A 457,260-nucleotide genomic window follows, 5' to 3' on the forward strand; every position below is an offset into this window, starting at 1 on the left:
TGTGCAGCACCACGTCCTTGTTGAGGAACTCCACCTTCTGCCCGGCGACGATGGGCAGCACGCCCGGCATGAACGTCTTCTGGGCCTGGCTCATCACGGCCACCTCGGCGGGAGGCTCCTCCGTGTAGCCGGTGAGGTAGACGACGACGCCGGAGCGGTCCGCCTTCGGCTGCTCCTTCCCGTCCGCGCCCACGACGAAAATCTCCACCTCGCCCTGGACGCTGCCCGTCTGGGCCCAGGCGAGCGGCGCGGCCAGCAGGAGCGCCACGAGGAACGTCTTCACAGAGCGACTGCCCATATGAGCCTCGGCATGAAGCGCGGGGTTTCGGGTGCCACGGCGGTGACGCCGACCAGGGTGCCGACCGTCACCCACGTGCGGCCGAACGTCCAGGCCACGCTCGGGCCGACGAACAGGTGCGGCTCCTGCCCCGCGTCCTTCAGGTCGAGCTCGCCGAAGGACTCGAGCGACAGCCGCAGCTCGTCCGGGATGACGGGATAGGACACGCCGGCGGAGTACGTCCCGAGGATGCGGACCGGCGCCTCGCCCCCGCGCAGCGCGGGGATGCCCACCTGCGCGCCCAGGTCGAGCGCCAGGCGCAGGCCGCTCTCCAGCTCGTACGAGCCGACGAGGTCCACGTCCACGCGCGACGGGTTGGCCGAGCGGATGGCCTGGTGCCACGCCACGCGCACGAGCGGCTGGAAGGCGCGGTCATCGCCCCGGGGGAAGAGCCGGTAGCGGAAGTCGGCCTCGAAGGACTCCAGCTCCGTGACGGTGCGGTTGGCGCGCACCTGGAAGGGAAGCGCGAGCTCCAGGTGCTGGCTCAGGCCGATGACGGGGCCCCACCATATCCAGTACACGGAGGGCCGCTCGGGGAACGCGGGCGCGCGGCTGCGGGCCCACAGCCACTGCTCCAGCTCGACGTCCCCCTTGGGAACGATGTCGGTGTCGTACGTCCAGATGAAGGGGCGGCGTCCGGCCTGCGCGGGCGCGGCCCACGCCAGCGCCACCACACATGTCACCACCGCCGCCCAGCGGGCTGCTCGCATTCTGCCTCCCACCCCCCGGCTCCAGGGGCGCCTGCGCGAGTGACTATCACAGAGCCCGGGAGGCAGGCGGTCCCAGGCCACGCCACCGGACGGGTGGTTGTCCCGCCCCGGAGTGATGCCAAGCCTTCGCGGGGACAGCCTGCATCCGGGCGCGTGGGGGGAGGCTCGTGTCGCAGTCACTCCAGGAAGTGCTGTCGTGGCTCCACGGCCTGAGGATGCCGGCCTGGGGGCCTGAAGCGCTCGTCTGGGTGCTCGGAGTCGGCTTCCTGCTCTGGGGCGCGTGGCACCTGCTGGTGGCGGCGTTTCCCCGGCTGGGCAGCGGCCTCTATCCCCACGCGCTGGTGGGGCTCGTGTTGCTGTTCCTGCTGGTGACGGGCTTCACCGCCCTCGTCCTGGGCATCGACTGGCTCTGGAGCCACCACGACGCGCTCTGGAAGGAGCTGACCCGAGGGAGCCTCGGAGCGGTGCTCGGGCCGCTCGACTGGCTGTGGCCCTGGTTCCCCACGCTCCTGGTCCTCGGCGCGCTGCTGACCCTCGCGGCCCACCACTTCTCGCGCCGCAACTTCCACCTCCTGTCGGCGGGGCTGCTGCTCGGCACCTTCCTGGGGGTCGCACTCCACGGCGAGCCGGCCCCGTCAGGGCAGGTGGCTGGCTGGGGCGTCCCGGAGCGCCAGAGCGCGGGGGGAGCCCTCGTTCCGCCGATGCTCCGCATCCCCCAGCCAGCGATGGTGGCCTGCATCGCCACGGATGCGTCGGTTCCCTTCGCGCCGTACGTCCCCGCCGCGCTCGCCGCGTCGTGTGTGCCAGGGACGGCCACGGGTGACGTGTTCGCCCTGAATCCCAGCCCGCTGGAGCGGAGCGTGGACGCCGTCGTCCTCCAGCGCGGCGCGGAGCGGTTCTTCGAGCCCGTGCTGCACCGGGAGGGCGCCCATCCGGACCTCGTCACCCTCATCCTCCTGGGGGTGGGGCTGCTGCTGGGCTACGGCTGGCTGGACCGCATCAACCTGCGCCAGGCCCTGCTCCCCATCAAGGTCCAGGGCATCGAGGACGCCGGAGGCAAGCGCCGGCCCGACCTCGAGCTGCTCATGCGCGAGTGCCTCCACCGCAACACGCCCCACACGCCCGCGCCGCTCCCCGGAGGCAGCCTCATCTACTGGCAGGACTTCGTGGAGCAGCAGTCCATCAAGGACCAGCACTGGCTCACCCGGGTGGCCGCCCTCGTGATGCGCGTCGTCCATCCCCCCGCGGGGATGGAGATCTCCGGCACCATCATCGACAGCGCCGAGGGCCAGCAGGGGCCTCCCGTGAAGTTCGGCATCCGGGTCCACATGGTGGACGTGTACTCGCGGCAGACGCTGCTGGCGCGCACCTTCTGGAGCAACACCCAGGTGGAGCACGCCGTGGAGGATGCGGCGTACTTCGCGGTGGAGCGGGCCATGGAGGAGTGCGGCAAGCTCCCGGAGTGGGCGTACTGGCGGGAGGAGGATGCGCTCGTGGGGGTGAACTCCGGCACGGCGCTGCGCGAGTACCACGAAGGCGTCCTTCGCATGCGCGAGGACGCGGGCAAGGCAGCGGTGGCGGAGCAGGCGGTGAGCCACCTGAAGCAGGCCGCGCAGCTCAGCCCGGGAACGGCCCTCACCTGGCTCCAGCTCGCCGAGGCGCTGGAGGCGGCGAACGACTACGTCGGTGCCATCGAAATCTACCTGGAGCTCATCACCCGGCACCGGCACCTGCTGGTGGCGAAGTACCGGCTGGCCTCGGTCTGCCGCTCGGTGCGGGAGTGGGGCCCGGGGCTGGACGACTGGAAGCCGTCCCAAGCCGGTGAGCTGAATCCCTGGGCGCGCCTGGGGGTGGCGCTCTCGGGAGTGAAGGCGCGGCGCCTGCGCAGGCCCACCCTGCAATGCCGGGGACGGCGGTGGCGCGCCATGGCCGGCCATGGCTGGCCGCGCGCGCTGAAGGCCACCCTCTCCCGCGAGCCGGACCCGCTCATCGAGGGGAGCCTGGGCGCGCTGCAGGACGTGCTGCTCGACATGGCGCTGCGCTGTACGAAGCAGTTGGAGCGCGCGGCGCGCTGGTGGCTTCCGCTCTGGTGCCTCAAGAATACGTCGGAGCGCCGGCTGTTCTGGAAGACGGTGCTGTGGCCGCCCCGCCGGCTCCGAGGCCTCTATCTCTCCATCAAGGCCGCGCGGCTGAATGTCGAACTGCAGCGGCTGCAGCGGCTCCGGGACGCCTACCTGCCGAGGCCTCCACCCTTCGGGTGGAACGTGCGCCGCGGCGGGTGCCGCTTCCGGGCGTGGCGGGTGGACTTCGAGGCCAGGCACGCCATGCGCATCCGGGGCCACTGGATGGGGAACACGCACTTCAACCTCGCCTGCTTCCACGCGCTGCGCATGAGGGACGAGGACTCGGACCGGGTGCGTGAGGCGCGGCGCGCCACCTTCCACCTCACGTGCGCGCTCGGAGACCCCGAGGGCCCCTTCTCCGCGAGCACGTGGAGGTGGCTGCTTCGCTACCCGGAGCTGGAGCCGTTGCGCAGGTCTGACGCCTTGAAGGCCTGGGGCCACGTCAGCCTGCGCGTGCCGGACGTCCGCGCGGAGCTCTTCCCGGGGAAGGCGTGAGGCCCGCTGCCTACTCGAGGCGCGGCACCCGGTCGGAGTCCATCTGCCGCACCGGGGCCACCGCCTCGAAGCGGTCCGTGCGCGAGTCCAGCGCGGCCGCCTTGCGGATGAGCGCGCCCAGCTCCACCACCTCGGGCTGGCTGCCGAGCGGCGCGCCCACCCCCTCATGGAGCGCACCGAGCTGCGCCCAGGAGAGCGGGCGCAGCCAGTACGACGCGCGCAGCTTCTCCGCGAAGGCGGCGGCCACGTAGGACAGGCGCGTGGGCGACGAGGCGCTGGCCCAGGACGGGCGCAGGACGTGCGCGGGCAGGCCCTTCACCACCTCGCGGGAGCTGCCACCCTCCGGCGCCTTGTAGCGCAGGCGCAGGGTGGCGAACGGGTCCACCGGGGCGCCGCGCAGCTTCACCTCGTAGATGGCGGTGACGGTGTGGCCGGAGCCCACCTCACCCGCGTCCACCGCGTCATCCCGGAACTGCTCCTTGCCGAGGATGCGGTTCTCGTAGCCCACCAGCCGGTAGCGGGCGACGGCGCGCGGGTCGAACTCCAGCTGCACCTTCACGTCCTTGGCGACGACCTGCAGCGTGCCGGTGAGGTTCTGCACGAAGATGCGGTGCGCCTCGGCCAGCCGGTCCACGTAGGCGTAGTTGCCCTCGCCCACGTGGGACAGCCGCTCCATCAGCACGTCGTTGTAGTGGCCCATGCCGAAGCCCACGGTGGACAGGGTGATGCCCCGGGCCGCGTGACTCTTCACACGCGCCCAGATGCCATCCGCGTCGGTGATGCCGTTGTTGGCCACGCCATCCGAGCAGAGGATGACGCGGTTGATGCCGCCCTCCAGCAGGTGGGCCGAGGCGAGCGCGTAGGCGAGGTCCAGCCCCGCCTGGGCGTTGGTGGCGCCATCCACCTGGAGCCCGTCGATGGCGCCCAGCAGCACGTCGCGCTGGAGCACGCTCGTGGGCCCCAGCACCTGCCGGGCCGAGCTGCCATAGGCGACGATGGACACGCGGTCCCGTGCGTCGAGTGCCTCCACCAGCAGCCGCAGGGCCTGCTTCACCATGTCGAGCTTGCCGGCGTCGCGCATGGAGCCGGAGATGTCGATGGTGAAGACGAGGTGCGCCGGCTTGCGCTGGGCGGCGGGAATCTCACGGGCCTTCAGGCCCACGTGGAGCACCTGGTAGCCGGGGCGGCTGGGGGACGGGAAGCCCTCCACGTGGACGGCGAAGGGCACGTCCGGGCCGCTCTCGTAGCCGTAGTCGAACGTGTTGATGAACTCCTCCACGCGCACCGCGCGCTCGTCCGGGAGCGCGCCGCGCTCCAGGTAGCCGCGCGCCAGCGAGTAGGACGCCGTGTCCACGTCCACCGAGAAGGTGGAGAAGCGCTCCTCCTCCGTCTCCACGGTGGGATTCACGCCGTAGCCCTGGAAGTACATCTCCAGGAAGGCCTTGTCGGTGGAGCCCGACGCGGGCGGCGCCACCGTCCTGCCGCTCCCGGCGTGGGTGTTCATCTCGGAGAGCGGGTACGGGCTCGGCGGCGGAGTCGGGGTGTAGCTGGAGTTCCTGGAGCTGTCGGGGCGCCGCCGGGGTCTCAGGGGTATGCTCTCGGAGCCGCCCACGATTTCGACGACCTGCCCCAGACTCTCCGGGAGCAGCGCCACGTTCATCCGGTAGGTCTGGTTGAGCCTCACGACGATGGTCGGAAACACATAGGGCTTGTACCCCTCCTTCTCGAAGCGGAGGGTGTAGATGCCCGGAGGGAGCTGCGGCAGCCAGTAGAAGCCGTCGGCGTCGGTGACGACGGTCGACTCGCCCATGAGGCTGGGCGAGGTGGCGGTGACGACGACGTCCTCGACGACGTACCGGTCCTGGGCGTCCATCACCACGCCCATGAGGACGCCGAAGCCGTCATCCGCCAGGGCGGGCGAAGAGAGCAGGAAGAGGAACCACAGCAGCGCGCTGCGAAGCGTGGGCTTCATCGGCAAGGGCCTCCGTCGTCGGAATGGGCCCATGCTCCCGAAGTCACGCCGTCCCAGCCGCACGGCGGGCTCCGCGCTTCATCATCGTTTCAGCACGGAGCGGCGCTACCCGAACTTCTCCGACAGGCGCGGGAAGCGCTCCGGCAGGTCCTCCTCCTCCCACTCCTCGCCGGTGGGCTCGTCGGACAGGTCCACCGTCACCGACGGAAGCTCGTCGCCGGTCTGCTCCTCGTAGGCCCGGCCCGCGGCGTACAGCAGGTCCTCGCCCTCGACCTCGTCCTCCACGTAGTCCACCAGCGAGTCCGGGGCCGCGAGCACGGCCTCGAACACCGCCTTGCCCTGGCCGATGAGCCAGGCGCGGAAGTAGTCGAAGCCGTCGTCGCTGCACCCGCCGTTGAGCACGTACGCCGCGCCCCAGAGGCCCCAGTCGTAGGAGCGGGCCATCCGCTCGGCGAACATCCGCTCGAAGTCGATGAGGTCGGCGGGCGTCTCGCGTGTGAGCAGCTCCTCCAGGTGCTCCGCCTGCTCCTGTGCGGAGGCCATGTCGCGCGCGCCCCCCGCGGCCACGCGCGACGCATCGATGAGCTGCCAGAACCGCTGCTCGTTCACGCGAGCCTCCTCTCCCTGCGCCTACAGGAACATCCCCGGGTCGAACTCGTCCACGTTGACGGGCAGCATGCGCGGCAGGGGCCGGTTGAACACGCGGGCGTTCAGCTCCAGGTCCAGAATCTTCAGCCCCGAGGGCACCAGCTCACGGAAGCGCTGGCTGACGTACTCGCGCAGGCCGAGCACGGCCACCTGGCGCTTCTCCGCCAGCATCGGCTTGAGGGCCTCGGCGAAGTCCGCCCCGTCGTGGCTGGCGAGCACCACCGCCGCGCCGGGCCGCTGGGTGCGGATGTTCTCCAGCAGCTTGAGGATGCCCAGGTCCACCACCTTCTGCTCCGGCCGCCCGTACAGGAGCGCCACCTCGCAGCCGGCGGACTTCAGCGCCCTCACGAAGCCAATCATCACGTCCGGCAGCTGCTCGCCGCGCGCGTTGAGCACCACCACGCAGCGCACGGGGGCCGGGAAGTTCGTCTCGCAGAAGGACACCAGCCGGTCGAACTGCACGCGGTCCTGGGACTCGGGCTTGCGTCCCACCACGTTGGACACGGCCCAGTCGATGTTCTCGGCGTCGATGAGTACGTAGGAGGCTGCGGGGGGGCGTCCGGAGAGCATGGGCGGAACATATGCGGCACCGGGGTGTCCGGGGAGACTCCGTGAAATTCCCCGCTTGAAAGCCCGACTTCCCTGTCGCCGGGAAGAAATCTCCATGCGCGGATTCAGGTTTTCGTGCCGCCCACGTATTGCTTTTGCGGCACCTGGCGCCCTGGTGATGTTCCTCCCCGATTTCCAGCGCGGCGCCTGGCGTCACTCCTCGTCGCTCGACTCCGACATCCCAGCTCGCGGATACGACGAGGCAACGATGCGGCACCCCTGATGACCGGGCAGGCCGGGCCCGGTCACATCGCAAGTCGTTCTCCAACTCCGCGGTGCTCAGGAGCCCCCTGCTTTGACCCCACGGCCTCTCTGCCTGCTGTCCCTCGCCGCGCTCACCCTGCTCGCGCTTCCCCCTGGGAGAGACGGCTGTCACCGTGACGGCCACCGACGCGTCCGGCAACACGACGACGTGTGGCTTCACCGTAGCAGTGCGCCCGTCCACGTCGCCGACGGACGCCGGGACGGATGCCGGCACGGCCGAGGACGCGGGCACGCCGGAAGATGCGGGCACCACCGACGCGGGAACGACGGACGCCGGCACCTCGGAGGACGCCGGGACGATGGACGCCGGGACGATGGACGCCGGCACGCAGGCCGACGCCGGCACGGGACGTCCTGACGAGCCGGACACCAGCGGCTGCGGCTGTGGCGCCACCAGCGTGGGCGCCCCGTGGCTGCCGCTGGTGCTCGGTGCCTGGCTCGCCGCGCGGCGCAGGCGGGCCGCGCCCCAGGCCTGACGCCCGAGCGCACGGACGTGGAAGGAACGTTCCTTCCACGCTCCGCCCGCGTCAGAACCGGTCCTGCCCCGGGGGCGACTCCGGCATGGGCGGCGGCGCGGTGAGCAGCCCGTGGTCCGGCATGGGCGGGTGCAGCGGCAGCACCACCGTGAAGCGCGAGCCCCGGCCGAACTCGCTCTCCACGGACACGCGGCCGCCGTGGCCCTCCACCAGGCTCTTTACAATCGCCAGCCCCAGCCCCGCGCCGCCGTGCTCGCGGGTGGAGCTGCCGTCCACCTGGTAGAAGCTCTGGAAGATGCGCTCGAACTGGTCCCTGCGGATGCCCACGCCGGTGTCCTCCACGCTGATGCGGTAGCCCTGCGCGCTCACCTCCGTCTGCGCGCCCGCCTCCGACATCACCACGGACACCCGGCCTCCGGACTGGGTGAACTTCACCGCGTTGGCCAGCAGGTTGACCACCACCTGCCGCAGCTTGTCCGCGTCTCCCGTCAGCCGGGGCTGCGGCGGGGGCGGCAGCCGCACCTCCAGCTCCACGCCCTTGCGGTGGGCCTGCGGCGCCACGCTGGAGACGGCCGTCTGGATGACGCCGCCCAGGTCCACCGGGGCCACCACCAGCCGCAGCCGGCCGGCCTCAATCTGGCTCAGGTCCAGGATGGACGAGATGAGGTTGAGCAGCGACTCGCCCTTCTCCACAATCGTGCGGACGTAGAGCAGCTGCTCCGGGTTGAGCGCCCCGGCCAGGCCCTCGGCCAGCATCTCCGAGTAGCCGATGATGGACGCCAGCGGCGTGCGCAGCTCGTGGCTCACCGTGCCCAGGAAGGTGGACTTCAGCCGGTCCAGCTCCTTCAGCCGGATGTTGGCCTGGGCCAGCCGGGTGTTGTGCGCCTCCAAATCCCGGTGCGTCTCCAGCATCGCCTCGATGTGGAGCTGCGTGGCCAGGTACGCGCGCTGCCCGCTGGCCACCAGCGCGGCCAGCACCTGGCCGAAGTGCACCAGCACCTGCGCCGCCGTGCGCTCGGGCGCGCGCCGCACCCGGCTCACCAGTTCGTGCGCCCGCTCCAGGTCCACGCCGGAGATGTCCGTCAGCGAGGCCGGGAAGTCCTTCAGCTCCTCGGGCGTGAAGGGCCCCAGGATGACCCGGCCCAGCAGGTCTCCCTCCCAGCGCACCGGCATCACCAGGTAGCGCAGGCCGGTGAAGCACGGCAGCGCGATGAGCCCCGCCTCGTCCGCGCCGTCGCCCTGCGCGGGGCGCGCGCCGTGCACCGGCGCCACCGGGCCGTCCTTCACCCGGGCCACCGTGGCCGTGCAGCGCGAGCGCCCGTCCGGGAAGTTGAAGACGTAGGCGCAGAACTCGCCGTGCCCCACCTTCACGTCCGCCAGCTTCGCGCCGCGCGCGTCCAGCACCCGGATGCCCACCCGGTACAGCTCGCTGAAGCTCCTCACCACCTCCGTGAAGGAGGGTAAATCCAGCATGTCCGCGAGCATCAGCCGCCGCTGGAGCACCGACTCGCGCCGGGAAAGGTCCGCGGGCCCGCTCATCTCACGCCCCCACTGCCACTGCGCTCGCCACCGCCGGCCGCCGGTCCGTACCGGGCCTCCAGCGCCGTGCCGGTGACGTCCATCCGCCGGAATATCTGTCCCAGGAACTCCTCCTCCGTCAGCCCCAGGTTGCGCGCCAGGTGGGCACGCGCGTCCAGCCGCCGGTAGGCCGCCTGCGCCACCGCGTGGAAGGTCTCCAGCACCCCCTCGCCCTTGAGCGCCACCGCCCCCACCACCGCCTCGCCGCCCCGCCGCCGGGCCGCTTCAATCTCCGCGTCCGTCCGGGCGTCCGGCAAATCCCGCTTGTTGAACTGGATGACCACGGGCACCTGGTCCACATCCAGGCCGTTCTCCTTCATGTTCTCCTGGAGGTTGCGCCAGTAGGCGTTGTTGTCCGCGGTGGCGCCCCGCCGGCTGTCGGCGATGAAGGCCACCGCGTCGGCGCCCTGGAGCACGATGCGGCGCGTTGCATTGTGGATGACCTGGCCGGGGACGGTGAAGAGCTTCACCTTCACCTTGAAGCCCGTCGACGTGGAGAAGAACACGGGCAGCAGGTCGAAGAAGAGGGTGCGGTCATCGTGGGTCTCCACGGTGAGCAGGCGACCGCGCACTTCCGCGGAGGCCCGGGCGTGGAGATGGCGCAGGTTCGTCGTCTTCCCGCTCAGCCCGGGCCCGTAGTAGACGATCTTGAGCGTGAGCTCGCGCTGGGCGTGGTTGAGTTGCAAGGAGGGGACTCGGGCTGGCCGGTTCGAGGCGCGAAGTATGGCGCCTCGCGCACGACTCCGGTTTTTATAGTGGGAAGAGGCCCGGCGCGGAAGGCCGGTCGGCTTCCGGGCGTGGAAGCGGGGCTCATCCGTGGAATGGGCTGGGAGCATGGGGGGTTTGGTCGGGTCCGGCCCTCACAAGCGGGGAAGGCAGTCTCCTCACTTGAGAGGACAATGTGCGCGGAATCACCGCGTGCACGGGTGCCGGGGGAGCGGTTAGGATCGCAGCGCGACGGAGGAGCAAGGCGATGACGATGAAGCAGGTGGACCCGGGTATGGACAAGGCCCCAGCGCCGGTGCTGGATGTGGCGGGCCTGCCCAACGACCTGATGACGGCGGTGAAGTTCACCCTGCCCACCGACGAGGACATGACGTCGGTGGCGGCCCTGCGCGCCGGCTCCGAGCCCTGGAAGAGCCGGGGAGAGACGCAGGAGGACAGCCTCAAGGCCCTCACGCAGCTCAAGCCCTACGTGCATGTGGCGAAGCTGCAGAGCCAGCTGGTGGGCTATGTGACGGTGGAGCGGGACGGCCCGGTGCCGGGCGCGGCGTACCTGCGCAACATCGTGGTGAAGCCCGAGCTGCGCCGCAAGGGCCTGGGCAAGGTCCTGCTGGAGCAGGCGCTCAAGGCGGCCCGGGACATGTACCGGAAGACCATTGCCCTCCGGGTGGACCCGTCCAACTCGGCGGCGGTGAGTTTCTACCGCAAGGAAGGCTTCACCACCGTGGCCACGGTGGTCTCCAAGAAGTCCGGCAAGCTCCGGCTCCTGATGTCCCGCGAGCTGTAGCCGCCCCGCTGTACTCCCGGGCGGGAGGTCGCTCCTCCCGCCCCCCGCTCCGAGCGGGCCCGCCTGCCGGCCCCGGAGCGCGCTTCACTTCCCCACGAAGCCGAGCCATCCCCGCTTCGGGCCTCCAGGCCCTGGCGGGACAGGGTGCCGTGCGTCCGGCCCCCGGAAGCCGGCAGCCACCGCCAGGACGGGCCCCTGCCCGGACGCTGCGTGCGGGCGCCTTGGCGCTGGGTCCGGGCCTGCCATGTCCCTCCCATTGTCGACTATCCTGCGGTCCCCCAGCGCCCCGCGCGCATCGCGGTCTGGACCGACCCCGCATGAAACCCCTCGCAGAGCTGTTGCGGCACCTGTCGCGCCCCGGAGTCACGGAGCTGACCCTGGCGACGGGCCGCCCACCGATGATCCGCGGGAGCAACGGCTACGAGCCGGTGGACCCCGCCGCCGTGACGACGGACGACGTCACCCGGGCGCTCCAGGCCATGGTGGGCCTGGCCCGGGCCTCCACCGTCACGGACACCCCGGTGCAGTGGTCCGTCAACGCCAACGGCCTGGGGGCGCTCTCCATCGCCGCCATGCGCCGCGGAGACCTGCTCCACCTGCGGCTCACCCGCGCCGATGCCGCGCAGCCCGCCCAGGCGCCGGCTCCCGCCGCACCGCAGGCCGCCGCGCCGGCTCCCTCGCCCGCCGCGCGAGCCCCCGCGCCTCCAGCACCCGCGCCCGCCGCGCCCGTCGCCCGCCCTGCTCCGGCACCGGCGGCTCCTGCTCCTGCTCCGGCACCGGCGCGTGCGCCCGAGCCCGCGCCCCAGGCCCGTGCTTCCGCCGCGCAGCGGTCGTCGGGTTCCGCGTCGCACGTGCTGGCCGCGCTGCTCGAGGAGGCCCGGAGCATGCGGGCCAGCGACGTGCACATCATCTCGGAGCGCCCCGTCCTCTTCCGCCTCGCGGGGGACCTGGTGCCCCAGGGCTCGGTGCTGGACGCGGCCCGGGTGGAGCAGCTGCTGCTGCCGGTGGTGCCCGAGCGGCTGCGCGCGGTGCTGGACAAGGACGGCAGCTGCGACTTCTCGCTGGACTCGCCGGAGATGGGGCGCTTCCGCGTCAACGTGGGCCGGCAGCGCACGGGCTACAAGGGCACCTTCCGCGTGATTTCCCGCGAGGTGCCCACGCTGGAGTCGCTGGGCCTGCCCGCGGACATCGCCAAGGCGGTGCACCACCACCAGGGCCTCATCGTCATCACCGGCCCGTCCGGCCACGGCAAGACGAGCACGCTGGCGGCGCTGGTGGACATCATCAACCGCGAGACGACGCACCACGTGCTCACGGTGGAGGACCCGGTGGAGTTCGTCCACCCGCGCAAGAAGGCCCTCATCAGCCAGCGCGAGGTGGGCTCGCACACGAAGACGTTCGCCAGCGCGCTCAAGGGCAGCCTCCGCGAGGACCCGGACGTCATCGTCGTGGGTGAGCTGCGCGACACGGAGACGGTGCGCATGGCGCTGGCGGCCAGCGAGACGGGCCACCTGCTCATCAGCACCATGAACACGCCGAGCGCGGCGAAGACCATCGACCGGCTCATCGACCTCTTCCCGCCCGCGGACCAGCAGCAGGTGCGCCTGTCCCTGTCCAGCGGCCTGCGCCTCATCGTCAGCCAGCGGCTGATGGCGAGCGCGGACGGCAAGGGCATGGTGGCCGCGGCGGAGGTGCTCCCCGGCTCGGTGGCCCTGGGCAACCTCATCCGCGACAACAAGACGTACCAGATTCCCTCCCTCCAGCAGCGCGGCAAGAGCCTGGGCATCGTCCGCTTCGAGGACTCGCTCGCGGACCTGGTGCGCGCGGGCAAGGTGAAGCTGGAGGTGGCCAAGGCCTTCGTGGACAACCCGGACGAGCTGGAGGCCGTGGTGACGGGCAAGCGGGCCGGCAACACGGTGGCGGCCCCGGAGACGTCGCAAGACAGCGCGCGGCTCTTGAGCAAGATGGGCTCGCTGATGGGCAGGAAGGGCTCCTGAGATGAACACCTCCCCTCGTATCGCCACCCTCTTCGACGCGCTGCTGGAGCAGAAGGGCAGCGACCTGCACCTGGGCGTGGGCTACCCGCCCCTGGGCCGCATCCGCGGCGAGCTGAAGCCCCTGCGCGAGGAGCTCCTCACCCAGCAGGAGATGGAGGCGCTGCTCTTCGAGCTCATCAACCCCGAGCAGCAGCGGCAGATTGTCGAGGAGCTGGACCTGGACTTCGCCTACGGCTACGGCACCAAGGCCCGCTTCCGCGCCAACTACTTCAACAAGCTGACGGGCCTGGCGGCCGTCTTCCGCACCATCCCCAGCAAGGTGCTGTCGCTGGAGGATTTGAAGACGCCCGAAGTCGTGCGCAAGCTGGCGGACCGGCGCAGCGGGCTGGTGCTGGTGACGGGCCCCACCGGCAGCGGCAAGTCCACCACGCTGGCGGGGATGATCAACTACATCAACCAGACGCGCCCCGCGCACGTGCTGACGATTGAAGACCCGGTGGAGTTCGTCCACGAGTCCCAGAAGGCGCAGGTGACGCACCGCGAGGTGGGGCCGCACGCGTCCAGCTTCGCCACGGCCATCCGCTCGGCGGGCCGCGAGGACCCGAACGTCATCCTCATCGGCGAGCTTCGCACCAACGAGACGATGAAGCTGGCGCTGCAACTGGCCAGCTTCGGCGTGCTGGTGTTCGCCACGGTGCACACCAACAGCGCGCCGGCCACCATCGACCGCATCATCAACGCCTTCCCCGCGGACGAGCAGGCGCAGGTGCGAGGCATGCTGGCGGAGAGCCTCGCGGGCATCGTCGCCCAGCAGCTCATCAAGACGGCGGACGGCAAGGGCCGCGTGGCGGCGCTGGAAATCCTGGTGGGCAGCAGCGCCATTGCGTCCATGATTCGCGAGGGCAAGGTCTTCCAGATTGCGTCCAAGATGCAGGCCGGCCAGGGCCAGGGCATGCAGACGCTGGACATGCACCTGGAGCGGCTGGTGAAGGACGGGGTGATTACGCCCGAGGCCGCGCTGGAGAAGGCGCAGGACAAGGAGAACCTGGCCAAGGTCATCTCCCGCCTCAAGCCCGAGTGGGAAGTCCCGGAGTCGCTGAAGTCGCTCTGAGGGCCCGCGCGGCTAGAGTGCGCCGCCGAAAGGGGCGAGCGCATGAGCGAGCAGTCGAAGCCGGCAGTGGGCACCGTGGGCTGGATGGACCTCACGGTGAAGGACGCCGTGGCGGTGAAGGACTTCTACCGGGACGTGGTGGGCTGGAAGGGCGTGGGCCTGGACATGGGCGGGTACGAGGACTTCCTGATGATTCCGCCCGGCAGTGAAGCGCCCGCGGCGGGCGTGTGCCACGCGCGGGGCCCCAACGCGGACCTGCCGGCCGCGTGGCTGGTGTACATCACCGTGGAGGACCTGGACCGCAGCCTGGAGCGCGTCACCGCGATGGGCGGCAAGGTGCGCGGCCAGATTCGCGACGGAGGCATGGGCCGCTACTGCGTCATCGAGGACCCGTCCGGCGCGGTGTCCGCCCTGTTCGAGTCGAAGAAGGCCTGAGCTCAGAGCCGCCAGTTGAGGCGGATGTCGCTCAGGTTCTCCGCGAGGATGCGCTCCTTGCAGCCCTCGCAGAACGTGTAGACCTTGGCGCTGTTCGCCGCCCCTGCGCCGAACATGACGCAGGTGTGCTCCAGCTCGACCTCGGGATACGTGGCGGCGTCGTAGCTCAGCGAAGCCTTCTTCGTGAGCCCGTTCGCGCAGTGCAGCCCCTGGTGTGACTTCTCCGTGTAGACGTCTCCGTCCGGCACCCCCTTCGGGAAGGGGATGCCCGGAATGGGCGCCGTGCGCCCCAGGGTCGCGTCCAGCGTCTTTCCGCCATAGGCCTGCCCCATGTTGTGTCCCAGCTCGTGCGTGAGGGCCCGCGCCAGGGCGTTCGCATGGGTCGCGCCCAGGACCGTGCTGAGCCCCGTGTCCCCCCGCAGCGCCGAGCCCCGCGCGGGCTGCAGGCAGACCCCCTGGAGCTGGAAGCTGAGCTGGAACTCACGAGCCCCGGACCTGAAGCACCCGTCGACCACGGGCAGGCGGACCCCCAGGTAGGACGGGTCCCCGGTGGGCGCCTTGAACCGGAGCTTCTGGTAGTGGACCAGCTCCACGTGCGCGCGGATGGCCGCCTCCGTCGTGTACTCGGCCCCCGTCCTCAACACGCCGCCGGGGTCCTCCGCGTCGGTGATGTCCTCCCAGAAGCCCGGGAAGCCGTCATCGCCATCGTCAGCCAGGGTCCTGCACTGGGTGGCCTTCCACGCGAGCCTCTGGATGCAGAACACCCCGGCGCCCACGCCGCCCACGCTGTCGTCGAGCGTGAGCTCGAGCGCGACCCGCGTCGCCATGACGGCATGCTCCCCCGGCGCTTCCACCGCCAGGAAGCTCTGGTCCCACTGCCTGGGAATGACGAGGTAGTCACTCAACAGGATGCTCATCGTGCGGCCGTCACGGTGCTGCATCAGCGCGTTCAGCAGCGTCGCCTGCTGGCCCGTGCTCAGCACGAAGACCTTCGTGCCAGCGGTCTTCTCGAACACCGCCCCGTCCAGGACGTTGGCGGCCCCGCCATGGCTCAGGTCCGTCTTGCGCACGAACTCCTCGCGCCGCTTGACGAGCTTGATGAACACGTCGTCCAGACACGTGGTGGTGGCCAGGAGTGTCTCGTCCTTCAGGCCCAGGACGGTCTTCGACTTGAGGACGGTGAAGTCGGTGAGCCGGTCGTCTCCGTCCGCCGTCGGCTGCAGCAGCTCGTACTCCACCTCCCGCCACGTCTCGAAGTCCAGCGTGTCCGTCACCGTCCCCTTCCGCGCGCCCACCTCCACCTTGCACGTCTCGCCCCCGGCGATGCCCAGGTCCACCTGGAAGCTCGCCTCCTTGTCGGCACCGACGGTGACGCGCCCCGTCTGCACCTTGCCTCCATCCGTGCTCACCAGGTCCTGTACGCCCTTCAGCTCGGGCAGCTCGTCGGAGCGCTTCGACTTCCGGGAGAAGGTACAGGTGATGAAGATGTCCGCGCCTTCGAGGGCAATCTTGTTGAGCGGCGCCCGGGCCCCATCCCCCTTGCCGCCCACCACGAAGGTGATGACCCGGCCCTTGCCGTCCCGGCCCTTGGCGCCGCTGGCGCGGTTGATGACCTGCTGAATCTTCGCGTCGGCCAGCGGCCCGAGGAAGCCCGCGGTGAAGGTCGTCTGGATGCGCGCCTTGCGGACGCTGCCCACCGTCGCGGTGCCCGTGTCCCACTGCTTGAAGACGTAGGGCTTCGCGAAGCGGAGCTCCACCGGCTTCGCCTGGGTGAGCGCGACCTGCCGCTTGTTGTCGACGGCGCTCGTCTTCTGGCTCAGCACGCCCCCGTCCGCCGTGAGGCCGTCCGGAGGCTTCTTCCACACCACCTCGAACGGAATCTCCTCGTTGGCCACGACCTGGTTGTTCTCGTCGTAGGGAACCAGCTCCACGTCGAGGCGTGCGGGCCAGACGCGGTACTCGACGTCCGACACGATGAACTGCTGCTTGAAGGTGACGGCGAAGTACATCACGTAGTACGGCAGCCCCAGCGGGACGGCGGGACAGCGAGGGCCGGCGCAGGTCACGACGCTTCCGCTGAACGTCCCCGCCTGGTCCGGCAGGCTCAGCCCCGCCACGGTGGCGCCCAGGGCGCCCGGAGGAGGACGGAAGACATAGGTGAAGGTCGCCTCGCGCGTGTCCCAGTACCCCAGCTCGAGGACGGCCCGCGGGGCCAGGAGGGAGCCCTCGAGGATGTCCACGTAGCTCATGGCTGTCCCTCTCCGGGGGGAGGCGCGGGAGGAAGCACCTCCGACGTCAGCACCAGGACGGGCGGCGGCTCGGCCTCCACCTCCACCCGGAAGCGGAGCCCGGCCTCGCAGGGCAGCACCGCGCCCCCTACCTCCCGGTCCGAGAACCCCGTCTGCGCCGCGGCGCTGGAGGCCGCCAGCGCCTGCGACTCCTCCTGCCGGGTGGCCCCGCTGTCGTTGCCCGTGCTCATGGCGCCCCTCCGGACGGGGCGGCCCGCAGCCACTCCTGGGTTTCTCGGGTCAGCACGTCGAGCCGGAGGGCCGGCGCCAGGTGCTCCAGCTCCAGCAGCTCGCGGGCCCACTCCAGGCCCGGCGCCGTGTCGAAGTCGCGCCCGAGCACGCACATCAGCCCGGCGTACCGGCAGACCTCCCGCTCGGACCTCAGCCCATGGTGCCGCGCCCGCGCCACGCCGTGGGCGATGAAGCCCGGCAGCGCCTCGCCGAGCGCGTCGCAGCGGTCCGGGAAGAACCGGCGCAGGTGGACGGCGAGCCGCGAGCTGAACGTGTCCACGGTGGACTGGCCGAGCGTCCGGAGCTGGGCCTCTCGAATCATCATCACGGGCCGCGAGTCGCTCACGTCCCCTCCCCGTCCACGAAGGCGACCACCGCGGGGCCGGCCATCCACTCGCCGGAGAAGGCGTAGCAGAACCAGGTCTGCGGCCGGGACGCGAGCGCGGCAATCCCCAGCAGGTCCACCTCGGCGAACCCCACGCCCTCGGGCCCTTCCGCGGGCTCGAAGCTGGGCACGTGGAGCGGCAGCACCACGGGCCCGGGCGTCTGGCTGCCCAGCAGCACGAGCCACACGGGCGCGAAGGCCCGCGCCGTCCGGTCCAGCCCGGCAACCTCCAGCCCGCCCCGGGGAATGCCCTCGCGGGACACCGGCAGCCGGAAGGCCACCCGCAGCGGCGCGGTGGCCCCCGGGCGCAGCGGCACCACGCGCTCGGCGGCGCGCAGCTCCAGGCCCGGCGCCTCGGGGACGGGGGGCGAGCCCTCCGTGGGGCCGAGGCGGGCCCACGGGGCGCCCGGCAGCGGCAGGGGCGACAGCGCCTTCCAGGGCAGGCGCTGCAGGGCCTGGTACCGCTCCACCTCCGGGTCCACGAAGGCGCGCTCGTCGCGCTCCAGCCGCACCGTCACGAGGTTGGAGCAGCGCTCCCTCAGCAGCACCACCACCCGCCACGTCCCCGGCGCCCAGTGCAGCCCGAGCGTCGTGCGCAGGTCGATGAGGTGCTCCATGCCCGCGAAGCCCGGCTGCGGCTCGCCCTCACTCGGCGGGCCCGCGGACTCGTCCGGCTCCGCCAGCGCGGCCCGCAGCAGCCCGTGCTCCAGCTCCACGCCCACTACGACGGCGTGGTCGAACGGCGCGCGCTTCAGCTCCTTCAGGGAGTCGCTGTGGTAGGCCAGCAGGGGCAGCTCCCCCTGCGTGCCCAGCTGCACCTGCCGGGGACAGCCGATGGCGATGCCACGCACCTGGTCGCCAATCCGCTTCCAGGCGAAGTCGCGCAGCGTCCGGTAGGGGTTCTCACGGTAGTCCACATCCGTGAGCCCGAAGATGTCCTGCGTCATGCGCTGTCCCTCTTCCATGCGTGCTCAGCGGCGCCAGTCGCGGCGGATGTCGTCCAGGTCCTCCGCGAGGAGGTGCTCCCGGCAGCCCGCGCAGAACATGTAGACCTTGTCGGACGTATGAACCGCCGTGCCGAACATGACGCACGTGTGCTCCTCGCCTGCCAGCGGATACGTACTGAAATCGTAGTTCTCCGCCCCTTTGTTGGTGAGGCCGCTGGCGCAGTGGAGTCCCTGGTGCGTCTTCCCTGTGTAGATGTCTCCCTCCGGCACCACCTTCGGAAAGGGAAGGCCCGGAATGGGGGACGTGCGCCCGAAGGCCGGGTCGAGCGTCTTGCCTCCATAGGCCTGGCCCATGTTGTGGCCCAGCTCGTGCGTGAGCGTCCGTGCCAGGGCGTTCACATGCATCTGTCCCAGGGCCATGCTGAGCACCGCGTCCCCCGCCAGCGCCATGCCCCCGACGAGGTGCACGCACACGCCCTGGACCTGGAGGGTTATCTGGAACTCGTGCCCTCCGGACCTGAAGGTTCCGCCGACCACGGGCAGACGGACTCCCAGGTAGGACGGGTCCTCGGTGGGCGCCTTGAGCCGGACCTTCCTGGCCAGGAGCAGCTCGACGTGCGCGCGGATGGCCACCTCCGTCGTGTACTCGACCCCCGCCCTCAGCGCGCCGCCAGGGTCCTGCGCGTCGGTGATGTCCTCCCAGAAACCCGGGAAGCCGTCATCGCCATCGGCAGCCAGGGTCCTGCACTTGCTGGCCTTCCAAGCGAGCTTCTGGATGCAGAACACCCCGGCCCCCACGCCGCCCACGCTGTCGTCGAGCGTGTGCTCGAAGGCGAACCGCTTCTCGGCGACGTCCCGCTCGACGGGGCCCTCGACCTCCGCGAAGCTCTGGTCCCACTGCCTCGGGAGCGCGGCGAAGTCGCACAGCAGGAGGCTCATCGTGCGCTTGTCCCGGTGCTGCATCATCCGGCCCAGCAGCTCGTCCTTCCGGCGCTCGGTCAGCACGAAGAACTGGGTGCCGGCGTCCTTCCCCAGGAGGGCTCCGTCGAAGACGTTGTACCGGCCGCCATCCACCAGGTCGCTCTTGCGCAGGAAGTCGGCGCGCCGCTCCACGAGCTTGACGAACACGTCGTCCAGGCACGTGGTGATGGCCGCGACAGTCTCATCCTTCAGGCCCAGCACGGTCTTCGACTTGAGGACGGTGAAGTCGGTGAGCCGGTCGTCTCCGTCCGCCACTGGCTGCAGCAGCTCGTACTCCACCTCCCGCCACGTCTCGAAGTCGAGCGTGTCCGTCACCGTCCCCTTCCGGGCGCCAATCTCCACCTTGCACGTCTCGCCTCCGGCGATGCCCAGGTCCACCTGGAAGCTCGCCTCCTTGTCGGCACCGACGACGACGCGCCCTGTCTGCACCTTGCCCCCCTGCGTCTTCGCCAGGTCCAGCACGCCCTTCAGCTCGGGCAGCTCGTTGGAGCGCTTCGACTTCCGGGAGAAGGTGCAGGTGATGAAGATGTCCGCGCCTTCGAGGGCAATCTTGTTGAGCGGCGCCCGGGCCCCATCCCCCTTGCCGCCCACCACGAAGGTGATGACCCGGCCCTTGCCATCCCGGCCCTCGGCGCCGCTGTCGCGGTTGATGACCTGCTGGACCTTCGCGTTGGCCAGCGGCCCGAGGAAGCCCGCGGTGAAGGTCGTCTGGACGCGCGCCCTGCGGACGCGGCCCACCGTCGCGCTGCCCGTGTCCCACTGCTTGACGACGTAGGGCTTCGGGACGATGACCTCCGTCGGCCCCAGATAGGCCGGTTGCTGGAACTGGACACGGCATGCCCCCGTCTGGGCGTTCGTCACCTTGCGCAGGACCGCCCGCCATGGCGTGCCGTCCGCCGGCTTCTTCTCCTGCACGTGGAAGGCAATGGCCTCGTTCGCCAGCAGCTGGCCGTTCTCGTCGACGGAGACGAGCTCGACGTCGATGTAGGCGGGCCAGACGCGGTACTCCACGTCCGACACGAGCGTCTGCCCGTTGCGGATGGCCGCCGCGCAGGACACGACGTAGTACGGGAGCGCCGCCGGAACGAGCGGACAGCCGGGGCTGACACAGCTCACGTTGGAGCCGTTGAACGTCCCCGCCTGCGTCGCGAGCGTCAGCCCCGCCACGGTGGCACTCAGCGCCCCCGTGGGAGGAAGGAAGACGTAGGAGAAGCGCGCTTCCTTCGTGTCCCAGAACCCCAGCACCGCGGTGACTCGGGGCGTCAGCGCGCTGTTTTCGAGAATGTCCTGGTAGCTCATGGGTGTCTTCCAGGAAGCACTGGAGCAAGCCCCGAGCCACGAAAATCATGAACAAGAGCAACACGGTGGCGGGCCCCTCCCCCTGGCGCCGGCCCTTCCTGCGTGCCGGTGGGACGCGCGCAGCGTCCTGGCGGGACGCGAGCCTCGGGTGTAAGAGAGCCGGGCTCCCCCGGAATTCCCCGCTGGCCCGGGCTGGAGCGCGCGGCACACCGGCTGCACCTGTCTCCACTCGCCGCCCCCCCCGTGCGAGGAGCTCTTCACGTGTCGTTCTCCCGATTCGGTCGTCCCGGCCCCTGGCGACTCCGGGGGCGCCCCCAGCACTACGAGGTCGTCCTCGGGAGCGACGCCGCCGCGGCTGACACCGGCCTCCAGGTGCCCTCCGCCTTCATCTGCTGGCACCTGGACCACTGGCTGACGTACGCGCGCAGCACCCTGCTGGAGATGTACGAGGCGCTCGGCGGCCACGCGCCCCGGGGCCTCTCCTCGCTGGAGCGGAGCCGGAACGACCAGCGCATCCGCGAGCGGCTGGTCCGGGCCTTCGAGCAGGGCGAGCTGGTGGCCGTGCGCGTCGACGAGCCCGCGGGCGCGTGGTTCTGGCCGGAGCCTCCCGAGCCCATCCGGCCGGAGCCCCCCGCGCCTCGGCCGGTGGCCGTCATCGAAGAAGAGCTCTTCCCGGACGCGGCCCGGCAGGCGGAGACGCTCCGGCGCGCGGCCGAGCAGGGCGTGCCCTTCTGCGAGGAGTGCGAGCGTCGCCGGAAGCAGCGGGCCGCCGCATGAGCGCTCCTTACCTCCCCGCGCTGCTGCGCGTGCTCGAGGCCGAGAAGGCACGGACGCCGGGCACGCACCTGTACGCCATCCTCGACGGCGCCAGGGACCGGCGCGTCCACCGGCGGGTGCTGGACGGCCGCTTCCCGCACAGCTGCCTCTACGCGGGGAAGCTTCCGCTGGAGCTCATCGAGGTGGCCCCCTACCTCGTCAGGCTGGACGTCGCGCACCCGCTGACGGTGAGCTTGCTGACCGAGGCCTGGGGCCACAGCTGGGGCATCTTCTTCACCTCGTCCCAGGGGCTGGAGCCGCTGCGGCGGCACTTCCGGAAGTTCCTCAAGGTCCGCGACGAGCGGGGCAAGACGCTGGTCTTCCGCTACTACGACCCCCGGGTGCTCCGCGTCTGGCTGCCCACCTGCACCGCGTCGGAGCTGCACCATTTCTTCGGGGACGTCCAGCGCTTCCACACCGAGTCGCCAGGCGCCGATGCGCTGCTCGCCTTCTCACGAGACGGCGACGCGCTGGCGAGCGAGACGCTGGCGCTCACGGACATGGAGCAGGCCGCCGTCCAGCCCCTCCCTTCCAGGTAACGCCCGGGCTTCTGGGTGTCAGACCCGGGTGGTAGACCCGGCGCCATGGACGAGTCGCGGGAAGGACAAGACAGGAAGCCGCCGCGTCAGGCCAAGCCGCCCCGGAAGGTCTCTCCGACGTACCTGGAGAACGCGGCGCTGCACTACCTGAAGCGGTACGCGGCCACGCAGAGCCAGCTCAAACGCGTGCTGATGCGCCGGGTGACCAAGTCCCTCAAGTTCCACGGAGGAGACAAGGCCCAGGCGCTCGGCTGGCTGGACGAGCTCGTCGCGAAGCTCGTGCGCAACGGGCTGCTCAACGACGAGGCCTACGCCCGGATGAAGGCGCACTCGCTGCGCGCTTCGGGGCGCAGCACGCGGGTGATTGCCCAGAAGCTGCGGATGAAGGGCGTCTCGGCGGACGTCGTCACCCAGAAGCTGGCCGACGCGACGGCGGAGGTCTCCGATGAGGACGCCGCACGCATCTGGGCGCGGAAGAAGCGGCTGGGCCCCTTCCGGAAGGTTGCCAGCACCCGCGAGGAGAACCGCCAGCGGGACCTCGCCTCCCTGGCACGGGCGGGCTATCCCTTCAGCATCGCCAAGAAAATCATCGACTCGGACCCGGAGTAGCAGCCGCGCACGCTCCACGGGCACCGGGGCACCCGCGCAGCCAGTCCCCCGGGCTGAGTCCGTATCTCTCGTGGAGCCCCGCCCGCCCATCCAGGCCACGTGGGGCACCGCCGCCGCGTCAGGCCTGGTCGCGGCGCCACCCTCCTGGAGACGCCGTTGCAGACGTATGACCTCTTCGCCCCCGCCACCGAGTCCGAGCGCCACGCCCTGTATGCCCGCATGCGCGCGGAGCCCGGCCTCTGTCGCATCGCTCCCTTCGGGGCCTACGCCGCTTCCCGCTACGAAGATGTGCGCGCGCTCCAGAAGGACGCGCAGCGCTTCTCGTCCGAAGCGCTCGCCATCACCGCGGAGCCGCCCTGGCTCGGCCCGAATCCGGTGGCTGCGTCCCTGGTGACGATGGACCCGCCGCGCCACACCCAGCTGCGTGCGCTGGTCACCCGCGCCTTCGGCCCCACGGGCATGGCGCGGCTGGAGGCGCAGGTGCGCCACGAGGCGCAGACCTTGGCCGAGGCCGCCGTCCACCGGCGCGAGGTGGACCTGGTGGACGCCTTCTCCTTCGTGCTGCCCCGCAACGTCATCGGCCGGATGCTCGGCCTGGAGCCGTCCACCTTCACCGAGTTCAAGCGCTGGTCGATGAACATGGGCCTCATCAGCTCCGCCGTGCCCGCGCAGCACCAGGGCATCCGCGACACCGTGAAGGAGATGGAGACGTACCTGGGGGACGTCATCGCCGCGCGCCGCCGCCAGCCGGGGGAGGACCTGGTGAGCGACCTGCTCCGCGCGGAGGTGGAGGGGCAGCAGCTCACCGACGCAGAGGTGCTCTCCTTCCTCTTCCTGCTGCTGCCCGCGGGCATGGAGACGACGGCGCAGCTCATCGGCAACGCGGCCATCCTCCTCGCTCGCTTCCCCGAGCAGCTGGAGCAGGCCCGCGCGGACCGCGCGCACATCCCCCGCTTCCTCGAGGAGGTGCTGCGCTACGAGCCTCCCGCGCAGTTCGCCTTCCGCGTCGCCACCTCGGACGTGGAGCTGTCCGGAACGCGCATTCCGGCGGGCAGCCTCGTCATGGGGCTGGTGGGCAGCGCCAACCGCGACGAGCGCGTCTTCGAGCAGCCGGACGCCTTCCTTCCCGGCCGGGACAAGGCCACCCAGCACCTCTCCTTCGGCCACGGCATCCACTTCTGCCTGGGCGCGCAGCTCGCGCGCATGGAGGCCCGGCTCGCGCTGGAGGCGCTCGTCCCGCGCGTGCGCTCGGTGCGGCTGCGCGCCCCGGACATCGACTGGCTCCCCGGGCTCACCATCCACGGGCCCAGGACGCTGCCGGTGGAGCTCGTCCCCGCCTGAGGCCCGGCGCGCCCGGCCGCTACAGGATGGCCCGGACGAAGAGGTACGCCACGTACGCGGCCCAGGGCAGGAAGACGGCGAGCAGCGCGATGGCGACGGGGCGCACCCACGTGGGGGACTTGTCGCGCCAGGGCAGCAGCATCAGGTAGCCGCCCGCGAGCGTGGGGATGGGCAGCAGGTTCAGGGCCGCCATCCTCGCGCTCATGATGCCCCAGGCACGCAGCAGCTCGCCGTCACGCAGCAGGCCCACGAAGCGCTCCACGCGCTCCGGCAGCGCGGCCAGGTTGAACACCGCGGGGAACCCTTCCGTGAACTGGTGGAAGCCCTCGGCGGGGCCCAGGCATGCCATGGCCACGCCAATCTGCACGTACCAGGGGATGGCCAGGGACAGGGCGTGCAGCGGCGGAGGCAGCTTGTTGAGCCGGCTCTTCAGGGTCGGCGCCTGGGCGGCCTCCTCCTCGCCGGGCGCGAAGGACGCGGAGCTGCCCAGGACGATGGGGTGCAGGCTCCAGCCGATGCCCCCCATGCGCCACGCCAGCAGCTTCGGCCCGTAGCCCACCTGCACCGCCAGGGGCCGGGCGCCGAACGCGCTCGCCACCACGGCCTGGGCCAGCGCCCACATGACGTTGACCGCGACGAACAGCAGGCCCAGCCAGAAGAAGAGCGCGACTCTGTCCATGCGCTGAAGTCTATCACCGTGAAACAGGCCCCCGTAGGGCCCGGGTCAGGACAGACTTCCAGGTGTCTGTCCATTCTCCCGGAGGGCGGGGCACATCCGCTCACCTGCCACTCCCGCCACTCATCTGCAGTCCCAGAAGCCGATGGAGAAGGTGACCTCGGCGGAGGTGCGCGAGTTGAGGCCCTGGCGCATGTCGTCCCAGCCCGCGCGCGTCGCGAGCATGAGGTGGAAGACGCACAGCTTCGCCTGCACGCCCAGGCTGGCGCGCAGCGGCACCTCCAGCCGGCTGCTGGAGGGGGAGAACACGGCGGCGCCCTGCACACCGGCGAAGCCCTCGATGAAGCCGGTGTCCCTTCCGAACAGCGTGGCCCGCCGCGCCATGGAGAGGCCCAGGGCCGGCCCCAGTCCGGCCTGGTTGGTGTACGGCGCGGCGGTGCGCAGGTGGAACCCCACCTGGGCGCCCACGTTGAAGTCCTTTGGCCAGTAGAAGAGGTCCTCGCACCAGTTACACGACGAACCGCTCCGCGCGGGCGTGAGCTGCCGGTGGTACGCCAGGTCGAGGCCATGGTTCTTGTTCTGGTTGCCCTGCCGGACCTCGAGGGCCAGCCCGTCCACCTCGTTGTACGGGCGTATCGGCACGTACACGCCCACCCCATCCGCCTGGTTCCCCACGTGCAGGTCCAGTTGCAGGCCGCGCAGTCCGCTGGCGGGCAGCGTCAGCCAGGGGAGCTCCGCCGCCGCGCGCGCCGGCCCCAGGCACAGCAGCAGCATGAAGAATGCCCTCGTCCACGTGTGCCTCGGCTCCATCGTCTCGCGCTCCCGGCGGGGTGATGGCAGTCACCCTACGGGCAGCGGTGCGAGGCAATCCTCACGGGCGCCTCATGGTTTCATCATGGGCGCGGAGCGTGGCGCAGGGGCAGGCGCACCTCGAAGCAGGCGCCGCGCCCCGGCTCGCTGGTGACGTGGATGGTGCCACCGTGGCCGTCGACAATCTGGCGGGTGATGAAGAGGCCCAGCCCCAGGCCGCCGTGGTGGCGGGCGGAGTGGGCGCGCTCGAACTTGTCGAAGATGCGCGGCAGGGCCTCCGCCTCGATTCCCAGGCCCTCGTCGCGGACCACGAGCCGGGCGGAGTCGGCGGAGCCGGACACCTCGACGGACACCGGCTTGCCCTGCCCGTACTTGAGGGCATTGCCGAGCAGGTTCTCCACCACCTGCTCCAGGCGGGCCACGTCCCAGTGGCCGGTGACGTCGCCGTCCACCGTCAGGTGAAGGGGGCTGCCCACGCGCTGGGCCTCGGGCGCGAAGCGCTCCACCACCGCCCGCACCAGGGCCGGCAGCGAAGCCTCCGAGGGCGTGAGCTTCAGCCGGCCGTGCGACAGGCGCGTCACGTCGAGCAAATCCCGGATGAGCCCCGTCAGCCGCTTCATCTGCCGCTTCGCGACGTCCACGTGCCGCTGCACCGCGTCGCCGGTCAGCGGGCCGCGCTCGGCCAGGCGCTGCAGGCTCTCCAGCTTGAGCGCCAGCGGGGTGAGCGGTGTGTTGAGCTCGTGGCTGGCAATCTGGAGGAACTCGTCGCGGACGCGGACGGCCTCGCGCAGCTCGGCCTCCACCGTCTTGAGCCGGGTGACGTCGCTGAGGGTGCCGCGCACGAGCGTCGCGCGGCCGGAGGCGTCCCGCGCGAAGATGTGGCCGATGCACGCCAGCCAGTGGGTGGAGCCGTCCGCGTGGATGACGCGGAAGTCGACGGCGTAGTCATCCGGCCCGCCCGGGGCGCAGGACTCCTGGATGGCGCGGTCCGCGGGCGCCACGTCGTCCGGGTGGGTGGCGCTGGTGAAGCACTCGTAGGTCCACACCTGCTGGGGCGGCAGGCCGTAGAGGCCGTCGTGGTTCTCCGTGCGGGTCATCTGCCCGGCGACGAAGTCGTACTCCCAGACGGCGACCTTCGCGGCCTGGGTGGCCAGGCGCAGGCGCTCCTCGTTGCGGCGCACCGACTCGTCCAGCCAGACCTCGTCGAGCGTCGCCACCCACTCGCCCACGGCGCCCGCGGCGTCGAGGACGGGCACGGCGTGGACGCGGGCGCGCGTGTAGCGCAGGTTGGGACGGCGGATGCGCAGCTCGACGTCGTACGGCGTCGCCGGGGCCTGGGCGGCGGCCCAGGCGCGCCGGGAAGCGTCACGGTCCTCGGGGTGGATGGCGTCACCCCAGCCGGGGCCGCGTGCCTCGTCCACGGACTGCCCCGTGTGCGCGCGCCAGCTCGGGCTGTCGTCGGCGAGGGCTCCGCCGGGAGTGAGTACCCACACCACCTTTCCGGTGGCCGCTGCGAGGGCGCGCACCGTGTCGTGCTTCAGCGGCTCACTGGTGTCCTCACGTCGCAAGGCACGACCCTCATGACCCGCTGGGCTGTCCAGGATGCGGGCTGGCCGCGCCCAGGCCTCGTCACGGGAGCGTCACCCGTAACAGGCGGCGACGGCGCATTCCAAGCACGGCGAGTCACAGCCGCGGGAGTTTGCACAGATGTGCCTTTGCCCTCGGATGGCTTGGGGCGCCAGCGAGCTGCCCACGCCAGCGACTCCTCCCTGCCCCGCCTCCCCCTCGCGTCCGTCAGGAATCCAGGGCCGCCGCGTCCCTCGCCCGAAAACGGAGGGGCCCATGCTCCACGGCGACGACAAGGCCCGCGAGATGGCCCGCAGCCTGCTCCCAGCGAAGAACCGGCACACTGCCCGCAAGGCGCGAGCGGAATTGAGCCGGCGCACCCGACGCTCCGTGCGCACCCGCATGGCCCTGCTCGAATACGACGTGGACGCCGCGGACGACCGCGCCGACCTGCACGAGGACTCCACGCGTGAGATGCGCAGGCTCGTGACCTGGCGACGGGACAGCGACAAGGTGAACCCCTTCCGCCGCTGGGCCCGCACCGTCACCCGGGAGGTGCCGCGTGACGAGCGGCTGGAGCACGTGCGCGGCGTCCTGCCCGAGGGTCTCATCGGCGAACACGCCCTGTCCCACCTGCGCTGGGACGCCCACTTCGAGACCACCGCGGACCGCGAGCAGCGCGAGGCCCGGCGCTGGAGGGGGCAGCTCCGCGACGCACCGCTGGAGCGCGGACTCTCCGCGCAGCTGCTGCGCCGCCTGCTGCAGCTGCCCGATGGCCAGCGGGCCTTCAACGAACACCTCAAGCGCGCCTGCGCGCGGCAATGGTCCTACGTGCGCGGGCATGACGGGCGGCGCCATGTGGTGTGGCAGGGGCTGGAGCCCATCCGGCTGCTCCTGGGCGAGCATGACGTGCTCCCCTTCCTCGACACCTTCCTGCGCCGCTGGCAGCTGGGCCCGTCCCGGAAGGACGTGACGCCCGCGCCCCCGGAGGCCGTCAGCGCGGCCCAGGAGTTCCTGCGCGTGTTCCATGCGCAGCGCGGCGACCTCCCCGCCACGCTCGCAGCGCTTCCCTCTCCTCCGGGAGCGGAGAAGCGAAAGGGCCCGGTGAGGCCATAGCCTCCACCGGGCCCTCCTCGACTCAACCGCGCGCGCCGCTCAGGGCTGCTCTTCCGAGGGCACCTCGCCCGTGAGCACGCAGATGAGCGCCACCGGGTCGCACTTCACGGGGAACACGGGGTTGATGCCCGAGCCGCGCAGCCGGCCCGCGTCGAAGTCCGCGTACGGGTCACACGCCGCCTCGTTGGGCTGGCCGTTGCTGCCCCGGCACGTCACCACCGGCCAGATGCCCCGGGCGACGTACTCGGCGGTGCAGCCGTTCTCCGTGTAGCGCAGGTCCGCGACGAACTGCGTGCCCGGCGTCCCCGGCGTGTTGTAGATGCGCAGGTTGGACCACTCGTACGCGTAGCTCTGTGCAACCCGCGCGGGCGGGCCGCCGTCCGGGAGCGTGCCGCCGTCCAGCAGGCCCACCGGGACGGCGGGCAGCTCCAGCCGGGCGGGCGTCAGCGTGGGGACGTCGCAGAAGTTGTCGGGCCCCGGCGCCTCGGTGGCGAAGGGCCCCACCGAGAACGTCTGGTGCGAGGGGTCCGGGTCCGGCCGCAGCGCGTGGTCATCCACCAGCTTGCCCAGCCGCGCGCTGCGCACGGCGACGGAGTCCGTCGCCCCGGGGTCCTGGTTGAAGAACTTCTGCAGGCCCACCGGCTCCGCCGCGAGCCGCGCGCAGGCGCGGTCCGGGTTCTCCCCCGGCTTCAGCGTGTACGTCGTCGCGAACGAGCCGGTGGAGCCGTCGATGCGCGCGCGGGCCACCACGCACTGCGGCTCCGGCTCCTCGCCGCTGCAGGCTCCGATGGCGACGGCGGCCGCCGCCACGCCCACACTCAGTCCCAGGATGCTTGGCTTCATTTGGAAGATGTCCTCTCTCGGGAAGCGCGGGCTAGAAGCTGACGCGGGCGCCCAGGCGGATGGAGCGCGGGGCCTGGTACGCCGTGGGGCGCTTGAAGTTGGGGTTGATGTCGGCCGTGGAGATGCGCTGGTTCGTCGTGGTCGAGATGATCTTGCAGCCCGGGTTGTTCGGGTCGAGGCACGCGGACAGGTCCGCCGGCGTCCCACCCTGCTCGATGGCATACACGCGCGTGAAGGTCAGCGTCTGGTCCACGCTGGTGTGCTGCTGGAAGTTGAAGAGGTTGAACACGTCCAGCGACGCGCTCAGCGTGTACTTCCCCAGCTTCTGGTTGAGGCCCACGTGCGAGTCGATGTTGTGCACCCAGGGCAGGCGGCCGGCGCTGCCACGCGCGAGGATGAACGTCTCCGAGCCGCTGCGGCGCGGGTGCGCGCCCAGGTAGTTGAGCGGCGTGCCGGAGCGGCTGCGGTAGCTGGCGCCCACGTTGAAGCTGGTGCTCCGCGTCAGCTGGAACTCGCGCGCGCCGAAGGCCTTCAGCGAGTGCGTCCTGTCCCCGGGCAGCGGGCCGTCGCGGTTGGTGGTGAGCGACAGCAGGTCGAAGTCGCGCGTCAGGTTGGGGGACAGCTGCCCGGTGTCCGCGCGGAACAGGCCGGAGTAGTTGCCGCGCAGCTTCGCCCACGTGTAGCTCGCCTGCGCCAGCCAGCCGCCGGAGAAGGCCTTGGTGTAGTACACGTTGACGGCGTCGTACTCGCGGCGGGCCAGCGGGAAGTCCCCCGAGAAGCCCTTGCCCGGGTTGCCCAGGAAGAAGGTGTTGCCGTCATCGCGGCTCATGTCCTCGATGACGTCGTTGAGCCGGCGCCGGGTGTACGCGACACCGAAGCGGCCCAGCAGCACCTCGTACTCGCCGCCCAGCATGATTTCGTCTGCGGACTGCGCGCGGATGTCCGGGTCCACCGGCACGCGGTCTCCACCCTGCGCGTCCCACGTCCGGTTGGGCCCTTCCGTGGTGCTGCCCAGGCGCTGGCGGTTGCGGGGGCCGGTGCACTCCGTCAGCAGCGACTCGCGGTTGGACGGGTTGCACGCGGGCGCGGTGTACGTGGCGGACAAGAGCTGCTGCTGCGGGAAGGACAGGTCCGCCAGGTCCAGGGGGACGTTCTCGTAGAAGCGCGCGTAGTTGACGAACAGCTTGGAGCGGCCCTGCTGGGTGAAGTCGTAGATGGCGCCGATGCGGGGCGACCACTGGTTGGGCAGGTGCAGGCCCACCTGGTCATCCAGGCCCCAGATGGTCTGCACGTCGTAGCGCAGGCCCACGTTGAGGGTGACCTTGTCCATGACGGACCAGCTGTCCTGCACGAAGCCGCCCATCGTCAGCGACGTGGAGGTGCCCTCCTTGCTCGGCAGGAACACCGGCGAGTCGGGCCCCTCCAGGTAGCCGTACTGGTTGAGCGTGAAGAAGCAGGTGCCGTTGCCGCACTCCTGCCAGGGCGTGCCGCCGGTGCGCGCGCGGTTGTTGTAGAAGCTCATCCGCTCCGCGTCGAAGCCGGCCTTGATGATGTGGTGGCCCAGCGCCTGGAACAGGTAGGTGCCCATCACCTTGCCCTGCACCCGGTCCAGCTCCTGGACGCTGATGGTGCCGGGGCCGCCGGTGGAGTACGCCGTCACCGGGCAGTTGCGGGACTGCTCGGCGGGCGTGCTGCCGCAGGCGCCCGCGGGCACCGGCTCGAACTCGACGATGGAGTGCGGGCCCGGGTTGCTCGTGCGGCGCCAGGCGATGTTGGACTGCGCGGACAGGCCCTGGCCGGACAGGAGCCCCGAGCCGTCCGACGGCAGCGTGTCGTCCGTCTGGTGGTGCCAGCCGAGCGTCGCGTCCACCAGGAGCTTCTTGTCGAAGAAGGACGACGACTGCTTGGCGACGATGTCCAGCACGCCGTTGCTGCGCCGCGTGGCGATGGACTCGTACGCGCCCTGGACGAAGCCGGTGCAGGACAGGCCGACGCACACCTCCGGGTCCCCGTCGTCGCTGAAGGCGTAGCGGCTCGGGCCGCCGGAGGAGCGCGGGGTGCCGAAGACGGACACGGACAGGTTGTGGTCCGGGTTGAAGAGGTACGTCAGCTTGCCGATGTACTGCACGCTGCGCTCGTCCGCGAAGCGGCTCGTCTGCGTGCCCTCAATCGGATTCACCTGGCCGAAGCCCGTGGTCGGGTCCCTGCGCCGGGCGCCCACGGCCGTGCAGCCAATGGCCGGGTTCACCTCGTCGCAGAACTCCAGCGCGCTGAGCTGCCGGTCCACCTTGATGCGGTTGAACGACGGCGCCACGCCCACGTAGAACCAGAGCTTGTCCTTGAGGATGGGGCCGCCCAGGTCGAAGCCGAAGTCGCCCTGAATCCACGGGCTGCCCTTCGCGGAGATGACGCTGCCCTCCTGGCGGATTTCCGTGCCCGAGCGCTGCAGGAAGCCCGGCGCCAGGTTGGTGAACACCGAGCCGTGGAACTCGTTGGAGCCGGACTTGGTGACGACGTTGAGCACGCCGCCGGTGGAGCGGCCGTACTCCGGCATGTAGCCGCCGGTGATGACGTTGACCTCCTGCACGAACTCGACGGACAAGGGCGTGCCCAGCGTGCCCACGCTGGGGTCATTCACCGACAGGCCGTCCACCACGTACTGGCTCTCCGGCGAGCTGCTGCCGCTGACACTCACGCCGTACCGGTCCTCCGTGGCGCCCGGGGCCAGCTCGGCCAGCGACTCGAAGGAGCGCGACGCGGAGCCCTTGGTGCCCGGGCGGATGACGGCGATGTTGCGGATGAAGTCCGCGTCCACGCTCAGGCCCGCGGTGCTCGAGCCCACGTCCAGCGTGGGCGCCTGCGCGACGATGGAGATCTCCTCGCCCAGCGCCGTGGGCAGCAGCTGGATGTTGACGCGCACCGTGCGGTCCAGCCGCAGGACGATGTCCGAGCGCACGAAGGGCTCATAGCCCTCGCGCTCCACCCGCAGCGTGTACGTGCCCGGCGGCAGCTGCGGAAGACGGTACAGGCCGCTCGCATCCGAGACGACCGTCTGCTCACCCTGGAGCCGCGGCGACGTGGCCGTCACCACTGCGTCCGCCAGCGCCTTCTTGTCGTCCGCGCTGGTGATGGTTCCGGTGATGACCGAGGTGCCCTGGGCCAAGGCCCCCGCACCACTCCAAAGCAGCAGCGCGAGACACAGCCCGCGAGCGAGACCTACGCGTGTGGACAAAGCTGACTCCCCTCCAGGTAACTGGAGGGGCACTTTGTCTCAAATCACGAGAAAGCAACAATACTGAAAATAACCGGTGAGGCCCCTCGCGCGGCCCGCTCGCGGCCCTCAGGCGGGAGGTGCCTCCCGGGTCGCGGATGCCTCGGCGTCACGGCGGGTGCGGCCGGGGGAGGTGCGGCGGGGAAGCCCCGCGAGGAGGTCGTCGGCGAAGCGGTCCGCGAGCGCGGCGATGGTGAGGCTGGGGTTGGGGCCGGTGGGGCCGGGCATGACGGAGCCGTCCGCCACGTAGAGGCCGGGGTAGTTGAAGGCCTCGCCCTCCGCGGACACCACGCCCTCGGTGGGGGCGCGGCCCATGGGGCAGCCGCCGAGCGGGTGCACCGTCACCACCCGGCTCAGGTAGCTGAGCGGGTTGTGCACCATCTTCCCCTCCAGCGCCTTCGCGATGTCCTCCATCGACTTGCGCACCCGCGTGAAGTACTCGCGCGAGCCGTGGGTGCGCCAGTCGATGTCCAGCATCCCCTCCTTCGTCAGGCGCATGTTGCCGTCGGGCGTGTCGCGGCCCATGGCGAGCAGCGGCAGGGACGTGGACGACACCTCGCAGCGTCCCAGCATCTCACTGATTTCGCTGCCCACGTCCGAGTCGTGGATGAAGCCAAGCCAGCCCTTCGTGAGGCGGCTCGCCAGGCGCACGCCGCGCTTGAGGAGCGCGAGCTGCTGGGAGCCCTCGTACAGCCAGTTGAAGAACTCCGGGTAGCCCGCGTCCTCCACGTAGTAGCCGCGCCCGGTGCCGCCCTCCTCCTTCCCCCGGAAGTGGATGGCGCTGGTGATGACGGGCCCATGGCCGCCGTCCAGCACGCGGGGCAGCAGCTTGCCCGTGCTGCTGTCCATGCACTTGAGCAGGAAGCCCAGCAGGTCTCCGTTGCCGCAGAAGCGCGTGCCCAGCTGCCCGCTGAGCGCCGGGAAGTGGCGCCGGTTCTTCAGCAGCAGGTACGTGGTGCCGAAGGTGCCCGCGGACAGGATGAGCCGGTCCGCGGTGAGTGTCACCCGGGGCAGCAGCGACGTGGGAATCTCCAGCGGCTCGCCCTCGCGCGCCTGCGAGTGGTCCACGTACTGCACCACGAAGCCGCCGCCGTCCGCGGGCCAGAACTCCTTCACCTCCGCCCGGGTGTACAGCCGGGCCCCGGCGCGCTCGGCGGCGGACAGGTATGTGTAGTCGAGCGTGTTCTTGCTGCCGTAGTTGCAGCCGATGTCGCACTCCCCGCACAGCCGGCAGGTGGTGCGCGTGCGGCCGTGCGTGTTGCCGAGGGGCTCGTGGATGGGCTCACCCGGCACGGGTGTCTCGCCGGGGTTGCCGAAGGTGACGGCCAGCGGAGGAACCTGCCAGTCAGCGTCCCGGCCCATGCGCTGTGCGGCGAGCTGCATGGCCTTCGTCTTGGCGGTGGACTTGTAGGGCTCGTGCGCTATCGGATAGCGCTGGGCACCCATCATCCGCTCCACCGTGTCGTAGTGGGGGTCCAGCTGCTCGCGGTTGACGGGCCAGTACTCGTAGCCACCGTTGTTCAGGTCCTCCTGGACGAAGGTCTTCTCGTCCTTGCGCAGCAGCACGTTGGCGTAGATGAGCGAGCCGCCCCCCAGCCCCGCGGACACCACGCCCCCCAGGCCCTTGAAGGACCACAGGTTGAACAGGCCGTGCTTGCCCTGGGCGGGGTCCCAGAAGTTCCGGCTCATGTCGTACGGGCTGCGTGGGAAGGAGCCGGGGGGATACTTCTTGCCCCGCTCCAGCACGCAGACCCGCAGCCCCGCCTCCGCCAGCCGGTACGCCATCACCGAGCCGCCGAAGCCCGACCCCACGATGATTGCGTCGTAGTGCTCATTGCCTGCTTCCATGACGTCCTCCCGTCCTCGCCGTCCTCACGCCCGCGCCTCGCCACCCTGCTCCTCGACGTCCCTCGGTGGAGCCTCCTCCTCGCGCGTCCGGGCCCGCGGCGCGTAGATGTCCCACAGCGTGCCCATGAACAGCTTGCCGAACTGGCCGATGACACCCACGCCGGCGGTGCCCTCGCGGCCCGAGCGCATGCTGGCGATGATTTTGAGGACCTGCTCCACGCCGAGCTTCAGCACGCCCGCGGCCACCACGGGGCCCCGCTCGTCCGTCCCCTCGTGGAGGCGCGAGTACAGCCGCGTGGTGTCCTTCCACAGGTCGGGCCCCGCGTCGTCGCGGATGGTCTTCGTGCCGGACAGGTAGTACTCCTTGCCCTTCGCCGCGAAGCGCAGGCCATAGGCCATGATGCGGGTGTTCGGGGTGTCGCCGGGACGGAAGAGGTTGAAGGTGCCCTGCTTCACGGGCAGGTCCTCGCCCAGAGGGGCGTAGTGGACCTGGGCCACCAGCCGGGCGGTGTGATTCTCGTCGCGCACGAACGCGTCCATGTCATCCACGCTGATGGTGCAGTGCATGGTGAAGGGCGTGTCCTTGCCCTGGTGGGCGCCCGTCGTCGGGTCGGTGGTGCCCATGGCCAGGGGGCCGGACATCGTCTCGCGGAAGGTCAGGTCGGGAGTGGGTTCGGTCATCTGCGTCATCTCCGGGGTGAGGGGGAGGCCCTCGGCGCTGGCCACCGCGAGGTAGCGCCAGGCATCCGAGTAGCCCATGTCGATGAGCGAGGCGGCGGTGATGTGCCCCGCGTAGAAGTCCGGGTCCAACGGCAGCGGGCGCTCGGGCTTGATGAGGTGGACGGCGATGGGCTCGCGGTGCCCCATCACCACCTCGCCCGCGCGGATGCGGTCGTTGAGGTCCTGGATTTGCTGCAGCTGCGAGAAGAGGGCCCCGTTGGCGCTCATCTCAATCATGTGGACGTACTGCTGGAAGATGCCGCGCGCGTACGTGGGCGTGTTGCCGATGCACCACAGCACCCACAGCTCGCTGGCGCCCCGGCGCACGGCCTCCAGGAGGTTCGCATCCTGAATCCAGACGGAGTCCGTGTACGTGGTGGCGCCCTTCCTCACGGGCGGCATGAAGATGGGCAGGGAGATGCCCGCCACGAGCACGTCGAGGTCCACGCGCGTGTGGTCGAAGACCTCGTTCGTCTTGCGGGTGAAGTCGCAGACGTTGAAGGTGCCCTCCAGGCCCTGGTGGGCGTGGATGGCGTCCACGTCGATGCCCAGGTGCGGGAAGACGTGGCCGATGATTCCGTCCGCGTCGCCCATGGCCTCCATCTTCCAGGCGCGCAGGTACTTCTCCGGGGAGACGAAGGACACGAAGTCCCGCACGCGGAGCGTCCGCCACCGGGCGCACATCTCCTGCGGAGACAGGCCGGACAGCATCATGGCCAGGTTGATGATGCCGCCCGAGGTGCCGTCCGCGTGCTGGAACGTGAGCCCGGCATCCGTGAGCGCGCGCAGGACGCCGGCCTGCCACGCCACGCGCATGCCTCCGCCCGCGAGGATGAGCGAGCGCTTGCGCCCGTCCGCCGCCACCACCGGCGGCCGGGCCACGGACGCTCCGGAGGAGGTGCCCGCCGTCACGGGCGGACGCGCCGGAACTTCCGACATGGGGCCCTCTGCCAGGGGCGGACGCGCGGAGGCACCCTGCGTGGGGGTCCCGGTCACAGGCCGGTGCGCGGAGTCCTCCGACATGGAGCCTCCCGTCACGACCGGCCGCGCGAAGGCCTCCAACATGGAGCCTTCCGCCGTGGGCGGGCTCGCGGCAGCCTCCGACGGGGAGCCCACCGTCACGAGAGGACGCGCGGCAGCTTCCGAGCCGGAGCCCATCGTCACGAGCGGGCGCGCGGGCACTTCCGGCCTTCCGGCCACGGTGAGCCGCGCCGCGTTGCGCAGGAAGCCGAGGTAGCCCAGCACCACCGCGGCGGACAGCATGTCGAAGACAGCCACGAGGAGCGCCACCGGAGACAGCAGCCCTTGCACCACGGCGAGGCCCACCATCAACGACGCGCCCAGCTTCTGAAGTCCCGCCCAGAGGAAGGCAGCGGGATTCTCCCGAGGCGCATGCACCCCATGCAGCAGCAGGCCGCCGAACAGCACCATGAACATGCCGACGATGCGGAAGAAGTGCGCGGGCGTGGGGCTCGCATCCGCGTCGAGCACGCGAAGCTCCCACGCGGGCGCCGCGAGCTGCACGGCGCCGCTCACCACGGTGACCCACCCGATGGCGGCGAGCACCTTCCGCCACACGCGCTCGTGCCGGTCCTGCCAGAGCGCCCTCATGTCCGGGCCTCCACCAGCGGTCCGCGTGTCCCGCGCCGGGAGTCCCTGGCGACGGGCTGGGATCCGGCATGGGCGGCGCGCTCCAGCCGCACCAGCTTGTGGGCGAAGTAGCCCACCATCGCCAGCCACTGGAGCGTCCACAGGCTGACGCGAATCACGTTCGTCCGCATCCACCCGGCCAGCACGCGAGACAGCTCCGCCGGGTCGGTGATGCCGGCGGCCATCGCGTCGTTGTACGGGAAGATGAGGAAGCGGGTGAGCAGCGTGGCCACCACCACGAGCCCGAAGACCGCGGCCGGGTACCACTTGTACGCGGTGCGGCGCTCTCCCCACCACAGCACTGCGGCGGAGACCAGCATGACCCCGGTCATCCACGTGAAGAACCGCGTGGCGGCCTGCACCTGCGGCACGAACTGGAGGTAGTAGTTGTCCACCGTCAGCTCGGGCGCGATGGGGAACGTGAACAGGATGAGCGACCAGCCCGTGCCCAGGTACATGGACACGCACAGCAGCAGCAGGCACGCGTTCACCAGCCGGAACACCTCGCGGCGGCTCATGGGTGCGCCCCCTGCTCGTGCTCCCTGGAGCGCTCGTCACGGTGGAGCTCGGCCTCCTCGTGCTCGACCTCCTCCACCAGCTCCTGCTCCATCGTGAGCAGCTCGCCCTCCGGCGCGACGCTCCGGTCGGCGACGAGCGCGGGCGCCTCACCCGGCGGCGGCATGGGATTCTGGCCCTGGCCCAGGTTGACGACGCTCTCCAGCCCCTCGGGGTACGTCTCGGCGGGCAGCGTGGGCTGGCTGAGGAACCACGCCTCGAAGTGGTCGTCGAGCACGCCGCTCGTCTGGGGGAAGAAGCCGGTGAAGAGGGCGCCCTGGGAGACGCCCAGCTCCTTCAGCGGCTGCACGCGCGGGTGGTCGCCGAGCTCCAGCTTCGCCTTCGCGCGCCGTCCCAGCCGGAAGCCGAGCTTCCCCCGGAAGTAGATGTAGCTCTTCATCAGCATGCCGCGGAAGGCGCAGTAGTTGGCGCCCGCGGCGCGCAGGGGCAGCCAGGCGCGCTTCGGCCGCTCGATTTCGATGCGCACCGCCTCCCGGCCGCCTTCGGCGTAGCGGCTGCTCACCGTGCCGTCCGTGATTCGGAAGTCCAGGTTGCCCAGGTGCTTGGGCATGCCCCAGATGCCCTTGCCGCCCTTGACGGAGACCTCGGTGTTGACGGGCAAATCGTAGACGTACTGGCCCAGGCCGTACTTCTTCTGGAACAGGAGCGGCAGCAGCGGCGGCGCGCGCCGGGGGCCGTGCGTGCAGGCGATGGCGACGCTGAACTCGATGTACGCGCCGATGTCGGTGACGCGGTAGTCGATGACGGTGACGAGCAGCACGCCCTTCTTCCGCGTGAGGCGGAACGGGTGCAGCTCGTTGCCGGGCATCAGCTTCGCGGCCTTGTCCGCGTCCAGGGTGAAGCCCGCCATGAGGGCCGGAGAGGACTCGGAGTGGATGGGCAGCTCATAGGGGATGCCGTCGACGCGTGAGAAGCGGCCGGTCTGGGACTGGATGCGTCGGGGAAGACGGAACATGGCGGGGCTCCTTCACACCGGCTTGTCGAGCTCGGCGAGGATGAGGGGGAAGACGTCCCGGGACGCGTCCTGGCCCATGAACATGTCCAGGTGGCCGTAGCCCGGGACGACGTGCAGCGCGTGGTAGCCGGGGCGGAAGCGCTCCAGGTGCTCGAAGCTGCGGCGCTGGCTCTCGGGGAGGAAGCAGCGGTTCTCCGCTCCGGCCAGGAAGACCCAGCGGGCGTCCGTCTGGGGCTCACGCTCGGCCAGGTCGTCGGGCAGGGCCGGGAAGTCGTCCACGGGCAGCATGTGGCCGGCGCGCACGCACTCGGTCATCTGCTGGAAGAACGTGAGGGGGACCTTGGCGAATTCGTGCTGGAGCCACTCGTGCGTCTCGGCGTTGAGGTTCTCGTGGCGCCAGAGCGTGGGGAAGCCGACGCCGTAGGTGAAGCTGACCCAGCGGCACACGGGGTTGTCGCACTCGTGGTGGAAGGCCCGGACCAGCAGGTTGAGTGCCTTGGCGGTGCGCGTGGGCGCGCCATGGCCCCACTGCGGGTCCAGGTAGGGGGTGAGGCGGGCCACGGGAGGAATGGCGAGCGTCAGCTTCAGCTTCGCCGCGCGGGAGACGACGGGGTGCAGCGAGACGGCATTGGAGACGATGACCTTCACCTCGGGCAGCAGCCCGGAGGCCGCGGCCATGGCGAAGCTGGTGGAGCCCTGGCAGTGGATGATGGCCTTGACGGTGTCGTGGCCCGTCCTGTCCACGACGGTGCGCACGGCGGCGGGGTGGTCCCAGACGGCCGCCTGGTCGAGCGTCCACTCGCTCGGCTCCACGTCGATGCTCGCGCGCCAGTTCTCGAGCCACACGTCGTAGCCGTCGGCCACGAGCGCATCCACGAGCGTCTCGTGCACGGGAGCGCGGAAGATGTTGGCCCGCACGCCCGCGCCGTGCACGAGGACCACCGGCCCCCTGGCGGCCTCCTCGTCGCCGTGGACGTGGATGAGGTTGAGCGCCCGCCCGTCGCCAGCGAGGAAGGGGACCACCTCCTCATGGTGCGGCGGCGTGCTGGACGCTTCGGCTGGCATGGCGCATCCCTCCCACTCCGTTCGAGTGGGACGGGCGCGGATGTGATTTTCGGGGCCAAGCTACTCTGGCAACTGGCAGAGGGACCAGCTGAGCAACCCACTGGACGAAAGCGTATGCCTGGGAACGCCCGATTCATGAGGCTAATCGCCAAATAGCGCACGCACAATTCATCACAAAACAGAGCAGACAGACAAACGGGCATTCGGCCGCAGGCCTACAGCTTTTGAGCGACGCCTCATCCCTGCGGGCACTTCACATTCCCATCATGAAGGTTTCGCAGCAGCGCCTCAAGCGCAAGCCTGGCCCAGAGGCTCTTCTGGTTGATCCGGAACGCAAGCAACTACCGCGATGGTTTCCGCGAGAAGTCAGCTGGCATTGGACGAGACGCGCCAGAGTAGATGCCGCGATATTGCAAGTCGCTAGGCTCCCGATGCCAGGACAGGAAAACGTGGCACCACCGCACTCCAGGGTAGATACGAATCCTCTGACGCGAAACATTGGCAATCTCAAAGGTAATCGTTCCCGGAGCGTCACTCCCGAAAGTTGCACAGATCAGATTTGACGACAACCCCGCAAGACCACATCGTGCAAGACTTGAGAGCAAACTCAATTGTCCCGACAGGCGTGGCGAGAGTCTCAGCGCCTCAACTGAACTTGCTAAGTAGAATTGCCCCGGTTCCACCACGAAGCCGGACTCGTCCATTTCCCTCTCCTCAAACATGACAGATGCATCAGTAACCCTTGTGTCGATAACTCCCCCCACAGCCCGCTCAACCAGAATACGTCTGCCGATTTTAAGAAGATAGCTCGAAGGGCGTAGCGAATCTGGATCAAACCCGTCAATAACAAGCTCACCAACTCGGCGCGCCTCCTGAATTTCCGCACTGGACAATGTCATCCGAGTATCACCCTTGAATGAGGAACTGAAGACTTTCGCGCAAACACTTCAGCAAGACATCTCAACGCAGAAGAATCCACCAAACTGACCTCAACTTGCCCCTGCTCCACAATCTCCAAACACTGCGCATCAAGAATCGAATTGGCGCCAGGCCGTTCTCCAAACGCCTTTGCCCGTTCCTTCAATTCCGTGATTTTCCACTCAAGCACTTCCGTCGGCCTCTCAAAGCCTACGTGGTAGACGGGCACACCTTTCTTAAAAATCAGCAATTCAGAACCAGGCAGCGACACTGCAGCAGCGGCAGCCAACGCATCTGTAGAGAGATACCCCTTACACGCCTTGACCACTACCACTTGCGAAACTTCAAGAGCAGCGGCCAGCATCTCACCAGGCTCAACAAGCTCAGGAAAAACAGAGATTCCATTCTCAGCGAACGCTGAACGAGCTAGCAACCCATTCAGATTCACGACATCGATGCCTATCCTGTCCAACGCCTCCCCACGCACCCCAGCACTCTCTGCCAAGTCGAGGAATAAAAAAGCCCCCATGCCTCCAGGAACAAATGCGACCTTCGCGCTGGACGCCACCCCGCGAAGTCCTTCAATCAGACCTTCGAGGTACGACGGGTCGAAGCGCAATCGTCGATACGCCAGCCATTCTATCTTATGTACGGCTTCAGTCTCGACGAGATTGCCGCTCCCACCGGCCTTTACGACATATGTCTTCACAGGAGTCCCAAGCCTTTCAATAGAAACCTAGTCGCAAACGTAAAAACCCCATCAGCATCCAGACTTGCCAGATTCCCGAACGGCATCCACTCAAGTTCACTGATTTCATCCGATGACAGCTTCAGGCTTTCCATCCTGAGCACTTGGCTACTCACGAAAACGTACCACTCGTGACAGTCCGCACCATGCCTACAGATATCCCCATCAACAATAGGGAATCGTCTTAAGAACTCCGCTTCGAGCAGCGGAACTCCCAGCTCCTCCAACACCTCTCGTTCGATTGCTTGTCGCGCTGTCTCCCCCTCCTCGACATGTCCGGCAATCAAACTCCATTTCCCCTCATATGGCTTCTGCTTCTTCCGTATCATCAATACGCGACTATCGGCCACAAACAATACACCCACCGAAAGATGCTTGACTGACCGCCCACCGTATTTTTTAACTACAATAGATCCCACTGCCATCTTTGAGTCGGAGTTATGAATCATGTTTGGGGTCGGGGCCTCCTTCGGCACAGCGATGAAATCGTGATTTTCCACCGCAGCCTTTGCAGCCCTGTCCAAAACAAGCAGCGAATCGACATATTGACGCGTGCTCGGATTCTTCAACACCAGACCGAACTGATGAATTAAAGACTCCAGCGCCCCCACATCCTCCCCTCTTCCAACAACGTACCAATACACCTCGCGAAGAGCATCCGCCTTCAACTTCTCTACATGCACTCTATCCAATAAAACCTGAGTAATCAGCCTCTGATTGGACTGCATCTCCTGTACGGCACGATCCATTCGTTCGATCACCTCTTTATCTGTAAACTCCAGCCCAAATCGATAGAGGTTATTTGCATATCGCAAACTCCCCGGAAGAACTTGCATGTAGTTCCTCTCCTTAAGCAATCTAACCTTCAAGTTGGGATATCGTCTCCGAAACACAAACAGCCGAACGTCGATACCTGTCTGCTGCTTCAATTGTAGAGCAGCCTCAATGGCCATCAACACCCGAAATACACGCCGAACTATATCAAACGTTCTGTTTTCCAGAAATTGAACCTGCGGAATAGCGCAGGCAGGCACATCATACTCTTCAGATAGCAGCCCCAGCGCTTCGTCCGTTCGGACAAGCGGTGAAACCAAATACAAATCCAACCTCTCTATCCGACTTGAAAATTGAGACAACACTCCAATGGATGCACTTGATATCTGAGAGGTTGTGCTAAAAACAGTGAGCCTTTCTTTCGACGCACCACTCAGGCGACCAAAGAACTTTTCGTCTTCGTCCTCTGAGCGGAGCCTGACATCCAGCATTCCCGAATGCTTTGCCAGTAGAGTCCGAGTGAACTTACTTGCCTCTACGGCCTCTGGTATAAGTGTCGTCCCCAATGCAAGTTCCAACAGAATGATTCTATACGTCTCATTTTGCGCCGCTCTCTCGGCGCACAACACAAACTCGCTCGTACCAACGTCAGGGGCTATTTTCAATTTGGAATAGTAAAATTGCAACCCAAGCACAAAACAAGCCGCATCTTCGGGCTTCATCTCCTCTATGAAGGAGCGATCAATCTGCCTATTTCCGTACAGTCTAAGAAAGCGCTGTTGGTGTTCAGCGGACTCAAGGCTCCGACGCTCGCGAGCAAGTTCCTCTAAAACTTTCAGCAGTCGGGCCAGAAAAGTCCCCCGCTGAATGTAGGGAAGCAACTCTTTCGCCGCAGGGATGAATAACCCTGAGATGGCGATTGTGGTCAGGGCACGACCAATAGGAGAGTTATTGAAACGTCCAACGACTCCCCAGGATTCACCAGCAAAGTGCTGCAGGACGATCACCACGAAACCGAAGATAAGGCCGCCCAGCAATTTTTTGACTACCGGCTTCATAGCCTTCTCCCACACCAAGATGTCTGACTCGTGCCTTCCACATCGAACCCATCAGATAGAGAGCAAACACACTCATGAATGCAGCAGCAAAAACGATTAACGGCAAACAAGTCACGAAAAAACTTTCAAGGACTCCCAGCCTTCCGCCAGCCCTCGGCTCCGCCGACCAGAGCAGAACTTACTTGGACCTCCGCTGCTCGCGCAGCCCGGCGCGGGACACCGTGAACACCGCCTGCCCGCAGCGGCCGGAGGACTCCGCCCGGGCACGCGCCACGCGCACCTCATGGCGGACACCTCCCAGCAGGAGGTGCCGGGTCTCCCCGACGCTGACGGACACCGGCGCGGCGGAAGTGCCCCGGGCTCCCGCGTCCGCGAAGCGCAGCCGCACGCTCTTCGAGCGGGAGGCAGGCTCCACCGCGCAGCCCGCGTCCTCCCAGTGGACCCGCAGCTCGGGGACGAGCCCCGGGGGCAGCAGCACCTCTCCCTCCGGGGTGGTGGGCGCGCTCGGCACGGTGAGCAGCAGCAACCCTCCCTGCTCGTCGCGCAGGGTGTCTCCCGCGAGCAGCATCGGCTGCTCGCCCTCGTCCGAGGCACAGCCCACGGGCTCGCGGTGGGTCGTCCAGGTCACCGTGCGGCCCGACAGGTCCGCGAGCACGGCCGGCACCGCAAGGCTGTAGCTCACGCCGCCGCGGACCGCGCCTGCCTCGTACTCCAGCACCGAGGCCCACTGGTCGCCGTGGCGGTAGGCTCCCTGGAGCTGCCGCGCCACCTTGAAGCGCCGCTCCAGCCGGGGGCCCGTGCGCTGCGCGGCCGAGGCCTCCGGCTCCTCCTTGAAGGCCACGTCCACCTGCGCTTCCCGCCAGACCTCGTCACAGGGGCCCGCATCGCGCGCCGGGGCAGGCGGCGAGAGCGCCGCCGCGGACGGCGCAGTGCCCGCGTCCGGAGCGGCCGGGGTGGAAGAAGACCGGCAGCCGATGAAGCACAGGGCCACCAGGATGCCCCTGGCGCTCACAGGCACTCGGCGTACAGCAGGGTGCCATCCGCCGACACGTGGAAGTCCCGGCCCTCCACCTGGCCTCGCGCGAGCAGCCGCTCCCGCTTGCGGCGCACCTCCTCGCGCCGGGCCGCCTCCGGCCGCTCCTGGTGGGGCACGTGCGGCCGGAAGCGCACCGGCCCGCCCTTGTCGTCGGGCTCGTACCTCGCCAGGAGCGCGCGGCCCGTGCCGTCGCTGGCGTCCCCGTCGTCGGAGAAGTCCAGCTCCAGCATGCCCCACTCGTTCAAATCGCAGTCGCACGTGGAGCAGCCGGGAAAGCCGCAGCCCATGAAGCCGTCGCGGCACTCGATGCACTCACTCTTCGGAGACGCGGCGCACGCCGCGCAGGCGTTGTCCCCGTTCGAGTACGAGTGCCAGCCCGAGTGCCCCACCCCCGAGAGCTGATAGCGGTAGTTCATCACGCTGTCGTGCACCACGCTGTACTGGTCCGGCACGTCGTTGCCGTTGTGGTCCAGCGCGAGGTTGTGCCCCAGCTCGTGGATGAAGGTGCCGCGCTGCTCCTGGGCGCTCGGGCTGGCCCAGCACCCCATGCTGATGATGACGTCGTTGCCCAGCAGCTCCGCCTTGCCCGACGAGCACGACGTGCTGCTGGAGTGCTTGTACGCCCACACGACGTAGTGGAAGTACGCCCTCTTCTCGGGGTTGCCCGGAGAGAACGACGCCTGCTTCAGCGAGTAGAAGTCCACGCCACCGCTACAACCGCCGAAGCAGACCACCTCGTACCAGGGCAGCGTCCCGTCGATGAAGGCATGCAGCCGGATGCCCGAGTCCCGGGCGAACACCGCCGTCGCGTCCGCCACCAGCGCGGGGTAGGGCTGCCGCGTGAGGTACGGATTCGAGGGGTGCTGCATCCAGTCCACCTCCAAGTAGAGGTCCTTCACCGTGGGGCTGCTCCACTCGGAGAAGGAGAACCCGTCATTGCCGAACAGCTCCAGCGGGTCCGGCACCATGTCCCCGTCCGAGTCCTCCGCCTCCGGGTTCATCCCCAGCAGCGGCTCCAGGGCGTCGGAGATTCCGTCCTCGTCCCCGTCGTTGTCGTCGAAGATGGTGGACCACAGCTCGTCGTCATGGGTGAAGGCCGCCGTGCCCGAGCTGCCCGGGTAGCGCCCCACCACCACGCGCTGGCCGGTGTTGTTCTGCGTGCTCGCGGCGACGACGCGCGGGTAGTACTTCGGGCCGCTGTCGTCGTCATGCTGCAGGTACTCCGTGTTGGAGCGCAGCAGGACGACGAGGTGGTCTCCGGCGCCCGGCGTCGTGGAGGTGGCGCGGAAGGTGTCCTTCTGCTTCCACGTGAAGGACAGCGGCACGCCGCCGAAGGGCTGATTGGACAGGAGCAGCGACCCGTTGCGGTACACGCTCGCGGTGCCGCCGCGCCCGTCCGCGTACGCCCGCACCCAGACGCGGTAGTAGCCCGAGTCCGGCGCGGTGAACGTCACACACGAGCGCGTCGTGCCCGCGCAGTCGTCATTCACCGCCACCTGGCTCCACACGCCGCCCCTGTCCCGCAGCACGTGCAGCACCGTGTCCGGCGCGGTGCCCGCCAGGTCTCGTGTCTCGAATGTGTAGGACTGACCGGCGTCCAGGAACAGGCTCAGCCAGACGAAGCTGCCCCAGTCTCGCGAGGCCACGTGGTGCGGCACGGCCAGGGCCACCGAAGGTGCCAGCAGCACCAGCGCACGCAGCACTGCCATCATCGCCTTCATCGTGTCTCCTCCCCCCGGAAGAACCACTCCTTGAATGCCTCCTGCTGGCGGGCCTGCTCCTCGGGAGGCAACTGCTTCCACTTCACCCGCTCCGCCGCGAGCGCCCGCTGGTAGCGCACGTCCGTCTCCTGGGCCCGCGCTTCCTGGGCGGAGGGCTCCGGCGGCGCCTGCGCCAGCTTCGCGGCCAGGTTCAGCGCGGCCAGGTAGCGGCGCTCCTTCTGGGCACGGGTGTCCGGCGTCGCGTCGAGGTAGGCGCGCTCGGTGCGCGTCACCAGCGCCGCCACGTCCTCCACCGGCTCCTCGCGCAGCAGCGCCTCCTCGTCCGGCGTCAGCGGCACCAACGCCCGCTCCGCGAACCGGGCCAGCGTGGACGGCGCACCTCCCGCACGCACCACGTCCACCGTCAGGCCACCGCTCCCCTTCACCTGCTCCACCTGGGGGCGCGCTCCTGGTGCCTCCTTGCGCTCGGGCACGGTGGTAGCTGCCTCACCGCGCGCCGCGACAGGGACCGCACCGCGAGGGGCCGGCTCGGGCGTGCCGTGCGTTGGCGCGTCCTCCAGCACCCACCTGGGCACCAGCAGTGGAAAGCCCGCGGCAAGCAGCACGATGCCCAGCACCACGCTCCCCACCCCCGCCATGTCCCTGCGTGCGCGCATGCCTTCCCCCGCTTGCTGCCCTGCAGCTCTAGCGCCATTTCACGCCCACATCAAACCCATGGGAGGGCATGCGGCGCGGCGCAGGACACCGGAGGCAGCGACTGTCCGCCGGAAGCGAGGCGGGCGGCCCATGAGGGCCTTCCTTCGTCGGAGCCGAGCGCTCCAGCGCTTCGAAGCCCCTGACACCGAGCAGTTGGGGCAGGCGACTCCGTGCAGGCACTCGGGCTGTCGCACGGATGACGCTCCCAGGGACGAAGGTCGTGAGCTCCGGTGCGCCTGACGCACATCGCTTGACCTGGCGCGCCTCCCTTTCGATGGTTGCCCCATGTCGGGTGCAACGCCGCGAGCCATCCTCTTCCAGCACGATGAACCCGTGAGCGCGGGTGCCCTCGCAGGCGCGCTCACGCGGGCGGGGTTCGCCCTGGAGACCCGCTTCCGCGAGGTACGTCCGGCCGATGCCGAAGCGGACCTCGTGGTCGTCCTTGGGGGCTTCATGGGCGTCTACGAGGCCGACCAGCATCCCTATCTCCGCGAGGAGCTCGCCCTGTTGGAGCGGCGCCTCCACCAGCGTCGTCCGAGCCTGGGCGTCTGCCTGGGGGCACAGATGCTCGCCGCGGTCTCCGGCGCGCGTGTCTTTCGGGACCCGAAGGGCATGGTCGTCGGAGCCCAGGCCATCCACGTCGCGCCGGCTGGACGTCAGCACGCTGTCTTCGCGGGTGGCCCCGCCTCGCTCCTCGTCACGCAATGGCACGGCGACACCTTCGACACCGTGCGCGGCGCGGAGACGCTCGCGTCCTCGGAGCGGCAACCGCAGGAGGTCTTCAGCCTGTCCAACTCGGTGGGCTTCCTGTTCCACCCCGAGGTGGAGCCCCCGACGCTGGAGTCCTGGGCACGTGCCTTCCCGCAGGCACTGGAGCGCGCGGGCCGCCGGCTCGATGACGTGCTCGCCAGGGACCTGCCCTCTCTGCGCGAGGCACGCGCCGACAGCGAGGGGCTGCTCCATCGGGTGGCCGGATACTTCGCCCGGGAAGTGACGGCACGCTGAACCAGGCCCACGCAGAGCTTGTCGAGGCCAGTCGGTTTGCCGGCTTCACCCGCGGTCCCGCAGAAGCGCGGCGCCGCATGAGCCTCCGCATCGTCAGGAGCCGCGACGCCGCCTCCCGCTCCGATGCACGGTGGGCCCTGCCTGGGCGTTTGCATCGCAGGAACCGAACGTAGTCTCCCGAGCCAATGAACGATGGGCCCTGCCTGGGCGGTTGCATCGCAGGAACCGAAACGCTGCCTCTCGCCGCGATGCACGAAGGGCCCTTCCTGAGCCTGCGCATCCTCACGAGCCGCGCCACCTCATGACTTCGTGCGGTGAGGGCCCTTCGCACTGCGGCGGCGCACGGATGAAGAGCCCCGACCTCTCGCAAGTGCCGCATGCGGGCCGCTCTTGCAACGCGCCCGGAGGCGGCACGCACGACCGCCGTCAGGCCCCAGGTCGAGGCGACAGGTCTTCCCGGGCAACGTCCCCGGTTGGGCGCCGCCCCATGTCAGCCCCACCCTGTAGGAAGGATGAAGCGGAATGAACGTTCATTCCGGCGGCCAGCCGGCCGGAGGGAGGGGTGGGGCATGTGGATTCGGGAGCACTTCCACGGCACGACGATGATGGCGGCGGCGGGGCTGCTGGCGCGGCGGGGCTACGAGAATGTCCGGGCCGAGGAGCTGGCGCGGATTGCCCGTGTGTCGGTGGGCACCCTGTACCGCCACTATGGCAACAAGCGCGGCTTCGCCCTGTCGGTGCGCGACTTCGCCGAGCGCGAGATATGCCGTCTCGCGAGCTTCGAATTCGAGCTCGGGAATCGCCGCTCCGGAGGTTTCCGGGAGGGCTTCTTCGCCTTCTGGCACCTGCTGGCCCAGGCTGCGCTGCGCCAGCCGGAGCTCTTCTGCTTCACCTTCCTGCACTGGCACCCCGAGGACGCCCCCGAAGAGGAGCGCGGCTGGCAGGTACGGCAACTGGTGAGAACCGTCCTCTCCCGAGGAGAGAGCCAGGGCGCGCTGGTGTCGGGCTCGGCCGCGGCGAGAGCATGTCTCGTCTGGGGTTCGCTGGCCGAGCTGGCGCGCGTCGCGACGTGGAGGGCCGACGAGATTTCCGAGGAGGACGTCTTCGCCTCGGCGGAAGCCCTCTGGCGGGCACTGGGCCCCTCCGAGGGCTCGGAGCCCAGAGGGCCCGGTGGCGGTCTCCCCTCGGACGAAGAGGGTGCTCAGGGAGCAACGTCTCAGGGTGACCTGACCAGCTCGGCCGATGCCTCCAGCAGTGACTCGGAGACGTCCCCAGGTGAGGCCAATACGGCCGACAGAGATTCGGCAGTGCTCACGCATGAGGCCAGTGCTTCCAGCAGTCACCTGACGACGCTGCCCCATGAGCCCGAGGCACCCGACAGTGCCCTGGTGACGCTACCCCATGAGCCCAAGGCAGCCGACAGTGCCCTGGCGACGCCGCCCCATGAGCCCGAGGCACCCGACAGTGCCCTGCCGACGCTACCCCATGAGCCCAAGGCGCCCGACAGTGCACTGGCAGTGCCCGCTCGTGAGGCCGACGCATCCAGCAGTGCCGCCGCAGCGCCCTCGCCTGACGACCCGGGGGCTCGGCGGGGCGGAGGAAGCCTCCACCCGGGTGCGTCAGGTGTCGCGCTTGAGGGCCTCGTTGGGAGCAACCCGCATGGCGGAGGCCGCCGGGAGCCAGCTCGCGACGAGCGCGATGAACACCAGCACCGAGGGCGCGCCCAGGAAGACGAGCGGGTCGTACGCGGAGACGCCATAGAGCATCGCCGAGAGGGCGCGCGCCATCAGCACCGCTCCCACCAGCCCCACCACGAGCCCGACGCCCGTCAGCCGCAGCCCCTGCCCGATGACCATCCGCAGCAGGCTGGAAGGTGTTGCTCCCAGGGCGCTCCGGATGCCCAGCTCCCGGGTGCGCTGGGCGACCCAGAACGCGAGGATGCCGTAGAGCCCCACGGAGGCCAGCACCATCGCCAGCACGGCGAAGGCGCCGAGCAGCCCGCTGACCACGCGTGCGTGGGCATAGCTGTCCTCGACGAGGCCCTCCATCGGGCGCACCTTGAGCATCCGCAAGTAGGGGTCCGCCGCGCGCAGCTCCTGGTACAGCAGCGGCGTGAGCTGCCCGGTGGGAAGCTCGGACCTCACCACGAGGCTCAACGTGTGCGCAGGCTCCTGGCTCAGCGGCACGTAGACGTCTCCCGAGGGCACCACCGTCAGTCGCTCCATCGGCACGTCTCCGACGACGCCTACGACCTCGTGTGCTCCGGGCGACTTCCAGGGCAGGTCCAGCTGGAGACGGGCTCCCACGGCGCTCCGGCCCGGCAGATGGCGGCGTGCGAAGGCCTCGGTGACGACGACCACGCGCGGGCTGTCGGCCGTGTCCAGCGCCCCCGGGTAGCGGCCCTCCTTCAGCGGAATGCCGAGCGCCTTGAAGTAGCCGTCGGTGACGGACACGTACCCCGCCTGCGCCTTCGACTCCGTGGCGTCCGGGCGGCCCACCACGTGGAAGCCCGTGGTCTGCCGGTAGTTGCTCCCCGAGAACGGAAGCGCGGTCGTCAGGCCCGCGGCGCTCACTCCGGAAAGCGCCTCCAGCCGGGCGATGAGGCTGCGGGTGACGGCGGCGGAGGCCTCTTCTCCCGCGTACTTCTCCAGCGGAACGAACACCTCTGCGACGGTGACACCGCGCGGCTCGAAGCCCAGCGGGACATGCTGGAGCCGCCACACCGTCCGGAGCATCAGCCCCGCGCCCACCAGGGGCACCATCGCCAGCGAGAGCTGGACGATGACGAGCATGGACCGGGTGAGGCCCATCGACGTGGCCCGCGTGCCGCGCGCCATGGGGGCGAGCGCCGCCTGTCCCCGGCCCCGTGAAGCATGGAGCGCGGGCAGCACGCCCACCAGCGCCGCCGTGGCCACCGAGGTCAGCGTGGCCGTCACCAGGACGAAGGGCTCGACGCCGGGGCCGGACATCAGCTGCGGCGGGACGAGCGTGCTCAGCCACTCGCGCCCCCAGAGCGCGACGAGCAGGCCGAGCGCGCCCCCGAGCAGCGCCCGGACCAGGCTCTCCACGAGCACCAGCCGGACCAGTTGGGCCCGGCTCGCGCCGAGCGCGATGCGCACCGCCATCTCGTGCGCACGCGCGCTCCCCCGTGCGAGCAGGAGGTTGGTGAGGTTGGCGCACCCGAGCAGCAGCAGGAGGGCGGCCACCCCCGTCACCACCTGGAGCTGCGTGCGGGACTGCTCCACCCAGAGTCCATGCAGGGACTCCAGCGTGGCCCCGGTGCGCTTCTCGCCCGCGACGGGCTCCGCGCCCAGGGCGAGTTGGGTCAGCTCCGCGCGTGCCTGCTCGGGAGGGAAACCCGGCTGGAGTCGTCCGACGACGCGCAGCGCGCTCTGCTGCTCGGTGGCGGCGTCCAACGACAGCGGCTTCCAGACCTCCACCTCCGGCTCGAACTGGAAGTCCGCGGGAAGCACGCCCACCACGGTGTGCACCTGGTCATTGAGCACGAGGCTCCGCCCGAGGACGCCGGGAGCCGCCCCGAACTGCCGCTGCCACAGGGACTGGGAGATGACGGCCTCGCGGTCCCTGCCGGGGACCTCGAGGTCCGCCGCCCACAGACGCCCCAGCATGGGCCGCACCCCGAGCATGGGCAGCAGCCCGGTGGAGGCCCGTCCCACCATCAGCCGCTCATCGGACTCCGTCCCGGTGAGCAGCTGCTTCCCACCGTGGAAGCCCTCGATGCGGGAGAAGCTCCGCGCGCCCTCGCGCCAGGCATTCCACACCGGCAGGCTCACCCGGGCCCATTCCTTGTGGGGGCCCGCGCCCGCGCCGGGGGTGGTGGTCTGGAAGAGGCGGTAGAGCTGGGAGGCCTCCGGGTACGGCAGGGGCCGCCACAGCACCTGGTAGACGGTGCTGAACACCGCGGTGGTCGCGCCAATCGACAGCGCCAGCGTCGTCACGATGACGGCGGTGAACGCCTTCTCGCGAAACAGGGAGCGGACAGCGAGCCGGAGCTCCTGGAAGAGGAAGGCCATTCGAGATGGGGGCGGGCTTGCGGGGGTGCGGAACCGAGAGCGGACCTGAGGCCGTGAGCAACAAGGATGCCACGGCCGTCCGCGCCCAGATGCAGTCCCGCCAGCCCGGTCCGCCTCGGACGTGCCGCCCTGGATGCCCGGGGAGCGTGCTCGGAAGTGGGAACCCCTGTCCCATTCCCGAGCACCCTCGCAACACCATCAGGCCTGGGGGACGGGCCGTCCCAGTACGTGGGCCGAGCCGAGCGGCAGTTGCAGCGTGTCGTCCTCGCTGGAGCGGAGGCCCTCGGCGCCGGGGGCCAGCGGCCGCTCACCGGAGACGAGCTCGCGCGCCCGCGTCACCAGCCACTTCACGCCCCGGAGCGCGTCCTTCACCAGCGCCGCGGGTGCGGCGCGTGACAGCACCGGCGGCCCCTTCAGCGTCCCCTGCGGCGCGTCGTCGGGCATGGGATTCACGCCCACGCCCAGCTCGTAGACCATCTTCCCGCCGAGCGTCGCCGTGTAGAGCGCCAGCCCGCACGCGGCCAGCCCCACCACCGCGCTGGTGAGGGTGGGCTCGCGCTTCAGGCGGAAGGCCGTCACGCCGGTGGCACCCAGCAGGATGACCGCGTTGCCCAGCCCGTGGAGGAAGGTCATGTCCCGGGCGCGCGGCGAATCCAGCCGCACCTCCTGGCTGGCCGCCAGTCCGGCGACACCCGCGAACAGCCCGCTCAGCGTGCCCGCCACCCACACGCGCCGGGCCACCTTCCCCCAGGCCCCATCGCCCGTGACGACCGAGATGAGGTCCGCCACCGCCGCCGTGGGCAGCAGCGCCAGCGGCGCGTGAACCACTGACGGGTGCAGCTCGTGCAGCAACATCTCCCTCTTCATCGCCTGGCCTCCTGCCTTTGACGATGAAGGGTAGGTACCTCGCCGGGGCACGGCAGGGCCCGGCCGCCTGCCCGCCCTGCTCCCGCGGTGCATGCTCCTCTCAGGCCGGAGCGCGTTGGGGGTTGCCTGGAGGACCGGTCTCCGAGCCGGTGGCAGGCGCCCGCCTCCAGGCGGCGTGGCGAGGCCTTGCCCCAGGACAGGGGAACGTCTTCGGCGGACTCAGCGTGGGGTGGCCCGCTCCCCCGCCTCCCCCGGGAGCGGGGGAGTGGAAGGAACGTTCATTCCGCCCGGCAGCGAAGCGACCCGGCTGGGAGACACGGGGATGGACAGCGGCAGCTCCTGGCGGGTGAGCACCTCGCAGCCCTCGCGGGTGACGAGGAGGGTGTGCTCGAACTGGGCGGAGAGGCTCCCGTCCTCCGTCACCACCGTCCAGCCGTCGGGGAGCAGGCGGATGCCCTTGCGCCCCAGGTTCACCATGGGCTCGATGGTGATGACCATGCCCGAGCGCAGCTTCAGGCCCGTGCCGCGCCGGCCCACGTGGGACACGACGGGAGGCGCATGCATCTGGTGGCCGATGCCATGGCCCCCGAACTCCTCCACCACGCTGCAGCCCTCCTTGTGGGCCAGCTCCTCGATGGCCGCGCCGATGTCGCCCAGCCTCGCGCCATGGCGCACCACAGCGATTCCCGCGTCCCGGCACCGGCGCGCCACGTCCGCGACGTGCCGCGCCTCCGCCGACACCTCACCGATGAGGAACGTGGCCGAGGTGTCCCCATGGAAGCCATCCAGGAACGTCGTCACGTCCACGTTGATGATGTCTCCGGGGGCCAGGTGCTCGTCCGGGCGGGGGATGCCGTGGCACACGACGTGGTTGCGGCTGGTGCACACCGTCGCCGGGAAGCCGTGGAAGCCGAGCTGGCTGGGCCTGCCGCCCCGGCGGGCCGTGTCCTCGCGCACCCACGCATCGATGTCGGCGGTGGAGATGCCAGGAGCCAGGCGGGACGCGACGTAGGCCAGCGTGCCCGCCGCGGCCTGACTCGCGCGGCGCAGGCGCTCCACCTCCGCGCCCTTGAACAGTGGAATCGACATGCCGCCAAGGTGGCGTCCAACCGGGCACACCGTCCAATGCTGTTTCGGTATGGCCGGGGTGCGCCACGTGTACCGGCCCCGGCCCGCACGCTAGGATGGGGGCGTGAGCCTCACGCACCTCCAGTCCTTCGTCGCCGTGGCCGAGGAGTGCCACGTGGGCCGCGCCGCGAAGCGGCTCCACCTCACCCAGCCGCCGCTCAGCCGCCACATCCTCTGCCTGGAGGACGAGCTGGGCACCCGCCTGTTCGAGCGGACGCGCCAGGGCATGCGCCTGCTACCGGCGGGTGAGGCCTTCCTCCTCCACGCGCGTCGCATCCTCGCGGAGGTCGACGCTGCCGTGCACACCGTGAAGGGCCTCACCGCCAGTCGCCCGGGCGGCTGAGGCGGGCCGTGCTCAGGTCTGCGCGAGCTGGATGAGGTTGCCGCACGTGTCCTCGAACACGGCGATGGTGACGGGCCCCATCTGCGTCGGCTTCGTGCGGAACACCACGCCCCGCTGGCTCAGCCGCTCGTACTCCGCATGGATGTCCGTGGAGCCAAAGGACGTCGCGGGAATCCCGTCGTCGAAGAGGGCCTTCTGGAACACCTTCGCGGCCCGGTGCGCATTGGGCTCGAGCAGCAGCTCCACGCCGTGCGCGCCCTCGGGGGCGACGACCGTCAGCCAGCGGTACTCCCCCACCGGCACGTCCGTCTTCTTCTCGAAGCCGAGCACCTCCGTATAGAACTTCAGGGCCTTCGCCTGGTCGTCCACCATCACACTGCACACGACAATCTTCATCCTCGCCTCCCGGGGACCACGGATGGGTTCGCTGTTCAGGACCCCGCGCGCCCGGCTCGGCACACCGGCGAATCCTCAACCATGTAGTTGAGAATAGAGACGGCCTTCGGAACGGTCAACCTTCTGGTTGAAGGATTGAGCTTCGTCCACTGGATGCCGTGGCGGCTTCAGACGCCGCCGCGCCGCGAGACTGCCTGCTAGAGCGGGCCCATGGCCGCGCTTCCCGATGAGCACCGTTCAGCATGTGGACGTCCCGAGGCTCCTCGCGGGCTGCTGGCAGGGCTGCTGATTGCGTGCCTGATGCTTCCCGCACCATCGCGGGCGGAAGCGCCGAAGGCTGGCGCCGACATGGCAGCGAGGCCTGGCCCCACGGAGGTCGCGCCCACGCGGCCCGGAGCGGAGCGCGACGTGGGAGCGCTCCTGGCTGAGCGCGGCGCTGCGCTTCCTCCGGACGAAGCAGGGGCTCCCGTGGAAAACCACCAGGACGAGCGTGGCACTCCGCCCTCTCCAGCGGGAGAGGAAGCTCACGCGGGAACCGACCAGGACGAGCGTGGCACTCCGCCCTCTCCAGCGGGAGAGGAAGCTCACGCGGGAACCGACCAGGACGAGCGTGGCATTCCGCCCGCTCCAATCGGAGAGGAGGCCCAGGCGGGCGCGTCCTCGGAGGCAGCCAGTGCCCCGGCCGCCGACGATTCCGCGGGTGCCGGCACGGTCGTCACGGGGACGCGGCTGCCGCGCCCCATCCGCGACGTGCCCGCCACCACCGTGGTGATTCCCCGAGCGGAAATCGAGCGCAGCCCCACGCTGACGCAGGACGCCCTCGTGCGCACCCTGCCCTCCGCCGCCACCTTCCGCCGCACGCCCAGCCTCGTGTCGGACCCCACCGCGCAGGGGCTCAACCTGCGCGGCCTGGCGCCGTCGGGCGTGGCGCGCAGCCTCGTGCTCCTCGACGGCATCCCCGTCAATGACCCGTTCGGGGGCTGGGTCTTCTGGCGCTCGCTGCCCCGGCTCGGCATCGACCGCATCGAGGTCGTCCCCAGCGGCGGCTCCGCGCTCTATGGCAGCGCCGCGCTCGGCGGCGTCGTGCAGCTGCTCTCCCGCCCCGTCTCCGGCGCGAGCCTCGAGGCCGACGTGGCCTACGGCAACCTGGACACCGGCCACTTCGCCGCGCGGGGCGCGGACCGCTGGGGCCCCGTGCGTGCCTCGGTGGAGACGGAGCTGCTCACCAGCGACGGCTACCGCATCGTCGCCCCGTCGCAGCGAGGGCCCGCCGACACCGTCACCCCCAGCAACCACGCCGTGCTCAACGGCCGCGTGGACGTGGACGCATCCGACACACTGTCGCTCTCCGCTCGCGCCGGCCTCTTCCGGGAGAACCAGAATGGCGGCACGCGCTCCACCACCGCGCGCGTGGAGCTGGCGCAGTTCGGCGCGGGTGCGCGGCTGCTCACGGAAGACAGCGGCACCTTCACCCTGGACCTCTTCGGCCGCGTGCAGCGCTTCGAGCAGAGCCGGGCGCGCTTGGCGGAGGGGCGCACCAGCGAGACACGCGCCGCCTACCAGGACGTGCCCGCGGATGACCAGGGCGTCTCGCTGCTGTGGACGGGCCCCGCCTGGACGTGGGGCGGCACGCACGTCATCACCGCCGGGCTCGACGCGCGGCGCATGGCCGGCACGTCCGAGGAGCGCCTCTTCCCTCCGGAGCCCACGCCCACCTCCACCTTCGTGCGCGCCGCCGGGGGCACCCAGGCCTCCGGCGGCCTCTTCCTCCAGGACCTCTACACCGTGTCCCCCGCGCTGGAGCTGTCCGCCGCGCTCCGCCTGGACGCGTGGCGCAACACCGGCGGCGAGCAGCGCGTGGAGCGCGCCAGCGGCGCCGTGGAGACGACAGGGTTCGAAGACGGCGCCGAGCAGCAGCTCAGCCCGCGCCTGGGCCTGCGGCTGCGCCCGGTGGAGTGGCTCACGCTGCGCGCCTCCGGCTACCGCGCCTTCCGCGCCCCCACGCTCAACGAGCTGTACCGCCCCTTCCAGGTGGGCACCGTGCTCACCGCCGCCAACGCGGCCCTGCGCGCCGAGCGCCTGTGGGGCGCCGAGGCCGGCGTGGAGGCCGAGGCCACACGAAGCCTCACCGCGCGCGTCACCGGCTTCTGGAACGTGCTCGACGCGCCCATCACCAACGTCACGCTCGCCGAGCCCCTGCCGGACGGCGCCACCCGCCAGCGGATGAACCTGGGACAGGCGCGCGTGCGAGGCGTGGAGGCGGGCCTGGACTGGCGCCTGTCACGCCAGTGGACGGCCCTCTTCGCCTACACCTTCGTGGACCCCACCGTCACCCGCGCGCCCGGCCAGCCGGAGCTGGTGGGAAAGCAGCTCGCGCAGGACCCGCGACACCGGGGCACCGCCCTCGTCAGCTTCGACGAGCCGTCCCTCTTCACCGCCACCGTGCAGCTGCGCGTCACCGGGCCCCAGTACGAGGACGACCTCAACGAGCGCGGCATGGGCGGCTACGCGGTGGTGGACGTGGCCGCCAGCCGCCACCTCTTCTGGAAGGTGGACGGCTTCGCCGCGGTGGAGAACCTCTTCGACCGCGAGTACCTCGCGGGCCGCGCCGGCGTGGACACCCTGGGCCCGCCGCTGACGGCCCGCGTGGGCCTGCGGCTGCGCGGCATCCCCTGAAGGGCCCTTCAGCGAATCGTGCGCACCGGCCGCACCGGGCCGTTGAACCAGCGGCTCAGCTCCACCACGTCGTCCACGCGGCGCGCGGGCGGCAGGCTGGAGAGGAAGACCTGGCCGTACGCCTTCGTCACGATGCGCCGGTCCAACATGGCGACGATTCCACGGTCGGCCTGCGTGCGGATGAGCCGCCCGAAGCCCTGACGCAGCGCCAGCGCCGCCTGCGGCAGCTGGTACGCGTCGAAGGGCTCCTCGCCCCGCTGCTGGAGCTGGTTGATGCGCGCGGCCACCAGCGGGTCCCCCGGTGACGCGAAGGGCAGCCGGTCGATGATGACCAGGCTCAGCGCGTCACCCGGCACGTCCACGCCCTCCCAGAAGCTGTGCGCCGCGAACAGCACGCTCGGCGTCTCGCGGAAGGCCTCCAGCAGCTGCTGCTTGGGCCGCTCGCCCTGGAGCAGCGCCTGGTAGGGCAGCTGCCCCGCCGTCAGCTCGTACGCGCGCACCATGTTGCGCAGCGAGGTGAAGAGCACGAAGGCGCGCCCTCCCGTCACCTCGCAGAGCTTGAGGATCTCCTCCGCCGCCGCCTCGATGAAGCCGGGGGCCGACGGGTCCGGCAGGTGCGTGGGCGTGTACAGCGCCGCCTGCGTCGGGAAGTCGAAGGGGCTGGCCACCGCCAGCGTGCGCACCTGCGTCACCGGCTGCCCGTCCTCGCCGTACAGCCCCATGCGCCGGGCGAAGAAGTCGAAGCGGCTGTCCGCCGCCAGCGTGGCCGACGTGTACACCACCGTGTCCAGCGCGCCGTACATCCGGTCGCGCAGCTCCTTCGCCACGTCGATGGGGCTGGCGCGAAGGAACAGGCCCTTGCCCCGGGCTTCCGCCCAGTACACGTGGTCCGCCGACTCCGCCTTCGCCAGGAAGCCGAGCTGCTCCTCCAGCTCGTCGGCCCGGCGAGTCATGGCCGCCAGCTCCGGCTCCCGCTCTCCCACGGTGAAGGCGGACAGCGCCGCCAGCGCGTCGCGCACGCCCTCCAGCGAGGTGGACAGCTTCGCCATCGTCTCGGGCTTGAGCGCCACCGAGGACTCGAGCCCCGTCAGCCCCAGCGCACGGGGCGCCTGCGCGAAGAGGGACTCGGTGCTGGAGCGCAGCCGCGCCGCCAGCGCGCGCAGCATGGCGTGGCGCGAGTCCTCCTCCTTCAGCGCCGCCACCGTGTCGCGCGCCAGCTCCTCCAGCCGGTAGTTGGAGACGCTGCACCCGAAGTGGCCGCTGGCCGCGTCCTCCAGCGCATGCGCCTCGTCGAAGATGACCGCGTCGTACCAGGGCAGCACGCCCTCGGTGCGCTTGCCGGAGCTGCGAAGCGCCAGGTCCGCGAAGAAGAGGTGGTGGTTCACCACCAGGAGGTCCGCGCCCTCCGCGCGCTTGCGCATGCGCGTGACGTGGCAGTTCTCGTACAGCGGGCACTTCGTGCCCATGCACGTCTCGGACGTGGTGGACAGGCGGGACCAGGCGCTGAAGGACTCGGGGAGGTCCAACTCGGCGCGGTCGCCCGTGTCCGTCGCCTCCGCCCACTTCTTCAGCTTCGGCCAGTAGCGCGACTCCTCACGCGAGGAGAACTGCGGGTCCTTCGAGAAGGCGTCGTAGCGGTGCAGGCAGAGGTAGTTGCTGCGCCCCTTGAGGTACGCGGCCTCGAAGCGCAGCCCCATCTTCTCCCGCATCAAGGGCAGGTCCTTGAAGAAGACCTGGTCCTGCAGCGTCTTGGTGGCCGTGGACACCACCACCCGCCGCCCGGAGAGAATCGCCGGCACCAGGTAGGCGAGCGTCTTGCCCGTGCCCGTCCCGGCCTCCGCCAGCAGGTAGCTGCGCTCGGTGAAGGCCCGCTCCACGGCGCGCGCCATCTGCAGCTGCTCCGGGCGGTGCTCGTAGCCGGGCAGGGCGGCCTCGAGCGCGCCTCCGGGACCGAGGAGGGAGTCGACGGAGAAGGACGTGGAGGAAGGAAGCGACATCGTTTCCGGGAGGGGAGCGGGAGCAGCCGGACAAGATAGCAGCGGGCGCCGCGCGAGGCGCGTTTCCGTCCATCGCCGGCTCGGTTCTCCTGGATGGCCGGCTGCTCCACGGGGGAGCGCCAGCCCGGGGGTGTCACGGCCCCGCCATCAGCGACCGCAGGTTCTGGAAGACGAACACGGCCAGCACCAGCACCACGAGGAAGAGCACCGCCACGCCGGCCATCTTCAGGCGCTGCTGGTTGAGGGAGGGCCCGGCGGGCTCGGCCGTGGCCGGCACCACCAGGGTGGCCCGGCGCACCACCTCGTCCCGCCCGCGCTTCGCCATGGCGTCTTCGGGAGCCCAGGCCAGCCGCAGGCGGTACAGGCGGCCCACCATGGCCAGCTCGCCGCGCCCCATGGCCAGCGTCATCAGCCGGTCGTGCGCCTCCCCGTCGTCCCAGTGCTCCGCCAGCGCCCGCCACGCGCCTGCCAGTGCCTCCGAGGGCTGGTGCTCGTCCGCCACGAAGTTGACGTAGACGAGCCCGCACTGCGCGCAGGACTCCGTGCCCTCGCGCCGGGGGGCCACGCACTTGGGGCAGAAGCCGGGGGGCGGCTCGAAGAGCGACGCACCGGAAGGAAGCGTCATTCCAGGCGCTTCCGCGTCCGTCCGCACCACGCGCAGGGCCGGCGAGCTGGGGCGCGCGGCAAGCGGCACCGACGTGGCGACAGGCACCGGCGTGCTGGCGCGCGCGGAAGCCGGCATTGGCGTGGCGGAGGAGACCGACGATGAAGCGGCGGCACCAGCGCCCGCCCCCGTGCCTTCCCGCTGAGGGTACGGCATGGCCCCCGGCGTCAGCTCCCGCTGCACGTGGGGCATGGAGCCCAGACCCGAGCCTTCCCGCTGCACGGAGGGCACGGAGCCCGGACCCGCGGCTTCCCGCTGCACGGAGGACGCGGAGCCCGCCGTGGCGGAGGCCGGGGACGACGGGGGCCGCGCGCGGTTCTCCGCGCCGCACCGGTCACACGTCACCACGAGCACCCCCGCCTCCACCCGGAACGCCTCCAGGGGAACGAGCCGCTCACATGCCTCGCACTGGAATCTCATGACAACACCTGACGCAGGGGAATGGGCATGGCGCAGCCGATGAGGGCCAGCAGACACAGCGCGCAGATGAGCTTGCGCGAGGGGCTGAGCGGCTCTTGCGGCTCCACCACCTCCGGGTGTCCGAAGCCCACCAGCTTGCTCGTCACCAGCAGCCACAGGCCCCAGGACGCGGTGACGAAGACGGTGAGGAACAGCAGCACCAGCGCCACGCCCCGCCCCACCCAGTGCGCCCGGCGTCCCCACATCGCATAGGCCAGGTGCCCGCCGTCCAGCTGCCCCACCGGCATCAGGTTGAGCAGCGTCACCAGCAGCCCGAACCAGCCGGCAATCACCACCGGGTGCACCAGCACGTCCTTGCCCTCGGGGATGGGCCCCAGCGCCAGCCAGGTGAGCCCCTGCATCAGCAGGCTGTCACCGAACACCGTCTGCACGCTGCTGATGGCCTCCTCCGGCACGGGCGGCGCGTTCGTCACCTTCGCCATCACCCAGGCGAACAGGTCCTTCCCGTACACCCACAGCGAGTCCTCGCCGGGGAACACCGTGGGCAGGCGCGGCGCGTCCACCACCGTGGAGTGGGCCAGCCCCCAGAAGAGGATGGGCAGCGCCACCACCAGCCCCGCCAGCGGCCCCGCCGCGCCAATGTCCACCAGGGCATTGCGGTGGGGGATGCGGTCTCGGATGCGGATGACGGCGCCCAGCGTGCCCACGCCCAGCACCGGCAGCGGGATGAAGTACGGCAGCGACGTGTCCACGCGGTGGAGGCGCGCCAGCAGGTAGTGCCCCATCTCGTGCGTGCCGAGGATGGCCAGCAAGGACAGGCTGAAGGCCAGCGCGCGCAGGGCCGCGTCGGCGGACACCTCGCCCGGCGTGTAGGGCCGCTGGAAGTGGAAGTAGAGCAGGTACGACGTGAAGGTGGTCACCACCGTCAGCAGCAGCAGCAGCAGGTGTACCCAGTACCGGGGAGCGGGACGGGCAACGGGGACGGTGTCCATGAGGGAGGGCCTCTGGGTTGGCTAGCAAGGGGAGGTGTGCATTGCAACGAGGCCCTGCCCAGTCCTGCGGCAACAGTCTGTGGCCTACGGACCTTGACACGGAGTTGACATCTGGTACGACCCCGCCCGCTTGAGGTCCCATTCGAACGGCCGGGCGCACTCCAAGGTGCTCAGCCACCGCACAAGCGTCCTTTAAGAAGAGGGGAAGACCATGAAGAAGTTCGTCCTGTCCGCCGTTGCCGCCAGCAGCCTGGTTGCCTGCACCAGCGTTGAGAGCGCCGTTGTCTCGGGTTCCGAGATCGCCTCCAACGGAGAGGCCGTCGCCGTCGTCCAGGCCAGCGCGCTGGGCCTGACCGCCATCTTCCACATCATCGACATCGTCCAGAGCGACCTGGACACCGTGGTGAACAAGCTCCTCATCGCCGAGGCCAAGGCCATGGGCGCCTCCAAGGTGGAGCTGCTCACCGCCGGCACCACCCCCCGTCACGGCATCTACGCGCTGACCGGCTTCATCATCGGCGTGACGTCCTCCGGCGCCACGGGCGTGGCGGTCAAGTAGTCCACACCCCAGCACACGCTGGCGGTACCGGGAGGCCCCCTGGCGACAGGCGGGCCTCCTTGCTTTTGTAGACTGTCCCCTTCCCCACCTCCGGCCCTCCCATGCGCGACCGCCTCCTGTTGACCTGTGCCCTGCTGGCCCTCGCCGGCTGCTCCCGGAAGGGCGCGGACGAAGCCGCCGCGCTGATTCCGGAGGTGAAGACGCGGCTGGCCGAGCGCGACGCGAAGCTCGCCAGCTACCGCATCGCCGGCACGGTGAAGGACGAGGGCCAGGAGGCGGTGAGCTTCACCTTCGACTACCGCGCGCCGCAGCGCATGCGCGGCACGCTGGGCCCGCCCGCCTCGCGCACCTTCGCGTGGGACGGCGCGCACCTGTTCCAGCAGCTGGACGGGGAGAAGCAGTTCAGCACCTTCAAGTCGGAGCTCCCGCCCGCGAAGCTGGCCGGCTTCCTCACCGAGACGTTCAGCCCCTTCACCCCGGAGGGCTTCCGCACGCCGCTGCTGCTGCGCAGCGCCACCGCCCGCAAGGCGAAGCACCCGCGCGGCCCGGAGGCGGTGGAGCTGGTGCAGAAGCTCGAGGGCGAGGCCGCGGGCGTGGAGATGGTCTACGTGCTGCGCTGGCCGAAGCTGGACTTCCTCGCGCAGCGCACCCGCTTCCCGGACGGCACGGAGGGCGAGGAGCGCGTGGAGGAGGAGCACTGCGACGCGGCGCTGGGGCTGTGCGTCCCGAAGCGCCTCACCCGGTGGCTGGCCGGCAGGCAGGTAGGTGAGACGGTGCTCGGGCGGGTGGAGCTGAACGCGACGCTGCCCAACGACGCCTTCACCCTGTCCGCGCCGGACGGCTACGCGGTGCAGTCGCGGACACTCGTGGAGTCCGCGCCCGCGGCGACGCCTTCGGGCGGTTGACCGGCACCTCCATCGTCCCCACCTTCGGTGCCGGGGGCTACGGCACTTATGGTGGAGAACGTCATCTTCGACGTGGATGGAACCCTGGTGGACTCGGTGGACGAGCACGCCGAGGCGTGGCGACGCGCGTTCCTGCACTTCGGGCGCGACATCCCGTTCGCGCACGTGCGCAGCCAGATTGGCAAGGGCGCCGACCAGCTCATCCCCGTCTTCTTCAACGACGAGGAAGTGGAGCGCTTCGGCAAGGAGCTGGAGGACTACCGCAGCCAGCTCTTCCTCAAGGAGTTCCTGCCCAAGGTGCGGACCTTCCCGAAGGTGCGCGAGCTGTTCCAACGCCTGCGCGCCGGCGGCGTCCGCATCGCCCTGGCGTCCAGCGCCAAGGACGAGGAGCTGAAGCACTACGTGAAGCTGTGCGGCATCGACGGCCTCTTCGAGACGAAGACGAGCAAGGACGAGGTCGACAAGAGCAAGCCCCACCCCGACATCTTCATCGCGGCGCTGGAGCAGCTGGGCAAGCCGGACCCGCGCGTCACGGTGGTGGTGGGCGACACGCCGTATGACGTGCTCGCCGCCAACAAGACGGGCCTGGCCACGGTGGGCGTGCTGGCCGGCGGCTTCCCTCCGGACGACCTGCGCTCGGCCGGGTGCCGCACCCTGGTGAAGGACGCCGCGGAGCTGCTCGTGCGCTACGAGGCCTCGCGGCGCGACTGGCCCTGGAACGAGTCAGGGGCGACGCAGTCCGCCAAGGAGTAGGCCCGGGCCCCAGCCCCATCCCTCGCAGCGGGGGATGGGGGCAGGGCACCCGCGCTCCACCGGCTACTTGCGCGTGCTGCTCCGGCCGCGGGTGCTCTTGCGGGCGCCGCCGCGCTTCGCCGTGCTCCGGGAGCGGCCAGCGGTGGACGTGCGCTTCTTCGCCGTCGCCCGCTTCGCCGCGGTGCGCTTCACGGCCGCCTTGCTGCCCGAGGCGCGCGTGGAGCGCTTGGGCGACTTGCGCGCGGAGGTGGACTTGCGCGCCGCGCGAGCCTTGCCCCCCTTGGCCCCGGCCTTCTTCGCATTCTTGCGGGCGACGGGGCGCTGACGCGCGGCCTTGGCCTTGCTGCCGGAGCCTCCCTTCATCCCACCACCGGTGAGCTTGTTGACGGTGGCCCAGGCGCGAGACTCCGCCGTCCCCTCGGAGAGGCCGCGCTTCTCGTAGCCCTCTTCGATGTGCTCGGCCATCCGCTTCTGCTTCTCCGTGTACTTCGCCTTGCTTCCACGTGGCATGCGTTGCCCTCCTGGCAAGTCGGCGCCGGCATGGAGCCAGCGTCGCCTGAAAGGTGGGCAGCCACCCGCCCTGACGGAAGGGGCAGTCCGGACACCTCTGTCCACCCCGGGACGTCGGGCCCACCTGCCACCACCCCTGAAGCGCGCGGAAATCCTCCCCGCAACTTCCACGCGGTGCCCGGGTTCGAGAGGAGCGAGGCCGGAACACACAGCACCTGAAACCTGGAGGAACCCTCTCATGAACCGCAAGTCGACCCACCGCCGTCTCCTCACCGCCGCGCTCTGCTTCACCCTGCCCCTGGGGCTCGTCGCCTGTGGCACCACGCCGGAGGAGGAGGCGCTCTACGTCGGCGAGGCCGCCGCCTTCCTGGCGTCCTCCGAGGAGGGCGGAGACATTGGCGCGGACGCGGTGGCGGACGCGGACGACACGACGGTGCAGGCCATCGCCGCCGAGGAGACGGACGGCGTGGACGTGGAGCCCACGGACGACGGGGGCCTGTGCGACTTCCGCGCCCGCCGGCAGGCGGTGATGGAGCGGTATGACGACGATGGCGACGGCTCGCTGAGCAACGCGGAGCTGCGCGAGCTGCGGGCGGACCTGGGCGAGCGGCGCGACACCATCCGCCCACGCCTGGCGCAGCTGGGCCGGCGCGCGCGCCACTGGGCCTTCTGGCGGGTGCGCTGGGCCTTCGACGAGGACGGCAGCGGCACGCTGTCCACCGAGGAGCGCACCGCGATGGTGGATGCCATGGAGGCCCGCTGCGAGCGGCTGCGCGCGGAGCGGCTGGAGCGGCACGACGCCAACGGGGACGGCAAGCTGGACGAGGCGGAGCGGCAGGCCGCGCGCGACGCGGTGCGCGCCCGCTGGGAGGCGAAGCGCCAGGAGCTGCTGGCGGAGTACGACACCAACGGCAACGGTCGGCTGGATGACGGTGAGCGCGTGGCGCTGCGCCAGGACCGCGTCGCCGCCGCCCAGGAGCGCCGGGCGACGCTGATGGCCACGTACGACACCAACGGCGACGGCCGCCTGAGCACGGAGGAGGCCCTGCCGCTGCGGAAGGAAATCCAGCGCCGCATCATCGAGGGCCGCGACGCCGGGAACTGACACCTCGCCCGAAGCGAGGCCCAGGAAGCATGACGCCCCGCGTGGACTTCCCGTCGTGCCCCCGCCCCCCAGGTCGCTCCTCCAGCGGCCTGGGGGGTTTCTCTTTCGTACAGTTCCCTCCGGACACATTCCCCCCAGGCCCGCTGGCCCGCCTGCTCCGGCGTGCACACCTTGGAGGCGACACGAAACAGGAGGTCGTCCCTGGAACCCGCGCTCATCGAGCCGCCGCGTCGTCGTGCCCTGGACGAGGGGCCCGCGGTGCTGGTGGTGAACACCCGCTCCCGCTCCGGCCGGGAGGCCTTCGAGACGGCCCGCGCCACGCTGACGGAGCGGGGCGTGCCCCTGGTGGAGAGCTACGCCCTGGCCAGGACGGAGCGGCTGGAGCACGTGCTGGAGCGGATGACGGCGCTGGGCGCGCGCCGCATCCTGGTGGGCGGAGGCGACGGCACGCTCAGCTGCGTGGTGGCGAAGCTGCTGGGCCGCGACGTGACGCTGGGGGTGCTGCCGCTGGGCACCGGCAATGACTTCGCGCGCTCGCTGGGGATTCCGCCCGACATCGAGGCCGCGTGTGACGTCATCGCCCAGGGCTATACGGCCCGCGTGGACGTGGGCCTGGCCAACGGGCGCCCCTTCCTCAACGCGGCCAGCCTGGGCATCGCCACCGGCATCGCGAAGCGGCTGACCAAGCGCCTCAAGCAGCGCGCGGGGAGGCTGGCCTACCCGGTGGCCGCCGCGGCGGAGATGAAGGACCTCCAGACCTTCCACCTGCGCCTCAAGCTGGACGACCAGGAGCTGGAGCTGGACGCGCTGCAGCTGGTGGTGGGCAACGGCCGCTACCATGGCGCGGGCAACATGGTGTCCCCGGATGCGCAGCTGGATGACCGGCGCCTGCACGTCTACGCCATCTCCGCGCCCTCGGCCGCGAATGGCCGCGAGGGCACCGGCCTGGGCCACCTCCAGGACGTGGCCACGCTGGCCCGCGTGGCGCTGTCGCTGCGCAGCGGTGAGCACGAGGACCACCCGGCCGTCACGGCGCTGCTCGCCGCGCGCGTGTACGTGGAGGCCGACCCCGTCCAGGAGGTGAACGCGGACGGAGAGCTGGTGGGCCGCACGCCCATGCGCTTCGAGGTGGCCCCGTCGGCCCTGCGCGTCTACGCCCCCGCGCCTTCCTGAATTTCCAGGCAGCCCGGGGCCGGGAGTTCGAAATGACCCCCAGGCTGACCTACGCTGGGGCCTGTTCCGTGGCGGGTGGGCTTCCGCCGCGGGGAGGCCGAGCCCGTGCGCCAGCGTTCCCGACTTCCCATCCTCATCGCCGCCACCCTGGGCGTCGCGGCGGTGCTGCTCCTCTGGTTCCGCATGCCCGCGCCGGGGAGCGCCCCGCCCGTGCGCCCGGGAGCGCCAGGCACTCCCGTCGCCGCCGCACCGGCCGTCGCCTCCGACGTCCCGGCCGACAGCGCGCCACCGACGCCGTCGCTGGAGGCGGCCGCCACGCCGGAGGACGGCGCCTTCGTGGTGCGCGTGCTGGGCGCGGGAGGCCCGGTGGCGGGGGCGAGCGTGCGGGCCTGGCGGCGCCGGGTGGAGGACGGCACCGGGGCCCCGCCCTGGCGCCGCGCGGGCGAGGGCACCACCGGCCCGGATGGCACGCTGCGGCTGCCAGCGGGCCCGGGCGACTACCTGCTGACGGCCAAGGCCCCGGGCCAGGGCCCCGCCCGGCGCGAGGCGACGCGCCCCCTGGGTGAGGCGGAGACGGCGGTGGAGCTGACGCTGCCCGCGGGCGTGTCCCTGGAGGGGCGCACCGTGGTGGAGGGCCGCGAGGAGCCGGTGCCCTTCGCGGAGGTGACGCTGCGGCCCTACACGGGCACCGCCTCGGCGAGGGAGGACCCCGCGCACCTGCCGGAGGAGGCCTCGGTGGCGCGCAGCGGCGCGGACGGCCGCTTCACCCTCTCCGGCCTGGCCCCGGGCCACTACGGCCTCACCGCGGAGGCCCCGGGCTTCAGCCGCCGCACGCTGCGCCTGGTGCAGGTGCCCCAGCCGGGCCCGCTGGTGGTGGGGCTGTGGGGCGCGGGCACGCTGGAGGGCTTCGTCGTGGACGCGCGCGGCCAGCCCGTCGCGGGCGCGGAGGTGCTGGCGGCCGGTGGCTCCGCCCCGGTGCGCGCCACCACGGGCGACAGCGGCGGCTTCGCGCTGGAGGTGGAGGCGGGCACCTGGCGCGTGTCCGCGCGCAAGGGCGAGGCGATGGGCCATATCGCCGGGCAGGTGGCCGTGGCGCCCGGCGAGACGCTGCGGGGCCTCACGGTGACGCTGGGAGCCGCCAGCGGCCTCGAGGGCACGGTGGCGACGGCGGACGGCGCACCCACGCGGGGCGCCGTGCTGCTGGCCCTGCCCGCGGGTGGCACGGGGGAGCTGGGCCGAGCCACCTCGGCGGACGATGGGACGTGGCGGATGGACCTACCGCCGGGCGAGTACGACGTGGCCGCGCGCGCGCCGGGGATGACGGACCTGGTGACGGAGGCCGTGGTGGTGATGCCGGAGCGCTACACCCCGCTGGACGTGAGGCTGGAGCCCGCGTCGGCGGTGGTGGAGGGCACGGTGGTGGATGGAGAGGGCCGGCCCGTCGCGGGAGCCCAGGTGTCCGTGGGGCGCTACCAGCGCGCGGGCTCGACGCGCACCACGATGACGGATGCGCGGGGCCAGTACCGGCTGGAGGGCCTGGAGGCCGGGCTGTCCGCGGTGAAGGCCCGCCGAGAGGGCGCCTCCCGGTGGCTCTCCCGGACGGAGACGCTCAAGGCCGCCGCCACCACGCGCGTGGACTTCACGCTGCCCGAGTCGGGCATCGTCTTCGGCCAGGTGACGCGGCCGTCCGGTGCGCCGCTGGAGTCGAGCGCGCTGGTGCATGCGATTGCCCGGGGCGGCTCCGGAGGCGCCACCACGGCGACGGACGCCCAGGGCAGCTACCAGCTGGAGCTGCCCGAGGGCGTGTACCAGCTCGTCGCGCAGGCCCGCGAGGAGCCCACCCTCTACTTCCATGTGGAGGAGGACGCGGCGGTGACGGTGCCCCCGGGGAGCAGCGTGCGGCAGGACCTCACGCTGAGGGAGCAGGGCGTGCTCTCCGGCACCGTGCTGGAGCCCTCCGGCGCGCCCAGCCCGCTGGCGGTGGTGGTGGCCCAGCAGTCCGGGGAGTACGCCATCAACCCCATGGTGCGCGCGGACGAGTCGGGGCGCTTCCGGCTGCCCCCGCGGCCCCCGAGCGCCGCGCCCCTGACGCTGGTGGCGCACAACGCCGGCCGCGTGGGCCGGGTGACGGGCGCGAAGGAGGACCAGGGGCCCCGGCAAGTGCGGCTCCAGCCCGCGGCCACGCTGCGCGGGCGCGTGGTGTCCGCCCGGGGCGCCCCGCCGGACGGCTTCGTCCTGGAGCTGCGCGAGGCGGATGGCGGCGAGCTTCCCTGGGCGCGCGCGGTGCCCGCCACCCGGCGCTTCCCCGGCGACACCTTCTTCCTGGCGGACGCGCCCGGCCAGCGCCTCCAGGTGTCCGTGCGCACCGCCGACGGGCGCACGGGCGAGGCGCAGGTGTCGCTGGCACCGGGGGCTTCCTCGGAGGTCGAGGTGCCCCTCACCGGCGGCGCGTCCTCCATCGCCGGGCGCGCGGTGTGGAGCCGGGGCGGGACGCCGGCCGCGGGGGTGGCGGTGTTCCTGGACCGGGCGGTGACGTCGCTGCCGGACGCGCGCACCGGGCCGGACGGCCGCTTCCGCCTGGAGGACGTGCGCCCCGGCGCGCACACCGTGCGGCTGATGCCGCCGGAGGGCCGCCCGGAGACGCGCACCGTGAAGGTGGTGGAGGCGGAGGCCACGGAGCTGGGCGACGTCACGGTGTCCCCGCGCCGCGCGCCGCCGGGCACCCTGGGCGCGGGCTTCAGCGAGGACCGCGGCTACGTCACCTTCGCGTGGCTCCTGCCGGACGGCCCCGCCGCGCGCGCGGGCGTCACGGTGGGAGACCGGCTGCTCGCGGTGGACGGGCTGGTGGTGCGCGACAGGACGGAGGCCGAGTCCCGGGCGCACGGCACGCCGGGCACGCCCGTGCGGCTTCAGGTCAGGCGCGGGGGCGGCGAGCAGGAGGTGCTCGTCACCCGCGCCGAGTGAGAAGACTGGCGCGCTACACCTTCTCCAGCACGCGCGAGAGCACCTGCGCGGTGAAGTTCACCAGGGGAATCACGCGCCGGTAGTCCATGCGCGTGGGGCCGATGACGCCCACCGTGCCCAGCACCTGGTCCTGGTTCTTGTACGGCGTGGCGATGACGGTGACGTCGCCCGCGGCGGAGAAGTCGCTCTCCGCGCCGATGAAGATCTGCATCTCCTTGGCGCGCTGCACGCGGTCCAGCAGCGACAGCAGCTTGTTCTTCTCGTCCAGCGCCTTGAAGAGCGCGCGCATGCGCTCCACGTCCGCGAACTCCGGCGCCTCCAGGAACGAGTTGGTGCCCTGGATGAGCACGCGCTCGGTGGTGGGCAGGTCCGTGGCCGCCGCGCCCAGCTTCAGCGCCTTGGACGTCAGCGCGTTGTAGAGCGCCTGGTCCTGGTCCATCTCCAGGCGGATGCGCTCGCGCGCCTCCTCCAGCGGCACCTCCCGCAGCAGCTCCGACAGGTAGTTGCTCGCCTTGAGCAGCTCGTCCGAGGTGATGGGGAAGTCGACGGTAATCGCCTTGTTGTGCACCTGGCCGCTCTGCCCCACCAGGATGGCGAGCACCCGGTCCTCGCGCAGGCGGACGAACTCGATGCGGTGGAACACCGCCGAGTCCGGCCGCGGCGTCACCACCACGCCCGCATGCCGGGTCAGCGAGTGGAGGATGCGGCTGGCCTCTCCCAGCACCTCTTCCAGGTTGGCCTCGTGCACCAGGCCCGCGTGGATGAGCTCCCGGTCGCGCGGCGTCGGGTCCTTCAGCTTGACGAGCGTGTCGACGTAGAAGCGGTAGCCCTGGTCCGTGGGCACCCGGCCCGCCGAGGTGTGCGGCTTCTCGAGGAAGCCGAGCTCCTCCAGGTCCGCCAGCACGTTGCGCATCGTCGCGGAGGAGACCTCGAATCCCTGCCTCCGGGTGAGCTGTTGACTGCCTACCGGCCCACCCGTGGAGATGTACTCCTGCACGACGGCACGCAGGACTTCCTTCTCACGCTCTCCCAGCTCGTCCGACATCCCGCGTTCACACTCCGGAGCTGGCGGCCCGGCACTCCATCCGCCCACGCTCCTCGACAAGTCTAAGAAAGAGCGCCCGGCCATTCAATCCGCGCCGCCCCTGTCCGCACGTCCAGGGGCCAGCGCGATTCCCGATGCTGGTGCACCAGGAGGGCAGGCAGGCGCCCTCGTGCCCGGGAGCGTCTTCCCGCACTGTACCGCACGTCGCCCACGTCCACTGTGGGGTACGGGAATGCGCACATGGCCACGCCTGGGAGCGGACGCTACAAGCGGCAATACCGTGTCTGCTTCGTCCGCCCAGTCCCTCCCTGCGCCGCAGTCTCCTCCCGCCGTCCTGCCTGCCAGCGTTACCGCTGAATCCGCGGGTCCGCAGCGCGGGTGGCTCATCACCAGCCTGGTGTCGCTGTACCTCATCTGGGGTTCCACCTACCTGGCCATCCGCTTCGCGCTGGAAGGCGGGCTGCCGCCGTTCCTGATGTCGGGCACCCGCTTCGTGCTGGCGGGCGGCGTGCTGTTCGGGGCGCTATGGCTGCGCGGCGCGCCGGTGCCCAACCCGAGGCAGTGGGGCTCCAGCGCGGTGGTGGGGCTGCTGCTGCTGGGTGTGGGCAACGGAGGGCTCGTCTTCGCGCAGCAGTGGGGCGTGCCCTCCGGCGTGGCGGCGCTGGTGGTGGGCAGCCTGCCCATGTGGACGGCGCTGTTCGGCGGGCTCTTCGGCCAGTGGCCGGGGAAGCTGGAGCGCTGGGGCCTGGCGGTGGGCTTTGGCGGCATCGTGCTGCTCAACCTGGGTGGCGCGACGGGCGGCAAGCTGCTGCCGACGGTGGCGGCGCTGGTGGCGCCGATGAGCTGGGCGTTCGGCTCCATGTGGAGCCGCCGGCTGCCGATGCCGCAGGGGCTGATGTCCGCCGCGGCGCAGATGCTGTGTGGCGGCGTGTTCATGCTGGGCGTGGGCCTGGTGCTGGGCGAGCAGCTGCCCACGGTGATGCCCGGGGCTCGCGCGGTGGGCGCGTGGTTCTACCTGGTCGTCTTCGGCTCGCTGGTGGGATACAGCGCGTACGGCTACCTGCTGCGCCACGCGCGCCCGGCGCTGGCCACCAGCTACGCGTACGTGAATCCCGTGGTCGCGGTGTTCCTGGGCAGCGTGCTCGCCGGTGAGACGATGCGCCCCAGCGCGTGGGTGGCCATGGGCGCGATTCTCGGCGCCGTGGTGCTGCTGACGCGCAAGCGCTGAAACAGGCAATTTACGCAATTCAAGAAATACGCCATCATCCTGAGGGATGACGGCGAAACCGAGTTGCATCTGGGCGCTGCTCGCCAGCGCGGTGCTGGTGGCGTGCGGCACCCCTCGTGTCGGGCGGCACGGCGGGCCTCGCGCCTATGCGCAGTCGGTGGACTCGGCGACGAGCGCCTGCATGCGAACTCCCGCCTGCTACGCGGCCACGGGCGAGGACGCCATCCTCCCGTGGCTGTCACGCGCGGCGAGCGCGGCGCGGACCACTGCGGCGGTGATGCGGCTGCTGGAGGCGGCGGACATCGAGCGCGTCGAAGCCATCCTGATGGAGTGCGCTTCGGAGGCGAACGGGCAGATCAACGAGCAACGCTACGGGAAGGGCAGGTGGCCCACCGCCGAGCAGTGCAGGGAGAAGGTGACAACGCCCCAGGGAAAGACGGAGACGCGCGCAGAAGAACTGGGCCGGGTGAAACACGAAGTGGCGCTGGAGTGCGCGCGGCAGAAGCTGGAAGACGCGTTTCCGGGCAACTACAGCATCGAGCCGCGCTACTTCCCCGAGCCAGGGAAGGGTCTGCGCTTGATATCACCGGCCCAGGTGGCTGAATGGTTACAGGATGGGCTCTTCCACCTGCTGGTCGGAACGTTGGTTCCGGACGTCGTCATTCACGCGACGAACGAGCCCCTCAAGGTACAGGCCGTCTATGACTTCAAGTTCCCGTGCCCGCTAAGCAACCCTCCTGAATGGAGTTCCTATCGCCGCAGTCATCCCTATTACCCAAAGCACCAGGGCAACATGTACAAGGGAGCGCTGGGAGGCGCAGAACCAGCCATGGTGGCGCCTCAGCACGGAATCCATCGGCCATGAGCACGTTCACCCCCAAGGTCCGTGTCTACAAGACCTTTGAGCCATATCCGCCTGAAATTCCCGAGCCCGTGCGCGACCTCATCGTACGGGACAGCCTGAACATCACCTTCTTCATGCGTCGGCCGCACAGCGAAGTGCGACACGCCGTGACACATGCACTGGAAACATACCTCCGAGCAGTGGGACACGAGCGACTGTCCGCCTATCTGGCTGAATCCGGATACTGGTGGGAGCTTGATGACGAGGGCTGGGCATCCGTCCGGGAGGAACTTCTCGATCCGCAAGGTGGCCGCGCCGTATTGAGCCAATGGACAACGGTAAGACCGGGGCACGAGTTCGACTATCTCAGCCGGCTTTTCGACTTCCCTGGCTACATGGCCTTTCCCGATGAGGCCACCACCGTCTCCTTCTGGCTGCCCACCGAATACCTGGAGGAACGGGGTCCCGGGTGGGTGCGAGACCTGGCACTGGAACTGAGCGCCCGGCTCCCCTTCAACTCTGGTCATGCCGGCCTGTTCTTCCAGAGCCACTACGACTCAACGATGTACATCAAGGACATCCATGCGGACTGCTTCGCCTACCCGGGCATGGACATCATGAAGGTGAGCGAGCTGGCCAACCACATCGGCACCCGGGTGAAGGGCGCGCACTGGATGACCTTCCTCGGCCAGCCGGTGCTCGGCGAGCTCGGCGGCGCCGCGGGCCTCCGCTCCCGGCTGCACTCGCCCGGCACCACCGTGCAGGACCTGGGGCAGGAGCGCGTCGTGGTGACGCTCGGCAAGCAGCCCGAGTTCGGCGACGTGGACCCCCAGCGCACCCTCGCCCCATACCGCGAGCTGGCCCGCGTGCTGGAGCCCTGGCTCTACCGCGAGCGCCGCCCGTGGACCGGCTTCAGCGACGACGATATGCGCCGCTGGGAGCGCCGCCTCCTCGACTAGCTCCCCTACCGGGGCAGCCGCACACAGAAGGTCGTCCCCTCCTCCGCCGTGGAGCTCACGGAGACGCTGCCCCCGTGCGCGTGGACGATGCGGTCCACGATGTAGAGCCCCAACCCCAGCCCGGGGCTCGTCGCCTCGGTCTCCCCCGCGCCCCGCTTCATCGGCTGGAAGAGGATGGGCAGCGCCTCGGGGCGGATGGGCTCCCCCGCGTTGTGCACCCGCAGCTCCACCACGCCGTCCTCCGCGCGCGTCTCCACCCGCACGGGCGCGTCCTCCGCGCCGTAGCGCAGCGCATTGTTCAAGAGGTTGGTCAGCACCTGGGCCAGCCGGTCCGTGTCCCACGTGCCCTCGCCGCCCCCCTGCGTCGTCACCTCGATGCGCCGGCCCGGTGACGCCAGCCGCACCTCCTCCACCACCGCGCGCACCAGCTCGTTCAGGTCTGCCGGCTCGCGGTGCACGGGGATGGCGCCGCCCAGCCGCGCCTGCGTGAAGTCGAGCAGGTCGCGAATCATCCGGTTCGCCCGCTCGGTGGCGCTGCGGATGCGCTCGATGACACGCCTGGCGCCGTCATCCAGGTCCGCGCGGCGCAGCAGCAGCGTGGTGGAGTAGCCCACCGCGTTGAGCGGGTTGCGCAAGTCGTGGCTCACGATGCCGATGAGCTTCTCCTCCAGGTCCGCCCTGCGCTGCAGCTCCTCCTCGCGCCGCAGCAGCTGCTCGTCCAGGCGCTTGCGCTCGGTGATGTCCAGCACCGTGCCGATGAAGCGCACCGCGCGCCGGTGCACGTCGAAGAAGGCCTGCCCGTGCGCGGACACCCAGCGCTCCACCCCGTCCGCCAGGCCGACGGTGCGGTAGTCCAGGTTGAACGCGCCCCCGTCCTCTCCGGCCAGGGTCCGCTGCACGACGAGCGCCGTGCGCTCCCGGTCCTCCGGGTGGACTCCCGCGATGAACGTGTCCCACGACACCTCGGCCTCCGGAGGCAGGCCGAAGAGCGCCCGGGTCCGCGTGTCCCAGCGCAGCACGCCCGTCACCGGGTCGAAGTCCCAGGTGCCCAGGCGCCCCGCCGTCAGCGCCAGGCGCAGCCGGTCCTCGCTCTCGCGCCGCGCCGCGTCCGCGTGCGTGCGCGCGGTGATGTCCTGCATCGCCCCCACCATGCGCACGCCCCGGCCCCGCGCGTCCCGCGCGATGACGCCATGGTCGGTGACGTGCACGTAGTGGCCGTCCCGGTGGCGGAAGCGGTACTCCGCCCGCCAGCGCTCCCGCCCCCCGTCGATGGCCGCGTGGATGTCCCGCAGCACGGCCTCCCGGTCCTCGGGGTGGATGTGCTCGGCCCACCAGTGGGCATCGGCCCCCGCCTCGCTGGGGGGATAGCCCACCAGCGTCTCCAGCCCCTCGTTCCATGCGAGGGCATTCGTGGCCAGGTCCCAGTCCCAGATGGCATCGGTGATGGCGGTGCTGGCCAGCCGGTACCGCTCCTCCGAGGCGCCCAGCCGCGCGTGGGCGTCCCGGAGCTGCCCGAAGAGGAAGGCCCGGTCGAGGATGCCGGAGAGGTACTCCACCAGCGTCTCCAGGTACCGCTTCGCCTGGGGCTGGAAGGGCCGGGCGCGCGCGAGTCCGACGTAGAGCACGCCCATCAGCTCGCCGTGCGGCCACAGCCGCAGCCCCATCAGCGTGGACAGCCCGGTGCCGCACAGCCCCTCGCGCCACGCGGCCGAGGCCTCGGGCAGCCCCGCCAGGATGAGCGGCTCCTCGGAGCGGGCCAGCCGGGCCAGGAACGAGTCGCCCGCGACCGGCACCCGGGCCGCCTCCGCCTCCACCACGCACCGGCCCGAGGCCGCCGCGCGCCGCAGCACCTCCCGCCCCTCCAGCACGAAGAGCTCCGCCCCGTCCGCCTCCATGGCATGCTGGATGACCTCCAGCAGCGGAGCCAGGTGGACGTCCAGCGCCTCGTCGCGTCCCAGGGCCTTGGGGGCGAGCGTCTCCAGGTGCCGCAGGGTCCGCTTCTCGCGCTGCCGGTCCTCCAGCGAGTAGCCGGTGAAGACAGCCACCGTGTAGTCCATGGCCGAGTCCAGCTCGGTGAACAGCAGCTGCGAGTCCTCGGGCGTGGGCTGCTCCCGCGGCGGGAGCGCCTCCCACAGCTCCGCGATGAGCCGCCCCATGAGGACGTACTCGCTCGTCACCTCGTCCTGGTTGTAGCCCAGCCGCAGGCGCGCCCCGATGTGCGTGTCCTCCAGCCGCTGCTTCGTGCTCGCGGCATCCCCCCGGTGGCCCTGGCGGGAGACGCTGGCGAGCGTGGTCAGGTACTCGGGCAGCGTGTCGATGACCTCATGCGGCTTGAGCCCCCGGGCACTCTCGAGCCTGCTGGCTTCGGCGAGGAAGCGCTGCGTGAGCTGCTCCCGGTGGCGTTCGATGAGGTCGGCGATGCTCGGCATACGAAGAAGGTGCGCCCGGACGCGTGACGACCTGGAGGATTGGCCCTCTGCCGTCCGGGCGAGAGTCCTTCCCTCCGGAAATCCCCGAGGGTGTCGATGAGCCGACAGGGATGGAGCGCTGGATGAAAAGCCGCGAGCGCTGGAAAACTTACCGGGACTCGCGTCCGAGGCCCGGCAGTCCTTACAGCCCGACGCATGGCTGCTCGCTCCAAGCGTCTGATTCCTGGCACCTTCAGGGTGGTGTGGAGGTTGCTTTGGCGCCACCAACGATGGCATCCCCGAACAGCCTTCCATCCTCGTATGCAGTCGAAGTCGATCCTTCCGCCTGGCGGCAGCTGGGCCACCTCTCCAACGGAGACTACGGTGTCCTCCAGGAGCGGCTCACCGCGCTGGCGACGCTTGCCTCGGAGGGGCGGCTGCCCGACCCGCGCGCGCTCCAGCAGGCGGGCGTGGAGAGCATGCTGTCCTTCACCGTGGGGGACTTCGTCCTCCTCTACCAGGTGGACCCGGCCCGCACGGCCATCCGCCTGCTGGAGGTCACCCTCCGGCTGTCCGGCATTCCGCCCCAGGCCTCCGTCCGCTAGGCCTCGGGCAGGCCGCGCCGGGGTGGGAACATCCGCATACCCGCACCCCGAGGATGTGCACGGTCCTCCTCTCGGGCGTCGCCCGATGAACAGCGCTTCGTCCTTCGGGCAACGAACCGTGGCCAGGGACTTGAGGACCGGGTCATTAGTGACAGACTCTCGCCCGTACTCGCGTCTCCACCATGCCCCGCACCCTTCCCAGAGCCGTGGGTCCCTACCGTGTCGTCTTCACGGCACAGGCATGGAAGGAGGTCGGGCTGATGTCCACCGCCCGCTTCGACGCGTTCCAGCAGGCGGTGGACGCGCTGGCCGCGAGGCTGGGCAAGCAGGGCGCGTCCGCGGCCGACGCGCCGGTGCCGGTGCCGGTGCCGCTCCAGGTGGACGGGCTGGTGGTCGTCTACGCGCAGGATGACGCGGCGCGGACCCTCACCCTGGTGGACATCTCCCGGGAGTCGGCCACGTCGCGCTGAAAATCAGCGCGACGCCGTCTCCCAAGTCGCGCTGAAGCCAGCGCGACGCCGTCTCCCACGTCGCGCTGAAAATCAGCGCGACGCCGTCTGCCAAGTCGCGCTGACCTCAGCTCGCGGTGCGGGTGCCGGGCGCCTGGTGCACGGTGCCCAGCTGCCCCACCGTCTCGCGCGGCAGCCACACGTGGAACGTGGAGCCCTCGCCCGGCGCGCCCACCGACTCCACCCAGATGCGGCCGCCGTGCTGCTCGACGATGCCCTGGCTGATGGTGAGCCCCAGGCCCAGGCCGCCGTACTTGCTGCCGTGCGCGCGGCCGAAGCGCTCGAAGATGAGCCCCTGCTTGTCCTTGGGGATGCCCACGCCGCGGTCCTTCACCGCCAGGTGCACGCCCTCCTCGCCCTCGCCGGACAGCCGCACCAGCACCGGCCCGCCCTCCGGCGAGTACCGGATGGCGTTGGACAGGAGGTTGGTCAGCACCTGGTCCAGGCGCCCCCGGTCCCACGTGCCCTCGAGCTGCTCCGGGGCCTCCACCTGGATTTCGTGCCCCTGCGACAGCACCGCCATGCGGTCCCGCGTCTCGTGCACCAGGTGCGACAGGTCGAAGCGCTCCAGCTCCAGCGACAGGCGCCCGGCCTGGAGGCGGCTGATGTCCAGCAGGTCCTCCACCAGCTTGGCCATGCGGTCTATCTGCCGGTTGATGATCTTCAGCGACTTGCCCGGCCCGGCCTCCGTCTCGCCGCCCAGCTTGAGCAGCGCCAGGTGCGCGTGGCCCTTGGCCGCCGCCAGCGGGGTGCGCAGCTCGTGGCTGGCCGCGGCGAGGAAGGCGTCCTTGGCCTCGCTGGCCAGCCGCAGCGCCGTCTCCGCGCGCTGGCGCTCGGTGATGTCGCGGGCCACGGAGATGAAGCGGCCCGGGCCCTCGTCGGCGGACACGAACTGGAGCACCACCTCCACCGGCACCTCGGTGCCGTCCCGGCGGCGGTGGGTGGTGGAGTACGTCTGGCTCGGCAGCGTGCCGCTGACGAGCGGGGCCAGCAGCTTGCGGAAGCCCGCCTCGTCGAAGGCGCTCTCCACTTCCAGCACGGACAGCCCCACCAGCTCGTCCACGGCGCCGGCCAGCTGCTTGGCCGCGCCCGCGTTGGCGTAGGTGAGCGTCAGCGAGTCCGGGGAGAACATGAGGACGCAGTCCAGCGTGGCGTCCAGCGTCGTCTTGAAGCGCCCCAGGGCCTCCTCGGCCCGGCGCTTGTCGTCGATGTCCGTGGCCACGGCAATCCAGCCCGCCAGCCCCGAGGCCTCGTCCTTCTCCGGCACCGCGCGCGCCAGGTGCCAGCGGTACACGCCGTCGAAGCGCCGCAGGCGGAACTCGCGCTCCACGCGGTGGCCCCCGCGGATGGCCTGCTCCCACGCGCTGCGCATGGCCTCGCGGTCCGCCGGGTGGACGAACTCCAGGAAGGTGCCGAGCGACAGCGGCTGCTCCTCCTGGATGCCGGTGTAGTCGCGCGCCGCGCGGTTGGCGTAGGTGAAGCTGCCGTCCGCCCGCGCCGCCCACATCACCTCGGGCAGCGACTCGGTGAGCCGCCGGTAGCGCAGCTCGCTCTGCCGCTCCAGCGCCTCGCGGTCCCTCTGGCGCAGCAGGGACGCCTGCCGCTGAATCTGCTGCTCCTTGAGGAACAGGTCCACGAAGACGCTGACCTTGGAGCGGAGGATTTCCGGGTCGAACGGCTTGAGCAGGTAGTCCACCGCGCCGTGCGCGTAGCCCTTGAAGACGTGGGCCGCGTCGCGGCTGAGCGCGGTGAGGAAGATGATGGGGATGGTGCGGGTGCGCTCGCGCTGCTTGATGAGGGTGGCCGTCTGGAAGCCATCCAGCCCGGGCATCTGCACGTCCATCAGGATGACGGCGAAGTCGCGCTGCAGCAGGAACTTGAGCGCCTCTTCACCGCTGGTGGCCTTCACCAGCTCCTGCCCCAGCGGCTCGAGGATGGCCTCCAGCGCCAGCAGGTTGGACGGGTGGTCATCCACCATCAGGATGCTCGCCCGGGGACGTGCCTGTCCCTCCTGGGGGCGTTCGGCGGGGATGTGTTCGCTAGGCGTCATGGAGGTGGGATGAAAGGGTGCCCCGGGCGCATCATTGACTGGTCGCAGAGGCTAGGCGCAGGCCCCGCCGGGCCCAAGCCCGGCGGAGCGCTGTCGTGTGCTAGCCATCACTCAAGCCGTCAGGTCGTCACCCAGAGGCGGATGAGCTCCAGCAGCTTGTCGGTGTCCACCGGCTTGGGCAGGTAGTCGCTCGCCCCGGCGGCCATGCACTTCTCGCGGTCGTCCTTCAGCGCCTTGGCGGTGACGGCGATGATGGGGAGGCTGGCGTACTTGAGGTCCTTGCGAATCGCACGCATGGTCTCATAGCCGTCCATCTCCGGCATCATGACGTCCATCAGGACGATGTCCACGTCACGGTGCTGCTCCAGCATCTCGATGGCCGCGCGGCCGTTCTCCGCGAAGACCACCTGCATGCCGTGGTTCTCCAGCACGCTGGTGAGGGCGAAGATGTTGCGCATGTCGTCGTCGACGACGAGCACCTTCCTGGACGCCAGCTCGTTGTCCTTCTCGTTGCGCTGGGCCAGGGCGGCCCGGGCGCGCGGAGGCAGGTTCTGGTCCAGCCGGTGGAGGAACAGGGCCGTGTCGCTCAGGAGCAGCTCCGGACTCTTCGTCCCGCTCTTGAGGATGACGCTGCCGGTGTAGCGCCGCAGCCGCGCCTCGTCCTTCGCCGTGAGCTCCTTGCCCGTGTAGACGACGATGGGCAAATCCCGGAAGCGCTGCTGCGTCTTGACCTCCTCCACCAGCTTGATGCCGTCGGTGTCGGGCAGCAGCAGGTCGATGACGAGGCAGTCGTACTCGTTCGTCTCCAGCTTCTTGAGGACATCTTCACCGGTGGCCACGGCCGTGACGGCCACGTCGCCGCCGTCGGCGAGCAGCTTCACCAGGCTCTCGCGCTGGACGTCGTCGTCCTCCACCAGCAGCAGCCGGCGCTCCTTGCGCTCCAGGAAGCTGGCCAGCTGGTTGAAGACGCGCTCCAGGCCCTCCTTGCTGACGGGCTTGGTGAGGTAGCCGAACGCGCCCTGCGAGTTGCCCTGGTGCTTGTCCATGACGCTGATGACGTGCACCGGGATGTGGCGGGTGCGCGGGTTGCGCTTGAGGCGGTCCAGCACGCTCCAGCCGTCCACGACGGGCAGCTGGATGTCCAACGTAATGGCGTGCGGCTGGTACTCGTTGGCCATGGACAGGCCGGTGTCACCGCGGGTGGCCACCAGGGCCTTGAAGCCCTTCTCCCGCGCCATCTGCACCATGATGCGGGCGAACTTCACGTCGTCCTCGATGATGAGCAGGACGCGGTCCCCCTCGCGGATATGCTCGCGGTCGTCCTCCACCGAGACGGGGCCGAGCATCGACTCCACGGGCGGAGGCAGTGCCGCGTCCAGCACGTGGCTGCTCTCCGCCCCGACGGGCGTGAGCGGCGCCGGGACGGCGGCCGTCAGGTCCGGCACGGGAGGCGGGCGGGGCATCGGCTCGCTGGGCCCCGACAGGGGCGGCAGGCCGTCGTCCTCCGGCCCCACGTACTCGGGCGGCAGGTACAGCGTGAAGGTGCTGCCCTTCTTGGGCTCGGACTGCACGTGGATTTCGCCGCCCAGCAGCTTGGCGATTTCGCGGCTGATGGACAGGCCCAGGCCGGTGCCGCCGTACTTGCGCGCGGTGGAGCCGTCCGCCTGCTGGAACGCCTCGAAGATGAGGCGCTGCTTGTCCTTGGCGATGCCGATGCCCGTGTCCGTGACGGAGAAGGCCAGCACGTGCCGCGAGCGCTTGAGCACCTCGTGGTCGAAGCGCACCGCGCGGTCCGCCAGCGCCACCTTCATCCGGACGCTGCCCTCGTCGGTGAACTTGAAGGCGTTGGACAGGAGGTTCTTCAGCACCTGCTGCAGGCGCTGCGGGTCCGTGCGGATGTGGCGCGGTGAGCCCGGCGCCACCTCCACCGTGAAGGCCAGCCCCTTCTGGTCCGCCACCGGACGGAAGCTGCGGTCGATGAACTGGTTGAGCTCCGACAGGACGATGTCCCGCGGCTCCACCTGCATCTTCCCGGCCTCCACCTTGGACAGGTCGAGGATTTCGTTGATGAGGCTGAGCAGGTCTCCGCCGGACGCGTAGATGGTGTTGGCGTACTCGACCTGCTTGTTGCTGAGGTTGCCGTCCTTGTTGTCCGCCAGGAGCTTGGCGAGGATGAGCAGCGAGTTGAGCGGCGTGCGCAGCTCGTGGCTCATGTTGGCCAGGAACTCGCTCTTGTACTTGGAGATGACGGTGAGCTGCTCCGCCTTCTCCTCCAGGCTGACCCGGGCGCGCTCCACCTCGTTGTTCTTCTCCTCGACGCGGCGGTTCTGCTCCTCGAGCAGCTTCGCCTTCTCCTCCAGCTCGATGTTGGAGCGCTTGAGCGCGTCCTGCTGCTGGGTGAGCTCCTTGGACTGGCTCTGGAGCTCCTGCGTCAGGCCCTGCGACTGGAGCAGCAGCTGCTCCGTGCGCATGTTGGCGATGATCATGTTCAGCACGACGCCGATGCTCTCGGTGAGCTGGTCCAGGAAGATCTGGTGGATGGCGCTGAACGGGTGGAAGGACGCCAGCTCGATGACCGCCTTGACCTCGCCCTCGAAGAGGACGGGCAGGACGATGATGTTGAGCGGCGCGGACTCACCCAGGCCCGAGGAGATGGTGATGTAGTCCGAGGGCACCTTGGTGAGCAGGATGGTCTTCCGCTCCAGCGCGGCCTGACCGACGAGCCCCTCGCCCAGCCGGAACCGGTTGGCGATGTGCTTGCGCTCCCGGTACGCGTAGGTGCTGGTGAGCTTGAGCAGCGGCGTGCCGGACTCGGTGTCCACGAGGAAGAAGGCGCCGTGGTGCGCGGAGACCAGCGGCGTCAGCTCGCTCATGATGAGGCGGCTGACGGCGTCCAGGCTCTTCTGGCCCTGCATCATGCCGGAGAACTTCGCCAGGTTCGTCTTGAGCCAGTCCTGCTCCTGGTTCTTCTGCGTGGTCTCACGCAGGTTGACGATCATCTGGTTGATGTTGTCCTTCAGCGCCGCCACTTCGCCCTCGGCGACGACGGTGATGCTGCGGGTCAAATCGCCCTTCGTCACCGCGGTGGCGACGTCGGAGATGGCGCGCAGCTGGCTCGTCAGGGTGCCGGCGAGCTGGTTCACGTTGTCGGTCAGCTGCCGCCACGTGCCGCGCGCACCGGGCACGCGGGCCTGGCCGCCCAGCTTTCCTTCGATACCCACCTCGCGGGCCACGGTGGACACCTGCTCGGCGAAGGTGCCCAGCGTGTCCGTCATGTTGTTGATGGTCTCCGCCAGTGCGGCGACCTCGCCCTTCGCGTCGACGATGAGCTTCTGGGTGAGGTCACCGTTGGCGACCGCCGTCACCACGCGCACGATGCCGCGCACCTGCGTGGTGAGGTTGGACGCCATGAAGTTCACGTTGTCCGTCAGGTCCTTCCACGTGCCGGCGACACCGGGCACACGGGCCTGCCCCCCCAGCTTCCCTTCGACACCGACTTCACGGGCCACCGTGGACACCTGCTCGGCGAAGGTGCCCAGCGTGTCCGTCATGTTGTTGATGGTCTCCGCCAGCGCGGCCACCTCGCCCTTCGCCTCCACGACGAGCTTCTGCTTCAGGTCGCCGTTGGCGACGGCCGTCACGACCTTGACGATGCCGCGCACCTGCGTGGTGAGGTTGCGGGCCATGAAGTTCACGTTGTCCGTCAGGTCCTTCCAGACGCCGGACACGCCGCGCACTTCCGCCTGACCGCCCAGCTTTCCTTCCGTACCGACCTCGCGAGCGACGCGAGTCACCTCGGAGGCGAACGAGTTCAGCTGGTCCACCATGATGTTGATGGTGTCCTTCAGCTCGAGAATCTCGCCCTTCGCGTCGACCGTAATCTTCTTGGACAGGTCACCATTGGCGACCGCCGTCGTCACCAGCGCGATGTTTCGCACCTGCGCGGTGAGGTTGGACGCCATGCTGTTCACGTTGTCCGTGAGGTCCTTCCACGTGCCGGCGACACCCGGCACCGCGGCCTGCCCCCCCAGCTTGCCGTCCGTACCCACTTCCTTCGCGACGCGCGTCACCTCGGCGGCGAAGGCGCGGAGCTGGTCCACCATCGTGTTGATGGTGCTCTTCAGCTCGAGGATTTCGCCGCGAGCCTCGACGGAGATCTTCTGCGACAGGTCGCCGTTGGCGACGGCCGTCGTGACCTTGGCGATGTTTCGCACCTGGTCCGTCAGGTTGCCGGCGAGGACGTTCACGTTGTCGGTGAGGTCCTTCCAGACGCCTGCGACTCCGGGCACCGCAGCCTGGCCGCCCAGCTTGCCCTCGGTACCGACCTCCTTCGCGACGCGCGTCACTTCCGAAGCGAAGCCCCGCAGCTGGTCCACCATCGTGTTGATGGTGTTCTTCAGCTCGAGCACCTCGCCCTTCACGGACACGGTGATCTTCTGCGACAGGTCGCCGTTGGCGACCGCCGTCGTGACCTTGGCGATGTTACGCACCTGGTCCGTCAGGTTGCCGGCGAGGACGTTCACGTTGTCGGTGAGGTCCTTCCAGACGCCGGACACGCCCTTCACGTCGGCCTGGCCACCCAGGCGGCCCTCGGTACCGACCTCCTTGGCGACGCGAGTCACCTCGGCGGCGAAGGCGCGGAGCTGGTCCACCATCGTGTTGATGGTGCTCTTGAGCTCCAGCACCTCGCCCTTGGCGTCGACCGTGATCTTCTTCGACAGGTCACCATTGGCGACGGCCGTGGTGACTTCCGCGATGTTTCGCACCTGCGCGGTGAGGTTGTTCGCGAGCAGGTTCACGTTGTTCGTGAGGTCCTTCCACGTGCCCGCGACGCCCGGCACCTCGGCCTGGGCGCCCAGCTTGCCCTCGACACCCACCGTGCGGGCGACGTCCGTCACCTGCTGGGCGAAGATGGACAGCGTCTGCGTCATGGCGTTGATGGTGTCCGCGAGGGCGGCAATCTCGCCCTTCGCCTCCATCGTCAGCTTCTGGCTCAGGTCACCGTTGGCGACCGCCGTCACCACGCGCACGATGCCGCGCACCTGGCTGGTGAGGTTGGACGCCATGAAGTTCACGTTGTCCGTGAGGTCCTTCCAGACGCCGGACACGCCCTTCACGTCGGCCTGACCCCCGAGCTTCCCTTCCGTACCGACTTCCTTCGCGACGCGCGTCACTTCCGAAGCGAACGCGCGGAGCTGGTCCACCATCGTGTTGATGGTGTTCTTCAGCTCGAGCACCTCGCCCTTCGCGTCGACGGTAATCTTGCGCGACAGGTCGCCCTTCGCGACGGCCGTCGTCACCTCGGCGATGTTACGGACCTGGTCGGTCAGGTTGTTCGCGAGCAGGTTCACGTTGTTCGTGAGGTCCTTCCACGTACCGGCCACTCCGGGCACCACCGCCTGGGCGCCCAGCTTGCCTTCCACGCCCACCGTGCGGGCGACGTCCGTCACCTGCTGGGCGAAGATGGACAGCGTCTGCGTCATGGCGTTGATGGTGTCGGCCAGCTCGGCCACCTCGCCCTTGGCCTCCATCTTCAGGCGCTGGGTCAGGTCACCATTCGCGACGGCCGTCACCACCTTGGCGATGCCGCGCACCTGGGTGGTGAGGTTGACGGCCATCACGTTCACGTTGTCCGTCAGGTCCTTCCACGTGCCGGACACGCCCTTCACCTCGGCCTGTCCGCCCAGCTTGCCGTGCGTACCGACCTCGCGCGCGACGCGCGTCACTTCCGAGGCGAACGAGTTCAGCTGGTCCACCATCGTGTTGATGGTGTTCTTCAGCTCCAGAATCTCGCCGCGAGCGTCGACGGTGATCTTCTTGGACAGGTCACCGTTGGCCACCGAGGTCGTCACCAGCGCGATGTTTCGCACCTGCGTGGTGAGGTTGGAGGCCATGCTGTTCACGTTGTCGGTGAGGTCCTTCCAGACGCCGGCGACGCCCTTCACGTCGGCCTGACCGCCCAGCTTGCCCTCGGTGCCCACCTCGCGGGCCATACGCGTGACTTCCGAGGCGAAGGCGCGCAGCTGGTCCACCATCGTGTTGATGGTGTCCTTCAGCTCGAGCACCTCGCCCTTCACGTCCACGGTGATCTTCTTGGACAGGTCACCCTTGGCGACGGCGGTGGTGACTTCCGCGATGTTTCGCACCTGGGCCGTGAGGTTGTTGGCCATCAGGTTCACGTTGTCGGTGAGGTCCTTCCACGTGCCGGCGGCGCCGGGCACCTGGGCCTGGGCGCCCAGCTTGCCCTCGACACCCACCGTGCGCGCGACGCTGGTCACCTGCTGCGCGAACACGTTGAGCGTGTCCGTCATGTTGTTCAGCGTGGCGCCCAGGGCGGCAATCTCGCCCTGCGACGGGACCATCAGCTTCTGGGTGAGGTCTCCGTTGGCGACCGCCGTCACCACCTTCACGATGCCGCGCACCTGGGTGGTCAGGTTGGACGCCATGAAGTTCACGTTGTCGGTGAGGTCCTTCCACGTGCCGGACACACCGGGCACCGCGGCCTGACCGCCCAGCTTTCCTTCGGTGCCCACCTCGCGGGCCACGCGGGTCACTTCCGAGGCGAAGCCGTTGAGCTGGTCCACCATCGTGTTGATGGTGCTCTTCAGCTCGAGCATCTCGCCGCGGGCGTCGACCGTAATCTTCTTCGACAGGTCGCCATTGGCGACGGCCGTGGACACCTCGGCGATGTTACGCACCTGGGCCGTGAGGTTGTTGGCCATCAGGTTCACGTTGTCCGTGAGGTCCTTCCAGACGCCGGACACGCCCTTCACGTCGGCCTGACCGCCCAGCTTGCCGTCGCTGCCGACCTCCTTCGCGACGCGCGTCACTTCGGCGGCGAACGAGTTGAGCTGATCCACCATCGCGTTCACGGTGGTGCCGATGCGGAGGAACTCGCCCTTGACCGGCTGGCCGTCGATTTCGAGGGCCATCTTCTGGGTGAGGTCGCCCTCGGCCACCGCCACCAGCACGCGCGCGACTTCCGTGGTGGGCTGCACCAGGTCGCCGATGAGGGCGTTGATGGAGTTGAGGCTGGTGGCCCAGTCGCCCTTCACGTCGCCCAGCGACACGCGCTCGCCCATGCGGCCCTCGCGGCCGACGACGCGCTCCACGCGGACCATCTCCTGCGTCATCGCGGAGTTGAGCGTCACCACCGCGTTGAAAGCGCGGGCAATCTCCTCCATCACCACGTCGGAGGTGCCACCCGGCAGCCGGACGGAGAAGTCACCGCCCTGCACCGCCTTGAGCGCGGAGAGCAGCGGCTGCATCGGATGGCCGCCGCGCACGCGAGCCCCCGTCACCGGCGCGCGCGAGCCACCGCCCCGGCCATTCTCCACGGGGGGAGGAGGGGCCTCTTCCGACGCACGGGCGCGCCCCCGCTCGCCGCGCAGGCGGTTGGCCGCCACATTCTCTCGCGCCGGGCTGGCGCTGGAGGGCGCTTCCGTGCGGGAGGCACCGTCCTCGGCCGTCTTCCGAGGGGTGCGCTTGCGGCCATTGCCGTTGGGGTTGGGAACCTTGGTGTCGTCCACGCGTGAAAACCTCTGATCGGGATGAACGCTTCAGCAGTGCTCTGAGCGGCGCCCGGGCGGTGCGAATCTCCAGGGAGTTCGCGGACTTGTCGATTCCAAGCCGGCAGCCACGGGGCCTGTTCGTCTACTAGTGAACCGTGTGGTTCACGCGCTCGGACGGCCCGTGAAAACGTGGGGTGCCGAGCCCATTACCAACATCTCAGGGCGCCGGAGCCGTGCACGGAAAACCATCGCAGCCCTGGACATAGAGGGCCCGACCGAGGAGCCGGCGGGCAGGCGTCGCCGGACGGCTTCCCGCGGGCGCCTGGGTGCCTGCACGCACGTCCAGGGTGTAGGCAGGACCGCTGGGGGCACAGCCGATCAACAGCCGCTCCGGCACGTCGAGCCACCACACGCTCTCCACGGCACACGGCGCCTGGGTCTCCATGGGGGCGAGCGTGCGGGCGTCGTAGAGGCGCAGGGCGCCTTCGGAGAGCACGGCGGCGAAGGCACCCGCCGCCCCCACCGACAGCCTCCCCCCCGGCCAGGGGAGCGACACCTGCCCCAGCACCCCGCCCTCCGGGGAGACGGAGACGAGCTGCCCGGCCTCGTCCAGCGCCAGGACTCCGCTCGCGTGCCCGGCCAGGGACACGGGCGCGAAGTCGCCGACCGGACGCAGGGCCCCCTGCTCCTCTCGCAGCAGCCGGCCCCCCGCGGAGACCCACAGGCGGTTGTCTCCTCCGAAGGTGGCCGCCAGGGTGCCGACCACGTCCAGGCGCCGCGAGCCCCCGCCGCGCTCGCAGAGCGCCACGGCCTGGGGGCCATACACGGCCACCCGGGAGGCATCCGGGGAGACGGCCCAGCCCAACCTGGGGGCCGGCAGCGCGCGGGTGAGGCAGTCGTTGAGGGCGCCGAAGTGCGGGTCCGCGGTGGGCGAGGAGATGAGGTAGGGCAGGCTGGTGGTCGTCACGTAGACGAGCAGGCCGAGCGCGACGGCGATGGCGATGGTGAGCGGCCAGGGACGGGCGCCGAGGGCGCGCACCTGCCTCGCGGCCGCGCGTGCCCCCTTCCTGCCTCCGGTCACCGGGCTCTCCCGTCCACTCACGGCGGCTCCTCGCTGCGGCCTTCCCAGGACAGCACAGAACGGGCGCGAAGGCTCCTGCGAGCCGGGCATGGCCTACGGGCCGAGCACGCTCGGCTGGTTGCTTCCAGCGGGAGTCGTTGCAGGCAGCAAGCACCGGGATGGAAGGGAGCGGAGGCGTGCCATGCTCCTTGCCAGATGGAAGGAGCTGTCTACGTGCGGATGAGCGGGGTGCGCCCCTTCGTCGGAGTCGTCCTGGCCGTGGTGCTGGCTGCTGGAGCCGAGGCCCGGGCCGGCAGCTTCATCACCGGGACGGTGAGGGATGCACAGCGCCAGCAGCCCCTTCCCGGTGTCGTCGTGTCGGCGTGGCAGGACCCGCCCTCGCTCCAGGGCGAGCTGACGGTGGTGACGGACGACCAGGGGGTGTACCTCCTCCCGCGGCCCATCCTGGGGACCTACACGCTCCGCTTCGAGAAGGAGGGCTACAGGCCCTACGCACGGTCCGACGTCGTCCTGAGGAAGGGGCACTCCCTGCGCGTCGACGTCCGGCTCGCGGTCGATACCGGGGCGGAATGGATTCCTCTCTGTGGCGGTGGAGGGCCGCCGGTCGACACCAGCAGCACCTCCACGGTGCTGCGGCCCGACTGGCAGCTCCCCCACAGCCTCCCGCTGAGCCGGCCGCTGGGGAGGACGGGCGCGGTGCGCGCGGCGGACGGCTTCGCGGAGCTGGGCCCGCGCATCATGGGCGACGAGCGGGGACTCTCCATCCACGGCGCGAGCGTCTTCGAGAACCGGTACACGCTGAACGGGCTCTCCACCACGGATGCCGCGACCGGACTCGACGCCCTTCCCCTGAGCGCCGAGCTCTTCCAGGACGTCACCTTCCATTCCGGTGGCGCCATGCCGGAGTCCGGCCGTGCCACCGGGGGCGTCATCGACACGCTGATGCGCGAGGGCTCCAATGAGCTCCACGGCTCCGTCTTCGCGACCTGGGCCCCGGGCCGGCTGGAGGGGGGCCGCGCTTCCCTGCCGGAGGGCGCGGGCACCCGTGCGCTCGGAAACCTGGGGGACTTCGGCGCCACCCTGGGCGGACGGCTCAAGATGGACCGGCTCTGGTTCTTCGCGGGCGTCGTTCCGACGTTGAGTCGCGTGAAGTTCACGGAGGCAGGGAGCTCGCGAACCGTCTTCGCCGACCAGCGCGGTGTGCAGGCCCTGGGCCGGCTGACGTACCTCCCGCACCAGGACCACAACGTGACGCTGTCGCTGCTCGCCATGCCCACGACGTCGCGAGGAGTCGACCTGGGCCTGGGGCCTCGGACGCTCGACAGTGACAGCGTGATGACGGGCCTCCAGTATCGCGGTGCGTTCCTGGACAAGCGGCTGCTGGTGGACGTCAACGCCGGCTGGCTGCGGCGGCGCGACTCGCTCGTCCCCGTGGAGGGTGGCGAGGCAGAGACACCCTTTCGCGAGGTGGGGCGCCAGCAGGCCAGCGTCCGGGCCACCGTCCTGACGAAAGGCCTGGGAACCCACGTCCTCGCGGCGGGTGTGGACACGGAGCTGCTCTCCTACGAGCGGCGGCGGGTGGAGCCCGGGGCGGGTGTGCTGACGTCGCGGACGACCAGTCCGGTCATCGGGAGCTTCGTGCAGGACTCGTGGCAGCTCTCGCCATGGCTCACGGTGAATGCCGGTGTCCGGCATGACGTGCAGCTCCTGGCGGGTGGCGCGAGAGGGGCGTCGAACGTCGCGGTGCACCAGCTCTCTCCGCGCGTGGGCGTGGTCGTGATGCCCTGGCGACTTGCGCGGGTGTTCGCGAACTACGCGAAGTCCTCGGGCCTGGTGCCGCTGGGGCTGAAGGAACGCTCCTTCCAGGCGGGCGAGGTGGCGGTGGACCCGGACCTGGCGCCGACGACGTCCAGTGAGTTCGTCGCGGGCCTCGAGTCCGAGGTCCTCCGGCACTACCTCGTCGCGAGCGCGACCTATACGCACCGCGAGCTGGACTCCGCGGCCGTGCTGCTGCGAAACGCGGACGGGAGCGGGACGCTGCTGGGCAACCCGGGCTCGGGGCTCGCGGCGGGGCTGGCGCGGCCGGAGCGCGACTACGACGCGGTGACCGTGTCGCTGAGGCAGACCTACTGGGAGCAGTGGATGGCGGAGGTCAGCTACACGCGCTCGCGGCTGCGGGGCAACTTCGACGGGCCGTTCTCCACGGTGGCGGGGCCGGTGGTGCCGGGTCTCCTGGAGGATGCGGTTCCTGTCGAGGACCTGGGCGGGCGGAGGCGGCTCGCGCAGGACCGGACGCATGTCATCAAGGCGTTTGGCGCACGGGAGTTCTACTTCCTCCACGCGTACTCGGCCCGGGTGGGCGTGGCGTACGTGGGGGCTTCGGGCCTGCCCGTGGCGGGGACGGAGGCTCGCACGCCGTGGGTGCACCTGGTCGATGCCCGGGTGGGCGTGGACTACCGGCTCACCCGGGAGGCGCGGATGTCCTTCGACCTGGAGGTCTTCAACGTGCTGGGCTCGCAGGCGGCGACGCGCGTGGAGGAGCGGGCTACCGCCGAGGGCACGGAGCTCCTGCCCGTGCAGTACCAGGCGCCGAGGGAGGTGCGGCTCGGCGTGCGGTACGTGTTCTGAGGAATCGCCGGGCTGGAGCGATGCTGGCGCGGAGTCTGCAGAGCGCCTGGGGCCATGCGCTGGAGACGGCTCCTGAAGTGGTGGGTGTGTCTGCTGGGCCTCGGCTTCGTGGGCGTCCTGGCCACGCTGGAGGGTTTCTACCGCGTCATGCTCGCACGGGTGCCGGAGCTGCCTCGTCCTCCTGAAACCCGCGTCATGCCCGCGTTGTATGGGCGCATGCGGTGGGCCTCGAGTGAGCGCACGGCGACGCCTCGCGTGGAGCCCGTCTGGCCCTGGAACGTCGCCTTCGTGTTGGTGAGAGTCGGGCTGCTCGGACAAAAGCCGTCTCAGGTCGTGATGCCCGCGGGGCTCGGCATTGCCCAGGAGGTCGCGAGCGAGTGGTCCTCTCAACTGCGTGAGGCGGGTGGCAGGTTCCCGAGAACATTCGAGCGCCTGGCCCTGACCCTCTGGCTCACCCGCCATTGGAGCGCGGAGGAGCTGCTTGCATTCGAGGCCGAGCACAGGTCTCTCGGCCATGGCCTCTTCGGCATGAGAGCGGGTGCGCGGGTGCTGCTCGGAAGAGAGTGGGCGGAGCTCGATGCGGGGGGCATGGCCGTGCTCCTCGCGGTGGGTGATGCCCCCGGCCGTTGGAGGGACCCGTGGTGCTTTCCGGAGCGCATCCGCGCGAGGCGAGACGTGTTGCTGAAGCGCCTGCGGGAAGCGGGGGGACTCTCCCTGGGGGAGACGGAAGCGGCACTCCAGGCTCCGCTCGGCCTCATTGTTCGGCCCGCGCACTGGGCCCCCTGCCCGGAACGGAATGGGAGCGGCATGAAGGCCGCGCCGGAAGGCTGAGGCCTGGGCCGGCCGCCGCTTCAACTCCCCTGCCTCGGGGACCTGCCGGGCTGCCGTCCTTCCGCCTGTCATCGTGTTCTCGCGCTTGTCGCCCTGCCCCTGCACCTCACCTTTGCGGTGGGAAGGGAAAGGAACTCTCACCATGCGACGCGCGCTTACTGCTGCAGCCCTGACCTTCAGCTTCTTGCTGTCCTCCGCGGGACTCGCTCAATCAGCAGGCGGCGGTTCAGGCGGAGGCGCGGCCGCGGGAGGAGCCACGAGCGGCGGTGCCACTGGCCCCCAGGGCGGCACGGGTGGAGCGGGGACGGCGGGCGCTGGCGGGGCCGGAACGTCTCAGGCCCCCGGTACCTTCTCTCCCGGGAGCGTGTCTCCCGCGCCTCAGGGAACGACGGGCACCACGGGAGGCTCGACGACGGGGACCAACTCGGGGGCCGCGACGGGAACCCAGGGTGGCACAGGCACGCAGTCGGGTACGACCATCGGCGGCACGGGTGACGGTGCACAGGGAACCGGCACGGGTGGCGGCGGACAGGGCGGAGGCACTGCCGGCGGTACCGGTGGAGCTGGAAGCGGCACGGGAACGACAGGCGCTGGCACGGGCGGCTCTGATGTCGGCGGCACCGGCACGGGTGGCGGTGGAACGACGGGCACCGGCACCACGGACGCCGCGGACACCGGCACGGGTGGAACGGGCGGCTCGGGTACGACGGGCACCACCGGCACGGGCGGCGCGGGCGCGACTGGCACGGGCGGTGGCACCACCGGTGGCGGGGGGACGGGCGGAGGGAGCGCGAACGCCGCCGGCTCGGGAACGGCGGGTGGAATGAACGTTCCTTCCGGCGACGTCTCCCAGGAGGTGGTCCAGCTCCGCGCCCAGGTCCAGCGGCTCCAGCAGGAAGTGGACACGCTGAGGCGCGGCGGCACCGCCACCGGCGGCTCGGGCACGGGCGGCTCCGGCGCGGCGGCGTCCACCCCCACGGTGGACCCGGAGAACACCGTGGTCGCGAGCGTCCAGATGCAGGGCCAGGTGGCCGCCGTCTCGAAGGACCGCATCCAGGTCCGCGACGCGGAGACCGGTGACCTCTACACGCTGCTCGTCGGCAAGCGGACGCGCGCCCTCGTCGGCGACAAGCCCATCTCCGTGCAGAAGATTCCCGAGGGCACTCCCGTCCGCGTGGCCTTCAACTACGCGGCCGACGGCGACACCTACGCGACCCGCCTCCAGGTGTACCCGCGCCCTCGCTGATTCCGAACCGAAGCTGAAGCGCGCCCCACGCGCACCGCACTCCGGGCCGCCGGGAAGGAGCTGGAACCTTCCTGGTCGTCCGGAGGCTTTCTTTCTTCCACCCGCCCTACTCCGCCCCACGCTCCCGGACGAAGCGCTCGATACGGGCAATGGCCTGCTCCATCTTCAGCCGCGCGGAGCTGTTCGCCGAGTGCACCCGCACCCGGGGCGGCACGAAGCCCCGCGTCGCCACCGCCTCCTCCAACCAGAGCAGCACGTCGTAGCCGGTGCCGTGCTCATCGTCCCCGAGGTCGTGGTCCAGGCTCAGCTCCGTCACCTGCCCGCCCTCGAGCAGCCCGATGGCCTCCTCGGGCCACCGCACCGGCACCCAGCCCTCGGGCGTGGCGCGCTCGTCATCCAGGTAGACCTTCATCGCCTCCGCTCCCTCCGGCACCGCCACGTCGCGGCCCCGCCGTGCCCCAAAGACGTCCTCCCGGAAGCCCGGCTGACGGGACGGCCGCGTCGCACCCGGCAGCGTACGCGACGCGCTACGCGGGCCCATCCAGGCTGGCCATCGCCTTGCCGAGATAGACGAACAGCCTCGGGTCCAGGCCATGCCTCGCGGCCACCCCCGGCGCCTGCTGGTGGCTCGCCCGCAGCCACAGCTCGACGCAGGGCTCATTGCCGGTGAGGACCCCCACCAGCTCGCGCCAGCGCGCGGCCAGGGCCCGGACGCGCTCACACGTCGGCTCGGTGCCCCTGTCCAGCTCCGCGCGAAGCCGCGCGATGAGCTGCGACCACTCGACCAGTACCTGGAACAGCGGCCCCTCCTCCGGCACCTCGCCGCGAGCCTCCGACTCCTGCCGCGTCCCGGCAGCACGGTCCTTCTCGAACATGCCCATCACCTCGTCCCCCCACGGAAGTGCGGAGGGACAGGCTACGTACCGCCTCACGTCGCGTGAGGCTCAAGGGGCAAGACGTCGGGAGTGCCGCTACTCGTCCTTCGGCTTCGTCCCACCCGCCAGCTCGCGCAGCCTCGCGGCGAAGGGGCTCTCTCCGTCCGTCCGGGCAGACCCACCGGCCAGCCGCTGACGGCGGGTCATCGCGAGCGCCCCCTCGGCGGGACCTTCCAGGGCTTCCTTCTCGTAGCGGTCCTGCCCCCCCAGCGCACGGCCCACGGGGCGGGCGGAGCTGACGCGTCGGTTGGTATCCACGGGCATGAACGGTACCTCCAGGAGCAACGAGCCCCTTTCTACCCCACTACCGCCCCGTCCGGCGAGCCGGGCCCGGGCGGAGGCCCCCACGTCCCCTCCGGGTCCTCCAGCGCCGCGCCGATGTGACGCAGCACCCGGGCAACACCGTCCACGTCGATGACGCGCGCATCCCACGTGCAGGTGAGCGCCATCTGCCGGCCCGGCACCAGCTCGCCCGCCTCCACCACCGGCACCTGCCGCACCGCCCCCGGAGCCAGCAGCAGCGGCACCCGCGTGTACGGCACCAGCGCCACGTAGCCCCGCTCCAGCCCCAGCGAGCCCAGGCTCGTCACCGCCACCGAGCCGAACGGGTCCCTCGGCATGCCCACCCACCGCAGGTCGATATTCAGCGTGTACCAGACGAACGACAGCAGCCGCAGCGCCAGCCCCATCAGCAGTCCGGGGATGCGGTAGGAGCGGCGCTTGCCGCGCTCGATGACGGCGTCCCGGCGCGCGCGCACGTCGGCGATGCGCGACTCCATCGTCTCCACGAAGGTGCCCAGCGACAGCTCGTCCGCGCGGTGGAGGGTGGCCGTGGTCAGGTCCGCCCGCCCCGTCTCCCCGGGCTGCACCACCAGCACGCAGACGCCCACGTCCCTGCGCTGCCACGGCCGGTTCCACCGCAGCAGCACGTTCATCTCCGGGTAGCGGCGCAGCGCGTCCGCGGCCGCCTTCGCAACCAGGTGCGTCACCGTGAGGCGCCGCCCCGTGCGCGCGCGGTACGCGTCGAGGTACGCGAGCGCCCGCTCCATGCGCACCTCCAGCGCCGCGTAGGCGCTCGGGTCCCTCGGCGAGCGCCACGTCCCCAGCGCGAGCTTGCGGAAGGCCCCGGGCGGAGGCGCTGGCTTCAGGTCGAGGTCCACGCGGGCCCGGCTTCGCACGGCGCGTACGGCCCTGCAACCCTGGCCGCCCCCGGGCACCTGCGCCCGGCCCGCCGGCCTGTTAGACAGGGGCCACCGGAGCCGGACCCGCGGCTCCCACTTCCGAGGCACCCGACATGACGCCCCTCGCACTGGCCCTGTCTCTCGCCCTCCACGCCACTCCGGCCGCGAAGCCGCCCCCCACGAAGATGCCCACTGCCCAGAAGCCCGCCGCCGCCGAAGACGTCCACGCCTCCACTCGCGCATGGCATGAGCAGCGCCTGAAGAGCCTCGAGTCCGAGAACGGGTGGCTCACCCTGGTGGGCCTGTTCTGGCTCAATGAGGGCGCGCAGACCGCCGGCTCCGCGCCGGAGAGCGACCTCGACTTCCCCCAGGGCACGCCCGCGAAGCTGGGCACCTTCACGCGCAAGGGGAACACCGCGAGCTTCCAGCCCGCCCCGGGCGTCGCCTTCACCCTCGCCGGCAAGCCCTTCACCGGGGGCGTGCTCCAGTCGGACGAGAAGGGCGCGCCGGACGTGCTGAAGCTCGGCAGCCTCACCCTCCAGCTCATCCTCCGGGGAGACAAGCTGGGCGTGCGCGTGAAGGACACGGAGGCGCCCGCGCGCAAGCAGTTCCACGGCATCGCCACCTATGAGCCGAGCGCCGCGTGGCGCGTCGAGGCGCGCTTCGAGCCCTCTGAGACGCCGCGCACGATTCAGGTGCCCAACGTGCTGGGGACGGAGGAGGCCATGAAGGTTCCGGGCACGCTCGTCTTCACGGTGAATGGCAAGGAGCACCGGCTGACGCCCGTGGAGGACGGCTCGCAGCAGCTGTTCATCATCTTCGCGGACGAGACGAACCGGGATGCCACCTACCCCGCGGGCCGCTTCCTCTACGCCGACATGCCGAAGGACGGGCGCGTGGTGCTGGACTTCAACCGCGCCTACAACCCGCCCTGCGCCTTCACCCGCTTCGCCACCTGCCCGCTGCCTCCGCGCGGCAACCGCCTGGCCCTGCGCGTGGAGGCCGGCGAGAAGGCCTACGGCGGCCACTGAGGCACGTGCACGCCGAAGCGCCCACTCCGCCTGGAGTCCCGCCTCTCCGAGCGAGACCTCCAGGGCACAGGCCCGGGATGTGCCCGGCGCGGCGACTCAAGGACCGAGCCGGAGGAGGAAGCCGTCGTAGCCTCCCTCCGGCCGTACCGGACCGCCTCCGAAGTCCGTGGGCCCGCCGAAGGCGCCCACGATGACGCCCTCACCCTCGCGCGTCACGGACACGTCGAGCGACAGCGCCGCCGCCGAAGGCAGCCCCCGCACCCACCGCAGCGCCCCGTCGATGCGGTCCAGCTTCGCGACGAAGATGTTGTCGATGGAGCCGCCAGCTCCGGGCAGCACGTGGTCACCCAGCCGGTCCCCACTCTCGTAGTGCCCGGTGACGAGCACCCCGTCCCGCTGGTCCATCGCCACACCGGTGCCCAGCCGCGCGAAGTTGCGCGCCCAGCGCTCCTCGCCCAGCAGCGTGTACGCCACCACGAAGGCATCCGAGTCCACCACCCCCGGCGTGTCCGACGCGCGATACGTCTTCCCCCCGAAGGTGAACGCGCCGAGGAAGCTCCCCGTCATCACCACGCGGTTGCCGTGCACCGCCACGCCCGCGCAGCTCCCGTCCCCCAGCGAGCGCGTCCACAGCACGCCGCCCCCGGCCGAGCCCAGCCGCCGCAGCCCCGTCACCGGCCCCGGCGCTCCTGAAGCGTCATCCTGCGCGGTGCCGCAGAAGTACGCATCGCCCAGCTCGTCCAGCGCCACGCCGCCGCCCTGGGTGTCCTCCCCCTCCGCGTGCAGCCACCGCAGCGTCCCATCCGGCGCGTACTTCGCCACGAAGGCCCGCGGCCCCGCCGCGCTCAGCACCCGCCCGCCGAAGTCCAGGCTCCCGTCGTAGACGGTGCCCGCCACGACTGCGTTGCCCTCGCGGTCCGTCACCAGACTGTTCGCCAGGAGCGTGCCATCCCCGGCCAGCGTCTTCTTCCACAGCAGCCGCCCGTCCCGGTCCAGCTTCACCAGGAACGCGCCCGCCAGCTCCGAGCCCCCCTCGCTCCAGCCGGCGAACAGCACGTTCCGCTCGCGGTCCGTGCCCAGCGCATCCACCGACAGCAGCCCGCCCGCGCCGCCTCGAAACACCTTCGTCCACAGGAGCCGCCCGCCCGGCGAGTACTTCGCCACCACCACGCCCGGCACCTCCGGCTCGCCCGAGCCCAGCGGCCCCGTGCCCAGGTCGACGCCGCCGGTGAAGAGCACCGTGGTGAGGACATTCCCGTCCCGGTCCTGCGCGACGGCCGAGCCCAGCTGCGGCCCCGCGCCGCGAGCCAGCCGCGTCCAGGCCCCCGGGCCCTCCACCTCCGCCTGCTTCAGGGTGCCCAGCTCCTCCTGGCCCACTGACGCCGCGTCCTCTTCGCCCCCACACCCGGCGAGCCCCACGGCCGCCACCAGCCACCACGCCTTCGACCCCATCCCACGACCTCCACCCGCACGAGACGACGCTGCCGGCCACCCGGAAGTCCCGGGTGCCGGCAGTGCGAATGGGTGTACATGGCCAGGGCCGCCTGCCCCCCGTTCACCAGGACAGGTGCGCAGTCGCTCAACAACGGCTGAGAGCCCGGCGCCTCACCCTCTCACGGAGGAAGAGGCGCTGCGCGGCGTCAGTGCACCGTGGGCGGCTGGTCCGACACGGCCTCGGGCGCGAGCGGCGACTCCAGGCGCGGGGCCACGCCCCCGGACACCTGGCGCAGCAGCGCCTCACAGAAGGCCGGCAGGTCGCCGGGGTTGCGGGAGGTGATGAGGTTGCCGTCCTCCACCACCTCGCGGTCCACCCAGCGCGCGCCCGCGTTGAGCAGGTCCGTCTTGATGGAGGGCCACGACGTGAGGGTGCGCCCGTCGGCGATGTCCGTCTCCACCAGCATCCACCCCGCGTGGCAGATGGCGGCGATGGGCTTGTCCGCACGGAAGAAGTCCCGCACGAAGCCCACCATGCCGATGTCCATCCGCAGGTGGTCCGGCGAGTACCCGCCCGGAATCACCACCGCGTCGAAGTCCTTGGAGGAGACCTGCTTCACGGCCTTCTCGGCGGTGATGGTCTCCTTGCCCTTCTTGCCCTTCAGCTGCTTGCCGGCCTCGATGCCGATGATGACCGCCTCGTGCCCGGCCTGCCTCACGCGGTCGTATGGCACCCGGAACTCCGAGTCCTCGAAGTCATTGGCCACGATGAACGCGATGCGCGCCATTGAGTCTTCTCCCTGCGGATGGAATGAGTGGGTGATCTGCCCGTGGGGACAAGGTGCCCACGGGGTCCGCGCGGACCAATGCGGCAAGGAGCGGGGCGGCCTCGGACGGGTTGTCCGCCTGCCCGCCCTCCCGGCCGGGGACCGGACCCCGAGGGACTGCGTCAGCCCCCCGACGCGAACCCGAAGCCGCGCTGGCGCGAGCGCCAGCCACCCGACATTAATCGCCCCATGCGCGCCTCCCACCTACTGCTCTCCTCCCTCGTGGTGCTCGCCCTGTCGGCCTCCGCCTGTCGCAGGAGCCAGGCCCAGGGCACCGCCTCCCCCCAGGACTGCGTCCTCGTGGAGGACGGCTGGGGCGCTGACGGCAGCGTGCCCTTCACCGTGGACGTCGTCGCGGAAGGGCTGGAGGTGCCCTGGGGCATTGCCTGGCTGCCCGGAGGTGATGCGCTCGTCACCGAGCGTCCCGGCCGCGTGCGCCTGCTCAAGGGCGGTGTCCTGCAGCCCACGCCCGTGGCCACCCTCCGGACGACGCGCACCGCCGAGGGCGGGCTGCTGGGCATCGCCGCGCACCCGGACTTCGCCACCACCCGCCAGTTCTACGTGTACGTCACCACCGACGCGAGCGGCCGGGACGAGAACCGCGTGGAGCGGTGGACGCTGTCTCCGGACGGCGCCACGGCCACCTTCGACCGCGTCATCTTCGGGGGCATTCCCTCCGCCACCTACCATGACGGCGGGCGCATCCGGTTCGGCGCGGATGGGATGCTCTACGTGGGCACCGGTGACGCCAGGGACCCGGACCGCTCCCAGGACGTGAAGGACCCGGCCGGCAAGCTCCTGCGCCTGACGCCCGAGGGGCAGGTGCCCCAGGACAACCCCTTCCCCGGCTCGCCCGCGTACCTCACCGGCATCCGCAACCTCCAGGGCTGGGACTGGAAGGACGCCACCACCCTCTACGTCACCGACCACGGCCCCAGCGGCGAGACGATGCGCCGCGGCCATGACGAGGTGAGCGTCGCCCGCCCGGGCGCCAACCTGGGCTGGCCCGGCATCTACGCGTGCGAGACGCGCGAGGGCCAGGTCACCCCGTCCCTCACCTTCGAGGACGCCGCGCCCCCGGGAGGCGCCGCCATCTACACCGGCACCGCCATCCCCGAGTGGACGGGCTCGCTGCTGGTGGGCACCCTCGGCTCGCGCCACCTGCACCGGGTGGAATTCTCCGCGGACGCCCCGGGCCGCGTGGCCCGCCACGAGGTCTACCTGCGCAACACCCATGGCCGGCTGCGCGAGGTCCTCATGGGCCCGGACGGCCACCTCTACGTCACCACCAGCAACTGCGACGGGCGGGGGGACTGCGGCCCGAGCAAGGACCGCATCCTGCGCCTGAGGCGCTGACCGGCCCGCCGGTCGGCCCCGGGCGGGTGGACTCCCGGTGTGCCCCCTGGTGCGGCGAGGCCGGCTTGTGGAAGGCTCCGCGTCGTGCACGTCGAGATGCCTCTCGTCATCGGGCTGATGGTCGCCGCCATCGTCCTGGCCATCGCCGCCAAGCGGGCGCGCCTGCCGTACAACGTCGCATTGGTGGTGGGAGGGCTCGTCATCTCCGTGGGGCACCTGCTGCCCGGGGTGCCGCCACTCAACCCGGAGGTGGTGTTCCTCGTCTGCCTGCCCGCCCTGCTGTTCGAGGGCGGCATCATGGCGGACGTGAGCGGCATCCGCGCCAACTCGGTGCCCATCCTCGTGCTGTCCACGCTGGGCATGGCGCTGGCCATCGGCGCCACCGGCACCGCGCTGCACCTCACCGTGGGCCTGGCCATCTGGCCGGCGATGCTGCTGGGCGCGCTGCTGTCCGTCACCGACACCGTCTCCATCCTCTACGCCTTCCGCCGCGCCCCGGTGCCGCCCCGCCTGTCCGGCATCATCCAGGGCGAGAGCCTCTTCAACGACGGCACCGCGCTGGTGGCCTACGCGGCCATCGCCAGCGTCGTCGCGGGCCAGGCGGCGCCCACGGTGGCCACCATGGGGGCGCGCATCCTCCTGGCCTCGGTGGGCGGCGGCGTGGTGGGGCTGGCGCTGGGCCTGCTGGGCGGCTTCGTCATCCGCCGCATCGAGGACCCGCTCGCCGAAATCATGGTGACGACGGCCGTGGCGCTCTCCTCCTTCGTGGTGGCCGAGCAGCTCCACCTGTCGGGCGCCATCTCCGCCGTCGTCGCCGGCCTCACCGTGGGCGTCACCCTGCGGCGCGAGGTGGCCCCGCAGAGCCAGGTGGCCATCCACACCTTCTGGGAGTACGCCACCTTCGGGGTGAACACCTTCCTCTTCCTGGCGGTGGGGCTCACCACCAACCCGGAGACGCTGAGCGGCTACGTGCCGGACACGCTGCTCGCGGTGGCGTGTGTCTTCGCCGGGCGCGCGGTGGGCATCTACGTGCCCTTCCTGCTCCTGCGCTGGCTGCGCCCCACCGAGTCCATTCCCCTGCGGTGGCAGCACGTCTTCATCCTCGGCAACATCAAGGGCGCGCTGTCCATCGGCCTGGCGCTGGGCCTCCCGGCGGCCACGCCCCAGCGGGAGCAGCTGGTGGCCATCGCCTTCGGCGTCACGCTGGTGTCGCTGGTGGGCCAGGGCCTCATGCTCACCCAGGTGCTCAAGTGGCTGGGCCTCTTCCAGCAGGACGAGGTGGCGCTGACCATGGCCGAGCAGCGCGGGCGCCTCATCGCCAGCCGCGCGGCCCACCAGGAGCTGGAGGTGCTGCACGAGCAGGGGCTGGTGCCGCGCGGGGCCTATGACCACCTGCGCAGCGAGTACCAGGTGAACATCGCCCGCGCCGAGCGCGAGCTGCGGCGGCTGAACGAGCAGCACCTCACGCAGGGGGCAAGGGACCTCATCTCCATGCGGCGGCGGCTCATCGACGCGGAGCGCACGGCGCTGCAGGGCGCGCGGCGCAACGGCCTCATCCCCGAGGCCACGGCGGAGCACATGCTGGCGCAGCTGGACGAGCGGACGCTGTCGCTGGAGAAGGTGCTGCACGAGAACGCGAGCGACGTGAGCCACGGGAGGAAGGCGTCTTGAAGATTGTCATCGCGGGTGGAGGCCGGGTGGGCAGCGTGCTGGCGGCGCGACTGGTGGCCGAGCAGCACACCGTCACCGTCATCGAGCGCGACGCCGCCGTCTGCCACCGCATCTTCGAGGAGGTGGGCGCGGTGACGGTGTGCGGGGACGCCACCAACCCGCGCGTGCTGGAGGCTGCGGGCATCGCCTCGGCGGACGTGGCGGCGGGGGTGCTGGCGCGGGACTCGGAGAACCTGGCCTTCGCCATGCTGGTGCGCAGCGTGGCCAATGCGCGCCTCATGGTGCGCATGCTGGACACCAGCTACCGCGAGGCGTACCGGATGGCGGGGGTGAAGGAGCTGGTGGCGGAGGCGGAGGTGGTGGTGGCGAAGATGACCACCGCCATCGACTTCCCGCAGGTGCACGGCACGCTGCCGCTGGGGGATGGAGATACGCTGCTGTTCGAGCTGACGCTGCCTTTGCGCGCGCGGGTGGCGGGCCAGACGGTGGCGCTGGTGCGCGCCACGCCGGGCTTCCCGCGCGAGTGCGTCTTCATCGGCGTGGTGGACCCGCAGGGCCGCGCCACGCTGCCGGAGGGCAGCACGGTGCTGCGCGCGGGGCATACCGTCATCCTGGTGTCGCGGCGCTCGCAGCTGGCGACCGCGGTGGAGTTCCTCAGCGCCGAGCCTGCGCTGGGCCTGGGCGTGGGCTCCCCGCTGGCGGCCACCCTGCGCAAGGTGGACTTCCTGGCCCCGCTGAGCGACGACGAGCTGGAGACGGTGGCGCGCGGCGCCGAGCACCTCCAGCGGCCCCCGGGCACGGAGCTGTTCCGCCAGGGCGAGGCGGGCGAGACGTTCTACGTGGTGCTGTCCGGCGAGGTGCAGCTCAAGGACGGGGCGTCGCAGGTGGTGGCCACGGTGAAGCCGGGGGGCTTCTTCGGCGAGCTGGCGCTGCTGACGGGCGAGCCGCGCACCGCCACGGCGACGACGACCACCGCGTGCGAGCTGGCCGCGGTGGGCCGCGAGGACTTCCGCAGCGTCGTCATGGCCAACCCGGCCGTGGCGCTGGAGATGAGCCGCATCCTCGGCGAGCGCCTGTCGCGCGCGCAGGGCGGCAAGCCGCAGCAGAAGCGCCGCGGCCTCTTCGGACGGTAGGCGTCAGCCGCCGAGCTGCTTGAGCAGCCGGTCCGCCTGCTCCTTCACGACGCCGGCGCCCCGGGCCTGGGCCACCTTCGCGTGGCGGATGCAGGCCTGCTTGTCCGTGGGGAACCACGCCACCGCGAGGTTGAGGTTCGTCACCGGCTCCTCCGGGTGCGCGGCCAGCACGCGCTCCAGCACGGGCCGGGCGCTCTCGTGCGCCTCGTCCTGCAGGAGCAGCAGGGCCAAATCATTCGCGGGGCCGGGGTCGGTGGGCACCAGCGTCACGGCCTCCTCCAGCCGCTTCCGGGCCAGCCCGCGCTCGCCCAGCGCCAGGTGCACCTGCGACAGCGCCTGAAGCGCCTGCCAGTGGTTCGGCGCCCGCCGCACCACGTCCTCGAAGAGGCCCACCGCGTCGCGGAACGTCCCGGCGCTCATCGCCGCCAGCCCGTCCAGGTAGACGTAGTTGACGCTGGACGGCTCCAGCTGCCGCAGCTCCTGGGCGACGCGCTTCGCCCCGTCCGGGCTGCCGCCCGTCAGGTACAGCTTGAACAGCTCCTCCAGCACCGAGCGCCGCAGGTTGCCCTGGGGCGCGTTCTCCAGCGCCCGCGAGGCCGCCTGGATGGCCAGCCCCAGCGCACCCCGCAGGCCGTGCGCGCGCGCCAGCATCAGCAGCGGCATGGGCTCCCTGGGGGCGCCCTCGGACGCGAGGTGGAAGTGGGCCGCCGCGCCCGTCGCATCCTTCAGCTGGAGGTAGATGCGCCCCAGCTCGAAGTGCACGTGGGCGCTGTCGGGCGCCACCTGCAGCGCGGACTCGTATGCCGCCCTCGCGCCTTCCAGGTCGCCCTTCTCCAGCAGCAGCCCGCCCAGGTTGAAGCGCTCGAAGTAGCCGGCGGTGGGGGCCGAGGCCAGCGCCTTGAGGGACTCCAGCGCCTCGGCGTCTCCGGCCTGGGCGCGCAGCATGGCCAGGTGGGCCTGGGCCTCGGCGTGGTCCGGCTTCACCTTCAGCAGCCGCAGCGTGGCCGCCTCCGCCTCGGCCCTCGAGTCGATGCTCAGGTACGTGCGCACCAGGCCCAGGAGACAGTCCACGTCATCCGGGTCGACCGCGAGCCCCTTCTGGAAGCTCTTCACCGCCTCCTGGGGCTGTCCCTGCTGGAGATGTGCCCCGCCTTCCCGAGCGAACGTCGATGCCATGCCTCGGGGTTTACCATGGGGCCCCGGCTCCCGGCAGTTCACGAACCTGTCTGGCTGTCCGACAACAGGTTCCGAGCCTCCCGGCCCCGGGCCCTCCCTACCGGCGCAGGGCCGCCGCGGCGATGCCTGGCACCTTGAGCCACGAGGGGCCCAGCTCGAACTGGACCAGCTTCCGCCCCAGCTCGCGCGCGCCCCGGTGGCCCGGCACCCACGGCGGCGGGGGCATGTTGGTCAGCGGCGCCCGGATGACGGCCTTCTCGATGTCCTCCAGCATGAACGTGTTGTGCACCCACCCGAGCCCGCTCTGGATGTCCTGCGCGGACGACGTCGGGTGGCCGCCCCACGGCAGGGAGACCAGCGCGTAGCCGGCGGCGGGCCAGGTGTTGATGGCCACGGTGCCGTAGCGCAGCTCGCGGATGGCGCGCTCCACCGCGGCGTTGACGGCCGGGTCCTTGAGCGACTTCGGGTGGACGATGAGCGTGGCGTTGAGCGTGCCCCACACCTTCTCGTTGAGGAACGGCACCACCTGCTCCAGGAAGGCCACCGGGTCGTCCGAGCCGGGCAGCCCCGTCTCCGACAGCACCGTGCACCACGGCTCCTGGCGGAAGACGCGGTCCTCCGCCTGCGCCGGGTCCACGTCCGGAATCAGCGCGAAGGGCAGCTCGCCCGTGGCCGCGCTGCCCACCAGCCGCAGGCCCGCGCGGCCTTCGGTGAACTGCTTCCAGCGCTGCTCGGCGCCCGGGTAGTACGCGCGGCGCACGGCGGCCTGCCCCAGGCTCGCCTGCACGCCGTCCACCACCAGCGAGCGGCGCGCCCACTCCTTCGGCTGCACCAGCAGCTTGGCGGAGTTGCAGTTGAAGGACGCGTTGTTGGACACCATGCCGGCGATGTTCTCCGCCTGGTAGCGCAGCTCGCCGTCCGAGTACGGGCCGGGCACCACCACCACCGGGGAGATGTTGCCCAGCTCGCTGGAGAAGGGCTTCTCGAGCAGGGGCTCGTTGCGCGCGCGGCGGGCCTCCGCCTCCGGGCCGGGCGGGCCCCAGACGAGCGCGTCGTGCGTCCTGTCGCTGCCGGTGACGTGGATTTCATCCACCTCCGGGTGGTTCACCAGCGCCGCGCCCTCCTCCGAGCCGCCGTACACCAGGGCGAAGAAGTGGTGCCGCGAGAGCACGTTGAACGCCTGCGCCAGGAAGGGCCCGAGGTAGGCGTTCACCGGGTTCATCTTGAGCACGCACGCGGTGCCCTCGACGAAGAGCTTGTAGAGGCAGTCGGCGGGCGGAATCGAGTTCACGTTGCCGCCGCCCAGCACCACGCACAGCCGGCCCTCGTGGGGCTTGCGGTAGAAGGAGGCCTGGTGCTCGCGCAGGTTGGCCGCGGTGACGCCGGGCTGGAAGTACACCTCGCCCACGTTGCGCGGCAGCAGCATCCCTTCCAGCGGGTCCTTCGGGAAGATGCGCGCCGCCAGCCGCCCGTCCTCCAGGGTGCGCAGCCGCGAGGCGGGGATGTGGGGCACGCCGTGGCGCTGGATGTCCCTCAGCGAGTCCATCAGCAGGCGGATGTTGCGCAGCACCACCAGCGGGCCGGCCAGCCACTCCTCGCCGGCCATGGGGCCGTTCGGGTCGATGCCCTTGGCCTCGCACGCCGCGCGGACGCTCGGCTCGGCGACGGCGGCGAAGTCGTGGCGCAGGTCCCGGAGCACGGAGAGCCGGTCGTTCAGGTCCAGCTTCGCCCAGGTCCGCGAGCCCTCCTTCACGCGGCGCACCACCGCGTCGATGGCACTGGCGGGGGTGGACTGGGAGACGGCGGAGACGCTCATGGGAACCTCCGGGGGCAGGGGCGCCTCAAGTTAGAGGAGCCAGGCCCCCGGCGTCACGAGCGGCGAGCAAAGACAGTCCTCAGGTGGGCAGCGGCTCGCCCAGGCCCTTCTTCAGCGCCTCGTCGATGAGGCCCTGGACCTTCTTCTCGGTCTCCTCCACGCGGGCCTGGTGCTGCTCGCCGAGCTTCTCCTGCTCGCGGCCCAGGACTTCCTGCTGCTCGCCGAGCTTCTCCTGCTCGCGGCCCAGGACCTCCATCTGCTCGCCCAGCGCCTGCATCTGCTGCTCCAGGGGCTTCATCTCCTGCTCCAGGGCCAGCTCCTGCTTGCGCAGCTCCGCGCGGCGGCGGTCGCGCTCGGCCTCGGGGAGCGAGTCCAGGCGCATCTCCTCCAGGTGCAGCCCGGCCTGCTTGTGGGCCAGCTCCGCCTGCTTCATGCCCAGCGCGCCCTGCTTCATGCCCAGCTCGCCCTGCCTCTGTCCGAGCGCGCCCTGCTTCTCCCCCAGCGCGCCCTGCTTCTCGCCGAGGTCGCCCTGGGCCTTGCCCATCTCCCGCACGGGCTCCAGCGCCGCGCGGATGGCCTTCAGCGTGTTGGCGTCACGGATGATGAACGCCTCGCCCTTGCGGCGCACGTAGAGCAGCTCCTTGCCCTTCTTCTGGAACATGCGCGCCAGCTCGAGGTCCACCGTGCTGCCGTTCATGGTCGCCATGCCGTCGGAGAGCAGCACGTAGCCGCTCTCGTCATCGTGCAGGTGGCCGCGAGGGGGCCTGGGCGGAGCGGGAGGCACCGGCGGGGCGGCCGGCACGGCGGCGAGGGCCCCGCGCGGGATGGGAGGACTCGGAGGAACGGGCGGCACCGGGCCGACGCGGGGGGCGGCCGGCACCGGGGGCGCGGGCGGCACGGAGGCCACGCGCGGCGCGGGGGGCGCGGGCGGAATGGAGGCCACGCGTGGCGCGGGGGGCGCGGGCGGAACGGAGGCCACACGTGGCGTGGGCGGCGCAGGGGGCACCGAAGCCACACGGCCCGGGCGCGTGTCAGCCTCGGACGCCTTCGACGCCTCGGCGGCGGGCTTCGGCGCGGACGCGGGGGCGGGCGCCTTCGACGCCTCGGCGGCGGGCTTCGGCGCGGACGCGGGGGCGGGCGTCCCGGACTTCTCCGCGGCCTCCTGTGCGACGACCTGGAAGGGCACCAGGGCGGCGAGGCCGAGGGCGGAGAGCGCCACCTTCAACAGACGGCGCGGGCGGGCGGGGACGGCTTCGACGTGCTCCAACATGCTCAACCTCCTGTGCAATGCATGGATGTGGGCGGACGCACCGTGCGCGGCCGCGGTACCGTGGGCTCGGGTGACACCGAAGGCGAGGAGCAGCTCCCCGTAGTCGGCGGGCTCCGCGCCGGTGAGGCGCAGGGCCTCGGCGTCACAGGCCTCCTCGCGCGCCAGGGCGTACTCACGTGCGGCGCGGCGCGCGAGCGGATGGAAGAACAAGAGTGCCTCCGCCAGCGCCGGCACCCAGCCGAGCCAAAGGTCTCCCCGGCGCAGGTGCGCCAGCTCGTGTGCCAGCGCCATGCGCAGCGCCTCCACCGGCAGCCGCCGCACGGCCTTCGCCGGCAGCACCACCACCGGGGACAGCAGCCCCGTGGCCAGCGGACTCACCACCGAGTCGGACACCAGCAGCGCGGGCACCCGTCGCAGCCCAGCGACGGAGGACAGCGTGCGCACCTCGGACTCCAGCACCGGGTGCTCCAGCGGACGCGCGCGCTGGCGCAGCCGCCGCATGCTGGCCCAGCCCTTCACGTGGCCTCGCACCTGCCACACCACCCCCGCAAGCCAGGCCACCAGTAGCACCAGCGTCACGACGTGGAGCCAGGGCACGGGACGCGGGACGGACTCCAGCTCCGCGCGGGGCGCAGCCGCGTCAGTGACGCGCACCTGCTCCACTGGCGCGAGGCTTGCGACAGGAGCGCTCGTCTGCCCTGTCACCGCGAGCCCTGATGAGCCCTGACCGCGACTGGCTTCTCCGCGCTCCGTCACCGCGAGCCCCGGCGCACCTTGCTCGCGACTCGCGACGCGCCCGTCGCCCTTCAGAGCCAACTCGACACGCGCTGCCAGCGGTGCGGGCAGCAGCGGCAGCGGCACGGCAGGCATCCACCCCAGCGACACCACGAACTTCAGCGCCACCAGCCACCACAGCCCCGCGCGCAGCGAGGCCGGCATCCTCGGCCAGGCCCGCGCCAGCGCCCACACCAGCGCCGCGCACAGCGCGCCCTGCCACGACGCCCGCCACAGCCCCTCCGGCCACGCCGACGCCCAGCCACCCACGTCAGAAAGCCAGCCCGTCTCCATGTGGCTACTCCTTCCGCTTCTTCGAGCGAAGCCGCGCCACCACGTCCTGCAGCTGCGCCAGCTCCTCGTCGGACACGTCGTCCGCCTCGGACAGGTACGCGGCGAAGGGCGACACCGACCCGGACAGCGAGCGCTGCACGAAGTCCCCCACCACGTCCCGCAGCAGCTCCGACGCCGGCACCGGCGAGGCGTACTGGAACACGCCCTCCACCTTCCGCCGCGTCAGGTACCCCTTCAGCCGCAGCCGCTCCATCACCGTCAGGATGGTGGAGCGCGCCAGCCCCTGCGCCTCGCCAAAGCGCTCGGCCACCTCCCCCACCGTCGCCGGGCCGTGCTCCGCCACGTACCGCAGCACCACCAGCTCCTGCTCTCCCACCGGCTTCTTCATGGACGCCCCGTGACGACAACTGTAGTCAGAAAGCAAGGTACGCCTGACTACAGCCGTAGTCAAGCAGCGCCACCCCGGCGTCGCGAGGCGCGGATGGGACTCGTGAGGCCGGCGAGGAGGCTGCCGCCCGCGCAGCAGGCCCGAGCGACATGCCTCGCTCGACGCCGGGCGGGAGCGCCCTTCAGCACCAGCCCTTTCATGCCGTGCGGGTACTCCGCATGTTTTCCATCGAGCGGACCGTCCCGTGACGTGGGGAGGTGGCGAGAGATGCAGGGCGACATGAGCGCAGGGCCAGCGGGATGGGAAGGCCTCACCCGCTCGCGTGCCGCCCCGGACTCCGGCGCATCGGCCCAGGAGCTGCTGCTCCAGGTGGGCGCGAGCCTCCATGCCACGCTGGTCGTGGACGGCCGTGGGTGGATTGTGTGGATGGATGCCGTGCTGGCCGGTGCGGCCGGGTGGCGCGGCGAGCCCCCTGTCGGTCACCGCATGGACGAGGTGCTCGGCGACCTTCCCTGGCTGAGGGGTGCACTCGAAGCTGCGCTCGAGGGCACGGAGGGGCTGTGCGAGGGCGGCGGGCGGGGGCAGCGGCTGAGCGCCGTGGTGGTGCCCGTCTACGGAGACGACGGGACGCTGGCGGGGGTCTGCGCCCGCCTCAGGAGCGTCGAGTCCCCGAAGCGGGCGCCTCCAGAGGAGCCGCGAGCGGGCATGGCGGACGCCATCGAGGAGCGCCTGGCGCGGGAGCACCTCGAGCAGAAGACCTCGCTGCTGCGCGCCACCTTCGACTCGATAACGGAAGGCGTCATCGTGGTGGGCCTGGACCGGAAGATGACCGCCTTCAACAAGCGGTTCCAGGAGATGTGGGGGCTCACCGACGCGATGATGGAGGACCGGGACGCGCAGCGGGCGCTCGCGCGTGCAATCCCACTGGTGAAGGACCCGGAGGCGTTCATCGCGCGCGTCCAGCGGAGGTTCGAGCCGTCCGCCGAGGAGGACACCGACACCGTCGAGCTGCTGGATGGCCGGGTGCTGGAGCGCAGGTCGATTCCCCAGCGGCTGGGCGACACCATCGTCGGCCGCATCTGGAGCTACCGGGACGTGACGGCCGAGCGCCATGCCCAGGCGGAGCAGGCCCGGCTGCTCGCCGCCGAGCAGCACGCACGCGAGCGCCTGGAGGAGTCGTTCGCCGTGCTCGATACCTTCCTCAACCATGCGCCCATCGGCCTCGCCTTCATCGGGCGTGACCTGCGCTACCTGCGCATCAATGATGCGCTGGCCGCACTCCATGGCCCGCGCCGGGAGGAGAATGTCGGAAGGACCGTCCGGGAGATGACGCCCCGGCTGGCCTCCACCATCGAGCCCCTGCTGCGCCAGGTCCTGGAGACGGGGGTCCCCATCATCGGCATCAACATGACGGGAGAGGTGCCGGTCACTCCGGGAGAGCCCCGGCACTGGCAGGTCAGCTACTACCCCGTGAGCACGGCGAGCGGAGGCATCCTGGGCGTGGGGGCGGTGGTGGTCGAGGTGACGGCCGAGCGCCGCGCCCAGGCCGACCGCGAGCGCCTGCTGCGCGAGGCCGAGGAGGCCATCCGCATCCGCGACGACTTCCTGTCCATCGCCGCCCACGAGCTGAAGACCCCGCTGACGCCGCTCAAGCTCCACCTGCAGATGATGAAGGGACAGGCGGATGCCGGCCGCCTCGTGAGCCCGCACCACGTGGACAAGGCGCTCACCCAGGTCTCCCGGCTGCGGGTGCTGGTCAATGACCTGCTGGACACCTCGCGCATCCAGGCCGGAAGGCTGGAGCTGTCGACCGGGTCCATCTGCCTGAGGGAGTTCATCCGCGACGTCCTCTCGGACTTCCGCGCCGTCAGCGCCCTCCACTCGCTCGAGTTCGAGGAGGCCGGCGAGCCCCTCGTCATCCAGGGGGACCGCGGGCGGCTGCACCAGGTGATGACGAACCTGGTGGAGAACGCCCTCAAGTACAGCCCCTCCGGCGGCACCGTCCGCGTCATGGTCCGGCGGGAGGGAGCCCTGGCCATCGTCTCCGTGAAGGACGAAGGCATTGGAATCCCGGAGGACCAGCAGGCCCACCTCTTCGAGCGCTTCTTCCGCGCGCGCAACGCGCCCATCTCCGGCTTCGGAGGGCTGGGCCTGGGGCTCTACATCTGCCACGACATCATCGAGCGGCACGGCGGCCACATCTGGGTGGAGAGCGGAGCGGGGCGCGGCTCGACCTTCCATTTCTCCCTGCCCCTCGCGGACGGCGCCGGCCCTCCGCGTTGACGCTTCCGCTCAGCCCGGCTGGCAGCGGAAGTGGATGTCGCCGCCACCGGTGCGGACCCGCTCCAGGCGCGCTCGCACCTCGGGGGCTACGGGCGAGCGCGGAAAGGATTTCAGGAAGCGCTCCAGCCCGGCCTCCACCGACTCGCGCTCTCCACAGGCACAGGTGCTCCGGGCCACCACGTCCTCCAGCGCCTGGATTTCGCGCTCCACCCGGGCCGTGTACGCGCGCGGGTGCGTGGCCCACAGGCGCGTCCAGTCCCGGTAGAGGGGCGCCAGCTCCGGGTGGTCGAACACGTGGCACTCGGCGGCGTCCGACAGGGGCACCGCGTACACGCGCCGCACGCCGTCCACGGTCCACGTGCGGCGCCACAGCGTGAAGAACTCCTCGTCCACCGCCGTGCCCCGCTCGCGCGCCAGCGCCAGGAAGAAGCGCGCATCGGGGTCCGCGCGGCGCACCTCGCCAGTGTCGATGAAGAAGCCCGGCAGCGTCACCGGCGCCGGCACCGCGTCACCCGCCTCGCGCAGCGCGCTCGCGGCGGCCTGGCCGGACTCGAAGAGGCGCTCGAGCGAGCCGCCCCTCGTCTGCTCGAAGCGCTCCAGTGAGCGCAGGTAGTCCCCGCGAAGCGACCCGGCATCCGAGCCCCACGCGAGGCCGGACACGCCCGCGAGCACCGCGCCCCAAAGCCACGCCGCGCTCCGGGCGCTCATCGCCGGGCCTCCGCGAGGGAGGCGCCCGGGTCAGCGCTGGAAGTCCACGCCCACGCCGACGCCCGCGGTGACGCCGCGCACCAGGCGCCCGTCGGGCTGCGGGAAGTGCACGGTGCCACCCGTTCCCCAGGCATAGAAGTGGTTGAGGACACGGTGCCTCACCTCCAGGCCCAACGAGTAACGCGGCCGGTCTCCCAGCGCCGTGAGCACCGCGCGCGCCAGCGCCCGCGTCTGGGAGCCGGGCAGCTCGAAGCCCACGGACACGTCCGCGTCCGTGCGGCCGAAGCCGTAGTACTGCGCCGCCACGCTGCCCATCAGCAGCAGCTGGTCCGGGCCGCCCTTCGCCACGCTCAGCTCCAGGTAGCCGGAGAAGCCCGAGGGCAGCACCTCCTCGGAGATGGGCACGTCCGACAGGCCCACGCCGGAGAAGCGGCCCAGCTCGTAGTCCGGGCCGAACATGCCGAAGCGGAAGCGGCCGCCCTGCTTGCGCCCCTGCAGCGTGACGCTGAGCTGCGTGCCGCTGGAGGTCTGCCCCTCCATGGCGAGGCCCAGGAGCCCGCCGAAGTCCGGGGTGTACGCCTCCGTGAAGCGCCCGCCGCCCGCGAGCAGCGCCCACGTGCGCAGCCGCTCGCCCTTGTAGAGCGCCACGTCCGCGCCCACCGACGCCAGGGTGAGCGTCGGCGTCCTGCCGCCCGCGCGGCCCGCGTCATGCGCGCCGGACAGGCGCACGAGGTAGCGGTCGAACCGCTTCGCGTCCTCGCTGGCCATGCGGCCGATGTCGAGCAGCACCTCGCCCGCGAAGATGCGCGCGGCGAGCACGTCGCTGGCCAGCACCTCCGCGCGCACCGGGCCCTTCACGACGGTCAGCGTCCCGCCCGCGGGGTGGTAGTCCGGCGACAGCACGTTGCTGTAGCGGCCCACGAGGTAGCCGCGCCCCAGCGTCTCGTCGACGAAGGGCTCCACGCGCAGGAAGACGGGACGTCCCTCCTGGCCGATGCGCAGCATGCGCACCACCTGCCCCGCGTCGCTGATTTCGTCCCAGTCCTCGCGGCGCAGGAGCTGGCCGTAGTCCGTCTCCTTCTGCTTGGGCTCCTCGTCCAGCAGCCGCAGGCGCAGGTTGGCGCCCAGGCGCAGCACGAAGGACTCGCCCTTCGTCAGGCCCAGCGACGGATAGATGCGCGCGAACAGGTCCTGCCCGCCGTCCGGCGTGCCCGAGGGAAAGCTCAGGGCACCCGCCTCCAGCTGGGCGCTGAAGCCAAAGCCCTCGCCGCCGGTGCGGCTTCCCGGAGGCGCGGGCTCGTCCAGCCGCGCCGCCGAGACGGGCGAGTCGCCGCCGGAGGACTCTCCATCCGGAGGAAGCTCCTCCACGGAGGAGCTCTGGGTGGACACCAGTGCGAGCAGGGCGAAGAGAGGGGCTCCATTCATCGTCCCCCAACTCTACCCGGCCACGCCGCGAGGCGAAGCAACCGACCCTCGCAACGTGTGGGTGACACTGCGGTGCGTCGGTACACGCGCACCCGCCCGGCCTGGAGACCTGACGGGTGCCATGTCCGTCGCGAGGCGCGGCCTAGATGCCGCCACCACCACCGCCGCCGCCACCGCCGCCCGAGCCGCCACCACCACCCGAGCCGCCGCCGGAGCCGCTGCCGCCCGAGCCCGTGCCGCCCGCCTGGCCGCCGCCGCCGCTCACGCCGCCGGTGTTGTCACTCCCGGTGCCGTCCTGCGGCTCGGTGCCGGAGCCACCCGTCGCGGTGTCCTCCTGCTTGGAGTCGTCGCTGCGCGGCTCACGGTCCGCGCCCGGCTCGTCCACCACGTCCCACTTCTCGCCGTCGCCCGTCGTCACGGTGGTGTCGCTGCCACTGCCGCCGGTGGCCTCGCCGTCATAGACGGTGGGCGCGCCCATGCGGTCCCGGCGCTCGTTGTCCACCACGTCCGACGCCTCGAGCGGGCTCTCCCTGGCCTCTTCCTGGGCCTCGGCCTGCTCCCGCGCCGGGTCCTCATTTGAGGAGCCCGCCTGGCCTGCCCCGCCCGTCGCGCCTGCCTGGGCGCTTTCATCCGCCCGCGTGTTGGCGGACTGGCTCGAACAGCCCCAGAACGTGAGGGCCGCCAGCGCGGCCATCAGTGGAAGCTTCATGTGGGAATCTCCTTGCGAGAGTTGTTCTCCCAACAAGGTGTGGGTCGCCAGAGCAGGCACAACCCGCTGGAGGGGCCTGTGGCTTCGGGCCCGTCCCAGGGCAGCCGGGCGGGCGGGCGCAGGCGCTCGCCGCGCTTCCCCGGAGCGTCGTCCGGGCCTGGACCTGCCTCAGCCGCCCGTGGAACGCCCGGCGTCGTCATCCACCCCCGCCGGGAGGATGGCGCGGTGCGGACGCTCCGTGCCCGCGCCCACCAGCCAGCGCGACAGCAGGCGCACGCCCGAGGCGAACAGTCCGTCCTCGGCGCGGTGCAGCGCCTCGAAGAGGGACTCGTCCAGCACGGAGTCCTCCGGGTCGATGATGAGGTCCTCCGGCTCCAGCGACTTGAGCAGCGGCGTCTGGTCGAACACCGTCACCATGGGGTGCGGCCGCAGCCGGTGCTGGCTCGCGGAGGCCACCCCGTCCAGCCAGTCCACCAGCGCGCCGTCGGCCCGCGTCAGCACGCGCACCGGCGCCACGCCCGACAGGCCCGCGTGCTCCGCCATCAATGACACGCGGATGCGGCGGATGGCGCGCGACACCGCGTCACCGTCCTCCTCCGCCTCCCAGCTCAGGTTCAGCTCCGAGTCCAGGCCCAGGCTGCGGTTGGTGGTGTTGGCCGAGCCCAGCGTGAGGAACCGGTCGTCCACCACCATGACCTTGGAATGGATGTACGTGTAGACGTCCTCGCCCGCCTCGTTGCGTCCGGCGGAGCAGTACACACCGAAGGCATGTCCCGTCTCGTGCGCCACGCGCTCCAGCGAGCGCAGCAGGCGCACCTGGGCCAGCCCCATGGCCAGTTGCTCCCGCAGGGCCTCTGGCTGCTGCGGCAGCACCAGCATCACCTGGAGCCGCCCGCGCCCCGCCGCGCGCATGCGCCGCACCAGCGCCTGGTAGATGGCGCGCGAAGAGAAGTACTGGTTCTCGATGTAGATGAAGCGCTCGGCCGAGTCGATGGCGTCCAGGTACAGCGCGCGCACCTCCTGCACCGCTTCCTGCGGAGGCAGCAGCGTCTTGCCGAAGGTCCGGCTGATGGCCACCGGCCCCGGAGGCGCCGGCATGCTGCAGCTGAAGTCCACGTCGTCGCGCGCCACCTTGGGCAGCCGCAGCTCGCCGCCGCCCGAGTGCGCCCAGCGCGCCTCGAACAGCTCCGCCAGCTTGTCCACCACCGGGCCGGTGAGCACCGACTGCACGTCATGGTAGGGCCCGTGCGGGTCCCTCCCGCTGTCACAGCGCAGCGCCGAGCTCACCGGGTGGTCCCGGTCGTCCCAGCGGCAATCACAGACATCCATGCCACCGGTGAAGGCCACGACGCCGTCGATGACCACCAGCTTCTGGTGGTGCGCCCCGTACAGCGGGCTGGACGCATCGAAGCGGAAGCGCACGCGCTCGTTCGTCGTCCAGTTGAAGATGAGGTGCTGCATCCACTCGCGCTCCATCGCGAGCAGCAGGCTGAAGTCCCAGGCCAGCACGTACACGTGCAGCTCCGGGTTGGCCCGGCACAGCTCGTCCAGCATGGGCAGCAGCCGCGACTCACCGCGCGCCTCGCCCGTGTCCTCGCCGCGCAGCAGCGCGACGTCGCTGTCGAACTGCCAGCCCGTAATCGCGATGTAGCGCCGGGCCTTCCGAGCGGCCCGATACAGCTCCCGGTAGTAGGAGCGCCCGTCGACCAGCACGCCCGCGTCGCTCGTCTCCTCCACCGTCCAGCAATTACGTCCGGGAATGATGACGCGTTTCAACTGTGGGTCCCCTTGTCGCCGCCGCCGCCGCTGTCACCGCCCCACGCGCCACGACGTGGCGCACGTCCCGGCACGACGCATCAGCCGACGATGACGATGTGCTTGCCCGTGGCCAGCGTCATGTCCTTCGAGGACACCACCTGGGCCACCTTCTTCACCTCGCCGCCCACCGTGTCGAACGCCGCCGCGATGAGGTCGCCCAGCGTCACCTGCACCTGGCGAGCGCTCCGGCTGGCACCCTTCACCGCACGCGCCGTCGTCACCTTCACCTGCCGAGCGCTACGACGGATGACCTGCCCACGCTGAGTCGTCTTCGCCATGATTTCTTCTCCAAGGTTGAGGGTCTGCCTGACCTGCGATCGGCCCGCCGCCGTCGCCGCCCTGCATGCCCTTCCCCAGAGCAACGCGCGTGCCGCACGCAAACCCCCGTGACTACGAAGGTCGGCCGCCTGCCTGCCCCCCGCCTGGGACGGAACTCCTGACTTTTTTTCAGTCCCCGCCCTGCAAGTCCGACGAAAAGTTCTCCGGCGGCTGCGGCCCCGCCCCTCGGGACGTCCACGGGTGCACACTCACCGTGGGCGCGCACCACCGACACCGGATACCGGACACGCGACACGGACGTCCCAGGTCCGGACAGCGGCCCCGCGGTCCCAGGCGCGGACAGCGGCCCGCACCCGCTGCGCGGAGCGCCGACATGCGCGGTGCACGTCACACGGACACCTCGCGCGGGCCACCAACACCTCACGCGCGAGTCAATGTCACACCTGCGGGTAATCCCTTAGCCTGTCTCCAGGAAAATTACAGACAACCCACTCAATTTGAAATTATCGGAAAAAGCCGATTCAATGCGTGACAGTTATTTGAGAGGGCGCTCACGTATGGAATTGAAGACCTCCCAGCCTCCAGTCACGGCCCCCACACTCCAGCCGTCGGCGTACCAGGGTGTCGAAGTCGTCGGGCAGTCCATCCTGGCCATCGTCAACGGAATGGAGCTCGCGCAGTCGCGCGCGCTGCGCATCCTGGCGGAGAACGGCATCGCGCCTCTGAAGGCGGACGCGTGGTACCCCATGCCCGCGCTGCTGAAGTCCTTCCAGCTCGTCTTCGAGAAGATTGGCCCGAGCACCGTGCGCACGATTGGGCGGAAGATTCCGGACAGCGCGCACTTCCCGCCGGACATCGACACGCTGGACAAGGGCCTGCGCGCCATCGACGTGGCGTACCGCATGAACCACCGCGGCAAGGGTGGCATTGGCGGCTACCGCTTCGAGCATGTGGACAAGCGGAATGCTCGGATGGTGTGTGACAATCCCTATCCGTGTGATTTGGACCTGGGGCTCATCGAAGCCATTGGCGACAGGTTCCGCCCCAAGGATTCCCTCTGGGTGCGTATAGAACATGACCCCAAGAGCTGCCGGCGCAGGGGAGACGGTTCCTGCACGTACACCGTCAACTGGTAGCGCACGCCGCACGCCTTCGGGTCCGCACTGCTCCCCGCCGCGGACCCGAGTCCTGACACCTCCGCCGGCCGGGGCGGAGCCGTTCACCTGTGAGGAACCAACATGAAGGCCGTGCTCCAACACATCGAGACCCGTGAGGCGCAGTTCGCCGCACACCCGTTCTTCTCCGACTTGAGGATGGACCGCCCGATAGAGCAGGTGATGGCCTTCGCGCCGCGCCTGACCTTCTGGGTGATGACGTTCCAGGACGTGCTGCGCCTCAACGCGCACTTCGTCCAGGACGCGCACCTCAAGGCGCTCGCCACCCGGCACCACTCCGAGGAGGCCGGGCACGACCAGTGGTTCGAGGAGGACATCTCCGCGCTCACCGGCGGCTCGCTGAGCATCGGCGCCATGTACGGCAAGGCCCACACGAAGACGCGCGACGCGGCCTACGCCATCATCAGCGAGGTGTACCGGCCGGTGGATGACCGGCTGCGCATCGTCCTGCTGATGGCGCTCGAGTCCACCAGCCACGTCTTCTTCGGCCGCACCGCCGTCCTCAGCGCGGCGCAGGGCGCCAACGAGAAGCTGAAGTACTTCTCCGACCACCACATGGAGGCGGAGGCGCAGCACGCCATGTTCGAGCAGCAGCTGGCGGCCGAGCTGGGCGCCATGGAGCTGGAGCCCGAGGTGCGCGCCGACGCCCTGGAGATGATTGACCGCGTCTACGCGGCGTTCGACATGATGTTCGACGGGCTGCGCATCCACCTGGAGCGCGAGCGCGCCGACGAGCCCGCTGCCGCCCACCAGGCCCCGGCGCCGCTGGAGCCGGTGGCCGCCCCGCACGCCCTCGACGAGGACGGGGACGAGACCACCGGGGTGATGCTGGACACGGCCGTGCACCGCGCCGCCTGAGGGCGCGGGCGCACGGAGGCTGCTACTTGGCCGGAGGGGAGAGCACGAGGATGAGCTCCCCGCCCACGTACTTGCCGGCCTTCTGGTAGACGGCGCCCTGCCGCCCCAGCTCCACGTCCAGCGTGGGCTGGCGCGGAATGGCCACCTGCACCGTGGCGATGCCGTCCTTGAGCCCCAAGAGCTTCAGCGACGCATTGGTGCCGCTGGGCAGCTTCACCTCGGTGGCCTTCGCCCCGGTGACTTCCAGCACCTGGAGCGACAGGCGCTTGAAGGACGTGAAGTTGAAGTTCTGCTTCTGGAACTGCTCCTTCATCTTCTCCAGCTCGGGCGGGTCCACGTCGCCGCCCTTCATCGACGCCAGCACCACCTCGACCTGCACCTGGACCTTCGGGTCCTGGGCGCTCGCCGCCATGGGCAGCAGCAGCCCCAGCCCCAGCACCGCCAGCAGCACCCGACCCGACGACACGTGCATTCTCACAGGGGACCTCCCGACGGTTTCGGGGCATCCTGCACCGGCCGCGCGGGCTGCTGACGCCCGTCACTGCCCGGCTTCATGCCGCCGCCAATCTCCTCCTCCAGCTCCTCGTCCTCGCGCGAGGAGCCGTCCTGCGTCTCCTCGTCCACCAGCCAGATGATGGTACCCCCGTTGTCCGTCTCCATCACCACCGGCGCGACGCGGGCGTTCTGGTACGGCTGGATGGACTTCACCGTCATGCGCTCCGCGGCGTAGCCCACCGGCGCCCGGTCGGAGAGCAACAGCGGCAGCCCCACCGCCACCAGCACCGCGGCGGTGGCCAGCGACGAGAGCATGGCGGTGCGCTGGTAGAGGAACATCTCCGACAGCGCCAGCTTCATCCGTTCAATGAGCGGCGGCTTCTCCGGCGTCACCCGCGCCATCACCTTCTGCGCGAAGTCCTTGAAGTCCACGTCGTCCACGGCCATGTCCAGGCCCACCCGGAGCAGGCCCGACTCGGCGCGCAGGTCGGCCGCACGTCCCGTGCAGTCCCGACAGGCGGACAGGTGACGTTCGACATTGACGCGCTCCGCGGGCGACAGCTCCCCGTCGACGTACGGGGAGAGCATCGGGACGAAACGCTCACACGCGGGATTTCCGGCCATGACCTTCACCCTGCTTCCTGGTGGGGGGTGCGAAGCTTCGGACGCGGGGTCCCCTCAGATATTCGAGGGCCCCTCACTCACTGCCCACCCCGCTCTTGGCTTCGTCCAACTCCAGGTATTCACTGAGGATTTTCTGAACCTTGGCCCGGGCATGGAACAGGCGGCTCATCACCGTTCCCTTGGGAATATCCAGGGTGCGGGCCAGGTCCTCGTAGGACATGCCCTCGATCTCCCGGAGCAGGAGGATGGCGCGGTGCTTCTCGGGCACGGTGGCCAGGGCCTCCTGGATTTTCTCCGCCAGCTCGCGGCGCAGGGCGCTCTTCTGGGGGTTGGTGCCCAGCCGGCTGCCGAGCGCGCCGATGCGGGCCTCCGACAGGTCCATGTCCTGCGTCTCGTCGAACTCGACGACCTCGCCGCCGCCGCCCTTCTTGCGAATCACGTCGATGCAGATGTTGACGGTGATGCGGTAGAGCCAGGTGTAGAAGGACGAGTCGCCCTTGAAGTGGTCCAGGTACTTGTAGACCTTGACGAACGCCTCCTGGGAGACGTCCATTGCTTCTTCCTTGTCCTTCAGCATGCCCAGGGCAACGGCGTACACCTTGCGCTGGTAACGCTCGACGAGGAGCTTGAATGCGCGCTGGTCGCCGCTCCGGACGCGCTTGACGAGAGTGAGGTCGTCGGTTGCCAAGTGGGTGCGGCAACGTACCACAAGCCGGCGCCCGCCAAGGAGTTTCGCGCTGGCGGGGGGTTTACTGGTGGGCGGCCCTAGAGGCTCACGAGCGCGATGACGATGAGGGCGATGGCCGTCAGGGCGAGCACGGCCCCGAAGGTGGCCCTGTCCCATTGGGCCTGCGCCAGCGCCCCGTCCTCCGGGGGCGCGCGGAAGCCGTGGAGGACGTTCCAGAGCATGGCCGGGCCCAGGCGGCGCTTCGTGCGGCGCTGGTGCAGGGGGTCCGCCTCGTCCTCCTGGCCGGGCTCGCGGCCCTCCAGCGTCACGGGGACGGCGGTGCCGCGGATGGCGTCGGACAGGCGCGCGCCGGCCGGGAGGGACAGCGCCTGCTCGGCGGCCCGCTCACCGGGCGGGGGCTCCTTGCGGCCGGCGGCCTCGGAGTGGCGGATGTCCGGGGGCGGCTCCAGGCGGACGGTGGCGATGCGCTCGCGGGCCTCGTCGGGGGTGCGGGCGGCCAGCACCCAGAGGCCGCGGTCCACGCCGTTCTCCGCGGTGCGGGCGTCGCGCAGCTCGGCGAAGCCCTGGCCCTGGAGGGCCTCGCGGAAGGCCTGCTTCGCCTCCTCCTGGGGCGGCTTCGCGGCGGCGGCCGTGGCATAGGCGGCGTAGAAGGCCCACAGGCGCGTGGCGCGCTCGGAGCCGGTGAGCTGCGAGGGCTTCAGCTGCGCGGCCAGCAGCGCCGCGTCCGAGGCGAACTTGTGGGCCAGCTCCTCCTGCCCGGCCACCTTCTCCAGGCCCGGCGGCACCAGCTCCTCCACCGACTTCACCGGCCCGCGCGCCTCGCCGCCCAGGACGGGGCGGCCCGTGGGTGCCTGCGGCTGGGTGCGGAAGTTGTCGTCCTGGCCCGGCCGCGTCGGCGACTGCGGAGCCTCCGGGCCCTGGGGCAGGGCGGCCGGGGCCCCACTGCCGGAGCGGAGGATGCGGGCCAGCTCGGAGGTGATTCGGAAGGAGGACATGGGAGATGCCTCACCAGCCGTCGGAGAAGAGGGGTGCGGGGACGACGCGCCATCCGGCCCTGACGCCTCCGAGCCTAACGCAGGCGGAAACGGCGTGCCGTGAGCGGGCATTTCCGAAGTGTCCGGAGGCAGACCCGGAGGCGGCCTTCCAGGCGCGGGGCGCGGGACGTCCCAGCGCGGCGCATCAATGAAAGGCAGCGGCGTGAAGGGCAGCGGCGTGCCGGCGGGAGGCGTCCGGGGCCCCTCGCGCACCGGGCCTCCCCAGGGGCGTGGCCCGACGTGGGTCTCCCCTGCCCGTGCGAGCGGGCCTCGCGGGCCCTGGATGTCGCCGACGTGCCCCATCCTCCGGATTGTCGGGCGGAGGCGGGGCGGGGTTGCGAGCGGGGCCTACTCGCCCTCGCGCTCCACCTCGACGGGACTCGTCATGCCATTGGCATCCAGCCGCACCCGGTAGACGGAGTTCTGCCCGTCGCCGTCGAAGTCGCCGCGCGCCAGGCACGACACCTCGGGCTCCCCCACCGGGCTCTCCTGCACCACCACCTCATATTGGAAGCGGACCTTCTCGCCCGGCTCGAAGCCGATGGCGTGGAACGGCCCTTCCACCGGGAAGGGCACCGGCACGCCGCCGCGCGGCACCTCCTTCGGCTCGGGCGCCAGCGCGAGGTACGCGCCGTGCTCGTCGCGGTAGCCCTGCACCGCGTCACACAGCGCCAGCACGTTGACGCGCGCCTCGGTGTCGGTGGGCTGCTCCGCCTGGAAGAGGCCGCCGCCCGGCGCGGCGCTCCGGCTCCGGAAGAAGAAGACGGCCCCCGCCGCGAGCCCCAGCAGGACCAGCCCGGCGAGCAGCAGGGGCAGCACCTTGCGCGAGCCCCCGCGCGAGGGCTGTGGCGTCGTGGGAGTGGACATGGCGGCTCAGCCCTCCTGGCCCACCCAGTCACGCGGGTGGTGCAGCACCTCCACCAGCCGCGCCTCCGGGGTGCCCGGCGCCGGGTGGTGGTCATAGCGCCAGCGCGCCTGCGGCGGCAGCGACATGAGGATGGACTCGGTGCGCCCGCGCGTCTCCAGGCCGAAGACGGTGCCCCGGTCATAGACGAGGTTGAACTCCACGTAGCGCCCGCGCCGCACCTCCTGCCAGAAGCGCTGCGCCTCCGTGAAGGGCGTGTCCTTGCGCCGCTCGGCGATGGGCAGGTACGCGGGAATGAAGGCCCGCCCGCACTCCTGGACGAAGGCCAGCTCCTTCTCCAGCTCGCCGCCCATGTTCTCGAAGAAGATGCCGCCCACGCCACGCGTCTCCTCGCGGTGGCGCAGGTGGAAGTAGTGGTCGCACGCGGCCTTGAAGCGCGGGTAGTACGCCGCGTCGTGCCTGTCGCACGCGGCCTTGTGCACGCGGTGGAAGTGCGCCGCGTCCTCGTCATAGAGGTAGTACGGCGTCAGGTCCGCGCCGCCGCCGAACCACGCCTTGCCGCCCTGGTGGATGAAGCGGTAGTTCGCATGGACGGTGGGCACGTGCGGGTTGCGCGGGTGCAGCACCAGTGAGATGCCCCCCGCCCAGAAGGTGCGCCCCTCGCCCTGGAGCTTCTGGGCGAACTGCGCCTCCAGCTCGCCGAACACCACCGAGGTGTTGACGCCGGCCTTCTCCAGCACGGCGCCGTCCTCCAGCACCCGGCTGCGCCCGCCGCCGCCGCCGGGCCGCGTCCAGGCGTCCTCGCGGAAGCGCGCCTTGCCGTCCAGCCGCTCCAGCGCGCCGCAGATGTCGTCCTGCAGCGACTGGGTGAAGGCCGCCATGCGCTCCTTCAGGCTCTCCACGTCCACCGTCGTCAAATGCGCCCTCCTGGGCGGGCCGCTCAGTAGCCCGTCAGTACGAAGAGGTTGGCCTGCCCGTTGATGGCGTACACCATCTTCCTGCCGTCCGGGGACACATCCAGCTCCCTGGCGGCGAACTCGTCGTACACCCGCCGTCCCCGCGGCCCGTCAGGGCTGCGCGGAGTCGTCCGCGGGCGCCTCGAAGTCCACCGCCGGTACGGGCGGGGCGCTCTGGCCGGCGGCGTCGAAGGCTTCAATCCTGGCGCGGTAGCTGCGGCCGTCCTCCATGGCGAAGGTGCCGCTGCACGCCTCGTGGCCGATGAAGGCGGTGTTGTTGGAGATGGGCACCACGTAGTGCTGCACGCTGGGGCCGGGCCGGCGCGGCTCCAGCTTCACCACGAGGTAGGCGGGGCTCTCCTCGCGCAAGGACAGGTTGAGCCGCACGAAGCGGGTGGTGCCCTGGGCCGTGCGGCGCAGGAAGCCCTCGGAGACGGCGGGCCGCTTGAGCCAGCGCGGGGCGCGGCCGTCGGCGCCCTTCCCGGTGCGCCACTCGGGCAGCACCGTGCTGCGGCCGTTGAGCACCATGACGTTGGGCAGCAGCTCGTCCACGCGCAGCGTGTAGCGCGTGTCCGGCTCCAGCCGGCCGTCCACCTTGAGGATGACGGTGACGCGCCCCAGGCTGCTCTCCCACCCGCGCTGCGCCTTCACCTCCACCACGTGCTTGTCCGACGTCAGCCGCAGCTTCTTGCCCACCAGCGCCGCCACCTGCGAGCGCGCGGTGCCCACGCCCTCCAGCAGGAAGCGCGTGTTGGTGGGGATGACGGCGCCCGGCGTGGGGAACAGCTGCACGCCGTCACCCAGGCACTGGGCGGCGGCCGGGACGGCGCACAGGAGCACGAGCAGGGGTACGAGGATTCGGAGCACGGTGCCCCGAGTCTGCGCCGCGCCGGGCACTCACGCCAGAGGCACCGGGTCCGGAAGTGTCCGGCCGTGGCGGGCGCACACCTGGGCGTGCGTCCCGCCAGGGGATGGGATAGGGACACCCGCCGTGCAGGACACCCCCGCCCCGCAGCCGAGCCCCGAGCCACTCCCCGAGCCGCCTCGTGGGCTCGGGCCGCTGTTCTTCCTGCTGCTCTTGTGGCTGCTGCCCGCCGGCGTGGCGGGCGTGCTCCGCACGGCGCTGGGGCTGCCCCTGTGGCCGGGCGCGCTCGCCGGGGCGGCGCTCCTGTCCGCTCTCGCCTGGAAGGCCACCTCGGGCCGTGCGCCGTGGCCCACGCACCTGCCGCTCGCCGCGCTCCAGGTCCTCTACGTCATCGTGGCCATGGAGCTGACGTGGCGGCTGCTGGGCATCCCCGCCCTGGGCGGCCTCGTCACCATGGGCGGCGGGGACGCCGGCAACCACGCGGCGCTGCGGGCCCTCTTCGTCACCACGGCGCCCGGCACGTACCAGGGCTTCGTCCTCTTCTATGCGGTGTCGCACGCGCTGGAGCGGCTCTTCGGCCTGGACGCCTTCACCAGCTTCCGCGCCACCTTCTACCTGGTGCCCGCGGTGCTCGCGGTGGCGCTCGCCGCCGGCCTGGAGGTCGCCGTCAGCCGGCTCTGGAGCACGGCGCGCGCGCTGCTGGCGGCGCAGGTGGCGCTGCTGGTGGGCACCGTGGGCGTGTGGTGGTTCCTCCTGCTGAAGCTGCTGCACTACCACCAGGCGGACGGCTTCTACGCGCACATCTTCGGGTTGGTGCCGCTGGTGCTGGGGTGGCTCGCCTACGCGCTGCCGCGCTCCCCCTGGGCGCGGTGCCTCGCGCTCGCCGCCTTCACCGTGTTCTACCGGTACACGTACGGGCTGAACCTCCCGGACCTCCTCTTCACCGGCGGCGTGCTGGTGCTGCTGGAGGGCCCCCGGCTGGGCGCGCGCTACCGCCGCTGGACGTGGCCCGTGGGCCTGCTGCTCATCGCCGCGGCCGTGTACGCCATGTCCCGGCTGCTGCCCCTGGCGGGCATCAGCGGCGGCCTGCTCGTCCACTCGTACGAGCGCGCCCTGCGGGTGCAGTGCTGGACGGTGGTGGGGCTGTGCGTCGTGCGCTTCTGCGTGCCGCGCGCGGAGGGGGTCGAGCGGCGGCTGCTCGACTTCACCCTGCTGTTCGCCGGTGTCAACGCGCTGGCGCAGCTGGCCTACCTGGGGGCGCGGCTGCCCATCGAGTACTACTTCCTCAAGTACGGCTTCCACGCCGTGCTGCTGCTGCTGCTCACGGTGCTGCTCGTCGCCAGCCTCCGCGTGGGCGCGCTCTTCCAGGCGCAGCCGCCCCGCGCGAGGGCGTGGAGCGTGGGGCTGGCGGTGCTCGTCGCCGTCATGCTCGTCGAGGTGTCGCGCGGCTGGGGCCGGGCCTTCCGCGTCTACGAGGACAGCTACGCGGAGCGCATCCGGGGCACGCCGCCCTTCCAGTTCATGGATGCGCTGGAGGACCGGGGCGCCACCGCGCGCATCCGGCGCGTGCTGCGCGACGAGCGCAAGCGCTTCGGCGGCCTGCTGGGCCCGTCCTGGCCCCGGGTGAACTTCTCCAACGTCGCGCTCGGCTGGGTGCCGGCCGACGGCGCCGCGGGCAACGGGCACTGGAGCGTCTTCGAGAACGGCACCGTGCGCGAGGGCCCGGGCACCTGCGTCTTCTGGGAGGCCTCCGCGGCGGACTGGGAGGCCTACCAGCGCGTCACCCAGGACGGGTACCCCCGCCTGGAGGCCAGCGTCCGCCGCCTCCACGCCCGGCCCGACAAGGTGTGCCAGGAGCACCCCGCCCCGTGGGCCCCCGGCGGCACCCGGACGCTCTGTCACCGCTGCGACTGAAGCGGACGGGCCCCTCGCCACGATATGGGCCGTACCGCCGGGACGTTTCCCGGAGGTCCGGCCCGCATTCCCCGGGGACGCCGGACGGTCGCCGCATCCAGGGCCGGGGCACCGAGGTGTGTTTCATGAGTGGGCGTTTCGCGTACATGCTGGTCGTCGGGCTGCTGCTGGGGGCCACGGGGTGCGCGCTCACGCCGGACCCTCGCCAGAACCTGCTGGAGGGCACCACCAGCCACGCCCTCTACCGGCTCCCGCCGGAGTCGCTGCGGGCGACTGCGACGGCGCTGCTCGACGAGCAGGGGTACGAGCTGCTGCCCACCTCGGACCCGAACTACCTGCACACCACGTGGAAGATTCACGGCAACGTGGACGTGGGCGCCAGCTGGTCCCGCCTGCTCGTCCAGGTCACCCCGCTGGCGGACGGCCGCTCCATGGTGCGCGCCTACCGGATGTCCTACACCACCAACGGCCGGGCCGCGTCGCACCCGGGCAGCTTCGCCGGCTCGAAGGAAGGCAAGAGCGGGGGCTCCGACGGCAGCGGCTCCTCGTCCGGGACGGGCCGGTACGTGCTGGGCGAGCCCATGTCCCCCACCAAGCCCACCCTCAGCCGCGCCACCGACTTCGAGTGGGCAATCCTGGGCCGGGTGGAGCCGAAGTTCGCCGCCCACCTCCAGTCACGCGTGGACGCCTACCTCGCCGAGCGCAAGGAGACTCCGAAGGAGCAGGAGAAGGCGCAGCAGCCCTAGCGCAACCTCAGTGCATGCCCGCGTCGTCCTCGCGCAGGACGATGGGGCCGTACTTCGCCTCGTAGCGGGCGATGTTGTCCTGCATGGCCGCCACCAGGCGCTTCATGTGCTTGGGGTTGGTGATGATGCGCGAGCGCACCCGCGCCTTGGGCACGTTGGGCTGGACGTAGATGAAGTCCAGGGTGAACTCGGTGTCCGAGTGGTTCACCAGGGCCATGTTCACGTACTGACCATTGGCGACGTCCTCGTCTATCTGTATCTGCAACTGCATGTCCGGGGGCTTCGGAGTGTCCGCCATGAGTCACAGGGCATAGCGCCTGCGCCTCCGCGTGGCCAGCGTCACGGCGTGAGCGCACATCCCGAGGGCATGGACCTGGAGAAGACGGCGCCCTTCGACCTGGGCCGGGGCGAGGATGCGTGCCTGCTGCTGCACGGCTTCACCGGCAGCCCGTGGGACGTGCGTCCGCTGGGAGAGGCCCTGGCCGCGCGGGGAATGCGCGTGGTGGCCCCCCGGCTGCCGGGGCACGGCACCACGCCCCAGGCGCTGCTGCACGTCACCTGGCGCGACTGGCAGGCCGCGGCGGAGCACGCGCTCCATTCCCTGCGAGGCCACCGGAGCGTCTTCGTCGCGGGGCTGTCCATGGGCTCGCTGCTGGCGCTGGGGCTGGCGGCCCGGCACCCGGACGAGGTGCGGGCGCTGGCGCTGGTGGCCCCGGCCATCCGCTTCCGCGGGCCGCGCATGTTCCTCATCCGGCAGCTGGCCCGCACGCCGGTGCTGGAGTGGGCCAGGCCCTGGGCGGAGAAGACGGGCACGGACATCTCCGACCCGGTGGCGCTGGCCGAGGCCCCCGTGCTGCCCGCCTTCCCCGTGGCGCGGCTGCGGGACTTGTGCACGCTGCAGAACCTGGCGGTGGGGGACCTGGCCCACGTGCGCTGCCCCACGCTGGTGGCGGTGGCGGAGCAGGACCACGTGGTGGACCCGGAGGGCGGGCGGTGGCTCGCCCGCCGGCTCACGGCTGCCCCGTCGGTGCGCTTCCTGTCGCTGCGGGAGGGCTTCCACATCATTCCGCGCGACACGGCGGGCCCGCTGCTGGCGGCGGAGGTGGCGGGCTTCCTGGAGCAGTGGCGGGACTTAGGCGCATGGCAGGCGCACGCTCCGGCCGCGGGGGCCTGAGCGGAAGCCCGGGCAGGCGCAAAACCCGGCGGCGGCGTGGGCATCGGTGTATCTGAGAAGCCCGCATGCCCTCCTCCGACTCCCCTCCCCTCGTCGAGCTGCGCGATGTGACCAAGGCCTACGTCGAAGGCGACACCCAGAGGGAGGTGCTCTCCGGCGTCCAGCTGTCCCTGCACCGGGGCGAGTTCGTGGTGCTGCTGGGCCGCAGCGGCTCGGGAAAATCCACGCTGCTCAACCTCATCAGCGGCATTGATGTCCCCACCCGGGGCGAGGTGCGCGTGGACGGGAGGGACTTGGGCCGCCTGAGCGAGCGCGAGCGCACGCTGCTGAGGCGCGAGCGCATCGGGTTCATCTTCCAGGCCTTCAACCTGCTGCCCACGCTGACGGTGGAGGAGAACGTCCGGCTGCCCCTGGAGCTGAACGGGAAGAGCGCGACGGATGCCGGGGCCCGGGCGCGCGCGCTGCTGGAGCGGGTGGGGCTGGGCGCCCGCGCGCGCGGCTTCCCGGACCGGCTGTCCGGCGGCGAGCAGCAGCGCGTGGCGGTGGCGCGGGCGCTGGCGCACTCCCCGCCGCTGCTGCTGGCAGACGAGCCCACCGGCAACCTGGACGAGGCGACGGGCCGGCAGGTGCTGGACCTGATGGAAGGGCTCATCCGGCAGGGCAATGCGTGCGCGCTGGTCGTCACGCACGAGCCGGGGCTGGTGGCCCGCGCGGACCGCGTGCTGTCGATGGAGGGCGGACGGCTGGTGGAGCGCGCGCACGCGCGGAAGGAGGCGCGGTGAGGGGGCTGCTGGTCCGCTCCAGCCTGCGCCACCTGGGCGGCCACCCGTGGCTGACGGCGCTGTCGCTCTTGGGTATCGCCCTGGGCGTGGCGGTGGTGGTGTCCATCGACCTGGCGAGCGGCAGCGCGCTGCGCGCCTTCGAGCGCTCCACGGACGCGGTGGCCGGCCGCGCCACGCACCAGGTGGTGGGCGGCTCCTCGGGCGTCGACGAGCGCGTGTACCGCGAGCTGCGCCTGCGCCGCGACGCGCCGGTGTCCGCGCCGGTGGTGGAGGGCTACGTGCGGGCGGCGGTGGGCGACCGGCGCACGCTCACCGTGCTGGGCGTGGACCCGTTCGCGGAAGCGCCGTTCCGCGACTACGCCCGGGGCGAGGCCGTGGGCGACGTGGGCGCGCTGCTCACCGAGCCGGGCTCGGTGCTGCTGAGCGCCCGGGCCGCGCGCGCGCTGGGCATTGCCTCCGGCGGCACGCTGCCGGTGCGCGTGGAGGGTGTGGAAAGACAGCTGCGCGTGGCGGGGCTGGTGGAGCCCGCCGACGAGGACACCGCGCGGGCGCTGGAGTCGCTGGTGCTCACGGACGTGTCCACGGCGCAGGAGGTGCTGGGCACGGCGGGGTGGCTGACGCGCATCGACCTGCGCATTCGGGACGAGGCGGAGGCGAAGGCACTGGCGGCGACGCTGCCGGTGGGCACGGAGCTGCTGCGCGCGGCGGCGCGGGCGGGCACGGTGGAGCAGATGACGCGGGCCTTCCGCACCAACCTCACCGCGCTGTCGCTGCTGGCGCTCGTGGTGGGGATGTTCCTCATCTACAACACCATGACGTTCTCCGTGGTGCAGCGGCGCGGGCTCCTGGGGCGGCTGCGCGCCATCGGCATCACCCGGGGCGAGCTCTTCGGCCTCGTGCTGGGCGAGGCGGCGGTGCTGGGCGCCGTGGGCACGGTGGCGGGCCTGCTGCTGGGCGTGCTGCTGGCGCGCGGGCTGGTGGGGCTCGTCACGCAGACGTTCAATGACCTGTACTTCGTGGTGAGCGTGCGCGGGCTGGCGCTGGAGCCCTTCACGCTGGTGAAGGGCCTGACGCTGGGGCTGGGGGCCACGCTGCTGGCGGCGCTGGTGCCGGCGTGGGAGGCGGCACGCTCGGCGCCCGTGACGACGATGCGGCGCTCCACGCTGGAGGACGTGTCGCGCAGCCGCGCGCCGAAGCTGGCGCTCTTGGGGCTCGTCGTGCTGGCCGCGGGGACGGGGCTGCTGGTGTGGCCCACGCAGGCCTTGCTGCCGGCGTATGGCGGGCTGTTCTCCGTGCTGCTGGGCTCGGCGCTGCTGGTGCCGTGGGTGACGGAGCGGCTATCGGCGGGGGCGGCGGTGCCGCTGGGCGCCGCGTTCGGCCTGCTGGGGCGCATGGCGGCGCGCAGCGTGCGCACGAGCCTCAGCCGCACGGCGGTGGCGCTGGCGGCGCTGATGGTGGCGGTGGCCACCACGGTGGGCGTGGGGCTGATGGTGTCCAGCTTCCGGGGCACGGTGGTGTCGTGGCTGGACACGTCGCTGCAGGCGGACGTCTTCATCTCCCCGCCCTCGCTGGTGGCGCGGCGCGGGACGACCACGCTGGTGCCCGGGCTGGCCGAGCGCCTGCGCGCCACGCCGGGCGTCGCCGCGAGCAGCACCATCCGCGTGGCGACGACGCGCGTGGGCGGCGTGCCCACGGACCTGCTGGCCATCGACTTCTCGCAGACGCCGACGCGGCCGTACCGGTTCAAGAGCGGTGACGCAGCGGCCATCTGGCGCGAGCTGGAGGCGTCGCAGGACGCGATTCTCGTGTCGGAGCCGTTCAGCTTCCACCGCCGCGTGGGCGTGGGCGACACGGTGCGGCTGACGACGGACCAGGGGCCGCACGACTTCCGCGTGGTGGGCGTGTACTTCGACTACGGCTCGGACGTGGGGACGATGCTGATGCCTCGCGCCACGTATGACCGTTGGTACGACGACCGGGGGGTGAGCGGCGTCGCGCTGTACGCGGCCCCCGGCGCGGACGTGGACGCGCTGGTGGCGGCGGCGCGCGAGCGGGCCGGGGACTCGCAGGCCCTGCTGGTGCGGGCCAACCGCTCGCTGCGGCAGGCGTCGCTGGAGGTGTTCGACCGCACCTTCACGATTACGCACGTGCTGCGGCTGCTGGCCATCGGCGTGGCCTTCGTGGGCGTGCTGAGCGCGCTGATGTCGCTGCAGCTGGAGCGGGCGCGGGAGCTGGCGGTGCTGCGCGCCACCGGGCTGACGCCGGGCCAGCTGTGGGGCCTGGTGTCGATACAGACGGGCCTGCTGGGCCTGCTGGCGGGGCTGTTCTCCATGCCGCTGGGCGTGGGGCTGGCGTACATCCTGGTGCACGTCATCAACCAGCGCTCGTTCGGGTGGACGCTGCAGCTCGCGGTGACGCCGGAGACGCTGGTGCAGGCGATGCTGCTGGCGCTGGTGGCGTCGGCGCTGGCCGGGCTGTACCCGGCGTGGAAGATGGCGCGGGCCAACCCGGCGATGGCGCTGCGGGAGGAGTGAGGCATGAGCGGCGGCCGAGGACTCGTCATCGGGACGGCAGTGGTGCTGGCGGGGCTGGCGGTGGCCGTGGTCATCGTCACGCGCGAGTCGGCGCCCCCCGCGCTGAGGGCGGGCGGAGCGCTGACGGTGGCCGGAGCGCTCGGCGGAGGCGACGCGGGCACGGAGGGCTACGCGCGGGCCTACGAGCCGCGGCCGTTCCAGTTCCCCGAGGACCACGGCCCGCATCCCGGGTTCCGCACGGAGTGGTGGTACTGGACGGGCAATCTGGAGACGGAGGATGGACGCGCCTTCGGCTACCAGTTCACGCTGTTTCGCAGCGCGCTGGCGCCGCAAGCGCCGCAACGTGAATCGGCATGGGGCGCGCGGCAGGTGTTCCTGGGCCACTTCACGGTGTCGGACGTGGCGGGCGGACAGTTCCATGCGTCGGAGCGCTTCAGCCGCGAGGCGATGGGCCTGGCCGGCGCGACGGCGCAGCCGTTCCGGGTGTGGCTGGAGGACTGGGAGGCGGTGAGCGTGGGCGAGGCCACGTGGCCCGTGCGGCTGCGCGCGGAGTCCGACGCGGTGGCGCTGGAGCTGCTGCTGGAGCCGGGCAAGCCGCCGGTGCTCCAGGGAGACAGGGGCCTGAGCCAGAAGGGGCCCGAGCGGGGCAATGCGTCCTACTACTACTCGATGACGCGGATGCCCTCGACGGGCACGGTGCGGGTGGAGGGGCAGACGTACGCGGTGAAGGGTGAGAGCTGGATGGACCGCGAGTGGAGCACCAGCGCGCTCGGGCCGGACCAGGTGGGGTGGGACTGGTTCTCGCTGCAGCTCTCGGACGGGAGCGAGCTGATGTACTACCAGCTCCGCCGGAAGGACGGCTCGGCGGACCGGTTCAGCTCGGGGCTGTGGATACCGCCGGCGGGCGCGGCCTCGAGCGAGCCGGTGAAGGTGTCGCGAGAGGACATGCGGCTCACGGTGCTGGACACGTGGAAGAGCCCTCGCAGCGGGGGGGAGTACCCGGCGCGGTGGCGGCTGAGCGTGGAGAAGCTGGGGCTGGAGCTCACGGTGACGCCGAGGCTGGCGGACCAGGAGCTGCCGGTCAGCGTCATCTACTGGGAGGGCTCGGTGGGCCTGGAGGGCACGCGCGAGGGCAGCCCCGTCACGGGACGCGGCTACGTGGAGCTGACGGGCTACGCGGACACGCAGGGCCCGCGGCGGCGGGAGACGCGGGCGCGCGGAACGCCGGAGGCGGAGGCCGCGGCGGGACAGGCACCCGCTGCCACCGGGAACGGTCGGTAGGCCGGGCCGTTCACCCGAGCGCGGCGGATACCCCGGGGCGGCGCAGAACACCATCCGGCGGCGGTCCGGGGTGGATGTCTCGCGGGCGATGGAACCTCCCGCCTCCGGTGCGCGTCTGCCTGGGTTGGTATTCTCGGGTCACCGCAAGGGGGGAAGTCATGAGTGCTGAAGGCAAGCCGCAGGTCCTCGCCGCGAGCATCGTGGGAACCGCCGATTCCGGCACATCGAGCTCGGGGGCAGGAACGGTCTCCACGATTCCGCGGCCGGAGAACGCCCGACTGGTGGTGCTCACGGGAGTCCTGCCGCTACTGGCCCTCACGGCGGCGTGGTTCGTGGCTCCTGGCTGGAGCTACGTCGCGACGGCTGCGGTGCTGGCGGCCTTCATGCTGGTGCTCGGGCAGACCATCTCCGGGACACCGTTTGGCGTGCTCATCAACGAGCGCAACCTGATGAGCCTGTCTCGTTTCCAGGCCTCCGTGTGGACGGTGGTGGTCGTCGCCGGCTACCTGACGATGGTGGTGGCGCGCGTGAAGGCAGGGACGGCCAACGCCGTGGACGTGGGCATTCCGCAGGAGCTCTGGTGGGCAATGGGCATTGCCTCGACGTCGCTGCTGGGGACGCCGCTCATCCTCGGTGGCAAGCGCCAGCGCCAGCCGGACGACAAGACCGTGCTGCGCACGGCGGCGCAGCTTCCCAACGAGAGCAAGGGGAGCATCGACGCCCAACGGCAGGGAGTGCTCTACGCCAACGAGAGCCTCCACGACGCGCGCATCTCGGACATCTTCCAGGGTGACGAGGTCGGCAACACCGCGCACGTGGACCTGGCCAAGGTGCAGATGTTCTATTTCACGGCGATTGCCGCGGTGAGCTACTTCGTGGACGTGTCCATGGCGGTGATGCGGGGAGCGACGGACACCCTGCCTCCGCTGTCGCAGGGCTTCGTCGCCCTGCTCGCCATCAGCCACGGCGGGTACCTGGTGAGCAAGAGCACGGACCACTCCAACTCGAAGCCGGGGTAAGGGGTTCTCCGGAAGCCGCCTCGCCGGTGCACAGCGCAAGGAGTGTGACACAGAGCCGGGAGTCCGGCTCCGGCCGGGTTCCGACCTGTGCCGGGAACGGCTACGGCCTTCGAACGGACGGTGCCTCGAATCATCACGCGAAGCCGCCGGGGATTCGGCATGCGTCGCGGTCCCAGGCCCTTCAATGTCCACAGGCAGCCTGGTTGGCGAAGCAGGGCACGTGTCGTCACCTGCGGCCGCCGCCCGCCCGCTGTCGGGTGTTTCTTCCGAGGTCTCTCCTCCGTCTGGAGGCGGCATGCCTCCAGGCCCCCGGGGCGCCGACTTCTCCCTGGGCCCCAGCGCCCGCCAGAGTGCCTCCACCGACGCGAGCACGTCCTCCTCCGTCACCGCCCCTTCCCACCTCGCCGACACCCGCCCCAGCTCCGCCAGCGCGCCCCACACCAGGCACGTCCTCGCCATCGCCGAACCCGGTTCCAGCACTCCGTCGCGCTCGCCCTGGCTGACGACCTCGCGAATCAGGTCTCGCACCCGCCAGCCTCGCTCGTCGTCCGGCCCCTGCTCCGGACGGGCGTGCAGGAAGACGAAGCTGAAGACGCCGGGCATCCGCAACACGTAATTGGCCAGCAGCCGCCAGAGGGCGAAGAAGCCCTCGCGGAAGCCCGCGCCCTCGTCCGTGCTGGCCATCTGGAACTCGTAGCGCGCATACCGGTACAGCTCGTCGTCGGAGAAGTCCCGAATGGCCAGCGCACAGCCGCGCTTGCTGCCATAGCGCCGGTAAAGCGAGCCCACCGACATGCGCATCACCCGCGCCAGCTCCGCGGCCGGCGTCTTGTCGTAGCCCCGCTGCGCCATCACCGCCGCCGCCTCCTCCATCCGCGTGGCCATGAACTGCTGGTACAGCTCCATGATCATCTGCCCACCCCCTGCCGGACCGACCCGCCCGTGGAAGGAACGTTCCTTCCGCCAGCACCTTCCTACCGGGTGGGGCTGACATGCCGACGGCGGACAACCGGGCAGGTCACCGGAGACCACGGTCCGTCGCGGCAAGACGGGCACTTCAGCAGCCAGCCTCCTGTCAGGCATTGCAGGCCCCCTCCGCGTCTCGAGTGGATGCCCAAAGGCGAGTCTCACTCCCCTGCGGTACGGAGGTGAGGCCGAGCAGGACAGGCCTGGAGTTCCCTGCCCTATGCTCCAGCTCGGACTCCACTGAACGAGACTCACGCGGAGAAATGGAGGAACGGTGCCCAAGCCCCTGGTGGACGTAGACGCGGCGCCCGCGTCCGCCTTCTGTCTCACTGATGAGCTGACCTCCTTCACCTCCGGCTGGCACACCCACCGAAGGCACCAGCTCCTCTATGCAGCCAGGGGTGCGCTGCATCTGGAGGTTGCTCACGCGCAGTGGTTGCTTCCTCCGCAGCGTGCCGCCTGGCTTGCCGGAGGCACCCGTCACCGCGTGAGCGCCACACAGCCGGCGACCCTGTGCACCGTGTACCTGGAGCCCTCTCGCGTGCCCGCTGCGCCACAGGGTGAGTGCCGCGTCTTCGTCCTGCCTCCGCTCGCCCGGGAGATGCTCCTCTATTCCACACGTTGGGGGCCGGAGCGCGCACCTCGCGATGCGGTGGCGGAGAGCTTTTTCACCGCCCTCGTCCACCTGCTCGCGGAGTGGGCGGCGGAGCCTCGCGAGTGGCGGCTGCCTCGCGCTCGCACGCCGGAGCTGGAGCGCGCCATGACGTACACGCTGGCCAGGCTCGGCGGGCCCGTCACGCTCGCGGGCACGGCCAAGGCGGCGGGGCTGTCCCAGCGCACCCTCGCGCGCCGCTTCGAGGAGGAGGCGGGGACCTCGTGGCGCCGCTTCCTCCATGACGCCCGCATGCTGCGTGCCATGGAGCTGCTGGCCGAGGACGGCGCCCGCGTCACCCAGACGGCCTACGCCGTGGGCTTCGAGAGCCTCGCCGCCTTCACCCACGCCTTCACGGCCTTCACCAGTGAGCGCCCGCGCGACTTCCGCCAGCGCATCACCCGGGGGGCGCTACCGCCACCCCGGGCCGCTCCCGCGCGAACGCCGCGTCGCAGACGAGTCGGTTGAGAAGTCCACCGTCGGCCAAGGCCGCGCTCCCGGCGGCTCCTGCCTCCGTGCAATGTTGCTAACCGGGGGTGACCATCATGACCGAAAAGACTGGCGTTGCAGTCGTGGGCGAACAGCCGTTCGCGGAGATACTCCGTACGGCCTGGCTGACCGGCGTCCGCAACGACTACCTCAGCGGCTTCATCGGGACGGAACGCGCGCTCCAGGCGAGCCTCTACTTCCATCTCCGGGTGCTCGGCGGAGGAGCCCACGTTTATGTGGAACCCCGTCTGCCAGTAGGTGAGCAGGACTTCATGCCCGACCTGTGCGTGCTCCTGCCAGAGCAGGCGGAATGCTGGATTCTCGAACTGAAGCTCCAGAACGCAGCCAATCAGGGCGTCGTCTGGGAGTCCGACTTCAGGAAGTTCGCGACCATCGAGGCGACTGCGGACGCAGGAAAGGAACTGGCCCTGCGTCCAAGAGGCCGGCAGGACGCCGTTCCCCTTCCAATCAAGAACCTCCGGTACGCCTTCGTCGCCGTGGGTGACAGCTCCTGCGGGGCGCTCGATCCGACGTGGCTGAGCACCAAGGCGGAAGGATTCCTTGGGAAGGCAGCCAATAAGACCGTATGGCTCGGCGGGCTCGCGGACACCGAGGAGTTTCGGGGGCCGCTGAAGCTGCGGTGACCCCGAACTCGCGATTCGAAACAACCCGACAGACTCACTTCCCTGCGAACTACCCGCCGCAGGCGAGCTGGTTGACCAGTCCGTACACCGAGTACCCCACCATGTACGGCAGCGCGTACTCCGGGAACGCCGCCGCCGCGCGCTTCTGCAGCTCCGCGTGGTGCGGCGCCGCCGCGTCACCGCACAGCTCCGCCTTCCTGTCCCCCAGCTCCACCGCGTAGCCCTTCACCAACGTCACCATGCCGTCCAGGTACCGCTTCTGCGCGGCGATGGCCTCCGTCACCGGCGCGGCCTCGCCCCGGCCGCCGTACACCGTCGCATCCGGCCACGTCGCCAGCTCGTCCACCGCCGCCTTCCACGCCGCCATGTCCGGCACCACCTTGCCCTCGCGCAGGCCACCCTCCAGCCACGCGTGCGCCTGGTGGTGCACCAGGTCCCCCACGATGAGCGCCTTGCGCGCCGGCACGTACGCCACCGTCTGCGTCGTGGCCACGCCCGCGTGCTTCAGCTCGGCCAGCTCCACCTTCGCGTCCCCCTCCAGCGGCAGCGCGTACGTGCCGCGAAAGGTGACGTCCACCGTGGCCTGCCCCGGGTACGTCTCCTCGGTGAAGGCCTTCACCACGTTCACCCAGAAGTACTTCTTGTACGCGTGCACGGCGGGAATCGCCGCGGCGGTGGCCTCGCTGGCGACCACCTTCGCGCCCTCGCGCTGGAACACCGCCACGCCGTTGAACTTGTCCGGGTTCGGATGCGTGACGACGACATAGCGGATGGGATTGCCCGTCCTCGCCCGGATGGCCGCGAGCACCTTCTCCGCCTCCGCCTCGGTGAACTGCGCGTCGAAGACCACCACCTCCGCGCCCGTGTCATAGAAGAACGAGTGCGTGTCGAACCCGTTCGCATCGCTCGTGTACCGAGCCACGTCCGCGTCCACCAGGTTCGCCTTCGAACCCGCGCACCCCACCGCCAGCACCACTCCCAGCACCAGCACCGTCTGCCTCATCGTGAAAGCCATGTTCCGCGTCCTCGCGTCGAAAGAGCCGGGCCACAGGTCCCGGCGAGCGAGGCGGAAGATGCCGTTTCACCCCGTGGCTCGCTTGCGCGCATCCGCCGGGGATTTGTTCCCATCCGCCAACACCTCTCACCGTCCATCGGACGCTCTTCTCGCCCCGCCGGGTCAGGCGCGGGACTTCCTCTCATGGGAAGCACGACACCTCACGTCACCCCGCGCCCTTCCCTCCCGCTGTCACGTGGTCAGCGTCGCGCGCCGTCAAGCCCTGGCACCCCGCTTGCCTCTTGGCTCCGTGGCTGCAGGTGGGACGTCCGCCCGAGGACGTTGGAGGTAGACCGGGGTATGAGCTGGCTGGGACGAGGCAGGTGGTGGGCGGGCGTGTTGGGTGCGGCAGTGTGGCTGGCCTGCGGGGGCGAGCCGCAGCCCCAGTCAGCCGTGGGAGGAAACCCGGGCGACCCGCTCGGAAACCCTCCCGTCGAACAACCCGGAGATGACGAAGACCCGCCTCCCGACGACGAGGACGAGGACCCGCCGCCGGATGACGAGGAAGACCCTCCGCCCGATGACGAGGAGCCACCGCCTCCCGAGCCCGATGCCGGCACACCGGACGCAGGGCCCCGAGACTCCGGCACACCGGACGCAGGGCCCCGAGACTCCGGCACTCCTGACTCCGGCACGCCGGACGCGGGCCCCCCGGACTCCGGCACGCCCGATGGCGGCAGCACGGGCGGAAACAACGTTCCCCCCGACGCGGCCGGCTGGCGGTTCCTCGGGCGCGCGCAGGGCGCACCACGCGAGGTGCTGGGCATCACCCAGGACGAGGGCGGCAACCTCTGGGTGGCGGGTGGCGAGGACGGCCTCTGCCTGCTGCGCCCGGAGGCCTCCACCTTCAAGTGCTACACAATGGCCGACGGGCTGAAGCCGTGGGCCCCCTGGAAGGGCAAGGACCCCGCGCCGGAGCAGCGCTACCTCAAGGTGACGGCGGTGACGGGCGGCCCCGCGGGCACCGTCTGGGTCGGCTACGAGGGCCGGCCCAACTGCGAGAGCGAGTTCTACAAGGCCCCGGGCGAGCTCGAGGACCCCGCCATCTTCAAGAGCGGCGATGCGGACCGCGTGGAGCTCCAGGACGACGGCACCCTGCGCGTCATCCACTACGACATCCACTCGCCCGCGCACTCCGTGCCCGGCTACGGCCACCGCGAGAAGCTCTGCTCGGTCAACCGCATCGTCTGGGACAAGCAGCGCAACAGCCTCTGGTTCGCCTCCAACCACGGCCTCGCGTGGGGCGAGCCGGACTACCAGGGCGCCGTGGAGTGCTCAGACCCGCAGGTCCGCGCCGCCAACGCGTGGCTCTACATCGAGCGCGACGCCCAGGGGAACGAGGTGGGCCGCGAGCCGCGCCAGCGCTGCAAGTACGGCGTCATGGAGCACGTCCACCCCGCCATCGCCATGAGCGACGCCGCCACCGAGGACAGCCGGCTGGCCGGTGACGTCTGGGGCGTGGCCGTGCGGCCCGACGGCGACGTGTGGCTGGGCTCGCACATCCGCACCTCGCGCTTCAAGATCATGACGAACGCGGTGGGCCACGTGGGCACCGGCGCCCCATGGAACTTCGAGGCCGCGCGCAAGCAGACCGAGGAGAAGAAGCACCGCGCCAACCGCATCGACCTGTGGCCGGACGCCGTGGCCGAGCCGACGATTCCCACCCCCGAGCAGCGCGTCGACGACCTCGTCAGCGACCTGGTGCTCATGCCGGACGGCACCGTCTGGGTCTCCAGCTTCGCCTGGGGCCTGGCGAAGATGAGCGACACGGGCCAGGTGACGGCGCACCACCTCGGAGGCGAGCCCGACCGCTTCGTCTCCTCGCTCGAGCGGGACACGCGGGACGGCAGCCTGTGGATTGGCCACCGCTGGGGCCGGGGGCTGATGCGGATGCACACCGAGGGCGACTTCGTCAGCCACAACGCGGTGCTCGGCCCCCTCGCGGGCCTGCCCATCTGGGACATCCAGGTCGTCGGCACCGGGGACAGCCGCAAGGTGCTGGTGGCCTTCAGCGCCTACCGCGACGCGCTGGGCAACATCGTCCACCCCGGCGCCATCGGCATCTACACCGGGCGCTGAGCCTGCCCGCCCGCTTCCCGGGCCGCCCCAAGGCGAGCAGGGCCGCCTGCCTGCAAAGGGGTGCCCTCCCTGGGGGGCAGCGTCAAGTTGAAGGCACTCCGCCCTCGCACTCCAGCGAGGGCCTTCACTGACGCACAGGAGGCCGCACCATGTCTCTTCTGGGAAGCATTCTCGGTAGCTACGCCAGCGGTCGTCGCGGTTATGGCTCGGGGGGTTGGAACCGGGGCCGCACCAGCTACGGGCGCAGTCCGCTGGGCTTCGGGTACGGCGGCCGGAGCCGGGCCGCGTCCGGAGGTTTCTTCGGCAGCAACCTGGGCCGCATGGCCATGGGTGGGCTGGCCGCGTACGGCCTGCGCCGCTTCCTCGGCAGCCGCCGTCCTCCCATGGGCTACTAGACAGGTGCCGGACAGGAAGCTCGCCTGTCCGGCCCCCCTGCTGGGGTAGGTTCCTCCCATCTGGCTGTCCGCCGCTGGGAGGAGTCACCTCATGCCGAAGGCGAAGTACGTGCTGGCCCTGGACCAGGGCACCACCGGAACCCACGTCTCCATCCTCGACTCGAAGCTCCAGCTGGTGGGCCGCTCCTACAAGGAGTTCACCCAGCACTTCCCCAAGCCGTCCTGGGTGGAGCACGACCTGGACGAAATCTGGGCCACCAGCGAGTGGTGCATCGCCCGCGCGCTGAAGGACGCGGGCCTCACCGGCCGGGACATCGCCGCGGTGGGCATCACCAACCAGCGCGAGACGACGGGCCTGTGGATGCGCGGCACCGGCAAGCCGCTGAGCCACGCGATTGTGTGGCAGGACCGGCGCACGTCGGAGATGTGCCGGCGCCTCAAGGAGAAGGGCGTGGAGCCGCGGGTGCGGGAAGTCACCGGCCTCGTCGTGGACCCGTACTTCTCCGGCACCAAGCTGACGTGGATGTTCGAGCACCTGAAGGGCTCGCGCGCCCGCGCCGAGAAGGGCGACGTGTGCTTCGGCACCATCGACACGTGGCTCGTCTACAAGCTCACCGGCGGCGCGGCCCACGTCACCGACGTGTCCAACGCCAGCCGCACCCTGCTGATGGACTTGACGACGCTGCAGTGGAGCGACGACATGCGCGCCATGCTGTCGGTGCCGGCCGCGTGCCTGCCGCAGATTCGCGGCTCGGCGGAGGTGTACGGCACCACGCGCGGCATGCGCAGCCTGCCGGACGGCGTGCCCGTGGCGGGCATGGCGGGAGACCAGCAGGCCGCCCTCTTCGGCCAGGCGTGCTTCGAGCCCGGCGAGTCCAAGTGCACCTACGGCACCGGTGCCTTCCTGCTGATGAACACCGGCAGCACGCCGGTGCGCTCCACCTCCGGCCTGCTCACCACGGTGGCGTGGCGGCTGGGCGGCACCGGCACCACCACGTACGCGCTGGAGGGCAGCAGCTTCATCGCCGGCGCCGCGGTGCAGTGGATGCGCGACGGGCTCAAGGTCATCAAGAAGGCGCCGGACATCGAGGCGCTCGCCGCCAGCGTGAAGGACTCCGGGGACGTCGTCTTCGTGCCGGCCCTGGCGGGCCTGGGCGCGCCCCACTGGCGTCCCGAGGCGCGCGGCCTGTTCGCCGGCATCGACCGCTCCACCACCGTGGCCCACTTCGCGCGCGCGCTGCTGGAGGGCATCGCCCTGCAGCTGCATGACCTGGCGGACGCCATGCGCCGGGACAGCGGGCGGGACATCCCCGTCTTCAAGGTGGACGGCGGCGCGGCGGCCAACAACCTCCTGATGCAGTACCAGGCGGACATCCTCGGCGTGCCGGTGGTGCGCCCGAAGAACCTGGAGACGACCAGCCTGGGCGCCGCCTTCCTCGGGGGCCTGGGCGCGGGCGTCTGGGACAGCCCGGACGCCATCCGCCGGGCGTGGAAGGCGGACAAGACCTTCAAGCCGAAGATGCGGACCGACGTGCGCGAGCGGCACCTGGCCAAGTGGAAACGCGCGGTGGAGCGGGCGTGATGGGGGCCGCGCGCTGGAGGCACGTGTTGACGGCCCTGCTCGCGCTGGGCCTTGCCGGCTGTCCCGGCGTGGAGGAGCCCTGCTTCGGCGGCTTTCCCGCCCAGCCGCCCGGCCAGCAGCTGGTCGGCGTGGGACAGGAGGTCAGCCTCGTCGTCACCGCCGACCTGAGCCGGGCGTGCATGGAGGGAGGGACGGCCCGGAAGCCGGAGTCCGTCACCGTGCAGGTGTACGACTCGCAGAACCAGCCCGTGCCCGCGACGGCGGACCTGCCCGTCGGCGGCAGCGCCGCCACCATCCGCTTCACGCCCACGGTGACAGGACGCCACCACATCGTCGTCGCCTTCGCGCCGGTGGGCAGCCTGCACCAGTTCGGCGTCCAGGCACTGACGGACCGCTCCAGCGAGCGTCCGCTGGCGCAGCTGCCCTCGCAGCCCCACTGCACGTACCTGGACCGCACCACGAGCGGCACCTGGCTGTGCGGCACCACCGCGCTGCGAGCCCCGGACGCGACACCTCAGGCGCTCACCGCCAACTCCACCCACCTGACGGTGGTGGCCGGGGACGTGGTGTGGGTGATGGAGTCGGACCGGGTGCTGCGCTACGTGGACCGGGGCGCAGGTCCGCTCGAGCTCACGGGCACCGCGCCCCTGCCTTCCGGCATCAGCACGGGCGGAGGGTTCGCTCCGGGCCCGCACTCACGGCTCGCCACCGGGGAGGACCTGCTGCTGCTCACCGGCGCCTCCCTGCTGCGCTTCACCGTCACCGGGGCCGGCGGCCTCACCTCCTCGCCGGTGACACCGTGGACCTCCTCGGCCGTGCCGCCTCCGTTCGGCGGGGACTCCATCCCCGGCCTGCTGGTGCGCGCCGCAGAGCGGGTGCTGGTGGTGAGCCGCACGCTGGACCCGCGGACGGGCGTGACGGGGACCCAGGCCTGTCCCTTCCGGCCTGGCGTGACGGGCGCCTACGTGCCCATGTCAGCTGAGGCGTGCCACACGCTGGAGGGAGACCCGGTGGGCTACGAGGACGGCGTCGTCTGGACGCGCTCCGTCAATACCTCGACGGTCCCCGCCACGGCGATGCTCCGGCGCTACACCGCCCTGAACGGCCGGCTGGTGGAGCAGGGCGAGCTGCCGCTCGAAGGGCAGCTCTCCGTGTCGAACTACCTGCTGCGCCCGGGGCCCACGGTTCCGTTCCTGGTGGCCTCGGGCCAGGGAGGCATCGGTACCTATGCAGTCCCGCTCTGGAATCCGGAGAAGGGGCTGCTGGAGCTGGAGCTGCTGCCCCGCGCGCCGCCCAACACCCTCACGCCCCGCACCGGCCAGCACTTCATCTGGGAGGACATGTCGGGGACGAGCAGCGGGGTGCGAATCTTCGCGCGGCAGTCCACCCGCTGACGGCTCGTGACAGACGGCTTCCCTCGGGCGCGGGAGCGGGTAGAAAGCGGGCATGGCCCAAGACCGCACGCTGCTCGCTCCCGAGGCGCTCCAGTCCTTCCTCGCCCAGCACCCCGAGTGGAAGCACGAGGGAGGGATGATTCGCCGCACGTACGAGGCGCCCTCCTTCCTCGCCGGCATCGCCTTCGTCGAGAAGGTCGCACAGGCGGCGGAGAAGGCGGACCACCACCCGGACATCGACATCCGCTGGAGGAAGGTGACGCTGGCGCTCGTCACCCATGACGCCGGAGGCCTCACGTTCCGCGACACCGGCCTGGCCGCGGAGGCGGACCGCCTCTTCGCCGAGGTGGTGCGCGCGAAGTGAGCACCGTGTCGCGGGTGAGTGGATGGGTGCTCCGTGGCCGGGGCGAGGTGGCGAGGCGCACGGCCCCCGCCCGGGGCGCAGGGTGGCTGCGGAGCCTGGGCTGCGCGGCGCTGCTGGGCGCGACGCCCGCGGCGTGGGCGCAGGAGGGTGAGCCGGAGGCGCCGCGCCCGGAGCGGCTGTACTTCAACACCGGCACGCTGCTGGGCTCGGCGCGCGTGGTGGCGCTGGGCGGCGCGTACGTGGGCATTGCCGAGGGCGCGGCGGGCTTCCCCAGCAACCTGGCCGCGCTGGCGCACCGGGGCCCCGCGCTGGAGAAGGACTGGGATTTGGGCGTCACGCTGTCCTGGCTGGACCTGCCCTTCACCGGCGGGCGCAAGCGCGACCTGGACAACGACGGGCGGCCGGACGAGTCGGAGGACCGCCGGCAGCTGCTGGGCGGGCTGCTGCTGCAGTACAAGCGCTTCGGCATCGGCTTCGCGCTGCGCAACAGCGTGGTGACCTACTGCGCCACCGTGGCATGCGCGGGCGAGAGCGAGCGCATCCGCGTATCGCTGACGCAGTCGGTGCTCGCGGGGGCGGTGGCCTTCGGGCAGGACGACTTCATCCTCGCCCTGGGGCTGTACGCGGCGCAGGCGTCGTTCCGCCTGTCGTCCGGCGGTGACGAGCTTCGCTACGGCGACACGGGCGTGGAGGTGGACATGCTGTACCGGCCACACGGGCGTCCGTGGCGGCTGGGCGTGACGGTGCGTCCGGAGGTGGTGGCGGACTGGCGCGAGGAGCCGGGCCAGTCGCCCACGCTGGCGGGCCGGCCCCTCTTCGGCGCGGTGGTGGCTCCAGCGGTGCTGTCGCTCGGCGCGAGCTGGCGGTTCGGCGAGGGGGCGGAGCGCTACAACCGCCTGTCTCCCGCGGCGCGGCGGCAGCTGCTCGTGGAGGGAGACGCGCTGCCGGTGCCGGAGGAGGAGCCGAAGGGCGTGCCCGCGGGGCGGTGGCTCATCAGCGCGCAGGTGGACCTCATCTCCGGCGTGGACAACGCGGTGCCGCTGCGCTCGTTCGCCTCCACGGGCGAGACGGAGTCGGTGGGCCACACGTCGGAGTTCGCCCCGCGGCTGGGCGTGGAGCACGACACGGTGCCGGGGATGATTCGCCTGCGGGCGGGCGTGTACGGAGAGCCCTCGCCCTTCGACGGCAGGCCGGCGCGGCCGCACGTGACGGGCGGCTTCGAGGTGTTCATCTTCCGCTACTGGGAGGACTGGGCCCTCACCGCGTCGTTCGACCTGGCGCGCCGGTACACCAACGTGGGCCTGTCCGTGGGCTTCTGGCGGTGATGCGCACGGGCGTGTTCACGGTGCTGGCGCTGGTGGGCTTCGCGGCGAACTCGCTGCTGTGCCGCGCGGCGCTGGCGGGCGGTGGGCGGCTCATCGACGCGGCCTCCTTCACCGGGGTGCGGCTGGTGTCCGGTGCCGTGGTGCTGGCCGTGCTGCTGCGGATGCGGAGCGGGCGGCGCGAGGGGGGTTCCTGGCCATCCGCGCTGGCCCTCTTCGCGTACGCGGCGGGCTTCTCGCTGGCGTACGTGCGGATTGGGGCCGGCGTGGGGGCGCTGCTGCTGTTCGGCTGCGTGCAGGCGACGATGCTGGGCACGGGCCTGGTGCGTGGCGAGCGGCCTCGTGCCCGCGAGGTGGCGGGGCTGCTGCTGGCGCTGGGCGGGCTGGTGGGGCTGACGGCGCCGGGCGCCTCCGCGCCGGACACGGTGGGGGCGGCGCTGATGGCGGGCGCGGGCGTGGCGTGGGGCGTGTACTCGCTGAGAGGGCGCGGCAACCGGACGCCGCTGGCCGCCACCGCGGACAACTTCCTGCGCTCGGTGCCCTTCACGGTGGCGCTGTCGGGGGTGGGGTGGCTCGTGCAGGGGACGCCGCATGCGACGGGGCGGGGCGTCGCGCTGGCGGTGGCCTCGGGAGCGCTGGCGTCCGGCGTGGGCTACAGCCTGTGGTACGCGGCGCTGCCGCACCTGACGGCGACGCGCGCGGCCATCGTGCAGCTCTCGGTGCCGGTGCTGGCGGCCGTGGGCGGGGTGCTGTTGCTGGGGGAGGTGGTGACACTCCGGCTGGCGCTGGCGGGCGGGGCCCTGCTGGCGGGCGTGCTGCTGGCGCTGTCAGCGAAGGCGGTGCCCGCGCGGCGGTGACGCGTGGGGCGTCGCTGGCCGAGGTCAGGGGCGTCGCGGTTTCTCCGGCCACAAGGCCCCGAGGGGCAACTCCAGGGCCTCGAAGGGTTCTGCACGGACGCGCTCACGACCTGAGTACGTGCCGCGCTCCACCCACTCCGCACCTCTCCGCTGGAGCACCTCCAGCGTCCGAGACACCGGATCCACCAGCCACAGGTGCCCTACACCCTCCCGCGCGTACAGGTCCTTCTTCCGGCCACGGTCCAGTGACGAGGTAGAGGGCGAGAGGACCTCGCAGATCCAGTCCGGTGCGAGCGTCTCGTATCGACCGCTCGGTGCCTCTGGCATGCGCTCCCAGCGCCAGCCCGCCAGGTCGGGTATCACCACGCTCTTCCCGAAGTGCAGCTCGGGCTCGGCAATGAACCACCAACCGCCAGGGCCTTCGTCGCTGTCCTGGAAGCCATAGAGCCGGCTGCCCAGCGCATAGCTGGCAATCCCGTGCGGGCTCCCGGGCCTCGGCATGACGATGAGCTCGCCGTCGATGAGCTGCCCCACCACGTGGTCGGGCAATGCCAGCAGGTCTTCGTAGGTCGCTGGCCGCTTCGTCTCCTGGCCCATCGTCGCGCTCCCCTGTTCTCCGACTCCCACCCCCGCCATCATCGTCCCTGCCTCCCTGGAGTGAAACCCCACCTCTGAGTGCGTGTCCACCTCTTCCTACTCCACGGGTCTGACATGGGAGACCTCTTGCACCCTGGTGGGTACGAGAAGCCCGGACGCTGACTGCCATCACCTTCCCGTCATCCCCGGTTCGCACGGTCAGCGTCAGGCGTGGCAGCGTGGCTCCACACCAGGAGCCGGAGCCACCGATGGAACGACGCGCATTGCCGCACCGAGGCTGCAACCTCAGCTGGCTCGTGGAGGGCGACGGCGCCCCCGTCGTCCTCATCCAGGGCTCGGGCGTCGGTGCCAATGGCTGGAGGCCGCAGCTCTCCGCGCTGGCGCCGCGCTTCCAGTGCCTGTGCTTCGACAACCGTGCCTATGGCCGGAGCGTCCCCTCCGCCGAGCCCCTGTCCCTCGACCTGATGGCGGAGGACGTCCTCGCACTCATGGACGCCCAGGGCTGGCGGAGCGCGCACCTCGTCGGCCACTCGATGGGCGGGCTCATCGCCCAGTACGTGGCCCACCGCGCGAAGGAGCGCGTGCGGAGCCTGGCGCTGCTCTGCACCTTCGCGGATGGCAAGGCCCCGTCCCGGTTGACGCCGTGGCTGATAGGCGTTGGCCTGCGCACCCGGATTGGCACCCGGCGCATGCGCCAGCGCGCCTTCATGGAGATGGTGCTCACGGAGGACGAGCTGGCCGCCGTGGACACCGGGGCCATGGCCCAGCGGCTCGGCGCGCTCTTCGACCGGGACCTGGCCGAGTCCCCGCCCATCCTGATGCAGCAGGTCCGTGCAATGGCGCGCGCGGACGCCCGGCCGTTCCTCTCACAGCTCGCCGGCATCCCCACGCTCGTCGCGAGCGCGGAGCATGACCGCATCGCCACGCCCAAGTCAGGCCGGGAGCTGGCCCAGGGCCTTCCCGATGCACGCTACGTCGAGCTGAAGGGAACGGCTCACGCCATGACCATCGTGCGGGACACGGAGGTCAACGCCCTGCTCCTGGAGCACCTGGAGCAGGCGGAGCGAAGCTCCAGCGCTCCCGCCGCCGCCGCACGCGGCTGATTCCGGGACTCGCGCACTCCCCGCGGGCGCGGGCACCCCGCCCGGCAACCGCGGAGCCAGAGGCCAGGCGCCGCTCCCGGGGCCCCATGCCGCCGGAAGGAACGTTCATTCCACGGCGATGACCCGCCCGGACGGGCCCGCGGCATGCCGCTCATGGCTACCGGCGAGTCACGCAGGGGGGCCCCGCCTCAGCCGCCCTGCTCGCAATATCCGTAGTTGCAGGACGGCGCCGAGGATGGACAGTCTCCCGGTCCCGCGCACGGCTGGCAGGACGTGGCGCCGTTGGCCACCTTGTCGAAGAAACACCCGCAGCGCAGGCCCGAGGTCACGGGCGACAGCGGCCCCATCTCCGTGGTGCGCTTCACCTTCATCGCGCACCGGGGCACCAGGTGCTTGTTGATGATGGACTCCAGCAGTCCCTGCTCGAGCTGCGGCGCCGCGAAGCGGCTCACCAGCGCCCCCGCGGCCGCCGAGGGCAGCCCGTTCTCCACCCGCGTGTAGAAGTGCACCGGCCCCCAGATGGGATAGTGCCCGTCACGCACGTTCGCCTTGTCCTTCGCGAAGGGCGTGGAGTCCGGAAGGAAGCCGCACGACTGCCCCCGCGCCTGGAACGCGAGGATTCGCAGGTTGGAGCGCTCCTCGTCCGCCACGTCCGTGGACAGGATGCCAATCGCCTTCTCCGACGACTGCGCGTCCAGCAGCAGCTTCATGTTCTTGCGCACGCCGTCACTGCCACCCCGGTCCACGCCCCACCACTTGTCCGCCGGCACTCCGATGGCCCGCGCAATCATCTGCTGCGTGCCCGAGCTGGCGTTGCGCACGAAGAACAGGCTGGAGTCCAGCCAGGGCGCGGCCTTGCCCTGGTTGCCGCCCATGCCGAACGCCATGTACGCCGCCTCCGCGCTGATGCTCTTCTGCGTGGAGTTCACCGGCACCACGAAGGTCATCGGCTGGATGGGCCCCTCGTAGTCGGCAATCTGCACCCCGGCGGGCGCCTCGACGCCGCACGTGGAGGCGAAGACGTCCGACACGCCCACGTCCACCAGCACGCCCTCGGCCGGCAGCGAGCACTCCCGCGCCGTGCCGTCCGCCGCCAGCAGGATGGCGTAGTTCGCGGCCCGCGTTCCGGCCGCGGGGATGTCCTTCATCACCCGCTTCGCCGGGTCCGTGCTGTAGATGGCGGTGACGCCCGTGCACGAGCCCTGGGCCTGGTAGACGATGCTGTAGGCCGGCGTGTCCTGGGCGAGCAGCGGCGCCACCACCGTGAGGAACGAGCGGACTGCCGAGGAGCCCGCCACGTACACCACGTTCGTGCTCGGACAGGAGAGGGTGGGAACGTTCGTCTGCGCGTGGGCGGCGGGGACGGTGAGCGTGGCGAGGAGCACGGCCAGCGCGCACGTCGGGCCGCGCCAGAGGGCGGAAGGTCTCATGAGAGGCAGGTCTTTCAAGGCCGGGGGATGAGGTCGGGCAGCGCTTCGCCGGGATTGCACAGCCCCAGGCGGGCGCAGTTGTCGAAGGGCACGCACTCGGCGAGGGTGCACTGGTTGAGGAACTGCTCCTCGCTGGAGGCATTGCCGCGGAAGCAGCCCGTCGGCCCGAGCCCGGAAGGCACGCACACGCCTTCCTGGCAGACGGGGTACGTACCGAAGCGCTCACAGTCCGCGTCCGAGCCGCACTGCGCGGGCTCGGTGTCCAGGGCCAGCGAACAGCCGGTGGCCGCCATCAGCAGCACCGAGGCGAGCAGGCCGCGGCGGGGAGAAGAGAAGGAAGGCATGGAGGTCGCTCGTGAAGGCGGGGGCTAGAAGGCACCGGCGACGCCGACGCCGCCGGGGCCCACGCCCATCCGGACGGACGGAGCGGACGGGGCGGGGGCAGCATCCGGAGAACCACCGGAGAAGGTCATGAAGGCGGAGATGCCGGCGGCCACCACCGCGGCCCCGGTGAGGAGGTCGCTGGTGAGGGCCAGCGTCTTCGTCTTGCTGCTGGCGTCCTCGAGCTGCGCGCGTGTCACGCCGAAGGTGTCCCGCTGCGTCTTCAGGTCATTCGCGGCGCTGTTGGCGAGCAGCGCGGTGACGCCCGCGCCGGCCGCCAGCGCTCCGGTGGCCGCCCACATCTTCCAGGGCACGCCGCGCGGCTCGGTGGCGCGGGCCGTGAGGCTGGGGCTGGGCGCCTCGGGAGCCGCGGCCACGGGCGCGGCGGAGGGCTTCGGCGCGGGCGGAGGAGCGAACTCGAGCTGCACCCGCAGGGTGTCCATGCCGGCCACGTCCACCATGCGCGTCACGGGAGGCTCTCCCGGCAGCTCGGCCGTCACCTTGCGCCGGCCGGCGCTCACCACCACCGGCTCGGCCAGGGGCGTGCGTCCCACCGGCTGGTCGTCCACGGACACCTGCGCGCCCACCGGCCGGGTGACGATGTCCAGGGTGGCCACGCGCGAGCGCAGCCGCTCCACCTCGCGCTGCACCTCGTCGCGGCGCTGGGCGGAGACGTCCGCGCCGCCGTCATCCAGGTACTGCTGGAAGCTCTTCAGCGCGCCCGCGTAGTCCTGGAGCTGATACTGGACCTGGGCGATGTTGTAGAGGAGCCGGTAGCTGGGAGCCAGCTCGTGCGCGCGCTGGAACTCCACGAGCGCGGCGCGGAAGTCGCCCTCCTCGTAGAACTCGCGGCCGCGCTCGTAGCGCCGCTGCGCTTCCTCCATCTGCTGGGTGCGCGCCGGGGCCTTGCGCGCGGGGGCGGCGGCGCTGGCACTGCCAGCCGCCAGGGCCAGCATGAGCACGAGGGCCAGCCGCTTCGGACGACACATCAGGTGGGTGTTCATGGGGTTTCCGAGGGAGAAGCTCCGCCCTGCTCGGACCAGGGGTTGTCCGAGTCCAGCGCGCGTCGGGGCGGCTTGCGGCGAGCCGGCTTCGCGGGCAGCTCGGCGAAGTCCGGCTCCTGCTCGCGGCCCTGCGCTTCGGGCTCACGCCGAGGGCTCTCCACGACAGCGGCCCGGCGCGACTCCTGGCCGCGCCGCGAGAGGGTGATGTCCAGCGACAGGTCACGGTCGAAGCGGACCTCCTTCACCACTGTCGTGTACCCGGGCGCGGAGACCCGCAGCACGTGCGCGCGGCCGTCTCGCGGGAAGCGGTCCGAGAAGGGATTGCCCGACAGGGGCCGGTCATCCAGGCGGAGCGAGGCCTTGCGCGGCGTCACCGTCACCTGCAGCTCCACCTCCGTGGGCGCCGGTGGCGCCTGCTCCGCGCTCGCTGCCGCGACACCCGCGGCCGGGACGGAGGGCCCCGCCGGTACCACCGCTGGAGTCACGGCCGCCACGGGGGCGGGAGTGCCCGTCGCCGCGGAGGGAGCCTCGGGCGCCTTCGGAGGTGCTCCCACGGGCTGCGCCACGGGAGGCGCGGCGACGACTGGAGCAGGCGGTGCCGCTCCTCCGCCGGAGCGAAGGCCCAGGGCGACGGCGCCCGCCAGCAGCGCCACGACGCCCACAGCGCCCACGAGGACGGCGCGCCGGCCCGGCTTCAGGGCCCCGGAGCGCGTGGGGCCGGTGGACGGGGAGCCTGGACCCGGCTCCGTCGGAGGCACGGGCATGGAGCCGCCGGTGCCGGGCCGGGTGGGGTCGGTGGACGGGGAGCCCGGACCCGGCTCCGTCGGAGGCACGGGCATGGAGCCGCCGGTGCCGGGCCGCACGGAGCCGGAGCCCCGGGACTGCTCGCGGGGCCGGCTGCCATTGCCGGACACGGGAGTGCCCACGACGGGGCTGCCCCCGGTGGGCACGGCGGCGCGGCTGATGAGCTGGGCCAGCTGCTGGGTGCCCACCGGATGCCCGCAGCTCAGCAGGTACCGGTCCAGGTCCGCCTGCATCTCCCGGCAGCTCGCGTACCGCTTCGTCCGGTCCTTCGCCAGGGCGCGCTGGACGATGTACTGCAAGGGCTGGGGCACATCCTCGCGCCGCGCGGCCAGCGGGATGAAGGGCTCGTAGAGGATGGCATGCATCAGCGCCGCGTCGTTGGCGGCCTCGAACGGCTTGGCGCCCGCGACCATCTCGTAGAGCACCACGCCCAGCGAGTACACGTCCGAGCTCGGGGCCAGGGGCTCGTTCCGGAGCTGCTCGGGGGCCATGTACGGCACCTTCCCCTTGAGCGTGCCCACCTGCGTCTGCGGCGCCTGGCTGGTGGCCTTGGCGATGCCGAAGTCCACCAGCTTCACGTTGCCGCTGCGGGTCAGCAGGATGTTGTCCGGGCTGACGTCGCGATGCACCATCCGCATCGCCTCGCCGGTGTCTGGATCGCAGAACTCGTGGGCGAAGGTCAGCCCCTCACACACCGAGGAGGCAATGCGGGCACACAGCGGATAGGGCACCCGCTGCTCCTGCCCATGCAGCCGCCGCAAGAGCGCGCGCAGCGTCGGCCCGTCGATGTACTCCATCGCCAGGAAGTACGCGCCCTCGGACTCGCCGAAGTCGAAGATCTGCACCAGGTTGGGGTGGTTGAGCCGCGCCGCCAGCCGGGCCTCGGAGAGGAACATCTCCACGAACTGCGGGTCCTGCGCCAGGTGCGGCAGGATGCACTTCACGACCAGCGTCTTCTCGAAGCCGCCAGGACCCGCGACACGGGCCCGGTACACCTTCGCCATCCCGCCGTGACCCAGCTCTGAAACAAGCTCGTACCTGCCCAGCAGCGCAGTGCTGGTTACCATCTCACGGGGGGCGGACACTGTTACCTCGCCGTAAACAACGCGAGGCCGGAATACACCGCGATTTCAATTGTCTGTCGAGGCAGGAGCCCCGTGCCACGTATGTGTTTACACGACTGTGACCGTTACACAGACGTGACAGTCACACGTTCGTGACACATCAAGGCGCCTCCAGCTCCGGCGGCCAGAGCGCTCCGAGATTCAACTCGATGGCCTCGAAAGGCTCGGCCCGGATGCGTCCCTCTCCGGAGTGCCAGCCTCGCTTCTCCCACGAGTCCCCCTGCCGCAGGAACACCTCCAGCGTCCGCGTGTCCGGGTCCACCAGCCACAGGTGGCCCACCCCTTCCCGCGCGTAGAGGTCCTTCTTCCGCCCACGGTCCAGTGACGCCGTGGACGGCGACAGCAGCTCACAGACCCAGTCCGGAGCCAGCGTGTGGTAGGGCACCCGGGCAAGCCTGGGCATGCGCTCACGTCGCCAGCCCGCAAGGTCGGGTATCACCACGCTCTTCCCGAAGTGCAGCTCGGGCTCGGCGATGAACCACCAACCGCCAGGGCCTTCGTCGCTGTCCTGGAAGCCATAGAGCCGGCTGCCCAGCGCATAGCTGGCAATCCCGTGCGGGCTCGCCGGCCTCGGCATGACGATGAGTTCGCCGTCGATGAGCTGCCCCACCACGTGGTCGGGCAGCGCCAGCAGGTCCTCGTATGTCGCTGGCCGCTTCGTCTCGTTGCCCATGCCCGGACTCCCCAGTCCTCCAACTCCCCACCCACCCATCATCGACCCTGCCTCCCTGGAGTGGAACCCCACCTACCACCGCGTGTCCAGACCTTCCTACTCGCCAGGTCTGACACGCGGCCGCCTGCCCGCCTGCCCTCCAGCCCCCGCTATCGGCTTGCCTTTCCCTCCCGCATCTTGAAGAAGCATCCCCATGCCCGCGGAGCTCGCACGGCCCCCTTCCCCGCCCTCGCAGGAGGCCGGAGGTCCTCCTTTCGACACGGACAGCGCGCTGCTCACGTGGCTCAAGGCCCACGGCATCGAGCACGTCACCCGCCTCAGCCTCGTGATGCTCGGCCCCCGCATCGAGGCCGCGCTGGTGCCGCAGTTCCGCATGGCCATCGCCGGGCGCCGGCTGGTGGAGCTGGCCAGCGCGGAGTCCCTGGCCCGCTGGACGTCCGAGGCCCAGCCGTCCCCGAAGATGAAGGACCTGCTGCCCCGCCTCGCCTGCCGCTTCCTCGAAGATGAGCGCGCCGCCGCCGAGGATGCCCGGACGGCAGTCCCCGAGCGCCTGCGGCCTCCAGAAGAGCCCCGCACCCACCCCATCCACCGCCTCCTGATGGAGCTGCGCTCCCGACTCCCTGTCGGCGTGGCTCCACGGCCCCAGCGCTGGCTGTCCGCCGAGGCGCTCCAGCACGACGCCCAGCTCCCCGGCTTCCGCCTCAAGGAGGCGCGCTGCTCGGAGCTTCCCGTCGGCGCCGTCGCCGGCTTCATCCTCCCCGAGGCGCGCCTCACCTTCTCCCCGTCCGCCGTGAAGGCCGAGTGCACCTGCGGCTCACAGGCCTGCGTGCACGTCCTCGCCGCCATCGACACCGCCCTGCTCTGGCTGCGCCAGCCGTGGACGGACGCCTTCGGCGAGACGCTCGAGGAGCTGGTGCGCCCCGAGTGGGAGCGCACGCTGCGGGCCCTGGAGCGCGCCGTCGACGAGGCCCCCGGTGGCGGCCCCGCTGGCGCGGAGATCTCCTGGCGCCTGGAGGTCATCGACGGGTACGGCGTGGAGCTCGCCCCCTACGTACACCGGCGCAACAAGAAGGGGCAGCTCACCACCGGCGCCCGCGTCACCCGGCGGCGGCTGCTCCAGGAGTTCGGCTCCCAGCTCTCCCCGTCCGACGCGCGCCTCGCCGCGCTGCTGCCGGAGACGGCGGCGCCCGCCTCGCGCGAGCTGCTCTTCGAGCTGGTCAACCACCCGCGCATCTACATGGACGACTCGCCGCAGCTCGTGAGCATCGAGCGCGCCCAGGTGGGGCTCGTCGCGGAGGACCAGAACGGCACCGTCGTCATCCACGCGGGCGTCGACGGCGCCGCGCTCTCCAAGGCCATGGTGGACCGCATCCGCAGGTCGAAGCCCGAGGAGGGGCTCTACCTGTGGGACGCGGGCGCGCGCCACCTCACCGTGCTCGACGTGGGCCCGGAGGCCCGCGCGCTCCTCGCGGTGCTCCAGCGCCACGGCAACGCCTTCCCCCCGGAGAGCCACGGCCCGCTGCTGGAGAAGCTGTCGAAGTTCTCCCTGCGCCTGCCCGTGGCCATGCCCCGCGGCGTCATGGGCGAGCAGCTCCCCCCGCTGAACCTGCCGGTGCTGCGGCTCGAGCTCCAGCTCGACGGCCAGGTGCGGCTGGACGTGCGCGTGCGTCCGCTGCCCGACAGCCGCTCCTTCACCCCAGGCGAGGGCCCGCGCGACGTGCTGGTGCGGCGCGGCACGGCCCCGCTGCACGCGGTGCGCGACTTCGCCCGCGAGCGCGCGCTCGCCGAGTCCGTGGTGTCCCAGCTCCGGCTCGACACCACCGCCGCGCCGCTGGAGTCCGCCTTCGGCTTCACGCTGGGCAACGCCCAGAGCGCGCTCCGGCTCATCAAGGCCCGCGACGCGCTGGAGCCCCGGCCGGAGCTGGAGTGGATTGGCACCTCGCTGCGGCTCCTCTCCGCGCGCGGCCCCGGGGACTTGCGCGTGACGGTGGGCCGCAAGCGCCACTGGTTCGGCGTGCTCGGGGAGCTGGCCGTGCAGGGCGAGCGCGTGGAGCTGGCCCGCCTGCTGGATGCCGCGCGCCGCAAGGAGCGCTTCGTCCAGGTCGAGGGCCAGGGCCACACCTACGTGGAAATCGAAGACGCCCTGCGCCAGCACCTGGAGCGGCTGTCGGACCATGCGTACCTGTCGCGCCATGGCCTGGAGGTGGGGCCCTCCGCGACGGAGGCGCTGAGCGCGCTGGGCAGCGCGGGGGCCCAGGTAGACGCGGACGCGGCGTGGCGCTCGCTCGCCGAGCGCATCTTCGCCGCGAAGGAGCTGAAGCCCCGCGTCCCCGCCACCCTGAAGACGGAGCTGCGCGACTACCAGCACGAGGGCTTCCGCTGGCTCACGCGGCTGGCATCGTGGAACGCGGGCGGCGTGCTCGCGGACGACATGGGCCTGGGCAAGACGGTGCAGGCGCTGGCCGTGCTGCTGGAGCGCTCGAAGCTCGGCCCCGCCCTGGTGCTGGCGCCCACGTCGGTGGCCTTCAACTGGATGGACGAGGCGAAGCGCTTCGCCCCCTCGCTGCGGATGAAGCTCTTCGCGGACGAGGAGGACCGGGGCGGCACGCTGGAGCGGCTGGGGCCCAGGGACGTCCTCGTCCTCAGCTACGGCCTGCTCACCCGGGACATCGAGCGGCTGTCCGCCATCCGCTTCTCCACCCTCGTCTTCGACGAGGCCCAGACGCTGAAGAACGCGGCCACCCACCGCGTGCGCGCCGCGCGGGCGCTCCAGGGGGACTTCAAGTTCGCTCTCTCCGGCACGCCGCTGGAGAACCACCTGGGCGAGCTGTGGAGCCTGTTCGCCGTCGTCTTCCCCGAGCTGCTCGGCAGCTGGGAGGCGTTCCGCGAGCGCTTCGCCGCGCCGATTGAGAAGGGCATCGACCCGACGGCGGCGCCCGCGCTGGCCCGGGTGCTCCAGCCCTTCCTGCTGCGGCGCACCAAGGCGCAGGTGGAGGCGCAGCTCCCCGCCCGCACCGACGTGCGCGTCCCCGTCGTCCTGTCCGCCGAGGAGTGGCAGCTCTACGAGGACGCCCGCCTGGCCGCCCTGTCCGACCTGGAGACGAACAAGCACGTCCTGCGCGAGCAGGAGCGGCGCGTCGAAGTGCTGGCCGCCCTCACCCGGCTGCGCCTGCTGGCCTCGCACCCCCGGCTCTATGACCCGGAGTCCACGGTGGAGTCCTCCAAGCTGGAGCGGCTGATGGAGCTGGTCCAGGAGCTGCGAGCCGAGGGCCACCGGGCGCTCGTCTTCAGCCAGTTCACCTCGCACCTGGCCCTGGTGCGGGAGGTGCTGGACGCCCGCGGCATCCGCTACGAGTACCTGGACGGGCAGACGCCCCAGGGCGCCCGGGGGGAGCGGGTGCGCGCCTTCCAGGAGGGGGACGCGCCACTGTTCCTCATCTCACTGAAGGCCGGCGGCTTCGGGCTCAACCTCACCGCCGCCACCAGCGTCATCCACCTGGACCCGTGGTGGAACCCGGCCGTGGAGGACCAGGCGTCAGACCGCGCGCACCGCATCGGCCAGGACCGCCCCGTCACCGTCTACCGGCTGGTGGCGCGCGGCACCATCGAGGAGCAGATGCTCTCCCTCCACGAGCACAAGCGCGCGCTGGTGGCCGGGGTGCTCGAAGGAAAGGACCAGGCGGGCCGGCTCACCTCGAAGGAGCTGCTCGCCCTGCTCTCCCGGAAGCTCGCGCCCCCCGTCGACTCCGGGGAGCCGCCTCCGACGCGACACTGAGGCGGAGCCGGGCCATCCACCTGCCCCACGTGGGGTGCCGAGGGGTGCGCGGAGGGGTACGCGGGTTCCACTCGCGAGAAGCACTTTGCGCAGCGGAGCGGGCAGGCGGGCAGACGTCGCACACCTTGTTGCTGGCGCCGGGCGGCGTGCGGACCCTCCCACTCGGTGGAGGGGGAAACATGCAACTGGGGTGGCGTTGGTTCCGGACCGTCGTAGGCGCGACGGCCCTGGGGTGGCTGGGAATGACGGGCTGCAGCAGTGGCGGCGAGGCGCAGGAGCCTCCCGACACGGGGCCCTGCGCGGACGTGTCGGCGGAGGACTGTCCGGCGCCGCCGTCCGAGACGCCCCGGCAGGAAGAGGACCCGCCTCCCGTCGAGGACGAGACGCCGGACGACGAGCCCCAGGAGCAGGACGAGGACCCGCCGCCGACGCAGCCGCCTCCGCCCCCACCGGGCCCGGGCGCCACGCTGTGGCTGTCACGCGAGGGCACGCCCCAGGACGACCTGGCGCTGGACGCGGCGGTGGACGTGGCCGGCGACATCTTCACGCTGTCCATCCACGGCCTGGACGACCTGCACACCCGCCAGTCCATGGATGACCGGGCGCAGCTCGTCCTCACCCGGCGCTCGGCGGACGGCGAGCTGCGCTGGACGAAGAGCTTCGAGGTGCGCGCCCCCGAGACGCCGGCCGAGCTGCGCGTGCGAGTGAGTGCCCACCTCGCCGTGGACCCCGCCGGCGGCATCCTCCTGGCTGGCAACGCGGAGGGCCAGGTGGACTTCGAGCGCGAGGAGGTGGGCGATGGCGCCTTCGTCGCCCGGCTGGATGCGAACGGCAACCTCCTGTGGGCCACCAGCCCCTCGGGCCCCGGCCTCACCGTGGTGGCCCTGGCCGTGGACGACCAGGGCCGGGCGCGGGTGGGCTTCAACAGCACCGGGACGGCGAGCTTCGGCGTCGACACTCGCGGCTCCGGCGCCCTGGTGGTGACGTACTCCCAGGAGGGACGCGCCGAGGACGCCCTGCGCGTCGGCCGGCCCGAGGGCGAGACGGACGTGGTGGAGCTCACCTCGCTGGCGGTGGACACCCGGGGCCGGCTGGCGGTGGGCGGGCGCTACGTGGGCTCGGTGCGCTTCGGCGGCAAGGTCGTCGACTCCGCGCGGGACGGCAGCCCCTTCCTCGCGCTCTATGAGGAGGGCCTGCTGAGCTGGGCCAAGGCGCTGGCTCATGCGCGCGGCAGCGTGCGGGACGTGGGGATGGACGCCCAGGGCGCGGTGGTCGCCACCGGGCCCTTCCTCGGCACCGTGGACTGGGCGGGCGTGAAGCACCCGGGCCACCCGTACCGCTCCAGCCCCTTCCTCATCTCCGCGGACCTCGACGGCACCGAGCGCTGGGGCCGCAACCTGGGCGACGGCCTCCAGGCGGGCACCCTCGCCGTGGAGCCCTCGGGCGAGGTGCTGCTGGGAGGCTTCACCTACAACCGCATCGAGGACGGCGCCGCCACGTCGGACGGGCTGGGCTCGGCGCAGCCGGTGGCCCTGCGCTACGGCGCCGACGGTGGCTCGGTCGCCACCCGCCTGTTCCTCTCAGACCCGCCCGTTCCCCGGGGCGAGCTGTATGGCCTGGAGGCCATTCCCGCCATCGCGGTGCTGCCCGGGGGTGACGCCCTCGTCTTCGGACACACGGACCGGGAGAGCGATTTCGGCACCGGCCGCCGCGTCGCCGAGCGCGGGGATGTCTTCCTCCTCCGCCTGAAGCGCTGACACCCGCGTCGCGCGCCGCGTGAGCAGACGCCGGGTTGGAGCCCACCCTCCGGCCCGGCCCGGGTGACCGCGACCGCCGCCCATGAGTGGCTGACGGACAGCCTCTGCGCCGGCGTGCTCGTGAAGCAGGCGGAGTCCAGCGCCAGACATGCCAAGGGCCACGGAGGCAGGCGGCGACAGCCGCGGCCCCGTGGCCCTCAGTCCTTGGCGCCCCCGAATGGGAAGGCGCCACCCGGGCCAGGTCCTGTCAGGGGGTGTCACCGCCGAGGCCGAAGACTCGGGCCTCCGCGCGACTCCCCCTGAACGAACCGGGTCCCGAGGGCTTAGCGGGTGGTGCGCCGCGTGGACGTCTTGCGGGCGCCACGGCGCGCCGTCGTGCGACCCGCGCCCTTGCGAGCGGTGGGGCTCTTGCGGGCCGTGCGCCCGGCCGCCGCCGTCTTGCGGGTGGTGGCCTTGCGAGCGCCGCCGACGGCGCGCACGGCCTTCTTCGCGCGGCTGGTGGCCTTGCCGCGAGCCGGCGTCTTCGCGCGAGTGGCCGTCTTGGCACGCGTCGCGGTCTTGCGGGTGGCCGTGCGCTTCGCGGTGGCACCGCGCCGGGTACCGGCACCCTTGGCCGTCTTGCGGGAGGCGCCAGCGCGGCGGCGCGTGGGCTTCTTCGTGGCGGGCGTGGTGGCGGTGGAGGTCACGGCGTCGGTGATCTGCGAGTTCACGGCGGTCGGAAATGCCATTCAGTCAGCTCCAGTGAAAGAGAAGTGCGACGACTGCGCTCACAGGGTACGCCCATTCCTTCACGTTGGGTGCAAAGACTCGTCGCAGATGCGAGACAGCGGACGAATCACGCTCGCACGGCGGCTCAGCGCAGCGCGATGCCGTGCTCGCGTCCGAGCTGCTCCACCTCGGCGAGGATGGCCGTCAGCCCGCGCTCGGTGGTCAGCGCGTGCGCGCGGCGCACCAGTGACTCCACGCGGGCCTTGTCGCCCTGGAGGGCATGCGCGCGCGCGATATCGAGCAGCAGCTCCACCACGGTGAGCCAGTCCTGGTGGTGCTCCGCGCTGGCCATGGCCTTCTCGAAGAGGGCCAGCGCGGCGCCAGCGTCCTTGCGCCCCGCGTGGATGCGGCCCAGTGCCGCCTGGGACTCGCGCAGGCCCGTCGGGTCCTTCTGCTCCTCGGAGATGCGCAGCGCGCGCTGAATGGCGGCGAGCGCCTCGTCGCTCTGGGGCTCGCGCAGGGTGAGCACGTGCGCCAGGGCAAGCAGCGCGTACACGGTGCCGGTGCGGAAGCCCACCTGCTCGCGCAGGCGCAGGCACTCGCGGTGCCCGGCGAGCGCCGCGTCCAGGTCTCCCCGCTGCTCCGCGAGGTCGGCCAGGTGCCGCAGGCTGTAGGACTGCATGAGGGCGTCCGCCGACTCCCGTGCCACCGCGAGGGAGCGCTCGTAGGCCTCCTGGGCCTGGGGGGCGTTGCCACGGAACTGGTGCGTGAGGCCCAGGTGGAAGAGGGCCTCGGAGACGCCGCGCGAATCCTTCGCCTCTTCGGCCAGCGCCCGGGCGCGCACGAAGCGGGCCTCGATGGGCTCCCACTCGCCCGTGCCCTTGACGAGCTTGTCCCAGTACAGGTGGAAGCCCTCGGCATCGAGCGCGGCGGCCAGCACGCCCGGGTCCCCCAGGGCCTCGGCGAGCTGGCGCGAGCGGTGGTGCGTGGCAAGCACCTCGGCCGCGTCCAGCGACGTGTCCCGGGAGAGCTGGCGGGTGAGGACACGCCCCAGCTCGACGTGGATGCGGGCCTCGCCGCGAGCGTCCTTCAGCAGCCGGGCCCGCTCGAGGGCGAAGCGCCCCAGCTCCGCCGCCTCGCGGAAGCGGCTCTCCAGGTCATACGCCTGCATGACGACCACCGTGGACGCGGCGAACGACGCCGTGCCTCCCGAGCTGCCCTGACTCATGTGCCCTCCCCGTTCAGCCCGCCCGGCCGCGCAGGCGGTGATGCACCCCAGCAATGCCACGAACACGATGCGCCGCATGTCTTCCTCCCCTGGAGGCTCGCTGCCTCCCAGCGTCCGGAAGGCTAGAGAGGTGACGGGGACACGGGGCGACGATGGGACGGGACGCGGAAGGGCGTGACGAGCCGCCGGCCGCGAGGGACGGGACGCGGCAGTCCTACAGCGGGTGGCCGAGCACCTCTTCCAGCCGGGCGCGATACGTCCGGCTGAGCGTCAGCTCCTGCCCGTCTCGCAGCACCAGCCGGTGGTCTCCGGACAGCGTGGGGGACAGGGAGTGGATGCGGTCCACGTTGACGAGGGCCGAGCGGTGCACCCGCGCGAAGCGGCGCGAGGCGAGCCGGGCCTCCAGCTCCGCCATCGTCTCGCGCAGCAGGTGCTGCTCGCGGCCCACGTGCAGGGTGACGTAGTTGCCGGCGGACTCCACCCAGTCGATGGCGTCCACCGGCACCAGCAGCGTCTGGGTGCCGGACTTCACCACCAGGCGCTCGGCGGTAGGGACGGCCGGGCGCAGCTCCTGGAGCAGGTGCTGGAGCTGCTGGCGCAGGTCTCCCGGGGGCGCGGCCAGGCGCTCGCGGACGCGGGCCAGGGTGCGCTGGAAGCGCTCCACGGTGAAGGGCTTGAGGAGGTAGTCCACCGCGCTGGCATCGAAGGCGCGCACCGCGTGCTGGGGCCAGGCGGTGACGAAGACGACCACGGGCGGAGCCGCCGCGGACGCTTCCGCGAGCACGCCGAAGCCATCCAGCTCGGGCATCTCCACGTCGAGGAACACGAGCGCGGGCCGCTCGCGGGCGATGAGGGCCAGGGCCTCCTGCCCGTCGCCACACTCCGCCAGCGGGTGCAGGTCCGCCTCCGGGGCCAGCAGGGTGCGCAGTCGCTCGCGGGCCAGGGGCTCGTCGTCGACGATGAGGGTGCGGACCGTCACGCGCGGGCGCTCCAGCAGGGCCGCGAGACGGAGACGATGAACCCGCGTGGGGCGTTGGCCTCCAGCGTCAGCGCGGGTGTGAGCATCCGCACCGTCATGCGCGGGCGCTCCGGCAGGGCAGCGAGACGGAGACGACGAACCCGCGCGGGGTATTGGCCGCCAGCGTCAGCGCGGGTGTGAGCATCGGTACCCTCACGCGCGGACACTCCGGTAGGGCAGCGAGACGCAGACGACGAACCCGCGTGGGGCGTTGGCCTCCAGCGTCAGCGTGTGCGCGGGCCCGTAGAGCCGCTCCAGCCGGGCGCGGGTGGAGCCCAGGCCGATGCCCTCGCGCAGGCCGTCCAGGCCACCGGAGGGCGGACCGATGCCGTCGTCGCGGACCTCGACGGACAGCCGCTCCCCGGCGCGGGTGGCGCGGACCTGGACGCGGCCGGGGCCCCGGCGTGGGGCGATGCCGTGGCGGATGGCGTTCTCCACCAGGGGCTGGAGGAGCAGGGGCGGCACCATTGCGTCGCGTGCGTCGGCGGCCACGTCCAGCTCGACCTGGAGCCGATCGGAGAAGCGGGTGCGCTCGATGTCGAGATAGGGCGCGAGCAGGTCCAGCTCCTCGGAGAGAGGCACCTCGTGGCGGCCGTCGCGCTCCAGGCTGGCGCGCAGCAGCTCGCTGAGCTGGCCCACCATGCGGTCCGCGGCATTCACATCGCGGTGCATGAGGGCGGAGATGGCGTGCAGCGTGTTGAAGAGGAAGTGCGGCCGGAGCTGGCTGCGCAGCAGGTGGAGCTGGGCCTGGGCGAGCTGCGCCTCCAGCTGCGAGGAGCGCAGGGCCTCCTCACGCACCTGCCGCGAGTAGCGCAGGGCCGCATCCAGCCCCACCACGGAGAGGTACACGAGGACGTCGAAGTCCGTCGTCTTCGACAGCATCCAGGTGAAGTAGGCCCACGCGCCGGGCCAGCCTCCGGGCGGGTCCATGAGGAGTTGGCGGAAGATGGCGTGCAGGGCCATGTGGGCCGCAGCGAAGAAGAGGCTCGGCGGCAGGTGGAGGGCGAGCTGGATGGGCCAGGGGCGCCCGGTGGCACGGACGCGGCGGGCGACGGCGAGGATGAAGGGCGTGAGGACGGCCCAGCCGTACCACTCGATGCCGCCCACCAGCAGCGTCTCACCGAAGCTGACGGGCTCGCCCCGCGACGCGCGATAGACGGAGAGCTGTGCGCCGTACACCAGCGCCAGCACCGTGTACCCGGCCAGCACCAGCACCGGCCACAGCCAGCGCTGGGAGGCGCCGTCCCGCGAGCCCGCCGCCATGAGGCGGGGAAGCCAGGAAGGCCAGGACACGGAAGGAGGGGACGGCATGCTGGGCGCGGATTGTAGGCCCTCAGCGCCCGCCATGCCCATCCAGGCCATGGGGCGGTCCCAGCCGATGGGCGTCGTCGCCCGCCCTGCCCCAGCGCTGGTCCCCGGAAGGAACGTTCATTCCGCTTGGGCGTGGCCGCCCCCAGTCCCTGGAAGGAACCTTCATTCCGCTTGAGCGCAAGGGCTCCGCCCTCCCTCGCACCGGTATCTGGAAGGAACCTTCATTCCGCTTGGGCGCAAGGGCTCCGCCGTCCCTCGCACCAGCAGCCGGAAGGAACGTTCATTCCGCTTGGGCGTGACCGCCCGCCTCTCCCCGGTCCATGGAAGGAACGTTCCTTCCGCGTGGGCGTGGCCGCCCGCCTCGCCCTGGTATCCGGAAGGAACCTTCATTCGACCATGTCGCCTGGACGCGGTGGCCCTCCCCGGCTCCGGTGCCTGGAAGGAACCTTCATTCCGCACGGCGGCGGCGAGACCAGGCCCGGGTGGACCGGAGCGTGGCGCCCATGACGCCAGCCGGGTGGCCCCGCCCTGCCCGCCTCGCGGAGGGGGGCAGGCCCGGCCCCGCGTCGTGACTCAGCCCGCGCCCTTGAGGAACGCGGCGAGCTTCTCGTACGCCACCGCGAGCGGCGGAATGGGCGCGCTCTCGTTGGCCTGGTGCGCCTGCGCCGTCTCGCCCGGCCCATAGTTCACCGCGTCCACGCCCCACTCGCCGAAGCGCGCCACGTCCGTCCACGCCTGCTTCGACGCCGCGGGCAGCGCCGTGGTGGACAGCAGCTTCTGGAACAGCGGATTGCCCGCCACCACCGGACCGCTCGGCGAGGCATCGGTAATCTCCACCTCCGCCCTGCCCGCCACCAGCGCGAGCACGTCCTCCTTCGCCTGCGCCACGCTCTTTCCCGGCGCGAAGCGGTAGTTGAGGTTCAGCTCGAAGGCCTCGGGAATCACGTTCCGCGCACGGCCGCCCTTGGCCAGCGTGGCGTTGATGACCTCGTAGAACGGGAAGCCCGAGACGTTGACCTCCACGCGCTGGCGCCCGAGCAGCTCCGTCAGGAACGGCCCCGCCTTGTGGATGGCGTTCTCCCCCTGCCACGGCCGCGCCGAGTGCGCGCTGCGCCCGGTGAACCGCACCGTCACCTGCATGGAACCGACGCAGCCCACCTGCACCACGCTGTCCGTGGGCTCCATGGCGATGCCGAACTTCACCCCCGCCAGGTCCGGCCGCTTGTCGAACAGGGGGATGAGGCCGCTCTCCGCGTACGCCCCCTCCTCCCGCTCGTAGAAGAGGAACGCCAGGTTGACGGGCAGCGTGTCGCGGCGCAGGTCCTCGGCCAGCGCCATCATCACCGCCAGCCCGCCCTTCATGTCGGACGCGCCGAGCCCGAAGACGCGCTCGCCCTCGAGGCGGGGCTCCCGGCCCTGGTCGCTCGGGTGCGCGGGCACGGTGTCCAGGTGGCCGATGAGCGCCACCGTGGGGCGTGGGTCCTTCAGGTTGCCGAGCAGCAGCGTGTGCCCGACGCGGAAGACCTCGTCGCGCTTGAAGTGCTGAAGGGCCCAGCGCTCGACATGGTCGGCGATGGGGCCTTCGTGGGTGATGGGGCTGGGGATGCGGCACAGCTCGAGCGTCGTACGGGCGAGCCGGGCTGCCAGGTCGGTGGAAGACATGCGCCGGGCACCATATCCCCGGGCCTCCCCCCATTGGAGCCGCCCCGGCCGGCGATTTTCCTGGGACGACAAACGAACCGGCCTGTCCTCACTTCGAAAGCAGCCAGGTCACCCCCACCGTCCACGTTTCCACACCCCCCAGAGGCCCCATGGGAGTTCCCCCTTCGAACCCCTCCGTCGGAAACAACACCCTCGCGGCCCAGGAGGCGGCGCGCCGTGCCGCCGAGGAGGCCGCCCGCCGCGCCGCCGAGGCCGCCGCCCGCCGTGCCGCCGAGGAGGCCGCGAAGAAGGCCGCGGCGGAGGCCGCCCAGCGCCAGGCCGTGGAGAACGCGCGCGGCAAGTCGACCTTCGAGCCCGCCCCCCAGCGCACCGGCCCCGCGCTGGACGGACAGGCCCCGCCCTCCTCCACCCTGCTGACGGAGGACACGCGCGACGGACAGGCCAACTGCCTGGACCTGGCCGCCGACTGGGTGGCCAACACGACGCCGGAGCTGCGCGGGCGCTCGGAGCTGGTCTTCCTGCAGGACACCCGCGCGGGCCAGGAGGGCCAGAGCGGCCACGTGGTGGTGCGCCAGGGTGACCGCGTCCTCGACCCCTCCACCCAGAAGAGCTACGCGAACACCGAGGAGTACCTGAAGGAGAACCCCCAGTATCAACAGGTGGGCACGCTCTCCGGCGCCAAGGCCGGGAAGATCTTCTCCACCGCGCCCGGCTCCCCGGAGCGCCAGAAGGCCCTGGAGGAGGCGAACATCTCCCCCGAGCTGCAGAAGATGATGGTGGCGGACCCCGGAGGCACGGCCGACACGAAGAAGAGCCTGAACCCCGAGTCCGTGGCCGCCGCGAACAAGGACTACGAGCACCTGAAGGACCGCCTCAATCCGCAAGCCTACGGCCTCGAGCTCACGAAGCTGCTCCGCGAGCATGCCGGGGACAAGGACTACCAGGCCCAGCTCATCGGCCGGATGAAGGAAGGGGACGCCGAGAGCGCCGCGCTCAACAAGGCCCTCAAGGGCCAGGGCGGCATCTTCCACAAGGACCCTGCCACCGGCGAGTCCAACCCCTACCTCGGCCGGCAGGAGGTGGTGGACGCGATGAAGGCGGCCATCGAGGCGGGCACCCTCACGGAGACGGACATCAACATCCTGTCACGCGGCGATGGCACCGGCGTCTGGGCGGAGCTCGCCCCCCAGTTGGACGCGACCCTCGTCAACGTGAACGGCACGCTCAACCCGGTGCAGCACCGGACGCGAGAGGCGAACGAGACGCTCAAGGAGGTGGAGGCGAAGGAGAAGGAGCTGCAGGACCAGCTCGCCTCCTTCGGCCCCGCGCTCACCGAGGACCAGCGCAAGGCGTACGTGAAGGCCTTCCAGAACGACGAGAAGAACAAGAAGGTCTACGAGAGTCACCGGAAGGCGCTGGACGAGCTGGCGAAGACGCTGGGCGGGGACGTCAAGGCGCTCCATGCCGCGGGCCAGGACCGGCCCGAGGACGCGAAGACCATCGCCAATGCGATGGCCCTCCTCGGCGCCTCTCCGGACCACGCGGAGTCCACGGTGAAGCTCGCCGGTGAGCTGGCGAAGCTGGACCCCAAGTCGAAGATCCTCTCCGAGAAGGACGCGAAGAAGGGCGTCGAGGACGCCATCAACCAGACGGGCACCCGGCTGATGATGGAGTCCGAGCCTCCCGAGGCGGGCCTCGAGAAGCTCGGGAGCCTGCTGGAGCCGCTGAAGATCCTCACCGAGGGCACCAAGGGCGGGTGGGACTTCGCGAACGGGAAGACGTTCGTCGAAGCCTACAAGCAGGCCAAGGAAGGCAAGTTCGACCTCATCAAGGAGCTCATCGAGGGCGCGAAGGACCCCGTCTCCCGGGGCCTGGCCCGGACGATGATTGGCTTCGGCGCGCTGGCTGCCTACAACGCGGGCAAGTCCGGCGAGTACGAGGCGATGCTGAAGGAGGCGGGCGGTGCCTCGAAGGAGGCGCTGGGGCTGATTGCCCAGTCCACGGCGACGGCATCCGAGACGGGCAAGTGGCTGAAGCTGAATGTCGACCCGGCCAAGGCCGAGAAGTTCGCGAACTTCGCGGGCAGGCTGGCCCCACTCCTGGGAGTCGGCGTCGCCGCGCTGTCCGGGCACATGCACCTCAAGAGCCTCATGGAGGACCCGAACCTGGGGCTGGGCATCGCCTTCGTGGGGGACGTCATCAGCGGCGCGGGCGCCATCCTCGAGCTGACGCCCGCAGCGCCGCTGGGCATCCTCATCAGCGCCGGAGGCGGCCTCGTCACCGCCACGGGCGAGCTGGTCGACTGGTTCCTCAAGCGAGGAGAAATCAAGGAGGACCAGCGCAAGTATCTGGAGGCCGCCGGCGTCTCCAAGAAGCTCATCGACGCCATGGCCGACGCGGACGACGACCAGGTGAAGGCCCTGGTCGAGGGCATGGGCATTCCTCCGGAGCGCCTCCAGGGGATTCTCTCCCGGTGCCCCGAGCTGCTGGATGGCCAGACGCCGGGAGTCGGCCAGCTCGAGGCCATGCTGAAGAGCCGGGGCGTCCACGGCCCGGCGGCGGCGGACCTGCTGGACAAGATGACCCAGGCAGGCGGCGACAAGGACACGAGGCAGGCGCTGTACCTCCTCGCCAACAGCGCGCAGTACACCTTCAGCGGCAGGAACCCGACCGAGCTCACCCGCGAGGACTGGGACCTCGTCCTCAACAACGCCAGGCGCGACGCCAGCGGCGACGCGAAGAAGGCCCTGGAGGCGCTCGGGTAGGGCCCCGGCGCCAGATGTCGATTGCCTCGTGGCAGGCCGGGCGCTCAGATGCCCGGCCATGTCCACGAACCCGGATGCGACCCAGGCCCTGCTCTCCCTCTGCCAGGACCGCCGGCGCTGGCAGGCGGAGCTGACCCCGGCCGCAGTGAGCGAGCTGCTCTCCCGGGGCGCGGACGTGCACGGACGCGGCAACTACGGCTCCACGCCCCTGCACTTCGCCGTGCTCGCGCCCTACACGAAGAGCGACCCCCTCCCCAGCGTCGACGTGGTGCGCACCCTGCTGGAAGCCGGGGCAGACCCGAACGCGCGCGACGACCACGCCCAGACACCCCTCCTGCGAGCCCTGCCCTACGGCCGGGAGGACGCCACGCAGGAGCAGCGCGCGCTCGAAATCGTCCAACTGCTGCGCGCGGCGGGCGCGAAGGTGCCCTCCGACGTGAAGGACGCCCGCGCCGCCGCGTTCCGCATCGGCAGCGCGCGCCTCTACCAGGAGCTGCTCGACGCGGGCGCCCCCATCGACGTGCGCAACGACGACGACGCCACCCCGCTCCACCGGGCGGCCGACAGCGGGTTCGCGCCCATCGCCGAGCTGCTGCTCGCGCTGGGCGCCGAGGTGAACGCGCTCGACGGGCTGGGCCGCACCCCGCTCGGCGCCGCGCTGCGCGAGCGCTTGGACCACAGGGGCAAGCCCCACAGCCGCACTCCGGAATACGACGCCGTCATCGCCCTGCTGGAGCGCGCGGGAGGCCAGCCCCGCGTCCCCTACGCCCGGAGCGAGGACCCGTTCGCGCCCTTCCCCTTCGACACCGCCGCCCTGCGCGCCGCGGCGCCGAAGGGCAGGCGCTCCTTCCAGCTCGACGTCGACTCCGCCCAGGAGCTCGCCACCGGGCTCTACAGCTCCGGCGACCCCGACGAGACGCTGGCCGTCCTGGCGGCGCTGCGGGACGTGCTCGACGTGCCACCGAGACACGTGCGCCTCCAGGGACCGCTGACCCTGAAGCGCCCCTTCTTCCACCACGGAGACCTGGAGGTGGACGGCCACCTCTCCATCCAAAAGCCCTTCGCGGTGACGGGCAGCCTCATCGTGCACGGCGTCCTGGAGGACAACGAGAACGACTCCCTCGTCAACGTCCTGGGAGACGTGCGCTGTCACGCGCTCAATACGGACGGCGATTTCAGCGTCCGGGGAGCCATCCACGCGCGCGACGTCGTCCTCGGCTTCTACAACGACCACACCCTGAGCGCCGACACCGTGCACGCGCGCGTCGTCATCGAGGACGAGCACGACGTCAGCGCCACGGTCCACGCCGAGCACCACTTCGACATCAACACGTACCGGCAGGGCTACGGGGACGGCGTACCCGAGCGCCTGCGCGCGCTGTTCGTCGACGAGGTGCTGGATGAGGACAATCAGCTCGACAACAGCGAGCTGTTCGACCGGCTGCGCAAGGGCCTGCCCGTCTTCCGCGGACAGCCCTGAGCCGCCTCACTCGGGCGCGGCGAGCTCCTCCTCGAAGCTCGTCATGCCCTCCAGCACGGAAGCGCAGAGGCAGGCCGGGCCGTCCAGCGCGGTGAAGCCGTGCGCGAGCATGGCAACAGCGATAGCAGTCGCGATTAAGCTGCCTAGAATGCAAAAGCAGAATCACGCTCTCGTGCGCTGGCTGGCGGTTTTCCTGGGTGGCCTCGCGGCGGGTTGCTCCTCGGGGGCACACTCCACCGCGCGCCGTGCACCCGCGTCGGCCCCTCCGCCCTACCTGGCGCAAGCCCCCACCTGCTGGAACTCGATGAGCTGCTGCATCCAGCGGAATCCTCTCACTCCTGTGCAGAGCTGCGGCGCCGACCCTCTGGAGGCGGCGAGGATCCTCAAGAGCATGGAAGAACTCAGTGAGGCCGCACAGACCGCCACCTTGAAGGGCGTCGATGTTCCCGAGCGTGGAGAGGAGCGCGACGACGGTGAGGAACGTTCGGACTGGAGGGAGTACTGCATCGAGCAATACACCCGGTGCATCGACCTCAGCTGGACAGGCAACTGCTCCAGCTGTCTCGACCGCTGCAAGGGGCAGCGAGGAAGATGGCCCGAGGACATGTGCAGCGCGCCCAGGCCCAAGCGTAAGCGATAGGAGATGCGATGACAGACGAGGAACGGCTTGCCTGGCGACGCGTCGAGGAACTGGGCGAGAGGGTGTTGGAGCGGGGCGCGTCGCTAGAACTGGACGACGAGACCCGCGACATCCTGAGCGGGGGCGCCCATCTGATGGCCATCAGCCCCGCGGACATCGAGGATGCCCTGCGTGGCGTCGCGACGGCCACCACCCTCCTGCGGGAGCTCAGGCGGCGCATCCGGGAAGGTTCCCAGCGGCTGGGGAAGGCGACTTCCCAGGCGGAGTCCCTGCGAGACCAGGGGGATTTCGAGGATGCGCGAAAGGTGCTGGAGGACGCGCTCACGGTCGAGGTCGTTCTCCACTACCGCGAGCAGCTCGAAATCCAGCTCGAGTATCTGGCGACCTTCGAGGCCATCTGCCTGACCGGGCACGTTGAAGAGGACTTCCACCCGTGGGGGCAGCTTCGCGCCCTGGCGCTCCGGGCTCGACGGGGGAAACCTCTGGTGCGCCGCGACGACCTGCGCGACTTCCTGCTGCGAACAGCCCCCTCCGTGGCCATCAACGAGACCGAAGCGACCGAGGCCCTTCAGACCGTGGAGGGCACCGAGGCGCTCCTGGCGAAGATGCTGGAGCGCATTGATGACGGAAAGCGGCGCATCTCCCAGGCACTCTACCGGATGATGCTCCGCCAGGAGGCCGGCGACCTCGAAGGGGCACGCCAGCAACTGCGCGAGGTGCTGGCGGTGGAGGTCGTGCCACGGTACCGCCACATGGCCGAGGAGAACCTGGCGAACCTCGACGAACCGCCCAAGCAGTAGCCCAGGGCGTGCCCGGCCCCCGCCTCACTCGGGCGCGGCGAGCTCCTCCTCGAAGCTCGCCATGCCCTCCAGCACGGAGGCGCAGAGGCAGGCCGGCCCGTCCAGCGCGGTGAAGCCGTGCGCGCTGCTCTCAGTCTTCTCCAGCTCCTCGCCCGGCCACACCTCGTGGCCGTCGTCCTCGCGGAAGCCGCCCTCCAGCACCAGGTTCCACTCGCGGCCGTGGTGGGTGTGCGTGGGGTAGCGCACGCCCGGGTGGAGGCGGAGGATGCCGGCCAGCATTCCCTCGCGCGCCGGTCCCGCCTCCACCGGCATCAGCTCGGAGCCCTCCACCGGTCCCGGCATCCACGCCGCCGGGTCGCTCACGGCCGCCAGCACCTCCAGCGCCCGCTCCCGCGTCAGGTCGAAGAAGGCCGCCACCCGGTCCGCGAACCGGGCCAGCCGCCCCGGCCCCTCCACCTGCTCCATCAGCCGGGACAGCACCTGGGGCGGGGGCTCCACCGGCGCCACCAGCGCCGTCAGCCCCTCCCGGGCGGGAACCCACCGGAGCGCCTCGGCACGGCAGCGGGCGCACTCCGTCAGGTGCCGCTCGGCCACCTCGGCGGTGGCGGCATCCAGGGTGCCCAGCGCCCACTCCGGCAGGATGTCGTCCAGGTGGTTCATCGTCACATGCCGTCCCGTCACACTCTCTCTACGAAATGCGGGCCCGAGTGGATTTCCGCCACTGCTACACCGGCACCGCGAAGTCCCGCAGGGCGGCGTTGAGGCTCGTCTTCTGGTCCGTGGACTGTGTGCGCTGGCCGATGATGAGCGCACACGGCACCATGAACTTCCCGGCGGGGAACTGCTTCTCCCGCATGCCCGGAATCACCACGCTGCGCGCGGGCACCCGGCCCTTGTAGATTTTCTCCTCGGGGCCGGTGACGTCGATGATTTGCGTGGACGCGGTGAGCACCACGTTGGCGCCCAGCACCGCCTCCTCCTCCACCACCACGCCCTCCACGACGATGCACCGGCTGCCCAGGAAGGCCCCGTCCTCGATGATGACCGGGGACGCGGTGGGCGGCTCCAGCACCCCGCCCAGGCCCACGCCGCCGGACAGGTGCACGTGCTTGCCCACCTGCGCGCAGCTGCCCACGGTGGCCCACGTGTCCACCATGGTGCCCGCGCCCACGCGCGCGCCGATATTCACGTAGCCCGGCATCACCACCGCGCCGCGCTCCACGAAGGCGCCGTAGCGCACCGTGCCCGGGGGCACCACCCGCACGCCCGCCGCCTCCAGCCCCTTCTTCAGCGGCACCTTGTCGTAGAACTCGAAGGGGCCCACCTCCATCACCTGCATCTCCGACACCGCGAAGAACAGGAGGATGGCCTCCTTCACCCAGGCGTTCACCTTCCACCCGCCCGGGCCCTTCTCCGCCACGCGCAGCTCGCCCGAGTCCAGCCGCGCCAGCGTCTCGCGCACGGCGGCCACATGGGCCGGGTCCTTCAGCTTCGTCCGGTCCGCGAACGCGGCGGACACCCTCTGGGACAGCTCGTCGATAGGGGACATGGCGGAAGACATGGCGCCGCCTTGAATCACAATTCCGGGCGCCGCGCCGCACTCACGTACGGCCTCAGCGGTGTCCGTCCTTCCACCCCGCCGGCTCCGTCAGCGGCAGCGTGTACGTGGGCAACTCCCCGGCCTCCGGCCGCCCCGCGGGCACGCGCCGCCCCGCGTCCTGTCCCTCCAGCAGCACCGCGCCCCGGCCCACGTGCCGCACCCGCGACATGGGCACCTCCGCCCACCAGCGGCTGAAGGGCCAGCGCCTGACATACAGGTGCTCCTCGCCCACCACCGCCACGTACCCCAGCTTCGTCCCGTCCCCGGCCCGCACCCGCATGCCCTGGATGATGGAGCGCCGCTCGAACGGGGACCCCGACTCTGGCCACGCCATGCGTGTCACCTCCTGGACTCTCAAGCTGGGGGCCCTCCCCCTCGTCCGCGAGCACGCCCCGGGCGGCCGGCCGCCCGCCCGCCTCCTTGTGGCCATGAAGGACCATGTAGGATTACGGGGAAATCCTTACTTTTCGGGCTGGGGCCCTGGTTCTCTACCTGACAGTCGTGACAACCTAGGGGTCGCCTCCCACCCCCCTAGGAGGGCTCATGCGCGCACACCCCCTGCGCCCGTGGCGCCACGCCCTGGCTGTCCTTGCGCTGTCCACCGCCGGTTGCTCCGGCCAGGTGTCGTTCGGCTCCGGCGACCCCAACTCCGGCCCGCCGACAGTGCAGCCGGATGGGACGCTGGACTGTGACCTGGACAGCGTGCCGGGCGCCGTGACGATGCGCTCCATCGCCGAGGACTTCGCGCGCGAGGTCCACCCCGCGATGGTGCGCGAGACGTCCGGCTGCATCTCCTGCCACGCCACCACCAGCGGCCGCCTCTTCAAGGTGAGCTACGAGGGCGTGGAGACCTTCTACGCCGCGCGCGCCGCGGGCTTCATGAGCCCGCAGTCCGGCTCGCTGCTGTCGCGGCTGGTGACGCTGGACGAGGCGGCCCGCATGCCGCGGGGCCAGCCGTCATGGAGCGCGCAGGAGATTGCCGCCGTGGCCAGCCTCACCTGCCAGCTGGCGGCGGTGGAGGCGCGCGAGCCCGCGGCCCGGGCGGACGAGGAGTTCCCTCCCGCGCTGCTCGAGCCCTACAGCGGCCCCGAGGTGGCGACGTACGACAACCCCTTCCTCGGCTTCGACCAGCTCAAGGGGAAGGTGAAGGCCGTCTTCAACGACCCGTGGGTGCGCGGCGGCGTGGACCGCTTCGCGCAGAACGTGGGCCTGTTCGGCGGCGTGGACTACAAGGACCACTTCGTCGAGGCGCGCGTGGCCACCGCGGACTTCTTCCTGGGCCTGGACGACCTGGCGCGCGACGTGTGCCTCACCGCGGCCACCAACAAGTCGGGCCCCTTCACCGGGCTGGACCTGGCGCAGCCCCTGGTGGACGTGCCCGCGCCCAGCACGAAGCAGTACGAGATGGAGGGCGCCGCGCGCACGGACACCACCGCGCCGGCGGGCACGCAGATTCTCGCCAGCACCGGCGCGCGCTCGGGCACCACCGGGTGGAACCTCTACACCACCGGCAGCCTCACCACCGCCCAGCCCTACCCCTTCCCCGCCAGCGCCACGTACCGCTTCACGGTGAAGGCCAAGGGCGACCCGTGCGGCCCCGAGCTTCCACACCTGCAGCTCAAGGTGGACGGCGTCGTCGTCAAGGAGTGGGACGTGTCCAACGGCACGGCCTACGCGGACTTCGTCCACACCCAGGCGGTGACGGGCGGCAACCACGTGCTCTCCGTGCACTTCACCAACGACTACGGTGAGACGGGCGTCTGTGACAGGAACATGCACGTGGACGCGCTCCAGGTGTACGGCCCCACGGAGGCCTCCACCGGCACGCAACGCGTGGACGCGGCGAAGGCGAAGGTGGACACCCTGTACCGCCGCATGCTGTACCGCGCCGCCACCGCGCAGGAGCGCACCGACGGCTACGCGCTGGTGAGGGACCTGAACGACTTCGAGCCCAACGCCAACAAGGCGTGGAGCGGCCTGTGCGAGGGGCTGATGCGCGCCCCGGACTTCCTCTTCACCCTGCCCCCCTCGTACGAGGGGCTGAGCGGCAAGGAGCGAGACCGACTGCTGCTGGTGAAGCTGGCGCAGGACCTGCTGGGCCGGCCGCCCACGGCCGCGGAGTTCACCGCGCTGGAGAGCGGGACGAAGTCGTGGGAGACGCTGGTGGACGACTACCTCGCGTCCCCGGACTTTCGCACCTACTACTACCAGCGGATGCGGGTGCGGACGGAGAGCGAGGGCACGCCCGACACGGACGAGCCCGCGCGGCTGTGGACGCACCTGGTGCTGGAGGGCAAGCCGCTGCAGGAGCTGCTCACCGGCGACTACTCGGTGGACACGTCCTTCCGGCAGGTGGTGCGCCCGCCCGAGCACGGGAAGACGGGCGTGCTCACCATGAAGGGCTTCATCAAGAACAAGCCCGGCCTGCCGCACTACAACTACGCGGCGCGTGTGATGACGGACTTCCTGGGCGCCATGTACGAGGTGCCCTCGGAGGTCTTCGACATGCGCGGCGCGGCCACGGCCGCCTCCACGGTGGACCCGTCCAGCATCTGCTTCTCCTGCCACCAGACGCTGACGCCGCTGGCCCACCAGCGCCTCAAGTGGGACGACGAGGGCAACTACCGCACGACGGACCAGGACGGGAAGCCGCTGGACGACAGCGACCGCAACCTGGTGGCCCCGTACGCCTTCAAGGGCACGGGCATGGAGGCCTTCGCCACGCAGGCGGTGAAGAAGGAGTCCTTCGTGCGCCGCACGCTGAATGCCCAGTACGCCCTCTTCTTCGGCCGGGAGATGCGCCACGCCCAGGACGAGCGCGTCATCTACAAGCGCCTGTGGGACGCCTCCCAGCAGAGCAACGGCAACCTCAAGGCCGTGCTCAAGACGGTCGCCACCTCTCCCGAGTACCTGCGCCGCTGACCGCAAAGGACCGCCGCCATGAAACGCCGCCAATTCCTCGCGGGCGCCACCGCTGGCGCCACCATCAGCGCCCTCGACTGGCTGGGCTTCTTCCGGAGCTTCGGCGTCCCGGGCACGAAGAAGGAGCTGGGCCTGGCCCAGGCCGCCGCCGCCGAGGCCTCCAACCCCCGCTTCCTCATCTACTGGTTCCAGGAGGGGGGCTGGGACGGGTACAGCATGTTCAACCCCGTCCACACGCCCAATGACGGGGTGCGCGTCATCCCCGCGGGCACGCTGCGCCCCGCCCCCTCGTGGAGCCAGCACCGCTACCGCCCGAAGAGCTACGGCACCCCGCCGCTGGACCCGCCGAAGACGCAGGGCAACATCCAGTACGGCTACCTCGCGCAGGACGGGCTGGAGCTGTTCAACGACCTGGCGGTGGTCTCCAGCCACAACGGGAACACGTTCCACTCGGGCGGGCGTTGGGACTACCACTACGGCAAGTACAGCGCGTCCCTGTCCGGCAAGCGCGGCGCGGACGAGCGCACCGTCATGCAGGCCTTCTGCGAGGCGTATGGCCAGGGCTTCCTCATGCCCCACGTCTCGTGGCACCGGTGGCTGGCGGACGGCGAGCTGTCGATTCCCTCCTACCCGGACGGCACCGGCTACTACGAGCGGCTGGGCCCGGTGCACGCGCACACCATCTACGGCAAGACGCCGGCCGCCATGCGCGAGCGCCTGGCCTCGCTGGGCAGCGTGGCCCAGGGCCAGCGCGACGCGCGCATCCGCCAGTTCACCGACAACCTGCAGGCGAACTTCCTCGCCGAGAAGAACAGCGAGTCGGTGAAGGCCTTCGCCTCGGCGCTGGAAATCCACCGCTCGCTCACCGCGGGCGGCACCATCAACCTGGACCCGCGCGCGCTGTTCACCGACGCCACGCTGCGCGGCGAGTTCGCCATCACCGCCGCGGACGAGGCCACCGACTCCGCGTCCATCAACGGCAACCCCGCCCGCTCGAAGGAGACGCCCAACACCAACGTGCAGGCGCTGATGGCGTACGAGCTGATGACGAAGGGCCTGTCCATCGGCTTCTTCATCGAGAACCGCGGGCTGCGGGAGTTCGACTCCCACCGCGACCGGCGCTTCATCATGAACAACAAGGGCCAGGCCGACCAGCGCACCATGATGCGCAAGAACCTGTGGAGTCCGCTCAAGACGCTGGTGGCGAAGCTGAAGGCCACGCCCTACGGGACGACGGGGAAGAGCTACTACGACTTCACCACCATCGTCCTGGCCTCGGAGATGGGGCGCACCATCTCCGGCGACGTGGAGTCCATCCTCGCCAACGCCGCGACGACGGACACGCAGAAGTACGACGAAATCATGGGCCAGGACTGCTGCCAGCACTGGCGCGTCAGCAGCGCGGCCTTCCTGGGCGGCACGGTGCGCGGCAACACGCAGTACGGCCGCGTGGGCAGCGTGTCCCTGGAGGGCATCCCCCTCCTGCCGAACGGCACGCTGGACCCGGCGTATGACCCGGACACCGGCCTGCTCGTCTCCGGCCGGACGAAGAGCCCCGACAGCTTCATCACCGACCCGGGCCACGTGTACGCGACGGCGCTGCACCTGTCCGGGCTGAACCCGGCCGCGCTCAAGGCCGCGGGCAAGGGCCGCAACGACCGGCCGCCGCTGACCTTCATCAAGAAGCCCTGAGCCGCGGGGCTCCGGAGACGGACACGGCCGGCAGCCCGTGGAGGGCGTGCCGGCCGCGAGCCTGGAGGGAGGCTACCTCCCGACGACCTTCGCCACGGCGTCCACGATTTCCTGCTCGGTGGGGAACGCCAGCGTCTGCTTCTTGATGACCACCTTGCCGTCGACGGCGACCTCGTAGATGCCCGAAGGTCCCGGCTTCAGCTCCGCTTCCAGGTCCAGTTCGTCCTTCAGTACGGCCGCCGCACGGGCGGCCCGAGGCTTGTAGCCTCAGGAGTTGCAGTACGTAATCGACACCTTCGGGTCGGCCATGGCGGGCCTCCTATGCGTGTGCTCCCCTTCAGTTTGTGCACGGCGGTGACTCCCGCCAGTCCGCCCGCTCACTGCCCAGGCGGGCTGTCCGGCAGGAACGCGCCTCCGCTGCTCCAGACGCACGAGAAGGAACACTTCTCCCACCACAGCGCGGCGCAGCGGTCGACGCACCGCTCCTCACCCCCGCACTTCGCCTTGCAGATATCGGCGTAGTACGCGTCACAGGCCGAGCACTCCTTGCTGCTCCCCCAGGCGACACCGAAGCAGACGCCCACACCCAGGAGGACCAGCAACCCCACCATCATCGGCTTGTTCATGTGCGCTTCCGGGAGACACGTTCCCTCACTGACTCTACTGGCTCCTCGCCGGAAAGGTGGAGAGAGCCGGAGTCTTGGAAACGTGGAGGCGCCCCATTTCCGCAGGCCCGGCGCGCGGTTAGGGTCCGCGCCCCATGACGGACTTCCGAGAGCGCGTCACCGCCGCCTACGACGCGGAGACGTTCCGCCGCGAGGGCCAGCGGCTGGTGGACACCCTGGCGGGCTACCTCGCGCAGACGGCCCGCGCGGAGGGGCCGGTGCTGCCGTGGGCGGCGCCGGCGGTGAACGTGGACCGGTTCGCCGCGTCCTTCCCGGAGGAGCCCACGGGCGACTTCGCGGACCTCATCGCCCAGGTGCTGTCCGGCTCCAACCACCTGCACCACCCGCGCTACGTGGGCCACCAGGTGACGGCGCCCGTGCCGCTGGCCGCCCTGTGCGACGCGGTGTCCTCGCTGCTCAACAACGGCATGGCCGTGTACGAGATGGGGCCTGTCTCCACCGCCATGGAGCGCAACGTGCTGCGGTGGATGGCCGCGCGCCTGGGCCTGCCGGGGAGCACCGACGGGGTGCTCACCTCCGGCGGCTCGCTGGGCAACCTCACCGCGCTGCTCGCCGCGCGGCAGGCCAAGGCGGGCTACGACGCGTGGAACGAGGGTGCCCACGCGGGCCCGCCCCTCACCGTGCTGGTGCCGAAGACGGCGCACTACTGCGTCGCCCGCGCCGCGCGCATCATGGGCTGGGGCGAGGGCGGCGTGACGCCCGTCGCCGTGGATGACCGCTTCCGGCTGCGCCCCGAGTCCCTGGACGCCGCGTACAAGACGGCCACCCTCGCCGGGCGCAAGGTGATTGCCGTGGTGGCCAGCGCGGGCTCCACCGCCACCGGCGCCTTCGACCCGCTGGAGCGCGTGGCCGACTTCTGCGAGCAGCGCGGGCTCTGGTTCCACGTGGACGGCGCGCATGGCGCGTCCGCCGTGCTCAGCCCCACGCACCGGCACCTGGTGCGGGGCATCGACCGGGCGGACTCGGTGGTGTGGGACGCGCACAAGGGCCTGCTGATGCCGGCGCTGGTGACGGCCGTCCTCTTCCGCGACGGCGCGCGCTCCTTCGAGGCCTTCGCGCAGGAGGCCAGCTACCTGTTCCACGGTGACGGCGAGCGCCCCTGGAGCGACGTGGCCCTGCGCACCATGGAGTGCACCAAGGAGATGATGGCGCTCAAGGTGTACGCGTGCCTCGCGGTGCTGGGCACGCGCCTGTTCTCGGACGCGGTGACGGAGTCTTACGAGCAGGGGCGCCGCTTCGCCCAGCGCCTGTCCGCGGCCGGGGACTTCGAGGTGGCGGTGCCTCCGGACTGCAACATCGTCTGCTTCCGCCACACGCCGAAGCACGTGCCACCCGGGGAGTGGGACGCCCTGCAGGCGCGCCTGCGCGAGCGGCTGGTGACTCGCGGGGACTTCTACCTGGTGCAGACGAAGCTGCCCAGGGGCGTGTACCTGCGCGTCACCCTCATCAACCCGCTCACCACCGATGCCGACCTGGACGCGCTGATGGAGGCGCTCAGGACGGCGGCGCGGCGGTGAGCCGCCCGGCCGTTGTACCGGAGTGGCAGGAAGGACCCTGCCCCGCAGGGCATGTCTGCATGTGATTGCCGGCCTGGGTCGCGCGCACCGCATGGGCGCGAAAATGACTCTCGAACTCCAGGGCAGGTAAAACCAGACGAACTGTTACTCCGGGACCATCCGGAAGCCGAGGCGTCCCGCAAAAAACAAATATCCTGTCGTATTTGCATCTGGATGGCATGATTCGCCTCCAATCGCATTTCATCACTCCCTGCCCCTCGTCACACTGTCCTCACCTGCCAGCGAGAGCGCCTGTCGTGGTTGCGCTGGAGCTGGCGGGCATCAAGGCGACCTGCCGTACCGGTCGCACAACGGGGGACAGTCATGCGCTACACGCCGACCTCTCAGTCCGCAGCAGTGAGCAATGCCAGCCATATCCGGAGTCACCGCCCGTGGCTCCCCTGGGGAGTCCTGGGACTGACGCTGGCGATGGGGGCGGCGGGATGCGGGCCCGCGGCGGAGCCGGACGAAGCGCCTGGAACACCGGGAGTCTTTCGAGCGGCGCTGGAGGGCAGCAATGGCCTCTCCACCAACGGCCTCTCCACCAACGGCCTCTCCACCAACGGCCTCTCCACCAACGGCCTCTCCACCAACGGCCTCTCCACCAACGGCCTCTCCACGAATGGCTTCTCCACCTGGTTCAACCAGGACCCGGCGGACGCGGAGGCGGTGATGGAGTACGTGGTGCGATGTGCGTTGCCCGCGGGGCAGACGCGCACCTACAGCAACCCGGATACAGGGGTGACACACACCTGGCAGGGCGGCCTGGGACTGGCGCCGGCCTGGACCACGGGGCAGGCGGCCACCGAGGCCGAGCAGCAGGTGGTCTCCGCGTGCCTGGCGGCGCACATCAACAAATACGGCGTCCACGTCTCCATCTCCGTGCTGGGCCAGACTGCCCAGGGCACGGAGATTCCCTACACGTCCTCGGAGCTGGCGACCCATGCGCAGACCGAGGCCTGCTTCTTCGGCAACCTCTTCAATGACGAAGGCATCTACGCCGCCAATGACCAGACGTACCTCAATCCCATGACCAGCACCGCGAGAGGCTGTGGGCTCTCCTCGAACACGCTGAGCAGCCAGTGCGAGCCCCTCGTCCATCTCGGCATGTGCAACCAGTACTGCGTGTCGGCCCTGGGCAACCGCGGCCCGAAGCCCTACTACGAGACGTGCACGTACAATGGGAAGACGTACCGCCCCATCACCACGCGCATGCGGCGTGAGGATGTCTATCGATGCGGGGACGGCACGTGCCAGGTCACCGAGCGGTGCGGCACGGGAGTCGCCGCCGACAACTGCCGGGCGGACTGCGGCACCTGCGCGCCCTGACGGGGGCCCGCGGCGCTGGACGATGCAGGGTCCAGCGCCGCCTTCTCCCAGGAGGCTCCAGCGTCGCTCACGACGCGCACGCGGCGGCCCCGGGCTCCGCTTCCACGGTGAGCATGCGCCACCGGTGGCGCCGGGCGTGCTCGGCGAGCCGGGTATCTCCGATGACCGCCACCGGATGGCCCACGGCCTCGAGCATCGGCACGTCCGTGAGGTCATCCCCATAGGCGAAGCACTCCGCGGCGCTCGCCGACTGGCGGGCGAGGAACGCGTGGAGGGCCTCTGCCTTTCCCTGGCCAATCACCTGTCCTCCCTCGAGCGCGCCGGTGTAGCGCCCCTGGTGGACCTCCAGGCGCGTGGCCAGGCAGTGCTCCACCCCCAGCTCCCGCGCGACGGGCGCGAGAATCTCCATCAGCGAGCCGGAGACGAACACGGGCACCTGGCCCCGGGCCTGGTGCGCCCGCAGCGCCTGGAGCGTGGGCGCAATCAGCAGGCCCGGCCGTCGCCGCTCGTGGGAGAACCACTCCTCCGCCGCCGCGCGCACGGCCTGGGTGCTTCGCCCCAGGAAGGAGCGGTAGAACTCGCGGTTCAGGAACAGCCGGTCCCTGCCCTCGCGCGCCCAGGCGGCGAACCGTTCGCGGAAGTCCTTCCACCGCGCCTCGCCTGCCGCCTGCCCCTCCCAGCGGTAGAAGAACTCCTGGAAGCTGAACATGCTCTTGAAGGACAGCAGCGTCCCATCCACATCGAAGAAGGCATACATGGTTCGTCGTCTCTCGAGTCGGTGAAGAGAAAAAGACGGCCGGGCCGCGGGAACGCCCCGAAGCCCGGCCGTGGCAAGACGACTCATCCCGCCTTGCGCATGAGTGGCGTGGCCCGGGCGAGGGCCTGGCGCGCCTTCTTCGCCTCCCGGCTGCTCAGGAACGCCGCGTCGTACACCGCGAAGCGAATCGTCACCTCGGTGAGCAGCTCGCCGCCCTGGACGAAGCAGACCTTCGCCTCGCACGTGAGCGAGCCGCCCTTGCTCTCCTTGCGGCGCACCCCGTGGTACTCGACGTCCATGCCCAGCGGGAACCCGAAGGAGTGGTAGGTGGCCTCCAGCTGGTTGAGCACGAAGTAGCTCGGGCGCTGGCCCGAGTCGCGCAGGAAGTAGCGCTCCGTGACGGCGAGAATCATCTGCCGGGCCGCCTCCATCAGCACCATGCCCTGGATGTGCTGGCCCGTCTGGTGGTCGCTCATCTCCGCGCACCGCTCGTCCAGCACGAGGCTGGAGACGTAGCGCTCCCCCTCCACCACCTGCTCCGGCGCGGTAATCATGATGTTGTGCTCGGAGCGCTTGTGCACCAGCCGCGCTTCGGCTCGCGACAGGGCGCGCGGGTCCGCTACGAGCGTCGCGCGCATCCGCTCCGGCAGGCGCTCGAGGTGCGCCTGCAGCCGCCGCAGCCGCTCGTCCGGAATGCCCTGGCCGACGATGAGGGTGGTGTCGCCCGGGAGCCCCTGCTCCTGGAGGAGCCGCTCCAGCTCCGGCAGGGTGATGACCTCGGGGTTCTCGCTGGCGAAGCCCGTGAAACGCTCTCCGACGACATGCAGCACATTCGGTGACATGGATTCTCCATTCATTCCCCCTCGCAAGGAATTAGAGGGCACGTTGTGTGGATGTGAGCTGGAGCGCGGACTGGAGCCGCTCCCACGCTCCCCACTGGATGCGCAGGGCCCGCTGCACCGGGAGCGCGGACTCCAGGAAACGCGAGCACAGGCTCAGGCGCCCTCCCACGGTCGTCACGCCCACGATGAGCGGCGCCAGTCCGGAGACCGTCACGTGCAGCCGCCGCAGCCGGAGGGCGCCGTACTGCTCCGCGTGGCCCCAGCGGCCCAGGTTGGTCACCGTCAGCTCCGAGCCCATCACGTCCTTCACGAAGGCCTGGAGCCCGGGGGCGTCGGGCGCGGTGGCCAGGAAGTCCTTCACCTCGAGCAGGTGGGCGAACTTCCCGTGCCCCCCGGTGTCCCGCTGGAGCTGCTGTTTCACGTCGCGCGCCACCTCCCAGAAGGGGCTCGTGGAGGAGAGCCGGTGCCGGGTGAGCTGCCGTGCGAAGCAGGGCACGAAGGCCTCCGTCACCGGAGGGCTCAGGTGCTCGCGCAGGTTGACGGGCGACATCACGCGCAACCCCACCGCGTCGCGCGAGCCTGCCTCGTCGACCAGCGCCAGGAGGAAGGCCGCGCACAGGGCTCCGTGGACACTGGTGCGCTCATGGCGGCTCACCTCCACGAGCCGGGCGGTGTCCTCCGCCGACAGGTCCCGGGTGAGCAGGCGCACCGCGCTGCCCGGCACCGCCGCCACGGACGGCGCTCCGTCCGGGAGGACCCGCAGGTGGGCGCGCGGCGGCCGGCCCAGGCCCGGGGGCAGGAGCTCCTCGCAAGCCACGGGCGGCGGCAATCCCTGGCAGGTTCCTGGCTGGGAGAGCTCTCGCAAGAGGTCTCTCAGGAGCAGGGCCGCGGACATGCCATCTCCGATGGCGTGGTCGAAGGTCAGCAGCAGCTCATGGGCCTCGACGCCCTGAAGGAGCGTCGCGCGCAGCAGGGGCCCCTCTTCAGGAGCGAAGGGCCGGGTGAGCGCCTCCTCTACTTCGTACACCCAGTGCGCCTCGTCCCGCCGGGGCAGGCAGCGCAGGGGGATGGGCGCCACCGCCTCCGAGTCGAAGTACGGGCGGCCCTCCCCGTCGGTGCGGATGCGCACGGCCAGCAGGGCGTGCCTCCGCTGGATGGCATCCAGTGCATCCCTGAGCCACTCCGTGCTCAGCGGCCCCGTGAGGCTCGCGCACAGGACGGCGTTGACGGGACGGGTCTGCGACAGGCGCCAGAGCAGGTGTTCCGCTGCGCCCAATGAACGATTCATGTCCAGGTTCCTCCGCTGTTTTGAAGGAGGAAGACCTGGACGCGGGTTGTGAACCCCTCTCCTGGCTCGCGCGGAGGAAGGCGGGGGCTCGCTCCCTCGGAGCCTCCGCGACACCGGCACTGCGTGCCGCGTGGCTCAGGGGCGTGACACGCGGTCCAGCACAGGCACGAGCACCGCGGCCAGGTCCCCCATCACGTTGATGACCCCCGTGATGTAGCGGTCGGTCTCTGGCACATAGAGCATGAAGCTCTGGTAGCCCGCCGTGGTCCCCAGGTGCCCGATGGCGATGGTCCCCTGGGAGTCGAGCTGCATCACGCCGAGCCCGTAGCCGACCAGCCGGGACTCGGGCTCGGGGGCTGACTGGAACGAGAGCATGGCCTCGAGAGTGGCCGCACGCTCGAACAGCGCACCGGAGCGGAGCTGCTTGAAGAACGCGTTGAGGTCGGAGGCCGTGGTCACCAGGGCACGACCGCCGGAGGCGCCGGCCATCGACGGGTCGACGACGGTGAAGTCCAGCAGCGCGTCTTCGAACGGGACGTACCCACGGGCGCAGGACGCCGCGCAGCCAGGGGTTCCGGGCTCGGGCAGGCTCGTGTTCGAGAGCCCGGCTCGCGAGATGACCCGCTCGCGGAGGACCTCGCGCCAGCTGCGACCTTCCGCGACCGAGAGGACTTCGCCGAGGAGCACGTAGTTGGTGTTCGAGTAGCTGTACCGCGCCCCGGGAGCGAAGACCGGCGGCTGCGCTTCGGCGATGCCGAGAATCTCGTCGAGCGTCCAGACGTGCTCCGGGTCGGACATGATGGCCAGGGTGACTTCATCCGTGACCCACTCCGGGATGCCAGACCGGTGCCCGAGCAGCATGGCCAGGGTGATGGACTCCGCATTCGCGATACGGGCCGTCACACTCGCCGGCAGCCGCTCCGTCAGGGTGTCGTCCAGCGAGAGCACGTTGCGCTCGACGGACTGCAGCACGGCGGTGGCGACGAGCGTCTTCAGGATGCTGCCGGCGCGAAAGGAGTCCTGCGCGGACATCGGCAGCTTCCGCTCGACGTCGCCGAGCCCCGCCGCACCCGACCAGGACGGGCCCTTGCCCGAGGAGACGACCAGGGCGACACCGGGAGTGACGCCCCTGGCGACGACGTCCTCCATGGTGGCCTGCAGGTCAGCGTGCAGCGACGTGGTGGGTTCGTCGTCGCCACCGCAGCCGCTGACCGCTCCGGCGATACCGAGGAGCACCACGAGGGAAACCATCGCGCTCGCGAGACGCGAGCGCCGCGTCTCGCGGCCCCGCGCATGGGAACAGGCCTGAGACCGTCGGGCGTGTACACCCTCGTCCGCGGCATCTTGTCCGACTTCGAGAATCCGAGCATTGCTGTTGTTGTACCTGCGCATGAAACACGGCCGGCAGGCACGTGTGTCACCCGCTCGAAGCGAAAGATTGGAGGGCGCTCGCCGGCTCCTGGCGCTCCGACGAGGTCAGCTGCTCCTCGCAGCCTGGCGGCCAACCAGCTCTTCCTTGAAGGCCCGGGCCACCTCGTCCGCGGTGGGGAACTCGCCCGCGCGCTGCTGCATGAGCCGCGAGAGGACGGCGACGTAGGCCTCTCCGAAGAGGGTGGTGAGGCTGCTGGCCACCGTGGCGGAGATGAGGCCGCCCACCAGCGTGCCCGCGCCGGGCACCAGCTTGAGCAGCCCGGAGACCAGGGACTGGCCCGTGAAGGTGGCGCCCAGGCCCGTCACCGCCGAGCTCACCAGCGTGGTGAGGAAGGCCTCGGTGAGGGGAAGGCCGAAGACACTGCTGATGCCCGCCAGCATCGCCACCTGGAGGGGCACCAGCAGTGCCGCATCAGCAAAAGGGAGGGGGTTGAGCCCTCCGATGGTGGCGGCGGTGGTGGCGGCGCCCAGGACGATGCCGTGGGCCCGCCGGCGCTTCTGCTCGATGCTCACGCGCTGCGCGGCGGCGAAGGCGTTGCGCTGGGCCTCGGGGACCAGCTCCATGGTGATGTCCACCAGCTCCACCAGGCCGCGCGGCTGGAGCGTATGGCCTTCATCATCGGTCTCCGCGAGCGCGCGCACCCGCATGACGTTGCGCGCCTGGGGCAAGAGCCGCTGCACCTCGTCGCGGAACCCCTGGTCGCTCCGGGCCTTGGTGACCACGGCCACCACGGGGACGTAGCGCGCGAGCATCTCACACACCTGGATGTCTCCGTCCTCCACGCGCCGCGAGTCCTCGCCGATGCACAGCCAGGCGACATGGACATGGCGTCCCGCGTCCTCATCCCGGGCGCGCGAGCGGACGAGCTCCTCGAGCTGCTTCACCGTGTCCCGGAAGCCCGCCATCTCCAGGCCGCGCGTGTCGATGAGGGTGACGGGGACGCCCTCCCTCGAGTACTCGCGCGCCTCCTGCGTGACGGGGCGGCCCTGGCCCGTCTCCGCGATGCGCCCGTGGAAGATGGCGTTGATGAGCGTGCTCTTCCCCACGCCGCTGCGGCCCGCGATGATGAGGGTGACCCGCCCGCGCTTGCGGAAGGCCTCCTCTATCTGCCTGCGCACCTCGTCGCCGATGTTGAAATCCATGACACGAGTCTAAGGCCGTGCAGCCCGACTCACGGCGCGGACACGCTGCGGACCTCGGTGCGGATGGCCGCCTGCCTGTCGCCCTCCGGGGCAGACCGCGCTGCGTTGACACCGGAGTCTCTCCGGCTATCGTTCAGCCCATGATGATGATGTCCAAGCACATGCGGTTCGCCGTGTTCCTGGGCGCCTGAGGCGTCTCACGAGCACTGAGCGGGGATGGCCTGTCGGCCAGCCCTTTTCGGCTGCCCTGCCGTGGCGGCCTTGCGAACCCTTTCTCTGGACACACCTCATGCCTTCTCCCAAGCCCGCGCTCTCTCCTGCGCAGCTCGACGCATTCCTCCGCGACGGCTTCGTCCGCGTCGACAACGCCTTCCCCCGTGCCCTGGCCGACGAGGCCCGCGCCATTCTCTGGGCCGACACCGGCTGCGACCCGGACGACCCCGCCACGTGGACGCGGCCGGTCATCCGCCTCAACCAGTACGGCCATCCGCCCTTCCGGGCCGCCGCCAACACGCCGGTCCTGCACGAGTCCTTCGACCAGCTCGTCGGCCCCGGCCGCTGGCAGCCGCGCTTCGTGCTTGGCACCTTCCCCGTCCGCTTCCCGTCAGCGGAGGACCCGGGCGACGCCGGCTGGCATGTCGATGTCTCCTTCGGCTACGAGCACCCCGACTTCTTCGAGTGGCGCGCGAACGTGTCCTCCCGGGGCCGCGCCCTGCTGATGCTGTTCCTCTTCTCCGACGTCGGGGAGGATGATGCGCCCACGCGCATCCGGGTGGGCTCACACGTGGACATCGCGCGGCAGCTCGCTCCGGCTGGTGAGGCGGGCCTGACGCTGCGCGAGCTGGCGGCAGATGGCTTCGCCCGGAGCGCCCACCGGCCCGAGGCGCTGGCGACGGGCCCCGCCGGCACCGTCTACCTGTGCCACCCGTTCCTGGTGCATGCGGCCCAGCCGCACCGGGGCACGCGGCCGCGCTTCATGGCCCAGCCTCCGCTCCTTCCCGCCGAGCCGCTGAAGCTCGAGCGGGAGGATGGCGCGTACTCGCCAGTCGAGCTCGCCATCCGGCGCGCGCTGGGCCTCGCCTGAGCGGCTCGCCGGGCGGCGCTCACCCGCCGCCCGGTTCTCCCGCTCAGGCGCAGAGTCCACGGCGACGACGCGGAGGCCTCTGGCACCTCACGTGGGCTGCAGGAAGCGGCCGGCGACGAGATGCTCGATGACCTCGTGAGCGGAGCCGGGGTCGAGTCTCGCCTTCGACCTCAGCTGCGCCACCGCGGTGGCGACCGTCGTCGGCTTCTCGAAGGCGGCCAGGGCGGTGAGGAGAATCTTCGCGTCCTCCCCCTGGTCCAGCGTCGGGTCGGTGAATTTTCGCGGGCTGACCGACGGTGCGCAAACCATGCCCGTGCCGTCCACCGACCGAACGACGGTGACGGGCTCCTGCGCCACCTTGGCGGGGACGCGGTGGGGCCCCAGCCAGTCGCCGAGCTTGAACTGTCGCGTCGATGGAGCCGTGTTCAGCAGGCGCGTGCGCCCATCGAGGGGGACCCGCTTCCGCGCATCCCGGTGCGCCCAGGCGAGCGAGTCCACATGGTCCGACGTGCGCTGCACCTCTGCCTCCAGCGCCGCGTCGCGGAAGCGCAGCATCGGCACGGACACGTCACCCGGCTCGCGCCGCTCGAAGTAGTCGACGAACTCGGTGAATGCCCGCGCCTCGGTCACCATGTCGAACCGCGCGGGGTGCTCGGTAACGAGCGCCCCGGGCTGCGCTTCGAGCCGCTGGTAGCCCACCACGCAGTCCAGGCTGATGACCTTCTTCACCAGGCGGACCTCCTCTTCGAGCGTGGCCGCGCTGGCGAAGGGCAGGCCCGCGATGCCGGACACCTCGATGTCCAGGTTCGGATGGCGGCGGCAGCTCTCGATGAGCTCCAGGAGCTGCCGGTCCGTGGCACAGGGCTTGAGCAGGCCGCGACGCATCTGCTCCAGCCGCTGCTGCTCCGAGAAGCAGCCGACGTCGAGCACCATGTAGACCTGCTCGAACGTCTCGGCCAGGGCGTCCACGAGGCCCATCGGGGCCACGCCCCACAGGAAGTACGTGCAGGAGTGGCGCGAGAGGTCCACTCCCGCCCAGGTGCTCTGCAGGAACGCCGCCGTGCTTCCGGAGAAGTCGTAGCGGAACTGCCACGTCCGGTGGGCCACCTCCTGGTGGTCCCGGCGCACGCTCTCCTCGGAGCGCAGGAACGGCTTCGCGCGTCCGAAGCCCGCCTTCTGGTTGCCTCGGGCACCGCCGCAGTAGAGGCAGTTCTCACCGCACCCCTTGCCGGGCGCGACCCAGCCCGAGTACGCGTGGCGGTCCTGCTGGCTCAGGAAGATGTCATCGAAGTGTGAGTAGTAGACGTCCTCGCTGTTCGTGGCGCCCTGCACGTACTCCAGGGGCAGCCGCCGCGGCGAGCCGTTCGGAGCCCGGGTGACGCAGTTGGGCGGGGACGGGTCGCCCTGGCAGAGCGCCAGCAGCGGCCGCTCACCGTCGCCCAGGACGATGTGGTCGATGCAGTCGAACGCGTCCAGCTCCCGCCACCAGTACGACGCGGTGTTGCCGCCCACGACGATGCGGATTTCGGGGTCAATCTTCCGCAGCGTCCGGGCCAGGAGCAGCGCGCGGTGGACGTGGTGGAACCACTTGAGGCTGATGCCCACGAGCCGGGGGCGGACGCGGGCCACCATGGCTTCGAGCGAGCGGGTGACCTCCTGCTCGGTCTCGTCCCCGTCATAGAGCCGGACGAAGGCCTCGATGCCGCCCCGGCGCAGGTAGCTGGCGAGATAGAGAATCCCGCAGGTGGCCTCACCGGTGCCGGCACCGAGCAGGAGGACTGGGGAGAGGGCACGACGGCCATTCATGAGACGGGACCCGACCTTCCGAATGTCGCGAGTATAGGCGGTCCTGCACCGAGGAGGACGAGCATCAGGCCCAACACGCGCTGCGCACGCGGCGTTTCCTCCAGGCGTATCAGCGCTTTCGCGCGGCAAGCAGCCCTTCGATGAGCGCGACCACGGCGGCGCGGTAATCGACGGCGGAGCCCCCCGCGTCGATGGCCAGCGCCGCCCGGTCGAAGGCCGCCGACAGGAGCCCGGTGAGCGCGTCGAGCGGCACCCTGGGCAGCACACCTTCACGCATCGCCACGTCCAGTCCCTCGCGCAGCGTGCGGCCAGCGTAGCGGCTGTCGATGGCGTCCAGCTCCGCACGGCCGAGCACCGCGGGCCCGTCGAGGAGCAGCAACCGGGTACGCCCGGGAAGCGCCATCGCCGCGAGGTAGGCATCCGCTCCGGCGACGAGTGCCTTGCGCACCGCCAGGGCGGGCGGTGTCGCGCGCTCTATCTCCTCGGCGACGGCGAGGGCCTCCTGCTCGACCACCGCCCGGAAGAGCGCCTGCTTGTCCTCGAAGTGGTGGTACAGCGCGCCCCGCGTCACCCCTGCCGCCTCGGCAATCTCGGGGGTGCTGGTGGCGGCATAGGAGCGCTCGGTGAAGAGCTTGCGAGCGGCCTGGATGAGGTCCCCGCGTGTCACCTCCGTCCGCTCCTGGTTCGTGCGCCTGCTTGGCTTACGTTGCATACATTCAGCCTGTATGTTAGTTGGTGAGGGGAAACATACAGACTGTATGTCGGCCCCCGAAGGAGGGATAGCGCGATGAAGACGACGTCCTACTACCCGGTGTTGCTGGTTCCCGACGTGGCGGAGGCCGCGAGGTTCTACGTGACGCACTTCCGGTTCAAGCCGCTGTTCGAGAGCGACTGGTACGTCCACCTGCAGTCGTCCGAGGACCCGAGGGTCAACCTCGGCTTCGTCCGGAACGACCACGAGACGATTCCTCCGGAGGGGCGTGGGAAGACGTCCTCCCTGCTGCTCAACTTCGAGGTGAAGGACCCGGACACCGTCTACGCGCGGGTCCAGGAGGCACGCCTGCCCATCCTCCGCACCCTGCGCGACGAGCCCTTCGGCCAGCGCCACTTCATCACCCAGGACCCGAACGGCGTGATGATTGACGTCATCAAGCCCATCCCGCCGACGGGCGAGTTCGCCGCGCAGTATGCCGCCGAGGCCCTGCCGCGCTGACGTGCGTCAGTCCGCGCTCTGGGCACGCCGCTTCATGCCCACTGCCTCCCGGAGGGATGAGGCGGCATCGGAGCGCCACCTGCTCCGCCTTCAGCTTCGGTCTCGCGGCTGCGCTGCATCCGCATACAGCCGGGTCGGAGGAAAGGCCTGACAGGCCCTGGCATCCACCGCTCTCAGGTAGGCCGCGCCATATGCGCCGCGCTCCAGGCCCTCCACCAGCGCCCGTGGCAGGTCGTCGTCCAGGTCGCGCGCCCGGGACGCCACCCCCATCGCGATGGCACAGACGGTGTCCGTATCGGACACGGCGTCGTTGTTCACCGCCTGGAGCAGCACCTCCGACAGCGCGGTCTTCGCCTGCGTCACGGCCCGCAGTGCCTGCGTCACGATGTTGAGGCCATTTCCAGGCTCGGGCGTGAAGCCGCTGACGGGCGCGTTCCAGTCCGCTCCGAGGTGCTGGGCAATGAATGGCTTCAGCGCGCCGCGCGCGCCGCCGTGATGCAGGAAGTGCACGGCCAGCGCCACCGCCTGCGCCGCATTCACTCCCGCCGTCGTGTCATGCGTGACGCGCGCCTGCATCGCGGCAAGGCGCTTGACCTCCTCCACCTCCCCGAGCAACCCGAATGGCCCCGCACGCATGGCGCTGCCGCCCGACACTCCCCGCTTCGGGTCGAGGCGGCGCCTGAGCTCGCCGGCCGTCGCGACCTGCGACAGCACCGCCCACATGTGCTTCGAGTAGCCGGGCCGCGGGTCGCGCTGGAAGGCCTCGAGCCACGCGGCCGCGCATTCATCGGCATCGGGCGCCATCTGGCCTGCCTGCCTCTTGCGCAGCAGCAGCTCCAGGTTGGCGAGCGACAGCTGCGTGTCGTCGGTGTAGTGCCCCTGGGTGTACCCGGTGAAGGTGGGATGGGGCCCGTGCACCAGGTCCTCGGCCGTCCGGTCCTGGGGATGCGGTGCGAACTCGTACTTCATGCCGTAGCTGTCACCCAGCGCCATGAGGAACAGGAAGTGGGCGCGCTCCATCGAAGACTCCGGGTGACGGGGAGACCGTCATTCAAACAAGCTTCGTGATTCCGCGCACTTGGAGACATGGAGAGTTTCTTTTCCGGCATGTCGATCTGACGGACCGCCGTTCGTCGCGTCCATGAGCGGGCCGGAGCCGGTCCCACATTCAAGGAGATGCCTTCATGTCCATCAAGTCAGCGACCCCGTACTTCCTCCTCAATGGCCGGACCGAGCAGGCCATCGCGCTCTACCAGCGGGCCCTCGGCGCGAAGACCGAGAGCCTGCAGCGCTTCGGCGACGTGGACGGCAGCTGTCCCACCGCGATGCGAAACCGCGTCATGCACGCGATGCTGCGCGTGGGGAACGCGGTGCTCATGATGAGCGATGGCCCGGAAGACGTGAAGCTTCCTGAGGGCGGCAACGTGAGCGTCGCCCTGGACTTCGAGACTCCGGCCGCGCTGCGGCAGAGCGTCGAGGCGCTGGCCGCCACGGGCAAGGTGCTCGAGCGAGTCTTCGAAGCGCCCTGGGGCGCCCTGTTCGGCGTCGTCCAGGACGAGTTCGGAATCCAGTGGATGGTCACCAGCCCGCTGAAGTGAGCACAGGGCCGGGCTGGGAGGCTCAGGACGGCAGCTCCACGGTGAACTCGCTGCCCTCCCCGGGCTGGGAGCGCAGCGCCACCTTTCCTCCCAGCGCCGTCACCAGCTCGCGCACCAGCGTCAGCCCCAGCCCCACGCCCGGCTTGGACTTGTGGTCCAGCGGCTCCAGGTGCTGGAAGGGCTCGAAGATGCGCGCCTGGGCTTCCATGGGAATCCCCGGGCCGGTGTCGCGCACGCGCAGCCGCCTCACGTCCGCCCCCACCTCCAGCGCCACGTAGACGCCGCCCTGCTGGGTGTACTTCACCGCGTTCATCACCAGGTTCAGCAACACCAGGTGCACCATCCGCGCGTCCGTCGTCACCTTCACCGAGCCCCGGGGCCGCTCCAGCGACAGCCGCAGCCCCTTGTGCTCCGCCTCCGCACGCACCTCCTCCAGCACCTCCCGCGCCAGCTCCAGCAGGTCCACCGACTCGCGGCGCACCACCAGCCGCCCCTCCTCCAGGTTGTTGTACTGGAGCACCATCTCCGTCATGTCCCGCAGGCGCACCGTGGAGCGCGTCATCCGGTCGAACATCTCCGTGGCCTTCGGCCCCAGCGGCCCCACCTCCCGCAGGAAGGCGTGCTGCGTGAGCTGCAGCACCGACAGCGGCGTGCGCAGCTCGTGCGACACCAGCCGCAAGAGCGTGCTGCGCGCATCGCTGGCCCGCTCCGCCACCTGACGCGCCGAGCTGGTCGTCTCCAGCGCCGCCTCCAGCTGGCGCTTGCGCAGCCCCAGCTCCCGCGCCAGCCCCTCCACGTCCGACGTGCGCGCGTCCAGCGCCCCCTGCAGCACCTCGCGCGTGCGCTTCACCACCGCCAGGTTCGACACGCGCGCCAGCAGCTCCTCCGCCAGGAAGGGCTTCACCAGGTAGTCCTGCGCCCCGGCCCGCAGCAGGTCCACCCGCAGCGCGTCGTCCGCCCGCGCCGTCAACAGCAGCACCGGCGTGGACTCCAGCCCGTTGCGCGCGCGCACCTCGCGCACCAGCTGGTCCCCGCCCATGCGCGGCATCATCAGGTCGCTCACGATGACGTCCGGCCGCAGCGCCTCCGCCTGCCGCAGCCCCTCGGCGCCGTCCGCCGCCGTGGCCACCCGGAAGTCCCGCGACAGCGTCTCCGCCACGAAGCGCCGCATCTCCCGCGTGTCCTCCACCACCAGCACCCGCGGGCGGTACGGGTCCTCCTTTGCGGATGACACCACCGCCTCCTCCGGCGAGGGGCGCAGCACGTCCACCTCCGCCCGCGCCGCCAGCGGGGTGGACTCCGGCTCCGGCCGGAAGCGCAGCCGCGCGCCCGTCGGCGCCATCAACGGCAGCTCCACCACGAAGCGCGCCCCACCGCCCGGCCGCTCCTCCACCCACACCCGCCCCTCGTGCAGCACGGTGAAGTCCCGGGCGATGGCCAGCCCCAGCCCCGTGCCGCCGAACTCGCGCGGGGTGCCGCCCTCGCCCTGCTGGAAGCGTTCGCCCTGCTGGAAGCGCTCGAAAATCCGCTCGCGCAGCTCTGGCGGCACGCCCGGCCCGCTGTCCTCCACCACCAGCCGCCCCCACCCCGCCTCGGCGGAGAGGAGCACGCGGATGGTGCCCCCCTCCGGGGTGAACTTCACCGCGTTGGAGAGCAGGTTCAGCACCACCCGCTGGAGTTTCTCGGGGTCCACCTGCGCCGGCAGCGCGCCGGGCAGCTCCAGCAGGAAGCGCAGCCGGCGCTCCATCACCAGCCCCTCGAAGTTCTCCGCGCACAGCCGCACCAGCCGCGCCAGGTCCGAGTCCTCGTAGGCCGCCCGCATCTGCCCCGCGTCCAGCTTGGCCACGTCCAGCAGCGCATTCACGTGCCGCATCAGCACCCGCGCGTTGCGCCGCACCACCTCCAAATCCCGGCGGTCCGACTCGGCCAGCCCGTCCCGCTGGAGCAGCCGCTCCACCGGCCCGAGGATGAGCGCCAGCGGCGTGCGCAGCTCGTGGCTCACGTTGGCGAAGAAGCCGGTGCGCTTCTCCTCGGACTCCTTCAGCTTGACGTAGAGCGCTTCCAGCTCCCGGCTGCTCGTCTCCAGCTGCCCCCGGCGCTGCTCGGACAGGCGCGCCGTCTCCACCACGTCCGCCACCTGACGGCGCAGCGGCACCAGGTACAGCCCCGTGGCCACCGAGGCCACCGCCGTCAGCGCCTTCACGCCCCCCGCCAGCCAGTAGGCCGAGTTCCAGACGTTCCACACCTCCACCAGGTGCGTCAGCCCGCACGCGCCGATGAAGGCGCCAAAGGAGAGAATCATCCCGCCGAAGGGCAGCCGGATGCGCCGCACCAGGGTGAAGAGCCACACGGCGATGAAGAAGTAGGCGGCGCCGATGAGCACGTCCGACACCACGTGCAGCGCCACCAGGCCCGGCTGCCACTGGTAGCAGTGCCCGTGCGGCATGTACCAGGCGCCATAGAGGAAATCCCTCAGGCCCGCCGCCAGCCCCCCCACCTCGCCGGGCGGGGCGTCCAGGGCCATGGCCCCATGCCCCCCATGGCCGGCGTGTCCGACGTGGTCGTTCATGACGCTCGTGACCTCCGTGCGTGGATGGGCGGCCCCCGAGGTGGAGAGGCGTTTCCAGGCAATCCGGGCCAGCCCTTCCCCATGCATCGCATGGGTGGGCAGGTGGGGTCAGGGGGGCGGGGTGGGAGCGCGGTGAGTGCCGGACAGTCGCCTCCCGGGTCGAAATGGGGTACAGGCGCGGCCGCCATGCTCGTGTCGCTCGTCATCCCCGTCTACAACGAGATTCCCACCCTTGCGGAGCTGCTGCGCCGCTGCATCGCCGTCGACTTCCCGAAGGAGCTCGTCCTGATTGACGACTGCTCCCGGGACGGCAGCCGGGAGCTCCTACGCCAGCTCGCGGAGCAGGGCGTGGGGGTGCTGGGAGGCACCCCCCGCAACCGCAACGAGGTGCGGGTGCTGTTCCAGGAGCAGAACCAGGGCAAGGGCGCTGCGCTGCGGCGCGGCTTCGCCGAGGCCACCGGGGACATCATCATCGTCCAGGACGCGGACCTGGAGTACGACCCGCGCGACATCCCCAAGGTCATCCAGCCCATCCTGGACGGGGACGCGGACGTCGTCTTCGGCAGCCGCTTCACGGGGACGCCCCGGCGCGTGCTGTACTTCTGGCACACGGTGATGAACAAGACGCTCACCACGCTCTCCAACATGACGAGCGGGCTGAACCTCACGGACATGGAGACCTGCTACAAGGCCTTCCGCGCCGAGGTGCTGCGCTCGGTGGACGTGGAGGAGGAGCGCTTCGGCTTCGAGCCGGAAATCACCGCCAAGGTGGCCCGCGGCAGCTGGCGCGTCTTCGAGGTGCCCATCAGCTACCACGGGCGCACCTATGAAGAGGGCAAGAAGATTGGCTGGAAGGACGGCGTGCGCGCCCTCTACGTCATCTTCAAGTACGCCGTGAAGCGGTAGGCCCGGCCGCGCTCCCCCTGCCCGTCACGCGGGCGCGCCGGACGCCTCCAGGGGCCCCGGGGGCGGCGGCGTGGGTGACAGCAGGCCCTTCGCGGCCTCCACCGCCTCGTGGGTGCCCGTGAGCGCCAGCACGTCACCGGCGCGCAGGACCTCCTGCGCCGTGGGGACGGACACGCTCTCCTCACCGCGCTGGATGGCGAGCACCGTCGCCCCCGTCAGGCCGCGCAGGTTGAGCTGCGCCAGCGTCCTGCCCACCGCGGGGCTCGCGTCCTCCAGCCGTACCGGCACCGGCTCGCCCAGGCCGGGCAGGAGCCTGGGGACGTCGTCCAGCGCGTGCTCCTCCGCTCCCGGCTCCTTCGAGTGCGACTGCGCGGCGAGCGCCGCCACGATGACCTGCGCCCCCGCGCGCACGTGGCCGTGCAGGTTCGTCGCGCCCCGCCAGAAGGACACGCCCAGCGCCACCAGCAGGGCCAGGATGACGAGCGGCCCCGTGGCGCCCCGCATGAACGGCTGGGTGATGGCCACCACCGGCACCCCGATGATGATGATGGTGACGACCTGCAGCGTGACGACCAAGAGCCGGCGCGGCGCCGCCGCCAGGTCCACCTTCCCGTCCGTCCTGAGCGGCAGCGCCACCTCCGCCAGCACCGTCCCCAGCCGCCGCGCCAGGCTCACCACGCCCACCAGGAACGGCACGGAGAGCAGCACCGCCCCGGCGATGATGAGGTTCTTCGCCAGCTCCTGCCCCAGGCCCGTGCGCGCCTCGACGGCCGCGGCCACCTTCCCCGCCGCCAGCGACGTCCCAATCACCAGCGCCACCAGCAGCGCCGCGTCCAGCACCAGCAGCCGGATGAGCCGCCGCACCCCGGCGCCCAGCGTCTCCCGCCGGGGCGCCTCGCGCAGCCGCTCCACCCACGTGCCGTACAGCGTGGCGAACGTCTGCAGGGGCTTGGGCAGCTTGCGGTCCACCCACGTCGCCGTGGGCCCGGACAGCTTGATGAGCATGGGCGTGGTCAGCGTCGTAATCGCCGAGACGGCCACCGCCACCGGGTAGATGAAGTCGCGCGTGGCCTTCAGCGACAGCCCCAGCGCCGCGATGATGAAGGAGAACTCGCCAATCTGCGCCAGGCTCATGCCTGCCTGCACGGAGGTGCGCGTGCCGTTGCCGGTGAGGAAGGCGCCCAGGGCGACGCCGAGCAGCTTCCCGCCGATGACCACCGCCGTGAGCACGAGGATGGCCACCCAGTGCTCCAGGATGAGCGCCGGGTTGATGAGCATGCCCACGGACACGAAGAAGATGGCGGCGAAGATGTCCTTCACCGGCGCCACCAGGTGCTCCACCACCTTCTCCTCGCCGGACTCCGCCACCAGCGAGCCCGCGAGGAACGCCCCCAGCGCCACCGAGTAGCCGAACGCCTGCGCCAGGAGCGCCACCGCGAAGCAGATGCCCACGCTGGCCACCAGCGTCGTCTCCGGGCGGTTCAGCCGCACGACGTAGCGCATGGCCCGGGGGATGGTGAACAGCCCCACCACCACCAGCCCCACCAGGAACGCGACGAGCCGGCCGGTGGTGAGCGACAGCTCCCCCAGCGACAGGCCCGTGCCGGTGGAGACGGCCGTCAGCGTCGCCATCAGCAGCACGGCGATGAGGTCCTCGACGATGAGCACGCCCACCACCAGTTCGCGCAGCCGCCCGCGGATGCCCTGGTCGTCGAAGACCTTGGCGATGATGGTGGTGCTGGAGATGGCGATGAGCGCGCCGACGAAGATGCTCTCCAGGGAGGTCCACCCGAAGGCCCGCCCCACCACGAAGCCCAGCCACACCATGATGGTGCACTGGACGACGGCGGTGAGGCCGGCGGTGAAGCCCACCGCGAACAGCTTGCGCAGGCTGAACTCCAGCCCGAGCGAGAACATCAGCAGGATGACGCCCAGCTCGGAGAGGGTCGTCACCACCTCCGGGTTGGCCACCAGCGGAATCGGCACGTAGGGGCCGACGACGAGGCCGGCCAGGATGTAGCCGAGGACGACGGGCTGGCGCAGCTTCTGGAAGAGAACGGTCGTCACCGCCGCCACGCACAGCACGACGGCGATGGCCTGCAGAACCTCGTGGGCTCCGTGCATCGACACACCTCCGCGCCCGCCAGGGGGCGCGTACTACCGAAGAATGGAAGGACACCAGGAGCCCGCCGGCACGGCCGTCACCTGGACGACCCCGGGCAGGGACCTGCTTGCGGGAAGTGGGGTGCTACGCGCGCGCGGGCGGCCCGCGCAGGGGCCGGATGACGATGCCCGGCTGGTCCGCCAACCCGCTGCCGCGCGAGGAGCTCGGCGGCAGCGGGTAGCGTTCCCACAACGCCATGGCCGTGTCCGTCCGCCGCTCGCGCTCCCGGCGCGGCACCGCGAAGAGGTCCGCCTGGAAGCCCGTGCGCACCCGCGGCGCGCAGCACGTCGGATGCGCGAGCAGCGTGGACGCCACGCCCCGGACGGCGGCCCAGGTGTCGAAGCCCGCGCCGTGGAAGCGCACACTCGACTGCCGCCGCTCCGGGGCACTGCTCAGCATGAGCGGCGCCGGACTCCGGGTCACCGCCTTCAGGCCCTGGCCGGAGCGGCCCACCCGGGGCGGCTCCCGGAGCTCGGGGGGGAGCCCCGAGGCGTCCGCGGCGCGGCCCGCCAGCAGCACCAGCAACCCACACAGCGCGGGCAAGAGCAGCCAGCGCGCTTCACGCCGGGTGCTGTTCCACCGCGATGTAGGTCCGAGGATGTGCATCTCATCTGCCTGTATTACGCAGCGCTCCGCCAAGTAAAGGCGGACCCGCAATGACGGAAGCAACGAATGCGGCCCCCTGCCTGGCGCCGCGTCACGTCCTGTAGGCCCATATCCTCCCCTGTCCCCGAGGACGGGGCTCGCGTCCGCTGGTGCACACCGGGAGGGACGCGAAGCAGTGGCAAGCGGTCAGATGGCTCGGTCCGGGCACTGCCCCTTCCTCGAAAGATTCTTAGGTTCTGGGCGTGCTTTCACGATTCTTGCTCTACGGGTGTACCGGGTGGGTGTTGGAGGTGCTGTTCACGGGGGCCAGCGCCGCGTTGAAGCGAGACCGGAGCGCCACCGCGCGCACCTACTTGTGGATGCACCCCATCTACGGCGGCACGGCGCTGGCGCTGGAGGAGGTCTCCGCCCGGCTCAAGCCCCTGCCGCGGCCGCTGCGGGCGCTGGCCTACACGGCGCTCATCTTCGGCGCGGAGTACGGCACGGGCTGGGTGCTGAAGAAGCTGCTCGGCCGCTGCCCCTGGGACTACGCGCCGCACCGCTGGAGCGTGCACGGCCTCATCCGGCTGGACTACGCGCCCGCCTGGTACCTCACCGCACTGCTGTTCGAGCCCGTGCGCGACACCCTGCTCCACGTCACCAGCGAGGCCCTGCGCCACACGCCCGAGTACCGGGAGGCCGAGCAGGCCGGGACGCTGCCCGAGGGGGCACTCCCAGAGGAGCCCGCCCTGGAGGCGGGGGTGGTGGCCACGCGCTTCGAACAAGCGCAGGATGGGGTTCCCAGCGAGGCCGCCTCCCTGCACTGAGGGCCGGGGGCCGCGCGAGTCCGCTGGCCGACTGCCCTCCAACCTGAAGTGGAAGCCACTTCCGGCTTTTCTTCCTCCGTGCTGCGCCGCGTAGTACCTTCCGCGCGTCTCCCCCCACGCTCTGGGGGAAATTCCGCCGCCTCCCCGAAAGTTCCCGCCCCCGTATGTTTGACTGGCTTCACACTCTCTTTTCGCGTGACCTCGCCATCGACCTGGGCACGGCGAACACGCTCATCTACATCCGCGGTCAGGGCATCGTGTCCAACGAGCCTTCCGTGGTGGCGGTCCAACAGGACGCGCGCGGGGGCAAGAAGGTCCTCGCGGTGGGGAAGGAGGCCAAGGAGATGCTCGGGCGTACGCCGGGCAACATCGTGGCCATCCGCCCGATGAAGGACGGCGTCATCGCGGACTTCGAAATCACCGCGGCGATGCTGCGCTACTTCATCCAGAGCGCCCACAACCGCAAGACGCTGGTCAACCCGCGCATCATCATCGGCATCCCCTCCGGCATCACCGAGGTGGAGCGCCGTGCGGTGCGCGAGGCCGCCGCGAACGCGGGCGCCCGCGAGGTCTACCTCATCGAGCAGCCCATGGCCGCGGCCATTGGCGCGGGCCTGCCGGTGACGGAGCCCAGCGGCAACATGATTGTCGACATCGGCGGTGGCACGTCCGACGTCGCGGTCATCAGCCTGGCCGGCATCGTGTTCGCCAAGAGCGTGCGCATCGGCGGCGACAAGCTGGATGAGGCCATCATCCAGTACGTCAAGCGCAAGTACAACCTGCTCATCGGCGAGCGCACGGCCGAGCTCATCAAGATGGGCATCGGCACCGCGTACCCGACGGACGAGGTCATGACCATGGAGATCAAGGGTCGCGACCTGGTGGCCGGCGTGCCGCGCACGCTGACGGTGTCCAGCGACGAGGTGCGTGACGCGCTCGCCGAGCCCGTCAACGGCATCGTCGAGGCGGTGAAGCTGACGCTGGAGCGCACCCCGCCCGAGCTCGCCGGTGACATCGCCGACCGCGGCATCGTGCTGGCCGGTGGCGGCGCGCTCCTGAAGAACCTGGACACGCTGCTGCGCGAGGAGACGGGCCTGCCCGTGTTCCTCGCCGAGGACCCGCTGTCCGCCGTCGTGATTGGCGCGGGCAAGGCGCTGGAGTCGCTCGACATCCTCCGCCAGGTCTGCCAGCCGGGCTGAGCCACTTCGCTCCCCGCGGCCCCACGGCGCCGTGCTCCCGCGACTTCGCGTGGGGCCGGCGCCGTTCGCTTCTTCCGGCTCCGGCCCCGGGTGGGTTTGACAGGTGCGCGGGCGTGGACTGTGGTGTGCGGCATGCGCCCTTCCAAGCTCCGTCACAGGCTGTCAGGACTCGCCGCCGCCTCGCTGCTGGTGGCCTCGCCCGCGCTCGCGGACTGGACGGCGGAGGCGACCACGACTGTCACCTCCCAGAAGGCCGGCCAGAAGACCCCTCCCCCGATGAAGGGGAAGATGTACGGGCGCAAGGGCCTGCTCCGCATGGACGCGCAGCTGCCCGGCCAGCCCGGCGCCCCGGGCATGTCCATCCTGTTCGACTTCGAGAAGCGCACGGGCACCACGCTGATGCACGCACAGAAGCTTGCGTCGGTCCGGAGCCTGGATGACCTGCCCATGCGGCTGCCTGGCGCCTGCACGGGGAAGGCGCAGGACTATGACGCGTGCTTCAAGCAGCAGGGCTACAAGAAGGTGGGCACCGAGAAGGTCAACGGCCACGCCACCACCGTGTACGAGGGCACCCCGCCCGGCATGGACGGCACCGCGATGCGCCAGAAAATCTGGCGGCCCACGGACCTGGCGGAAGTGCCCTACGTGCGCGCGCAGACCTTCTCGGAGCAGGGCGTGACGGAGGTCAACCTCACCGGCATCCAGGAGGGCCCGCAGCCCGACTCGCGCTTCGCCATTCCGGCGGACTACCAGAAGATGGACGCGCCCAAGCCGGGCGCCGCCCCGCAGGGCCTGCCCGGCGGGCTCAAGCCCGAGGACTTCCAGGGCAAGACGCCCGAGCAGATCCAGGAGCTGATTCGCCAGCGCATGGGCGGCCAGGGCGCGCCGCAGCCCGCTCCGGCTCCGCGAGGCAGCGGCAAGAAGCCCTGAGGCAGCGGGCCGCGAAGGCGGGTGCGTTCGAGCAGGACACGACGCGCCCGCACTCCGACGGGACGGGGAAGCGCCCGGGGTGGCTCAGGGCTTGCGGTGCTTCGCGTAGAGCGCGTCGCGCCACGCGAGCAGGTCCGGGAAGCGGGCGGCGAGTGACTCGTTCGTCCAGACCTCGCGCGTGCCGGGGCCCAGGGGCATGTAGCGGTCATCCACCGGGCGCGCGAGCTGGAGCATCGCCGCGGCGGTGATGTCCGCGTAGGTGAGGTCGTCCCGCAGGTAGGGGCGGCCGCCGAGCTCGGCGCGGAGCTGCTCGAGGGCGGGGACGACGGTCTCCTGGATGGCGGAGGCCACGTCGGAGGCGGCGCGATGCTTCCGGGCGATGAAGTGCGCCCCCATCCTGGCGGACGGGGCCAGCAGGCCGCGAAGCCACCCGGGCAGGAACGCGGGCAGGCTCTCCACCTGGGCCCTGGGGTTGTGGAGGAGCGCCGCCACCACCTGCGCACGTCCCACGCGGAGCACGCGCTCGCTGGTGTCCTCCCAGCGGGAGATTGTGTCGGTGGCCTCGGGCGGGAAGAGCGGCGCGCCCTGCCCCAGCGCCTCGGCGCGCTTCGCGATGACGAACGAGCCGGTGAGGGCGCCGCCCTCGTCGACGAGCAGCGGGACGGAGGGGTGCACGCCGCGCGGGGTGCGCCAGCGCAGCGCGGGCTCACCCAGCAGGGGCGTGTGCTCGCGATACCGGTAGGGCACCCGGTGGTGCTCCAACGCCCAGCGGGCCTTCTCCGTCCAGCCCGAGTACCCGAGTCCGTAGAGTGTGCGCATGTGGCCGGGGACAGTACGACGCACGGAGGCGGCGCCGCCATGGGGCCGTCACCTCTGTTCCCACCGTCACGTCACAGGCAGAGCCCGCAGTCGAGCAGGCAGTCCCGGTAGGTGACGCCCAGGCCGCAGGACTCGGTGGGCTGGCAGACGCCGTCCCCGCAGTGGAAGACATCCTGGGAGCGCAGCCGCGTGGTGACGGGCCGGTAGCTCCGGCCGCGGTAGCTGCAGCGCGAGTGGTAGGGCTTGAGGAGGCCCGACTCGCAGTACACGTCACAGCTTCCGAGCGGGACGATGGGCGGGCAGTTGTCCTCCACCCGCTGGAGCGGCCCCGGGGACAGCGCGCAGCCGCGCGGAGAGCTCTGGCTCCCCCGCAGCAGCCCCTGGTCACTGGCCACGTAGACGCCCTCACCGGTGAAGAGGTTCCCGAAGAAGCAGGCCTCATGCTGGGAGAAGGCCGCGAGCTCCGCCTGGGTATACGGAATGGACTGTCCCCGGCCATCGAGGCCCAGCACGGAGATGGCCATCGGGTTCCCCGTGTTGGTGGTGTGCGCCGCCAGGCACGCGGACACCACCTGCTGCTCCGCCGTGGTGGCCTGCTGGCCCTGGGCCCAGTCCGGCGCCAGGCCGAGCAGCCCTGCCCACGCATACGTCCTTCCCGTCCTCGGGTTCAGGTAGCTGCGCGTCTGCCCCGCTGGCACCGCGCAGCGCACCACGTAGCGCATCACCATGTCGGCGAGCGCCGGGTCCGTCTGGAACCACGTGCCGAACTGGGAGGAGGTCAGGCCCCGGCTGGACAGGCCGTTGAAAGACAGCCCATTGAATGACAACCCATTGCTGGACATGCCATTGAATGACAGCCCGTTGAATGACAGCCCATTCGCGGACGCCGCCGCCTGCTCGATGGTGCCGGGCTCGTCGGTGGGGTCCCAGGGCCCCTCCTCCACCGGTCCGCAGCCCGGTCCGAACGTCAGCAACGACACCGCGAGCAAACACCCCGTGCGAAGCGAAGGCGACATGCGCTCCCCCTATGTGAGTCTTTGACTTCACCTGCGAAGCCCCGACTGGCTGCTCCAGGGACGTCCGGGCCACATGGCCGGTACCGGGAATGACGTCCCTTCTCGAAATCCTCGCACTGGCGCATGTCTGGGTTGCAGGTCCCAGACCCCGGTGCAGGGCAGCGTCGGTTGAGGGACAGCGACGGCGTGGGGTGCCAGACGCTTACAGGCTCATCAGGGGCAGGACTCCAGCCGGTGGCGGTGTGGCTCCCACCGGCGCGAAGACCCGTCAGCGGTAATAGGGCGAGATGGCGGCGCTGATGCGAGCCACCAGGTCCTCGGCCTGCAGCCGGACATCCCCGCTCAGCGAGGGGAGCTGTGCGGTGAGGACGTCCTGTGCCTCGCGCAGGGCCGCGTAGGAGGCCAGTGACTGCTGGACCTTCAGCACGTCCACCATGGTGCGGCGCGCGCGGTAGCTCCGGAGGCCGTCCTCGTCGAGCAGGATGGCCCTGGCGTCGGCCACCACCAGCGGCAGCAGGGCCGCCGAGCCAGGCGGGTTGGAGGAGAAGGGGCCGCGAGACTCCACCGGGTCCAGGTACAGGCGCGCCAGGATGCGCCACGCGAACTCGTCCGCCCTCGCGGCGTACGTGGCCGGCGCCCCGGCCGGCACCTGCAGCGGCGGCCGCACGGGCGCCATCACCCGCTGATACGCGGTGGCCTGTGACTGGGCAGGGCCCGCGCGCACGAACGTCAGCGGCTCGTTGACCTCGTAGTTGAAAATCGCATGAAAGAGCTCGATGCGCAGCGGGCTGCGCATCCACTCGTCGAGCTGCTCGTGGAACCGGGGGAGGTAGAACTTCGTGAGCGGGTCGTCGAAGCGGTCATTCGGGTTGCAGTACGGGTCCACCCGCAGTTGCTCGTCCGTGCAGAACGCCTGGCCCGGCAGCTGCGTGGACAGGCCATAGAGGTAGCGCACCGCCTGGAGGTCATAGGCGCCCGGCGCGGCCAGGTAGATGGCGTCCTCGGGCTCGGAGTAGTCCATCACCGAGCTGGAGCGCGGGCTGTCCGCACTGCCGTCGTATACCCGCGAGCCCGCGAAGTTGTGCCGCAGGCCCAGCGTGTGGCCGACCTCGTGCAGCACCACGTTCGTGAGGAAGGCCTCCACCTTCTGCTTGCTCGTGAGCTCGGGGGCGGCCGCCGCCAGCGCGAGCCTCCGGACCGAGCGCTGCTCCGCGGAGAGCACCGGCGCCTCCCGGTCGCACAGCGAGCCCCCCTGCAGGCCGGCCCACGACATGGTCAGGGAGTGGACGGGATTCGACGGGGCGGCGAGTGCTTCCGGCTCCTCGCCGAACCAGAGGACGCCGTACCACAGCCACCAGGTGGGCATGTAGATGCTGGCGCCACGAATCTCGCCGGTGTTGGGGTTGGTGCGCCAGTCCGCGAAGGCGGATGGGTAGGTCTCATGGGGGTCGAAGATGAGCGTGTTCTTGTCATCCTCCGCGAAGCCCGACAGGTCATCGGCCACGACGGCCTCCAGCGCCTTGAAGCCGAACGCCGCGTTCCAGCCTTCGATGCCGCGCTTCACCGCGCCCACCACGTCATAGCCCTGGTAGCGGGGGTCGTTCTGCACCTGGAGGATGCCAGGCGTGATGTGCCAGCGGATGGGCTTCATGCCCGGGTGGATGTTCCACTTCGCGGCCACCTGCTCGGTGTCTCCCATGTTGGGGATGAGGCGCTCCAGGCTCCGGAAGTAGTGCTCACGCGGAGGCAACGGGGTGGGGGTGTAGCCCGGGCTCTCGGCATACCTGCGCAGCGAGAGGCTCAGGGTGCCCGAGCGCTGGAACGGGTTGCCCTCCAGGAAGTACGAGGGAAGGTCGACGGGCACGTCCAGGTAGCCCGTGAAGACCTGCTCGAAGCCGATGCCATCCGCCATGCGGCGGAAGCGCTGCGCGAAGCTCAGCTCCACCTGGAAGCGGACCCCGCTCGCGCCGAACAGGTCCCCCATCACCCCGAAGCGGTTGAGCCCCGCCGTCGGGTCGATGAGCACGTACTGGTCCGAGCCCCGCGAGCGGTTGAAGGGGGCATGGTCGGTGACGATGGGATAAGCCTCCACCAGCACGTCCGGGTCGAAGACGTCGCTGACGACCTTGCGGTCATCCACGTCCAGGACGAAGAGCTTGCCGTTCTGCTCCTTGAAGCTCACCACCCGGGTACCCAGGGTCCTCGCCGCGTGATGGCCCATGCCCCCGGGATGGTGCTGCCCGAGGTAGGCGGACATGAACCACCGCTGGCCCAGCTCACCGCGGCGGATGGCCAGGTAGAAGCTGGTGCCTGAGTCCTCCACCACGCCCTGGAGCCGCTGCTCCGCCTGCCGCCGCTGCTCCGCGCTCACCACGCGTGGCACCGCCACGAAGGCGTCCTCCAGCTCCACCGGACTGTCGGTGGCCGGGGGCTCCTCCAGGGGCCGCGAGCCAGGCGTGTTCGTGGGACTGCCGCAGCCCGCGCTCAGCGCCAGGGCCAGGGGTGCGACGCGCAACCACGCGCGCCACGAGGCGAATCCAATGCTCCGCATGAGAGGCTCCAAGGTGGGGATGCGCCCGCCGCACCCCGCTCCCCGGGAACGGGCCTGCCCCCATTGCTTCCCTCCCGGAGCCTTCACGCACGGGGATGACCTTCGGCGGACAACGAGCTCGCGCCCCTCCCGATATGGCCTTCAGGAGAAGACGTTGGGCGGCTCAGGCGTGCGGCCCGAGCCCGTGACGCTTGAGCTTGTCGATGAGCGTCACCCGGGAGATGCGCAGCCGCCGCGCCGCCTCGGACTGGTTGCCGCCGCACTCCGCCAGGGTGCGCTCGACGAGCGCCCGCTCGAAGGCCGCGACCTGCTCTCGCAGGGAGAGGGACGGCTCGGCCCCGGTGGCGGGTGGCGCCGTGGGACGCGCGAGGGCCTCGGCGCCGATGGGGCCGCCTTCGCTGAGTGCGACCAGGCGGGTGACGGTGTTCTCCAGCTCGCGGACGTTGCCGGGCCAGTCCCGCTCGCGCAGGCGCTCCAGCAATTCCGGGGTGAGGTGCACGCCCTCCAGGCCGAAGCGTCCGGCACAGCGGCGGGCGAAGGTCTCCGCGAGCGGGATGATGTCCTCCCGCCGCTCGCGCAGCGGTGGCACGGTGAGCTCCACCACGTTCAGCCGGTAGTAGAGGTCCTCCCGGAAGCGGCCCGCCTTCACCTTCGCGCCGAGGTCCCGGTGGGTGCACGCGACGATGCGCACGTCCACGCGCTCCACGCGGCTGGCGCCCACCGGCTGGAGCTCTCCGTCCTGAAGCGCGCGCAGCAGCTTGGCCTGGATGGTGAGGGGCAGCTCGCCCACCTCGTCCAGCACCAGGGTGCCGCCGTGCGCCTGGGCGAAGTAGCCCCGGTGCGCCTGCGTGGCGCCCGTGAAGGCGCCGCGGGCGTGGCCGAAGAGCTCGGACTCGGCGAGGTCCGCGGGCAGCGCCGCGCAGTTGAAGCGCACCAGAGGGCCCGAGGCGCGCTGGCTGTGGACGTGGAGCAGCGAGGCGATGAGCTCCTTGCCCGTCCCCGTCTCTCCCATGACGAGCACGGTGACGTCCCGCCCCGCCAGCCGCAGGGCCGCGTCCAGCACCCGGCGCAGCGCGGGGCTGTCGCCGATGATGGGGCGCCCGAGCGCGTGCTCCGCCTCCAACCTGCGGCGCTGGCCTCGCAGCCGGTACGCCTCGGCGGCGCGCTCCACGGCGAGCCCCACCTCGTCCACGTCGAAGGGCTTGCTCAGGTAGTCGTGGGCCCCGGCCTTCATGGCGCTCACGGCCGCGCGCTCCGAGCCCTGCGCGGTGAGGACGATGACCGGCAGGTCCGAGTCCCGCTCACGCAGCGCGCGGAGCAGCTGCAGCCCGTCCATGCCGGGCATCACCAGGTCGGTGACGACGGCCTCCACGCCCTCCAGCCGGCCCAGGGCCTCGGTGCCGGAGGTGGCGGTGACGACCTCGTCGCCGTGCTCGGCCAGCACCTCCTGGAGCGTGTAGAGGACGCCGGGCTCGTCATCGACCAGCAGGACCTTCGCCATGGCGTGGGCCTCCTTTCTCGTCGGGCGGCGGCAGGGCAAGGCGCGCCACGGTGCCCTGTCCGGGGTGGCTCTCGTAGTCCAGCGTACCGCCGTGCTGCACCGCCACGGCGCGCGCCAGCACCACGCCCAGCCCCGTGCCCGCCTCACGGGTGGTGAAGAACGGAGTGCCCAGCCGTGCCAGCACCTCCGGCGACATGCCCCGGCCGGTGTCTCGCACGGTGAGGATGACGCGCCCTCCGGAGTCCTCCACGCCCAGCGCCACCGTGCCGCCAGTGGGGGTGGCTTCAATCGCGTTGAGGGTGAGGTTGAGCAGCGCCTCCTTCAGCCGGCGCGCATCCACGTGGGCCCGGGCGCGGGTCGCCGTCGGTTCCACCCGCACGCCGGCCTCACGAGCGCGGCCCTCCACGACGGAGACCACGTCCTCCAGCAGCGGCTCCAGGAGCGTGTCGGTGGGACGCAGGGCGCCGAGCGGACGGGCGAAGGAGACGTACTCCTGGAGGATGGCCTCCATGCGCTCCACCTCGGACTGCACGACGGCGAGGCGCTCCCGGGCCTTGGGCTCGGAGGCCGAGCGGGCCAGGAGCTGGACGAGGCCTTTCACCGAGGAGAGCGGGTTCTTCAGCTCGTGCGCGACGGAGGCGCCCATGGACTCGAGCGCGGCGGCGCGGGCCTCCGCGGCATCCAGGGACTCCGCGCGCAGGCGCTCCAGCAGCGCGCCCGAGCGGCGCCAGGCTTCGGTCAGTCCGGCGACGCTCGCGCGCAGCAGCAGGAGCGACACCAGCAGGAAGAGCAGCCGCAGCCACTCGGCCTGGGGTGAGGGCAGCCGGGGGAAGGGCACGTCCGGCGGAAGCGCGCCCAGCCCGGCGGACAGGAGGACCGTCGCGACGAGCGCTCCCGTGCCCTCGCGGCCCAGGCCGAAGGCGGCGAAGGTGGTGACGACGGGCGCGAAGAGCATGGGCAGCAGGGGGCTGGCCAGCCCGCCCGTCACCGCGCAGCCCGCGGTGATGCCCACGGTGGTGAGCAGCAGGGAGCGGAACAGCCACGCCTCCGGGAAGTCGCGAGCCCGCCCGCGCCAGGCCTCCCAGGTGAAGAAGCCGAGCAGCAGCGTCATGCCCACCGCGAGCACCCGGAGCTGCGCGGAGGGGACACCCGTGCGCCACAGGACGAGCGCCGTCACGCCCATGGCGGGCGCGACCAGGCGAGGCCGGAGCCGGAGGAAGGCGGTGCCCACCGCGCGCACCTGGGCGGCCCGCACGGCGTCATGGGGAGGCAGGGGGGCGAGCATCTCAGGCGGCCTCGCGCACCTGTAAAGCAATCCGACAGGGGCTGTCGGCGCGCTGTGCAGGAACGCGGCGCGCTCGAGGGGCGTGGCGTCCCGGAGCGAGGGATTGCGGGCACATGGCGTCGCACTCTGCCATGGCACGGTGCATGAAATGAGAGGGGTCACCATGAATGACATCCTTCCCTCCCCTCATGTCGACGCTCCCCTCCTTCCCATGCGCCGGGGCCTGCGCGCCGGCCTCACGGCCTGGGCGTGCCTGGCCCTGCTCGTGTCCCTCTCCGGAGTGATGGAGGCGCCACCGCCCTACGTCATCCCGCTGCTCATCTTCGGCAGCGTGCTGTCGTTCGCCGCGGCGTGCGCCGGCTCGCGCACCTTCCGGGCCGCCGTGCTCTCCCTGGACCCGAGATCCCTGGTGCTCTACCACCTGGTGCGCGTGGTGGCTGGCGCTGGCTTCCTCGTGCTGCACCAGCGAGGACAGCTCCCTAGCGCCTTCGCCCTTCAGGCAGGCTGGGGCGACATCGCCGTCGGACTCACGGCGCCGCTGGCGGCGCTCGCGCTGCCCGCGAACACGCGCTTGAAGCGGGCCGTGGTGTGGGTGTGGAGCGTGGTGGGGCTGCTCGACATCGCCTTCGTCGTGTTCAACGCGCAGCGGCTCACCCTCTTCGAGGGCAACGCGCAGCTGATTGCCATGCTGACGCGCTTCCCGTTCTCGCTGCTGCCGCTGTTCATCGTGCCGCTGGTGTTCATCACCCACGGCATCGTGCTGGCGAGGCTCCTCAGTCCATCAGCTGCCGCGCCAGGTACACGTGGTGGAGCGCCCATCGGCGTGCGTTGAGCAGCGGGTCCGAGTCGTTGGAGTGCCCACCGTCGGTGTTCTCGTAATACAGGTACGGCAGTCCCATGGCCTCCAGCCGGGCCGCGAACTTGCGCGCGTGGCCGGGGTGGACCCGGTCGTCCTTGGTGTTGGTGGTGATGTACGGCGTGGGGTAGCGCACCCCTGCCTGGAGGTTCTGGTAGGCCGAGTACTTCGAGATGAAGGCCGCGTCCGCCGGCACCTCGGGGTTGCCGTACTCGCCCACCCACGACGCGCCCGCCGGCAGCTTGTGGTAGCGCAGCATGTCGATGAGCGGGCTCTCGATGACGGCCGCGTTGAGCAGCTCGGGGCGCTGGGTCATCGCCACGCTGGTGAGGACGCCGCCGTTGGAGCGCCCATAGATGCCGATGCGGCGCGGGGTGCTGACCTTCCGGCGGACGAGGTCCTCCATGACGGCGGCGAAGTCGTCGAACGACCGCTGACGCTTCTCGCGCAGGGCGGCCTGGTGCCAGCGGGGGCCGAACTCACCGCCGCCCCGGATGTTGGCGACGACATACGCGCCGCCGCGCTCCAGCCAGAGCTTGCCGACCTCGGGCAGGTAGACGGGCGGCTTGGCCACCTGGAACCCGCCGTAGCCGTACACCAGCGTCGGCACCGGCTCGCCGGACTTCTGCGCCACCGGTCGCACCAGGAAGTAGGGAACCCGCGTGCCATCCTTCGACGCCGCCCAGAACTGCTCCACCCGGTGCTTCGACGCATCGAAGCGCGCAGGCATCGACTTCACCTGCTTCACCGTGCCCGCCGCCGCGTCGGCCAGCCACAGCGCCGTCGGCTCCAGGAAGCCCTGGGACTGCACGAAGAGCCTGTCGTGCGCCGAGGAGGTGGAGACGATTCCCACCGAGGCGTTCTTCGGCAGCGCGAGCCGCTTGCGCGTCCACTTCCCCTTCGCCGGCGTGTAGACGTCGAGCGCGCCCTTCACGTCTTCATACACGTTGACCAGCAGCCTGCCGCGCGTCGCGGCCACCGCCTCGATGGCCTGGCGCGGCCCGGGCTGCAGCAGCAGGGTCGGCTTCGCCGCCGCGGCATCCGCCTTCAGCGCCGCGAGCGGGTACGCCACCAGCGCACCCTGCTTGAACCGGCCCCAGTCCTCCTCCAGCGTGAAGACGACCTGCCCCTCCACGAAGGCCTGGAAGGAGGCCTTCAGCGGCAGCGGCACGCGGACGGGCTCCTCCGCCGCGAGCAGCCAGAACTCGGAGTCGAAGAAGGTCACCGCGCGGTTGACCAGCACGGCCTGGAGCGCGCCCTCCGCGTCGCGCAGCAGCACGGGCCCGGCGTAGACGTCCGTGCGCTGCCCGCGAAAGACCTCGGTCGCCTCCGCCAGCGGCGTGCCGCGCTTCCAGCGCTTGAGCACGTAGGCGTAGCCGGACTCGGTGAGGGTGTCGCCGCCCCAGTCCCGGCCCACGAGCAGCGTGTCCGCGTCCATCCAATCCGAGAACTGCTTGCCCTCGGGCAGCCGGAAGCCTCCCTCCACGAACTTCCCCGTGGCGGTGTCGAGCTCCCGCACCTCCACCGCGTCCTTGCCGCCGTTGGACAGGGAGACGAGGCACCGCTGGTCCGCGGGCGGAAGGCAGTCACTGCCCTTCCACACCTGGTTGGCGCCCTCGGCCTTCGACAGCGCATCCACGTCCAGCACCGTCTTCCACTGCGGGGCCGGGCTCGCGTAGCCGTCCAGCGAGACGTGGCGCCAGACGCCGCGGGGGTTGGCCTGGTCCTGCCAGAAGTTGTCCACGCCGCCCGCGCGGAAGTCGGGGGTAGGAATGCGGTCGGTGGCGGTGAGGAGCCGCAGCGCCTCCGCGTGGAAGGACTCGAAGCGCGGGTCCTTCTCCAGCACCGCCAGCGTCTTCGCATTCTGGGCGCGCACCCACTCGAGTGCGCGAGGGCCCTGCACCTCCTCCAGCCACAGGAAGGGGTCCTCCGAGGCAGCCGCCACGGGAGCGGTCAACAGCCCGGTCAACAACGATGCGACATACAGCCTGCTCATGTCCTCTTCTCCCAGTGCCGGAGGCGGGCCTCGAACACCCCGGGGCCGTGGCCATTCCCCGGAGGCAACTCCTTTGAACTCCAGGGACTCACGCTACGGAGGCTGCTGCGCCTTGTCATGGTCTGGCGAGCGCACCGCGTGTATCACTTCATTCCATGAGCTTCTCGCCGCCCGTCACGCCTCCCTCGGAAGTCCTCGCCACCCTGCGCGGCCGTGGCTACGCCGTCCTCAGCCGCGCGGGCCTGTGCGAGCTGGTGGAGACACCCGCCTCCGAGCTCGATGCGCTGGTGCCGACCTGGAACGACCTGCCGCCCGACACGTACCTGCGGGATGGCGGGCGCTACCGCTCGCGCCGGCACTCCTGCTTCGTCGTCGAGGGCTCCGCCCTCCGCCAGGTGCCGCACCGCGCGCACTGGCAGCCCGTCGAGTACAACGCGCTGCACGGCGGCCTGGAGCGCTGGTTCGAGCCGATGGCCCCGTCCGTCATCGCCCGGCCCGTCTGGTCGAAGCTGCTGAGCGGGATTGCCGCGTGCGGCTCGGCGCTGAAGGGGGCGCAGCCCTGGTACGTCGAGGCGCACCAGTTCCGCATCGACACCACGGACGGCATCGGCCGGCCGACGCCCGAGGGGGCGCACCGCGACGGCGTGGACTTCGTCGCCGTGCTGCTCGTCGGCCGTGAGGGCATCAAGGGGGGAGAGACGCGCGTGTTCGAGGCCGCGGGCCCCAATGGCCTCCGCTTCACGCTGACCGAGCCCTGGTCCGCGCTGCTGCTGGACGACGAGCGCGTGATTCACGAGAGCACGCCCATCCAGCCGCTGGGCGGCGTGGGCCACCGCGACACGCTCGTGCTGACGTTCCGCTCCAAGGGGTTCCAGGGCCCGTGAAGGGTTTGTGTCCGACTGCTTCCGCCGGTATGACGCAGGGGTGACGCCCCCTGGACGAGTGCCGCTGTTCGAGAACGCCCGCGGCCTGCTCATCGTGCTCGTCGTCGTCGGGCACTCGCTCGAGCCGCTCATCGGCCGCGAGCCGCTGGCGAAGGCGCTCTACACCGGCCTCTACCTGTTCCACATCCCCGCGTTCGCGTTCCTCTCGGGCCACCTGTCGCGCGCGGAGCTGGACCGCAAGGTCGTCCTCGGCATCGCGTGGTCCCTGCTGGCGCCGCTCGCCATCTTCCAGGCGCTCTACGTGGCGTTCGACGTGTGGGTGCTCGAACGGCCGTGGACACCGCAGTGGCTGGTGCAGCCGTACTGGGTGCTCTGGTTCCTGTGGAGCCTCGCCTGCTGGCGGCTGTTGCTGCCGCTGCTTCGCCGCGTGCCCATGCCGCTGGGAGTGTCGGTGGCCATCGCGCTCGGGGCCGGGCTGATTCCGTGGGTGGGCTACCTGTTCGGCGTGTCCCGGACGCTCGTGTTCCTGCCGTGCTTCGTCGCGGGCCATGTGGTGCGGCGGGAGTGGCTGCTGTCTCCCAACCCGGCATGGGAGCGGGGCATCGCGCTCGCGGTGTTCGCGGTGCTGGGTGGCTTCGTCTCGGCCCTGGCCCTGGGAATGGTCGCCGCGCCGGACCTGCAGTGGCTGTACGGCAGCAGCGGCTACCGGGCGATTGGCGTGGCTCCGCTGTCCGGAATCTCGATGCGGCTCGGGTTCCTCGGCTGCGCGCTCGCGCTCACCTGGTCCTTCTTCATGCTGTGCCCCCGAGGCGATGGCGCGCTCACCCGCTTCGGTGGACGGAGCCTGGCGCCGTTCCTCCTGCACGGCTTCTTCGTGCGTGGCCTCGCGAAGGCGGGGCTGTTCTCCGCGCTGCACGGCGTACAGGGGGTGGCGCTCGCGATTGCTGGCGGCGCACTGCTCGCGGTGCTGCTGGGTCACCCGCTCGTCGTCGGGCTCACCCGGCCGCTGTGGGAGCCACGGTGGCTGTTCCAGCGAGGCTGACCCGCGCCGGGGAGTGGAGCTGCTCGCGCATATATAATGATGCGGGCTCGCGGCCCTCCGCCGGTGCGGGAAATGTCGTCGCGGGTCCTCCCTGCACACCCCATGTGCGCGGAGCCTGCCTCAGGCCCGCAGCGCATCGAGGATGGACAGGCGCGCGGCGCGCAGCGCGGGCAGCAGCCCACCGACGAGTCCCATCAGCGTGCCGAACAGCAGCGCGCCCACGACGATGCCGGGCGTGGGCGTGAAGCCGAAGCTCACCTCCGCGAAGGTCTGGAAGTTCAGCGTGCGGATGTGAATCCACCGCGTGGCCAGCGCCCCCAGTGCGCCCAGCACGCCGCCCGCCGCGCCCAGCATCGCGGACTCCACCACCACGCTGGCCAGCACGCTGCGCCTCCGGAAGCCCACCGCGCGCAACATGCCCAGCTCGGCGATTCGCGTCGCGACCTGCGCGTACATCGTAATCATCGCCCCCAGCACCGCGCCCACGCTGAAGACGAAGGACACGAACAGCCCCAGCACGCGGATGAAGGTGGCCAGCCCACTGGCCTGGTCCGCCCAGTAGCGGGGCTCCGGCTTCGCCTCCAGCGTGAAGCGCGCGTCCTCCCCCACGCGACGCACGAAGGCGTCCATGTCCTCCGCCGAGCGCAGCCGCACCAGCGCGGAGCTGTACTCCGGCCGCCCGAAGGCCGAGCCCAGCCGCGAGGCGTCTCCCCAGAGCTCCGACTCGAAGGCGCCCGCTCGCGCCTCGAAGACGCCCACCACCGGCCACCGCTGCTGGGCGAAGCGCAGCTCGCCGCCCAGCGTCGCCTCCGGTGACGTGCCCACCAGCGCGCTGCCCAGCGCCACCTCGTTCGTCCCTGGCCGAGGCGCGCGCCCCGAGACGAGCCGCACCTCCGGCCGCGCCGCGAAGCTCTGTGGCCCCACGCCCCGCGCGGTGGTGTTCATCGCCTGCCCGCCGTCGCGAGGCAGGGCCACCAGCACCACCAGCTCACCGGCCACCAGCGGCGCTCCGTCCGGCCCCGACGCCACCGCCGGGTCCGTGGCCAGCACGCGCACCGCGTCCCGCTCCACCGCGCTGACCAGCTCGCCGGTGGCACCCTTGCGGAGGATGACGGCGTTCGCCGGGTCGCCTCCGGCGGCGAGCGCGGACTCGATGCCGTTGGCCAGCATCAGCACTGCGGAGAAGACGAACACCACCAGTCCCAGGCCCAGCACCGTCAGGCCCGTGGACAGCCGCCGGGCCCAGAGGCTGCGCGCATTGTAGAAGAGCGGCACCATGGCTCAGGCCACCTTCCTCAGGCCCTCCGCCACGGGCAGGCGCACCGCGCGCAGGGCGGGCACGGCTCCGGCCAGCAGCGACACCGCCAGCGCCGCGAGCACGGACAGCACCAGCGTGCGCACCTGCATCACGTTGTCCGGGAGCTGGCCGAACTGCGAGGCGATGAGCCGCGCGAAGCCATTCACCAGCGAAGGTGCCGCGAGCACGCCCAGCGCCGCCGCCGCCAGGCCGATGACGGCGGACTCGGCGAGCACCAGCAGCACCACCTTCCCCGGGCGGAAGCCCATCGCGCGCAGGGTGGCGAGGTCCCGGGTGCGCTCGCGCACGCCCATGGCCAGCGTGTTGCCGATGACCAGCAGGATGATGAGCAGGATGACGGTGGACACCACCCGGATGGCGGTGACGATGGCGGACGACATGGCCACGAAGCCGAGCTGGAAGGCGCGCTCGCTCTCGGTCTTCGTGGGGTACGGGCTGTTGGCGAACATCCCGTCGATGGCGGCCGCCACCTCGCCCGAGCGCGCCGGGTCATCCACGCGCACCGCGTAGATGCCAGCCTGGTCCTTGGCGGCCTCGGGGAGCTGCGCGCTCTCGTTGAGGCACGGGTAGCTGAAGACGAACAGCGTGGTGTCCGCCCCGGGGCGTGTGCCGGTGTAGATGCCGCGCACGTTGAAGGTCCAGTCCCCCGGATATATCTGGCCCTTGAGCGTCACCCGGTCGCCGGGCTTCCAGCCGAAGCGCCGCGCCAGCTTGTCGCCTATCAGCGCGCCGCACGGGTCGCTCCGGAAGGCGGAGAGTTGCCCGGAGGGAGCGGTGAACTCGGGGAAGACCTCCAGGAACGTGGAGGCATCCACGGCGAAGTTGGCGAAGAAGTCCTTCTGCGTCTCGCCGAGCGTGCCGCCGAACCACTCCTGGTGGGTGATGGCCGTCACCCCGGGCAGCGCGGCGATGCGCGCGTAGTAGGAGAGCGGCAGCGGCTGGGTGATGGACACCTTGTTGCGGACGATGAGCCGGTCCACCTGCGCCGCCTCCGCGCCGAAGTAGAAGAGGTCGATGACGGTGCGCAGGAAGATGAAGGCCGTCACGCCCACCGCGCCCGCGAGGATGGTGAGCCCCAGGCGCAGCGGGTTGCGCAGCAAGTCCCGCCACACGAGCCGGCCGAATGTCACTGGAGCACCCCCTTCTCCAGGTGGTGCACGCGCTCGGCGCGCTCCGCCGCGTGCGGGTCGTGCGTCACCATGACGAGCGTCTTGTGCAGGTCGCGGTGGAGCACCCCGAAGAGGTCCAGCACGGCCTCGGCCGACTTGCGGTCCAAATCACCGGTGGGCTCGTCCGCGATGATGAGGTCCGGGTCGGTGACGATGGCTCGAGCGATGGCCACGCGCTGCTGCTCGCCGCCGGAGAGCTGCGGTGGGCGATGGCCCACGCGGTGGGACAGGCCCACCAGGTCCAATGCGGCCGCGACGTGCCGGCGCCGCTCGGCGCGAGACAGCGGCGACAGGAGCAGCGGCAGCTCCACGTTCTCCGCCGCGGTGAGCACGGGGATGAGGTTGTAGAGCTGGAAGACGAAGCCCACGTGCGCGGCGCGCCAGTCGCTCAGCTCGCGGTCGTCCAGTTCCGCCAGGTCGCGTCCTGCCACGGAGACGACTCCCGTCGTGGGCCTGTCCAATCCGGAGATGAGATTGAGCAGCGTGGACTTGCCGGAGCCGGACGGGCCCATGAAGGCCACGAAGGCGCCGGTGTCGATGGTGAGGTCCACCGCCTCCAGCACGGGCACCACCACCGTGCCGCGCCGGTAAGTCTTGGAGACGCCCTCCAGGCGGACCATGGGGAGCGAGGCTGGCACGGCCTCAAGGCTCATCCGCTCCCCGCTTCCACCTTCACGCGCCGCCCCTCGCGCAGCCGCCGTGCATCCGGTGCCGCGACGACCTGGGTTCCCGCCGGTGGGCCCTGCTCCAGTGCGACCTCCTCACCCACGCGTGGCCCGACTCGCACCGGCTGCCGCTCCAGCTTTCCGTCCTTCACGACCCAGACCGCGGGCCCGCCCTCGCCATCCACCACCGCGGTGGCGGGGACACGCGGTGGCGTTGCCTTCGGGTCCAGGGCGTCCGGGGGCAGCTCGCTCCTGAGGAAGGACACCTTGGCGCCCATGTCCGGCAGCGCGCCCTTCGGTACTTCCTGGAAGCGCACCATCACCGTGGCCGTGGCCTTGGAGCGGTCGATGGCGGGGCGCACCGTGCCCACGCGCGCGGGGAAGGCCTGGTCCGCAAAGGCATCCAGGAAGATGAGCGCCGGCTGTCCCGCGCGGATGCGGGAGAGCTGCTCCTCGCTGACCTCGGCCTCGACTTCGAGCGCGTCCAGGTCGACCAGCTCGATGATGCCGCCGAGGTTGGTGCCCTCCAGCGCGGCCGGAGCGAGCACGGCGCCCTCGTCCGCGAGCTTGCGCGCCACGGTGCCGGTGAAGGGTGCGCGCACCACGGTGTGCGAGAGCATCAGGCGCGCGGCCTCGCGGGCGCGGCGCGCGACGCCGAGCTGGGCGCTGGCCGCGTTGAGTTCCTCGGAGGTGGCGCTGCCGGCGGTCTCCACGTCCAGCAGCTCCGCGCGCGGGATGACACCCTGCTTCGCGAGGTTGCGGGTGCGCTCGGTCGTGCGCCGTGCGTTGGCGGCCTGGGCGCGGGCAGCGGCCAGGCGGGCCTCGGCGGCGCGGACCTCGGCTTCGGCGCGCGCGAGGGCGACCCGGGCGTCGCGGTCATCCAGGCGGGCGATGACCTGCCCCTCCTTCACGGGCTCGCCCTCCTCCACCGCGACGTCGACGAGGCGGCCCGCGACCTGTGGCGCGATGACAGAGCGACGGCGTGAGTCGACATAGCCGGCGGCGGACAGCTCGGTCTGCTGCTCGCCTGGGAGTGGCTCGCGGACCTCGACCACGCGGACGGTGGGGGCGCGGCGGGAGAAGGAGACGCCGAGCAGGACAAGGACGGCGAGCAGCAGCGCGGCGGGGATGAGCCAGCGCAGCCTGCGACGACGCTTCAGCGGTGCGGCCGAGCGGTCGATGCGGAGCGCGCTCAGGGGGTTGTGCGGCGGGGCTTCTGCCACGGCTGTCTCCCGGCGGGGGCCACGGGCCCTCCGGAAGCAAGGTACGGAGGCGTCAGGGGCCGTGCTGGAGCCGGTGGCTGCTTCCCTCGGGTTCCGGAAGGAGGCGAAGCGCTCTCACGCCGAGCCGCCCGCGGCGCGCTTGCGAGCTGGTGCGGCTCGGGGTGATTTGCGTGCGGGCTTGGAGGACTGGACTGGCAGCTCACGGAAGGTCAGGCCGTCGAGCTCGAAGCGCTCGACGACCTTCTTGAAGCGCTCGGTGACGACGAGAACCATCGAAGAGCTCAGCAGCCGGAAGATGTCCAGGTCCCTGGGGAGCGAAGCCTTGTCGAGGATGAGGTGCTTCGGAAGCGTGAGCCCCTGGCGGCCGCACTTCGGGCATGGAGGAGGGAGGCTGCGTGGAAGGCAGTCCGGATGCAGCCTGCCGCGCGGCTCCAAGTGCAGGTCGAGCAGTTCCGGAACGCCCTTCGGACGGAAGAGCATCTCCGTCCGAACGCCTCGCAGCCCGCGAAGCCCTTCTGCCTGTAGCAGGTCCAGGACATCAGGCTGGACAAGCAAATCGTCGGCGTACTGATGGAGGAAGGCTGAGAATGGCCCCCTGGCTTTTCCCACCAGAGAACCAAACGTGGTTCCGGGTTTGAGCGGGAAGCCAGGAGGCAGCAGCGGGCGGACCTGCTCACGCAGGCGCTCGAACTCCTCGAAGTCCTCCTCCAGATAAGCCTTCGACAGCTTCTTTCCGACTGGATGGTCGGAGAGGTCTACAGCGGGGTAGTTGAGCCCCGCGCCGCCCCAGGTCGCCTTGCACTCGGGACAGACCACCCCTGGCAGGAGCCATTTGTGGCGCGCGTTATAGCTACCTTTCTTATGCGCAATGTCGCCGGAGTCGAGTTGGTAGAAGCGCGGCATGGTGTCAGTAGTCCAGGGGTGGGCCCACAAGTAGATGGTAGGGCAGAATGGGCCCTACCAGGTCGAAGCGGATGATCAACTCGCGCGCATAGCGATACATCTCCTCCTTGGTTGCTCCCTCGTGTCTCTTGCGAAAGTCCCTCCAGGCCGCGTTCCACGGACCGCCATCTACGCCCTTGTGGATGCGCTTGTGGGTCTCCAGGTCGAGCAGCATCGTCTCCTGATGGATGTTGATGCCCTGAATCTCGAACCACTCCCTGAGCCCCTCCTGTCGCGGGAAGATGTGGTGCTTCTCGCGAGGCTGAGAAGCCAACGCCTTCGCCATGGCCAGCAGTCGCTTCTGACTGGGCAGCAGTTCCCGCCCATGCCAGTGAATCTCGAAGACGGGCTCCGCCCTCCCCGGGAACTGCCACACCGTGCTCCAGTTCCGCTGCGGTGAGCCGACCGCGCTCGGCGGAAGCACGAACGTGCCCCGCGTCCGGACCAGCCGCCCGGGCTCCACGTCCTCGCAGCGGAAGAGGCCACAGGCCTCCTCCGCGCACAGGAACGTGACGCACGCGCCCTCATCGAGCCGGCTGTATGCCTCCAGGTACTCCGCCACACCCGAAGGCGGCGGAGTCGACGCACAGGAGGCCAGCACTACGGAAAAGCACAGAACCGCGAGCCGCGACATTCAGCCCCCCAGCCAGTCCCACCACGGACTGGCCGGAGGTCATATCAACACCGCACCGCACCCGTAACGCAGTTACTTCTTCCCGTACTCCAGCGGAGTCCCCTTCCGCTTCGCGTAGATGTACGCCTCCATGGCGCGCATCCTCGGGTCGTCATCCGCGAGCGGCTTGCCGCGCGCCGGGTTCTCGATGCACCAGTTGATCATGTCGCGCAGCAGCGCCACGCGGCCCAGCTGCACCTGGTACTTCGGGTACGTCTCCGGGTGCGTATTGGACGCGTCCGGGTGGCACATGTCGCAAGACACCGCCACCGTGCCGCCAATCGCCGCGGCATCGTGGAAGATGCGGTTGCCCTCCTCCACGAACGCCTGCGTGGACGCCGCCCAGATGGCCTCGTCCCGCTCGGAGAACGCGCCGTACGTGTGCCCGTCCTGGATGCGCGCGCCCTGCTGTTGCTGCACCGCCCTGCCGCCGCTCTCCGCCGTGACGCCGCCCTCCTTCACCGGACCGCCCGACGTGGGCTTCTCCGGCGTCCGGGGCACCGCCGGCGGGCTGCGAGGCCCCTTGGGGTCCGGGCTCGGCGGAGGCTTCGGCGCCTGCGCCACCCCCGGCAGCTGCACCGGGTCCCAGTTGGCGTTCGGGTTCTTCTTCAGCCACTCCTCCATCAGGGCTCCCGACACGCGCAGCGCCTGCTCGCGCGTCAGCGGCTGCCCCTCCTTCACGCCGTCCACCTCCATGGACGTCTCGCCATCGCACAGGCCAATCACCAGGTCGCCGTCCTTCGACTTCGGCAGCGGGTGCTTCTTCACCTCGGGCGTCGTCGGGGCGGCCACGGGCCGCGGCTCGGGGCCGCCGGCCAGGGCCACGCCCCCAGCGAAGGACAGCAGCGCGCCCGTCCCCACAAGCAGCTTCATCCGGAAGGTCATGGTGTCCTCTCGCGCTCAGTAGCTCGGCAGCTTCGTTCGGGGCGGCGCATCCTGCTTCCCACCCGACGCGAGGTAGCTCGCGCGCACGGAGATGGGGTTGCGCTCCCAGAGGTTGTACAGCTTGTCCACCAGTCCCGCCTCCAGCACATCCATCCGCCCGTCCCCGCAGCCGTCGAACTGGCTGAACGGGTCCGGCCGGTTCATCTGCACCGTGAGCTTCGGCAGCCCCTCCGGCGCGTACGGCCACGGCCACGCCGTGGACAGCATCCCGTGGAAGTGGATGTTGTCGATGCGGTTGGTGAGCAGTTGGTGCGTGTGCCCGTGGATGACGGTGACCTTCTCGAAGGGCTTGAGCAGCGCCTGCACCTCGTCCGCGTCGTCCGTCCAGAAGTTCCAGGGCTTGTAGTACTTGTAGAGCGGCGAGTGGCTGAACACGATGACCGGCGTCTTCTTGTCCACCTTCGCCAGGTCCTGCTTCATCCACTCGCGCTGCGGGCCGCCCACCTCGAAGCGGGACTGCAGGCCGTTGTCCAGGCCCGCGACAATCTTCATCCGCTCCATGGGCGTGAGCTTCTTCTCCGTCCAGAAGTCCTTCTCCAGGATGGAGTTGAGCACCACGAAGTGCACGCCCTTGTGGTCGAACGAGTAGTTCGGCGCGCCGAACAGCTCCTTCCACAGGTCCCCCATGTCGAGGAACCAGTCGTGCTCGCCCACCATCATCTTCACGGGCGCCTTGAGGCTCTTGAGAATCTGCGCGCCCAGCTTCAGCTCAGCGGCCTGTCCCAGCTGCGCCAGGTCTCCGCCGAACAGGACGAAGTCCGGCTGCGGATCCAACGCATTCACGTCGTCCACCGCCTTGAGGATGGCGCGGACGAACCGGTCATTCAGCTTCTGCTCGTACAGGTGCGTGTCGGAGATGTACGCGAAGGAGAAGCGCGGCTTGGTCCCCTGCGCCTCGGCCACGTTGACCAGCTGGAAGCTGTGCGGCGTCCTCAGCCCCAGGCCCGCCACCAGGCCGGCGGAGATGCCCGCCACCCTCATGAACGCGCGGCGGTCCAGCTTCTGCAAATCGCGGAAGAAGGCGTCGCGCTCCTCGTGGTGCTTCGTCTCGATGCTGCGGAACTTGTTCCCCATGGGCGGCGCCTCCTAGTTCTGCTTCGTTGAAGCGGGCTTCACGGACGTCTCGGTGCCGTACACCCCGACCTCCGCCGGGTTCTTCACCGCGAGGTCCGGGTTGGGCGCCAGGTCTCCCAGGTTGCCCTTCTTCCCCAGGGCCACCGCCGTGTCGCGCTCCGGGCGCTGGCTCTTCCGGGCGCGCTGCTCGGCCAGCCGCTTCGCGTTCTGCTTCGCGAACTTCTCGTCCGTGAGGGTGAACATGAAGGCCACCAGGTCGTCGATTTCGGGCTCCGTCAGCCCCAGCCGCTGCATGCCCCCGTCCAGGTACGGGTTGGGCACGCCGCCCTTGTTGTAGTGGTCCATGACGTCCCACAGCGTGGTCAGCGAGCCGTCGTGCATGTACGGCCCGGTGATGCCGATGTTGCGCAGCGTGGGCGTCTTGAAGGCGCCCACGTCGTTCTCCTGCTTCGTCACCAGGAAGCGGCCCAGCTCAGAGAAGCGCGTCTCCAGCGCCAGCTCGTCAATCTGCTTCTCGTCGCCGGTGCGCACGACCTTCAGCCCCTCGCGCGCCAGCTGCACGAAGTCCTGCTTGTGCGCGGCGATGCCGATGTTGTGGAACTTCTGGTCGCTGAACAGCGGCGAGACGACGTTGCCCGCGTGGCAGGAGTTGCAGCGCGCCTTGCCATTGAAGAGGGCCCAGCCCCGGCGCTCGGACTCGTTGAGCGCCTTGGCATCGCCCTGGATGAAGCGGTCGAACTTCGCGTTGCCGGAGTACAGCGTGCGCTCGAAGGCGCCGATGGCCGCCGCCAGGTCGTCGTAGTTGACGTCGCGGTTGAAGACCTTGCGGAACTCCGCCGCGTACTCGGGGATGGCCTTCACCTTGGCCACCACGGCTTCCGGGTTGGGCATGCCCATCTCCCGCGGGTTGAGGATGGGCAGCTTCGCCTGGTCCTCCAGCGTGCCCGCGCGGCCGTCCCAGAACTGCGACGCATTGAACATGGCGTTGAGCACCGTGGGGCTGTTGCGCGTCACCTTCTGCCCCTTCACTCCCTCGGACACGGGCTTGCCGTCTGCGAAGCCGAAGTTCTCGTCATGGCAGGTGGCGCACGACACGGAGTCATCCACGGACAGCCGCTTGTCGTTGAAGAGCTTCTGGCCCAGCGCCACCCGCTCCGGCGTGGGGGCGCGGTCCGCCGGCACCGAGACCTTCCAGAGCACGGCGGACACGCCCGGCGGAAGGTCTGGAGGGGGTGGAGCAGGTTGCTTCGGAGGTGGCTCGGCTTGCCCGGTGAGGGCGTACAACATGACGGCGAGCGGCAGGGCGACGCCGGACGAAGGACGCATGCTCTCCCCTTCCTTCCAGCCACCTGACGCATCGCGAGGAAGTCGCAACGCGCGGGCTGGAACAAGGCTTTCTCGAAACCACCATTGTCCTGGGGTTCCGGTCCAGACGGGTGGGGCGCCAGTGTCTGGCACTGGAGGGTTGGACGCGGAAGAGTTCCTCTAGCGAACGGGAAGGCGCAAATCCCTGGCGCTGAAGAGCAGCGCGGAAGCGGAGGCGGGCGCGAGCACCGCGGCGGTGATGACGACCCAGTCCACGACGCCGCGGGCGAGCGCCGCGTTGTAGGTGGCGGCCTGGACGAAGGTGAGACAGGCGTCCGCGGCGGTGAGCACGCCCATCGCGGTGGCCAGTCCGTCCCGCCAGCGCCGCACCAGCGAGAAGAAGCCGACGCACAGGCCAATATCGAACAGTACCCACCCCCACTGCACGGCCGTGGAGGGGAACCAGCGCCGGGTGAAGGGGAGCGCCAGCAGCGCGGTCCACGGCACCAGCAGGACGGCCAGTGCGTTCACCAGCAGCCGGGGTCGCCGGAGCACCGTGGCCACGCCGAAGCGCACCAGGCTGCCCCGAGCGAAGGCGCGCAGCGAGTCGTAGACGGCGGCCAGCCCGCGTCCCGGCGCGGGGTACGCCACGTGGATGGGCACCCAGGTGTCCGGACGGAACTTCGCCTTGAAGGCGCGCAGGCCCTCGAAGTCGAACAGCGGCCTGCCACAGGCTCGCGCCAGCCGCAGCCAGGGCCGCACCGGCCCGGAAAGGGGCGCCAGCCCCAGCGTCACGTAGCGCCGGCCCTCCGCGGCCGCCGCGCGCATGGCCGCGTCCACCAGCGACTCGGCCGTGCCGTTCGGTGCCTCCGGGTCCCTCAGCAGGTCCTGGAGGAACCAGCCCTCGCGTGCGTACACGGGCGACACCGCCAGGAAGCCCACCACCGTCCCGTCCACCTCCGCCGCGAAGGCACGTCGCTCGCGTGCGAAGGTGTACGGGCGCAGCTGCACCAGGAAGCCCATGGGCGCCATCCGCCGCGACGCCAGCCAGCGCGCCTGCAGCCGCTCCACCGCCTGCCGGGTGGGATGGGCCGGGTCCTCCAGCACCGCCGCGGGCACCTCGCGCACCTCCACGCCACGGGAGCGCGCACGGCGCAGCTGCTCGCGCAGGCTCCGGCTGCCGCGCACCACCTCATGCCAGTGCGTCGGGTCCCACACCGGCTGCTCCCCCACCGGCAGGGCCTCCATCGGCACCCGCTCCGTGAAGCGGGGCTCGGTGGCGAAGAAGCACACGCGCCGGCCCGCCTCGCGCGCGGCCGCCTGGAAGGCCCCGGCCACGTGCGGCAGTCGCTCCTCCGAGGCGATGGGCGCCCCCGCCGCGACCCACGCGCCCCCCGTGTCCACGTACGCCACGCACGCGTCGCCCGCCGGGTCGAACCAGTAGTGGAAGCCCGGCTGGAGCACCTGGAAAGAAGTCGCGTTCCACCCATACTGGCGCAGCAGCTCCAGCACGCGCGGCCGCTCGTCGGGGACCGGCTCCAGTTCCATCCGCTCCCCGTACTCCAGCGCACGCCAGGTCGCGAACGAGAAACACGGCGGGGCCCGCCCGGCCGCCCATCCTCCAGAAGCGGGCCTGCCCGCAGCGGTGAGGAGTGGACAAAAGCCCCGCGGCGGAAGCCGCCTCCGGTGGGATTCCGCAATAGACAGGCGCGGCCCTCTCTCCAGGAGCAAGTGGCGTGACCTACCGATGTCCAGCCAGCGCGCGAGGCCCCCTCCTGGCCTGCGCGCTCGGCACCCTGTCCCTTCCCTCCCTCGCCTCCGCCGAGTCCTCCGAGCCCTCGGGCGTCCGCACCAACACCGCGCGCCTGATGACCACGGACGCGGCGGAGGTCATCGACGCGCCGGTGCTCGGCCTCCAGCGCACGGCGCTGCCACTCTTCGCGGGGCTGGCCGTGGACACCTCCGTCTACGCGGATGCGCTGCTGGCGCCCAACCTGGGCCTGCGCTGGGCGGTGGCCGCCGGCCCGCACCGCGTGGTGCTCGGCGCGCGCTACACGCACTTCGTGGGCGCCTCCACGTACTCGGACATCGTCACGGGTGAGACGCCAGCGCTGCGCAGCTTCGAGCCAGAGCTGTCCGGCCCGTCCTTCTACGGCGTCTACGGCCTGGCGCTGGGCCCGCTGCTGGTGCAGGGCGAGGCGCGGTACGCGCACTACACCTCCGACTACCTCTCCTTCACCGGTGGCGTGGGCTTCAACTTCCTCGGCCACTGGTCCGTGGTGGGCGAGGCCGGCGTGCGCGTGGAGGGCGGCTCCGCCTTCCGCGCCGCGGCCGGCATCCGCTACGGCGGTGACGGCTTCGGCTTCGGGCTGGGCGCCGCCTACGTGGACATGAGCGACCCGGCCCTTCCTGGCGAGAGCCTCCCCGTCCTCCCCGTCTTCGACCTCTCCTGGACCTTCCGATGATGACCCGCGCCCTCCTCGCTTCCTGCCTCCTGCTGCTGTCCGCGTGCTCGGCGGAAATCGTCGTGCAGACCGAGCCCTTCGACCAGACGGTGCCCGTCACCTCGGTGCTCCAGCCCGTCTACGCGGAGGTGGCGTTGGACCTGCCGGAGGAGACAGTCAACACGCAGGACCTGGACATCATCGTCGACGAGGTCTCCGCCACGCTCACCGTGGTGAACCCGTCACCCACGCTGACGCTGCGCACCTCCGCGCGGCTGTCCTTCACCGGCACGGCCACGCCCGAGCAGCCGCGGACGTATACGGACCTCGACCGGCCCAACTACTACAACACCGCGGTGGAGGTCCTTCCGGTGCGCGACTTCCTGCCCAACACGCGCACGGCCGTGGTGGTGGACACGCCCGCGCTGAAGCAGGCCATCGGCAGGCGGCGCGTGTGGTTCATCGTCAGCAACACGGTGGTCCGCAGCGGCATCGGCACGCCGCAGCTCCCGGTGAGCATCCAGCTCGAGGACATCGTCTTCCAGGCCGTCATCACCAAGCCCTTCCCCGGGCTGGGTGGCGCGCTGGAGGTGGGCGGGCTGTAGCGCCTCAGCGGGACGCGGGCGTGGCCTCGCGCTTCACCGCGTCCCGCACCCAGGCCCGGTCCTCGGCGGACAGCACGCCGAGGCACTTCGCGCAGTAGTGGCCGCTGCTCTTGTCCGCGGACTCGATGGCCTTGCCCTGCGCGTCCGCCATGACACAGCCCTCCGTCTCGCAGTGGTCGAAGCCCAGCGTGTGGCCGAACTCGTGGACGGCCAGGTCCGCCACGCGCCGCATGAGCACGTCCTCCGTCGGGCTGCTCTTGCGGTAGATGTACGTGGACACCACGCAGGCCAGGCCGTCGAGGGTGCCCAGGCCGCCGACGCGCCAGTCGTGGATGTCCTCCTTGGTGGTGGAGATTTCCGCGTCGGTGACGGCCACCACCTTCCACGCGCCCTCCGGCGGGTCCTTGTCGATGGCCTCCAGCAGCTTCTCCGCGCGCCAGCGGCTGCGCGGGGCGTAGTACGCCTCCTTCGGCAGCTCCCGCCGGGGCTCGAAGCGCACCTGCACGCGCAGGCGCGCCTGGACTTCCTGGGCCACCCGCTGCAGCACCTCCTGCTTCACCTTGCCGAAGGGGAGGATGGCCACCACCCGCTCGGAGCCCGGCGCGGGCGACGCGGCCGAGGCGGGCAACCCCACGAGCAGCAAGGAGAGGACCCACAGCGGCAGCAGGAGCACACGGGAGGTGGAGTGCATGTGCGCCATCGTAGCCGCGCCCTCCGTGAAGCCGTCAATCGGCCGTACCGAGGATGCCGAAGTGGTCATAACGAAGTGGCCGGGAGTGGCCATTGTCCGGACCACTTGGGTGGGAAATACGTCGGTGGAGAAAGTGAGGAGTCATGTCATCCAGCACGGCCACCGCGACCCACCTTCCCACCAGTGCTCCGGGACGAGAGCAGCCGCTGCGCCGCACCCTGGGGTTGTGGCAGGGCGTGTCGCTCTACGTGGGCTCGGTGCTGGGCACGGGCGTGCTGGTGCTGCCCGGGGTCGCCGCGGAGACGGCGGGACCGGCGTCGGTGCTGGCGTGGCTGGGGCTGGTGCTGCTGTCGCTGCCGCTGGCGCTCACCTACGCCGCGCTGTCGCGCCAGCGCGCCGACGCGGCCGGGTTCTCGGATGCGATTGAGCGCGCCTTCGGCCCTCGCTGGGGCGCGGTCTCCGGCTGGCTCTTCCTGGCGCAGGTCCCCACCGGCACGGCGGTGGTGGCGCTCATCGCCGGCGAGTACGGCGCGAGCGTCTTCGGCGGAGGCAGGACGATGGCCCTCGTGCTCGGCGCGGGGCTGGTGGCCTTCGCCTATGCGGTGAACTTCGTGGGCCTGCGCGTCAGCGCGATGGCGCAGCTGGTGACGCTGGGGGTGATTGTCCTGGGCCTGGCGTTGATTGTCGGACGCGCGCTCCCGGAGGTGGAGCCCCGGGCCTTCACGCCCTTCTTCGCCAAGGGCCCGGCGGCGGTGGGGCTCGCCGCGGTGCAGCTCTTCTGGGCCTTCGTGGGCTGGGAGGCCATCACCCCGCTCGCGCGGGAGTTCAAGGACCCGCGTGACATCTGGCGGGCCAGCCTCCTGGCCGTGGGCATCGTCGGCCTCGTGTACCTGCCGCTCGCCATCGTCACGGTGGGCACCGGGGCGCAGGGCGGCTCGGGGAGTGCGCAGGCGTCGCTGGTGATGCTGGCCGGGCATGTCTTCGGGCCCGGCGCTTCGCGGGTGGTGGGCATCGCGGGGCTGCTGCTCTCGTTCATCCCGCTGAATGCGTATGTCGCGGGGACGAGCCGGCTCGCCTTCGCGCTGGGCGAGCGCCGCCAGCTCCCCTCCTGGGTCGGCGTCACGTCCGCGTCGGGCACGCCCCACCGGGCGCTCGCGGCGCTCTGTGTCGTCGCGATGCTGGCCCTCGGGGTGACGTGGGCGGCCGAGCTGCGAATCGCGGACCTGCTGCCGTACTCGACGTCGTCGTTCCTCGCGACGTACGTCCTGTCGATGGCCGCCGCCGTCCGGCTGCTGCGCCCGCCTGTGTCCTACGCGGCCATCGTGTCGCTGGTGGTGTGCACAGGGGTGTTCTTCTTCGTGGGCACGCTCATCGCGTGGGTCGCCGCCATCTCGGTCTGCGCGCTCGTCTACCAGCGCTTCGCGCAGGCCCGCCCGGGGTGACGCTCAGGACGTGGGCGCGTCCGGCAGGCACAGGCGCCCTTGTGGAATGAACGTTCCTTCCGGGCCATGGCGGCCGGGAGGGGGCCTGGCGGTTCGACGTCCGTATGCCCCGGGCTGGACACGACCGCCAGGCGCTCCGTGAGGATGCAACCGGCGGGGCCGCAGGCCCCGAGCAGCGCGCGCCGTCACTCGCCGTCGTCCTCGTCGTCGCCACCCGCCGGCTTGCGGCCCAGCAGCCGGTCGATGTCACCGCGGGCCTCATCCGCCTGTGCCGCGCTGATGCGGCCCACGGACGCGAGCTGGTCCACAATCCAGTGCGCGCGCCGCCACAGCGCCCGCGAGCCGGAGGAGGGCGAGCGCTTGCGCGGCGCCGGCAGCATGGCGGCGAGGATGGCCCCCTGCGCCACCGTGAGCTGGGACGCGGACACGCCGAAGTGCTCCCGCGCGCCGGCCTCGATGCCGTAGACGCCCTGCCCCCACTCGGCGACGTTGAGGTACAGCGTGAGGATGCGCTTCTTGGTGAGCGCCTCCTCCAGCCGGTGCGCCAGTATCAGCTCCTTCGCCTTGCGCAGGAGGCTGCGGTCCGTGGACAGCCAGAGGTTCTTCGCGAGCTGCTGGGTGATGGTGGAGGCGCCCCGTCCCAGGCGGCGCCTCTCCCACGCTTCCTCCAGGGCCTTGCGGACCTCCGAGGTGTCCACGCCCTCGTGGACGTAGAAGCCGGCGTCCTCGGAGATGAGCACCGCGGCCACCGCGTGCTTGGAGACGGCATTCAGCCCCACCCAGTGCTGGCGTCGCCGGGCCTTCTTCCCCTCCTCCCGCGCCTGCTCCGCCCGCCATTCAATCAGCGCGGTCGTCTTCGGGTTCTCCTTCTCCAGCGGCTCGGCGGAGGGCAGCGTGACGTACTCGTACACCGCGAAGGCGAGCAGCAGCCCCGCGAGCACGAGCAGCACCTTCTTGCGCCGGGAGCCACGCCACCAGGACGAGGCGACGCCAGCGGGACGGGCTGGCGTGCCCGAGGGCGTCACCGAGACGCCATGACGAGCCTGGGTGCCCGAGGGTGTCGCCCCTTCGCCAGGGGATGGCGCCCCGCCCGGAGGCGGCACCGCGTCGTGGGGACGGGCCGAAGTCCCAGGAGGCATCGCCGCTTCCTCCGACACGGGCAATGCGGAAGGAGCGCCCTGCTCGGGCCCGTCGGGTTCCATCCGTGCGCGCTCGGGCTCCTCGGGCTCCGGAGCCGGTCGACCATCCGTGCTGGACATCAAGACCGTGCATAGCGCCTCCGGCCCCTGGCGTCACCCCCACCTCCTCCGCCCGAGGGGGCGTCCCCCGCGAAGGTGCAGGCACCACCGCTCCGCCAGCGTGCGGTCGGGACGCGCGGAGCTTCGTCGGCGGCTCCACCCGGCTACCGTTGTTTCACCTTCGCCCGGGCCACGGAGAATGGCGCGGGCGTGCTCTTCCACCGCTCGTCGACGGAGGCGAAGCCCGCCACCAGCTCGCCCGCGAGGTACCCGCGGTTGCGCTTGTCGCGGCGGCGCAGCCAGTCATTGAGGATGCGGCCCTTCTCGTCCTTCCGAGCATCGGGGCGCGCCAGGTTGAAGTGGCCGCGCTTCACGCCATTGCCCGCGCGGTGGACGAACGTCACCGTGCCGTCCGCGCCCACGCGCTCGACGATGCCGATGTGCGTGAGGCCGTCGTTGAGCCGTCCGTCGCGGTTGCGGTCATGCGTGTTCCGGAAGAACACCATGTCCCCCGCGCGCGGCGTCTCGCGAAGCGTGCCCAGGTCCCCCGCCTTCCGGTAGATGGCCTTCACCCCGTTCTCTCCGGGGAGGGTCCGCTCCGGCATCAGGCTGAGCCCGGGCTTGCGGTACGCCAGCTGCGTCAGGCCCGAGCAGTCATCGTTCACCGAGGTGCTCACCGTCGACAGCGAGCGCAGCCCCACCCAGTTCTTCGCGCGCCACACGGCCCGCTCCGCCAGGGACACGGTGGCCTGACGCTTCGGCGCGCTCTTGCGCGCGGCCTCCGCCGCTCCGCCCCACAGCAGCATCCCCACCACCGCCCCCACCCAGACGCCTCGATGCATGCCCGCGCGATAGAGCAACCGGCGTGCCCGGCCCGCCCGGCCGCTCGGACGTCCACTCACGGACATCCCCCAGGGCAGCGCGGCGACCCGCTGTGTGGAATCGGTTTCCCATCCGGGACGCAGGGGCGGCCACGAACGGAATCCTCCGGCTCACCCGAGGGCATCCACCGCCCCGTCCCCGGCTGGGACGGAGCCCGCATCCGCGGAGCTTCAGCGCCACGAACCCGGAGGCCAGCCAGCAGCGAGGCGCGTCGCGCCATTCCCAACCCCCAGCGGAAGCCAACCCGCGCGGCGATGCCCGGCCGGGTGCTAGGAACGGCGGCGGTGCGAGGGAGCGCCCCTCCGGCTCCAGCGCCGGGTCGCCCCACCCGCCAGGTTGCCCTACCTTCGAGGCGAGGGAGTCCGTCCGCCGTGCCCTTCGACTACTACGACGACCTCACCCCGGCGCAGCAGCGCGTCTACCGCATGAGCGACAGCGTCAGCGCGCTGCGCATCCGGCAGGCCCGGACGCTCGCGCCCCGGGTGAAGGCCCTGCACGACGCCCTGGCCGCCGGCGGCCGCCCCGCCCTGGAGCGCGCCACCGCCGAGCTGGGGGTGGAGCTGTGCGAGCGGCGCTGCTGGAGCTGTCCGACTCCTTCCACACCGAGGGCTTCTTCCAGCGCGAGTCCAGCCTCTTCCACCAGCTCGTCCCACGCCCGCCCACCTCCCCGAAGTCGGTCTCGAGGTTGGCAACCAAGGGTGAGACGCCTGACACCGGTGACTTAAGTCCAGTCACGCGGCGGCGCTGAGGCTAGATTTCGCCTTCCTATGGCGCATCCGACCGAAGACAAGAACTTCCGCCTGCCGACCACCCTCCGCCCCCGCCGCTACGCGGCCACGCTCACCCTGGACCTGGACGCGAAGGCCTTCTCCGGACAGCAGACCCTGGACCTGGAGGTGGCGGAGCCCTCGAAGGAAATCATCCTCCACGCCATCGCCTTGCAGCTGGGGGACGTGACGCTGCGCGTGGGCGGCGAGCAGCGCAAGCCCGCCTCCATCCAGCCCATGCCGGCGAGCGAGACGGTGGTGCTCCGCTTCGACGCCCCGGTGCCCAAGGGCGCCGCCACGCTGGACGTGGCGTGGACGGGCCGCTTCACGGAGGGCCTGCGCGGCCTGTACCAGGCCGGCAAGGTGGCGGCCACCCAGTTCGAGGCCGCCGACGCGCGCCGCCTCTTCCCCTCTTTCGACGAGCCGGCCTTCAAGGCGCGCTGGGCCCTCAGCGTGCGCGTGCCCAAGGGGCTCACCGTGCTGGGCAACGGCCCGGTGGTGAAGGAGGAGCAGGACGGTGCGCTGACGAAGTTCACCTTCCAGGAGACGGAGGTGCTCAGCAGCTACCTCATCGCCCTGGTGGTGGGCCCGCTGGTGGGCACGCCCGCGCAGGACGTGGAGGGCGTGCCGGTGCGCACCTGGTCCCTGCCGGAGAAGGCGCACCTGACGCGCTTCGGCCAGGACGTGGCCCTGGCCGTCCTCCCCCGGCTCCAGGACTACTTCGGGCTGCCCTATGCCTTCACCAAGGTGGACCAGGTGGGCATCCCCGACTTCGAGGCGGGCGCCATGGAGAACGCCGGCCTGATTACGTACCGCGAGGTGGCGCTGCTGCTGGACCCGGCCACCGCGCCCCTGTCCGTGCAGAAGCGCGTGGCGGAGGTGGTGACGCACGAGCTGGCGCACCAGTGGTTCGGCAACTGGGTCACCATGGTGTGGTGGGACGACCTGTGGCTCAACGAGGCGTTCGCCACGTGGATGGCCTTCAAGATTGTGGACCAGTGGCGCCCCGAGTGGCGCATGTGGCTGGACTTCGACGCGCACCGCGCCAGCGCGCTGTACCTGGACGCGCTCAAGTCCACGCACCCCATCCACGGTGAGGTGCGCAACGCGGGCGAGGCCGGTGAGAGCTTCGACGCGATTACGTACGAGAAGGGCGGCGCGGTGCTGCGGATGATTGAGGGCTTCCTCGGCGAGGGCCCCTTCCGCGAGGGCATCCGCCAGTACATGCGCAAGCACGCGCGCGCCAACGCGGTGAAGGAAGACCTGTGGAACGCGCTGGGCGCCGCCGCGAAGCAGCCGGTGGAGGAGCTGGCCACCGCGTGGGTGGGCCAGAGCGGCTTCCCGCTGGTGACCGCGCGGCTGGACGGGCGCACCCTGCACCTGTCGCAGCGGCGCTTCTACTCGGAGCCCGGCGTGGAGAGCGGCGAGAAGTGGCCCGTGCCCATGGTGCTGCGCTTCGAGGACGGCGGCGGCGTGCATGAGCAGCGCGTGCTGCTGCGCGACACCCAGGCCTCCGTGAAGCTGGAGGGCTCCGGCGACGTGAAGTGGCTCACGGCCAACGCGGGCTCCACCGGCTTCTACCGGATGGCGTACGACAAGGCGGCGCTGGAGAAGCTGGCGGTGAACGTCAAGGCGCTCGCGCCCTCGGAGCGCATCTCCCTGCTGGCGGACCAGTGGGCGCTGGTGCGCTCGGGGCAGGCGTCGGTGGCGGACCTGCTGGATCTGGCCGCCCGCTTCGGCGACGAGGAGGACGACTCCGTCCTGGACGAGCTGGTGGGCCGGCTGGCGTACATCGAGAGCCGGCTGGTGGACGGCGACGAGCAGGTGCGCTTCCGCGCCTGGGTGGAGAAGCTGCTGGGCCCGGGGCTCAAGAAGCTGGGCTGGCAGTCGGCGCCGGGCGAGTCGGACCGGGTGAAGCTGCGGCGCGCGGCGCTGGTGCGCGCGGTGGGCGGCCTGGCGCGAGGCCAGGAAGCGCTCGCGGAGGCCCGCCCGCGCGTCATGCGCATGCTCCAGGGAGACCGGGACGCGGTGGAGCCCAACCTGCTGGACTCGGCGGTGGCCATGGTGGCGCGCGCCGGGGACACGGCCCTGTTCGAGACCTTCCTCTCGAAGGTGCCGAACGAGCCGGACCCGGCCACGCAGCGCCGCTACCTCATGGCCCTCACCGGCTTCGAGGACCCGGCGCTCGCCGCGCGCGCGCAGAAGCTGCTCTTCACCGACACGGTGAAGACGCAGGACGTGGCCAGCTTCGTCGCGGGCCTGCTGGGCAACCGCACCGGCCGCGAGGGCTGGTGGAAGCAGATGCGCGAGGGGTGGAAGGACGTGGTGGCCCGCACCGGCAGCGCGCCCATGCTGCTGCGCCGCATCGTCGAGGCCATGGGCATCCTGCGCACGCGCGAGCACTTCGAGCAGGTGCAGGCGCTGCTGAAGGCGAACCCGGTGCCGGAGGCGCAGCAGGCCACCGCGCAGACGCTGGAGCGGCTGTCGCAGGACGTCGCCCTGCGTGAGCGCTGCACCCCCGAGGTGTCGGCCTGGCTGAAGAAGCAGCCGTGAAGACGACGCTCACGGCGGCCCGCCTCTCCGGCGCGCGCGAGGCCCTGCGCAAGGCCAACGCGGACTTCGAGCGCGTCTACCCCGGCGAGTCCCCTCGCCGGCAGCCGGTGCACGTGGTGTACGGCGGGGCCCACCTCTTCCGCGCGGGGACGGCGCGGAAGCTGGGGGACCTCGCCCTGGCGGCATTGAAGGAGTACGCGCCGGACGCGGCCGAGCTGGCCCATGGCCTGGGCCTGCCCCAGCGTGGCCGCTTCGCCCAGCGCGTCTACGGGCGCGTGGTGGACAAGCTCGAGCGCGAGCCGGTGGAGGACCTGCGCATCGACTTCGAGGACGGCTACGGCCACCGCCCCGACGCGGAGGAGGACGGACACGCCGTCTCCGCCGCGGAGGAGCTGGCCCGGGGCCTGGAGCAGGGCTCGCTGCCGCCGTTCATCGGCCTCCGGGTGAAGTCCTTCACGGAGGAGCTGTACGAGCGCTCCTCGCGCACGCTGGACCTGTTCCTCACCACGCTGCTGGAGCGCACGGGCGGGAAGCTGCCGCCCTCCTTCGTCGTCACCCTGCCCAAGGTGTCGCTGCCGGAGCAGGTGGCCGCGCTCGCGCGCATCCTCGACGTGCTGGAGGAGGAGCGCGGGCTGGCGAAGGGCTCGCTGGGCCTGGAGCTGATGGTGGAGACGCCGCAGTCCCTCTTCGACCGCGAGGGCCGGCTGCACCTGCCCCGGCTGGTGGCGGCGGGAGAGGGTCGCTGCACCAGCGTGCACCTGGGCGTGTACGACTACACCGCCGCGCTCAGCGTGAGCGCCCACGCGCAGAGCATGCTGCACCCCGCCAGCGACTTCCTGCGGGACGTGGTGCAGGTGTCGCTGGCGGGCACCGGCGTCATGCTGGCCGACGGCGCGACGAACATCATGCCCATTCCGCCACACCGGGGCGAGGGCACCGCCGGGGTGCTGCCCACGCAGCGGCGGGAGAACATGGAGGCGGTGCACCGGGTGTGGCAGCTGTCGTACCGGCACATCCGGCACTCACTGGAGCGCGCCTGGTACCAGGGGTGGGATTTGCACCCGGGGCAGCTCCCCGTGCGCTACGCGGCCGTGTACGCCTTCTTCCTGGAGGGGCTGGATGCGGCGTCGCGCCGGCTCAAGGCCTTCATGGAGAAGGCGGCCCAGGCCACGCTGGTGGGTGACGTGTTCGACGACGCCGCCACCGGCCAGGGGCTGCTCAACTTCTTCCTGCGCGGGCTGAGCTGTGGCGCGCTGAATCAGGACGAGGTGCTCGCCACCGGCCTCACGCTGGAGGAGCTGCGCAGCCGCTCCTTCCGCGCCATCGTCGAGTCCCGCCGGGCCCGCGTCTCGGGCGGGTGAGGTCCCTGTTCGGAAATGTCGGGACTTTTCGCGGCGCGAAACCCCCGACATTTCCGAACAGCAAGCGCCTCAACCCGCCTCGGGGCCCGTCCCGCGCCCCTGGCGGAACTCGCGCACCACGGCGGCGTCGATGGCCAGCACGCCCGCGAGGAACAGCACGGGCCCCAGGTGCATGGCGAGGCCGAGCAGGCCCCACAGGGTGAGCAACCCCGCGAGCGCGAGCGGCAGCAGGGGGGAGAGCGCGGCGCGGGCCCGGGGCACCGCGGCCAGCAGCGCGAGCGCCAGCAGCGACATCACCGCGAGCGGCGCTCCCACCCGCGCGCGTCCGGACGTGCTGTAGACGTGGTACGTGTTGGAGATGCCGGAGCGCCAACCGTAGTTCGACTCGTCCCAGCTCCGGCCGGTGGAGCGGCCGGTCTGGTCGACCTCGTGCACCGTGGACCGCTCGTAGCCGTAGCCGCCCAGGGACAGCCGGCTGTCGAGGCCCACGCCCCAGGTGAACAGCAGTGACACGGCGCACGCGGCGGCGCCGGCGAGCACCCACCGCTTGAAGCGCGCCGCCCCGGGCCGGGGCCGCAGCTCCGGCGCCGACGCGGAGGACGCCCGGAAGACGCGCCACTGGACGTAGCCCAGCACCACGGCGCCGAGGAGCCAGAGCAGGGGCACCAGCCCGTAGCCCAGCTTCAGGAAGGCGAAGGTGAGCGTGAGCCCAGTGAACAGCGGCAGGAAGGCCGCGTGCGACGCCACGTGGACGACGCGCTCCAGCGGCGGCGCGACGGGGCGTCCCGCGGCACGCCACTCGCGCGCGCCCAGCAGCACGCTGCCCGCGAGCATCACCACCGACCATGGCAGGCCGATGGTGCCCGCCAGCATGGGCAGCCCCGGCAGGAGGACGGCGGCGGCCACCAGCCCCGAGCCGAGCAGCGGCAGCGAGCCTCCGGGAAGCCGCTCGCGCAGGCGGGGGTCCTCCAGCAGGGACTGAACGGCACGGCCCGCGGCCTCGGCGGTGCGGCGGGCCGCCTCGGCCGCGTCTTCCACGGGCGAGCCGGCGGGCGTGACGTCCCGGCCACAGTGGGGACAGGTGGGGCCGTGCGCGGACGGAAGGGGCTGGCCGCAATGCGAGCAGAGCATGAGGCTCTTCGTAGCAGCGGAAGGGAGCGCAGCCTATCGCCACGGCAGATGGCGCGAACGCGGGCGGACTGTCGCAAAGGGCACATGGCAACACATACGTAATTCTGCTGTGACAATGGACATACAAGAACAATCCCATCAGCCCTGGACCTGAAACATGCAATGCCATTACTCTCGAAACGCCACACACGAAGAGGAGGGGGACGTGACGTGCGTGTATCAGCGTCCGCACTCGAGCTACGTGCGCCCTGCCCTCCTCCTCGGCGTCCACCGAGGAGCAGACACGTGACACACCGCCTGACCCGTCTCATCCCGTCACTCGTTCTCGTCACTCTTGCCCTGGCCTGCTCGGGCCCTGAAGCGCAGCCCTCCACGGAGCCGACGGCTCCCGAGGGTCAGGAGCGCATCGAGACGCCCTCCGAGGAGGGCAACGTCACCGCAGCCTCGAACATCTCCTTCTGTGGAATCGTGCCCGGCTGCCCCGAGGGCTACGCCCCTGTCCGGGCCCTGTGTACGGCCGAGTGTTACGTGCGTGGCTACAGCTGCGACTGGGGCCACAACTACGTCGAGTGCACGCCGGTGCAGGCCAGCGGGTCAATCTCCGCGAACCCCACGACGGTGAGCATCAACCTCAACCAGACCAGCACCGGCACGACGGAGATCTGCTGGGACGTCGACAACGTCTCCACGGGTGAGGTCTGGGTGAGCATGAATGGCGCGCCCGAGTCGCTCTTCGCCAGCGGCTCCAGCGGCTGTCAGTACGCAAGCTGGATCCAGGCGGGAAGCACCTACAGCTTCAACCTCTACGCGGGCTCGTCCCACAGCAACCTCCTCGGCAGCGCCGGTGTCACGGGCTCTGGCTACTACGGTCCGCCGCCGGAAGAGCCCATCTGCAATCCCGCCACCTGCCCCAGCGGGTCGGATTGCCGGTGCGGCGACGTGTGCTGGCCGCGGAACCGGGAGTGCCCGTAGGCCGGGGCGGGGTGCGCCAGCGCAGGCACTGAGCCTGGCGTCCACGGTGCGGCGACGTGGCCTGCGAAGGTAGCGCCCCGAACACTCAGGTCCTGAACCGTGCCGCGGGAGCCTTCCCGCGGCACGGCGTTTCGCCGGATTGCTAGAGTCGCCCCTCCCTTCTCGCGGCAGCGCCCCGAGTCCTCCGATGCGGCGATTCGCCCTCCTGCTCTGCCTCGCCACGGCCTGTGCCGGGCCCTCTCGGACCTCCCGCCCCGGAGCCGAGCCCCCCGGCCCCCGCGCGCAGACACCCGCCCCGCCGCCAGCTCCCGAGCCCAGCGGCCCGTTCGCGCGTGAGTTGCCGGAGCTCCCCAGACACCGGGTGGACTCGCCCGAGCGCGTCTTCACCGCCCAGGTGGAAGCGAGCGCCCCGCCCACGCTGGCCCGCCACGAGGGCTCCACGCGCCTCGACATCCCGCTGGGCACCGGGGCCGCGCTGGCGTGCTTCGTCTACGAGCGCCCCCTGGACGCAGCGGGAGCACTACTGGCCGTGGCGAACGCGGTCCGCGCCGGCCCAGGCGTCACGGTGCGGCACATGGAGCCCACGGAGGTCCTGCTCGTCCCGGGCGCCCCGGCCCTGTTCCTCCGAGTGGACTACGAGACGTCCACGCCTGCCGGCACGGGTGCGGGGCAGATGAAGCTGATGGTGAGCGCGAGCCCGGAGCTGCCCCTGCTGTGCGCGCACGACGAGCCCGGCTACACGCGCACCTTCCGCCGCATCACCACCGCCCTGGCCACGTCGCTCCAGGTGCCCGGAGGCGCACGGAAGCCCGCGCGCGGCGAAGAGCTCCACGTGATGAAGCTGGACGGACGGCTCGCCGGCTTCGGCTGGCGCGCGTCGAGGCGCATCGGCGATGGAAGCACGCGCACCGAGGCCAGCACCAGCCTGCTGCTCCCCAGCGCGGGAGGCGGACTGCGTGCGGAGGACACCACCACCACGACGCTCACCGACGAACAAGACCACCTGACGGAGCTGCGCCATGCCCGCGCGGAGGATGGAGCCCTCGCCCTGCAGGTGACGCTGCGACGTGAGCGCAAGCCGGTGGCCGCTACCGCCCCCGCCGCCGAGCCCGGCACCCTGTACCGCTACGAGGGCCGCGAGGGGACACGCGCCATGAAGGGCACCTTCACCTCGAAGCGAGGGCTCGCCACGGAAGACGACGTCAGCTTCTCCGTGCGCAAGTGGCTGCTGTCCGGCGAAAGGCCGGAGGTGGTCCTCGACGTGTACCGCCCTCAGGAGAACGTCACCGCCCCCACGGAGCTCACCCTGCGACGAGAGCCCAAGGCAGGTCCGCGAGCCCTCACGCTGACCCTCGGCACCCGCACCGCGAAGGCGCGAGCGAACGCCCAGGGCCTGCTGGAGTGGATGGAGCTGGCCCGCCCTGAAGGAAGGCTCACCTCCGAGCTCATTCACGCCTCGCCCTGACCCCCGTCCCGTGCGAGAAAGAGCGCCATGGACCTGCTACGCGAATTCTCCCGTGTCTATGTGGCGGAGGCGTTCATCGAATTCCTCTTCGACAACGGGTATCTGGACTACGACTGGGCCGGCGACAAGGACCCGGACGAGATGAGCGCGGAGGAGCTCCGCCCCGCGCCGCTGTCCATCGACAGACTCCAGGATGCCGCGGGGGATTTCTGGAACGCCTCCGGCGGGCGGCTCCTCTTCTACGCCTACCAGAACGTGGACGAGCACGCGCGGACGCCCGAGCTCCGGAAGTACGCTTACACCGAGGCCCGGTGGGACGTCTCCACGGCCGTCCACGCGCTGTGCCGGACTGGCAAGGTCTACCAGTCCCGCAGGCTCCCCAGGAAAGAGGTCGTGCTCTTCACGGGGAGCGCCGAGAAGGTCCTCGCCGCCAACCTCCATGTGCTGAGCGCCAAAGCCGAGGAGCACACGACGCGCGACGACTACCTCGCCTTCCAGGAGGAGGCGGACCGCGAGGCGTAGACGGCAGGCCCGGCCCGAGGCCGCCGTCTCACCTCACCACAGCATGTCCTGGTCCTCGGTGACGCCGGGCACGTTGGACAGCTCCAGCGTGCGCCCGCCCACCTTCACCGTGCCGGAGAAGAAGCCCACCGGCTGCGCGAAGTGGCTCACCACCAGGCGCAAGTCCCGCTCCTCGCGGTGGACGTAGAAGGGCTGGAAGCGCAGGTCCACCGCGCCGTCCGTCGTCACCAGCCGCCACGGCTCCATCAGCTCCTTCGCGTTGTACTCGAACCGCGCGCGCCCCAGCGGGTACAGCCGGTCTCCCAGCCACAGGGCGTTCTCGTTCGCCTCGACGTTGCTCTCGTTGAAGCCCTCCACCAGGTTGACGCCCACCGGCGTCCCGTCCGCCAGCCGTCCCGCGGCGAAGGCCCAGCGCCACGCGGTGTGCCGCGCCAGGTAGCCCTGCGTGTAGTCCATGCCGCCCACGCCGCCATCCAGCCGGAAGCGCTTGCCGCCCGCCTCGAGGCTGCCGAAGGACAAGAGGCCGTTGCGCTTCATCGTCACGTTGACGAGCCCGTCGCCCTCCACGGGCGCAATCACCGTCAGCGCGGGGGGGCCACCGGCCACCAGCAAATCTCCGGACCACTGGAACGACTGGAGGCTGCCGGTGCGCAGGCGGCTGACGTCCACCGCCACGCGGTAGCGCTCGTCGTCCTCGCCGCGCTTGATGGACAGCTTGCCGCCCAGCGTCCGGAACGACGCGTTGAGCCCGGCCCCGGGCTTGTCACCCAGCTCCACCATGGGCCCGGGCGCGCCCAGGAAGCTCACGTCACAGAGCGGCTTGCGCTCGCGCAAGTCCAGCGCAACGGCGAAGGCGCTGGCCGTGTAGCCCAGGTCCACCACGGCGAAGAGGGCCGCCACCTCGGGCGTGGCCGCGAAGGTGTAGTGCCACCGCTTGCGCTTGAGCAGGCGGGTGGTGCGCGTGGGGGACCACCGGCCTTGCAGGCGGGGCAGGTCCACCTCGGGCAGCTCGCCCTGGTACGTACCGAATCGGGGTTCCCCCTGCGGGGTGGCCACGGAGGCCGGGGCGGGGGGCAGCAGGACGGCTTCGCGCTCGGGCATCATCTCCACCCATTGGAGGCCAATCGCCCGCGGATGTCATGCGGCGTCGTCACGCAAGGGCGACCCGGCGACATTGCCGTCCCCGGGACTACCCGGGGATGTGCGACGAAGGACGCATGCGGGCGCCCTCCATCCGGCTGGGAACCTTCAGCTCCGACCAAAGACGATGCGCTCGTGGGCGAGCAGGCGGGTGGTGAAGCGCAGCGCCACCACCGCCACCGCCACGCTGGACAGGGCGGCGATGATGAAGGGCAGCGGCCCCAGGACCTCCCCGCGCATCACCTCGCCGGCCAGCAACTCCTGCCCCAGCACCGGCACCGCGAACATCCACGGCTTCGTCTGCAGCGGAGACAGGGCCAGCACCATGCCCGGCAGCATGGGCACCACCATCAGCAGCGACAGGTACGTCTGCGCCTCCTTGAACGAGCGCGCATACGTGGAAACCCACATCTGCACGGCCGAGGCCGCCAGCGTCAGCGGCAGCACCGCCAGCGCCATGCCCAGGGCGGCGGGCGCGTCGAAGCGGGCCTTCACGCCCAAATCCTCCAGCGGCACCCGGCGCACCACCAGCAGATACGCCACCAGCGTGAGCAGCACCGCCGCGCACGCCATGGCCACGGTGGCCAGCCACTTGCCGGACACCACCGCGCCGCGAGGAGCGGGGTTGAGCAGCAGCGGCTCCAGCGAGCCGCGCTCGCGCTCTCCAGCCATGGTGTCGCTGGCCAGCTGCATGCCGCCCGCGAAGGCGGCCAGCACCAGGAACAGCGGCACCATGTTCAGCACGCCGGCGGCGGTGCGCTCCGGGGTGGACAGGTCCAGCTCGTCCACGCGCACGGGGATGGCCAGCTCCGGGGCGATGCCCCGCGCATACAGGCGCTGGTTGCCCAGCAGCTGCGCATACGCCTCCAGCAGCCGCCGCGCCCGCATCACCGAGTGGCGCGCGGACTGGCGCGAGCTGTCCACCACCAGCTGCACCTCGGCGGTGCGCCCCGTGGAGTACTCCGCCGAGTAGTCGTCCGGCACCACCACCACCACGTCCAGCGTGCCCGCGCGGATGCGCGCCTCGTAGTCCGCGGGCGCCTCCGACAGCGTGGCCCCGTAGCGCTCCAGGAAGGCCATCAGGCTGGGGGCATGGGCGCGCCCCACCACCGGCAGCTCGAGCGGCCGGTCCTGCCGGTACCAGGACGCCAGCAGGTTGAACATCACCAGGAAGACGACGGGACCCAGCAGCGGGAACATCAGCGCGGTGAGCACCGAGCGCCTGTCGCGCAGGTGGTCCTTGAGTTCCTTGCGGAAGACGGTGATGGCCAGGCGGCTCATTGCATCAGCCCCTGGTCTGTGCCGATGGTGGCCACGAAGGCCTCCTCCAGGCTGTCCTTGCCGGTAGCTGCGCGCAGCGCGTCCGGGGTCCCGTCCGCCACCACCCGGCCATGCGCCACCACGACGATGCGGTCGCACAGCGCGGCCACCTCCTGCATGACGTGGCTGGAGAACACCACGCACCGCCCTTCCGACTTCAGCCGCCGCAGCAGCGTGCGCACCGCGCGGGTGCTCATCACGTCCAGGCCGTTGGTGGGCTCGTCCAGCAGCACGTTGCGAGGCCCGTGCACCAGCGCCCGCGCCAGTGCCACCTTGACCCGCTCACCCTGGCTGAAGCCCTCGGTGCGCCGGTCGGCGATTTCCTTCATGTCCAGCAGCTCCACCAGCTCGTCCACGCGCCGGTCCAGGACCGCGCCCGACAGGCCGTGCAGCTCGCCGTAGTAGCGCGCGTGCTCGCGGGCGGTGAGGCGCGGGTAGAGGCCGCGCGCATCCGGCAGGACTCCCAGCGCCCGCCGAGCGTCCTCCGGCCGCTGCACCACGTCCACGCCGTCCACCAGCGCGGTGCCCCGGTCGGGCCGCACCAGCGTGTAGAGCATGCGCATCGTCGTCGTCTTGCCGGCGCCGTTGGGGCCCAGCAGGCCCGTAATCACGCCGTCCTCGGCGGTGAAGGACACGTCCTCCACGGCCGTCACGGCCCCGAAGCGCTTGTGGAGGTTTTTCGCCTCAATCATCTCAGGGCACCGGACCGGCGAAGGAGGTGAAGAAGGGAGGCCGGGTGAGGCTCGGGCCGCACGAGGGCTTCAGGCCCTCCACGCTCCCCTGCTCCAGCAGCTGCTGCATCAGCGAGCGCGCACAGTCCGCGCCCAGGGTGTTGTGGCCCACGCCGGGCACCACCACGTGGAGGCTCTTGCTCAGCGTGCGCTTCGCGTCCTCGGCCCACGCGGGCGGCGTCACCGGATCCAACTCGCCCGACAGCAGCAGCGTGGGCACGTCCGACGCCACCGGCTCGCGGTAGCCCGGGGGCAGCGCGGCGCGGGGCCAGTCCCTGCACACGTCCAGCATCTCCCGGCCCATGTCCGGGCCGAACCAGGTGCCCTTCGCCTCGCGCTCCACCGCCGCGGCGTCGAAGAAGGGCGCGTCCTCCGCGCAGACGACGGCGTAGTGCAGGCCCCGGCTGACGGTGTGCTCCATGGTCTCGGACAGGCCCACGCTGAGCGCGACGAAGGGAGCCCAGTCATCCCGCGTGGCCCTGTCGAGCATCAGCGGCACCAGCGACGCAATCTCCGGGCTGTAGAGGTGGCTGAACAGCTCCGCCAGGAAGGCGCGGCGCGACAGCACCAGCGCCTCCGGCACACCGGTGCGCGGGTGCGGCACGGTGATGCGCGCGGGCGCCGCCTCCAGCTTCGCCAGCAGCGCCTCCGTGCGCGGCCGCAGGTCCGGGTATGCCTTCGCGCACGTCGCATCCTTCGCGCAGTGGGCCAGCAGCGAGTCCAGCGCCGCCTGCCCGTCGCGGGGCGCGTTGAGCGGCAGGTACAGGCTCATGGGCGCCACGCCATCCAGAATCGCGGTGCGCACGCGCTCCGGGTGCTGGCGCATGTACACCAGCGCCGCGCGCGTGCCGTAGGACACGCCCCACAGGTTGATTTTCTCGTAGCCCAGCGCCGCGCGCACCTCGTCCAGGTCATCCATGGCGATGGGCGTGGTGTACTGGCGCACGTCCGCGGCCCAGCCCTCGCGGCACTTGTGCAGCTGCGCCACCGGGCTCGTGTCCGCGAAGCGCTCCGCCAGCCCCGCCTCCAGCGACTGGAACTCACACTCCAGCGGGTTCGAGTCCCCCGTCCCGCGCTGGTCCACCAGGACGATGTCGCGCTTGCGGCGGATGCGCTCCAGCGCCATCAGCACCTGCACGCGCGACGCCGCCTGGCCCGGGCCTCCGGCCAGCAGCACCAGCGGATCCGCCGCGGGCTGGGCGGCCAGGGCCGGCACCACCACCACGCGCAGGGGCAGCTTCCGCCCCGTCTTCGCGGCCCGGTCCTCGAAGACCTCGTAGGTGCCGCATTGGGCCTGGGAGGCCAGGCCCTCCAGCCGGCAGGGCGTGAGCGTCAGCTTCCGCCCGCCCGAGGCCCCCTGCTCCCCCCGCGAGCAGGACGCCAGCGCCAGCGCCGCGAGCCCCAGGGCCAGCATCCGAAAGGGCCTGACCAGCCCCCGGCGGGGACCGGGTGGAACAGAGGGGATGTGTGTCCGGACCCCGGGCAAGGCGCCTCCATCATGGTGCGGGGAGGTCTGCCACATACCACCCGACCGCTGTCACGCGGTACACCTCCCTCTCCGCCGTGTCTTTGAATCCCGCGCCGCCCTGGCACGTCCGGTGATACGCCCATGCCCACGATGAAACGCGCCCTCCTCGTCCTGGCAGCCCTCTCCCTCACCACGCTGAGCGGCTGCGCCGCGCTCCAGAACCTCCTGAAGGGGGCCTTCAAGAAGCCCAGCATCTCCTTCAAGACGGCACGGCTGGCGGACGCGTCCCTGTCCGACGCCACCGTCAACCTCGTGTACGAGGTGAACAACCCCAACGGCTTCGGCCTGGACCTGGCCTCGGTGGACTACTCCTTCTTCGTCGAGGGCAAGCAGGTGGTGGCCGGCAAGCCGAAGAAGGGCCTCAACCTCAAGGCCAACGGCAAGAGCGAGCTCGTCTTCCCCGCCAACGTGAAGTTCGCGGACATCGCCCCCGTGGTGGAGACCTTCCTCAACAAGGACCGCGCCGGCTTCAAGGCCGAGGGCAGCGTGGGCGTCAAGACGCCCATCGGCGTCCTCAACTTCCCCCTGTCCAAGGAGGGCACCTTCGAAGTTCCGAAGATTCCGCAGGTCTCCTTCCAGGCGCCCCGCATCAAGAGCGTCAGCGGCACCAGCGCGACCATCGAGTTCCCGCTGTCCATCAAGAACCGCAACAGCTTCCCCCTGCCCGTGGCCGGCATTCAGGGCGCGCTCAAGGTGGCCGGCGCGGATGTGGGCACCCTGTCCACAGGCAACCTGGGCCTGCTCGACGGCAGCGGCTCCAAGGAAGTCACCCTGCCGCTCACCATCAACCTGCTGAAGGTGGCCGGCGCCGCCATGGCCCTGCGCTCGGGCGGCAAGGCCCAGGTGAGCCTGGACGGCAAGCTGACGTCGGACGCCCAGGCCGTCCCGCTCAACCTCAGCCAACTCCTGAACTTCGCCAAGTGAAGCCTGCTTGCACTCCAGGCGGAGAGGACTGAACCCTGGGGTTGTCCCGGGGCGCCCTTGACGTTACGGTGGGTCGTCCCCCTGGACCCCTGCAGGCATCCGACATGCGCCGCATCCTCTTCAAGTCCAAGATTCATCGCGCGACCGTGACCCAGGCCGACCTGGACTACGAGGGCTCCGTCACCATCGACCGGGACTTGCTGCGCGCCGCCGACATCCTCCCCTACGAGAAGGTGGCGGTTTGGAACGTCACCCGGGGCACCCGCCTGGAGACGTACGCCCTGGAGGGCCCCTCCGGCAGCGGCGTCATCTGCATCAACGGCGCGGCGGCGCACCTCAACCAGCCCGGCGACCTGGTGATTCTGGCCACCTTCGCGGAAGTGGAAGAGGCGGAGCTGGCCGGGTGGAAGCCCACCGTCGTCTTCGTGGACGGCAAGAACCGCATCGTCCCCGGGCTGACGGAAGAGATTCCGGGCCCCCAGCGCCGCTCGGCCTGAAGCCCGCCGCTTTGCCCCACCGGGCGCCTTTTGCCATGCTCCGCCCATCCTTACAGGAGGGGCGGCAGGCCCCGGAGGCGTTCATACGATGAGGCGGATGTGGGCGGGAGCCAGCGCGCTGGCATTGCTGGTGCTCTCGGGGTGTTCGGCCATGGGCTCTTTCCGTCCCAACCCCAACGACGAGGATCCGCTCTATGCGACCATCCCCGTCGTGAAGGCGCCGCAGAAGGACCGCTGCGTGGCGCACGGCCAGTCCGGCGCCCGGTCGTCATGTGACGAGGCCCTGTACCTGGCCACCGAGTACACGCGCCGGCTCTCCGTCGGCGACGAGGTGTGCCTGGAGGGTGGCTACGGCGAGGAGCCCGGCTATGCGTGCAAGGCGCGCGCGGCCGTCATCGACACGTCGCCCAACCAGGTGAAGCTGGAGGTGCGCGGGGCCAAGCCGGACTCGCGCTGGTTCAACGTGGAGATGCGGCACGCCTGGTACGAGGAGGGCGCGCTGGTGGACCTCTACCTGTCCGAGCGGGGTTATTAGAGGGCAGGCGGAAAGGGAGCGTGAACGGATGGGCTTCTACGACAGCGTGGCCGAGCGGCTGGCCTTCATGAAGATGCTGACTCCCGGCGAGCTGAAGAAGCTTGGCTCGGCGCGGCTGTCGGACGTGGTGATGCAGGAGGTGGCGCGCGCCCGGGTGCGGGTGGCCGAGCTGGAGAAGCGCTACCCCCACGCCCAGCCGCGCGAGCTGGCCCAGCGCCTCATCGACGAGAAGAAGAACCTCGCCAGCATGGTGGGCGGGGTGAGCGGCGTCTTCGGCCTCGTGGCCCTGCCCGCGGACCTCGTCTTCATGGCGTACCTGCAAATCATCCTGCTCACGGACGTGGCCACCCTCTACAAGGTGAACCTCAAGACGGAGCGTGCGCGCGGGGAGATGCTGGACTTGTTCGGCTACGCCAACGGCCTGGGCCCGCTGCACCGCGCGGGGCCCAAGGTGCTGGGGAAGCTGGCCGCCATCCTGCTGGAGAAGGGCGGCCTGCACACGGTGGGGCGGGCCATGCCGCTGGTCGCCGCGCCCATCACCGCGTACTTCAACAACCAGCACATCCAGATGGTGGGCGAGCAGGCCGTGCGCTTCTACGAGGGCTTCGACAAGGCGCACGCCAAGGCGAAGGCCCACCGCAAGGCCAGCGGGAGCTGACGCGCGCCTCCTGAGCCCGGGTGCCGCTTCAGGGCCCGGGCACCTGCGCGTAGCCCAGCAGCCGGTCCATGACGCTGAGCTGGTAGCCAAAGCCCCGCACGCGCGGGCCGTGGCCGCCCTCCACCGTGTAGAGCATCCCGTAGGCCACGTGGTGCACCAGCCCGATGTGGTCCTCCGGTTCGTCCTGGTCGCCCTTGGACCAGACGACGAGGTCCCCGGGCTCGGGCGTGTAGTGCTCCCCGGACAGGTGCGCCCAGCCGCGCTGCCCCAGCTCGCCGAAGAGGCGGCGCGCGCTGACGGTGTACGGGAAGGGCGGGCCCGCCGGGTCCTGCCAGAAGCACCAGCTCACGAAGCCGGCGCACCAGGAGCTGCCCTCGGGGGCCAGGTCGCGCAGGTACTTGCGAATCGACGTCGCGGCTTCCTCGCCCGCCCGCAGCTCGCCCAGCGCCATGGACAGCGCATGCCGCCCGCGCGCGCTGCCGCCCAGCTCCGGCAGGGGCATCTGCGTGAAGTCGATGGGTGGCGGCTCCATCAGGAAGGGCCGGGGGTGCGTCAGGCTCCACCACGTGAGGGGCCCCACCCCGCCATCCACCACCAGCGGCTCGCTGTCCGGGCCCAGGTTCTGCGCCTGGAAGGCGCGCACCGCCGAGTGCGTCGCCGCTCCGAAGTCGCCGTCCTGACTCACGACGTAGCCCCGCCGCGTGAGCAGTTGCTGGAGCCGCTGGACCTCGGGCCCCGAATCCCCCAGGCCCAACGTGCGCGCCATGGTGTGCCGCCCCCCGTCACCTCTCGGGAAGGGTAGGGACGCTCCGGCGCGGGACACTCCCGGCGTGGAGGACGGGGGCGGTGCCCGGGCGCCAACGCGGGGCTCCGCCTTGTGGCTGGCCTGCCGGGTCGGCTTGTGACTGCCGGTGAACATCCGATGGGACGGCGGGAAGGCCCCGCGGGGATTTCCAGCGTCCGCCGGGAAGGAGGAAACACGTCGCGGGTTGGGTGATCCGCCGCGACGGTTTCCGGAGAATCGAGATGGCTCCGATATGCCTATTGATGCCGGACGTTGAGTTGCTCAGCCGGGGCGTGTGCCCCCTCGATGACGGGTTGCCAACCTCCCTCGGCCGGAGGGGACACGGCGCCCGAGAGACGGAGGCGATGAAGATGTCCGAGCTCTCGATGGAAGTGCGAGTGCAGGTCGCGCGGTTGAGGAATCTCATCATCGACGTAGCGCGCTGCGGCGCGCTGAACAGCCCCCTGAGCTCGCTGCCCCATACGGAGCTGGACCCGATGGAGGTACAGGCGCTGTGGTGGCTGAAGGCGGAGAGCCTCCTGCCCGTCAACGTGCTCGCCGACAGACTGGGAGGCATTGCGCTGCCCCGTCTCAGCCGGTTGTTGGACCGGCTGGAGGACGCGAAGCTCGTCCAGCGTGAGCGCTCGGTGCGGCATGACCGGCGTCGCGTGAGGGTGCGGCTCACCGAGCAGGGGCGGGCGCTCGCGGAGCAGGCCGACAACGTGGTCCAGGAGCGGATGGCGAAGCTGCTGCTGCCGCTCGCCGGTGAGCAGCGCAGCGCGCTGGTGGACATGTTGGAGGGCTGGGTGGAGGCGATGGGCTGCTGGAACCGCGCGGAGGAGCTGGCCACCGAGGAGGGCACCGAGCCGGAGCCCGAGACGGCCGAGGCCTCCGACGTGTCGGAGCGGCCCAGTGCGCCGCGCCCGAGGCTCACGCGCGCCGAGCCTCCCCCCGTCATCACCGCCAACGCGGCCTGACGTTCGCCTCGGAGTCGTGACATCCACACCGGGCCTCGACACCTGGGGCCCGGTGCTACAGCCGCACCTCCACCACTCCGGAGGTGTGGCATTCCGAGACAGCCTCTCCCATCCAGGGGGCATGGCCCTCCGCCTCGACTTCGACGTGGAGTGAGTCCGCCAGCACGCGGCCCAGCCGCCACCGTCCTTCCGCGTCCGTGCGGCCCCGCGCGGGCGGCAGCGAGCCCAGGACCCCGGTGCTGGTGACATACGCGCCGTACACGGGCGCCCCCGCCGAGGTGACGCGCACCTCGCAGGCCACGCCGCCCTCGTCCATCCGCAAGGTGACGAAGCGCTCCGCGCCATCCGCGCTCACTTCCGCCGAAGTGCTCGCATGGACTTCGTAGGGTGACGTCGCGGCGAGCACGCGGTACGTCCCGGCCTCGAGCAGGGACACGGCCATCCCCCGCTCCTCCTCATGGAAGACCTCGGCGGAGTGCGTGAGCCACCGTCCCTCCGTGCCGCGCCGCTGGAGCACGAACACCGGATACGGCCGCCGAGACCGCTCCTGGAGCAGCGCGCGCGCATGGCCATCCATGCGCAGCACCAGCCACCGGTACACCGGCACGCGCCACGTCACCGCCGCGTCGGACACACCGGCCTTCGGGGAGAACTCGAAGGCCTGCCACTCCGGCGCCAGCGGACGCCCCGAGCCGGAAGGCACCACCTGCACGGTGAACCGAGACGGGCTCCACGAAGGCAGCGCCTCCACCGTGAAGCGTCCTTCCGGCGTCAGCGCCACGTCCTGTCCGTCCGGCCCCACCAGCCGCGCCCCCGGAGGCGCCGTGGCCGAGCCCTCCAGCACCACGCGCCCCCGCAGCGTCACCGTGCTCCCCACCCCGCCCGGGAAGAGTGCATGCACGTCCAGCACCACCGTCTCCACACGCCCCTCGCGCAGCGGCACCTCCACCGGTGCGCCCTCCTGACCGGAAGCGCTCCGGAGCCACAGCCGCACCGCCGGGTCCATCGGCAGCGGGAGCAGCGCGGTGTCCCCATTGGCAGACAGCGGAAGGGGCGTGCCCTCGCTCAGCGCAGCGGCCACGTTGGGAGCCACATGGCGCACCACCGGCAGCAGCTCGCTCGCGCGCTCGGCGCCGCGCGGGTCCACGTCCACGATGCGCTCAACCCGGACGAAGAAGGGCCCGTGCTCCGGCCGCGTACCGGCCAGCCGCACCCGTACTCCCGTGGGCCGGCGCGCTCGCAACACACCGGCGTCCACCACCCTCGACGCAGGAGCATCAGAAGACAGCCGTCCCGCCACCCCACCCGTCGCTGGCACCGCTGCCGTGGGCCGCCGCTCCAGCGCTCCCGCCTCCGGCACCACATCGCCCCACCAGAACGTCCCATCCGGCTCCCAGGCCAGCAGCCGGTAACGTGGCGCCACCGGCACCGGCTCCGGCCCCAGCGTCCCGCCCGAGGCGGACGGCGTCACCGTCGCCGGCCGCCACTCCGCCACATTGGCCAGGTCCTCCAGCCGCGAGGGCCCCGCGCCGCCACCGCCCTCGCGCTTCGCCTCCTCCCACGTGAGCCGGTCCGCCTCGGAGATGAACGCCGCGCCCACGCGGGCCTCACCCTGGAATGGACGTTCCCCTTCCAGCACCGCGCGCAGCCGGAGGCCCCCCGGCGAGGGCCGCACCGCGACCTCGGGCACGCGCGGCACCTCCGACATCGCTGTCTCCACACCGGCAACGGGCAAAGGACGCGCGGGCGAGGAAGGAGCCTCCTCCTCCGGAGCAAGCCCCCACCACAGCGCGAGCCCGACCACCACGAGCGCGGCGCCCCGGATCCACCGGCCTGTGCGGCCCGTGCGGCTCAATCCGTGTCGCTGCTGGAGTACAGGGACAGGTAGACGGGCGCGTGGTCCGCCAGCCGGGTGACGAAGTCAGACATGTTGGCGATGTAGTCCCGGCCCACCGTGGAGAACTCCGTCACGTACGTGTTCTGCATCCAGAAGTGGTCATACGCGCTGACGAAGGCGCCGCTCAGGTTGATGGTGGTGGCCACGTCCAGCCGGCACGACACCGCTGGAGCCAGCCCCGCCAGCTCCGTCCACGACGCTCCGGTGCAGGCCATGTTGTGGTCGCCCAGCAGGATGACGTCCTGGTCCGTGCCGCTGCCGTCCTGCACCGACTTGAACACCGTGTCGATGTTGCGCACCTCCACGTCGCGCTCGGCGGCGGTGCCCCAGATGGCGTGCCAGTTGATGAAGGTGTAGTCCGCGCCCGTGGGCGTGTGGCGCACCTTCACGATTTGCGGCTCGCGCTCGAACTTGTCGCCCGTGTCGCTGTACACCGTGGACGACAGCAGCGACACCGTGTCCGTCCGGTACAGCACCGCGTACATCTCCTTGTACGACGAGCGGCCGATGAGCGGCGTCTGCGCGTAGCTCCACGACACGCCGGACACCTGCGTGAGCGCCTGGGCAATCGCGGGCATCACGCTGGCGTTCATCACCTCCTGCAGGAACACCAGGTCACAGCCGTTGTTCGACGTGCTGTTCGCACCGAACTGGTTCCAGAGCTGCTTCGCGTCATCCAGGTACGTCTGCTCCGCGGACCACCCTTCGTGGCGCAGGTTCCAGCTCACCACCCGCAGGTAGGACGCCGCCTGCGCCAGCGTGGGAACGCAGAGCACCACCAGCAACACCACCGCGCGCGACAAGAAGGACGGCCGTCTCATTCGGGCACCTCGGAGTGGAGGGGCGGCCGAGGGGGACGGCCGCACTCACGCTCCGTCCTAACGGATTCCGGGCCTTACGGGCAATCAACGTTCTTGAAACGTAAGAAACAAGCAAGATCTCAGCACACCCACCCCTGATGAAGACCTCCCGCACCAACGCACCACGCCAGGGCTCCGCCTCGTAAATGCAACTTGATTACTATTAGATCTGAATTGCATATTGCGGGCGCACTCCAGGGTGCTCCGCACACGTCCCCATGACGGGTGCTCTCGCGACCCCTGGCGCCCGGACCGGGAGAGACACGTCATGAGCAGGCTCATCTGGAGCGTGGGAGGCACCGGCCTCCTGCTGTCGGCGCTGGCGACGGCCTGGCTCCACCGCCCCCTCGAGCCACGGGTGGTCGAGGCGCCCATGGCCTCCGCACCTCATGACTTCACGGCGGAGACACCGGACACGCACGCCGCTCCCGCCCCGCCACCCACGACACCGCGGCAGCAGGCACGGGGCGCCTCCATCCCACCGCCCGAGCACCCCGCCTCCCCTCCCGCGGACCTCAGCGGCCTCGACGCGCCGAGGCCGCCTCCAGGGTCCGCGCTGCCTCGCGAGCGTCGCCAGGTCTCCGAACCCCGGCTGCGGCTGGTGAAGGCCCTGCGCGGTGACTACCCGACGCCGGAGGCCCGCCGGGCCGCGGTGCTCGCGGAGCTGGCGGCGTCGGGAGCCAGCGGCGAGCCCTGGACGGAGGACGCTCGCGCCGCGCTGGAGCGCTGGAAGACCCGCGTCGACGAGGACGTGCTGCCCGTGCGCGCCGAGCCTCCCCGCTGCTTCGCCGCCGGCTGCGTGTCGCGCGTCACCTTCCCGGACGCGGCCTCCTTCGACGTGGCCTTCCAGGGCACCGCGGAGCTGAGGCTCGGCACCGCGAGCGCCCACCTCCAGCTTCCGCCCGAGCGCCTCGCCTCGGGCGAGGTCGTCGCCTCGTGGGTCGTCCTCCGCCCGGACGCGCCCTGAGGCCCGCCTCCACACCTGTCGTAGCCGCAGTCCCCCACGAAGTCCCCACCCAGGAGTCAACACCATGAAGCTGGAGAACCTGCTCAAGAAGTCCCTGCTCGCCACCGGCGCGGCCGCCCTGCTCGCCGGCTGCGGCACCCCCGCCGGCGAGTCCACCCCGGAGCCCACCCCCGCCCCCGAGGCCTCCCTGGAGACGCAGGGCGCGCAGCTGCTCGCCGCCTGCGACCCCGTCGAGCTGGAGGAGGTGGTCGAGCACGCCTGCATCCACGCCGAGCTGGGCCCCTTCGAGGCCGTCACCGCCTCTGCCCTGGGCGCGCCGGTGCTCGTGGACGTCAGCGCCCCCCACACGGCGTACAACGTCACCCTGCCCCCCACGAACTACTGCGGCTGGGGTGGCCGGCTCGCCTTCATCCCCGAGGAGTCCGGTGAGCTCGCCTTCCTCGTCTCGCGCCACCGCGGCCTGCGCATCTTCGAGGCCGCCACCGGCACCGAGGTCGCCCGTGAGTGCCGCTACAACGTGCCCTCCACCGTCTGCTCCAGCCTGAAGACCGGCATCCTCGCCGACGTCGAGGGCGGCACCGAGTACCACCTCCAGTTCCTCTCCCTGACGCCGGGCAACGCCCAGTTCAGGCTCGTCGTCGAGGAGGCTGGCCACCACCACGAGGAGTAGACCCCTCCCTCCAGGGGCACGGGCCCGCGGAGGGCCGCCCGCGCCGCGGGCCCGTGCATGCTGTTCAATTTCAATCCACACCGATGCTTATGCATCACAGTTGCATTTAAAGCGAGGCTCCGGTTAGGAAGGGCCTCATGTCTCCATCCCTCCGCGTCCTCGCCGTGGCCGCGTGCGCCCTGGCACTCTCCGCCTGCAGCGGTGACGAGCCCGCTCCCATCGAGCCTCCACCGGAGGACGCGGGCCCCTCGGACCCCTGCGAGCCCAACGGCCACATCCACCGGGAGCCCACGGGCGACTGGTGCCACTGCAACAAGGGCTACCGCGCCACCCTCGAGGGGCTGGCCTGCGAGACGGACCCGGACTACGTCCCCAGCGCCGGCTTCAGCTTCGGCGACAACGGCGAGCACGCCTGCTGGCACGTCACCAACGGCCCCTTCGTCACCGTCAGCGCCTCCACCACCCGCCAGCCCCGCGTGGACGACTTCCACACGTACTACACGGTGAAGCTGCTCCCGGAGGGGGGCCAGTACGTGGGCACCTTCAGCTACAAGGCCTTCGCCACCGGTAACTTCGTCGTCTACCTCGGCAACCCGGACATCCCCATCACCCTGGTGGAGACGGCCATCAACACCCCCGTCACCCCGGCCGGCACCCGCGCCACCGACGACCACTGCTCGGCCCTCAAACACATGGTCGGCTACGAGCTGACGGACCGCGTCCAGTACACGCTCGAGATTGGCCCCACGTCCCTGCCGGAGCTCGGCATGGTCATCGAACACCTGCCCTGAGCCACACCGCTTCGCGCCCGCGAGACCTGGAAATGACCGCGCCGTTATTGCAACTCAATTGCGTTTGATCAATTGATGCGGGCACCGGGCGCGATGAGCCCCGGCTCACGAAAGGAACCCCCAAATGAAGCTGATGAACCGGAACCTCTGCGGTGCGCTGCTGAGTCTTTCGCTGGCCGCGTGCGGCCCCATGGACGAGGCCGAGCTGGAGTCCCTCACGTCGCAGGAGCAGGAGCTGCCGGCGAACTGCACGTCGGTGGACGACACGGCCATGACGGACCACGCGTGCGTCCACTACAACAACGGCGCCAGCAACCTGAACAGGACGGCCAGCGCCACGCGCGTCACCACCGCGCCGTCCGTGAGCACGAAGCACATGCACTACACCATCACCCTGCCGGCGGGCGCGGAGGGCTCGGTGACGTACGTCCCCACGGCCACCGTCGCGGGTGACACCACGGAGTCCGTGTCCTTCTATCTGTCGCCCTCGGCGACCTTCACGCTGCTCACCTCCGGCGGCACCACCGTGACGCCCGGCATCAACGAGACGATTACGTCCAGCTGCGGGCTGTCGAAGGTCGTCACCTACGACCTGACGGTGGGCAGCACGTACATCCTGGCCATGGGGCCCGTCGCCGGGAACCAGGTCCGCCTGGTGCCGGAGTACCTGGATGACAACCGCGTCCGCTGGTACCGCGATGCGGACGGCGACACGTATGGCACCAGCACCAACTCCGTCCTCACCGCCTGCGAGCCGCAGTCCGGCTACGTCGACCGGCGCTTCGACTGCAACGACAACGACCCGAACATCTTCAACTGCTAGCAGCCTGCTCAGCAGCGTGTCCGCCGGGGCCGGACTGCTCGGCCTCGGCGCTGCCTCCTGACGGGCGCCTGGCTCCTGGGGACCGGGTCCGCTCTTCGGGAGTCACGCATGGCCCGGGTTGCAGCCGGGTCGGGACTCCCTGACAGGACCTGTCCCGGGTGGGCCAGCGGGCCCGCCCGCCGGAGCGCCTTCCCACGCGAGGGCGCTCCGGCACCGCTGTTTCCATGACTCATCCTGGAGGAAGTACCAACGATGCGCCTCGTCCATGCCACCGCCCTGCTCGCCACCTGCGCCATCCTCGCCCTGACTGGCTGCAACGATGACTCGCCTGACACCCCGGACGCGGGCACGCAGCCGGACGCGGGAGACACGGCGCCCCCCACCGTGACGGGCACCACCCCCGCGGCAGACGAAGCCCACGTGGCCGCCACCGCCGCCATCACCGTGCGCTTCAGCGAGCCCATGAAGTCCGGCGCCGGCACCGTGCGCGTGGCGGTGGACGGCGCGTCGCGGGCGCTGGGCTCGGGCACGTGGCAGGCGAACGCCTTCACCGTGCAGCCGGTGGAAGCGCTGCCTCCGGGCGCGCGCGTCCAGGTCACGGTGGAGACGGACTTCGAGGACGCGGCCGGCAACCGGCTGGCGTCACCGCTCACCTTCCACTTCAACGTGCATGGGACGGCGGCGCCCCGGCCTCACGTCACCGCGTCCACCCCCGCCGAGGGCGCCACCAGCGTGCTGCCCGTGGAGCTGTACAAGGAGGGCGAGCAGAGCCTGGCCCTGCGCAAGGTCGTCACGCTCACCTTCAGCGAGCCCATGGACCCCACCGCGGCGCAGGTGACGCTGACGGACGTCACCACCCCGGCCAATGCGCCGCGCGCGCTGACGGGCACCTGGTCCCAGGACAGCCTCACGCTGACGGTGGCCATCCCCCGGCCGGAGTCGGACCTGCCGCCGCTGGAGCAGGAGAACCGGTACTCGCTGGACGTGACGGGACTGAAGAGCGCCACGGGCCAGCCGGTGAGCACGACGCACGCGGGGCTGGGCGACGGGAAGCTGGACTTCACCACCGGCCGGCGCAGCGCCGACGTCGAGCACGCCTGCACCCACGCGCTGGTCAACCCGACGGTGGACGTCACCGCGGGCAGCGCGCCGACGGGCTCCATGCCCGCCACGGACTCGGGTCACGCCTACTACCGCCTGACGCTGCCGGCGAATGGCGCGTCCTTCCAGGGCTACACGGAGGTGGTGACGTTCCCCGACGAGGACCAGACGGTGGCGCTGTACCTGAACCAGTCCGTCGACGTAGCGGTGCACGACACGACGGAGGGGGAGGAGCTGCTCGCCTCTACGCGGGAGCCCGCCGCGCCCGTCTGCCTCCCCGCGATTACGCACGTCGTGAAGTTCCCTGCCCCCGCCGGAGACCGCTTCCTGCGCCTCACCTTCGGGCCGACGCCGCATCAAGTCCTCACCTTCGTCTTCGAGCGGTACTGAGCGCGCGGACCGGCTCCACCCACGAATGACGGCCCGCGGACAGTTCGCTCCGTGAGGCCGTCGCGGGAGCAACCACCGTCGTAGCGTCGGGGCGTCTCACCCCTCTTCCACCCGAGACCTCTCCCCGCGTATGCGACTCCTGCCCTTCGCAAGACCGCTCCTGGCGGCGTGCGCGCTGCTGTTCCTTCCTGGCTGCTTCCGCCTCTTCGCGGGCGGAGGTGGCGGCTCGACGGACTTCAAACCGCCCCGGCGCGTGGACCCGGCGGACGTGGCGCTGCCGGAGGGCTACCGCATCGAGGTCGTCGCCACCGGCCTCACCTACCCCACCGGCGTGGCCTTCGACGAGGACGGCACCCCCTACGTCACCGAGTCCGGCTATAGCTACGGCGAGGACTTCGCCCAGTCCCGCCTCGTGCGTGTCGGCCCTGACGGCACCCTCACCGAGGTGGCCAGGGGCGAGCACCCGCCATGGACGGGCGTCACATACCACCAGGGCGCCTTCTACGTGGCCGAGGGCGGCGTCCAGGGCGGAGGCCGCATCGTCCGCATCACCCCGGGCGGGAAGACGACCCCGCTCGTCGCGAACCTGCCCAGCCTGGGAGACCACCACACCAACGGCCCCGCGGTGGGGCCGGACGGCGCGCTCTACTTCAGCGTCGGCACGGCGACGAACTCGGGCGTGGTGGGCCCGGACAACGCGAGCATGGGCTGGCTGAAGCGCAACCCGGCCTTCCATGACCTGCCCTGCCGCGACATCACCCTCGCTGGCGTCAACTACCCCAGCGACAACCCGCTCGCCCCCAATACGGCCAGGGTGAGCACGGGGGCCTTCGTCCCCTTCGGCACGGAGACGCAGCCGGGCCAGGTCATCAAGGGCACCATGCCGTGTACCGGCGCCGTGTACCGCCTCGTCCCGGACTCCACCGCGCCGGAGCTCGTGGCCTGGGGGTTCCGCAATCCCTTCGGCCTGGCCTTCGCGCCCAACGGCCGCCTGTACGTGACGGAGAACGGGCACGACGTGCGCGGCAGCCGGCCGCTCTTCGGCGTCGCGGACTACCTGTGGGAGGTGCAGCAGGGCGCGTGGTACGGCTTCCCGGACTTCGCGGGTGGCAAGCCGGTGGACCAGGAGTGGTTCAAGGTCCCCGGAGGCGACGTGCCCAAGCGCGTCCTCCAGGAGCCGCCGGGCACCCCGCCGCAGCCGGTGGCCCTGTTCGGCGTGCACTCGTCCTCCAACCGCCTGGACTTCTCGCGCAGCGCGGAGTTCGGCCACGTGGGCGAGGCCTTCGTCGCCCAGTTCGGCGACCAGTCCCCGGACACGGGCGAGACGATGGCGCCCGTGGGCTACAAGGTCGTCCGGGTGGACGTGTCCAACGGCATCATCGAGGACTTCGCCGCCAACAAGAGCAAGGGCAGCGGCGGTCCGGCGACGAAGCTGGGCAAGGCGGGCCTGGAGCGCCCCGTCGACGCCCGCTTCGACCCGAGCGGCAAGGCGCTCTACATCGTGGACTACGGCGTCATGCTGGTGAAGGCGAAGGGCGTCTACATCCCCTTCGAGAAGACCGGGGTGCTGTGGCGCATCACCCGCACCGCGCCCGAGGTGAAGCCATGAGGACCGCCGCGCTCGTCGTGCTGTCCCTCGCCGCCCTGGCGGCCTGTGGCCCCTCGCGCCGGGGGCCCGCCTTCGGCACCCCTCGGGAGTTCACCGCGAAGGAGCAGGAGGGCCGCGTCCTCTTCATGCGCCACTGCAACCAGTGCCACCCGGGCGGCTCGGGAGGCCTGGGGCCGAGCATCAACAACAAGCCCCTGCCGTCCTTCGCCATGCGCACGCAGATACGCCAGGGCGTCGGCTCCATGCCCGCCTTCACCGACGAGATGCTCGCCGACGCCGAGGTGGACGCCATCCTCGCGTACCTGAACGAGCTGCAGGAGGAGAAGGACTAGGCACGTCGCGGGCCTGTCCAGGCATGCCACGGGCGATTGACTTGGGGCTTCACTCCGAGTGACCTAGCGTACGCGCGCTGTGGGGGCGCGGGCTCGAATCCCGAGCGGGTCTTCAGGGGGATGACACATGGGTCGATCGCGGATGTCGAAGGACCTCGAACAGCTGGAGCAGCATGGGCCGCCGCGGCTGTCCGTCGACTCCCTGGAGCTGGAGGGTGAGCAGTTCGCGGTGTTCGCCTGGGACGTCGACCGTCCGCGTGGGGCCGACCTCACGCAGTCCGAGCGCCACGTCCTCGAGCTGCTCGTGTCCGGCGCCTCCAACGCCGACATCGCGCGTGCTCGGCGAGCCTCGGTGCGCACGGTGGCGAACCAGGTCGCGAGCGTGCTGCGCAAGCTCGGCGCCGCCTCGCGCTATGAGTTGATCCAGCGCTTCGGAACGACGCGTGGCCGCGCGCACTGACCCCATCCGCGTCGTCGAGGCGGCGTACACGTGGGAGCCGGATGAGCGCCGCTGGCTCGACGGGCTCGTCGCCGCGGCCTCCCGCTTCGACGTGGGCGGCGGCACCATCGCCTTGACGGTCGAAGCAGGCGCGGCCACGCGCGTCACCGCGCTCGCGAGCATGAAGGCAGCCGAAGAGCACGCGCGTGCGGTCCGTGCCGTCACCGAGAGCCTCCCGCTGGCGCTCGCGCACCGGGTCCTCGCGCCCACCGAGTTCGTCGGCAACTCGGAATACCGGATGACGCGGCTCGCACGCGGCACAGAAGGGCGGGAGCGCACCCTCATTCGTGAATGCGACCGCGCGCTCCCAGCCATGTGGGCGCTGGTCAGCGGCGAACCGACGCGGCGCTCGCTGATGTTGTGCTTCCCGCGTCGAACACAAGAGAGCGGAGCCAGCCACGAGCCGTTCCCACACCGTGATGGCCGGTCGCTCGGGCTGATTGGAGCGCACCTGGGCGCGGCGCTGCGCTTGCGCACGGCGCTGGCCCCGTGCGCCGACGACCCGGAGACCGAAGCCGTCCTCCGGAGCGACGGCAAGCTCCTTCATGCCACCGGCGACGCGTGCACGAGCCGGGCGCGCGAGTCACTGGTCGATGCGGTGCTGGCTTCCGAGCGAGCGCGCGGGCGGATGCGTCGCGAGGCCCCCGACGACGCGCTGCGCGCATGGACGGCGCTGGTCCGGGGACGCTGGACCATCATCGACTCGACGGAGCGCGATGGACGCCGCTATCTGCTCGCCAGACGCAACCCGCTGCATCACGGCAACAGCATCCTCGAGCTGACCCCCGACGAGCGCGACGTCGCGTGGCTCGCCGCGCTGGGCCATTCGTTCAAGTACATCGCCTACGAGCTTGGAATCCCGCTCTCGACGGCCGCGAGCAGGCTGCGCCGTGCGATGCGCAAGCTGGGGGTGAGGTCACGCAAGGAGCTGCTGAAGAAGCTCGGGACCGCGCCTCCCGGACAAAAATGACCATGGAGGGCGGTGAGCGGCCTCGGTAGTGATTCGAGGATGAACGCCTCCACCTTCCGGCTCATCGTCCTCGTCGCCGCGGCGCTCATGCTCCCGGCCTGCAAGGACTGGATCGACATCAACGACCAGGACCGCGACAAGATCCTCGCCCAACTCGACAAGAGCACGAACGAGCTGTCCGGCAGCGTCAACGGCCTCTCCGAGACGTTCGCCCGCGAGCGCGGCAAGCTCTCCCAGGAGCTGCAGCAGACCCTCGCCCTCTCCATCGCGAACCTGAACGAGCTTGTCGCCCAGCTCGACCGCAGCGCCGACAAGATGCGCGTCAGCGTCACCAACTTCCAGCAGGACACGGGGTCCAACCTGCAGGGCAGCATCACCCGCCTCCAGGGAACGATTGCCACGCTCCAGAACAACCTGACCGCCGACGGCGCGGCGACGATTCTCCTCACGACGAAGCAGCTCGAGGAGCAACGCGAGCAGCTCCTCAAGCAGACCCACGCGACCGTGCAGTCGGTGATACGCCCGACGCTGGAGCGCCTCAGCCGCGTGGGGGATGACCTCGTCGGCAAGGTGACGCTCACGGTCAACGTCGTCATCGTGCGCGTGGTCACCGGCCTCCTCGCCGCCATCGCGCTCATCGGCGCGGTGCTGGCGTTCCTCAAGCTGGAGGCGTCGGCGCGGCGCTGGCCCGCGGTGGCCTTCACGACGGTGATTGTCGCCGGGTCAGGCCTCTCGGCGACCGTGCTCGCGGAGCCGATCGCGCTCATCGGCGCGCCGAACCACCAGATTCCGACCGGCACGGCCGTCTGCGCGAACATGACCCAGGCCAGCCTCCGCTTCCGCGAGGCCGCCCCATCGGGCCGCCGCGGCAAACCAGCGAACCTCCCCGACGCCGACGAGCGCGCCTTCAAGCTCAAGGACCTCTCGGTGGAGTGCGAGATCTTCGCGCCAACCGGTGCCCTGGGCCAGCAGGCCAAGGACGCCTTTGTCGTGGCGAGCCTCTACTTCGACGACCGCATCCCCTGCGTGACCGACGCCGACTGCCTGGCGGGCGCGGCCGACCTCCGCTGCGACCCGGTCTCGAACGTGTGCGTCCTGTCGCCCACGATCTGCAAAGGCCCCGCCGAGTGCCCGGCGGGGAACCAGTGCGTCTCACACCGCTGCGTGCCCATCACCGGGCCCACGGCGGCCTGCACCACGCCGCACGACTGTCGCCCCGAGCAGTCCTGCGACCGCGCCACGGGTAGGTGCCTCGTCACCGCGGACGTCCCGCCCACGTCCTGCGACGTCGACCCCAAGCAGCTCGGACCGTGCAGCCGCGGCGTCCTCGGCTCGAAGGACCGCTGGGTGGTCTGCAAGCAGACCGTCGAGCGCCAGCTCGAGGCCTGCAACGGCATCGATGACGACTGCGACGGCACGCCCGACCAGGGCCTCGCGAGCGCCGAGCCCTGCATCGCCGAGGGCCAGGTCGGCTACTGCCGCGACGGCGTGAAGACCTGCGCCGGCGCCGCCGGGTGGCAGTGCCAGCCGCGCTCACGCCGGGACGAGGTCGCCCAGGGGTGCAACAACGTGGACGATGACTGCGACGGCACGGTGGACAACGGCGTCACCCTCGGTGGCAGCTGCTCGGCCGGTGTCGGCGACTGCGCGAGACGCGCGACCCAGCAGTGCGTCAATGGCGCCACGCTCTGCGTGCCCGGCCAACCCCTCACCGAGGTCTGCGGCAACGGCGCCGACGATGACTGCGACGGCGCGACCGACGGCGCCGACAGCAACCTGGCCGGCATCCCCGAGAGCTGCAACGGGGTCGATGACAACTGCAACGGCGCCGTCGACGACGGAATCTTCTGCCGCCCGGTGAAGCTCGTCATGAGTGATGTCGACGACGAGACCTACCTCTGGTTCGGTGACTCGACCGACAAGAACAACGCCATCTGTGGCGTCAGGCGGAGCGGTAACAGCAACGGCGCCGGTGAGTGCGACCTCGTCGCCAGCCTGCAGCAGAGGGGAATCGGCGTCGGCAAGCACCGCTTCACCATCATGACCGTGAACAGCGGATGCTTTGGCACGAGCTCGCACGCCCAGGTCGTCACCGACGTGGAGACCGAGACTGTCCACAGACAGGGCCGCGTCACCGCGCACTGCGGCTGGGTGGAGAAGGACCAGTTCGAGGTGGACTTCACGACGGGCGAGGTGTTCCCGGTACAGAACTGGGGGTGCGTCAACGACGGCAACTGCCGCCCGTGAGCGCGGGCGGTTCGAGGGACACCCTCTGTCGGGCAGCCAGCACATGGTTTCGAGACGATTGCGTTCCGTAACCCGGGCCCCTAGCTTGGAGTTATGGAACGACGTCGTCTCGTATCTCGGCGCCCCCGCCGTGCCGCCGCGGAAGCCCCGGAGGCGGACGAGGTCCGCCGCCCCGGCCGGCCGAGGAGCGAGGAGGCGCACGGCGCCATCCTGGACGCCGCCATCTCCCTCATCCGCGAGGTGGGCTACGACGCGCTGACGATGGACGCCATCGCCACGCGCGCGAGCGTGGGCAAGGCAACGGTGTACCGCCGCTGGTCGTCGAAGGAGACACTGGTAGCGGAGTCCCTGGAGCGCCTCATGCGCGCCCTCCTCGTCCCGGACACGGGGACCACCGGCGGCGACCTGAACGCGATGATGCGCGACGCACGGGGCATGTACAAAGACCCGGCCACCCGGGCGCTCCTGTCCGGGCTCGTCGCGGCCATGGCCCACAGCGAGCGCATCGCCCAGGTGGTCCGCGGCGGCTTCATCGCCGCGCGGCGCGAGGCCTTGAGACAGGTGCTGAACCGGGGCGTGGAGCGCGGCGAGCTGCGCAAGGGGCTGGACCTGGACCTGGCGCTGGACCTGCTGGGCGGCCCGCTCTTCTACCGCTTCCTCATCACCGGAGGCCCCGTCGACGAGCGGCTCACGCGCGGCGTCGTGGAGACCGTGCTTCGGGGGTTCGCCCCGTAGGACTGAAGCTGTTCAACGCGAGCCATGGAGGCTGTGAGCCCAGATGGACTTCCTCTCTGACGACATGCGGCGGGACCCGTACCCCTTCTACGCCCAGGCGCGGGAGCACTTCCCCGTGCTGCACGAGCCCGGCGCGGACCTGTGGCTGCTGTTCGACTACGACAGCGTGAAGCGCGCCCTCAACGACCACGAGGCCTTCAGCAACATCGTGGAGACGTCCTCGGGCCAGACGCCGGACTGGCTCGTCTTCTCGGACCCGCCGCGCCACTCGAAGCTGCGCGCCATCGTGATGCGGGCCTTCACGCCGAAGTCCATCGCCAGCCTGGAGCCGCGCGTCCGTGAGCTGTCGCACGAGCTGCTGGCCCCGGCGCTGGAGCGCGGTGAGCTGGACCTGGTGGCGGACTTCGCGGCCCCGCTCCCCGTCATGGTGATTGCGGAGATGATTGGCATTCCCATCGCGGACCGGCGGCGCTTCCTCGCGTGGTCCGACGTCATCATGCTGCTGAGCTACACCCTCTCGGGTGGCGACGCGGCGGCGCGGGCGGTGGAGCAGCACGCCCGGGTGAAGGAGGAGATGCGCCTCTACCTCCGGGAGCTCGCCGCCGAGCGCCGGAAGGCCCCGAAGGATGACCTCCTGACGCGGCTGGTGGAGGCGGAGGTGGACGGCGAGCGGCTGACGGAGGACGAGCTGCTGGGCTTCTTCCAGCTCCTGCTGTCCGCCGGCACGGAGACGACGACCAACCTCATCAGCAATGCCATCCTCTCCTTCCTGGAGCACCCGGAGCAGCTCGCGCGGCTGAGGGCAGAGCCCGGGCTGCTGCCCTCGGCCATCGAGGAGGTGCTCCGCTACCGCACGCCGGTGCAGCTGGCGTTCCGCAAGACGAAGCGGGACGTGGAGCTGAACGGACAGCAGGTGCCCGAAGGAAAGCTGGTGCTGCCGCTGCTGGGCTCGGCGAACCGGGACGCCACGAAGTTCAGGGACGCGGAGTCCTTCGACATCACCCGGGACCCCAACCCGCACATCGCCTTCGGCCACGGCATCCACTTCTGCCTGGGGGCGTCGCTCTCCCGGCTGGAGGGCCGCGTCGCCCTCACGCACCTCCTGGAGACGCTGAAGGACTTCCGGCGGACCAGCGACGCGCCCTGGGTGCCGCGCAAGGCGCTCCACGTGCTGGGACCCGCGAGCCTGCCCCTGCGCTTCGAGCCCGTCCGGCGGGCTGCCGCGGGCGCATAGCGAGCGGCGCCAGCCTCCAGCAAGGCGTGGGCGCTCTGCCCGCTTGCGGCGGCGAACCCTCCTGCCACGCCTGGACCGGCGAGGCATGCTCACTCCGCCCGCTTGCGGCGGCGCGACATGATGCGGCTCAGCGCCACCTCGGTGATGCCCAGGTAGGCCGCCACGTCGCGCTGGGGCACGCGCCCCTTAAGGTGCGGGTGCTCATCCCAGAACCGGTCCAGGCGCTCCTCGGCGGACAGGTCGAGGAACTCCTGCTCGCGGCGCTCCTTGAGGATGAAGTGCCGCTCCGCCACCCGGCGCGCCAGCCGCTCCCAGCACACATGGCCCTGCTCGAGCGCCTGGAGGTCGCGGGCCTGGAACACCAGCACGCGGCTCGGCTCGAGCGCTTCGATGGAGGTCATCGACGGCAGGCGCTGCAGCATCTCCGCGTAGGCGCCAATCAGCTCGTGCTCGGCGCGGAAGGCCTTGATGGACTCTCCGCCGCGCGCCGACACGCGCACGGCGCGGAACACGCCCTGGAGCACCACGGCGACGCGGTCCGGCGGGTCTCCCGGCCGCAGGAACAGCTCCCGCTTCGCGAGCGCCTGCTCCCTCGCCACCGCCTCGGCCTTCTCCCACTCCTCGGGAGGGATGGGGGCCACGGTGCAGAGGTGCTCGAAGAACTTCGGGAAGCGCATGGGGGTAGGGGCCTCGGGGTTGACCCAGGTTAAGGCGGCGGCCGTGCCGGGTGCCATACACCCGTGGGCATGTCCATCAACGTCTACGCGGTGGCCACGCCCTTCGTCATCGTCCTGGCCCTGGCGGAGTTCGCGTACTGCGTGGTGCGCCGCAATGGCTACTACAGCTTCCAGGACTCCATCGCGAGCATGGGCACCGCGGTGATGAACCAGTGCGTCAACGTGGCGGTGGCGCTGCTGGTGCTGCCCCTCTTCACGCAGCTGGGCCAGCTGGCGCCGTGGAAGCTCGACGTGTCCTCGCCGCTGGCGCTGGTGGGCCTCTTCCTGGGCGTCGACTTCCTCTTCTACTGGTTCCACCGCTTCGGCCACCGGACGAACATCGGCTGGGCGGCGCACTCCCCGCACCACTCCACGGAGGAGCTCAACTACGCGGTGGCCCTGCGGGCGAGCGTGACGCAGCGCCTCTTCTCGTTCCTCTTCTACTGGCCGCTGGTGGTGGTGGGCTTCCCGCCGGAGGCGGTGCTGGCGATGGTGGCCTTCCACCTGGTGCTGCAGTTCATCCCGCACACCCGCGTCATCCCGAAGCTGCCCCGGTGGGTGGAGTCCTGGCTGAACACGCCGTCGCACCACCGCGTGCACCACGCGCGCAACGACGCGTACATCGACAAGAACTACGCGGGCTTCCTCATCATCTGGGACCGGCTGTTCGGCACCTTCGCGGAGGAGAAGGAGCCCTGCTCCTATGGCCTCACCACTCCGGCGAACACCTGGGACCCCACGGTCATCAACTTCCAGGCGTGGGGCCGGCTCGTGGGCGATGCGGTGGCGACGCGGAGCGGGTGGGACCGGCTGCGCATCTGGGTGATGCCCACGGGCTGGCGGCCCGCGGACCTGCCGCCGCGCTCGCTCGGGTACTGGAAGCAGGATGGCGTGGAGGTGAAGTTCAGCTCCACGGAGCTGCCCGGCATCCGCGGCTACCTCATCTTCCAGCTGTTCGCGTCGATGCCGTTCATGCTGCTGGTGAGCCACCATGCCTCGCCACTGTCGGGCTGGCGGAAGGTGGCGCTGAGCCTGCTGCTCTGGGCAATGGCGACCGCCTGGAGCGGGATGCTGGAGTCGAAGCGCTGGAGCCTGCCGCTGGAGCTGGCGCGGGTGCTCGCCATGGGCGTGGCGGTGACGCTGTGGCTCGTCCAGGCCGGAGCGCCCCAGGCGTGGAGCGCGCTCACCGCGGCGTGGCTGCTCGTGTCGCTCACCTGGCTGCTGGCGGCGCGCGGTGGGGCCCGGAGCAACCCACCAGTGGCCCACGGCTCGCGCTGAAGCACATCAGGCGGGCCGCCGGAGCATGAGGGGCCAATGACGCCCAGCCCCGGGTCCGTCACCAGGAGGGGCGCGGGCCGGACGGCGACTCGCCCTTCCCAGGCAGGAACGTGGCGGTCCGCATCAGGCCACCTCCCCGACGGGTGCGGCCTCCCCGGTCCGCACCAGCTCCCAGGTCGAAAAAGGGTCCTTCATCCGGGCCCAGCGCACCGGCCCGCGCGCCAGCTCCTCGGGGGTCAGCAGGCACGCCTCGAGCTGCCGCGCCATCTCCTCATGGTCCGCGTCCTGGGTGATGAACACGATTTCCTGCCGCCGGTCGCCATGCGGGCCCACCGTCTCGCGCTCGATTTCGGCGCGGGCCTCGGCGTCCTCCGGCCACTCGGAGCGGGGCACCGCCGCCCACCACAGGCCACCGGGCTCGAAGCTGGACGCGCCTCCCGCCTGCGCCCAGAGCCCGGCGATGTCGTTGCGCGTGGCGAGCCAGAAGAACCCCTTGGAGCGCAGCACGCCCTTCCAGCTCCCCTGGATGAAGCGCCACAGGCGCGCGGGGTGGAAGGGCACGCGGCCGCGGAAGACGAAGCTGCGGATGCCGTACTCCTCCGTCTCCGGCACGTGCTCGCCCCGCAGCTCCTTGAGCCAGCCGGGAGCCTTCTGGGCCCGCTCGAAGTCGAAGCGGCCGGTGTTCAGCACCGCGGCGAGCGGCACGCGCCCCCGCTCCGCCGTGACGAGGTGCGCCTCGGGGTTGAGCCTGCGCAGCACCTCCGCCAGACGGCCCTGCTCCCCGGCGGAGACGAGGTCCGTCTTGTTGAGCACCAGCACGTCGGCGAACTCGACCTGCTCCACGAGCAGGTCCACCACGGTGCGCTCGTCCTCTTCCGCCGCGGCCAGGCCACGGTCCGCGAGCCCGTCCGCCGCCTCCCAGTCCTTCAGGAAGTTGAAGGCGTCCACCACCGTCACCAGGGTGTCCAGCCGGGCCACGTCCGACAGGCCGTGACCGGACTCATCCGCGAAGGTGAACGTCTCCGCGACGGGCAGCGGCTCGGAGATGCCGGTGGACTCGATGAGGAGGTAGTCGAACCGCCCTTCCCGCGCGAGCCGGGCCACCTCCCGGAGCAGGTCCTCTCGCAGCGTGCAGCAGATGCAGCCGTTGGACAGTTCCACCAGCTTCTCGTCCACGCGGCTCAGCGCGGCGCCGCCGCTCACGAGCTTCGCGTCGATGTTCACCTCGCTCATGTCATTGACGATGACCGCCACCCGCAGCCCCTCGCGGTTGTGGAGGACGTGGTTGAGGAGCGTCGTCTTCCCCGCGCCCAGGAAGCCGGAGAGGACGGTGACGGGCAGCCGGGAGGCAGTGGCTGGCCCGGTCATGGCCTGCCTCCATGGCAGGCCGCCGAAGAGGCAGGCGAACTGAAGGTGTGGCGAACCCCGGGCATGGCGTGACTCCCTTCCTGACGCCACCCTCATGCTCCCACCCAGCCACTTATGCAACTCAATTGCATATACGACCATGGGGTGATGGACTGGCGGCTCCGTCCAGCGGAGGAGGAAGAGCTCCTCGAGCGCACCGCCACCATGGCACTGGGAGCGAGCCGGACCTTCGAGCTGTGACGGCGAAGCTAACCGCCGGTGGACGGGGAAGGCTCCCACGCTCCCGCGAAGGCGGTGTAGCGCCGCACGTTGACGGACAGGGCGCGGTGCACCTGCGTCTCCGGCGTCACGTCCACGGCGCCGCCACCGGGAGGCACCGTCAGCCGGTCGAAGTGCGCGCCCTCGAACCACCGGTGCGGCTGCACCTCCACGACGAAGAGGCCGTCGTCGTCGAGCTCCGCCTCGATGGGCACGAAGTCCACGCGCTGCAGCTCCACCGGAGGGGGGAAGTCCAGCGCGACGCGGAACGGGACGCGCTGCTCCTGCCGGAAGGCCGTGCCCTCCAGCACCACCGAGCGCCCATTCAGCGGCGCGGCCTCGGCCCCCAGCGCCCGGGACGGAGGCTGGAGCAGCAGCGAGAAGGAGCGCGCCAGCCCGGCGATTCCAGGCGAGCGCCCCAGCACGCGCGCCGCGCCGCCCTCCGCCAGCAAGTCGAACACCACCTCGCGGTCCCACTCGCCCAGCACCCGGCCCCCGGAGAAGAAGTCCCCTTCGTGGGCGTGCGCGGTGGGCAGGAGCCACCCGCCCAGCCGTCGCAGCGCGGCCTGGGGCTGCTGGAGGGGCGACGCGTTCTCGAAGAGGTAGATGGGCCCCAGCACCATGAGCCCCGACGACAGCCGCACGCGCCAGCCGGTGTCGGTGATGAACTCTCCGGGCACCGTCTCGCCGGGTGCGAGCGCGGTGCGCAGCCCCATCTGGAAGGTGATTCCACGGCCTCCGGTGCCGGACAGGCCGCAGGCGGCACCGCCGCCCAGGAGCGCCGAGCCCAGCATCAGCGTGAAGGCGCGCCGCGTGGTGCGCAGGGGAGACGTCATGGCGAGTCCTCCTGGAGGTCCAGGTACACGGTGAGGGTGCCCGTGAAGGTGCGCGGGGCTCCGGCGGAGAAGTGCCGCGTGGCCAGCAGCGACGCGGGCGCGTCCGGGCCGCGGAAGTTGGAGACGTAGTTGAACTCCGTCTCGCGCCAGCGGGTGTCCAGCAGGTTCTCCACCTGCACGCCCAGCTCCAGCGCCTTCCAGCTCGCACGGGTGGCGATGTCGAAGAGGAAGACGGAATCGCTGTAGCGGTCCAGCGGAAGCGGCCGGGGGCCGATGGCGCTGTGCCCCACCGCCACGTTCCACCCCAGCCGCTCGCCCGCCACGGTGGCGGTGCCACGCAGCGAGGCGTCCACGCGGCCCAGCAGCTCGGGGATGTACGGCATCACCGCGCCGTCCCACAGCTTCCACGCCGAGGCCCCCGGCGTGGGCAGCGTGGCGCGGGCCCAGGCCAGTGACGCCTGCACGTCCAGCCGCTCGCGCCACGTCGCTCGCGCGGTGACGAAGGCGCCCAGCCGCTGCGACGCGCCGATGGGCTGGTTGCGGCCGAGCCGCTCGTCGAAGACGAAGTCCTGCGACACGCGGGTGGCGAAGACGGCGCCGCGCGCCTCCAGCGCATACGGCCGGCCCTCACCCTCCAGCCGCCACCCCAGCCCCGTCTCGCCCGAGGCGACGCGGGCGTACGGCGCCAGCTCCGCGTCGGACAGCGCGGCCGCGTCACTGGAGCGCGCCCCCAGGCCGGCGCTGGTGAGCCAGGTGAGGCGGGGTGACAGCCGCACCTCCACGCTGCCGCGCGGGCTGGCGAAGAAGCCGTACGCCTCCAGGGACTCCTCGGGGATGCGCGGGCCGTCCCGGTCCACGGTGGGGCGGTTCTGGTCGTCCACGCCGAAGAGGAAGGTGTCCAGCCGCACGCCGCCGCGCAGGGTGAGCCAGGGGAGCGGCGCCGCGCGCAGGGAGCCGTACGCGCCCAGGTGGGTGGTGCGCACCTGGTTGTCGAACAGCGTGGTGTAGGGCGCGCCACCGCTGTCCCGCAGCCGGCGCGAGCGCGTGCGCACGTCGTCGAAGCGGGCCACATAGCCCAGCTCCAGCGGCTGCGCCTGCCCGAGCAGGGTGAGGCCCGGGGTGTAGCGCCCGCGCAGGCCCACGGTGGAGCCCTGGTAGTAGCCCTCCGTGTTGTCGCCGCGCTGCGCTTCCTCGCCGGGCGGGGAGTCCTGGAGGAAGCCGGTGAAGTTGTCGCGGATGCGCATCTGCCGGAGGACGACATAGCCCTGCTGCACGAGGCGCCCGCCCCGCTTCAGGCGTGCCTGGAGCTCGGCGGAGAGGATGTGGCGCTGGCCCGCGCCGCCCTGGTTGGCGTCGTAGAGGCAGAAGAACTGCGAGTCCGCGTCCGGCTCACACGGCAGCCGCGAGTCCACCACGTCCGTCTCCCGCACCACCCCCGCGGAGGAGAAGCGCGCGCCGTAGCTGGTGCCGAACAGGCGCAGCCGCGTCTCTTCACCCAGCTTGAGCTCCACCTGCGCCATGGCGCCCGCGTTCGCATGGGCGCGGTTGGGGCCGTAGCCATGGCCCTGGCGCAGCAGCAGCCCCACGAAGGTGGCGTCGCTGGACTCGGGCGGCCCCCACAGCAGGGCCAGCCGGCGGGTCGCGAAGCTGCCGTAGGCGACGGAGGCCGTGAGGCCACGGCGCGCGAGGCCGAGCTGGTACTCGACGGTACCGGCGACGCCGAAGTCCCCCTGGGACGGGTCATAGGGGCCCTCCGTGACGCGCAGGGCCTCCACCAGCTCCGGGATGATGAAGTAGGTGTCCGCGTAGCCGTGGCCGTGCGAATGGGAGACCTCGTTGAGGGGCACGCCGTTGAGGCGCAGCTCCACGTCCTTGCCCTCGCCCGCGTCGAAGCCCCGGATGAAGATGGTCTCCGCGTGGCCCTCGCCGCCGTGGTTGGCCAGCATGACGCCGGGCGCCAGCAGCATCAGGTCCGACGCCGAGTCGCGCGGCACGTCCGCGAGCTGACCCACCGGAATATGGAAGTCCCCCACGGCGACTGGCGGCGGCGCGCTCGCGGTGCCGCGCACGGTGGTGGAGAACTCCGGCCCGGTCCCCGCGTCCGGCGCATTGGCCGGTGAGGCCTCCCCTGCCGCACCGGACGCCGACGCGGCTGCGCCAGCGCGCGCGGGGCCCGCCTCCGCGCCGGGCACTCCGCCCTCGGGCGTCCCCGCGCCTTCTGCGCGTGCGGCCCCCTCGTCCGCGGAGGACGGGCCGTCCTCCAGCATCGACTCCCCCTGCGCCGTCGCGGCAGGTGCCTGCCCCACCACCGGCGGTGCATGCCCGCCATGCACCTCCAGCCCCCGCCCGCCCCCGGCCGCGACCTCCTCCAGGTGGTGCCCATGCACCGGCGGCACGAAGGTGACGGGAATGTCCGCCCGCACCTCGATGGGCTCCGCGCCGCGCCGGGCCGGCTGGAACCGCCACCGCACGGCGGCGCCCATGGCGGCCCGGTCGAAGTTCACGCCCGCCGTCTGCCGCACCTCCACGTGCGACACCTCGCCCGCCGCGTCGATGGTGACGCGCAGCAGCACGGTGGCGGGCACTTCTGGAGGATGCACATGCGCGGGCAGCACCGGAGGCGGCGCCTCCAGCGGCACAGGCGGCGTCACGGGCACTTCGGCCGTGGCGCTCAGCACACAGAGCACCAGCGTCGGAATCCACACGGGTGATGACCTCTCTTGGGACGGCAGTCCCCGGACGGAAACGGCCGCCCGGGGAGCTTCCACCCATCAGATACACCACCCACCCATTGACTCGCAACGAAGTTGCATTTACTCAGCGGTTGCATGAAGACCTCGCGGCGGAACCAACGGATGGGAGCATGCGCGGCGCTGCTGGCGTGGGCGCTGCTGGGCACGGCGGCCTGTGACAACGTGGCCACCGGCGACGTGAAGGTGACGATGAGCGGCGGAGACCGCACCCAGCGGGGCCTGCCGGACACCCTCTTCCAGGACGGCTGGTCGGTGCAGTTCACCCGCTACCTGGTGTCCCTGGGGGACCTCACCCTCACGTCCGCGTCCGGCGAGGTGCGCACCAGCGACAGGCACGTGCTGGTGGACGTGCAGAAGGGCGACATCCCCCTGACGGAGCTGAAGGGACTGCCCGCGGGCCGCTGGGACGTGGGCTTCCGCGTCAGCCCTCCCAGGGAGGGCACCGAGCTGGCGGATGGCCAGGTGTCGGCGCAAGACGTGGCGATGATGCGCGAGCGGGGCTTCAGCTACTTCGTGGAGGGCCGCGCGGTGAAGGCCGGCGTGGGCGTGCTCACCTTCCGCATGGGCTTCCCGGTGGACACCCGCATGGAGGACTGCATCAACGGCGTGGACGGCACCCAGGGCATCGTCGTGCCGGAGGCCTCCGTGGCGGAGGCGGAGGTCACCATCCACGCCGAGCACATGTTCTATGACCGCCTGGGCACCCACAAGGGCGTGCAGCTGCGCTTCGACGCCATCGCCGCCACCGCCAACCCGGAAGGCCTCATCACCCCCGAGGGCCTCGCCTCGCAGCAGCTCACGGACCTGAAGGACGGCCGCGGCCAGGAGCTGCGGGACGCCCAGGGCCAGCCCGTCGTCTACCTGCCGGGCGCGTACGACGTGAGGACGCTCCAGGAGTTCATCACCCAGAGCATCGTCGACCAGGCGCACCTCAACGGTGGCGGCGTGTGCCTCGCCGTGAAGTGAGGCGCTGGGGGCCGGCAACGGGCACCCCATCCGGCGGCGCTATCGGCCCTCCGTCTCCACGCGCTTCACCACCAGCGCGCGCAGCCCCGGGTCCAGCTCGTAGGACACGATGGCGGCGGCGACGTGGACCTGGAACTCCTCCATCGCCTCCGAGGGGCTCACGTACTGGCGCAGCCCCACCGTCCGGGCCAGCCGGGCCAGCGTGCGCTCCACGCTCCCGCGCTGTCGCGACGGCAGTCGCTGGCACTGCGCCTGGGCCTCGGGGGTGAAGACGAGCCGGTAGGGGCCAGCTCCAGGATACGGGGGACTCACGGGAGGACGCCAAGGTGCATGGGCGGGGTTGAAGGGCGCGGCTGCAAGCTCAGCCACGCCAGACCCCGGAGGCCCCCTTCCGGCCACGCGCCTCCACCCTTTGTACGCGACACCCACACAACGTGAAGCGCTGAACACTCGCCGCTGGCGGAATGCGGCTCGTGGCTGGCGGCACCACCCTGGAATGCCCAGTGTGGAACTGTCCCGAACCCGAGCCCCCTCCATGCGCCGCAGCCGAATCTTCATTGCCCAGTCAGCCGAATTCCAGCTCAAGCGACTGCCGCAGGATTCGCGCCTCCACATCGAGACGCACCTGGAGAACCTCGTCCTGGTGCTGGAGCAGGACGCGCCCGAGGCCGTGCTCGCACGGCTGCCCCGTGAGGACGAGGGCTTCACCACCAACGTGGGCGGGGTCCGCATCTACTTCTCCGTGGACACCTCCCTGCGCGCGCTGACCGTGCAGCGCCTCGAGGTGCTGGAGCCGCCCCGGCGCGACGAGCCCACCGGGTAGCACCGCGCAACCTCAGGCGGTCAGCAGCGCCGCGTCGTCCAGCACCGGCTCACGCACCACCGGCTGCAGCGTGCCCGAGCGGCGGGGCAGGCACACGCGGAACGACGTCCCCTCCTCTTCCGAGGAATGCACGCCGAGCGCGCCCCGGTGCGCCTGGACGATGCTGTCCGCGATGTAGAGGCCCAGGCCCAGGCTCTCCCGCGCAGTGACTTCCGAGCCCTCGCCCCGGCGGAAGGGCTCGAACAGGTGCGGCAGCAGCTCCGGCGGAATGGGCGCGCCCGCGTTGTGGACCTCCACGTAGACGCTGTCGCCCTTCTCCCAGGTGGACAGCCGCACCGCCGAGCCCTCCGGGCTGTACTTCAGGGCGTTGTCCAAGAGGTTGGCCACCACCTGCGCCATCCGCTCCAGGTCCCACGTGCCATGCAGGCAGTCGCGCGCGAAGTCGCACCGGATGGCGCGCCCCGGCCGCGTCACGTGCAGCTCGTCCACCACCCGGCGGCACAGCTCGTTGAGGTCTCCCGCCCGGGGGACGACGGGAATCCCCCCGCCCAGGCGGGCGCGGGTGAAGTCCAGCAGCAGGTCTACAATCTGCTGGATGCGCTCGCCCCCGCGGGCCACCCGCTCGAAGGCCTTCTTGCGCGCCGGGTCCAGCCCCGAGCTCGCCAGCTGCGACCTCGCCGTGGTGAGGATGACGGACAGGGGCGTGCGGATGTCGTGGCCGACGATGCCCACCAGCTGCTGCTCCAGCTCCGTCGCCCGCCGCAGCTCCTCCGCCGCGCGCTGCCGCTCGGCCAGCTCCAGCTCCTGGCGCTTCACCTCTTCACCGCGCAGGTACAGGTCCACGAACACCTGCACCTTGGCGCGCAGGATGTCCGGGTCCACCGGCTTGAGGAGGTAGTCCACCGCGCCCTGCGCGTAGCCCCGGGTGACCCAGGCGGCCTCGCGGCTGAGCGCGGTGATGAAGAGGATGGGCAGGTGGCGCGTGCGCTCCCGCGAGCGGATGAGGCGCGCCGTCTCCAGCCCGTCCAGCCCCGGCATCTGCACGTCCATCAGGATGCAGGCGAAGTCCCCGCGCAGCAGCTCCCGCAGCGCCTCCTCGCCCGAGCGGACCGCCACCAGCTCCTGGCCCAGCGTCTCCAGGATGCCCTGGAGGGCGAGCAGGTTGGCCTGGACGTCGTCCACCAGGAGGATGCGCGCGCGGGGCGCCAGCGGGGTGGAGGCTGCGTCGGACATGGCGGAGGGAAGCCGGGTGACGGAGGAAGGCACCTTTCAGGTCCATCTGCGGAGCGAGGCCGCGATTATGAGGGGAGCGGGGAGCCAGGCCCCTACCGGCCTGGCTGCTTTGAAGCGCCCATCTTCAACACGGCGCTTCGCCCTTGCGTTCCGGGTCAATGTCCTCGTGGCCGGCCCCTGGCTGCTTGTGCCCCAGGCGACTTCGGGCTGGGGTAGATAGGGGCCGAACCGCTGCCCTTGGAGGACCGTCCCATGGACACCCCACAGCACCTGCAAGCCCGACTGGCCCTGTGCCGTCCCGAGCATACGGTGCTCGACCTGTTCCTGCGCAGCCTCCTGGAGGCCATCCAGCAGGAGACCGGCCTTTCCCTCACCGCCGACACCCCTGCCCCCGCGCGGGGCGGGGCGCCTCGCGGCCCGCCGCCCTTCCGCCCGGCGCGCGACTACCTCCAGGCCCTCCACCAGGGCGCGAGCGCGCTGGAGGCCCGGGGCATGCCCTATGGAGACGCGGTGGAGCGGCTGTCCTTCGTCGCCGCCAACAAAATCTTCGCGGCGCCCGTGGGGGAGATGGTGCTGTCCGTCGCGGGGAAGGACCCGAACGAGGGGCTGTCCGTCACGCAGGGCATGGCCGGCGCCACCAGCACCTACGGAGAACGCGAGTACGAGCGCGTGTCGGACCGCGCCGCGCGGCTCGTCTTCCGGGAGGAGTACTTCGGCCCCGCGTGGAGCCGGGGCATGGCGCTCGCAGGCCTCCTCAAGGGCAACCCGGACCTGAAGTTCCAGGTGGAGCTGGAGTCCGGCGAGCCGCCGTACACGCACTTCACCCTGCTCGTGAAGTGGTGAGCCACGGGCCCGGCGGCCTTCGACTCCGCCGGGCTCGCGCCCATTGAGCCCAGGCCTAGGCCTGGGGCGGCTCGCTGTTGCGGCGCGCCGCCACTTCCTTCTTCACCTGCTCCATGTCCAGGGCCTTCACCTGGCCCAGCAGGTCCTCCAGCGCCGCGGAGGGCAGCGCGCCGGCCTGCTCGAACAGGAGGATGCCGTCGCGGAAGACCATCAGCGTGGGGATTGAGCGAATCTCGAACGCGCTCGACAGCTCCGGCTGCGCGTCCGTATCAATCTTCCCGAAGACGACTTCCGGGTGCTTGCTGGAGCTCTGCTCGAAGATGGGTGCGAATGCGCGGCACGGGCCGCACCACGTCGCCCACCAGTCCAGGATGACGATGCCTTCCTTCGACACCGTCTCCTTGAAGTTGTCCTTCGTGATTTCCACCGACGCCATGACGCGCTCGCTTCCTTGGGGCTAGCGGACTTCCAGCAACTCCACTTCGAACAGGAGCGTCGAATTGGGGGGGATGACGGGCGGGTAGCCCCGCGAGCCGTAGCCCATCTCGGGGGGGATGGTGAGCTTGCGCACACCGCCCACCTTCATGCCCGCGACGCCCTTGTCCCAGCCCTCGATGACCTGCCCCGCGCCGAGCCGGAAGGTGAAGCCCTGGCCCCGGTCACGGCTGCTGTCGAACTTCGAGCCGTTGGTCAGCGTCCCCACGTAGTGCACCGTCACGGACTTGCCGGCCGTCGCCTCGGCCCCGGTGCCCACCTTCACGTCTTCCGCCTTCAGACTCATTCAGCGCTCCTCTTCCGCGTGGAGGAATCACCTTAATGCGCCAGGGGCGCACGCGCCGCACTGGAAAAACACAGTGGCGCGGGGCCCGTCGTCTTCCGGGCACCGCGCCACCGTCTCAACCCTGTCCTGACATCGGGACGACCGCGTCCTCAGAAGGTACCGCCGACACTGACGGTGCCCTGGTAGCTGCCGCCCTCACCGAAGTCGCCGCCGCCGGAATCCACGCCCGGAGCGAACTCCTTGTCGAAGAGGAAGTTGTAGTTGGCCCGCGCGTCCACGGTGAAGTCACCCACGTGGCCCCGGAAGCCCACGCCCGCCGGCACGTTGCCCACCGTGTCGTCGTCGTAGCCCAGCGCCTCGCCGCCGCGGAAGTTGTAGTCGTTGATGCCGATGCCGCCCAGCACGTAGGGGTGCCAGTCGGTGGCGAACAGGCCCAGCGTCACCACGGCCTGGCCACCGTTGCGGATGAGGTCCGGCCCGTCCACCGTGCCGCCCTCGCCGCCCGCGTCGATGTTGTTCAGCGCGCCGCTGTAGCCCAGCTCGAGGCCGAGAATCTTGGACGGCTTCAGCGCCGCGCGCACACCCGCCGTGGCGCCCGGGTTGATCTGCGGGGCCAACTCACCGGTGTAGCCCTCCACGCCGCCGCCGACCAGCAGCGTCAGGCCGCGCGTGTCGTTCTTCTCCTCTTCCTCCACCTCCAGCGGCTCGATGGGGTCCGCGCGCTCGGCGGACGGCTGGAAGTCGGACGGAGGCGGCGTCGCGATGCCGCTACCGCCGGTGGCGTCGTCCTGCGGGTACGCGGGAACCGCGCTGGACTGCGGCTCGGGCGCCGGAGCCGGAGGCGAGATGTCCTGCGGCATCAGCCCGCTGCCACCCGTGCCCTGGCCCTGCACCGGCTGGCAACGCAGCAGCACTTCGCCCTGGGTGCCGCTGCCGCCCGTGCCCAGGTCCTGTCCCACCTGGCCGCTGCCGCCGACACCTTCGTTCATCAGCGGGTCCTGCGAGGCGCCGGTCGCGTCGGGGACGGGCTCCGTTTCGATGATGACCGAATCGTCCTCCTGGAGGTCCCCCTCCAACTGGTTGAGGTCCTCTTCCGCGGGCACCTGGTCCTGCGCCTGGGCCAGCATCAGCCCTTCCGCGTTCTTGTCAGTGCTTGCCCGGGTCGGCGGGCAATCGCCATCAGCAGCCATGGCCGCCGAGCCGTACATGAGCGCGGCAACCGCGCCCGCCAGAATCTTCGCTTTCATCCAACCCTCCATCGTCGAGTGGCTGACATGAAGGTTGTTTGCGAAGGCACATCCGGCAAGCCACTCACCCCCGTGGATCAACGGCTGGAGTGGCCGCTGGAAGAGCAGGCGGCCAGGCGTGGCGCGGGCACAACACGGGGTTGCGGCTACCCGTCGCGCATCCACTCCGTGCCGGTGACGACGGGCAGCTGCAGGGCGCGCTCGCGGTCCAGGTCCAGGTTGCCGATGTGCAGCGACAGCGGCGACTGCACCCACTTGTAGATGGACTGCTGGAAGAGGCGGACGAACTTCTCCACGTAGCCGCCCAGCCGCGCCGCCTCCACCTCCGGGAACATGGTGGTGAGGGCCTGGAGCATCTCCCGCGGCGTCAGCTTCTCGCCCGCGTACAGGTAGAAGCAGGCATCGAGCACGGGGAAGGGCATCAGCTCCTCCTCCCCTACCTGGTTGTGCGCCAGCTCCGGGCCGGCCGGCTTGGCCAGCACCTTCTTGATGCCCTCGTAGCCCGTCGTCTCCTGGAGGTAGTCGAGCAGGTACATCACCACCGTCTTGGGGACGTTGGCGATGACGGCCAGCGCGCCCATGAGGTCTCCGCCGATGGTGGTGTAGCCCACCGACTTCTCGCTCATGTTGCCCGTCTGCAGGAACAGGCCGCCGGCGGAGTTGCTCCAGTTCCACATGCGCTGGGCGCGCAGGCGGGCCTGGATGTTCTGGTCGGTAATCGGCGTGACGGGCGCGTCGCCCAGCATCTTCTGGGCGACGGTGCGCTCGCGCTCGAAGGCCTCGTCGATGGAGACCACCTGGAAGGGCACGCCCAGCTCCCGGGCAATCGTCTCGGCCGCGTCGCTGGTGGCGTCGCTGGAATAGCGGCTGGGCATGTAGAAGGCCCGCAGCAGCGAGCCCGGGTTCTCCGGCCGGGCCTTCTTCGCGTAGCGGTGGGCGATGAGCAGCGTCAGCAGCGAGTCGCGGCCGCCGGACAGGGCGATTCCCAGCACCTTGAAGGCGCGCGTCTTCTCGAAGTAGTCGCCCACACCGAGCGCCAGTGCGTCCAGCAGGTCCTCGCACAGCGCCACCCGCGCGGGCCGGCGCTGGTCCGGGCCGGGCAGGAAGAAGCTGCGGTGCGGGGGCACCGGGTACGTCAGCGCCTCGCGGCGGGTGCTCACCGCCTTCGTGCAGTCCAGCACCGGCACCGGCGTGCCGCCGTCGGCCAGCCAGTCCTCGCGGTCCACGCGCCAGGTGGTGGCCTCGCCGCGCAGGCGCAGGGTGCGGTCCAGGTCCACCACCGCCGCCGCGGAGCCCTCGCCGAAGCGCGGCGTCTCCATGATGTGGCGGCCGTTCTGGTTGAGGAAGCCGCCGCCGTCGAAGATGAGGCCGTCGTTGCTGCCCACCGCGTTGCAGTAGGCGATGGTGCACTGGTGGTCCGCCGCGCGCGTGGCGATGAGCTCGCGCCGCGTCTCCACGAAGCCCAGCCGGAAGGGCGAGGCGGACAGGTTCACCACCAGCTCCGCGCCGGAATACGTGCGCCGGCGCATGGGGCCGTCCGCGCTCCAGATGTCCTCGCACACCTCCGGGGCCACCACGCCGAAGTCGAACTGGAAGAGGTAGTCACCCAGGGGCACGCCCCGGTGCACCTCCGCCATGCCCGGGTGCCCGCGGCCGAACGTCCGCGCCTCGTAGAAGACGCTGTAGGTGGGCAGCTTCTCCTTGGGCACCAGGCCGAGCACGCGCCCGCCCGCCACCACCGCCGCGCAGTTGAGGCGCAGGCCCGCCTGGGCGATGCCCACCCCGAGGATGAAGACGGTGGACAGCGACGCCGTCTCCCGCGCGAAGCGCTCCAGCTCCGGCCACTGGCGGTCGATGAAGCCCTGCCACTGCACCATGTCCTCGGCCGGGTAGCCGGCGATGAGCTGCTCCTGGAACACCCCGAGCGTGACGCCGTCCGCCGCCATCTTCCGGGCCTGGGCCAGGGCCCTGTCCGTGTTCCGCGTGAAGGCGCCCACGGTGGTGTTGACGCTGGCGAGGCCAATCTTCACGAGCCGCATGGTTGCTCCCGTCCCCTTTCAGCCGGGTGGGGCCAGGAGATTCCCGTGCCCCGCCGCCGGTATGGGCCGCAGCAATGCCCGGCCCGCCGCCCAAGGCAAGCGCTACCCGAAGGCCGCGCGGTGCCAGGGCCGGGCTTCAGTTCATCGGCCCGGTGGGCCGCACGGGCTGGAGCCGGGCGATGAGCTCGCCCACGTCGTCCAGCACGGCCTCCAGCCGGCGCTTCACGTCCAGCTCCCCCAGCAGCTCCTGGCGCCGCTCGGCCTCCGGGACGATGGCGGAGGCCACCACGTCCGCCAGCGTGCCCCCCAGCGCCCGCGCGGCCACCGGCAGCAGGTTCTCCGCGAAGGACGGAGGCACCCGCCCGGCCAGCTCGAAGACGGCCTGCCGCAGCCGCTCCTCCTCGGGCCCCTGGTACGGCAGGTCCGGCAGCACCTGCGCGGCGACCTCGCGGTACAGCTTGTCGCCCGTCACCTCGGACGTCATCCGCACCCGGGACACACCCTGCAGGAGGATGTTGTAGCGCCCCTCCTCCACCTGCTCGTCCCAGATGATGATGCCCGCGCACATCAGGGGCTGCATGGGCGGCTTGCCCTCGTAGCGCCCCTCCCAGCCGGGCTCCAGCTGCGACAGCGCCATGACCCGGTCCCCCGCGAGCGCGTCCCGGACGAGCGCCCGGTAGCGTGGCTCGAAGATGTGCAGGGGGATGACGGTGTGCGGAAAGAGCACCGCCGACGGCAACGGGAAGACCTTCAGCGCGCTCGCGGCGCGCTCGACGCGTTCTTGTGCGGTCATGCGGGGCACCCCTGTGTTGATAAGCCCGTCACCTCGCGGTCGCATTCCAAACAGGCGTCCCGACGAGCGCTCCGCACGTTCTACACCCTCTGCCCCCAAGCCGCCGCGTCGGGCGGGTACATCAAAAGAAAGCGCCCCGGCCACCCTTTCGGGGACCGGGGCGCGCTCAAGGGCTACCTGACTGGCGGCCCTTCAGGCACAGGGGGCAGCGACGTGCCCCCTCCGCCAGGACTTCAGTTGAACGTCACGATGAGCGAGCCGGCCGTGAAGCCGCCCTTCGCGCCGAACACCTGGATGTAGAACTTGCCGGCCTGGACGTTGTTCAGGTTGCAGGTCTCGGTGCTGTGCTCGTTCACGCCGCGGCAGTCGTAGCTGCCGAAGCCGGGGGCCGAGGCGCGCTGCACGTACAGGTCGGCGTTGCCGGTGCCGCGCAGGCGGACGTGGACGTGGCGGTCACCGCCGTTGGCGCGCTCCGGAATCTGGACCGTGAAGACCTGCGACGAGCCGGCGGCGCCGGACAGGTCGTTGATCTGCACGTTCGGCTCGATGGGCAGGTAGCCGCCGTCCCACGTCACCACCAGCGACGTACCGGTGTACGCGCTGAAGCCGTTCAGCATCACGTACCAGGTGCCCTGGGCGGGCGCCGGGAACGTGCAGACCTCGTTGTTGCCGGAGGAGAACGGGCGGCAGTCGTACTGGGTGGGCGTGGGGGCGTTCGCGTAGCGGACGTACAGGTCCGCGTCACCCGTGCCACCGGCCAGCGTGAAGCGCAGGTTCGTCGCACCCTCGGGGACCACCACGGAGTAGTACACCTTGCTGTTGCGCGCGCCGGAGATGTTCGTCACCGGCACGTTCTTCTCGATGGGGGTGTTGGTCGGGGGCGGAATCGGCACGCCGACGCCCACGGCCTTCCACGCGTTGCTCACCGACTCCTTGGTGGCCGCGTCGTAGCCCAGCTGCTCGGCCGCCAGCTCCGTGGCCGCCTTGGCCGCCTCGAAGTTGGACGAGGGCAGCAGGAGGTCCGCGTTCGCCTTGTAGAAGATGCGCGCGGCCTTCTCGATGCCGATGCCCGCCACCGCCTGCGTCGTCTTGCCACGCGGGTGCGTGCCACCCTGCGACAGCAGGTAGAACGCCAGGTTGGAGATGCCCGAGCTGTAGTGCACGTCCGTGCCGGACGAGTAGTCCGGGTAGTGGTCCAGCGAGACGCCGTCCGCCACCGGGTCCGCCATGTAGCGGAGCGCGTCGTTCGGGACGTTCGGCGTCCACACGTCGTCGCCGATGAGCCAGTGACGCGCCGTCACGTCGCCCGCGCCATCGCCGTACCACTCGCACACCGCGCCGAAGATGTCGGACATCGACTCGTTCAGGCCGCCGGACTCACCCGAGTAGATGAGGTCCGACTCGTTGTCCGTCACCGCGTGCGTCAGCTCGTGCGCCGTCACGTCCAGCGAGTTGGCCAGGTTGGTGGCCGTCACGCCGTCGCCATCGCCGTACACCATCTGGGTACCGTCCCAGAAGGCGTTCACGTAGTTGACGCGGTGGTGCACCGTGCTGATGAGCAGCGCGCCCGCGTTGTTGATGGAGTCGCGGTTGAACAGCGTGCTGTAGCAGTTGTAGACGGTGCCCAGGTGGTCGTAGTTGGTGTTGACCACCGGGTCCGCGTGCTCCGGCTGCCCCTCGGTGCGCACCACCGCGCCCGGCAGGGTGCTGGTGTTGGCGCCGTTGTGCATCCGGCGGTTGAGCGCCTCGTGGATCTGCGGCATGCGCATGACCACGTCGGACGTCTTCGCGTCCACCAGCACCAGGTCGTGGATGGGCGTGCCGTCCGCCTTCTCGCCACGCTGGGAGACCACGTACACCAGCTTCAGCTCGTCGCCGTCGCGGATGTAGACCAGCTCCGGGTTCGCCTCGCTCGTGGAGCCGCGGACGGTGTCCTTGTTCGCGTCGGCCGCGGCCACGGCCACGTCACCGGCGATGGCGGCCTTGGGCTCCGCCTTCAGGTCGCTGCGAACGTTGGTGTTCGCCGCGATGATCTGCCCGTCACGCACGTGCAGGCGGAACTGCCCGCCCAGCACGGGGATGCCGTTGTGGCTCACCGCGAAGCGGTAGTGGTTGTCACCCTGGAGGGTGTCCTTGTAGGACCTGGTGAGGGTGAGGTTGTCCGCGGCCAGGTGGAAGGTGGGGGCCAGGGCCGCGAGCACGGGGGCCAGGGCCGCCTGCTCCAGGGCCGCGGCGCCGCCCGCGGGGATTTCCGGAAGCTGGCCCAGGTTGCCCTTGATCAGCGTGGGCTTGCCTGCCGCATCCGTGGTGACGACGACGTTGCCATTCTCCAGTGCCGCGGTCTGCGCGGCCTCCACGGGCTTCTTCGCCTCGGGAGCGGGGGTGGACTCGTTGCAACCGACAACTACCGACAGCGCCGCAATGCCGAGTGCTCCGCGCACCCGATTGTTCTTCGCCATGTAATCCTCCTAAGCGGAAAGATTAGGAAGCATGGTGGCATGGCGGTGACGGGGATTTCAAGGTTGCAGGATTATTTCACTCTATCGCCCGTTCTTAGAATTTAGGGGGGGTCAGGACAACCCAGGCATTCCGTGGGCTTATGAGACCCCAAGGGGGTCCGAATGGACCGTCACCTGACGTAGTGGGTTGCGCGAAGTGAAGGCGTTTTTTCGAAAATCCGTGTGGCCGATTCCACCTCCGCCGGGTCCGCGCGAGGGCTGGAGCTGGTGGCCGGGCATTAGGATGAAGCGGTGGAGTCCTGGAGACCGAGTCGCTCACATGTGGTGGACGTGCTCTTCGCGGGGCTGGCGCGCCGCGCCCGGCTGTTCGCGGAGGGCTGGGGAGACGAGCAGCTCCTCGATGAGGTGGCGGTGGGGACGGCCTTCTTCCCGGAGCCGGCCCGCATCCAGCCGGTGTGGAGTGCGCCCCGGACGCACCGGGGCATCCAGGTCCGCGATGGGACGTTCACCTCGCCACTCACGCGCCTCGCGCCCGCGGCGCTGACGGCGCACGTCCGCTGGCTGGGTGACGGCAGCTCGCGGCGGCGCTCGGCGTGTGTGGTGCTCGCCGCGTCCCGGGAGGAGGGCTTCGCCCTGCGCGAGCGCCTGTACTCGCCCCTTGCCCGCGAGGGCGTGGACCTGTTCCTGCTGGAGAATCCGTACTACGGCCTGCGCCGTCCGCTCGGCCAGCGGGGCGGGTCGCTGCGCACGGTGAGCGACCACGTGCTGATGAACCTGGGCATGGTGGAGGAGGCGCGCTCGCTGCTCGCATGGCTGCGCGGAGCGGGCTACGAGCGCCTGGGCGTCGCGGGGTACAGCATGGGCGGGTACATGGCGGCGCTGACGGCGGTGCTCGTCCCGGAGCCCCTCGGCGTGGCGGCGCTGGCCGCGGGCGCCTCCCCCGTGCCCGTCTTCACCCGGGGGCTGCTGTCCTGGTCCATCGCCTTCGCGGACCTGGACGGCGCCCGGCGGGACGCGGAGCAGGCCCGGCAGCGACTGGGGCGCATCTTCGACCTGGCGAACCTGACGCGCTTCCCGCCTCCGAGCCAGCCCGGCGCGGCCATCCTCCTGGCGTGCCGCCGGGACGGCTTCGTTCCGGCGGAGGAGACGCGCACGCTGCAGGCCCACTGGGGCCAGAGCGAGCTGCGGTGGGTGGACGCCGGGCACGTCTCCGCCGTCGTCACCGAGCGGGCCGCGCTGTGCGCGGCGGTGCGGGACTCGCTGGCGCGCGTGGCGCCTTCACGGGCCTCGTAGCAGCAGGACGCCGGGAGCGGAGCACGCGGACGGGCCCGGCAGGATGACGCGGCCGCGCGGGACTGTCTCGCGGACGTGGCTCCCACGTGGTCCACGGAGCAGCGCGCTTCAGGGAGCAGCGCGCGGGGACGCCCCCGGCAGGATGACCACCTTGCCCGAGGTCCTCCGCTCGGCCAGCGCGCGGTGCGCCTCCGCCAGCTCGCCCAGGGCGAACGTCTGCCCGACGACGACCTCCAGCTTCCCTCCCGCCACGAGCGCGAGCACGTCGCGAAGCACCTCGCCCTGAACGTCCGGTGGCAGCGCGGGCAGCGCGAAGCCGACCAGCGACTGGTTCTGGAAGAACAGCTGGGTGAGCTGCGCGTTGCTCACGGACGTACCGAACATGCTGTCGACGCCGAAGACGACCAGCCGCCCTCGCGGCGCCAGCGCCCGCAGCCCGCGTGCGAGGGCGTCTCCGCCCTCCCGCTCGAAGACCACGTCGGCGCCGCGCCCCTCCGTGGCCTCCCGGACGCGCTCGGGCCAGTCCTCGCGCGTGGAGTCGACGGTGACGTCCGCGCCCAGCCTCCGCGCCAGCGCGCGCTTCTCCTCCGTGCTGGCACCGGCGATGACCCGCGCCGCTCCGAGCTGCTTCGCGAGCTGCACCATGAAGGTCCCCACGCCTCCCGCCGCCGCGGGGATGTACACCGACTCCCCCTTCCCCAGCCGCGCGGCGATGCGCAGCCCGGCCAGGGCCGTGGGCGCCTGGCTCAGCAGCGCCACCGCCTTCTCGAAGGGCAGCGCGTCGGGAATGGGCGTGACGAGCGCGGCCGGCGCGACGGCCAGCTCCGCGAAGGCCCCCTGCGCCGGCAGCATCGCCACGACGCGGGCCCCCGGCGAAAGCCCCGACACCCCGCCTCCGACCGCACGGATGACACCCGCGGCCTCATGGCCCGGGGTGAACGGCGGCGGGGGCGCTCCCGGGACGCGGCCCGCGCGCAGCAACAGCTCCGCGTAGTTCAGCCCGGCCGCGTGGACCTGGATGAGCACCTCGCCCTCGCGCGCAACGGGCGCCTCCAGCTCCTCGAGTCGCAGCTCCTCCGGGCCGCCGAAACGCAGCAATCGCATCGCCTTCATGTCTGTCTCCAGGGTGCAGCCGCGCAGCGGGAGGAGCGGCTCGCGCTCCCGGTCCTCGTGGCGGCTTCGAGACGAAAGGTAGCTCCCTGAGTCCGGACGCGCACTGGCCGCACGTCCGCCTTTATGGTCCATTCGTCCTGACGGAGGGTTCCATGGACGTCCTCGCCGACACGCTGAACGGCGTTCACATGCGCAGCATGATCAACGGCCGGATGGAGGTGACCGCGCCCTGGGGCGTGCGCATCGATGCGCGCGACGTGTGCATGTTCTACGTGGTGTCCCGCGGCAGCTGCGTGCTGGAAATCGAGGGCACGCGCCACGTGCTCGCCACGGGAGACTTCGTCTTCATCCTCGGCGGGGTGTCCTACGTCCTCAAGGACGGCGCGACGACGCCCCCCGTCCCGCCCACCGAGTTCTACGCGAGCCTGGGCGGCCGCTGCGGAGGCGTCGTCCGCTACGGAGGCGGCGGTGCGCTCACGACGCTCATCTGCGGCCGCTTCATCTTCGACGGGAGCGCGCTGAGCCCGCTCGTCGCCAGCCTGCCGCCCTACCTCCACGTGAAGGGGGACGGCGGCATCGCCACGCGGTGGCTGGAGTCCACCATGCAGCTGGTGGCCTCGGAGCTGGAAGCCGAGCAGCCCGGCTACGAGACGGTGGCGAGCCGGCTGGGCGACGTGCTCCTCGTCCAGGCCCTGCGCAGGCACGTGGCCTCGCTTCCCCCCGAGAAGGGAGGCTGGCTCCGGGCGCTCTCCGACCCGGGGCTGAGCGCCGCGCTCCAGCGCCTGCACGAGCGCCCCGAAGCGCCCTGGACGGTGGAGGGCCTGGCCCGCGCCGCGGGCATGTCACGCTCGGTGTTCGCCGCGCGCTTCAAGGCCGTGGTGGGCGAGGGGCCGCTGACGTACCTGACGCGCTGGCGCATGCACAAGGCCACGCGGCTCATGTCCGCGGGGAAGCTGTCGGCCAGCGAGGTTGCCCAGGCGGTGGGCTACGAGACGGACAGCGCCTTCGTGAAGGCATTCAAACGCCACGTCGGAGAAACCCCCGGCGCCTATCGACGCCGGCTCAACGGACGTGCGTCCACGCCGGGCTGATTCATGACGCGGAAGAGGCCTGCGGCATCCGGGAGGCTCCGAGCGCTCCCGGAGCCATGGCATGCGGGAACGTGGCGAGTACCATGGCCTCCAGCGCGCTGCTTGCCACGTCGCCCGGCAGGGTTCCCCCGATTGTGGTGTCCTCATCCCGGCAGGGCCGTATCGAAGAACGCGACAAGGGCTGGCGTGCATCGAGCGCGCGAACCGCGGGCCATCGTGAGCTGCCGCCAGGGCCTCCCCTGCCGTCATGACTTCGAACCGCGCCGCTCCTGCCCCCGCGGGTGAAGCCCTCAACGCGCGCAACCCTGGGTCTTCCATTGCGGCCGCAGCGCCACTGCCGGGCGCCGCTTCCGGGGCCTTCTCGCCGTCTGGCCGCGGCATGCCTCCGGGCCCCTGGGGCGCCGACTTCTCCCTGGGGCCCAGCGCCCGCCAGAGCGCCGCCGCCGAGGCGAGCACGTCCTCCTCCGTCACCGCCCCCTCCCACCTCACCGCCACCCGCCCCAACTCCGCCAGCGCGCCCCACACCAGGCACGTCCTCGCCATCGCGGACCCTGGCTCCAGCGCGCCATCACGCTCGGCCTGGCTGACGGCTTCCCGGATCAGGTCTCGCACCCGCCAGCCTCGCTCGTCTTCAGGCCCCTGCTCCGGATGGGCGTGCAGGAAGACGAAGCTGAAGACGCCGGGCATCCGCAACACGTAGTGGGCCAGCAGCCTCCAGAGGGCGAAGAAGCCCTCGCGGAAGCCCGCACCCTCGTCCGTGCTGGCCATCTGGAACTCGTAGCGCGCATACCGGCACAGCTCGTCCTCGGAGAAGTCCCGAATGGCCAGCGCACAGCCGCGCTTGCTGCCATAGCGCCGGTACAGCGAGCCCACCGACATGCGCATCACCCGCGCCAGCTCCGCGGCCGGGGTGTTCTCGTAGCCGCGCTGCGCCATCACCGCCGCCGCCTCCTCCATCCGCGTGGCCACGAACTGCTGGTACAGCTCCATTATCATCTGCCCACCCCCGGACCGACCCGCCAGCGGAAGGAACGTTCCTTCCGCGAGGACCTTCCTACCGGGTGGGGCTGACATGCCGACGGCGGGCGACCGGGCAGGTCCGCTGAGGCCCACGGCCCGCAGAGAGGCCGGAGGGTCCCTCGCGGGTTCAGGCGATGCGGGCTTCCTCCAGGTCTCGAGCCAGCCCTCCCGGGAGTCTGCTCATGGCATGTCTCGGACGGCCCGGGGGCGTGAGGCGCTGGCACGGCATGGCCGCAGGTGGGGGCTTCCCGCCCTGGGGCTTGGAAGGAACACTCATTCCATGGGACGCGCCTCTTCCACCCTGTCGGGCAGGAGTCATCCGCGTCTTGAATGAGTCAGATGCCGAGCTCCTGAACCTTCCCCGCGTAGCGGGCCTTCAGGTCCGCGAGGATGGCGGACAGTTGCGTGCCCACGTTGACGTAGTTCAGCGTCTGTCCCTGAAACTTCACGCCCTTGACGTAGGTCGATCCCCGGTGGAGCCCGAGGACCTGCCAGAGGTCATTGAGCACGGGAGAGCCGGAGGAGCCATTCAGGGTATCGGTGAAGTACTGCAGCTCGGTCTGGCTGACCGCCGCGACGAGGTTGTTGCGGATGCCGAACTTCTTGTGATTGCCGTCCGGGTGCTGGATGACGTTGACGGCGATGGCCGCGTTGGGCTCGAGCTTCTCCAGCGGCCTCGGGGCCTGGGTCAGCGGCTTGCGCCCACCGTCGGCCACCCGGGCGAGCGCGTAGTCCAGCTTCACGTCCCAGGCGACCAGCTCGCTGGGCATGACTTCGTTGCCCGCCATGCCAGCTCCGTCGTAGTCGAACAGGACGCGCGTCTTCGTGGTCTGCAGGCGCAGGTCATCGTCGCTCGCCGCGCCCTCGCCGTCGTTCCGGGCATTGAAGACATGGTGGTTCGTCATCAACAGGCCGGGGGCGATGAGCCACCCCGTCCCCAGGTAGACGACCGGATTGGCGCCGTTCATCCTCGCGGTGCCGTTCTCGTAGCGGGTCACGATGAGCTTCGCCACGGACTTCGCCGCGTCGAGCCCCTGGGAGAGGAAGCTGAGGGGGACCATGGCGTCCCGGAGGAGGACCTTCTCCTTCTCGACGAGGGCCGGTGCGGCGACCACGACGGGCTGCGCACCGGTCGACTTCTCCTCGAGTTCGGCGAGAGCCTCTCGAAGCGGGTCCGCAGCAGCGACCGACCCCACCAGCGACAGCACGTTCTGGAGCCAGAGCTTGATGGGAACGGTGCCGTCCCCCAGCCGCTCCACCGAATTGAGGTACTGCAGGTCGAGCCTGAGGGAGACCATCGGCGGGCTGCCAGCGCCGCCGGGCAGCATTCCCTTGAAGCCGGTGGGCAGCCCCCCCAGGGTGACATTGCGGACGTTGGTGTCGTAGCCCACCAGCTCCAGCACCAGGTCCGCGAGGGAGATGATGCGACCCTGGTCGAAGTACGCGGCCATCAGGAGAGCACCTCCGGAGCCGCATCCAGCTCCCACGATTCCCGGTAGGACTCGATTCCCGCCAGGTTGGCCTCACGCAGGCTCGCGTTCTCGGCGCGCAGGAGCGTGATTGCGGCCTCCACCTCGGCGGGCCCCGAGCCAGGGGCTCCGATACGGCCGACGATTTCCTGCGCGACCCGTCGGCTCAGCTCCGCGGACTGCCCACCCACCCGGACGTAGCGCGCGACCTCCAGCATCCAGGGCTCCCCCCTCTCACGAAGGACGAGCTCCATCTCCCGCAGGGCGGGGCGCACGTCGATGCTTCCGCGCGACACCATGAACATCCAGTCATGGACGACGAGCGGCAACAGCCGTCCCAGGGTGGCCGGGTAGTCGGCGCCGAGCCGCGTGAGCGCCAGCCGTATCAGGGAGCGCTCCTTGTCCGCGTCCCGCTCCGACACCTTCGACAGCACTGCCGCGAGCGCCTCGCGCGCCTCACGGCCGTCCTTCGAGCCGACGTCCTCCAGCGCGACCAGCTCGGTGAGGGCCTGAACCCGGGTCAGGGGTGAGCGCATCGTCGTCGCGAGCTTCTCCAGCCGCCCCAGCGTGACGCCGGCATTCTCGAAGTCATCGAGCGACAGCATCGCCCGCGTCTGAATCCAGAGGAGCTCCGCGAGCCGCCCGAGATTGCCAACGGTCGGAAAGCCCTCCAACGCACGCGACAACAAGGCGGCGGCGTCTGTCTGACGGCCCATCGCCAGCAGGGCACGTGCCTCGATGGCGTAGAGGGGACTCTCCGGCGTGCGCTCCTTGCGCGCGCCCAGGAGTTGCAGGACCTCCCGGGGCCCCTCATGCCGGAGTGCATTCAGCGCCTTCCGACCGACGAGCCGCTCCCAGTTGGCCAGGTCGGCGAGCTGGTAGGTCTGCGGCGGCAGCTCAATGCTCATGTACCGGGCAAGCAGCACGCGTTGCTCGACCGGAATCTCGTCCAACGCCGAAGACAGGCGGCTCTCCACTCCCGGCAGCCAGCGTCCGGCGAGATTGCGTTCGACGTAGGCGGGGTCGATGCCCGTGCCCTGCATGAGGAAGTGATAGAGTTCCTCGGCACGCTCCACCGGGTCGGGCAGGTCTCGCTTCCGGTAGTACTCCACCACGGCCTGGTGGATGGCCCTCACCTCCTCTGGCTTGTCGCGCGCGAGCAGCTCCAGCAGCGGGCGACGCACCTCCTCGCGGTAGCGCAGTGACGTGTCGTCCTCGAGGCTGACGAGCGAGTGCTCCCGTCCGAGCTGCTCGAACAGCGCCTCCGCCCTCGTGCCGTCGACACCGCGCAGGCCGCAGATGGGCGCGAGCACGTCCTGGATGAGGTCCGCCGTCACCCGGCGGAGCACCATTCCCGGGTGCGCGAGGGCGCGGACGTCCTCGTCGTGGATGTGGTCGAGCACGCGGCGGTAGAGCTGCCCCCGGATGAGCTCGGGCGCGACGTCGAGGAAGAAGTACCTTCGCGTCCTCAACTGGCGGATGCCCTCCGCCCCCACCGCCTCGTCCTGGGCAACGCGGGCCGCCAGCCGCAGCGTGAGCGGATTGCCGCCCACCTGTCGGAAGATGGCTCGCGCGACCTCGTCATCATCGACACGCAGATGGCGCAGCAGGGAGAGTGCGTCCCGCTCCTCCAAGTCACTCAGCTCGTGCTCTGCCGGCCGTCTGCCGCCGACGGAGAAGGCACGCGGCCGGGTCCGGCTCGCGATGACGACGCGGAGGGCCGGGAAGCCGGTCTGGACCGTCTCGAGCATTCCCCAGAGCCCGCGGAGCTCCTCGTTGGTCCGGTAGAGCACCTCCTCGAACGTGTCGAGGACGAGCAGCACGGGCACCTGGGATGCCTCCTGCTCCGCGCCGACCACCTTCGCGATGTCCCCGAGGAGCTGGCTGAAGCTGACGTTGAACCGGTACTCCGCTCGGGAGACCCCGGCCAGCCGCCACACTTCCTCCTCGGGGATGTTCGCCCGCTGGCGAAGCAATCCACGAGCATCCCGGTAGTTCTCGACCTCCTCGCGGAACTTCGTGAAGGCCCCCTCGAGCAGGCTGCGCCGGGCATCGTTTTCTCCACGGCTGGCGCCCTCCGTGCCACCGAGCTGGGCCTCGAGCTGGGAGGCGGCGGCCACCAGCACCGTGAAGGGCTCCCGCACGTCCAGGGTGTCCGAGTCGAAGGCCAGGTAGGCGAAGGGAAACCACGCCGCCCTGGCCGACTCCAGGTGGTCCATCAGGAAGCGGCCAATCAGCGCCGTCTTGCCCGTGCCCCCGGGCCCCCAGATGACCAGGGGTGCCCGCGGTCCGTCCGCCAGGAACCTGCGGAGCCTCGCCCACATGGACGGGGAGCTGACGCCGACATGGTCGCGCAGCAGCTGCAGCTCGGTTTCGCGCCCGGTGAAGGACGCGTCGACGAGATGCTCGAACATGCCCAACGCGGCACGACGCACCCGCGCCGCTTCGAAGTGCTCACGCTCGGGCAGCGGCCCGAACCGCTCGATGCCCCAGTCATAGAGCTCCCGGAGGCACTCGAGCTGCGCATGGCTCAGCCGCTCGAGCTCGAGGGGCTCGCCGCCCACCCACCGCTCGAACAACACCTGCAGCGCCGTGTTCGTCCTGTCTGGATTCGAGGCCAGCGCCTGTCGCATCGCGTCCCGGCTGCCGAGCTGCGCCAGGGCCTCGCGACGGACCTCCGGCCGGAGGCTGCGCAGCCGCTGGTGCCGCCAGCCGACCGCCGGCACCGAGGCGTCGAAGAGGGCGGTGAAGGGGTCCTCACGGGTGGAGGGCTCACCATGGGGCTGCAGCCGCTTCGGGTCGAAGACATGCAGGACCGCGGCGGCGAGCTCGTATGCGCTTCGTCCCGACGGAGGGCCCCTGGCTGCCTGGGAGGGCCCACGCCGCTGGGCGAAACGCCGCTCCAGCTCCGCGAGGACGTCATCGGTCCCCGGTTCGTCAGGACTGTCGTTGCTCGTGCTCATGGCGCGATGACCGTGATGAGGTCCCTGAACCGGCTGCCGAGCTCGGGAAGGTCCACCACCGGGTCCGGCAGCCCATCCATGAGCTTGTCGAGAATCCTCTTCTCATCGACGGCCTTGCCGGAGGCCTTCACCACCTCTGCGATGCCCGCTGCGACGGCGCTGGCGGGAATACCCGCAGTGGACTCCGCGGCAATCGTGCCCGGCTGCAGGGGCAGCACCGTCCGGTCGAAGTCGAGCAGGATGAGCCGGTGCCAGAGGCGCGCGTAGCCAGTCGTCAGCCCCTTCGCCAGCTTCACGATGAGCAGCGAGGTGTCGGAGCGCAGCTCCTTCTTGTTGAAGCCGTCCAGGACGAACCACCACCGGACGCCGCTCTGCTTTGCCTCCGCGAGCACCCAGTTCGCCAGCTCCTGGGCCCAGCGGTCCAGGTTCGTATTCTGGGGCGGCCCCTGCCATGGGTTGCCGCCCAGCTGGGTGACGAGGTCCCTTGCGAGCTCCGCTGGGCCCACGGAAGCGCCCTGGTCATGAGTGACCTCGATGCGGCAGTGCTGGATGCCGGGCAGGTTCCGGCAGAGGTGGTCCACGAACTCGCTGGTGTAGGACTTCCCGCTCTTCTGGTTGCCGGAGACGACCACCACGGGCTGCATCGGCATCGGCTGGGTGAGCGCACGCAGGAAGGCTCGCGCGGGTTGCCGGTCGAGGAAGGGCAGCTTGTTGTCGAGGATGAGGGCCGAGAAGGGGTCGTTCGGAGTGGCTCCAGTGGCGAGCGGCACCGTCCCGATGGCGGCGACGATATCCGCGATGCCCGCGATGTGCTTGATGAGCCCGAGGAGCATTACCAGCGCCGGTGGAGTGCTCCCGTATGCGTCGGCGATGCAGATATCGACCGCCCGCGTGACGAGCACTTCCGGCACGAGTCCGTCCGGCAGCTTGCTGGCCAGGCCTCCCATCACCGCGGCGATGGTGGCCCGCGGGGAGCCATGCAGGCTCACGACGGCGACGAGCTGCTCCTCGACGAATTCCCGCTGTTGCTGCGTCAGCATCTGCTCCTCCCGACGACACGACGAGCTCGTCCCCCATCCCCATCATACCCAGCGCATCCGGGATGAGCACCCTGGCGGAAGCCCGCTGGCGTGCCAGGCGTCAGGGCGCATCCAGGTAGATGTCGACCAGGGGCGATGTGAGGCCTCCCACTTCCACATCCTGCTCCCGCGCCGGCCAGCCGGGCGCATTCACGCCGATGCGGTAGCGGCCGGCCACCGGGACACCGAGCGAGAAGCGCCCATCCGGCCCGGTGCGCTGCGCGATGTCGGGCAGCGCCACCGGGGCGTGGACGAAGTACACGCTCGCCCCGGCGACGCCCCGCCCATCCGGGCCGACCACCCGGCCGGACACGATGGCCGGGCGCATGCGGACCTCACGCCTTCCAGTTCGTCAGGTTCGCGAAGACCGACGCGGAGATGCGCGTGCCCGAGTTGGTGCTCGGCCCGCCGTACGCATGGACCGCCACCGCGATGCGCTGCCCATCCTTGACGACATACACGGCCGCGCCACTCTGCCCGCCCGCGGTGTCGATGTCGTAGTGCACCTTGGCCGCGCTGACGGCGGCGATGCCCCGGGTGTCGTACCACATCGTGCCGGAGTCCTTGTCGCCCGGATACCCGGTGACGTTGGCGATGGAGCCCTGCAGCTCCGCGTCGCCGTAGACCGCGTACCCCAGCGTCCCCACCTGCAGCCCGAGCTCGGTCGGGATGATGATGGCGCCGTAGTCGAAGTTCTCGTCACCCGAGTCCGCCCAGCCCTTCACCGTCCAGAACTGGGTGCTCGTCACCGCGCCGAACGGCAGCTTCGTCTCGTTGCGTCCCGGCATGACCTGGATGCTCTTCACCCAGCCGTCGCGCGACGGACTCCCGCTGTTCTTGATGTAGACGCAGTGCCCGGCGGTGATGAGCGTGCGCGGGCTGATGAACCACGCCGTGCCAATCCACTGCGAGCCGTCTCTCGCGGTGATGAGCAGCGAGGCGTTGACCCGGTAGGGGTACTTGTCGGTCTCCGTGACGCGGATGCGGTTGTCGAAGCCGTGCACCGTCTCCAGTTGCATCCGGGGGTCGGTGAACGAGGCCGCGCCGATGTCCGGCAGGCGGGCGTCCGTCGGCGCGGTGATGGGCTGCGCCGATTCCAGGGCGAGGTCCGAGCGCAGCGCCTCGAAGCCGCTCTCGCGAGGCTCCAGCACACCTTCCGCCTGGCCCACCTCGGGAGGAGAAACCAGCTCCCGACCTCCGGGCGAGGGCCCGGTGACGACATTGGTCATGGGCGCATGCAGCCCGGTGGGTGCCGCCGGCTTCGCGGGCTTCTTCGGCTTCTTCACTGCCGCCTTCTTGGCCATGTTCCCCTCCATGGATGGGCCCGTGTGGCCCGGGCCCGGCTGCGTGAGGTCCTCAGTGCCGGGAGCCGCCCACCGCGGCCACGGGCTCCGGCTCCACCAGGGCGCTGCCCTCCACCAGCGCGTTGTCCACGGTGGCCATCAGCACCTCCGGGCGCACGGGCTTCTCCAGCACGCGGTTGGGCACCGTCTCGATGAACTGGCGGGACTCCGCCGTGTAGGCGCCGCCGGAGATGAACACCACGCGCTCGGCCTGCTCCGGGGCCTGCGCGCACAGCCGGCGGTAGACGGTGGCGCCGTCCACCTCCGGCATCTGCAGGTCGCACAGGATGACGTCGAAGCGGTGGCCCGCGGCCACCAGGGCCAGGGCCTCGCCGCCGCGCGTGGTGGTCACGATGTCGTGGTACGGCTCCAGCAGCAGCCGCATGGACTGCGCCAGGCGGGGCTCGTCGTCCACCACCAGCACGCGCCCGCGCCGCGTCCGCGAGGCGGGCAGGGCCGGAGGACTGGACGGCTGACGCACGGGCGCGCTGGTGACCTGCACCGGCGCCGCCGGCAGCAGCACGCTGAAGACGGAGCCCCGTCCCGGCTCGCTGCGCACCTCCAGCTCGCCCCCGTGCGCGCGGACAATCTGCTGGCAGATGGCGAGCCCCAGGCCGGTGCCCTCCCCGCTCGGCTTGGTGGTGAAGAACGGCTCGAAGATGCGCGGCAGCACGTGGGCGGGGATGCCGGTGCCGGTGTCCACCACGTCCACACGCGCCCGGCCGGACTCGTCCGTGCTGGTGCGCACGCGCACCTCGTTCAGCGTGGGACTGCCCTCGGTAATGGATTGCATGGCATTCACCAGGAGGTTGAGCAGCACCTGACCCAACCGCGCCTCGCTTCCCAGCACGCGAGGCACGGGACCAAACTCCTCCACCACTCGCGCCCGGTGACGCAGCGCATGACTGACGATTCGCACCGCCGGAGGCACCAGCGCGTTGAGGTCCACCAACCCCCGGTCCTGGTCACCCTGCCGGCTGAAGACCTGGAGGTCCTTCACGATGAGGCGGATGCGCTCCGCCCCTTCCAGCGCGCCCCGCACCCCGGACAGCGCGTCCCTCATCCCGGGCAGCCCGCCCTCCGACAGGCTGCGCGCCGCGGTCTCCAGGTTCAGCACCAGGTAGGCCAGCGGGTTGTTGATTTCGTGCCCCACGCCCGCCGCGAGCGTGCCCACCGCCGCCACGCGCTCGGCGGCCACCAGCCGCGCCTGCAGCTCCTTCGTCGCGGTGATGTCCCGGTGGGTGGCCACGAAGTGCGTGACGTCCTCGCCAGTGGCCCGCACCGGCGACAGCAGCACCTCGCTCCACCGGGAGGTGCCATCCTTGCGCGACAGCAGCACCTCCGCGCACAGCGGCTCCCCCGCGAGCAGAGCCGCCCTCACGCGCTGGCGCAACTCCGGCTCCAGCTCATAGAGGACGCACGGGTCCTGGCCCGTCAGCTCCCCCAGCGAGCGGCCCACCAGGCCCTGCAGCGCCTCGTTGGCGAACACCGTGCGCAGCGAGCCCGGGGCGCGCACCTCCGCGATGAGCACCCCTTCATGCACCCCGCGCACCGTGGTGGCCAGCAGCTGGAGCTTCTCCACCGCGCGCTTGCGCTCGTCACTGGCCGCCGCCAGCAGCAGCCCGGTGACGGACGTGACGGCGATGAACAGCTGCAGCACCAGCAGGTCCTGCGTCACGCTCCCGGAGGAGAACGGCCCCTGCCCGCGCGCGGTCCCCGCGATGGCCACCGACGCGATGGCCAGCGACGTCGCCGCCGCGCCCGCCGCGCCGAAGCGCAGCGCCGCCCAGGCCGACATGGGGAACAGCAGGAAGGTCGCCGCGTGCGAGGCGCTGGCGTCCAGCCCCGGCAGGAAGAAGATGCCCGCGCCCAGCACGGTGGTGAGGCCCGCCACGAGCGTGGCCTCCCCATAGCGACGCGGCCGCCCCACCTGCCTCAGCAGCAGCAGCGGAGGCGCCATGACCAGCACCCCCATCAAGTCCCCGACCCACCACACCCAGACCGAGCTGCCCAGCTCCTCCCACCCCAGCACGCCCCCGAGCACCAGCGACAGCGCGCCCACCAGGGAGCTGACGCCGACGCACAGCGCCCCCGCCCCCGCGCACAGCGCGACGACGTCACGGATGCGACCCAGCCGGGTGTCGAAGCCCACCCGCCGCAGCAGGAGCGAGCCCAGCACCGCCGTCAGCATGTTGCCCACGGCGACGCCCAGGCTCACCGGCAGGGGGACGCCGGTGGAGAACGTCACGGCCCATCCGCCCAGCAGGACGCCGGGCCACCGGGAGGGTCCGAGCAGCACCAGCGCGGCCAGGGCCACGCCGGAGGGCGGCCACATCGGGCTGACGTTACCGCCCACGGTGGCCACGGACAGGCCCAGCCTGCCGGCAGCGAAATACACGAGTGCCAGGGCCAGCATCTCCAGCAGATGCCTGCCTTGGAACGCGCGTGCGTTGGCTCGGAGCAGCCCGAAGATGACCCATCCCCCCAGGTACCGCCCACCGACCCGGCAAGTACCTATGGCGGCCATGCTAACCGGGTCCGCCGGAACAATGCACCTGCCGTCCGGATGACAGGCAGGCAAGCGTCCAGGAGCCGATACCCGGGGGATGCAATGACTCCGGGCCGGGTGCGTACAGAAGGGCAAGGAGGTTGAACTCAAACGATGTCGCGTCCCGGAATCGCTGCCCTGCTGTCCTTCCTGATCCCCGGTGTGGGCCAGATCTACAACGGGGACATCCTCCGCGGAGTCTTCTGGCTCATCATCACACCGGGCTTCTGGATCGGCACCGGTGGGTGCCTCGGCTGGGTGTGCCACATCATCGCCGCCGCCACGGCCCACAACCGGGCCGAGGACAAGGAGAAGTACCGCGTCACAGTGGTGTAATGACGCGGGTCGGCCCTGAAGGTGGGCCGGCCCGCGTCTCTCCCGTCCGTCGGCGCGCCTACTGGAAGAAGGCGTCCGGGAAGGCGCCGGTGGGCGCGGTGTCGACGAGGTTCCGGGTCTCCGTCTCCACGGGCGTACCCGTCTCGGTCGTCTGGTTCTCGATGAGGTCACGCACCAGGGTGGTGACCTCCGTACCGGCGTCCGGCTCACCGGCGTCTGGAGCGCCGGCGTCCGGAGTGCCGGCGTCGGGCACCGGGAACGGCCCGGTGCCGGGCTTGTCGTCGAGGTCGTCGCTGCATCCGGTGTAGGCCAGGGCGGACCCCAGGACCAGGATGCAAGCCAGGGCTCTCAGCGTGCTCATGGGCTCACGTCCCGTCGCCGTTGGCGCCCGGGTTGGGCGTGCGCAGGTAGGGGAAGGCCGCGTCGAACTGCGCCGCGTCCTGCAGCACGGCGTCGTGGAACGGGATGTTGCGCGACGGCGCCTGCGTGTCGTTGGCCAGCAGGTAGCCCATGGACACGCGCAGCGCGATGTCCACCACGTCGTCGCCCGGACGGCGGCCGTTGGGGAAGCCCGCGGGGTCACAGCCCGGATTGGCCAGGGTGAGCACGCCGTTGACGAAGCAGGCCGCGGCGCCCAGGTTGTTCTGGCTGGCGCGGGCCGTGGCCGGCAGGGCGGTGTTGAGGCGCTGCATCTCCGCCGTGGAGCCGTTGGCGTTGACGTTGGGCACTCCCTTGAGGAAGGCCGCCACCAGGTCGTCGCGGGGAATCGCCGTGGGCGCCCTCACGCCGGCCGAGCCGAAGAGCAGCTCCAGCACCGCGGGCAGCGTGGGGTTGGTGACGTAGTCGATGAACTGGGCATCGTCCTTGGGCTCGCTCGCGTTGAAGCGGTCCTTGTCCTTGATGCCGATGACCACCTCGTTGACGAGCGGCATGCCCAGGCGGCTCACCTGCGTCCACGCGCCACCCTCGCGCGACGGGCGGGTGTACGTGGCCTTCGGGTTGAGGGCGCGCGCCTGGCGGAGGCTCGCGGACGTCCAGCCGCCGATGACGTCCTGGTTGCCCGCCTTGAGGCAGGCGATGGGGACCTCGAGCGCCAGCGTGGTGATGTTCTTGCGCGCCAGCGGGTTGGGCACCGCGCCACGAGCGCCCGCGTCGGTGATGACTTCGGGCGGCGCATTCACGAGGTCGAACACGGGGCCCAGGTTGACCGCGAAGGGCTCCTTGCGCTGCCCCACGAACACCTTCGCCTGACCGGCGCAGCCGGGGATGGTGACGTTGTAGATGTGGTCGTTCGCGTAGTCCTCGTACGCGGCGGCGTCACCGAACGACTTCGTGCCGATGTAGTCCGTCGGCTTGACGAAGGTGGCGCTTCCGCCGGCGGCGTTCACCACGTCGCCCACCGTGCCGGCGCGGCGGTTGCCGCGGACGACCTTCAGCGTGAAGCTCTCGGAGACGTTGAGCGCGGCGCGGTTCGCCGAGGTGATGGGGCCCACGTTGAAGAAGGGCACCGCCACGCTCCGCTGGTTCGCTCCCGTGCCGATGTTCAGGCTGACACCGTTGCCGTTGTTGGCCAGGGTGTTGGTGAAGCGGAACTGGAAGGTGAGGTCCTCGGTGGCATCCCCGTTGTTGTCGACGTGGATTTCGTACAGCGCATCCGGGTCCAGCGTGAAGTAGTTGGGCCCGCCGTACGCGTCCTGAAGGGGCAGGTAGTTGGCAATCAGGGTGACGTAGTCCTGCCGACCCGTCTCGTAGCTGCGGAACATGTAGAAGTCGGTGGAGTCCACCTTGGGCATCTCCGTGATGAACGGAGCTTCCCGGTGGCTGGATGCCAGGGCGCCAGGCGCACCCAGGGCGGTCGCGACGGTGAGCGCCGCCGCGAGCTGTCTTGCTCTCATTCTGAATCTCCTGCTGGGGTGAGGGTTGTGAGAACACCGCCTGGAGACGCGGCCGACCTCGGACGCCAGACCAGGCGCAAACACTACGCAGACGCGCGGAGGCCGGATGCTCGGCCTCGCGCGAAAGCTCAGGCGACCGGCAGGCTCACGCCGAACGCACGCTCGGCGAGCCACACGCACGCGATGAGCGCGATGGCGGCGGAGCCTCCGACGAGCAGCGCGCGGCGATACAGCACGGAGCCGCGCAGCGCGAAGGCGAGCGGCAGGAAGACGGCCACGCAAGCGAGCTGTCCCAGCTCCACGCCCACGTTGAAGCCGAGCAGCGTGACGGCGAGGCTGCCCGCGGGCAGGCCCAGGTCGGCCAGCGTGGACGCGAAGCCGAAGCCGTGCAGCAGGCCCAGGGCGAACGCCGCCACCCAGCGCGTGCCACGCACCAGGGGAAAGACGTTGTTGAGGGCGGCGGCGATGACGCTCACCGCGATGGCGGACTCGACGAACGCGGAGGGCAGCGACACCCACCCGAGCGCGGCGGCGCTCAGCGTCAGCGAGTGCGCCACCGTGAAGGCGGACACCACCTTCACCACGTCCCGCAGCGCGGGCCCGAAGGCCGCCACCGCGACCCAGCGGCCCCCCTCCTCCCGGCGCAGCACCGACGGCAGCAGCAGCGCGAACAGGAAGAGCAGGTGGTCCAGCCCCGCGAAGATGTGCACCACGCCCTGCCACACCAGCTCCCCGAAGCGGCGCCAGGGCGACAGCCCCTCCAGCGGCACCCGCGCCTCGCGGCGCGACGCGGAGAGGACCCACGTCTCGCTGGCGCCCGCCCCTCCCACCTGGACGATGCCCCGGTGCTGCGGGTCCCGGTCGAAGAGGAGCGAATAGCCCACGTCCAGCGTGGAGGGCGGTGCCGGGCAGCGCGCGGCGAAGTCCAGCACCGCGTAGGCGCCGTCCGAGTGCCGCACCACGCGCAGGGCCTCGCCGGGCTCCAGCGTGCACGGCGCTCCGTCCGCGCCCAGCGTCAGCCGCCCGAGCACGTAGCCGGTGATGTCCGCCTGGCGCGCGCGCACCTCGGCCCAGGTGATGGCGCCGTCGCCTCCCGCGTCCAGCACGAGCACTTCGTCCAAGTCCCTCAGCGCCACGTCCCAGCGGCCGGTGAGGCCCTGGGCGTCGCGCGTCAGGTGCAGGTAGCTGTCGCTCGGCTTGTGGGCGAGCGCGGCCAGGGGGGCGAGCAGCAGCAACAACGAGAACGTCGGGGCAAGGCGGCTCATGGCTGGGCCCTCCGCACGCGCTGGGCGAGCGCAACCAGTCCCGGGTCCTGGCAGCCGCTCGCCTCGAGGAACGCCAGGGCGGGCGCCGCGAACTCCGGCCTGCCCGCGGCGAGCGCCGCCTCCAGCAGGAGCCGCACGTCCCACGGCTCCCGCTGCACCGCCCAGGCGCGCAGCGCCAGCTCGAGGGCTTTCTCCGGAGCCTTCTCGACATGGAGCGCGAAGCGGGCCTCCTCGCGCGCGTGCAGGCCGTCCCCGCGCAGGCGGCTGGCCGCGTAGCGCTCGGCCAGCTCGGCGGCCAGCGCGGGGGCCTCGGGCGAGCCGAGGGCCGTCTCCGCCAGCACCCGGCGCAGCAGCTGGTTGTCGTCCTCGCCGTGCTCCTTCACCAGGGCGGCGGCCTCGAGCGGTCGGCCCAGCTCCAGCAGCAGGTCCGCGTAGGCGGCGCGCGTATACGCATCCTTCGGGTCCAGCGCGAGCGTCCGCGTGAAGAGCCTCTCCGCGCGCTCCGTATCGCCCGCGCGCGCGGCGGCCTCCGCCAGCGTGGACAGGGCCCACGCCTGGCTCTCCAGGCTCAGCCCACCGCGCGCGAGCGCCTCGGACAGCAGCGTGTAGGCCTGGCGCGACTGGCCGGCGAGGCTCTTCACCTGCGCCTCGCACACGGCGGCGGTGAGCGGGCCCGCCAGGGCGGTGAGCGGTGCGCAGCTGCGGGCCGCCTCGGCATGCTCGCCCCGGACGCCGAGCACCACCGCGCGGGTGAGCCACGCCTGCGCGTCCCGGGGGTCCTCGCGCACGGCGGCGTCCAGGTCCTCCAGGGCCGCGGGGAAGTCGTGCCGCCCCTGGAGGATGGTGGCGCGCAGCACGCGCACGCCGGGCGGCGGCGTCTTCGCCTCCCACCACGGCGCGAGCGCGGCCTGGGCCCGCCCGAGGTAGCGCGGGTCGCCCCGCACGCGGCTCTCCTCGATGTCCAGCCGGGCCAGCCGCAGCGCCAGCTCGAGCTGCCCGGGCTGGGAGGCCAGCGCCCGCCGCAGCGACGCGCGCTCCCGGGCGCGGGCATCCCCCGCCGCCGCGGGCACCTGCTCCAGCACCACCGCGTCCGAGACGGGCGTGAAGGGCACTCGCTCCCCGGCAGGCGGGCTGCTGTCACAGCCTGCGAAGAGCGCGGTGACCGCCAGGAGGGCGAGACGGGAGCTCGGATTCGGTGCTCGCATGGGTTGCCGCTATACGCCGCTGCCCCTGCGACTGGATTTCACCGGAGGTGTTTTTTCACGTCGCGAGGCGTCGCGACGCACTGCGTGCGCGGTCCAGGCACGCTGGACAATCACCGTGTCTCAATCCCTCACATCGTCGCGGGTGCGAGTGGGTCCATGTATCTGTGTGACATGAGACATCTCCGGGGGCGAAGCGAGGCCCGGAGGATCCACCCCTCCCGGGCCGGGTCACTTCCCACCGCACCGCACGTGCCCAACACCCGCCTGGAGGAGTCCCCATGCAGATGACGGCACCACGGCTTCACGAGCGCACGGCGCGGCTCTTCGCCGCACAGCTGCAGGGCATCTGGCAGCGGGTGGATGGGTTGTTCGCCTGGTTGATGGTGGGCCAGTGGGTGTTCGCCGTGGGGGTGGCGTGGACCTTCTCGCCGTACGCGTGGGAGGGAAAGGTCCACGCGGTGCACGTCCACGTGCAGACCGCCATCCTGGCGGGAGCGGTCATCAGCTCCCTGCCCATCATGCTGGCGTACTGGCGTCCGGGGGCGGCGCTCACGCGCCACGTGGTGGGGCTGTCGCAGATGCTCTGGTCGGCGCTGCTCATCCACCTGACGGCCGGGCGCATCGAGACGCACTTCCACATCTTCGCGTCGCTGGCCTTCCTCGCCTTCTACCGGGACCCGTGGGTGCTGCTGTCCGCGAGCGTCACCATCATCCTGGACCGCTTCGCCCGGGGCCTGCTGTGGCCGGAGTCCGTCTACGGCGTGGTGGAGGCGGAGTGGTGGCGCTTCCTGGAGCTCGCCTTCTGGGTGGTGCTCACCGACAGCGTGCTCATCGCGGGGTGCCGCGTCGCCCGGCGAGAGGCGTGGGAGACGGCGGAGCGCCGGGCGGAGGCGGAGCTGGCGCACGAGCAGAAGGTCCACAGCCAGGAGCAGGCGCTCGTCCGCGCCGAGCAGGAGCTGCGCGAGTTCCAGCAGCAGTTCTCCCGCATGGAGAAGCTGGCCAGCGTGGGCCAGCTCGCGGCGAGCATCAGCCATGAGCTGCGCAACCCGCTCGCCGCGGCGCGCACGGCGCTGTCCTGTGTGCTGCTGCGGGTGTCGAATCTCCAGGGCGCGCTGACGGACTCGCGCATCCTCCACTGCCTGGACGTGACGGAGCGGGAGCTGGCCGTGTGTGCCCGCATCATCTCGGACGTGCTGGACTTCGCGCGCGAGCGTCCGCCCCAGCTGGCCCCGTGCGCGCTGCGCCCGCTGGTGGACGAGGTCGTCGGCGTGGTGCCCCAGCGCGCGGGCGTGCGCGTGCACAACACGGTGCCGGACTCGCTCCCGGTGCCCCTGCTGGACCGGGAGCTGTTCCGCATGGTGCTGGTGAACCTGGTGCAGAACGCCGTGGAGGCGGTGCCCCCGGGCGGCAACGGCAATGTCCGCATCCACGCGGAGGGCGGCGACGCGCTGCCCTGGCGCATCCGCGTGGTGGACGACGGGCCGGGCATCCCCGAGGAGGTGCTGTCGAAGATTTTCGAGCCCCTCTTCACCACGAAGACGCAGGGCACGGGGCTGGGGCTCGCCATCGTCTCCGCCCTGGTGCACAAGCACGGGGGCACGCTGTCCGTGAACAGCCAGGTGGGCCAGGGCACGGAGTTCCTCATCGAGCTGCCCGCGGAGGCGCTCGCGCGGACCGCGTGACGTCAGGTGCTGGCCGCGCGGCGGCGGCAGGGCATCTCCTGCGTCAAGCGCCAGGTGGCACCGCCGTCCTTGGACAGGAGGCCGCGCCAGAGGAACGAGTCCTGGGTGATGGCGGTGAACATCCAGCGGAGGAGGTGGCCGTCCGGGTCCTTCCCCTCGATGTGGATTTCGTCGCCCACGGGCCTGCCGGTGAGGACGGCGAGGAAGCCGGTGGTGGCGCCCAGCCAGATGACGCGCCAGGAGTCATTCTTCGGGTCGAAGTGGCGCAGCGTGGTGCCGATGCGCCGCTGCCCCACCGCCGCGCTCATGCCTGCCTCGGCGTTGGGGTAGACGAGCACGTCCTGGATGACCCTGCCGTCCAGCGCCCAGGAGAAGGACCACTCTCCGGGCTGGCGGAAGACCTCCGCCCCGTCCTCGCCGTAGAACACGACGTCGGCGTCCCACGCGCCGATGAAGCGGCCGAACAGGTCCAGCTTGTCCGCGTGTGTGGACAGCGGCCCCTCCGCGCGCAGCAGTTCCATTGCCCGCTCGGCGAGCGGGGCTTCGTGACGCGACATGATGACTTCCTCGTGGATGGGACCCGGTGCATCCGGGTCAGGGGTGAAGTACGGCGCGGCCTCCGCGGGCGTCCGGGAAGGTGGCCCCTTCCTGCACAGCGCGACCCGGGCGTGCGCAAGCGCGCCGCGTGTGGCCCTCACGCGTGCCGGGTGACTGCTCCGGCTCAGCGGCCGGTATCGGCGATGCGCTCCCAGCCGGGCGGATAGGTCATGACGAGCCCGTGCGCGTCCGCCTCCACCTCGGCGGTGAAGCTGCCGCCGCGGCTCTCGTAGCGGTACCGTGACTGCGTCAGGCGCGTGTACCGCTGCGGCAGCGGCTCCAGCGAGAGATCCGGCATGCGGACCCACGCGGCCGTCACGTCGCTCCCCTGCCCCACGTCCAGCGCGAGCCGGCGGATGGGCAGGGTGTTCGTGGAGGGCGTGAAGGCCAGGTCGACGTCGGTGAGCCCGCGGAACTGGGGCACCTCCTCGTCGCCCCGCCACCAGCGCCGCTGCGCATCCACGCGGAGGTGGAGCGACTGCGCCACGCCCCCACGCCGCAGGTGGATGCGCGCCTCGCGCGTGGCCCACTGCCCGTCACACGTCACGGTGTAGTCCACCGCGAAGGGGGCGCCGTCCTCCACGAGCACCACGGAGCCGGCCAGCTGCCAGCCCTCGCCGGACTCGCGCAGCTCGAAGTACTCGCTCCCCGTGGCGTCCAGCTGCCGCCAGACGAGCGCGCGCAGACACCGCCACGCAGGGGCCTTGTCGGAAGTCACATCGGGACGCTGGGAGGTCATGAGGGTGCCCCTGGGAAAGGTCCGCCGGCACATCGCCGGTCTCGACACGCAAGGTAGGCAGGTCCGCGCGGCGCGTCTTACACATCCTTGCTGTCGGCGTTGCCGACCTCACGCTTGCCGGCTCCCGGCTGCCGGGAGATGGTGGGCCCATGCCGCGCCTGCACGCCTCGCTCCTGCTGAGCGAACCGGACCTCCAGCTCTCCCGGGTGACCTGCGATGGCCACGACGGCCCGCGCCTCGAGGAAGAGGCCGCGGAAGGCGAGCGGCTGGTGCTCGCGCTCCACGGCCGCTTCCAGTTCCGCGACGCCAGGACGCGCGCGGTGGTGGGCCCCGGCGTCGGCCTGCTGATGCGCTCGCACCAGCCCTGTGAAATCAGCCACCCCCACGGCGGCGGAGACGCCTGCCTCTCCGTGCGCGGCACCTGGGTGCGCCGGTGGATGGACCCGGGCGCGGCCACCTTCTCCGTCAGCGCGGAGGCCTACGTGAGCCTCCAGGCAGTGCTCGCCCGCGTGGCCCGCCGTGAGTCCGTGGAGCGCATCGAAGTCGAGGAGGCGCTGTCCCTCGCCGTGGCGCCCTCTACGCATCCGGAGGGCGCCACCGCGCCGAGCCCGCGCGAGCGGACCATCGCCGAAGCCATCGCCCACGAGGTGGCGCTCCGCTTCGACTCGCGCGTCACCCTCGAGGAGCTGTCCCGGAGCGCGGGCGTTTCCGTCTTCCACGCGAGCCGGGTGTTCCGCCGGGTGATGGGGACGGGCATCCACCAGCACCAGCAGGAGGTCCGGCTGCGGCACGCGCTCGCGCTGCTGCTGGACACGCGGCTGCCGCTGGCCGAGGTGGCGCTGGAGGCCGGCTTCGCCAACCAGGGCCACCTGGGCAATGCCTTCAGGCTGCGCTACGGGCGCACGCCAGGCACCCTGCGCAGGGAGCAGGTGCGGCGGAGCTCCTGAAGCACGCCCGCGCCGTCAGGTCCGCGCGGTGCGCAGCGCCGCCAGCAGCTCGTCCGCGGTGGTGGCCACCGCCCGCGCACCATGGGCCCGCAGCTCGGAGACGTCCCGGAAGCCCCAGGTGACGCCCACGCCGTACATCCCCGCCGCGCGCGCCGTGTCCATGTCGATGGAGGTGTCGCCCACGAAGCCGCACACGCCGGGCTGCGCGCCCAGCTCCGCCGCCAGGGCCAGCGCCGCCGTGGGGTCCGGCTTGCGAGGCACGCCCGGCCGCTCGCCATACACGGCATCGAAGCGCACGCCCGGCAGCAGCCGCTCCACCAGCCGCTTCACGAAGCCGTCCGACTTGTTGCTCAGCACGCCCAGCCGCACGCCGTCCTCCGCGAGCGCGGCCAGCACCTCCACGACACCGGGGTACGGCGCCGTCCGGTCGAACAGGTGCGTGTCGTAGCGCGCGCGGTACGTGGCCAGCACCGGCTCCAGCAGGTCGTCACGCCCGGCCGGCACCGCCCGGCGCACCAGCTCCTTCACACCCTCACCCACGAAGCGCAGGTAGGCGGGCTCCGGGTGCGTGGGCAGGCCATGGTGCGCCAGGGCGTGGTTCATCGCATCCGCGATGTCCCCCAGCGAGTCCACCAGCGTCCCATCGAGGTCGAAGACGACGGCGCGTAGCTGCATGGATGGGTCTCCCGCGGAAAAACGAAAACGCCCTGGCCAACCGGGCCAGGGCGTTCGGGGCTTTGGGGCCCGCTCAGCTGAGGACTACGGCGTCACCTGGGCCGTGGGGCCCGCCGGCGCATCACCCGCGACGGTCATCACCGCGAAGTTGATGTTGTTGTAGCCGGCCGTGGCGCAGCTGAACATCACCCGCTTGATGATGGCGTACTCCACATCCTTGTGAGCCTGGATGTTGATGTCGCCCTTGAAGCCGTTGGCGTCGTCCTTCGCCATGGCGTGGAGGTCCTCGTACTGCTTCTTCATGTCCCGGAGCTTCTCCTCCAGCGCGGGAATGTTGAGGTACTCGTCCTTGGAGAAGTCCTCCACGCGACCCACGATGGTGCCCGACACGCTGACCTGGTCGTTGGACACCATGACGACGGGGTGCATCTCCACTTCCTTGACGTTCGCCGCCTCGGGAAGTTCGATGTCCTTGGTCATCATCAGCACCTCGCCCGTCGCGGAGAAGTTCGCGATGAGGAAGAGCACGATGATGACGAACATGTCGACCAGCGGGGTGATGAGAAGGTCGGCGTAGCCGTTCTTCTTCCCGTGTCCGCCGTGTCCGAACACCTTGGAATGCTGGAGGCGCTTGCCGTACCGCTTGCCTGGGACCTGGATGGCCATGACGTGTGCTTGCTCCGTGTATGGCTAGCCCATCGCCGCGGACACCGACACCTGGGGCAGCCCAGCGCCGATGCACTCGTCGATGATGCGAACCAGGATCTCGTAGCGGACCTTGTCCTCGGGCTGCAGGGTGATGGCCGTCTGGTCCGGCAGCTGCGCCTTCAGTTCCTTGAAGCGCGCCACCAGCTTGGTCAGGTCGGTCTTGCCCTTGCTGTCCTGGGTGAGGGGAATCGGGTCGAAGGCGCTCTGGTCCGCCGTCAGCCGCAGCTCCGTGGGAGTAATCAGCAGGTTGAGCTGGACCGTCTTGGTCTCCTCCACCTTCTGCTCCTCCTCCGTGGAGGGGCCTCCCGCCTGGGAGACCTGGAGGCGGCCAATCTGGGTCCAGACTGCCGTCATGATGAGAAAGCTGATGGTCACCGCCATCAGGTCAATGAAAGCGGTCAGGTTGATGGCGACGTCGAGCGACTTCTTGCCCTTGCCACCTTGACCTGTGTCCATTCCGCCGGCCATGGCGTTCTTCTCCTTCGGCCGTGCTCAGTAACGAGCAGTGAGATTGCAGTGGGCTGGGCGCGCCGCGCGTTCCCCACATGGGGACCTGACAGCGCGCCCGGACTCCGGGTTCCGGAAGGGACTACTCCTCGTGGTGGGTCGCCGAGGGCACGTTCATGTTCTTGAACTTGTCCTTGTTGGCCACGATGAGGTTGAGGACGGAGACGCTCGTCTCGTTGATGTCGTTGATGAGCGCCTGCGTGCGGCCCATCAGCACGGAGAAGGCCACCAGCGCCGGGATTGCCGTCACGAGCCCGAAGCCCGTGCAGTTCATGGCTTCGGAAATACCGTTGGCGAGAATGGTCGCCTTGTCGGCCGGGTTCACGTTGGCCACGGCCTCGAAGCAGGAGATGAGACCCGACACGGTGCCGAGCAGACCGGCGAGCATCGCCGCGTTGCCGAGCATGGCCAGGTAGCCGGTGCGCGCCTCGAGACGGGGCGTCTCGCGCAGGCTGGCCTCGTCGAGGGCCGCCTGGACCTCGTCGTTGCCCTTCGGCACGTTCATCAGGCCGGCCTTGATGACGTTGGTGAGCGGCGTGGACTTCTGGCCGGCCACGTAGTTGATGGCCTTGTCCAGGTCACCCGCGTAGATGTGCTTCTTCAGGCCCCGGAGGAAGGCTTCCTTGTTGATGGAAGCCTTGCCGAAGAGGACGATACCGCGCTCGACCATGATGGCGAGTGCGATAACGAGACACACCGCGATGGGGTACATACCCCACTGACCGGCCTCCCAGCGCTTCGCGACTTCCTCGAAGAAGCCTCGCTCCGGGCCGCCGGTATTCGCGAGTACGGTCAGATTCGTCAGAAACCCCAGGTTCATCGCGTGATGCCTCCACTGCGCGGCTTGGCCCGGTGATCCGGGCCACCATTGCCTGACGCCCCCCCAGGCGGTTGTTCCGCCCTCATGGGCGACAGGAATGGATGTTGAAAACGGTGGTGCCGACTTTAGGAATGCGAGCCAGGGGTGTCAAGGCGCGCCCAGTGACGTTAAGTGCTGAAATCTCATAGGAATTTTGCGCCGGACCACCCCTTGCCAGGTGGTCTCCCCAGCAGCAAGGCAGGCATTTTCGGGGGGATTCCCAACCGACGGCGGATGTGACAACGCGCCTGCTTCCTGGGTTCCGGAACGCGTGCTAATTCCGCCCGCCATGGCGAGGAAGCGCATTGGCGAGCTGCTGTTGGAGCAGCGGGCGATCAGCGTTGCGCAGCTCGAGGCGGGGCTGGCGGCGCACCGCAAATCCGGGCAGCGACTGGGGGCCACTCTCATCGCGCAGGGGGCGATCACGGAGGCGACGCTCGCGGGCGTGCTGAGCCAGGCCCTGGGGTTGCAGCAGGTGGACCTGGCGGCAGTCACTCCCGAGTGGGCGGCGGTGCACCTGCTGCGGGCCCGCTTCTGCGAGCAGCACGATTTGTTCCCCTACGCGCTGGAGAGCGTGGGCGGGCGGCGGCAGCTCGTGGTGGCGATGAGTGATCCGCTCAACGTGACGGCGGTGGAGGAGATCGAGTTCACCAGCGGACTCAAGGTGAACGTGCGCGTGGCGGCCCTGTCGGCGGTGCGCAGCGCGATTCTGCGCTACTACCACAAGGTTCCGGTGGCCGCGGCGAACACCGCAGCCACGGCGGCGCCGGGCGCGTCCCGGCCCGCGCCTGTGAAGCCGCTCGTCGCGCCCCCCGTGCAGAAGGCCCGGGCGGCGCCGCCCCCGGAGGAGGACGACGACGAGGTCATCGTCGGAGAGGAGCTGCCTCCGGGAGAGACCACGCAGCGCACGTCCCTGGCGGAGCTGATCCGCGAGCGGGAGGAGCAGCGCAAGCAGCGGCGGGGGCAGGCGACCGCGAAGCCGAAGCCGGCGGCGAGCGGCGGTGGCGTGCTGGACGACCTGGACTTCCTCTTCGGGCAGGCTCGCGAGGACCCGGACCGCATCGAGGAGCTGGAGCGCAAGTTCTGGGCGCTGATGCGCATCATGGCGCGCAAGGGGCTGCTGACGAAGGACGAGTTCACCCGCGAGCTGGACGACGAGGGCGAGCGCTGAGGCTCATCGGCGTCGGGAGGCGCGCTGAGCGAGCGCGCCCAGACCGAGCGCGACGCCCCCACAGGACGCCAGCCCCAGGAACACGGAGCCCACCCACTCGCCCTTCCGGGCCACCCTCTCCCGGTGCTGCCGCTGGTGGTCGGCCGTGCTCATGACGGCCGAGGTGCAGTTGCCACCCGTGCAGGTCGTCACGAGGACGGGCTCGCTGGCGACAGGCGGCGCGACGGGCTGGAAGTCGCCACTCCAACGGGCCCCCATCCCGACGTAGAGGCCGAGGAGCAGGACCGGTGCCCCGAGGGCCATGAGCAGTCCACCCGCCCGGCGGAGCCACGTCGAGGCGGTGGAAGGGGCCGTCACGGCTCGAGTCTACGTCACGCCGTCCTGGGTTCCCCACGGACGAGCCGTGACACCCGGGCCCGCTCCGTGCGTCCAGCACGCATGGCTCCACGTGGTTTCCTGTGCCACGCTCGGACGGGGTGTCCATGTCCGAAAACCGCGAGAGCGCATCCGGGCGACGTGAGAAGAGTCCGCGCATGGACCTGCTCGACCGCGACGCGTGCTACCGCGCCCTCCAGACCCGCGATGCGCGGTTCGATGGACGGCTGTTCGTCGGGGTGACCTCGACGGGCATCTACTGCCGCCCCATCTGCCCCGCACGCACCGCGAGCTTCAAGAACTGCCGCTTCTATGCGTCGGCCGCCGCCGCGCAGGAGGAGGGCTTCCGGCCGTGCCTGCGCTGCCGCCCCGAGACGGCGCCGGACCTGGCCTCCTGGAATGGAACTTCCAGCACCGTCTCCCGGGCCCTGGCGCTCATCGCGGACGGTGGCCTGGACGGGGGTGAGGCGGGAGTCGACGCGCTGGCCGAGCGCCTGGGCGTGGGCGGGAGACAGCTCCGCCGACTGTTCAAGCAGCACCTGGGGGCGTCGCCCATCGCCGTCGAACAGACGCGGCGCGTGCTCTTCGCCAAGCAGCTCCTCCAGGAGACGCGGATGCCCATGGCGGAGGTGGCGCTCGCGTCCGGATTCGGCAGCGTCCGGCGCTTCAACGAGACGTTCCATGACCTGTTCCACCGTCCGCCGCGAGAGCTGCGCCGCAAGGCCCAGACGGAGCTTCCGGAGGGCTCCGTCGCGGAGGCAGGTGTCACACTGCGACTTCGCTACCGGCCACCGTATGACTGGCCCGCGATGCTCGCGTACCTGGAGGCGCGCGCCATCGATGGCGTGGAGCAGGTTGCAGCCGGGAGCTACCGGCGCACCGTGGCGCATGAGGGCAGGCTCGGCACCGTGGAGGTGCGCCACGAGCCTGCGCGGGACAACCTGGTGGTGACGGTCCGCTTCCCGAGCGTGAAAGCCCTGCCGGCCATCCTGGCCCGCGTGCGGCGGGTGTTCGACGTGGGTGCGGACATCGAGGCCATTGGTGCCCACCTCTCGCGAGACCCGTTCCTGGCGCCCCTGCTGGCGCAGCGGCCCGGCCTGCGTGCACCGGGAGGGTGGGACGGCTTCGAGCTCGCGGTACGCGCCATCCTCGGCCAGCAGGTCACCGTCGTCGCCGCGCGCCGGCTCGCGGGCCAGCTGGTGGCGCTGTGTGGTGAGCCCCTTCCCGCTCCCGCGAGCCTCCACGCGAGGCTGACGCGCGCGTTTCCTTCCGCCGAGCAGGTGGCCAGGGCCGACCTGGGTGCGCTCGGCATGCCCTCGGCTCGGAGGGCCTCGCTCAAGGCGCTGGCGGAGGCGGCGCTCGCGGACCCCCACCTGTTCCGCCCCTCCGGCACCGTGGAGGAGGCGATTGCGCGGCTGCGCGCGATTCGGGGCGTGGGCGAGTGGACGGCGCAGTACATCGCGCTGCGCGCGCTGCGGGAGACAGACGCGTTTCCCGCCAGTGACATCGCGCTGCTCAGGGGCGCGGCGAACGGGGCGGGTGAGCGGCCGACACCCGAGGACCTGCTCCAGCGTGCCGAGCCATGGCGGCCCTGGCGGGCCTACGCCGCGCAGCACCTGTGGGCCGCGGACGCCGCCGGAGCGCGTCCGAGAGAAAGTCCCCTCCTGGTTGACCTCCCGTCTCCGAGCATCGACCGCACCACAGCGCACGCGCCGCGAGAGTCCGTCATGGGAGAGGCCATGCCTGCCCATCGCGACGGCACCGCAGCGCCGAAGCGGAGGAGCCAGCGCCGGAGGCCCGTCATGGCTGAGGCATTGTCGCCACTCATGGACAGCACCACCCTGCCGAAGGGAACGCGCGTTCCACCGGAGGCCCGTCATGGCTGAGCCCCTGCGTCTGCTCATCGACCGGACCGACACGCCGATAGGCGAGCTGGTCATCGTCGCGGACCGAGAAGGCCGGCTGCGCGCCGTCGACTGGACCGACTACGAGTCCCGCCTCCAGCGGCTGCTGCGCCTGCACTATGGCGAGCACGGCTTCGCGCTGGAGCCGGCACGGAATCCCGGAGGCCTCACGAAGGTGATGGCCGCCTACTTCGAGGGAGACCTCGGCGTCATCTCCCGCCTGCCAGTGGAGACGGGCGGCACGCCCTTCCAGCGCACGGTCTGGGCCGCGCTGCGTGACATCCCCTGCGGCGCCACCGTCTCCTACTCCGAGCTGGCGAAGCGAATCGACCGCCCCGCCGCCGTGCGGGCCGTGGGCCTCGCGAACGGCGCGAACCCGGTGGGCATCGTCGTCCCGTGCCACCGCGTGGTGGGAGCCAACGGCTCTCTCACCGGCTACGGAGGCGGCCTCGAGCGGAAGCGCTGGCTGCTCGCCCACGAATCCCGGGCACATCCGGGTGCGCGGCAGGCGTCTGCCCGTTAGCTCCTCGCCCCACCTCCGAGCCTCCAGCGGCGTCGGAAGTCTTCAATCACTCTCAACGGAGATGCTTCATGACCTCACACGCCTCCAAGAACGCGCAGGTGTTTCGCCAGCTTCACGCCGAAGGGCTGTTGCTCCTCGCCAACGCCTGGGACGCGGGGACCGCGCGAGTCATCGAGAGCCAGGGCGCGAAGGCCCTCGCCACCACCAGCGCCGGCGTCGCGTGGGCTCACGGCTACATGGACGGAGACGCGTTGCCGGTGAAGCTGCTGGTCGCCACCGTGGCGGCAATCACCCGCGTGACGAAGGTACCGCTCACCGTGGACGTGGAGGGCGGCTACTCGAGCGACCCCGCCGCCGTGGGCGAAGCCATCGCCGCGGTCATCGACGCGGGCGCGGTGGGCATCAACCTCGAGGACGGTGGGGGAGCCCCGGAGCTGCTGAGCGCCAAGATTGAGGCCGTGAAGCGCACGGCCGCCCGGCTCGGCGTGGACCTGTTCGTGAACGCCCGCACGGACGTCTATCTGCGCGGCCTGGCCCCCAAGGGGCGCCAGGTCGAGGAGGCGCTGGCGCGTGCCGAGCGCTACCGCGCCGCCGGAGCCGATGGCCTCTTCGTGCCGGGAGTGACGGACGCCGCCGAAATCCGGGCCCTCGCCTCGGGGACGAAGCTCCCGCTGAACGTCATGGCGAGGCCCGGCCTGCCAACCGTGGCGGAGCTCCAGGCGCTGGGAGTCCGCCGGCTGAGCGCGGGCTCCGGCATCGCCCAGGCGGTGTTCGGCAGGACGGCCTCGCTGGCCGCCGCCTTCCTCCGTGACGGAGCCACCGCGCCGCTGGGCGAGGGCGCACTGCCCTACCCCGAGCTCAACGCGCTGATGACGGGCCGCTGAGGCCGGAGCCCGTCCTCCAGGCCCAGGGACAGCGGCCCCCGCGTCTCAGCCCACCGCCAGCGGCAGCCGCACGGTGAACGTGGTGCCAGCACCGACGCAGCTCTCCACGGTGAGCCGTCCACCGTGGTTCTCCACAATCCCCTGGCAGATGGACAGCCCCAGGCCGGTGCCCTTCCCCTCCGGCTTGGTGGTGAAGAACGGCTCGAAGATCTTCTGCAGGTGCTTGGGGTCGATGCCCGTGCCGGTGTCGCGCACCGTCACCACCGCGTCCTGACCGTCCTTCCCCGTGGTCAGGTACACCGCGCCGCCCGGCTGCATCGCGTGGCAGGCGTTGGTGATGAGGTTGACGAACACCTGCACCAGGTTCGCGCGCACCGCGGACAGCGGCGGCAGCTCCGAGTACTCGCGGTGCACGCTGACGCGCGCCTGCGCCACCACGTGCTCGCAGAAGCCCACCGCCATGTCCACCACGGCGTTGAGCTGCACCTTCTCCGGCTTGTCCTGCGCCGGCCGCGCGTAGCTCACCAAATCTCGCGTGAAGCGCAGGATGCGGTGGCTGCTCTCGAGAATCTTCTTCAGCTTCTCCTGGTCCGCCGGGTTCGCCCCCGGCGTCGTCCGAGAGCGCTGCAGCAGCGCGTCCGCGTACGTCGCCACCGCCGTCATCGGGTTGTTGATTTCGTGCACCACGCTGGCGGCGAGCTGGCCGATGGAGGCCAGCTTCTCCGCGTGGATGATGCGCTTCTCCAGCTCCTTCACCACGGTGATGTCCTGGCCGATGGCGATGACGCCTTCGACTTCACCGTGCTGGGTGAGCATGGAGGAGGTGGCGAACGACACGCGCACCTCGCCGCCGTCGCGGGCCAGCAGCCGCGTCTCGAAGCTGTTCACCGACTCGCCGCGCATCGCCGACGCGATGACCTGTGTCAGCCGCAGGTGCTCGCTCTCCGGCACCAGCCAGAACAGGTCCTTGCCCAGCACGTCTTCCTTCCGGAAGCCGGTGAGCGCGCTGATGGCCTGGTTGAAGACCACCACCTGCTTGTCCCGGCTCGCCACCAGGATGAGGGCGTTGGCCTTCTCCAGCAGGTCCTCCAGGTACTTGCGGACGAAGGTCAGCTCGTCGATGAGCTTCGCGTTCTTCACCGCCACGGCCACCTGGTTGGCCAGCTGCAGGAGCACGCGCTCGTCGTGCTGCACGTCCGCGTCGAAGCCCTCCGGGTACTCCATGTTGACGGCGCCGAAGAGCTGCCCGCTCGCCACCAGCGGCGCGCTCACCCCGTGGGTGCTGCCCTCGAACAGCAGCGGCACCTCGCTGAGCACCGCCACCCGGCCCGCGGGCAGCGCCGCCTGCGACAGGTTCGTCTTGTCCACCGCGCGCTGGAGCAGCGCCAGCGGCTCGTGCGCGCCCTCCTTCAGCCGGCCCTCCGCATAGAGCGACGTCAGCCCGCCGGTGCGCGCGTCGGTAATCCGGATGCAGAACGAGCGCCCGGGGAACAGCTCCTTCACCCCGCGCGCCACCGCCGCGACCAGCTCCTCCTCGCCACCCGACTCGGCCACGCTGCGGCCCAGATCCAGCAGCACGCTCTCCGTGCGCGCCTGCTCCAGCAGGGCCCGCTCCGCCACCACCAGCCGGTTGCGCGCCAGCTCCGGCTCGTTGCGCGCGCGCACCGCCACCACGTCCCCACGCCGCGACAGCGTCAACACCACGCCGGCCAGGTCGGACAGGAGCTCCACGTCACAGCTGCCACCATCCGAGGGAGCGCTGGCGCCCGTCAGCGCACGCGCCACGTCATCCACGGACACGTGGTGGTCCGCACAGAAGCGGCGGAAGGCCTCGTTGACGGCCACCAACCTCAGGTTGGGGTCGCACATGGCCGCGGGCGCGTCGAGCGCCTCGAAGAAGGCCTGGAAGGACTCGGGCGAGGGGCCGCCGGGAATGCGCACGACGCGAGGCTCAGTCTTCATGGGAGGAGGCCTTGTCCAGGTCGAGAATCTGCTGCGCCCCCATGTACGACTTCGTCTCGTAGCGGGTGATCTTCCCGATCTTCCGCACGATCTCCGCCATGCGCTCCGCCTCGCGGTAGATGATGTCCACCGGCTTCCAGGCGAAGTCCTCCTCCTTCAGCTTCCGCTTGAGCAGCTCCGCGTAGCCCATCACCGAGGTGAGCGGCTGGTTCAGCTCGTGCGCGGCCGTGCCGGCGAGCGCGACGATGACGGCGCTCTTCTCGCTCTCCTCCAGCCGCGTCTCCACGTCCGACAGCTTGCGCTCCAGCTGCATCCGGGCGCGCAGGTCCGTGAAGATGCCCACGCTGAACACCTCACGGCCGCCCTCGTAGACGATGGAGGCCGTCATGTTCACCGGCACCCGCTCCCCGGAGCGGTGCACCAGCTCCTCGCGGGTGAGGGACAGCCGGCCCTTGCCGCCATGCTCCGGGCTGCGAATCATGCCCATGATGCGGCGGGCGACCCCGGGCGGATAGAGCTGGTCCACGGTGAGGCCGCCCAGGGCCTCCTGCGACGTGTAGCCGCACATCGCCTCCGCGCCCTTGTTGAAGAGGATGATGCGCCCCTTCAGGTCCGCCGCGATGATGGCGTCCACCGACGAGTCGATGAGCCGCTCCAGGAAGTCCTTCGTCTGGCGCAGCTCGTACTCCAGCTTGCGCGCGTCCGTGACGTCCCGGAAGGAGAGGATGGTGGCGGCGTCCTCGTCCCGCAGCGGCGCGGCGGACATGGACAGCGTCAGGCGGCGGCCCGCGGGGGTGTTCACCTCCACGTCCACGCCGGAGCGGGCCTCGCCGCGCGACGCGGTGGTCACCAGCTCCATCAGCACGCACTCGTCCACCGGCTGCGTCACCTGGTGCAGGTGGCGGCCCCGCGCGTCCGGCGCGGGCATGTCCAGCATGGCCGCGCCCGACGGGTTGAGCGACAGCACGCACGCCTTGTCGTCGAGGATGGCCACGCCCTCGCTGACGTGCGCGAAGAAGAGCTGGTAGGGCTTGAACGACGCCGCCTGCTCCTCGGCGGCCAGGCGGGCCGTCTTCTCCGCCTCCGTCTGCCCGCGCACGGACTGGAGCACGGACGCGTTGCGCAGCGCCACCGCGGTGGCATGCGCCACGGTGGTGAGGAACTCGATTTCCCGCGAGGTGAAGGTCCGCCGCGTCCCCGCCGCGCGCAAGAGCAGCACGCCGCGCACCTGGCCGCGGATGGGCAGGGGCAGCGCGGCAATCGCGTGGATGCCCCGCGCGGCCACGGCCCGGCGCTCCACGTCCCCCAGCAGCGGGTGGGTGGGCGCCTCCTGCATGACCACGGGCTTGCCGGTGCGCATCACCTCGCGAATCTCGGGGTAGCGCGACAGCTCGATGCGCAGGTCCTTGAGGGTCGGGTCGTCGCTGGCGGCGACGATGATGCCCTCGTCGGCGTTGCGGCCGAGCATCACCAGCGTGGCGCGGGCGATGTCCAGCTTCTCCGCCAGCCGGCGGGTGACGCCGTGCAGGAGCGCCTCCACGTCGGAGGTCTCCGCGTAGTCCGCCGTCAGCTCCAGCAGGAGGGCCAGGTCTGTCTGCCCGCGCTCCTGCTCCTCGCGCTCCAGGCAGCGCTCGGCGGCGCACTGGAGCCGCCAGGCGAGCTCGTGGACGACCACCGGCACGCAGAGGACGTCCGCGGGCTTGAGGGCCTCCGCGGCGGCGAAGCCCGCCTCCCCCGGCTCCGTCAGGACGACCAGGGCGAGGGAGGAGGCCCGGGGGTCCTCACGCAGGGCCCGCAGCGAGGACTCGCTGCCGGGCACGGTGAGGTCCACCAGCGCGAGGGAGGCGCCTTCCAGGCCATCCACCACCCGCAATCCCGCACGTGCCGCCGAGGCGGTCAGCGCCTCACGCGCGGGCGAATTGGGGGGCACCAGGGTGATGCCCAGAGCGAATTCCAGCGAGGACGGCACGGGGGAGGTGGGGTCCAGGGGAGATGGGGAACCCCACTCTACACGCCCTGGCGGCTCAGGGGCAGTCAGACTCGAAGGCACCCAGGTCCGGCGCGGCTCCGCAGTGGCTCAGGCCCAGGGACAGGCCCACATTGCGAGCAGGCGAGCTGGCCCCCAGGCGGAAGTCCCCGGTGTCGATGTTGAGGAAGGCCGGGGACTTCTCCAGCGAGCGGCGGTCCAGGCCGCTGCCCGACTTCCAGTCCGCGAAGTCCATGTCCGCGCCGTCGAGCCGGAAGAGGGCCGACCCGCTGGAGCGGAAGTAGAGGTTGGCGTCCACCACCGCGCCGGAGCGGCCAGGGCCCCCGCGCACCGCCACGCCGCACCCGGCGAAGACGTTGTTGCGGATGTCCAGGCCGGCGCTGGCCCCGGTGTCGCCATGGCCGAAGATGAGGCACGGGCCGGGAACGTTCCACACGGTGTTGTGCTGCACCTTCACGTTGGACGAGGTGTCCACGCGGATGCCGCTGCCCTCCTCGCTCCCGCTCAGCGCGTCCCGCACGAGGTTGCGGCGGATGGTGATGTTGGTGGGCGGCGCCCCCTCACGCACCCCGCCGATGCTGATGGCGCGGCCGTTGTTGTAGAGGACGTTGTCCTCCAGCGTGACGTCCTTCGCGGACAGGTGCACCACCACCCCCTCGCCACGCGAGCTGGACGAGGACTTGTGGCCGAAGATGATGTTGCCGCGCAGCGTGACGCGGGTGCACGTCTTCACGTCCACGCCGTTCTCGCTGTTCTCGTGCAGCTCGTTGTCCTCCACCAGGAGGTTGTCGAAGGGCGTGCCGGAGACGGTGGCGCCGCCCTCGGGCCCGATGCACTGCACCCCGTCTCCGGAGTTGTGGTGGATGTCATTGCCGCGCACCACCACGTTGCGCGCGGTGGTCTGCAGGATGACGCCGTGGCTGTCGTCCCCGTTGCGGTTGAAGTGGGAGATGACGTTGCCCTCGATGAGCACGTCGCTGGCCTTCTCCGACACGTTGACGCCCGCGCCCGCCGTGCCGTTCTTCAGGATGGAGTTCTTCAGCACGCCATGGTGCGAGCCCACGCCGCGCCACAGCACCGCGAAGGAGGCATTGCCCGCCAGGTCGAGCGTCAGCCCCTCGACGCGCCAGTACGCGCCGCGCACGTCCACCAGCGACGTGCCGCTGCCGGTGGGCTTCACCACCGGGGTGTTGCCGGGCGCCGCCTTCAGCGTGAGCGGTGAGGCCTCCGAGCCGCCCTTCTCCTCCAGCTTCAGCCGCTCGGAGTACGTCCCCGTCTTGAGATAGACGGCCTCGCCCGGCGCGACGAGCTCCAGCGCCCGCGTCACGGTGCGCAGCGGCGCGCGCTCCGTGCCGGAGGCGCTGTCACTGCCACCAGGCGCCACCCAGAGGATGCGCGAGTACTGGGGCTGCGGCGCGGGAGGGGGCGTCGGCGTCGGCGTGGGGGTCGGCGTCGGCGTCGGCGTGGGGGTGGTGGGGAGCTGCGGGATGGGCGGGAGCGGGCCCGGCTGTTGCGGCGTGGGAGTCGGCGTCTCGTCGTCGTCGGAGGTGCCGGGGAGCTCGGGCTGCGCGATGGGCGGAATTCCCGTCGAAGGGGTCTCGTCCGGGACGGGACGTGCGCCGTTGTCCTGCGAAAGCTCGCTCTTGCCGTTACAGCCGGCGAGGCTGAGCAGGACTGCGGAGCAGATGACCCTCTTCAGCGGTGTCCGTTGGCGCATCCTGTGAGACTCCTTGTGTGGGTCGCGACGCATGAGGCGCTCGCGGGGACGGCCGCCAATGCGGAGGGGCGCGCTGTTCATTCCCGCGCCCGACGGCAACCCATGCCTGCCGGGCCGCTGGGGGAGTAACCGGCGCACAGGATTCCAGGAGGTTGGAAGGGCGGCGAAGAAGGTTCGCTGATGCGAATCGGTGAGCGCATTCGCAGGACTTCGGCTCAATGTGGGCGCGTGAAGGGGGAGATATTCCCGACGGAAGGCGCCGCTATTTCACCCTGGGAGAAGGCCGGTCCGGGCGGGAGCGGGCGGACATGCGCGTGGGCGGGCGGTGAACCCGTGCTCGCGGCGCAGCTGAGCGTTCCTTGACGAGGGGAGGAGCGCGCGGGATATGAGCCGCGCCCCACCCGCTGTCAGGAGTTGCCTTGGACATCTTCAAGGAGTTCACCTTCGAGGCCGCCCACCGGCTGCCCCACGTGCCCACCAACCACAAGTGCAGCCGGCTGCACGGGCACAGCTACCGGGTGGAAATCCACGTGCGCGGCCCGGTAGGCGAGCGCTCCGGCTGGGTGATGGACTTCGCCGACCTCAAGGAGGCCTTCGAGCCCCTGCGGCTCAAGCTGGACCACTACTACCTCAACGAGATTGAGGGCCTGGACAACCCCACCAGCGAGAACCTGTCGCGGTGGATCTGGAAGCGCCTGCGTCCCACCCTGCCCCTGCTCAGCAGGGTGGTGGTCCGCGAGACGTGCACCAGCGGCTGCATCTACCAGGGCGAGGACGACTGAGTGGCCACCCCCATGAACGTCCTCGTCACCGGAGCCACGGCCGGCTTCGGGCTGGCCATCACCCGCCGCTTCATCCAGGAGGGCGCGCGCGTCATCGCCACCGGCCGGAGGACCGAGCGGCTGGAGGCCATGCGGGCGGAGTTCGGGGAGCGGCTGCTGCCCGTGACGCTCGACATCACGGACCGCGAGGCCGTGGCGCGCGCCGTGGGCTCGCTGCCCGCGGACTTCGCCGAGGTGGACGTGCTGGTCAACAACGCGGGCCTGGCGCTGGGGTTGGACCTGGCGCAGACGGCGCGCGTGGAGGACTGGGACAAGATGGTGGACACCAACGTGAAGGGCCTCCTGTACTGCACGCATGCGGTGCTGCCCGGCATGGTGGCGCGCAACCGGGGCCACATCGTCAACATGGGCTCCATCGCCGCCGAGTTCCCCTACCCCGGCGGCAACGTGTACGGCGCGACCAAGGCCTTCGTGCACCAGTTCAGCCTCAACCTGCGCGCGGACCTGCACGGCACCGCCGTGCGCGTGACGGACATCGAGCCGGGGCTGGTGGGCGGCACCGAGTTCTCCAACGTCCGCTTCAAGGGTGACGAGGCGCGCGCCGCGTCGCTGTACGCGAACACGCAGCCGCTGACGCCCGAGGACATCGCGGACACGGTGCACTGGGTGACGACGCGCCCGGCGCACGTGAACATCAACGTCATGTCGCTGATGCCGGTGGTGCAGTCCTTCGGGCCGCTCCCGATAAAGCGGCAGGGCTGACGTCCGGCCGGTCCTCTCGCGACAGCCCCGGCGTCCGGTGAAGGCCCCGGCCGGACGCGGGCCCTGGTTGCGGAGGACACGCGCCCCGTCCGTCGTTCCCCCCATGAGAAGCCATGCGCCGCGGCACGGGCCTTCGCGCCCGTGCACGGCGAGGGGGAACGCGATGAACCACTATGCAACGGCGGCACTGGCCCTCCTCATCCTGCTGCTCGTCTATTCGGGCGTGATGTTCGGCGCGTCCTTCGCGGGGCTCACCGGTGACGGCCCCATGGTGCCCACGGCGGTGGTGGCCATCCTCGCGTGGGGTGCCTTCATCCTGCTGCTGCTCCAGGGCGTGCGGCGCACCGTGCCCGTGCTCAAAGGCGAGTCGCGGAGGCTCGACGCGAGCCTGTTCTGGGTGGGCCTGCTTCCGATGATTGGAGCGGCGCTGTCCATCGTCACGGCGTTCGCGTTCGGCTTCGGGGCCTTTGCCTCCTGCGGGCCCGTGTGGCTGTCGGGGCTGTACCACTGGGGTGGGCTGGTGGGCAGCGTGCTGTGCCTGGGCGCGTGGTTCGTCGCGCCCCTCTTCGCGAGCGACATGACGGCGGAGGGCGGACGGCACCTGGAGCCGCGCGGCACGCGCAAGCTCATCGTCACGGGGGCGGTGGTGTATGGCCTGTGGGGTGTCATCTGGCTCGGGGCGTGGGTGCTGCTGCGCGGCTCCATCGACGACGGGAGCTACCCGAGCGCGGCGAGCTCGCCCTACCGGCTTCCGTACCCGGACGAGGGCCGCTCGTGGGTGGTGCAGGGGAACAACTCGAACCTCAACCACAAGGAGGACGAGGCGTTCGCCTGGGACTTCCGGCGCCAGTGCGGCACCCCGGTGCTCGCGGCGCGCGCGGGGACGGTGACGCGGGTGGAGGACAGCCACGACGGCAACGGCAAGGGCAAGCCGAACAACCGCATCGAGGTGACGCACAGTGACGGCACGGTGGGGCGCTACTTCCACATCTCGCAGGGCAGCGCGAAGGTCGACACGGGCGACCCGGTGAAGCAGGGCCAGCAGCTGGCGCTGGTCGGCAACGTGGGCAACAGCCTCACCGGCCACATCCACTTCGACGTGGAGAAGGGCGGCGTCAGCATCCCCGTCACCTTCCGCGACGTCGACGAGGACGAGGGCATTCCCCGGACCTTCGAGCGCTACGCATCCGCGGACTGAGGGCGCGCACGGCTTTTTCGTGAGTTACCCGGGAGATTGTCCCGCACGCACAGGATGTCAGAGGTATGGTGCATGCTGGACACATGAGCGAAGACCTCCATGTGCAGGGCGAGGAGCAGGTTGCGACGAACGGGGCAGGGCCGCATCCTGGAGACATGAGCGACAAGGCGGGGCTGGAGCTCCTCAACGCGGCCCGGGAGAGACTTCCCGAAGGCGTCAAAGGGGAGATCATCGACGGCGTGCTCTATGTGAGCCCCAATGGCGCGGTCCCTCATTCGAGGGCGATGTATCGACTCGGAGCACTGCTCGGTCCGTTCGACCTCGGCATCGGGGGACTCGGCGGATGGGTCTTCCTGGTGGAGCCCAATCTGCACCTGGGCGAAGACAGACTCGAGCCCGACCTCGCGGGCTGGCGGCGCGAGCGGATGCCCGAGCTGCCGAGCGACGTCGGAGTGACGCTCGCGCCCGACTGGGTCTGTGAGGTGCTCTCTCCCTCCACGGTGAAGCTGGACCGGACCCTCAAGATGGAGGTGTACGCGCGCGAGGGCGTGAAGCACTACTGGCTCGTGAACCCCCGCCGCTACACGCTGGAGGTCTACCGGCTGGAGGGAAGCGGCTGGACGAGACTCGGCGTGTACGAGGGCGATGCGGAGGTACGCGCCGAGCCCTTCGAGGAGCTTGCCTTGAAGCTGGCCCTGCTCTGGGAGCTGTGAGCGCCGGCTACAGCTCCACCAGCTCGAAGTGCGAGAAGGGCGTCTTCGCCTCCTCCAGCGAACCGAGCGAGGTCCACTCGGCGACCTCCTCGAAGCCCTGCCAGAGCATCTGCACCTCGGGGTTGTGGTGCGCCTTCTCCACCGCCTCGGCGGACACCCACTCGAAGATTTCCACCAGCGAGCCGTCCTTCGCCCGCATCACCAGCGGCGCTCGCGCCGTGGCGAACCCCAGCTTCCTCAGGGCGGGCACGTGCTCGCGCACCAGCTCCAGCAACTGTGACGCCCGGCCCTCCCGGGGGCGGTAGACGGCGATGACCATGTTTCCCATGACGACGGATGCTCCCCGAGCACTCCCGGTGTGGCAAGCCTCCAGGCATTCCCGCCTTGAGGTAACCTTCCAGCCCATGAGTCAGCCGGACCGCCCCCCTCCCAACCTCGGGCTCCTCGCCCGCGGCCTCAAGCTGCTGGGAAACCTCACCCACCCTCAGACGCGCACGGGCAAGGTCTTCACCCGCGCCGAGCAGGGCCTCACCAAGGTGGTCGCGCGCGTCGCCGAGAGCCCCACCTACCTGCGCGTCAGCGGCTCGCTCATGCGCCAGGGCTTCAACGTCCGCATCCGTCGCAAGGGGCTGATGGAGCGCACCCTGCGCACCCTGCGCCTGCCCACGCCGTCCCAGGTGGACGAGCTGAGAGACCAGCTCCGCCGGATGAATGACCAGGTCGAGGCGCTCGGCACCCAGCTGGAGACGGTGGTCGACCTGCTCCAGCCCCAGCAGGGAGCACCCACCTCCCCGCCCGACACGACTCCTTCCGAGGCCCGCCCCAAGGGGCGCGCTCCGTCCTCCCGCCGCGACTGACATGACCGCGTCCACCACACAGCGCCTGCGCTCGTTCGTCGCGGGCCAGCTCGACCTTCCCCGCGCCGTCGCCCGGGTGCTCAAGGCCCGGCCCTTCAACCCCTACCCGTACCTCAAGCCCCTCATCGAGAAGGCGTCCGGCGTGCGCGAGCCGCCCATCAGCGCGACGCCCCACACGGTGGTGTACACGCGCGGCAGCATGCGCCTGCTGCGCTACGCGGCGCCCCGGCGGCGCTACCGCACGCCCATCCTCTTCGTCTATTCGCTCATCAACCGCTGGTACATCCTCGACTTCCTGCCCGGCCGCAGCCTCATCGAGCACCTCACGAAGGAGGGCTACGACGTCTACGCCATCGACTGGGGCGTGCCCGGGGCCAACGAGGAGCGCATCGACTGGGCGGAGCTGCTGGGCAACCTCATCCAGACGGCGGTGCAGTGGACGCTGCGCGTGAGCAAGAGCCGCGAGCTCACCCTCTACGGCTACTGCATGGGCGGCACCATGGCCCTGACCTACACGTCCCTCTACCCCGAGGGCGTGCGCAACCTGGTGGCCCAGGCCACGCCCGTGGACTTCAGCAAGGGCGGCGTCTACACGCTGTGGACGGCGGCGGACCACTTCGACGTGGACTCGCTGGTGGACGCCTACGGCAACGTGCCCACCAAGGTGCTGGAGAGCGGCTTCCTCATGGCCGCGCCCGTGCAGCGGGTGACGCGCTGGCTGGAGGTGTGCCGCCGCATCGACGACCCGGACTTCGTCACCACCTTCCTCGCCATGGAGCGCTGGGGCGCGGACCCGGTGCCCTTCCCCGGCGAGGTGTATCGCCAGTACATCAAGGACTGCTACCAGCAGAACCTCTTCCCCAAGGGGCAGATGAAGGTGGGCGAGCGGTTCATCGACCTGGGCCGCATCCAGGCCTCGGTGCTCAACGTCGTCGCCGAGCACGACACCATCGCCTTCCCCGCCATGAGTGAGCCCTTGCCGTCGCTGGTGGGCTCGAAGGACTGCGAGACGCGGCGCTACCCGGTGGGCCACATCGGCCTGTCCGCCTCCAGCAAGGGCGCGACGGTGGTATGGCCCTCCATCGCCTCGTGGATTGGCGAGCGCTCGAAACCGATGGAGCCATGATTCCCACCGCCGATACAGCATCAGGAGCAGGAGTACAGGTCCGCGAGGGCTCCATCCGCCTGCGGGACGGACGGCGGCTCGCGTACGTCGAGTCCGGAGACCTGGAGGGGCTGCCCGTCTTCTTCATCCACGGCAACCCGGGCTCGCGGTACATGCGGCACCCGGATGACCGGCTCACGCACGGGCTGGGGGTGCGGCTCATCACCCCGGACCGGCCGGGCTACGGGCTGTCGGACTACCAGCCCGGGCGCACGCTGCTGGACTTCCCGGACGACCTCGAGCAGCTCGCCAACGCGCTGAAGGTGGGCCGCTTCGCCCTCTTCGGCGTGTCCGCGGGCGGGCCGTACGTGGCGGCCAGCGCGTGGAAGCTGGGGGCGCGCCTCACCCGAGCGGCCATGGTCTCCGGGGCCTCGCCGCTGAAGCGCCGGGGGGCGATGGAGGGCGTGAACAAGGACTACCGCAACGCGTACTCCATGGCGGCGTGGCCCGAGTGGCTGCTGCACCCGCTGATGGCCATGCACGACCGGCAGGTGCGCGCCGACCCGAAGCGCGCGCTGGCGGCGGTGCTGGCGCATGCGTCCGCGGATGACCGCGCCGTGCTGGCGGACCCGCTCATCGCCGCGCAGGTGCAGGGCTGGCGCCGCGAGGCCACGCGCAATGGCGTGGCGGGCATGCGGCGCGAGGCGCACATCCTCGCGGCACCGTGGGACGTCCCGCTGGAGGAGATTCGCTGCGAGGTGGACCTCTGGTACTGGGAGGGGGACAGCATCGTCCCGCTGCAGATGGGCGAGTACCTGGCCACGCGGATTCCGCGCGCGGTGCCCCACTTCCGCCCTGGAGGCGGGCACTTCGCCATCTACTCCCACTGGCGAGACATCCTCGCCCCGCTGGTGCGGCAGGGGGACTGAGGCCGGATGCTCCAGCGTGCGGCGAGACGGCGCTCGTCGAGTGGAATGATGGCTTCTCGCTGGGCGCCTACGGCCTGGAGCGGGGGCGCTACACGGACCTGACGGTGGCCCGCTGGTGCGAGCTGACCGGTGTCTCCGGTACGACACCCGCCGGGCCTTGAAGTCCCGTGGGAGTACGGCGTCCAGTATCGCGCGGCGTGCAGTTGTCGACGCGGCACTTGCCTTCACGGGCAGGTGAACCCAGGTTGCCTCCGGCCGGAAGCGGGGGACGGGAGCGGGGACGGCATGGGGCGTTGGCGGACAGGCACGGCGGGGCTGGCGCTGGGCGTGTGGGCCGCGCTCGCGGCAGGCTGTGACGGCGGAAAGACACACCCGCCCCAGCCGGACGTCGAAGACCCCAACGGCCCTCCCGAGGCTCCCCTCCCCAACGGGCCGCTGCCCGGAGATACACGGTGGACGGTGCACACGGCGGTGGCCGGGCGCCAGGACGTCGTGGCCATGGCCCCGGATGGGAGTGGCGGCGTCCTCGTGCTGGGGACGAGCGAGTCGGCTTCGGCACCCGCCACCTCCAAGGACCCGGGCGGTACTTCGCTCACCCTCGCCCGCCATGACGGGAACGGTCAGCAGTTGTGGAGCCGGAGCTTCACGGCCGAGGGCGAGGCCTCGGACGTGGATGCGCCGCTGCTCGCCGTCTCCACCTCGGGTGACGTCTTCCTCGCGGGCAGGGTGACCGGCCAGCTCCGGCTGGCAGAGAGCGTCCTCACCGATAGCGCGTTCGTGGCGAAGCTGGCTCCGGATGGAAGCCCCCTGTGGGCCCGAGCCGTGGAGCCAGTGAAGGCATTGCTTCCGGACCGGGATGGAGCCCTGCTGGTCGCTCACGGCCTCGAGGTGGAGCGCTTCGACGCCAGAGGCACCCGGCACTGGGCTCGGGAAATGCCCGCGATGGCCTCCGCGTCCCTCGTCGCACTGGATGCGGAGGGCGGACTGGTGATGGCGGGACAGAAGCCCACCAGCCCCTTCGAGAGCCAGGGCTTCATCGCCCGGCTGTCACCGGATGGCGAGGTGCGGTGGGAGCAGCAGGTGGGCCCCCATGCGCCTGGCTTCACGGACGTGGCCTTCCGTCCGGACGGGAGCTTCCTCTTCACCGGAGAGCTCACCGGCCCCCTGACCTGGGGAAAGGACAGCCTGCGCGCGCCCTGCGCCCAGGGGAGCTGCTACCGCACCGTGTTCGTCCTGGCGGCGGATGCCTACGGCGAGCCGCTCTGGGCCCAGGTGCCGGACAGCGAGGAGGAGAGTGACGCGGAGGGGGCGCGCCTCGCGATGGACCCGGAGGGCGGCGCGGCGGTGCTGTGGCGGCACGGGTGTGGCTCGGGGCTGGCGCGCCTGTCTCCCGCGGGGGAGGTGCGCTGGCAGAGCTACTACGTGACGTCTCCGTGCCGCGCGAACACCTGGCTGCGGGCCGCCACCTTCCTGCCCGAGGGAGACGTGGTGGGCGCCGGCATGTTCTCCGGCACGCGCGCCTTCGGCTCCCGGACGCTGACCGCCGACGGCACGGACGTGTTCCTCCAGCGCCTGGTGCCGTGAAGGGGCCTCAGGCGGCGCGGGAGGAGACGTCGGTGGACCCGCCGGGCTCGACGGGCGCAATGGGCTCGCCGTCCTCACCCAGCACGATGGGCTTGATGCCCAGCTTGCGCTCCACGAGGGCGTGGCCCAGGTAGATGAACGGCGTCAGCCCCACCGCCACCAGCAGCTTCACCACGTACGACGTGTAGATGATGGTGACGATGGTGGAGTTGGGCAGCACGCCCGTCCACGCCACGTACTGCACCACCACCGTGTCGATGAGCTGCGACACCAGCGTGGAGCCCGTCGCCCGCAGCCACAGCAGCTTGTTCTGCGTGACGCGCTTGAGCAGGTTGAAGATGGCGATGTCGCAGAACTGGCCCACCAGGTACGCAATCATCGACGCGACGAGGATGCGCTGCGAGCCGGCGAAGATGTTGTTGAACGAGCCCTCCGCCGCGCCCGTCCAGTCCGGCGCGCGCGTCAGCGGCGCCCAGGGCACCTGCACGGCAATGCCAATCACCACGAAGGCGAAGATGGCCATGAAGAAGCCCACCCAGGTGACGAACCGGGCCGCCTTCTTCCCGTAGAACTCGTTGAGGATGTCGGTGAGGAGGAATGTCACCGGGAACGGCAGCATGCCGATGGACATCACCGCCAGCACCGGCCCCAACTTCACCTCGAACAGCTTCACGCCGATGATGTCGCCCACCACCAGCGAGGTGACGAACACCCCCGCGAGCACCACGAAGAGCTGAATCCGCCTGTCGAGCAGCATCGCCGCTAGATACCGCACCTCACTCCCGGAGCAGTAGTCCCCCATCCAGCACCAGCTCCGAGCCGGTGAGCCAGGAAGCGCCCAGCAGGTAGCGCACCGCCTCGGCCACGTCCTCCGGGTTGCCCAGCCGGCCGAGGGGATGGAGCGCCCGCAGGCCCGAAAGCTGGGCCTCCTGACGGCGGACGCGCTCCGGCTCGGGCAGCGGCCCCTCACCGGGCGCCAGCCGCACCTCGCGCGTCATGTCCGTCTCCACCACGCCCGGCAGCACCGCGCTGGCCCGCACGCCCCGCGCCGCCCCCGCCAGCGCCAGCACCTTCATCACCTGGAGCAGCCCCGCCTTCGCCGCGCTGTACACCGCGCTGGTGACGACGGGCCGCGTGGCCAGCGTGGACACCACGAACACCACCGCCCCGCCCGGCTCCAGCACCTCCAGCGCCTGCTCTCCCAGCCGCAGCGGCGCCACCAGGTTGACCTCCAGCTGCGCGCGCAGGGCGTCCTCGCCGATGTGGCCCGGCGGCTGGTGCACCACCTGCCCCGCGCTGTGGACGAGGCCGTCCAGCCCGCCCAGCAGTCCAGCGGCCCGGCGCAGCAGCCCCTCCCGCTCCGCTGGAGCGGCGAGGTCGCACGGCAGCGCGAAGGCCCTGCCCGGCCAGGCTCGCGCGAGCGACTCCAGCACCTGTGCGCGGCGGCCCGTCACCACCACCTGCCCGCCCTCGCGCAAGAGCGCCTCCGCCACCGCGCGGCCGATGCCCGTGCCGCCTCCCGTGACGAGCACCTTGCGCGTGCCCGTCGCGCTCACGAGCTCCGCTCCGCGGGCGAGCCCGGGGCCACGGGCGCCTCATGCGGGTAGTAGGAGTAGCCGGTGACGGGCGCCAGGCCCTCCGCGGGCGGCTCCGTCTCCACCTCGTCCGCGGGGATGAAGCGCGGCCGGTCCACGCACAGCACCGTCTGCTCCGTGGCCGTCGGGTTGTCGTAGCGGTGCGGGAAGCCCCGCTGCCAGTGGAAGGCCATGCCCCGCTCCACCGGCTTGCCCTGCAGCAGCAGTCCGGGGCCCAGCACCAGCTCGCTCTCCTCCATCTGCTGGTGGACGTGCGTGGGGATGGTGCCGCCCGGCTTCACCCGCAGCCGGTACACGCCATAGCCCGCGCCCTCGTGGATGATGTCCACGCGGCCGAAGGGCTTGTCCTCCCACGCGTACTCCATCTCCTCCGCGGTGCGGTGAATCTGGAGCGACGGCACCGTGAGCCCGCCCAGCGCGTGCGGCTTCGTCACCCGCACCGTGGCCGCCTGCACCTGCGCGCGGGGCACGTCGCCGGTGGGCGGCGCCAGGACGTAGCGCGCCACCGCCTCCACCGAGGACTCCAGCAGCTCGAAGCGGCACGCCTCCAGGAGGAAGCGCAGCTCGCCAGCGAGCCGGCCGTAGTTCACCGTGTTGGCCAGCCGGCCGCCCGTCGCCGCGCTCCGCGTGTCCAGGAAGAGGGCCACGTCCAGCCGCAGCGGCTGCGCGGCGAAGCGCTCGCGGTTGAAGACGCCCACGATGCAGTCCACCGTGAGGCCCCGCAGCTCGATGACGTCCAGCGGCCGGCCCTGGGCCGAGGTCACCACGGGCGGCTGGAAGGGGAACTCTCCACTCATAGCTGTGCGCTCCTGCCGCCATCCACCGCGAGGACCTGGCCGGTGATGTACGGCGCCTCGCGGGCGAGGAAGACGACGACGCGGGCGATGTCCTCCACGCTGCCCTCGCGGCCCATGGGGATTCGCTTCAGCACCGCCTCGCGGGCCGCCGCGTCGAAGTCCTCGGGAAAAGCCACCGTGCCGGGCGAGACGGCGTTGACCCGCACGTGCGGGGCCAGCTCCACCGCCAGCGCGCGGGTGAGCATGACGAGCCCCGCCTTGCTCACCGAGTAGTGCGCGTAGTGGCTCACCGGCCGCTCACCGCCGATGTCGGTGAGGTGCACCACCAGCGGGTCCTTCCCGGCGCGCAGCGAGGGCAGCAGCGCCTGGGTGAGGAAGAAGGGCGCATCCAGGTTCACCGCGAGCATGGTGCGGTACTGCTCGCGGGTGATGGAGGCGAAGTCCACGCGCTCGTAGAGGCCGGCGTTGTGGACCACCACGTCCAGCGCGGGCCAGGCCTGGCGCACCTCCGCGCCCAGCGCATCCACCACGTCCGCGCGGCTCAGGTCGGCGGCGTGGAGGGTGACGCGGCGGCCGAGCGCCCGGAGTTCGTCCGCCAGCGTGCGCAGCGAGTCGACCGAGCGGTTCGCGTGGAGCGCCAGGTCATAGCCGGCGTGGCCGAGCGCCCGGGCCACCGCGCCGCCGATTCGGATGCCAGCCCCGGTGATGAATGCGGTCCCCATGCGGCGACTTCACTAACAGGCCGCGACGGGAAAGGCACCGGTGAGCTGAAAAGGAGCAGGGCGCGCCGGACTACCCCCGTAGTCCAGCGCGCCCCGCGTTACTGCCCTGCTTGCCCCTGGTGTTTCCCCCTGGTGTTTCCCCCTGATGCCAATGGCCCCCTGCTGACGACTACGGGTAGTAGCTGGCGGCGTGGGTGCGGTTCGAGCGGTAGCCACCGTCACGGCCGTAGGACACCCAGACCCACTCCTGCACCTGCTCGTAGCGGGCGGGGACCCAGCGGTTCTCGTAGAAGCCACCGGTGCACCGGGTGACACGCGAGCGGCGGCGGTGACGCTCCTCGCAGACCTCGGGGACCCAGACGCGCTCGTGACGGCCCTCCACCCAGCGGTTCACCGTCTGCAGCTCGTAGCGGCCGCGGGCCCGCGGAGGGGGCAGCGGCGCCGGGCCGTGGCGGCAGTCGTCGCGGTGGACGTGGACCTCGACGTGGCCGTAGCCATTCCCGCCGCCGTGGCCGCGGTCGTCGTGGTGGTTGCCGCCACGCCGCTCGGCTTCCTGGTGGGCCCAGTCGTTCACGCCCTTCTTCTCTTCCGCCTGAGCCGCCGTGGAGCCGAGGAGCATCGTGCCGAGAGTGAGAACCGCGAAACCAATCTTGAGCGCCATGTCGTTCAACCTCCGTCGTCCTGCTTGCACCTTCTGACGGGGGTCCCCCGGTTTCATTCAATGCGCGGCGGTCCGCCACGCCCGCGGGGTGGCTTCACTCGGGAGGAGGCGAAAACGTCTGGAAACAGGCGGGGTTGCCGGGGTGCGACTTCCACGCAGGTCAGCCCCTCCGCGGGCGCACGGTACCCGCGCCGCGTCCCCTGCGCGCACCGTGGATGCGGTACATGGAGGCACCATGTTCCACCGCCAAGGGCCCACCCTCCGGGAGCTGGCAGCGCAGGCGCTCACCTCCGTCGAGCGCGGGTATGACCTGCTCGCCCCCAAGTTCGACTACACGCCCTTCCGCACGCCGGACCCGGTGCTCAAGGCGGCCCTCGAGCAGGTGGGGCCGCCCGGCTCCATCGGCAGCGCGCTCGACGTGTGCTGCGGCACCGGCGCCGCCATGCGCTTCCTCCGTCCCCTCGCGCGCGAGCGCGTCGTCGGCTTCGACCTCAGCCAGGGCATGCTCGAGGAGGCCGACCGTCGCCTCTCCGGTGCTCCCGGCTCCGCGCGCTTCGAGTTCGTGCGCGGCGACGCGCTGGAGCTTCCGTTCGACGGAGAGTTCGACCTGGTCACCAGCTTCGGCGCCTTCGGTCACATCCTCGAGGAGGACGAGCCCCGGCTCGTCAGAGGCATTGCCCGCGCACTCCGTCCGGGCGGCCGCTTCGTCTTCGTGACGTCGCATCCGCCGTCGAAGCTCCGCCCGGGCTTCTGGCTCGCCAAGGGCTTCAACGCCGCCATGCGCGTGCGCAACGCCCTCTGGAAGCCGCCCTTCGTCATGTACTACCTGACGTTCCTGGTGCCGCGCGCCCGCGCCCTGCTCGAAGCGGAGGGCTTCACCGTCGAGGTGCGGGACGGCATCCTCCCCGAGCCCTTCACCCCGCTCAGCACCGTCATCGCCACGCGGCGCTGACAACGAAAGGGCCTGCCGCGTCGCGTGACGGGCAGGCCCCTGAACCTACGTCACCGCCGTGGGTGCTACGGCGTGGCGGCGGCCTTCGCCTTCGCCGGGGCCTGCCCCAGGCTGGTGAACACCGTCTCCAGCCAGACGTCCTGGGTGACGAAGCCGGCGCCCCAGGGCTTGAACTTCTCCGGCAGCCCCTCCGCCTTCACCTGCTCCAGCGTCTTGCCGGCGTCGCGCTTCGTGCGCACCAGCGCCACCGACTCGCGAATCGCCGCCACGAAGCTCTCCAGCTCCGCGCGCCCGGCCAGCGGGCCATGGCCGGGGATGATCTTCGCTCCCGCCGGCAGCGTCTGGAGCACCTTCTCGATGTTGCGCAGGTACCCCTCCACCGAGCCGCCGCTCTGGATGTCGACGAACGGGAAGGAGCCCACGAAGAAGTGGTCACCCATGTGCACCACGTTGGAGCCCACGAAGTGCACCAGCGTGTCGCCGTCCGTGTGGCCCGCCGGCAGGTGCGTCAGGCGAATCTCCTCGCCGTTGAAGTAGAGGGACATGCCCGTGTCGTAGGTGATGACCGGCAGCGCCTCCTTCTTCGCGGGAGGGATGACGCCGAACACGCCCATGTCCGCGCCGGCCACCAGCCGCGTGCGCGCCTCGCGGTGCGCCACGATGCGGCCCTCACGCCCGAAGACGGCGTTGCCGCCCGTGTGGTCGAAGTGCCAGTGCGTGTTGAGCACGTAGGAGATCTTCGCCTTGCTCAGCTTGTCCAACGCCTTGTTGATCTTCGGCGCCAGCACCTCGAACTGGTCGTCGACGATGAGCAGGCCGTCCGGCCCCACCGACACGCCGATGTTGCCGCCAGCGCCGGTCAGCATGTGCACGTTGCCGGCGACGGGAGCGCTCGTCACGTTCGCCTTCGCCGGGTCCGGCAGCTGCGCCAGCGCCACCGAGGGAACCACCGCCAGGACGGCCAGGAGACTTCTCATGTGTGCAGCTCCGCGAGAAAGACAGGATGATGGGCGCGCAACATAACCGGCCGCCCGCTCCCTGGCCCGCTTTCGTGCGCTGCCCTCAGTGCGCCCCGTAGTCGACCTGCGTGACGGTGTACTCAACGGCCCCACGCGGCCGCTCCACCAGCACGGCCTCCCCCACTTCCTTGCCCAGCAGCGCGCGCGCCAGCGGCGACTCCACGCTCAGCCGTCCCGCCTTCACGTCCGCCTCGTCCGGCCCGACGATTCGGTAGCGCGCCCGGCCTCCGTCCTCGTCCTCCAGCTCCACCCACGCACCGAAGAAGACGCGCCCGGCCTGGGACTCGTCGGGCTCCACCACCCGCACCTCTTCCAGCGTCGCTGCGAGCTGCTGCACCCGCCGCTCGCGCTCCTTGCGCCGCACGCCCGCCTCCAGCGCCGTCAGCTCCGCCGCGCCGGTGTCCGGTCCCTGCGCCGCCGCCAGCTCCTCCTGCAGCGCCCGGTACCCCTCCGGGGTGATGTAGCGCTTCTCTCCCGAGGCCGAGCGCGGCCGCGCGGGGACCAGTCCCTCCTCCCCACCCGAGTCCTCCTTCGTGAACGCCTTCGACATGCCTGCCTCCTTCCCCCAGGAAGATTTCTCAGTCCTTCCAGGGATTTGAAGCCTCCCGTGCCCCCCTGCCAGCACAGGAGGCGGCCCCCTTTTCCATCCATTGTGGAAAATGGCACAATCACGGCCATGCTTCAGCCCCGCAAGGTCCCCCGGTTCGCGCACCGCCTGACGGTCCGGCTGCGCGGGATGCTGCCCATCTACACGCACGATGTGTCGGAGGGCGGCTTCTGCGCGGAGATGCTCCAGCCCATGAAGCCGGGGACGGCGGTCCAGGGCTCCATCGCGGTGGGCGACCAGGAGCTGCCCTTCCAGGGCGAAATCGTCTGGACGCAGCGGACCGCCGGTGACCGCGTGCGCGGCCGCTGCGGCGTGCGCTTCACGAACATCACCGAGGACTTCCGGATGCGGCTGCAGGAGTACCGGAAGATGCAGGGCAAGCGGCTGGTGCGCTGGTACACCTGAAGCTGCGGCTGCCCTCCACGCGAGGCCCGAAGCACGGGCCCGCGCGGAGGATGACGGACCCGACTCAGGTGCCGGCGTTGGGCGAGCTCGCGGTCGGCGTCTGGGGCGAGCTCGGCGACTGGGGAGCGGTCGGCGTCTCGGGCGAGGCCGGCGTCTCGGGCGAGGCCGGCGTCTCGGGCGTCGCGGGCGTCTCGGGCATGGCCGGCGTCTCGGGAGCGGTGGGCGCCCCTTCCGGCGCGGGGGACTGGCCGGACGGCATGAGCTGCAGCCGGTAGCGGCTCACGCCCGGGGGCAGCACCACCTCCACCAGCGGGTTGTCCTTCAGCAGGTCCTTCGACACCTGGAGCGTCACCAGTCCCTCTGCGTCGCTGGTGGCGGACAGGCGCGAGCGGCCCTCGCCCGACAGCACGCGCGCGCCCGGCACGGGCCGGTTCGTCATCGGGTCAATCACGCGCAGCGCCACCGTCTGCCCCGCCACGCTCTCGGTGGCGCCTGGCTGCACCACGTCCTTGTAGCGCGGGCGCAGGGTGCAGGCGGACAGGAGGGCGGTCGAGACGAGGGCGGCGGTCAGCAGGCTGCGGCGAAGGCTCATGGGAAGGTCCGTGCGGAATGGGAGGGGTGCGGCCGGGCGCGGCAGCATAGCCGCAGGTCATCCGCCCGCCAGTCCAGGACTGGAAGGAGGGCGCCAGGGCCCACCGGGCGTCCTGCCCCTTGCTACAGCCAGCAACCCTTCCGTGTTCCCCCCGCCATCCCAACCTCAAGGACATCCCGCGCGCGCATGCCTGTCCCCGGAGTCACGACCCATGGCTGAAATCACCCCGACCCGCCCCGAGCAGGACCCGACGCCACCCGCGTACACCCGACAGACCCACTACGAGTTCGTCCGCGCCGAGCTGCCAGCCGGCATCGGCATGAAGCCGGAGAACATCGTCCTCAAGCGGCGCATCCTCGTGGGCAGCATCCTGACGATGTTCATCACCAGCTTTGCCCTCTTCTGGATTCCCCTGTTCAACGGCCTGATGGGAGGCACCTTCGGCGGCTACCACGCGGGCAAGCTGAAGCGCGCGCTCGGCGCGGCCGCGTTCAACGCCATCGCGGTGCCGGCCGCCGTCGCCTTCCTCCTGTTCCTGAGCCGGAACCACTCGTCGTACCTCTTCTACGGCCTGGGCTTCACGGGCTGGGCGCTGCTGCACGTCATCGGCACCTTCATCGGCGCGGTGGCGGGCTCGGCCAGCCGTCCGCTGATGACCGGTGACTACCTGCAGCAGACGCCCGTCGCCCTCAGCGCATCTCCAGTCCCAGCGCCAGGCGTCGTTCCGCCGACCCGTCCAGCCAGGTCGACGGAGACCGTGACTCGCGATGCAGTGGAGGTGCGAGCGAACCCTCCCAACGGACCTGTGCGCGGGGAGTGAGCAGCACGCCGAAGGGCCCCGCGCGCCCCAGCCACCACTCCAGCTGGAGCATGGCCCCCGCCTCGTGCGTGACGTGGTCGTCGCCCACGCGCCAGGTGGGGGCATACGCCGCCTCCAGGCGCACGGCGTTGGCGCCCGAGCCCGGCAGGCCCGTGCGGTGGGCCACCGAGACACGCGGCCCCGCGGCCGGCGTCAGCGAGTCCCGACTCCAGTGCAGCGTGGCCAGGCCGCCCAGTCCCACCGCCGTGAAGTGGGAGAAGCGCGTGCCCTCGTCCAGCACCATCAGCGCCTCGGCCTGGACCGACGCCCGGTGGGGCAGCGCTCGCGCCGAGCGGGAATCCACCCGCGCCTCCGCGCCCCAGCCCAATGAGTCCCATGCGGACTCGCGGAAGGGCGCCAGCTCGCGCAGCAGCGTGCGGTAGCCCACCAACGTCAGCTCCGAGGAGACCACCTTCGGCACCCCCCGGCGCGGCTCCAGGGACAGCTCACCGTCCAGCACCCGCAGCTCGCTGCTCGGCTGGAAGCCATGCAGGCGCGCGTCGCCCAGCGCCTCGGCCATGCCCGCGGTGCGCACGCTCACCACCGGCCGCGCGCCGCCCACGTCCGGGAAGTCCACGCCCATGCTCACCACCGTGCGCCCCGCGCCGGAGTCCCGCAGCGCGCCCTGGGCCCAGGACGTCTCCGCCGCCACCTTGTCGCGGTGGTCGTCTCGCAGGAAGGCCACCGGGTCGACCTCCGCCAGCACTCCGTCGTTGAGCGCGCCCTGCACCTCGGTGGCCCGGTGGAAGGCGGCCTCGGTGCGGTCGGCCCTCACCAGCAGGCGCAGCTCCTCCGGCGTGGGAGGACGGCGGGGTGCCGCCGCCATCGCGTCCTTCAGCAGCGTGGTGCGGTCCAGCACCGCGAGCTTGCGTTGCAGGGCGTCCTCACGCTCGAAGATGCGCTGGCGCTCGCGCACGCCCGCCTCCGCCGCGCCGGGGACTGGCACGCGCACCGCCAGCAGACGGGCCCGCTCGATTTCCAGGCGCACGCCTTCTGCCCGGTCCACCGCCGCGCGCTCCACCCGCACCGCGTGGGCCACGTAGGCGTGCAGCCGCTCGCGCACCGTTGCGCGCGCTTCGGCCTTCGCCGATTCGAGGGCCGCGGGCACCACCTCCGGCAGGGCGTCGTAGGCGGTACGGCGCACTTCCGGCTCCGGCGACTGGAGCTTCGCGTGCAGCTCCCGGAGCCGCGCGTGCTCGGCGGGGCCCAGCTGTCCGGTCAGGGATGCGAGTGCCGCCTCCCGCGCGGCGTGCGCGCGCACCGCGCGGTCCCCGGTGGACTCGAAGGCATCCGGCACGTGCTCCAGCAGCGGCCCGGCGCGCCCGTCCGGCCCGAGGACGTCCAGCTTCGCCAGCGTGTCCAGCGTGGCGGTGGGCAGCACCCACAGCGCCGCGGGCGGGCGCACGCGCCGGCCGTCCTCCAGCGCGCCGTTGAGGAGGAAGAGGAGCGCGCTCGCGCAGTTGTCGGTGAAGAAGTAGTAGCCCATGTACCCGCGCCGCTCGAGTTCCCAGACGCGCTCCAGCATCCGCGCCTCCTCGCCGCGGGTGAGGCGCAGGCGGAAGCGGCGGATGGAGCGCTGCTCCAGCTCCAGCGCCTCGTGGGACAGGTCTCCCATCGTCCCCGTGAGGAAGACGGTGTCGTAGCCGCCCGTCATGCCCTTCACCAGGTAGCCCAGGCCCCTGGACTCCATGCCGGTGAGCGCCACCAGTTGCACCACGCGCTCGAAGGCGGGGCCGCGGGGCACCTCGCCCTCGTGCCACACCGGGCGCAGCAGCAGGTGGCCGAAGAGGGACTCCGGCTGGCGCCCGGTGGACGCCACCAGCAGCACCTCGAAGTGGGACAGCGACTCCAGCTCCGCCCACGCGTCGAAGGCCGGGCACCCGCCACGGGGCGGCAGCTCGCCCAGGCCGGAGGCCTTCACCCGCTCCGACAGGGCCCGTGCCTTGGAGAACTCCTGGCAGCGCACCTGGTCGTCCACCGGCAGCGCGTCCGCGCGCAGCGACTCCGCCGGGACGAGCAGCTCCTCCGCGAAGGTGACGAGGTCCAACGAGGCGCTCTTCTGGCCTCGTGCGCGGCTGAAGGCCCCCGCGTAGGTGATGCGGGCCTCCTCCTTCCACACCAGCGGCCGCTCCAGGGGCTTGAGCCAGCCGGACAGCCGGCGCCAGTCCGGGGTGTCACTCCACCTGTGCGCGTCGTCCCAGCGCTGCACCACGGCGTGCACCACCGCGCGGCGGCGCCACAGTCGCTCGGCTTCCTCGTCCGTCAGCTTCGACAGCCGCAGCGTGGCTCGGCGCTCGTCCGAGGGCGCGTACCTGTAGAGGTGGAAGCGTGTACGGCCCTCCGTCCAGTCCGGGCGCTCTGGCGTGCCGTCTCCCATGCCGAGTGTCGCGGGCTCCGCGTGCAGCACCAGCTCCAGCGGGCCTCCCGGCGGGCGGCGCATCGCGGGTGGCAGTGCCTGGAGCCCTGCCTCCACCTCCGCTACCAGGGCTGCGTCCCGGGCCGCGACTCCCTGGAGCACCACGCCGGAGAGCGCCAGGAGGCGGACGCGTTCTGACAGCGCCTGCTCGGCCTCGTGCGACGTCTCGGTGGAGTGTTCCCCCTCTCGCCCCTGCGCCGCCTCCACCGGCAGCGCGCACGCGAGGCCGAGCAGCCATGCCGCCCAGCGAATCAATGCGCCACCTCCGCCGTCGCCTCCTCGTCGGGCGTGGCGAGGAAGGCCCGACGGTCATCCTCCAGACGCGGGTCGGCGCGAGCCAGCTCCCCCACCCGCTCCAGCCAGGCCAGGGCGCGCTCGGGTGTGAGGGAGCGCTCGTCCGCCATCGCCAGCAGCTCCTTCCGGTGCGAGCGCAGCATGCGGCCGAAGGTCCCCAGGTTCTCACGGCGGATGCGCGCCGCCGCCGCCAGGTCCTCCACGGTGGGGCCCGCTCCCAGCGCCAGGTCCTCGCGGAGCTGGTGCGTGCGCGCGCGCAGGTACACCTGGGCCGTGCGGCCCAGCTCCTTCGGCTCCACGCCCCTGCGCCGCTCGGCCGCCGCGTACGCCTGCCAGATGACCACGCCGAGCCCCACCACCACCACGCCCACCGTCACCGCCGACACCACGTTGTCGTTGTTGCTCTGGCTGCTGTTGTCGGAGCGCGAGCGCGACGCCTCCCCCTCCGCCTTCTCCGTCCCGCTGGAGCCCTCGCTGGAGCCGCCCTCCTCGGAGCTGCGCGAGGTGCGCTCACTGGTCTCACTGTCGCTGGAGCCACCCGCCTCCGAGCTCCGGGACTGCAGCTTCCCTCCCTCGCTGGAGCCGCCCGCCTCCGAGCTCTTCGACTCCGAGCTGCCCCCCTCGCTGGAGCCACTCTCGCTGCTGCCACCCTCGCTGGAGCCCCCGGACTCCGAGCTCCCGCCCGAGCCCGAGTCACTGGAGTTGCCCTCGCTGGAGCCTCCCGACTGGCTGGAGTCACCCTGACTGGAGTTGCCCGAGTCCGAGGCGCTCATGCCCCCCGGCCCCATGGCTCCCGGAGTCCGGCACGCGGAGACGGCCATCAGTGCTGCCATGCACAGCGCCCGCTTCGCGGAGCTCTTCGTCGTCATCTCATCCCTCGTCGAGGTCTCTTTGGTTCCACGCCGCCCTTACGGGGCGCGGTCAAGCCGGGCACGCGCTTCAGCGCGCCCCATGCGCCACGAGTGCGTCTTCCAAATCCCGCCGCAGCAGCGGGTCCCCGCGCACCAGCGCGCCCACCCGCTGCATCAGCTCCAGCGAGCGCTCGGGCGTGAGCGTGCTCGCGTCCGCCAGCCGCAGCAGCTCACCGCGGTGCTCGCGCAGCAGCGTCCCGAAGAGGGGGACGTGCTCGCGGCGCAGGTTCACCACCCCCGCCAGCTCCTCCACGGTGGGGCCCGCGCCCAGCACCACGTCCTCGCGGAACTGGGGGAGGCGCAGGCGCAGGTACTCGTGGGACAGCCGGGCCGCGCGGGCCAACTCGGGCGCGTCCCAGGAACGGCGCCGCGACTGCACCCGCGTGTAGAGGCCGAGCGCGGCCGTCAGTCCCAGCACCAGCGACACGGGCAGCGCCCCACCCGCCGCCTCCAGCATTCCACTCGCGGCCCCCTGCTCCAGATGCGACTGACACCCGAGTCCCCATGCACCGGCATACACCAAGGCATTCCAGTGACTCCGCATCCGGCCTCCCCTGAGGAGTGCGTCTTCACGTAGGTATTGACCCGGCGACGGCGGACGGATCCCCTGGCCAGCAATGTGCCGGACGCACGGACAGCGCCGTTTCACGGAGCTACGCGCCAGGGGACCGGCGGAGCGCTTCGCTACGAAGGCCACACCTGCTTGGATTCGCGCACACGCGCTTCCATCTTTGCCCCAGCGCTTCCGCCTTCATGGAGCAAGGTCATGACCCTGGGACTCTCCATCGTCGGTCTCTTCACCGTGCTGCTCGCCCTGGCGTCCATCTTCCCCACCAGCGAGCCGAAGTGGTTCGGCTTCGGCGTGCTCGCGGCGGCCCTCTGTGCGCTGGGTGCCGCCTTCAGCGGTCCTCACTTCCGCACCGCCATGCCGTGGGCCGTGGGTGTGGCGCTCTCCATCTGGGGTCTGGTCGGCCTGGGTACCGGCGACGTCAGCGCGTGGATTGGCTGGGCGACGCTCGCGTTCGGCCTGGCGTACCTGGGGCTGGGCATGCTGCACTTCCTGCAGCGGGTGGTGCCAGCCAGGCGACTGCCCCGGCTCCTGCGCCCCGTCTAGAGGTGCCAGCAGTCGCTCGGCCCGGTGAAGGGGCAGCGCGCCGGGCGCCCGGAGCGGGGCACCCGGCGCGCGCTCACAGGCACGGCGGATGCGGCCCTCCCCCCCGGGAGCCGACAGGCGAGTCTTGTGTCAGGTTTCATTCCATTTCCATCAGGGGAATTCCGCAGGTCGGAACTGACCCTGTAGGCCCGAGGCAACAGACGTCCTGACCCGGACGTTCGGCGGACTCAGGGTGGGGCTGATCGGTCACGGGGGGGCTGGGCGCTTCTATTGACGGGCGTATACTTCGGGAATCTTGATTCGTCTGAATTCCGAGGAGCAGGGCCTGCTAGCGGACCTCGAGGTCCTGCTTGCGGAAGCCGAGCCCAGTGCGGAGTCGCTTCCCACGGTGCTGGGCGCCTTGCGTGATGCGTTGAAGGGCGAGCGAGCCGTGGCCTACGGCGTGGACGTGGGCCCGGAGCGGTACCACGCGAGCTACTCGCACTTCGTGGGCTTCCCCCTGCCAGCCGCGACGGTGCATGAGACGCTCGAGGGCTCCATGTCCTCCGTCAGCGACCCTTGGGGCTGGTTCGACCCCGCGCGGCCGGAGCCGGCCCAGCGCAACCGGGCGCTGCACTTCCGCTCGCTGGCGGAGACGGAAGCGCGGCAGACGATGCCGCTGCACGACCTGCCCGCGGTCGAGGTGGGGCGGCGGCTGGGGCTGAGCGAGGGCGAGCTGGAGACGGTGCGCGAGCGGGCGCTCACCCGCTCGGGTGCGGTGTTCCGGCAGCTGGGTGTGGAGAACATGGCCTGGCTGCGCACGCTGGTGTGCGAGGGCCCGGCGCTGCTGGGGTGGGTGGGCATCGGCCGCGCCGAGCCCTTCACCGAGCGCGAGCAGCGGCTGTTGCAGGCGCTGACGCCCGCGCTCCAGCGGCGGCTGACGATGGAGACGCGGCTGCGCGAGTCGGGGCTGATGTCCACCGCGCTGGAGGTGGCGATGGAGGCGCTCGGGCGTGCGGCCTGGGTGGTCAGCTCCAGCGGCCGCGTGGTGCACGCCAACAGCGCCGGGCGCGTGCGCCTGGAGCGCGGCGAGCCCGAGCTGATGGAGCTGCTCAAGCGGGGTGCCCAGGGCATTCCCTGCTCCGGCCCGCTGACGCTCACGCCGCTGCGCACGTCGGGCCTGCCGGCGCACTACCTGGCCATCGACTCGGGCACCGCGTCCAGCGCCGCCGCGCGCGTGCACGCGCTGTCGGCCCGCTGGTCGCTCACGGCGCGCGAGTCGGAGGTGCTCACGCACATCGTCCAGGGCGAGACGAACAAGACCATCGCCGGGCGGCTGGGCTGCGCCGAGCGCACGGTGGAGGTCCACGTCACGCACCTGCTGAGCAAGGCGCAGGTGGAGAGTCGTTCGGCGCTCATCGCCCGCTTCTTCCAGACGTCCTGAGGCCGGGCCATGAGCCTAGGATGGGGGTGTGAACGACGCCCTCATCCAGGCTGCTGTCGCCCGCGCCCACGAAGCCGTGGCGAAGGGTCCCCACTCCACGCCGGCCGATGGACGGCCCCGGCGCCGGCGCCTCGCCATCGGCGACCCGCAGGCGGACCTGGAGCGCGTGCTGGCCATCCTCGCGCACCACGGGCTGCTGGGTGACGCCGGCTGGCTGCGGCGCGACGTCCAGCTCGTGTCGGTGGGCGACCACTTCGACTGGGGACGTCCGCACGAGCGCGACGCGGTGGCGGCCAGTGGCCTGGCGCTGGTGGCGTGGCTGGCCGCGCACCCGGCCGACCAGGCGGTGCTGCTGCTGGGCAACCACGACCTGGGCCGTGTGGGGGAGCTGGCCGGCTTCACGGATGCCACGTTCGCCGAGGCCCAGGCGGAGGCGGACCGGGCGTACCGGGGCGGCGACACGGACGAAGCGGCGGAGCGCTCCTTCCTCGCCCGCTGGCCCCAGGTGCCCGCCGCCGAGCTGGTGGCGCGCGACTTCGGCAACTTCCGTGAGGTGCAGCGGGCCTGGGTGGAGCACCTGCTGCGCGTCCGGCGCTTTCGCGCCGCGTACGCGGCCGGCCCCGGGTTGATGGTGCTGCATGCGGGAGTCACGCACGAGGACCTGGACGTGACGGGCCTGCCCGCTGAGAGACGCGCAGACGCGGCGGCCGTCGCGGAGGCGGTGAACGGGGCGGTGGACGCAGCGGTGCGAGCGTGGGTGGGAGGACCGCTGGCAGTGCCGGGCCTGCACCGGCCGGGCGACGCGGCCGGAGGCGAGGGCCTGGGCATCTTCTATCACCGCCCCAGCCTCCACCCGGAAGACGCCGAGCGCGTGCGCGAGACGCCGCGCCGACGCTTCGACCCGCGACGGCTGCCCGCCGGGTTGACGCAGGTGGTGGGACACACGCGCGACAAGAAGACCCGCGAGCTGCTGGGCCTGTCCACGGCGGAGGCGCGCGACGGCGTGGTGCGCCACCTGGTCACGGATGGCGTGCGCGTGGACTACGCGCATGGAGCCCCCGCGCGGTCCGGGCCGGACGAGGCGGTGGTCGTCTTCACCGACGGGGGCATGCGCGAGTGCCCGCCCGGGGAGTTCGAGCTGTTCGACCTGGACGCTCGCGCCGCCGCACGCGGAGGGGGCTGAGCCGCGCATGCCGCGCGGCCCACCACGGTGCCGCATGGCCCCTCCAACCTCGGCGCGGGCGGCTACTTCGGCGCGGCCTCCGCCTGGAGCCCCGCGAGCTTCTTCTCCAGCCCGGCCACCGCGCGCGGCGACACCTGGGACGCGGGCAGCGTCTTCGCGAAGGCCAGCGCCTCCTCCACCGTCTTCACCGCGGCGACGGTGTCCTTGCGCGCCACGTGGAGGTCCGCGCGGTTGGAGAGCACCGTGAGGCGGCGCGAGCCCTGGACGCGGGCCAGTGCGCGGTCGCTCGCGGCGAGCGCGTCATCCAGCCGGCCCTGCAGCTTGTACAGCGTGGCCAGCCGCGCGGGCGGGTTGTAGTCCTGGGGCAGGTCCTTCTCGCTCTGCTCGAGGGCCGGAATCACGCGCTCGGGAGCGCCCAGCTTCATGGCCGCCAGCATGCGGTGCGAGTCGAAGACAGTCCTGGCGTCGGCATTCGGCGCCTTCGCGGCCTCCGCCTCCAGGTACGCCAGCCACTCCTCGCAGAGGGCCTTCACCCCCGCCGCGTCCTTCTCCGCCTCGCGCGCCTGCACGCGCACCTCGTACAGGCCGGAGCGGTCATCCGCCGCCATGTCGATGGCCGGCGGGGCCAGGGCCTCGGCCACCTTCGCCTCCGTGGCGCCGCGCAGCTCCTTCGCCGCCGCATGGTCCGCCGGCAGCGCCAGCGCGCAGGACAGGCCCATCAGCGCGCCGTTGGCCCAGGACAGCGAGCGCGGCGTCCTCGGCAGCTCCTCCAGCGCCTTGCGCGCGCACGCCTCGTACTGCTTCGCGCCGTACATGGCCGTCAGCAGCGACTCCACCGCGCGGCCCCGGCGGGACCAGTCCGCGGGCGCCTCCACCAGGGCCTCCGCCAGCGCCTCGGCGGCCGCCACCGACTGGCCCTCTCCGTAGAGCGCATCGCCGCGCGCCAACAGGGCCTCGGCGCCGGTGACGCCTCCTTTATATGCGCGCTCGCCGTCCTCGAAGAGCTTCTCCAGCTGGGCCACCGTGGCGCTGCCGGCGAAGCGCAGCAGGGCCTTCTCCTGGCGCGGGTCGATGACGTACAGCGTGGGCCAGAACTCCACCGGATACTTCTCCTGGAACGCCGCGTTCGACGTCAGGTCGGTGTTCACCTCCAGCCACACGAAGCGGCCCGCATGCCGGGCCAGCGCCTTGTCGGACAGGACGTAGGCCTTCATGGAGCGACAGGTGTGGCACCACGGCGCCCACACGTCGACGAAGAGGGGCAGCCCCTTCGCCTTCGCCTCCGCGAGCGCGCGGGCGTAGTCGTCCTCGATGAACGGCAGCGGGGCCCCGGCGTGGACCTCGTCCGAGGGCGCATTCGTGGACGCGGCGGTGCAGGCGACGAGCCCCAGCAGGAGCAGGCAGGCGGCAGGGATACGCATGGGCGCAACCCTACCGCGCCCCCGCCGCCTCTGTCCCTGGCCGACACCCGCCCTTCCAAGCTCCTGGGCAGGGGCCCCGGCGCGTGCTGAGGTGCGCGGACTTCCGGTGATGAGAGACCCGTACACCCTGCGCAGCTCCCTCGCGTCCGCCCTGGACGCGCTGCCCCCTCCCGAGCGCTTCCCGGACGCCACCGACGCGGACGCGGCGCGCCGTCTGGCCGAGCGCCTGCGCCGCGATTTGCTCCCCCGGCTCGGGTCCGCCGACGCGCCCCTGCTGCTGGTGGCCATCGCCGGCCCCAACAACGTGGGCAAGTCCACCCTGTTCAATGCGCTGGTGGGCGCGGCGCTCTCCCCCGCGCGGCCCGAGGGCGGCCTCACCAAGCAGTGCCTGGCGGCGGCGCACCCGGAGACGTGGACGGGGCCGCTGAAGGACTTCCTCACGCGGCGGTACGACACGGTGCCGGTGGCCTCGGGCGACGCGGCGCCGGTGGACCAGCCGGGCCCGGCGGGAAGGCTGTACCTGGTGCTGGCGGACGCGGTGCCGCGCGGGCTGCTCGTCATGGACACGCCGGACTTCGACAGCGTGTACCGCGACAACCGGGAGCGCGCGGAGGCGCTGCTCGTCACCGTGGACGTGCTGGTGTTCGTGGTGAGCCGGCAGACGTACCAGAACGCCGCGCTGGTGGACTTCCTGCGCGCCGCGGTGGGGCACGGGCGGCCGTACCTGCTCGTCTACAACGAGGCGACGCGCGAGGAGGTGGCGCGCGGGCACCTGGACAAGCTGGCCTCGGACGTGGGCCACCCGCCGCTGGCGCGCTACCTGGCGCCGCACCAGCCGGAGGTGGAGGCGGGGCTGAAGCCGCTGGCCACGCAGCCGCTGGACGGGCGCCCTCCCCTGGCCGCGCTGCTGGGCCAGGCGGAGCATGCGCGCGAGCTGAAGGCCCGGGCCCTGGAGGCCTCCCTGGCGGATGCGCGCGCGGAGCTGCAGGTGGTGGCGCGCGCGGCGGCGCGAGCGGCCCAGGAGCCCGAGCGGCTGCGGCAGCGACTGCGCCACGAGCTGATTGGCGTGGGCGCGCACGCGGCGCTGAAGGCGGTGCCGGCGGACATCCTCATCGACGCCTTCCGGGACGAGCTGGACGCGCGCAGCAACTTCCACAAGTGGGTGCGGCTGCCCTTCCGGGGGCTGGCCACGGCGCTCACCTTCGTGAGCCGCAAGGTGCGCCAGTCCTTCACCGGGCCGGAGCCCGAAGGCGCCGAGACGCCCACGCACACGGTGGACGCGTCGATGAAGGACGGCGTGCGCAAGCTGGTGGACGCCTTCGCGCCCGAGGTGGCCGCCTGGCGCGGGGACGCCCAGACGCGGGAGAGGCTGGCGGAGGCCTTCGGCCCCGTGACGCTGGCGAAGCTGGAGGAGCCCCTGGGCTTCGAGCCCCTCCACGCGCACGCGGCGGACCGGGCCACGCTGTATGCCTTCTGCCGCGAGCTGGTGGGCGCCGAGCTGCAGGGCGGCATGCGGGAGGAGCTGCTCCAGGCGCTGACGACGCTGGTGTACTCGGTGCCGTCGGGCGCGGCGGCGGCGGTGACGGTGGCGACGGGGGGCTTCGGCCATGACGCGGTGGTGTGGGCGGGCACGCTGCTGTCCACGCCGCTGATGGAGCGCTTCGTGGACCTGCTGGGCGCGCAGGTGCGGGCCCGCGTCACCCGCAAATGGGCGGACGCGCACGGCGCCACGCTGGCGCGCGCGCTGGAGGGGCGGTTCTTCCCGGAGGTGCTGGGGCACCTCGACGGGCTGGCCGACGACTGGACGCGCACGGCGGCGCGGCTGGACGAGGCGCGGGCGGGGCTGTCCTGAGAGGTTGTGGCCGCCATCCCGACGGGAGGAATCGGGGCCGCACCAGCAACCTGCCGGGTCCTGCCGCCAGCCCCACTCCGCGTGTCCTGTGCTCCCAATCCATTAAGTCGTATCTACCGCCCAGAACTTTACAGGATGGGCTAGCGGCATGCTCGGTGAGCGCGAGAAGTCGTCACTGAAGAAGACGCTGGGCAAGAATGCCCAGGCGGCACGCATGCGCCAGGAGCTGACCCAGGCGGACGTGGCGGAGCGCGTCGACCTGGCCACCGAGGTGTACGGCCGCATCGAGCGGGGCCGCGCCTTCCCCAGCATCCCCACCTTCTGGCGGCTGTGCCACGTGCTCCACGAGTCCGCCGACCGGATGCTGGGACTGCCCGCCGGCACCATGCCGCCCGCCCCGTGGCAGGCCGCCGAACCCGCCGCGCCGTACGCCGAGCACCCGCCGGAGCTGCGCCGCCTCATCCGCACCCTCCAGGGCTTCGAGGCCGACGAGTGGCGGGCCCTGCGCAAGTTCCTGGTGACGCTCAAGAAGCAATCGCGCTGAGAGCCAGGAGTCGCGCTCCCCAGGCAGGCGGGCGCGGCGCCACTCCGTCCGTGCGCGGGACGCGACAATGCGTCATGCTTGGGAGGTCATGAATGGCATGGACCCGGCCGCACCGGGCTCGCCACCTCCCGTCCTGTCCTTCCGCCACCTGCTGACCGAGGCTGTCAGCACGTTCCTGGACGAAGCCCGCATGACGTGCGCCCAGACGGCGGACGCCATCGGCGAGCTCATCGTCACGCTGTCGCGCTACCGCGAGGAGGGCGCCCCGCTGTTCCCCATGGCCTTCGTGGGGGACGACCTGGGGCAGATGCTGGCGCAGTTGGGCGGGCATGACCCCATCGGCATCGGCATCGGTCCGCGCTCGCGGGCCACCGTGCAGCGGGCGCTCAAGCAGTGTGCGCCGCTGGGGCAGGGGCGCTGGTGGGCGCTCTATCTGCTGAGGGTGCCGGAGGGCTTCGCGTACGGCGTGTTCCGCACGGACCCCTTCCCCCTGGCCGAGACGCCGCTGGAGCGCCTGCGCCGGGCGGACGAGGGGGGAGCGGGAGTCGTGGGGGTGCTCCAGCTGGCGGACAACGTGCTGGAGCTGCGCGGCTGTGGAGGGCTGTGCCGGCACGTGTACCTGTCCGGCGCGCGCGTGGAGGCGTCCTCGCCGCCGGAGGTGCTGAACGAGCTGGCCGATGCCGTCACGGACGGCGTGGCGACGGCGAGCCGGGAGCGGGCGCACGGGTTCTTCCGCCGGGTGCTGTTCGAGGTGATGCAGGGCTCGCACGGGACGCTGGTGGCGGTGCTGCCCCGGGAGCGCGCGGGGTCGATGCTGTTCGTGGATGGCATCATCCTGCCGCGGCCGCTGGACATCGTGGCGCTGCTGGAGCGCTACCACGCGGACCCGAGTGACGGGGCGGCCGGGGCAGTGCGGGCCACGGCGCAGTTGCTGCGGGGGATGATGGCCACGGATGGAATCACGGTGCTGCGCGCGGATGGGTGCATCGTGGGCTACAACATCTTCGTCAGACACCCGGAGACGCTGGCGAGCCAGCCGTCCGTGGTGGGCGGTGCGCGGAGGCGGACCTTCGAAGTGCTGAGCGCGGCGCTGGGCTCCGAGCTGACCGCGGCGTTCATCCGCTCGCAGGATGGCGATGTGAGCTGCCGGCGGGCGTAGTCGCGCATTGCATGGTTCATTGCTCCGGCGAACAGTTCCGGGCGAGCCAGACGTGGAGTTCCCTGGCTCCATGTCCGTCGTCATCCGTGGCCTGCGAGCTCCACGTGCCCGTCCACGTCGGGCCCCACGCGGGTGGCTGGGCCTTCGACATGGACCTTGCCTATCCGGATGCGGTGAAGCGCAAGATCATGCGCGTGGCGAGATCGGTCGATACTGGTCGCTATTGCGCTCGGCCGGAGTTGTTCACCGCGAAACTCGACGCTCTGAGCCGGGAAATCCTCGGGAGTATCTCCAGCGGGCTATGGACGATTACCACCGATGGGCTGGACTATCTGGCCGGAGGCATGGGGTGTGCCGGAGCGAGGAGCATCCAGGACAAGCCACGCCGGGCATGCCCTCATGACCGCCGACATGATGCCCGGCATGGACGAACAGGGGCGCCGCTTCCTCGCAGGACTCTTCAAGTGGGGGTGTAGCCATGCAGCGCGAATACTTCGTCCTGCTCCGCGCGCGGTCCCAGCAGCACCCGCTACTCTCCTGGGACCAGGACTATCTCGCCTTCCTAGGGGGCGAGCCCGTCAAAGTGCTGGAGCCCGTGAAGCTGAAGCTAGGCGAGCCGATACCTCCCAAGCCGGTCATGGTGGACCACCACAGCCTGCCGTTGCCGGTGGTTTCTTCCCGACTGAAGGAGGCCCTCGAAGCGGCTCGGCTTCCAGGGGTGCAGTTCGTCCCCGCGGACATCCCGGTGGGCGACGCGGTGCTGCGCTACTGGCTGGTCCACATGTGGCGGCGCATCACGTGCGTCGACCGCGAGCGCTCTGTGCTCACCCTCTACCCCGACGGAGACATCCTGGACATCCGCAGGCTCGTGCTCGACGAGCAGGTGCTACGCGAGATTCCCCTCCAGGAGCGGCTCGCCTTTCGACTCGAAGAAGACATCGTGCACCTCTTCCACGGATCCGTAGTGGAGAGAGTGATGAGCCTCACGCCTCCTCCCGAGGGCCTGCGCTTCGTCCCCGTGCCTGAGTGGAACGACTCGGCCGGCTTCCAGTGACGTGTCGTCACTCCGGTGCCAGTTCGGTGCGAAGTGACGCCCTCTTGACCGTCCCCAGGATGGGATGGGAGCCGCTCCGGGTGTGAGCAGGCGACCTCGCGGGTCCAGTGGTCGCCGGCTCGGGAAGAGGGAGCGTCCGGAGCTGGATGCAGGGTGGTGGTAGTAGCCAGGGAGCCACGATGCCGGCCTGGATTTTCGCGCTGTTCGCGGTATCTACCGTGCGCGTGTGCCGACCGTTTCACGAGGCGTCAAGAAGACCTGCTACGTCAGGACAGCGACTCAGTACGTTTCGAGTCGCGACACAGGTACTTGAATTTGCTCTTGTCAGACGAATCCAGCATGCTCGGGGCCCCGTGAAATCCCCTCTGTTCAGCACCGCGCATGCCGCGCTCACTTTGCTGTCGGTGTGCCTCGCGGCCTTCCCCGCGCTGGGCCAGGTGAAGCTGCCCGACGTCGTCATTCAAGGCCCTCCGATAGCGCCCGCCGTCAACGGCAGCGGTCATGGCCTGTGCGTGGCCTCCAACGTGTGGACGCGCACACCGAATGAGTTCCCGCAGACACGGGGCACGTACATCGATGGCATCAATGGGTACATCGAAGACCCAGTCAGCCTGCAGACCCGCGTCACCACGGTACTGCGCACGCCATTCGACCTGTCCAACAACCTCAACGACGGACGCACGCTGAGCTATGGCGACTTCGTCAACCAGGTCACTGCGCCACGTTGCTCGACTGGCGGCTGCAGCTTCAACATCATCAATGACAACGATGCGTTCACCAGGGCCGTATCGCGCTTCCGCGGCTACCTGAACATCCCTGCCGGGATGGAGAGACAGCCGCTGCACTTCGGCTTCTACTCGGACGACGCCATCAGTCTGGTCATCTACGACCGGAGTCAGTCGCACGCGGTCATTAACCGTCCTCCTGAGATTGGCGCTCCCACCTGGCGAACAACAAACAGCGTCACGTTCAACCAGCCGGGCCTCTATGCCGTGGAGATACTCTACGCGCAAATCACGGAGCACGCCGCGCTCGAACTGTCGATGCTGGCTGGCCCGTTTGCGGACTTCGAGCGCGCGGCGAACCAGCCTCCGGTCATCAACCTCTTCAGCTCGGGCTTCCAACTGCTGCAGCCCGCACAGTTCTTCCAGACAGAGAACGGGCTGCCGTCCTTCCCGAGCAACCTCGACCAGTGCGCTCAGTGCAACCGCGCCAACGTCAACGCGCCCAACAACGGCGGCTGCGACCCGTTCTACTACTGCAACAGCGCTGCCCTCTGCGCGCCCTGCAACTCGTCCCTCCTGTGCGGTGAGTCCTGCTCGCCCTGCGGCGTCTCCACGCCCCACTGCGCGAACCTCAATGGCCGCACTCAGTGCGTGCAGTGCACGGAAGACAGCCAGTGCCCCAACGGCCGCTGCGACCTGACGGACAACACCTGCCGCGGCTGCAACGACGACGCCGACTGCCCCGACAACGGCCGCTGTGACACCACCACCAACCAGTGCACCGGCTGCAACGACGACAGCGACTGCCCCGGCGGCGTCTGCGACGAGCCCACCCTCACCTGCGTCCAGTGCACCGAGGACGACCACTGCCCCGACAACCAGGTCTGCGCCACCGCCATCAACGAGTGCCGCGAGTGCAATGACGACTCGCAGTGCCCCAAGGGCGAGGTCTGCTCCAACAACCAGTGCACCCCCTGCGCCACCGACGACTCCTGCGCGGGCAACTCCTGCAACTGCTGCCCCAATGGCACCCAGTGCGCCGCCCTGACGCCCGGCGCGTCCCCCTCCTGCGTCGAGTGCACCTCCAACAGCCAGTGCGCCGCGGGCCAGCAGTGCGACCCGCTCAACGGCCGCTGCGTGGACTCCATCCCCGAGTGCAACACCGCCGACGCCTGCGGCCCCAGCTGCGCGAAGTGCCCCGGCGAGCGCCCCTTCTGTCTGGACGGCGAGGTCTGCGTCCAGTGCCGCAATGACATGGAGTGCGGCGACGGCCAGTTCTGCCTCAGCGGCGAGTGCACCGCCTCCACCACCGACCGCCACTGCGGCGCGCGCGGTACCGCCTGCGAGGGCGACACCCCGTTCTGCCTCTCCGACGGCTCCGTCCAGGGCAGCGCCTGCGTCGGCTGCCGGGATGACGCGGACTGCGGCAGCGGCCAGTGCAACCCCACCACCCGCACCTGTGACAACGCCGGCGCCTGCGCCGTGACGTGCGACCAGGGCCTCGTCTGCGACGGAACCAGCTGCGTGCAGTGCTTCGCCGACGCGCACTGCCCCTGCGGCGGCACCTGCGACCTCGAGACGAACAGCTGCTCCACCTCCTGTCTGGACAGCGGAGACTGCCTCGGCGTGCAGCACTGCTCGGCCAAGACGCAGGCGTGCGAGCGCGGACGCCGCAAGCCCGGCACCGAACCCCAGGGCGGCGCCTTCTGCTGCGGCACCACCTCCGACGCCACTCCCGCCGGCAGCACCACCGTCCTGGTGCTGCTCGCCGCCGGCCTCATGCTCCTCCGGAACCAGCGCCGCGCACGATGAAGCCCTCGCACCTGCCGCTCCTCCTCCTGGCGCTGGGGCTGTCCACCGCCGCCACCGCCCAGCCGGACACGCGTTTCAACGTGCAGATCTTCCGCCCGTCCGGCGCCCCCCAGGACCTGGTGGTGGTGACGCAGTCCCGCCCGCTCTCGCACCTGTCCGTGGCCGGAGGCCCGTACTTCAGCTACTCGCTCAACCCGCTGACGCTGGTGCCCGAGGGCGGAGACCTGGGGAGGATTTCCCTCGTGGGCAACCGCCTCCAGCTCGACGCCATGGCCAGCGTGGGCCTCTTCGACTGGGCCGAGGTGGGCGTGGACATGCCGCTCATCCTCGCGCAGGGCGGGCAGAACCTGGAGGTCATCGGCACCGAGGGCAGCGTGGAGAGCTTCGTCCTCGGAGACCTCCGGCTCACCGGCAAGGTCGCCGTCCCCGGCCTGCGCAGGCCCGCGGAGGGCAAGGGCTTCGGCGCCGCGCTGACGATGAACGTGAGCTTCCCCACCGGCGCGCAGGAGGCCTTCGCCGGCGACGGTGAGCTGACGTGGGCCCCCGGCCTGGTGCTCGACTACCGCTTCGGCAACGGCATCCTCCTGGCGCTCAACGGCGGCTTCTGGAAGCGCCCCGACCGCGTCTTCAACGGCGTCAGCGTCGGCGACATGATGCCCTTCGGCCTGGGCACCGAGGTCCCCATCCTCCGCGGCAGCGGCATCACCGCGGTGGGCATGGTGCACGGCGCCGTGGGCCTGGAGAAGCTGCCCGACGAGCCCCGGCAGGTACCCGCGGAGCTGCTCATCGGCCTGCGCTGGTACAGCTCCACCGGCCTCACCTTCACCTTCGGCGGTGGCGCGGGCTGCGGGTGCTCGCTCGCCTCGCCCACGCTGAGCTTCTTCACGTCCATCATCTGGATTCCGGCGAAGACGCGCGAGTGGGAGGCGCTGGAGCGCTTCAAGGAGCCGCCCGAGCCCGTGGAGCCTCCGCCTCCTCCGGTGGACCCGGACGGCGACTCCGTCATCGGAGGGGGAGACCTGTGCCCGGACATCGCCGGCCCCGTGGGCAACAGCGGCTGCCCGGACACGGACAGGGACGGTGACGCGGTGGTGGACCGGCTCGACAAGTGCCCGGACCAGCCCGCCGGCAGCCGTGGCCGGGACGGGTGCCCGCTCGCGCGGCGCGACGGGAACAAGATTGTCATCCTGGAGCAGCTGAACTTCGCCACGGACCAGGACGTCATCCTCTCCGAGTCCTTCCCCATCCTGGAGGAGGTCGCCCGGGTGATGAACGAGAACGCGGAGGTCGACCGGGTGCTCGTGGAGGGCCACACCGACTCGCGCGCGAGCGACGCGTACAACCTGGAGCTGTCGCGCCGCCGCGCGGCCAGCGTCATGCGCTTCCTCATCGAGAGTGGCGTGGCGGCGGAGCGGCTGTGCTCGCAGGGCTTCGGCCGCAGCCGGCCGCTGGCCGACAACGAGACGGAAGAGGGCATGGCGCTCAACCGCCGCGTCGAGTTCACCATCCAGCCGCCGAGCGACGGGCCCCGCCCGCCGTGCCCGGAGGAGCTGGAGAAGAAGCTCAAGCGCAGCCGCTCGAAGCTGCCCATGCCGAAGTCCAAGGCGCCGGCGGCTCCGAAGCCCTGAGGCCACGCGTCGCCGCAGGGCCTCTCCTCCCACTGACGGAGGAGAGGTGCCGCGGCGCCCGGGGGCTGCCTGCGGCCCGGTGTGACTAGGGGACGACGAACTCCGCCGCCGTGCGCCGCCGGCCGGCGACGACGGAGACCACCGCACGGCCGGAGCCCACCGCCGTCACGCGCCCATCGGGCGACACGGACACCACGGCGGCGTCGGACGTGAAGAACTCCAGCGGCACGCTCTGCAGCACGGCGCCGTTGCGGTTGTAGGCGCGGGCCTGGAGCTGCACGGACTGGCCCCGGCGCTGGAAGGCGTGGTGGGTGAGGTTGAGGCCCAGCCGCGCGAAGTCCGCGGGCACCACCTGGACGGCGATGGCGCGGCTCAAGTGCCCCAGGGTGGCGGTAACTGTGGCGGTGCCAGGCTGGCCGGCCACCAGCTGCCCATCCTCCACGCGCACCACCGTCTCGTCCGAGGTGCGGAAGTTGGGGGCCGCGTCGGGGAGCGACTCGCCCTGCTCGTTCCTGGCCACCACGCGCAGCTTGATGACGCGCCCCACCTCCATGAAGTCCGCGCCCGGAGCGCGCACGTCGAGCGAGTTGAGGATGATGAGGTCCAGGGGGATGGCCGTGCGCACGTCGCCGCCCGTCACGCCGATGGTCGTCTTGCCCGACTTGCGCACCGTCACCACGCCGTCCTGGACGAGCGCCACGTCCGTGGCGGAGCTGGTCCACCGCAGCTTCGGCTCGCTCATGCGCCGGCCCTCCTCGTCGAGGACCACGAAGTCGAGCTTCACATTCTGACCGGGCGTCCGCAGGTACTTGGACTCCAGCGGCTGGACGGTGATGGAGGTCGGCGTGGGCCCGCAGGCACTCAGCAGGCCGAGGGCGAGGACAAGAACAGAGCGGAGAGGGAGGCGCGTCTTCACGGCGGAGGTGGGGGGCGGAGAGCGACGGCATCCTAACGCCGCCTCACCGCCCCGGTGGGAAAAGGGGCCCCTTCCGTCCACAGCCGCACGCCTGCTGGCTCACGCGCCCCTGCCCCACTGCGCCCGGGCGCCTGGCCTCCAGGCGTGCGGCAGGCGGCGTGAGCGGCCCGGAAGGTGCTACGCCTGGGCCACCCATTGCAGCCGGGGGACACGGTCCGTCGGCCGGGGGCCGGGAGCCAGGGACAGCGGCGGCAAATAGAGGCCCAGCCGCTCGCGCCGCCACCAGGCGCCGGTGCGCCGCCGCTCCTCCAGGTCCGCCATCTGGTAGTCGTAGAGCACCGCGCGCACCATCCTCGGCGGCCCGTCCGGAAAGGGATTGCCTTCGAGCAGTCCCAGCACCTCCGGCGAGCCCTCCAGCAGCCGCGCCAGGAAGGAGATGAACCAGCCCGGCGGCGAGCCGAGCGCGGCGAACCACATCTGCCAGTCCAGCCGCGGCTGGTGGGGCGCCACCTGCCTCGGGGGCCGCTCCGGGTCGCCGACCTTGAAGCGGAAGGAGTATTCCTTCCAGTGCTCCCCGTCGTCGGAGCCCTCGACGAGAATCTCCGGCCGCTCCACCGTCATCACGCTGAAGAGGCCATAGGGATTCACGGAGCGCAGCGGGCGCGCGCGTGACTCCAGCCACGCCAGTCCCCGGACGAGCGGCTCCGGCCTGCGGGGCATCCACCCGAAGCGGTGCAGCACCTCCGCCCCCCCGAGCGCCAGCACCGGCGTGGCCGCCACCGCCGACAGCCCCGTGCGCCACCAGGGCCTGGGCTCGGCGGGCGCCCCGGCCTCCAGCGGCAGCACGCGCCGCAGCGCCGCGTCGTCCAGCAGCCAGAACCCCAGCACCAGGGACTGGAGGTTGAAGAAGCCGTAGTTGCCCGTGGCGATGATGGTGGCCTGGAGCCCACCGAAGGCCCAGAACGCCAGCTGCCGCAGCCGCCGGGGCGCGAAGGTGAGGAAGGGCAGTCCCGTCTCCGCGCCGAGCACCGCCGCGGTGGAGGCCCGCTGGAACCCGCGGGGCAGCTGGTGCGCGTACCAGCCGCCGCGCGTGGGCAGCGGCGCCGTCTCGAAATAGTGGTCGCACGCCGTCAGCTCGCGCCAGGTCGCGTCCCCCGACTGGAGCTTGCTGACGCCGGAGCCGAAGTAGAGCCGGAACACGAGCAGCCGGAAGAGGAGCACGTCCAGCGCGGAGGGCGCGTCACGGCCCAGCCCCGGCCGCAGCCCTCCGGGCGCCGTCAGCGCCGCCAGCAGCCCCATCTCCAGCAGCAGCACGTCCCACTGGAAGGAGAGGAACTCGCGGCCCACCGACACATAGGAGAGGTACAGCCCCCACAGCAGCGCCACGCTCTTGCGCGGCGCCACGTTGAAGAGCAGCGCCAGCGACAGGAGCTGCCCCGCGCGACACCCACGCACCAGCGCGTCGTCGGAGGCATCCAGCCAGAACACCGACGGCATCAACCGCCAGGCCTCGGGCCCGGTCTCCTCCCTGCGCAGGGCCTCCAGTCGCTCGCGCACCGGACGGATGCCTCGCGCGCCATAGAGGCCGAGCACCTGCCGCCCCAGCGACGTGAAGGCGACGAGGAACGTGGCCCCCGTCAGCCGGAGGAAGGCCCAGCGCACCAGCCGGTATTCGCTCGGCCCCACGCCGCGCCCGAAGAGCAGGACGTCCACCTTCGAGGCCCGGCGCCGGTTGCGGGCGATGACGGCATAGACACCCCGGGCGACGTGCAGCACGCCGGGCAGCAGCCCCAGCTTCGCCGCCACCCGCGTCCCCCTGCGGGGCGACCAGGAGAGCGCCCGGAAGACGGCCTCCGCGCCTCGCGTCACCCGGCCGGACGGCTCGACCAGGTGCATGGCCTTGCGCATGTCCTCTGCCCGGATGCCGAGCAGCCAGCGATGCCACCGCCGGCCCGGCGTGAACCGCACCCGGCCCGCGGTACTCGACTGCCACCGCGAGACCCAGCGCCGGCAGAAGCCACAGTCCCCATCGAAGAGCACGAGCGGCCGCCGCAACGGGGCCTCGAGAAGAATCCGCTCCATGCAGGAAGGTTGGGTGTGCCCGCGAATGGTGGCCGCCCGGTTCGTTCCTGACCGCCCGCTCCGGGAGCAGGAGTCCTGCCGGGCGGCGTCGCTACTTCGTACCTGCCTCCACTGGCACCCACGCGCGGTGCCTACGTTTCACCGCATGAGCGAGCCCCAGGGGAAGGCAAAGCGGCTGGTCGAGGTGGTGCCTGGCGTGCATCACTGGACCCTCTCCGATGACCGCATCGGCGGCACCCGCAGCGACGCATACGCGGTGGTGGACGTGGACGGCGCGGTCGTCCTCATCGACCCGCTGCCCATCGACGAGGAGGTGCTGCGCCGGCTCGGCGACGTCAACGCCATCGTCCTGACGGCCGGCAACCACCAGCGCTCGGCGTGGCGCTTCCGCAAGGTCTTCGGTGCCCCGGTGTGGGCGCCCGAGGGAGCCACCGGCCTGGAGGACACGCCGGACTTCTTCTACGTGGCGGGCGACACGCTGCCGGCCGGGCTCGTCTCCTTCCACACGCCCGGCCCCACCTTCGCGATGTACACGCTGTGGATGCAGCAGCACCCGCGCGCCGTGGCCTTCATCTCGGACCTGCTGACACACGAGGGCCGGGGCACGCCGGAGTTCGTCCCCAGCGAGTACCAGGACGAGCCGCTGCGCACGCGGCACAGCGTGCAGCGCATCCTGGACCACCTGCCCGTGCAGACGCTCTGCTTCGCGCATGGCGCGCCCATCATCGGCGACGGGGCCTCGGCGCTGCGGCGCGCGCTGGAGGAGGACATGGAGTCCCCCGCCGCGCCCTCTCCCTGACGTCAGCCCTCGCTCACCAGCACGTGCCCCGCGTCCACCCCGGGCGGGACGAGGTGCAGCACCTCGCCCGCCTCCGCCCTGTCCAGCAGCGCGCTCAGCGCGGACAGGTCCGTGACGGACACCCGCTGGGTGGGCACCCGGTACAGCCGCCGCACCATCGCCTCCGCCACGCGCACTCCGTCCGACAGGTCCGTCTCGTAGACGAACGTCCGCTCGCCGTACTCGTGGCCACCGGGCACGCGACCCACCAGGCGCAGCGGGCCCAGGCGCGCGTGCACCCGGACGCTCGGGTTGTCCCACTGGGCCACGCCCCGCAGCCTTCGCGCGCGGAGCATGCCCAGCGTGAGCGCCTTCACCCACGGCGCGGCCCCGGTGCCTGGCAGGAAGCTCAGCAGCGACACGCCGATGAACAACCCCGGCGTCACCGACGGCGCCGCGTAGTACGCCGCGCCGATGGTCGGGTCCTCGTCGGCCAGCCCCAGCGCCTCGCGGACCTCCGGCTTCACCAGCCGCGCCGGACACCGCAGCAGGCCGATGGCGCCCGGCAGCAGGTACAAGTCGGACAGCACCCAGCGCGGCACGCCGATGCCACCGAAGGCGAGCTGGTTCAGCGCGAGGTACTGCTGCGCCAGCGCCAGGTTCCGCTCCGCGGGCAGGTACGTCGCCGGCACGCCGAATGGCGACAGCTCCAGCGAGCCCGCGTGCTCGCCCGCGCCCAGCGCCGCCAGCGACACGCCGGGGTGCCGCGCCATGAACTCCTCCACCTGTCGCGCGAGCGCGCCTGTGTCACGCATCGGCTTCGATGTCCTTCGCCACCGTCGCCAGCCGGTACGCGTCCGGAATCCGTACCGCCGCGTCCTCCACCTGCGCACGCGACACGAGGCAGCGTGACGAGCCCCCGCCCTTCTCGCACAGCTCGCGCATGGTGAGCGGCACCACGCGCATGCCCAGCGCCTCCAGGCGCTCGCGCACCGACGCCTGCACCACCGAAGGGGCCAGCAAGTCCCGCCCCACCGGCAGCCCGTTGGTGGCGTAGTGCTTGATTTCGTCCTCCGTCACCGTGAGCAGCCGCTGCGCACCGAACCGCTCGCGCAGGCGCGCGTACGACTCCGGAGCGATGACGTCCGGGCACACCATCAGCCGGTCCACCGAGGGCAGCGGGAGCACCGCCATGTTGCCGTGGAACGCGGGCTCGCGGACCTGGACGCGGACGACTTCGCCGGGGAAGTAGCGCGCCGCGGCCTCCAGGCCGTCGAGCGTGGTGCGCCCACCCCAGAACAGCAGCGTGGCGCCGTCGAAGGTCGCCACGTCGCCATGGGCCTCCCAGATGCCGACGCCGGGGTCCACCACTTCCAGGCCCAGGCTCCGGGCCAGGGGGGCCCAGTGCTCGCGCTCGGCCTGCCGGTGCGCGCTCATCATCCTCGGAAGGAGGAACAGCGGCGGCGCGCCCTCGCGCGGCACCACCTGCCCGCACTCCGCGGCGTACGGCATGCCCGTCAGCAACTCCGAGGGCGAGGGGAGCGCCACCACCGTGCCACCACGCGCCTCGATTTCACGCGCCAGCGTCAGCCACTCGCGGCGGGCCTGCCGCGCATCGACCTGGGGCGCCTCGCGGCTGCGGAAGTTGTTCCGCCCGCGCAGGGCCCACGCACGGCCCGGGGGCGACATGAGGAAGAGGTCCATCATGGGTTGCTTCTACTCCTCCCCCCTTCCGCGTCGCCACCACCCGCGAATTCCCCGCAGCGGCCCTGCGGCCGAGCCCTTCAACCCGGGTGCCCGCCCGGCGCACCGGCCTGTAAAGGCTTCCACCGGAAAAGGCCCGGCGCCATCCACCGTTCTCCCTTTGCCGGAGTGGCCCGCGCCAGGCATCGGGGCCCCAAGGCGTGGACCCACGCCGGGCTCCAAGGCGTGGACCCACGCCGCGAAGTGCACGCTGGCGCACCCTCCGCGCATCTTCCTCGTAGTCACGCGGGCGCGGGCGGGACAGGCTCCGTCCCCACGTGGACGAGACGAGACTTCCCGAGCCCGAGACTTTCCGCACCCTGCTGAAGGCCGCCCTGGAGCTGCCGGCGCTGAAGCCCCACGCCGCGCGCCTGGAGCGACTGGTGGACGACTATGCGCGCGGGGTGGCGCGCAGGGACTCGCCGCTGGCCGTGGCGCTGGTGGGCGCCACTGGCGCGGGCAAGTCCACCCTGCTCAACGCGCTGGCCGGTCAGGCCCTGTCGCGCGAGGGGCTGGACCGTCCCACCAGCACCGCCGCCACCGTGTTCGCGCCGGAAGGCGCCTCCGCTGACGCCCTGGAGCAGACGGGTGCGCGCGTGGTGCGCTATGCGCCCGGGCCGCAGGGCCTGTGGAGCGGCCAGGTGTTCATCGACACGCCGGACCTCAACAGCGTGGCCACCACCCACCGCGACGTGGCGCGCGCCGCGCTGGAGCGCGCGGACGTGGCGCTCGTCGTCATGCACCGGGGCAGCGTGGCGGAGGCGTCGCAGGTGGAGTTCCTGACGGAGTTCGCCCGCCGCCGCGCGCTCGTCTTCATGCTCAACTTCGCGGACGAGCTGTCACCCGAGTCCCGCGAGACGCTCAAGACGCAGGTGCGCCGCGTGGCCTCCGAGCAGTACGGGCTGCCGCAGGAGGACGTGCCCGTCTTCGCCATCAGCGCGCTGGCGGCGAAGGAAGGCCGCGACGTGTCCGGCGAGTTCGGCGCCCTGCTCTTCCACCTGCGCGGGCTGGCCACCCAGACGGTGGCCGCGCGCGTGCGGCGCTCCAACGCGCTGGGCGCGCTGCAGGAGGTGACTTCGCAGGTGGAGGCCGCGCTGAAGGAGACGGACGCGCTGCTGTCGCGCACGCGCGACGCGCTGGGCTCCGGGCTGGAGAAGGCGGCGGAGGGCCTGCGCGCGGACTTCGACGCCCGGCTGGGGCTGGCCCACGGCCACCTGGCGGCGGAGGTGCGACGGCAGGCGGGAGGACGCTTCTGGGGGCCCGCGGCGTGGGGCCTGAGGCTGTCCTTGTGGGGAGCGAGCGGGCTGGGCGCGGCGGCGCTGGTGGGGCGGGCCAGCCTGCCCGCGGGACTTGCTGTCGCGGCGGCCTCCACGGTGGCGGACGCGGTGCGGGGACGCACGCGCGCACGGGCGGCGGAGGCCGCGGTGGTGGAGCCCTTCGAGGACGACTTCAGCGCGGAGTCCGCCGCACGCACGGCGCTGGCCGAGGCGCGCAGTGTCGCACGGGCCGGGGGCCTGGAGCCGTCGCTGCTGGGCGTGCCGGACCTGGACGCGCTGCTGGACGCGGTGCGGGCCGCGCGCGCGGGGGCGTGGCGCTACACCGCGACGACGGGGGTGGCGGAGGCGGTGGCCGGCTGGTGGCGCACCGCGCGCTGGCTGGTGCTGCCACTCATCAACCTGCCGCTGCTGGCGCTGCTGGGACACGTGGGCTGGCGCGTGGTGCGCGCCTACGTGGAAGGCCCCCTGTTGCCGATGGAGTACTTCGTCAACGCGGGGGCCCTCTTCGTGCTGCTGGCCGGAGCGGGCGCGCTGCTCGCCTCAGCGAGTCTCGCGGGTGCCGCTCGCCGTGCGAGCACGGCGGGGCGCGCCCGTTTCGTCGAGACCCTGGCCGCCCTGGGCGGGAGGCTGGTTGAGGCCGTCGATGATGGTCTGCGCCCCGGGCGGGAGGCCGCGCGGCGCATCCTGGCGCTCAGGTGACATGGACACCACGGGCTGGCCCGGGGTGTGCGCGCCCTCGTTCTGCGCCATGAGGGTCTGCTGGCCCGCATCCTTGCAGATGGGGGCGGCCACGCGGGTGTCGCGCACCGGGTCCCCATAGCCGGCGATGCGCGCCGGCACGGACGGGTTGTTCCAGCCCTTGCCCACCTCACGCGCCACCTTGAAGTGCAGGTGCGCGCCGCAGGCCCAGCCAGTGGAGCCGGAGAAGCCGATGAGCTGGCCCTCGCGAACGCGCTCACCGGGCTTCACCACCACCGCGCTGAAGTGGAGGTACTGCGTCTCCAGTCCATCACCGTGGGAGATGACGACGTAGTTCGCGTACGGCGCGAACTTCTCGTCGCAGCCACCCTTCGTGCTGTCACCGCGCGCCAGGCGCACCGTGCCATCGCGTGCGGCGACGATGGGGGTGCCGTCGGGCATACGGAAATCCCAGGCATGTGTGTCATTGTGCTGATGGCTGCCCGTGTCGTGTCCCTGGCTCACCGTGTGGATACGTCCACAGGCGAAGGGGACGCCGACCTCCGGCATGTCGCCCGGATGGGAGGCAGTCGAGGTGGGAACCGCGGGGGCCGAAGCCAGGAGAGAACCAAGGAGGATGGCGGAAAGGTTCATATCGGGGCGGGCAGGAAACGGGGGCAAGTCCCCGCGATATTTCCCTGATGATTTTCTCACGAGCCTGGCTACTCCGCGACCGGGGCACCTGTGCTCCGTTCTCCTTCCTGGAGGGACTCACACATGACTCACGAGGGAAGAACGCGCCGATGGGGGTGGAGCCTCTGTCTGCTCGCCTGCATGGCGGCCTGCCGTAGCGCACCCGTCACGCCGCCCACTTCCATTTCGAAGCCACCAGCTCCAGAGCAGGCGGCCAGCCTCGCGGTGGTGGGGGTGACGGTGCTCCCGATGACCACCGGCACCGACGCGCTGGAGGATCAGACGGTGCTGGTGGCAGGCGAGCGCATCGTCGCGATGGGCCCTTCCGCCTCCACCCCCGTGCCCGAGGGGACGACGCGGGTGGATGGCCGGGGCCGCTGGCTGATGCCGGGGCTTGCCGACATGCACCTGCACCTCCAGCCGGGCACCGGCATGGCGAGCGAGCCCGCGGGCCAGCAGCTGCGGCTGCTGCTCGCCAATGGTGTCACCACCGCGCGAGCGCTGGGCGCGGCGCCCACGGGACTGGAGCTGCGCGCCCGCGTGGCGAAGGGCGAGGTGCTCGGGCCCCGGCTGCTGGTGGCCGGCCCGTCCTTCCATGCGAAGTCCGTGAAGGGACCGGAGCACGCCCGCGAGCGCGTGCGCGAGCAGAAGGCCGCCGGCTTCGACCTGCTCAAGACGCATGGCGGGCTGGGGCGCGAGACGTATGACGCGATGATGGACGAGGCGCGGGCCCAGGGGCTGCGGGTGAGCGGTCACGTGACACCGGATGTAGGGCTGGCACACGCGCTCGCGTCGGGACAGCAGCTGGAGCACCTCGACGGGTGGCTCGCCGCGCTGCTCCCGCCGGGGGATGTGGCGAAGGTGGACCAGCTTGACTTCAGCGACGCGCTGCAGCGGATGGACCCGGCGCGCATCCCCGCGCTGGCGCAGGCCACGAAGAAGGCGGGGGTGTGGAGCTCCCCCACGCTGGACCTCTTCGAGCTGCTCGCGAGCGCGGACCGCCTGGACACGCTGCGCGCACGCCCGGAGCTGCGGTACGCGCCGCCAGCCGCCGTGGAGGCGTGGACGAAGGCGCTGTCGGACCCGGAGCTGAAGGACGCGCCCGCCGCACGGCGCAAGCGCTTCGTGGAGCTGCGGCGGCAGGTGGTGCGCGGGCTGCACGCGGCGGGGGCGGGGCTGCTGGTGGGCTCGGACTCGCCGCAGCTCTTCATGGTGACGGGCTTCGCGGTGCACCGGGAGATGGAGGCCATGGCCGAGGCGGGCGTGCCGGCGTGGGCGGTGCTGGAGGCGGCCACCCGGGACGCTGCGGAGGCCCTGGGCGAGTCCTCGGACTGGGGCACGGTGGCGCCGGGCCAGCGCGCGGACCTGCTGCTGCTGGACGCGGACCCTCGGGTGGACGTGCGCCACACGAGAGACCTCCACGGCGTGCTGCTGCGCGGGCGGTGGCTGCCGCGCGCCGAGCTGGACGCCATGCTGGAGGAGGTGGCGGCGGCCGTGAAGGCACCGAAGCCCTAGCCGGCCCGCCTGGCCGCACCCAACTTAGTGACTGGTCACTTACTAAGTTTGGCGTTATCCTCTGGGTGAAATGGCCCAGAAGACCCCCAAGGCGGAAGGGACGCCGAGCCCGCCGCCCCGCCGCACCCAACAGGAACGCCGCGAGACGACGCGGCGCAAGCTGCTGGACGCCACCATCGAGGCGCTGGTGGAGCTGGGACATGCGCGGCTGACGACGGTGGAGGTGGCGAAGCGGGCAGGCCTGTCGCAGGGGGCGCTCTTCACGCACTTCGACACCAAGGAGGAGCTGCTCGCCGCGGCGGTGGAGCACCTCTTCCCGCGCATCATCCAGGACTACCTGGCGGGCGTCGGAGCGCGGCCGTCCAACCGGGACCGCATCGCCGCGGCGGTGGACATGCTATGGGCGGCGTACCAGCGGCCGGAGCTGCAGGCGGCCATCGAGCTGTACGTGGCGGCGCGCACGGACGCGGAGCTGCGCGCGGCGCTGGCGGCGGTGGACGGGCCGCACCGGGCGAACCTGCACCGGGTGGCGCGCGAGCTGTTCCCCGAGGTGGCCGCCACGCACCCGGACTTCGACGCCGTGGTGGAGCTGGCGCTGGACGCGGTGCAGGGCGCCGTCGTCGGCGGCAGCGCGCGTCCGGACGACCCGGCCCACCGCCGCATGCTCGACACCCTGACGCGCGTCATGCGCACCGCGTTCTCACCCACCCCGGAGCGGCCTCGCCGCCGCTCCCGTCCATAGGAGGCATGGCATGGACGCCACGCACATCCCCGACCTCATCACCCCCGCGATTCCCGTCTTCATCATCACGGTCATCGCCGAGTTCTTCTGGGTGAAGAAGCTGCGTGACGGGGGCCGTCCCCTGATGGGCCACACCTGGAAGGACACGCTGGCCAGCCTCTCCATGGGCCTGGGCAACGCGGCGCTCACCCTGGGGTGGAAGTTCGTCGCCTTCGCCGGCTACGTCGCGCTCTACGAGCTGACGCCGCTGCGCGTGGGCACGGGCGTGCTCGCCTGGGTGGTGCTCTTCTTCGCGGAGGACCTCTGCTACTACTGGTTCCACCGCGTCCACCACGAGAGCCGCCTCTTCTGGGCGTCGCACGTGGTGCACCACTCCAGCCAGCACTACAACCTCTCCACGGCGCTGCGGCAGACTTGGACGCCGCCCACCAGCTGGGTGTTCTGGGCGCCGCTGGCGCTGCTGGGCTTCCACCCGGTGATGATTGTCGCGCAGCAGGGCGTCAGCCTGCTCTACCAGTACTGGATTCACACCGAGGCCATCGGCAAGCTGCCGCGCCCGCTGGAGTGGCTGCTGAACACGCCGTCGCACCACCGCGCGCACCATGCGGCCAACCCGCGCTACCTCGACAAGAACTACGCGGGCATCCTCATCATCTGGGACCGCCTCTTCGGCACCTTCGAGCCGGAGACGGAGCGGCCGGTGTACGGGCTGACGAAGAACCTGCAGACGCACAACCCGGTGCGCATCGCCTTCCACGAGTTCGCGGCCATCGCTCGCGACGTGCGCAAGCCGGGCCCGTGGAAGGACAGGCTGGGCTACGTCTTCCGGAACCCGGCGTGGAAGCCGGAGTCGAAGGGGATGTCTTCCTCCTCCGTGCCGCCAGCCCCGGAGCCGGTGCGGCCGTCGGCCTGAGGCTTGTCCAGCTTCCGGCGGAAGGAGGCCTCCAGCTCGGCGGCCTTCGCGCGCACCGCCTCCACCTGGGCATCCACCGCTGACAATGGAGGAGGGGGCTTGCCGGTGAGCGCGGCCGCCTCCTGCCTCACCCGGGCCCTGTCCTGTTCGAGTCGGAGTTGTTCCACTTCCGCGTCGAGCTGGATGCGCGCCGTCCGCATCCGTGCCTCCGCCTCGCGCTCGGCTCGCGCTACCTGGAGGTGCGTGGTGAGCTCGGCGATGACGCGGAGGCCCATGGCGTCGAGGATGTTGCTGCTGTCGTAGAAGGACAGGGGCGTCTCCGAGAGCTGCTCCACCTGGAGACTCTCGAGGGTGAAGCCCGACAGGTCCCTGCCCACGACCTGGACGACCTGGTCCCGGACCTCGTCGAGCTTCTGGAGGCACTCCGCGAAGTCGAAGCTCCGGAAGACGATGCGGAAGGCCTCGATGAACTGCGCCTCGAACACCTGCCGCAGCACGTGGGGAGTCGTCGCCCTGGCCCCCAGGGTGGACATGAGCTTCTCCACGTCCCCGGCGGTCTGGTTGACGCGCAGGAGGACGCGCGCACGCACGTCGGCCCGGAGGTTGTTCTTGCACTGCACCGACTGGGCTCCCGTCAGCGTCAGCGTGAGCACCTGGGTGGACAGGTCCAGCACCTCCGCCTGGTGGACGAAGGGCAGCACCACCGCGCCCCTGCGGAGGTGGACGCGCATCCCGGACGGGCCGTTCACCACCAGGGCCTGGTGCGGACCGACGCGCCGGTAGCACTTCCAGAAGAAGAGCCCACCCATGAACAGCAGCAACAGGAGCGTGACGCAGGCCACCAGCACAGGGAGCAGTGATTCCATGGCGCCAATCCTACCGGGTTCGGTGGCGGAGCTCATTCCGGGCTCCCGACGGGGCGCCGCCGGGCGCGGCCGCCCCGAACCTGTCCGACTGTCCGACAGGTTCGCGCCATGCGCCGCTGGCGGGCCGGGGCCCCCTCTGGGTGAGGTTGCTCCGAACCTGTCCGACTGTCCGACAGGTTCGCGCCATGCCCGGACGATAAGGGTGAGCGGGAAACGCCGTGGCTCACACGCGCCGTCATGGCCGGGCCGAGGTGTTGAGCACTGGGCCTCCGCCTGTACCGGGAGGAGTCGTTGCCCTCGCGAGCGGCTTCCCACCCGAATGCGGAGGCGCTAAGCCACAGCGCACTATTGAGTGCGCATCTTGCACTTCCGAGTGCGTCCCGACGAGGAGGAGAAGCCATGACCGAGCGTGAGCTGTGGGAGCGGTACCAGCGGTACCTGTGTGTCGTCCCGTCCGTGGGGTTCACGCTCGACGTCTCGCGCATGCAGTTCCCGGCGGACTTCCTGGAGCGGATGCGCCCGCGCGCGGAGGAGGCCTTCTCGAAGATGGAGGCGCTGGAGAAGGGCGCCATCGCCAACCCGGACGAGAAGCGCATGGTGGGCCACTACTGGCTGCGCGCGCCGGAGCTGGCGCCGGACGCCGGGCTCAAGAAGGAAATCACCGACACGGTGGCGGCCATCCACGCCTTCGCGAAGGACGTGCACGGCGGCACGGTGAAGCCGCAGAAGGCGGCGCGCTTCACGCAGCTCTTGCTAGTGGGTATCGGCGGCTCGGCGCTGGGGCCGCAGCTGGTGGCGGACGCGCTGGGCACCGCGAAGGACGCGATGCAGGTGCACTTCCTCGACAACACCGACCCGGACGGCATCGACCGGGTGGTGGCGCAGCTCGGTGAGCGGCTGGCGGAGACGCTCACGCTGGTCATCAGCAAGTCGGGCGGCACCAAGGAGACGCGCAACGGCATGCTGGAGACGGAGCATGCGTACCAGGCGAAGGGCCTGGACTTCAGCAAGCACGCGGTGGCCGTCACGGGTGCCGGCAGCGAGCTGGACAACCACGCGCGCAAGCAGGGCTGGCTGCGCACCTTCCCCATGTGGGACTGGGTTGGCGGGCGCACCTCGGTGATGTCGGCGGTGGGCCTGCTTCCGGCGAAGCTGCAGGGGCTGGACATCGACGGGCTGCTGGAGGGCGCGCGGGAGATGGACGCGGCGACCCGGCAGCGGGACGTGCTGAAGAACCCGGCCACGCTGCTGGCGCTGATGTGGCACCAGGCGGGTGGCGGCCGGGGCACCAAGGACATGGTCATCCTGCCGTACAAGGACCGGCTGCTGCTGATGTCGCGCTACCTCCAGCAGCTCGTCATGGAGTCGCTGGGCAAGGAGCTGGACCTGGACGGCAAGGTGGTGAACCAGGGCATCGCCGTCTACGGGAACAAGGGCTCCACGGACCAGCATGCGTACGTGCAGCAACTGCGTGAGGGTGTGCTCAACTTCTTCGTCACCTTCATCGAGGTGCTGAAGGACCGCCAGGACGCGCCCTTCGAAGTGGAGCCCGGCGTCACCAGCGGCGACTACCTGACGGGCTTCCTGCTGGGCACGCGGCGCGCGCTCTACGAGAAGGGCCGCGAGTCCCTGACGCTCACCGTGCCGGACGTGAGCGCGCGCACGGTGGGGGCGTTGATTGCGCTCTACGAGCGCGCGGTGGGGCTCTACGCCAGCCTCGTGCACATCAACGCGTACCACCAGCCGGGCGTGGAGGCGGGCAAGAAGGCCGCGGGCGTGGTGCTGGAGCTGCAGCGCAAGGTGATGGCGCGGCTGAAGGAGGCACGCTCGGAGGCACGTTCCGCCGAGCAGCTCGCGGCGGACATCGGCGCGCCGGACGAAGCGGAGACGGTGTTCAAGGTGTTGGAGCACCTGGCCGCCAACCCGGGCCGGGGCGTGCAGCGCACGGGCGGGCCCGGCCCGGCGGAGGCGCGCTTCCGCGCGCAGTGATGTCGGGTGCCCGGCGCCGTCAATCGGCGCTGGGCACCTTTCAGGCGGAACAGCTCCGTCCTTGCCCGTAGACAAGAGCTGGTTCCGCGCACCGACTGTCGGCGCGAGTCCCTGCCAGAGTGGAACAGTTCCGCGGGGGGCTACTCCGTCGCCCCCGCCGTGCCGGCAAGCCCCGCCCGCTCCCGCTTGCACAGCTCCGCCACCCAGTCGGACACGGCGCGCACGCGCGGGGTGCGCTGCAGGTCCTTGTGCACCACCAGCCAGAGCGAGCGCTTCGCCAGGACGCCCGCGCCCACGCGCGTCAGCCGGGAGTCCCGCTCACCACTGAGGCACGGGAGCAGCGCGACGCCGAGCCCGGCCGCCGCTGCCTCGCGCAGCACGGGAGAGCTGTTGCTCAGCAGCAGCCGGCGCGCGCCCGCGGTCAGCCGATTCAGCTCGTCCGACTCGGCCCCGGACGTGAGGCCCGCGCGGTAGGCGAGCACGGCGTGCCCGTGGAAGTCTCCGGGCCGGGGCGCGCCTCGCCGGCGGAGGTAGCCGCGCGACGCGTACATGGCGAAGGCCATCTCCGCCACCTTGCGAACCACCAGCGCGTCTCCCCGGGGCGGCGCCAGTCGCAGCGCGAGGTCCGCGTCGCCGCGCTGGAGGTCCGCCACCTCGGAGCCCACCACCAGCTCCACGTCCAGCCCGGGGTGGCGCGCGTGCAGGTCCGCCAGGCCCGGGGCCAGCAGCGCGTGGCCGAGGTACTCGGTGGCACTGAGCCGCACGGTGCCCACGGTGCGGGCATCCGCCGCCACCGTGGCGTGGAGCGCGCGCAGCGAGTCCTCCATCTGCCGCGCCCGAGCGACGACCGCCTCCGCGCCCTCCGTGAGCGCCAGCGTGCGCGCGCCTCGCAGCACCAGCCGGGTACCGAGCGCCTTCTCCAGCGCCTCCAGCCGCCGTCCCACCGTGGTGGCATCCACGCGCAGCTCGCGGGCCGCCCCCGCCAGCGAGCCCTGGCGCGCCACCGCGAGCAGGTACCGCAAGTCGTCCCATCGCATATCCATGCCTGCAATGGTGCAGCAAAAGCCTGCATCCGTGCAGTCCTCCCGGCGATATCTCCGAGCCGAACGCGACAGGAGGACGGAACATGACTCAGGCAACGGTGCTGGAGCAGGGACTGGGCCCGGCAGTGCGGAGCATGGCGTCGGACGAAGGCGCCATCCGCGTGGACACGGGCCCGGGCGTCCCCTTCCCCATCCGGGCACGTGACGGCTACACGCTGTCGGGCACGCTCTACCCCCACTCGGGCACGGAGCTGGGCGGCGTGGTGCTGGTGAGCGCCGCCGTCGGAGCGCGGCAGAGGTACTACGGGCGCTTCGCGGCGTGGCTGGCCGGGAGAGGCCTGCCCACCGTCACCTATGACTACCGGGGCATCGGAGGCTCACGTCCCGAATCGCTCACGGGCTTCGGGGCGCAGTTTCAGGACTGGGGAGCGCTGGACCTGGCGGGCGCCATCGCCACGGTGCGCGAGCGCTTCCCGGGGCGCCGGGTGCTGGTGGTGGGGCACAGCGCGGGCGGTCAGCTGCTCGGGCTCGCGGACAATGCGCGCGAGGTGTCGGCACTGCTCACGGTGACGTCAGGCTCGGGGTACTACCGGCTGTTCCCGCAGCGGCTGCGCATGGCCCTCAACTGGCGCGTGCTGGCGCCGGTGCTGGTGAAGTCCTTCGGGAAGCTGCCCGGCTGGGCAGGCACGGGGGAGGACCTGCCCGCGGGCGTGGCCGAGCAGTGGGCGCGCTGGTGCCTGACCCCGGACTACCTGCTGAGCGAGGGAGGCGAGGCGCGCCGCGAGGCCTACGCCTCACTGGACCTGCCGCTGCGGGCCTACAGCTTCACGGACGACCCCATCGGGTCGCCAGAGGCGGTGCGCGCCCTGCTGTCCATCTACGCGGACGCCGCGGTGGAGCACCGCCTGCTGTCACCCGAGCAGTTGGGGCAGCCCATCGGCCACTTCGGGTTCTTCCGTGAGAGCTTCCGCGACACCTTGTGGGCAGACGCCGCGGACTGGCTCGCGGACAAGGCGCTGTCGCCCAGGTACGCGCAGAGCGCCTGAGGACACCGCGAGACGTTCACTCCCACCCGGGGCCCGGCGAGCGCCCCACCTCCGAGCGCCCGCCTCCAGGCCAAAGAGGTAGAACCCGGGTCCATGGACCTGGAGCTCAGAGGAAAAGCGGCCCTCGTCACCGGCAGCAGCCGAGGCATCGGCCGGGCCATCGCCACGGCCCTCGTACGCGAGGGCGCACGCGTCTGCCTCACCGCGCGCGGCGCGGAAGGCCTCGAAGCCACGGCCACGGAGCTGCGCGCCCTGGGCGCACAGGTCGTCACCGTGGTGACGGACGTGGCCACGCAGGCCGGTGCGGTGGAGGCGGTGGACGCGGCGGTGCGTGCCTTCGGCACGCTGGACATCCTCGTCAACAACGTGGGCGGCAGCGGCGGCGCGGGCGCCTTCGACGCGGCCACCGTGGCGCAGTGGGCCTCCGTCTTGGACCGCAACCTCATGTCCGCCGTGTGGTGCAGCCAGCGCGCGGTGGAGGTCATGCGCGAGCGGGGCGGCGGCTGCATCGTCCACATCAACTCCATCTACGGCCGCGAGTACGCCACCAGCGCGCCCTACACCACCGCGAAGGCGGGCCTCACCGCGCTCACCAAGGAGATGGCGGTGGACCTCGCCCGCCACCGCATCCGCGTCAACGGCGTGGCGCCGGGCTCCATCCTCTTCCCCGGCGGAAGCTGGGACAAGCGCCGCCAGGCGGACCCGGAGAAGGTGGCGAAGCTCGTCCGCGACGAGCTGCCCTGGGGCCGCTTCGGCGCGCCAGAGGAGGTCGCCGACGTGGTGGCCTTCCTCTGCTCCGAGCGCGCCCGCTGGGTGACGGGGGCCACCCTGCCGGTGGATGGAGGACAGGGCCGTGCCTTCTGACGGGAAGCCCACGCGGCCCCCACGGCGCGCTCCGCGGCTCCATGGTATGCAGCGCCTCGCATGAGAGCGCACGCGTGCTGAAGCTCTACAAGAAGGAAGGCGACAGCCTCCACTACTGGGAAGCCTGGGTGCACGAGGGCAAGCTCACCGTGCACTGGGGCATCGTGGGCCAGCCGGGCGAGGACCGCGAGCAGCCCGTGCCGCCGGACGAGGACCCGGACATGGCCGTCGCCGAGGCCGCCGGGCCCCTGGTGGACCAGGGCTACGACGAGCCCGAGCCGGACGCGATGACGGCGCTCATCGTCCAGTACACCGTGGAGGGCAAGGGCTCCGGCCACGACCTGGAGAAGCGCGTGGCCGTGGAGGAGCTGCTCACCGACATGCTCGGGTGGACGGGCAACGGCGAAGTCGAGGGAGGCGAGCTGCGCGAAGGCCTCCTGCGCGTCCACTGCCGGGTGATGGAGCCCAACGCCGCCGTGCGCACCGTGGTGGAGTCACTGGACTCGGAGGACCTGCTCGAGGGCGCTTCCATCCTCCTGGCGGAAGGCGACGAGGAGCCCGAGGCCGTCTGGCCTCCCCAGGACTCCAAGCCCTGAGGCCCGGCTCCCGAAGGCCCGGGCGACGGCCCGAGCCTCGGGACAGACGACTCAGGCGCCCGCGAGCTTCGCGGCCGGCTGCGCCTCGGCGCTGGCCGCGGAGACGCGGTGCCAGAGCTGGTGCGAGGTAATCATCAGCGCCAGCACGATGACGGGGTTGACCGAGGCCATCAGCGGGTCCCCCATGACGGTGTGGGACACCGCCGCGGCAATCAGGTCGATGACGAAGCCGGCATAGGCCCACTCACGCAGGAAGCGCGGCACCGGGGCCCACAGGGCCACCACGCCCAGCAGCTTCGCGACACCCAGCATGATGCGGAAGTAGTCCGGGTAGCCCAGGTGCTGGAACGCCGCCACCATGCCGGGCGCCCCCTTGAGGTACATGATGGCCGAGCCGGTCATCGACAGGGACACCAGCCCCGTCACCACCCAATAGGCAATCTTCTGCTTCGACATGTGGGTCCTGCCTCCGTGCGCTGCGTGGGCCGCGAGGGCAGCCCCCCTGGATAACGTTAGGGGTTGCGAATCCACGCACGCAAACGGGGTGAGGCTGACCCGCCCGGGCTCAGGCGCTGGAGGCGCGGCGGCGGGCCGGCTTGCGCCGTGCACGTGCGCCCACTTCACGGGACAGCTTCGCCACGGTGGTGGCAGCCAGGCTCTCCTTGAAGGCCGTCTCCGCGCGGGCCACCACGACCTCCAGGTAGTCCGCCACCAGCGGGGCGATTTCACACTCCTGGCTGGGGCCGGAGGGGTAGCGACCGAGCAGCTCCTCGCACTCCTCCACGGCCTCGTAGACATCGCGGAGGGTGATTTCGTCCGCCGCGCGCGCCAGGGAGACACCGCCCCCCACGCCGCGCTTCGTCTCCACCAGTCCCGCCTGCGCCAGGTCTCGCAACAGCCGCCGCACCACGACGGCGTTGGTCTGGATGCTGCCGGCCATCTCCTCGGACGTCAGTGGGCCACGCGCCTCGCGCTCCGCACACGCCAGCATTCCCAACATGTGTGCGGCCATGGTGAAGCGGCAGTTCACGCGACCTCCAACGAAACCCACCGCTGACGTATCGCCCCGGCCTGACGCGCGCAACCCTTCCTCCGCCCGGTGCACACCGTCACCCACACTGAACGAACGCTCCGCGGCATCCGTCACCGTCCGCCGCCCGGCGCCGGGCCGGGGCGGAACACGCGGAACAGGAGCACGAGCGACGGCAGCACGGTGAGCGCGCCCACCACCAGCGCCACCAGCAGCATGCGCTGCGCGGTGGGGCCCGCCGCGGCGCTGCTCAGCGTGACGTCCGGCACCACCAGATAGGGATGCTGCGACGCCGCCCACCCGAGGACGATGAGCCCCGCCTGCGTGGCCGCGGCCAGCCGCGCCCAGGCGAAGCGCCGTGTCCACAACAGCGCGAAGGCCACCGCCGCCGACACCGCCGTGCCCGCATGCAGCGCCAGCGCGTAGGGCGAGTGCAGCAACCCCTGCCACACCCGGGGCGCGCCCTGCCGCGCCATCAGCAGGACGGCGACGGCCGCGACGAAGACGGCCACGCCCGCGCCCAGGGCCCGCCGCCGGAAGTCGTCGCGCAGCTCGGGCGTGGGGGCCTCGTGCGTGAGGTACACCGCCGCCAGGAAGGCGAAGAGGCACAGCGCCAGCACGCCCACCACCCACGAGAAGGGCGTCAGCCACGACGCGAAGAAGCCGCTCACCACCGCGCGGCCCTCCACGCGGATGGTGCCGCCCACCACCGCGCCCACGCACATGCCCAGCAGCAGCGGCGCGATGACGCTGGCCACGCTGAAGACGAGCCCCCACTGCCGCTGCACCGCGTCCCCACGCGTGTCGTACGTGCGGAAGGTGAAGGCCGCGCCCCGGAAGACGATGCCCAGCAGCAGCAGCGTCAGCGGCACGTGCAGCGCCACGCTCAGCACCGCGAAGGCGCGCGGGAAGCCGGCGAACAGCAGCACCACGCCGACGATGAGCCAGATGTGATTCACCTCCCACACCGGGCCCAGTGCGTGGGCGATGAGCGCGCGCTGCTCCTTCTTGCGCGGGCCCGAGGCCAGCAAGTCCCACACGCCGCCGCCGAAGTCCGCCCCACCGAAGAGGGCGTAGAGGACGAACGTCCCCGCCACCGCGAAGCCCAGCAGCGCCTCAGTGGCCATGGGCGTCACCTCCGTGCCGGCCCGGCAGCGTGCCCGCCACCTGCCGCACCAGCAGGAACACCACCGTCACCCCGAGGAAGAGGTACACGGCGGTGAAGGTCCAGAAGGGCGCCGCCAGGTGCGGCACCGGCGTCACCGCCTCCGCCGTGCGCATCACCCCGCGGATGATCCACGGCTGCCGGCCCCACTCGGTGACGAGCCACCCCGCCTCCAGCGCCACCACCCCGAGCGGCCCCGCCACCAGCCATGCCCACGTCAGCTTCCGCCCCTGGGGCCACGCCTTCTTCCGCCACCGGTACCCCAGCGTCACCAGCGCGAGCAGGGCCATGGCGCTGCCCGTGCCCACCATTACCTGGAAGGCCACGTGCACCTTGGCCACCGGCGGCCACTCGTCGCGCGGGAACTCGTTGAGCCCGCGCACCTCCGCGTCCGGGTCGGCGAAGGCGAGGATGGACAGCCCGTTGGGGATCTCCACGGGGCCCATCCGGATGGGCGCGCCGCGCTCTGTCTCGAAGTGGCTCTCCATGGCGGCCAGCTTCACCGGCTGCTCGCGCGCGACGTGCTTGGCGGACAGGTCCCCCACCAGCGGCTGCAGCAGCGCGGTGACACATGCCAGCGGCAGCGCCACGGACAGCGCCTTGCGGTGGAAGGCCGCGCCCGGGTGGCGCAGCAGCACGAAGGCGTGGATGCCCGCCATGGCGAAGGCGCTCGCCTGGTAGCAGGAGAGCAGCACGTGCGCCGTCTGGTACTGCCAGCCCGGGCTGAACATCGCCACCAGCGGCTGCACGTCCACCGGCCCCGAGGGCGTGGGCGTGAAGCCCGACGGGTGGTTCATGAAGACGTTGACCAGCGTGACGAAGAAGGCGCTGGCCGCGCCGCTCACCGCCACCATGACGCCGGAGAACAGGTGCAGGTTGGGCGACACCCGCTCCCGCCCGTACAGGTAGATGCCCAGGAAGATGGCCTCGGTGAAGAAGGCCACGCCCTCGAGGCTGAAGGGCAGGCCAATCACTTCACCGTACTGCCCCATGAACTCCGGCCACAGCAGGCCCAGCTCGAAGGACAGCACCGTGCCGCTCACCGCGCCCACCGCGAAGAGGATGGCCGTCCCCTTCGCCAGCTTCTGGCTCAACAGCCGGTAGTCCGCATCCCCCGTGCGCCGCGCCTTCCAGTCGCTCAGCACCATCAGGACCGGCAGCGCCACCCCCGCCGCCGCGAAGACGATGTGGAACGCGAGCGACATGCCCATCTGGGCACGTGCATAGAGCAGGTCCGTCATGACCATCAGCCTGCTTTATGCACGACTTTGTCGCAATTACTTATTCTGCTGCATGCCTCCAGCGGCGTTGGCCTTCTGGCCCGCGGGCACCAGCGCCTTCACGGAGTTCTGGGCAATGCGGGTGGCCATGGTGGTGGCGAAGATGAGGACGAGCTTGCGTCCCAGCTCCACACCGAGCGGGCGCTCCTTCGCGGAGTAGGCCACGCTGTCCGGGTGCTCCCAGGCGCGCTTCAGGGCCTGGCGGCGCTTGCGGCGCAGCACCTCGTCGTGGTGACGGGAGCGGTAGATGCCGTACGCGATGCCCGCGCCCACCGCCACCATCGCCACGGCGCCGATGGCCAGCAGCCCTTCGCGATGCTGGTGCGCCTGGTAGCGGACACTGAGCAGGCGCTCGCGACGCCGCTCCAGCTCCTCGAGGGTGAGCATCAGCTCGTCGCGGATGCGGTCCGCCGTCTGCTCCACCTGTTTCCGGTCATCCATGCCCCGGGTGATGTGGTGCTCGGAGTGCCGTTCGATTTCCACGGGCTCCTTCCCGTCGCGGCCGTTGCCGTTCATTGCAGCGTCTCCCGCGTGAGCTGGTAGTCCATCTTCAGCCGCTCCTGCGTGTGCGGCAGCGGCTTCTTGGGCACCCGCTTGATGCCCAGGAACAGCATCAGGCCGGAGATGAGCAGCAGCGCCACGCCCACCAGCAGCACGCCCAGGGCCTCGCCCAGCGGCAGCGCCAGTCCCAGCGCCACGAAGAGGCAGGGCAGCGCGGCGAGCAGCAGCACGGCGCCGGCGCCGATGAGGATGCCGGCCGTCTTCGCGGCCTTCAGCTCGTCCCGGAGCTCCTTCTTGGCGTGCAGCAACTCCGCTCGTACGAGCAGGCGAGACTCCGCCAGGGCATGCCTGATGAGCTCCGCCGTGGAGAGCGTCTCCAGTTGACTCCGCTCCAGGCGTTCCGATTCGAGGTCCACGACGTGCGCCTCCCGCTGATGACTTCGCGGGGCCTTCGTGCGCTCGCATGCCTGCCTGGCACGCATACGGCCCCGCTCCTTCGCACAAGGTGGGCAGGAGGCTCCTTCCAGAGAAGTCCCGGGCCGTGGAGGGGGTACGCCCGCCTGCCTGCCCTGCGCTCAGCGGCGGCGTTGATGCGCGATGGCGGTGGCCAGCGTCTCTCGGACCTGTCGGGCGCGGAAGAGCCGGTCCGCGGTGTCCACCAGGTTGTCCCCGTACAGCACGTTCTTGCGCAGGCGGGCCGGAATGACGCGCGTGCCCAGGTGAGCACCGATGAGGGCCCCGGTGAGCGCGGCCGCCACGTCCGCCTCGCCGCCGCAGCGCAGCGTGAGGGCCACCGCCTCGCGGAAGTCGTGCGGCACCTTGAGCGCGGCGTACAGCGAGGTGAGCAGCACCGGCACCACGTGCGGCGGCAGCCCGTCCACGCCCTTCAGCTCGCTGGGGGGCACGCCCACCTTGCGCAGCTGCGACAGCGCGCGCGAGGTGTCCCAGGTGAGCAGCCGCGGCAGGTGACGGACCTCTTCGGCCAGGCCCTTGTCGTGCACCGCCGCCGCCTGTGCCAGCTCCTCGCAGAAGGCCGCCGGCGTCAGCGCCTCCTCCTCCATGCCCAGCGCCGCCGCCTGCGCGAAGGCGGCCGCGGCCGCGGAGCAGACCGGGTCCTTGTGGGTGATGATGGTGAGGACGCCCGCGTCATGCGGCAGGCGCGCGCGGCGGCCGCTCTCCAGGAGCCCCACCACCAGCGCGCGGCTGAGCACCGACGGGCACTTCGTGCCGAGCGACGCGCCCGCGCTCATCCACGGCGTGCCACCCGCCAGCCGCTGCAGCGCGTCCGCCAGGCTGCGGGGCGGCTGGAGGATGATGCCCTCCTGCCACAGCCACGCCAGGTGCGCCGCCGCGCTGCGCCCGTCCACCTTGCCCTCGCGGATGACGCTCTCCGCCGCGGCGAGCAGGAGCTGCGTGTCGTCGCTGAACTGGCCCTTCGCGAACTTGCCCCGGGGCCTCGGCGCGAAGTCCTCCGCCAGGCCGGGCAGCCGCGCGAGACTCGCCGGTGGGATGCCGCGCAGCGGGAAGCCGAGCGCATCACCGATGGCGAGCCCCACGAACGCCGCATGGAACCTGTCCTGGCGCTCGGCGGGAGTCAGCGGCATGGGGTCGTGGAGATTAACCGAGGCTCAGGCCTGGACGGCCAGGGAGAAGCGCATGAAACGCGCGCGGGCGAGGATGGGAAGTGTCGCGCCGGGCCTTGACGAGCGCTCAGCAGGTGAGGTGGTGCGCCGCGAGCGCGGCCGTCCTTCCCCATACACCAACTGGCGCGCCGTCATCACCGTCCACCCTCCATGCCCTCGCCACCGACCTGAATGCGTGCGCGGGCGGGCTGACTACCGCAACCTGCACATGCGCGGCAAGCCTCAGCCCATGCACGCATGCGCGCACCTGCACACGTGTCCAACTCCTGAAGCTTCAGGCGCGGTGCGCATGGCGCACGAGGGACGCACAGGTGGCAGCGGCGCGCGAATGTCGGCACACGGCGCGCCGCGCCGTCACGATTCGTCGCGTCCGAGGTTGACGACGGCCTGCAATCGCGCCACCACCGCCTGGGCGCCCTGGTGCAGGTGCGTGCCGTCCCAGAGCGCGGGCGTCGTCTTGCCGCCCAGGCTGAGCCAGTCGTCCTCCGCCTCGGGGAACGCCACGTTGCGGAAGCTCACGCGGTCCTCCAGCGAGTGGTCGACGATGAAGCGCCGCGCCTCGGCGGAGGGCGGGTCTGAAATCAGGTGGAACAGCTCGAGGTGGATGGAGGTCATGACGCCCGGGCCGGAAGGAAGAAGTTCGCCAGGTCGGGCCGCGAGCGGCCCACCAGGTCCGCCAGTGTGTACCGGTCCAGCACCGCGAGGAAGGCCTCCCGCGCCTCGGCCAGCACGCCCTTGAGGCCGCAGGCGGGTGTAATGGGACACGCGTTGCGCTCGCGGTCGAAGCACTCCACCAGGTGGAAGTCCGGCTCGGCCGCGCGCAGCACCTTGCCGACGTTGATGTCCTTCGGCTCGCACGCCAGCGTCACGCCCCCCGAGCGCCCCGCCCGCGCATCCACGACCCCCTGCCCCGCCAGCGTCTGCACCACGCGCACCAGGTGGTGCTTGGAGATGCCGTAGGCGTCCGCCATCTCCTGCGTGGAGCTGGGCCGTCCGGGCCGGGTGGCCAGGTAGAGCAGGACGCGCAGCGAGTAGTCGGCGTGGAGGGTGAGGTGCACGGTCAGCGGACTCCAGCGGCGCGGGGGACTTCCGCCTGGGGGACGCTCGGCAGGAAGGCATCCGCGTGGAGGTCCTTCAGGGAGAGCCCGGACAGGAACAGCTTCTTGCGCAGGGATAGCACCAATTGCGCATCGCCGCAGAGCCAGGCCCGCCAGCCCACCGGCTTGGGGACTTCGGCGCGGATGAGCGCATCGAGCGGCCCGTCCGCCACGTCCCGGCTGCCGCCCGACAGCACGCCCGGGCGGTAACTGAGCTGCGGATGGCGCGCGGCCAGGGAGCGCAGCTCGTCCATCAGGTAGAGCCCCTCGGGCGTGCGCGCCCCGTGGAAGAGCCAGATGGGGCCGGTGTGGCCGGACTCCAGCGCGTCACGGACGATGCCGTACAGCGGCGCCAGCCCCGTGCCCGTGCCCGCCAGCAGCAGCGGCTGCTCCGGGCGGCCGGGGACGTAGAAGCAGCTGCCCGCCGGGCCCTGGACGAATACCGTATCGCCGACGCGGGCACCGCCCGACAGCCAGCCGCTCATCGCCCCACCGGGGAGCAGGCGCACGTGCAGCTCCAGCTCGTCCTCGCGAGGCAGGCTCGCCAGGGAGTAGCTGCGCGCCAGCCCGTCCTGGCGCACGAGCGAGACGTACTGCCCCGCGCGGTACTCCAGGGGCGCGCCGGTGGACAGCCGCACGCGCAGCACGCTCGCGGACAGCGGCACCAGCGACGTGATTCGCGCCGGCACCCGCAGCGCCTCCGCGCCCGCCACCTCCAGCTCCGTGCCCTGGGCCGGCCGGCACGTGCACGCGAGGAAGTAGCCCTGCGCCACCAGCGTGTCCTTCAGCCCCACGCGCGCGGCGGGCGGCACCTCGCCCTGCACCGCCTTCATCAGGCAGGACTGGCAGGCCCCCGCGCGGCAGGAGTTGGGAACGGACACGCCCTGACGCAGCAGCCCTTCGAGGACGCTCTCCTCGGGCTCCAGCGGATACCAGCTCGACTCGTGTTTCACCCTCGCCATGGCGTGTCCTCCGAGCGACTAGCGGTTGAGCACGTCCGCGCGAGCGCTCTCCGCGATGGCCAGCACCCTCGCCACCAGCGGCGCCGGCACGCCCAGCTCCTCCAGCGTCTCCTTCAGGTGTCCCGCCACCGCGTCGAAGTGCACGTCGTTCAGCCCGCTCTTCACCAGGTGCGCATGGCCCGCACGCATGTCCCTGCCCGAGTAGCTGCTGGGGCCGCCCGTCACCATCGTCAGGAACGCCTTCTGCTTCGCCGCCTGGCGCTCCATGTCCACGTCCTCGAAGAAGTGGCTGATGCGGTCGTCCGACAGCACCTTCCGATAGAAGACCTCCACCGCCGCCGCCATCGCCGGCGCCCCGCCAATCTGCTCGTACACGCTCTTCACCGCGTCTGCCGTGTTGCTCATGGTGTGTGCTCCTGCGCCCAGAGGGGGCACTCAATGATGCATGCCAGATGCACATTAAATGCCGCTCCCTGAACCGGAGAAGGAAGGCGTGAGCTTCCGAGCCTCCCGCAGAAGTTGCGCCCCGCCCCTGTCCGCGCGCGAAAGCTGCGCCCCAGGCCTGGTTGCTCGCACCCGCGGTCCGGCGCCTCAGGTCTCCGCTCGGAAGTTGCGCGCGAGGCGGGGCCCGGTGCCGGTGTAGTGGCGGAACACGTAGAGCAGGGGCTGCCAGCGGGCCACGTCCACATGGTGGGTGCCGGGCACGGTGATGTCGTCGTGCGCATGGACGCGGGTGACGCGCAGCTCGACGATGGCGAAGCCCGGCTCGGACTGCCCGGGCGTCACGGTGGAACGGCGCACGTCGAGCAGCACCGCCTCCAGTTGGAGCGGGCACTCGCCCACGCGGGGCGGAGCCACCGTGTCCGAGGGCAGCGGCGTGAGTCCCGCGCGCTCGAACTTGCGCGGCTCGAAGACGTAGCCCATGCCGCGCTTCTCCTCGGGCACGGGCGAGCGGCCCGTCGTCGGGGCCAGCCGCTCCACCTGGGGCCACAGCGCCGCGGAGGGCAGGTTCACCACGGCCTCCCGGGTGCGCTCCAGGTTGGCGAGCCCCTGGCCCAGCAGTCCCAGGCCGAGCACCAGCCGGTCATCCAGCGCCCAGGCGGAGGACAGCGGCGAGAGGTTGGGAGTGCCATCCGGCTGGAGGGTGCTCAAGAGCGCCACCGGCGTCCCGAAGTAGAGGATGCGGGGAGCAATCACGCGGTGCTTCGGCAGGTCGTTCATGCCCGCTTCCCTACGCCCCTCCCGCTGGGAGATGGTTCGGCGCGCGCCGAAGCGTCCCCGCGCCTGCGCCGCGCAGACTCCCGCCATGGCCCACCCCCTCGACCTCGCGCTCGTTGCGAACCTCATCGGCGAGCCCACCCGCGCGGGCATGCTCTCGCGCCTCCTGGAGGGCCCCGCGCGGACCGCGGGCGAGCTCGCGCGCGAGGTGGGCATCTCTCCGCAGACGGCGAGCGGCCACCTGGCCCGGCTGCTGGAGGGTGGACTCGTGCGCGTGGAGGTGCAGGGCCGCCACCGCTACTACCGCCTCGCGGGCCCGGACGTGGCGCGCGCGCTGGAGGCCTTGAGCCTGCTGACGCCCACGCGCGCCGCGCCCGCCGTGCGCGTGCCCTCGCCGCTGCGCTTCGCGCGGACCTGCTACGACCACCTGGCGGGACAGCTCGGCGTGGACCTGGCGGACGCGCTGGAGCGGCGCGGCTACCTGGAGGCCTCCGAGGAGACGTGGGTGCTCACCCCGACGGGGGAGCGCTTCATCACCCGGCTGGGCGTGGAGGCGGGCCCCCTCTCACGGGGGCGCCGGGCCTTCGCGCGCCGCTGCCTGGACTGGAGCGAGCGCCGGGCCCACGTGGGTGGGGCCCTGGGCGCCGCGCTGGCGGAGCGGCTGTTCACCCTGCGCTGGGTGGCGCGCCGGCCGGAGGGCCGCGGGGTGCGGCTCACCGTGGAAGGCCGGCGCGGCTTCGAGAAGGAGCTGGGGCTGTCCTGGCCGTGAGGCGAGGCTAGCCGCGGCCCATGCCGGCGGCGCCGATGCGGGCGGCCTCGCGGCGCACCGTCGCGGCCTCGAGCTGGAAGCGCGCGTCCTCGGAGGACAGGCCCTTCATGCGCTCCTGCGCCTCGGCCATCCGGCGGCGGGCGCTCTCCACGTCGATGCCCGTCACCGGCTCGGCGGCGTCGGCGAGCACCAGCACCTTGTCGTCGCCCACCTCCACGAACCCGCCCGCGACGAAGTAGGACTCGCGCCGGCCGCCATCCACCAGCGTCAGCGGGCCCGGCTCCATCAGCGACAGGAACGGGGTGTGGCCCGGGCGCACGCCGAACAGGCCCTTGCCGCCGGGGACGACGGCCTCGTCGGCCTGCACCGACAGGATGCGCTTCTCAGGGGTGACAATCTCCACGGTCAGCTTGGCCATGTGGCTCCTCGAATCAGAACGTGAGCTGGTGGGTGGTTCCCCCCACCGGCTCGAACTCCACCACCCCGGCGTCCGTCAGCCGCGGCCCCTTGCCGGGGACGCCGAGCGTGCCCTCCAGCCACTTGAAGTGGTGGGTGAGCTGGCGCACCTCGGAGAGCTGCCGCGTGTTGAGCAGCTCCGGCAGCCGCTTCTCCTGGAGCCGGTTGCCCTGGCGGTCATACTGCGCCGCCACCGCGACGTTGGCCCACGCGGGCGGGCCCTTCGGCTTGCGCTTCTTCTTCGAGCGGGGCGCGGGCGGCGCCTTGCCCTTCTCCACCAGCGGCCACAGCACCCAGACCTTCTCGCCGTCGTTGGAGACGAAGTAGTAGTCGTCCACCGTCCCCACGCACTTCTCCAGGGACCAGGCGGGACCGCTCTCCTGCGTCACCTCCAGCCGGCACTGGCCGGGCGCCACCTCCACCAGGTGCACGCCGTACAGCCCGTTCGCGCTCACCCGGGTCCTCCCCTTGCGCTCCTCCGCCAGGGCGGGGAGCGCCAGGAACAGCAGGGCCAGGGCAAGCACGGGGCGACGCATGGTCACCTCAGGGTGTGCGGCGGGACGGGACGGCTCAGGACGCCGCGAGCTTCCGGGCGTTCTCGACGACCTCGGAGATGGTGCCCGTCATGTAGAAGGCGCCCTCGGGGATGTCGTCGTGCCGGCCCTCGGCAATCTCCTTGAAGCCCTGGATGGTGTCCTGGAGCTTCACGTAGCGGCCTTCCTTGCCCGTGAAGACCTGGGCCACGAAGAACGGCTGCGACAGGAAGCGCTGGATCTTGCGGGCGCGCGCCACCACCAGCTTGTCGTCCTCGGACAGCTCGTCCATGCCGAGGATGGCGATGATGTCCTGCAGCTCCTTGTAGCGCTGCAGGATGCCCTGGACCTTGCGGGCCACCGCGTAGTGCTCGGCGCCGATGACGGCCGGGTCGAGGATGCGGCTGGTGGAGTCCAGCGGGTCCACGGCGGGGAAGATGGCCAGCTCGGCGATGGCGCGGTTGAGCACCGTCGTCGCGTCGAGGTGGGCGAAGGCCGTCGCGGGCGCCGGGTCCGTCAGGTCGTCGGCGGGCACGTAGATGGCCTGCACCGAGGTAATCGAGCCCTTGGTGGTGGAGGTGATGCGCTCCTGCAGGCCGCCCATCTCCGTGGCCAGCGTGGGCTGATAACCGACGGCGCTGGGGATGCGGCCCAGGAGGGCGGACACTTCCGAGCCGGCCTGGGTGAAGCGGAAGATGTTGTCCACGAAGAGGAGCACGTCACGGCCCTCCACGTCGCGGAAGTACTCGGCCATGGTGAGCGCGGACAGGGCCACGCGGGCGCGGGCGCCGGGCGGCTCGTTCATCTGGCCGTACACGAGGACGGCCTGCGAGGCCTCCAGGTTGTCGGCCTTGATGACGCCCGTGTCCTGCATCTCGTGGTACAGGTCGTTGCCCTCGCGGGTGCGCTCGCCCACGCCGGCGAACACGGAGAAGCCGCCGCGCTCGATGGCCACGTTGCGGATGAGTTCCTGCAGGAGCACCGTCTTGCCCACGCCGGCGCCGCCGAACAGGCCAATCTTGCCGCCACGGGTGTAGGGGGCGAGCAGGTCGATGACCTTGATGCCCGTCTCGAACATCTGCACGCGCACGTCCATCTCGACGAACGGCGGGGGCGCGCGGTGGATGGGCCAGTACTCCTGCGCCTTCACCGGGCCCATCTCGTCCACCGGCTCACCGGTGACGTTGAGGATGCGGCCCAGGGTGGCCTTGCCCACCGGCACCTGGATGGGGGCGCCCGTGTTGCGCACGGCCATGCCGCGGCCCAGGCCCTCCGTGGAGTCCATGGCGATGGTGCGCACCGTGTTCTCGCCCAGGTGCTGCGCCACCTCGAGGGTGAGGTTGTCCGCCTCGGCGCCCAGGTTGGGGTTGGTGAGCTTCAGGGCCGTGTAGACCTCGGGAAGCCCGCCGGGCGGGAACTCGACGTCGACCACGGGGCCGAGAACCTGGATGACTCTGCCTGCCGTCGGAACTTGAGCGCTCATGGAATTCGTCAGCCTCGCGGGGGGTGCGGCCTTCCCGGCCACACCCGTTCAAAAATCGGCCCGGATGGGAGGGCGGGCCCCCTTTACCGGGGGGCCCCCTTAGGGTCAAGCCTCCCGGGCACTTCTAGGGTAAGTCGGGCTTAGCGGAGCCAAGCCCCGGACGCCACCCTCTTACTTGCCGTCCGTCTGGTAGACCAACGGCAGGCCGCTCTGGGGGCTTCCCACCACGATGATTTTCGCGTTGGTGCTCTGGCCCAGCCGCTCCGTGGCTTCAATGCCCTTGAAGCGCAGGTACTCCTCGGTGAGCCCCTGCCGGACGATGCCCTGGTACTTGGCGATGCCCTCCGCTTCGATCTGCTTGCGGTCGGCCTCCTGGCGCTCCTTCTCCAGCGTGAAGCGCATCTTCTGGCTCCGTTGCTCCTCGGCCAGCTTGTCGGCGATGGCATCCCGGATGGACTGGGGGAGCGTCACGTCCCGCACCAGGACGGCCTCCACCACCACGTGCTTGCCCTCCAGTGCGCGGAGCACCTCGTCGTAGATCTCCTTCTCGATCTGCTCGCGCTTGGTCGAATAGATCTCCTCGGGCGCATAGCGGCCGAAGACCTTGCGCGCCTCGGAGCGGACGATGGGGCCCACGAGGATGTCCGAGTACCGGGGCCCCGTCTGGGTGTGCAGCTCGAAGAGCTTCGTGGGCTCGGCCCGGTAGCGCACGCTGGCGTCCACCCGGATGTCCAGGCCGTTGTTGGAGAGCACGCTCAGCTCCTCCTTCATCTCCTGGACGCGCAGGTCGTAGACGATGAGGGACTTGCCCGGCCGCAGCACGTGCAGCCCCTCGCCGAACTGCTCGCGCAGCGTGCCGCTGCCGAACGAGTCGAACCCGATGCCCCCGTGCCCGCTGCCCACCGTCTCGCAGGCGCAGCCGGTGATGCACATCAGTGCCAATGCCGCCCATACCAGTCGCTGCTTCATCACTCCGGCCTTTCAGGGGGCACCCCGCCCCGCCCGGAGACCTTAAATGCGAAGGGCCCACCCCGATAGACGGGGCAGGCCCTGGAGGTGCGTACGGCGGGGGTGAGGGCTACTTGAGCGCCTCGGCGCCGGAGACGATCTCCATCAGCTCCTTGGTGATGACGGCCTGGCGCGTGCGGTTGTAGGTCAGCGTGAGGCTGCCGATCATGTCCGACGCGTTGGAGGTGGCGTTCTCCATGGCGCTCATGCGGGCGCCGTGCTCGCTGGCCACGCTCTCCAGCAGGGCGCGGTAGAGCTTGATGTTGACGGCCTGGGGCACCAGCCGGTCCAGCACCGCCTGGCGGTCCGGCTCGTACTTGAAGTCCACCAGGGCGGTGGCGACCTCGGACGGGGCGGCCGGCTGCGCGGGGCCGAGCGTCTGCAGCGGCAGGAGCTGCGCGACGGTGACCTTCTGGGTGATGGCGGTGACGAACTCGTTGTAGACGACGTGGACGGCGTCCACCTCGCCATTGAGGTAGCTGGCGACCAGCTCCTCGGCCACGTCCGCGGCGGCGCGGTAGTTCAGCCGCTGGTACAGGCCGCCGAAGTCCTTGCGGATGGCCTGGCCGCGGTTGCGGAAGAAGTCGTTGCCCTTGCGGCCCACCGTGGAGAGCTGGATGCGCTCCATCGCGGTGTTCTCGTAGAGGAAGCGGTTGGCGCGGCGGATGACGTTGGAGTTGAAGCCGCCCGCGAGGCCGCGGTCCGAGGTCAGCAGCACCAGCTCCACCTTGCGCACCGGGCGGGCCGCGAGCAGCGGGTGGGTGAGGTTCTCGTCACCCGAGCGCGCCGCCAGGTCGGAGATGATCTGGTCCAGCATGGTCGCGTAGGGACGCGCGGCGAGGATGGCGTCCTGCGCCTTCCGGAGCTTCGCGGCGGAGACCATCTTCATGGCCTTGGTGATCTGCCGCGTGTTCTTCACCGAGCGGATGCGCTTGCGAATGTCGCGAAGGGACGCCATGGGACCAGGGGCTCCTGTGAGACGTTCAGCCCGCGTCGCCCGGGTGTAGGCAGGGGCAGGCGGACAGCGGGGCCCCCTATATAGGCGGGCCGGGGGCCGGTCAACGGCGGCCTGCCAGGGTCTCCCCGGACGGGGGCCGGCACGGGCCGGGAGGCACCAGGCGGGCAGGCACCCTGGAGGGGCCTCCCGCTGGTAGGTGGCTGACTTACCTTGAGTGGGTGCCCATCCCCGTGGAGCCCCCCATGTCTGCCCTCAGCGGTCCCCTGCTCATCGTCGAGGACGACGCGGACATCCGGGAGGCGCTCCAGAGCTACCTGGAGATGCAGGGGTACGCGGTGCGCGCCGCGAGCAATGGCAAGGAGGCGCTGGCGCACCTGGAGGCGCCCCCGCGCCCCTCGCTCATCGTCCTGGACATGGGGATGCCCGTCATGGACGGCCACCGGGTGCTGACGGCGCGCAAGGCGAGCGAGGCGCTGGCGCGGGTGCCGGTCATCATCCTGTCGGGGGGCCTGACGGAGATGAACCCCCGGGACAGGGCCGTCTACGCGTCCAGCTATGACGTGGCGGCCTTCCTCAAGAAGCCGGTGGAGCCCCGGAAGCTGCTGGAGGTCATCGAGCGCCACGTGCCGAGGTCGTCCGGAGCCCAGGCAGGCACGTCGCCCTGAGCGGACGGGGCTTCACGGCGCTTTCCGCGGACGGCCGGCCGGAACACAATGGCCCCTCCACCGGTGTTCTCGGGGTCCATGAAGCCAGGCGGTGCGAGCAGGGTGTGGGTGCGCAGGGGCTTCATCGCCCTGGTCGCTGGCGGGTTGGGCCTGCTCGTCCTGTCACACCTCGTGCGAGTGAGCTACGAGGACCGCATCGTCCCCCTGGCGCAGGCACCCCAGGCCCCGGTGGCGCTCGTCTTCGGCGCGGGGCTGGCGCGGGGCGCGGTGCCGTCCCCGGTGCTCGCGCAGCGGCTGGACGCCGCCGTTGCCCTCTGGAAGCAGGGCTCGGTGAGCGCGGTGCTGGTGAGCGGGGACCAGTCGCAGCCGTTCCACCACGAGACGCGGGCCATGCGCCGCTACCTGCTGGAGCGCGGCGTGCCGGAGCGCGTGGTGCAGGAGGACCAGGCGGGGCTGTCCACCTACGACAGCTGCCTGCGGGCGTACACGGTGTTCGGCGCGAAGCGGGCGGTGCTCGTCACGCAGCGCTTCCACCTGTCCCGGGCGCTCTTCATCGCCAACTCGGTGGGCATCGACGCGTGGGGCGTGGCGGCGGACGAGGGGCGCTCGACACCCTGGCGGTACACGGTGCGCGAGACGCTGTCTCGCGTCCTGGCGCTGGCGATGGTGCTGCTGGAGGTGGAGCCCGTCTACCCCTCCGGTCGCGCGGAGCTCCCCGCGCCCTGAGGTCCGAGCCGCACTGAGCAGGCAGGCGGGCGGCGAGAATTGCGGCGGCTCCGGCTGGTTCTCATTGTTGAACCGAAGGCAGCCAACCCACCGCGCTTTCTCGAGGAGATGCCATGCGATTCAAGAGGCTCGGTTCGGAGGATATTGGGGAGTCCACCTCGCGGCGTCATGTGAATCCGGACACCGGCGAGGAGGAGATCAACATCTCCGACCAGGACATGGCGGCGACTCCGCCGCTGGAAGATGAGCCGGACTTCCGCGACATCCTTCCGGACGAGATTCACGAGTTCCGCCGAGGGGACCAGGAGGAGGAGGAAGTGGAGCTCACGGCCCAGCCGGAGTACCGCATCCGCCCCATCGGGTCCGACCAGCTCCCCGAGAGCTGACGCTGTTGGACATGCCGCGAGCCCGCGGCCCGCGCCGGCAGTTGGCGCGGGTCGGGCACGCGGTGCGTGGAGGCCCGGGCGCCCATGAGTGGGAGCCCGGTTCTGTTTTCGCGGAAAGGCCACGGCCTGAACCGCCGGGTGGTGGAAGAGACCGGGCGGAATGCTGTGCCCGGCCTCTCGCGCCCGTGCTCAGCGACCGCGAGCTCCCTTCTTCGCCGCGGCCTTCTTCGCGGCGCCCTTGCTGGCGGGAGCCTTCTTCGCTGCGGCCTTCTTGGCCACGGCCTTCTTGGCGGGCGCCTTCTTCGCAGCGGTCTTCTTGGCGGGCGCCTTCTTCGCAGCGGTCTTCTTTGCTGCTGCCTTCTTGGCAGGCACCTTCTTCGCAGCGACCTTCTTTGCTGCGGCCTTCTTGGCGGGAGCCTGCTTCGCGGCGGTCTTCTTTGTCGCTGCCTTCTTCGCAGGCGCCTGCTTCGCAGCGGCCTTCCCGGCAGGAGCCTTCTTCGCGGCTGCGCCCTGCTTCGCGGCGGCCTTCCCAGCCGGCGCGGCGGCCTTCCCGGCCGGCGGGGCGGCCTTTGGCGCTCCGGAGGCAGGGGCCACGACGGGCGCCTTCTTCGCGGCGGGTCCGGCAACGGCCTTCTGGGCCGCAACCTTCTTCGCGGCAGCGGGCCCGGCAGCGGCCATGGGCGCCGGTGCCTTCTTCGCGGCGGTACCCGGCGCAGCGGCGGTCTTCGTCACCGGGGCCTGCTTCGTAGCGGCAGGTCCTGCGGTCGTCTTCGTCACCGGGGCCTTCTTCGCGGCAGCGGGTCCAGCGGCGGGCTTCGTCGCGGTCGCGGGCACTTCCTTCGCGGCGACAGGTTCCGCGGCGGGCTTCGTCGCGGGAGCCTGCTTCGTGGCCGCCTTCTTCGCGGGCGACGCCATCGGGCCACCGGCAGCCGTCGCCGAGGGGGCCTCCGTCGTTTCGGTGGGCTCCGCAGCGGCCTTCCTTACGGGGGGCTTCTTCGCAGCAGCAGGCTCTGCACCGGCCTCCGTCGCGGCAGGCTCGGCAGCGGCCCCCGGGGCGGCCGCCTCCTTCACGGCAGCAGCCTTCTTCGTGGGCGCCTTCTTGGGGGCAGCAGGCTCCACGGTTGAGGCCTCGGCACCCACGGGCTCCGCGCTACCCGTCCTCGCGCTCGTAGCGGTGCTCGCGGAAGGGGGGAGCATCACCCCCGCGCCTCCCATGGCGTTCTCCGTCCGGCTCTCGGGCTTTGCCTTCCCCTTCGCGGCCCGTCCGTCCCCCGCTCCCACGGGGCGCACCGGCTTCTTCGGCTCCGGCTTGGGCTTCTTCGCGCCGAAGGGCCTGTCCTCGGCGCCCTTGGAGGCGGAGTCGTCGTCATACTCGTACGCGAGCTCGCGCACCTCTTCCTCTTCTTCGGCCTCCTCTTCGGCCAGGGCCTCCTCGTCGACATCCTCGTCGTCGCCACCGGCCTCCGCGCCGGACAGCGCGCCCTGGAGCACGGCGTTCATCGCGCGGGCGAAGGTGCGCTCACCGAAGGTCTCCACCTCGGCGGGCGGCACGAGCACGTCGAGCATGTCCTTGAGCGACTTGTACAGCCGCATCTGCCGCTCCTCGCTCTCCCAGGTGCCGTAGACCCAGTCCTCGTCACCGAGCGACTCGACCCAGCCGGGCAGCGGCCCTCCCCCGTCGCCCTGCTCCACCATCGCGGACTTGCGCGCGGCGAAGAGGTGGCGGTGCTGCCCCTTCACGCCGATGCGCCACAGGCCCGCCGCCGGCAGGCCCTCCAGCTTGAGGCGGGTCTTCTCCAGGACGCTGGGCGCCCCATCGGGCCCGTGCAGCGGGAAGAGGTGGACATCGCCACTGAGCTCCCCGCCATTGAGCGCCTGATACAGCGCGACCAGCTCCTCGGGGAATGGAACTCCGCACTCCGTCTCGGCCCGGCGGACCTCCTCCGCGGGGACGCCAGGTGACGCTGCCTTCGCCGACTTCCGCAGTGCCTCCAACCACTCGTGCATGACCCCTCCACGACATCCAGTCACACAACCTTACGGCGTGTGTGCCCTCCTGCGCAGTGCGGGTGTTGGGTTTTGATGACAATCCCCCTCCCGGCCCCCGCCACCCGGCGTGATCCAGCGTCTGTCCCAGGGGCGCGGCGGGGGCTCCCCTGGCCGTCCGGCAGCCAGTCCAACGGCCGGTCCAGCATGTTTCACGGCAGGGCGGGCCTCGGGAGCCGCGCCCCAGGAGCGGGTTGAAGGAGGGACGGCAGGCCGTTAGCCAGGGGCCATGGCACATCCCGTGAGCTACGAGGGCACCGCGGAGAACTTCGACCAGCTGGTCCTGGAGCCGAAGGGCGAGCTGGTGGTGGTGGACTTCTGGGGCGACGGCTGCCCGAACTGCGACATCTACGCGGCCGCCGAGCCCGCGCTCCTGGCCGAGCTGGACGGGGCGCCGATGCGGGTGGTCAAGGTGAACGCGTACCAGTACGAGGACCTGGCCAAGCGCTTCGGCCTCTTCGGCATCCCCACGTTCCTGCTGTTCCGCGAGGGGAAGCTCATCGGGAAGATGAGCCAGTACTACGGCAAGGAGTACTGGCTCGGCGTCATCCGCGACCACCTGCCGAAGGCGTAGCGCCTACGGCCCGAGGCGCGTTGAACGCCTCGGGCCCCTGCACTTGGAACAGACTCAGGGCATGGAGCGGAGCTCCTGGCAGACACGCTCAGTGCTGGAGCGCAGCCAGGAGACCACTTCGTCCGTCCATTGCAGCAGCGCGTCCAGGCCTGCGTCTGACATCGGAATCGTGCGCCCAGGTCCGTCAGACAACACGTACCCGCTGCCTCGCGAGAGGTCTGATGTCAAGACCCGCTCGTCATCCTGCCTCTTGCACTGGATTGACACGACGAGGGCTTCGTCCGCCTCGGGCGCACGACTGAGCGAGAAGCTCACGTATGCACTGAAGGGGAAGTGCGTACTCTGATTGCGCCCCTGTCGAGCATGCACACGGGAATCGGCCTGGGTTGCCTTTGCAATCAGCTCCGCCAGCCCCGGCTGCAGCCTCGACCAGACAGTGTCCCAGGGAAACGTCACTTGGGCCTCCTCACCGTATCGACGATGGCGTCGAGCACTTCTTGCGTCCACGGATGGACGGTGTCAGAGCCGCGTGTCGAAGCCCAGTCGGCAAGCTCCTCCGCGGTCTCCGGCTTGATGGACACATGTCCCTCCGGGGGCGGGTCACACACGGCCTTCAAGCACCTGAGCTTCGTCGTGTCGATGACCTGGGCCTTTTCGCCCGGCTTGGCTGCCTGCTCCAACGTTTCGAAGGTGGACAGCCCCTTCTTGTCCAGGCCGGGACGAGGGGTCATGTTCTGCGCGGTGTCCGAGCCCTGCCGGTAGACGAGCTTCGGTGGCTCCTTCGCCGCGGGAGCCAGGTCCTTCGCGTCAGGGCACTTCTCGTTGTTGTGCACGAAGGCCGACAGCTCGCCGACGAAGTAGGTGTGGAAGTCCTCCACCTCGAAGTTGAAGACCGTCGCCGCGGACTGCCGCCACGTCGCCCTCAGCACGCGCAGCCAGCCGCCGTGCGCGCTCGGCACCTGCATGCCGGGCAGCAGGTGTCCCGCCTGCGTCCAGCCCCGGCCCTCCACCCAGAACGGGTGGTCCGGCGTCGCACCAATCGTCTCGCTGCGCCCGTCCTCCGAGCCCAGCTCCACGTCGATGATGGGCTTGTCGGGTGTCACCTTGAGGTGCACCACCCGCCTCCACCCGGACTCACCCGTGGTGTCGCTGCGCGCCCAGACCTCGTCGCCGGCCTGCACCTCTTCAATCGGCTTGAGGCCCTCCTTCGTCAGCACCGGCGTCCCGGCCACGAAGCAGCCGATACCCGGAATCTTGCAGTCACCTCCCGCGCACTTGCGGGCGGCATCCGCGGCCTCGTCCGTCTTGTTCAGCAGCTTCGCGCCATCACCGGCCTTGTCGGCCGCCTTCAGCGCATCCACCGCCTTGTCGCCCGCGCGCAGGACCTTGAGGCCGGCACTCGCGCCACCCGGAATGAAGGGCAGCGCCACCGCCACGCCGTCCGCCACCACGCCAATGACGTCGAGCACCTTGTCCGTCGTGGTGGTCTTCTCGTCCCACATGGCGATGCTCGCGATGCCCATGGTCAGGCTCGCCGCGTCCCAGAGCGTCTCCAGCGCCTCACCGGACGGGTCCACGTTGGACACCGGGTTGCCACCCGCATAGCCATACAGGTTGCACTGCACCGGGCTGCTCACGCACCGCCACGGCTGCTCCAGGAACAGCGGGTCCGGCGTCAGGAAGCGGTTGATGTACGGGTCGTAGTCCCGCACGCCCATCCGCACCACGCCCAGGTCCGCGTCGAAGCCCTTCTGCACGTAGTCCAGCACCGCCGCCACGTCCGGCTGCGTGGCCCGCAGGCCGAACGGAGACACCCGCCGCACCGTGCCGTTGGTGTCCGCCAGCAGCGTGCCGCGCAGGTCCGTGGCCACCAGCTGGAAGGTGCCTCCCTTCAGCAGGCCCACCAGCTGCCCGGCGAAGCGGAACGGCACCGTCAGGCCCGTGGCGTCCAGGTAGCCGCCACCCTCCAGGTACGCCGCCACCGGCAGACCGGCTTCCTTCTTCAGCAGCCGCTGGCCGTTCTCGTCATAGAGGTAGTCCCACACCTTCGTCCCACGCGTGGCCCGGGCCAGGTGCCCATGCGGACCGTAGGCGAAGGTCAGGTCGCCCTTGCCCACCGTGCGCCCCACCGGGTCCAACGTGTACGTCACTCCACCCGAGGTGAGCGTGGAGCCCGACGTCACCAGCTCGCGGCGGACACTTCCCTCCTGGATGGCGCTCGGCAGGCCGTTGCCCGCGTGCTCGTAGCCATACGTGCCGTTCGCATCCGTCGCGCTCGTCAGGTACTTCTGCGGCGAGTAGCCATACTGGCGACGCAGGCTCGTGCCGCTCACGTTCAGCGCCTCGGACTCCACGAGCCCGCGATTGTTGAAGCGCAGGTCCGTGTACGTGTTCCACCCCGGCCCAGAGAGTGAGAGGGCGATGCGCTCGCGCGTCAGCGGGTCATACCCGAGCGTCGCCTGGCCATTGGTGGAGAAGGACGCGGTGCTCGGCTGACCGTTGGCGTCGTAGCCAAAGACGGCCAGCAGCTGACCGTTCAGCCACGACTCGCTCAGCCGGCCATGGACGTCCCAGCGGTGCTGCCGCGTCGTGGAGGACTGCAGCGTCGGCGTGACGCCCTGCAGCTCCCAGACGGAGGTGGACTCCGACGCCACCTCGCCACCGTCGGAGTAGCCCAGCTGCGTCTCCACCTTGCGCCAGCCCGTCAGCGACAGCGTGCGGCGCACGGGCCTGCCGTCCGCGCGGTACTCCGTCAGCTTGGCGTAGCCCGGGCCTTCCACCGCCGTGACGAAGCCCTTCGTCGTCACCACGGTGGGCTGCGAGGGCGTCGCCCCGTCCCGGTAGTACCGGTACACCACGCTGCCCGTGCCGTCCGAGTGCGTCTCCGTGGTCAGCCGGCCCGCGCTGTCGTGAGCGAAGGCCACCTGCCGGACGGACGCGCCCGCCGGCGTGGTGAAGCGCTTGAGGTCCATCAGGCCGGTGACGGGCGCGTAGATGTACTCCACGCGCGCCACGTCCTGGCGCTCCAGCAGCGACACGCGGCCGTGCCCGTCGTAGCGGACCTTGTGCGTCTTGCCGCCCGGCAGGTCCACCTGCCGCAGCCGCTTCAGCGCGTCGTACCGGTAGCCGTACCGGGTCAGGGCCTCGTCCTCGTACGCCACCTGGAGTCCGCCCGCGTCCAGCACGCTGCGCGTCTGGAAGGCGCCGTTCTCCACCGCCGTGCGAGACAGCTGCCCCGCATTCAGCGAGAGGGACGTGGCCACCAGCTGCTCCACGCCGTCGTGGAAGGCCGCCGTGGCCGACGCGTCATGGCCGAACGTCGTGGCGCGGGAGTACGCCACCGCGCGCGCGCCCGCGAAGAGGCTCGCGTAGTCCAGCGCCTGCACGTCCACCGCGCCGCTCACGCCCGGGCGCATCCACTTGCGCAGCTCCGCGCGCGACGCCGTCCGCTCCACGATGCCGTCGAACACCCAGCCCTGCGGAATGCGCCGGGCCGTCGTCACCGCGTCGCCTCCGGCCGTCGAGTAGCCCACGCTCTCGCGCACCGCGCCCGACTGCACGTCCACCAGCGACGTCATGAACACCGACGCCGGCACCGTCGCCGTGGCGAAGCGGTAGGAGTACGTCTCCTTCGGGTTCAGCTCCGAGCCGCCCAGGCTGTCCCACTGCTTCGTCAGCCGCTCCTGCCCGTCATGGCGGAAGAACTGCTCGTAGCGCAGCGTGCCCCGGTCCACCTCCAGCGAGAGGATGTTGTCGGTGGCCGCGTCCCGCCCGGTCACCCGCGTCACCACGCCGTCCGGCGCCGTCACCTGCCGCAAGAGCCGCGTGCCCGGCGCATAGTCGAACACCGTCACCCCGCGCCCCGGCGCCGACACCGTGGCCAGCGTGTAGTCCGGCTGGTACGTCACGTCCTGCAGCGTCAGCGACAGCCCGCCCGCCACGCTGCTCACCTGCTCCACCAGGCCCACCGCGTTGCGGCGCAGCACGCCCTCGTGCCGGAAGTCCAGCGACATGTCCGCGTGCGTGCCCGTCTGGATGATGCGGCCCGGCAGGCAGTGCAGGTGGTTGACCAGCCCCGTGGGGCTCGCCCGCTCCGCCTCACGCACCAGCGTGCCGTGCGCGGTGAGCACTCGCACGCGCGACGGGCAGAGCTCCGCCGTGGAGTCCAGGTACTCGTACTCGGTGCGCTCGGAGAGGGACTGCGTGCCCGCCACGCTCCGCCAGCCGCGCACGTCCACGCTCGGCCGCTTCCAGGGGATGCCCTGGAACGTCGCGTCCGTGTACTGGGACGTGGTGAAGGACTCCACCTGCGACGCGTTCGCATCCCGCGTGCGCGACGCGGTCTGCACCCCCACGACGGCGTCCGTGAAGAGGAAGTCCATCTCCTGCGTCACCTGCAGGTCCTTCCGGGTGACGTGGCCGTAGCCCAGCAGGAAGCGGCCCACCTGGTGCACCTTCGGGTCGGTGTAGCCGTACCGGTACGTCACCGCGTCCTGCCCGCTCGACTCCACCTTCAGCGTGTCCAGCACCGCGTTGCGCTGGCCCACGCCCGGCGCCGCGGGCGCTCGGGTGTACTGGAAGGACAGCTTCGTCCCCTTCCCGTCATTCGCCGACGCCATGAGGCCGGTCCCCGGCGCGTTCAGCGCCACCGAGTACGCCTGCCCCAGCACCGCGAAGAAGACCTCCGTGTTGCCGCTGCCCGTGAAGTCCTGCACCACCGGGAAGCCCGCGTTGGCGCCCAGCGACGCCAGCCCCGGCACCTCCTTCTCCACCAGCCGGTCGCCCGTGTTCATGAACAGCCACGTCCCATACGGGCTGCCCAGCACCACGTCGCTCAGCCCGTCTCCGTTGGCCTCCACGAAGCTCAGCGAGTAGCTCGCCAGGTCCACCGGCATGCCGAACGACTCCGCCGTGTACGTCCACGGCGTCGACTCGAACTGGAAGCCGCCCTTGCCCGGATACACCAGCAGCTGGCTGGCGAAGCGCGTCACCAGGTCCGCCACGCTGTCGCCGTTGAAGTCATGCACCCAGAGGGCTTCCGGGGTGAAGGGCAGGTCCAGCGTGCCGCTCACCATGGCGCCGAAGCCGAAGCCCGTCGCCGTGCTCTGGTTGGGCACCACCGAGTAGCCGCCCGGGTACACCTGGATGAGGTCCGGCTGCCGGTCGCGGTTCAGGTCCACCAGCCGCCGCGTGCCATCCAGCGTCCACTGGTCCGGAAGCAGGGTCTGGTACAGCCGCGTACCGTCCCGACGGCAGAGGGCCAGCTCCGTCTGCGCCAGCGCCGGCTGGTAGTCCAGCGCCACCACGTGGTGCTCGGTGGAGTCCGCCTTCATCCGCGCCAGCGTGCGCGGCAGGTTGTTCGGGTCCGCCGCGGGCCGGCACCGGGGGTCCGCCGTGGGCGCGGCCGCGGGCAGCGGCTGGGAGCTGAAGCCGGTGTCCCCCTGGACGATGAGGGTGAAGTCCTCGTGGTCCTCCAGGTCGATACGCCCGTCCTCCCCGCTGTCCAGCGGCGTGCTGCCATACGGCATCGCCACCGCTTCCGAGTACGCCTGCATCACCGCGTCGAACGCGGGCACCTGGCGAGGCGCCGTCACCTGCAGCGTGGAGGTGGCCGACGTATACGCATACGTCGTCGCCGGAGGCTGCGCCCCCGACGCATACGTCTGCTGCACCGACGCCAGCCAGAAGGCCGGGCCCAGCCCGTCCTGCGAGTAGCTCAGCCCGTGGCTCCACCTCGGCGTCCACGCGCCCGTCGTCGCGTGCTTCGCGCTCACCGCCACCGCCGAGACGCGCCGGTCCAGCGTCAGCGGCACGCCGGGCCGGTAGTCCACGAAGGGCACCGGCGTCCACTCGTAGGTGAAGTCCACCCGGTACTGGGAGTCGTCTCCCACGCCGCCGTACGAGGCGCGCTGGAGGAACGGGCGCCCGGAGGCATTCACCGTGTACTCCAGCTTCGTCTTCCGGCCCGTCGCCGTGACGACCTCCGTCAGGTACCAGGCATACGTCCCGCGCGGCGTCTGCACCCGCGCCACGCCGCCGAAGGTCCACCGGCTGCCGTCCGGCAGGTACGCGACGTACGTGTCCCCAGCGCCCGCCGCCACCCGCACCGCGCCCCTCATCCCCAGCGGGTACCACTTCCCGTCCGTGCCCTTCACCAGCCGGCCCCACGGGCCCGTCAGCTCGTCCGTCGCGTAGTCCAGCTCCCCCACCACCCGCGAGCGCGTCAGCGCCAGCGACGCCTGCCACCCCAGGCCCCACTCGCTGATGCCTCCGTCCGGTGAGTACAGCGGGAAGATGCTGGCCAGCAGCGCACCGCGCTCCCCGGGCACCTGGAAGGACGATGCCAGCCCGAAGCCTCCCCGGCTGACATCCGACGGCCCGAAGGCCGTGCGCGCGTACTGCCCCACCAGTGAGCCGCGCTGCGGAGCGGCGAGCTCCGGCGGCTGTACCAGCACGTCATTGAAGGGCTGCGCGGTGGCGCTCCCCGCCACCAGCAACGCCAGACATTGCATTAAACGTCGCATGAAGCCTCTCCTGAAGTGAGCCGTTCCCGGCCACTCCGGCTGGATTCCGAAACGCCCGGCACCCGCGAACGCGCCAGCGCCGGGCCACGAAGACAGGCCTCCGGCCATGGGCGCCGCGAAGGGCCCGGGAGCCAGAGGAAGAAACGAAGGGGCCCCGCCGCGCATGGACCTCGCGCGGCGGGGCGGAACACCGGCTCTTTTGCCCGGAGGCCGGTTCCCGGGAGCGGACAGGAGCTACGCCACTACTGGCACTGAGGCACGCCCGGCAGCGTGGCGTTCGGACCCACCAGCTTCGGCTCCAGGCGCAGCCCGATGATGAGCTCGTCCGCGCTGGCCAGCGGGTTGGCGGGGTTGATGACCGTCTCCCCAGCCGCCGCACGCACGGGGTCCGGGTGCGGCACGTTCGGATACGCGCTGCGCAGACCCGACGGGCTCACGTGGAACGTGGTGAACGGCGACAGGCCGGTGGCGAAGTCGTGGCTCGGCAGGTTCCAGTAGCTCTGGAGCAGGCTGAGCGCATTTCCCGAGGGCCCGAGCAGGGTGTCGGTGGCCGGCGCGAGGTAGTTCGGGTTGATGAAGTCGTACTCATGCATGCCGGAGACCGCCGGGAAGCGCATCTCCGGGGAGACGACCAGGCCCGCCGAGTACTGCGTCACCGGGAAAGCGCGCGTCGTGGCCACGTACAGCCCCATCGTGCGGATGATGGGCGACGTCTGGGAGCACGACAGGTGCTCCTGCCCCTTCAGGTAGAAGTACTTCGGGTGGAGGGTGATGGACACGTCCTTGCCCGCCAGGAGGTTGCTCCAGACGGACTGGGACACCTCGAGGTCCACCTTGGACCAGTTGGTGTTCACCACCTTGTCGGGCCGGGGGATGCTGACGAACACATCCTCCAGCGTCGGCGCCGGGGCGCCAGTGCGCACGGTGACCAGCCGGTCGCGGACCGCGTCCGCCGCCTGCTGCGCCTCACGCGCCATCTCCACCATGCCCACCGTGGTGCTCAGCGGGTCCAGCTCCGTCAGGTCGTTGAGCTCCTCCTTCTCCGCCAGCGTCAGCTGCGCGAGCGTCTCCGGGTGCAGCAGGTCGATGACCGGCGACAGCCTGTCGGCCATCAGCTGCTCCAGCAGTGCCAGGTCCCGGCGCAGCTGCTTGCCGTCCAGGTTGCGCAGCGCCCACGCGGGCGCCAGGGCCAGCATGCGCGCCTGCGCCTGCGTGTGCTCGTAGTCCTTCGCCAGCATGTTCGCCTCGAGCACCAGCGCGCGAATCTGGCGCTCGATCTGCACCAGCTCCACCTCACGCTCGGCGTCCACAATCTCCTTCGAAATCCACGTCTCGAAGAGGTTGTGCAGGCTCTCCGGGTAGTAGCTCAGGTCCTGGCACGGCGGCAGCGTCACGGCCGGGTTCTCCGGGTCCGTGCGCGTGGGGTCCGCGCACGTCTCGTACAGCTTCTGGTACGCCGTGTTGCGCAGGTGCGTGGCCTGGCTGGGCAGCATGCGGCCCTGGGCCACGTACGCCTCGATGCTCGGCCTGAGCGCCGTCTGCGTCACCAGCATCGCCTTGGCCAGGTCGCGGGCCGCGGCGGCCTTGGGCTGCATGTGCACCACCCGCGCGCTCAGCGCCTGGCTGCTGATGCCCGAGCACCCGACCAGGTCGTTGACCACCAGGTAGAACTTGGACGGCTTGTCCGCCAGGATGGAGGTGTACGGCGCCTGCACCACCTGGACGGAGAGAGCATCAGCCCGGGCAGAGTACTCGACACCCGACTGGTCCGGCGGCATCTGCACCAGCAGCAGCGCGCCCACCGGCTGGTCCGGGAACGGCGCCCGGTCCGAGCGCACACCGCGCGCCATGGAGAAGCTGGAGCGCGTCTCCTTGCCGTCCGAGTTGGTCTCGCTGCGCGTCTGGCTCCAGGTCCTGCCGGCATCGTAGCCCACGCACCCCGTCAGGCTGGCGGTGAACGAGAAGAGCTGCTTGACGATGGGCACGTTGAGGTTGAGGCCCGCGCACAGCTTGGCGCCCCAGCTCCAGTTCTCGTACTTGCCGCTGCTGGTCACCGTCTGGTTGGAGGAGGCCTCATAGCTGCTGGACGTCTCGTTGAACGAGTAGCCCTCGGGGCCCGTCAGGATGGGGCCTCCGGAGTTGCTCAGCGCCAGCGGCTTGCCGCCGGGCAGCGGCACGTGCGTCAGCGCGCACGTCGGTGCCCACTGCCCGCTGACCTCGACGTTCAGCGTCTCACCCGCGGCGAGCACCCGGGTGAAGGGGGTGCCGTTCTCCAGCACCCGCATGTTCCGCACATCGTCGCCGCTGACGTACCGCGTGTCGCTCAGCGCGTCGAGGTTCAGCGTCTGCTCGTTCTTCACCATCTGCTGGCCCGAGGCCTGGATGGCCGGCACCAGCGCCTCGAAGCCCTTCATGAAGTCGCCATAGCGGGCCTCGTCCACCGCATGGCTGATGCGCAGGCCGTTGAGGTCCAGGCTCAGGTCCGCCATCTGCCCGTGCAGCACCTCCATCCGGCCGACCGCGCCGTCCTGGGCCTGCTGGCTCTGCATCTGCGCCAGCAGCGCGTTCACCAGCGTCTGCCGCTGGCCCTCATAGGAGAGGATGGCCTGGTCCAGCGACTGGAGGGTCGTGTCGACGTCGGCGACGATCTGCGCCTGCTTGGCCCGGTCGAGCCCCACGTTCAGCAGCTGGCGGTCCGACGGCGAGAACAGCCCGTTGGTGGCGTAGGAGGCCACGCGCACCTTGGCGTCCTTCAGCAGCGAGGCCACGCCCTGGGCGGACTGGGACAGCTGGTCCACGGAGGCCTCGGCCAGCAGCTCGCGCGTGTAGGGGGTGCTGGAGGGCAGGCCGAGCGCGTCCTTCACGGCCGACTGGAACGCGGAGTGGTTCGCCGCCAGCTGCGTGAACGGCGCGAGCGACACGGTGGTCTCCCCGGCCGGGGTGTACGGCAGCCGCCACTTCGCGTCCACCAGCGTGGCGCTGTCCTTCAGCGTGTTGAGCGTGGCGGCGTCATCCAGGTTGGCCATCAGCGACCAGAGCTGGCTCGTCGCCGAGGCCGCGCCGGTGCACGTCTTGAAGCGGCAGCCCAGGTCATGCAGCTGGCTGACGTCCTTCAGGCGCTCCTCCACGCCACGCAGCGAGTCGCCCATCACCATCAGCAGGGGGGCGTGCGTCATCGGCATCGCCCCGCCGGGCAGGGGGGTGAACGCGGCGGTCAGCATCTGGCGGTCCGCCACCAGGCCATCCGACAGCACCTTCTTGCGCACGGCCTCCGCCTGCGCGTCGCTGGAGACCGAGCCCTGGCGGTTCGCATCCAGGTAGGCGGTGTTCCAGAGGGTCTTCAGCAGGGCGCTCGCGTCCGCCTGCAGCTTCGCGTCCGGGAGGCCCGCGGGGTAGAGGTAGTCACGGCCCTTCGTGTACCACTGGTCGATGTAGCTCAGCTTGTAGCGGAGGTGGTCGACGCGGGCCTGGCTGCCCAGGGTCCCGGACAGGTTGGTCATGTTGCGGTTGAGCAGCGCCAGGTTGATGCGGCGCAGCTCGTCCCGGTACCAGGTCGTGCCGGTGCAGCCCGCCGGGAGGCCTCCCACCTGCTGGGCGAGGTTGGCGCACGCATTGACGATGAGCTCGTTGAGGTTGGTGGGGTGGGCCTCCGTCATGCGGTTGCACATCTTCAGGCTCGCATCGAGCGAGGTGTTGCAGGAGGTCCCCTGGGGCGCCCAGGTGTTGCCACAGGAAGGCGTGTCGTTCGGCGCGCTGGTGTACAGCGAGATGGCGTGCTGCTGGTCATCCACCGACAGCCGGGAGGCGCGCAGCTCGTACACCTGCTTCATGCGCTTGACGAGCTGGGACTTGAACCCGGCGCGGTCCGGGATGCCCGTCGGCACGGCGGTGGTGGGAATCGAGTCCGCGGCGGTGTACCAGGACCGGAGCTTCGTGTACTTCGCCGCCGCCTCTCCCAGCGTGCCATCCACGGCGCCCAGGGCCATGGTCTCGGTCGTCGTGCACACCGGCTGGGTCTTGTAGTGCTGCAGGTTGTACCGGAGCTCGGGGACGGCGGCGAGGGTGTTGGCCTGGGTCTGGGCGAAGACCGGCTGGGCATCCGCATGCGCGCCGTCCAGCGTCCTGCCCGGCTGCGTGTAGTACTTCGGGTACGCGCAGTCCGTCGCCACCCCATGGTTGGGGGAGCGGCAGGACTTGTAGGTGGGCTTGGTCGTGTCCTGGCACTGGCCGTAGTCCCAGCTACCGGTGGTGCACGAGGCGGCAATCTTCTTGAAGTACACCGGGTGGTTCAGGATGGTGTAGGTGCACGTGTCTTCGTCGGCGTAGTCCACCCGCCCCGAGACACCCGTGCGGTACTCCGCTGGGATGTTGTTGGTGATGTACCTGTTGGCGGACGTGCTGCAGGGCGTCTGGCAGTCCGTCACCCAGTCATAGGTGCAGTGCTGCCCGAACTCGTCGCACACGGTGATACGGCGCGTGGTGCAGATGTTGCCGCCGCTGAACTGCCGGTTGGCCCGGTACTCCATCCCGTTCTCCGGGACGCGGCAGCACGCGGACGTGCCGTAGTAGTCGACGGCACAGCTCGCGGTCGTGTTCGCCTTGTAGCACTGCAGCTCGTACTGCCAGGGCCCGGCGCAGGTGGAGTCCACCAGCCTCGTCGACCCGGATGCCACCGCGTCACCCTCACCGCAGAACAGCTCCTGCTCCGCGGTGGCCAGGGCGTCTTCAGCGCCCGGCTCCGGACTCTCGGTACTACCTCCGCAGCCCATCCACGTCAGGGCCGCACATAGAACGCCCCATACGACACGTCTGTTCACACAACCCCCAAATGGTCGAAACCGGAAAGCCCCCATGCGCATACGGGGGGACCGTCATTTCTGGGCTGTGCCGACTACGCGTTTTCCGACAATGAATGGCGTCCCGCTTCAGCAGGCGTGAATCATTGCCGGGTTGCCACCACGCCCGCACGGGCAGTAGAGAGGCATTGCACGCGCCGCTCAGTCGCGGTAGCCACGGGCCTGCAGGCGGAACAGGTGCGCATAGCGCCCGTCCTTCGCCATCAGCTCGTCGTGGCTGCCCAGCTCCTCCACCTGGCCGTTGTGGAGCACGGCAATCTGGTCCGCCATCCGCACCGTGGAGAAGCGGTGCGAAATCACGATGGCAATCCGGTCCGCCGCCAGCGCCTGGAAGCGCTCGAACAGCGCGTGCTCGGCCTCCGCGTCGATGCTGGCCGTGGGCTCGTCCAGAATCAGCACCTCCGCGTCGTCCCGCATGAAGGCGCGCGCCACCGCCAGCTTCTGCCACTGGCCCGCCGACAGCTCCTGGCCCTTCTCGAACCAGCCGCCCAGCATGGTGTCGTACTGCTTGGGCAGCGCCGCAATCACCGTGCTCGCGCCGCCCTCCTCCGCCGCGCGGACAATCCGGTTGCGGTCCTCCAGCGCTGGCACGTGCCCCAGGCCGATGTTCTCCGCCACGTTGAACTGGTAGCGCACGAAGTCCTGGAACACCGCCCCGAAGCGGCTGCGCAGGTCCTCCACGTCCATGTCCCTCACGTCCACGCCCCCATAGAGGATGTCCCCCTCCGAGGGCTCGTACAGACGCAGGAGCAGCTTCACCAGCGTGCTCTTCCCCGCCCCGTTCTCCCCCACCAGCGCCAGCTTCTGCCCCGGCCGCAGCGTCAGCGTCACGTTGCGCAGCGCCCACGCGTCCTTGCCCGGATAGCGGAAGGACACGTCCCGCAGCTCAATCGCATTCGTGTGCCCGCGCGGCGGCGACTTCGCCGGCAGCACCCGCACCGTCTCTCCCCCCGTGGGGATTTCCAGGTACGTGAAGAGGTTGCTCATGAAGAGCGCGTCCTCGTACATGGAGCCGATGCTCGTCAGGATGCCCTGGAACGCCGCCTGCCCCTGACGGAACACGCCCAGGTACAGCACCATGTCGCCCACGGAGATGGCGCCGCCCGCAGCCCGGCCCGCCACGTAGAGGTAGCAGCCGTAGAAGGCCGCCAGCGACAGCAGCCCCAGCCCCAGCCCCCACCCCATCCGCTTGAAGGCCAGCGCCCGGTCCTCCGAGAAGAACTTCTGGAAGAGCGAGCGGTAGCGCCCCATCACCAGCGGCCCCAGCCCGAAGAGCTTCACCTCCTTCACGTGGTTGTCCCGCGTGAGAATCCACTCCAGGTAGTTCAGCTTCCGGCCCTCGGGCGCCCGCCAGGAGTAGAGCCGGAAGCCCTCCGCCGCCAGCCGCGCCTCGGCGATGAAGGCCGGGATGGACGCGGCCACCAGCACCACCACGCTCCACGGTGACAGCGCAATCAGCAGCGCGGCGAAGGTGGACAGCGTAATCGCGTTGCGGACGATGGAGAACGCCTGCATCACCAGCGACAGCGGGCGGCTGTTCGCCTCGCGCCGGGCATTCTGCATCTTGTCGTAGGTGTCCGAGTCCTCGAAGTGCCGCAGCTCCAGCTGCAGCGCCTTGTGGAGGATGCGCTCATTCAGCAGGTTGCCCAGGTTGGCCCGCAGCAGCTCGCGCGTCAGCGTCAGCGAGCGCTCCACCACGGCCGAGCCCAGCATCAGCCCGAACTCCAGCCCCACCAGCCCCCAGACGCGTGAGCGCGCCTCCAGCGAGCCCTGGGCCGCCGCCACCACCGAGTCCACGATGAGCTTGCCCACCCAGGCGATGCCCGCGGGCAGCACCGCCGCCACCAGCGTCAGCGCGCCCAGCAGCACCGCCAGGCGGGGGCTCGCCTGCCAGAAGAGACGGAAGGTGCCGGGCAGCTGCTTGAAGAGGCTGCCCGTGCTCTTCAGGCGGGCCTTGAGTGACTGCGGCGGAGAGGAGGCGAGCGAGGGAGGGGACACGGGCCGCGTTCATAACGCGGTCCGCGCCTCCGCGCTCAGGACACGGGGGCCGCGTGCCGCCCCACCAGCACGTCGCAGCCGGCCCGGGCCAGCACGGCCTCCGTCAGCGGCGTCAGGGCCTCGCTGCCCGACATGGCCAGCGCCAGCAGGTCCGAGCCCCGCTCCGCCGCCTCCGCGAGGATGCCCTCCGCGGGCTCGCCGCTGCGCACCCGGACCTCCAGCTCGCGCCCGGCCTCCCGGTAGGGCGCCAGGAAGCGGCCGAGCGCCGCCCGTGCCGCGCGCTCCCGCTCCTGCCGGAGGAGCAGCCACCGCTCGGTGGGTGCCCCCGCCGCCCGCAGCGCCGTCTCCTCCTCGCGCGTGTCCACCACGTGCAGCACGTCCACCGGGGCCGAGGACGGGCACAGCCGCATCATCAGCTCCAGCGCCCGCCGCGACTCGCGCGAGAAGTCCACGGCCACCAGGGGCCGCGCATAGGGCCTCACCGGGTGCGGCACCACCACCAGCACGGACGCGCCCAGCCGCCGCACCATGCGCCGCACCAGGGAGTCCTCCGCCAGCTCCCGCACCGGGTACGTCACCAGCGGCCGGCCCACCACCACCAGCTCCGCCCGCAGCTCGTTCGCGACGGTGGAGGTCGCCTCCACCGGGTCCCCCTGCCGCAGCTCCTCGTGTACATCCACGTCCACACGGTTGCGCAGACGCCTGCACACCGAGGCCACCGCCTTGCGCAGGCAGCGCGCCCCGGGCACCGCGCCCGCGGGCCCGTCATGGCCGTCCGGTGCGGGGTCCGCATGCATGACGCAGAAGACGCCTCCCTGGCCCAGGGGCAGGCGCAGCGCTCGCGCCAGCGCGAACTCGGAGCGCAGGGAGAAGTCCGTCCCCACGACGAGCCGCGAGACGCCTCGTGGACCGCGCAGATACCCCGCCGCCAGCAGGGGCAGGGCTCCTGTCGAAAGCTCGTGTGTCCTCATCTCTCGTCCCTCCTTCCGCCGCCTCACCTCTTTAGTGTTCGCGTCCGGGGCGGGTGACACCTGTTCTCGAGTCGAGGGCCTCGAATGCGCCGCCGCTTTGCGAGCAGCTTCGGCCAGCCCTGACTTGAAGTGCCCCGTGGACAGAAGATTCAGGCCCCGGTGCGGATGTGCCACGAGGCCCGCAGTGCCGCCGACAGGGCGACGTGGCAGGTTCGGCCGCGAGGGGCGCCCGGGCTTCGCGGGAACAGTTTCCGCCGACCCCGGTTCGTGCCGCGCCGCGTCCGGGCGGGAGACGGTCTGCGTCACTCCGGCTGCGCGGTGGGTGGACACGGACGTCACGCCGTGGACGGGCACCCTGAAAAATCTCCAGGTTCTCTACGTGCGTATCACACCTGGGCGCAGCACTCCGTGCATCGCCGAACGACGGTTGGCGTGCTTGGCCCGTCCGAAGGGCAACAGAGCGACTTCGGGCGGCCACGGGGAGCACGGCCAGCCGTTTGCAGAAGAGGTGCGGCGGCAGCGCTCGGTGCAGTGGATGGCGGGACGGACGGGTAGCTGGAGAAGGGGGAAGTGCCAATGCGCGGGGTCATCACCGGACGAGAGGTGGTCGCCAACCTGGGGCTCATCTACCGGGAGTTCGGTGCGGGCTGCGTCATGCGCTGCCTGTGGGTCATGCTCAGCGGGAAGACCACCACGTTTCTCGAGGTGGCCTGCCCGCCGGTGACGAAGCGGTAGCAGCAGACGCAGGAAGGCCGCGGGAAGTGCTCCTCCCGCGGCCGCCTTCACTTCACTGGACAGGGACTTCAGGAAAAAGGACGGGCCGCGAGGGAGTCCCCCGCGGCCCGCGTGACGCATTGGCTGTGTGCGTTGCTAGGGCTCGTCGCGGCGCGGCTTGTCGCCGTCCAGCGCGTCCTTGATGACGCGCTTGGCATCCTCGACCTTGCCCTTGAGGTTGCCCTTCGCCGTGTCGGCCTTGCCCTCGGCCTCCAGCTCACGGTCACCGGTCGCGACGCCGACCGTTTCCTTCACCCGGCCCTTGGCCTTGTCGGTCCACTCACCCATGACGTGCCCCTTTCGCTCGAGTCGTTGACGTCAATGAAGGTGGTCATCCACGCGGCGGCGTGCAGGCACCGGAGGCCCGCCCGCCTGCCTGCCGGGCGTGGAGCGGCGTCAGGGCGCGCCGCGACGGCCCTCGTGGCGGCCGGCGAAAATCCAGTGGTCCATGGCGGCCGGGTAGTTGGTGGCACCGAAGGCCGCCATCAGGTCCGCGTGGGCGCGCAGGTAGTAGCCCACGTCGAACTCCGGCGAGGCGCGACGGCCCTCGTACAGGCCCGCGTTGAGCCAGTGGCTGAGGGCCGCGCCGTAGTTCGTCCCGAAGGCCGCCCGGAGGTCCGGGTGGGCGTCCAGGTAGTAGCGCACGTCGAACTCACGCGAGCCCCGGCGCCCCTCGGCGATGCCGGCGGTGAGCCAGTGGTCTCGCGCGGCGGCGTAGTTGGTGGGGCCGAAGGCGGCCTGGAGGTCCGGGTGGACGGCCAGGTAGTACGGCGCATCGAAGTGGGCCGCGCCGCGGCGCCCCTCGTGGATGCCTCCGGTGGCCCAGTGGGACTGCGCCGCCGCCCAGTTGGTGGCGCCGAAGGCGTTGCGCAGGTCGCCGTGGTTGTTCAGGTAGAACGCGGTGTCGAAGCTGGCGTCCGCCAGCGGGCCGTAGGCGGCGTGCGCGCCGGCCACGTCGGTGGCGGTGAGGCTCAGGTCCCCGCGGTTGGAGCCGTTGCACTGCGGGTAGTGCATCACCGAGGCGGCGTCATACGCCGTCAGCGCGCGCCAGTTGTTGTCCTCGAAGCAGGTCCGCGCCTCCGGGCGGGTGTGCTCGTGGCGGAAGCCGAGCGTGTGCCCCAGCTCATGGCGGAGGATGCCCGTCAGCGTCCAGGGCGCGGTGTTGCCGAAGGACGTGGCGTCGATGAGGACGTTGCGGGTGGCGCGCGCCTGGTAGGGGAAGAACGCGCGCGCCAGGTAGGGCTGGCCGCTGACGGGGCGCACGTCGAAGACGACGTTGTTGTTGGTGGCGTTGCAGGCGCCGTCCTGGTCGCCGCGGTGCTGGAAGCGCACGTTCACCTGCTGCCAGGCCGCCGCCGCCTGGGCCATGGCCTGCACCACCGTGTTGTAGTTGGCGCCGAAGGCCGTGCTCACGCAGTACGGGATGTTGCGCTGGCGCGTGTAGCCCCACTGGTCATCCGCGCCGTTGAAGCGGTTGACGATGAGCGGCGCGCGCTCCGTGCCCACGGCCTCGCCGTCCGCACCACGCACGTAGTCCTGGTACAGCGCCCGGAGCCCCGCCTCGTCCACCACCGGCGTGTCCCCGTCGACGATGTAGATGCCGGTGTCCGGCTCGCGCCACGCCTGGGCGCGGAACGCCTCATAGGTGAGCACGGGCTCGCGCGCCCCGGCCTCGGACACAGGCGACTCCAGCGACTCACCGCAGCCCGCCAGCCCCAGCGTGGCCAGCCCCACCATCCACTGCATGCGCACGCGGCGCGGAAGCCCATTCGAAGACTGCTTCATGGAGGTACCCCTTCAGTCCTGGGTTCGGTTCAATGCGGCCGCAGCAAGCCACCCCCGAGGCACGCACTCCAGAACCAGCCGGGTAATTCATGCTTTCTTGTGCGCAGGCTTCACGCGCGGCAGCCGGCAGCGGTGTGGAAGACGTTGAAACATGGGCCGTTCCGCCCATTTGCGGGCACTTCCAAGATGAGCGCCATTACCCGGAGTGAACCGGGACATTGACGGGGGGCGGGCCAGCCCGCAGGCTGGGGTGACTGCTACCCGGAGACAGCTCTCCCCGATGTCCACCACCTCGCTCCCGTCCCCCGGCGCGCTGTTCCGGCGGCTGTATCTGCCGCGCTCCATCATCACCGCGGTGGCCTTCACCCCCGCGCTCTACGTCGACATGCAGCTGCTCGACCTGGAGGGAGACCACGAGCTGCGCATCTTCCTGGGCGTCATCACCCCGCTGGTGCTGGGGCTGTGCGCCGTGGCGCAGCCGCTGCTCGTGATTCCCTGGCTGCTGCGGCGCGCGATGAGCCAGGAGGGGCCGCTGCGGGTGGAGCGGCTGATCCGCATCCCGGCCCAGCTGGCCTTCGTCGAGGCGATGGTGTCGTGGACGCTGGGCGGCATCCTCTTCAACGGCGGCGTGGCGGTGCTGCTGGACCGGCCGCCGTCGGTGGTGCTGGTGGGCGTGGCGGTGGCGGTGAGCGCGGGGCTGTTCAGCTGCCCGCTGATGTACATGGTGTACGAGCAGGTGATGATGCCCACCGTGCTGGACGCGTACCAGCGCGCCCCCAGCGCGAAGCCCGCGGGGGAAGGCTTCGCCGCGCGCCAGCTCTGGCTGCTGCCGGCCACCGTCGTCTCCGCGCTGCTCGTCACGTGTCTCACCAGCATCGTCACCCTGCACCTGCGCCTGGAGCGCAGCCTGGGCACGCTGGCGGCCGACATCCAGGAGCAGGGAGACGCGGGGGCCGCGCGGCGCGTGCAGGCCACCATCCAGCCGCTCCAGCGAGACCTGGTGATGCCGGTGGTGATGTTCGGAGGCTACGCGGCGCTGGGCTCCATCCTCACCGCGGCCTGGGCGGCCCGCCGGCTGGCGAAGGGCTCGCGGGCGGTGGGCGCGTCGCTGGAGGCGCTGGTGGAGGGCCGCGCCGCGCCGCCGCAGTGGGTGTCCACGGACGAGCTGGGCGACCTGGCGGCGAAGACGTGGCAGCTGTACCAGCGGCTCCAGGAGCTGCCGCGCTCGCTGCGCACGTCGGCGGGGGACCTGGCCCAGGCGGGCACCCGGCTGTCGCAGGCCAGCACCCAGCAGAACCAGACGCTGTCGCGGCAGGCCGCGGCGCTGCACCAGGCCCGCGCCACGGCGCAGGAAATCCAGCAGGCGTCGCTCGTGACGGCGTCGCGCGCCAGCAGCATCCTCCAGGTTGCCGAGCGCGCCGCCTCCGTGGGCAAGCTGGGCGAGGAGTCGCTGGCCGGCACCGAGAAGGGGCTCGCCTCCATCCGCGAAATCGCCGCCGGCCTGCACGACCAGATGACGGACCTGGAGCAGCGCGCCCGCGAGGTGGGCCGCGTGTCCGAGGTGGTGAAGGCGCTGGCGGACCAATCACACATGCTCGCCATCAACGCGGCGATTGAAGCCACGCGCGCGGGCGAGCACGGCAAGGGCTTTGGCGTGGTGGCGCGGCAGATGCGCGACCTGGCGGACCAGTCCATCCAGGCCACCAACCACGTGCGCGGGCTGCTGGAGAACATGGCCTCCGCCACGCACCATGCGACGGTGATGTCGGACCAGGGCGCCGAGGGCGTGGAGAAGGCGCTGGTGCCGCTGCGCACCAGCGGCGAGCGGCTGCGCGAGCTGGCCGCGCTGTCCGTGGAGTCCGCGAGCGCGGTGCGCCAGATTACCGAGGCGATGTCCCAGCAGCACCAGGGTGTGGACCAGCTCTTCGCCGCCGTGCGTGAGCTGGACGAGCTGACCACGGACACCCTGCGCCACCTGGACACCACGCAGCAGGCGGCCACCGCCGTCACCCAGGCGACGGGACAGGTGTCCCGGCTCGCCGAGCGCTACGTCTAGAGGAACGGCCCGCGGCGAGGGCGCTCCGTCCGGGCGCTACGTGTGAGGTGCCGCCTCGTCGTCGGGAGACTCCGGCGGGGCCGGCGCCAGCCGCCCGTCCACGCCCAGCACCGGCGCGCGCAGCAGCACGCCCAGCCGGCCCACCAGCGCGGCCAGGCGCAGCAGCCGCTCGCGAGGCTCCGGCCCGTCCTCCTCGAAGCTGGAGGCGTCCAGGTACGTCAGCTGCACCGAGGCCCGCCCGTGCAGCGCGGCCACGCGGGCTTCACGGGCCACCAGCCGCGCGCGCAGCTCCTCGAGAAAGCGCGTGGCCTGGGCCAGCACCCCGGCGGCCTCGTCCAGCGCGCGCACCCGCGCGTCCGGAGTGCCCGGCGCCTGGGAGTCCCGAGGCGCGGCGGCCTCGAACAGCGAGGCACCGTCCACCACCACTGGCGGCGCGTCCTCGTCCAGCCAGCCCCGGTCCAGCCAGGCCAGCACGGGCAGCAGCTCCGGCGGCGGTACCGCGCCCACGCCGAGCAGCGGCCACGGGCGCCGGTCCGCGCGCGCGGAAGGGGCCGGAGGAAGCGCCCGCAGCGCCTCCAGCGCCCCGGCGTCCAGCACCTCGTCGGCCCGCGCGTGGCCCCAGCGCTCCAGCCGCTCCAGCAGCTCCCGGAAGGGCAGCGCCACCTCCGTGTGCACGCACGACTGGCGCGCGCCCCAGGCCACGAGGCCCTCTCTCACCAGCAGCCGGGCCGCGCGCAGGGCCGCCAGCGCCTCGGCGTGTCGCTCCCGCGCCTCGCGGACCCGGGCCTCCTCCGGTGAAGCGGGAGCCACCTCTTCCAGCACCCGCTTCACGCCGAGCCCCAGCGCCGTCAGCACCAGGCCACCCACCGCGACTGGGATGAAGAAGGGCATTCGGACTCCCGGAGTTCAACCGCTCCTCTAATGAAGCGGGTGTCAGCTTCGCACCCTCCCCGCCCTGCGCGCGATGGGAGTCCGCCCGGCCGGGTGCAGGGGGGACGGGCTGGGGCTCCCATCGGCGCGGTCGATGCGTCACATCGCCACGGCCGATGGCCCCCTCCCCGTCCTCCTTTGGCAACGTGTCCGGCGCAGTTGGAGAAATCCCTCGCCGGTGCCCATGGACTGTCTTTCCGACGACGTCGTACATGCGCTCGTGCGCGGCCAGCTGCCGCGGCCCGAGGCGGACGCGTGCAGCGACCACCTCACCGGTTGCGGCCGCTGCACGCAGGCCTACGTCTCCGCCAGCACGCTGCGGCTGACGCGAGATTTGCACACCCAGGTGTCGTGGGAGGCGCCCGTGCCGCCGCCCCCGCCCAGCCTGCCGCGGGGCGCGCAGCTCGGGCGCTACCTGGTGCTGGAGCGGCTGGGCGTGGGGGGCATGGGCGAGGTGTATGCGGCGTTCGACCCACGGCTGGACCGGCGCGTGGCGCTCAAGCTGCTGCGGCCTCCGAACCAGGGGGACGCGGAGGCCCGGGCCCGCGCGCGCGAGCGGCTGCTGGGCGAGGCGCGCGCCATGGCCCGCCTCAGCCACCCCCACGTGGCGCAGGTGTTCGACGTGGGCGACCTGGAGGGGCGCGTCTTCCTCGCCATGGAGCTGGTGGAGGGCCTCACGCTGGGGGCCTGGCTGCGCGCGGGGCCCCACCCCCGGTCCGAGGTGCTGCGGCTGTTCACCCAGGCGGGCCGGGGGCTGTCGGCCGCGCATGCCGCCGGCATCATCCACCGCGACTTCAAGCCGGAGAACGTGGTGCTGGGCCCCGACGGACGCGCGCGCGTGGTGGACTTCGGCGTGGCCCGCATCGGCGAGGTGGCGCCCCTGCCCGAAGGCGCCCCGCGAGCCGAGGCGCCGCTCGCGCCGCCCGCGTGGGCCGGAGGCGGTGCTGACGAGGCCGTTCAAGGCACACCGGGCTTCATGGCGCCGGAGCAGTACCTCCCCGGCGGGCCGGTGGATGCGCGCGCGGACCAGTTCGCCTTCGCGGCGAGCCTCTACCTGGCGCTGTGCGGGCGCCCCGCCTTCCAGGGACGTACGCCGTCGGACCTGTACCGCGCGGTGCGCCTGGGCAGGGTGGCGCCACCTCCGCCCGAGGCACGCCTGACGTACCCGGTACACCGGGCGCTCTTGCGCGCGCTGCGGCCGGAGCCCGAGCGGCGCTTTGCCTCCATGGACGCGCTGCTCGAGGCGCTGGAGCCGAGCCCCCTGACGCGGAGGCCCCTCGTGGTGGGGGCGGTGATGGCGGGGGTGCTGGGGGTGATGCTCGCCTCGGGGCTGCCGGGCTATCAGGAGGCGCACCGGGCGGCCGCCTGCCGGCGCGAGGCGCGGGTGGAGCTCGACGCGGCCTGGGGCCCGGGCAGGGCCGAGGCGATGGAGCGCGCCTTCCTCGGCTCGGGTGTGCCCTATGCGCGGGAGACGCTGGACTCCACCCGGGCGGCGCTGGATGCGTACGGGCGCGCCTGGGCGGAGCAGCGCGTGGCGGTGTGCACCGTGGGCCAGGCGCACGACGCGGACGCGGCGGTACTGGCGCTGCAGGGGGAGTGCCTTCGCGCCAGGCGTCAGGACCTGGCGGCCCTGGTGGACGTGCTGATGCGGGCGGACACGCGCGTGGTGGAAGCCTCGCGCATGGCGGCCACCGGCCTGCCGGCGCTCGCCTCCTGCATGGACACGAAGGCGCTGCGGAGCTCGGCGCGCGCGGAGGAAGGGACGCGGACGTCGGAGCCCGAGCGCGCGGCGCTCGCGAAGGCTCGGGCGCTCGCGGCGGCGGGGAGACCGTCGGACGGCCTGGCCGAGCTGCTGCCGCTCGCGCCTGAGGCCGGGGCGCTGCTGGTGTCCGCGCGGGACGCGGAGCTGGCCTACGTCACGGGCTACCTGCTGGTGGACACCGGGCGCGAGGACGAGGGCCGTGCCCTGCTCAAGCGCGCCGCGTGGGCCGCGCTCGGCTCGCACGACGACGTGCTGGCGCTCGACATCGTCTCCCACCTCGCGCTGGTGCTGGGCAGCCACCTGGGCGAGACGCGCCAGGCACGTGACTGGTTCGAGCTGGGCCGGACGCTGCTCGCACGGCGGCCGGGCGCGGATGCCCAGGCCACGGCGCTGTTCCGGGCAGGCGGCCGCATCGACTTCATGGCGGGCCGCCTCCAGGAGGCCGAGGGCTGGATGCGCGAGGCGCTGGCGCGCGCGGTGCGTGCCCACGGCGAGGGCTCGCTGCAGGCCGCGGAGCGACGGGCGGAGCTCGCATACGCGCTGGCCGGACAGGGCCGCTTCGAGGAAGCAGTGGCCGAGCGCCAGCTGGCGGTGGCGGTGCTGGAGCGCACCTTCGGCGCGTCGCACCCGCGCGTGGGCTACGTGCTTCGCGGCCTGGCCTTCGCGCTCAACCGACAGGGGAAGGCCGAGGAGGCGCTCGTCAGCGCGCAGCAGGCGCTCACGCTCATCGAGGCCGCGCACACGCCGCGCCATGCCGTGGTGGGGGCCGCGCGCAACACGGTGGCGGAGGTGCTGGTGGAGCTGGGGCGCACGGACGAGGCGCGCGCCATGGCGGAGCGCGCGGTGGCCGCCACCCGCGAGGCTGAAGGAGAGTCGCACCCCGGCGTGGCCATTCCCCTGACGACGCTCGGCCTCGCGCAGCTCCAGGCAGGACGCGCGGCCGAGGCGGAGCGGACGCTGCGTGAGGCGCTGCGGCTGTGCGAGGCCCTGCCGGAAGACCACCCCAATCGCTCAGACGTGCTGGAGGCGCTCGGCGAGGCTCGGCGGGCGCTGGGCCAGGGGCGGGAGGCGGTGGCCGCGCTGGAGGCGGCGCTGCGGCTCCGCGAGGCGGTGGTGCACCAGGGGCCCGAGCTCGCCACCACGCGCTTCCACCTGGCGAGGGCACTGCACGCGACGGGCGGCACGGCGGAGCGCACGCGGGCCCTGGCACTCGCCCGGCAGGCCGCACCGGAGCTCACGGGCGCGAGGGTGCGCGGCGAGCTCGCCGCGTGGCTCGCGCGCGCCGCTCCCTGAGGCCCGGGAGCGCGGCCGCATGAGCCCGCCGGGAGTCATGCCCGGTCGGAAGGAACGTTCATTCCACGCCTGGGTCCGGGCCGGGCGGGCCGCGGGGCGGAAGGAACGCTCCTTCCACGCCTGGGTCCGGGCCAGGCGGGCCGCGCGGCGGAAGGAACGCTCCTTCCACTCTCCAGGGTGGCTCGGGCCGAGCAGCTCGGCTGGGAAGGACCCTCACGCGTCTTGCATCAGCCCGTGGCCAGCTCGGCCTCGAGCTTGTGCCCGTGCTCGACCAGCGCGTCCTTCAGTCGGCGCGCGGCGCGGGTGCGGTGCCCATCCGAGTGGTAGACGAGGGTGATGGTGTCCTCGAAGAAGGGCAGCGAGGGGTGCAGCCGGCGCAGGCGGCCCTGCTGCCAGTAGGCGGCCACCCGGCGCGGCAGCAACGCCACGCCCAGCCCGGAGAGCGAGAGGCTCTTCACCAGCTCCAGGTCACCGCACGGCAGCAGTCGCTCGGGCAGCAACCCGCGCGCCGCCAGTCGCTCCAGCAGCTCCTGGCACTGGAGCACCCTCGGCGCGTAGATGAGCGGCCCTTCCGCCAGGCGCGCATGCGCACCGTCCTCGTCACCCTCCGGGGGCGCGCCCTCGGCCGCCACGAAGACATCCATGGCGTCATGGAAGAGCGGCACGAAGACCAGGTCCGGGTGGGGGCGAGGATTGACCACCAGCCCGAAGTGCACCTTGCGCTCGACCACCGCGTCGCGCACCCCGCTGGAGGTCCCGTTCCACAGCGTGAGGGAGATTCGCGGCGCGGCCCGCAGGAAGGCGGGCAGGAACGACGGGAGGAAGTACGCGCCGAGCGACTCGTGACACCCGAGGACGAAGTTGCCCACCTCCTCGTCCTGGAGCGCGCGAATCTCCTGCTCGGCCTGGTCGAGCTGGGCGTGCACGGCCGCGGCATGCCGCCGCAGCGCCTCGCCCGTGGCGGTGAGCTGGATGCCCGCCCGCCCGCGCAACAGCAGCTTGGTGCCGAGCCGCTTCTCCATCTGCTGGATGGCGGCCGTGAGCGTCGGCTGGGTGATGCCAAGCACGTGGGCGGCGGCGGTGATGCTGCCCGCCTCGGCCACCGCCTGGAAGTAGCGCAGATGCGTCAAGTCCATGAACATCACCCGGGGTGGGCCCTCAGGGGCCGCCCTGTGAAGGGAGCATATGGCGCGGCCGACCGCCAGGGCGGGGCCATAGACGCCTTCTATGCGTGGTATCGCCCGGGTGACAGGCCGCCGGCGCGGGCGCCCCCTTCAAGACCGCCCGCGCCGACGAAAGGGCCCTACTCCACCGCGCCCAGCGTCCTCAGGCTCCGCCGCTCGGAGACGACGAGCCTGTCGGGCCGGTTGAAGTCGAGCGACACCTGGTAGTGCGGCACGAACTCGGGCGGCACCTCCGCCGGGAGTGGCAGGGCCGCGCCCTTCAGCAGCGAGCCCGCCAGCGGCGCGAAGGTGGCGAGGTCCAGCGGCACCGCGGCGTCCGTCAGGACGTTCTGCGCGCCCTCGACGTGGTGGCCCACGTTGCCACCGGGGTAGAGAATCTTCTCGTCCTCCGGGAGCGGGCGCTGGCCGTAGCCGGGGTTGGTGCTGCTGCTGTCCAGGTCCTGCACGTCCCAGCCGGTGGTGATGAAGTTGCGCCCGAGCAGCATCCGGTCCGCGCGCCAGCGCGTCAGCTCGAAGTCCGAGCGCGGGCTGCCCGCGGTGCGCGAGGAGAGCACCACCACGTTGTTGTACGCGCGCATCTGCGGCCACTGCTCCGCCACCGGCTGCGTCATCGGCCCCCAGTTCTTGGGCGGGCCGCCGTTGATGGGAGGCGCCACGAAGTACAGCACGCCGTCGATGAGCTGCGCCTCCTCGCCATAGTAGTAGTCGCCATTGTCCGAGCAGCAGTCGAGCAGGCGCACCGTGCTCGTGTCCTGCGGGTCCGTCCGGGCCACCAGGGTGTTGTAATAGAAGTAGAGCCGCCCCGGCCGGCGGTCCAGCGGGCTGTTGTCGAAGCCGTAGTGGATGGGGTTGGACGGCGCGTCCGGCCCGTGCAGGTCGAAGATGTTCCCGTAGACGTAGCTGGCCTGGTACCCCAGCCAGTTGAGCGGCTGCAGGGCGTCCACCACGGGGAGCTGCGCGGGAGGCAGCGCCTCACGGTAGCGCGCGTACTGCCAGGGCGCGATGAGCTCGATGTGGTCCTCGAGCTCCACCATGTCCAGCGAGCGCGCGCCGTTCTCGAAGTAGTTGTAGCGGACCACGTCGCCCGCGGTGCGCATCTTCAGGCAGTTGCCGCCCGAGCCGGGCACCGGGCTGCGAAAGGCGTTGTACTGCACCACGAAGTCGGTGCCCTGCAGGTAGGCCTGGTGCCGGTTGTACGTGTCCGTGAGCGCGTTCTCGAAGAACACGTTCCCCTCGACGAGCACGTCGCGGACCATGTGGTTCTCCTCGTAGGACTGGCTCGCGGTGAAGATGCCGTTGGGGTTGTGGGTGAAGAAGTTGCCCCGAATCACCACGTTGCGCGCCCGCTGCAGCCGCACGGCGGCGGCGCTCTCGTCATAGGTGCGCTCCGCGCCGTCCCAGTCCTTGAACTTCGTCAGGTCCGCCCGCCGGTAGGGCGCGCGCACCATGCCCTGGAGCTGCAGTCCCTCCACGTGCACGTGCTCCACGCGCTCGCCGTACTTGGGGGCCCAGATGACGATGATGCCGCGCTGCTGGAGGCTCCAGCTCTGGTAGGTGCCGAAGAGCGCCCCGAGCTGCGGGCGCGTGGTGGCGCCGTCCCCGTCGAGCACCGGCCTGGCGCCCTCGCGCCCGGGCACGCCGCACACGCGCAAAGGCTGCGCCTGCGTGCCGCTGCGAGCGATGATGACCTTCTCGCGGTAGGGCTCCGGCCGCCAGTGGATGCGCACCGTGTCCCCGGGCCCCAGCGCCTCCCACGGCACGTCGCCCACGTTCGCATAGGCCTGGTTGGGCCCCACCTCGTACGCCTTGCCGCTGCCCCGGTGTGTGCAGTCCACCTTCCCCGGCGCGTCGGACACCGCGATGGCGGGCGCGTCGACCTGCGCTTCCGGCGTGGGCTCACCGCCAGGGCGGACCTCGCCCCCACCGCAGGCGAGCACCGACAGCGTCAGCGCGCCCCAGGCCAGCAGCGGCGTGCCCGTACGGCGCCGGACCCACGCCTGCCACGGCGCGCGTGTGTCCCTGTCATTCCACGTTCCCTGCTGCTTCATCGCGTATCTCATGTCGTTCATGGTTCCTCGGCCGCGCGCATGCCCCGGCGCGCGGCCGGCGCCCGGTGTTCACGGGCGCCGCCGCACGCCCGTGACAGGCGGCAGGTCGGTAGAGGTCCTCACGACAGGAAGCGCGTTCCCGCACACCCACCGCCGGCCCGACGGCTGCGTCGAGAGGACATGTCTAGATTCATCCACCCCCGGCGAGAGCGCAAACGCGCGGGGGCAATGCCATCCATCGGAATGGCCAATGGATGGCAACGGTACTTCAGTGACCACCCGTGATGACGTTGGTGACGTTGGGATTGCGCAGGAGGGCCGGGTACTCCACCGTGTTGAAGATGCTCCCCTTCGAGGCGCCCTCCACGAAGCCGATGGACACTCCCGAGGCACCGTTGGCGAAGCGCTCCGACAGGGTCTTCCACAGCTCCAGGGACTGGGTGGGTGACAGCGGGCTCCCCTTCGCGAAGAGGTGCTTGTCATCCAGCCATTTGCCTCCCGGGGTCAGCTCCAGCGTCGTCTTGCCCGGGTGCTCGGCCACGAAGGACTCCGCCCGTGCCCGGGCGCCAGGGGCCGAGTAGAACACCGCCCCGTTCCGGGGGCTGGAGACGTTCACCTTGCCCACCTTGTGCTGGTAGTACTTGAAGGTCGCCGTGTTCTTCGCGAGGAGGGCCTCGAAGTGCACGACGGCGGCGGAGCGCTTCACCGCCACCGCGGCCCGGCTCAGGCTCGGGAGCGCCACGGCCCCCGCGGCCTTGCCGACCTTGGGGCCGGCCACCATCATGGCCGCGTCGAACGTCCCGCGCCCCGCGAAGGCGGCGACCTTCTCTCCGTCACCGCTCTTGACGGCGCTGCCCACCTCCATGGCGCCGCGCACCACCGACACCACCAGGCCCACCGCTTGAGGGACGGGCTGGGCCATGAACATCGTCACGGCGTGCTTCTTGCCCGCGTCCGCCACCTCGCTCCAGCGGCCCCCGAGCACCGCGCTGCCGACGCGGACCGGTGACGCGGCGAGGCTGCCCAGCCCCTGGGCGGTCTCCTTCCCCCGGTTGATGAAGCTCTTGCCGAACGAGCTCGCCACCTGGGTCAGCGTCGGCAGCCGCCCGTCCCGGTCGATGAAGAGGGACGGGTTGTTGCGGGCGTACCCGTAGAGGTTGCAGTCCAGCGGCGAGTCCGCGCACGGCTCCAGCGACGAGAGCATGAGCGGGTCCGGCGTGTGGAAGCGCCCCAGGTACGGGTCGTAGTCGCGCACGCCCATGCGCACCGTGCCCAGGTCCGAGTCGTAGCCCCGCTCGGCGTAGTCCAGGGCCGCGCTCACGGCGGTGCCGGTGTCGCGCACCCCGTACGGCGTGGCCACGTTGAGCGCCGTGCCGTCATGCAGCACGGTGCCGCGGCTGTCGGTGAGGACGGAGCGGAACACGCCGTTCTCGATGACGCCGACGATGTGGCCCTCAATCGAGTACGGCACCACCACCGAGGTGGCCGTCACGTAGGCGCCCGCGACGTAGGCCGCCACCGGCACGCCGCTCTCCCGCTTCACCAGGCGCTGACCGTCCTCGTCGTAGACGAAGCGCCAGGACCGGGTGCCCCGCTCCGCGCGCTCCAGGTGTCCATCCGGGCCGTAGCCCAGGACGAGGTCCCCCTTGCGGACGACGCGGCCCTGCTCGTCGTACACATAGGGGACGCCCGCCGCCGGCCCGCCGGGGCCCGTGCCGGACACGCCGCGCAGCCCCGCGACGTCGCCCACCGCCGTCATCAGCCCGGCGGCGTCGTACGAGTACAGGGCGGACGCACCGGCGCTGGCGCTGCCCGCGACGCTGTCGGTGCTGGAGGTGAGGAAGCGCCGCTCGTCGTAGCCGTAGGTCAGCGTCCGCGCCGCGCCGTCCACCGCCACCGTCTCCGCGTCCAGCAGCGCCCGGTCGCTCCAGTCCCACCGCACGCCGCGCGTGAGCCCCGTCCGGGAGAGCGTGTAGCCACTCACCCGCTCCGTCTGGGGCTCGAATACGTACGTCAGCGTCTCTCCGCCCCGCAGCGACGCGGAGGCCAGCCGCCCCTCGGCGTCGTAGCCGAAGCGGGCCAGGCCGACCGCGTTCAGCGACACCTGCTCCAGCCGCCCCACCGCGTCGTACGCGTCCTCCTTGTGGAAGCGCGTCACCTCCGCGCCGCCGGCGTCGCGCACCACCCACGTCTGCCCGCGGGGCGAGCCGTCGTCGTGGTACGTGTGCTCCTGCTGCACGCTGCGCCAGCCGGGCACCGTCACCGTCGTCGTCTGGACGCGGCCGTCCCGGCGGTAGACGCTCCGCTTCTCGTAGCCGTCGCCGCGCACCCGCGACAGGAAGCCGAGCTGCCCGGGCACCGTGGCCTCGCCCGGGATGACGCCGTCGTAGTCGTACCGGTACGTGCGCGTGGCACCGGTGGCCACCTGCATGTACGTCTCCACCGTGGGCCGGCCCTTCGCGTCCAGCGTGCGCGCCAGCCGGCGCTCCACCCCGCCCGAGGGCGTGAGGAAGTCCTTGCCGACGAGCAGGCCCGTCGCGGCGTCGTAGCGGAAGACGGTCTCCCCCACCCCCGGGCGGCTCACCCGCGCGAGCCGGCCGTAGGCGTCGAAGCGCTGCGTCTGGCGCTGCCCCCCGGGCAGGCCCACGGCCACCTTGCGTCCCAGCGCGTCGTAGCTGGCGGAGGTGACGTGGCCCTCGGTGTCCCTGGCCCAGAGGAGCTGTCCCTCCTCGTCGAAGGCCTCGAGCAACGGCGGCCGGGCATTCTCCGTGGTGACGACCACCAGCGCCTGCTCCCGCACGGAGCGCGTCGTGGCCAGCCGGCGCGTGACGCCCGTCTGCAGCAGGTCCTGCTCCAGGTGCTCTCCCCCGCCGCCGTCCGTCAGCGCGAAGGACAGCTCGCTCGCGCCTCGCAGCAGGTCCGCGTAGGTGAGCAGCTCGGGCCGCGCGTCGGCGCCGAGCGAGGCGCGCCGGTACGTCCGCGTCTCGCCCTGGGCGCGGCGGACGCGGCTCAGCTCGGAGGTGGCCCAGCCCAGCGGCGTCCAGCGGAGGCTGAGGGACTCATGCCCGAAGGCCGTCTGCAGCGAGAGGATGTCGCGCGTGGAGGCGGCATTCACCCGCGTGGCCGTCCTCAGCCGCGCCGGCTTCGCCTCCGTGGCATACGCATAGGTGTATGCGACGAGCGGCTGGAGCTCGGTGCCACCCGCCAGGTCGTCCCACTGCTTCGAGAGCCGCTCCAGCCCGTCGTAGCGGAAGAACGTGGAGTGGCTCACGCCGCCGCCGCGCTCCGTGCGCAGCCCCAGCAGCTGGTCGCTCACGCCGTCGCGCGCGAGGACGTGGGTGACCACGCCCTCCGGCCCCACGAGGCGGGACAGGAGCCCCGTTGCGTTGTCCCAGGTGAGCTCGGTGGCGCCATGTCCCGGGACGCTGACGCGCGTCAGCCGTCCGGCCGTGTCGTGCGAGAGCTCCTGGAGGACGAGCGCGCCGTCAGGGCCCGGCGCGGTGGCCTTCTTCATCCGTCCCAGGGCGTCGTACGTGAGGGACAGCTCGTAGGCGAAGTCCAGCGAGGCGTCGGCGTGGGTGCCCGCGAGGCGCTGGGTGGCCGGCAGGCAGTGCAGCTCCGCGTCCAGTCCGGACGGCGAGGCCAGGGTGGTGCGCGTCTCCAGGACGCCATGGCGCGAGGTGTCCCGGACATGGGTGGGACAGGTGCCCCGGGCGTAGGCCAGGTACTCCGTGGTGGAGGAGAAGGGGCTGGCGCCGGCGGGCCCCGACACGCCCTTCGTCTGCGTGCGCGGCCGCAGCAGCCGCAGGCCCTGGTGGAGCACCTCCTCGTAGGTGGAGGCGCTGAAGTGCTCCACGGGGTTGCGCGCATCCGTCTTCCGGCTGGAGAGGACGAGCCCGGAGACGTCGTCGTCGTGGTGCAGCGTCAGCGTCTCGGAGGCCAGCGGGCCGGTGCGAGCCACCGTGCCGAAGCCCACCAGGTGCTTGCCCAGCGAGTGCACCCGGGGCTGGCCGTAGTCGTAGGTATGGGTGAGGGCCTCGTCTCCCGAGGACGTGACGGTGAGGGCCTGGAGGACGACGGGCCGCTGGTGGAGGCCCTTAGCGGGCGCCGCACGCGCGTAGTCGAAGCGGGCCACGGTGCCCGCGCCGTCATCCGCCGACAGCATCAGCCCCACCGAGGGCCGCGTCAGCCGCAGCGCCCGCGCGTGCCCGCCGGACACCGTGAGCAGCTCCTCCTCACCCGAGCCTGACAGCGTCAGCGACAGCGGCAGCAGCGCCCCCGCCGTCAGCTGGGTGAGGCCGGGGACGGCCACCTGGCGGAACTCATCACCCCGGTTGATGAAGAAGAGCGTCGTCCCGTTGCGGGTGAGGACGATGTCCGCCAGGCCGTCCCGGTTGGCGTCGAGGAAGGAGAAGGACGCGTTGTCGAACGCCTGGAAGGCGGTGCCGTTCGCGAGCCGGAAGGACGGCTGGCTGCCGCTCGGCTCGAAGCGCCGCCCGCCCATGCCGCTCCACACCACCACGCCCGAGCCATGCGCGGCCAGCAGGTCGGCCACGCCGTCTCCGTTGAGGTCATGCACCCAGGCCGACAGCGCGCTGATGCCCGGCGTGAGGCTGGCCCCGGGCTCCTTCACCCAGCCGCCCATGTCGCTGGAGCTGGAGGCCACCTCGTAGCCGCCACTGAAGACGCGCAGCAGGTCCGGGCGCCCGTCGCGGTCCAGGTCCACCAGGCGCGTGCGCGCGTCCAGCTGCCAGCCGCCGGGGAAGCTGCCCAGCGACAGCTGCTGGCCGGCGCGGTCGCAGACGCGGACCTCCGTCATCGCCCCCACCGGGGCCACCACCACCACCCGGGGCTCGTCCACCCCGGCGCTGGTGCGCGCCAGCACCCGGGGCGGGTTGGCCGCGGAGGGCGCGCGGCGGCAGAGCGGGTCCTCGCTTCCGGTGGGCGCGGGCAGCGGCTCGAAGGCGAACTGGCCCGGCGCCGTCTGCCGCAGCAGCACGTTCTCCCGGTGGTGCTCGAAGTCCACCAGTCCGTCCGCGTCCACGTCGGTGGCCGTCATCACCGAGGGCAAGAGGCCACCGGCGCCCGCGCTCGTCAGGTACGGGTCCAGGCCCGGCAGCGGCTCCACCGCCGCGCCCGCCAGCCACGCGCCGTCCTCGTCATAGGTGTAGCGCACCGCCGGCGCGCGCTCTCCGCCGCGCAGCACCGTCTCCACCTGCGTGAGGTAGAAGGCCGGCCCCAGCGTGGCCTGCGTGTGGTGCAGCACGTACGTGGAGCGCAGCTGGTACTCCGTCCCCACCAGGGCCTTCACGCGCACCTCGCGCACGCGCTGGTCCAGCACCTGCCGGAGGCCCGCCCGGTAGTCGCTCAGCGGCGTGGCGAGCGGCTCGTGGACGTACTCCACCTCGTACTGCCGGGGCATCGTGCCGAGCCCGCCGTAGCGCACGCGCGACAGGAAGGGCCGGCCGGAGGCATTGCGGACATACGTCAGCTCCGTCCGCGCGCCGTTCACGTCGCTGACGTCGGACAGGTACCAGGCGTAGGTGCCGCGCGGGTTCGTCACGCTGTCGGAGGGGAGGAAGCGGTACGTCACGCCCTCGCCCGTCACCGCGCGCAGGCCGCCGGACGCCTCCAGCACCACGCGCACGGACCGGTCTCCGCTCGCGGGGTAGTAGGCGCCGTCGCTCCCCTTGCGCAGCACGCCCCAGGGCCCCGTCAGGTCGTCGTCGGCGTAGTCCACCTCGCCCAGGGCGCGGTAGCGCCGCACGCTCAGCGCGACGTCCCAGCCCGCGCCCCACTCCGTCAGCCCCGTGTCCGCCGAGTAGCCGGGCAGCACGCCCACCTGCGGCGCGCCGCGCTCCGCCGGGAGGCTGCCGGGCAGCGACAGCGCGAAGGCCCCGCGGTGCAGCTCCGACGGACCGAACGCCAACCCCGACAGCGAGCCCGCCAGCGACGCGCGCGTGGGCCCCGCGAGGCTCGGCGGCTGCACCAGCCGGTCCTGGAAGGGCTGCTGCGCATGGGCCGGACCGCTCATCCCCAGGACACACGCCACCGCCGCCAGCGCGCTTCCCAGCCTGGACTTCCACTTCCCTGAATCCATCTCCGCTGCTCCTCTGAAAGAGGCGGCGACAGTGCCCCGGAGCCCGGTGCGTCCGCCAAGAGCCTGGGTCGATGGCTGCCATTGCCCGCGGCGTGGTCAGACGGCGGAAACGACAACGGAGGCCCGCCGGTTCACCGACGGGCCTCCGCGATTCTGTTGCAGGTGACTGCGATGAGAGCCTTCGTGCTACGGCGCCGTCACCCCGGGAGGCGGCTGCGTGAGGCCCTGGCAGACGGGGACTCCCGCCGGGGTGAAGTTGCGCTTGGAGTCCAGCTCCATCACCACCACGAACTCCTTCGCCTGCGCCAGGCCCGTGCCGTAGGTGGGGTCGTTCCAGCCGCCCTTCCCGACGGTCAGCTGGACCCGGGTGAAGTCGAGGTGGAAGGTGCCGAACGGAGACAGCCCCAGCGGGCGGGACGGGTCATAGACCTTGGAGGTGAGCACCGTGTTGGCCGCGCCAGTCAGGCCATAGAACACGCTGCCGCCCACCGTCCGGAAGGGAGAGTCGGCCTCGAGCTGGTATTGCAGCTCGCCCACCTCCGTCAGGAACGACTGCTGCCGGGGCGCGTAGCCGCTGAGGAGCCGGCCCAGCGCGTTCATGTGGTCCGCCTGGGGATATGCCGCGCCACTGTCGGAGCCGAAGTAGAACCCGATGCGCCGGATGACCGGCGTGCTCTCGTTGCACGGCAGCATCCCCTGCGGCGACAGGCTCGCGTAGATGTCCTCCGGGGTGATGGTGACGGGGGCCAGGCCCTGGTCGTCGACCGCGTCCCAGAAGAGCGCCGCACGCACCCCGTCCACGGTGCTGGAGGAGGAGCCGAAGAAGGTGCCGAGCGGGTTGGGCTCGAAGAGGCCCGGCCGGGGGAAGCTGACGCGGACGAAGTAGCCGTCCTGGCCGTCCGGCACGTTCCCGAAGGGCGCATCGGTGAAGCCCAGCATCAGCTCGCTCACCACCGTGGTGGCGGGGGTGACCAGGTCGAGCACGGCCTGATCGACGGGCATGGTGTTGGACAGCTCGCCCAGCGCCTTCTTGAAGACGGAGTCCTGCGGCTGGCCGAGCTTCTGCGCCAGGTGCCGGGGGTACCAGATGCGGAGCGCCGGCAGCAGGTACTCCTGCGTGCGCCGCATGAGCTCCGTGGACTTCTCGCGCAGGTAGAGGCCGTCCATGTCGCGCACCATCTGGTCGATGATGAGCTCGTGGAGCTTCGCGCCCTGCTCTCCGGCGTGGATGTCGAAGTCCATCGCCTGGAGCTCGAGCTGGATGAGGACGAGCTTGCGCTCCAGGTCCTGGAGCTCGACGGCGCGCTCGATGCTCACTATCTCCTTCTCGAGGAAGCTATCGAAGAGCGTGGTGAGCGGCTCGGGGAGCGTGCCGAGGGTGACGCCCGCCGGCGCCAGCTTCTCGGACAGCTTCTGGTTGGCCTCTTTCCGCAGCAGGCTCGACTCGCTGCTCAGCAGGCGGCCCTGGTTCACGTAGTTCCCGACCTGGAAGCGCTGCGCGGTCAGCACCTCGGACATGGCAATGATGACATACGGGGCCACGGCACCGACGGTCGTCACGGTGTTGACGGTCACCTTGAGCCGGCCCACCGTGTTGGGCGTCGCGCACGTCCGGTCGTTGACGACGAAGACGACCCGGGAGTTGCCCGGCGCGAAGACGGTGGTCGCGGGCGCGCGCACCACCTGGTAGTCGGTGACCTTGTTCGTCGCGTTGTCGATGACGACCGCGAGCAGCGCGCCCACGGGTGCTTCCTTGAAGGGGGTGTCCTTCAGGCGGAGCCCCAGCGCGAACGCGGCCGACGCCCGCTGGCTGTCCTCGTTGCTATGGCCAAGGCCCTTGGACCACTCGACGCCGGCATGGGCCTCGAGGCATGCCTTGGCCTCGACGCCTCCCGCCTCGCCGATGGGCCCGCTCCCGACGCAGACCTCGGACCTCACGCTGACGCCGGCGGACAGGACGCGGGAGTCCGTGGTGGACCTCGCCTGGTAGGTGTCGTCGGAGAAGGTCAGGGAGTAGCCCTCGGGACCGATGAGGGCCTCGCTCGCACCCGCCACCGGGGTGTTGCCACCGGAGGGTTTGAGGAACGACGCCGAGCGCAGGGCACAGGTGGGCGCCCACCGGCTCGCGGGGTCGACCAGCACCGACAGGAACCGCCCGGCGGGGAGCTGCACCGTCGGACCGACGCCGAGCTGGGTGAGGTCGGGGGCGCCGGTGCCCGGGTAGCGGGCGTCTCCGCCGGAGACGAAGAAGGTCTGACTGTCGGCGAGGTCGACGAACTCGTTCTGGCTCAGCGAGCCTTCGATGCGGGTCAGCGCGTCCGTGAGGGTGCCGAAGCGCACCTCCTCGGCGGCGGCGCTGGCCGTCAGGCCGTTGCGGTCGGCGGTGAGGAACTCGTGCTCCTGGGTCTTCTGCTCACGCTGCTTCCGGAGACGCTCCAGGTTGCCCGCCTCCGACGTCTGTCCAATCAGCTCCCGGGCGAAGGCGATGATGTCCGCGCTGAACCGGTCGCGCTTCTGGATGAGCTGCTGGTTCTGCTGCGACATCAGCTGGACCAGCTCGTCCCGCAGTCCCTCGTGCTGGCCCGTGCGCAGCAGCGTGGGGCTGGAGACGAAGACGCCCTCGACCTGGTACTGGTGGTAGCGCTGGCCGGCGTCCAGGATGAGCTGCACGAGCGGCCGCGCCGCGGGCCGGACGCCGTCGAGGTTGGGGCTGGCGGAGGTGACCTCCGGCAGGGCCATCCACATCGCCACGTCCCACAGCCCTCCCTGCTCCGCGAGCTTCGCGAACACGGGGCGCCAGCCGGACAGGTCCGTGGTGGCGCCCGCGAGCGCCGCCGCGAACTCGGCGTTGGGGGCGGCCTTCAGCCCCGCGAGCAGACGGTACGTCTGGCTGAGCGGCGTGGACTCCGAGCGGCAGTCGCGCAGGGAGCAGGAGAAGTCGTGGAACGTCGAGAGCTCATCCAGCCGGGTGGCGAGAGGCTGCAGGGCGTCCCCGAGCATCGCGTTGAGCACGTCCCCATCCGTGGGCACGGACGTGATTGCCGTGCCACGCCACACGGCGCTCACCGGGGTGAACAGGCCCAGGGCGAGCTCCTGGGCGGCCTTGTGCGCCTGCGTGCGGCCCTTGGACAGCTCCGTGACGAGCACGTTGCCGTCGGTGCCGTCCAGGGCGGAGATGAACGGTGCGGTGAGGGCGTAGCGCTTGTCCCATTGCTCGTTCCACCGCTCCAGCAGCTTCGTCAGCCGCGTGGCATTCAGCGCCTCTTTCTGGTCCGAAGTCAGCCGCGGGTCCGACGCCCGCAGGAGGACGGAGTTGTACTCGGTCGAGTCGAGCGACCAGAGCTGCCTCGAGAGCTTCTCCAGGCGGGCGGCCTTCACGGTGTTCGCCTCGATGCCCTGGGGAGGCGTGGGGATGTTGAGCTGCTTCTCCCACAGCCGTCCGTAGAGCTCCTGCACCTCGTCGAAGTAGTGCGGCGCCGTGGGGGTCGCCGGCTGGCATGCGTTGAAGTGCGCGGGGAACTCGATGGGGCGCACGTTGAGCGTCAGCACCTCGAGGCACTCCTGGAGCTCCGCCGCCACCAGCGAGACCGCCTTGACGTGCGTGCTCAGCAGCCGCGCGCAGCGCTGCAGGGAGGCGGCGACGTCCGGGCGCGCCGACTTGAAGGCATTGCAGGTGGCGAGGGTGGTGCCGCAAGCGGGGACCAGGGAGTTGTAGGTGTGGTACCTCGCCCGGGCATCCGCGCGGTCGGCGTCACTGAGGCTGCCGCCGTGAAATTCGTACATCATCATCATGGTGCGGCGGATGGCGTTCAGGGCATCCGTGCGGGTGGCGGGGACGCTCTGCTCCGAGCTCTTCAGCGTGGAGTAGCGCAGGGCCGGGTTGCCGCTCAGCGCTTCGCCGGTGGTGCAGGAGGGGGCGAAGCTCCCCTCATGGAGGACCTTGGCCGGCACCACGCTCCGCAGGCCGTTCAGCGACAGCCCCACGGCCGAGTACAGCGGCGTCGGCTTCGCGGCGCAGGTGTCGTTCTGACAGCTGTTCGCCGCCTGGCAGCCGCACACCGCCAGGCTGGTGGCGTGCTTCGCGCGCGGCACATTGACCTTGAACGAGCACGTCGCCTTGCCGTTGCCCAGGTCGACCAGGCTCAGCGAGTTGGGCACGGCCGTCACGAGGTGGAGGAACTGGCCCGCGGGTGACAGCCCGTGCGCCTGCTGCTCCGTGGTGATGAGGTCCTTGCGGCGCTGCACCTCGGGGCTGACCTTGGCGTTGCAGTTGGCCTGCGTCTTCGGCCAGTCCTCCACGAAATCGCAGTTGCCCAGGCTCTCGCAGACCTTGCGCATCTCCACCGGGATGGTGAAGCTGGGTGTCACCACCGCCAGCACCGGGTCCATGCCGTTCTTCCAGCTGGTGCAGGACGCGGCGGTCTTGCAGCCACACTCGGACAGGCTGACGCAGGACTCGTTCTCCCGGTACACCCACGCGCCGTCACACCGGTTGTTGTCGTTGGAGTCGGACCACTCGCTCAGGGTCGGCATGGCTCCGGTGGCGGGCATGGCCCCCCGGGTACAGACCGCGGGCTCGCTCAGCGCCTGGGGCTCCGCCTCCCCCTGCTCCAGGCCTCGAGCGTCCATTCCCTCCATGCCATCCACTCCGCAGGCCCCGAGGACCAGCGCGAACATGGCCATTCCCACCGTCAGGCCCCGGCTGGCTCCCGACGTGCTTCTCATCAAAGGTCTCAAGCGTGTCTTCCCTTGCTCATCACGACGCATCCATGCGTCGAGCGCGGGGAGCACCATGCGCGAAGGACCCGGGCGCGCGCCAAGTGGCGCGGCCAATGGCTGCCATCGGACCCCGGGAGCCATCAATGGCAGCCATCGATTCCAGCCGGTCAGCCGGCGCGAGCGCGGGCCGGGGCGTCGGCTTCATCCAGCGAAGGGCCCGTCGAGGCATTCGAGGGTATGGGCCTGCTCCCTCGCCTGCTAGGGTGCCGCGCCCACTCCACCAGGCACGCCCCGACCCCATGCAACGCTCGACGCTCCCCACCCGAGTCACGGCCGCGCTCCTCAGCGCATTGCTCTTTGCATGTGGCGCCACCCGTCACGCCGCTCCGGCCAATACCCGCGAGCTCACGCACTTCGTGCTCTTCATCCGGGAGTTGCCGGACGGCACCGTCACCCACTCGTGGCAGCGCGCAGAAGAGCTGAACCTGGCTGAGTACAGGTTCCTGTCTCGCTCGCGGAGTGGGCCCCGGGGCGTCCTGCCGGTGGTGGCCCGGCCGCGAGACTGCGACGAGGAAAACCGGGAGTGCGTCCGGGAGTGCAAGTCACGCCCCCTTGGCCGTGGATTCGGACACATCACTTCCGGCAAGGATAGGGATGCCAGGAAAGACGAGTACTGCCGTGCAAAGTGCTGGCAGGCCTATAGAGACTGCAATGAATTACAGGAATTGAAGCCCCAAGAGTTCACAGCCATCGACAGCGCGGTGGACTGGCTGAAGCGCAACCGCAAGGCCGTCCTGGTAGGAAGCGTGGTCGTCGTGGCGGGCGTGGCCTTCATTGTGCTCTCCGCCGGTGCGGGGCTCGTCGTCCTCGCGCCTGCCGTGCTCCTGGCCGAGCCGGCGACTCCTGCCGAGCCATGGATGGCGGAGGTCTCACCATGAAGAAGGACCCGATGTTCCATTTTCGCGTCTTGAACCTCCTGGGACGTCTTTGGGAGGAGTCCACGTCCGAGGAAGACAAGGAGTACCTCAGTGCGGCGATGGGTGCGCTCGACTTCATTTCGCAGACCGGGCAGTCCCACGACTTCGAGGCCTATCGTGAGAGCGTCCTGGCCGATGCGCCCCCGCTCGTCATCGCGGCTTTCGATACGAAGGAGAGCGCCGAAGCCTGGCTGAAGAACCACCCCAATCCTCCGTCCGGCGCCCAGGTATTGATTGCAGGCGAGTATCACGACGTCAGGTGGGTTCCAGAGCGCGACCGGCGCTATCTGCTATCTGGCCGCTCGCTCGAGTACTACCTCCGAGGAATGCTCGACGAAGGGCTCCCCTCACCCGTGGCCACGTTCGCCACTGCGGAGGAAGCCGGGGCCTGGGTCGACAGCCAGCCGGAGCCCCCACGCCAGGTCGTCATCACCATCGCGGGCGAGCCCCACCTCGTCGCCTACCACCACCGCATCAACCTGCGCGCCATCTACCCACTCTCCCGGGCCGCGCCGCCAGGGTCCATCAACTACGACGTGGAGCCCGAGTAGCTCGGCTCAGCCCGCGCGAGCGCGCGCCGGGTCCTCCGCCGTTTCGAGCGGCGGCACGTACGGCCAGCCCGGCAGCGGCCCCTTGCCGGCCTCGCGCGTGAGGTAGTCCGCCGCGATGTTCGCGCTCTCCATGATGGTCAGCAGCCCGCTGCCCGGGTGCGTGCCGCCGCCCACCCAGTAGAGCCCTTCGATGTCGCGGTTCTTCACCTTCGGCCGCATCGGGCCCAATTGCAGCCACGTGTGCGACAGGTTGAACACCGCGCCGCGGAACACGTTGAAGTCGTCCCGCCACGTCTGGGCCGTGAAGTAGCGCTCCTCGCGGATGTGCTCGCGCACGCCCTTGAGCCCCACCTTCTCCAGCATCTTCGGGATGCGCTCGCGCAGCTTCTGCTCCGTCTGGGCCCAGTCCACGTCCCTCGCCGTGTTCGGCGTGGGCACCAGCACGTACAGCGTGGAGTGCCCCTTAGGCGCCCCGGACGGGTCCGTCACGGTGGGGTTGCACACGTAGAAGGGCGGGTCGTCCACGTCCACGTGCCGGTCCTCCAGCGCGTCGCGGTCCGTGCGCCGGGCCGCGTCCGACAGGTAGATGAGGTGGTGCGGCAGGTCCGAGTACACCGTGTCCAGCCCGTAGTACGCCATGAAGGTGCTGCACGAGTACTTCGCCTTCTCCAGTGCCGTGTCCGTCAGCCGCGAGCCCTCGCGCGCCCCGGACGGAATCAGCTTCGTCGCCGCGTACGCCAGGTCCGCGTTCACCACCACCGCGTCCGCGTCCAGCACCGTGCCGTCCGCCAGCTTCACGCCCACCGCCCGGCCCGCGTCCACCCTCACCTGCTCCACCGCCGTGCCCATGCGGAAGGTGGCGCCCAGGTCCTGCGCACAGCGCATCATCCCCCGAGACAGCTCGCGGAAGCCGCCCTCCACGTGCCACACGCCGAAGGCCAGCTCCAGGAACGGAATCACGCTGAACACCGACGAGCACGTCGTCGGGTGCAGGCCCAGGTACTTGGACGGGTACGCCAGCGCGTACGTCATCCGGTCGTCGTGGAAGAAGGAGTCCAGCTGCTTGTACAGCGTCTGCCAGGGCTTGAAGCGCAGCGTGGGCGCCAGCCGCCAGGGCGCGTAGTACGCGAGGCTGCCCGCGTTGGTGCAGATGAACTTCTCGTACGCAATCGCGTACTTCTCCCGCCCCTCCTCCATCCACCGGCGCAGCGCGGGGCCCTTGTCCGGGCCGAAGCGGGACAGCTCCGCCTCCATCCGCGCCATGTCCTTCGTGGTGTCCAGGTGCGTGCCGTCCCAGAAGTGCACCCGCGTGTTGGTGTCCAGCGGGACGAGCTTCACGTAGTCCTCGATGCGCCTGCCCGCCCGCCGGAAGATCTGCTCCAGCACGCCCGGGAGCTGGAGGATGGACGGCCCGGTGTCGAGCGCGTACTCGCCCTGCGCCCCGAGCGTCAGCCCCTTCATCCGCCCCCCGGGCACCGGGTCCTTCTCCACCACGGTGACGCGCAGCCCCTGCCCTGCCAGGTTGATGGCGGCCGACAGCCCCCCGGGCCCGGCTCCCACGACGATGACGTGACGCACCATGACTCCCTGATGCCTGAAACCGCCGGACGTTGCACCTTCCGGTGCACGGGCGGACGAATGGCCTCTGCCCGTTTCACCTGGCGGACATGCGGAGGCACCAGTTGCGGCAGGGGGCTCCCACCCCCCGGGTTTCCTGTTTATCGCCCTGAAGGGCCCTATCCCGGGTCCAGCGCTCCGTGCTTTCCGCCACACCGTGCCCACCCTCCCGTCCACCTCTCCGCGCCGGAACGCCGCAGCGTATGGCGCGCTGTTGCTGGGCCTGCTCATCACCGCCGTGGCCACGCTCCACGTGCAGCGGGGCATCCAGGAGCGGAGAGAGCGGCGCTTCGAGGAGGCGGTCCGCGATGGCACCCTCGGGCTCCAGCAGCGCCTGGACATGTACCAGGCCATGCTGCTGGGCACGCGCGGCCTGTTCAGCAGCAGCCAGAAGGTGGAGCGGGACGAGTTCCACGCGTACGTGGAGAGCCTCGAGCTGCGGCGGCGCTACCCGGGCATCCAGGGCATCGGCTTCGCGCAGCGGCTGACGCGCGAGTCCCTGGAGGCGCACGAGGCCCAGATGCGGGCCGAGGGCCTGGAGCACTACCGCGTCTGGCCGGAGGGTGAGCGCGCGCAGTACAGCTCCGTCGTCTTCCTGGAGCCCCTGGACGCGCGAAACCGCCGCGCCCTCGGCTTCGACATGTTCTCCGAGCCCACCCGCCAGGAGGCCATGCAGCGCGCGATGGAGACGGGGCAGCCGGCGGCCAGCGGCGAGGTGCGGCTCGTCCAGGAAGTGGGCTCGGACGTGCAGTCCGGCTTCCTCCTGTACGTGCCCGTCTACAACGGGCTGGAGCCCTCCACGCCCGAGGCGCGCCGGAAGTCCCTGCGGGGCTTCGTCTATGCGCCGTTCCGCATGAGGGACCTGGTGGAGGGCATGCGCTTTCCTGGCTTCCAGGGCACCGTCGACCTGGACATCCATGACGGCGGTCAGGCGCATCCGGACACCGTCCTCTTCAGCTCGCGCCCGCCCGGCCCCGGCTGGGAGGACGCCGTCCGGCTGGGCCTGCGCCGCGAGGTGCCCCTGTCCGTGGCGGGGCGGTCGTGGACGCTGGTGTTCACCGCGCGCGAGTCCTTCATCGAGAGCAACAGCGCCGTGCAGCGCTTCACGGTGGTGGGCGCGGGCCTGCTGGTCACCCTGCTGCTGTTCCTCATCAACCGCGCCCAGGGCAACGCCCGGGCCGCGGCCGAGGCCGCCAGCGCGGAGCAGCAGCGGCTGGCGAGCGAGGCCCGGGCGGCGGTGCGCGTGCGCGACGAGTTCCTCAGCGTCGCCGCACACGAGCTGCGCACACCGCTCACGTCGCTGAAGCTCCAGCTCCAGCTGCTCTACCGGCAGCTGCGCCAGGGGACACCGCTGGACGCCGCGCGCGTGGAGCGCGGAGTGGACTCGTGCGAGCGGCAGACGACGCGGCTGTCGCAGCTGGTGGACAGCCTGCTGGATGTGTCCCGGCTGGCGAGCGGCCGCATGGAGCTGCAGTTGGAGCCGCTGGAGCTGGGCGAGGTGGTGCGCGAGCTGGTCCGCCGCTTCGAGTCGGACGCGCAGCAGGCGGACGTGCGGCTGACGGTGGACGCACCGGAGCCCGTCTCCGGGCAGTGGGACCGGCTGCGGCTGGAGCAGGTGCTCACCAACCTGGTGTCCAACGCGCTCAAGTACGGCCATGGCGCCCCGGTGGACGTGCGCGTGCGCGGCGACGGCACGCATGCACGCCTGGAGGTGACGGACCGCGGTATCGGCATCGCCCCCGAGGACCTGCGGCGCATCTTCGAGCGCTTCGAGCGCGCCGTGTCGAGCCGCCATTACGGAGGGCTGGGGCTGGGGCTGTTCATCACCCGCGAGCTCGTGGAGGCACTGGGAGGGCACATCTCCGTGGAGAGCCTCCCCGGCCAGGGGGCCACCTTCACGGTGCGGCTGCCGCTGAGGGGGCCGGGGACGGGGAATGGCGGGACGCAGGCTCCGGCCGAGCCGCCCGGGGCGCCGCTGCACTGAAGTGCGGTGAGCTACGGCCGGGTCGTGATGTCGTCCTGGGAGAAGCCGTGCTCGGGCGGCGGGCCCTCCTCGCCCAGGCGCTCTCCGGCCTCCATCAGGGCCTCGCGAATCTCCCGCACCGCGCAGGAGCCGCCGTAGTCCCCCAGCTCCCGCAGCCGCTGGCGCAGGTCCAGCTCCGCGTCCAGTGCCGCCGCGTAGCGCCCGGACGGCTCGCGGCGCAGCAGCGTGTGGAGGACGTGCCGCAGCGGTGCGGAGAGCGTCGCCGCCGCGGCCTCCACGTCCTCCGGGGTGAAGCTGGCGGCGCGGGTGACGAGCTCCTCCGGGTCCGGGTGCCGCCACTCCTGCTTCACCCGGGCAATGGCGTGCTTCACGCGGGCCCTGTCCTGCTCGGGCACCCGCGCCCAGAGCTGGCGGCGGCCCAGGCTCCCGGCGTCGAGCAGGTGCTTGCCCGTGGCCAGCTCCAGCAGCGTCAGCCCCAGCATGAACAGGTCCGAGCGCGCATCCTCGCGGCCGCCCAGCAGCACCTCGGGCGAGGCGTAGAACACGTCGCCCCGGGCACGCGGCAGGCTGGTGATGCGCCGCCCGGGCAGGCAGGAGCGCGCGAGGCCGAAGTCCGTGAGCTTCACCCGGCCCGACCACGACACCCGGATGCGCGTGGGGTCGATGGCCCGGTGGACGATGCCCAGCGGCACACCCCGCGCGTCGTGGCGCCGGTGCGCGTGGGACAGCGCGGAGGCCACGCTCGTCCCCACGTGCAGCACGAAGGACTCGGAGAAGCAGCGCCCTCTCAGGTCCGCCAGGTTGATGAGCGTCTCCAGCGAGCGTCCGCTGACGCACTCGGTGACGACGTAGAGAGCGCCTTTGACTTCGTGCACCCCGTGCACCCGGGCGATGTGCGGGTGGTCCAGGTGCGCGGCCAGGCGGACCTCGTCCTCCAGCCGCCCGCGGGCGCGCCGCGACTCCTCGGTGAGGAGGGGAAGCGGAAGCACCTTGAGGATGACGTCCCCGAGCACCTCCTCGGGCGTGCGCTGGCGGGCCAGCAGGAGGCGCTCCCCGTGGTGCCCGGGCCCCAGGTCCATGAGGCACTCGTAGGACACGGAGCCGAGTGAAAAGAGGACGACTCCCGGCGGGAACGCCGGGCGCTCGGAGAAGGGCATGGGGCGGACTCCTGGCGGGCCACGGGGAGCGGGACGCCGCGCGAAGAATGCACGGACCCTACCGCCGGGGAGGGATGGAAGTGAACGACCCGTGAAGTGGGGCGCGCTCGTTATCGCAACCCGGATGCATCAACCCTGGAATGCCAAGAGTCTTTACATCCAGAGGCTACGGCCAGATGGAGACGGCCTCGAAGACGGACACCCGGTTGTACAGCAGGGCCCCGCGCTTGCTGCCCTCTGCCACCGGGTTGAGGGGGTAGTTCCCCAGGTGGAGGCAGACGGGGATCTCCGTGCCGTCGGGGAACTTCGCACGGGTATAGCGGCCCACCAGGAAGAGGCGGCCGTCCTTCTCCACCGTCTTGAGCCGGCCGTAGACCAGCGTGCCAATGTAGTCGGGACCCTCGACGCGGCCGACGACCTCTCCATCGCGGAACACGCCCAGCCTGCCGGTTCCTCCCCACTTCGCGTCTTCGTCGGGCTGCTGGATGTCGACGGTGCCGCGTCCCTGCCACCGGCTCGCCGTGAGGGTCTCCTCCATGGCGAGGCGTGTCGACTTGGGACACACCTCTTCCCTCTCGGGCATCACCTGGGCCCCCGGGCAGCCCAGCAGCGCGGCGGTGAAGACACCCACCGTGGCGCAGCGGGCCAGCACTTCGGCGGAGAGGGCGGGCCTGGACCTGTCGGGCTTCTGGGGGACGGGCTGGGCGGGAGCTGGCTTCACGGCGGGGGCTTCCTTCTGGGTGGGGGCCACGGGACGGGACGGTAGTGCAACGCCGGACGGCGGAGCCGGGGAAGGCAGGTGCCCGGCATCCTGCCCGGGAACCGTGGCCTCCGGCACTGGCCGGGCCTCCGGTGCCGCGACAGACCTGTCTGGCTGTCCGACAGGTTCTCGCCGCGCCACGAAGACGAGGACCCCGACGATGGCGAGCAGCACTGCGCCCGCCGTCACCCGCCAGTGCTTCCAGGGGCGGGCACCACGGGGCCTGACCGCGCCATCCCCAGGAGAAGTGGAGGGTGTGCCAGGCGGAAAGACGGGCACGGCCCACACCGCACCTGGCTGGGTGGCCAGGTCCTCCAGCTCCCTCCGCATCGCGTCGGCCGTGGCCGGGCGCAGGCGAGGCTCACGCGCCAGCAGCCGGTCGAGCAGCGCGCTCAGGGCCTCCGGCACGCGCTCGTTGACCTCCCGGGCCGGTGGCGGCCCCCACATGGGGCTGTTGAGGTCCTGGCGCGGGCTGTCGCGCTGTCGCGCTGGCACGGTGGGCGTGGAGTCCGTCACCGCGTCATACAGGCACGCGGCCAGGGAGAACTGGTCGTCCGCCGGCTGGAAGTCATAGCGTGCGTCCGGGCGCATGCGGTTGTCGCTCCAGAACTCCACCGCCCGCGGGTCCCGGTAGCGGTGGGTGCCCGGTGGCAGCGGCCCGTCCGTCACGTCCTCCGCCAGCACGTAGTCGCCTGCGTTGAAGTCCGCGAGGAACGGCTCGCCGTCCGCCCCGCGCACCAGGATGTTGCCGGGAGACAGGTCGCGGTGGAGGAAGCCCCGGCCATGGACGTAGGCCAGCGCGGAGGCCAGCTTCGCGAACAGGCCCAGCACCTGGACAAAGGAGGGGCGCTGCGTCTCCAGCCACTCCGCCAGCGTCCAGCCGTCGACGTAGTCCACCACCAGGTAGCAGTAGCCGTCTCTCAGGTAGGGCCAGCGGCCCCAGGCATGGACTCGCAGGATGTTCGGGTGGCTCAGGTGGATGAGGCAGCCCAGTTCCTTCATCATCCGCCGGTCCGTCTGCTCCGGGTCCGCGCTGGCCTCGCGGTGCAGCCCCAGCTTGAGGGCATATTGCTCGCCGTCCCGCTCCACCCGGTACACCGCGCCATAGGAGCCGTGGCCCAGCAGGGAGAGGATGCGGTAGCCGTCGATGTACGCGCCCGGCCTGAGATACTCGGGACGCCTGTCCTCCGCCGCGCTCATGGCCCGAATTTCTCCGTCTTCTTCATGAGCACACCCGGGATGGAGAGGGGACTCTGTCCTCCCGCCACGTGCACCTCCAGGCGGAACAGGAGCCCCTCGCTCACAGGCGGCCGGGCGGCCTCCACCACCAGCAGGGCCGTTCCATCCGTCCGGGGACTCCCGGGCTCCAACTGCACTGTGTGCGCCGCGAAGCGCGCCCCGGTGGCTTCCCCTACTAGCCACGCCCGCTCCGGCTTCCACCCGGACCGGGCCACGGCGGCGTCCACCTTCACTGTCACCACCAGCCAGTCATTCGCCACGAAGCTCACGGGGCTCGGTTCGCTCCTTCCAGGAGCAGGGGGCGCGGCTGGCGCCAAGGCGCTCACGACGTCCACGCCCTTCGAGCCAATCCTGCCTGCCAGCACGAAGGCCGTGGGCGACAGGGCACCGGCACTCTCGCGCGCCCCCTCCAGCCGGGCCTCGCACGCGGCGACGCGGCCCTCCAGCTCCGCCACCCGGGAGCGCAGCGCCTGTGTCGCGCCGCCCGTGCTCCGGACCAGCCGCACCTGCGCGTCCACCTCGGCCGGAGCCGCGACGAGCGACAGCGAAGACTGCTCGGTGACCGCGGCACCCTGGAAGCGCACCGTGAGCGCGGCGGGCGCCTTCAGTTCCTCCAGCGGCTCCAGCGTGATGACGCGGGCGCTCCAGGTATGGAGGGTGAAGCGCTCGCGCGGCTCCAGCACCGTGCGGCCCGTGTCCAGGTCCGCGTCGAAGAGGAGCAGGGTCGCCACACCCGGGGCCATGTGCACCGTGACGGGCGTGTCAGTCAGAAGCGCCTCGCGCACTCGAGGTGTGCGGGCGGCGAGGGGCTGCGCGGCGGCCACTCCCGCAAGGAACGGGAGCAGGACGAGAGCCAGCCCGTGAAGTAGTGACAAGGCGGTGCGACCTCCCAGGGTGGACACTACCAGAGCGCCCATGCGAGGAAGTGCGCGGTGAGCCCTCGGTCCAACCGGTGCGTGGCAGGCAACGGGGGCAGGAAGTCGACCTCAATGCGGTTCTTTGAGCTGACCGATGACATCCAGGCCACGGGACGATGGCACCTGGACGACCCGACCGACAGTCAGGGTCAGGAACTGGAGAGCCCGTGGCAGTTCAACAAGGGGCGTCCAGTGCCCCTCACGGAGCACCTCCGGATTCCCATGGAGCATACCGGCAAGGCACTGGACTTCACCCAGACGGCGCTGAGCATCCCGGTCGCTCACGTCAAGGTGGCGTCCATCCTCACGGAGCTGGCGCCGAGGACGTCAAGTCAGCGCTGGAGCGCGCGAAGGTCACGGGCACGAGGTTCACGGAGGTGCAGTCCGGGCGTCCCGACTCCAATGCCTCTCAGCGAGTGAGCAGCTCGCGGAAGGTGATGCCGTTCAGTTCCAGGCGGCGCACGGCCTCCACGAACCGCTCCGTGCCGATAACCATCGTGGCGAAGTTGCCGACCCGGAACAGGTCCAGCTCCGGGGGCAGGGATGCCGCGTCCAGGATGGGTTCATCCGGCCACTTGAAGCCCTGTCGGCCACAGGTCGGGCACGGCGGAGGTACGTCTGGGGGAATGCAGTCCGGGTGCAATCGGCCGCACGGCTCCACCTCAAGCTCCAGCAGCTCCGGCGGGTTCTTCTTGCGGAATCGGAGTTCCGTGCGGCAACCCTTAAGCCCGCGCACTCCTTCAGCCTGGAGACGCTCCAGCGCGTCCCGACGCATGAGAAGTCTTATTCCGCTCAGCCAGGCAATGGGCCCGCACTCTCCGAAGGCGCGGCCCGTCAGTGGGCCGAAGCTCGTTCCAGGTGGCAACTCGGCGTTGCGTGGCACCAGAGGGCGCACCAGTTCGCGCAGGCGCGCAAACACGGGGAAGGGTTCGGGCCTTGGCTTCTCGAACTCGCTGCGCTCTGGAAGCAGTGAGAGGTCAACGGACGGGTAATCGTGTCCAACGTCACTCCACGTGGCGCCGCACGTGTGACAGCGCACGCCCGGCAGGCGCCACGTATGCGTCCCATCGATATCCCCGCCATGCTTCGCCGTGGCGGCCCTATCCAGTCTTACTATTCCCGTCCGGGAGCGTGAGGGCCTTAGAGATGACCCGGTTCTTTTGGCTACGCGAGGACAAGGCGGTAACGGCGAGCTACGACGCCGCACACAGATGGGGGCTGCCCGGAGTGATGTGTCCCACGTGCGGCGCTACCTGGGCGAGTGCAGGGCATCAGTATCCCGCCGTGGACCTATCGCAGCTGCCCGAGCGACGCGAGTTCGAGAGAGCCCGACCCGAGCCGTTTTCCGAGTTCGCGCGCCTGCGGGAGTTGGTGCGCCCCCTGGCGCCGCCAAATGCCGCGTTGCCGCCCGGGACAACCTTCGGGCCCCTCGTGGGCCGTGCCTCCGGGCGGTTCGGCGCGTTCACGTCACAGGGTAGCATCCGGTGGCTGGTTCGCCGGGATGCGCTGGAGCGCCTCCAGGCGGAAGGTGTGCGCGGGCTGCTGGGCTGCCGGACAGAGCTGCGGTTCCGGCAGAAGGACCCGCCGGAGCTGCTGGAGCTTCAGCTAGAGCCGCACGGTCGCCTTCACCCGGACTGCATTCCACCCAATGTGCCGCCACCGTGCGTCACCTGTGGCTGGGTGTATTTCCGGCTGCCGGATGAACCCATCCTGGACGCGGCATCCCTGCCCCCGGGGCTGGACCTGTTCCGGGTGGGTGACTACTCAACGGTCATCGTGGGTACCGAGCGGTTCATGGAGGCCGTGCGCCGCCTGGAACTGGACGGCATCACCTTCCACGAGCTGCCGACGCGCTAGCGGCGCCAGGACACCTTGGGCCTGCCGATGGGCTTCCCGCTCCGGGTGCCGTGGCGCCGCGCCCGCTCCAGACCGGAGACGGTGCGCGCTACCAGGATGCGCCGCTCTTCCTGCGCCACCCAGCCGAACACCGCCAGGAGAAGCTCACGGGCCGGGCCTCCGGTGTCGAGCCAGCTTTCCCGGAGGCTCACCACGGCGCACCCGACGCGGTCCAGCTCCCGCACCGTGGCGATGATGCCGGACATGGAGCGCCCCAACCTGTCCAGCGCCACCACGACCACGGCGCGCACGGGCGTCCGCCATGAGCCGGTCAAACTCCGGGCGCGTCTTCACCGCGCTGCCCGTCTCCTCGTAGATCACGTGCTCCCAGCCGCGCGCCTCCGCCACCGCGAGCAGCGGCGCCCGCTGGTTCTCCGTCGTTTGCTTGTCCGTGCTCACAAGGAGGTAGAGCGCCGCCTTCACGCCGCCACCTCCGTCGCGAACAGCGGAAGCCATCAGACGCGAGGCGCACGCGCCAGCCCTGAGGGACACGGCTGGTGGAGGAGGGACACGGCTGGTGGAGCGGCCGCCCGCCACTGGACACTTGGAGGCTTCTCCGACCACCGGGCCACATCTGTGTTCGACAGTTCGCACGTCCGCATCTATGTCCCAGGTCATGGAGCCCGCACCGCGCGAGGTGCTGCTGTTCACCCTGGAAGGCCAGCGCTACGGCCTGCCCTCCCAGGACGTCCATGAGCTGGTGCGCGCCGCGCGCCTGACGCCGCTGCCACGCGCGCCCTCCGTCGTGGAGGGCCTGCTCAATCTGCGTGGCGCCCTGCTGCCCGTCCTGGACCTGCGCCGCCGCTTCCGCCACCCGCCCCGCCCCCTGTCCCCCATGGACCACTTCATCGTGGCCCGGGCCGGCAGCCGCCTCGTGGTGCTGCGCGTGGACCGCGCCGAGGGCCTGCGCGTGCTGGCACCCGGCGAGTGGGACGCCACGCCTCGCGAGCTTCCTGGCGTGGGCTACGTGGCCGGCGCCGCCAAGCTGGAGGACGGGCTGGTGCTCGTCCACGACCTGCGCGCGTTCCTCTCCGAGGCGGAGGCCCTGGAGCTGGATGCCGCGCTGGCGCCCCCGGAGTCCCCGTGAGCTGGGGTCCCTGGAGTCACCCGGGCCATGCCGCCGTGCTCGCGCTCGTGGAGGAGCGCGCCGGGCTGGCCGCCCCCAGCTGCCCCGCCGCCGCCGAGGAAGGCATCGCCCGCGCCATGGCCCGGGCCGGGCTGACGGACCTCGACGCCTACCGCGCCCGGCTCGCGGAGGACCCGGCCGCCCTCGATGATTTGCTCATCGAGCTCACCGTCGGCGAGACGTACTTCTTCCGCACCCCCGAGCACTTCGAGCACCTGCGCCGCCACGCCCTGCCCGAGCTGCGCGAGCGCCATGGCCCGAGCCACACCGCGAGGCTGTGGAGCGCGGCGTGTTCCTCCGGTGAGGAGCCCTACTCGCTGGCGGCGCTGCTGCTGGCAGAGGGCTGGGGCGAGCACATGACCGTGTACGCCACGGACGTGTCGCGCGGCGCGCTCGCCAGGGCCCGGCAGGCCTCGTACGGCGAGTGGTCCCTGCGCGGCCCGTGGGCGGACCGCATCCGTCCCCACCTGCGCGCCGAGGGCCGCAAGTACGTCCTGGCTCCCGAGGTGCAACGGCGCGTGCGCTTCAGCTACCTCAACCTCGCACTCGACACCTGGCCCTCGCCCGAGAGTGGCATCTGGAAGCTGGACGTCATCTTCTGCCGCAACGTCCTCATCTACTTCAACACCGCCACCATCGCGGCCGTGGCCCGCCGGCTCCATGACGCGCTCGCCGAGGGCGGCTACCTCTTCACCGGCCCCTCGGACCCGCCGCTCGGAGGCCTGGCTCCGCTGGAGTCCGTGCTCACCGAGTGGGGCGTGCTGTACCGCCGGCCCGCGCCCGGCACCTCCGTGTCCGTCCCCGGCGGTTCGCTCGCCACGTCAACCGAGGCCCGCCCGGCCGCGCCGACCCCGGGTGCATGGGTGGCACCTCCGCGCGAGCCCACTTCCTCCCCTGGCGACGCGGGGCCCGGGCCTCATGCGAGCGGCGTGACGGGCCTGCCTCGCGAATATGCCTCCACTCCCGTGGCCACCCCTGTCACGGGGCCCTCCACCGGCCCGGCCACCGCGGAAGCCCGGCGCGCGGCGGTGACGAACGCGGCCCGGCTGGCGCTGGCTCGCGGGGACTGGCGCGAGGCCGCGCGCCTGCTCGGGACGCAGGACGACAACCCCGACACCGCCGCCGCCGCGGTGCGCACCCTGGCGAACCTGGACGCACGCGCCGCCGTGTCCGCCAGCACCGAGGCCGCCGCGCGCCATCCCCTCGTCGCCGGGCTGCGCTACCTGGAGGCCCTGCTGCTGCTCGGCCAGGGCCAGCTCACCGACGCCGAGCGCTCCATCCGCCAGGCCCTCTACCTGGAGCCGACCCTGGTGGTGGCCTGGCTCGTCCTCGGACGCGTGCTCAGACGCCGGGGCGACACGGCCGGCGCCCTCAAGGCCTGGCAGGAAGCGGAGCTGCTCTGCGCCGCGCTCGCCCCCGACGCCGCCGTGCCCCTCGCCGACGGTGAGCGCGCGAGCGCCCTGGCCACCCTCGCGCGCACCGAGCGGCTACGACTGGAGGCAGCCCTGGCTGCTGGTGAGGAGACGACCTGATGCCACGCTCCGGCGGAATCGACTGGGAGGCGGCACGCGCCCGGCTGGCCCGGCTGGCGGCCACCGCCACGCAGGAGGAGACCCTCTCCCCCGAGGCCGCCGCCGCGCTGCTGGACGCACGCGCACGCGCGCTCGCCCGCGTCTCCGCGCCCGAGGTGGACCCGGGCGGCTCGCGCGAGGTGGTCCGCTTCCGCGCCGCCGGGCAGCGCTATGCCCTGGAGTCCCGCTTCGTGCTGGAGGTCCTCCGCGCCCCGGAGGTGGTGGCCCTGCCGGGCGCACCGCCCACCCTGCGCGGCCTCACCCTCCTCCACGGCGAGGTGCTGCCCATGGTGGAGCTGGCGCCCCTGTTCGGCCGCGCGCCCGCGGGCGCCACCGGCCCCCTGCTGGTCGTGGGCGCGGGCCGGCCCGAGCTGGGCCTGTGCACCGAAGAAGTCGAGGAGGTCACCCTCCTCCACGGCCGCGAGCTGCTGCCGCCCCCCTCCACCCTGGCCGACGGACTCATTTCCGCCGTCGACAAGGAGGGCACGCTCGTGCTGGAGGGTGAGGCGCTGCTGGGTGACAGTCGCCTCGTGTTCGATTTGTCCGACGAAGGAGCTGTATGAGCATCGGGAACCGCATCGCACTCGGGTTCGGACTGTCCCTGCTGGTGCTGCTGGTGCTGGCGGGAGTGGCCTTCCAGGGCGCCAACCAGCTCACGGAGAGCACCGAGGGACTGCTGGACTCCAACCGGGACACGCGCCTCATCCGCGAGGCCCGCACGCTGCTGATAGACGCGGAGTCCGGCCAGCGCGGCTTCCTGCTCACCGGCGAGGAGCCCTACCTCCTGCCGTACCAGGCCGCGCTCACCGCGCTGAAGGCGGACCTGCTGCTGCTGCGCGAGGCCGTGGCCGACGACCCCGCGCAGCTGGCGCGGCTGACCCGGCTGGAGCCCATCGTCGCGGAGCGGCTGGACCGGCTGGCGGAGGGCATCCGCGTGCGCCGGGAACAGGGCCTGGAGGGCGGCTCGAAGTACATCAAGATTGGCCAGGGCGAGCGGCTGATGACCCAGGTGAGGGAAATCATCACCGAGATGGTCGAGGCCGAGCAGCGCAGCTGGGACGCGCACGCGGCCGCCGCGCGCGCCATGGCCCAGCGCATCCTGTGGGTGCTGGGCATCTGCAGCGTGCTGGGGCTCGCCATCGTCGCGCTGGGCAGCTACCTCATCACCAAGAGCATCACCGGGCCGCTGCGCAAGCTGATGGCGGGCGCCGAGCAGCTCGGCCGGGGCCAGCTGGACCACCGCATCGACGTGGCGGGCAGCGACGAGGCGGCGGAGCTGGCGCGCGCCTTCAATGACATGGCCGAGCGCCGCCGGCAGACGGAGGCCCAGCTCGCCAGGCAGGCCGAGCAGCGCGAGCACACGCTCCGCACGGTGACCGACTTCGTCAACCAGCTCGCGGGCGCCACCTCGGAGATTCTCGCCAGCACCACCGAGCAGGTGGCCAGCGCCCAGGAGCAGGGCAGCGCGGTGACGGAGACGGTGAGCACCGTCGAGGAAATCACCAAGACGTCCGAGGAGGCCGCCGGCCGCGCCCGCGCCGTGAGCGAGTCCGCCCGCCACGCGGAGGAGGTGGGCCGCGGCGGCCGGCGCGCGGTGGAGGAGGCCGTGGCCTCCATGGGCGCCGTGCGCGAGCAGGTGGAGTCCATCGCCTCGCGCATCCTCGCGCTCGCCGAGCAGGCGCAGGCCATTGGCGACATCATCACCACCGTCAACGAAATCTCCGAGCAGACGCACATGCTCGCCCTCAACGCCTCCATCGAGGCCAGCCGCGCCGGAGAGCAGGGCCGCGGCTTCGCCGTCGTCGCCGCCGAGGTGAAGGCGCTGGCGGACCAGTCCAAGAAGGCCACCGGCCAGGTGCGGCAGATCCTCGGGCAAATCCAGAAGGCCACCCATGGCGCGGTGATGACCACCGAGGAGGGCACCAAGAGCGTGGCGGCCGCCACCCGCGTGGTGTCCGAGGCGGGCGCCAACATCCAGACGCTGTCGGACCTGCTGGCCCAGGCGTCGCTGACGGCGGCGCAGATTGCCGCGTCCGCCAACCAGCAGGCCACCGGCATCGGACAGATACGCCAGGCGATGCATGACGTGAACCAGGCCACGCAGCAGGCCCTCAGCTCGTCGCGGCAGACGGAGCGGGCCATGCAGGACCTCAACGGCATGGGCCAGAAGCTCAAGGGGCTGCTGGTCGAGCACGGGCGCTGATGGACCGGGACCGGCTGGCCCAGGCGCTGCTGGCCACGTTCCTCGAGGAGCTCGAGGGACACGTGGCCTCGCTCAACCGCGAGCTGCTCGCCCTGGAGCGCGAGACGGACGTGGCGCGCGCGGCGGAGCGCGTGGCCTCGCTGCTGCGCACGCTGCACAGCGTGAAGGGCGCGGCGCGCGCGGCCAGCGCCCTGCTGGTGGAGACCGCCTGCCACCGCATGGAGGAGGTGCTGGAGCGGCTGCGCGACGAGCGCGCGGGCACGCCCGAGCTGTACGAGCTGTGCTTCAACACCGTGGACGCGCTGGACGATGCGGGCCGGCGCCTCGCCGCGCGGCAGGACCTGAGCGGCTCGCCCCTGGAAGCCCTGCTGCCCCAGCTGGAGCGCGCCGCCGAGCGCCAGGGCCCTCCCTCTGGAGCGGGCACGGCCGCGCCACCCGCGCGTCCCGGGCCGGCCCCGGCACGAGAGCCCGCCCAGGCCTCGACCACCTCGCCGGCACGAGAGCCCGCGCAGGCCCCGAGGACCTCCGCGCTGGCACCCGGGTCGCCCTCGAGGACCTCCCCGCCGGCATCCGGGCCGGGCCCCGCGGGAGCGCCCTCCCCGGCCCCCGGCCCCACCGTGGCGCCGGAGCCGGCCCCGGGTGTCCCGCTGCTGGGGGAGACGCTGCCGGTGCGCGTGTCCGCGCAGAAGCTGGACGCGCTGCTGGCGCGCAGCGGCGAGCTGCGGGTGGCGACGCTGCGGCTGGAGGGCCGGACCGAGGCGCTGGAGGGGGTGCGCGAGGCGCTGGCGCAGGCCCGCCAGGCGGTGCGTGGCACCGACGGGGAGCGCGCGCTGCGGCGGGCCGAGACGGAGCTGGCGAAGGTGTCTCGCGCCCTGGCCACGGACCAGCGGGTGCTGGGCAGCGTGGCCACGGGCCTGGACGACGAGGTCCGCCGCGCGCGCACCCTCTCCTTCCAGGAGGGCTGCGAAGGCCTGGAGCGCGCCACGCGCGACGTGGCGCACGGCCAGGGGCGCCTCGCGCGGCTGGAGCTGCGGGGCGGAGCGCTGGAGCTGGACCGGTCGCTGCTCCAGGCCCTGCGCGAGCCGCTGCTACACCTGGTGCGCAACGCGGTGGCCCACGGCCTGGAGGCGCCCGAGGAGCGCACCCGCTTGGGCAAGCCGGCGGAGGGCACCGTCACCGTGTCCGCGCGGCTCAAGGGCAGCCGGGTGGAGGTGACGGTGGAGGACGACGGGCGCGGACTGGACCTGCCCGCCCTGCGCGAGCGAGCGCGCGCGCGGGGCCTGAAGGTGCCCGACGACGACGCGGACACCGCGCGCCTCGTCTTCCTGCCGGGCCTGTCCACGGCCGCGCAGGTGACGGAGGTGGCGGGACGGGGCGTGGGCCTGGACGTGGTGCGCAAGCAGGTGGAGGCGCTGCGCGGCACCGTGGAGGTCACCACCCGCCCCGGCGAGGGCACGCGCTTCGTCCTGGACGTCGCCCTCACGCTGAGCACGCTGCGGGTGCTGCTGGTGTCCGCGGGCGGGCAGACGCTGGCGCTCGCCAGCGAGGGCGTGGCCCGGCTGGTGCGCCTGGCGCCGGACGAGGTCCGCGAGGTGGAGGGCCGTCCCACCTGGGACGCGGGGGACGCGCTGGTGCCGCTGGCCTCGCTGGCGGACGTGCTGGGCCTGCCGCCCGGTCCGCCCCAGCCGCGGCGCAGCGCGGTGGTGCTGGCCGCGGGCACCGCGCGCGCCGCGCTGGTGGTGGACGAGGTGCTGTCCGAGCAGGAGGCGCTGGTGCGCGCCCTGGGGCCCCGCGTGCGCCGCGCGCGCCACGTGTCCGCGGCGGCGGTGCTGCCGGACGGGCGGCTGTCGCTGCTGCTCAACCCCGTGTCGCTGGTGCGCGCGGCGGGCGGACGGCCGGCCACGCCCCTGTTCCCCGCCGCCGCCGTCCGGCAGGCGAGGCGCCGCGTGCTGCTGGCGGACGACTCGCCCACCACCCGCGCGCTGGAGCAGAGCATCCTGGAGGGCGCCGGTTATGAGGTGGTGGCGTGCGTGGACGGCGCGGAGGCCTGGGAGCGGCTCCAGGCCGGTGGCGCCGACGCGCTGGTGCTGGACGTGGAGATGCCGCGCATGGATGGCTTCTCGCTCACCGAGACGGTGCGGGCCTCGCCCCGCTTCTCGCGCCTGCCGGTGGTGCTCGTCACCGCGCGCGGCAAGCCCGAGGACCAGGCACGCGGCCTGCGGGCGGGCGCCAGCGCCTACCTGGTGAAGAGCGCCTTCGACCCGACGAGCCTGCTGGAGACGCTGAGGCGACTGCTATGAGGAACGACCCGTTGCGCATCCTGGTGGCCGAGGACTCGCCCACCGCCCGCCGCCTGCTGGTGGAAATCCTCCGCGCCGACCCGGGCCTGACGGTGGTGGGCGAGGCGAAGGACGGCGTGGAGGCGGTGGAGCTCGCGCACCGCCTGCGGCCGAGCCTCGTCACCATGGACATCCAGATGCCGCGCATGGACGGCCTGGAGGCCACCCGCCGCATCATGACGGAGGTGCCCACGCCGGTGGTGGTGGTGTCCACGCTGGTGGAGCGCGACATCCAGACGTCCATGGCCGCGCTGCGCGCCGGAGCGCTCGCCGTCCTCCAGAAGCCGGTGGGCCCCGAGGCGCCGGACTTCGACGCGGACAGCCGCCGCCTGCGCGACACCCTCCGGGCCATGGCCGAGGTGAAGGTGGTGCGCCGCTGGCCGGAGCGCACCGCCGCCACGCCGCCCACCTCGGTGCCCGTCGTCGAGGCCCCCGCGGCGGCCCCGGTGAAGACGGCGGTGGTGGCGCTGGCCGCGTCCACCGGAGGCCCGGCCGCCCTCTTCCGCGTGCTGTCCGAGCTGCCCGCGGGCTTCCCGGTGCCGCTGCTGGTGGTGCAGCACATCGCCATCGGCTTCGGCCAGGGCCTGGCCCAGTGGCTGGGCACCGCCGGCCCCCTGCCGGTGAAGGTGGCCGGGGACGGGGAGCCGCTCCTGCCCGGCCACGTGTACCTCGCCCCGGACGACCGGCACCTGGGCGTCCACCCGGACCGGCGCGTGGAGGTGTCCCGGGCGGCCCCCATCAACGGCTTCCGCCCGTCCGCCACGTGGCTGTTCCGCAGCGTCGCGCGCACCTACGGGCCGGCCTCGCTCGCCGTCGTCCTCACCGGCATGGGCCAGGACGGGCTGGACGGCGTGCGCGAGCTGCACGATGCGGGGGGCCATGTGCTGGCCCAGGACGAGGGCTCCTCCGTCGTCTACGGCATGCCGGGCGTGGTGGTGGCCGCCAACCTCGCCCACGAGGTGGTGCCACTGCCCTCCATCGCGTCCCGGCTCCTGGCCGCCGTGCGGACAGGCGCTCCGCTGACCTGACCTGCACTATCGCCTTCTGTAAAAAGCCCTTCCGGCCCGTCAGGCCCTGGATGGTTCCAGGGCCCGGGAGTGTCATGATGGGGCGCCTCGTTTCAGTTCGGCCACGCATGGAAGCCCCTCCCCCCTCCGCCCTCGCGTCCGCGTTCACCCTACTCCCGGAGCCGGCCTATGTGCTGGATGGTGCCGGCCGGGTGGCGGCGTGCAGCGCGGCCGGGGCGCGGACGCTGGCCCGGCTGCCCGGAGCGCTGGTGGGCAGGCACTGGGGCGAGCTGGGCCTGCCGGCGGAGGACGTGGCGAAGCTGGAGACGGCGCGCGCCCGGGCGCTGTCCAGCGGAGCGCCCCGTGACGTGGAGCTGTCCTGGCCCACCGAAGCAGGCCCGCGCCGGCATGTGCTGGTGGTGACGCCGCTGCCGGCCGAGGCCACCGGGAGCCCTTCCGTGCTGGTGACGGCGCGGGCGCTCACCGAGGCGGAGGCGGTGTACTCGCGCGCGCTGGAGCTGGAGCAGCTGGCGCGCTCGGAGGTGGAGCAGGCCGAGCGGCGGCGCTCCTTCCTCTACCAGGCGATGACGACGCTCTTCACCCACCCGCCCGACCCGCAGGGCATGTACACGCTGCTGGCCCACCTCGCCGTCCCGGACCTGGCGGACTGGTGCCTGGTGGACGCGCTGGAGCAGGGCCCGTGGGTGGCGCGCGTGGCGGTGGCCTGCCTGGACCCGGCGCAGCAGGGGCGCACCCGCGCGCTGCCCCCGCGCACGGAGCTGCGCGACGACGCGCCGGTGGGCCTGTCGCGCGTGCTGCGCACCGGGGAGTCGGAGCTGGTGCCCGCGGTGACGGACTCGCTGCTGCGCGCGGCGGCGGCCGAGCCGGCCCACCCCGCGCTGCTGCGGCTGTTGCAGGCGCGCTCGTACATGATTGTCCCCCTGCGCGCGCGCGGCCACACGCTGGGCGCGGTGACGTTCGTCGCCTCGGGCTCCGGGCGGCGCTACGGGCCGGAGGACCTGGCGCTGGCGGAGGACCTGTGCCTGCGCGCCAGCCTCGCCATCGACAACGCGCGGCTGGTGGGCGAGTCCCGCCGCGCCGCGCGCGCCCGCGAGGACCTGCTGGCCGTCGTGTCCCACGACTTGAAGAACCCGCTGGGCGTGGTGCAGTTGGGCGCGGCGCTGCTCCTGCGCGGCGCGGGCAGCAAGCCCGGCGGGGAGAGCGTGGCGAAGCAGGCCACGCGCATCCAGGACGCGACGGACCGGATGTCGCGCCTCATCTCGGACCTGCTGGACTGGGGCCGGCTGGAGGCCGGAGGGCTGCCCCTGGAGTGGGGCGAGCACTCCGTGCCGGCGCTCGTCACCGAGGCGCTGGAGTCCATCCGCCCGCTGGCCGAGGCCAAGGGCCTGCACCTGGACGCGGAAGCCCCGGCCGGCGACGTGCGCGCACGCTGCGACCGGGTGCGGGTGCTCCAGGTGCTGGGCAACCTCCTGGGCAACGCCGTGAAGTTCACCCCCGCCGGAGGCCGCCTCATGGTGGGGGCCACCGCGCGCGGCGGCGAGGTGTCCCTCCACGTGCGCGACTCCGGCACCGGCATCGCCCCCGAGGCGCTGCCCCACATCTTCGACCGCTACTGGCAGGCGCGCGACGCGGCCAGCCGCGGCACCGGCCTGGGGCTGGCCATCGCCAAGGGGCTGGTGGAGGCCCACGGCGGCACCATCCGCGCGGAGAGCACTCCGGGTGCGGGCAGCCTCTTCACCTTCACCCTCCCGCTGGCCACCGGCTCCGGCCTGGCGCTGCCTCCGCCCGCGCGCACGGCGACGGACGCCTGACACTGGCGCGTCAGCGTCCCGCTCCCCCTCGCCGGCTGGCATAGAGTCCCGGCCCACTCATGCCCAGCGCGGAGCCGTTTCCCACCGCACTCCTCCTCACCGCCTGTGGCGTCCTGCTGGCGCTGAGCGTCCTGTTCAGCCGGGCCTCCGGCCGCTTCGGCATCCCCGTGGCGCTGCTGTTCCTGGGCGTCGGCATGGCGGCCGGCTCGGACGGGCCGGGCGGCATCGAGTTCAGCGACTACGGCCTGGCCTTCCGGCTGGGCACGCTGGCGCTCGTGCTCATCCTCTTCGACGGCGGCCTCAACACGCCGCTGGCCGCCATCCGCTCCGCGCTCCGCCCGGCGGCGGTGCTGGCCACGTTGGGCGTGGTCGTCACCGCGGCGGTGATGGGCGTGGCGGCCCACCTGCTGTTCGGCTTCGACTGGCCGGTGGCCATGCTGCTGGGGGCCATCGTCTCCTCCACGGACGCGGCGGCCGTCTTCTCCGTGCTGCGCGGCAGCGGGCTGCACCTGAAGCGGCGCGTGGGCACCACGCTGGAGCTGGAGTCCGGCCTCAACGACCCCATGGCCTTCATCCTCACCACCGCGCTGACGCTCAGCCTGGTGGACGGGAAGCAGCCCGGCTGGGAGCTGGTGACGGGCACGGTGGTGCAGATGGTGGTGGGCGCCGGCCTGGGCCTGGGCATCGGCTGGGCCGGGCGGCAGCTGCTCAAGCGCCTGCGCCTGCGGGCCGCGGGGCTGTACCCGGTGATGACGCTGGCCCTGGCGCTGCTGGCCTTCGGCGTGCCCACGCTGCTGCATGGCAGCGGCTTCCTGGCCGTCTACATCGTCGGCATCGCCCTGGGCAACGAGGCCATCCGCTACCGCACGGGCCTCTTGCGCGTGCACGACGCGCTGGCGTGGCTGTCCCAGGTGGGCATGTTCCTGGTGCTGGGGCTGCTCGTGTTCCCCGAGGCGCTCCTGGACGTGGCGTTGGAGGGGCTGGGGCTGGGGCTCGTGCTCGCCTTCGTCGCGCGGCCGCTGGCGGTGCTGCTGTGCCTGCTGCCCTTCCGCTTCCCGGCGCGGGAAATCCTCTTCACCGGCTGGGTGGGCCTGCGCGGCGCGGTGCCCATCATCCTGGCCACCTTCCCCGTGCTGTCCGGCGCCCCCGGCGCACGGGAGGTCTTCAACATCGTCTTCTTCATCGTGGTGGTGAACGGGCTCATCCCCGGCGCCACCGTGCCGTGGGTGACGCGCAAGCTGGGGCTGGCGGCCAACGTGCCCGAGCCGCCCCAGGCCGTGCTGGAGATTGCCTCCACCCAGCTGCTCAACGGCGAATTGAGCGCGTTCCACATCGGCTCCGCGTCCGCCGTGGCGGGCGAGCGCATCTCCGACCTGCCCTTCCCCCAGGGCTCGGCCGCCATGCTCCTGGTGCGAGGCACCGAGCTGCTCGCGCCCCGGGGCGACACCGTCTTCCAGACGGGGGACCACGTCTATGTGTTCTGCCACTCGGAGGACCTGCCGCTGATACGCCTGCTATTCGGTCAGCAGGAGGATGAGTAGTTCTCCACCCGCCGTGCGTCCTCGTGAGGCGGGGACAGGCCGGGGGACAGGGGGTAGACTTCCGGACGCCAGCAGCCCGGCTTGATGAGGTGAGGGTGGGACCCATGCGCCGCGAGCACGCCCAGCATTCCATCCTGGTCGTCGAAGACGACCAGGACATCCGTGAAGCAGTGGCCGAGCTCCTGGAGCTCGAGGGCTACACGGTCCACAGCGCGAGCAACGGCCAGGAAGGGCTCAGCGTGCTGGCCACCCTGCGGCAGCCCTGCCTCATCCTCCTGGATTTGATGATGCCCGTGCTGACGGGCTACGAGTTCCTGGAGCGCCTGCGCGTGACGGGCACGCAGTCCCTGGTGCCGGTGCTCATCATGACGGCCAGCCACGTCACGGAGCCGCCCACCGGCGCCGCGGGCCTGCTGCGCAAGCCGGTGGAGATGACGCAGCTGCTGGCGGCCATCTCCCGCTACTGCACGCACGCCTGAGCCGGGAGGGCGCCCCGGGGCTTTGGGGCCCCTGGATTGCCGTTGGCGCGCCGTCCGTGCGAGGAAGGGCCCCATGTCCTTCATGCATCAGGCGCTCGTCTTCCTCGGCGCGGCGGTGGTGGCCGTTCCCCTGTTCAAGCGGCTCGGCCTGGGGTCGGTGCTCGGCTACCTGGCGGCGGGCGCGGTCATCGGCCCCTGGGGCCTGAAGCTCGTCACCGACGTGGAGAGCATCCTCCACGTCTCCGAGCTGGGCGTGGTGCTGCTGCTGTTCGTCATCGGCCTGGAGCTGCAGCCCTCGCGCCTGTGGGAGCTGCGGCGCTCCGTCTTCGGCATGGGCGGCGCGCAGGTGCTGCTCACCGGCGCGCTGCTGTCCGGGGCGGGCCTGGCGCTGGGCCTCACGCCGGGGGCGGCCGTCATCGCCGGCTTCGGGCTGTCGCTGTCCTCCACGGCCTTCGCGCTCCAGCTGCTGGCCGAGCGCAACCAGCTCACCACCGGCTACGGGCGGCTGGCCTTCGGCATCCTCCTCTTCCAGGACCTGGCGGTGATTCCGCTGCTGGCCATGCTGCCGCTCCTGGGCGCGGGCGGCGAGGTGTCCTCCGAGCCGGGCTGGCTCACCGGCCTCAAGGTGGTGGGTGTGCTGGTGGCGGTGGTGCTGGTGGGGCGCTACCTGATGCGCCCGGTGTTCCGCGCGGTGGCCTCGTTCCACAGCCCGGAGCTGTTCACCGCGACGGCGCTGCTGGTGGTGGTGGGCACCGCGTCGCTGGTGAGCGCGGTGGGCCTGTCCATGGCGCTGGGCGCCTTCCTCGCCGGCGTGCTGCTGGCGGAGTCCGAGTACCGCCACGAGCTGGAGGCGGACATCGAGCCCTTCAAGGGCCTGCTCTTGGGGCTGTTCTTCATCGCCGTGGGCATGTCGGTGAGCCTGGGGCTCATCGTCGAGCGGCCGTGGGTCGTCACGGGCCTGGTGCTGGGGCTGGTGGCGCTCAAGGGCGCGGTGCTGTACGGGCTGGGGCGCTGGAGCCTGAAGCAGGACGAGCCGGCGCTCAGCCTGGGCATCGTCATCTCGCAGGGGGGCGAGTTCGCCTTCGTGCTCTTCGCGCTGGCGGTGTCGTTCCGGGTGATGGACCGGGCGCTGGCGGACCTGCTCGTGGTGGTGGTGGGCCTGTCGATGGCGACCACGCCGCTCCTGTACGCGGCGCACGAGCGGTGGCTGCGCCCGCGCTTCGCGAAGAAGGCGGAGGCGCGCGCGTTCGACGTGGCGCCGGAGGAGGACAACCCGGTCATCATCGCGGGCTTCGGCCGGGTGGGGCAGATGGTGGGCCGCCTGCTGCGCCTCAAGCGCATCGGCTTCACGGCCATCGACGCGAGCCCGGAGCACATCGACTTCATGAAGCGCTTCGGCAGCAAGGTCTTCTACGGCGATGCGTCCCGGATTGACCTGCTGCGGGCCGCGCGCGCGGAGAAGGCGAAGGTGTTCGTGCTGGCCATCGACGACGTGGAGGCGTCCGTGCGCACGGCCCAGACGGTGAAGGAGCACTTCCCGCACCTGACCATCTTCGCCCGCGCGCGCAACCGCGTGCATGCGTACCGGCTGCTGGACATGGGAATCGAGCACGTGATGCGCGAGACGTTCGCCGGCAGCCTGGAGATGGGCGGCGACGTGCTCCAGGAGCTGGGCCTCACGTTCTCCGAGAGCCACCGCATCGTGGAGCGGCTGAAGGAGCACGACGAGAAGCTCCTGCGCGAGACGGCGAAGTACCACACGGACGAGGCGAAGCTGGTGGAGATGGCCGCCCGCGCCCGCAAGGAGCTGGAGAGCCTCTTCGAGCAGGACGAGGCGGAGCAGTCGAAGTCGGCGTGAGGCCTCCTCCGCTCCCAAACCGCCCCCACCCCCGTTTTCCACACCAATCACAGGGATTCCCTGTTTACAGCCGGCCCGCATTCAACATGGGCGCATTCCTCCGTCACTGGTGCACCCTCTGGGGACCGCCGTGTTTCTCCTCGCGCGGCCCACTGTAACGCGCAGTGCAGAGCGGCCCGGTGGCATCGCGTGAGGCGGGGAGCGGAGTATGGTTCCTGCCGGATGTGCTCCCCGCTTCCCGCACTCCTCACCTTCGCCCTCTCCAGCGCGCCCGGCCCCGCGCAGGAGACGGCCCCCCTTCCGCGCGCGCTCGCGGCGGAGCTGGGCACCAGCGTCGGCCTGCTCACCGGGGGCCATGTCCTCGACGGCGGCCACTCGCGCGACACGTACCTCGCCAACAGCACCGCCGCGCGCTACCTCCTCGGCGGCTTCACGCTCGACGGCGGACTCCTGTCGCTGCTCCCCCTGGGGGACGCGGGCCCGGGCGCCAGCACCAGCCTCACCGCGCGCCTCGGCTACACCGGTGAGCGCTGGAGCGTCGTCGGCGGCGCCGTGCTCCGTGTCGGCTATACCGGCGAGCCGCTCCTCCGGCTGCGGCCCTCCGTGAAGGGCCTCTACCGCCTGGGACCCGTCGCGCTGGAGGCCGGTGTCCTCGACGCGCACGGCCAGGTGCCCGCGCATCTGGGTGCCGCCTACGGGCCCGTGGGCCTCGCGTACGTCTTCCCCCTGGGCGGCCGAGCACACGTGGACCTTCCCCTCGCCGCCCGCGCGGGCCTGCGCATGGAGGGCTTCCTCTTCCAGTATGGGGACGTGCTCACCTCGCTGCTCACCGTGGGCGTCGTGGGCCGCCCCGCCGCGTCCAGCCGTGCAGGAGGGAGCTCGTGAAAAGCCGACGCGACCCGGGCATCCCACTGTTCGTTGAAGAGAACAGGAGGGCGGAGGCTCCAGGAAACCGGAGACCGGACGACCTCCGTAGCCATGTCGCGTTCCCATCGATGTCCATGTTCACCCCTTGAAGGCCCCCGGCCGACCGCGGAACCGAAGACGCATGGCACCCACCTCCGCCAAGAAGCGCCAGCGCCCCCCGGTCGCGCCCCCCTCCGAGGCGCCCGCCGTGCCGCTCCATGCGCTCCTGGAGGGCCTGCCGGACGCCTTCTTCATGGTCGACGCGACCTGGCGCTTCTCCTACGTCAGCCCCCGCATGGCGGAGCTGCTGGGCGACGGCGTCGGCCCCGGCGATGACCTGCGCCGCGCCTGCCCCACCCTGCTGGAGCTGCGCCGCCACCTGCGCTTCGAGGAGCCCGCCACCGGACAGCCGACCGTGCGCTTCGAGCACGGCTGGCCGGACCGGGACTTGTGCTTCGACGTCCGCATCCGCCCGGTGGAGGGCGGCCTGCTGGTGCACTGCCGCGACATCACCGGCGAGCGCCGCGCGAAGGAGGAGCTGCGGCGCACCAGCGAAATCTTCCGCGCCATCCTCGAGGGGACGACGGACGCCGTCTACACCAAGGACCTGGACGGCCGGTACCAGATGATCAACACCGCCGGGGCGAAGGCGGTGGGCCTCAAGGCCGAGGCCATGGTCGGCCACACGGACTCGGAGCTGTTCCCGCCGGAGGTGGCGCGCACCAACATCTCCAACGACAGGGAGGTGTTCGCCTTCGGGCGCACCGTCACCTACGAGGACGCGCAGCCGGGCGTCGAGGGCCCGCGCGTGTGGCTGTCCACCAAGGGCGTGCTGAAGGACGCCGAGGGCAAGGTGTTCGGCCTGTTCGGCATCAGCCGAGACATCACCCAGCGCAAGTGGGCGGAGGAGGAGGCGCGCCGGCACGCGGAGTTCCAGGAGCAGCTCATGGGCATCGTCAGCCATGACATCCGCAGCCCGCTGGGCGCCATCATGAACTGGTCCCGCGTGCTGGCCGAGGCCGGCACCGCGGAGGAGGCGAAGCAGACCAGCAAGCGCATCGCCACCGCGGCCGTGCGAATCGAGCGCCTCACCCGGCTCCTGCTGGACTTCACCCGCACGCGGCTGGTGGGCGGCGTCGCCATCGAGCCGCGCCCCATGGACCTGAAGGATTTGTCCGCGAAGGTGGCCCACGAGTTCCGCGTGGCCTTCCCGCAGCGCGTGGTGGAGGTGGAGCACAAGGGCAACACCGCCGGCACGTGGGACCCGGACCGGCTGGGCCAGGTGGCGTCCAACCTGGTGGAGAACGCGCTGAAGTACAGCCCGGCGGACAGCCCGGTGCGCCTGGCGGTGCGCAGCGTGCGCAACAAGGTGGTGCTCGAGGTGAGCAACGCCGGCCGCCCCATCCCCGACAACCTGCTGCCCCACCTCTTCGAGCCCTTCCGCCGCGGCCCGCAGACGGCCCGCACGCTGAAGATGAGCTACGGGCTGGGGCTCTACATCGTCCGGGAAATCGTCCAGGCCCATGGGGGCACCATCGAAGTGACGTCCGCGGAGCAGGAGGGCACCACCTTCACGGTGACGCTGCCGCGCCGCTCGGAGCCGACGAAGCCCCACGGCCCGCCGCAGGGCCCCCGCACGTAGCCTCCTGGGCTCCGAGCCCGGAGCCCGGACGCTCGGGCAGCGCTCAGTTCATCTGCGTCGCGACGATGGGGTCCTGCTCCGCCGTCTGCCAGGGCAGCTGCGGCCACCAGCGCTCCAGCGCGGGCAGGGCCCCGGGCTCGAAGCTCTGGCCCGGCCTGGGCACCACCGCCGTCACGCCGGCCCGCTCGGACGCCGCGAGCACCCGCTCCACCGGCTCCGTCCAGCCGTGGAAGGCCAGGTTGAACAGGCCCCAGTGCACCGGCAGCAGCACGCGGCCGCGCACCAGCTGGTGGGCCCGGACGGCCTGCTCGGGGCCCAGGTGCCAGTCGGGCCAGGCGCTGCCGTAGGCGCCCGCCTCAATCATCGTCAGGTCGAAGGGCCCCAGCTTCTCGCCGATGTCGCGCATGGCCGGGAACAGCCCCGTGTCGCCGGAGAACCAGACGCGATGCTGGGGGCCGAGCAGCGCATAGCTGGCCCACAGCGTCGCGTCGTTGTCGATGACGAGCCGGCCCGAGGCATGGCGCGCCGGCGTGGCGACAATCTCCAGCCCCTTCACCTTCGTGCGCTCCCACCAGTCCAGCTCGACGATGCGCTCGGCGGGCACGCCCCAGTAGGCCAGGTGCGCCCCCACGCCGAGCGGCACGATGAAGGTGGTGTCCCAGCCCTTCATCGCGGTGATGGTGGGCTCGTCCAGGTGGTCGTAGTGGTCATGGGAGATGAGCACGGCGTCGGGCTTCGGCAGCGCGTCCAGCGCGATGAGCGGCCCGTACCAGCGCTTCGGCCCCACCGTGCTCAGCGGCGACACGCGCTCGCCCCACACCGGGTCGGTGAGGATGCGGTAGCCGTCCACCTCCACCAGCAGCGTGGAGTGCCCCAGCCACGTGACGCGCAGCCCGGTGGCCGGCGGCGTGGCGAAGCGCTCCGGGCCCGCGCGCACCGTGGGCAGCGGGATGGAGGGGTTCGCATCCGCGCTGGCCTTGAAGGCCCCCGTCACCGAGCCCCAGAAGTCATTCTTCAGGGGCTGCGGGTTCACGAAGCGCGCGTCGCCGCCCCACTGCGGGGACTTCGCCATCCGCGCGCGCCGCTCACCGTCCGCCCGGCGGCCGAACGCCCTCCACCCGTCCACCAGCGCGGCCACCACCACCGCGACGAACAGCACGCCCAGCCCCAGGGCCACCCGACGCGGCCAGCTCCGCTGCTTCCCGTTCTTCATGAGGTTTCCCCGAGTGGCACGCACACGGCGCGCACGGCGACCGTCATCCGCTCCACGAAGACATCCCGGCTGGGGCAGCCATGCTTGAGCCCCCGTGCCGTCGCCTGCAGCGTCTCCGCCAGCTGGCGTGCCGTGAGGCCGGACGCCTTGTAGCCGGCCATCAGCCCGGACGCGCGGAGCGCCTTCGCCACGGCCTCCACGAACTGGCCTTCGAACTGCTCCACCAGGGGGAGGATGTCGCCCCCCGCCTCGGCGAGGTCCGACGCGCCCGCGCCCACCATCCCCACGTACCGGCCCGTCGTCTCGTCGAACGCGCGCACCAGCCGGGCCTCCAGCCGGAGCGACGCGTCCCCGAGCGCGGCGGTGGCCGCCTCCAGCGAGCCGTCCAGCGTGTGCTGGACGGTGGCCCGGAACAGCTCCTCCTTCGTCGCGAAGTGCAGGTACAGCCCCTGCCGCGACACCTGCGCGGCGCGCGCCACCTCGTCCATGGACGTCTTGCGGAAGCCGTAGCGCAGGAACACCGTCAGCGCGGCGTCCAGCAGCTTGTGCTGGCGCGCGTCATCGGCCGGCCTGGGCACGGGGTGGGGGTCGGGAGCCATTCCCGACAGATTTGACAATGTGGACTCAGATTGTCAATCGAGATGGCGGCGCAGCAGGGCGGACAGCTCGGAGGCCTCGAAGGGCTTGGCCAGGTAGTCGGTGCACCCACTGTCGAAGCCTGCCTGCACGCTGCGGGGCTCGGAGCGGCTGCTGCAGAGGATGATGGGGGTGCGGCGGGTGGAGTCGCGGCCGCGCAGCGCCCTGCACGTCTCGAAGCCGTCCAGGTGCGGCATGACGATGTCCAGGAACACCAGGTCCGGCCGCTCCACCTCGGCGCGCGCCAGCGCCTCCATGCCGTCCCTGGCGGTGACGACCTCGTAGCCCAGCTCCGCCAGCATCACCTGGTGCAGCAGCAGCACGGTGCCCGAGTCGTCGACGAGCAGGACCTTCTTGCGTCGCAGGGACATGGTGCCTCCAGGGGAGGACAGCGGCCTTCAGAGCGAGGCGAAGCCCTGGCACAGCTGGCGCAGGTGCATGAGGCGCGGCGGGCCCATGCCCAGGAAGCGCACGCCCATGCCATAGGGGTACGCCAGGCCGGCCCTCGGGGCGAAGGGGTTGGCCCAGGCCACCACGCCATGCGTCTCCAGCCGCTCGCGCGTGGTGGGCAGGATGATGCGCAGCCGCACCGACGTGCCCGGCCGCGCCGGCACCAGCGTGCGGATGAACAGCCCGCCGGGGCTCAGCGCGCTGGAGAAGCCGGACGTCCACTCCGCCGTCTGCGGGCCGCTCTCGCCGAACTCCACCGGACAGCAGAAGGGCACCCGCTCGTCCGCGCGCAGCGAGGCCAAATCCCTGTCCAGCACCGCGTGGATGCGCGGCAGGAGCGCCGCCAGCCCCGGGGCCCGCGTCCCCACGCCCACGGCGACGGTGAGCGCCGGCACGCCCTCCAGCAGCGGGTGCGCGCGCAGCGTGGACAGCAGGCGCAGCGCGCTCAGCGTCCCCTCTCCGGAGACGAGCACCAGGTGGGGCGCCACGCCGTGCTCGCGCACCCGGGCCACCGCGCCCTCCGCCGTGACGCTATAGAGGAGGTGGTGGCCGCAGGCCTCCAGCAGCGCGCCCAGCCCACCCCAGGCGCTCGGCCCGCTGGCGCCCGCCAGCAGCAGCACCCGGGGCTCGTGGCGCGGCGTGGGCCGGGCCTGGGGTGGGACGCCGGTGAGCGCCTCCAGCCGGGCCCGCAGCTCGGCGTCGCGCAGGGGCAGCAGCACGCAGTCCTCCACGCCCTCGGCCTCGCCGGCCTCCAGCACCTCCGCCGGCGTGCCCTCCTCCACCACCAGCGCCACCGGCACCGCCGCCGTGGCGGGCCGCGCCCTCAGCGCCCCCAGGCGGCCTCCCGCGCCACCCACCTGCCGCCAGTGCACCAGCACCAGCGTCGGCCGGGCGCGCGACAGCTCCGGAAGGGCGGCGTCCAGCGAGGACACCTGCAGCGACTCACAGCGCAGCGAGCGCGTCGCCCTCGCCAGCGACAGCCACGACTCACCCGCGGCGCCCACCCACAGCACCCGCGCCGGCGCGGCTGCCTGCGCAGGCGAAGGACGGACGGGTCCTGGAGCCGTCATCATGCGGTGCCTCCATGTCGTGGATTGCCCCCCCGGCCCCGCCCATCTCGCAGACTGCGAGATATGAGAAACGGTCACACGGTGAATACTCCCCCTGGTCTGATTCCAGAGAGAGATGGGGAATACCAGACACAGACGGCGGCCCGGGAGGCCGGTGGACGACATCCCGGTGAGACGTCAGTGCATCAGACGCGGGCGACGTTGACACCCGAGTCGACGGCCTGGAGCTCGTCGCCGAAGGCCACGTCCACCTTCTCACCCGTGGGCGGCTCGTAGGGCGCGCGGCCCACCTGCTTCGTGCCGAAGCGGGGGAGGAAGGGCGCCGCCACGTAGCTGCGGAAGCACCAGCCGAAGAAGCTGACCGGCTTGAGGTCCGGGTGGATTTCGGCCTCCACCTTCGCGTGCGCCTCCGGCAGCAGGCTCCAGTGCTGGCCCGGCATCTCGTGGTGCGCGGTGTGGAGGCCGTTGTTGAAGAGGAAGAAGTTGATGAGGCGGCCAGTGAAGCTGCGGCTGTGGTTGTGCTCGCTCCAGGGGTCCGTGTGGACGTGCTGGATGTAGTTGAAGAACATGATGGTCCACAGCGAGAAGAACGCTGGAATCAGGAAGGCGAAGGCCCAGATGCGGGCGCCGCCGGCCACGCCGTGCAGCACCATGGCCAGCCCCAGCAGCGCCGCGTGCGTGCCGCCCCAGATGACGTACTGGAAGATGATTTGACGGAACAGCGGCCGGTTGCGCTCGCGGGCCTTGTCGATGAAGGCCTTCGTCGGCTCCTGCTGCCAGTACGTGGAGACGAACGGGAAGAGGAAGGCCACCAGGAAGTTGTGCTTCTTGGAGTAGCGCCACGTAATCGTCGCGTCGCCCGCCTTGTTCACGAACTTGTGGTGGTTGAGGTTGTGCGTCGGAATCCACACGAAGGTGGGGTAGCCGTAGAACAGCGACAGCCACATGCCCATCGCCTCGTTCAGCTTCCGGTTGCGGAACGTGGGGCTGTGGTTGTGGTTGTGGGCGATGACGCCCGCGGACAGGGCCAGGTAGCAGGAGACCGGGCACAGGTAGGGGATGAGCTCGGGGGCCGCATACATCGACAGGGCCACCACGGGCATGAAGAGGCACCAGAGCATGGTCCTTCGGTCAGCAGCGTAGCGGAGCATGGGGCGGATACTGCCCCAGGCGCCCGCCGCGGCCAAAAACATCCGTGCGACTTTGGAAGGGGCTCGTCAGGCCGCCAGGGATGTAGGCGCCCTGGCACTGCCCGTCCTACCCGTGCGCGGGGGCGCTCAGCGGACGTGCCGCTCCAGCAAGGCCACCAGCTTCTCCAGGGGGGCGGTGTCGGTGGCGAGCCCGGCCTCCTCCACCGCGCGCGGCATGCCGTACACCACGCAGGAGGACTCGGCCTCCGTGAGGACGGTGCCGCCCGCGCCGCGGATGGCGCGCGCACCGGCCAGCCCGTCATCCCCCATGCCGGTGAGCACCACCCCCACCGTGTCCGCGCCCCAGGTGAGCGCGGCGCTCTCGAAGAGGACGTCCACCGAGGGGTGGTGGGGCATGCGCAGCGGGTGCCTGTCCAGCCGGGCGAGGCTGAGCGCGCCGTGCCGCTCCACCTTGAGGTGGTGCCCGGCCTTCGCCAGCACCACGCGCCCCGGCCGCAGCTCCATGCCGTCCTCCGCCTCCACCACCTCCAGCGGGCTGTGCGCATTCAGCCGCCGCGCCACCGCCTCCGTGTAGCCGGTGGGGATGTGCAGCGCGAGCGCCACCGCCGCGGGGAAGTCCGCGGGCAGCGTCGCCAATAGCCGCGTGAGGGCCTGGGGCCCGCCTGTGGAGGTGCCCACCACCACCAGGCGCCGGGAGGGCGCGAGCACGCCGGACGGGGACGGCGCGCCGCCGGCCAGCGAGACGTCCGCGGGCGGGCGCGCCACCGCGAGCGCCGCCGTGCGCACCTTCGCCACCAGCTCCCCGCCCAGCTCGTAGAGGCGGTCCGTGGCGAGCGCGGTGGGCTTGCTCACCAGCTCCACGGCGCCCGCCTGGAGGGCGGCCACCGCCAGCTCGCTCTCCTCGCCCACGCTGCTCACCACCACCACGCGCGGCGCGCCAGGCGTGGTGGCCAGCGCGCGCAGCACGCCCAGCCCGTCCAGGCCCGGCATCACCAGGTCCAGGGTGAGCACGTCCGGGGCCAGCTCGGCCACCTTCTCCAGCGCGTCCAGGCCGTCGCGCGCGGTGCCCACCACCTCCAGCCCCGGCGCGTTGGCGAGCACCTGCCGCAACACCTTGCGCGCGAAGGCGGAGTCGTCCACCACCAGGACGCGAATGGAGGAAGCAGCCGTCACGGACCCGCCTTGGTATAGAAGAACGCGCCGCGCCGCTCCTCGCACGTCAGCGCGGTGCCGAAGCGCAGCAGGGACTCGGAGGTTCCTACCAGCAGGTGCCCGCCGGGCACCAGCGCTCGAGTGAGGGCCTCTACCACCCGGCGTGCCGTGTCGTCCTGGAAGTAGATGAGGACGTTGCGGCAGAGGATGGCGTCGAAGGTGCCCAGCCCCATCACGGCGGCCGCGTCCACCAGGTTGATGCGCCGCCAGTCCACCGCCGCCACCAGCTCCGGCCGCACGCGCGGGCGCCCGTCCCGCACCTCCAGCCAGCGCCCCTCCACGCCCGGCGGCAGCGCGCGCAGGGCGCGCAGGTTGTGCTCGCCCTCGCGGGCCCGCTCCAGGGCGCGGGTGCTCAGGTCGCTGGCCACCAGCTCCACGTTGGTCAGCAGGCCCCGGTCCGCCAGCATCATCGCCAGGGTGAGGGGCTCCTCGCCGGTGGAGCACGCGGCGCACCACACCCGGGGCCGCCGGCCGGCCCGCACCTCCGGCTCGATGAACTCGTCCACCAGCACCGTCAGCGACTGCGCCTCGCGGAAGAAGTACGTCTCGTGCACCAGCAGCGAGTCCACCAGCCCGTCCAGCGCCTCGGAGCCCGCCGGGTCGTACCGGAGGAAGTAGTAGTAGTCGAGCAGCGAGTCGAAGCCCGCGTCCAGGGCGCGCAGGGACACCTTGTCCGCCAGCAGCTCGCGGTCCTCCGGCCCGTAGTGCAGCCCCGAGCGCTGCTCGATGAGGGCGGAGAGAATCGCGAAGACCTGCGGCGACATGGTGAGCGAGGAGGACATGGCTCCCCGCTCAGCGGCCCAGCGCCAGCAGACAGGCCCGGCGCACTTCCGGGTCCTCGTCGTGAGTGGAGGCGCGCTCCAGCGCCTCGCGGGCCTCCACCGTGGCCAGCGCCGCCACGGCCGGGGCCGCGGCGCGGCGGCCCGCGGGGCTGGCGGCCACCAGCGTCTGCAGCAGCGCGGCGCGCGCGTCCGCCCGGTGCATGCGGGCCAGCGACGCCACCAGCAGCGACGCCGTCATCTCGTCCGCCGCCTCCAGCGCGGTGAGCAGCCCGGGCAGCCGCCCGTCCACGGGCAGCGCCAGCGCACTCACCACCCGCTCGCGCAGCGTCATGTCCCCCAGCAGGGACACCAGCGCCTGCGTGGCGGGCACGCCCGGGCGGGTGGCGAGGAAGCCCACCGCCGCGCTGCGCACGCTGTCGTCCCGGTCGCTGGCGGCGCGCAGCAGCGCGGGCAGCGTCTCCGCCGTCTCGTACTCGGCCACCGCGGACAGGGCCACCAGGCGGGTGGCGGCATCCTCGGAGGCCACCGCCTCCATCAGCACCGGCAGCGCGTCCGGGCGCCGGGCCACGCCCAGGCCCAGCAGCGCCGCGCGCCGCACGTCCGCGTCCGCGCTGGAGGCCGCGCGCCGCAGCGCCGCCATGGCCCCTTCGGTGTGCATGTGCGCCAGCGCGTCCACCACCGCCACGCGCACCTGGCCCGCGGAGTCGTCCGCCAGCGCGACGATGGCGTCCGCGGCGGCCTCCTCGTTCAGCTTCCCCAGCGACTGGCACGCGTAGTAGCGCACCCACGGGTCCCTGTCGTTGAGGCCTCCCAGCAGCGTGGAGGTGATGCGCGCCTCCTTCTCCGTCTGTCCCAGCGCGCGCATGGCCGCCGCGCGCGTGCGCTCGGACTCGTGCTGGGCCGCGGTCAGCAGCGCGTCCACCGCGCGCGGGTCCTCGATGAAGGGCAGGCCGTAGATGGCCGCGTCGCGCAGCCGCTCGTCCGGGTCCCTCATGGCCTGCAGCAGCACCTCCAGCCCGCGCGGGTAGCCGAAGTACGCGATGATGCGCAGCGCCGCGCGGCGCAGGCGCCCGTCCGGCGAGCGCGCCGCCTGGAGCGCCAGCTCCTCCGTCGCCTCGCTGCCCAGCGACTGAATCGCCCCCACGGAGGCCTGCACCACGCGCGGGTCCTCGTCCACCAGTCGCCGGAAGAGGGCCGGCACCGCCTGCGGGTCACCGATGCGCGACAGCGTCTCCGCCGCCAGCGCGCGCACCGACGCGTCCCGGTCATCCAGGCACAGCAGCACCTCCGGCACCGACGCCGTCCTGCGGCCCACCAGCGGCAGCAGCACGCGGCGGCGGGCGCTGTCGCCGTCGCGCAGCGCCTGGAGCAGCTGAGCGTCCGCGTCCGAGCCCAGCTCCGCCAGCCCAGTGGCCGCCGCGCGCGCCACCGCCGGGTCCGCCGCGTCCAGCAGCTTCAGCAGGCCCGCCGCGGCGTCCTGCCCGCCCACCCAGCCCAGGAGCCGCGCCAGCGCCACCTTCTCCGCCGAGTCCGCGCCGTTGATGCCCTGCGACAGCCGGCGGCCCAGCAGGGCCCCGTCCCCATCCGCCCGCAGCGAGGACTGCACGGCGCGCGCCCCGCCGAAGCGCTGCACCTGCGCCTCGTGGATGTCCACCAGCGCCACCGCCGCCACGCGCACCAGCGCGTCATTGCCCTTGCGCAGCAGCCCCACCAGCGCGGGCACCGCCGCCTCCTGGCCGGTGCGCCCCAGCGCTCGCGCCGCCTCCAGCGCGTAGAAGGGGTCCGACAGCAGGCCCAGCAGCGCCGGCACGACGATGGGGTCCCCGCAGCGCCCCAGCACGTCGATGGCGGGGAAGATGCGGAAGAAGTTGCCGCTGCCCAGCGCCGCCAGCAGCGCGTCCACCGCGGCCCCGCCGCCCACGCGGCCCAGCGCCTCAATCGCCGCCACGGCGACGTTGTCGTCGGCGTGGACGGTGAGGCGGGCCAGCAGCGGCACGGAGCGCCGGCTGCGGCGGCGCCCCAGCACCTGGGCGATGTCGCAGACGACGGCGGGGTTCTGACCCTCCGCGAGCGGCTCCAGCGACACCTCCACGTCGCCGGAGGAGGCCACCAGCGCCTCCACCGCGGCGGCCAGGCGCGCCTCGCTGTCGCGGCGGTGGCTCAGCACGTCGCGCAGCGGCGGCACGGCCACCGTGCCCAGCCGGGCCAGGGCGCCCACCACCGCGCGGCGCACCGCCCAGCTGGGGGCATCCAGCCCGTCCATCAGCAACTCCAGGCTGCCGGCACCCCTGCGCGCCAGCTGCTCCACCTGCTCCACCTGGGCCCGGTCATCCGCCGACAGCGAGAGCGGATGGGTGCTCGCTGAAGAAGTCGCTGTCACGCCTTCTGCTCCCGGGGCCTGACGGCCCCTTCCTCGGGCTTGCGCGTGACACCGAGCGCGCCATTGAGCCGCGCCAGGCTGTCCGCCTGCTCTCCCTGAAGCCGCGTGAGCTGGGACAGCCGCCCGGCCACCTCGCGCACCTCGGCGGCGGTGGTGGTGGCGGCCCGGACCTGCTGCTGGGTGGAGCCGAGGATTTCCCGGGCGCGCACGCGCATCTCCTCCACGCTGCGCGCCAGCTCGTCCGTGGCGCCGGAGGACTCCCGGGTGGCCCTCGCCACGACGGCCACGCCCTGCGTCTGACGGGTGGCCGAGCCGGTGAGGCCCGTGAGCGCCTCCGTCTGCTCGTCCAGCGCGCGCGACGTCTGCTTCGCCACGCGCCGCACCTCGTCCGCGCCCTTCACCAGCCCGATGAGCGCCTGCGCCTGCTCGTCCGTGGCGCGCGTCACCTCCGCGGCCAGCTTCGCCACCTGGCGGCTGGCCACCTCGCCCTGCTTGAGGGCGCGGGCCTGCTCCGACATGCCCCGGGCGGACTGCGCCACCTGCTTGCGCGTCTCCTCCATGGCCTTCGTCACCTCCACGGCGGCCTTGGCCTGCTCGGCCAGCCCCAGCAGCGTGCGCTGGGTGGCGGCCGACGCCTCCTGGGCCAGGGTGCTCACGGCCGTCACGTCCTTGCTCTGCGCCGCCACGCCCGCGCTCACGCCCTGCACCAGCTGGCGCATCTGCGCGGAGCCCTTGGCCAGGTCCGCGGCCGCCGCCGCCTGCTCCTGCATCGCCCGCGACACCTTCTGCGCCACGTCCGCCAGCTGGCCGTTGGACTTCACCGCGTCGCGCAGCGCGCGCGCCTGGTCCGCCGTGGCCTGCGTCGTCTGCCGCGCCATGCGCCGCATCTCCGCGCCGCTCTGGGCCAGCGACTGTGCCGCCTGCGCCTGCTCCGACGCCGAGACGGAAATCGTGCGGCCCTGCTCGCTCACCTTCCCGGTGGCCTGGGCGAGGGCCTGCACCGCCTGCACCTGCTCGGCGGAGGCGCGCGACACCTCGCGCACGTTCTGCCCCAGGTCGTCCACGCCCTTGAGGATGGTGGACAGCGCCCGCTCCGCGTCCGTTGCCAGCGCCGCGCCCTCGTCCGCCGCGCGCACGCCCTCGCCGGTCGCCGTC

The 457,260-nt window shown here is 71.2% G+C and carries 376 protein-coding genes and 6 pseudogenes (2 of these 382 running past the window's edge); 164 read left to right on the top strand and 218 right to left on the bottom strand.

Annotation, left to right across the window (positions count from 1 at the left end):
* Positions 1 to 298, bottom strand: partial view of a carboxypeptidase regulatory-like domain-containing protein gene (locus LXT23_RS19730; protein ID WP_253981753.1) — the start only. 404 nt of this gene lie to the left of the window's left edge; only the first 298 of its 702 coding nucleotides appear in the window; its start codon is at positions 296 to 298; its stop codon lies beyond the left edge, outside the window.
* Positions 280 to 1,047 carry a hypothetical protein gene (locus LXT23_RS19735; RefSeq protein WP_253981754.1) on the bottom strand — a complete coding sequence of 256 codons (768 nt, stop codon included), beginning with the start codon at positions 1,045 to 1,047 and terminating at the stop codon, positions 280 to 282. Before LXT23_RS19735 ends, LXT23_RS19730 begins: the two co-directional genes overlap by 19 nt.
* Before the next feature lie 167 nt (positions 1,048 to 1,214).
* Here LXT23_RS19735 and LXT23_RS50125 point away from each other — a divergent pair, with 167 nt between their 5' ends.
* Positions 1,215 to 3,665, top strand: coding sequence for a tetratricopeptide repeat protein (locus LXT23_RS50125; RefSeq protein ID WP_267146699.1), 2,451 nt, complete (start codon positions 1,215 to 1,217; stop codon positions 3,663 to 3,665).
* 10 nt (positions 3,666 to 3,675) lie between these two features.
* Here LXT23_RS50125 and LXT23_RS19745 read toward each other — a convergent pair whose 3' ends face one another.
* From LXT23_RS19745 to LXT23_RS19755, 3 genes are all read right to left on the bottom strand, one after another.
* The gene (locus tag LXT23_RS19745) at positions 3,676 to 5,637 is read right to left on the bottom strand and encodes a YfbK domain-containing protein (RefSeq protein ID WP_253981755.1); all 1,962 of its coding nucleotides are present in this window, start codon (positions 5,635 to 5,637) and stop codon (positions 3,676 to 3,678) included.
* 105 nt (positions 5,638 to 5,742) lie between these two features.
* Entirely contained in the window at positions 5,743 to 6,246 is a 504-nt protein-coding gene (locus LXT23_RS19750) for a DUF4240 domain-containing protein (protein ID WP_253981756.1), read from the bottom strand.
* Positions 6,247 to 6,267: 21 nt separating this feature from the next.
* Positions 6,268 to 6,855, bottom strand: coding sequence for an NYN domain-containing protein (locus tag LXT23_RS19755; protein ID WP_253981757.1), 588 nt, complete (start codon positions 6,853 to 6,855; stop codon positions 6,268 to 6,270).
* Positions 6,856 to 7,241: 386 nt separating this feature from the next.
* On the opposite strand from LXT23_RS19755, the pseudogene LXT23_RS50130 reads away from it, so the two are divergent.
* Positions 7,242 to 7,634 (top strand): annotated as a pseudogene (locus LXT23_RS50130) (HYR domain-containing protein); the annotation flags it as partial.
* 51 nt (positions 7,635 to 7,685) lie between these two features.
* Here the strand turns inward: LXT23_RS50130 and LXT23_RS19760 are convergent.
* Both LXT23_RS19760 and LXT23_RS19765 read right to left on the bottom strand, forming a co-directional pair.
* Positions 7,686 to 9,173 (bottom strand): ATP-binding protein, encoded by a 1,488-nt coding sequence (locus LXT23_RS19760; RefSeq protein WP_253981758.1) that lies wholly within the window; start codon positions 9,171 to 9,173, stop codon positions 7,686 to 7,688.
* A complete protein-coding gene (locus LXT23_RS19765; protein ID WP_253981759.1) occupies positions 9,170 to 9,898 on the bottom strand; it encodes a GTP-binding protein in 729 nt (242 codons plus the stop codon). The genes LXT23_RS19760 and LXT23_RS19765 overlap by 4 nt, the downstream gene beginning before the upstream one ends.
* A gap of 287 nt (positions 9,899 to 10,185) precedes the next feature.
* On the opposite strand from LXT23_RS19765, the gene LXT23_RS19770 reads away from it, so the two are divergent.
* The 4 genes from LXT23_RS19770 (at position 10,186) to LXT23_RS19785 (ending at position 14,265) form a co-directional block, all read left to right on the top strand.
* On the top strand, positions 10,186 to 10,722 hold the full coding sequence (locus LXT23_RS19770) for a GNAT family N-acetyltransferase (RefSeq protein WP_253981760.1): 537 nt from the start codon (positions 10,186 to 10,188) through the stop codon (positions 10,720 to 10,722).
* Between the two features lie 317 nt (positions 10,723 to 11,039).
* Positions 11,040 to 12,719 carry a type IV pilus twitching motility protein PilT gene (locus LXT23_RS19775; protein WP_253981761.1) on the top strand — a complete coding sequence of 560 codons (1,680 nt, stop codon included), beginning with the start codon at positions 11,040 to 11,042 and terminating at the stop codon, positions 12,717 to 12,719.
* Between the two features lies 1 nt (position 12,720).
* Positions 12,721 to 13,830 (top strand): type IV pilus twitching motility protein PilT, encoded by a 1,110-nt coding sequence (locus tag LXT23_RS19780; RefSeq protein ID WP_253981762.1) that lies wholly within the window; start codon positions 12,721 to 12,723, stop codon positions 13,828 to 13,830.
* A 42-nt stretch (positions 13,831 to 13,872) separates the two neighbouring features.
* Positions 13,873 to 14,265 carry a VOC family protein gene (locus tag LXT23_RS19785; protein WP_253981763.1) on the top strand — a complete coding sequence of 131 codons (393 nt, stop codon included), beginning with the start codon at positions 13,873 to 13,875 and terminating at the stop codon, positions 14,263 to 14,265.
* A 2-nt stretch (positions 14,266 to 14,267) separates the two neighbouring features.
* Here LXT23_RS19785 and LXT23_RS19790 read toward each other — a convergent pair whose 3' ends face one another.
* From LXT23_RS19790 to LXT23_RS19810, 5 genes are read right to left on the bottom strand one after another with little or no spacing between them, the layout of a single operon-like run.
* Positions 14,268 to 16,514, bottom strand: a complete 2,247-nt coding sequence (locus tag LXT23_RS19790) for a hypothetical protein (protein ID WP_253981764.1) — start codon at positions 16,512 to 16,514, stop codon at positions 14,268 to 14,270.
* Complete coding sequence (locus LXT23_RS19795; protein WP_253981765.1) at positions 16,511 to 16,744, bottom strand: hypothetical protein; 234 nt, start codon at positions 16,742 to 16,744, stop codon at positions 16,511 to 16,513. The genes LXT23_RS19790 and LXT23_RS19795 overlap by 4 nt, the downstream gene beginning before the upstream one ends.
* On the bottom strand, positions 16,741 to 17,130 hold the full coding sequence (locus LXT23_RS19800; RefSeq protein ID WP_253981766.1) for a hypothetical protein: 390 nt from the start codon (positions 17,128 to 17,130) through the stop codon (positions 16,741 to 16,743). Before LXT23_RS19800 ends, LXT23_RS19795 begins: the two co-directional genes overlap by 4 nt.
* Complete coding sequence (locus LXT23_RS19805; protein ID WP_253981767.1) at positions 17,127 to 18,116, bottom strand: hypothetical protein; 990 nt, start codon at positions 18,114 to 18,116, stop codon at positions 17,127 to 17,129. Before LXT23_RS19805 ends, LXT23_RS19800 begins: the two co-directional genes overlap by 4 nt.
* Before the next feature lie 24 nt (positions 18,117 to 18,140).
* Positions 18,141 to 20,396: a hypothetical protein gene (locus LXT23_RS19810; protein ID WP_253981768.1), complete on the bottom strand. Its 2,256-nt coding sequence runs from the start codon at positions 20,394 to 20,396 to the stop codon at positions 18,141 to 18,143.
* A gap of 261 nt (positions 20,397 to 20,657) precedes the next feature.
* Between LXT23_RS19810 and LXT23_RS19815 the strand changes: the two genes are divergently transcribed.
* The 4 genes from LXT23_RS19815 (at position 20,658) to LXT23_RS19830 (ending at position 23,701) form a co-directional block, all read left to right on the top strand.
* A complete protein-coding gene (locus tag LXT23_RS19815) occupies positions 20,658 to 21,173 on the top strand; it encodes a hypothetical protein (RefSeq protein ID WP_253981769.1) in 516 nt (171 codons plus the stop codon).
* The gene (locus tag LXT23_RS19820) at positions 21,170 to 21,751 is read left to right on the top strand and encodes a DUF4123 domain-containing protein (RefSeq protein WP_253981770.1); all 582 of its coding nucleotides are present in this window, start codon (positions 21,170 to 21,172) and stop codon (positions 21,749 to 21,751) included. The genes LXT23_RS19815 and LXT23_RS19820 overlap by 4 nt, the downstream gene beginning before the upstream one ends.
* A gap of 45 nt (positions 21,752 to 21,796) precedes the next feature.
* Complete coding sequence (locus LXT23_RS19825; RefSeq protein ID WP_253981771.1) at positions 21,797 to 22,360, top strand: regulatory protein RecX; 564 nt, start codon at positions 21,797 to 21,799, stop codon at positions 22,358 to 22,360.
* Between the two features lie 156 nt (positions 22,361 to 22,516).
* A complete protein-coding gene (locus LXT23_RS19830; protein ID WP_253981772.1) occupies positions 22,517 to 23,701 on the top strand; it encodes a cytochrome P450 in 1,185 nt (394 codons plus the stop codon).
* Between the two features lie 19 nt (positions 23,702 to 23,720).
* Here LXT23_RS19830 and LXT23_RS19835 read toward each other — a convergent pair whose 3' ends face one another.
* The 3 genes from LXT23_RS19835 to LXT23_RS19845 form a co-directional block, all read right to left on the bottom strand.
* Complete coding sequence (locus LXT23_RS19835; protein ID WP_253981773.1) at positions 23,721 to 24,380, bottom strand: site-2 protease family protein; 660 nt, start codon at positions 24,378 to 24,380, stop codon at positions 23,721 to 23,723.
* 120 nt (positions 24,381 to 24,500) lie between these two features.
* Entirely contained in the window at positions 24,501 to 25,151 is a 651-nt protein-coding gene (locus LXT23_RS19840) for a hypothetical protein (RefSeq protein WP_253981774.1), read from the bottom strand.
* Between the two features lie 119 nt (positions 25,152 to 25,270).
* Positions 25,271 to 26,755: a PAS domain-containing sensor histidine kinase gene (locus tag LXT23_RS19845; protein ID WP_253981775.1), complete on the bottom strand. Its 1,485-nt coding sequence runs from the start codon at positions 26,753 to 26,755 to the stop codon at positions 25,271 to 25,273.
* A gap of 274 nt (positions 26,756 to 27,029) precedes the next feature.
* Here LXT23_RS19845 and LXT23_RS19850 point away from each other — a divergent pair, with 274 nt between their 5' ends.
* Positions 27,030 to 27,869, top strand: coding sequence for a hypothetical protein (locus LXT23_RS19850; RefSeq protein WP_253981776.1), 840 nt, complete (start codon positions 27,030 to 27,032; stop codon positions 27,867 to 27,869).
* Positions 27,870 to 27,908: 39 nt separating this feature from the next.
* Here LXT23_RS19850 and LXT23_RS19855 read toward each other — a convergent pair whose 3' ends face one another.
* From LXT23_RS19855 to LXT23_RS19910, 13 genes are all read right to left on the bottom strand, one after another.
* Positions 27,909 to 28,712, bottom strand: a complete 804-nt coding sequence (locus LXT23_RS19855) for a hypothetical protein (protein WP_253981777.1) — start codon at positions 28,710 to 28,712, stop codon at positions 27,909 to 27,911.
* Between the two features lie 31 nt (positions 28,713 to 28,743).
* Complete coding sequence (locus tag LXT23_RS19860) at positions 28,744 to 31,944, bottom strand: TonB-dependent receptor (RefSeq protein ID WP_253981778.1); 3,201 nt, start codon at positions 31,942 to 31,944, stop codon at positions 28,744 to 28,746.
* A 108-nt stretch (positions 31,945 to 32,052) separates the two neighbouring features.
* On the bottom strand, positions 32,053 to 33,831 hold the full coding sequence (locus LXT23_RS19865; RefSeq protein WP_253981779.1) for a GMC oxidoreductase: 1,779 nt from the start codon (positions 33,829 to 33,831) through the stop codon (positions 32,053 to 32,055).
* A gap of 24 nt (positions 33,832 to 33,855) precedes the next feature.
* Positions 33,856 to 36,162 carry a patatin-like phospholipase family protein gene (locus LXT23_RS19870; protein WP_253981780.1) on the bottom strand — a complete coding sequence of 769 codons (2,307 nt, stop codon included), beginning with the start codon at positions 36,160 to 36,162 and terminating at the stop codon, positions 33,856 to 33,858.
* Positions 36,159 to 36,719, bottom strand: a complete 561-nt coding sequence (locus LXT23_RS19875) for a hypothetical protein (RefSeq protein ID WP_253981781.1) — start codon at positions 36,717 to 36,719, stop codon at positions 36,159 to 36,161. The genes LXT23_RS19870 and LXT23_RS19875 overlap by 4 nt, the downstream gene beginning before the upstream one ends.
* Positions 36,716 to 37,732, bottom strand: coding sequence for an acetoacetate decarboxylase family protein (locus LXT23_RS19880; protein ID WP_253981782.1), 1,017 nt, complete (start codon positions 37,730 to 37,732; stop codon positions 36,716 to 36,718). The genes LXT23_RS19875 and LXT23_RS19880 overlap by 4 nt, the downstream gene beginning before the upstream one ends.
* Before the next feature lie 12 nt (positions 37,733 to 37,744).
* Positions 37,745 to 38,797 (bottom strand): alpha/beta fold hydrolase, encoded by a 1,053-nt coding sequence (locus LXT23_RS19885; RefSeq protein ID WP_253981783.1) that lies wholly within the window; start codon positions 38,795 to 38,797, stop codon positions 37,745 to 37,747.
* Between the two features lie 341 nt (positions 38,798 to 39,138).
* Positions 39,139 to 39,696 (bottom strand): dCTP deaminase, encoded by a 558-nt coding sequence (locus tag LXT23_RS50660; RefSeq protein WP_407692897.1) that lies wholly within the window; start codon positions 39,694 to 39,696, stop codon positions 39,139 to 39,141.
* Positions 39,693 to 40,424, bottom strand: a complete 732-nt coding sequence (locus LXT23_RS19890; protein WP_253981784.1) for a hypothetical protein — start codon at positions 40,422 to 40,424, stop codon at positions 39,693 to 39,695. The genes LXT23_RS50660 and LXT23_RS19890 overlap by 4 nt, the downstream gene beginning before the upstream one ends.
* Positions 40,421 to 42,295: an NUDIX hydrolase gene (locus tag LXT23_RS19895; RefSeq protein ID WP_253981785.1), complete on the bottom strand. Its 1,875-nt coding sequence runs from the start codon at positions 42,293 to 42,295 to the stop codon at positions 40,421 to 40,423. The genes LXT23_RS19890 and LXT23_RS19895 overlap by 4 nt, the downstream gene beginning before the upstream one ends.
* 178 nt (positions 42,296 to 42,473) lie before the next feature.
* Positions 42,474 to 43,307: a hypothetical protein gene (locus tag LXT23_RS19900; RefSeq protein ID WP_253981786.1), complete on the bottom strand. Its 834-nt coding sequence runs from the start codon at positions 43,305 to 43,307 to the stop codon at positions 42,474 to 42,476.
* Positions 43,304 to 45,052 carry a hypothetical protein gene (locus LXT23_RS19905; protein ID WP_253981787.1) on the bottom strand — a complete coding sequence of 583 codons (1,749 nt, stop codon included), beginning with the start codon at positions 45,050 to 45,052 and terminating at the stop codon, positions 43,304 to 43,306. Before LXT23_RS19905 ends, LXT23_RS19900 begins: the two co-directional genes overlap by 4 nt.
* Entirely contained in the window at positions 45,049 to 45,708 is a 660-nt protein-coding gene (locus tag LXT23_RS19910) for a hypothetical protein (RefSeq protein ID WP_253981788.1), read from the bottom strand. The genes LXT23_RS19905 and LXT23_RS19910 overlap by 4 nt, the downstream gene beginning before the upstream one ends.
* A gap of 325 nt (positions 45,709 to 46,033) precedes the next feature.
* Here LXT23_RS19910 and LXT23_RS19915 point away from each other — a divergent pair, with 325 nt between their 5' ends.
* Both LXT23_RS19915 and LXT23_RS50665 read left to right on the top strand, forming a co-directional pair.
* Positions 46,034 to 46,753, top strand: a complete 720-nt coding sequence (locus LXT23_RS19915; RefSeq protein ID WP_253981789.1) for a type 1 glutamine amidotransferase — start codon at positions 46,034 to 46,036, stop codon at positions 46,751 to 46,753.
* A gap of 605 nt (positions 46,754 to 47,358) precedes the next feature.
* A pseudogene (locus LXT23_RS50665) lies at positions 47,359 to 47,427 on the top strand (hypothetical protein); the annotation flags it as partial.
* Between the two features lie 945 nt (positions 47,428 to 48,372).
* Here LXT23_RS50665 and LXT23_RS19925 read toward each other — a convergent pair.
* The 3 genes from LXT23_RS19925 to map all read right to left on the bottom strand — a co-directional run bounded on the left by LXT23_RS19925 (position 48,373) and on the right by map (position 52,743).
* On the bottom strand, positions 48,373 to 50,787 hold the full coding sequence (locus LXT23_RS19925; RefSeq protein ID WP_253981791.1) for an ABC transporter permease: 2,415 nt from the start codon (positions 50,785 to 50,787) through the stop codon (positions 48,373 to 48,375).
* A gap of 198 nt (positions 50,788 to 50,985) precedes the next feature.
* Positions 50,986 to 51,654, bottom strand: coding sequence for a DUF2231 domain-containing protein (locus LXT23_RS19930; RefSeq protein ID WP_253981792.1), 669 nt, complete (start codon positions 51,652 to 51,654; stop codon positions 50,986 to 50,988).
* 219 nt (positions 51,655 to 51,873) lie between these two features.
* Complete coding sequence (gene map, locus LXT23_RS19935; protein ID WP_253981793.1) at positions 51,874 to 52,743, bottom strand: type I methionyl aminopeptidase; 870 nt, start codon at positions 52,741 to 52,743, stop codon at positions 51,874 to 51,876.
* A 103-nt stretch (positions 52,744 to 52,846) separates the two neighbouring features.
* Between map and LXT23_RS19940 the strand changes: the two genes are divergently transcribed.
* Positions 52,847 to 53,125, top strand: coding sequence for a LysR family transcriptional regulator (locus tag LXT23_RS19940; protein ID WP_253981794.1), 279 nt, complete (start codon positions 52,847 to 52,849; stop codon positions 53,123 to 53,125).
* A 12-nt stretch (positions 53,126 to 53,137) separates the two neighbouring features.
* Here LXT23_RS19940 and LXT23_RS19945 read toward each other — a convergent pair whose 3' ends face one another.
* Positions 53,138 to 53,521, bottom strand: coding sequence for a VOC family protein (locus LXT23_RS19945; RefSeq protein ID WP_253981795.1), 384 nt, complete (start codon positions 53,519 to 53,521; stop codon positions 53,138 to 53,140).
* 729 nt (positions 53,522 to 54,250) lie between these two features.
* Here LXT23_RS19945 and LXT23_RS19950 point away from each other — a divergent pair.
* Positions 54,251 to 56,197 carry a TonB-dependent receptor gene (locus LXT23_RS19950; RefSeq protein WP_253982340.1) on the top strand — a complete coding sequence of 649 codons (1,947 nt, stop codon included), beginning with the start codon at positions 54,251 to 54,253 and terminating at the stop codon, positions 56,195 to 56,197.
* Between the two features lie 8 nt (positions 56,198 to 56,205).
* Here the strand turns inward: LXT23_RS19950 and LXT23_RS19955 are convergent, their stop codons facing one another.
* The 3 genes from LXT23_RS19955 to LXT23_RS19965 all read right to left on the bottom strand — a co-directional run bounded on the left by LXT23_RS19955 (position 56,206) and on the right by LXT23_RS19965 (position 60,270).
* The gene (locus LXT23_RS19955; protein WP_253981796.1) at positions 56,206 to 58,194 is read right to left on the bottom strand and encodes an ATP-dependent DNA helicase; all 1,989 of its coding nucleotides are present in this window, start codon (positions 58,192 to 58,194) and stop codon (positions 56,206 to 56,208) included.
* 133 nt (positions 58,195 to 58,327) lie between these two features.
* The gene (locus tag LXT23_RS19960; RefSeq protein WP_253981797.1) at positions 58,328 to 59,278 is read right to left on the bottom strand and encodes a hypothetical protein; all 951 of its coding nucleotides are present in this window, start codon (positions 59,276 to 59,278) and stop codon (positions 58,328 to 58,330) included.
* Positions 59,275 to 60,270: a site-2 protease family protein gene (locus LXT23_RS19965; RefSeq protein WP_253981798.1), complete on the bottom strand. Its 996-nt coding sequence runs from the start codon at positions 60,268 to 60,270 to the stop codon at positions 59,275 to 59,277. The genes LXT23_RS19960 and LXT23_RS19965 overlap by 4 nt, the downstream gene beginning before the upstream one ends.
* A gap of 211 nt (positions 60,271 to 60,481) precedes the next feature.
* On the opposite strand from LXT23_RS19965, the gene LXT23_RS19970 reads away from it, so the two are divergent.
* The 3 genes from LXT23_RS19970 (at position 60,482) to LXT23_RS19980 (ending at position 62,487) form a co-directional block, all read left to right on the top strand.
* A complete protein-coding gene (locus LXT23_RS19970; protein ID WP_253981799.1) occupies positions 60,482 to 60,829 on the top strand; it encodes a hypothetical protein in 348 nt (115 codons plus the stop codon).
* A 101-nt stretch (positions 60,830 to 60,930) separates the two neighbouring features.
* Positions 60,931 to 61,734, top strand: a complete 804-nt coding sequence (locus LXT23_RS19975; RefSeq protein ID WP_253981800.1) for a hypothetical protein — start codon at positions 60,931 to 60,933, stop codon at positions 61,732 to 61,734.
* Between the two features lie 48 nt (positions 61,735 to 61,782).
* The gene (locus LXT23_RS19980) at positions 61,783 to 62,487 is read left to right on the top strand and encodes an HAD family hydrolase (RefSeq protein WP_253981801.1); all 705 of its coding nucleotides are present in this window, start codon (positions 61,783 to 61,785) and stop codon (positions 62,485 to 62,487) included.
* A gap of 63 nt (positions 62,488 to 62,550) precedes the next feature.
* Here LXT23_RS19980 and LXT23_RS19985 read toward each other — a convergent pair whose 3' ends face one another.
* Entirely contained in the window at positions 62,551 to 62,997 is a 447-nt protein-coding gene (locus tag LXT23_RS19985) for a transcriptional regulator (RefSeq protein WP_253981802.1), read from the bottom strand.
* Between the two features lie 238 nt (positions 62,998 to 63,235).
* On the opposite strand from LXT23_RS19985, the gene LXT23_RS19990 reads away from it, so the two are divergent.
* The 3 genes from LXT23_RS19990 (at position 63,236) to LXT23_RS20000 (ending at position 68,239) form a co-directional block, all read left to right on the top strand.
* Positions 63,236 to 64,102 (top strand): calcium-binding protein, encoded by an 867-nt coding sequence (locus LXT23_RS19990; RefSeq protein ID WP_253981803.1) that lies wholly within the window; start codon positions 63,236 to 63,238, stop codon positions 64,100 to 64,102.
* Positions 64,103 to 64,360: 258 nt separating this feature from the next.
* Positions 64,361 to 65,275: a lipid kinase gene (locus LXT23_RS19995; RefSeq protein ID WP_253982341.1), complete on the top strand. Its 915-nt coding sequence runs from the start codon at positions 64,361 to 64,363 to the stop codon at positions 65,273 to 65,275.
* A gap of 105 nt (positions 65,276 to 65,380) precedes the next feature.
* Positions 65,381 to 68,239, top strand: a complete 2,859-nt coding sequence (locus LXT23_RS20000; RefSeq protein ID WP_253981804.1) for a carboxypeptidase regulatory-like domain-containing protein — start codon at positions 65,381 to 65,383, stop codon at positions 68,237 to 68,239.
* A 13-nt stretch (positions 68,240 to 68,252) separates the two neighbouring features.
* Here the strand turns inward: LXT23_RS20000 and hrcA are convergent, their stop codons facing one another.
* Positions 68,253 to 69,284, bottom strand: coding sequence for a heat-inducible transcriptional repressor HrcA (gene hrcA / locus LXT23_RS20005; protein ID WP_253981805.1), 1,032 nt, complete (start codon positions 69,282 to 69,284; stop codon positions 68,253 to 68,255).
* 280 nt (positions 69,285 to 69,564) lie between these two features.
* Between hrcA and yedA the strand changes: the two genes are divergently transcribed.
* From yedA to LXT23_RS20020, 3 genes are all read left to right on the top strand, one after another.
* The gene (gene yedA / locus LXT23_RS20010; RefSeq protein WP_407692898.1) at positions 69,565 to 70,512 is read left to right on the top strand and encodes a drug/metabolite exporter YedA; all 948 of its coding nucleotides are present in this window, start codon (positions 69,565 to 69,567) and stop codon (positions 70,510 to 70,512) included.
* 181 nt (positions 70,513 to 70,693) lie between these two features.
* Positions 70,694 to 71,377, top strand: coding sequence for a hypothetical protein (locus tag LXT23_RS20015; RefSeq protein ID WP_253981806.1), 684 nt, complete (start codon positions 70,694 to 70,696; stop codon positions 71,375 to 71,377).
* A complete protein-coding gene (locus LXT23_RS20020; protein ID WP_253981807.1) occupies positions 71,374 to 72,315 on the top strand; it encodes a type VI immunity family protein in 942 nt (313 codons plus the stop codon). Before LXT23_RS20015 ends, LXT23_RS20020 begins: the two co-directional genes overlap by 4 nt.
* A gap of 5 nt (positions 72,316 to 72,320) precedes the next feature.
* On the opposite strand, the gene LXT23_RS20025 is transcribed toward LXT23_RS20020, so the two are convergent.
* Positions 72,321 to 74,744 (bottom strand): sensor histidine kinase, encoded by a 2,424-nt coding sequence (locus tag LXT23_RS20025; RefSeq protein WP_253981808.1) that lies wholly within the window; start codon positions 74,742 to 74,744, stop codon positions 72,321 to 72,323.
* Between the two features lie 269 nt (positions 74,745 to 75,013).
* On the opposite strand from LXT23_RS20025, the gene LXT23_RS20030 reads away from it, so the two are divergent.
* Both LXT23_RS20030 and LXT23_RS20035 read left to right on the top strand, forming a co-directional pair.
* Positions 75,014 to 75,328 (top strand): type II toxin-antitoxin system RelE family toxin, encoded by a 315-nt coding sequence (locus tag LXT23_RS20030; RefSeq protein WP_253981809.1) that lies wholly within the window; start codon positions 75,014 to 75,016, stop codon positions 75,326 to 75,328.
* 260 nt (positions 75,329 to 75,588) lie between these two features.
* On the top strand, positions 75,589 to 75,798 hold the full coding sequence (locus LXT23_RS20035) for a hypothetical protein (protein ID WP_253981810.1): 210 nt from the start codon (positions 75,589 to 75,591) through the stop codon (positions 75,796 to 75,798).
* 106 nt (positions 75,799 to 75,904) lie between these two features.
* Here LXT23_RS20035 and LXT23_RS20040 read toward each other — a convergent pair whose 3' ends face one another.
* The 3 genes from LXT23_RS20040 to LXT23_RS20050 form a co-directional block, all read right to left on the bottom strand.
* A complete protein-coding gene (locus tag LXT23_RS20040) occupies positions 75,905 to 77,887 on the bottom strand; it encodes a hybrid sensor histidine kinase/response regulator (RefSeq protein ID WP_253981811.1) in 1,983 nt (660 codons plus the stop codon).
* 119 nt (positions 77,888 to 78,006) lie between these two features.
* On the bottom strand, positions 78,007 to 85,416 hold the full coding sequence (locus LXT23_RS20045; RefSeq protein WP_253981812.1) for a HAMP domain-containing protein: 7,410 nt from the start codon (positions 85,414 to 85,416) through the stop codon (positions 78,007 to 78,009).
* Between the two features lie 199 nt (positions 85,417 to 85,615).
* Positions 85,616 to 86,500, bottom strand: coding sequence for a hypothetical protein (locus LXT23_RS20050; protein ID WP_253981813.1), 885 nt, complete (start codon positions 86,498 to 86,500; stop codon positions 85,616 to 85,618).
* 198 nt (positions 86,501 to 86,698) lie between these two features.
* On the opposite strand from LXT23_RS20050, the gene LXT23_RS20055 reads away from it, so the two are divergent.
* The 3 genes from LXT23_RS20055 (at position 86,699) to LXT23_RS20065 (ending at position 91,184) form a co-directional block, all read left to right on the top strand.
* Complete coding sequence (locus tag LXT23_RS20055; protein WP_253981814.1) at positions 86,699 to 89,107, top strand: TonB-dependent receptor; 2,409 nt, start codon at positions 86,699 to 86,701, stop codon at positions 89,105 to 89,107.
* A 54-nt stretch (positions 89,108 to 89,161) separates the two neighbouring features.
* Positions 89,162 to 89,938 (top strand): transglycosylase domain-containing protein, encoded by a 777-nt coding sequence (locus tag LXT23_RS20060; protein ID WP_253981815.1) that lies wholly within the window; start codon positions 89,162 to 89,164, stop codon positions 89,936 to 89,938.
* A 364-nt stretch (positions 89,939 to 90,302) separates the two neighbouring features.
* Positions 90,303 to 91,184 carry a hypothetical protein gene (locus LXT23_RS20065; RefSeq protein ID WP_253981816.1) on the top strand — a complete coding sequence of 294 codons (882 nt, stop codon included), beginning with the start codon at positions 90,303 to 90,305 and terminating at the stop codon, positions 91,182 to 91,184.
* Positions 91,185 to 91,290: 106 nt separating this feature from the next.
* Here the strand turns inward: LXT23_RS20065 and LXT23_RS20070 are convergent, their stop codons facing one another.
* From LXT23_RS20070 to LXT23_RS20085, 4 genes are all read right to left on the bottom strand, one after another.
* A complete protein-coding gene (locus tag LXT23_RS20070) occupies positions 91,291 to 91,725 on the bottom strand; it encodes a cyclic-phosphate processing receiver domain-containing protein (RefSeq protein ID WP_253981817.1) in 435 nt (144 codons plus the stop codon).
* A complete protein-coding gene (locus LXT23_RS20075) occupies positions 91,712 to 92,059 on the bottom strand; it encodes a TipAS antibiotic-recognition domain-containing protein (RefSeq protein ID WP_253981818.1) in 348 nt (115 codons plus the stop codon). Before LXT23_RS20075 ends, LXT23_RS20070 begins: the two co-directional genes overlap by 14 nt.
* 96 nt (positions 92,060 to 92,155) lie before the next feature.
* Entirely contained in the window at positions 92,156 to 92,383 is a 228-nt protein-coding gene (locus LXT23_RS20080; RefSeq protein ID WP_253981819.1) for a hypothetical protein, read from the bottom strand.
* A 32-nt stretch (positions 92,384 to 92,415) separates the two neighbouring features.
* A complete protein-coding gene (locus LXT23_RS20085) occupies positions 92,416 to 93,297 on the bottom strand; it encodes a 2-oxo acid dehydrogenase subunit E2 (protein ID WP_253981820.1) in 882 nt (293 codons plus the stop codon).
* Between the two features lie 116 nt (positions 93,298 to 93,413).
* On the opposite strand from LXT23_RS20085, the gene LXT23_RS20090 reads away from it, so the two are divergent.
* Positions 93,414 to 94,331, top strand: coding sequence for a DUF1684 domain-containing protein (locus tag LXT23_RS20090; RefSeq protein WP_253981821.1), 918 nt, complete (start codon positions 93,414 to 93,416; stop codon positions 94,329 to 94,331).
* A 96-nt stretch (positions 94,332 to 94,427) separates the two neighbouring features.
* On the opposite strand, the gene LXT23_RS20095 is transcribed toward LXT23_RS20090, so the two are convergent.
* Positions 94,428 to 95,783: a hypothetical protein gene (locus tag LXT23_RS20095; RefSeq protein ID WP_253981822.1), complete on the bottom strand. Its 1,356-nt coding sequence runs from the start codon at positions 95,781 to 95,783 to the stop codon at positions 94,428 to 94,430.
* Between the two features lie 188 nt (positions 95,784 to 95,971).
* On the bottom strand, positions 95,972 to 96,553 hold the full coding sequence (locus LXT23_RS20100) for a type 1 glutamine amidotransferase domain-containing protein (RefSeq protein ID WP_253981823.1): 582 nt from the start codon (positions 96,551 to 96,553) through the stop codon (positions 95,972 to 95,974).
* A gap of 228 nt (positions 96,554 to 96,781) precedes the next feature.
* Between LXT23_RS20100 and LXT23_RS20105 the strand changes: the two genes are divergently transcribed.
* The 3 genes from LXT23_RS20105 (at position 96,782) to LXT23_RS20115 (ending at position 100,752) form a co-directional block, all read left to right on the top strand.
* Positions 96,782 to 97,948, top strand: coding sequence for a PQQ-dependent sugar dehydrogenase (locus LXT23_RS20105; RefSeq protein ID WP_253981824.1), 1,167 nt, complete (start codon positions 96,782 to 96,784; stop codon positions 97,946 to 97,948).
* Between the two features lie 84 nt (positions 97,949 to 98,032).
* The gene (locus LXT23_RS20110) at positions 98,033 to 99,619 is read left to right on the top strand and encodes a cation:proton antiporter (protein WP_253981825.1); all 1,587 of its coding nucleotides are present in this window, start codon (positions 98,033 to 98,035) and stop codon (positions 99,617 to 99,619) included.
* Positions 99,616 to 100,752, top strand: coding sequence for a cyclic nucleotide-binding domain-containing protein (locus LXT23_RS20115; protein WP_253981826.1), 1,137 nt, complete (start codon positions 99,616 to 99,618; stop codon positions 100,750 to 100,752). The genes LXT23_RS20110 and LXT23_RS20115 overlap by 4 nt, the downstream gene beginning before the upstream one ends.
* A 3-nt stretch (positions 100,753 to 100,755) precedes the next feature.
* Here LXT23_RS20115 and LXT23_RS20125 read toward each other — a convergent pair whose 3' ends face one another.
* From LXT23_RS20125 to LXT23_RS20140, 4 genes are all read right to left on the bottom strand, one after another.
* Complete coding sequence (locus tag LXT23_RS20125; protein ID WP_267146700.1) at positions 100,756 to 101,928, bottom strand: tetratricopeptide repeat protein; 1,173 nt, start codon at positions 101,926 to 101,928, stop codon at positions 100,756 to 100,758.
* Positions 101,929 to 102,025: 97 nt separating this feature from the next.
* Positions 102,026 to 103,744, bottom strand: a complete 1,719-nt coding sequence (locus tag LXT23_RS20130; protein ID WP_253981827.1) for an aldehyde dehydrogenase family protein — start codon at positions 103,742 to 103,744, stop codon at positions 102,026 to 102,028.
* Between the two features lie 79 nt (positions 103,745 to 103,823).
* Positions 103,824 to 106,082, bottom strand: a complete 2,259-nt coding sequence (locus LXT23_RS20135) for a M56 family metallopeptidase (RefSeq protein WP_253981828.1) — start codon at positions 106,080 to 106,082, stop codon at positions 103,824 to 103,826.
* Between the two features lie 4 nt (positions 106,083 to 106,086).
* Positions 106,087 to 106,470, bottom strand: a complete 384-nt coding sequence (locus LXT23_RS20140) for a BlaI/MecI/CopY family transcriptional regulator (protein ID WP_253981829.1) — start codon at positions 106,468 to 106,470, stop codon at positions 106,087 to 106,089.
* Between the two features lie 279 nt (positions 106,471 to 106,749).
* Here LXT23_RS20140 and LXT23_RS20145 point away from each other — a divergent pair, with 279 nt between their 5' ends.
* Positions 106,750 to 108,753, top strand: a complete 2,004-nt coding sequence (locus LXT23_RS20145) for an ATP-binding protein (RefSeq protein WP_253981830.1) — start codon at positions 106,750 to 106,752, stop codon at positions 108,751 to 108,753.
* A gap of 9 nt (positions 108,754 to 108,762) precedes the next feature.
* Here LXT23_RS20145 and LXT23_RS20150 read toward each other — a convergent pair whose 3' ends face one another.
* The 5 genes from LXT23_RS20150 to LXT23_RS20170 form a co-directional block, all read right to left on the bottom strand.
* Entirely contained in the window at positions 108,763 to 109,461 is a 699-nt protein-coding gene (locus LXT23_RS20150) for a hypothetical protein (RefSeq protein ID WP_253981831.1), read from the bottom strand.
* A gap of 30 nt (positions 109,462 to 109,491) precedes the next feature.
* Positions 109,492 to 110,886 (bottom strand): hypothetical protein, encoded by a 1,395-nt coding sequence (locus LXT23_RS20155; protein ID WP_253981832.1) that lies wholly within the window; start codon positions 110,884 to 110,886, stop codon positions 109,492 to 109,494.
* Positions 110,887 to 111,028: 142 nt separating this feature from the next.
* Positions 111,029 to 111,595, bottom strand: a complete 567-nt coding sequence (locus LXT23_RS20160) for a hypothetical protein (RefSeq protein ID WP_253981833.1) — start codon at positions 111,593 to 111,595, stop codon at positions 111,029 to 111,031.
* Positions 111,596 to 111,763: 168 nt separating this feature from the next.
* Entirely contained in the window at positions 111,764 to 113,371 is a 1,608-nt protein-coding gene (locus tag LXT23_RS20165) for a phospholipase D-like domain-containing protein (RefSeq protein ID WP_253981834.1), read from the bottom strand.
* 80 nt (positions 113,372 to 113,451) lie between these two features.
* Positions 113,452 to 113,691, bottom strand: a complete 240-nt coding sequence (locus tag LXT23_RS20170; RefSeq protein WP_253981835.1) for a chaperonin — start codon at positions 113,689 to 113,691, stop codon at positions 113,452 to 113,454.
* Positions 113,692 to 114,249: 558 nt separating this feature from the next.
* Between LXT23_RS20170 and LXT23_RS20175 the strand changes: the two genes are divergently transcribed.
* Both LXT23_RS20175 and LXT23_RS20180 read left to right on the top strand, forming a co-directional pair.
* Complete coding sequence (locus LXT23_RS20175) at positions 114,250 to 114,828, top strand: hypothetical protein (protein ID WP_253981836.1); 579 nt, start codon at positions 114,250 to 114,252, stop codon at positions 114,826 to 114,828.
* 102 nt (positions 114,829 to 114,930) lie between these two features.
* Positions 114,931 to 115,725, top strand: a complete 795-nt coding sequence (locus tag LXT23_RS20180; RefSeq protein ID WP_253981837.1) for a hypothetical protein — start codon at positions 114,931 to 114,933, stop codon at positions 115,723 to 115,725.
* 22 nt (positions 115,726 to 115,747) lie between these two features.
* Here LXT23_RS20180 and LXT23_RS20185 read toward each other — a convergent pair whose 3' ends face one another.
* The 7 genes from LXT23_RS20185 to LXT23_RS20215 all read right to left on the bottom strand — a co-directional run bounded on the left by LXT23_RS20185 (position 115,748) and on the right by LXT23_RS20215 (position 121,254).
* The gene (locus LXT23_RS20185) at positions 115,748 to 116,197 is read right to left on the bottom strand and encodes a hypothetical protein (RefSeq protein WP_253982343.1); all 450 of its coding nucleotides are present in this window, start codon (positions 116,195 to 116,197) and stop codon (positions 115,748 to 115,750) included.
* Between the two features lie 2 nt (positions 116,198 to 116,199).
* Positions 116,200 to 116,844, bottom strand: a complete 645-nt coding sequence (locus LXT23_RS20190; protein WP_253981838.1) for an anti-sigma factor family protein — start codon at positions 116,842 to 116,844, stop codon at positions 116,200 to 116,202.
* Between the two features lie 73 nt (positions 116,845 to 116,917).
* Positions 116,918 to 117,532 carry an RNA polymerase sigma factor gene (locus LXT23_RS20195; RefSeq protein ID WP_253981839.1) on the bottom strand — a complete coding sequence of 205 codons (615 nt, stop codon included), beginning with the start codon at positions 117,530 to 117,532 and terminating at the stop codon, positions 116,918 to 116,920.
* Between the two features lie 77 nt (positions 117,533 to 117,609).
* Positions 117,610 to 118,527 (bottom strand): Immediate early protein ICP0, encoded by a 918-nt coding sequence (locus LXT23_RS20200; protein ID WP_253981840.1) that lies wholly within the window; start codon positions 118,525 to 118,527, stop codon positions 117,610 to 117,612.
* Between the two features lie 387 nt (positions 118,528 to 118,914).
* Complete coding sequence (locus LXT23_RS20205) at positions 118,915 to 119,433, bottom strand: hypothetical protein (protein WP_253981841.1); 519 nt, start codon at positions 119,431 to 119,433, stop codon at positions 118,915 to 118,917.
* 6 nt (positions 119,434 to 119,439) lie between these two features.
* Positions 119,440 to 120,348: an oxygen-dependent coproporphyrinogen oxidase gene (gene hemF / locus LXT23_RS20210; protein ID WP_253981842.1), complete on the bottom strand. Its 909-nt coding sequence runs from the start codon at positions 120,346 to 120,348 to the stop codon at positions 119,440 to 119,442.
* Between the two features lie 150 nt (positions 120,349 to 120,498).
* Positions 120,499 to 121,254 carry a hypothetical protein gene (locus LXT23_RS20215; protein WP_253981843.1) on the bottom strand — a complete coding sequence of 252 codons (756 nt, stop codon included), beginning with the start codon at positions 121,252 to 121,254 and terminating at the stop codon, positions 120,499 to 120,501.
* A gap of 124 nt (positions 121,255 to 121,378) precedes the next feature.
* Here LXT23_RS20215 and LXT23_RS20220 point away from each other — a divergent pair, with 124 nt between their 5' ends.
* Positions 121,379 to 123,166 carry a hypothetical protein gene (locus tag LXT23_RS20220; RefSeq protein ID WP_253981844.1) on the top strand — a complete coding sequence of 596 codons (1,788 nt, stop codon included), beginning with the start codon at positions 121,379 to 121,381 and terminating at the stop codon, positions 123,164 to 123,166.
* A 125-nt stretch (positions 123,167 to 123,291) separates the two neighbouring features.
* Positions 123,292 to 123,912, top strand: coding sequence for a hypothetical protein (locus LXT23_RS20225; RefSeq protein WP_253981845.1), 621 nt, complete (start codon positions 123,292 to 123,294; stop codon positions 123,910 to 123,912).
* 7 nt (positions 123,913 to 123,919) lie between these two features.
* Here the strand turns inward: LXT23_RS20225 and LXT23_RS20230 are convergent, their stop codons facing one another.
* A complete protein-coding gene (locus LXT23_RS20230; RefSeq protein ID WP_253981846.1) occupies positions 123,920 to 124,210 on the bottom strand; it encodes a DUF3467 domain-containing protein in 291 nt (96 codons plus the stop codon).
* Between the two features lie 69 nt (positions 124,211 to 124,279).
* Between LXT23_RS20230 and LXT23_RS20235 the strand changes: the two genes are divergently transcribed.
* From LXT23_RS20235 to LXT23_RS20260, 6 genes are all read left to right on the top strand, one after another.
* Complete coding sequence (locus LXT23_RS20235) at positions 124,280 to 125,086, top strand: alpha/beta hydrolase (protein ID WP_253982344.1); 807 nt, start codon at positions 124,280 to 124,282, stop codon at positions 125,084 to 125,086.
* Positions 125,087 to 125,151: 65 nt separating this feature from the next.
* Complete coding sequence (locus tag LXT23_RS20240; protein ID WP_253981847.1) at positions 125,152 to 125,868, top strand: ABC transporter ATP-binding protein; 717 nt, start codon at positions 125,152 to 125,154, stop codon at positions 125,866 to 125,868.
* Entirely contained in the window at positions 125,865 to 128,402 is a 2,538-nt protein-coding gene (locus LXT23_RS20245; protein ID WP_253981848.1) for an FtsX-like permease family protein, read from the top strand. The genes LXT23_RS20240 and LXT23_RS20245 overlap by 4 nt, the downstream gene beginning before the upstream one ends.
* Before the next feature lie 3 nt (positions 128,403 to 128,405).
* Entirely contained in the window at positions 128,406 to 129,683 is a 1,278-nt protein-coding gene (locus LXT23_RS20250; protein WP_253981849.1) for a lipocalin-like domain-containing protein, read from the top strand.
* Between the two features lie 158 nt (positions 129,684 to 129,841).
* Entirely contained in the window at positions 129,842 to 130,702 is an 861-nt protein-coding gene (locus tag LXT23_RS20255; protein WP_253981850.1) for a hypothetical protein, read from the top strand.
* A gap of 295 nt (positions 130,703 to 130,997) precedes the next feature.
* On the top strand, positions 130,998 to 131,318 hold the full coding sequence (locus LXT23_RS20260) for a hypothetical protein (protein ID WP_253981851.1): 321 nt from the start codon (positions 130,998 to 131,000) through the stop codon (positions 131,316 to 131,318).
* Positions 131,319 to 131,449: 131 nt separating this feature from the next.
* Here the strand turns inward: LXT23_RS20260 and LXT23_RS50670 are convergent.
* Positions 131,450 to 131,785, bottom strand: a pseudogene (locus LXT23_RS50670) (helix-turn-helix domain-containing protein); the annotation flags it as partial.
* A 157-nt stretch (positions 131,786 to 131,942) separates the two neighbouring features.
* On the opposite strand from LXT23_RS50670, the gene LXT23_RS20265 reads away from it, so the two are divergent.
* Both LXT23_RS20265 and LXT23_RS20270 read left to right on the top strand, forming a co-directional pair.
* The gene (locus tag LXT23_RS20265) at positions 131,943 to 132,788 is read left to right on the top strand and encodes an AraC family transcriptional regulator (protein WP_253981852.1); all 846 of its coding nucleotides are present in this window, start codon (positions 131,943 to 131,945) and stop codon (positions 132,786 to 132,788) included.
* Positions 132,789 to 132,865: 77 nt separating this feature from the next.
* Positions 132,866 to 133,453, top strand: coding sequence for a hypothetical protein (locus LXT23_RS20270; RefSeq protein WP_253981853.1), 588 nt, complete (start codon positions 132,866 to 132,868; stop codon positions 133,451 to 133,453).
* Positions 133,454 to 133,502: 49 nt separating this feature from the next.
* Here LXT23_RS20270 and LXT23_RS20275 read toward each other — a convergent pair whose 3' ends face one another.
* Complete coding sequence (locus tag LXT23_RS20275) at positions 133,503 to 134,468, bottom strand: MBL fold metallo-hydrolase (protein WP_253981854.1); 966 nt, start codon at positions 134,466 to 134,468, stop codon at positions 133,503 to 133,505.
* 375 nt (positions 134,469 to 134,843) lie between these two features.
* Between LXT23_RS20275 and LXT23_RS20280 the strand changes: the two genes are divergently transcribed.
* The 7 genes from LXT23_RS20280 to LXT23_RS20310 all read left to right on the top strand — a co-directional run bounded on the left by LXT23_RS20280 (position 134,844) and on the right by LXT23_RS20310 (position 142,500).
* Positions 134,844 to 136,586: a ligand-binding sensor domain-containing protein gene (locus LXT23_RS20280; protein WP_253981855.1), complete on the top strand. Its 1,743-nt coding sequence runs from the start codon at positions 134,844 to 134,846 to the stop codon at positions 136,584 to 136,586.
* A 149-nt stretch (positions 136,587 to 136,735) separates the two neighbouring features.
* Positions 136,736 to 136,981 (top strand): hypothetical protein, encoded by a 246-nt coding sequence (locus LXT23_RS20285; RefSeq protein WP_253981856.1) that lies wholly within the window; start codon positions 136,736 to 136,738, stop codon positions 136,979 to 136,981.
* Positions 136,982 to 137,072: 91 nt separating this feature from the next.
* Positions 137,073 to 138,563: a glycerol kinase GlpK gene (gene glpK, locus LXT23_RS20290; RefSeq protein WP_253981857.1), complete on the top strand. Its 1,491-nt coding sequence runs from the start codon at positions 137,073 to 137,075 to the stop codon at positions 138,561 to 138,563.
* A 26-nt stretch (positions 138,564 to 138,589) separates the two neighbouring features.
* Positions 138,590 to 139,957 (top strand): hypothetical protein, encoded by a 1,368-nt coding sequence (locus LXT23_RS20295; protein ID WP_253981858.1) that lies wholly within the window; start codon positions 138,590 to 138,592, stop codon positions 139,955 to 139,957.
* A 52-nt stretch (positions 139,958 to 140,009) separates the two neighbouring features.
* Positions 140,010 to 140,321 (top strand): 4a-hydroxytetrahydrobiopterin dehydratase, encoded by a 312-nt coding sequence (locus tag LXT23_RS20300; protein WP_253981859.1) that lies wholly within the window; start codon positions 140,010 to 140,012, stop codon positions 140,319 to 140,321.
* Positions 140,322 to 140,368: 47 nt separating this feature from the next.
* A complete protein-coding gene (locus tag LXT23_RS20305; RefSeq protein ID WP_407692905.1) occupies positions 140,369 to 141,646 on the top strand; it encodes a hypothetical protein in 1,278 nt (425 codons plus the stop codon).
* Entirely contained in the window at positions 141,646 to 142,500 is an 855-nt protein-coding gene (locus LXT23_RS20310) for a DMT family transporter (protein ID WP_253981860.1), read from the top strand. Before LXT23_RS20305 ends, LXT23_RS20310 begins: the two co-directional genes overlap by 1 nt.
* A 24-nt stretch (positions 142,501 to 142,524) precedes the next feature.
* On the opposite strand, the gene LXT23_RS20315 is transcribed toward LXT23_RS20310, so the two are convergent.
* Positions 142,525 to 143,097, bottom strand: a complete 573-nt coding sequence (locus LXT23_RS20315; protein WP_253981861.1) for a Uma2 family endonuclease — start codon at positions 143,095 to 143,097, stop codon at positions 142,525 to 142,527.
* 248 nt (positions 143,098 to 143,345) lie between these two features.
* Here LXT23_RS20315 and LXT23_RS20320 point away from each other — a divergent pair, with 248 nt between their 5' ends.
* Complete coding sequence (locus LXT23_RS20320) at positions 143,346 to 144,200, top strand: alpha/beta fold hydrolase (RefSeq protein WP_253981862.1); 855 nt, start codon at positions 143,346 to 143,348, stop codon at positions 144,198 to 144,200.
* Between the two features lie 188 nt (positions 144,201 to 144,388).
* On the opposite strand, the gene LXT23_RS20325 is transcribed toward LXT23_RS20320, so the two are convergent.
* From LXT23_RS20325 to LXT23_RS20345, 5 genes are all read right to left on the bottom strand, one after another.
* Positions 144,389 to 145,630, bottom strand: a complete 1,242-nt coding sequence (locus tag LXT23_RS20325; RefSeq protein ID WP_253981863.1) for a hypothetical protein — start codon at positions 145,628 to 145,630, stop codon at positions 144,389 to 144,391.
* Positions 145,631 to 145,644: 14 nt separating this feature from the next.
* Entirely contained in the window at positions 145,645 to 145,974 is a 330-nt protein-coding gene (locus LXT23_RS20330) for a hypothetical protein (RefSeq protein WP_253981864.1), read from the bottom strand.
* A 24-nt stretch (positions 145,975 to 145,998) separates the two neighbouring features.
* Entirely contained in the window at positions 145,999 to 147,015 is a 1,017-nt protein-coding gene (locus tag LXT23_RS20335) for a PEGA domain-containing protein (protein ID WP_253981865.1), read from the bottom strand.
* Positions 147,012 to 148,886 carry a serine/threonine protein kinase gene (locus LXT23_RS20340; protein WP_253981866.1) on the bottom strand — a complete coding sequence of 625 codons (1,875 nt, stop codon included), beginning with the start codon at positions 148,884 to 148,886 and terminating at the stop codon, positions 147,012 to 147,014. Before LXT23_RS20340 ends, LXT23_RS20335 begins: the two co-directional genes overlap by 4 nt.
* Positions 148,887 to 149,043: 157 nt before the next feature.
* Entirely contained in the window at positions 149,044 to 149,616 is a 573-nt protein-coding gene (locus tag LXT23_RS20345) for a Uma2 family endonuclease (RefSeq protein ID WP_253981867.1), read from the bottom strand.
* Positions 149,617 to 149,809: 193 nt separating this feature from the next.
* On the opposite strand from LXT23_RS20345, the gene LXT23_RS20350 reads away from it, so the two are divergent.
* Positions 149,810 to 153,391, top strand: coding sequence for a DEAD/DEAH box helicase (locus tag LXT23_RS20350; protein ID WP_253981868.1), 3,582 nt, complete (start codon positions 149,810 to 149,812; stop codon positions 153,389 to 153,391).
* Positions 153,392 to 153,570: 179 nt separating this feature from the next.
* Positions 153,571 to 155,148, top strand: coding sequence for a hypothetical protein (locus tag LXT23_RS20355; RefSeq protein WP_253981869.1), 1,578 nt, complete (start codon positions 153,571 to 153,573; stop codon positions 155,146 to 155,148).
* A gap of 323 nt (positions 155,149 to 155,471) precedes the next feature.
* Here LXT23_RS20355 and LXT23_RS20360 read toward each other — a convergent pair whose 3' ends face one another.
* The 5 genes from LXT23_RS20360 to dapE all read right to left on the bottom strand — a co-directional run bounded on the left by LXT23_RS20360 (position 155,472) and on the right by dapE (position 161,075).
* Complete coding sequence (locus LXT23_RS20360) at positions 155,472 to 155,876, bottom strand: cell envelope biogenesis protein TolA (protein WP_253981870.1); 405 nt, start codon at positions 155,874 to 155,876, stop codon at positions 155,472 to 155,474.
* A 125-nt stretch (positions 155,877 to 156,001) separates the two neighbouring features.
* The gene (locus LXT23_RS20365; protein ID WP_253981871.1) at positions 156,002 to 157,084 is read right to left on the bottom strand and encodes a tetratricopeptide repeat protein; all 1,083 of its coding nucleotides are present in this window, start codon (positions 157,082 to 157,084) and stop codon (positions 156,002 to 156,004) included.
* A gap of 214 nt (positions 157,085 to 157,298) precedes the next feature.
* Complete coding sequence (locus LXT23_RS20370) at positions 157,299 to 158,063, bottom strand: LytR/AlgR family response regulator transcription factor (RefSeq protein ID WP_253981872.1); 765 nt, start codon at positions 158,061 to 158,063, stop codon at positions 157,299 to 157,301.
* 192 nt (positions 158,064 to 158,255) lie between these two features.
* The gene (locus LXT23_RS20375; protein WP_253981873.1) at positions 158,256 to 159,365 is read right to left on the bottom strand and encodes a sensor histidine kinase; all 1,110 of its coding nucleotides are present in this window, start codon (positions 159,363 to 159,365) and stop codon (positions 158,256 to 158,258) included.
* A 621-nt stretch (positions 159,366 to 159,986) separates the two neighbouring features.
* Positions 159,987 to 161,075 (bottom strand): succinyl-diaminopimelate desuccinylase, encoded by a 1,089-nt coding sequence (gene dapE, locus LXT23_RS20380; protein ID WP_253981874.1) that lies wholly within the window; start codon positions 161,073 to 161,075, stop codon positions 159,987 to 159,989.
* Between the two features lie 149 nt (positions 161,076 to 161,224).
* Between dapE and LXT23_RS20385 the strand changes: the two genes are divergently transcribed.
* From LXT23_RS20385 to LXT23_RS20395, 3 genes are all read left to right on the top strand, one after another.
* Positions 161,225 to 163,840 (top strand): hypothetical protein, encoded by a 2,616-nt coding sequence (locus tag LXT23_RS20385; protein ID WP_253981875.1) that lies wholly within the window; start codon positions 161,225 to 161,227, stop codon positions 163,838 to 163,840.
* 58 nt (positions 163,841 to 163,898) lie between these two features.
* Entirely contained in the window at positions 163,899 to 165,320 is a 1,422-nt protein-coding gene (locus LXT23_RS20390) for an ankyrin repeat domain-containing protein (protein ID WP_253981876.1), read from the top strand.
* A 648-nt stretch (positions 165,321 to 165,968) separates the two neighbouring features.
* Positions 165,969 to 166,760: a DUSAM domain-containing protein gene (locus LXT23_RS20395; protein WP_253981877.1), complete on the top strand. Its 792-nt coding sequence runs from the start codon at positions 165,969 to 165,971 to the stop codon at positions 166,758 to 166,760.
* A 24-nt stretch (positions 166,761 to 166,784) separates the two neighbouring features.
* Here LXT23_RS20395 and LXT23_RS20400 read toward each other — a convergent pair whose 3' ends face one another.
* The 3 genes from LXT23_RS20400 to LXT23_RS20410 form a co-directional block, all read right to left on the bottom strand.
* Entirely contained in the window at positions 166,785 to 167,441 is a 657-nt protein-coding gene (locus tag LXT23_RS20400; protein ID WP_253981878.1) for a dimethylsulfonioproprionate lyase family protein, read from the bottom strand.
* 43 nt (positions 167,442 to 167,484) lie between these two features.
* Entirely contained in the window at positions 167,485 to 168,309 is an 825-nt protein-coding gene (locus tag LXT23_RS20405; protein WP_253982346.1) for a 2,3,4,5-tetrahydropyridine-2,6-dicarboxylate N-succinyltransferase, read from the bottom strand.
* Between the two features lie 64 nt (positions 168,310 to 168,373).
* Positions 168,374 to 168,694 (bottom strand): hypothetical protein, encoded by a 321-nt coding sequence (locus LXT23_RS20410; protein WP_253981879.1) that lies wholly within the window; start codon positions 168,692 to 168,694, stop codon positions 168,374 to 168,376.
* 209 nt (positions 168,695 to 168,903) lie between these two features.
* On the opposite strand from LXT23_RS20410, the gene LXT23_RS20415 reads away from it, so the two are divergent.
* Positions 168,904 to 171,282 (top strand): carbohydrate-binding domain-containing protein, encoded by a 2,379-nt coding sequence (locus LXT23_RS20415; RefSeq protein ID WP_253981880.1) that lies wholly within the window; start codon positions 168,904 to 168,906, stop codon positions 171,280 to 171,282.
* Between the two features lie 18 nt (positions 171,283 to 171,300).
* On the top strand, positions 171,301 to 172,974 hold the full coding sequence (locus tag LXT23_RS20420; protein WP_253981881.1) for a DUF1501 domain-containing protein: 1,674 nt from the start codon (positions 171,301 to 171,303) through the stop codon (positions 172,972 to 172,974).
* A gap of 72 nt (positions 172,975 to 173,046) precedes the next feature.
* Here LXT23_RS20420 and LXT23_RS20425 read toward each other — a convergent pair whose 3' ends face one another.
* Positions 173,047 to 173,283 (bottom strand): Rdx family protein, encoded by a 237-nt coding sequence (locus LXT23_RS20425; protein ID WP_253981882.1) that lies wholly within the window; start codon positions 173,281 to 173,283, stop codon positions 173,047 to 173,049.
* 68 nt (positions 173,284 to 173,351) lie between these two features.
* Positions 173,352 to 173,600 (bottom strand): hypothetical protein, encoded by a 249-nt coding sequence (locus LXT23_RS20430; protein WP_253981883.1) that lies wholly within the window; start codon positions 173,598 to 173,600, stop codon positions 173,352 to 173,354.
* 134 nt (positions 173,601 to 173,734) lie between these two features.
* On the opposite strand from LXT23_RS20430, the gene LXT23_RS20435 reads away from it, so the two are divergent.
* Together LXT23_RS20435 and LXT23_RS20440 are read left to right on the top strand one after the other, a co-directional pair.
* Positions 173,735 to 175,177, top strand: coding sequence for a pyridoxal phosphate-dependent decarboxylase family protein (locus LXT23_RS20435; RefSeq protein ID WP_253981884.1), 1,443 nt, complete (start codon positions 173,735 to 173,737; stop codon positions 175,175 to 175,177).
* A 363-nt stretch (positions 175,178 to 175,540) separates the two neighbouring features.
* The gene (locus LXT23_RS20440) at positions 175,541 to 176,545 is read left to right on the top strand and encodes a hypothetical protein (RefSeq protein WP_253981885.1); all 1,005 of its coding nucleotides are present in this window, start codon (positions 175,541 to 175,543) and stop codon (positions 176,543 to 176,545) included.
* Positions 176,546 to 176,612: 67 nt separating this feature from the next.
* On the opposite strand, the gene LXT23_RS20445 is transcribed toward LXT23_RS20440, so the two are convergent.
* The 5 genes from LXT23_RS20445 to LXT23_RS20465 all read right to left on the bottom strand — a co-directional run bounded on the left by LXT23_RS20445 (position 176,613) and on the right by LXT23_RS20465 (position 182,006).
* Positions 176,613 to 177,302, bottom strand: coding sequence for an HAD family hydrolase (locus tag LXT23_RS20445; RefSeq protein ID WP_253981886.1), 690 nt, complete (start codon positions 177,300 to 177,302; stop codon positions 176,613 to 176,615).
* Between the two features lie 83 nt (positions 177,303 to 177,385).
* A complete protein-coding gene (locus LXT23_RS20450; RefSeq protein WP_253981887.1) occupies positions 177,386 to 178,144 on the bottom strand; it encodes an AfsA-related hotdog domain-containing protein in 759 nt (252 codons plus the stop codon).
* Between the two features lie 31 nt (positions 178,145 to 178,175).
* A complete protein-coding gene (locus LXT23_RS20455) occupies positions 178,176 to 179,432 on the bottom strand; it encodes a phthiocerol/phthiodiolone dimycocerosyl transferase family protein (RefSeq protein ID WP_253981888.1) in 1,257 nt (418 codons plus the stop codon).
* A 135-nt stretch (positions 179,433 to 179,567) separates the two neighbouring features.
* Positions 179,568 to 180,671, bottom strand: coding sequence for a serine hydrolase domain-containing protein (locus LXT23_RS20460; protein ID WP_253981889.1), 1,104 nt, complete (start codon positions 180,669 to 180,671; stop codon positions 179,568 to 179,570).
* A 237-nt stretch (positions 180,672 to 180,908) separates the two neighbouring features.
* Positions 180,909 to 182,006, bottom strand: a complete 1,098-nt coding sequence (locus LXT23_RS20465; RefSeq protein ID WP_253981890.1) for a YcjF family protein — start codon at positions 182,004 to 182,006, stop codon at positions 180,909 to 180,911.
* Positions 182,007 to 182,295: 289 nt separating this feature from the next.
* On the opposite strand from LXT23_RS20465, the gene LXT23_RS20470 reads away from it, so the two are divergent.
* Entirely contained in the window at positions 182,296 to 183,090 is a 795-nt protein-coding gene (locus LXT23_RS20470) for a phytanoyl-CoA dioxygenase family protein (RefSeq protein WP_253981891.1), read from the top strand.
* A gap of 87 nt (positions 183,091 to 183,177) precedes the next feature.
* On the opposite strand, the gene LXT23_RS20475 is transcribed toward LXT23_RS20470, so the two are convergent.
* Positions 183,178 to 184,896, bottom strand: coding sequence for a B12-binding domain-containing radical SAM protein (locus LXT23_RS20475; protein WP_253981892.1), 1,719 nt, complete (start codon positions 184,894 to 184,896; stop codon positions 183,178 to 183,180).
* A 109-nt stretch (positions 184,897 to 185,005) separates the two neighbouring features.
* Positions 185,006 to 185,563: a TetR/AcrR family transcriptional regulator gene (locus LXT23_RS20480; protein WP_253981893.1), complete on the bottom strand. Its 558-nt coding sequence runs from the start codon at positions 185,561 to 185,563 to the stop codon at positions 185,006 to 185,008.
* Between the two features lie 120 nt (positions 185,564 to 185,683).
* Between LXT23_RS20480 and LXT23_RS20485 the strand changes: the two genes are divergently transcribed.
* On the top strand, positions 185,684 to 186,109 hold the full coding sequence (locus LXT23_RS20485; RefSeq protein ID WP_253981894.1) for a VOC family protein: 426 nt from the start codon (positions 185,684 to 185,686) through the stop codon (positions 186,107 to 186,109).
* Between the two features lie 90 nt (positions 186,110 to 186,199).
* On the opposite strand, the gene LXT23_RS20490 is transcribed toward LXT23_RS20485, so the two are convergent.
* Complete coding sequence (locus LXT23_RS20490; RefSeq protein WP_253981895.1) at positions 186,200 to 187,129, bottom strand: ADP-ribosylglycohydrolase family protein; 930 nt, start codon at positions 187,127 to 187,129, stop codon at positions 186,200 to 186,202.
* A gap of 164 nt (positions 187,130 to 187,293) precedes the next feature.
* Here LXT23_RS20490 and LXT23_RS20495 point away from each other — a divergent pair, with 164 nt between their 5' ends.
* A complete protein-coding gene (locus LXT23_RS20495) occupies positions 187,294 to 187,707 on the top strand; it encodes a VOC family protein (protein WP_253981896.1) in 414 nt (137 codons plus the stop codon).
* A 22-nt stretch (positions 187,708 to 187,729) separates the two neighbouring features.
* On the opposite strand, the gene LXT23_RS20500 is transcribed toward LXT23_RS20495, so the two are convergent.
* Positions 187,730 to 190,276 carry an ATP-binding response regulator gene (locus tag LXT23_RS20500; RefSeq protein WP_253981897.1) on the bottom strand — a complete coding sequence of 849 codons (2,547 nt, stop codon included), beginning with the start codon at positions 190,274 to 190,276 and terminating at the stop codon, positions 187,730 to 187,732.
* A gap of 186 nt (positions 190,277 to 190,462) precedes the next feature.
* On the opposite strand from LXT23_RS20500, the gene LXT23_RS20505 reads away from it, so the two are divergent.
* A complete protein-coding gene (locus LXT23_RS20505; protein WP_253981898.1) occupies positions 190,463 to 191,182 on the top strand; it encodes a glycosyltransferase family 2 protein in 720 nt (239 codons plus the stop codon).
* A 24-nt stretch (positions 191,183 to 191,206) separates the two neighbouring features.
* Here the strand turns inward: LXT23_RS20505 and LXT23_RS20510 are convergent, their stop codons facing one another.
* Positions 191,207 to 193,306 (bottom strand): cation:proton antiporter domain-containing protein, encoded by a 2,100-nt coding sequence (locus LXT23_RS20510; RefSeq protein ID WP_253981899.1) that lies wholly within the window; start codon positions 193,304 to 193,306, stop codon positions 191,207 to 191,209.
* 124 nt (positions 193,307 to 193,430) lie between these two features.
* The gene (locus LXT23_RS20515) at positions 193,431 to 193,952 is read right to left on the bottom strand and encodes a hypothetical protein (protein WP_253981900.1); all 522 of its coding nucleotides are present in this window, start codon (positions 193,950 to 193,952) and stop codon (positions 193,431 to 193,433) included.
* A 242-nt stretch (positions 193,953 to 194,194) separates the two neighbouring features.
* Here LXT23_RS20515 and LXT23_RS20520 point away from each other — a divergent pair, with 242 nt between their 5' ends.
* The 3 genes from LXT23_RS20520 to LXT23_RS20530 all read left to right on the top strand — a co-directional run bounded on the left by LXT23_RS20520 (position 194,195) and on the right by LXT23_RS20530 (position 196,887).
* Complete coding sequence (locus LXT23_RS20520) at positions 194,195 to 194,758, top strand: putative ABC transporter permease (protein ID WP_253981901.1); 564 nt, start codon at positions 194,195 to 194,197, stop codon at positions 194,756 to 194,758.
* A 164-nt stretch (positions 194,759 to 194,922) separates the two neighbouring features.
* Entirely contained in the window at positions 194,923 to 195,957 is a 1,035-nt protein-coding gene (locus LXT23_RS20525; protein WP_011556714.1) for a rod shape-determining protein, read from the top strand.
* A 132-nt stretch (positions 195,958 to 196,089) separates the two neighbouring features.
* Complete coding sequence (locus tag LXT23_RS20530; protein ID WP_253981902.1) at positions 196,090 to 196,887, top strand: LolA family protein; 798 nt, start codon at positions 196,090 to 196,092, stop codon at positions 196,885 to 196,887.
* A gap of 84 nt (positions 196,888 to 196,971) precedes the next feature.
* Here the strand turns inward: LXT23_RS20530 and LXT23_RS20535 are convergent, their stop codons facing one another.
* The 5 genes from LXT23_RS20535 to LXT23_RS20555 all read right to left on the bottom strand — a co-directional run bounded on the left by LXT23_RS20535 (position 196,972) and on the right by LXT23_RS20555 (position 204,059).
* Positions 196,972 to 197,706 (bottom strand): glutathione S-transferase family protein, encoded by a 735-nt coding sequence (locus LXT23_RS20535; RefSeq protein WP_253981903.1) that lies wholly within the window; start codon positions 197,704 to 197,706, stop codon positions 196,972 to 196,974.
* 71 nt (positions 197,707 to 197,777) lie between these two features.
* Positions 197,778 to 198,722, bottom strand: coding sequence for a hypothetical protein (locus LXT23_RS20540; protein WP_253981904.1), 945 nt, complete (start codon positions 198,720 to 198,722; stop codon positions 197,778 to 197,780).
* A gap of 268 nt (positions 198,723 to 198,990) precedes the next feature.
* Positions 198,991 to 201,273, bottom strand: coding sequence for a zinc-dependent metalloprotease (locus LXT23_RS20545; protein WP_253981905.1), 2,283 nt, complete (start codon positions 201,271 to 201,273; stop codon positions 198,991 to 198,993).
* Between the two features lie 163 nt (positions 201,274 to 201,436).
* Positions 201,437 to 202,774, bottom strand: coding sequence for a sigma-54-dependent transcriptional regulator (locus LXT23_RS20550; RefSeq protein ID WP_253981906.1), 1,338 nt, complete (start codon positions 202,772 to 202,774; stop codon positions 201,437 to 201,439).
* The gene (locus tag LXT23_RS20555) at positions 202,749 to 204,059 is read right to left on the bottom strand and encodes a two-component system sensor histidine kinase NtrB (protein WP_253981907.1); all 1,311 of its coding nucleotides are present in this window, start codon (positions 204,057 to 204,059) and stop codon (positions 202,749 to 202,751) included. The genes LXT23_RS20550 and LXT23_RS20555 overlap by 26 nt, the downstream gene beginning before the upstream one ends.
* Positions 204,060 to 204,222: 163 nt before the next feature.
* Between LXT23_RS20555 and LXT23_RS20560 the strand changes: the two genes are divergently transcribed.
* Entirely contained in the window at positions 204,223 to 204,891 is a 669-nt protein-coding gene (locus LXT23_RS20560; RefSeq protein ID WP_253981908.1) for a hypothetical protein, read from the top strand.
* On the opposite strand, the gene LXT23_RS20565 is transcribed toward LXT23_RS20560, so the two are convergent.
* Positions 204,833 to 206,911, bottom strand: coding sequence for a prolyl oligopeptidase family serine peptidase (locus LXT23_RS20565; RefSeq protein WP_253981909.1), 2,079 nt, complete (start codon positions 206,909 to 206,911; stop codon positions 204,833 to 204,835). The two genes, LXT23_RS20560 and LXT23_RS20565, sit on opposite strands and share 59 nt — an antisense overlap.
* Before the next feature lie 155 nt (positions 206,912 to 207,066).
* Here LXT23_RS20565 and LXT23_RS20570 point away from each other — a divergent pair, with 155 nt between their 5' ends.
* Positions 207,067 to 207,795: a 2OG-Fe dioxygenase family protein gene (locus LXT23_RS20570; RefSeq protein ID WP_253981910.1), complete on the top strand. Its 729-nt coding sequence runs from the start codon at positions 207,067 to 207,069 to the stop codon at positions 207,793 to 207,795.
* Between the two features lie 7 nt (positions 207,796 to 207,802).
* Positions 207,803 to 208,837 (top strand): acyltransferase family protein, encoded by a 1,035-nt coding sequence (locus LXT23_RS20575; RefSeq protein WP_253981911.1) that lies wholly within the window; start codon positions 207,803 to 207,805, stop codon positions 208,835 to 208,837.
* A 120-nt stretch (positions 208,838 to 208,957) separates the two neighbouring features.
* Here the strand turns inward: LXT23_RS20575 and LXT23_RS20580 are convergent, their stop codons facing one another.
* From LXT23_RS20580 to LXT23_RS20625, 10 genes are all read right to left on the bottom strand, one after another.
* On the bottom strand, positions 208,958 to 210,115 hold the full coding sequence (locus tag LXT23_RS20580; protein WP_253981912.1) for an ABC transporter permease: 1,158 nt from the start codon (positions 210,113 to 210,115) through the stop codon (positions 208,958 to 208,960).
* 3 nt (positions 210,116 to 210,118) lie between these two features.
* Positions 210,119 to 211,285 (bottom strand): ABC transporter permease, encoded by a 1,167-nt coding sequence (locus tag LXT23_RS20585; protein WP_253981913.1) that lies wholly within the window; start codon positions 211,283 to 211,285, stop codon positions 210,119 to 210,121.
* Positions 211,282 to 211,977, bottom strand: coding sequence for an ABC transporter ATP-binding protein (locus LXT23_RS20590; RefSeq protein ID WP_253981914.1), 696 nt, complete (start codon positions 211,975 to 211,977; stop codon positions 211,282 to 211,284). The genes LXT23_RS20585 and LXT23_RS20590 overlap by 4 nt, the downstream gene beginning before the upstream one ends.
* Positions 211,974 to 213,212 (bottom strand): efflux RND transporter periplasmic adaptor subunit, encoded by a 1,239-nt coding sequence (locus LXT23_RS20595; protein WP_253981915.1) that lies wholly within the window; start codon positions 213,210 to 213,212, stop codon positions 211,974 to 211,976. The genes LXT23_RS20590 and LXT23_RS20595 overlap by 4 nt, the downstream gene beginning before the upstream one ends.
* A 114-nt stretch (positions 213,213 to 213,326) precedes the next feature.
* A complete protein-coding gene (sitI6, locus tag LXT23_RS20600; RefSeq protein WP_253981916.1) occupies positions 213,327 to 214,115 on the bottom strand; it encodes a SitI6 family double-CXXCG motif immunity protein in 789 nt (262 codons plus the stop codon).
* 4 nt (positions 214,116 to 214,119) lie between these two features.
* Positions 214,120 to 214,788, bottom strand: a complete 669-nt coding sequence (sitA6, locus tag LXT23_RS20605) for a SitA6 family polymorphic toxin lipoprotein (protein ID WP_256560958.1) — start codon at positions 214,786 to 214,788, stop codon at positions 214,120 to 214,122.
* Positions 214,789 to 214,860: 72 nt separating this feature from the next.
* Complete coding sequence (locus LXT23_RS20610; protein ID WP_323379061.1) at positions 214,861 to 215,700, bottom strand: c-type cytochrome; 840 nt, start codon at positions 215,698 to 215,700, stop codon at positions 214,861 to 214,863.
* 27 nt (positions 215,701 to 215,727) lie between these two features.
* Positions 215,728 to 216,846: a metallophosphoesterase family protein gene (locus LXT23_RS20615; protein ID WP_253981919.1), complete on the bottom strand. Its 1,119-nt coding sequence runs from the start codon at positions 216,844 to 216,846 to the stop codon at positions 215,728 to 215,730.
* A gap of 12 nt (positions 216,847 to 216,858) precedes the next feature.
* The gene (locus LXT23_RS20620) at positions 216,859 to 218,172 is read right to left on the bottom strand and encodes a cytochrome-c peroxidase (RefSeq protein WP_253981920.1); all 1,314 of its coding nucleotides are present in this window, start codon (positions 218,170 to 218,172) and stop codon (positions 216,859 to 216,861) included.
* Between the two features lie 159 nt (positions 218,173 to 218,331).
* A complete protein-coding gene (locus LXT23_RS20625) occupies positions 218,332 to 219,699 on the bottom strand; it encodes a DUF2156 domain-containing protein (RefSeq protein WP_253981921.1) in 1,368 nt (455 codons plus the stop codon).
* 188 nt (positions 219,700 to 219,887) lie between these two features.
* Here LXT23_RS20625 and LXT23_RS20630 point away from each other — a divergent pair, with 188 nt between their 5' ends.
* Together LXT23_RS20630 and LXT23_RS20635 are read left to right on the top strand one after the other, a co-directional pair.
* Positions 219,888 to 220,616 (top strand): hypothetical protein, encoded by a 729-nt coding sequence (locus LXT23_RS20630; protein ID WP_253981922.1) that lies wholly within the window; start codon positions 219,888 to 219,890, stop codon positions 220,614 to 220,616.
* The gene (locus LXT23_RS20635) at positions 220,613 to 221,200 is read left to right on the top strand and encodes a hypothetical protein (RefSeq protein WP_253981923.1); all 588 of its coding nucleotides are present in this window, start codon (positions 220,613 to 220,615) and stop codon (positions 221,198 to 221,200) included. The genes LXT23_RS20630 and LXT23_RS20635 overlap by 4 nt, the downstream gene beginning before the upstream one ends.
* 4 nt (positions 221,201 to 221,204) lie before the next feature.
* On the opposite strand, the gene LXT23_RS20640 is transcribed toward LXT23_RS20635, so the two are convergent.
* On the bottom strand, positions 221,205 to 221,891 hold the full coding sequence (locus LXT23_RS20640) for a hypothetical protein (protein WP_253981924.1): 687 nt from the start codon (positions 221,889 to 221,891) through the stop codon (positions 221,205 to 221,207).
* A 143-nt stretch (positions 221,892 to 222,034) separates the two neighbouring features.
* Between LXT23_RS20640 and LXT23_RS20645 the strand changes: the two genes are divergently transcribed.
* On the top strand, positions 222,035 to 223,333 hold the full coding sequence (locus LXT23_RS20645; protein ID WP_253981925.1) for an amino acid permease: 1,299 nt from the start codon (positions 222,035 to 222,037) through the stop codon (positions 223,331 to 223,333).
* Between the two features lie 185 nt (positions 223,334 to 223,518).
* On the opposite strand, the gene LXT23_RS20650 is transcribed toward LXT23_RS20645, so the two are convergent.
* Both LXT23_RS20650 and LXT23_RS20655 read right to left on the bottom strand, forming a co-directional pair.
* Positions 223,519 to 224,472, bottom strand: coding sequence for a biosynthetic peptidoglycan transglycosylase (locus LXT23_RS20650; RefSeq protein ID WP_253981926.1), 954 nt, complete (start codon positions 224,470 to 224,472; stop codon positions 223,519 to 223,521).
* A gap of 263 nt (positions 224,473 to 224,735) precedes the next feature.
* Positions 224,736 to 225,473, bottom strand: a complete 738-nt coding sequence (locus LXT23_RS20655; RefSeq protein ID WP_253981927.1) for an NlpC/P60 family protein — start codon at positions 225,471 to 225,473, stop codon at positions 224,736 to 224,738.
* A 351-nt stretch (positions 225,474 to 225,824) separates the two neighbouring features.
* On the opposite strand from LXT23_RS20655, the gene LXT23_RS20660 reads away from it, so the two are divergent.
* The 3 genes from LXT23_RS20660 to LXT23_RS20670 are packed head-to-tail and all read left to right on the top strand — an operon-like array spanning position 225,825 to position 230,134.
* Positions 225,825 to 226,178: a hypothetical protein gene (locus LXT23_RS20660; RefSeq protein WP_253981928.1), complete on the top strand. Its 354-nt coding sequence runs from the start codon at positions 225,825 to 225,827 to the stop codon at positions 226,176 to 226,178.
* A 42-nt stretch (positions 226,179 to 226,220) separates the two neighbouring features.
* The gene (locus tag LXT23_RS20665) at positions 226,221 to 228,773 is read left to right on the top strand and encodes a M1 family metallopeptidase (RefSeq protein ID WP_253981929.1); all 2,553 of its coding nucleotides are present in this window, start codon (positions 226,221 to 226,223) and stop codon (positions 228,771 to 228,773) included.
* A complete protein-coding gene (locus LXT23_RS20670; protein ID WP_253981930.1) occupies positions 228,770 to 230,134 on the top strand; it encodes a DUF6986 family protein in 1,365 nt (454 codons plus the stop codon). The genes LXT23_RS20665 and LXT23_RS20670 overlap by 4 nt, the downstream gene beginning before the upstream one ends.
* Before the next feature lie 69 nt (positions 230,135 to 230,203).
* Here LXT23_RS20670 and LXT23_RS20675 read toward each other — a convergent pair whose 3' ends face one another.
* Entirely contained in the window at positions 230,204 to 231,265 is a 1,062-nt protein-coding gene (locus LXT23_RS20675) for a zinc ribbon domain-containing protein (RefSeq protein ID WP_253981931.1), read from the bottom strand.
* Between the two features lie 285 nt (positions 231,266 to 231,550).
* On the opposite strand from LXT23_RS20675, the gene LXT23_RS20680 reads away from it, so the two are divergent.
* The 3 genes from LXT23_RS20680 to LXT23_RS20690 all read left to right on the top strand — a co-directional run bounded on the left by LXT23_RS20680 (position 231,551) and on the right by LXT23_RS20690 (position 234,224).
* On the top strand, positions 231,551 to 232,237 hold the full coding sequence (locus LXT23_RS20680) for a hypothetical protein (RefSeq protein WP_253981932.1): 687 nt from the start codon (positions 231,551 to 231,553) through the stop codon (positions 232,235 to 232,237).
* 361 nt (positions 232,238 to 232,598) lie between these two features.
* Positions 232,599 to 233,702 carry a hypothetical protein gene (locus LXT23_RS20685; RefSeq protein WP_253981933.1) on the top strand — a complete coding sequence of 368 codons (1,104 nt, stop codon included), beginning with the start codon at positions 232,599 to 232,601 and terminating at the stop codon, positions 233,700 to 233,702.
* A 27-nt stretch (positions 233,703 to 233,729) separates the two neighbouring features.
* Complete coding sequence (locus LXT23_RS20690) at positions 233,730 to 234,224, top strand: hypothetical protein (RefSeq protein WP_253981934.1); 495 nt, start codon at positions 233,730 to 233,732, stop codon at positions 234,222 to 234,224.
* A 33-nt stretch (positions 234,225 to 234,257) separates the two neighbouring features.
* On the opposite strand, the gene LXT23_RS20695 is transcribed toward LXT23_RS20690, so the two are convergent.
* The 4 genes from LXT23_RS20695 to LXT23_RS20710 form a co-directional block, all read right to left on the bottom strand.
* Positions 234,258 to 235,328 carry a DUF2804 domain-containing protein gene (locus tag LXT23_RS20695; protein WP_253981935.1) on the bottom strand — a complete coding sequence of 357 codons (1,071 nt, stop codon included), beginning with the start codon at positions 235,326 to 235,328 and terminating at the stop codon, positions 234,258 to 234,260.
* Between the two features lie 144 nt (positions 235,329 to 235,472).
* Positions 235,473 to 236,645 (bottom strand): ABC transporter permease, encoded by a 1,173-nt coding sequence (locus tag LXT23_RS20700; protein ID WP_253981936.1) that lies wholly within the window; start codon positions 236,643 to 236,645, stop codon positions 235,473 to 235,475.
* A complete protein-coding gene (locus LXT23_RS20705) occupies positions 236,642 to 237,376 on the bottom strand; it encodes an ABC transporter ATP-binding protein (protein WP_253981937.1) in 735 nt (244 codons plus the stop codon). Before LXT23_RS20705 ends, LXT23_RS20700 begins: the two co-directional genes overlap by 4 nt.
* 1 nt (position 237,377) lies before the next feature.
* Entirely contained in the window at positions 237,378 to 238,829 is a 1,452-nt protein-coding gene (locus LXT23_RS20710) for an alpha/beta hydrolase (protein WP_253981938.1), read from the bottom strand.
* Positions 238,830 to 239,024: 195 nt separating this feature from the next.
* On the opposite strand from LXT23_RS20710, the gene LXT23_RS20715 reads away from it, so the two are divergent.
* From LXT23_RS20715 to LXT23_RS20730, 4 genes are all read left to right on the top strand, one after another.
* The gene (locus LXT23_RS20715; protein WP_253981939.1) at positions 239,025 to 239,867 is read left to right on the top strand and encodes an LEA type 2 family protein; all 843 of its coding nucleotides are present in this window, start codon (positions 239,025 to 239,027) and stop codon (positions 239,865 to 239,867) included.
* A gap of 104 nt (positions 239,868 to 239,971) precedes the next feature.
* On the top strand, positions 239,972 to 240,364 hold the full coding sequence (panD, locus tag LXT23_RS20720; RefSeq protein ID WP_253981940.1) for an aspartate 1-decarboxylase: 393 nt from the start codon (positions 239,972 to 239,974) through the stop codon (positions 240,362 to 240,364).
* 88 nt (positions 240,365 to 240,452) lie between these two features.
* The gene (locus LXT23_RS20725) at positions 240,453 to 240,899 is read left to right on the top strand and encodes a hypothetical protein (protein WP_323379062.1); all 447 of its coding nucleotides are present in this window, start codon (positions 240,453 to 240,455) and stop codon (positions 240,897 to 240,899) included.
* A gap of 28 nt (positions 240,900 to 240,927) precedes the next feature.
* Positions 240,928 to 241,557, top strand: a complete 630-nt coding sequence (locus tag LXT23_RS20730; protein WP_253981942.1) for an EcsC family protein — start codon at positions 240,928 to 240,930, stop codon at positions 241,555 to 241,557.
* Between the two features lie 28 nt (positions 241,558 to 241,585).
* Here LXT23_RS20730 and LXT23_RS20735 read toward each other — a convergent pair whose 3' ends face one another.
* Positions 241,586 to 242,323, bottom strand: coding sequence for a peptidoglycan-binding protein (locus LXT23_RS20735; protein WP_253981943.1), 738 nt, complete (start codon positions 242,321 to 242,323; stop codon positions 241,586 to 241,588).
* Positions 242,324 to 242,712: 389 nt separating this feature from the next.
* Between LXT23_RS20735 and LXT23_RS20740 the strand changes: the two genes are divergently transcribed.
* A complete protein-coding gene (locus tag LXT23_RS20740) occupies positions 242,713 to 243,318 on the top strand; it encodes a MarR family winged helix-turn-helix transcriptional regulator (protein ID WP_253981944.1) in 606 nt (201 codons plus the stop codon).
* A 55-nt stretch (positions 243,319 to 243,373) separates the two neighbouring features.
* Here LXT23_RS20740 and LXT23_RS20745 read toward each other — a convergent pair whose 3' ends face one another.
* Positions 243,374 to 245,026 carry a carboxypeptidase-like regulatory domain-containing protein gene (locus tag LXT23_RS20745; protein ID WP_253981945.1) on the bottom strand — a complete coding sequence of 551 codons (1,653 nt, stop codon included), beginning with the start codon at positions 245,024 to 245,026 and terminating at the stop codon, positions 243,374 to 243,376.
* Positions 245,027 to 245,169: 143 nt separating this feature from the next.
* A complete protein-coding gene (locus LXT23_RS20750; protein WP_253981946.1) occupies positions 245,170 to 246,036 on the bottom strand; it encodes an exonuclease/endonuclease/phosphatase family protein in 867 nt (288 codons plus the stop codon).
* A gap of 307 nt (positions 246,037 to 246,343) precedes the next feature.
* Here LXT23_RS20750 and LXT23_RS20755 point away from each other — a divergent pair, with 307 nt between their 5' ends.
* The 12 genes from LXT23_RS20755 (at position 246,344) to LXT23_RS20810 (ending at position 258,443) form a co-directional block, all read left to right on the top strand.
* Positions 246,344 to 247,042, top strand: a complete 699-nt coding sequence (locus LXT23_RS20755; RefSeq protein WP_253981947.1) for a hypothetical protein — start codon at positions 246,344 to 246,346, stop codon at positions 247,040 to 247,042.
* 64 nt (positions 247,043 to 247,106) lie between these two features.
* The gene (locus tag LXT23_RS20760; protein ID WP_253981948.1) at positions 247,107 to 247,712 is read left to right on the top strand and encodes a hypothetical protein; all 606 of its coding nucleotides are present in this window, start codon (positions 247,107 to 247,109) and stop codon (positions 247,710 to 247,712) included.
* Positions 247,713 to 247,849: 137 nt separating this feature from the next.
* On the top strand, positions 247,850 to 248,503 hold the full coding sequence (locus LXT23_RS20765; RefSeq protein ID WP_253981949.1) for a hypothetical protein: 654 nt from the start codon (positions 247,850 to 247,852) through the stop codon (positions 248,501 to 248,503).
* Positions 248,504 to 248,627: 124 nt separating this feature from the next.
* The gene (locus tag LXT23_RS20770; RefSeq protein ID WP_253981950.1) at positions 248,628 to 249,326 is read left to right on the top strand and encodes a hypothetical protein; all 699 of its coding nucleotides are present in this window, start codon (positions 248,628 to 248,630) and stop codon (positions 249,324 to 249,326) included.
* 252 nt (positions 249,327 to 249,578) lie between these two features.
* Complete coding sequence (locus tag LXT23_RS20775) at positions 249,579 to 250,817, top strand: Ig-like domain-containing protein (RefSeq protein WP_253981951.1); 1,239 nt, start codon at positions 249,579 to 249,581, stop codon at positions 250,815 to 250,817.
* A gap of 130 nt (positions 250,818 to 250,947) precedes the next feature.
* The gene (locus tag LXT23_RS20780) at positions 250,948 to 252,426 is read left to right on the top strand and encodes a PQQ-dependent sugar dehydrogenase (RefSeq protein WP_253981952.1); all 1,479 of its coding nucleotides are present in this window, start codon (positions 250,948 to 250,950) and stop codon (positions 252,424 to 252,426) included.
* The gene (locus tag LXT23_RS20785) at positions 252,423 to 252,758 is read left to right on the top strand and encodes a c-type cytochrome (protein WP_253981953.1); all 336 of its coding nucleotides are present in this window, start codon (positions 252,423 to 252,425) and stop codon (positions 252,756 to 252,758) included. Before LXT23_RS20780 ends, LXT23_RS20785 begins: the two co-directional genes overlap by 4 nt.
* A 127-nt stretch (positions 252,759 to 252,885) precedes the next feature.
* The gene (locus LXT23_RS20790) at positions 252,886 to 253,218 is read left to right on the top strand and encodes a response regulator transcription factor (protein WP_253981954.1); all 333 of its coding nucleotides are present in this window, start codon (positions 252,886 to 252,888) and stop codon (positions 253,216 to 253,218) included.
* Positions 253,202 to 254,227 carry a helix-turn-helix transcriptional regulator gene (locus LXT23_RS50390; RefSeq protein ID WP_253981955.1) on the top strand — a complete coding sequence of 342 codons (1,026 nt, stop codon included), beginning with the start codon at positions 253,202 to 253,204 and terminating at the stop codon, positions 254,225 to 254,227. The genes LXT23_RS20790 and LXT23_RS50390 overlap by 17 nt, the downstream gene beginning before the upstream one ends.
* A 39-nt stretch (positions 254,228 to 254,266) precedes the next feature.
* Complete coding sequence (locus LXT23_RS20800; RefSeq protein ID WP_253981956.1) at positions 254,267 to 256,474, top strand: MopE-related protein; 2,208 nt, start codon at positions 254,267 to 254,269, stop codon at positions 256,472 to 256,474.
* A 93-nt stretch (positions 256,475 to 256,567) separates the two neighbouring features.
* Positions 256,568 to 257,209 (top strand): TetR/AcrR family transcriptional regulator, encoded by a 642-nt coding sequence (locus tag LXT23_RS20805; protein WP_253981957.1) that lies wholly within the window; start codon positions 256,568 to 256,570, stop codon positions 257,207 to 257,209.
* Between the two features lie 43 nt (positions 257,210 to 257,252).
* Positions 257,253 to 258,443: a cytochrome P450 gene (locus LXT23_RS20810; protein ID WP_253981958.1), complete on the top strand. Its 1,191-nt coding sequence runs from the start codon at positions 257,253 to 257,255 to the stop codon at positions 258,441 to 258,443.
* Positions 258,444 to 258,532: 89 nt separating this feature from the next.
* Here LXT23_RS20810 and LXT23_RS20815 read toward each other — a convergent pair whose 3' ends face one another.
* Entirely contained in the window at positions 258,533 to 259,120 is a 588-nt protein-coding gene (locus tag LXT23_RS20815) for a Crp/Fnr family transcriptional regulator (protein WP_253981959.1), read from the bottom strand.
* A 69-nt stretch (positions 259,121 to 259,189) separates the two neighbouring features.
* Here LXT23_RS20815 and LXT23_RS20820 point away from each other — a divergent pair, with 69 nt between their 5' ends.
* Positions 259,190 to 260,437 (top strand): sterol desaturase family protein, encoded by a 1,248-nt coding sequence (locus LXT23_RS20820; RefSeq protein ID WP_253982347.1) that lies wholly within the window; start codon positions 259,190 to 259,192, stop codon positions 260,435 to 260,437.
* 123 nt (positions 260,438 to 260,560) lie between these two features.
* Here LXT23_RS20820 and zigA read toward each other — a convergent pair whose 3' ends face one another.
* The 3 genes from zigA to LXT23_RS20835 all read right to left on the bottom strand — a co-directional run bounded on the left by zigA (position 260,561) and on the right by LXT23_RS20835 (position 265,604).
* Positions 260,561 to 261,805: a zinc metallochaperone GTPase ZigA gene (zigA, locus tag LXT23_RS20825; RefSeq protein WP_253981960.1), complete on the bottom strand. Its 1,245-nt coding sequence runs from the start codon at positions 261,803 to 261,805 to the stop codon at positions 260,561 to 260,563.
* Positions 261,806 to 262,053: 248 nt separating this feature from the next.
* Positions 262,054 to 262,899, bottom strand: a complete 846-nt coding sequence (locus LXT23_RS20830; protein WP_253981961.1) for a hypothetical protein — start codon at positions 262,897 to 262,899, stop codon at positions 262,054 to 262,056.
* Positions 262,896 to 265,604, bottom strand: coding sequence for a TonB family protein (locus tag LXT23_RS20835; RefSeq protein WP_253981962.1), 2,709 nt, complete (start codon positions 265,602 to 265,604; stop codon positions 262,896 to 262,898). The genes LXT23_RS20830 and LXT23_RS20835 overlap by 4 nt, the downstream gene beginning before the upstream one ends.
* Before the next feature lie 150 nt (positions 265,605 to 265,754).
* Between LXT23_RS20835 and LXT23_RS20840 the strand changes: the two genes are divergently transcribed.
* A complete protein-coding gene (locus LXT23_RS20840) occupies positions 265,755 to 266,618 on the top strand; it encodes a hypothetical protein (RefSeq protein ID WP_253981963.1) in 864 nt (287 codons plus the stop codon).
* A gap of 39 nt (positions 266,619 to 266,657) precedes the next feature.
* Here the strand turns inward: LXT23_RS20840 and LXT23_RS20845 are convergent, their stop codons facing one another.
* Positions 266,658 to 266,930, bottom strand: coding sequence for a hypothetical protein (locus LXT23_RS20845; protein ID WP_253981964.1), 273 nt, complete (start codon positions 266,928 to 266,930; stop codon positions 266,658 to 266,660).
* A 223-nt stretch (positions 266,931 to 267,153) separates the two neighbouring features.
* On the opposite strand from LXT23_RS20845, the gene LXT23_RS20850 reads away from it, so the two are divergent.
* Positions 267,154 to 267,441, top strand: a complete 288-nt coding sequence (locus LXT23_RS20850) for a hypothetical protein (protein WP_253981965.1) — start codon at positions 267,154 to 267,156, stop codon at positions 267,439 to 267,441.
* A 12-nt stretch (positions 267,442 to 267,453) separates the two neighbouring features.
* Here LXT23_RS20850 and LXT23_RS20855 read toward each other — a convergent pair whose 3' ends face one another.
* Complete coding sequence (locus tag LXT23_RS20855) at positions 267,454 to 268,674, bottom strand: hybrid sensor histidine kinase/response regulator (protein ID WP_253981966.1); 1,221 nt, start codon at positions 268,672 to 268,674, stop codon at positions 267,454 to 267,456.
* Between the two features lie 252 nt (positions 268,675 to 268,926).
* Here LXT23_RS20855 and LXT23_RS20860 point away from each other — a divergent pair, with 252 nt between their 5' ends.
* Positions 268,927 to 269,517, top strand: a complete 591-nt coding sequence (locus tag LXT23_RS20860; RefSeq protein WP_253981967.1) for a TIGR02265 family protein — start codon at positions 268,927 to 268,929, stop codon at positions 269,515 to 269,517.
* Positions 269,518 to 269,572: 55 nt separating this feature from the next.
* Here the strand turns inward: LXT23_RS20860 and trxA are convergent, their stop codons facing one another.
* From trxA to LXT23_RS20890, 6 genes are all read right to left on the bottom strand, one after another.
* Positions 269,573 to 269,953 carry a thioredoxin gene (gene trxA, locus LXT23_RS20865; RefSeq protein WP_253981968.1) on the bottom strand — a complete coding sequence of 127 codons (381 nt, stop codon included), beginning with the start codon at positions 269,951 to 269,953 and terminating at the stop codon, positions 269,573 to 269,575.
* Positions 269,954 to 269,974: 21 nt separating this feature from the next.
* On the bottom strand, positions 269,975 to 270,298 hold the full coding sequence (locus LXT23_RS20870; protein ID WP_253981969.1) for an FKBP-type peptidyl-prolyl cis-trans isomerase: 324 nt from the start codon (positions 270,296 to 270,298) through the stop codon (positions 269,975 to 269,977).
* Between the two features lie 149 nt (positions 270,299 to 270,447).
* A complete protein-coding gene (locus LXT23_RS20875) occupies positions 270,448 to 271,545 on the bottom strand; it encodes a hypothetical protein (RefSeq protein WP_253981970.1) in 1,098 nt (365 codons plus the stop codon).
* 146 nt (positions 271,546 to 271,691) lie between these two features.
* Positions 271,692 to 273,584: an NAD(+) synthase gene (gene nadE / locus LXT23_RS20880; protein WP_253981971.1), complete on the bottom strand. Its 1,893-nt coding sequence runs from the start codon at positions 273,582 to 273,584 to the stop codon at positions 271,692 to 271,694.
* Positions 273,585 to 273,720: 136 nt separating this feature from the next.
* Positions 273,721 to 274,377, bottom strand: a complete 657-nt coding sequence (locus LXT23_RS20885) for an LON peptidase substrate-binding domain-containing protein (RefSeq protein ID WP_253981972.1) — start codon at positions 274,375 to 274,377, stop codon at positions 273,721 to 273,723.
* A gap of 233 nt (positions 274,378 to 274,610) precedes the next feature.
* Positions 274,611 to 276,836: a M4 family metallopeptidase gene (locus tag LXT23_RS20890; protein ID WP_253981973.1), complete on the bottom strand. Its 2,226-nt coding sequence runs from the start codon at positions 276,834 to 276,836 to the stop codon at positions 274,611 to 274,613.
* Positions 276,837 to 277,127: 291 nt separating this feature from the next.
* Here LXT23_RS20890 and LXT23_RS20895 point away from each other — a divergent pair, with 291 nt between their 5' ends.
* The gene (locus LXT23_RS20895; protein WP_253981974.1) at positions 277,128 to 278,129 is read left to right on the top strand and encodes an alpha/beta hydrolase family protein; all 1,002 of its coding nucleotides are present in this window, start codon (positions 277,128 to 277,130) and stop codon (positions 278,127 to 278,129) included.
* A 108-nt stretch (positions 278,130 to 278,237) separates the two neighbouring features.
* Here the strand turns inward: LXT23_RS20895 and LXT23_RS20900 are convergent, their stop codons facing one another.
* Positions 278,238 to 279,242 (bottom strand): quinone oxidoreductase family protein, encoded by a 1,005-nt coding sequence (locus LXT23_RS20900; protein WP_253981975.1) that lies wholly within the window; start codon positions 279,240 to 279,242, stop codon positions 278,238 to 278,240.
* Between the two features lie 152 nt (positions 279,243 to 279,394).
* Here LXT23_RS20900 and LXT23_RS20905 point away from each other — a divergent pair, with 152 nt between their 5' ends.
* Positions 279,395 to 280,333: an AraC family transcriptional regulator gene (locus LXT23_RS20905; protein WP_253981976.1), complete on the top strand. Its 939-nt coding sequence runs from the start codon at positions 279,395 to 279,397 to the stop codon at positions 280,331 to 280,333.
* Between the two features lie 831 nt (positions 280,334 to 281,164).
* On the opposite strand, the pseudogene LXT23_RS50675 reads toward LXT23_RS20905, so the two are convergent.
* The 7 genes and pseudogenes from LXT23_RS50675 to LXT23_RS20935 form a co-directional block, all read right to left on the bottom strand.
* A pseudogene (locus LXT23_RS50675) lies at positions 281,165 to 281,407 on the bottom strand (helix-turn-helix domain-containing protein); the annotation flags it as partial.
* A gap of 281 nt (positions 281,408 to 281,688) precedes the next feature.
* Positions 281,689 to 282,804, bottom strand: a complete 1,116-nt coding sequence (locus LXT23_RS20910; RefSeq protein WP_253981977.1) for a trypsin-like peptidase domain-containing protein — start codon at positions 282,802 to 282,804, stop codon at positions 281,689 to 281,691.
* Positions 282,804 to 285,785, bottom strand: a complete 2,982-nt coding sequence (locus tag LXT23_RS20915; protein ID WP_253981978.1) for a hypothetical protein — start codon at positions 285,783 to 285,785, stop codon at positions 282,804 to 282,806. Before LXT23_RS20915 ends, LXT23_RS20910 begins: the two co-directional genes overlap by 1 nt.
* On the bottom strand, positions 285,782 to 286,825 hold the full coding sequence (locus LXT23_RS20920; RefSeq protein WP_253981979.1) for a hypothetical protein: 1,044 nt from the start codon (positions 286,823 to 286,825) through the stop codon (positions 285,782 to 285,784). Before LXT23_RS20920 ends, LXT23_RS20915 begins: the two co-directional genes overlap by 4 nt.
* A 100-nt stretch (positions 286,826 to 286,925) precedes the next feature.
* On the bottom strand, positions 286,926 to 287,192 hold the full coding sequence (locus LXT23_RS20925; RefSeq protein ID WP_253981980.1) for a carboxypeptidase-like regulatory domain-containing protein: 267 nt from the start codon (positions 287,190 to 287,192) through the stop codon (positions 286,926 to 286,928).
* A 7-nt stretch (positions 287,193 to 287,199) separates the two neighbouring features.
* Positions 287,200 to 288,168, bottom strand: coding sequence for a trypsin-like serine peptidase (locus LXT23_RS20930; protein ID WP_253981981.1), 969 nt, complete (start codon positions 288,166 to 288,168; stop codon positions 287,200 to 287,202).
* 52 nt (positions 288,169 to 288,220) lie between these two features.
* Positions 288,221 to 290,623 carry an MASE1 domain-containing protein gene (locus tag LXT23_RS20935; protein WP_253981982.1) on the bottom strand — a complete coding sequence of 801 codons (2,403 nt, stop codon included), beginning with the start codon at positions 290,621 to 290,623 and terminating at the stop codon, positions 288,221 to 288,223.
* A 246-nt stretch (positions 290,624 to 290,869) separates the two neighbouring features.
* On the opposite strand from LXT23_RS20935, the gene LXT23_RS20940 reads away from it, so the two are divergent.
* Complete coding sequence (locus LXT23_RS20940) at positions 290,870 to 291,091, top strand: DUF5683 domain-containing protein (protein WP_253981983.1); 222 nt, start codon at positions 290,870 to 290,872, stop codon at positions 291,089 to 291,091.
* 58 nt (positions 291,092 to 291,149) lie between these two features.
* Here the strand turns inward: LXT23_RS20940 and LXT23_RS20945 are convergent, their stop codons facing one another.
* The 4 genes from LXT23_RS20945 to LXT23_RS20960 all read right to left on the bottom strand — a co-directional run bounded on the left by LXT23_RS20945 (position 291,150) and on the right by LXT23_RS20960 (position 295,456).
* Positions 291,150 to 291,452 carry a hypothetical protein gene (locus tag LXT23_RS20945; protein ID WP_253981984.1) on the bottom strand — a complete coding sequence of 101 codons (303 nt, stop codon included), beginning with the start codon at positions 291,450 to 291,452 and terminating at the stop codon, positions 291,150 to 291,152.
* 4 nt (positions 291,453 to 291,456) lie between these two features.
* On the bottom strand, positions 291,457 to 292,986 hold the full coding sequence (locus LXT23_RS20950) for a DUF4331 domain-containing protein (protein ID WP_253981985.1): 1,530 nt from the start codon (positions 292,984 to 292,986) through the stop codon (positions 291,457 to 291,459).
* A 128-nt stretch (positions 292,987 to 293,114) separates the two neighbouring features.
* Positions 293,115 to 294,251, bottom strand: a complete 1,137-nt coding sequence (locus LXT23_RS20955) for a HupE/UreJ family protein (RefSeq protein ID WP_253981986.1) — start codon at positions 294,249 to 294,251, stop codon at positions 293,115 to 293,117.
* Positions 294,248 to 295,456 carry a tetratricopeptide repeat protein gene (locus LXT23_RS20960; protein WP_253981987.1) on the bottom strand — a complete coding sequence of 403 codons (1,209 nt, stop codon included), beginning with the start codon at positions 295,454 to 295,456 and terminating at the stop codon, positions 294,248 to 294,250. Before LXT23_RS20960 ends, LXT23_RS20955 begins: the two co-directional genes overlap by 4 nt.
* Positions 295,457 to 295,734: 278 nt before the next feature.
* Here LXT23_RS20960 and LXT23_RS20965 point away from each other — a divergent pair, with 278 nt between their 5' ends.
* Positions 295,735 to 297,138 (top strand): sensor histidine kinase, encoded by a 1,404-nt coding sequence (locus LXT23_RS20965; RefSeq protein ID WP_253981988.1) that lies wholly within the window; start codon positions 295,735 to 295,737, stop codon positions 297,136 to 297,138.
* Between the two features lie 2 nt (positions 297,139 to 297,140).
* On the opposite strand, the gene LXT23_RS20970 is transcribed toward LXT23_RS20965, so the two are convergent.
* The gene (locus LXT23_RS20970) at positions 297,141 to 297,695 is read right to left on the bottom strand and encodes a hypothetical protein (RefSeq protein WP_253981989.1); all 555 of its coding nucleotides are present in this window, start codon (positions 297,693 to 297,695) and stop codon (positions 297,141 to 297,143) included.
* Between the two features lie 164 nt (positions 297,696 to 297,859).
* Positions 297,860 to 298,474, bottom strand: a complete 615-nt coding sequence (locus LXT23_RS20975; RefSeq protein ID WP_253981990.1) for a putative glycolipid-binding domain-containing protein — start codon at positions 298,472 to 298,474, stop codon at positions 297,860 to 297,862.
* A gap of 149 nt (positions 298,475 to 298,623) precedes the next feature.
* Here LXT23_RS20975 and LXT23_RS20980 point away from each other — a divergent pair, with 149 nt between their 5' ends.
* Complete coding sequence (locus tag LXT23_RS20980) at positions 298,624 to 299,421, top strand: helix-turn-helix transcriptional regulator (RefSeq protein WP_253981991.1); 798 nt, start codon at positions 298,624 to 298,626, stop codon at positions 299,419 to 299,421.
* Between the two features lie 15 nt (positions 299,422 to 299,436).
* On the opposite strand, the gene LXT23_RS20985 is transcribed toward LXT23_RS20980, so the two are convergent.
* The 4 genes from LXT23_RS20985 to LXT23_RS21000 form a co-directional block, all read right to left on the bottom strand.
* Positions 299,437 to 300,096, bottom strand: coding sequence for an HAD family hydrolase (locus LXT23_RS20985; protein WP_253981992.1), 660 nt, complete (start codon positions 300,094 to 300,096; stop codon positions 299,437 to 299,439).
* Between the two features lie 84 nt (positions 300,097 to 300,180).
* On the bottom strand, positions 300,181 to 300,762 hold the full coding sequence (locus LXT23_RS20990) for an ExbD/TolR family protein (protein ID WP_253981993.1): 582 nt from the start codon (positions 300,760 to 300,762) through the stop codon (positions 300,181 to 300,183).
* Positions 300,763 to 300,786: 24 nt separating this feature from the next.
* Positions 300,787 to 301,272 (bottom strand): ExbD/TolR family protein, encoded by a 486-nt coding sequence (locus LXT23_RS20995; RefSeq protein WP_253981994.1) that lies wholly within the window; start codon positions 301,270 to 301,272, stop codon positions 300,787 to 300,789.
* A 121-nt stretch (positions 301,273 to 301,393) separates the two neighbouring features.
* Positions 301,394 to 302,131, bottom strand: coding sequence for a MotA/TolQ/ExbB proton channel family protein (locus LXT23_RS21000; RefSeq protein ID WP_253981995.1), 738 nt, complete (start codon positions 302,129 to 302,131; stop codon positions 301,394 to 301,396).
* A gap of 328 nt (positions 302,132 to 302,459) precedes the next feature.
* On the opposite strand from LXT23_RS21000, the gene LXT23_RS21005 reads away from it, so the two are divergent.
* On the top strand, positions 302,460 to 303,341 hold the full coding sequence (locus tag LXT23_RS21005) for a GspE/PulE/PilB domain-containing protein (protein ID WP_253981996.1): 882 nt from the start codon (positions 302,460 to 302,462) through the stop codon (positions 303,339 to 303,341).
* A 3-nt stretch (positions 303,342 to 303,344) separates the two neighbouring features.
* Here the strand turns inward: LXT23_RS21005 and LXT23_RS21010 are convergent, their stop codons facing one another.
* Positions 303,345 to 303,644 (bottom strand): hypothetical protein, encoded by a 300-nt coding sequence (locus tag LXT23_RS21010; RefSeq protein ID WP_253981997.1) that lies wholly within the window; start codon positions 303,642 to 303,644, stop codon positions 303,345 to 303,347.
* A gap of 230 nt (positions 303,645 to 303,874) precedes the next feature.
* On the opposite strand from LXT23_RS21010, the gene LXT23_RS21015 reads away from it, so the two are divergent.
* The 3 genes from LXT23_RS21015 to LXT23_RS21025 all read left to right on the top strand — a co-directional run bounded on the left by LXT23_RS21015 (position 303,875) and on the right by LXT23_RS21025 (position 307,027).
* Positions 303,875 to 305,602 (top strand): AlkA N-terminal domain-containing protein, encoded by a 1,728-nt coding sequence (locus LXT23_RS21015; RefSeq protein ID WP_253981998.1) that lies wholly within the window; start codon positions 303,875 to 303,877, stop codon positions 305,600 to 305,602.
* Positions 305,595 to 306,143 (top strand): methylated-DNA--[protein]-cysteine S-methyltransferase, encoded by a 549-nt coding sequence (ogt, locus tag LXT23_RS21020; protein WP_253981999.1) that lies wholly within the window; start codon positions 305,595 to 305,597, stop codon positions 306,141 to 306,143. Before LXT23_RS21015 ends, ogt begins: the two co-directional genes overlap by 8 nt.
* Before the next feature lie 68 nt (positions 306,144 to 306,211).
* Positions 306,212 to 307,027 (top strand): isocitrate lyase/PEP mutase family protein, encoded by an 816-nt coding sequence (locus LXT23_RS21025; protein ID WP_253982000.1) that lies wholly within the window; start codon positions 306,212 to 306,214, stop codon positions 307,025 to 307,027.
* Positions 307,028 to 307,072: 45 nt separating this feature from the next.
* Here LXT23_RS21025 and LXT23_RS21030 read toward each other — a convergent pair whose 3' ends face one another.
* The 3 genes from LXT23_RS21030 to LXT23_RS21040 are packed head-to-tail and all read right to left on the bottom strand — an operon-like array spanning position 307,073 to position 312,693.
* Complete coding sequence (locus LXT23_RS21030; protein WP_253982001.1) at positions 307,073 to 308,989, bottom strand: GAF domain-containing sensor histidine kinase; 1,917 nt, start codon at positions 308,987 to 308,989, stop codon at positions 307,073 to 307,075.
* Positions 308,979 to 310,958, bottom strand: coding sequence for a PAS domain S-box protein (locus LXT23_RS21035; RefSeq protein WP_253982002.1), 1,980 nt, complete (start codon positions 310,956 to 310,958; stop codon positions 308,979 to 308,981). Before LXT23_RS21035 ends, LXT23_RS21030 begins: the two co-directional genes overlap by 11 nt.
* Positions 310,959 to 311,013: 55 nt before the next feature.
* Entirely contained in the window at positions 311,014 to 312,693 is a 1,680-nt protein-coding gene (locus LXT23_RS21040) for a right-handed parallel beta-helix repeat-containing protein (RefSeq protein ID WP_253982003.1), read from the bottom strand.
* 419 nt (positions 312,694 to 313,112) lie between these two features.
* Here LXT23_RS21040 and queD point away from each other — a divergent pair, with 419 nt between their 5' ends.
* The 4 genes from queD (at position 313,113) to LXT23_RS21060 (ending at position 316,148) form a co-directional block, all read left to right on the top strand.
* Positions 313,113 to 313,475, top strand: a complete 363-nt coding sequence (queD, locus tag LXT23_RS21045; protein ID WP_253982004.1) for a 6-carboxytetrahydropterin synthase QueD — start codon at positions 313,113 to 313,115, stop codon at positions 313,473 to 313,475.
* A gap of 12 nt (positions 313,476 to 313,487) precedes the next feature.
* Complete coding sequence (locus tag LXT23_RS21050; RefSeq protein WP_253982348.1) at positions 313,488 to 314,237, top strand: SDR family NAD(P)-dependent oxidoreductase; 750 nt, start codon at positions 313,488 to 313,490, stop codon at positions 314,235 to 314,237.
* Between the two features lie 163 nt (positions 314,238 to 314,400).
* Positions 314,401 to 315,435 carry a M23 family metallopeptidase gene (locus LXT23_RS21055; protein ID WP_253982005.1) on the top strand — a complete coding sequence of 345 codons (1,035 nt, stop codon included), beginning with the start codon at positions 314,401 to 314,403 and terminating at the stop codon, positions 315,433 to 315,435.
* An 83-nt stretch (positions 315,436 to 315,518) separates the two neighbouring features.
* Positions 315,519 to 316,148, top strand: coding sequence for a Uma2 family endonuclease (locus LXT23_RS21060; RefSeq protein ID WP_253982006.1), 630 nt, complete (start codon positions 315,519 to 315,521; stop codon positions 316,146 to 316,148).
* A 7-nt stretch (positions 316,149 to 316,155) separates the two neighbouring features.
* On the opposite strand, the gene LXT23_RS21065 is transcribed toward LXT23_RS21060, so the two are convergent.
* Positions 316,156 to 316,476: a hypothetical protein gene (locus LXT23_RS21065; protein ID WP_253982007.1), complete on the bottom strand. Its 321-nt coding sequence runs from the start codon at positions 316,474 to 316,476 to the stop codon at positions 316,156 to 316,158.
* A gap of 76 nt (positions 316,477 to 316,552) precedes the next feature.
* On the opposite strand from LXT23_RS21065, the gene LXT23_RS21070 reads away from it, so the two are divergent.
* The 4 genes from LXT23_RS21070 to LXT23_RS21085 all read left to right on the top strand — a co-directional run bounded on the left by LXT23_RS21070 (position 316,553) and on the right by LXT23_RS21085 (position 320,623).
* Positions 316,553 to 317,005, top strand: a complete 453-nt coding sequence (locus tag LXT23_RS21070; protein WP_253982008.1) for a hypothetical protein — start codon at positions 316,553 to 316,555, stop codon at positions 317,003 to 317,005.
* Position 317,006: 1 nt separating this feature from the next.
* Entirely contained in the window at positions 317,007 to 318,131 is a 1,125-nt protein-coding gene (locus tag LXT23_RS21075; RefSeq protein ID WP_253982009.1) for an alpha/beta fold hydrolase, read from the top strand.
* Complete coding sequence (locus LXT23_RS21080; RefSeq protein WP_253982010.1) at positions 318,128 to 319,039, top strand: alpha/beta fold hydrolase; 912 nt, start codon at positions 318,128 to 318,130, stop codon at positions 319,037 to 319,039. Before LXT23_RS21075 ends, LXT23_RS21080 begins: the two co-directional genes overlap by 4 nt.
* Before the next feature lie 285 nt (positions 319,040 to 319,324).
* The gene (locus tag LXT23_RS21085; protein ID WP_253982011.1) at positions 319,325 to 320,623 is read left to right on the top strand and encodes a PQQ-like beta-propeller repeat protein; all 1,299 of its coding nucleotides are present in this window, start codon (positions 319,325 to 319,327) and stop codon (positions 320,621 to 320,623) included.
* A 7-nt stretch (positions 320,624 to 320,630) separates the two neighbouring features.
* On the opposite strand, the gene LXT23_RS21090 is transcribed toward LXT23_RS21085, so the two are convergent.
* The 5 genes from LXT23_RS21090 to LXT23_RS21110 all read right to left on the bottom strand — a co-directional run bounded on the left by LXT23_RS21090 (position 320,631) and on the right by LXT23_RS21110 (position 324,398).
* Positions 320,631 to 321,380, bottom strand: coding sequence for a queuosine precursor transporter (locus tag LXT23_RS21090; RefSeq protein ID WP_323379070.1), 750 nt, complete (start codon positions 321,378 to 321,380; stop codon positions 320,631 to 320,633).
* A gap of 19 nt (positions 321,381 to 321,399) precedes the next feature.
* Positions 321,400 to 322,179 carry an SDR family NAD(P)-dependent oxidoreductase gene (locus tag LXT23_RS21095; protein WP_253982013.1) on the bottom strand — a complete coding sequence of 260 codons (780 nt, stop codon included), beginning with the start codon at positions 322,177 to 322,179 and terminating at the stop codon, positions 321,400 to 321,402.
* Positions 322,176 to 323,015 carry a dihydroneopterin aldolase gene (locus LXT23_RS21100; RefSeq protein WP_253982014.1) on the bottom strand — a complete coding sequence of 280 codons (840 nt, stop codon included), beginning with the start codon at positions 323,013 to 323,015 and terminating at the stop codon, positions 322,176 to 322,178. Before LXT23_RS21100 ends, LXT23_RS21095 begins: the two co-directional genes overlap by 4 nt.
* Positions 323,012 to 323,737 carry an SDR family oxidoreductase gene (locus LXT23_RS21105; RefSeq protein ID WP_253982015.1) on the bottom strand — a complete coding sequence of 242 codons (726 nt, stop codon included), beginning with the start codon at positions 323,735 to 323,737 and terminating at the stop codon, positions 323,012 to 323,014. Before LXT23_RS21105 ends, LXT23_RS21100 begins: the two co-directional genes overlap by 4 nt.
* A 169-nt stretch (positions 323,738 to 323,906) precedes the next feature.
* The gene (locus LXT23_RS21110) at positions 323,907 to 324,398 is read right to left on the bottom strand and encodes a hypothetical protein (protein WP_253982016.1); all 492 of its coding nucleotides are present in this window, start codon (positions 324,396 to 324,398) and stop codon (positions 323,907 to 323,909) included.
* A gap of 235 nt (positions 324,399 to 324,633) precedes the next feature.
* Between LXT23_RS21110 and LXT23_RS21115 the strand changes: the two genes are divergently transcribed.
* A complete protein-coding gene (locus LXT23_RS21115; protein ID WP_253982017.1) occupies positions 324,634 to 325,350 on the top strand; it encodes a class I SAM-dependent methyltransferase in 717 nt (238 codons plus the stop codon).
* A 65-nt stretch (positions 325,351 to 325,415) separates the two neighbouring features.
* Here the strand turns inward: LXT23_RS21115 and LXT23_RS21120 are convergent, their stop codons facing one another.
* Both LXT23_RS21120 and LXT23_RS21125 read right to left on the bottom strand, forming a co-directional pair.
* Positions 325,416 to 326,327, bottom strand: coding sequence for an MBL fold metallo-hydrolase (locus LXT23_RS21120; RefSeq protein ID WP_253982018.1), 912 nt, complete (start codon positions 326,325 to 326,327; stop codon positions 325,416 to 325,418).
* Between the two features lie 85 nt (positions 326,328 to 326,412).
* Complete coding sequence (locus LXT23_RS21125) at positions 326,413 to 326,919, bottom strand: GreA/GreB family elongation factor (protein ID WP_253982019.1); 507 nt, start codon at positions 326,917 to 326,919, stop codon at positions 326,413 to 326,415.
* A gap of 126 nt (positions 326,920 to 327,045) precedes the next feature.
* Between LXT23_RS21125 and LXT23_RS21130 the strand changes: the two genes are divergently transcribed.
* On the top strand, positions 327,046 to 327,381 hold the full coding sequence (locus LXT23_RS21130) for a PilZ domain-containing protein (protein WP_253982020.1): 336 nt from the start codon (positions 327,046 to 327,048) through the stop codon (positions 327,379 to 327,381).
* Between the two features lie 64 nt (positions 327,382 to 327,445).
* Here LXT23_RS21130 and LXT23_RS21135 read toward each other — a convergent pair whose 3' ends face one another.
* From LXT23_RS21135 to LXT23_RS21150, 4 genes are all read right to left on the bottom strand, one after another.
* Complete coding sequence (locus LXT23_RS21135) at positions 327,446 to 327,973, bottom strand: hypothetical protein (protein WP_253982361.1); 528 nt, start codon at positions 327,971 to 327,973, stop codon at positions 327,446 to 327,448.
* A 689-nt stretch (positions 327,974 to 328,662) separates the two neighbouring features.
* Positions 328,663 to 331,503 carry an Lnb N-terminal periplasmic domain-containing protein gene (locus LXT23_RS21140; protein WP_253982021.1) on the bottom strand — a complete coding sequence of 947 codons (2,841 nt, stop codon included), beginning with the start codon at positions 331,501 to 331,503 and terminating at the stop codon, positions 328,663 to 328,665.
* The gene (locus tag LXT23_RS21145) at positions 331,500 to 332,411 is read right to left on the bottom strand and encodes a hypothetical protein (RefSeq protein WP_253982022.1); all 912 of its coding nucleotides are present in this window, start codon (positions 332,409 to 332,411) and stop codon (positions 331,500 to 331,502) included. The genes LXT23_RS21140 and LXT23_RS21145 overlap by 4 nt, the downstream gene beginning before the upstream one ends.
* Before the next feature lie 70 nt (positions 332,412 to 332,481).
* Positions 332,482 to 332,910 carry a hypothetical protein gene (locus LXT23_RS21150; RefSeq protein ID WP_253982023.1) on the bottom strand — a complete coding sequence of 143 codons (429 nt, stop codon included), beginning with the start codon at positions 332,908 to 332,910 and terminating at the stop codon, positions 332,482 to 332,484.
* 309 nt (positions 332,911 to 333,219) lie between these two features.
* Between LXT23_RS21150 and LXT23_RS21155 the strand changes: the two genes are divergently transcribed.
* The 3 genes from LXT23_RS21155 to LXT23_RS21165 all read left to right on the top strand — a co-directional run bounded on the left by LXT23_RS21155 (position 333,220) and on the right by LXT23_RS21165 (position 336,173).
* The gene (locus LXT23_RS21155; RefSeq protein ID WP_253982024.1) at positions 333,220 to 333,567 is read left to right on the top strand and encodes a hypothetical protein; all 348 of its coding nucleotides are present in this window, start codon (positions 333,220 to 333,222) and stop codon (positions 333,565 to 333,567) included.
* A 295-nt stretch (positions 333,568 to 333,862) separates the two neighbouring features.
* Positions 333,863 to 334,990 carry a helix-turn-helix transcriptional regulator gene (locus LXT23_RS21160; RefSeq protein WP_253982025.1) on the top strand — a complete coding sequence of 376 codons (1,128 nt, stop codon included), beginning with the start codon at positions 333,863 to 333,865 and terminating at the stop codon, positions 334,988 to 334,990.
* Between the two features lie 28 nt (positions 334,991 to 335,018).
* A complete protein-coding gene (locus LXT23_RS21165; RefSeq protein ID WP_253982026.1) occupies positions 335,019 to 336,173 on the top strand; it encodes a metallophosphoesterase family protein in 1,155 nt (384 codons plus the stop codon).
* Between the two features lie 62 nt (positions 336,174 to 336,235).
* On the opposite strand, the gene LXT23_RS21170 is transcribed toward LXT23_RS21165, so the two are convergent.
* Positions 336,236 to 337,594 carry a thioredoxin family protein gene (locus LXT23_RS21170; RefSeq protein WP_253982027.1) on the bottom strand — a complete coding sequence of 453 codons (1,359 nt, stop codon included), beginning with the start codon at positions 337,592 to 337,594 and terminating at the stop codon, positions 336,236 to 336,238.
* 109 nt (positions 337,595 to 337,703) lie between these two features.
* Between LXT23_RS21170 and LXT23_RS21175 the strand changes: the two genes are divergently transcribed.
* The 6 genes from LXT23_RS21175 (at position 337,704) to traB (ending at position 346,368) form a co-directional block, all read left to right on the top strand.
* Positions 337,704 to 339,446, top strand: a complete 1,743-nt coding sequence (locus LXT23_RS21175; protein WP_253982028.1) for a GTPase domain-containing protein — start codon at positions 337,704 to 337,706, stop codon at positions 339,444 to 339,446.
* 148 nt (positions 339,447 to 339,594) lie between these two features.
* Positions 339,595 to 339,990, top strand: a complete 396-nt coding sequence (locus tag LXT23_RS21180) for a helix-turn-helix transcriptional regulator (protein ID WP_253982029.1) — start codon at positions 339,595 to 339,597, stop codon at positions 339,988 to 339,990.
* 88 nt (positions 339,991 to 340,078) lie between these two features.
* On the top strand, positions 340,079 to 341,149 hold the full coding sequence (locus LXT23_RS21185) for a hypothetical protein (protein WP_253982030.1): 1,071 nt from the start codon (positions 340,079 to 340,081) through the stop codon (positions 341,147 to 341,149).
* A 478-nt stretch (positions 341,150 to 341,627) separates the two neighbouring features.
* The gene (locus tag LXT23_RS21190; RefSeq protein WP_253982031.1) at positions 341,628 to 342,203 is read left to right on the top strand and encodes an imm11 family protein; all 576 of its coding nucleotides are present in this window, start codon (positions 341,628 to 341,630) and stop codon (positions 342,201 to 342,203) included.
* Positions 342,204 to 342,556: 353 nt separating this feature from the next.
* Positions 342,557 to 344,740 carry an outer membrane exchange protein TraA family protein gene (gene traA, locus LXT23_RS21195; protein ID WP_253982032.1) on the top strand — a complete coding sequence of 728 codons (2,184 nt, stop codon included), beginning with the start codon at positions 342,557 to 342,559 and terminating at the stop codon, positions 344,738 to 344,740.
* Positions 344,737 to 346,368, top strand: a complete 1,632-nt coding sequence (gene traB, locus LXT23_RS21200) for an outer membrane exchange protein TraB (protein WP_253982033.1) — start codon at positions 344,737 to 344,739, stop codon at positions 346,366 to 346,368. Before traA ends, traB begins: the two co-directional genes overlap by 4 nt.
* An 85-nt stretch (positions 346,369 to 346,453) precedes the next feature.
* Here traB and LXT23_RS21205 read toward each other — a convergent pair whose 3' ends face one another.
* Both LXT23_RS21205 and LXT23_RS21210 read right to left on the bottom strand, forming a co-directional pair.
* Positions 346,454 to 347,284: an Ig-like domain-containing protein gene (locus tag LXT23_RS21205; RefSeq protein WP_253982034.1), complete on the bottom strand. Its 831-nt coding sequence runs from the start codon at positions 347,282 to 347,284 to the stop codon at positions 346,454 to 346,456.
* Positions 347,285 to 347,461: 177 nt separating this feature from the next.
* Positions 347,462 to 349,366 (bottom strand): lipase maturation factor family protein, encoded by a 1,905-nt coding sequence (locus tag LXT23_RS21210; RefSeq protein WP_407692899.1) that lies wholly within the window; start codon positions 349,364 to 349,366, stop codon positions 347,462 to 347,464.
* A 145-nt stretch (positions 349,367 to 349,511) separates the two neighbouring features.
* Here LXT23_RS21210 and LXT23_RS21215 point away from each other — a divergent pair, with 145 nt between their 5' ends.
* Positions 349,512 to 350,165, top strand: coding sequence for an MBL fold metallo-hydrolase (locus tag LXT23_RS21215; RefSeq protein WP_253982036.1), 654 nt, complete (start codon positions 349,512 to 349,514; stop codon positions 350,163 to 350,165).
* Positions 350,166 to 350,167: 2 nt separating this feature from the next.
* Here the strand turns inward: LXT23_RS21215 and LXT23_RS21220 are convergent, their stop codons facing one another.
* The gene (locus tag LXT23_RS21220; protein ID WP_253982037.1) at positions 350,168 to 350,959 is read right to left on the bottom strand and encodes a hypothetical protein; all 792 of its coding nucleotides are present in this window, start codon (positions 350,957 to 350,959) and stop codon (positions 350,168 to 350,170) included.
* Positions 350,952 to 351,851 carry a dimethylarginine dimethylaminohydrolase family protein gene (locus tag LXT23_RS21225; protein ID WP_253982038.1) on the bottom strand — a complete coding sequence of 300 codons (900 nt, stop codon included), beginning with the start codon at positions 351,849 to 351,851 and terminating at the stop codon, positions 350,952 to 350,954. The genes LXT23_RS21220 and LXT23_RS21225 overlap by 8 nt, the downstream gene beginning before the upstream one ends.
* A gap of 314 nt (positions 351,852 to 352,165) precedes the next feature.
* Here LXT23_RS21225 and LXT23_RS21230 point away from each other — a divergent pair, with 314 nt between their 5' ends.
* A complete protein-coding gene (locus LXT23_RS21230) occupies positions 352,166 to 353,863 on the top strand; it encodes a GTPase (RefSeq protein WP_253982039.1) in 1,698 nt (565 codons plus the stop codon).
* A 231-nt stretch (positions 353,864 to 354,094) separates the two neighbouring features.
* Here the strand turns inward: LXT23_RS21230 and LXT23_RS49725 are convergent.
* Positions 354,095 to 354,496: pseudogene (locus LXT23_RS49725) on the bottom strand (M23 family metallopeptidase); the annotation flags it as partial.
* A gap of 273 nt (positions 354,497 to 354,769) precedes the next feature.
* Between LXT23_RS49725 and LXT23_RS21240 the strand changes: the two are divergent.
* From LXT23_RS21240 to LXT23_RS21250, 3 genes are all read left to right on the top strand, one after another.
* Entirely contained in the window at positions 354,770 to 356,050 is a 1,281-nt protein-coding gene (locus tag LXT23_RS21240; protein ID WP_253982040.1) for an amidohydrolase family protein, read from the top strand.
* Between the two features lie 70 nt (positions 356,051 to 356,120).
* Positions 356,121 to 356,792: a TetR/AcrR family transcriptional regulator gene (locus LXT23_RS21245; RefSeq protein WP_253982041.1), complete on the top strand. Its 672-nt coding sequence runs from the start codon at positions 356,121 to 356,123 to the stop codon at positions 356,790 to 356,792.
* A 10-nt stretch (positions 356,793 to 356,802) separates the two neighbouring features.
* Positions 356,803 to 357,705: a sterol desaturase family protein gene (locus LXT23_RS21250; RefSeq protein ID WP_253982042.1), complete on the top strand. Its 903-nt coding sequence runs from the start codon at positions 356,803 to 356,805 to the stop codon at positions 357,703 to 357,705.
* Here the strand turns inward: LXT23_RS21250 and LXT23_RS21255 are convergent.
* Positions 357,609 to 358,571, bottom strand: a complete 963-nt coding sequence (locus LXT23_RS21255; RefSeq protein WP_253982043.1) for an SPFH domain-containing protein — start codon at positions 358,569 to 358,571, stop codon at positions 357,609 to 357,611. The genes LXT23_RS21250 and LXT23_RS21255 overlap by 97 nt on opposite strands.
* Before the next feature lie 399 nt (positions 358,572 to 358,970).
* Here LXT23_RS21255 and LXT23_RS21260 point away from each other — a divergent pair, with 399 nt between their 5' ends.
* Positions 358,971 to 360,560, top strand: coding sequence for a glucose-6-phosphate isomerase (locus LXT23_RS21260; RefSeq protein ID WP_253982044.1), 1,590 nt, complete (start codon positions 358,971 to 358,973; stop codon positions 360,558 to 360,560).
* Between the two features lie 140 nt (positions 360,561 to 360,700).
* On the opposite strand, the gene LXT23_RS21265 is transcribed toward LXT23_RS21260, so the two are convergent.
* Entirely contained in the window at positions 360,701 to 361,603 is a 903-nt protein-coding gene (locus tag LXT23_RS21265; RefSeq protein ID WP_253982045.1) for a LysR family transcriptional regulator, read from the bottom strand.
* A gap of 83 nt (positions 361,604 to 361,686) precedes the next feature.
* Here LXT23_RS21265 and LXT23_RS21270 point away from each other — a divergent pair, with 83 nt between their 5' ends.
* From LXT23_RS21270 to LXT23_RS21280, 3 genes are all read left to right on the top strand, one after another.
* Positions 361,687 to 362,649: an alpha/beta hydrolase family protein gene (locus tag LXT23_RS21270; protein WP_253982046.1), complete on the top strand. Its 963-nt coding sequence runs from the start codon at positions 361,687 to 361,689 to the stop codon at positions 362,647 to 362,649.
* Between the two features lie 93 nt (positions 362,650 to 362,742).
* Positions 362,743 to 363,513: an SDR family NAD(P)-dependent oxidoreductase gene (locus LXT23_RS21275; protein WP_253982047.1), complete on the top strand. Its 771-nt coding sequence runs from the start codon at positions 362,743 to 362,745 to the stop codon at positions 363,511 to 363,513.
* 74 nt (positions 363,514 to 363,587) lie between these two features.
* Positions 363,588 to 364,109, top strand: a complete 522-nt coding sequence (locus tag LXT23_RS21280) for a hypothetical protein (protein WP_253982048.1) — start codon at positions 363,588 to 363,590, stop codon at positions 364,107 to 364,109.
* A gap of 51 nt (positions 364,110 to 364,160) precedes the next feature.
* On the opposite strand, the gene LXT23_RS21285 is transcribed toward LXT23_RS21280, so the two are convergent.
* From LXT23_RS21285 to LXT23_RS21340, 12 genes are all read right to left on the bottom strand, one after another.
* Positions 364,161 to 364,565: a DoxX family protein gene (locus tag LXT23_RS21285; RefSeq protein WP_253982049.1), complete on the bottom strand. Its 405-nt coding sequence runs from the start codon at positions 364,563 to 364,565 to the stop codon at positions 364,161 to 364,163.
* A 109-nt stretch (positions 364,566 to 364,674) separates the two neighbouring features.
* Positions 364,675 to 365,139 (bottom strand): Rrf2 family transcriptional regulator, encoded by a 465-nt coding sequence (locus LXT23_RS21290; protein ID WP_253982050.1) that lies wholly within the window; start codon positions 365,137 to 365,139, stop codon positions 364,675 to 364,677.
* A gap of 113 nt (positions 365,140 to 365,252) precedes the next feature.
* Positions 365,253 to 366,266 carry a cytochrome d ubiquinol oxidase subunit II gene (locus LXT23_RS21295; RefSeq protein ID WP_253982051.1) on the bottom strand — a complete coding sequence of 338 codons (1,014 nt, stop codon included), beginning with the start codon at positions 366,264 to 366,266 and terminating at the stop codon, positions 365,253 to 365,255.
* Positions 366,256 to 367,545, bottom strand: coding sequence for a cytochrome ubiquinol oxidase subunit I (locus tag LXT23_RS21300; protein WP_323379063.1), 1,290 nt, complete (start codon positions 367,543 to 367,545; stop codon positions 366,256 to 366,258). Before LXT23_RS21300 ends, LXT23_RS21295 begins: the two co-directional genes overlap by 11 nt.
* Before the next feature lie 36 nt (positions 367,546 to 367,581).
* Entirely contained in the window at positions 367,582 to 368,100 is a 519-nt protein-coding gene (locus LXT23_RS21305) for a hypothetical protein (RefSeq protein ID WP_253982053.1), read from the bottom strand.
* Complete coding sequence (locus LXT23_RS21310) at positions 368,097 to 368,501, bottom strand: phage holin family protein (RefSeq protein WP_253982054.1); 405 nt, start codon at positions 368,499 to 368,501, stop codon at positions 368,097 to 368,099. Before LXT23_RS21310 ends, LXT23_RS21305 begins: the two co-directional genes overlap by 4 nt.
* 159 nt (positions 368,502 to 368,660) lie before the next feature.
* A complete protein-coding gene (locus LXT23_RS21315) occupies positions 368,661 to 369,689 on the bottom strand; it encodes an ADP-ribosylglycohydrolase family protein (protein ID WP_253982055.1) in 1,029 nt (342 codons plus the stop codon).
* A 393-nt stretch (positions 369,690 to 370,082) separates the two neighbouring features.
* Entirely contained in the window at positions 370,083 to 370,343 is a 261-nt protein-coding gene (locus LXT23_RS21320; protein ID WP_253982056.1) for a hypothetical protein, read from the bottom strand.
* Complete coding sequence (locus LXT23_RS21325) at positions 370,340 to 370,786, bottom strand: RrF2 family transcriptional regulator (protein WP_253982057.1); 447 nt, start codon at positions 370,784 to 370,786, stop codon at positions 370,340 to 370,342. The genes LXT23_RS21320 and LXT23_RS21325 overlap by 4 nt, the downstream gene beginning before the upstream one ends.
* Before the next feature lie 2 nt (positions 370,787 to 370,788).
* Positions 370,789 to 371,787: a 2Fe-2S iron-sulfur cluster-binding protein gene (locus tag LXT23_RS21330; RefSeq protein ID WP_253982058.1), complete on the bottom strand. Its 999-nt coding sequence runs from the start codon at positions 371,785 to 371,787 to the stop codon at positions 370,789 to 370,791.
* 18 nt (positions 371,788 to 371,805) lie between these two features.
* Positions 371,806 to 372,192 (bottom strand): group I truncated hemoglobin, encoded by a 387-nt coding sequence (locus tag LXT23_RS21335; RefSeq protein ID WP_253982059.1) that lies wholly within the window; start codon positions 372,190 to 372,192, stop codon positions 371,806 to 371,808.
* A 186-nt stretch (positions 372,193 to 372,378) separates the two neighbouring features.
* The gene (locus tag LXT23_RS21340) at positions 372,379 to 373,008 is read right to left on the bottom strand and encodes a flavin reductase family protein (protein WP_253982060.1); all 630 of its coding nucleotides are present in this window, start codon (positions 373,006 to 373,008) and stop codon (positions 372,379 to 372,381) included.
* A gap of 85 nt (positions 373,009 to 373,093) precedes the next feature.
* Here LXT23_RS21340 and LXT23_RS21345 point away from each other — a divergent pair, with 85 nt between their 5' ends.
* Complete coding sequence (locus tag LXT23_RS21345) at positions 373,094 to 373,774, top strand: ArsR/SmtB family transcription factor (RefSeq protein WP_253982061.1); 681 nt, start codon at positions 373,094 to 373,096, stop codon at positions 373,772 to 373,774.
* A 7-nt stretch (positions 373,775 to 373,781) separates the two neighbouring features.
* Here LXT23_RS21345 and LXT23_RS21350 read toward each other — a convergent pair whose 3' ends face one another.
* From LXT23_RS21350 to atpG, 5 genes are all read right to left on the bottom strand, one after another.
* Complete coding sequence (locus LXT23_RS21350; RefSeq protein WP_253982062.1) at positions 373,782 to 374,192, bottom strand: F0F1 ATP synthase subunit epsilon; 411 nt, start codon at positions 374,190 to 374,192, stop codon at positions 373,782 to 373,784.
* 13 nt (positions 374,193 to 374,205) lie between these two features.
* Positions 374,206 to 374,766, bottom strand: a complete 561-nt coding sequence (locus LXT23_RS21355) for a hypothetical protein (protein ID WP_253982063.1) — start codon at positions 374,764 to 374,766, stop codon at positions 374,206 to 374,208.
* Between the two features lie 34 nt (positions 374,767 to 374,800).
* On the bottom strand, positions 374,801 to 376,246 hold the full coding sequence (atpD, locus tag LXT23_RS21360) for a F0F1 ATP synthase subunit beta (protein WP_253982064.1): 1,446 nt from the start codon (positions 376,244 to 376,246) through the stop codon (positions 374,801 to 374,803).
* 171 nt (positions 376,247 to 376,417) lie between these two features.
* The gene (locus tag LXT23_RS21365; protein WP_253982065.1) at positions 376,418 to 377,215 is read right to left on the bottom strand and encodes a prohibitin family protein; all 798 of its coding nucleotides are present in this window, start codon (positions 377,213 to 377,215) and stop codon (positions 376,418 to 376,420) included.
* Positions 377,216 to 377,324: 109 nt separating this feature from the next.
* Entirely contained in the window at positions 377,325 to 378,212 is an 888-nt protein-coding gene (atpG, locus tag LXT23_RS21370) for an ATP synthase F1 subunit gamma (protein WP_253982066.1), read from the bottom strand.
* 242 nt (positions 378,213 to 378,454) lie between these two features.
* Here atpG and LXT23_RS21375 point away from each other — a divergent pair, with 242 nt between their 5' ends.
* The 3 genes from LXT23_RS21375 to LXT23_RS21385 all read left to right on the top strand — a co-directional run bounded on the left by LXT23_RS21375 (position 378,455) and on the right by LXT23_RS21385 (position 379,989).
* The gene (locus tag LXT23_RS21375; RefSeq protein WP_253982067.1) at positions 378,455 to 378,877 is read left to right on the top strand and encodes a response regulator; all 423 of its coding nucleotides are present in this window, start codon (positions 378,455 to 378,457) and stop codon (positions 378,875 to 378,877) included.
* 78 nt (positions 378,878 to 378,955) lie between these two features.
* The gene (locus LXT23_RS21380) at positions 378,956 to 379,603 is read left to right on the top strand and encodes a SanA/YdcF family protein (RefSeq protein ID WP_253982068.1); all 648 of its coding nucleotides are present in this window, start codon (positions 378,956 to 378,958) and stop codon (positions 379,601 to 379,603) included.
* Between the two features lie 113 nt (positions 379,604 to 379,716).
* Positions 379,717 to 379,989 (top strand): hypothetical protein, encoded by a 273-nt coding sequence (locus LXT23_RS21385; protein ID WP_253982069.1) that lies wholly within the window; start codon positions 379,717 to 379,719, stop codon positions 379,987 to 379,989.
* 189 nt (positions 379,990 to 380,178) lie between these two features.
* On the opposite strand, the gene LXT23_RS21390 is transcribed toward LXT23_RS21385, so the two are convergent.
* Positions 380,179 to 381,996, bottom strand: a complete 1,818-nt coding sequence (locus LXT23_RS21390) for a hypothetical protein (RefSeq protein WP_253982070.1) — start codon at positions 381,994 to 381,996, stop codon at positions 380,179 to 380,181.
* A gap of 268 nt (positions 381,997 to 382,264) precedes the next feature.
* Here LXT23_RS21390 and LXT23_RS21395 point away from each other — a divergent pair, with 268 nt between their 5' ends.
* On the top strand, positions 382,265 to 382,609 hold the full coding sequence (locus LXT23_RS21395) for a thioredoxin family protein (protein WP_253982071.1): 345 nt from the start codon (positions 382,265 to 382,267) through the stop codon (positions 382,607 to 382,609).
* 452 nt (positions 382,610 to 383,061) lie between these two features.
* On the opposite strand, the gene LXT23_RS50135 is transcribed toward LXT23_RS21395, so the two are convergent.
* From LXT23_RS50135 to LXT23_RS21415, 4 genes are all read right to left on the bottom strand, one after another.
* Positions 383,062 to 389,133, bottom strand: a complete 6,072-nt coding sequence (locus tag LXT23_RS50135; RefSeq protein WP_267146701.1) for a polymorphic toxin-type HINT domain-containing protein — start codon at positions 389,131 to 389,133, stop codon at positions 383,062 to 383,064.
* Positions 389,134 to 389,375: 242 nt separating this feature from the next.
* The gene (locus LXT23_RS21405) at positions 389,376 to 393,950 is read right to left on the bottom strand and encodes a hypothetical protein (RefSeq protein ID WP_253982072.1); all 4,575 of its coding nucleotides are present in this window, start codon (positions 393,948 to 393,950) and stop codon (positions 389,376 to 389,378) included.
* Positions 393,951 to 394,130: 180 nt separating this feature from the next.
* A complete protein-coding gene (locus tag LXT23_RS21410) occupies positions 394,131 to 395,987 on the bottom strand; it encodes an ABC transporter ATP-binding protein (protein ID WP_253982073.1) in 1,857 nt (618 codons plus the stop codon).
* Between the two features lie 35 nt (positions 395,988 to 396,022).
* Complete coding sequence (locus LXT23_RS21415) at positions 396,023 to 396,958, bottom strand: universal stress protein (protein ID WP_253982074.1); 936 nt, start codon at positions 396,956 to 396,958, stop codon at positions 396,023 to 396,025.
* Between the two features lie 576 nt (positions 396,959 to 397,534).
* On the opposite strand from LXT23_RS21415, the gene LXT23_RS21420 reads away from it, so the two are divergent.
* Positions 397,535 to 397,693 carry a hypothetical protein gene (locus tag LXT23_RS21420; protein WP_253982075.1) on the top strand — a complete coding sequence of 53 codons (159 nt, stop codon included), beginning with the start codon at positions 397,535 to 397,537 and terminating at the stop codon, positions 397,691 to 397,693.
* A gap of 135 nt (positions 397,694 to 397,828) precedes the next feature.
* Here LXT23_RS21420 and LXT23_RS21425 read toward each other — a convergent pair whose 3' ends face one another.
* Both LXT23_RS21425 and LXT23_RS21430 read right to left on the bottom strand, forming a co-directional pair.
* Positions 397,829 to 398,020, bottom strand: a complete 192-nt coding sequence (locus LXT23_RS21425) for a CsbD family protein (RefSeq protein WP_253982076.1) — start codon at positions 398,018 to 398,020, stop codon at positions 397,829 to 397,831.
* 108 nt (positions 398,021 to 398,128) lie between these two features.
* Positions 398,129 to 399,517 carry a M57 family metalloprotease gene (locus LXT23_RS21430; RefSeq protein ID WP_253982077.1) on the bottom strand — a complete coding sequence of 463 codons (1,389 nt, stop codon included), beginning with the start codon at positions 399,515 to 399,517 and terminating at the stop codon, positions 398,129 to 398,131.
* A 280-nt stretch (positions 399,518 to 399,797) separates the two neighbouring features.
* Between LXT23_RS21430 and LXT23_RS21435 the strand changes: the two genes are divergently transcribed.
* Positions 399,798 to 401,573, top strand: a complete 1,776-nt coding sequence (locus LXT23_RS21435; protein WP_253982078.1) for a methyl-accepting chemotaxis protein — start codon at positions 399,798 to 399,800, stop codon at positions 401,571 to 401,573.
* Between the two features lie 36 nt (positions 401,574 to 401,609).
* Here the strand turns inward: LXT23_RS21435 and LXT23_RS21440 are convergent, their stop codons facing one another.
* Positions 401,610 to 402,464, bottom strand: coding sequence for a serine/threonine-protein kinase (locus tag LXT23_RS21440; RefSeq protein WP_253982079.1), 855 nt, complete (start codon positions 402,462 to 402,464; stop codon positions 401,610 to 401,612).
* Between the two features lie 223 nt (positions 402,465 to 402,687).
* Between LXT23_RS21440 and LXT23_RS21445 the strand changes: the two genes are divergently transcribed.
* Complete coding sequence (locus tag LXT23_RS21445; RefSeq protein ID WP_253982080.1) at positions 402,688 to 405,558, top strand: serine/threonine-protein kinase; 2,871 nt, start codon at positions 402,688 to 402,690, stop codon at positions 405,556 to 405,558.
* 227 nt (positions 405,559 to 405,785) lie between these two features.
* On the opposite strand, the gene LXT23_RS21450 is transcribed toward LXT23_RS21445, so the two are convergent.
* From LXT23_RS21450 to LXT23_RS21465, 4 genes are all read right to left on the bottom strand, one after another.
* On the bottom strand, positions 405,786 to 406,694 hold the full coding sequence (locus tag LXT23_RS21450) for a LysR family transcriptional regulator (RefSeq protein ID WP_253982081.1): 909 nt from the start codon (positions 406,692 to 406,694) through the stop codon (positions 405,786 to 405,788).
* 167 nt (positions 406,695 to 406,861) lie between these two features.
* Positions 406,862 to 408,811, bottom strand: coding sequence for a hypothetical protein (locus LXT23_RS21455; RefSeq protein ID WP_253982082.1), 1,950 nt, complete (start codon positions 408,809 to 408,811; stop codon positions 406,862 to 406,864).
* A gap of 247 nt (positions 408,812 to 409,058) precedes the next feature.
* The gene (locus LXT23_RS21460) at positions 409,059 to 414,890 is read right to left on the bottom strand and encodes an RHS repeat-associated core domain-containing protein (RefSeq protein WP_253982083.1); all 5,832 of its coding nucleotides are present in this window, start codon (positions 414,888 to 414,890) and stop codon (positions 409,059 to 409,061) included.
* 186 nt (positions 414,891 to 415,076) lie between these two features.
* A complete protein-coding gene (locus LXT23_RS21465; protein ID WP_253982084.1) occupies positions 415,077 to 419,615 on the bottom strand; it encodes a hypothetical protein in 4,539 nt (1,512 codons plus the stop codon).
* A gap of 293 nt (positions 419,616 to 419,908) precedes the next feature.
* Between LXT23_RS21465 and LXT23_RS21470 the strand changes: the two genes are divergently transcribed.
* Together LXT23_RS21470 and LXT23_RS21475 are read left to right on the top strand one after the other, a co-directional pair.
* On the top strand, positions 419,909 to 420,547 hold the full coding sequence (locus LXT23_RS21470) for a hypothetical protein (protein WP_253982085.1): 639 nt from the start codon (positions 419,909 to 419,911) through the stop codon (positions 420,545 to 420,547).
* On the top strand, positions 420,544 to 421,137 hold the full coding sequence (locus LXT23_RS21475) for a head protein (RefSeq protein ID WP_253982086.1): 594 nt from the start codon (positions 420,544 to 420,546) through the stop codon (positions 421,135 to 421,137). The genes LXT23_RS21470 and LXT23_RS21475 overlap by 4 nt, the downstream gene beginning before the upstream one ends.
* Before the next feature lie 6 nt (positions 421,138 to 421,143).
* On the opposite strand, the gene LXT23_RS21480 is transcribed toward LXT23_RS21475, so the two are convergent.
* Positions 421,144 to 422,718 carry a phytoene desaturase family protein gene (locus LXT23_RS21480; protein WP_253982087.1) on the bottom strand — a complete coding sequence of 525 codons (1,575 nt, stop codon included), beginning with the start codon at positions 422,716 to 422,718 and terminating at the stop codon, positions 421,144 to 421,146.
* Between the two features lie 250 nt (positions 422,719 to 422,968).
* Between LXT23_RS21480 and LXT23_RS21485 the strand changes: the two genes are divergently transcribed.
* A complete protein-coding gene (locus LXT23_RS21485) occupies positions 422,969 to 424,738 on the top strand; it encodes a CHASE domain-containing protein (protein ID WP_253982088.1) in 1,770 nt (589 codons plus the stop codon).
* Between the two features lie 11 nt (positions 424,739 to 424,749).
* Here LXT23_RS21485 and LXT23_RS21490 read toward each other — a convergent pair whose 3' ends face one another.
* The 4 genes from LXT23_RS21490 to sitI6 (LXT23_RS21505) all read right to left on the bottom strand — a co-directional run bounded on the left by LXT23_RS21490 (position 424,750) and on the right by sitI6 (LXT23_RS21505) (position 429,928).
* Entirely contained in the window at positions 424,750 to 425,895 is a 1,146-nt protein-coding gene (locus LXT23_RS21490; RefSeq protein WP_253982089.1) for a serine/threonine-protein kinase, read from the bottom strand.
* 166 nt (positions 425,896 to 426,061) lie between these two features.
* Positions 426,062 to 427,855, bottom strand: a complete 1,794-nt coding sequence (locus tag LXT23_RS21495; protein WP_253982090.1) for a serine/threonine protein kinase — start codon at positions 427,853 to 427,855, stop codon at positions 426,062 to 426,064.
* Positions 427,852 to 428,811, bottom strand: coding sequence for a DUF2381 family protein (locus LXT23_RS21500; protein ID WP_253982091.1), 960 nt, complete (start codon positions 428,809 to 428,811; stop codon positions 427,852 to 427,854). Before LXT23_RS21500 ends, LXT23_RS21495 begins: the two co-directional genes overlap by 4 nt.
* A gap of 409 nt (positions 428,812 to 429,220) precedes the next feature.
* Entirely contained in the window at positions 429,221 to 429,928 is a 708-nt protein-coding gene (gene sitI6, locus LXT23_RS21505) for a SitI6 family double-CXXCG motif immunity protein (protein ID WP_407692906.1), read from the bottom strand.
* Positions 429,929 to 429,957: 29 nt separating this feature from the next.
* Between sitI6 (LXT23_RS21505) and sitI6 (LXT23_RS21510) the strand changes: the two genes are divergently transcribed.
* On the top strand, positions 429,958 to 430,668 hold the full coding sequence (sitI6, locus tag LXT23_RS21510; RefSeq protein ID WP_253982092.1) for a SitI6 family double-CXXCG motif immunity protein: 711 nt from the start codon (positions 429,958 to 429,960) through the stop codon (positions 430,666 to 430,668).
* On the opposite strand, the pseudogene LXT23_RS50680 reads toward sitI6 (LXT23_RS21510), so the two are convergent.
* Positions 430,665 to 431,325, bottom strand: a pseudogene (locus LXT23_RS50680) (recombinase family protein). The gene sitI6 (LXT23_RS21510) and the pseudogene LXT23_RS50680 sit on opposite strands and share 4 nt — an antisense overlap.
* On the opposite strand from LXT23_RS50680, the gene LXT23_RS21520 reads away from it, so the two are divergent.
* The 12 genes from LXT23_RS21520 (at position 431,324) to LXT23_RS21575 (ending at position 447,211) form a co-directional block, all read left to right on the top strand.
* Complete coding sequence (locus LXT23_RS21520) at positions 431,324 to 431,794, top strand: chemotaxis protein CheW (RefSeq protein WP_253982094.1); 471 nt, start codon at positions 431,324 to 431,326, stop codon at positions 431,792 to 431,794. The pseudogene LXT23_RS50680 and the gene LXT23_RS21520 sit on opposite strands and share 2 nt — an antisense overlap.
* Complete coding sequence (locus LXT23_RS21525; protein WP_253982095.1) at positions 431,791 to 433,365, top strand: CheR family methyltransferase; 1,575 nt, start codon at positions 431,791 to 431,793, stop codon at positions 433,363 to 433,365. The genes LXT23_RS21520 and LXT23_RS21525 overlap by 4 nt, the downstream gene beginning before the upstream one ends.
* Positions 433,365 to 433,967, top strand: a complete 603-nt coding sequence (locus tag LXT23_RS21530; protein ID WP_253982096.1) for a chemotaxis protein CheW — start codon at positions 433,365 to 433,367, stop codon at positions 433,965 to 433,967. The genes LXT23_RS21525 and LXT23_RS21530 overlap by 1 nt, the downstream gene beginning before the upstream one ends.
* Positions 433,964 to 435,607, top strand: a complete 1,644-nt coding sequence (locus tag LXT23_RS21535) for a methyl-accepting chemotaxis protein (protein WP_253982097.1) — start codon at positions 433,964 to 433,966, stop codon at positions 435,605 to 435,607. The genes LXT23_RS21530 and LXT23_RS21535 overlap by 4 nt, the downstream gene beginning before the upstream one ends.
* Complete coding sequence (locus tag LXT23_RS21540; protein WP_253982098.1) at positions 435,607 to 437,907, top strand: hybrid sensor histidine kinase/response regulator; 2,301 nt, start codon at positions 435,607 to 435,609, stop codon at positions 437,905 to 437,907. Before LXT23_RS21535 ends, LXT23_RS21540 begins: the two co-directional genes overlap by 1 nt.
* Positions 437,904 to 438,974 (top strand): chemotaxis-specific protein-glutamate methyltransferase CheB, encoded by a 1,071-nt coding sequence (cheB, locus tag LXT23_RS21545; protein ID WP_253982099.1) that lies wholly within the window; start codon positions 437,904 to 437,906, stop codon positions 438,972 to 438,974. Before LXT23_RS21540 ends, cheB (LXT23_RS21545) begins: the two co-directional genes overlap by 4 nt.
* A gap of 107 nt (positions 438,975 to 439,081) precedes the next feature.
* Positions 439,082 to 440,785, top strand: a complete 1,704-nt coding sequence (locus LXT23_RS21550; RefSeq protein ID WP_253982100.1) for an ATP-binding protein — start codon at positions 439,082 to 439,084, stop codon at positions 440,783 to 440,785.
* Positions 440,786 to 440,844: 59 nt separating this feature from the next.
* Complete coding sequence (locus tag LXT23_RS21555) at positions 440,845 to 442,326, top strand: potassium/proton antiporter (protein WP_253982101.1); 1,482 nt, start codon at positions 440,845 to 440,847, stop codon at positions 442,324 to 442,326.
* 104 nt (positions 442,327 to 442,430) lie between these two features.
* Positions 442,431 to 442,805: a response regulator gene (locus LXT23_RS21560; protein ID WP_253982102.1), complete on the top strand. Its 375-nt coding sequence runs from the start codon at positions 442,431 to 442,433 to the stop codon at positions 442,803 to 442,805.
* A gap of 73 nt (positions 442,806 to 442,878) precedes the next feature.
* A complete protein-coding gene (locus LXT23_RS21565) occupies positions 442,879 to 444,663 on the top strand; it encodes a monovalent cation:proton antiporter-2 (CPA2) family protein (RefSeq protein WP_253982103.1) in 1,785 nt (594 codons plus the stop codon).
* Between the two features lie 222 nt (positions 444,664 to 444,885).
* Entirely contained in the window at positions 444,886 to 445,548 is a 663-nt protein-coding gene (locus tag LXT23_RS21570; RefSeq protein ID WP_253982104.1) for a hypothetical protein, read from the top strand.
* Between the two features lie 163 nt (positions 445,549 to 445,711).
* On the top strand, positions 445,712 to 447,211 hold the full coding sequence (locus LXT23_RS21575; protein ID WP_253982105.1) for a PAS domain-containing sensor histidine kinase: 1,500 nt from the start codon (positions 445,712 to 445,714) through the stop codon (positions 447,209 to 447,211).
* 43 nt (positions 447,212 to 447,254) lie between these two features.
* Here the strand turns inward: LXT23_RS21575 and LXT23_RS21580 are convergent, their stop codons facing one another.
* The 9 genes from LXT23_RS21580 to LXT23_RS21620 form a co-directional block, all read right to left on the bottom strand.
* Positions 447,255 to 448,424 carry an MBL fold metallo-hydrolase gene (locus LXT23_RS21580; RefSeq protein ID WP_253982106.1) on the bottom strand — a complete coding sequence of 390 codons (1,170 nt, stop codon included), beginning with the start codon at positions 448,422 to 448,424 and terminating at the stop codon, positions 447,255 to 447,257.
* Positions 448,421 to 449,023, bottom strand: a complete 603-nt coding sequence (locus LXT23_RS21585) for a TetR/AcrR family transcriptional regulator (RefSeq protein WP_253982107.1) — start codon at positions 449,021 to 449,023, stop codon at positions 448,421 to 448,423. The genes LXT23_RS21580 and LXT23_RS21585 overlap by 4 nt, the downstream gene beginning before the upstream one ends.
* A gap of 33 nt (positions 449,024 to 449,056) precedes the next feature.
* Positions 449,057 to 449,431, bottom strand: coding sequence for a response regulator (locus tag LXT23_RS21590; RefSeq protein WP_253982108.1), 375 nt, complete (start codon positions 449,429 to 449,431; stop codon positions 449,057 to 449,059).
* Between the two features lie 27 nt (positions 449,432 to 449,458).
* Complete coding sequence (locus LXT23_RS21595) at positions 449,459 to 450,583, bottom strand: PilZ domain-containing protein (RefSeq protein ID WP_253982109.1); 1,125 nt, start codon at positions 450,581 to 450,583, stop codon at positions 449,459 to 449,461.
* Positions 450,584 to 450,765: 182 nt separating this feature from the next.
* A complete protein-coding gene (locus tag LXT23_RS21600) occupies positions 450,766 to 451,731 on the bottom strand; it encodes a fatty acid desaturase family protein (protein WP_253982110.1) in 966 nt (321 codons plus the stop codon).
* Positions 451,732 to 451,857: 126 nt separating this feature from the next.
* Positions 451,858 to 452,904 (bottom strand): chemotaxis-specific protein-glutamate methyltransferase CheB, encoded by a 1,047-nt coding sequence (gene cheB / locus LXT23_RS21605; protein WP_253982111.1) that lies wholly within the window; start codon positions 452,902 to 452,904, stop codon positions 451,858 to 451,860.
* On the bottom strand, positions 452,901 to 453,725 hold the full coding sequence (locus LXT23_RS21610) for a CheR family methyltransferase (protein ID WP_253982112.1): 825 nt from the start codon (positions 453,723 to 453,725) through the stop codon (positions 452,901 to 452,903). The genes cheB (LXT23_RS21605) and LXT23_RS21610 overlap by 4 nt, the downstream gene beginning before the upstream one ends.
* A 10-nt stretch (positions 453,726 to 453,735) precedes the next feature.
* Positions 453,736 to 456,105 (bottom strand): HEAT repeat domain-containing protein, encoded by a 2,370-nt coding sequence (locus LXT23_RS21615; protein WP_253982113.1) that lies wholly within the window; start codon positions 456,103 to 456,105, stop codon positions 453,736 to 453,738.
* A protein-coding gene (locus LXT23_RS21620) for a methyl-accepting chemotaxis protein (RefSeq protein ID WP_253982114.1) crosses the window boundary here: on the bottom strand, positions 456,102 to 457,260 show its 3' end. It continues 1,391 nt past the right edge of the window; 1,159 of the gene's 2,550 nt are visible here — the last part of the coding sequence; its start codon lies beyond the right edge, outside the window; its stop codon occupies positions 456,102 to 456,104. Before LXT23_RS21620 ends, LXT23_RS21615 begins: the two co-directional genes overlap by 4 nt.

The organism is Pyxidicoccus xibeiensis (assembly GCF_024198175.1).
Classification (GTDB): Bacteria; Myxococcota; Myxococcia; order Myxococcales; family Myxococcaceae; genus Myxococcus; species Myxococcus xibeiensis.

Coding starts and splice junctions, on each gene's coding strand:
- LXT23_RS21520 (WP_253982094.1), top strand. CDS start 431,324: ATGGAGCCCGCACCGCGCGAGGTGCTGCTGTTCACCCTGGAAGGCCAG.
- panD (WP_253981940.1), top strand. CDS start 239,972: ATGCGCCGCATCCTCTTCAAGTCCAAGATTCATCGCGCGACCGTGACC.
- LXT23_RS19835 (WP_253981773.1), bottom strand. CDS start 24,380: ATGGACAGAGTCGCGCTCTTCTTCTGGCTGGGCCTGCTGTTCGTCGCG.
- LXT23_RS21180 (WP_253982029.1), top strand. CDS start 339,595: ATGCTCGGTGAGCGCGAGAAGTCGTCACTGAAGAAGACGCTGGGCAAG.
- LXT23_RS21565 (WP_253982103.1), top strand. CDS start 442,879: ATGTCCTTCATGCATCAGGCGCTCGTCTTCCTCGGCGCGGCGGTGGTG.
- nadE (WP_253981971.1), bottom strand. CDS start 273,584: ATGCGGCTCGTGAAGATTGGCCTCGCCAGCGTCAACACCACCGTGGGC.
- LXT23_RS20260 (WP_253981851.1), top strand. CDS start 130,998: ATGCCTCCAGGCCCCCGGGGCGCCGACTTCTCCCTGGGCCCCAGCGCC.
- LXT23_RS20890 (WP_253981973.1), bottom strand. CDS start 276,836: ATGGCGAAGAACAATCGGGTGCGCGGAGCACTCGGCATTGCGGCGCTG.
- LXT23_RS20710 (WP_253981938.1), bottom strand. CDS start 238,829: ATGCTGGCCCTGGGGCTCGCGGCGCTGGCGCTGGCGTCCTGCTCGCGG.
- LXT23_RS21490 (WP_253982089.1), bottom strand. CDS start 425,895: ATGCCCTTCTCCGAGCGCCCGGCGTTCCCGCCGGGAGTCGTCCTCTTT.
- LXT23_RS20580 (WP_253981912.1), bottom strand. CDS start 210,115: ATGGTGCCGCTCTTCTACAATGCGCGCAGCCTCTGGGCCCGGCGGCTG.
- LXT23_RS20550 (WP_253981906.1), bottom strand. CDS start 202,774: ATGGCGAAGGTCCTGCTGGTCGATGACGAGCCCGGCGTCCTCTACACG.
- LXT23_RS20100 (WP_253981823.1), bottom strand. CDS start 96,553: ATGGCGCGCATCGCGTTCATCGTGGCCAATGACTTCGAGGACTCGGAG.
- LXT23_RS20640 (WP_253981924.1), bottom strand. CDS start 221,891: ATGCACTCCACCTCCCGTGTGCTCCTGCTGCCGCTGTGGGTCCTCTCC.
- LXT23_RS20955 (WP_253981986.1), bottom strand. CDS start 294,251: ATGAGCCGCCTTGCCCCGACGTTCTCGTTGTTGCTGCTGCTCGCCCCC.
- LXT23_RS21355 (WP_253982063.1), bottom strand. CDS start 374,766: ATGCGTCGCCCCGTGCTTGCCCTGGCCCTGCTGTTCCTGGCGCTCCCC.
- LXT23_RS20470 (WP_253981891.1), top strand. CDS start 182,296: ATGCCTTCTCCCAAGCCCGCGCTCTCTCCTGCGCAGCTCGACGCATTC.
- LXT23_RS20620 (WP_253981920.1), bottom strand. CDS start 218,172: ATGCGTCCTTCGTCCGGCGTCGCCCTGCCGCTCGCCGTCATGTTGTAC.
- LXT23_RS21475 (WP_253982086.1), top strand. CDS start 420,544: ATGAAGAAGGACCCGATGTTCCATTTTCGCGTCTTGAACCTCCTGGGA.
- LXT23_RS20455 (WP_253981888.1), bottom strand. CDS start 179,432: ATGAATCGTTCATTGGGCGCAGCGGAACACCTGCTCTGGCGCCTGTCG.
- LXT23_RS19945 (WP_253981795.1), bottom strand. CDS start 53,521: ATGAAGATTGTCGTGTGCAGTGTGATGGTGGACGACCAGGCGAAGGCC.
- LXT23_RS21575 (WP_253982105.1), top strand. CDS start 445,712: ATGGCACCCACCTCCGCCAAGAAGCGCCAGCGCCCCCCGGTCGCGCCC.
- LXT23_RS20715 (WP_253981939.1), top strand. CDS start 239,025: ATGCCCACGATGAAACGCGCCCTCCTCGTCCTGGCAGCCCTCTCCCTC.
- LXT23_RS21295 (WP_253982051.1), bottom strand. CDS start 366,266: ATGGCCACTGAGGCGCTGCTGGGCTTCGCGGTGGCGGGGACGTTCGTC.
- LXT23_RS19820 (WP_253981770.1), top strand. CDS start 21,170: ATGAGCGCTCCTTACCTCCCCGCGCTGCTGCGCGTGCTCGAGGCCGAG.
- LXT23_RS20995 (WP_253981994.1), bottom strand. CDS start 301,272: ATGGCCGGCGGAATGGACACAGGTCAAGGTGGCAAGGGCAAGAAGTCG.
- LXT23_RS19795 (WP_253981765.1), bottom strand. CDS start 16,744: ATGAGCACGGGCAACGACAGCGGGGCCACCCGGCAGGAGGAGTCGCAG.
- LXT23_RS21145 (WP_253982022.1), bottom strand. CDS start 332,411: ATGACGACGAAGAGCTCCGCGAAGCGGGCGCTGTGCATGGCAGCACTG.
- LXT23_RS21255 (WP_253982043.1), bottom strand. CDS start 358,571: ATGGAATCACTGCTCCCTGTGCTGGTGGCCTGCGTCACGCTCCTGTTG.
- LXT23_RS20635 (WP_253981923.1), top strand. CDS start 220,613: ATGATGACCCGCGCCCTCCTCGCTTCCTGCCTCCTGCTGCTGTCCGCG.
- LXT23_RS21450 (WP_253982081.1), bottom strand. CDS start 406,694: ATGGACTTGACGCATCTGCGCTACTTCCAGGCGGTGGCCGAGGCGGGC.
- LXT23_RS21100 (WP_253982014.1), bottom strand. CDS start 323,015: ATGAGTGGAGAGTTCCCCTTCCAGCCGCCCGTGGTGACCTCGGCCCAG.
- LXT23_RS20815 (WP_253981959.1), bottom strand. CDS start 259,120: ATGCGCTTCCCGAAGTTCTTCGAGCACCTCTGCACCGTGGCCCCCATC.
- LXT23_RS21300 (WP_323379063.1), bottom strand. CDS start 367,545: ATGACGGACCTGCTCTATGCACGTGCCCAGATGGGCATGTCGCTCGCG.
- LXT23_RS20135 (WP_253981828.1), bottom strand. CDS start 106,082: ATGGAGACGGGCTGGCTTTCTGACGTGGGTGGCTGGGCGTCGGCGTGG.
- LXT23_RS21375 (WP_253982067.1), top strand. CDS start 378,455: ATGTCTGCCCTCAGCGGTCCCCTGCTCATCGTCGAGGACGACGCGGAC.
- LXT23_RS21480 (WP_253982087.1), bottom strand. CDS start 422,718: ATGGTGCGTCACGTCATCGTCGTGGGAGCCGGGCCCGGGGGGCTGTCG.
- LXT23_RS20775 (WP_253981951.1), top strand. CDS start 249,579: ATGCGCCTCGTCCATGCCACCGCCCTGCTCGCCACCTGCGCCATCCTC.
- sitI6 (WP_253981916.1), bottom strand. CDS start 214,115: ATGCCGCGCTTCTACCAACTCGACTCCGGCGACATTGCGCATAAGAAA.
- LXT23_RS21530 (WP_253982096.1), top strand. CDS start 433,365: ATGCCACGCTCCGGCGGAATCGACTGGGAGGCGGCACGCGCCCGGCTG.
- LXT23_RS21315 (WP_253982055.1), bottom strand. CDS start 369,689: ATGCCGCTGACTCCCGCCGAGCGCCAGGACAGGTTCCATGCGGCGTTC.
- LXT23_RS21385 (WP_253982069.1), top strand. CDS start 379,717: ATGCGATTCAAGAGGCTCGGTTCGGAGGATATTGGGGAGTCCACCTCG.
- LXT23_RS19770 (WP_253981760.1), top strand. CDS start 10,186: ATGACGATGAAGCAGGTGGACCCGGGTATGGACAAGGCCCCAGCGCCG.
- LXT23_RS20500 (WP_253981897.1), bottom strand. CDS start 190,276: ATGAACGACCACGTCGGACACGCCGGCCATGGGGGGCATGGGGCCATG.
- LXT23_RS20950 (WP_253981985.1), bottom strand. CDS start 292,986: ATGAGAGCAAGACAGCTCGCGGCGGCGCTCACCGTCGCGACCGCCCTG.
- LXT23_RS20345 (WP_253981867.1), bottom strand. CDS start 149,616: ATGGGCAACGAGACGAAGCGGCCAGCGACATACGAGGACCTGCTGGCG.
- LXT23_RS19880 (WP_253981782.1), bottom strand. CDS start 37,732: ATGTTCCGTCTTCCCCGACGCATCCAGTCCCAGACCGGCCGCTTCTCA.
- zigA (WP_253981960.1), bottom strand. CDS start 261,805: ATGACCGGGCCAGCCACTGCCTCCCGGCTGCCCGTCACCGTCCTCTCC.
- LXT23_RS19925 (WP_253981791.1), bottom strand. CDS start 50,787: ATGGCCTTCCTCTTCCAGGAGCTCCGGCTCGCTGTCCGCTCCCTGTTT.
- LXT23_RS20945 (WP_253981984.1), bottom strand. CDS start 291,452: ATGAGCACGCTGAGAGCCCTGGCTTGCATCCTGGTCCTGGGGTCCGCC.
- LXT23_RS20830 (WP_253981961.1), bottom strand. CDS start 262,899: ATGACGTCTCCCCTGCGCACCACGCGGCGCGCCTTCACGCTGATGCTG.
- LXT23_RS21390 (WP_253982070.1), bottom strand. CDS start 381,996: ATGCACGAGTGGTTGGAGGCACTGCGGAAGTCGGCGAAGGCAGCGTCA.
- LXT23_RS21470 (WP_253982085.1), top strand. CDS start 419,909: ATGCAACGCTCGACGCTCCCCACCCGAGTCACGGCCGCGCTCCTCAGC.
- LXT23_RS21555 (WP_253982101.1), top strand. CDS start 440,845: ATGCCCAGCGCGGAGCCGTTTCCCACCGCACTCCTCCTCACCGCCTGT.
- LXT23_RS20415 (WP_253981880.1), top strand. CDS start 168,904: ATGCGCGCACACCCCCTGCGCCCGTGGCGCCACGCCCTGGCTGTCCTT.
- LXT23_RS20025 (WP_253981808.1), bottom strand. CDS start 74,744: ATGCCGAGCATCGCCGACCTCATCGAACGCCACCGGGAGCAGCTCACG.
- LXT23_RS20770 (WP_253981950.1), top strand. CDS start 248,628: ATGAAGCTGATGAACCGGAACCTCTGCGGTGCGCTGCTGAGTCTTTCG.
- LXT23_RS20230 (WP_253981846.1), bottom strand. CDS start 124,210: ATGGCGGACACTCCGAAGCCCCCGGACATGCAGTTGCAGATACAGATA.
- LXT23_RS21320 (WP_253982056.1), bottom strand. CDS start 370,343: ATGACCTCCATCCACCTCGAGCTGTTCCACCTGATTTCAGACCCGCCC.
- LXT23_RS20980 (WP_253981991.1), top strand. CDS start 298,624: ATGCCGCGCCTGCACGCCTCGCTCCTGCTGAGCGAACCGGACCTCCAG.
- LXT23_RS20330 (WP_253981864.1), bottom strand. CDS start 145,974: ATGCCTTCCTTCTCTTCTCCCCGCCGCGGCCTGCTCGCCTCGGTGCTG.
- LXT23_RS20355 (WP_253981869.1), top strand. CDS start 153,571: ATGCAACTGGGGTGGCGTTGGTTCCGGACCGTCGTAGGCGCGACGGCC.
- LXT23_RS19850 (WP_253981776.1), top strand. CDS start 27,030: ATGCTCCACGGCGACGACAAGGCCCGCGAGATGGCCCGCAGCCTGCTC.
- LXT23_RS20440 (WP_253981885.1), top strand. CDS start 175,541: ATGCGCTACACGCCGACCTCTCAGTCCGCAGCAGTGAGCAATGCCAGC.
- LXT23_RS20350 (WP_253981868.1), top strand. CDS start 149,810: ATGCCCGCGGAGCTCGCACGGCCCCCTTCCCCGCCCTCGCAGGAGGCC.
- LXT23_RS20975 (WP_253981990.1), bottom strand. CDS start 298,474: ATGACCTCCCAGCGTCCCGATGTGACTTCCGACAAGGCCCCTGCGTGG.
- LXT23_RS20805 (WP_253981957.1), top strand. CDS start 256,568: ATGGAACGACGTCGTCTCGTATCTCGGCGCCCCCGCCGTGCCGCCGCG.
- LXT23_RS20255 (WP_253981850.1), top strand. CDS start 129,842: ATGAGTGCTGAAGGCAAGCCGCAGGTCCTCGCCGCGAGCATCGTGGGA.
- LXT23_RS21590 (WP_253982108.1), bottom strand. CDS start 449,431: ATGTCCCTGCGACGCAAGAAGGTCCTGCTCGTCGACGACTCGGGCACC.
- LXT23_RS20725 (WP_323379062.1), top strand. CDS start 240,453: ATGAGGCGGATGTGGGCGGGAGCCAGCGCGCTGGCATTGCTGGTGCTC.
- LXT23_RS21130 (WP_253982020.1), top strand. CDS start 327,046: ATGCTTCAGCCCCGCAAGGTCCCCCGGTTCGCGCACCGCCTGACGGTC.
- LXT23_RS20445 (WP_253981886.1), bottom strand. CDS start 177,302: ATGTATGCCTTCTTCGATGTGGATGGGACGCTGCTGTCCTTCAAGAGC.
- LXT23_RS20625 (WP_253981921.1), bottom strand. CDS start 219,699: ATGGAACTGGAGCCGGTCCCCGACGAGCGGCCGCGCGTGCTGGAGCTG.
- LXT23_RS19910 (WP_253981788.1), bottom strand. CDS start 45,708: ATGCGCGCACGCAGGGACATGGCGGGGGTGGGGAGCGTGGTGCTGGGC.
- map (WP_253981793.1), bottom strand. CDS start 52,743: ATGTCGATTCCACTGTTCAAGGGCGCGGAGGTGGAGCGCCTGCGCCGC.
- LXT23_RS20140 (WP_253981829.1), bottom strand. CDS start 106,470: ATGAAGAAGCCGGTGGGAGAGCAGGAGCTGGTGGTGCTGCGGTACGTG.
- LXT23_RS20665 (WP_253981929.1), top strand. CDS start 226,221: ATGGCGCATCCGACCGAAGACAAGAACTTCCGCCTGCCGACCACCCTC.
- LXT23_RS20765 (WP_253981949.1), top strand. CDS start 247,850: ATGTCTCCATCCCTCCGCGTCCTCGCCGTGGCCGCGTGCGCCCTGGCA.
- LXT23_RS20560 (WP_253981908.1), top strand. CDS start 204,223: ATGAATGACATCCTTCCCTCCCCTCATGTCGACGCTCCCCTCCTTCCC.
- ogt (WP_253981999.1), top strand. CDS start 305,595: ATGGCTGAGCCCCTGCGTCTGCTCATCGACCGGACCGACACGCCGATA.
- LXT23_RS20970 (WP_253981989.1), bottom strand. CDS start 297,695: ATGTCGCGTCACGAAGCCCCGCTCGCCGAGCGGGCAATGGAACTGCTG.
- LXT23_RS20435 (WP_253981884.1), top strand. CDS start 173,735: ATGACGGACTTCCGAGAGCGCGTCACCGCCGCCTACGACGCGGAGACG.
- LXT23_RS20615 (WP_253981919.1), bottom strand. CDS start 216,846: ATGGGGAACAAGTTCCGCAGCATCGAGACGAAGCACCACGAGGAGCGC.
- sitI6 (WP_253982092.1), top strand. CDS start 429,958: ATGACCCGGTTCTTTTGGCTACGCGAGGACAAGGCGGTAACGGCGAGC.
- LXT23_RS19775 (WP_253981761.1), top strand. CDS start 11,040: ATGAAACCCCTCGCAGAGCTGTTGCGGCACCTGTCGCGCCCCGGAGTC.
- trxA (WP_253981968.1), bottom strand. CDS start 269,953: ATGGCGTCGGTGGAAATCACGAAGGACAACTTCAAGGAGACGGTGTCG.
- LXT23_RS21050 (WP_253982348.1), top strand. CDS start 313,488: ATGAACGTCCTCGTCACCGGAGCCACGGCCGGCTTCGGGCTGGCCATC.
- LXT23_RS20130 (WP_253981827.1), bottom strand. CDS start 103,744: ATGAGCGTCTCCGCCGTCTCCCAGTCCACCCCCGCCAGTGCCATCGAC.
- LXT23_RS20505 (WP_253981898.1), top strand. CDS start 190,463: ATGCTCGTGTCGCTCGTCATCCCCGTCTACAACGAGATTCCCACCCTT.
- LXT23_RS19805 (WP_253981767.1), bottom strand. CDS start 18,116: ATGACGCAGGACATCTTCGGGCTCACGGATGTGGACTACCGTGAGAAC.
- LXT23_RS21015 (WP_253981998.1), top strand. CDS start 303,875: ATGGACCTGCTCGACCGCGACGCGTGCTACCGCGCCCTCCAGACCCGC.
- traB (WP_253982033.1), top strand. CDS start 344,737: ATGAAGCCCTCGCACCTGCCGCTCCTCCTCCTGGCGCTGGGGCTGTCC.
- LXT23_RS19825 (WP_253981771.1), top strand. CDS start 21,797: ATGGACGAGTCGCGGGAAGGACAAGACAGGAAGCCGCCGCGTCAGGCC.
- LXT23_RS21220 (WP_253982037.1), bottom strand. CDS start 350,959: ATGCGTGACACAGGCGCGCTCGCGCGACAGGTGGAGGAGTTCATGGCG.
- LXT23_RS21330 (WP_253982058.1), bottom strand. CDS start 371,787: ATGGCGAGGGTGAAACACGAGTCGAGCTGGTATCCGCTGGAGCCCGAG.
- LXT23_RS20090 (WP_253981821.1), top strand. CDS start 93,414: ATGACGCCCCTCGCACTGGCCCTGTCTCTCGCCCTCCACGCCACTCCG.
- LXT23_RS20965 (WP_253981988.1), top strand. CDS start 295,735: ATGCAGATGACGGCACCACGGCTTCACGAGCGCACGGCGCGGCTCTTC.
- LXT23_RS20095 (WP_253981822.1), bottom strand. CDS start 95,783: ATGGGGTCGAAGGCGTGGTGGCTGGTGGCGGCCGTGGGGCTCGCCGGG.
- LXT23_RS21175 (WP_253982028.1), top strand. CDS start 337,704: ATGAGAGACCCGTACACCCTGCGCAGCTCCCTCGCGTCCGCCCTGGAC.
- LXT23_RS20730 (WP_253981942.1), top strand. CDS start 240,928: ATGGGCTTCTACGACAGCGTGGCCGAGCGGCTGGCCTTCATGAAGATG.
- LXT23_RS19875 (WP_253981781.1), bottom strand. CDS start 36,719: ATGAGCCGCCGCGAGGTGTTCCGGCTGGTGAACGCGTGCCTGCTGCTG.
- LXT23_RS21345 (WP_253982061.1), top strand. CDS start 373,094: ATGGCCCACCCCCTCGACCTCGCGCTCGTTGCGAACCTCATCGGCGAG.
- LXT23_RS20495 (WP_253981896.1), top strand. CDS start 187,294: ATGTCCATCAAGTCAGCGACCCCGTACTTCCTCCTCAATGGCCGGACC.
- dapE (WP_253981874.1), bottom strand. CDS start 161,075: ATGTCTTCCACCGACCTGGCAGCCCGGCTCGCCCGTACGACGCTCGAG.
- LXT23_RS19760 (WP_253981758.1), bottom strand. CDS start 9,173: ATGAGCGGGCCCGCGGACCTTTCCCGGCGCGAGTCGGTGCTCCAGCGG.
- LXT23_RS20535 (WP_253981903.1), bottom strand. CDS start 197,706: ATGCGCACACTCTACGGACTCGGGTACTCGGGCTGGACGGAGAAGGCC.
- LXT23_RS20035 (WP_253981810.1), top strand. CDS start 75,589: ATGTCCACCGCCCGCTTCGACGCGTTCCAGCAGGCGGTGGACGCGCTG.
- LXT23_RS21155 (WP_253982024.1), top strand. CDS start 333,220: ATGACCCTGGGACTCTCCATCGTCGGTCTCTTCACCGTGCTGCTCGCC.
- LXT23_RS21115 (WP_253982017.1), top strand. CDS start 324,634: ATGTTCCACCGCCAAGGGCCCACCCTCCGGGAGCTGGCAGCGCAGGCG.
- LXT23_RS20925 (WP_253981980.1), bottom strand. CDS start 287,192: ATGCGCCCGGCCATCGTGTCCGGCCGGGTGGTCGGCCCGGATGGGCGG.
- LXT23_RS20225 (WP_253981845.1), top strand. CDS start 123,292: ATGAGTGGGCGTTTCGCGTACATGCTGGTCGTCGGGCTGCTGCTGGGG.
- LXT23_RS21260 (WP_253982044.1), top strand. CDS start 358,971: ATGACCGAGCGTGAGCTGTGGGAGCGGTACCAGCGGTACCTGTGTGTC.
- LXT23_RS20985 (WP_253981992.1), bottom strand. CDS start 300,096: ATGCAGCTACGCGCCGTCGTCTTCGACCTCGATGGGACGCTGGTGGAC.
- LXT23_RS20040 (WP_253981811.1), bottom strand. CDS start 77,887: ATGACGCCTAGCGAACACATCCCCGCCGAACGCCCCCAGGAGGGACAG.
- LXT23_RS20235 (WP_253982344.1), top strand. CDS start 124,280: ATGGACCTGGAGAAGACGGCGCCCTTCGACCTGGGCCGGGGCGAGGAT.
- LXT23_RS20490 (WP_253981895.1), bottom strand. CDS start 187,129: ATGGAGCGCGCCCACTTCCTGTTCCTCATGGCGCTGGGTGACAGCTAC.
- LXT23_RS20325 (WP_253981863.1), bottom strand. CDS start 145,630: ATGAGACCTTCCGCCCTCTGGCGCGGCCCGACGTGCGCGCTGGCCGTG.
- LXT23_RS20190 (WP_253981838.1), bottom strand. CDS start 116,844: ATGGCCGGAAATCCCGCGTGTGAGCGTTTCGTCCCGATGCTCTCCCCG.
- LXT23_RS20610 (WP_323379061.1), bottom strand. CDS start 215,700: ATGAAGCTGCTTGTGGGGACGGGCGCGCTGCTGTCCTTCGCTGGGGGC.
- atpG (WP_253982066.1), bottom strand. CDS start 378,212: ATGGCGTCCCTTCGCGACATTCGCAAGCGCATCCGCTCGGTGAAGAAC.
- LXT23_RS20360 (WP_253981870.1), bottom strand. CDS start 155,876: ATGGCATTTCCGACCGCCGTGAACTCGCAGATCACCGACGCCGTGACC.
- LXT23_RS21425 (WP_253982076.1), bottom strand. CDS start 398,020: ATGGGTGAGTGGACCGACAAGGCCAAGGGCCGGGTGAAGGAAACGGTC.
- LXT23_RS21120 (WP_253982018.1), bottom strand. CDS start 326,327: ATGAGAAGTCTCCTGGCCGTCCTGGCGGTGGTTCCCTCGGTGGCGCTG.
- LXT23_RS20270 (WP_253981853.1), top strand. CDS start 132,866: ATGACCGAAAAGACTGGCGTTGCAGTCGTGGGCGAACAGCCGTTCGCG.
- LXT23_RS21060 (WP_253982006.1), top strand. CDS start 315,519: ATGAGCGAAGACCTCCATGTGCAGGGCGAGGAGCAGGTTGCGACGAAC.
- LXT23_RS20300 (WP_253981859.1), top strand. CDS start 140,010: ATGGCCCAAGACCGCACGCTGCTCGCTCCCGAGGCGCTCCAGTCCTTC.
- LXT23_RS20540 (WP_253981904.1), bottom strand. CDS start 198,722: ATGTCGCCTTCGCTTCGCACGGGGTGTTTGCTCGCGGTGTCGTTGCTG.
- LXT23_RS20780 (WP_253981952.1), top strand. CDS start 250,948: ATGCGACTCCTGCCCTTCGCAAGACCGCTCCTGGCGGCGTGCGCGCTG.
- LXT23_RS20885 (WP_253981972.1), bottom strand. CDS start 274,377: ATGACCGCACAAGAACGCGTCGAGCGCGCCGCGAGCGCGCTGAAGGTC.
- LXT23_RS20080 (WP_253981819.1), bottom strand. CDS start 92,383: ATGCCCGTGGATACCAACCGACGCGTCAGCTCCGCCCGCCCCGTGGGC.
- LXT23_RS20590 (WP_253981914.1), bottom strand. CDS start 211,977: ATGAGCCTTGAGGCCGTGCCAGCCTCGCTCCCCATGGTCCGCCTGGAG.
- LXT23_RS19745 (WP_253981755.1), bottom strand. CDS start 5,637: ATGAAGCCCACGCTTCGCAGCGCGCTGCTGTGGTTCCTCTTCCTGCTC.
- LXT23_RS19885 (WP_253981783.1), bottom strand. CDS start 38,797: ATGCCAGCCGAAGCGTCCAGCACGCCGCCGCACCATGAGGAGGTGGTC.
- LXT23_RS20740 (WP_253981944.1), top strand. CDS start 242,713: ATGTCCGAGCTCTCGATGGAAGTGCGAGTGCAGGTCGCGCGGTTGAGG.
- LXT23_RS20910 (WP_253981977.1), bottom strand. CDS start 282,804: ATGGCCGCGTACTTCGACCAGGGTCGCATCATCTCCCTCGCGGACCTG.
- LXT23_RS21125 (WP_253982019.1), bottom strand. CDS start 326,919: ATGTCGAAGGCGTTCACGAAGGAGGACTCGGGTGGGGAGGAGGGACTG.
- LXT23_RS21040 (WP_253982003.1), bottom strand. CDS start 312,693: ATGCGCCAACGGACACCGCTGAAGAGGGTCATCTGCTCCGCAGTCCTG.
- LXT23_RS20735 (WP_253981943.1), bottom strand. CDS start 242,323: ATGGCGCGCACGTTGGGCCTGGGGGATTCGGGGCCCGAGGTCCAGCGG.
- LXT23_RS20285 (WP_253981856.1), top strand. CDS start 136,736: ATGTCTCTTCTGGGAAGCATTCTCGGTAGCTACGCCAGCGGTCGTCGC.
- LXT23_RS20335 (WP_253981865.1), bottom strand. CDS start 147,015: ATGAACACCCACCTGATGTGTCGTCCGAAGCGGCTGGCCCTCGTGCTC.
- LXT23_RS21350 (WP_253982062.1), bottom strand. CDS start 374,192: ATGGCCAAGCTGACCGTGGAGATTGTCACCCCTGAGAAGCGCATCCTG.
- LXT23_RS19960 (WP_253981797.1), bottom strand. CDS start 59,278: ATGAGATTCCAGTGCGAGGCATGTGAGCGGCTCGTTCCCCTGGAGGCG.
- LXT23_RS21340 (WP_253982060.1), bottom strand. CDS start 373,008: ATGAACGACCTGCCGAAGCACCGCGTGATTGCTCCCCGCATCCTCTAC.
- LXT23_RS21580 (WP_253982106.1), bottom strand. CDS start 448,424: ATGAAGAACGGGAAGCAGCGGAGCTGGCCGCGTCGGGTGGCCCTGGGG.
- LXT23_RS20510 (WP_253981899.1), bottom strand. CDS start 193,306: ATGCACGGAGCCCACGAGGTTCTGCAGGCCATCGCCGTCGTGCTGTGC.
- LXT23_RS20375 (WP_253981873.1), bottom strand. CDS start 159,365: ATGGCGGCGGGCTCGCGGGACGGCGCCTCCCAGCGCTGGCTGTGGCCG.
- LXT23_RS50660 (WP_407692897.1), bottom strand. CDS start 39,696: ATGACATTGTCCAGTGCGGAAATTCAGGAGGCGCGCCGAGTTGGTGAG.
- LXT23_RS21110 (WP_253982016.1), bottom strand. CDS start 324,398: ATGGCGCTCAAGATTGGTTTCGCGGTTCTCACTCTCGGCACGATGCTC.
- LXT23_RS19975 (WP_253981800.1), top strand. CDS start 60,931: ATGCGCGACCGCCTCCTGTTGACCTGTGCCCTGCTGGCCCTCGCCGGC.
- LXT23_RS21265 (WP_253982045.1), bottom strand. CDS start 361,603: ATGGATATGCGATGGGACGACTTGCGGTACCTGCTCGCGGTGGCGCGC.
- LXT23_RS19790 (WP_253981764.1), bottom strand. CDS start 16,514: ATGAGCTACGTGGACATCCTCGAGGGCTCCCTCCTGGCCCCGCGGGCC.
- LXT23_RS20900 (WP_253981975.1), bottom strand. CDS start 279,242: ATGAAGGCGATGCGATTGCTGCGTTTCGGCGGCCCGGAGGAGCTGCGA.
- LXT23_RS21070 (WP_253982008.1), top strand. CDS start 316,553: ATGAGTCAGCCGGACCGCCCCCCTCCCAACCTCGGGCTCCTCGCCCGC.
- LXT23_RS20935 (WP_253981982.1), bottom strand. CDS start 290,623: ATGCTGGCCCTGGCACTCGTGTATTTCGCTGCCGGCAGGCTGGGCCTG.
- LXT23_RS20750 (WP_253981946.1), bottom strand. CDS start 246,036: ATGAGACGGCCGTCCTTCTTGTCGCGCGCGGTGGTGTTGCTGGTGGTG.
- LXT23_RS21395 (WP_253982071.1), top strand. CDS start 382,265: ATGGCACATCCCGTGAGCTACGAGGGCACCGCGGAGAACTTCGACCAG.
- LXT23_RS21305 (WP_253982053.1), bottom strand. CDS start 368,100: ATGAACGGCAACGGCCGCGACGGGAAGGAGCCCGTGGAAATCGAACGG.
- LXT23_RS21285 (WP_253982049.1), bottom strand. CDS start 364,565: ATGTCGAAGCAGAAGATTGCCTATTGGGTGGTGACGGGGCTGGTGTCC.
- LXT23_RS20430 (WP_253981883.1), bottom strand. CDS start 173,600: ATGAACAAGCCGATGATGGTGGGGTTGCTGGTCCTCCTGGGTGTGGGC.
- LXT23_RS20705 (WP_253981937.1), bottom strand. CDS start 237,376: ATGATTGAGGCGAAAAACCTCCACAAGCGCTTCGGGGCCGTGACGGCC.
- LXT23_RS21500 (WP_253982091.1), bottom strand. CDS start 428,811: ATGGGCGCTCTGGTAGTGTCCACCCTGGGAGGTCGCACCGCCTTGTCA.
- LXT23_RS20315 (WP_253981861.1), bottom strand. CDS start 143,097: ATGGGCCAGGAGACGAAGCGGCCAGCGACCTACGAAGACCTGCTGGCA.
- LXT23_RS20790 (WP_253981954.1), top strand. CDS start 252,886: ATGGGTCGATCGCGGATGTCGAAGGACCTCGAACAGCTGGAGCAGCAT.
- LXT23_RS20450 (WP_253981887.1), bottom strand. CDS start 178,144: ATGTCACCGAATGTGCTGCATGTCGTCGGAGAGCGTTTCACGGGCTTC.
- LXT23_RS20690 (WP_253981934.1), top strand. CDS start 233,730: ATGGACCTGCTACGCGAATTCTCCCGTGTCTATGTGGCGGAGGCGTTC.
- LXT23_RS20530 (WP_253981902.1), top strand. CDS start 196,090: ATGCGCCCTTCCAAGCTCCGTCACAGGCTGTCAGGACTCGCCGCCGCC.
- LXT23_RS21185 (WP_253982030.1), top strand. CDS start 340,079: ATGAATGGCATGGACCCGGCCGCACCGGGCTCGCCACCTCCCGTCCTG.
- LXT23_RS21455 (WP_253982082.1), bottom strand. CDS start 408,811: ATGAACGACATGAGATACGCGATGAAGCAGCAGGGAACGTGGAATGAC.
- LXT23_RS20905 (WP_253981976.1), top strand. CDS start 279,395: ATGGACGTCCTCGCCGACACGCTGAACGGCGTTCACATGCGCAGCATG.
- LXT23_RS20785 (WP_253981953.1), top strand. CDS start 252,423: ATGAGGACCGCCGCGCTCGTCGTGCTGTCCCTCGCCGCCCTGGCGGCC.
- LXT23_RS19965 (WP_253981798.1), bottom strand. CDS start 60,270: ATGGACACCGTCCCCGTTGCCCGTCCCGCTCCCCGGTACTGGGTACAC.
- LXT23_RS20745 (WP_253981945.1), bottom strand. CDS start 245,026: ATGTCGGAGGTGCCGCGCGTGCCCGAGGTCGCGGTGCGGCCCTCGCCG.
- LXT23_RS20105 (WP_253981824.1), top strand. CDS start 96,782: ATGCGCGCCTCCCACCTACTGCTCTCCTCCCTCGTGGTGCTCGCCCTG.
- LXT23_RS20475 (WP_253981892.1), bottom strand. CDS start 184,896: ATGAATGGCCGTCGTGCCCTCTCCCCAGTCCTCCTGCTCGGTGCCGGC.
- LXT23_RS50135 (WP_267146701.1), bottom strand. CDS start 389,133: ATGCGACGTTTAATGCAATGTCTGGCGTTGCTGGTGGCGGGGAGCGCC.
- LXT23_RS21080 (WP_253982010.1), top strand. CDS start 318,128: ATGATTCCCACCGCCGATACAGCATCAGGAGCAGGAGTACAGGTCCGC.
- LXT23_RS21000 (WP_253981995.1), bottom strand. CDS start 302,131: ATGAACCTGGGGTTTCTGACGAATCTGACCGTACTCGCGAATACCGGC.
- LXT23_RS21460 (WP_253982083.1), bottom strand. CDS start 414,890: ATGGATTCAGGGAAGTGGAAGTCCAGGCTGGGAAGCGCGCTGGCGGCG.
- LXT23_RS20570 (WP_253981910.1), top strand. CDS start 207,067: ATGAGCTTCTCGCCGCCCGTCACGCCTCCCTCGGAAGTCCTCGCCACC.
- LXT23_RS20545 (WP_253981905.1), bottom strand. CDS start 201,273: ATGCGGAGCATTGGATTCGCCTCGTGGCGCGCGTGGTTGCGCGTCGCA.
- LXT23_RS20385 (WP_253981875.1), top strand. CDS start 161,225: ATGGGAGTTCCCCCTTCGAACCCCTCCGTCGGAAACAACACCCTCGCG.
- LXT23_RS21210 (WP_407692899.1), bottom strand. CDS start 349,366: ATGGAGCGGATTCTTCTCGAGGCCCCGTTGCGGCGGCCGCTCGTGCTC.
- LXT23_RS20755 (WP_253981947.1), top strand. CDS start 246,344: ATGAGCAGGCTCATCTGGAGCGTGGGAGGCACCGGCCTCCTGCTGTCG.
- LXT23_RS21190 (WP_253982031.1), top strand. CDS start 341,628: ATGCAGCGCGAATACTTCGTCCTGCTCCGCGCGCGGTCCCAGCAGCAC.
- LXT23_RS19970 (WP_253981799.1), top strand. CDS start 60,482: ATGAAGAAGTTCGTCCTGTCCGCCGTTGCCGCCAGCAGCCTGGTTGCC.
- LXT23_RS19780 (WP_253981762.1), top strand. CDS start 12,721: ATGAACACCTCCCCTCGTATCGCCACCCTCTTCGACGCGCTGCTGGAG.
- LXT23_RS20940 (WP_253981983.1), top strand. CDS start 290,870: ATGTCGCGTCCCGGAATCGCTGCCCTGCTGTCCTTCCTGATCCCCGGT.
- LXT23_RS19785 (WP_253981763.1), top strand. CDS start 13,873: ATGAGCGAGCAGTCGAAGCCGGCAGTGGGCACCGTGGGCTGGATGGAC.
- glpK (WP_253981857.1), top strand. CDS start 137,073: ATGCCGAAGGCGAAGTACGTGCTGGCCCTGGACCAGGGCACCACCGGA.
- LXT23_RS20960 (WP_253981987.1), bottom strand. CDS start 295,456: ATGCGAGCACCGAATCCGAGCTCCCGTCTCGCCCTCCTGGCGGTCACC.
- LXT23_RS20125 (WP_267146700.1), bottom strand. CDS start 101,928: ATGGCATCGACGTTCGCTCGGGAAGGCGGGGCACATCTCCAGCAGGGA.
- LXT23_RS20205 (WP_253981841.1), bottom strand. CDS start 119,433: ATGTCCACTCCCACGACGCCACAGCCCTCGCGCGGGGGCTCGCGCAAG.
- LXT23_RS21090 (WP_323379070.1), bottom strand. CDS start 321,380: ATGCTGCTCGACAGGCGGATTCAGCTCTTCGTGGTGCTCGCGGGGGTG.
- LXT23_RS21600 (WP_253982110.1), bottom strand. CDS start 451,731: ATGCTCCGCTACGCTGCTGACCGAAGGACCATGCTCTGGTGCCTCTTC.
- LXT23_RS21170 (WP_253982027.1), bottom strand. CDS start 337,594: ATGCGTATCCCTGCCGCCTGCCTGCTCCTGCTGGGGCTCGTCGCCTGC.
- LXT23_RS20760 (WP_253981948.1), top strand. CDS start 247,107: ATGAAGCTGGAGAACCTGCTCAAGAAGTCCCTGCTCGCCACCGGCGCG.
- LXT23_RS20650 (WP_253981926.1), bottom strand. CDS start 224,472: ATGCCTCCTGGGACTTCGGCCCGTCCCCACGACGCGGTGCCGCCTCCG.
- LXT23_RS20840 (WP_253981963.1), top strand. CDS start 265,755: ATGGGAGCATGCGCGGCGCTGCTGGCGTGGGCGCTGCTGGGCACGGCG.
- LXT23_RS20990 (WP_253981993.1), bottom strand. CDS start 300,762: ATGGCCATCCAGGTCCCAGGCAAGCGGTACGGCAAGCGCCTCCAGCAT.
- LXT23_RS20870 (WP_253981969.1), bottom strand. CDS start 270,298: ATGAGTCTGAAGGCGGAAGACGTGAAGGTGGGCACCGGGGCCGAGGCG.
- LXT23_RS21005 (WP_253981996.1), top strand. CDS start 302,460: ATGGCGAGGAAGCGCATTGGCGAGCTGCTGTTGGAGCAGCGGGCGATC.
- LXT23_RS20155 (WP_253981832.1), bottom strand. CDS start 110,886: ATGAATGGAGCCCCTCTCTTCGCCCTGCTCGCACTGGTGTCCACCCAG.
- LXT23_RS19895 (WP_253981785.1), bottom strand. CDS start 42,295: ATGAAGCCGGTAGTCAAAAAATTGCTGGGCGGCCTTATCTTCGGTTTC.
- LXT23_RS20395 (WP_253981877.1), top strand. CDS start 165,969: ATGACAGACGAGGAACGGCTTGCCTGGCGACGCGTCGAGGAACTGGGC.
- LXT23_RS20930 (WP_253981981.1), bottom strand. CDS start 288,168: ATGGCCAAGAAGGCGGCAGTGAAGAAGCCGAAGAAGCCCGCGAAGCCG.
- LXT23_RS20310 (WP_253981860.1), top strand. CDS start 141,646: ATGCGCACGGGCGTGTTCACGGTGCTGGCGCTGGTGGGCTTCGCGGCG.
- LXT23_RS21055 (WP_253982005.1), top strand. CDS start 314,401: ATGAACCACTATGCAACGGCGGCACTGGCCCTCCTCATCCTGCTGCTC.
- LXT23_RS20060 (WP_253981815.1), top strand. CDS start 89,162: ATGCGCTGGAGACGGCTCCTGAAGTGGTGGGTGTGTCTGCTGGGCCTC.
- LXT23_RS19915 (WP_253981789.1), top strand. CDS start 46,034: ATGTCGGGTGCAACGCCGCGAGCCATCCTCTTCCAGCACGATGAACCC.
- LXT23_RS21570 (WP_253982104.1), top strand. CDS start 444,886: ATGTGCTCCCCGCTTCCCGCACTCCTCACCTTCGCCCTCTCCAGCGCG.
- LXT23_RS20675 (WP_253981931.1), bottom strand. CDS start 231,265: ATGCTCTGCTCGCATTGCGGCCAGCCCCTTCCGTCCGCGCACGGCCCC.
- LXT23_RS21085 (WP_253982011.1), top strand. CDS start 319,325: ATGGGGCGTTGGCGGACAGGCACGGCGGGGCTGGCGCTGGGCGTGTGG.
- LXT23_RS20070 (WP_253981817.1), bottom strand. CDS start 91,725: ATGGGCCCGCGTAGCGCGTCGCGTACGCTGCCGGGTGCGACGCGGCCG.
- hrcA (WP_253981805.1), bottom strand. CDS start 69,284: ATGTCGGACGAGCTGGGAGAGCGTGAGAAGGAAGTCCTGCGTGCCGTC.
- LXT23_RS21535 (WP_253982097.1), top strand. CDS start 433,964: ATGAGCATCGGGAACCGCATCGCACTCGGGTTCGGACTGTCCCTGCTG.
- LXT23_RS20875 (WP_253981970.1), bottom strand. CDS start 271,545: ATGAAAGCGAAGATTCTGGCGGGCGCGGTTGCCGCGCTCATGTACGGC.
- LXT23_RS21010 (WP_253981997.1), bottom strand. CDS start 303,644: ATGGCCCTCGGGGCACCGGTCCTGCTCCTCGGCCTCTACGTCGGGATG.
- LXT23_RS20820 (WP_253982347.1), top strand. CDS start 259,190: ATGTCCATCAACGTCTACGCGGTGGCCACGCCCTTCGTCATCGTCCTG.
- LXT23_RS21440 (WP_253982079.1), bottom strand. CDS start 402,464: ATGCCCTTCTTCATCCCAGTCGCGGTGGGTGGCCTGGTGCTGACGGCG.
- LXT23_RS21415 (WP_253982074.1), bottom strand. CDS start 396,958: ATGAGGACACACGAGCTTTCGACAGGAGCCCTGCCCCTGCTGGCGGCG.
- LXT23_RS21250 (WP_253982042.1), top strand. CDS start 356,803: ATGGACGCCACGCACATCCCCGACCTCATCACCCCCGCGATTCCCGTC.
- LXT23_RS20055 (WP_253981814.1), top strand. CDS start 86,699: ATGAGCGGGGTGCGCCCCTTCGTCGGAGTCGTCCTGGCCGTGGTGCTG.
- LXT23_RS21065 (WP_253982007.1), bottom strand. CDS start 316,476: ATGGGAAACATGGTCATCGCCGTCTACCGCCCCCGGGAGGGCCGGGCG.
- LXT23_RS20800 (WP_253981956.1), top strand. CDS start 254,267: ATGAACGCCTCCACCTTCCGGCTCATCGTCCTCGTCGCCGCGGCGCTC.
- LXT23_RS20695 (WP_253981935.1), bottom strand. CDS start 235,328: ATGATGCCCGAGCGCGAAGCCGTCCTGCTGCCCCCCGCCCCGGCCTCC.
- LXT23_RS20160 (WP_253981833.1), bottom strand. CDS start 111,595: ATGAAGCTTCCACTGATGGCCGCGCTGGCGGCCCTCACGTTCTGGGGC.
- LXT23_RS20915 (WP_253981978.1), bottom strand. CDS start 285,785: ATGAGCACGAGCAACGACAGTCCTGACGAACCGGGGACCGATGACGTC.
- LXT23_RS21610 (WP_253982112.1), bottom strand. CDS start 453,725: ATGTCCTCCTCGCTCACCATGTCGCCGCAGGTCTTCGCGATTCTCTCC.
- LXT23_RS21105 (WP_253982015.1), bottom strand. CDS start 323,737: ATGGGGACCGCATTCATCACCGGGGCTGGCATCCGAATCGGCGGCGCG.
- LXT23_RS21215 (WP_253982036.1), top strand. CDS start 349,512: ATGAGCGAGCCCCAGGGGAAGGCAAAGCGGCTGGTCGAGGTGGTGCCT.
- LXT23_RS19990 (WP_253981803.1), top strand. CDS start 63,236: ATGAACCGCAAGTCGACCCACCGCCGTCTCCTCACCGCCGCGCTCTGC.
- LXT23_RS20275 (WP_253981854.1), bottom strand. CDS start 134,468: ATGGCTTTCACGATGAGGCAGACGGTGCTGGTGCTGGGAGTGGTGCTG.
- LXT23_RS20150 (WP_253981831.1), bottom strand. CDS start 109,461: ATGAGCGCCCGGAGCGCGGCGTGGCTTTGGGGCGCGGTGCTCGCGGGC.
- LXT23_RS21595 (WP_253982109.1), bottom strand. CDS start 450,583: ATGATGACGGCTCCAGGACCCGTCCGTCCTTCGCCTGCGCAGGCAGCC.
- LXT23_RS21275 (WP_253982047.1), top strand. CDS start 362,743: ATGGACCTGGAGCTCAGAGGAAAAGCGGCCCTCGTCACCGGCAGCAGC.
- LXT23_RS20180 (WP_253981837.1), top strand. CDS start 114,931: ATGAAGGCCGTGCTCCAACACATCGAGACCCGTGAGGCGCAGTTCGCC.
- LXT23_RS19905 (WP_253981787.1), bottom strand. CDS start 45,052: ATGAAGGCGATGATGGCAGTGCTGCGTGCGCTGGTGCTGCTGGCACCT.
- cheB (WP_253982099.1), top strand. CDS start 437,904: ATGAGGAACGACCCGTTGCGCATCCTGGTGGCCGAGGACTCGCCCACC.
- LXT23_RS20320 (WP_253981862.1), top strand. CDS start 143,346: ATGGAACGACGCGCATTGCCGCACCGAGGCTGCAACCTCAGCTGGCTC.
- LXT23_RS20855 (WP_253981966.1), bottom strand. CDS start 268,674: ATGTCCGACGCAGCCTCCACCCCGCTGGCGCCCCGCGCGCGCATCCTC.
- LXT23_RS21135 (WP_253982361.1), bottom strand. CDS start 327,973: ATGAGCCTTCGCCGCAGCCTGCTGACCGCCGCCCTCGTCTCGACCGCC.
- LXT23_RS20700 (WP_253981936.1), bottom strand. CDS start 236,645: ATGAGCCGCCTGGCCATCACCGTCTTCCGCAAGGAACTCAAGGACCAC.
- LXT23_RS20390 (WP_253981876.1), top strand. CDS start 163,899: ATGTCCACGAACCCGGATGCGACCCAGGCCCTGCTCTCCCTCTGCCAG.
- LXT23_RS21030 (WP_253982001.1), bottom strand. CDS start 308,989: ATGAAGACTGAGCCTCGCGTCGTGCGCATTCCCGGCGGCCCCTCGCCC.
- LXT23_RS21430 (WP_253982077.1), bottom strand. CDS start 399,517: ATGAAGCAGTCTTCGAATGGGCTTCCGCGCCGCGTGCGCATGCAGTGG.
- LXT23_RS20465 (WP_253981890.1), bottom strand. CDS start 182,006: ATGGATTTCAACATCGGCGACGAGGTGCGCAGGCAGATAGAGGAGGCC.
- LXT23_RS19955 (WP_253981796.1), bottom strand. CDS start 58,194: ATGTCGCTTCCTTCCTCCACGTCCTTCTCCGTCGACTCCCTCCTCGGT.
- LXT23_RS20075 (WP_253981818.1), bottom strand. CDS start 92,059: ATGTTCGAGAAGGACCGTGCTGCCGGGACGCGGCAGGAGTCGGAGGCT.
- LXT23_RS19840 (WP_253981774.1), bottom strand. CDS start 25,151: ATGCTGCTGCTGTGCCTGGGGCCGGCGCGCGCGGCGGCGGAGCTCCCC.
- LXT23_RS20645 (WP_253981925.1), top strand. CDS start 222,035: ATGTCATCCAGCACGGCCACCGCGACCCACCTTCCCACCAGTGCTCCG.
- LXT23_RS20030 (WP_253981809.1), top strand. CDS start 75,014: ATGGCATCCCCGAACAGCCTTCCATCCTCGTATGCAGTCGAAGTCGAT.
- LXT23_RS20565 (WP_253981909.1), bottom strand. CDS start 206,911: ATGAGCAGGCTGTATGTCGCATCGTTGTTGACCGGGCTGTTGACCGCT.
- LXT23_RS20920 (WP_253981979.1), bottom strand. CDS start 286,825: ATGCTGACGCAGCAACAGCGGGAATTCGTCGAGGAGCAGCTCGTCGCC.
- LXT23_RS20860 (WP_253981967.1), top strand. CDS start 268,927: ATGGACACCCCACAGCACCTGCAAGCCCGACTGGCCCTGTGCCGTCCC.
- LXT23_RS21540 (WP_253982098.1), top strand. CDS start 435,607: ATGGACCGGGACCGGCTGGCCCAGGCGCTGCTGGCCACGTTCCTCGAG.
- LXT23_RS20810 (WP_253981958.1), top strand. CDS start 257,253: ATGGACTTCCTCTCTGACGACATGCGGCGGGACCCGTACCCCTTCTAC.
- LXT23_RS20405 (WP_253982346.1), bottom strand. CDS start 168,309: ATGTCCCCTATCGACGAGCTGTCCCAGAGGGTGTCCGCCGCGTTCGCG.
- LXT23_RS20515 (WP_253981900.1), bottom strand. CDS start 193,952: ATGCACATCCTCGGACCTACATCGCGGTGGAACAGCACCCGGCGTGAA.
- LXT23_RS20410 (WP_253981879.1), bottom strand. CDS start 168,694: ATGGCGTGGCCAGAGTCGGGGTCCCCGTTCGAGCGGCGCTCCATCATC.
- LXT23_RS19865 (WP_253981779.1), bottom strand. CDS start 33,831: ATGGAAGCAGGCAATGAGCACTACGACGCAATCATCGTGGGGTCGGGC.
- LXT23_RS21075 (WP_253982009.1), top strand. CDS start 317,007: ATGACCGCGTCCACCACACAGCGCCTGCGCTCGTTCGTCGCGGGCCAG.
- LXT23_RS21585 (WP_253982107.1), bottom strand. CDS start 449,023: ATGGCTCCCGACCCCCACCCCGTGCCCAGGCCGGCCGATGACGCGCGC.
- LXT23_RS21495 (WP_253982090.1), bottom strand. CDS start 427,855: ATGAGCGCGGCGGAGGACAGGCGTCCCGAGTATCTCAGGCCGGGCGCG.
- LXT23_RS20020 (WP_253981807.1), top strand. CDS start 71,374: ATGAGCACGTTCACCCCCAAGGTCCGTGTCTACAAGACCTTTGAGCCA.
- LXT23_RS20420 (WP_253981881.1), top strand. CDS start 171,301: ATGAAACGCCGCCAATTCCTCGCGGGCGCCACCGCTGGCGCCACCATC.
- LXT23_RS20850 (WP_253981965.1), top strand. CDS start 267,154: ATGCGCCGCAGCCGAATCTTCATTGCCCAGTCAGCCGAATTCCAGCTC.
- LXT23_RS19870 (WP_253981780.1), bottom strand. CDS start 36,162: ATGAGGGCGCTCTGGCAGGACCGGCACGAGCGCGTGTGGCGGAAGGTG.
- LXT23_RS21420 (WP_253982075.1), top strand. CDS start 397,535: ATGCGCGGGGTCATCACCGGACGAGAGGTGGTCGCCAACCTGGGGCTC.
- LXT23_RS20185 (WP_253982343.1), bottom strand. CDS start 116,197: ATGCACGTGTCGTCGGGTCGGGTGCTGCTGGCGGTGCTGGGGCTGGGG.
- LXT23_RS20015 (WP_253981806.1), top strand. CDS start 70,694: ATGCGAACTCCCGCCTGCTACGCGGCCACGGGCGAGGACGCCATCCTC.
- LXT23_RS19930 (WP_253981792.1), bottom strand. CDS start 51,654: ATGAAGAGGGAGATGTTGCTGCACGAGCTGCACCCGTCAGTGGTTCAC.
- LXT23_RS19755 (WP_253981757.1), bottom strand. CDS start 6,855: ATGCTCTCCGGACGCCCCCCCGCAGCCTCCTACGTACTCATCGACGCC.
- LXT23_RS20555 (WP_253981907.1), bottom strand. CDS start 204,059: ATGCTCGCCCCCCTGCCTCCCCATGACGCCGTGCGGGCCGCCCAGGTG.
- LXT23_RS20525 (WP_011556714.1), top strand. CDS start 194,923: ATGTTTGACTGGCTTCACACTCTCTTTTCGCGTGACCTCGCCATCGAC.
- atpD (WP_253982064.1), bottom strand. CDS start 376,246: ATGAGCGCTCAAGTTCCGACGGCAGGCAGAGTCATCCAGGTTCTCGGC.
- LXT23_RS19985 (WP_253981802.1), bottom strand. CDS start 62,997: ATGCCACGTGGAAGCAAGGCGAAGTACACGGAGAAGCAGAAGCGGATG.
- LXT23_RS21465 (WP_253982084.1), bottom strand. CDS start 419,615: ATGAGAAGCACGTCGGGAGCCAGCCGGGGCCTGACGGTGGGAATGGCC.
- LXT23_RS19980 (WP_253981801.1), top strand. CDS start 61,783: ATGGTGGAGAACGTCATCTTCGACGTGGATGGAACCCTGGTGGACTCG.
- LXT23_RS20200 (WP_253981840.1), bottom strand. CDS start 118,527: ATGTCCTCCTTCCGAATCACCTCCGAGCTGGCCCGCATCCTCCGCTCC.
- LXT23_RS21335 (WP_253982059.1), bottom strand. CDS start 372,192: ATGAGCAACACGGCAGACGCGGTGAAGAGCGTGTACGAGCAGATTGGC.
- LXT23_RS21150 (WP_253982023.1), bottom strand. CDS start 332,910: ATGCTGGAGGCGGCGGGTGGGGCGCTGCCCGTGTCGCTGGTGCTGGGA.
- LXT23_RS21365 (WP_253982065.1), bottom strand. CDS start 377,215: ATGAAGCAGCGACTGGTATGGGCGGCATTGGCACTGATGTGCATCACC.
- LXT23_RS20485 (WP_253981894.1), top strand. CDS start 185,684: ATGAAGACGACGTCCTACTACCCGGTGTTGCTGGTTCCCGACGTGGCG.
- LXT23_RS19810 (WP_253981768.1), bottom strand. CDS start 20,396: ATGAGCTACCAGGACATTCTCGAAAACAGCGCGCTGACGCCCCGAGTC.
- LXT23_RS20145 (WP_253981830.1), top strand. CDS start 106,750: ATGAGCGCAGGGCCAGCGGGATGGGAAGGCCTCACCCGCTCGCGTGCC.
- LXT23_RS20340 (WP_253981866.1), bottom strand. CDS start 148,886: ATGGTAACCAGCACTGCGCTGCTGGGCAGGTACGAGCTTGTTTCAGAG.
- LXT23_RS19735 (WP_253981754.1), bottom strand. CDS start 1,047: ATGCGAGCAGCCCGCTGGGCGGCGGTGGTGACATGTGTGGTGGCGCTG.
- LXT23_RS19855 (WP_253981777.1), bottom strand. CDS start 28,712: ATGAAGCCAAGCATCCTGGGACTGAGTGTGGGCGTGGCGGCGGCCGCC.
- LXT23_RS20365 (WP_253981871.1), bottom strand. CDS start 157,084: ATGAGTCAGGGCAGCTCGGGAGGCACGGCGTCGTTCGCCGCGTCCACG.
- LXT23_RS20170 (WP_253981835.1), bottom strand. CDS start 113,691: ATGGCGAAGACGACTCAGCGTGGGCAGGTCATCCGTCGTAGCGCTCGG.
- LXT23_RS21270 (WP_253982046.1), top strand. CDS start 361,687: ATGACTCAGGCAACGGTGCTGGAGCAGGGACTGGGCCCGGCAGTGCGG.
- LXT23_RS21550 (WP_253982100.1), top strand. CDS start 439,082: ATGGAAGCCCCTCCCCCCTCCGCCCTCGCGTCCGCGTTCACCCTACTC.
- LXT23_RS21560 (WP_253982102.1), top strand. CDS start 442,431: ATGCGCCGCGAGCACGCCCAGCATTCCATCCTGGTCGTCGAAGACGAC.
- LXT23_RS21225 (WP_253982038.1), bottom strand. CDS start 351,851: ATGATGGACCTCTTCCTCATGTCGCCCCCGGGCCGTGCGTGGGCCCTG.
- LXT23_RS21435 (WP_253982078.1), top strand. CDS start 399,798: ATGTCCACCACCTCGCTCCCGTCCCCCGGCGCGCTGTTCCGGCGGCTG.
- sitA6 (WP_256560958.1), bottom strand. CDS start 214,788: ATGTCGCGGCTCGCGGTTCTGTGCTTTTCCGTAGTGCTGGCCTCCTGT.
- LXT23_RS21445 (WP_253982080.1), top strand. CDS start 402,688: ATGGACTGTCTTTCCGACGACGTCGTACATGCGCTCGTGCGCGGCCAG.
- LXT23_RS21025 (WP_253982000.1), top strand. CDS start 306,212: ATGACCTCACACGCCTCCAAGAACGCGCAGGTGTTTCGCCAGCTTCAC.
- LXT23_RS20250 (WP_253981849.1), top strand. CDS start 128,406: ATGAGCGGCGGCCGAGGACTCGTCATCGGGACGGCAGTGGTGCTGGCG.
- LXT23_RS20240 (WP_253981847.1), top strand. CDS start 125,152: ATGCCCTCCTCCGACTCCCCTCCCCTCGTCGAGCTGCGCGATGTGACC.
- LXT23_RS20175 (WP_253981836.1), top strand. CDS start 114,250: ATGGAATTGAAGACCTCCCAGCCTCCAGTCACGGCCCCCACACTCCAG.
- LXT23_RS21380 (WP_253982068.1), top strand. CDS start 378,956: ATGAAGCCAGGCGGTGCGAGCAGGGTGTGGGTGCGCAGGGGCTTCATC.
- LXT23_RS21245 (WP_253982041.1), top strand. CDS start 356,121: ATGGCCCAGAAGACCCCCAAGGCGGAAGGGACGCCGAGCCCGCCGCCC.